The following is a 454,227-nucleotide window of genomic DNA, read 5'->3' as shown; positions in this document are numbered from 1 at the left end:
CCCGGGCGTCGACACCTTCCTGGGGCTGCAGCTCGCCGCGCAGGACGTGGTCAGCGACATCGCTGCCCGAGGCCACTGCCGCACCCTCGGACCGGCCCGCTCGATCCGACAGTGGGTGCGCTGGATGCGCAACGCCCCGATCTGACCCACCGGCACGAGCCACCAGACCGCCCGTCCCACCACCTAGGAGAAAACCCCATGGTCCCCACACTCTTCGGCAGGATCCAGACCCGGTTGTTCCTGCTCGCCGTCGTCGGAGGCATCGTCACCCTGCTGGTCTCGCCGCTGATCGCGATGCCGGGCTCGTCGGCAGTCGCCTACCGGACGACCTTCGTCCTCCTGGGCTCCGTTGCCGTCCTCGGCGTCGGCTGGGAGGTGGTCTACCACCTGCTGATGCAGTGGCGGTGGGAGAAGGACTGGCCGACGCTGTTCGGCCTGGTCACGGTCCTCCCCGAAGCCGCCCTGCTGTGGTGGGCGGTCGGACGCGGACTAGTCCCCGGGATGCCGGGCCCCGTCCCGGTCTCGGCGTTCGCGGTGCACTTCGTCGCGGTGTGGCTCGCCGTGTGGGCCGTGGCGAACGGCCCCATGCGGGTGCCCTTCGTCGCCTGGCGCTTCCGTGGTGGGAGGTTGGTGTGAGCGCCGACCGGGTCGAGCCCCTCTGCTCGACGTCGGCTCCGGCGCCCGGGCTGGTCGCCCGTGAGGGCGACCGGGTGCTGCTGTGGTCCCGCACGACGGCGGAGCGCGACAAGCGGCTCGCCTCCCAGGTCCGCGGGTCGTCACTGGGCGTCTTCTTGCGGGGTGTCGCCGCTGAGGCGCTGGCCGGTCCCGACATGTCCCTGGTGGCGATCGGGATCGAGCCGGACCGGGTCGTGGTGCTGGCCCGTGGTGCCGTCCGCGTCGAGGTCCGAGGTGCCACCGCCGAGACGAGCGACCTCGTCGACGGGTCGTCGTCCCTGACCATCGTCGAGCGGGCCCTCGCGCTGCCACTGCACAGCATCCGTGCCCACCTGGGCGAGCCGCACGACACCGCCGGCGACGGCCCGACCCACCTCGGGTCGGGCGTCGTACCGGCCGCCGGGGTGCTGGTCGGCTGGGCGGTGCGCCCGGAGACCGCACCGCCGGCCCCGGCCCTCCTCCCGGCGGCGTGCGGCTGCGCCCGCGCCGCCGTGCCAGAGCAACAGCCGCCTGTCGCGCCGGAGCCGGCCGTGCTGGTCGACGCGGTGCCCGACGCCGTGGCCTGTGCCTCCGGGCACGTCAACGCCCACGACACGATCTACTGCACGATCTGCGGCATCGGGATGGCCCAGAGCGGGGTCACCTCCGCACGGGTCCCACCCTCGTTCTCGCCAGGCTCCGATGACGGCTCCGACTACGGGGTGCTGGTGGTCGACGACGGGACCGTCCTGTCGGTGCGGGGGCCGGTGGTCTGCGGGTCGGCGCCCGAGACGCAGCCCGACGTGCGCGCCGGCCGGGCCGACGCCGTACGGATCCCCGACACGCAGCCGGTGCACTGCCGGTTCTCCGTGCACGCCGGGCGGGTGCACGTCCACAACGTCGGCGCCGCCGCGCTCGCCATCCGGGCGGGGCAGGACCCGACGTGGCAGAGCCTGCGCGTGGGGCACGAGGTCGCACTCGCGTCGGACAGCGTGCTCGCCCTGGGTGACCGCCAGCTGCGCTACGTCGGGCGCCCCGAGCTCGTGGGGGGAGCATGACGATCGTCTCGGCGGGTGCCTCGACCGCCCCCACCGGATCCGCGCCTGCCGGCTCCGGGCTCGCAGACCCGCGCGGGTTGGCCGGCGAGGCACCGCTCCTCGCCGCGTGGCTCCGCTTCACCGAGGCGACCCGGCAGGGGCGCACCCGTCCCTTCACCATCCCGGGTCACAAGCAGCGCACCCACCTGACCGGGACCCTCGTCGAGGGCGACGTACCGCTCTTCGGAGGTCTGGACACCGTGGGCCTGACCGTGGGACGGCTGGCGCAGGCCGAGCGCCTGGCTGCAGAGCACTGGGGGGCCGACTGGGCGCGGTTCTCCGTCGGTGGCGCGACCCACGGCAACCAGGCCCTGACCCTCGCCCTGGGCCGACCCGGAGACCGGGTGGTGGTCAGTCGGACCCTGCACCGCTCGCTGCTGACCGGCTTGGCGCTGGCGGGGCTGGACCCGGTGTGGGTGCGACCGGGCATCGACCCGGAGTCGGGCCTGCCCACCTGCGTGCCGGTCGACGACGTACGCCGTGCGCTGGCGACCGACCGGGTCTGCGGGGTCTTCCTCACCGAGCCGTCCTACGTCGGCACCTGCGGTCCGGTCCGCGAGTACGCCGAGGTGGCCCACGAGGCGGGCGTCCCCCTGGTGGTCGACGCTGCCTGGGGAGCGCACTTCGGAGCCCACCCGGACCTGCCGCCGTTCCCGCTGCGCGCGGGCGCCGACGCCGTGGTGATCAGTGCCCACAAGTCCCTGCCGGCCATGAACCAGGCGGCCGTGGTGCTCGCCCGGACCACCCGGTCCGGCGGGCTCCTCTCGCCCCAACGCCTGGAGTCGGGTTTCGACGCGACCCACACCACCAGCCCCTCGGGCTCGATCCTGGCGAGCATCGACGCCGCCCGGGCGCTGCTCCAGCGCGACGGCCGGGGGCTCTTCGACCTCCTCCTGCCGGCCGTGCGTCGGGCCCGCACGAGGCTCGCCGCGATCCCCGGGGTGAGGGTGCTCGCGGGGCGACTGCCCGACGGAGCCGTCGTCGACCCGGTCAAGCTCGTCGTGTGCCTGGCCGGCACCGGCGCCAACGGGCTCGACGTCGGTGCCGATCTCGACGCGCTGGGGCTCCCGCTGGAGATGGCCGACCTGGACACCCTGATCCCGATGATCACGATCGCCGACTCGGCGGACGACCTCGATCAGCTGGTGACCGCGCTGGGGGCTTCGATCGAGCGACACCGGGGCGCGCCGCGCGCACCGGTCCCGGCGGCGGCGTGGAGCGTGACCCCGCGCCCGGTACTGAGCCCACGAGAGGCCCACTTCGCCGAGCGGGAGGCGCTGGCACCCGAGCAGGCGGTGGGTCGGACCAGCGCCGAGCTGATCGCGCCCTACCCGCCGGGGGTGCCGGTGCTCGCACCCGGGGAGCAGATCACCGCCGAGGTGATCGCGTCACTGCGGGCGATGCTCGACCACGGAGGCCGGGTGGCCTACGCGGCCGACCCCGCCCTGGCCACCCTGCAGGTCGTCCGTGACGCCACCGAGACGCCGGGGCGGCGACCATCGCGCTCGACCCCGCAGATCGACCAGGGACCCGGTCCCAGCCCGTCCTAGTGGCACGGGGCCGAAGTTCTTGGACGCTTCGCGCACTGATGGCACGCACCTCGCGGCACCGGCGATCCTCGGAAGACGACCAGGTATGCCGTCGGACCGCCGCCACCGCGAAGGCACGCACCCTGAGCACGCCAAGCCATCAAGAACTTCGGACCCGCACCACTAGCCCTTTCCATCCCGTCCCAGCCCGATCCATCACCCATCGAGGAGCCCGTCACCATGCACCAGCCATCCGCACGCATCCGGACCCGATTCCACGAGGTCGCGAGCTCGACGGTCGCTGTCAACTCCGAGGCCTGCTACCGCGCCGGCCAGTTCGACCACGAGTCCTGGCAGGCCGTCGCGGACGCCGGCGTGTGGCGCCTGGCGGTCCCACGCCACTTCGGTGGCGCCGACGGCACCTGGTGGGACTTCGTCGCGGCGTTCGAGGGCATCGCCTCGGGCGGGAGGGACCTGGGCTTCAACCTCTCGATGGTCGCCCAGGCCGGGCTCATCCGCTCGCTGCTCAAGCACGGGAGCGAGACCCAGATCGACCGCTTCCTCCCGCGGCTGATGAGCGGTGCGGTGGGTGCCACCGCCCTGACCGAGACCCGGGGCGGCTCCGACGTCGCGGGGACGACGACGACCGCCCGTCGCGACGGGGACGGCTACGTGCTGAGCGGGACCAAGGACCACATCACCCACGGACCGATCGCCGACATCGCCCTGGTCCTGGGCCGGGTCCCCGAGGTGGGATCGCGCGACATCACGCTCTTCCTGGTCGACACCAGCACGCCCGGGGTGCGCCACGGAGAGGTCGAGGACATGCTGGGCAACCGGACCAGCCCGACCGGTCCGCTGCACCTCGACCACGTGCAGCTCGACCGGCACGGGGTCTTCGCGGGGGTCGGGCGCGGGTTGGAGATCATCTACGACACCATCAGCCTCGACCGGCTGCTGTACGGCGTGGCCGCCGCGGCGTTCCTGGAGCCCGTGCTCGAGGAGTCGATGGACCACGCCGAGCGGCGGACGGCGTTCAAGCAGCCGATCGCCGAGCACCAGTACGTGCAGGGTCGGCTGACCGACATCCGGTTCGGTATCGAGACCACGCGCTGGACGTCGTACGCCGCCCTGGAGGCGGTGCTGGCCCAGCGCCCCGAAGCCTCCATGCTCTGCTCGATCGCGAAGTACCAGGGCTCCGAGCAGCTCGTGGCCGGCACCGAGAACGCGATCCGCCTGCTGGGTCACCTCGGCTACATGACGGGCCCCGCGTCGCGCCGCTTCCTCGACGGGCTCGGCACGATCATCGCCGGTGGCACCTCGGAGATGCAGCGCAAGAACGTCTTCAACCAGATGGTGGCGCTTCGCCGCGCCGGCCAGGCCGCCGGGGAGCGGGCGGCATGACCGCCCCCGTGCGCCAGGCTCCCCCCGTGGCGCGGGCCAGGCCCGTCCCGCCGCTCGCGCGCACGGCCAGCCTGGCCCGGGTCGTCGAGACCGGGCACCTGGCCACCGCGTGGGCCAACGACCTGCCCGTGCTGGCCACGCCGGTGCTGCTGTGGTGGGCCGAGCTGGCCGCGATCGCCGCGATCGCGCCGGACGTGGGGCCCGAGGTCGCACCGGGGTGGATGAGCGTCGGCGCGGCGCACGACGTGCGCCACCTCGCGCCGACGCGCCTGGGCGCGACGGTGCGGGTGAGCGCGACCCTGGTGGAGGTCGAGGGGGCGTCGCTCACCTTCGAGGTCGCCGCCCACGACGGTGACCGACCGGTGCTGTCGGGCACCCACGTCCGCGGGATCGTCGACCGCGAACGCTTCCGCGCCGCCCACGACCTGGTGTGACCGTGAGCAGCCCGCTGGTCCCCGAGGCGACCCTGCTCTGCCTCGCGGTCGCCCTCCTCCTGGCTGGCGCGTCGGTCGGCGCCCGGACCGCATCCGCGCTGCGGATGCCTCAGGTCCTCGGCCAGCTCGTGTCCGGCCTGCTTCTCGGGCCCTCGGTCCTGGGATGGTTCGCACCCGACGCGCAGCACGCACTGTTCCCCCCGGGCGGGACGCTGGCCGAGCTCGCGCACCTGGCGCTCCTGGTCGTGGTCGGGGTCAGCGCCCTCGAGATGTCCCCGGCCATCATCCGGCGCCACGCCGGACGGGTCCTCCTGGTCTGTGCCCCGGCGTTCCTGCTGCCCCTGGCGCTCGGTATCGGGGTCGGACTGTGGGCCGCCCCCTCGCTCGACACCGACACCGAGACCTGGCGGTTCACGCTCGTCATCGGCGTCGTGCTCGCGGTCTCCGCGGTCCCGGTCGCGATCAGGATCCTGTCCGAGCTGGGGGTGGCGCACCAGCTCTGGGCCCAGGTCGCGCTCGCCGCCGCCGTCGCGATGGACCTGGTCGTCTGGCTGCTCTTCAGCGCCGCCGTCGGCTCGACCGGCACGGGCCCCACGGTCGTCTCCCTCGTCCTGGCCGGTGCGAGCCTGGCCGTGACGGCGCTGCTGGTCCTGCGGATCAACCGCCCGGGGCGCTCCGTGCCGCACGCCGAGAGCTGCACCCTGGTCATCGCCGTCCTCTGCGGTGCCGCCACGGCCGGGCTGCTCGGGTTGGACGGGGTGATCGGGGCGTTCCTGGTCGGGGTCTGCGCGGCGGGTGCCGCGAACGGCGACCCGGCCCAGACCCGGGCCCTCGACGAGACCGTCTCGAGGCTGCTGGCCCCGCTGGCGTTCGCGAGCATGGGCCTGACGATCGACCTGGGGGCCCTCTCTCCCGGTCTGGTGCTGGTCACCGTCGCGCTGGTCGGTCTCGCCCTCGTCAGCAAGATCGTCGGGGGCTGGGCCGGTGGCCGCCTGGCGGGCTTCGAGCGCAGGGAGGCGCGGGCCATCGGCACCCTCCTCTCGGCGCGCGGAGCGATGGAGATCATGCTCGCCGACCTCGCTCTGAGAGCGGGGGTCGTCGATGCGGGATGGCACGCCGTCATCATGACGATCGGCATCGCCACCTCCGTGGTGGCCGGACCACTCACCCGCCTCGCCGTCTCCGGCCTCCCGGTGCCCGCCGAGGACGAGCGCGGGCACGACCTCGTGGCCCGGCCCGACCCCGACGGCCCCGGCGAGAGCCTCGACCGCGCAGCCTGACCCCCACCGAGGGCCGGTGCTGGCCGAGCTCGTGGGAGGCGGGCCGGCGACCCGGAGCGCCGCTGATGGCCTGCGGGGTGATGAGGGTGCTGGAGAACTGGTTGGTCGTCGCCGGAACCAGACCCGTAGCCTGACGCCATGATTCTCCGGATGTCGACCCTGTTCGTGCGCACCCTGCGCGACGACCCAGCCGACGCCGAGGTCCCGAGCCACCGCCTCCTGGTCCGCGCCGGTTACATCCGGCGCGCCGCACCCGGCATCTACAGCTGGCTGCCGCTTGGTCTGCGCGTGCTGCGTCGCATCGAGGGGATCATCCGCGAGGAGATGGACGGCATCGGCGCGCAGGAGCTCAGCTTCCCCGCCCTGCTGCCCCGCGCGCCCTACGAGGCGACCGGCCGCTGGACCGAGTACGGCGACGGCATCTTCCGGCTCAAGGACCGCAAGGACGACGACTACCTGCTCGGCCCCACCCACGAGGAGATGTTCACCCTCGTCGTGAAGGACCTCTACTCGTCCTACAAGGACCTGCCCCTGTCGCTCTACCAGGTCCAGAACAAGTACCGCGACGAGGCGCGACCCCGCGCCGGGATCCTGCGCGGGCGCGAGTTCGTCATGAAGGACTCCTACTCCTTCGACGTCGACGACGCCGGTCTCGACGCCAGCTACCAGAAGCACCGCGACGCCTACGTCCGGATCTTCGACCGGCTCGGCTTCGACTACGTGATCGTCAAGGCGACCTCGGGCGCCATGGGCGGCTCGCGCTCCGAGGAGTTCCTGGCCAAGGCCGAGGTCGGCGAGGACACCTACGTCCGCTGCACCGTCTGCGACTACGCCGCCAACGTCGAGGCCGTCGAGGTGCCCACCCCCGCGCCCTCGTCGTACGACGGCGTGCCCGCGGCCCACGCCGAGCAGACCCCCGGCACGCCCACGATCGACTCGCTGGTCGACTTCCTCAACGAGAAGCTCCCGCGCGACGACCGCCCCTGGGCCGCCGGCGACACCCTCAAGAACGTGCTCGTCGTCTTCACGCACCCCGACGGCACCCGCGAGCCCGTCGCCATCGGCCTGCCCGGCGACCGCGAGGTCGACCAGAAGCGCCTCGAGGGCCAGCTCGAGCCCATCACGGTCGAGCCCATGGACGAGGCCGAGCTGCGCAAGCACCCCGCGCTGGTCAAGGGCTACATCGGACCCGGCGTCCTCGGCGAGGACAGCACGTCCGGCATCCGCTACCTCCTCGACCCCCGCGTCGTCGAAGGCACCCGCTGGGTCACCGGTGCCGACGTCGACGGCAGCCACGTCGTCGACCTCGTCGCGGGTCGCGACTTCACCGGTGACGGCACGGTCGAGGCGGCCGACGTCCGCGACGGCGACCCGTGCCCCCGCTGCGCCGAGACCGGTGACGCGGGCGTGCTCGTCAGCGCCCGCGGCATCGAGATGGGCCACATCTTCCAGCTCGGCCGCAAGTACGCCGAGGCCCTCGACCTCAAGGTGCTCGACGAGAACGGCAAGCTCGTCACCGTCACCATGGGCTCCTACGGCGTCGGGGTGACCCGCGCGGTCGCCGCCGTCGCCGAGGGCACCCTCGACGACGCCGGGCTGTGCTGGCCGCGCGAGGTGGCGCCCGCCGACGTCCACCTCGTTGCCGCCGGCAAGGACGACGCGCTGTTCACCGCAGCCGAGGAGATCGCCCGCGAGCTCGACGCCGCCGGGGTCCGGGTCCTCTACGACGACCGGCGCGGCAAGACCAGCCCGGGCGTGAAGTTCAAGGACGCCGAGCTCATCGGCGTCCCGACGATCGTCGTGGTCGGCAAGGGCCTCGTCGACGGTGTGGTCGAGGTCAAGGACCGGCGTACGGGCGAGCGCGAGGACATCGCCGCGGCCTCCGTGGTCGACCACCTGGTGTCCCTCGTCCGCTCCTGAGGGCAGCGGGCTCGGTCATGGCTCGGCACCCGACGATCGACGCGGTGATCTTCGACTGGGGTGGCACCCTGACGAAGTGGCACGACATCGACTTCCACGCCGAGTCGCTGGCCCTGGCCCAGGCCGTCGTCGGCGTCGACCACGACGTCAGCGTGTCGGCCGAGCGGCTGCACCGCGCCGGTGACGTCGTCTGGGGGCGCAGCCGCGACCACCAGCAGAGCTCGACGGTGGCCGACCTCTTCGTCGAGGCCGGCCTCGATCACGACCCGGAGCTGCTGGCCGGCTACTACGCGTTCTGGGAGCCGCACACGCTCACCGACCCCGAGGTCGGGCCGCTGTGGGAGGCCCTGCGCGAGCGCGGGCTGGCGATCGGCGTGCTGTCCAACACGATCTGGCCGCGCACGGTCCACGAGGGCATCTTCGAGCGCGACGGTGTGCGCCACCTGATCGACGGCGACGTCTACTCCAGCGAGATCCCCTGGACCAAGCCGTCCCCGCACGCCTTCCGGGCCGCGATGGACGCCGTCGGCGTCACCGATCCGGCGCGCTGCGTCTACGTCGGCGACCGCCTGTTCGACGACGTCTGGGGTGCCCACCACGCGGGCCTGCGCGCGATCCACGTGCCGCACAGCGCCATCCCGCGCACGCAGGTGGGCCACACCGAGGGGGAGCCCGACGCGGTCATCACGACGCTGCTCGACGTGGTGGGGATCCTCGACGGCTGGGCCTGACGGTCCGGCGTGAGCGTCCGCACCTGCAAGTTCGTGCATCGCACGAACCCGCACGTGGGCGAACATCGTCGTGGCGCCCCGGCCGGGGGATGGTCGAGGGTGTCGTGATCCGGGCCGGTCCCGGGTCGTGGCGCACGAGTGCCCGGACTCGGCCGGGCACCGAGACCTACGGAGGCCCCCATGACTCAGCAGCACCGCTCGTCTCGTTCCCGTCTCGCCCGTCTCGCCCGGCTCCCCGCCCTCGGCGTTGCCGGCCTGGTCGTCGTGGCCGGGGCCCCGGTCGCCTCCGCGGGGGCCGCAGCACCTGCCGGCGGCCTCGCGGGCTCGTCGGTCGAGCAGGAGGTCGAGCAGGAGGTCGAGCAGGAGGTCGAGCAGGAGGTCGAGCAGGAGGTCGAGCAGGAAGCCGCGCCCGTGCCGGTCACGTCGTGACCTGACAGCGTCGTGGCCTGACGGCTCGGGTCGCTCTGCAGGTTTCTGCATTGCAGACTTGTGATGATCTCCGCGCATGTCGCCGGGACTGCCGTCTGTTGCAGACTTCTGCACGAAGGGTGTCCCCCCGGGGTTGACCCGGTCCCTTCGAACTGGCCTCTGTCCCAGGCCACCAGCGGTCCGCGTACTCGTCCCTCCGGGGAGCATCTCGGGAGTTCCCCGGAGGATGAGTTCGCGGACCGCTCAGTTTTTGCCCCACACCCGGCTCTGCGGGCTCAGCGGCCCGGGAAGGTCCGCGGTCGGCCCCCGAGGTCGATCTCGCGCAGGCCCGAGTCGACGACCGCCGCGACCGCCCAGCGCCGGCCGTGGCCGGTCGCGTTGGCGACCAGGAAGCCGTACGTCGCGCCGCACGCCCGCTCGACGGCCAGCCCGGCCGCGGCGATGGTCGTCGGGTCCTCGGATCGGACCTGCGGCAGCTCGTACGACGCCCCCGCCGCGACCGGCTCGCCGCCGGCCTCGCGGACCAGGTCCTCGAGCCGGTCGCGTCGGTCGCGGTGCCCGTCGTAGGACTCGCGCAGGGTGGCGTAGAGCTGCGGGCTCCTGGACTGCGAGGTCTGCGCGCCGAGGTAGCCGACGACGAACAGCGCGGCGTGCTCGCCGGCGAGCGTGGTCTGCAGGGCGTCGAGGTAGGTCACGAGGCGGCTCCCGGCGTCAGCGTGGTCCGCAGCTGGGCGACGGCGGCGGCCATCGAGGCCAGGGTCTGCGCGAGTGCGCCGCTGCCGGCCGAGCCGGCCGCGTCGACCAGGGTGCGCTGCAGGCGACCCTCGCCGCGGTCGACACGGACCAGGGCCTGGTTGGCGGTCTCCCCGGGGCGGGTGGCCGGCCCCGTCGCGGCCGGCAGACCGCCGAGCTCCTCGGCGTGCGCCAGGTGCAGCGACTCGGCGCGACGCAGGGCCGTGGTGAGACCGCGGTGGACGCGGCGCGTGCCCCGGGCGGTGCGGTGGGCCGCGGCGATCGCCGCCAGCACGCTCTCGACCAAGGCGCCGTCGTCGGCACCGTCGTCCGCCCCGGTCGGGGAGGCTGAGCCGTCGGTGGGCGACCCCGCGGCGGCGGTGGTCGGCGTGATCGTCGGGTCGTCCGCGGTGGGGTCGAGGGAGTCGAGCGAGCACCCCGCCGCCCCCAGCGCGACCAGCCCGGCAGAGGCGCCGAGCAGGGCCCGCCGGCTGACGGAGGGGAGGGGAGTCGGCACCGGGCGACGATATCCGGTCCTCCCCGGCTGATGCCCTAAGGTGGGCCAGCACCACCGAGCACGGCACCACCCGCTCCACGACAACTACACAGGAGGGTCCAGATGTCCGCCGTACAGGCAATGACCGGCGCGATCCAGACAGCGCTCACCGACCCCCTGGCCGAGATCGGTCTCGACCTCGAGGCCGTCGAGGTGAGCAGCGCCGGCAAGCGCAGCGTCGTCCGCGTGGCCGTCGACAAGGACGGCGGCGTGACGATGGACGACGTCACCGAGGCCACCCGCCTGGTCGGCGACGTCCTCGACACCGACCTGTCCGCGGCGATGGGTCACCAGGCCTACACCCTCGAGGTGACCTCACGCGGGGTCGACCGGCCGCTCACCCTGGCGCGGCACTGGCGTCGCAACGCCGACCGCCTGGTCAAGGTCACCCTCGACGAGGAGGTCCTCACGGGCCGCATCGGCGACAGCGACGACACCGGCGTCGACCTCGAGGTCGACGGCGAGGTACGTCGGCTCGCCTACGTCGACGTGCGCAAGGCGCTGGTGCAGATCGAGTTCAACCGGAGGCCGGCCGAGGAACCGGTCGCAGACGAGGACGCCGATGACGGCGCCGACGAGGGAGACGACGACTGATGGACATCGACCTGAACATCCTGCGACAGCTGGAGCGCGAGAAGGAGATCAAGTTCGAGGTCCTCGTGCAGGCCATCGAGCAGGCTCTCCTGACGGCCTACCAGAAGTCGCCCGGGGCGATCGAGGACGCGCGCGTCGAGCTCGACCGCAAGTCCGGCCACGTGGTGGTCTACGCCGCCGAGGTCGACGAGGAGGGCACCAAGGTCGGCGAGTTCGACGACACTCCCGCCGGGTTCGGCCGGATCGCCGCGACGACCGCCAAGCAGATCATGATGCAGCGGCTGCGCGACGCCGAGGACGAGATCAAGTTCGGCGAGTTCTCCGGCAAGGAGGGTGACCTGATCTCGGGCATCATCCAGCAGGGCCGCAACCCCGACGACGTGCTCGTCGACCTCGGCAAGGTCGAGGGGCTGCTGCCGGTGAGCGAGCGGGTGCCGGGCGAGTCCTACGCCCACGGCACCCGGATCCGCTGCCTGGTGCTGTCGGTCCGCAAGGGCATGCGCGGCCCGCAGATCACGCTCACCCGGTCGCACCCCAACCTGGTCCGCAAGCTCTTCGCGCTCGAGGTGCCCGAGATCGCCTCGGGCGAGGTCGAGATCGCCGCGATCGCCCGCGAGGCCGGACACCGCACCAAGATCGCCGTCAAGGCCACCGTGCCCGGGGTCAACCCCAAGGGGGCCTGCATCGGCCCGATGGGCCAGCGGGTGCGGGCGGTGATGGCCGCGCTCAACGACGAGAAGATCGACATCGTCGACTGGTCCGAGGACCCGGCGAGGTTCGTGGCGCACGCCCTGTCGCCCTCGCAGGTCAAGAGCGTCGAGGTCGTCGACCTCGACGCCCGCTCGGCCAAGGTCGTCGTGCCGTCCTTCCAGCTGTCGCTCGCGATCGGCAAGGAGGGCCAGAACGCCCGCCTCGCCGCCCGCCTCACCGGCTGGCGCATCGACATCCACGGTGACGAGGACGAGCCTGCGCGTCGATGAGCGGTCCGGCTCCCTACGTCATCGGTGACGGCCCGACCGGGGTGCTGGTCCTCTCGGGGTCCAGCGGCCGGGTCGAGACCGAGCGGTGCGACGTGCTGGCCGGGCTCGGGGGCGTGGTCGCGGCGTCGTACCGCTGGTTCGGCGACGCGGTCGACCTGGTGCCGCTGGAGTCGTTCGACGAGCCGCTGGCGATGCTGCACCAGCGGTGCGAGCGGCTGGTCGTGCTCGGGTCGTCCCGCGGGGCCGAGGCCGCGCTGCTGCTGGCCGCGCGGCACCGCGAGATCGATGTCGTGGTGGGCCTCGCGCCGAGCGACGTCGTGTGGGCGTCGCTGTCGGGCCTGCGTCCGCAGCGGTCCTCGTGGACCTCGGGCGGCGAGCCGCTGCCGTTCGTCCCCTACGACGACCGGTGGGAGCCGCCGCAGCGGCCCGGGCCCCCGGCGTACGTCGGGCACTACGAGCACTGCCTCGAGCGCTACGCCGACCGGGTGCCCGCCGCGAGGATCGCGGTGGAGAGGATCACCGGCGAGGTCCTGCTCGCGGCCGGTGAGGACGACCAGGTGTGGCCGGCCTGCGACTTCGCCGACGCGATCGCCGCCCGGCGCGAGGCCGCCGGGCTCGCGACCACCGTCGTACGACGGCCCGACGCCGGGCACCGCGTCGTGCTCCCGGGCGAGCGCCCGGCGACCGGTGGACAGCCGATGGCCCGCGGCGGCACCGACGAGGCCGACGCCGCGCTCGGCGCGCAGCTGTGGCCGCACCTGCTGCGGGTGCTGGGCGTCAGTCGCCCCACACCCGGGTGACCCGCAGCTCGGGCACGAGGTGGTCGTCGTCGCCTGTCGACCACTCCGGGAAGTCGAACACCGCCAGCATCAGCTGCAGCGGGTACGTCGGGGGACGCGGGCACCGGCGTACCTCGACGTCGTCGACGGTGAAGACCGCCACCTCGGCGTCCCACCGCACGGCGTAGTCGTGCTCCTCGGTGACGTCGACCGCCACCCGGGGGGCGGCGAAGTCCTGGGTGAGCGCGGGGTCGCGGAAGGCCTTGATGCCGACCCCGAGCGCGGCCGACCGGCCCGGGACGACGTCCTTGCCGAACACCTCGAACACGCACAGCTCGCCGCACCGCAGCTGGTCGTCGTCGTCCTCCAGGCCGCTGAGCCACAGCGCGGCCATCGAGCGCGGCGAGAGCCGCATCGACGCCCGGGCGCCGACGGTGCCGCCGCGGGGGAGCCAGCCGTCGAACCGCGGCTGCTCCTCGCGCACCACCTGCCCCTCGCGGAAGCGCTGCTGGCCCCGGGGCGAGCCGACCGGTCCCGACCAGCTGGCGGACTGGATGCCCGACACCCGCAACGGCGGCTCGTGGTCGCCGGGGCACCACGGGGGGTGGTCGACGGGGACGTCGAGGACCAGCGACCCCGACTCGATGCGGTACGACGCCGAGCTGGCCGCACGTGACGACCAGGCCGGCAGGTAGTGGGGGGACCACCGGGTCCCGTCGAGCTGCGGGGAGTCGAACGTCAGCGACGTGGGCACGTCCACATCCTGGCGGTCCGCGCCGACAGGGTCGGCCGGGGGGATCGGCCGGGGGAGTGGCCGAGACGGGGGTCACGGTGCATTCGGTGATGGGCGGGGCGCCCGCTAGACTTCGGTGTGGTGGTTCACCGATCGTCGTCCCCTGCGCCTGCCGGACCTGTCCGCACGTGCATCGGCTGTCGCCGGCGGGCCGCCAAGAGCGAGTTGTTGCGGGTGACCGCCGGCTCGGACGCAGACGGCCGCCCGGCCGTGGTGCCCGATCCGACAGCCACCGCACCCGGTCGGGGAGCACACCTGCACCCCACCACCGAGTGCTACGACCTCGCGGTGCGCCGTAGGGCGTTCGGTCGGGCCTTGCGGGCCGATCCGGGCCTCGGCAACGCGCCGGTGGGCGACTACCTCCAGCAGGACCGCTCGACTCGCACGATCACCGGATGACGACCAGGAACTGGAGCAGTAGCTCATGAGCACTCGATGAGGCCACACCGATGAGCACGGCCCGATGAGTTTGCACCACCACTAGGTCCGATCACCGCTCCCGCGGGTCGGGCCACTAAGGAGAATTGTGGCTAAGACCCGCGTACACGAGCTCGCCAAGGAGTTCGGCGTCGAGAGCAAGTTCGTTCTCGAGAAGTTCAAGGAGATGGGCGAGTTCGTCAAGTCGGCGAGCTCCACCGTCGAGCTCCCTGCGGAGATGCGTTTCCGCAAGGAGGTGGGTGCGTCGCTCCAGGCGGCCGCCCCTGCTGCCCCCGCCGGGGACAAGCCGGCCGCTGCCGCGTCGGCCAAGCCCGGCGCCCGGCCCGGTCCCAGGCCCGGTCCCAAGGCCAAGCCCGCGCCGGAGCCGACCCCGGAGCCCGCCCCGGCCCCGGTCGTCGAGACCGCAGCGCCCGCCGTCGCGGCCGCTGCCCCTGTCGCCGAGCCCGAGGCCCCGGCTGCTCCCGCAGCCACCGCCGACGCCCCGGCCACCCCGGCCGCGCCGTCGGCCACCCCGAAGGCCCCCGGTGCTCCCGCACCGCGCCCCGTGGGTCGCCCCGGTGCACCGCGACCGGGCAACAACCCGTTCTCGTCCAACCAGGGCATGGGACGTCGTCCCGCCGCCCCGAGGCCCGAGCCCACCGTCGAGGACGGCGACGCCCGTCCGCCGCGTCCGCCCGCCGCCCGCGAGGGTGGCGCGACTCCTCGCCCCGGCATGCCGCGCCCCAACCCGGCGATGATGCCCAAGTCCCCGGCCGCCTTCGGCCGCGGACCTGCGGGCCCCGGTGGCCCGGGCCGACCCGGCGGCGCAGGTGGCCCCGGTCGCCCCGGTGGCGCCCCCGGTCGGGGTGCTCCCGGCCGCGGTGCCCCCGGCGCCGGTGCCGGTGCCCCCGGTCGCGCGCCCGGCAGCTTCCCCAGTGGAGGTCGCCCCAACCGACCCGGTCAGCGTGGTCAGACCCAGGGTGCCTTCGGTCGCCCCGGTGGTCCGTCGCGCCGTGGTCGCAAGTCGAAGCGCGCTCGTCGTCAAGAGTTCGAGGCCATGGACGCCCCGACGCTGGGCGGCATGCGGGTCCGCAAGGGCAGCGGCGAGACCATCCGTCTGGCCCGAGGCGCCTCGCTGACCGACTTCGCCGAGAAGGCCGGCATCGACGCCGCCCAGCTGGTGCAGATGCTGTTCCACCTCGGTGAGATGGTCACCGCGACCGAGTCGGTCAACGACGCGACGCTCGAGCTCATCGGTGAGGAGCTCAACTACGTCATCGAGATCATCTCGCCCGAGGACGAGGACCGCGAGCTGCTCGAGTCCTTCGACATCGAGTTCGGCTCCGACGAGGGCGACGAGTCCGACCTGGTCTTCCGACCGCCGGTCGTCACCGTCATGGGTCACGTCGACCACGGAAAGACCAAGCTCCTCGACGCGCTGCGCAACGCCAACGTGGTCGACAAGGAGGCCGGTGGCATCACCCAGCACATCGGTGCCTACCAGGTCGCGACCGAGGTCGACGGCAACGAGCGTCGGATCACCCTGATCGACACCCCCGGTCACGAGGCGTTCACCGCCATGCGTGCTCGTGGTGCCCAGGCGACCGACATCGCGATCCTCGTGGTCGCGGCCGACGACGGCGTCATGCCGCAGACGGTGGAGGCGCTCAACCACGCCCGGGCCGCCGGTGTCCCGATCGTGGTCGCGGTCAACAAGATCGACAAGCCCGACGCCGACCCGACCAAGGTCCGCGGCCAGCTGACCGAGTACGGCCTGGTCCCCGAGGAGTACGGCGGCGACGCGATGTTCGTCGACGTCTCGGCCAAGTCCGAGCTCAACCTCGACAAGCTGCTCGAGGCCGTCGTCCTGACCGCCGACGCCTCGCTCGACCTGCGGGCCAACCCGAGCCAGGACGCCCAGGGCCTGGTCGTCGAGGCCCACCTCGACCGAGGTCGCGGCCCCGTGGCCACGATCCTGGTCCAGCGCGGCACGCTGCGCGTCGGTGACTCGATCGTCGCCGGTGCGGCGTACGGCCGGGTGCGCGCCATGCTCGACGAGCACGGCGACGAGATCACCGAGGCCCTGCCGGCCCGTCCGGCGATGGTCCTCGGCCTCAGTGCGGTGCCCGGTGCGGGTCAGAACTTCCTGGTCGTCGACGACGACCGGATGGCCCGCCAGATCGCCGAGAAGCGCGAGTCCCGTCAGCGTGCGGCCATGCAGGCCAAGCGCAACGTGCGTCGCACGCTCGAGGACTTCATGGCCTCCATGGAGAAGGGCGCGAGCCAGGAGCTCAACCTCATCCTCAAGGGCGACGTGTCCGGCTCGGTCGAGGCCCTCGAGGACGCCCTGTCCCAGATCGACGTCGGCGACGAGGTCAGCATCCGGGTCATCGACCGCGGTGTCGGTGCGATCACCGAGACCAACGTCGACCTGGCGGCCGCCTCCGACGCGATCATCATCGGCTTCAACGTCCGCCCGCAGGGCAAGGCGACCGAGATGGCCGACAAGGAGGGCGTGGAGATCCGTTACTACACGGTCATCTACCAGGCCATCGACGAGATCGAGGCCGCCCTCAAGGGCATGCTCAAGCCCGAGTTCGAGGAGTCGACCCTGGGCCAGGCGGAGATCCGCGCGATCTTCTCCAGCTCCAAGATCGGCAAGATCGCGGGTTGCATGGTCACCAGCGGCACCATCCGCCGCAACGCCAAGGTCCGGATCCTGCGCGACAGCAAGGTGGTGGCCGACAACCTCGACCTCGCCTCGCTCAAGCGCGAGAAGGACGACGCCTCCGAGGTCCGCGAGGGCTTCGAGTGCGGTCTGGTGCTGCGCAACTTCCAGGACATCAAGGAAGGCGATGTCGTGGAGGCGTTCGAGATGCGCGAGATCCCGCGGGCCTAGCCTGAGGGCCAGGCGCCGCCGGACCTGATCGGCCCGGGTGCGGGAGCCCACCACTGCGGTGGTGGCTCCTGGCACCCGGGCCGTTCGCGTCGTACGACACCGGGGGCGGTCAGGGGCGCGGGGTCGACCGGCACGAGTGCGCGGGGTCGACCCGGCACGACACGGGGCGATCAGACGGGGGCGGTCGCCGCGGCGGGTCGTGGCGGTGAGGTGCGGGTCTCCAGGGAGGCGTACGCCGCCACGCCGAGCGCGGTGAGGAGCGCCAGGCACGCGGCGACCACCGGGGCGAGCAGCCCGAAGGAGGCGACCGGCACCGCCACGAGGCTCACCACGGCGATCCGACCGGTGACGGCCGCCGCGCGTCGGCTCGCGCGGGCCACGCCCACGGCCGAGGCCAACGCGCCGACGTCGCCGCCGTTGAGGTCCAGCGCCACGGGACGGGTCGTGGCGGTGCGGGAGATGGTGACGTCGGGGGTGATCGGGTCGGTGCCCGCCGCGGTGACGGACTCGACGACGACGCCGACCGTGCTCGTCGTACGGCTCGCTCCCGGCCCGGCGACCCCGGCGTCCCCGGCGTCCCCGGCGTCACCGCCGTCCCCGTCGAGCCCGAGCCGCTGGGCGAGCTCGCGATCGGCGTCGGGGGAGGCGCTGGCGACCAGGCGCGGGGCGACGCCCAGGGCGCGCAGCCGGGTCAGGTGATCCGCTGCGTCGGGGACCAGCTCGGGCAGCAGCCGCAGCGACCCCAGGGCACGGCCGTCGACCTCGACGCCGACACAGGTGCCCGGCCCCGGGGTGGCGGTGACACCGATCCAGTCGGGCCGGCCGACGCGGACGGGGTGGCGGTCGACCGCGCCCGAGAAGCCCTCCCCGGGCCGCGAGTCGAGGTCGGTCACGGTCCCGCGGGCGGAGAGGCGGCGTACGGCGCGGGCCACCGGGTCGTCGGCGCCGTGAGCCAGGGCGCCGGCGAACCACCGCAGGGTGCGCTCGTCGTCGGGATCGATCGCCTGGACCTCGTCGACCCGCAGCTCGCCCGTCGTCAGCACCCCGTCGCCCGGGAGCAGCAGCAGGTCGAGTGCCGCCACCTGCTCCAGGGCCGTCGCCCCGTCGAAGCGGACGCCGAGCCGCCGGGCCCGGCCCAGGCCGGCGCGCGTCGCCGACGCCGCCGCGAGACCGACGAGGCACGGGGTGGCGACGACCAGCGCGCTGACCAGGGCCGCGACGCCGCGAGCAGGGTCGTCGTCGACGGCAGTCACCACGGCGCCGAGGACCGCCACGAGCACGACAGCCACCGCCGCCACCGCGGGCACGGCCCGGGCGCCGCGCCGGGAGCCGGGCCGAGAGCCGCGCCCGGACAGCAGCACCGCGACCGCCGCGACCCCGATCCCGACCGCGGCGCACCCGGCGACCCACGGTCCGTCGGACCAGGCATCCGGCACAGCGGGCGACAGCAGGACCGCGACGACGACGAGTCCGACCAGGGTGGCGGCCGCGGCCACCGCGCGGGCGCTCACGGCTCTCCCTGGGCGCGGAAGCGCTCGAAGTCGCTCTGGTCACCGGCCTTCCACAGCGGGACGCTCGCCTTGAGCAGGAGCGTGAGCTGGACGACGAACTCGGGGTCGTGGAGGTCGTCGCCGAAGAGCTCGTTGATCCGCTTCCACCGGTAGCGCACGGTCTGGGGGTGGACCCCCAGACGGGCGGCGATGGCGGGGGCGCTGTCGCGGGTCTCGAGCCAGACGAGCAGCGTCTCGGAGAGGATCTCGCGGGAGTTGGGGGTCTCGGCGAGCAGCGGGCGCAGGTGGTCCTGGCAGAGCGCGCGACGCAGCACGGGCTCGGCGTGGAGCCACAGCTGGGTCAGGTGGTCGGCGCACCGCAGCACCGGGTGGCGGGGCAGGACGCCGGACTCGACCAGGTGCAGGGCCCGGGTCACCCACTGGTGGGCGGCGGGTACGTCGGCGGGGTCGATCGCCCAGCTCAGGGCGACCCGCGCGCCGGGTCGGGCCCGCTGCGCTGCGGCCAGGACGTCGTCGGCGGTCGCGGCGTCGGCGACCACCACGGTCGTCCGGGACCCAGGACGCACCAGCGGGGCACCCCCGAGGACCAGGTCACGGTCCTGCCCCCGGGTGTCGACGGCCAGCACCACGACCTCGGTCGGGACGGTCCAGCCGGCCGCCGCGGCCAGCTCCTCCCGGCGGCCGACCGGTTGTCCGCGCAGCAGCCCGGTCAGCAGCCGCTCCCGCGCGAGCTCGACGCTGCGTTCGCGGACCCCCGTGACCGCGCGATGGCCCTCGGTCGTCAGCTGGACCAGGCGCTCGGTCCACGCGAACAGCACGTCACCCAGCTCGCAGACCAGCGTCGGGGGCAGCCGTTCGTCGACGGCGAAGGTGCGCAGCGACTCCCAGATGGTGCGGATCGCGAGGTGGATCGCGGCCTGGATGGCGTCGAGACCACGACCGTCGTTGGCCTCGCCCGCGCCCATCTGCCGGAAGAGCTCGTCGACGCTGCGCGGAGGACCCGAGCCCCCGTCGAGGCCGTCGAGGAACTCGGTGAGGGACCCGGTGATGGCCAGCTCGATCAGCCGACGTCGGCGACCGGCCGCCGGTCCGGCGTAGGCCGGCACCTGGGCCTGGATGCGCGCGCCGCACCGGGCGGCGATGGTCGGGGCGAGGGCGCGGAAGCGACGTACGGGCTCACCGGGGTCGAGGAGCTGGTCGAGCTCGGCGCGCAGGTCGGTCATGGCTCGCGCCATCCGTCGTGCGTGGTCGTCGTCGTTGGCATGCTTCCCCCGAGACATCGGTGTCGTACCTCACATTCTCATCCCGCGGGGGGTATCGGCGAGCGGGGTCGCCCGGGCGTGGCACGAGGCCGGACCCTCGGGAGGGTCCGGCCTCGTCCGCCGGTTCTCGCGGACCCGGTCCGCACGGACCGGCTCTCGCCAGCAGGCGTGGTTCAGCCGAGCCGACCGTTGGAGACGGTCAGGTCGACGGTGTTGCCGGCACCGGGCACGATCAGGTTGAGCAGCCCGGTCGACAGGTTGCAGTTCTGGAACGAGCCGATCGTGTACGTCCCGGCCAGGCGGCCGCCGGAGATGATGTTGAACGTCTGACCGGCGGGGGAGTTGGCCGGGATGACCACGGGCGCCGCCGTACGGCACTGGTTGCCGACGAAGGCCGGGATGCCGCCGATCTTCACGTGGGAGAGCTTGATGAAGTAGGTCGCGGTCGACGTCACGGTCGTCGTCGCGCCGGACCGCACCAGGGCGCCCGTGACCGGGGCCGCCTCGATGAAGTCGACCGTCGCCTGGACCGGGAGGAACCCGGCCAGCTTGAACTCCGCGGTCGACGTCGGCAGCGGGAGGTGGCCGGTGAAGGAGCCGTCGGCGCTCTCGAGCGCGGTCGTCAAGGTCGTGGGTCCGAGGTCGACCACCGACCCGGTCGACTTGATGGTGCTGGTGCCCACGGCGTCGTAGGTGACGTCGAGGGTGGCGGCCTGAGCCGGAGAGGAGCCGATCAGCGTCGAGCCGAGGACGGTGGTGAGGACGGTGGCGAGGGCGGCGGCGGCGCCGGCGCTGCGGCGGAGGGTCAGGTGCATGGGGGTCTCCTGGAAGGGATGGCGGGATCGGGGGTTCGGAGGATCGGGTGGGCGGGGACGGCGCGGGCCGGGATCGCGACAGGACGCGACCCCGGCCCGCCTCGGCTCAGGCTCAGCTGATGCGGATGGCACCACCGGGCGAGGCGATGTTGTAGGTGCCGTTGAAGTCGGCGGGGTCGCCGTTGGCGACCAGGCCGTAGCAGCCCACCACGTTGCTGATCACCAGCGAGCCCACGGCGGTGGGCGGGGTGACCTGCAGCTGCGAGGTGCCCTCCTTGAAGATGCCGTCGACCACGCCGGTCACCTTGAAGCTGCAGGCCGTCGGGTTCCCGGTCTGGGACACGGTGGCCGTGACGCCGCTGATGTTGCCGGCGACGTTGTCGCTGGTGCCGGTCGTGGCGGTGCCGGTCGCGTTGAGCTTCCACGAGCCGCTGCCGGAGACCGTCATCGGCAGACCCAGGGGCCCGATGCAGCCGGACCAGGTGGTCGCGTTGATCGAGGCGATGGCCGCGCCCGAGACACCGGTGCCGGGTGCCAGCGTGCCGGTGGCCGTGGCGCTCGTGCACGACATCGCCACCAGCGGGGTGTTGAAGCTGATGCCTGCCGACGTCGTCGTACCGGTGAAGGCGGGGGTGCCGGTGCTCGAGCCCCCGACCGTCAACGTGTAGGGACCGGCCGCGGTGGCGGGGCCGGCCATGGCCAGGATGGCGGCACTCGCGGCGACCGCGAGGGTGGAGAGGAGGGTGCGCTTCATCGAGGGGCTCCTTCGATCCGAGGACCACAACCGTTGTGGTCGGGAGAGGTCTACGCCCGATGGCGAACGTGACGGCCGTCACGAGCCGGGATTCTGCCGGAACTCGTACGGACATACCGATCCGCTGGTGGGGCGGTCCGCCTCGCGGCGCCGCTGTGGCGTGCCGTCGCGCCCTACGCCATCGCGCCGGCTCGGGGCGTCCCGTCAGCCGATCCGAACCCGATCTCGCACGGACGTACCGTTCCCGGGACCCCGAGCCGCACCGGACGGCTCGACGCTTGACCCGCGTCGTACCTGGGGCGAGGGTGACGGCGTGAGCCCCCCGAAGCGCCGGTGGCGCGCCCTGCTCGCGCTCGCCGCCTCGGCGGTCGCGCTGCCGCTGGTGACTGCGCAGGCAGCGACGCCTCCGCCCTACCCGGGCCTGCCGCCGGGCGAGGGCGCCCAGTGGGGCGGGGTGGCCCAGCGCGGGATCGCCTCCTCGGGTCGGGCCCAGCAGTGGTTCTACGTGCCGGCCAACGTCGCGACGGCCGACGTCGTCGCGAGCGCGATCCCCAACCCGGAGCCGGGGGTCAACTTCCGCATCCTCAACACCAACAATGCGTTCTTCGTCTCCCCGCCCGGATCGAGCCACGACTACGGGGACCTCGCCCCCGTGGTGGTGCGCTCGCTGGCGTTCGGGGCGATCCCGGTCCAGGTGACCGTCCACATCAACCAGCAGCGCAACGCCGACGGCACCCCGGTCCCCATCAAGCTCTCGACGCAGGAGGACCAGCTCAAGACCGTCGAGGGCGAGCAGCAGCCACGCTGGACGCTCTACGACTCCTCGGCCACGGCCAAGCTCGAGCTCCGGCTCTCCGACCTCTCCATCGACGGCCAGCCCGTCCCGCTCGGTCCGGCGTGCCGTCCGGTCCGGGCCTCGGACCTGGTCCTGCGCGGCGAGGGCTACACCAACGTGGCGACGATCGACCGCGCCGCACTGACGTCGACGGTCGCCGGTCTGCAGCGCTACTACGCAGCGGGCGGTGGTGGGCGGCTCACGGGCAACGTCGACATCCCGCCGTTTGCCGGGTGCCGCCACGGGACCGAGGACCTCTCGCCGCTGCTGACCGCGACGATCTCCGGCCCGGACAACCCCCTGGTCTTCCAGCTCTCGGGTCCCCGGTGCGCCGGACGTGAGCCCCTCAAGGGCATCGCCCCCGGCGACGGCGCCAAGCTCTCGGCGTGCGGTTTCACCCAGGAGGATCCCACCTACCAGACGATGGACCTGCTGCGCCTTCCCTCGCGCGACTGAGCGGGTCCGGACGAGCCGCACCGGTACGGACGTACGAGTTCGAGACCTGTCCGCCGTCCTGGTCCGACGTCCTGCTCGCCAGAGCGCATGGTGGGTCCGGCTCGGCTCCGCCGGGTCGAGTGGGAGCTCGGGCCGCACTCGTCGTCGCTTGAAGGGAAATGCCGCAGATGAGTCTGACCGTCCTACCCGGGTCACGAGCACGGGTGCTCGCCGGGCTGCTTGCCGGCGTGCTCGCCGTCGGTGCCGCAGCCGGCCCCGTCCACGCCGAGCCCAGCGGCTTCCCCGTGCCGTCCTCCGGGGCCGGGCGGCTGGTGGCGTGGGGGAGCGACAACACTGCCGTCACCACGGTCCCGTCCACGCTCGCCGGACGTCCGGTCACCGCCGTCGTCGCGGGCTTCGAGCTCACGCTGGCCCTGACCGCCGACGGCAAGGTCACCGGCTGGGGCAGCGAGAGCGCGACCGCAGCCTCCGTGCCGGCCTCGGTCAACGCCAAGCCGGTCAAGCAGGTCGCGGTCGCCGCCAACAACGCCGGAGTCGTGCACACCGACGGCACCGTCGAGCTCTGGGGCAACCCCGCCGTCATTGACGGTCAGCCCGCCGGGCTCACGGACGCCGTCGCCCTGTCGATGGCCACCGCGTCGCAGGCGGTCCTGCGCTCCGACGGGACCGTCGTGGCCTGGGGCCCCGGCGCGGCCGGCTCGGGCGACAACGTCGTACCCCCCGGCCTCACGGGCGTGACCGCACTCAGCTCGGGGTTGAACTTCCACATCGCGCTGCTCCAGGACGGCACCCTCACCGGGTGGGGCCGCAACACCAACGGACAGACCACGGTCCCGGCACCGCCGTCCGGTGAGAAGTTCGTGTCGGTCGCCTCGGGCGGGAGCCACTCCCTGGCCCTGACCGACGCCGGTCACGTGCTGTCCTGGGGGTTCAACTCCGCCGGCCAGACCTCTGTCCCCGCCGAGCTCACCGCTCCCGGCGCCTCCCCGGTCGTCGCGATCGACGCCAACAGCAACAGCTCGATCGCGGCCACTGCCGACGGCCACGTCTACGTGTGGGGGGCCAGCGCCACCAGCGCCGCGCCGCCCGAGGCCCTGTCCGGCCAGCCGGTCGTCCGGGTCGCGCTCGGCAACAACCACGCCGTCGCGCTCGTCACGACCATCCAGGCCGGTGGCGTGCCGACCATCGCGGGGACCCCTCGGGTCGGCAGCACCCTGACGGCCACCGACCCCGAGTTCACCCAGACCCCCGACTCGCTCACCTCCCAGTGGCTGCGCGACGGTACGCCGATCGCCGGCGCCACGGGGCGCTCGCTGACCCTCACCGCAGCCCTGGCCGGTGCCCGGATCAGCTATCGCGTGACCGCGGTCCGCGGCGCCGACCAGGCGGTCGCGACCTCGGCGCGGACCGCACCCGTCACCGGGTCCGAGCTGTCCGTGCGAGGCAGCGTCCGGATCTCGGGCTCGGCCGTCGCGGGAAAGACGCTGCGGGCCACCTCGACGGTCGTCTCCACCCCGGCGGCCGACCGCTACGCCTACCAGTGGCTCGCCAACAGCTCGCCGATCTCGGGCGCCACCGCGACGTCGTACCGCGTGCGGTCGGCCGACCGGGGCAAGCGGATCACCGCCCGGGTGACGGCCGTCAAGGCCGGCTTCCCCTCGCGCTCGGTCAGCTCGCCGGCCACCGCGGCGGTCGTGCTGCCCGCGGCCAAGCTGCGCGTGAGCGCGACCTCCCGGGTCAAGCGGGGCGGCACGCTGAAGGTGAAGGTCGCCGGCCTCAGCGCCGGCGAGACCGTCGTGGTCAAGCTCGGCTCGACCGTCATCGCCCGCGGCCGGGCCAGCTCCAGCGGTGCCTACTCGGTGGCCAAGCGGCTGTCCTCGTCGACCAAGCGGGGGAAGGTGACCGTGCGCGCCACCGGCGTCCAGGCCAACCGGACCGGCACGGTGTCGGTGTCGGTCGTGTAGCCGGGCGAGCTCCCACGGCGAAGGCCCCGTCCGACTCGGACGGGGCCTTTCGTCGTACGGCGGTGCGGGAGCTGGTCGAGGCCGGGTGGTCCAGGCCGGTCAGCGCCAGCCGGGCAGCACGGCTCGCAGCGCGACGATCAGCTCGAGCCGCTGGGACGGGTCGTCGAGCCGGTCGCCGAGCAGCTCGCGAGCGGCGCGCATCCGGCTGTGGGCGGTCTGGGCCGGCACCCCCATCTCGCGGGCGAGCTGGTTGATGGGCAGGCCGCTCTCGAGGGACAGCAGGGTGATCTCGGCCAGGTTGAGACGGCGTACGCCGGAGATCTGCTCGAGCGGCGCCAGGTGCTTGTGCACCAGCAGGTCGGTCAGCAGCCGGTTGCCGCGCACGAGCAGGTCGCCGAGGTGGTCGGTGGCGGGGATGACCCGCCGGGACGGGTCGACGGCGGTGTCGCGCAGCATCACCGCGGCCCGACGCGCCAGCGCCAGGCCACCAGGTGCGTCGAGCAGCGTCGTGGGCGGTCCGACGACGGCCGGCCCGGTCAGGAACGACGCGAGCTCCTCGTGGGTCCAGGTGTCGGGCACCAGGACCTCGTGCCGCGAGCGGTGCCGTAGCACCGCCGGGTCGGACAGCTGGGCGGCGGGGATCGGCTCGCCGAGCGAGACCACGGCGACCAGGCGGCGCTCCTCGCCGGACGCGGAGTCGCCGGCGACGAGGTCGGCGAGCGCGGGCAGCAGCGAGGCCGGACGTGCGCCGAAGAGGACGTCGGCCAGCCAGGCCGACCGCTCCCGGGCGTCCAGGCCGACCAGCCGCGACATCTGCTGGTGCGCGGCCGCGATGTGGTCGAGGAGCCGCTGCACGTAGAGGGCGACCGCCTGCTGCAATCGGATGCGGTCGTGACCCGAGACCTCGGCGAAGGCCCGGGCGACCGCCTGGAGCGAGGCGGCCCGCGCGGCCCGGAACCCGCGTTCGAGGTCGGCGGCGACGGCCCCGGACCGCGCCTGCAGCTCGCCGAACTCCCACGCCCGCGGCGCCATCCGCTCGAAGGCCCGGACGGGATCGCCGTCCTGGTCGAGGAAGGCCTCGATGGCCTCGTCGACCAGGTCGTGCGCGACGTCGCGGTGCGCGCCGACCGAGCCGGTGACGGCCCAGACGATCTGGCTGCGTGCCCGGGTACGGCGCCCGTGTGGCACCAGGGCCAGATGGGTCGGCCGACCGGCGTGGGCCGACGGTCGTAGATGCCGCGACCGGTCGGTCGCGCGCGATGTCGTGAGGCCCTCCGCCTCGCGCACCATCGTCATGGGGGCTCCCTCCCCTCGAGATGCCGGTAGCCCGGCAGGACAGTCGTGGAGGAGGCGACAGCCCCATTCAAGGAGTCCACGAGCACCCGGGCAACAGGGCGGGGCCGGTCGAGGACGGCCGGACCTGAAAGTTGTGATGCGCGTAACAAGAAAGTCGACCAACCCGTCGCGAGGGCTCCGCGCACGTCGGCGGACCTTCCGCCCCGCCTCGTCGGAGACCTAGGTTGCGGACGCGGCGCCGGCTACTCGGAGGAGGCAGCCGGCGCCCACCGGTCCACCGGTGCCACAGCGGCGACCGGACGCGGGACGTGCCTCGGGGCACGGGGGAGAAGGGAGCCTGGCATGGGCGGAACCGTCGAGGTCCACGGTCTGAGCAAGACCTACGGATCGCAGAACATCTGGCACGACGTGACCCTGACGCTGCCTCCAGGCGAGATCACCGCTCTGCTCGGGCCCTCGGGCACGGGCAAGTCGGTGTTCCTCAAGTCGGTGATGGGCCTGGTCCAGCCCGAGCGCGGGTCGATCCTGGTCAACGGCGTCGACATGGTCAGCTCGCGGGAGTCCCAGCGGCTCAAGATGCGCAAGAAGTTCGGGGTCCTGTTCCAGGACGGCGCCCTGTTCGGGTCCATGAACGTCTACGACAACGTCGCCTTCCCGCTGCGCGAGCACACCCGGATGTCGGAGCGCGAGGTCCGCGCGAACGTGCTGGAGAAGCTCGACATGGTCGGTCTGCTCGGCCAGGAGCACAAGGTGCCCGGGGAGATCTCCGGCGGCATGAAGAAGCGCGCCGGCCTGGCCCGGTCGCTGGTCACCGACCCCGAGATCATCCTCATCGACGAGCCCGACTCGGGCCTCGACCCGGTCCGGACCTCCAACCTCGCCCAGCTGCTGATGGAGGTCAACACGGCCACCGACGCCACCATGCTGGTCGTCACCCACAACATCGAGCTCGCGCGCACCCTGCCGGACAACCTCGGCATGCTCTACCGCCGCGAGCTGGTCATGTTCGGACCCCGCGAGGACTTCCTGCTGACCGACCACCCCGTCGTGTCGCAGTTCATGAGCGGCGACCCCGAGGGCCCGATCGGCATGAGCGAGGAGACCGACCACCGCCGCAACGACCCGCTGCCCGAGCTGGACCCGTCCTACCCGCACGGCACCGCGCTCCTCAACCGCCACGCCGGCGCCCGGGCGATCGAGGTCCTGCCCCGCCAGCTGCTGCCGCGCTCGGGGAGCCTGCGCGCCAGCGGTGAGCGGCACCGCGAGAACGTCACCTCGGGCCGGGCCCGCCTCTACGTCGCCGACGACGACGAGAAACCTCAACCGGCCCCTCCCCGCCGTCCGGGCCTGTCCGCCCGGGCCCTGACCCCCACCGGCCGGCTCTTCGCCCTGGGCCTCGACACCGTGCGCATCGTGGCCACCCGCGGCGTACGTCCGCGCGAGACGCTCGAGCAGTTCTGGTTCCTGGCCTCGGTGTCGATCCTGCCGGCGATCCTCATCGCCATCCCCTTCGGCGCGGTCATCGCGCTCCAGCTCGGCACCCTGACCATCCAGATCGGGGCGCAGAGCTTCACCGGCGCCGCGAGCGTCCTGGCCGTGGTCCAGCAGGCCAGCCCGATCGTCACCGCCCTGGTGATCGCCGGCGCCGGTGGCGCTGCGATCTGCGCCGACCTCGGCTCGCGGACCATCCGCGACGAGATCTCCGCGATGACGGTCCTCGGCATCTCGGTGACCCAGCGCCTGGTCGTGCCGCGGGTCGTCGCGGCGGTCGCCGTCGCGATGCTGCTCAACGGCCTGGTCTCGGTGGTCGGGGTGATGGGCGGCTACTTCTTCAACGTCGTCGTGCAGGGCGGCACCCCCGGTGCCTACCTGGCCAGCTTCACCGCCCTCGCGCAGATCCAGGACCTGTTCGTCGGCGAGATCAAGGCCGCGATCTTCGGGTTCATCGCCGGGCTCGTCGCGGCCTACCGCGGTCTGCACCCGGCCCCCGGCCCCAAGGGGGTCGGCGAGGCCGTCAACCAGTCGGTCGTGATCACCTTCCTGCTCCTGTTCGCCGCCAACTTCGTCATCACCACGCTCTACCTCCAGCTCGTCCCCGGCAAGGGAGCCTGACGTGGCCGAGTCCCCCCTGCAGCCCCGACGGTCCTCGCTCGGCGACACCGCCGCCCGGGCAGCACGCGACACCGCCGCCGTCCCGGTCGACACCCTCACCGAGCTCGGCCGCGAGGTGCGGTTCCACACCCGGGCCCTCGGCTGGATCCCGGTCATCCTGGTGCGCTACCCGCGCGAGGTCGTCCGGCTGCTCGCCGAGGTCACCTTCGGGTCCGGTGCGCTCGCGGTCATCGGCGGCACGATCGGCGTGATGGTCGGCATGTCGCTGTTCACCGGCACGGTCGTCGGGATGCAGGGGTACGACGCCCTGGACCAGATCGGCACCGCCACCCTCAACGGCTTCATCTCCGCCTACTTCAACACCCGTGAGATCGCCCCCCTGGTCGCCGCCCTCGCCCTGTCCTCGACGGTCGGCTCGGGGTTCACCGCCCAGCTCGGCGCGATGCGGATCTCCGAGGAGGTCGACGCCCTCGACGTCATGGCCGTGCCGAGCCTGCCCTACCTCGTCTCGACGCGGGTCGCGGCCGGGTTCGTGGCCGTCATCCCGCTCTACGTCGTCGGGCTGTTGACCTCCTACTACGGCTCGCGCCTGGTGACGGTCAGCTTCTACGGGCAGTCGGCCGGCACCTACGACCACTACTTCGAGCTCTTCCTGCCCCCGATCGACATCCTGCTGTCCTTCCTGAAGGTGCTGTTCTTCGCGGTCATGATCATCCTGATCCACTGCTACTACGGCTTCCGGGTCAGCGGTGGCCCGGCCGAGGTCGGGGTCGCCGTGGGGCGGGCCGTACGGCGCAGCATGGTGACGGTCGCCGTGGTCGACCTGCTGCTCTCGCTGGCCCTCTGGGGCTCCACGACGACCGTGCGGATCGCCGGATGACCGCGCGAGGGCGCCTGCTCGACGTGGGCCTCGGCCTGGTCTACCTGACCGTGGCCGGTGCACTCGTGCTGACCTCCGTCCTGGTCTACCTGCAGACCTTCACCGACACCGTCGAGGTCGAGCTGACCACCGGCTCGGTCGGCAACAACCTGCGCCCGGGCACCGACGTCAAGGTGCGCGGCGTCCAGGTCGGCCGGGTCGCCGACATCGAGGTCTCCGACACCGGCGCCGTGCTCACCCTGGCCCTCGACCCCGACCGCACCGGCGCGATCCCGGCCGACGTGAAGGCACGGCTGCTGCCCAAGACCCTGTTCGGCGAGCGGTACGTCGCGCTGCAGGTGCCGGCCGGGACCGACCTCGAGGTGGCCGACCCGATCGCCGACGGCGACCGGATCGGCCAGGACACCTCGCGCGAGGCCGTCGAGCTCGAGCAGGTCTTCGACGAGCTGCTGCCCGTGCTGACCGCCGTGCAGCCGGAGAAGATCTCGGCCACGCTGTCCGAGCTGGTCGCCCTGCTCCGCGGCAACGGCGCCGACCTCGGCGACACGATGGCTGAGTGGACGGCCTACGTCCGCAAGCTCAACCCCGAGATCCCGCAGCTGACCGACGACCTGGGTGCGCTGGGGCGCGTCGCGGGCAACTACAGCGAGGCGCTGCCCGACCTGCTCACGGCTCTCGACGACGTCAGCGTCACCAGCGCGACGCTGGTCGACGAGCGTGCCCAGCTGCAGACCCTGTTCTCCGCCGTCGTGAGCAGCGCCGACACCACCCGCGGTTGGTTGGATGCCAACGAGGACACCATCCGGGTCCTGTCCGCCGAGAGCCGCCGGGCCCTGCGCGCGGTCGAGCCCTATGCCGAGGAGTTCCCCTGCGTGATGGCCTCGGCCCGCAAGTTCGTGCCCGCGATGGACGCGCAGCTCGGCGCCGGCACCGGTCGACCGGGCCTGCGGATCGAGGTCACCGTCGTGCCCGACCCCGGCCCCTACATCGCCGGACGTGACGAGGTGACCTACGCCTCGGGAGCGACAGCGTCCGGGCCCAGCTGTCCCTACGTCCCCTCCGACGCCCGGGCCGTCGACCCGGCGCCGGCACGGCGCGGTGCCGCGCCCGCGGCCCGGTCGTTCCCCCAGGCCACCGGTCTCGGGCCGACCAACAGCCCCGACGAGAACCAGCTCACCGCCGAGCTGTTCGCCGGCAGGCTCGGCGTACGCCCCTCGGGGTTCCCGAGCTGGGGGACCCTCATGCTTGGTCCGCTCGTGCGCGGCACGGAGGTGACGCTGCGATGAGCCGCTCGTCCACGACACCGCCGAGCGTCGTCTCGCTGCTCGTGCGCAGCCTGGTCTTCGTGCTGGTCACGGTGACGGCCACCACGGTGCTCGGCGCGACGATCCGCAACGCCGGCGGCACTGGCTCCGGCGCGACCTACACCGCCGTCTTCACCGACGCCACCAGCCTCAACAAGGGTGACGACGTCCGGATGGCGGGTGTCCGCATCGGCCAGGTCGACAGCATCGAGATCACCGACAAGCGCCTGGCCCGGGTGCGGTTCTCGATCGACGACGAGATCGCGCTGCGCCGCGGTACGACGGCCGCGCTGCGCTTCCGCAATCTCGTCGGCCAGCGCTTCCTCTCGCTCGCCCAGGGCGAGGTCGGGGCCGAGCCGATCGCGAGGGGCACCGTCCTCGGGGTCGATCAGACCGAGCCCGCGCTCGACCTGACCATGCTGTTCAACGGTTTCCAGCCGCTGTTCCAGCTGCTGTCGCCGAAGGACGTCAACGAGCTGAGCTATCAGATCATCCAGGTCTTCCAGGGCGAGGGCAGCACCGTCCAGGACCTGCTGTCCAGCACGGCCAGCCTCACCTCGACCCTCGCCGACAAGGACCAGGTCATCGGCTCGGTGATCGACAACCTCAACGACGTCCTCCAGGTCGTCAACTCCCGCTCGGAGGACCTCGACACCATGATCACCACGTTGCAGGGCCTGGTCACCGGCCTGGCCGAGGACCGCCAGGTCATCGGCCGGTCCTTCGACGGGATGAGCAAGCTGACCCGCAGCGTGGCCGGCCTGCTCGACCAGGGTCGGGCCCCGCTCAAGACCTCCATCACCGAGCTCGGCCGGCTCTCGGGCAACCTCGCAGACGAGGGACCGGTGCTCGGTCGCTTCCTCGAGCGGCTGCCCGACAAGCTCGACGCGATCGGTCGACTGAGCAGCTACGGATCCTGGCTCAACGTCTACCTGTGCCAGGTCGGCGGGGCGATCCCCGACCCCGAGGGCTACCTCGGCGGCGTCGGTGTCGACCTGACGGCCTCCCGGTGCGGCGCATGAAGACCTTCGCCGAGCGCAACCCGATCGTGATCGCGGTCGTCGGCCTGCTCACCCTGGCCCTCGCCCTCACCGCGACCTTCTTCGCCGAGGACCTGCCGGTCATCGGCGGGGGCACGACCTACCGCGCCGTCTTCAAGGAGTCCGGCGGGTTGCGCGAGGGCAACGAGGTCCGCGTCGCCGGCGTCAAGGTCGGCGAGGTCACCGACATCACCCTCGAGGGCCGCACCGTGGTGGTCGCGTTCCGCGTCGGTGACGCCTGGATCGGGGACCGGTCGACGGCCGACATCAAGATCAAGACGATGCTCGGCCAGAAGTTCCTCAGCATCGACCCGCTCGGTGACCACGAGCTCGACCCCGACCGGGCCATCCCGGTCGAGCGCACCACGGAGCCCTTCGACGTCACCGACGCCCTCTCGGGCCTGTCCGACACCATCGGCGAGATCGACACCGACCAGATGGCCCAGAGCTTCGAGGCCCTCTCGACCGCGTTCGCCGACACGCCCGCCGAGGTGCGCGGCACCGTCGAGGGGCTGAGCCGGTTGGCGCGGGTGATCTCCTCGCGAGACGACGAGCTCGACACGCTGCTCGACAACACCGCGCAGGTCAGTGGGCTGCTCGCCGATCGCCGAGACGAGATCGGCAAGCTCATCACCGACGGCAGCAAGCTGCTCGAGGAGCTGGCCGGACGCCGTGAGGCGATCGGCTCGATGCTGCGCGGCACCCGCGACCTGGCCCGCCAGCTCGACGGACTCGTCTCCGACAACGAGGCGACGCTGCGTCCCGCACTCACCGAGCTCGACCGGGTCGCGGGCATCCTCGACCAGCACCAGGACGACCTCGACAAGGCCGCCCGGATGCTCGGTCCCTACTACCGGCTGCTCGCCTCCTCGCTCGGCAACGGCCCCTGGGTCGACACCTACCTGTGTGGCCTGTTCGACGAGAGCGGTGCTCCGGAGCTGGACGCCCAGGCGCCCCGTGACTGCCAGCCGAGAGGGGAGGGGCGATGAGCCGCGGCGAGAAGCGCGAGAAGCGCCGCCAGCCCGACGGGCGCGAGCAAGCCGCGGTCACTGGGGTGTCCGCCCGTCGCCGGGTGGGCCGGGTGCTGCTGCGCCTGGGGATCGTCGCGTGCCTGGTCGCTGCGGGCACCGGCGTCTACCTGGTGCGTCAGCCGTCGTCCGACGCGACGACCGTGGCGGTCTACTTCCGCTCGACCGTGGGCCTCTACCCCGGTTCCGACGTACGGATGCTCGGCGTCCCGGTCGGGGTCGTCACCGCCGTGGAGCCGGAGGGCACCCAGGTCAAGGTCTCCCTGCGGATCGACCCCGAGTTCGCGGCGGCCGCCGACACCGGGGCCGTCATCCTGGCGCCCAGCCTGGTCAGCGACCGGTTCGTCCAGCTCAGTGAACCCTGGGAGTCCGGGCCCCGGCTCGAGTCGGGGGACGAGATCGGCGTCGACAAGACCGCCGTCCCGGTCGAGCTCGACCAGCTCTACGAGAGCCTCGACGACATCGCGGTGGCGCTCGGGCCCGACGGCGCCAACAAGGACGGCGCCCTGTCGGACCTGCTGACCACCGGGGCCGACAACCTCGACGGCGTCGGCGCCGACCTCAACCGGGCCGTGCGGGACTTCTCGAAGATGACCTCCACGCTGTCGGGCAACGACAAGGACCTGTTCGCCACGGTCGACAACCTCAAGCGGTTCAACGACATGCTGGTCGCCAACGACACGCAGGTCGGCGACGTCAACCGTCAGTTCGCCACCGTGGCCGCCTTCCTCGCCGATGACCGCGACGACCTCGCAGCCGCGATGAAGAGCCTGGCCGGCGCGCTCGGCCGGGTCCAGGGCTTCATCCGCGACAACCGCGGTGCACTGCGCAGCAGCGTCAAGAAGCTCACCGGCACCTCACAGGTGCTCGCCCGGCAGCGAGACTCGCTCGACGAGATGCTGCGCACGGCACCGGTCGCCCTGCAGAACTTCCTGCGGGCCTTCGACCGCGGCAACCAGAGGCTGCGAGGCCGGGTGGACCTCAACGAGGTCAGCATCTGGGCCCAGGCCAACGGGACCGCGACCGACCAGGCGGACCCGACTGACCCGACGGACCCGTCTGGCCCGTCGGCGTCGCCGACCTCGGCCGCCTCCGGCGGCGGCAGCTCCGACTCGGCCCCGCCGCTCTTGCTACCCGGGCTGGAGGACACCCCGTGACCCGCCTCAGGACGATCGCCGTCACCGTCACCCTGGCGGTGCTCTGCACCGTGCTCGGTGGGTGCAGCCAGCTCACCGGTGGTGCCTCGGAGCTCCCGCTCCCCGGCGGCGCCGACGTCGGCGACCACCCCTACGAGCTGACGGCCGAGTTCGGCGACGCCCTCGACCTGGTGCCCCGTTCGGCCGTCCAGGTCGACAACGTGCCGGTCGGCGTGGTGACCGAGATCGGCCTCAACGCCGACGGCACCGGGGCGATGGTGACCATGCAGCTCAACGGCGACGTCGTGCTCCCCGTCGGAAGCACCGCGCGGATCCAGCAGACGACGCTGCTGGGGGAGAAGTACGTCGCGATCGTGCGTCCCGAGGGCACCGAGGGCACCGAGGGCACCGAGGGCTCTGGGGGCTCTGGGGGCTCTGGGGGCGCCGCCGGCCTGCTGGGCGACGGTGCGGTGCTGCCGCTGGCCTCGACCTCGCAGGCCGTCGGCGTCGAGCAGGTGCTCGGCGCCCTGTCGCTGCTGCTCAACGGCGGCGGCATCGGGCAGTTCCAGGAGATCTCGCGCGAGCTGCAGAAGGTCGGCGGCGGACGCACCGACGAGATCAGGGCCTTCCTGCGCGAGACCCGGACCTTCGTGGCCAGCCTCGACGACCACAGCGACGACATCGTGCTGGCCCTCGACGGGCTCGACCGGCTCGGCAAGGCCCTGCGGGCTGACCGCGGCAAGATCGTCACCGCGCTCGAGGACGTCGAGCCGGGCCTGGCCGTGCTGGCCGACCAGCGCACCGACCTGGTGCGGATGCTCCGTGCGCTCGACCGGCTCTCGACCGTCACCGTGCGGACCCTCGAGGCCTCGCAGGACGACATCGTCGCCGACCTCGACCTCCTGACGCCGATCCTGCGCGAGCTCGCCGACGCCGGGTCCGACCTGCCGCGCGCCCTCGAGATCCTGCTGACCTACCCGTTCCCCGACTCGGTGCTGCCCGCGGTCCAGGGTGACTACCTCAACGCCTTCATCGCCACGGCCTACCGGACCCCTGGCGGGACCTGGCCCCAGGTGTCGCTGTGGCCGCTCGACGGTGCTGTCGGCACCACGCGCGACGGGCTGCGGCAGATCGGTCCACCACCGCTGATGCTGCCCTCCGACGGTGGCACCACGACGGATCCCGACGGCTCCCCGGGTGGATCGACCGAGCCGCCGGCGACGGTCCCGCCGACGACCGGCCCGACGGCACCGTCGGCGACCCAGTCGCCGACCGACCCGGCGACGACGGCTCCGTCGACGACGGCTCCGTCGACGACCAGTCCGTCGACGACCTCACCGTCGACGACCGCCCCGCCGTCCCAGTCGCCGGCCCCGACCACCCCTGAGCCCACGGCCGCCGGCCGTGCGACGAGGAGACGCTGATGCTCACCCGACGGATCAAGCTCCAGGTGATCGCCTTCGTGGTGATCGCCCTGGCCGGGGTCAGCTTCGTGAGCGCCCGCTACGTCGGTCTGGGGCGCGTCGTCAACGACGACAGCCTGGTCGTGAGCGTCGACCTGCCCGAGACCGGTGGCGTCTTCCCCAATGCCGAGGTGACCTACCGAGGCGTCCCCGTCGGTCGGGTGCAGTCGATCGACCTGACCGGCGACGGCGTACGCGTGCACCTGCGCATCGACGCCGACGCCCCGCGCATCCCGGCCGACGTCGACGCCGTGGTGGCCAACCGCTCGGCCATCGGCGAGCAGTACGTCGACCTGCGGCCGCACACCGACGCCGGACCGTTCCTGGCCGACCACGACGTCGTCGAGGCGGGCGCCGAGGACCTGCCGCCCCAGGTCGACGTGCTGCTCCGCGACTCCCGCGACCTCGTCCGCTCGGTCCCCGAGAAGGACCTGCGGACCGTGGTCGACGAGCTCTACCTCGCCTCGCGCGGCTCCTCCGACGACCTGCGCCGGCTGCTGACGTCCTCGCAGGACCTGATCCGCACGGCCGATCGCAGCTTCCTGGTCACCCAGGGGCTGATCGACAACTCCGAGACCGTCCTGGCCACCCAGGAACGCTCGGCCGGCGACATCGCGGCGTTCAGCTCCGACCTCGCGCTGCTGACCCGCACGCTGCGCGACTCCGACGGCGACCTGCGCGACCTCATCGAGACGGCCCCCGCGGCGGCCCGCGAGATCGAGACGCTCGTCGACAGCGTCGGGCGGCCGCTCGGGGTGTTGATGAGCAACCTGGTCAGCACCGCGCAGGTCTTCGGCACCAACGCCGCCGGGGTCCAGGACGTGCTGGTGACGCTCCCGAAGGTGATGAGCGTCGGCTGGGTGCTCGACGGTCCCCGGGGGATCAAGGTCGGGGCCGTCCCGACCTTCTTCGCCCCGCTGCCCTGCACCCGCGGCTACGACGGGACCGACGTACGACCCGGCAGCGACACCTCGCCGGGTGCACCGCTCAACCAGGACGCCGGGTGCCGGACCGCCGACGACAAGACCAACGTGCGTGGACCCGCAGCCGCGCCCCGCGCAGCCACGCCGGTGACGCCGACCAACGTCACCGTGCCCGACGACCTGGGAGACCTGATGGGTGGAGCCCGATGAGCATCGACGCACGTTCGACCGCCGACGACGAGGTCGAGTCCGATCCGGTCGAGTCCGACACCGAGGCCGACGGCGACACCGAGGCCGACGGCGACCGCGGACCGAGCACCCGGCTGCGCGGGCTGCTGGCCGCGCTCGTGGTGCTGGCCCTGGTGGTCCTGGTCACCGGCCTGCTGGCGTGGTCCCGGGCCGAGCCGGACGCCTCGATCTCCTACGCCGAGGCGCGCGACCGGGTGCTGGTCGAGGCGACCGAGGCGGTCGAGGTGCTCAACACCCTCGACCACGACGACCTCGACGCCGGCCTGGCGCGCTGGGGCGAGGTGTCGGCCGGCACCCTGCACGACCAGCTGACGAGCCTGCGGCCCGAGGACCGCAAGGCCCTCGGGGCGACCGGGTCGGCGAGCACCGCGCAGGTCCTCGACGCCGGGTTGACCGCCCTCGACCTGAGGGCAGGCACCGCGACCGGGATCTTCGTCGTCGAGATCACCGTCCAGGACGGCACCGGACCCGCCGAGCCCAAGCGCAACCGCTACGTCGGCGACCTCGTGCGTGGCGACGACGACCAGTGGCGGTTCACCAGCCTGCTCCCGGTGGAGGTGAACGCAGGATGAGCGGCTCGGTGAGGCAGACCCTGGTCCGACCGGTGGTCCTGCTGGTCGTCGTGGTCTCCGTGCTCCTGCTCGGGGTCGGGGCGTTCGGGTGGTGGCGGGCCCACGACATCGCCTCGCGACCGGGCGCCGACAACAAGGCGCTCTACGACGTGGCGGGCACCAGCGAGGTCGAGGGCGTCGTGAGCACCGGCATCGCCCGGATCCTCACCTACGACTACTCCCGGCCCGATGCCACCCGGGCGGCGGCCGACGAGCTGCTGCGTGGCCAGGCACGCTCCGAGTTCGACGATCTCTACGCCACGCTCGTCGACCTCGCTCCCGACCAGAAGCTCACCATGGACGCGCGCGTCAGTGCGGTCTCGGTGCAGGAGCTCTCCGGCGACTCCGGACGGTTGCTGGTGTTCCTCGACCAGTCGACCCGGCGCGGGACCGACGGCAAGGTCAACGTCGGCGCCGCCCAGGTGGCCGTCGGGGTGAGCCGGGAGGACGGCGCGTGGCGGGTCGTCGACCTCGACATCAAGTGAGGCGCTCGTCGGTCGTGGACCGGCTCGGAGGCTCGGCGGTGGGGGTGGGTGGTCGCGCTGCGGCCGAGCCGGGACAATGGCTCCCATGGCCAGCCCCCGCGTGCGCAAGATCGCCGATCGGATCCAGGTGATCGTCGCCGAGATGCTCGAGCGTCGGATCAAGGACCCCCGACTGGGGTTCATCACCATCACCGACGTGCGCATCACCGGCGACGGCCAGCAGGCCTCGATCTTCTACACCGTGCTCGGTGGCGAGGAGGAGATGGCCGGCACCGCCGCGGCGCTCGAGTCCGCCAAGGGGGTGCTGCGCTCCGAGGTCGCCAAGCAGCTCGGCACCCGGATCGTCCCGACCCTGACGTTCTTCCACGACGCGCTGCCCGACGAGGCGCGCGCGCTCGAGGAGGTCCTGGCCCGGGCCAAGGCCCTCGACGACGCCGTCGCGGCCGCGCGCGGGTCGGCCTACGCCGGCGAGGAGGACCCCTACAAGAAGCCGCGGGAGATCCTCGACGAGGACGCTGGCGACGACGCTGGCGACGACGAGGACGACGAGGACGACGAGCGCGCGGACCGGGACGACCGGGCGTGACCGCACCCGGGCTCGTCGTGGTCGACAAGCCGTCCGGCATCACCTCGCACGACGTCGTGGCCCGCGTGCGGCGCCTCGCCGGGACCCGCAAGGTGGGGCACGCCGGCACCCTCGACCCGATGGCCACCGGGGTGCTGGTGCTCGGGGTCGACCGGGCGACCCGGCTGCTGGGTCACCTGATGCTCACCGAGAAGCAGTACGACGCCACGATCCGGCTCGGGGTGACCACCACGACCGACGACGCCGAGGGCGAGGTCGTGGCGACCGCTGCTGCGGCCGACCTCGAGGCGGTCACCGAGGACCGGGTGCGCGCCGCGCTGACGTCGTACGTCGGGGAGATCGACCAGGTCCCGACCGCGGTGTCGGCGATCAAGGTCGACGGCAAGCGGGCCTACCAGCGTGTGCGCGACGGCGAGGAGGTCGACCTCCCGGCCCGTCGGGTGACCGTCCACGACCTCACGGTGCGTGCGGTGGCCGGCGCCGAGGTGCAGGTCTCCGTGCGCTGCTCCAGCGGCACCTACATCCGGGCCATCGCCCGCGACGTGGGTCGCGACCTGGGGGTGGGCGGTCACCTGACCGCCCTGCGGCGCACGGCCGTCGGTTCCTTCGACCTGGCTGCCGCGCGCACGCTCGACCAGCTCGCCGACGACTTCGTGACGGTGCCGATCGCCGACGCGGCGCGGGCGACCTTCGCCGCGGCCGACCTCGACGACGCCGAGGCGGTCGACGTGAGGGTCGGGCGCCGGCTCGAGCGCCCCCTCGACGGACTGACCGCGGTGTTCGCGCCCGACGGCGCGTTCCTCGCCCTCTACGAGCCGGCCGACGAGGGCTCACGCGCCGTGGCCGTCTTCGTCTGAGGCTCCGTGGAGCCCGCCGGGTCGACATCGGACCCCGGCGCGCCACGACTAGTCTGACCGTCGTGACCATCTGGCGCTCCTTCGCGGAGGTCCCGGCCGACCTGGTCGGCTCCGGGACCGCCGTGACCATCGGCAACTTCGACGGCGTCCACCGCGGGCACCGCGCCGTCGTCGCCCGGGCCCGCGCCCGTGCCGACGAGCTCGGCGTGCCCCTGGTGACGGTGACCTTCGACCCGCACCCGATGGCGGTGCTGCGCCCCGATCACGCGCCCTCGATGCTGACCACGCTCGACGAGCGCGCGACCCTGCTCGCCGACATCGGGGTCGACCACGTCTTCGCCCTGCCCTTCGACGTCGACGTCGCCTCGTGGACCCCGCACGAGTTCGTGCAGAAGGTCCTGGTCGACACGCTGCGCGCCCGGGCCGTCGTCGTCGGCGCCAACTTCCGCTTCGGACACCGGGCCGCCGGCGACGTGGCGTTCCTGGTGGCGGCGGGGGAGTCGGCGGGGTTCACAGCCGAGGGTGTCGCGCTCGACGGCGGGCCGCAGGTGTGGTCGTCGACCTACGTGCGCACCTGCCTCGCCGCCGGTGACGTCGGGGGTGCCGCCGAGGCGCTCGGCCGGCCCTTCGCCGTACGCGGCGAGGTCGTGCGCGGCGACCAGCGCGGTCGCGAGCTCGGCTATCCCACGGCCAACGTGCCGACCGACGGGCTCACCGCCGCCCCCGCCGACGGCGTCTACGCCGGGCGCCTGCGCCGCCTCGACACCGGGGAGAGCTTTCCGGCCGCGATCAGCGTCGGCACCAACCCGACCTTCGACGGCGTGCGCTACCGGCGCATCGAGAGCTACGTCCTGGACCGCACCGACCTCGACCTCTACGGCGTGGAGGTCGAGGTCGCGTTCGTGGAGCGGCTGCGCGGCATGACCGCCTTCGACGGCATCGACCCGCTGCTGGAGCAGATGGCCGACGACGTACGCCGGACGCGTGAGCTCCTCGCCTGAGCGCGGCGACGACCGCGCCGCGGTGGCCGCCGCGGAGGTCTGGTTCCAGCGGCACGGCCTGCCCTACTTCGTCGACGAGACCCGGTCGCTGGTCGCCGACCGGCTGAGCCGCGCGCGCGTGGTCTCGGTGCTCCTGGTCGCCCTGGTCCTCGGCGGCCTCGCCGGCGCGGCGGTCGCCCTCGCGGCGCACGACAGCTCCCTCGGGGCACCCACCGGCGCCAGCGTCGTGCTCGGCGTCCTGGTGCTGTACGGCCTGCGGGCGCTGCAAGCCTCGACGATCGCCGCCTGGGCGCTGCGCCGCGCGTTCGGCAGCCTGGGGCTGCTGCTGCCGCTGGCGACCCGGGCCCTGCCGATGCTGCTGCTGTTCATCACGTTCCTGTTCATCAACACCGAGGTCTGGCAGGTCGCCTCGGCACTGCAGGGTGGCGTGCTGTGGGGAGCCGTGCTGTTCTTCGCGGCGGCCGCGATCGGCTTCCTGGTGCCCCGGCTGGCCGAGGAGCTCGACGCCTTCGACGACCACGTCGAGGCCGACGACGTCCTGCGCGCCACCGCCGACACCTCGCTGGCTGCGCTCGCGCGCGAGGTCGTCGACTCCGACATCGACCTGCCCGAGGAGGCCCAGGTCACCGGGCTGCAGATGGTCAACCTGGTGCTGGTGCTCGTCGTCGCCCAGGCGGTGCAGGTGCTGCTGCTCGCGCTCGCGGTGTTCGTCTTCTTCATCGTCTTCGGTGCCGTCGTGATCGAGGACTCCGTCATCGTCAGCTGGCTCGGCGACAAGCCGCACTACCCGCCGTTCGGGCCCGAGCTGGTCAGCCGCGAGCTGGCCCACGTGGCGGTGTTCCTCGCGGCGTTCTCGGGGCTCTACTTCACGGTGGTGGCGATCACCGACGACCTCTACCGCAAGGAGTTCTTCACCACGGTGATGGACGAGCTCGCCCGTGCCGTGGGCGTCCGGGTGGTCTACCGCGAGCTGCGTCGGCGGACGACCGCGAGCACGGCCACCGACTGACGTCCCGATCGTGATGTGACCCATCGTGCGTCGGTTGTGGGGCCTGCTCGGATCGTGATGTGACCCACCCCGCGTCGGTTCTGGGGCCTGCTCGGATCGTGATGTGACCCACCCCGCGTCGGTTCTGGGGCCACCTCGAATCGTGATGTGACCCACCCCGGGTCACTTCCGTCGCAGGGGGTCCTGGGATCTGACGCACTCCGGGTCACTCTGGTCGTGGGAGGGCCCAGATCCCGGCGCACCCTGGGTCACCTTGGCCGCAGAGGGTCCTGAGAACTGACGCACCCTGGGTCACCCTGGCCGCAGGGGGTCCTGAGAACTGACGCACCCTGGGTCACTCTGGTCGTGGGGAGGGCCCAGGTACCGGCGCACTCCGGACCGCATGGGTGGGACAGAGCGGTCCGGGTCCGCGCAGCCGGGAAGCACGAGACGAGCGCCCCTCGGCAGTCCTGCCGAGGGGCGCTCCGGGACAGCGCGGCAACGAGGGGGGACGGCCGCGGCTGGCCACGCGTGGGGCTACTGCTGGATCACTCCTCGGCGTCGAGGTCCTTCTCGACCAGCGCGGCGATGGCGTCCACGTCGGCCTGGCTGTCGCCGGAGACCTCGACGCTCGCCCCGTTCTCGGCGCCGAGGGTCATGATCAGCAGCGACGAGCCGGCGTCGACGGCCTCCTCGCCCGGCAGGCCGATGAGCACCTCCGAGTCGAGCTCGGCGGCGGCGTCGCTGATGATCGCGGCGGGACGGGCGTGCAGGCCGACGGCTGAGCCGACGACGACGGTCCTGGTGGGCATGGGTGCTCCTCGGGTGCTCGGGTGACGGTGGTGGTGGTGGTGGGTAGGACGGTAGGTCAGACGGCCACGGCGGCGGCGGGGGTCTTCGCGGTGGACTTCAGGGCGATGACCGCGGCCGCGCCGACCACGACGCCGGCGGCGAGCGAGATCAGGAAGCCGAGCACGCCGTCGACGGCGAAGAGCACGAAGATGCCGCCGTGCGGGGCCCGGACGCTGACGTCGAGGGCTTCGGACAGCCCGCCGGTGACGGCGCTGCCGAGCATGATGGCCGGGATGACCCGCAGCGGGTCGGCCGCGGCGAACGGGATCGCTCCCTCGGTGATGAAGGAGGCGCCGAGGAGCCAGCCGGCCTTGCCGTTCTCGCGCTCGGCGGCGTTGAAGAGCTTCGGTCGGACGACGGTGGCCAGGGCCAACGCGATCGGCGGCACCATCCCGGCGAGCATGACGGCCGCCATGATCTTGAGCTGAGGAGCGTCGCTGGCCAGCGAGGCACCGCCCACCCCGGCGGCGGCGAACGAGTAGGCGACCTTGTTGAGGGGACCGCCCATGTCGAAGGCCATCATCAGGCCCAGGACGACGCCGAGTAGGACGGCGTAGCTGCCGCTCATGTCGGTGAGGCCGTCGTTGAGGCGGTCCATCAGCCAACCGATCGGCTTGCCGAAGACGACGATCATCAGCAGGCCGGCGACGATCGAGGTGACCAGCGGGATCACCAGGACCGGCATCAGGCCCCGGGCCCACGAGGGGACCTTGCGCTGGGCCAGCCAGTGAGCGATCACGCCGGCGAGCACGCCACCCACGATTGCGCCCAGGAAGCCGGTGGCGGGCAGGGAGACCGGGTCGGCCGCGCTGCTCTGGACGGCGAAGATGTTGGCCGCCAGCCCGCCGACGATGAAGCCGGGGGCGATGCCGGGCCGGTCGGCGATGGCGTAGGCGATGTAGCCGGCCAGGGCCGGGATGAAGAACATGAACGCGGTCTTGCCGATGATGAAGAACAGCGCGCCCAGGTAGGCCATCAGGCCGGAGTCGAACAGGGCGTGGTCGAGGCCGAGCGCACCAGGGTCGGGCAGGTCGAAGAACGTGTTGTTGACGGCGATGTCGCCGTAGGGGCCGACGATCTCGTAGCCGCCGAGCAGGAAGCCGAGTGCGATCAGCAGACCGCCGGCCGCCACGAAGGGGATCATGTAGGACACGCCGGTCATCAGCACCCGACGGATCCGGCCACCCCACGACTCGGTGCCGGTCGACGCGGCCGCGTCACCGCCGCCGTCGGCGCTGCCCTCGACGCGTGGGGCGTGGGGGTCGTCGGCGCGCTCGAGCGCCTCGGCGATCATCAGGTCGCCCTCGTCGATCGGGCGCTTGACGCTGGAGGAGACCAGCGGCTTGCCGGCGAAGCGGCCACGGTCGCGGACCCCGACGTCGACGGCGAAGATGACCGCGTCGGCCGCGGCGATGACCGCCGGGTCGAGCGGCGTCGCGCCGGCCGAGCCCTGGGTCTCGACGTCGATGGTGACGCCGGCCCGACCGGCGGCGGCCTCGAGGGCCTCGGCGGCCATGTAGGTGTGGGCGATGCCGGTCGGGCACGCGGTCACGGCGACGAGGCGACGCGTGGTCGCGGCGGTCGCGGCGGGTGCCTTGTCGAGCGGGCCTGCGGCAGCCCCCGTGGCCCCAGCGACTCCGGCGGCCCCGGTGGTCGCCGCGGTCGAGGGGGCCGGGTCGACGACGCCGGCGACCAGCGCGACGACCTCCTCGGGCGTGGCGGCGGCGCGCAGGCCGTCGGTGAAGTCCTTCTTGACCAGCGCGCGGGCGAGCTTGGTGAGGATCTGCAGGTGGGCGTTGTCGCCGCCCTCGGGGGCGGTGATCAGGAACGCGAGGTCGGCGGGGCCGTCCTTGGCGCCGAAGTCGACGGGCGGCGCGAGCCGGGCGAAGACCAGCGTCGGGGTGTCGACCCCGGCGGTGCGGCAGTGCGGGATCGCGATGCCGTCCTTGAGCCCGGTGGCCGACTTGGCCTCGCGGGCCAGGGCGTCCTCGACGATGCGGTCGACGTCGGTCGCCCGCCCCGCGGAGGCGACCACGGCGGCCAGCGCCCGGATCACGTCGTGCTTCTCGGTGCCGAGGTCGGCATCGAGACGGACCAGATCCACGGTGATGAGGTCGGTCATCGGTCACTCTCCAGTGGTGAGGGCAGCGCGCGTACGACGACCAGGTCGGGTCGCACCTGCGTGGGTTGCGGGATGGTGGTGCCGGGCAGGCCGGCGGCCGCGCTGCCGTAGGCGACGGCGAGCGCGAGACGGTGGGCGGGGTCCTGCTGGCGCAGGCCCCCGAGGAGGTAGCCGAAGAGGCTGGAGTCGCCGGCACCGACGGTGCTGACGACGTCGGTCGGGGGCGGGATGGCGTGCCAGGCGCCGTCGGCCGTGACCAGCACCGCCCCGTGGCCGCCCAGGGTGGCCAGGACCTCGGTGACACCACGGTCGAGCAGGGTCCGGGCCGCGGCGGCCGCGGCGGCGGGGTCGGCCTCGAGTGCCGCGCCGTCGGCGCCGGTGAACGAGGCCAGCTCCTCGCCGTTGGGCTTCATCAGGTGCGGGGCCGTGTCGGGGCCGAGCCGGTCGACCAGGGAGACCAGCGGCTCGTCGCTGGTGTCGACGGCGATGCGGGTGGTGGTGGTCGTGCGCAGCTCGGCGACGAGGTCGGCGTACCAGCGGGCGGGGGCGCCGGGCGGGAGCGAGCCGGCGAGCACGATCCAGTCGGCCTCGTCGGCCAGCGAGCGCAGGGTCGCGGCGAGCGCGTCGAGGGTGGCCGGGCTCGCGGTGGCGCCGGGGCTGTTGAGCTTGGTGGTGGTGCCGTCGGGCTCGCTGATCGTCAGGTTGACCCGCACCGGCCCGTCGCCCGGTGCGAGGCGGTGGGCGATGCCGGCGGCGGCCAGGTCGGCGACGAACGGGTCGTCGCCGGCGGCGGGCAGCACGGCGGTGGTCGCGACGCCGGCGGACAGGCAGGCGCGGGAGATGTTGACGCCCTTGCCGCCGGCCTGGGAGAACGCCGAGGCGGTGCGGTGCACGCCACCTCTGACCAGCGGACCGGCGAGCGCCACGGTGCGGTCGATGCTGGGGTTAGGGGTGAGGGTGACGATCAGGCCGCGGGCGTCGGGCGGGGGAGTGCTCACGGGAGGACCACCTCGACGCCGGCCTTCTCGATCGCGCGGCGGTCGCCGGGCTCGATGCCGGTGTCGGTCACCAGGCAGTCGACGTCGGCGAGCGCGGCGAAGCTGATGGTCGACTCGCGGCCGACCTTGGAGGAGTCGGCCAGGACGACGACCCGGCGGGCGGACGCGACGATCGCGCGCTTGGTCGCCGCCTCGTCGGCGTCGGGGGTGGACAGCCCGTGGCGCACGGTGAGCGCGTTGGTGCCGACGAAGGCCACGTCGGCGCGCAGCCGGCCGAGGGCCGTCACGGTGTCGGCGCCGACGGCGGCCTGGGTGGCCGCACGGACCCGGCCGGGCAGCAGGTGGAGCTCGACGGCCGGCAGGCCCGCCAGGCGGGCCGCGACCGGCACCGCGTGGGTGAACGTCACGAGCCGGCGGTCGGAGGGGATCGCGGCGGCCAGGCGCGCGGTGGTGCTTCCGGCGTCGAGCACGACGGTGCCACCGTCGCGGGGGAGCAGGGCGACCGCCGCCTTGGCGATGAGGTCCTTCACGTCGGCGTTGGTGCGGTCGCGCTCGCCGAGCCCGGCCTCGATCGGGCCGAGGGCGTCGGCCGGCACCACGCCGCCGTGCACCCGGCGTACGAGCCCCAGGCGCTCGAGCTGGGAGAGGTCGCGGCGCACGGTCTCGGTGGTCACGTCGTACTCGGCGGCCAGGGTCGCGACCGACATCCGGCGTCGCTCGGCGACGAGCCTGGACATGGACTGCTGGCGTTCCTCGGCGTACACGGTGACCTCCTTCACATTCTGTGTATGTGTTGTTTTATGCCCGTATGTGTTGACTGTCAAGGGGTGGGGCCGGGTAACTTGTGATCGTGGTCACCGATTCCCCGTCCTCCGTCCCCGAGCTCCGGGGCACCCCCGTCGTCCCCGGCGTCGCCTACGGCCCCGCCGTCGTCGCCCGCGGGGAGGTGTCGGCCGAGGCGGTCGCCGCCTTCGGCGACGGGGGGTACGCCGACGACGAGGGCGCGCTGGCGGCCTTCGACGCCGCCGCGGCCGAGGTGGCCGACGGCTTCGCCACCAAGGCCGAGAGCGCCACGGGGGCGGCGGCCGAGGTGCTGGGCGCGAGCGCCGGCCTGGCCCGCGACCGCGGCCTGCGCGGTGCCGTGCGCAAGAACCTGCGCGGGGGGAGCCCGCTGCTGGTCGCGGTGCACGACGCGGTCGAGCAGTTCGTCGGCACCTTCACCAAGATGGGCGGGCTGATGGCCGAGCGGGTCACCGACCTGCGCGACATCGAGAAGCGCCTGGTCGCCCGCATCGTGGGCGAGCCCGAGCCGGGGGTGCCGACCCCCTCCGAGCCGTCGGTGCTGGTCGCCGAGGACCTCGCCCCCGCCGATACCGCCGGGCTCGACCCGGCGGTCGTCGTCGCCCTGGTCACCGAGCGCGGCGGCCCGACCAGCCACACCGCGATCATCGCCCGCCAGCTCGGCATCCCCTGCGTGGTCGGCGTGGCCGACCTGCTCGCCGTCGAGGCCGGCACCCTGCTGCTCGTCGACGGCACCACCGGCCTGCTGACCCCCGACCCCGACGCCGACGAGGCGCGGCGGCTGGTCGCCGACGACGCCGAGCGGCGCGCCGCGCTCGAGACGTGGAGCGGCCCCGGCGCCACCGCCGACGGCCTCGCGGTCAAGGTGCTGGCCAACGTCGCCGACGGCGAGTCGGCGCGCAGCGCCGCGACCGCGCCGGTCGAGGGCGTGGGCCTGTTCCGCACCGAGCTGTGCTTCCTCAACCGCTCCGAGGAGCCGAGCGTCGACGAGCAGGCCGCCATCTACACCGAGGTGCTCGCGGCGTTCGGCGACGTCGGCCACGTCGTCGTCCGCACCCTCGACGCAGGCTCCGACAAGCCCGTCGCGTTCGCCACCCTGGCCGGCGAGGAGAACCCGGCGCTCGGCGTACGCGGCCTGCGGCTGTCGTTCGGCAACCCCGGGCTGTTGTCCCGCCAGCTCGACGCGATCGCCGCGGCCGCGCGGGCCACCGGCACCGAGACCTGGGTGATGGCGCCCATGGTCGCGACCGTCGCCGAGGCTGCCGACTTCGCCAGCGCGGTCCGCAGCCGCGGGCTCAAGGCCGGGGTCATGGTCGAGGTGCCGTCGGCGGCGCTGCTGGCCCACCGGATGCTCGAGGTCGTCGACTTCCTGTCCATCGGCACCAACGACCTGACCCAGTACACGATGGCCGCCGACCGGATGGCCACCGACCTGGCCCACCTCACCGACCCGTGGCAGCCCGCCGTGCTGCAGCTGGTGGCGATCACCGCCGAGGCCGGTCGCCAGGCCGGCAAGCCGGTCGGGGTCTGCGGTGAGGCCGCCGCCGATCCGCTGCTGGCGTGCGCCCTGGTCGGGATGGGGGTCACGTCGCTGTCGATGGCCGCGGCCGCCGCGCGCCCCGTCGGCGCCCGGCTCGCCTCGGTCACCCACGACCAGTGCGAGGAGGCCGCCGAGGCGGCTCTGGCCGCCGCCGACCCCGCGGCCGCCCGAGCCGCCGTGCTCGCGCTGCTCTCCTGAGCGGGCGGGGGCTCAGACGCGCAGCCAGGCGAGCACGGCCCGCACCCGGCGGTGGTCGTCGTCCGCGGCGCCGAGGTCGAGCTTGGCGAAGATGCTGTTGATGTGCTTGGCGACGGCCTTGTCGGTGACGACCAGCCGGGCCGCGATGGCGGCGTTGGAGCGGCCCTCGGCCATCAGCCCGAGGACCTCCCGCTCCCGCGGGGTCAGCCGGTCCAGCGGCTCCTCGCGACGCCGCGCCATGATCGTGGCGACCACCTCGGGGTCGAGCACGGTCGCGCCGGCGGCCACCCGGCGTACGCCGTCGACGAACTCGGCGACGTCGGAGACCCGGTCCTTGAGCAGGTAGCCGACCGAGCCCTCCCCGCTGGCCAGGAGCTCGCGGGCGTAGAGGTGCTCGACGTACTGGGAGATGACCATGACCGGGAAGCCCGGCCGCGCCTGGCGCACGGCGATCGCGGCGCGCAGGCCCTCGTCGGTCTGCCCCGGTGGCAGGCGTACGTCGACCACCGCGGCCTGCGCGTCGGGGTCGCGGAGCGCGGCGTCGAGCGACGCGGCGTCGACCGCCGCGTGCAGGATCGTGAACCCGTTGGCCTCGAGGAGCTGGATCATCCCGGCCCGGAGGAGGGCGTGGTCCTCGGCGAGGACAAGTCGCACGGCACCTCCAGGATGACCTCGGTCGGCCCGCCGGTCGGGCTCGACACCGACATCGTGCCGTCGAAGGCGGCCAACCGGCGTCGGACCCCCAGCATGCCGGTCCCGGCGCCCGGATCGGCGCCGCCCACCCCGTCGTCGTGCACCCGGACCCGCACCCGTCCGTCGACGTGGGTCATGGCGATGGTGACCGCGTCGGCGCGGGCGTGCTTGCCGACGTTGGCCAGGCACTCGGCCACGGCGAAGTAGACGGCCGACTCGACCGGCGCCGGCGGGCGGCCGTCGAGGTCGGCGACGACCGTGACGGGCACCGCCATGTCGAGCGCGAGGGCCTGGACCGCCCCGGTGAGGCCGCGGTCGGCCAGCACCGGGGGGTGGATGCCGCGCACGACGGAGCGCAGGTCGCCGATCGCGGCCGAGGTCGTCGTCCGGGCGTCGCCGATCAGGCGCCGTGCGGCGTCGGGGTCCTCGGCGAGCAGCTGCTCGGCCAGCCCCAGGCTCATCGACAGCGCCACCAGCCGCGCCTGCGGGCCGTCGTGCAGGTCGCGCTCGAGGCGGCGCAGCTCGGCAGCGGCACTGTCGACGGCCTCGGCGCGGGTCTCGGTGAGCACCTGCACCCGCTGCTGGAGCCGCTCGGTGCGGCTGGTGGCCAGGAACCACAGGTCGATCTGGCTGCGTGCGCGCATCTTGGGACGCAGCGTCCACCACCACAGCGGCCAGGTCACCAGGGCCAGCAGCTCGAGGACGCAGATCAGCGCGATCACCCAGCCGAACGTGCATGCCCACACCAGCCAGGCCAGGTCGCGCCAGGTCATCGGGTCACGGGCCACGGCGACCAGCGCGTGCCACGGGTGGCTCGGTACCGGGCGGTAGGGGCGCGGCACCTCCAGCCCCAGCACGTCGGTGGCCATCCGCCGGTGGGCGTCCGCGACCACGCGGGTGAGCGGCACCGAGATCGCGAGCAGCAGCCCGCCGACCCAGACGACCATCAGGGCGGCGCCCGTGACCGTGAGGATCGCCAGCACCAGGGCGAGGATCCCGAGCACGAGCTGCGCGGCGGCGTACGCCGTCAGGCGCAGACGGCTCGGTTCGGTCACGTCCCCATCATCGCGGGTCGAGAGACCGTCGGGCAGTGGTGCAGGCACCACCTCGGGAGTGGTGGCCGCGCCCCTGACGGCCGGGTCCGCGGCGGTGACGCTGGGGCCATGTCGAATCCCCTGGTCACCGTCCCTCGCCGCGCCGCCCGCTGGAGCGCCACCCACCCCTGGCGGGCCATCGGCGCCTGGTTCGCCTTCGTGGCGCTGGCCGTCGTGCTCGCCTCCTTCGTGCCGACCGTCGAGGCCGACGACGCCGACTACCGGATCGGCGAGTCCGGTCGGGCCGACGCCCTGGTCGACGCGGCGGGCCTGGACGAGCCCGGGACCGAGTACGTCCTCGTCACGGGGCGGGCATCCGACCCCGGAGCGCTGGACGCGGCGGCGGGCGACGTGGCCCGTGCTCTCGCCGGCGTCGACGGCGTGACGTCCGTCGGCGAGCCGCAGACGAGTCCCGCCGGGTCCGAGGTCCTCGTCCCAGCGCTGCTCGGCGAGGAGGAGGACCTGCCCGACGACCTCGCCGACGACATCGGGGACACCGTGTCTCAGGTGGCCACATCCCATCCCGGCCTGGAGATCCGGGTGTCCGGGGACGCCACGCTCGACGCCGCGATCGACGAGCGTGTCGGCAAGGACCTGCACGCCGCCGAGGGCATCAGCCTCCCCATCACCCTGGTGCTGATGCTCCTGGCGTTCGGGGCGCTCATCGCCGCCGGGCTGCCGGTCCTGCTCGCCGCGACGAGCGTGGCCGCCACGATCGGGGTGCTCGCCCCGCTCTCGCACCTGGTGCACGCGGAGCCGACCGTCACCAGCATGATCGTGCTCATCGGCATGGCGGTCGGCGTCGACTACTCGCTGTTCTACCTCAAGCGGGAGCGCGAGGAACGGCTCGCCGGGCGCTCGACGCTGGACGCCATCGACATCGCCGCCCAGACCTCCGGCCACTCGATCCTGGTGTCCGGCGCGGCCGTCGTGGTGGCGATGTCGGGGCTGTTCCTGATCGGGGACACGACCTTCGACAGCCTGGCCGTCGGCGCGATCGTCGTGGTCGCGGTGGCGGTGCTCGGCTCGATCACCGTGTTGCCGGCCCTCTTGGCCAGGCTGGGCCGTTGGGTCGACCGGCCGCGGGTGCCGCTGCTGTGGCGCGCCAACGCCCGGATCAGCCAGGGCGGGCTGTCGCGCCGCATCCTGCGGCCCGTCGTACGCCGGCCGGTGGCGGCGCTCCTGGCCGCCGGGCTCGTCGTCCTGGCGCTGGCCCTGCCCGCCGTGGGCCTGCGGATCCACTCCGCCAACCTCGACACGATGCCGTCCTCGATCCCCGAGGTGCAGACGATGCGCGACCTCACGGCCGCGTTCCCGGCCGAGGGCACCTCGGCCACCGTGGTGGTCGAGGCCGATCCGGCGCTGGCCGGACGGGTCGCCACCGCGCTGGACGACCTCGCGACCCGCGCGGCGGCGTCCGGACGCTTCGTCGCGACCCGGGAGGCGCCGGTGGTGTCGGCCGACGGCGGCACGACCGTGCTCGACCTCGTGATGCCGTACGACGAGTCCGACGAGCGCGTCGGCGACGCGCTGGAGGCGCTGCGCGACGACCTGGTGCCCCAGGCGCTCGGTGGCCTCGACGCCGAGACGGCCGTCGGCGGCGGTGCGGCCGAGAGCTACGACTTCGACGCCCGGCTGGGCGACCGGCTGCCCCTGGTGATCGGGTTCGTGCTGCTGCTCACCGCGCTGGTGATGCTGGCGACCTTCCGCAGCCTGCTCCTGGCCGTGGTGTCCGTCCTGCTCAACCTGGCCTCGGTGGGCGTGGCCTTCGGCTGCCTGGTCCTGGTCTTCCAGCACGGCGTCGGCGCCGACCTGCTCGGCTTCACCACCCCCGGCTTCGTGATCGACTGGCTCCCGCTGTTCGTGCTGGTCGTGCTCGTCGGGCTCTCGATGGACTACCACGTGTTCGTGCTGAGCCGGGTCCGCGAGCACGTGCGCGCCGGGCTGCCCGCCCGCCTCGCGGTCGAGCGTGGGATCTCCGAGACGGCCGGGGTCGTGACGAGCGCGGCCGCGGTGATGGTCTCGGTCTTCGCGATCTTCGCGACGCTGTCGATGCTCGAGATGAAGATGATGGGCGTGGGCCTGGCCGCCGCGATCCTGCTCGACGCCACCTTGATCCGGTTGGTGATGCTGCCCGCGATCCTGGTGCTGCTGGGCGAGCGCGTGTGGCGTCGTACGCCGACCGCGACGGCCGCAGCGCCGGTCGACGAGACGCCCGACGAGACGGCCGCCCTCAGGCCGGCGACACCGTCACCGGCACTCCGTTGAGGGCGGCGTTGCCGGACACGACGTCGAGCAGGTCGGGGTCGGTGAGGTCGTTGATCGACACCCCGACCACGGTGCTGGCGTGCGCGAGGCGGGTGCCCGGCAGCTGGTGGCCGTAGCCGTGGGGGAGCGAGACGACGCCGCGCATCATGTCGTCCGCCCCGGCCACGGCGACCTCGACCGAGCCGACGCGTGAGGTGACCACGACGGTGCCGCCGTCGGCGATGCCCCGGTCGGCGAGGTCGTCGGGGTGCATGAGCAGCTGGTGGCGGGCCCGGCCCTTGGTGAGCCGGGTCGTGTTGTGCAGCCAGGAGTTGCAGTCGCGCTGGTGGCGGCGGCCGATCAGCACCAGCTCGTCGGCGGCCCGGGGCGTGGCCTCGAGGTCGGCCAGCCAGGCGGTGAGGCGGTCGAGGTCGCCGACGAGCAGGTCGGGCACCAGGTCGATCCGCTGGTCGGGGGTCTGCAGACGGGCGGGCATCGTCGGGCGCAGGGGGCCGAGGTCGACGCCCTCGGGGTGCTCGACGAGGTCGGCCGCCGTGGCCCGGCCGCCGCTGTCGAGGAGCCGCTCGACGAGGTCGGCGGGCTCGGCGGCCAGCTGCCCGGCCGCGTCGTCGGACAGCGGGCTGCCGAGCCGCTCGGCGATCCGGGTCGCCAGCGCCCCGAAGATCTCCCAGTCGTGGCGCTGGTCCTCGTCGCGCGCGAAGACCGCCGGCGTCCAGCGCGCGGTGTTGCGCACCGCGAAGCCGTGGAACACCAGGTCGTACTGGTCGCGCTCGAGCGCACTGGTCGGCGGCAGCACCACGTCGGCGTGCCGCGTCGTCTCGTTGAGGTAGAGGTCGACGGCGGCCATGAAGTCCAGGCCGTCGAGCGCCTCGGCCAGGCCCGGTCCGTCGGGCGTGGACAGCACCGGGTTGCCGGCGACGGTGACCATCGCCCGCACCTGGCCCTCGCCTGGCTCGCGCATCTCCTCGGCCATGACCGAGGACGGCAGCTCCCCGGCGAACTCGGGTACGTCGCGCACCCGGCTGCGCCAGCGGTCGCGGCGACCCGGACCGGCGATGCGCAGCCCGACGGTGTCGACCGCCGGCTCGGTGAACATCGCGCCGCCGGGGGAGTCGAAGTGGCCGGACAGCAGGTTGAGGCAGGCGATCGCCCACTGGCACAGGGTCCCGAAGCCCTGCGTGGACACACCCATCCGGCCGTAGACGACGGCCGGGCCGGCGCCGGCCAGCTCGCGCGCCAGGGACCGGATCGCGCCGGCGTCGACGCCCGAGACCGCGGCCGCGCGCTCGGGGGTGAAGGGCGCGACGAGGTCGGCGAGGTGCTCGAGGCCGTCGACGTACGCCGGGGGGCGGGCCAGGCCCTCGCTGACGAGCACGTGCAGCATCGCCAGCAGCACCGGGGCGTCGGTGCCGGGTCGGACGAAGTGGTGCTCGTCGGCGACCTTGGCCGTCTCGGTACGGCGCGGGTCGAGCACGACCATCCGGCCGCCACGCTCCTTGAGCTCGCGCACCCGCTTCGGGAAGTCGGGGACGGTCATCAACGAGCCGTTGGAGGCCATCGGGTTGGCGCCGACGACGAGGAACAGCCGGGTGCGGTCGAGGTCGGGGATCGCGATCATCAGCTGGTGGCCGTACATCTGCCACGCGACCAGCTGGTGGGGCACCTGGTCGACGGTCGAGGCGCTGAACCGGTGGTGGGTCCGCAGCGCGCGGACGAACCCGGCGCCGTGGGTGCCGAAGCCGAGGGAGTGGGCGTTGGGGTTGCCGAGGTAGACGCCCACGGCGTCGCCGCCGTGCTCGGAGATCGTCGCGGCCAGTCGGTCGGCGACGAGGTCGAGGGCCTCCTCCCAGCCGAGCTCCTCCCAGGTGTCGGCCGCACCGTCGGGCCCGGGCACCCGGCGTACGGGACGGCGCAGCCGGTCGGGATCGGTGTAGACGTCGGCCAACGACACGCCCTTGGGGCAGATGTAGCCGCGGGACAGCGGGTCGTCCGGATTGCCCCGGATGCCGGTGACGGCGCCGTCCTCGAGGGTCAGCTCGAGGCCGCAGATCGCCTCGCACAGGTTGCAGACGCCGAGGCGGGTGCCGGTGAACCCGGCGGGGACGGGTGGCTGGCGCAGGATGCCCATGGAGCCATAGAACCAGTACGGCGTACCGGGACGTCGAGAGAAGTTCTCGGCCCCGAAACTGTCTGTCCCCTTCGTGCGTTTGTAGGGTTGCCACACGACGGGCCGCGCACCAGCGCGCCCGACCCCGATCGAAACGAGGAAGTCGACATGGTCGTCAGCTTGTCCAAGGGTGGAAACGTCTCTCTGACCAAGGAGGCCGGGCCCTCCGGGCTCAACAAGGTGCTGGTGGGTCTCGGCTGGGACGTGCGCACCACCACCGGCACCGACTTCGACCTCGACGCCTCGGCGCTGTCGTGCGGCGCCGACGGCAAGGTCGTCACCGACCAGCACTTCGTCTTCTACAACAACCTCACCTCGCCCGACGGCTTCGTCGTCCACCAGGGCGACAACCGCACCGGTGAGGGCGACGGCGACGACGAGGTCGTCGAGGTCAACCTGGCCGGCATGGGCGCCGACGTCGACAAGGTCGTCTTCGCCGTCTCGATCGACCAGGCCGACGCCCGCGGGCAGAACTTCGGCCAGGTGACCGGCGCGTTCATCCGCGTCGTCAACTCCGACAACGGCACCGAGCTCGCCCGCTACGACCTCTCCGAGGACGCCTCGAGCGAGACCGCCATGGTCTTCGGCGAGCTCTACCGCAACGCCGCGGAGTGGAAGTTCCGCGCCATCGGCCAGGGCTACGCCTCGGGTCTCGCGGGCATCGTGCGCGACTACGGCGTCAACCTCTGACGTACACCGCCACACCTGCCTGAGCCGGCCCCGCACCTCCTGCGGGGCCGGCCCCTCTTCGCTGACTAGAGAGTCATCCCCGTGCTGCTGCTCAAGACGCTTCGCTGGCCGTTCCTGTTCACCGTGATCGGGCTCGCGGTCGCGTTCATCTACGACGGGACCACCGGCCTGGCGGTCACCGCGATCCTCATCGTGCTCGAGGTCTCGCTGTCGTTCGACAACGCGGTCGTCAACGCCAAGGTCCTGAACCGGATGTCGGAGTTCTGGATCAAGATCTTCCTGACGGTCGGCATCGTCATCGCCGTCTTCGGCATGCGGCTGCTGTTCCCGCTGGTGATCGTGTTCGTGACGGCCGACCTGTCGCCCCTCGAGGCCTGGCGGCTCGCCCTGGAGCAGAAGCCCGAGAGCGACCCCACGTCGTACGCGCACATCCTCACCGAGGCGCACCCGCTCATCGCCGCCTTCGGCGGGATGTTCCTGCTGATGATCTTCCTCGACTTCGTGTTCGACGAGGACAAGGAGCACCACTGGCTCGGGCCGATCGAGCGGGCCATGTCGAAGGCCGCGGCCTTCCCGGCCATCTCGTCCCTGGTCGCGCTGGTGTGGCTGTTCACGTTCTCGCGGATCTTCCACGAGGAGGCCCAGGACATCCTGGTCGCCGGCGTCTTCGGCATGATCCTCTACCTCCTGGTCGGTGGCCTCGGCGACTACTTCGACCAGGGCTTCGACGAGGACGACGAGAGCGACGACCCCGTCCCGTCGAGGCGCGACGCGACCGGCGCGGTCGTGGTGGCGACCGGCAAGGCGGCGTTCTCGCTGTTCCTCTACCTCGAGCTGCTCGACGCCAGCTTCAGCTTCGACGGCGTCATCGGCGCCTTCGCCATCACCACCGACCCGATCATCATCGCCCTGGGTCTGGGTGTCGGTGCCTTCTACGTCCGGTCGATCACGATCTACCTGGTCCACGCCGGCACGTTGGCCGAGTACGTCTTCCTCGAGCACGGCGCCCACTGGGCGATCGGCGCGCTGTCGCTGCTGCTGTTCGTCAGCATCGGGCCCGAGATCCCCGAGGTCGTCACCGGCCTCATCGGGGTCGCGTTCATCCTGGCCGCCCTGTGGTCCAGCGTGCGCTACAACAAGGCGCACGCCGACGAGGAGCACGTGGTCCACGCCTAGTCGCTACCGACTCGCATGACCGCCCCGGCCCGTCGTCCTCGCGGACGGCGGGCCGGTGCGGTTCGAGGCCCCCGGCCGCTCGTACGATGAGGACGTGTCGAACCGAACTCCTGCCGCGCAGCAGCGCGAGGCGACCCGGAGTGCGCTCGACCAGCTGATGCTCGACTTCCAGCACCTCGACAGCTCCCAGCGCACCCTGCGCGGGATGGTCGAGAGCTTCCAGGCCTACCTGCCCGACCGGGCGGCCTCCTCCGGGCTCGTGCCCCGCTTCCGCGTCATCGACCGCGAGGCCGAGGAGCTGATCGCCGAGTACCTCCAGGTCCTCGACCAGCACCCGTTCGACGAGGGCCTCGACCAGCGAGCCCTCGGCGCTGCCCACCGGGCGTACGCCGACGTGGGGCCGCGCCTGGCCAAGCACGCCGACGCGATGGACCAGGTCGTGCTCGACTACGACGCCGAGCTCACCCGCATCGGCCAGCAGGTCCAGCGTGGCCGTGAGCTCAAGGAGGAGGCGGCGGCCCAGACCTCCCGCGTCGCGGCCGCGGCGGCCACCCTGCGCGCGAGCGGGCTCGAGGTCCCCGAGCTCAACGACCTCCTGGCCCGCACCCGCGCGGCGGCGCTCGCGGCGAGCGGCTGGCAGCCGGCGACCGGGTTCGCGGCCCTCGAGCAGGCCCGGACCGAGCTCACCGCCCTGGCCCAGGCCGCCGAGACCCTCGCCGAGGACTACCCGCAGCGCGTCGCCAAGGCGCGCACCCGTCGTACGACGCTGCGCACGGCGGCCGAGGCCGTCGAGTCGCGGATCGAGCGGGTCCCCGACGACCTGGCCCACCTGCGCCGCGAGTTCAGCATCGGCAACTGGCGCGACCTGGAGCCGGTCGAGCAGACCGTGCGCGACCAGCTCGCCCTGGCCCGGTCCAAGCTTCACGACTTCGACCGCCTGGTCGAGGCGGGGTCCGACTGGGCCCTGCCCCTGCGCCTGCTCGACGAGGCCCGCGTCGCCCTCGACACCGCCAAGACCCAGGTCGGCGCCCCCGCCGAGCGGCTCACCGCGCTCCGGGAGGTCAAGGCCGACCCCGAGGCACTGATGCGCCAGGTGCGCTTCCGCCTGCGCGACGCGCAGCTCATGGTCACCAACGGCCGCAAGCCCGGCGGCGACGCCGTCGGCCGCGAGCTCGACGGCCTGGCCCGCCGCCTCGACGGCCTGCGCAGCGGCCTGCAGGGTGTCCACCCCGACTACTGGGCGCTCCTGCAGGAGGCCGACCGGATCACCGCGGCGGTCAAGGCGCAGGTCGAGCGGTTCCGCGGGTTGTAGGGCTCACGTCGGTCGTGGTGCGAGGGCCACACGTCGGTCGAGGTGCGAGGCGCGCTAGCGCCGAGCCTCGAGACCCCCGCAGGGTACGCCGGTCTGCAGCGACGTCCTCTCGTACCGGGTCTCGTGGCGTCCGGGTTGGGCGGCGGCGCGCGTAGCAGACCGCGTCTCGGCGTCAAGGACGCCTGCGGCGCCGCTGCGCGGCCGCTTCGCGGTCCTTGACCCCGAGCCTCTCGCGGTCTGCTTCGGCGCGCACCACGGCGAGGCCTCGCTTCGCTCGCTCGCCGTCGCCTGCGCCGCCGCCCGACCCTGGGCTGTGTGGGCGGTTCGTGAGCCACCGTTCTGGAGCTCTGACCGGGTGGGTTCGGTGGCTGGCTCACCGCTGGTCCGGCCGCCTGGTCGGGGCGGTGGCTGAGCCACCGTTGTGGGGCCTTGGACGAGTCGGTCCGGTGGCTGACGCACCGCCGGCCCGGGCGGTGGCTCGACCGGAGCGATTCTCCTGAACCAGGTTCACGGGATCCTCTCCAGTCGCCAGGACCCGGATCACTGTGGTCGTCGGGGTGTCCGCGCTGGACGAGGGCGCGGCGCAGCCCGCCCTTGTCTGCGCCGTCAAGCATTCCGGGAGAGGCTCGCGGTCAAGGATCGCGAAGCGACCGCGAAGCGGCGCCGAAGGCGTCCTTGACGGCGAGACCCGGAATGCTAGGCGCGCGGACACCCCGACCCGGCGAGACCCACGCCGGCGAGAGTCCGCTCCAACGACACCGCGGTCGGGTCGGTTGCCTCGGCGGCGGGGGTCTCGAGGCTCAGGCCTGGCGGCCTTCGCACCTCGACCGACGTGTGGCTGCCGTCGTACGACGAGACCTAGAGCGTCACGCCGTAGTTGCTGATGATGCCCTGCAGGCCGGAGGCGTAGCCCTGGCCGATGGCGCGGAACTTCCACTCGGCGCCGTTGCGGTAGAGCTCGCCGAAGACCATGGCGGTCTCGGTCGAGGCGTCCTCGGAGAGGTCGTAGCGGGCGAGCTCGGAGTCGTTGCTGGTGTCGATGACGCGGATGTAGGCGTTCTTGACCTGGCCGAAGCTCTGGCCGCGCGAGTCGGCGTCGTGGATGGTGACGTTGAAGACGACCTTGTCGGTCTGCGGGGTGAGCTGGGAGAGGTCGACCTCGATGCTCTCGTCGTCGCCGGTGGCCGCGCCGTCGCGGATGTCGCCCTTGTGGCGCACGGTGCCCTCGGGGGAGGTCAGGTTGTTGTAGAAGATGAAGTGCTGGTCGGAGAGCACCTTGTCGCCCTCGCCGCAGACCAGGGCGGTGGCGTCGAGGTCGAAGTCGGCCCCGTCGGTGGTCCGTGCGTCCCACCCGAGACCCACGCGCACCGACTGCAGCGACGGGGCGATCTTGGTGAGGCTGACGTTGCCACCCTTGGACAGCGAGACGGGCATGTTTTCTCCTCTGCGATGGGGACGGCGAGCGAACGCCGTTGTTCGAGCGCAGGCTACTCGCCGGGGGGCAGCCGGTTACCTGCCCGACCTATCCTGTGCGGAATCCTCGGAGGCGACCCCACGCGTCCGAACCTCCGAACCTCACCACGAGAGCGGGCCGACGTTGCGCCAGTTCCACTTCCTCGACGCGGCCGACCGCGCTCAGCTGTTCCACCGTGAGCCGGCCGACCTCTCCCGAGACGGCTCGCTCGAGGTGCTGTCGCACGCCCTGGGCGCGACGCTCTACATCCCGGCCACCCGGGAGTCGCTCGCCGCCGACGTCCTGCGGGTCGCGAGCCAGGGCTCCACCAGCTGCGTGATCTGCCTCGAGGACGCGATCCCCGACAGCGCCGTCGAGTACGCCGTGACCCACGTCGCCGAGGAGCTCGCGCTGCTTCGCGGGCGGGCGGACCTCCCGCTGATCTTCGTGCGTGTCCGCACCCCCGACCAGCCGGGCCGGCTGGCCGGGCTGATGGGCGAGGCCGCCGACGTGATCGACGGGTTCGTGCTGCCGAAGTTCTCGACCGTGCACGGTCCCGAGTTCCTCGACGCGGTCGGTGACTGCGAGAGCAGGGTCGGGCGGCGGCTGATGGTGATGCCGGTGATCGAGACGCCCGAGGTGATGTACCGCGAGACCCGGATCGACGAGCTGCTCGGCCAGCGCGCCCTGCTCGCCAAGTACGCCGACCGGGTGCTGGCCGTGCGCATCGGCGCGACCGACATGGCCTCGGTGTTCGCGCTGCGCCGCCCCCGCGACCTGACGATCTACGACGTCCGCATCATCGCCGGGGCGGTCGCCGACGTCGTCAACGTGCTCGGCCGACCCGGTGGTCACGCGGTGACCGGCCCGGTCTGGGAGTACTTCACCGCACCCGACCGGCTCTTCAAGCCCCAGCTGCGTGAGTCGCCGTTCGTGCGCAGCGACGACCGCGAGCTCCGCGCGCGCCTGCTCGCGCGCGACCTCGACGGCCTGATCCGCGAGGTGCTGCTCGACCGCGCCAACGGCCTGATCGGCAAGACGGTGATCCACCCCAGCCACGTGCCCGTCGTGCACGCCCTGTCGGTCGTCTCCCACGAGGAGTACGACGACGCCCTCGGCGTCTTGTCGGCCAAGGAGGACGGCGGCGGCGTGGCGCGCTCGTCCTACCGCAACAAGATGAACGAGGCCAACCCCCACCACGCCTGGGCCCAGCAGCTGCTCCTGCGCGCCGAGGTGTTCGGCGTGGCGGCCCCCGACGTGACCTACGTCGACCTGCTCGCCGCGGCCACCGCCGACGAGGGGGCCCTGTGAGCGCGACATCCGAGGTCGGGGCCGGCGCCGACCCCCGCACCGTGTGGTCAGGTGACTGGGTCACCGAGCACGCCGGGGTCGAGCTGGTCTCGCGCCCCGACAGCGCGCCGGTCGCCGACCTGGTCGGGCTCGCCGTACGCCGCAACCCGCGTCGTGTCCACCTGGTCGTCAGCACCGTCCTCGCCAAGCACGTGCCCGTCTCGCCCGGCACCGCGCGTCGGCACGGGTCCGACCTCGGGGTGCTCGTCGAGGACGCCCTCGGGGGAGCCCGGGCCGAGCTGGTCCTGGGCTACGCCGAGACCGCCACCGGCCTGGGACACCTGGTCGCCGACCGCCTGGGTGCGACGGCGATCCACTCGACCCGGCGTCCCGGCTGGTCGGCGCTGAGCTTCGAGGAGGAGCACAGCCACGCCACCACCCACCGGCTCCAGCCGCGCGACCCCGCCCTGCTGCGCGGGACCGGCCCCCTCGTGCTCGTCGACGACGAGCTCACCACCGGCCGCACCATCCTCAACACGGTCCGTGAGCTGCACGCGATCTCGCCGCGTCCGGCCTACGTCGTCGCGGCGCTGGTCGACCTGCGCCCCGACGCCGCCCGCGCGCTGGCCCTCGAGGTGGCCGCCGAGCTCGGCACCTCGATCACGTTCGTCGCGCTGCTCCAGGGCGAGGTCCGCACGCTGCGCGAGCCCGACGACGAGGTCCGTGCGGCCGTGGCGGCCGGACCCGTCACGGTGCGCCCGGCCACCGGACGTACCGAGGAGGTCAGGACGTCGTACGCGTGGCCCGAGGGGGTCCCCGACGGCGGTCGGCACGGCCTCGGTCCGGCCGACGCCGACGGGTTCGAGACCGCTGTGGTCGAGCTGGGAGAGGAGCTCGGCCGGCTGGTCGGCGGCTCGGGCGCGGTGCACGTGCTCGGCACCGAGGAGCTGATGTACCTCCCGCACCGCCTCGCCGAGCACCTCGAGGCGACCCGCCCCGCGCTGGCCGTCACCGTCTCGTCGACCACGCGCTCGCCGGTCGTGGTCCGCGACGACCCGGCCTACGCCGTACGGCACGGCATCACCTTCCCCGCGCACGACGGCGCCGCCGACGACCAGCCCCGGTTCGCCTACAACCTCGAGCCCGGGCGCTTCGACGTGATCGTGCTCGTGCTCGACGAGGCGACCCCCGTCGACGGGGCCGTCGAGCTGCGCGCGGCCCTGCGCAGCCTGACCGACCGCGTCGTCGTGGTGCGGGTGGCGCCCTGATGCCGACCCCGCTGCACGGACCCGGCTTCGGGTCCTACCCCGCCGACGACGTCACGTGGCTCCTCAAGGACCTCAGCCACGTCGAGCTGGAGGCTCCGGTCGAGGAGCGCGAGGAGGCGATCCAGGCCGGCCGCGCGCACTACGCCGAGTCGCTCCCGGTCGAGTACCAGCCCAGTGACGACTACTACGCCCTGTTCGACAAGGCGCTGTCCGAGCAGGCCCGCCGGGTCGCGCTGGCGGCCGCGACGCTGGTGCACCTCGTCGTCGACCTGCGCGGGCCCGACGCCGTGCTCGTCTCGCTCGCACGGGCCGGCACCCCGATCGGGATCCTGCTGCGTCGCTACGCGCGCCGACTGGGGCTCGACCTGCCGCACTACACGATGTCGATCGTGCGCGGTCGCGGGCTCGACGAGGTCGCGCTGCGCCACCTCGCCGACCGCCACCGAGCCGAGGACGTCGTCTTCGTCGACGGGTGGACCGGCAAGGGCGCGATCTCGCGCGAGCTGACCGCGGCCTGCGCCGAGATGGAGCAGCGGCTCGGGCTGCGCTTCGACCCGTCGCTGGCCGTGCTGGCCGACCCCGGCTCCAGCACCGAGGTCTACGGCACCCGCGACGACTTCCTGATCCCGTCGGCCTGCCTCAACTCCACCGTCTCGGGCCTCGTCTCGCGCACCGTCCTCAACGACCGGCTGATCGGGCCCGACGACTTCCACGGCGCCAAGTTCTACGCCGAGCTCGCCGCCGCCGACGTCTCGATGACCTACGTCGAGACCGTCGAGTCCCACTTCGGCGCGGTCGCCGACGAGGCGCGCGCCGAGGCCACCCGGCTGCGCGCCGCCGACCGCACCCCGACGTGGTCGGGGTGGGCCGCGGTCGAGGAGGTCAGCGCCGCCTACGAGATCGGCGACGTCAACCTCGTCAAGCCGGGCGTCGGCGAGACGACCCGGGTGCTGCTTCGCCGGGTGCCCTGGCGGGTGCTCGTACGACCCGACCGGCGCCACGAGCTCGGCCACGTCGAGCTGCTCGCCGAGCAGCGCGGCGTCCCGGTCGAGGTCGTCGACGACCTCGCCTACTCCTGCATGGGCCTGATCCACCCGGGGTTCTCCCGGAGCGAAGGATGACCGTCTCGTGATCGCCTCCGACATCGACCGCACCCTGCTGTGGTCCCACAAGCGCGTCGGTGACGTGCCCCCCGACGAGCTCGTCTGCCTTGAGGTCCTCGACGGCCGTGACTGGGCCTACGTGACGGCCCGGGCGTGGGACGCGCTGGCCGTGCTCGACGCCGACGACCTGGTGCTGTGCACCACGCGCACGCCCGCCCAGGTGCTGCGGCTCAAGCTGCCGTCGTACCGGCGGGTGCTGTGCCTCAACGGGGGAGTGCTCCTGGTCGACGGGGTGCCCGACGCCGACCACGCCCGGGCCACCGCCGCCCTGCTCGCCCAGCGCCGGCCGATGAGCGAGTTCGCCGAGCGTGTCGCCCACCTCGTCACCGCGCCCCACGTGCGCGGCCTGCGCGACGCCGACGGCACCTTCGCCTACTTCCTGCTCAACGACGAGCCCGTCGCCGACGGCTGGCTCGCGGAGCTGGAGGAGATCGCGGCGGCCGACGGCTGGCGACTGACCCCCGAGCAGACCAAGGTCTACGCGATGCCCGACACCCTGACCAAGGAGGCCGGGCTGGCGCGGATGGTCGAGCAGGACGACGACGAGCTGCTCGCCGCCGCCGGCGACTCGCGCCTCGACGAGGGCATGCTGCGCCTTGCGCGCCACGCCCTGGTCCCGCGAGGCGCCTACCTGGAGTCCCACGGGTGGGACGGCGCCATCACCTCGGCCACCGGCGTACGCGCCGGTGAGGAGATCGCGCTGTGGCTGGCCGAGCACGCGATGAGTTCGCGGAGGGCGGCAGGTCTCACCTCCTGACGGACGTCGTCGCGACCCGAGGAGACCCCATGAGCGAGACCCGATGAGCACGGTGCTGATGATCGGCACCCGCAAGGGACTGTGGATCGCCACGTCCGACGACGAGCGCCGCGACTGGGAGCTCACCGGGCCCCACCACGACATGGAGGAGGTCTACTCCTGCCTGATCGACCCGCGCGGCAGTCGCGGGCGCGGGGGAGTCCCGCGCCTGTTCGCGGGCGCGTCGTCGCCCTGGATCGGTCCTCGGGTGCGGTGGTCCGACGACCTCGGCGCCACCTGGCAGGAGGGGCCCGACGGCGGCCCGCGCTTCGACGAGGGCACCGGCACCTCGGTCGAGCGTGTCTGGCAGCTCGTCGCCGGCACCGAGGACGGCGTCGTGTGGGCCGGCACCGAGCCGGGAGCCGTCTGGCGCTCGGACGACGACGGGCGCACCTTCGCCCTCGAGCAGGCTCTCTGGGACCACCCCGACCGTGCGGACTGGGGCGCGGGCTACGGAGGTCAGGCCTTCCACACGATCCTCCCGCACCCCACCGACCCCGCGTCGGTGACGGTCGCGATCTCCACCGGCGGCGTCTACCAGACCGCCGACGGCGGCGCCTCGTGGCACGCACGCAACCGGGGCATCCGCGCCGACTTCCTGCCCGAGGGGCAGCAGTACCCCGAGTTCGGGCAGTGCGTGCACAAGGTCGCGCGCCACCCGTCGCGACCCGAGCGCCTGTTCCTGCAGAACCACGGGGGCGTCTACCGCTCCGACGACCACGCCGCCACCTGGGTCCCGATCCACGACGGGCTCCCGGTCGACTTCGGCTTCCCGGTCGTCGTCGACCCCCAGGACCCCGACACCGTCTACGTGTTCCCCAACAGCTCAGGCGACAGCCGCTACCCACCGGGGGGCCGTGCCCGGGTCTGGCGGTCGCGCGACGCCGGGGCCTCGTGGGAGGCGCTCGACAACGGCCTGCCCGACCGCTTCTACGTCGGCGTCATGCGCGATGCGATGGTCAGCGACGACCACGACCCGACCGGGCTCTACGTCGGGGCACGCAACGGCGCGGTGTGGGGCTCGGCCGACGCGGGCGCGAGCTGGCGGCCCCTGGTCGCCAACCTGCCCGACGTGCTGGTGGTGCGCGCGGCGGCGTACTGAGCCGGGGTTTGGGTGCCTGAGCACCGGCGCGTTAGCCTGTGATGTCCGTCCCGTGAGGGACGACGACCCACCCTGACCGCCGTGCAACGGCCGCGGATCCAGAGTGCCCGGGAGAACAGGCCCCGGCGCGCCGCGCAGACAACCCACGAGAAGGAGCCGTATGTCCATCGGGACCGACGCTGCGACCAAGAGCAAGATCATCGCCGAGTACGCCACGACCGAGGGCGACACCGGCTCACCCGAGGTCCAGATCGCGCTGCTCAGCCACCGCATCTCGCACCTCACCGACCACCTCAAGACCCACAAGCACGACCACCACAGCCGTCGTGGTCTGCTGCTGCTCGTCGGCCAGCGCCGCCGGCTGCTCAACTACCTCAAGAAGACCGAGATCGAGCGCTACCGCTCGATCATCGAGCGCCTCGGTCTGCGCCGCTGACCTCGCCGTCGGGATCCACCACCTGGTGGGTCCCGACGTCTGCGTTGCGGGCCTGCGGGCCCGACACAACTGAACACCCACCCACTGGAGCGATCCGCGCCACCGTCCGGCCCGGTCCTCGGTAGTGATCTTCAGGAGCCCGTCACGCACCACGGTGCGGCGGCCCTGCGGATCTCGATCGAAGATCGGCCCACCGCCCGGCTCCCACAGGAGGAGCCCCGGCATGTGCGCGGGAGCCGCGGATCGCACCGCGAACACGAAGGAACACCGTGACAGAACCCGTCATCAGTGCTGTCGAGACCGTTCTCGACAACGGCAAGTTCGGCACCCGCACCGTCAAGTTCGAGACCGGGCTGCTGGCCCGTCAGGCCGCCGGTTCGGTGACCGCCTACCTCGACGACGAGACGATGCTCCTGTCGGCCACCACGGCCGGCAAGCACCCCAAGGACCACTTCGACTTCTTCCCCCTGACGATCGACGTCGAGGAGCGGATGTACGCCGTGGGCCAGATCCCCGGCTCGTTCTTCCGCTCCGAGGGTCGTCCGGGCGAGGACGCCATCCTCACCTGCCGCCTGATCGACCGGCCGCTGCGCCCGACGTTCAAGAAGGGCCTGCGCAACGAGGTCCAGGTCGTCATCACCGTGATGGCGCTCGACCCCGACCAGCCCTACGACGTCCTGGCCATCAACGCCGCGTCGCTCTCGACCCAGCTCTCCGGCCTGCCGTTCTCCGGCCCGGTCGGCGGCGTCCGCGTCGCCCTGATCGAGGGCCAGTGGGTCGCGTTCCCCAGCCACAGCCAGCTCGACAGCGCCGTGTTCGACATGGTCGTCGCCGGTCGGGTCACCGACTCCGGTGACGTCGCGATCATGATGGTCGAGGCCGAGGCGCCCGAGAACACCTACGAGCTCGTCGCCGGTGGCGCCACCGCGCCGTCCGAGGAGATCGTGGCCGGTGGCCTCGACGCCGCCAAGCCCTTCATCAAGCAGCTGTGCGAGGCCCAGGCCGAGCTGGCCAAGCAGGCCGCCAAGCCCGTCCAGGACTTCCCGGTCTTCCTCGACTACGACGACGACGTCTACGCCGCCGTCGAGGCCGCCGCGTCCGCCGGCACCACCGAGGCCCTCGCGACCTTCGGCAAGCAGGAGCGCGACGAGAAGCTCGACGTCGTCAAGGCCTCCGTGCTCGACCAGCTCGGGGCCCAGTTCGAGGGTCGCGAGAAGGAGATCGGCGCCGCGTTCAAGTCGGTCACCAAGTCCCTCATGCGCGAGCGCGTCCTGCGCGACAAGGTCCGCATGGACGGTCGCGGCCTGGCCGACATCCGCGAGCTGCACGCCGAGGTCGGCGTCATCCCGCGCGTGCACGGCTCGGCGCTGTTCGAGCGCGGCGAGACCCAGATCCTGGGTGTCACCACGCTCAACATGCTCAAGCTCGAGCAGCAGCTCGACACGCTGAGCCCCGAGAAGCACCGCCGCTACATGCACAAGTACGTCTTCCCGCCGTTCTCCACCGGCGAGACCGGTCGCGTGGGCTCGCCCAAGCGCCGCGAGGTCGGCCACGGTGCGCTCGCGCGCCGCGCGCTGCTCCCCGTGCTGCCCGACCGCGAGACGTTCCCCTACGCGATCCGCCAGCTCTCCGAGGCCATGGGCTCCAACGGCTCCACCTCGATGGGCTCGGTCTGCGCCTCGACCCTGTCGCTGCTGCAGGCCGGTGTGCCCCTCAAGGCCTCCGTCGCCGGCATCGCGATGGGCCTCATCTCCGGCGAGGTCGACGGCGAGACGCAGTACGTCGCGCTGACCGACATCCTCGGTGCCGAGGACGCGATGGGCGACATGGACTTCAAGGTCGCCGGTACCCGCGAGTTCGTGACCGCGCTGCAGCTCGACACCAAGCTCGACGGCATCCCCGCCGAGGTGCTGGCCGCCGCGCTGACCCAGGCCCGCGACGCGCGCCTGGCGATCCTCGACGTCATGGCCGAGGCCATCGACGCCCCCGAGGAGATGTCGATCCACGCGCCGCGGATCATCACGGTCAAGGTCCCCGTCGACAAGATCGGTGAGGTCATCGGCCCGAAGGGCAAGATCATCAACCAGATCCAGGACGACACGGGCGCGACCCTGTCGATCGAGGACGACGGCACGGTCTACATCGGGGCGACCAGCGGCGCTGCGGCCGAGGCCGCCCGCAACGCGGTCAACGCGATCGCCAACCCGATGATGCCCGAGGTCGGCGAGCGCTACCTCGGCACGATCGTCAAGACGACCAACTTCGGTGCGTTCGTCTCGCTGATGCCCGGCAAGGACGGCCTGCTCCACATCACCAAGCTCCGCAGCCTGGTGGGCGGCAAGCGCGTCGAGAACGTCGACGACGTCGTCGCGGTCGGTCAGAAGATCCAGGTCGAGATCGCCGAGGTCGACGACCGCGGCAAGCTGTCGCTGATCCCCGTCGTCGAGGACGCCGAGGCTCCGGCCGACGCCGAGGTCGACTCCGAGGACTGATCCACCCATGCTGACCCGTCGTACACGTACGACGGGTCAGCGTGTTTTTCGGCCTGTGACAGGCTCGGGAGAGCGATGAGGACCATGCAGAAGACCCCGCAGAAGACCGCGCAGGAGGCCCCCCAGAAGGCCCTGCAGAAGACCGGCACCACCCGCACCCTGTCGACGGTGCGCGACAGCGAGGGAGCGATCACCTCGCGGGTCCGGCGTACCGTCCTGCCCGGAGGGCTGCGGGTGGTCACCGAGCAGATGGCCGGGGCCCGCTCGGCCACGATCGGCGTGTGGGTCGACGTCGGCTCGCGCGACGAGACGACCAAGCTGCACGGCTGCTCCCACTTCCTGGAGCACCTGCTCTTCAAGGGCACCCACGAGCGCTCCGCCCTCGACATCTCGGTGGCCCTCGACGCGGTGGGCGGGGAGTTCAACGCCTTCACCGCCAAGGAGTACACCTGCTTCCACGCGCGCGTGCTCGACGAGGACCTGCCGCTCGCGGTCGACGTGCTGGGCGACATGATCACCAGCTCGCTGCTCAGCCCCGACGACGTCGAGGCCGAGCGCGAGGTGATCCTCGACGAGATCGCGATGCACGACGACGACCCCGACGACGTCGTGCACAACCTCTTCGCCGAGCAGACCTGGGGGCCGACGTCGCCGCTGGGCCGGTCGATCTCCGGCACCGAGGAGTCGATCGCCGGGCTCGACCGCGCGACGATCCAGCGCTTCTACCGCCGCCACTACCGTCCCGAGCACGTCGTGGTGTCGGTGGCCGGCAGCCTCGACCACGCCGCCGTCGTACGCCACGTCAAGCGGTTCTTCGGCCGCCGCGACTGGCTGGCCGGCGAGGCCGAGCCGGTCGGCCCGCGCCGCGGGGCCAAGCGGGTGCGGGTGCACCCCGGCCACGTCGAGACCACCCGGCCCTTCGAGCAGGTCAACGTCGTGCTCGGCATGGAGGCGTTCGGCCGCGACGACGAGCGTCGCTTCGCCCTGGGCGTCCTCAACACCGCGCTCGGCGGCGGCACCTCGTCGCGGCTGTTCCAGGAGATCCGTGAGCGCCGCGGCCTGGCCTACTCCGTGTACTCCTTCACCTCCCACTACGCCGACTCCGGTGTCGTGGGGGTGGCGGTCGGCTGCCTGCCGGCCAAGCTCGACGAGGTGCTGGCCAACGTCCGTCTCGAGCTGTCACGGGTCGCCGCCGACGGCATCACCGAGGACGAGCTGGTCCGCGGCAAGGGCCAGCTGCGTGGCGGGCTGGTCCTCGGGCTCGAGGACTCCGCCTCGCGGATGATCCGGCTCGGCAAGGCCGAGCTGATCCACGACGAGCTGCTCGAGATCGACGAGATCATGGCCCGCATCGACGCGGTCACCCTCGACGAGGTGCGCGAGGTGGCCGCCGAGGTGTTCTCCCGCCGCGAGATCCTCGCGGTCGTCGGGCCCAGCTGATCCTGCGCACCCCGACGGTGGTCGAGTCGTCCTCGGCCCCACCAGGTCCCGACGCGCCGGTTCGACCTGCTCGACCACCGTCGATCACGCGCCGAGCAAGCTCGGTCGCGTGATCGGGTCGCGTGATCAGTTGGGGGCGTGCACGTGCTGGCCGTCGCCGAAGTCGGCGTCCTTGTCGAAGGTCCGCCGCTCCAGGAAGGGGTACGACGACGTGTCGGTCGCCGAGACCAGCTGGGGGACCGCGCCGACGAAAGGCACCGGACCGCCGTGCTCGCCGTACGGGTCGGTCCACCAGCGGGTCGGTCCGCCGTCGTTGGTGACCACCGTCTGGCCGAGGTAGAAGTCGCGCTCGGCGCCGTCGAACGGTGAGCGCGGGTCGCTCGCGGCGAAGGGCTCCTGGCCGGTCAACGGCAGCCAGGGGTCGGCGTCCACGACGCCCCCGTCGGCGGGGTCGGTGAGCCAGGCCGCACCGACGACCGGGGCGGCGGGCAGGCCCGGTGCGTCGTAGTAGCGGGCCGGGTTGCGGACCCCGAACCATGGATCGAAGGCCGCGAGCGTGCGGCCGTCGGCGGCGACGATCCGGTTGGTCGACTCCCAGACCTCGTAGACGCCCCACGGGTCGGTGTGGGCGCCGCCCAGGTCGGGGTCGACGAGGACGTAGTCGTCGATGCACTCCCGATCGGGAATCCGTCGGCGTCCGCCGTCGCCGGCCGGCAGGTTGCTGCCGCTGGTCGGGACCGTGACCGACGCGTCGCAGCTGCGGGTGAACTCGTTGGGGTTGCCGAACCGCGTCATCAGCGACGTGACCAGCCGGGTGCCGTCGTTGCAGGCGGCGGCGTAGACGAGCTCGTGGGCGTTGTTGGCGGTCGCGTCGGCGGAGTGGGAGCCCTGGTGGACCTTCATCAGGAAGTCGCACGTGACCGGGACCCGGTTGCCGTCGGCGTCGGTCGTGTAGACGTAGCCGCGCGGCTCGGCGGCGACGAGCCGGACGTCGTTGCGCACGATCACCTTGTGGCCCACGTTGTCCTCGTGGCGGGTCGCGACGTCGGCGTGCTGGCCGGCGTAGGCCGTGAGCTGCTCGCTGACGTAGCCGAAGGGCAGCCCCGCCCGGTCCGGGAAATCCAGAGAGCGGAACTGGTCGACGACCAGGTCGTAGACGTCGGAGGTGCGCGGGTCGTCGCCGTGCTCGTGGCCGAAGGTGCAGGACTCCCCGGTGGCCGGGTCGGTCACCACCGGCGGGTGCCAGCCGGGGTAGAGCTTGCCGTCCGGGCCGACCACCGCGTAGCTGCGGTGCAGCGCTGCCGAGCAGGTGTCGTAGGCCGACGGTGTCCAGTTGCGGTCGGTGTAGGCGTACGACGTCGCCGGGACCGGCGCGGTCGCCGGACGGCGCAGCGCCACCACGAAGTGACGGTCCGGCCGCCGGGCCGGGGTCCGCGCCGCGGTCCCGACCTTGGCCTGGACGGCGCCCGACGCCGGGACCAGGGCGAGCTGCGCCGAGGTGAGCGTGAACGACACGGTCTGGGTACGCCGGGCCGGCACCGAGTAGGACACGCGGCGCCCCACGACGGTGCCGACGCGCAGCCACCGCTGACCGGTGCAGCGCTGGGCGGCGGAGCAGGAGAGCCGCACCCGCAGGACCCGGTCGGCCGCCACCACCGCATGGGTCGTGGTGACGGCCAGCTGGGGCTGGACCCGGGCGGCGGGGTCGTCGTGGACCCCGTGTCCCTGGTGCGCGCTCGCGGCGGCCGCGGGAGCGGCCGGGGTGGGGGTCCCCGGGGCGCCGAGCGCGCCGAGGACCCCGACGAGTGCCAGGACGGCCGGCGCGATCGCGCGCCTCATCGGACGACGACCAGGGTGACGAGCGACGACCTCGACGGGGCGACGAGGCCGCTGCCGCGGTAGGTGACCCGCAGCCGGTGCGTGCCGGGACGCAGCCGGGGGAGGGTGAACCTGACGACGCCGTCGGAGGCCCAGGCGGTCCGGGCCGGCTGTCGCGCACCGGTCAGCACGAGCGAGCCGGTGGTGGGGACCCCGTCGACGATCCTCACGACCACGACGCCCCGCCGGTCGGCGGAGATGCGCGCGTGCTGCAGGCCGGCGACGACCCGGGACGGCGTCCTCGCGACCACGACCGAGGTGCTCGTCGTGGCGGTGGCGTGGGTGCCGTCTCCGGAGTACGACGCCACGACGGTGGCGCGACCGGGCGTGACCCGGGTCCGGGCGACGCCGAGGGTGGCGCGGCCCTCGACCAGCGGGGCCGTGCCGAGCACGGCGCCCCCGGCGGTGAACATCACCTCACCGTCCGGCGCGGGTCCCTCGCCGGTGACGTCGGCGACGAGCCTCCAGGCGGTGCCGTAGGTCGGGGCGACCGGGGCCACGGCCACGGTGCTGGCGAACCGGTCCACCGTGAGGACGACCGGGGCCGAGGCGGACGAGGCGAGACCGGCCTGCCCGGCATAGCTCGCGACGACGGAGAGCTCGCCGCTCGCGGTCGCGGTGACGTCGCAGGTCGCGGACCCGTCGACGAGCGCGAGGTCGGTGCAGCCGGGGAGCGGGCCGTCGGCGTCGGCGAAGGTGACGGTTCCTCCCGGCACGATCGTCGAGCCCGCCGGCCGGGTGACGTCGGCGGTGAGCGTGGCCGAGTCTCCGGGCAGGAGGGTGTCGTCGTCGGTGCTCAGCGTGGTGCGGGAGAGCAGGTCGCCGTCCAGGGCGACGAGGACCTCTCCGGCCTGGGCCCCGCCGCGGTTGGCGAGGTCGGCGGTCACGGCGAAGTCGTCGGCGTCGTTGCCGTCGACGTCGCCGAGCCCCGCGACCTGGCGGCCGAACCGGTCCCCGGCGGCGATCCCGTCGATGCGGTAGCCGGCCTCGGGGTCGAGGTTCGCCAGCGAGACGGCCGTCGTGCCGGAGCGTCCCCGGACGACGTACGCCGCCCCGGCACCGCTCAGGGTGCCGCCGGTGGTGTCGACCGGGTCGTAGCCGTAGGCGCCGAGCAGCAGGTCGGGCACCTCGTCGCCGTCGACGTCGCCGATGCCGGCGACCGAGTAGCCGGTGGCGTCGGACGCGGCCGCGCCGTCGATCCAGAACCCGCGGGGTCGCACGTCGGCGGGGTCGGTGCAGGTGCCGGTGCCCGGGTCGGAGGTGCAGGTGAAGACCTGGACCGCCGCGGTCGGGTCGGTGTAGACGGTGGCGGGGGAGGCGGCGCCGAGGACGACCGCGGCGCCACCGTTGCGGGGGCCGGTGGTCGCGTTGCCGACGCCGTCGGCACCGATGAGCAGGTCGGCGAGCCCGTCGCCGTCGAGGTCACCGGCGGCGGCCACCGAGATCCCGAGACGGTCGCGCTGCCGCTGCGGCCCGCGCACGCTGAACCCGGCGTCGCCGAGGGCGGCCAGGTCGACCTCGCGCGTGGTGGTGCCGGTACCGCCACCGAAGACGACGTACGCCGCCCCGGTGGCCGCCACTGCCGTGCCCCACGGGGTGGAGGTGTAGGCACCCAGGAGGATGTCGTCGACCCCGTCGCCGTCGACGTCGCCCGCGCGACTGATCGCCCCCAGGCGCTCACCCGTGAGGGCGCCGTCGATCGTGACGAGGACCTGGCCGGCGGCCGGTGCCGTCAGGTCGACGTCGGTGATGTCGTCCTGGCCGGCGACGATCCAGACCCGGCCGTTGTTGTCGCGGCCGCGGGTGTCGGCGACCACGGCGGCGAGGCCGAAGTCGTCGAGCCCGTCGTCGTCGACGTCGCCGACGGGGGCGAAGGAGAAGCTCAGGTTGCCGGCGTCGGCGCCACCGTCGACGACGTACCCGCGGTCGCCGAGGGAGTCGAGGTCGAGACCGTCGAAGTCCTCGGAGCCGAGCACCACGTAGGCCTTCTGCGCCACGTAGTAGCTGATGCCGAGGTCGTCGAAGCCGTCCCCGTTGACGTCTCCCAGGCAGCCGACCGCGAACGCGGTGGTCGCACTGGCGACGGCGGGCCCGTCGATGCGGACCGCGCCGGCGGCCGATGGACTGGACAGCGAGGCGCCGTGGACGTCGTCGGCACCGAGGATCACGTAGGTCGCGCCGACGTTGGTGAGCGGCGCCTTGTCCCAGAACCATGCGCCGACGACGAGGTCGGCACGGTCGTCGCCGTCGACGTCGCAGCGGCCGGTGGCCAGCGCGTTGCCGGTGGCGCTCGAGACGTCCCCCTGCCACCGGAGCAGCTCGGTGGGACCCAGCGCGGCTGCCCGGCCGGCGCCGGGCTCGTCGGCCGAGGCGGCGCTCGCCGAGAGCGTCGTCGCCCCGGCCGTGGCGAGCAGGGGGAGGAGGAGCGCGGACGCCGAGACCGCGGCGCGGCGACGGCCGCGACGGCGGACGGGGCCGTGGTCGCGGCCGGAGGACGAGGTGGGCACGGATGAAGCCTTCCTGAAAATGAGGTAAGGCTTACCTTAGTCATATCGTCGCGTGGCAGGCATCGGTGGGGACGGTCCACGACCGTCCCCCCAGGCGCGAGGGTCAGCGGCGCCCGATGATCCCGACGACCGGCGGCTGCTTGTTGTCGACGACCGAGACCCGGAAGCCGCCCTGCGACAGCGCGGCCGAGGCGCCCTTGACGATCTTGGGCACGTCCTCGGGGATCTTGGTCTCGAAGAACAGGTGGACCGCCCCGCCCGGCACGACCCGCTCGTGGAGCAGGGCGACCTCGTCGGCACACTCGCGCACCCAGAACAGGTTGACGTTGAAGGCGAACACCTTCGTCAGCCGCTTGACCGGGACCCGCAGCGTGGCCAGGTCGATCTGGCGGACCGTGAGGCGGCCGGCCTTGATGGCGTCGGCGTTGCGGCGCTTGGTGCGGTCGACGCCGGACTCGGACCGGTCGATCGCGAACAGCTTGCCGGTCTCGAGGCGGGAGCAGATCAGCTCGGCGGCGGCGCCTGCGCCGCAGCCGATCTCGAGCACGTGGTCAGCGGGCTGGGGGTCCATGAAGTCCACCGCCCATCGGATCCGTGCCGGAATCTGTTGCGCCACCATGCGTCCACCCTGCCAGAACCGAGTCCCGCAATCACTCACCGGCATATAACGTGAGCGCCGTGGCGGACCGGGCAGCGACGACGACGGCGGCAACGGCGGTCGACCAGATCGCGGTCGGGGTGCTGGGAGCCCGGGGCAAGGTCGGCTCCGAGGTGTGCCGTGCGGTCGCCGCGGCCCCCGACCTCCGACTCGTGGCCGAGGTCGACCAGGGCGACGACCCTCGCGTCCTGGTGGAGTCCGGAGCCCAGGTGGTGGTGCACTTCACCCACCCCGACGTCGTGATGGACCACCTCGCGCTGTGCGTCGAGCACGGCATCCACGCCGTGGTCGGCACGACCGGCTTCGACGACTCACGGCTCGAGACCCTGCGCGACCAGCTCGGCGACGCGCCGCGCAGCGGCATCCTGATCGCGCCCAACTTCTCCATCGGCGCCGTGCTCATGATGCGCTTCGCCGCCCTCGCCGCGCCCCACTTCGAGTCGGTCGAGGTCATCGAGCTGCACCACCCCGACAAGGCCGACGCCCCCTCGGGCACCGCACGCCGCACCGCCGAGCTCGTCGCGGCTGCCCGTCGTACGGCGGGGGTCGCGGCGGCGCCCGACGCGACGTCGACGGCGCTCGACGGCGCGCGCGGCGCCGACGTCGACGGCGTCCCCGTCCACTCGGTGCGGGTCCGCGGGCTCGTCGCCCACCAGGAGGTCGTCCTCGGCGGCCCCGGCGAGACCCTCACCATCCGCCACGACTCACTCGACCGGTCGTCGTTCTCTCCCGGCGTGCTGGCCGCCGTGCGCGCGATCGGCGACCACCCGGGGCTGACCGTCGGCCTGGAGCACCTCATCGACCTGGGCTGACCGCGTCGGGCGGCCGTCGAGGTCGCAGGGTTGCAGGTTGCTGCGTTGCACAAACGTGGGGCCGACGCCTGGTCGACCGCGCCGCGGTGTGCGCGACATGGTGTCGGCGACGGCGTCTGCTCCCGGCGTCGCACCTCTCGAGAGGCATCAGCATGCGCACATCCATGGGTCTCGCCGCCGCATCGGTCCTGGTCGTCGGCACGCTCGGCGTCCAGGTCGCACCCGCGACGAGCGCGCCGTCGAGCGGCTCGTCCGCCACCACGACCGCCACGACCGGCGCCACGACCGGCACCACGACCGGCGCCACGACGGCCGCGTCCCTCGACCGTCTCGCCGCGCGGGCGATCGCCGCCCTGGCCGACCACCCGGGCGCGGCCCGCGCCAGCGTCGAGCAGGAGCTCGTCGCCAAGGACGCCTTCACCGACCCCGACGGCACCACCCACGTGCGGATGGACCGGACCTACCGCGGGCTGCCGGTCCTCGGTGGCGACCTCGTCGTCCACCAGGCACCCGACGCCACCCTCGAGGGCGTGACCCAGACGCTGAGGGCGCCCCTGACCCTCTCGGTCGCGCCGGTGCTCGGCGCCTCCTCGGCGCGATCGAAGGCCCTCGCGCCGACCCGCGCCACCCGCGGCATCGACGGCCTCCGCGCGTCCCAGGCCGCTCCGCGCCTCGTCGTGGACGCCCTCGGTACGACGCCCCGCCTCGCCTACGAGGTCAGGACCACCGGTGTCCAGGCCGACGGCACGCCGAGCCGCCTGGCGACGTACGTCGACGCCCGCACCGGCCAGGTCATCCGCCGGGTCGAGGGCATCCACACCGCCGACGGGCAGGGCACCTCGCTCTACAGCGGCACCGTCCCGATCTCGGTCACCCGGAGCGGCAGCACCTTCACGCTCACCGACGCCGCCCACGGCAACGCCAAGACCACCGACGCCCAGAACAAGGAGGACTCGGTCCTCTGCTCGATCCTCGGGGCCGGCTGCGTCAAGGGCGTCGCCTACTCCAGCCCCGACAACAGCTTCGGCAGCGGGACCAACGCCAACCGCGAGTCGGCGGCCGTCGATGCCCACTACGGCGGCGCGGTGACCTTCGACTACTACAAGAACGTCCTGGGCCGCAACGGCATCTTCGGCAACGGCACCGGCGCCCCCAGCCGCGTCCACTACGGCGCCAACTACGTCAACGCGTTCTGGGACGGCACCAAGATGACCTACGGCGATGGTGATGGCACCTCCTTCGGCCCGTTGGTCTCCCTCGACGTCGCCGGCCACGAGATGTCGCACGGCGTCACCGAGAACACCGCCAACCTGACCTACTCCGGTGAGTCCGGCGGCCTCAACGAGGCGACCTCCGACATCTTCGGCACCATGGTCGAGTTCTACGCCGCGAACGCCAACGACCCGGGCGACTACTACATCGGCGAGGAGTTCGACCTCGCCCAGGGCGTCGGCTTCCGCCGGATGGACAACCCGATCTCCGACGGGTCCTCGCCCAACTGCTACAGCGCCGACACCAAGAACCTCGACGTCCACTACTCCTCGGGCGTGGCCAACCACTTCTTCTACCTGCTCGCCGAGGGGTCCGGCGCCAAGACCATCGGCGGCAAGGCCCACAGCTCGACGACCTGCAACGGCTCGACCGTCAGCGGGATCGGCCGCGACGCCGCCCAGCGGATCTGGTTCCGCGCGCTGACGACCTACTTCACCAGCGGGACCACCTACGCCCAGGCCCGCACCGCCACCCTCAGCGCGGCTCGCGACCTCTACGGCACCGGCACCCAGTACGACGCCGTCGCCGCCGCGTGGAGCGCGGTCGCGGTCGGCTGAGGGCACCCCGATCGGAAGGGCCCGTGCCGGACGGAACCGGCACGGGCCCTTTCGCCGTCTCCGACCGGGTCAGACGAGGGCGGTGTGCAGGCGGACCTGCTTGATCGTGCTCGTCCCGCCGCCGTCGACGTCGAGCTCGCGGTGGGCGGAGTCGGCGGCCCAGCCGGCCCCGACGAGGAACGCCCGGCGGACGTCGTCGCCGGCGATGGCCCAGGTGACCGCCCGCGTGAACCGGTCGGCCTCGAGGGTCTCGGCCACGGCCTGCAGCAGCCGGCTGCCGTGGCCCTTGCCCTGCTCGGCACGGATCACCACGAGCTCGGCGAGCTCGCCGTCGGCGACGGGGTCGCAGTCGGGGTCGGTGGCCGGTGTCGTCACGGCGAAGCCCACGACCCGGTTGCGCTCCAGGGCCACGAGCACCCGGTTGCGGGCGTCGGAGGACCGCGCCAGCGACGCGCGCCAGGCCTCGGCGACCGGCGCGGCGTCGTCGGGGACCGATCCGGCCGGCAGCACCCCGGCGTACTGCTCGCTCCAGGCCGCCACCTGCAGGGCGGCGATCGCCTCCGCGTCGTCGGCCCAGGCGATGCGCACCGAGACGTCGGCCGTGGGTCCGTTGCTCATCGCCGAGTCACCATGGCCCGATCATCGCAGCCGCCCATCCACCTCCTAGGTTGGGTGGCATGGAATTCCGCAACCTCGGAGCGAGCGGCCTGCGTGTCTCGGCCGTCTCCTACGGCAACTGGCTCACCCACGGCTCGCAGGTCGAGGAGGACGCCGCGCTCGCGTGCGTGCGCCAGGCCCTCGACGAGGGCATCACGACCTTCGACACCGCCGACGTCTACGCCAACACCGCGGCCGAGACCGTCCTCGGCAAGGCACTGGCCGGCGAGCGCCGGGCGGGGCTCGAGATCTTCACCAAGGTCTACTTCCCGACCGGCCCCGGCGGGCCCAACGACCACGGCCTGTCCCGCAAGCACATCCTGGAGTCGATCGACGGGTCGCTGCAGCGCCTGCAGACCGACTACGTCGACCTCTACCAGGCCCACCGCTACGACCACGAGACCCCGCTCGAGGAGACGATGCTGGCCTTCGCCGACGTCGTACGCGCGGGCAAGGCGCTCTACATCGGCGTCTCGGAGTGGCGGGCCGAGGAGATCCGCGCCGCGGCCGCGCTGGCACGCGAGCTGCACGTGCCGCTGGTCTCCAACCAGCCGCAGTACAACATGCTGTGGCGCGTCATCGAGTCCGAGGTCGTCTCGACCTGCGAGGAGCTCGGACTCGGCCAGATCGTCTGGTCGCCGATCGCCCAGGGCGTGCTCACCGGCAAGTACCTCCCCGGGGCCGAGCTGCCCGCGGGCTCGCGCGCGACCGACGAGAAGGGCGGCGCCGACATGATCAAGCGCTGGCTCGAGGACGACGTCCTCGAGCGCGTCCAGCGCCTGCAGCCCGTCGCTGCCGACGCCGGTCTCTCGATGGCCCAGCTCGCGGTCGCCTGGACCCTGCAGAACCCCAACGTCGCCTCGGCCATCATCGGCGCGTCCCGCCCCGAGCAGGTCACCGACAACGTCAAGGCCGCCGGCGTCACCCTCGACGCCGACGTGCTGTCCGCGATCGACGAGATCGTCGGTGACGTCGCCGAGCGCGACGCCGCCAAGACCCAGTCCCCGCGGCGTACCGAGAGCTTCGGCTGACGCTGACCCGTCGCCCATGGGCGACGGGTCAGCGTGAAAAAGCGATCGACCCGTCGCCCATGGGCGACGGGTCGATCACGTGTCAGCGGTAGTGCTCGGGGAGCGCCTGGCCGATCTTGACCTTGGGCTTGGGCAGGCGCATGAACTTCATCTGCATCGCCCGGGTGACGGCGTAGTAGGTGGTGCCCTTGAGGGGCGCGTCGGGGAAGCGCAGCGCGAGCTGCTTGCGCAGCCGCAGGCGCAGGATGACCAGGTCGACCAGCAGCACCAGGAACAACGGGATCACCAGCGGCGAGTAGATCAGCGCGACGAACATCAGCGGGATGACGACCTCGGCGAAGCCGAAGCGCGCGTCGACGAAGTCGCGGATGAAGCGGCGGACGGGACCCTTGTCGCGGGGGAGCAGGTAGCGCTCGTCGCCGTCCTTCATGCCCTGGCGGATGCGCTGGCTCGACTCGCCGCGCGTGGCCCGGGCCCGGGCGTTCTGCTCCTTGCGGGTGCGGGGGACCCTGGCGCGCTCACGGGCGGCGGCCTCGGCCTCCTTGCGGGTCGGCGTGGGCCGACCCTTGCCGTCGGCCTTGGTGAGGGTGACGGTCGGGGAGGACTCTTCGGACTTCGTACGACGCAGCTTCATGACGCGCTCAGCCTACCGGCTGCCATCGCGGCTGCCCGTCGCCGATCTTGCCGCCGCGGCATAGGGTGCTCGCATGAGCATGATGAAGCGGATGAGCATGATCTTCCGGGCGAAGGCCAACAAGGCGCTCGACCGGGCCGAGGACCCCCGCGAGACGCTCGACTACAGCTACCAGCGTCAGCTCGAGCTGCTCGCCAACGTACGCCGCGGGGTCGCCGACGTGGCGACCAGCCGCAAGCGCGTCGAGCTGCAGGTCACCCAGCTCGAGCAGCAGGCCGCCAAGCTGCAGGGCCAGGCCGAGAAGGCGCTGCAGATGGACCGCGAGGACCTGGCTCGCGAGGCGCTGACCCGCAAGTCCGGGCTCGCCCAGCAGATCAGCGACCTGCAGGCCCAGCACGCCCAGCTGCAGGGCGAGGAGGAGAAGCTCGTCCTGGCCCAGCAGCGGCTGCAGGCCAAGGTCGAGGCCTTCCGCACCCGCAAGGAGACGATCAAGGCGACCTACACCGCCGCCGAGGCCCAGACCCGCATCAACGAGGCCGTGTCCGGCATCGGCGAGGAGATGGGCGACGTCGGCCTGGCCGTCCAGCGCGCCGAGGACAAGACGGCGCAGATGCAGGCCCGCGCCGGCGCCATCGACGAGCTGATCGCCTCCGGCGCCCTCGACGACGTGACCGGCGGCGGCCCGAGCGACGACATCTCTCGCGAGCTGGAGTCGATGAGCCACCAGTCCGACGTCGAGCTCGAGCTGGCCCGGCTCAAGGGTCTCTCGGCCCCGCAGGCCCCCGGTCAGCTCGGTGCCGCCGAGCCCGGCGCGGCCGACCCGCTGGCCAAGCAGACCGAGGGGGAGACCCCCCGATGAGCGACGGCCTGATCGTCCGCATCCTCGGCGAGGGTCAGTACGACGTCGCCGCCACCGCGCTCGACCGGCTCAACGAGCTCGACGCGGCCGTCGAGTCGGCGGTCGCCGCCGGCGACGAGGAGTCGTTCCGCCCGGCCCTGCTCGCCCTGCTCGACGGCGTCCGCACCGTCGGGGTCCCGCACGCGGCCGACGCCCTCGACGAGTCCGACCTGATCCTGCCCCACGGCGAGTCCTCCCTCGACGAGGTCCGCGACCTGCTCGCCGACGACGGGCTGATCCCCGGCTGACGTCGGCCCCGTTTCGGGCCTCCGGGACACTGGGGTCATGGCACGCACACGCTTCGTCGGCGACGCCGGGCTGACCGCCCGGATGACGCTCGTCATGTTCCTGCTCGGTGGGCTGTTCGTCGCGCTCGTCGTGGTGCTGGCCGCCGTGGTCGGCGGCACCATCGGCGTGCTGATCGGCGTGGCCGGCATCGGTGTCGCGGTCTACCAGTGGGCCAAGAGCGACACCCTGGCCATGCGGGCCATGCGCGCGCGTGAGGTGACGCCCCAGGAGGCGCCCGAGCTGCACGGCATGATCGACCGGCTCTGCGCCCTGGCCGACATGCCCAAGCCGCGGGTCGGCATCGCCGACACCAGCGTGCCCAACGCGTTCGCCACCGGCCGCTCGCCCTCACGGTCGGTCGTCTGCGTGACCACCGGGATCCTCCAGCTGCTGACCGCCGAGGAGCTCGAGGGCGTGCTGGCCCACGAGCTCTCCCACGTCGCCCACCGCGACGTGCTGGTGATGACGGTGGCGTCGTCGGCCGGCATCGCGGCCGGCACCCTCACCCAGGGCGCCCAGTACGGCGGCCTCGGCCTCTTCAACAGCGGCCGCCGCGACAACAACGGACCGCCGGTGTGGCTGCTGGTGCTCGTCGTGAGCATGGTCGTCTACGCCGTCAGCTTCGTGCTGCTGCGGCTCCTCTCGCGCTACCGCGAGCTGTCGGCCGACCGGGCCGGCGCCTACCTCACCCTCAAGCCCGCGGCCCTCGGCTCGGCCCTGCAGAAGATCGCCGGCGGGGTCGAGCGGTCGACGTCGCGCGACCTGCGCCAGGTCAGCGCCGGGAGCGCGCTGTGCATCAGCCCGATCAGCCTGAAGGGCCTCGCCTCGACCCACCCGCCGCTGCAGCGGCGACTCGAGCAGCTCGCCACGATCCAGTCCGAGCTCGACCGGCCCCGCTGATGGGCCTCCTCGACTCGATCCTCGGGCGCACCAAGCCCAAGCAGGCCAACCTCGACGCGCTCTTCCAGGTGCCCTCGGCGGCGATCACCCTGCAGGCCGCGCTCGGCCTGGTCCCGACCGGCGACGGATCGGTCTGCTACCGGGCGGCTGCCGGGCCCGCGTTCGCCGACGCCCAGAGCGGTGTCCTGGAGCTGCTCGACGCCGCCACCGACGCGCCGCAGGTCCGGGTCAGCACCGACGGGTTCGGCTTCACCTGGCTCGAGGTCGACCACCCGCCGTACGACCCCCAGGAGGGCGACCTCGGGGGGCTGTGTACCGACCTGCATGCCGTCAACACCACGCTCGAGGGGGCCGGCTTCGGTCCGGCGCTGCTCTGCTCGCTGGTGCCGTTCGCCGACAGCAGCGGGCGCGGCGTCGGTCTGGTCTACCTCTACAAGCAGGGCACGTTCTATCCCTTCGCCCCCGCGGCCGGGGGCGGGCAGCGCCGCGAGGAGCTGCTCGAGATCCAGGTCCGCGACCTGCTGCGCACCGAGCTGCCCGTCGAGGACGACCCGGCTCGCCGGCTGGCGATCTGGGGCGCCCCCGGCCTGACCTGACACCCGAGCCGTCGCCACGGCGTCCGGCAACGCCGGGCGGCATCCGGATGATCGCGCGCACCCGCCGCTCTGGTTACCCTCGTCGCGACATGACCGACACCACGGGCGCGCTGAGGCGCGCGAGCATCGATCAGTACGACGTGCTGGGCCATCCCCCACGACTCGAGCTCACGGCGATCGTCGAGCTCGCCGCGAAGGTCTGCGGGACCCCGATGGCGACCGTCAACCTGATCACCGACACCGAGCAGCACCAGGTGGCGGCCTACGGGTTCGACGCCGGCATCTGCCGGCGCGAGGACTCCATGTGCGCCGCGGTGCTCGGCCAGGACACGCCGCTGGTGGTGCCCGACGCGCGCGAGGACGTCCGCTTCCGCGACAACCCGTTCGTCACCGGGGCCATCGGCAGCGTCCGCTTCTACGCCTCCCACCAGCTGACCAGCCTCGACGGCGTCGTCATCGGCACGCTCTGCGTCTTCGACGACAAGCCCCGCACCCTCGACGCGGAGCAGGTCGAGGCGCTCGGCACCCTGGCCGAGCGGGTCGTCGACGTGCTCGAGCTCTCGCTGCGCAGCCGCCAGCTCGCGCAGTCCAACGAGCGGCTGTCGTCGTTCGCCGGACGGGTCAGCCACGACCTGAAGTCCCCGCTGACGAGCGTGTCGATGTCGCTGGAGATGCTGCGCGAGCGCCTGGCCGACGACGACCAGGCCGACGACGCGGTCTGGCTCCTCGAGCGCGCCATCAACGGGTCGCGGCGGATGGCCTCGCTGATCGACGAGGTGCTGTCCTACGCCAGCCTCGGCGGGGCGATGTCGGCCGAGCCGGTCGACCTCGGCGAGGTGCTCGGCGACGTCCTGAGCGACCTGTCCGGCTCGCTGTCCGGGGTCGAGGTCTCGCGCGGACCGCTGCCGACGGTGGTGGGCGACGCGACCCAGCTGCGCTCGGTGCTGCAGAACCTCCTCGACAACGCCTCGAAGTACCGCCACCCGACGCGCCCGCTGGCCATCGCCGTCTCGGCCGCCCGGGTCGACGACACCCGGGTCGCCGTCTCGGTCGCCGACAACGGCCTGGGCGTCCCCGCCGCCGATCGCGAGCGGGTCTTCGAGCCGCGGGTCCGGCTCAGCGACGACGACCGCGGCTCCGGCATCGGCCTCGACACCGTACGACGCGTGGTGCAGGCCCACGGCGGCTCGATCGCCATCTCCGAGACCCCCGGCGGCGGCGCCACCGTGACCTTCGAGCTGCTGGTCTGACCCACGCAGCACCTCGCGTCAGTCGAGGCAGAGCTCGTTGCCCTCCGGGTCGGCGAGCACGATGAAGCCGTGGCTGAGCGGTGGGTCGGGCTCGAAGCGCGCGAGCCGGGTGGCCCCGGCGGCGACCAGACGCTCGGCCTCGGCCTCGATCGCCGTCATCCGCTCCTCGCCGTGCAGGCCGGGAGCCGCGCGGACGTCGAGGTGGACCCGGTTCTTGGCCGTCTTGGCCTCGGCCACCTGCTGGAAGAACAGTCGTGGACCGGTGCCCTCGGGGTCGTGGCAGGCCGAGCGCGTGTTGCGCTCCTCGAGCGGTACGTCGTACGCGTCGAGCGCTGCGTCCCAGGTCTCGAAGCCCGGCGGGGGCGGGTCGGGGACGTAGCCGAGCGCCTGGCACCAGAAGCGCATCAGCGTGTCGGGGTCGGCGCAGTCGAAGGTCACCTGCAGCTCACGGCTCATGGACCCGACGGTGCCACGCACCGCGGACGATCTGCTTCCGGGTCCGACGGTGCCGCCGGGGGTGGCACGATGAGGCGGTGCCGCACTCCCTCTCCGGTCGCGCCGAGACCGCGATGCAGGCCCGGGTGCTCGCCGAGCTGCGCGACCACGGCCCGCTGTCACGCACCGAGCTCGGGGAGCGGCTCGAGGTGTCGCGGACCACGATCGGCGCCGAGGTGGGCCGGCTGGCCGAGATCGGGCTCGCCCACGAGACCGGGCCCGCCGTCTCGCGCGGCGGACGCCGTTCGACGATGGTCGACCTGGCCGCCGACATCCGGTTCGTCGGGATCGCCATCGGGGCCACCGGCCTCGTGGTGGGGGTCACCGACGGCCGCCTGGCGGTCCTGGCCACCGAGCACGTGCCGGGCGACATCCGCCGTGGGCCCGACGCGGTGCTCGGTGTCGCGCTGGAGGCGGTACGACGGTTGCTGCGCGACCTCGGCGTCGAGCACCCCATGGGGGTGGGAGTCGGCGTCCCCGGCCCGGTCGACTTCGGGCGGGGCGTGCCGGTGGCCCCGCCGCTGATGCCCGGCTGGGACGGCTACCCGGTGCGCGACACGCTCGCGCGCGAGCTCGGCTGCCCGGCGGTGCTCGACAACGACGTCAACGTGATGGCGGTGGGCGAGCGGCACGCCGGAGTGGCCCGTCACGCCCGCGACTTCCTCTTCGTCAAGATCGGGACCGGCATCGGCTGCGGCGTGGTCGTCGACGGCGACCTCTACCGCGGGGTCAACGGCTGCGCCGGGGACATCGGGCACATGCAGGTCCGCGGCGACGGCCGACGCTGCGTCTGCGGCAACCTCGACTGCCTCGAGGCCTACGCCGGGGGAGCGGCCCTGGCCGAGGACGCCACCGCCGCCGCTCTCCGGGGCCGGTCGCCGGTCCTGGCCGAGATGCTCGCCGAGCGCGGCCACCTCACCGCCGAGGACATCGGTACGGCGGTGGCCCGCGGCGACCTGGAGGCCGCCACCCTGCTCCGCGAGAGCGGGCAGCGGGTCGGCCAGGTGGTCGCCGGGCTGGTGTCGTTCTTCAACCCGGGGCTCATCGTCATCGGCGGACGGGTGAGCGGCCTGGGGCACGCCCTGCTCGCCGAGATCCGTGGGACTGCCTACCAACGCTCGCTCCCACTGGCCACCGGCAACCTCCCGATCGTGCTCAGCGAGCTGCCCGAGCGGGGCGGGGTGATCGGGGCCGCCCGCCTGGTCAGCTCGACGGTCTTCGCGGCGGCCTCGACCTGACCCAGAACGCCCTCCCGCTTACGCAAATGAGTTTCGTAAGTTGGTCACCTGGTTGACGTTGTCTAGACCGCCTCCTAGGTTCGGTGTGACGACCATCACCTCGCCGCCCCGGTGCGGCGCATGGGAGGTCCCGGTCGTCTCTCGAGCAGCACCCACCGCAAGGAGCAACTACGTGCAACGACGTCTCTCGGGCGTGCTGGCCGCGGTCGCAGCCAGTTCGGTCACCCTGTCCCTCGCCGCCGTCGGCGGCCTCACCTCTCCCGCGGCCGGTCACCCCGGCCACGACGATCCTCCGGACCCGGTGCCGGACGCCCAGTTCCAGAAGGTCACCCTCAACGACCGTCCCGGCGAGCCGATGGACCTCGCCGTGCTTCCCAACGGCGACGTCCTGCACACGACGCGCGCGGGGGTCATCTGGCACAACGACGCCGAGACCGGGGTCAACTCGATCGCCGCCCGCGTCCCCGTCTACAACCACGACGAGGAGGGCTTGCAGAGCATCGCCCTCGACCCCGGCTTCGACGGCAAGAAGAACTCCTGGGTCTACCTCTACTACTCACCCAAGCTCGACACACCGGCCGACGACCCGACCACCGCCTCGATCAACGAGGGCGACGCGCCGCTCGACGGCACCAAGGCCGACTTCGCGCCGTACAAGGGCGTCATCCGGGTCTCGAAGTTCAAGCTCGTCAACGACAAGGTCAAGCTCAACACCGAACGCCCGGTGATCGACGTGCCCGTCGACCGGGGCATCTGCTGCCACGTCGGCGGCGACATCGTCTTCGACTCCAAGGGCAACCTGATCCTCGCCACCGGCGACGACTCCAACCCCTTCGAGTCCGACGGCTACGTTCCGCTCGACGAGCGCCCCAACCGCAACCCGGCCTTCGACGCCCAGCGCACCGCCGCCAACACCAACGACCTGCGCGGCAAGATCCTGCGGATCAAGCCCGGCAAGCGCGGCGGCTACACCATCCCCGCGGGCAACCTGTTCCGCCCGGGCAAGGCCAAGACGCGCCCCGAGATCTACGCCATGGGGCTGCGCAACCCGTTCCGCATCGAGATCCACCCGCGCACCGACAAGCTGTGGGTGGGCGACTACTCGCCCGACTCCAAGACGCCCGACCCCGCCCGCGGCCCCGACGGCAAGGGCAAGTGGGTGCAGATCGAGAAGCCGGCCAACTTCGGCTGGCCCTACTGCGCCACCGACGAGCTGCCCTACGTCGACTACGACTTCGCCACCAAGACCTCCGGCAAGCCGTTCAACTGCGCCGCGCCGCGCAACACCTCGCCCAACAACACCGGTCTGGTCAAGCTGCCGCCGGTCGAGAAGCCCGAGATCTTCTACGGCTTCGGCGTCTCGCCCGAGTTCCCCGAGCTCGGCACCGGCGGCATCTCGCCGATGGCCGGTCCCGCCTACCAGTACGACGTGCGCAAGACCCGCGGCAAGACGCCGGTCGCCTGGCCCGAGCAGTACGACAACACGCCGCTGCTCTACGAGTGGAGCCGTGACTACATCAAGGGCATCCACCTCGACGGGGGCGAGGTCGCCGCGATCGAGGACGTGATCCCCGGCATCGTCGTGGACAACCCGATGGACATGGAGTTCGGCCCCGACGGCGCCCTCTACGTGCTCGAGTACGGCGACGGCTACTTCGCCGAGAACCCCGACGCCCAGCTCTCGCGCATCGACTTCATCGGCGCCAAGGGCAACCACAGCCCCGAGCCGAAGGTCACCGCCACTCCCTCGGCCGGTCTGGCCCCGCTGAAGGTCAAGTTCTCCAGCGCTGGCACCACCGACGCCGACGGCGACCAGCTCAAGTACGCGTGGGACTTCGACGGCGACGGCCGCGTCGACAGCACTGCCAAGAACCCGTCGCACACCTACCGTGACGAAGGCAGCTACCGCGCGACGCTCACCGTCACCGACGTCGGCGGCAAGCACCGCGGCCGGCACGCATCGGCCGACGTCGACATCGTCGTGGGCAACCAGACGCCGGTCGTCGAGTTCGTGACGCCCACGCCCGACGACACCTTCCAGTTCGGCGACACCGTGTCCTACGAGGTGACGGTCACCGACGACACCGAGGTCGACTGCAGCAAGGTCACCGTGACCTACATCCTGGGTCACGACAGCCACGGCCACCCGCAGAGCACGGCCAACGGCTGCACCGGCACGCTCACCACCACGGTGCCCGGGGGTCACGACCCGGGTCAGGACGACCTGAGCGCGGTCTTCGTCGCCCAGTACGACGACGGCGAGCTCACCGGGAGCGCCGAGGTCAGGCTGGAGCCCACCACCGCGCCCTGACCGCACCACCACACGGTCCCGCGGCCCGTCCCTTCACGGACGGGTCGCGGGATCGTTTGCGTCGCGGGAGCCTTGTGGTCCGCGGGTGGACCCGGCTTGTCGAGATCGGTCGCCAGGTCTCGACGCGCCGGTCGGCCGGGGCCGAGCAAGCTCGGCCCCGGCCGCGGCTTGCTCGATCACCGTCGATCGGCCGGCCCTCGTTCCTCGGGCCGGCGCGATCAGTCCTTGTGCGACTTGCCCGGGAGGTCGAGCATCCGCGTCAGGGCCACCAGCGCGTCGCGCTCGGTCTCGGGGTCGACCTCGATGCGGTTGACGACCGCACCGTCGACCAGCGACTCGAGGGCCCACACGAGGTGGGGGAGGTCGATGCGGTTCATCGTCGAGCAGTAGCAGACGTCCTTGTCGAGGAAGGTGATCTGCTTGTCGGGGTGGGCCTTGGCCAGGCGCTGCACGAGGTTGAGCTCGGTGCCGATGGCCCACGACGACCCGGCGGGCGCCGCCTCGATGGTCTTGATGATGAACTCGGTCGAGCCGACGAGGTCGGCCTTGAGGACGACGTCGTGGCGGCACTCGGGGTGCACCAGGACCTGGACGCCGGGGATGGTGGCGCGCAGCTCGTCGACGACCTCGGGCGTGAACCGGCCGTGGACCGAGCAGTGGCCCTTCCACAGGATCACCTTGGCGGCGCGCAGCTGGTCGGCGGTCAGGCCGCCTCCCGGCAGGTGGGGGTTCCACAGGACGCAGTCGTCGAGCGAGTAGCCCATCTGCAGCACGGCGGTGTTGCGGCCGAGGTGCTGGTCGGGGAAGAAGATGACCTTGGTGTCGGGGCCGTGCTGGGCGAAGGCCCACTCGAGGGCGACCTCGGCGTTGGACGACGTGCACACGACGCCGCCGTTGCGGCCGCAGAACGCCTTGATGTCGGCGCTGGAGTTCATGTAGGTGACGGGGACGACGAGGTCCTGCACGCCCGCCTCGCCCAGGGCCCGCCAGGCCGCCTCGACCTGGGGGAGCCGCGCCATGTCGGCCATCGAGCAGCCGGCGGCCAGGTCGGGCAGGATCACCTGCTGCTCGGGTCCGGTCAGGATGTCGGCCGACTCGGCCATGAAGTGCACGCCGCAGAACACGATGAACTCGGCGTCGGGACGGGCCGCCGCGTCGCGGGCGAGCTTGAAGGAGTCGCCGGTGACGTCGGCGAACTGGATGACCTCGTCGCGCTGGTAGTGGTGCCCGAGCACGAAGACCCGCTCGCCGAGGGCCTGCTTGGCCGCGAGCGCGCGTGCCACCAGCGAGGGGTCGGACGCCGCGGGCAGGTCGCCCGGGCACTCCACGCCGCGCTCGGAGCCACGATCGATGCCGCGGCCGAGGGGGAGGAGCGGGAGGTCGACGGTCGTCATGTCTGGATCCTAGGTCTGCCGGTCGGGGCCCTCGACGTGTGCCAAGGTGGCCGCCATGTCAGGGACGGAGCACGCATCGGCTCAACCACCGGTCGGTCCGGTTCGTTCCCCGTGCGAGACGAGCGTGGCGTGGACCCCGTCGAGCCGCTGAGGAACCCGGTCGCCATCGGCCCGTTCCGGACGTCGGTCGGCCTGGCCGACGTGCACTTCGACGGCCTGCGGCTACGCCTGGTGGTCCTGCGCGGCCTGCGCGACCGGCTCGACCGCTACCGGTCGGTCCTGGTCGCCACGGCCGCCACCGCCGCCGTGGCCTCCTGGTACGCCGCCCCGCCCGCGCGCTGGGTCGTGCTGGGTCTGGCGCTGCTCGCCGCCGTCGTCGGTCTCGCCGCCCCTCGGCGTACCGGGGTCGCGCGGGAGTGGGCCGAGACCGACCTGCACCTGATGGACCCCGTCCACGGCGCCGTCCGGGCCCACCTGGTGCTGCACACCGCGACCGGGGAGCTGAGGCTCTCGGGCTGGTTCTGGCGCCGACGCCAGCTCGACCACCTGCAGCGGGTGCTGGGTCAGGAGCGCTGACCTGGCTCCACGGGCGACGCTGCTGCCCTATCGTGCGACGCCTCAAGTACGCACTCCTCCCGACCCCTGCCGATACCCTCGCGATACCCGTGCCGACCCCAGGGACCCCCCATGCGCCCCCCACCGCTCAGCCGCCTGCTGACCCCCCTGCGCCGCGTCCTGTCCGGCGTCCTGCCCAGCGTTCTGCTCGCCAGCCTGCTCCTGTCGGCCCCCGATGTGCCCCGCCCGGGCGAGGACCGGGGCGTGCTGGAGCCGGTCGCCACGTCGAGCGACTGCCGCGGGGCCCGGTCCTTCGCGGTCGCCGGCTGCGACCCCCTGCAGCGCTCCGGGGCGGTCACGCCGACCACCACACGTGCCGTCGGCGACCGGCCCGACGTCTACGCCCGCGGCTGCATCGCCAAGCCGCCGACGTTCCCCGTCGTCAGCTGCGAGCAGGCCCTGACCCGCGGGCGCCTGCACGTCGCCCTGCTCGGCAACAGCCTCGCGTCGCAGTGGGCCGACGCGATGGCCCAGGTCGGTCGTGACCACGGCTGGCGCGTGACGACCTACCTCGCCTCGTCCTGCCCGCCGACCGACCTCGTGGTCCCGGACTCGACGTTCCCCGAGCCCGGCTCGGCAAAGCGCTGTCACGACTGGGGCCGGGCCGTGCGCGCGCGGATGATCCGCCAGGGCGTCGACGTGGTGGTGGTGTCGGCCTCGTCGGGATCCGCGGTCGACCGGAGCCAGGCCGAGCAGGGCTACCTCGACTACCTGCGGCCGCTGACGACGGCGGGCGTCCTGGTCGAGGTCGTGCGCACCACCCCGCACCCGTCGCTCACCCTCGACAGCGAGCCACCCCGGTGCCTGCGGGCCAACATCGGTCGCTACCTCCGGTGCAGCGACAGCCGCGAGGCCTGGGTCGAGGACGACCCGCTGTACGCCGCGGGCGCCCGGCTGCGTCGCGACCGCGCCGGTCTGATCGACCTGACGGACCGCACGTGCACCGCGACGACCTGCCCCTCGGCGGCCGGTGGCGTGCTGCTCTACCGCGACGGGCTGCACCTCACGCGGACCTACGTCCAGACGCTGCGCCCCTACCTCGACTACCGGCTGACCTCGGCCGTCCGCGCCGACCGCTGACCCACGTCGTCCCCGCGTCGGCCCACGTCGACCCCACGTCGCGCAGCGCTCAGAGCAGCGCGCCGTGGTGCAGGTAGGTCGTCGGCGGACGCAGCCCGCGCAGCGCGAGGTAACCCCGGGTGCGTACGTCGAGGCGGGCGGCCGCGCCGACGGCGACGGCCCAGTCGTTGGCGCCAGTCACGTGCCCGATCGTCTGCTCGGCCGGGCCGTCGGCGATCGCCGACCAGAGCAGCGCCTGCGCCGTACGCCGGTTGCTCGCGGCGAGCAGCACCACGGCACCGGTCGCGCCGAGGTAGGCGTAGCCCGAGCCGGCCGTGGTGTCGCTGACGATCGTGCGGAACAGGCCCTGCAGCATCGGGTGGTCGGGACCGTGCCCGGCGCCGCGGGCGCGACGGTCGAGGGAGTCCATCAGCTCGGTGTCGGCGGGGGTTCCCTCGCGCACCCTCCGACCGGTGTCCGCCGGGATGGCGCGCCGGTCGACGGTGCCCGTGAGGTGCATCTGCGGGTGCATGGTGAAGCCGGCCAGCAGGTAGCGGCGCACCGCCCGGGGGTCGTCGGAGGCGGAGAGCATCCCCTGCAGGCAGCCGCGGCTGTGGGTGAGCGCGGCGTCGAGCACCTGCTTGCCGATGCCGCGGCCCTGGCGCCCGGGCCGCACGGCGTACGTCGCCAGGATCCAGGTGCCCTCGCGCCGGATGCTGGTCGCGAAGCCGACCATGGTCCCGTCGGCGTCGTCGACCGCCCAGCAGCCGCCGGGATCGGTGTCGAGGAAGTGCCGGGTGCGGGCCACCCAGCCGGCGCGGTGCTCGGCGGTGCGCGGCTGGGGGTCGGGCTCGTCGCGCCGGTACACCTGGCGGTCGAGCGCGAGGAAGGCCTCGCCGGAGAGCTGCTCGGCCGCCGCGACGTCCTCGGCGCGCATCGGTCGCACCAGCACCTCGCCCATGCCGCCCACCGTAGGCGCACGAGGTGACCGGCAGGATGGGGGACATGAGGATCCTGGTGGCCCCCGACAAGTTCGCCGGCACCCTCACGGCCGTGGAGGCGGCCGAGGCGATCGCGACCGGGTGGCGCCGTCGGGCGCCCGACGACGAGCTCGACCTGGCGCCGATGGCCGACGGGGGACCGGGCTTCGTCGACGTGCTCCACGCCGCCCTCGGCGGGGAGCTGCACGTGGTGACGGTCGAGGCGGTCAGCGGCGAGCGGGTGCCGGCGACGATCCTGCGGGTCGGCACCACGGCCTACGTCGAGAGTGCGCAGTCCTGTGGCCTGCACCTGCTGGGCGAGGGCGACGCCGAGCGTGCCGCGACCAGCGGCGTCGGCGAGCTGGTGCTCGCGGCGGTCGACGGCGGGGCGGCCAGGGTGGTCGTCGGCCTCGGCGGATCGGGCAGCAACGACGGGGGAGCGGGCCTGCTGGCCGCGCTCGGCGCTACCGCCGACGGCCCCCTCGACGGCGGCCCCGCACACTTCGGCGGGCTCTCCGCGGTCGACCTCGCCCCAGCGCGTGAGCGGCTCGCCGGGGTCGAGCTGGTGATGGCCAGCGACGTCGACATCCCGCTGACGGGGCTGTTCGGCGCCACCAAGACCTTCGGGCCGCAGAAGGGCATCGCCGAGGACCGGATCGCCGAGGTCGACGGCTGGCTGGAGCGTCTCGCCCACGCCACCGACCGGCGTACGGCGCTCGAGAAGGGTGCCGGCGCCGCCGGCGGCCTGGGCTTCGCGCTGCTGTGCCTGGGCGCGCGCCGCGAGCCCGGCATCGAGCTCGTCACGGGCGCGGTCCGCCTGGCCGAACGCGCCCGCGCCGCCGACCTGGTCGTCACCGGTGAGGGCGCCTTCGACTTCTCCAGCCGTTCCGGCAAGGTGCCGTACGGCGTCGCCGAGGTCGCCGCCGAGGCCCTGCGACCGTGCATCGCGCTGGCGGGGCAGGTCCTGGTCGGCTCCCGCGAGATGCGCGCGCTCGGCATCGAGTCGGCCTACTCCCTCGTCGACCTGGTGGGTGAGGAGCGCGCCTTCGCCGACCCTGCCGCCAGCCTCGCCGACCTCGCCACCCGGGTCGCCCGGACCTGGTCGCACCCCTGACCCACGGGCCGGGCCGGCCCTGACGGGAATAGCCGTTGGTGTGACACCATTGAGGTGAGGACAGACCACTACGTCTCGCAAACGGGAGCACACACATGACCGAGCAGCTCGAGACCACAGAGCGTCGCACCGACCAGATCAACCTGAGCCCGGTCGCGGCCGACAAGGTGCAGAGCCTGCTGGCGCAGGAGGGACGCGACGACCTCGCGCTCCGGATCTCCGTGCAGCCGGGCGGCTGCAGCGGCCTGCGCTACCAGCTCTTCTTCGACGAGCGCACCCTCGACGGCGACGTCGTCACCGACTTCGACGGCGTGTCCGTCGTCGTCGACCGGATGAGCGTCCCCTACCTCAACGGTGCCGAGATCGACTTCGTCGACTCCATCGAGAAGCAGGGCTTCACGATCGACAACCCCAACGCCACGGGCTCGTGCGCGTGTGGAGACAGCTTCCACTGAGCGAGCGAGCAGCAGGTCCGCGAGGAACGAGCGGACCTGCGTGGCGAGCGAAGATCGAGCAAGCGACACGACTGAGGAACGAAGTCGTGTGAGCGCGTCGAGATCACCGCAGCGGCAGACCAACGCAACAACCCCGCCGAATCACCGGCGGGGTTGTCGCGTTTTTGTCAGCTCACTCCAGATGGAAGTGCAGGGCTCCCGCGATCCGCACGGCCGCCGCGGAGTAGGTGATCTCGCGCTTGGGCTGCTCGGTCGGCTGCTCGTCGAAGTGGATGCTCGGGGCCGGCCGCGTGGCCAGGCGGGCGGCCTGCTCGAGGCGGGCGCTCGTCGCGCGGCAGTCGGCCTGCATCTCGGACAGGGCGGCCAGGTCGTCGTACGAGGAGGTCATGGGGACGACGCTAGGAGCTACCGAGTGGTACCGGAACGCATACCGATCGGTAGTGTTCCGACACGTGTCTCTCCTCATCGCCGGGTCCATCGCGACCGACCACCTGATGAGCTTCGGCGGCAAGTTCGCCGACTCGCTCGTCGTCGAGCAGCTCGACAAGATCTCGCTGTCGTTCCTCGTCGACGACCTCGAGATCCGGCGCGGGGGCGTGGCGGCCAACATCGGCTTCGGGCTCGGCTGCCTGGGCCTCGACCCGGTCCTGGTCGGATCGGCCGGCGAGGACTTCGCCGACTACCGCTCCTGGCTCACCCGCCACGGCGTCGACTGCACCCACGTGCGCATCTCCGACACCCGTCACACGGCCCGGTTCGTGTGCACCACCGACCCGACCGGCGCCCAGATCGCCTCGTTCTACCCCGGCGCGATGAGTGAGGCCCGGTTGATCGAGCTCGGCCCGATCGTGGCCCGCGTCGGTGTCCCCGACTACGTGCTCATCGGGGCCGACGACCCCGACGGCATGCTGCGGCACACCGAGGAGTGCCGCCAGCGCGGCTACAAGTTCATCGCCGACCCGAGCCAGCAGCTCGCGTTCAGCGACGGTGAACTGATCCGCAAGCTCGTCGACGGCGCGACCATCCTGTTCTCCAACGAGTACGAGTCGCACATGATCGAGCAGAAGACCGGCTGGTCGGCCGAGGAGGTCCTCTCCCGGGTCGGCACCCAGGTCACCACGCTCGGCAAGCACGGCTCGCGGGTGATGCGGGCCGGCCAGGAGTCGATCCTGGTCCCCGCCGCCACCGACGTCACCGCCGTCGAGCCGACGGGCGTCGGCGACGCCTTCCGGGCGGGCTTCCTGGCGGCGCTCGACTGGGGTCTCGACCTCGAGCGCGGCGCCCAGGTCGGCTCGGTGCTCGCGGCCTACGTCGTCGAGACCGTCGGCACCCAGGAGTACACCTTCACGCCGGCCGAGTTCGTGGCTCGCGTCGAGGCGTCGTACGGCGCGGCCGCGGCGGCCGACGTGTCCCAGCACCTTCGCTAGCGGCCTGGGCGCGCCAGCTGCGGGGGTCTCGACCCGCCGGTTCGCGTCCTTCGCAGGCTCGGTCCGCGACGGCTCGCTCGACCACCGTCGACGAGGGCACGTGGTCGCAGGCTCCCACGTCCCTCGTCACACGACACACAGCTCGTTGCCCTCGGGGTCGGCGAGGACGACGTGGTCGAGCCCGCGCGGCCCGAACGCCTCGTGCAGCACCGTCGCGCCGAGCGGCAGCAGCTGCTCGACCTTGGCGCGGATGGCGCCCTCGCGCTCGGCCTGCGCGACGTGCCGCCCGCCGGCGACCTGCAGGTCGAGGTGGAGCCGGTTCTTGGCGGTCTTGGGCTCGGGCACCCTCAGGAACCCGATCGAGGGGCCGACGCCGTCGGGATCACGGATCGAGGCACCGTCGTCCCACTCGTCCTCGGGCACCTCGTGGTCGCGCAGCCACGACTCCCAGGTGTCCCACCCGGTCGGCGGGGGAGCCTCCTCGTAGCCCAGGGCGACCGCCCAGAACGCGGCCTGCGCGCGGGCGTCGGCGCAGTCGAAGGTCATCGTGATCGGCACCATGGCGGGTCCTGGCTCCTCGGCTGGTCGGGGTCAGTGGGTCCGCCGCACCAGGTAGCGCGGCGTCGCGTCGTCGGCGAGGTCCTCGCCGAGGTAGTCGTGCTCCTTCATCCGGCACCACGCGGGGACGTCGTAGCGGGCGGCCACGTCGTCGGCGACGACCGCCAGCAGCCCGCCGACCGGCACCTCGCCCACGCGGTTGGCCAGCTCGATGATGGGCGCGGGGCAGAGCATCGCGCGGCAGTCGAGCTCGAGGTCGACCCGCGACGGCGGACTCACGACCGCAGCCCCGCGACGACCTCGGGCAGCGCCGCGCAGAACGCCTCGACGTCGGCTGCGGTCGTGTCGCGCGTCAGCGAGACCCGCACGTTGCCGTGGGTCAGCGCGCCCATCGCGGCGAGCACTCGGGACGGCTCGAGGGTCGAGGCGGTGCAGGCCGACCCGCTGGCCACCCCGAAGCCGCGGCGATCGAGCTCGGTGACCAGCCGCTCACCGTTGACGTAGAGCACCGAGAACGTGAGCAGGTGGGGGAGCCGGTCGACCGGGTCGCCGACCACGTCGACGTCGTCGAGGGCGCCCACCGCCGCCCGGATCCGGTCGACCAGGGCGTGCTGGCGGGCGTTGACCTCGGCGCGCTCGGCGACCACTGCCTGGAGGGCCGCGGCGGCGGCCAGGGCGGCCGGGACGTTCTCGAACCCGGTGGCGCGGGGGTCGGCGCGGTCGTCGTCGGGGAAGGGGGTGAGCCAGGGCGCGCGGTGGCGCACCAGCAGGACCCCGACGCCCGCCGGCCCACCCCACTTGTGGGCCGAGCCGGCCAGTGCCGCCCAGTGCGGGGGGAGCGGGAGCCGGCCCATCGCGGAGCAGGCGTCGACGAAGACCGCTGCGCCCGCCGGGGGGTCCGGGAGGTGCTGGACGGTCCCCACCTCGTGGTTGGCCGCCTGGACCGCCACCACCCGGGAGCTCTCGGCCTCGGCGTACGGCGGGTGGAGGCTGGTGGTGTCGACCCGGCCGAGCCGGTCGACGGGGAGCGACCGCGTCGGACGACCCGACCACGCGGCGGCGTGCAGCACCGCGGAGTGCTCGACGTCGCTGTGCACGATCGTCGCCGTCGGGTCGGCCCGGAGCAGGCCGAGCAGCCCCCGGTGGACCGCCTCGGTGCCCGACCCCGTGAACGTCACCTCGTCGGCGCGTACGCCGAGCGACTCGGCCACCACGGCCCGGGCGTTGTCGAGCAGCAGTCGCGCGTTGCGGGCCGGGTGGTGCAGCCGGCGCGGGTCGGCGTACCCCACGTCGAGGGCCGCCAGGAGGCTCGCGCGGGCAGCGGGATGGAGCGGCTCGGACGACGCGGCGTCGAGGTAGCGCGACGATTCGACTCCGGACTCGGACACACCACGATCCAACCACCCACCCGGGGGGCCCCGAACGACCTGATCGCGATACTGTGCTCCTGTTCATGACCGCCTGAGAGGAAGTCTCCTTCGTGGGTCTGCAGCTCCCCGAGCGCTCGGCACCGACGCGGCTTCGCCGCATCGGACTGGCCGGCATGCTGGGTCTCATCTTCGTCCTGCTCGCCGGGTGCGGCTCCGACAGCCAGGGCGAGCGCCTCGGCATGCCCAAGCCGATCACCAAGGAGGGTGAGCACACCCTCGACCTGTGGCAGGGCGCGTGGATCGCCGCCCTCGCGACCGGTGTGGTCGTGTGGGGCCTCATCTTCTTCGCCATCTGGAAGTTCCGGCGTCGTCACGACGACGAGGTCCCGGTCCAGACGCGCTACAACCTGCCGCTCGAGATCTTCTACACGATCTTCCCGATCATCATGGTCATCGTCTTCTTCGACCACACGATCTCGACGCAGAACGCGGTCCTCAACGACCCCGACGTCAAGCCGCAGAACACGATCTACGTCGTGGGCCAGCAGTGGCAGTGGACCTTCAACTACCCCGACGAGGTCAAGGACGACTCCGGCAAGCCGGTCAACGTCTACAAGGTCGGCACCAGCAGCGACGTCCCGACGCTGCACCTTCCCGTCGGCGAGACCACGCGCTTCGAGCTGCGCAGCCCCGACGTCATCCACGACTTCGGCGTCCCGGGCTTCCTGATCAAGATGGACGTCATCCCCGGTCAGAAGAACCACTACCAGGTGACGCCCAAGACCACCGGCACCTACACCGGCAAGTGCTACGAGCTCTGCGGGGTCTACCACTCCCGGATGATCTTCGAGGTCAAGGTCGAGTCCCGCGCGGACTACAACGCCTACCTCCAGAGCCTGGTCGATGCCGGTGACACCTCCGACGAACCCATCTGCGGCGGCAAGTTCGCAGAGACCCAGGTCGGTCTCGACGACACCGACTCCGAACAGGGGATCTGCCAGTGACCACGACCGCCGACCCGACCAAGGTCGATGCCCCGGCCCGCAAGCCCCTGGGCCAGGAGCTCGTCCGGATCCTCACCACGACCGATCACAAGCTGATCGGCAAGATGTACCTCGTCACGTCGTTCACGTGGTTCCTGCTCGCCGGCCTGATGGCCCTGGTGATCCGCTCCGAGCTGGCCTTCCCGGGCAGCCAGATCGTCAACGAGGAGCTCTACAACCAGCTCTTCACGATGCACGGCACGATCATGCTGCTGCTCTTCGCGACGCCGCTGTTCTTCGGCTTCGCCAACGTGATCATGCCGATCCAGATCGGCTCGCCCGACGTGGCGTTCCCCCGGCTCAACATGTTCAGCTACTGGCTGTTCCTGTTCGGCGGCCTGATCGCGGCGTCCGGGTTCCTGACCCCGGGCGGTGCGGCCGACTTCGGCTGGTTCGCCTACACCCCGCTGTCCGACGCCATCCGCTCACCGGGTGTCGGCGGTGACCTGTGGATCATGGGTCTGTGGATGGCCGGTCTCGGCACCATCCTCGGTGCGGTCAACTTCATCACCACGATCATCTGCATGCGCGCACCCGGCATGACCATGTTCCGGATGCCGCTGTTCGTCTGGAACACGCTGGTCACCAGCCTGCTCGTGCTCGTCGCGTTCCCGATCCTGGCCGGCGCGCTGCTCTCCCTCGAGGCCGACCGCCAGCTCGGTGCGCACGTCTTCGACACCGCCCACGGCGGAGCGATCCTCTGGCAGCACCTGTTCTGGTTCTTCGGGCACCCCGAGGTCTACATCATCGCCCTGCCGTTCTTCGGCATCATCACCGAGATCCTGCCGGTCTTCAGCCGCAAGCCGATCTTCGGCTACGTCGGCCTGGTCGGCGCCACCCTCGGCATCGCGATCCTGTCGGTCGCCGTGTGGGCCCACCACATGTTCGTCACCGGCGCGGTCAACCTGCCGTTCTTCTCCGGCATGACCTTCCTGATCGCGGTCCCGACAGGAGTGAAGTTCTTCAACTGGATCGGAACGATGTGGGGCGGGTCCATCTCCTTCGACACGCCCATGCTGTGGTCGGTCGGGTTCTTGACGACCTTCCTGTTCGGCGGGCTCACGGGCATCATCCTGGCCAGCCCGCCCCTCGACTTCCACGTCTCCGACTCCTACTTCGTGGTCGCCCACTTCCACTACGTCGTCTTCGGCACCGTCGTGTTCGCGATGTTCGCCGGCTTCTACTTCTGGTGGCCCAAGATGACCGGGCGGATGCTCGACGAGCGGCTCGGCAAGCTCCACTTCTGGCTGCTCTTCGTCGGCTTCCACACCACGTTCCTGGTCCAGCACTGGCTGGGCGTCGAGGGCATGCCGCGCCGCTACGCCGACTACAAGGCCTCCGACGGGTGGGAGACGCTCAACCAGGTCTCGACCATCGGCGCCTTCCTGCTGGGTGCCTCGACGCTGCCGTTCCTCTACAACGTCTACGTGTCCCGCAAGGCCCCCAAGGTCGAGGTCGACGACCCGTGGGGCTGGGGCCGCTCTCTCGAGTGGGCCACCAGCTGCCCGCCGCCGCGACACAACTTCCACTCCATCCCGCGGATCCGCTCGGAGTCGCCGGCCTTCGACCTGCACCACCCCGAGGTCGCGGCCATCGAGCTCGACGACAACGTCTCGGCGCGTGACGGCAAGTTCGCCGACGCGCCCGACATGGAGGGTCGCGACACCCTGCTCAAGGAGCGCCTCGACCAGGACACCGCCCGCGACACCACGCGCGACGACGACGAAGACGGGAACCCCACGCGATGAAGTCCGAGGCTTGGATCTTCGGGATCACGACCGTCTTCGTGGTCCTGGTGACCCCCGCCTACTGGCTGGTCACCGACAGCAGCGACAAGGGCGGTGACTGGACCGGTACCTCCGCGCTGGCCATGACCGGGCTGCTGACGCTCATGGTCACCCTCTACCTCGGCTTCCACGCCAAGAAGATGGACCCGCGTCCCGAGGACCGCCTCGACGGCGAGATCGCCGACGGCGCCGGGGAGCTCGGGTTCTTCCCGCCGTACTCCTGGTGGCCGCTGTGGTGCGGTGCCACCCTCGGCGTGATGGTCTTCGGCGTCGCTGCCGGCGCCTGGTGGCTGTTCATCATCGGCGGCATCCTCGGTGCGGTCGCCCTGGCCGGCCTCGTCTTCGAGTACTACCGAGGCGTCCACGCCCACTGAGGGCTGACGACGCGCGTCGGTCGACCGGCGAATCGGGTCTGTGCCCGACCGGGAGTTACCCTGGGTGCTCAGTCGTCTGATCCCGGGAGCCCCGATGTCGTTTGCCTCTGGTCACCTGCGCCGCCGCCAGGCCGCGGCCGCACTGGCCGTCGTCCTCGGACTGTCGCTGGCGGCGTGCAGCAGCTCCGACGACTCGGACGGCGCCGCCCCGAGTCGCCAGGGTGACGCCACGGGCAGCACCGACGGGGGCGCGACCGGCTCCAGCGTCGCCGAGGGCGACGAACCCGAGCCGACCGGCCCCGCCATCGACGTCAACGTGGCCCAGGGCTCACGCGACGTCCCGGTCTCGACGCTGGTCGAGGTCACCGCCGCGAGCGGCTCGCTGACCTCGGTCGCGGTCACCTCCCCGGCCGGCAAGGTCGCTGGTGCCCTGAGTGACGACGGCCGCTCGTGGACCGCCTCGGAGCGTCTCGAGCCCGACACCAAGTACGTCGTCACGGCCGCCGCCGAGGCCGACGGCGCCTCGTCGAAGGCCCGCACCAGCTTCCGCGCCCAGGCGCTGAGCCTCGACGAGCAGACCTACCCGTCGGTGGCGCCCCTCGACGGCGAGACCGTCGGTGTCGGCATGCCCGTCATCGTCACCTTCGACCTGCCGGTGACCGATCACGCCGAGTTCGAGCGGCACATGAAGGTCACGGCCTCGCCGGCCCAGAAGGGCTCCTGGTACTGGCTCAGCGACACCGAGGCCCACTGGCGCCCCGCGACGTACTGGAAGGCCGGCACCAAGGTCGACGTCGACGTCGACGTCAACGGCGTCGATGCCGGCAACGGCATCTACGGCCAGGAGAACCGCACGGTCAAGTTCGACGTCGGCGCCTCCCACGTCTACAAGGTCGACGCCCAGACCCACCAGATGAAGGTCCTCGAGAACGGCAGGCTGCTGCGCACCCTCCCGATCACCACGGGCAAGGAGGGCTTCACGACCCGCTCGGGCGTCAAGGTCATCGTCGAGAAGTTCGACTCCAAGCGGATGAACTCCGAGACCGTCGGCATCCCCCAGGGCAGCTCGGAGTCCTACGACATCGACAACGTCCAGTGGGCCATGCGACTGACCTACTCCGGCGAGTTCATCCACGCCGCGCCGTGGTCCGTCGGGTCCCAGGGCCACGCCAACGTCTCCCACGGGTGCACGGGCATGAGCACCGCCGACGCCGCCTGGCTCTACGCCATGAGCCGCCGCGGCGACGTCGTCGAATACACCGGCACCGACCGCCCGATGACCTTCGACAACGGCTACGGCGACTGGAACAAGTCCTTCGGCCAGTACCGCAAGGGTTCCGCTCTCTGACCCCCCGCTGACCCGTCGCCCATGGGCGACGGGTCGATGCCAGATCGACGCTGACCCGTCGCCCATGGGCGACGGGTCAGCGCTGCCTGTGGATGACCGGATGCGGGCTTGGTGGATCTGCCTCACCATCGTCCGCATGACGCGACCCCTGACCGGTGACCTGCTCGCCGAGCTGCTGGCGATGCTCCCGGGCGACCGTGCGTTCAGCTCGGCGGAGGCCGACGACCTGTCGGTGTCGTCGGGTCAGCGTCGTCTGCTCGTCGGCAAGGGCCTGCTGCGGCGGCCGCTGCCCGGCGTGCTCCACGTCGCCGCGCTGCCGGACACGCTCGACCTGCGCCTGCAATGCCTGGCCCTGGTCGTGCCCGCCGACTGCGTGGTGACCGACCGGACTGCCGCCTGGGCCTGGGTGGGGGAGCGGGCCTTGGCCCCCGGGGACCACCGTCGTACGCCGCGGGCGTCGGTCTTCGCACCGCCCGGGAGGCGGTTGCGTAACGACCTGACCGACAGCGGCGAGCGCAGGCTGCTCGATCGCGACGTGGTGGACCTCGGTGGGCTGAGGGTCACCAAGCCCCTGCGCACCGCGTGCGACCAGGGACGGCTGCTGACGGCCGACCAGGGCCTGGCCGCGATGGACAGCCTGGCGACGCTGCGCTGCTTCGACGTCCCCGAGCTCGTCGAGGAGCTCGACCGGTTCAAGGGCTACCGAGGGATCGTCCAGGCCCGTCAGTGGGCACCGTGGGTCGATGGGGGCTCGGACTCCCCGTTCGAGTCCATCGCACGCAAGCGCTGGATCGAAGCCGGGCTGCCCCGGCCGCAGTGCCAGGTGCCGGAGGTGGCCCCGGACGGTGGTGAGTACTTCATCGACGTCGGTCTCCCCGGGGAGCTCTTCGGGTGCGAGTACTTCGGCGAGGAGTTCCACGGTGTCGATGACGAGCCCGCTGACGGGGCCCGGCTCGAGTGGCTGCGCACGACGAGGCGGTGGTCGCTCGTCGTGGCGCGCAGGGACAACGTGGTGGGGCCCCGGCAGGACCTCGAGCAGCTGCTCCGACTGGAGTGGCAGCGACACCGCTCGGCACGCCCCGTCACCCCCTGAACGACCGCTGACCCGTCGCCCATGGGCGACGGGTCAGCGTGAGATGCAGATCGACCCGTCGCCCATGGGCGACGGGTCGATCTGGGTGGTGCTGATCTGGTGGTGCGGGGGCGACCTACTGGTCGTCGTGGCCGCGCAGGCTCTCGCCCTCGACGGCGTGGTGGCCGTCGAACTGGTGGCCGTCGGCGGGGCTGCCGTCGTAGGCCGCGGTGAGTGCGTGCTCGTGCTCGGCGTGGTGGTGCGCCGCCTCGATCTCGGCCGCGGTGGGCTTCTGCAGGGTGTCGGCGAACATCAGCGTCGACAGCTTGGCGCGCACGCCGTCGAGCTTGCCGCCCGGGGCGGCGACGCCGTTCTCGTCGACGTGGCCGTCGGCGGTGTAGACGACATCGCGGTCGCGAGCCGTGAGGCGGTAGGCCTCGGTCTCGCTGATCGGCAGGTGACGCTCGCTGTAGCCGCCCTCGGGGGACCGCATGATGATGCCGGTCTCGTAGCCGTGCAGCAGCCGGTCCTGGTCGTGACGCTGGAGCGAGATGCACCAACGACGGGTGACGAAGAAGGCGATGACGGGGCCGAGGAAGACGGCGACACGCATGAAGTAGGTGATCTGGTTGATCGACAGGTGCAGCTTGATCGCGATGATGTCGTTGCCGCCCGCGGCCCAGGCGAGGCCGTAGAAGGTCATCAGCGCGACCATGATCGCGGTGCGCGTCGGAGCGTCGCGCGGGCGCTGCAGCAGGTGGTGCTCGCGCTTGTCGCCGGTGATCCAGGCGTCCACGAACGGCAGCAGGATCAGCACGACCAGCATCAGCGGGGGAACGATGAGGATCGGGATCATCACGTTCCACGAGATGGTGTAGCCGAAGATCACCGACTCCCAGCCGGGGATGATGCGCAGCAGGCCGTCGGGCCAGCCCATGTACCAGTCGGGCTGGGAGCCCGCCGTGACCTTGGTCGGGTCGTAGGGGCCGAACTTCCACACCGGGTTGATCGACAGCAGGCCACCCATGAACGCGGCGACGCCGAAGACGATGAAGAAGAACCCGCCGGCCTTGGCGGCGTAGACCGGGAGCATCGGGAAGCCGACGACGTTCTCCTCGGTACGGCCGGGACCGGGCCACTGGGTGTGCTTGTGGTAGACGAGCAGCAGCATGTGGGCGGCGATCAGGCCGAGCAGGATGCCGGGGATCAGCAGCACGTGGATCGTGTAGAGGCGCGGGATGATCGCCTCGCCGGGGAACTCCCCGCCGAAGAGGAAGAACGACATGTAGGAGCCCACCACGGGGGTGGCCTTCAAGAAGCCGTCGGCGGCTCGGATGCCGGTGCCGGAGAGCAGGTCGTCGGGCAGCGAGTAGCCGGTGAAGCCCTCGAGGGTGCCGAGCAGCAGCAGGATGCAGCCGATCACCCAGTTGAGCTCACGGGGCTTGCGGAAGGCGCCGGTGAACCACACGCGCAGCAGGTGGACCATCATCGAGGCGACGAAGATCATCGCGGCCCAGTGGTGCATCTGGCGCATCAGCAGGCCGCCGCGTACGTCGAACGACAGCTTGAGCGTGGAGGCGTAGGCCTCCGACATCTCGACGCCGCGCAGCGGGTCGTAGGAGCCCTGGTACTCGATCTCGCCCATGCTGGGGACGTACCAGAGGGTGAGGAACACGCCGCTGAGGAGCAGCACGACGAAGCTCCACAGCGCGATCTCGCCGAGCATGAACGACCAGTGGTCGGGGAAGACCTTGCGCAGGTTCTTCTTCATCGCCCCGCCGAGACCGAGACGGTCGTCGGCCCAGGTGGCGACCGCTCCGGCCTTGCCGGGCTTCTTGGCGGTGGCGGCGGTCGTCGTGTTGCTGTCGGCCACCTTGCTGGTGTCGATGCTCATTTCTCACGATCCCAAAAGCTCGGTCCCACGGGTTCTTTGAAGTCGCTCTGGGCGACGAGGTAACCCTCTTCGTCGACCGCGAGGGGCAGCTGGGGCAGCGGCCGCCCGGCCGGACCGAAGATCACCTTCGCCGAGTCGGCCAGGTCGAACGTCGACTGGTGACACGGGCACAGCACGTGGTGCGTGGTGCGTTCGTAGAGCGAGATCGGGCAGCCGACGTGGCTGCAGATCTTGGAGTAGCAAAGCACGCCGTCGATGCCCCAGCCCTCACCCTGTTGGGACTTCACGTCCTCGGGAGCCATCTTGACGACGATCACGGCGGACTTGGCCTTGGCGACCTGCAGGTCGACGCCCTCGAGGTCGAAGATGCCGTCGGGGACCGCGTTGACCAGGTCGCCGATCTGGAGGTCGGAGACCCGGATGGGGGTGCCGACGACGTCGCGCACGACGCGGATCTTGTCGCGGGTGCCCCACAGCGTGTGCTTGAGGCCAGTGCCCTCGGCGGCGCTGGCGACCGAGGACGGCGTGGGGCCGAGGTCGCGCAGCAGGATGACGACGGGCGCGCCGAGCAGGCCCATGGCCAGCAGCATCGAGCGGCGGATCAGCGGCCGCTTCGCCAGGTCGGACTCCTCGAGGCCGGCGTTGAGGGCCGCGACGGTGGCAGCGCGGTCCTCGTCGGAGGAGCGGGCCGGGTGCCGCATCTCGACCATCTCCTGGTCGGCCATGAGCTTGCGGGCCCACTGGATGATGCCGACGCCGATGAGCATCAGCGCCAGGCCCAGGCAGACCCCGAGCATCACGGTGGAGGCGCCGAGCCCGCCGACGGTCTCCCAGTTGTCGCCGATGTCGAAGACGAAGTAGGAGACGACGAACAGGACGGTGAACACCGCCGACAGCGTGAAGAGCGCCGACACCTGGCGCTCGGCCCGCTTGGCGAGGCCCTCGTCGATGTCGGTCGGACGCCACGTGTGGGCCGGCAGGCCCGGGTTGGCGATCGGCTCCTCGGCGACGGCCGGCAGGTGCGCGTCGTGCCCGGTGTCGCCGGCAGGGTGCTTGTCGAGGTCGCTCACGCGCTCGCTCCGCTCTCGTTCGGACCCGCTGCCCCGGGAGGGAGGCGGACCGCGGTCGTGGACGGCTTGCCCTTCGAGGATCGGGTGGTGTGGGCCGCGATCCAGATCGCGAAGCCGACCAGGCCGCCGATGCCGACGAGCCAGGCGAACAGGCCCTCGCTCACCGGGCCGAGGTTGCCGAGGCCGGAACCGCCGTAGCCGGGGGTCTTCTCGGTCTCCTTGAGGTAGGCGATGACGTCGCGCTTGGACTCAGGGGTGAGGTTGCCGTCGGAGAACGACGGCATCTGCTGGGGGCCGGTCAGGAGCGCCTCGTAGATGTAGCGGGAGTCGACGCCGCGCAGCGTCGGGGCGTGGCCGCCGCGGGGCATGGCGCCGCCGGACCCGTCGAAGTTGTGGCAGGCCGTGCAGTTGGTCAGGAAGATCTGGCCGCCGCGGGTGATCGCGGCCTCGCGCTCGGCCTCGGTGAGGTCGTCGGGCAGCGTGTAGGCGGACTTGTCCGGGATCTCCGGGCCGGTGCCGAGGGAGTCGACGAACGCAGCGAGCTGGCGGGTCTCCTCCTCGTCGAAGACCGGGGGCTTGCGGACGGCCTGCTGGCCCGGCTGGACCAGCGGCATCCGGCCGGTGCCGACCTGGAAGTCGACCGAGGCGGCGCCGACGTCGGTCAGCGGCGGGCCGTACTGGCTGCCCGCCCGGACGGTGGGGATGCCCTCGCCGTTGGTGCCGTGGCACGTGGAGCAGCTCACGAGGAAGAGCTGACGGCCCGCCTCGATGTCGTCGCTGGTGGTGCCGGTCTGCTCGGCCTGCGCACCGGGGGAGAACAGGGAGTAGGCGCCGCCGGTGAGCAGCAGCGCGAGGAACAGCACGGCAAGCCCGGCCAGCGGCTTGCGCCGGTGACGGGAGAGCCTGCCGGCGGATCGGGTGAGGAGTCGCACTGTCTTGGTCCCTAGTCGTCTCGTCGTCAAGCGGGTCAGGTCGGTGGTGTCGGGGCTACTTGATCAGGTAGATCGTGGCGAAGAGCCCGATCCAGACCACGTCGACGAAGTGCCAGTAGTAGGACACGACGATCGCGCTGACCGCCTGCTCGTGGGTGAACTTGCGGGCCAGGTAGGTGCGCCCGAGCACGAGCAGGAAGGCGATCAGGCCGCCGGTCACGTGGAGCCCGTGGAAGCCGGTCGTGAGGTAGAACATCGTGCCGTAGGCCGAGTCGGGGATCGTGATGCCCTCGTGGATCAGCTCGGCGTACTCGAGCGCCTGGCCTCCGATGAACACCGCGCCCATCAGGTAGGTGAGGATGAACCACTCGCGCAGGCCCCACTTGCGGATGTCGAGCAGCCCGCCGGAGCGTCCGACCTGGCCGCGCTCGGCGGCGAACACGCCGAGCTGGCAGGTCAGGGAGGACAGCACCAGGATCGTGGTGTTGCCGGCCGCGAACGGGACGTTGAGGGCCTCGGTGTTCTGGCTCCACAGCTCGGGGCTCACCGAGCGGATCGTGAAGTAGGACGCGAACAGCGCCGCGAAGAACATGAGCTCGCTGGACAGCCAGATGATGGTGCCCACGGCGACCATCGACGGGCGGTCGTGGTGCCCGTGAAGCCGGGAGGCTGGGATCGTTGCAGTGGTCGCCACGGGATCATTATGGCGTGGCCGCTGGCCGATGGCACCACACCCCCCGGGCGAGCCCGACCCGTACGCTCACAGGTATGTCCGCCGCTGCTTCCGTAGCCGTCCTGAGCGCCTCCGAGGTGCTCCCGCGACTGACGCCCGGAGCCTTCTTCAGCCAGTGGTCGCCGGCCCCGCTGCCCGTCGTGGTGACGGTGTGGGCGTGCGGTCTCTACCTGCTCGGTGTGGCCCGGCTGCGACGCCGCGGCGACGCGTGGCCGCTGGGCCGGACCGTGGCCTTCGTCGGCGTCGGGATGGGGGCGTTCCTCGTCGCGACGACGTCGGGCCTGGCGGCGTACGACACGACGCTGGTCAGCGTCCACATGGTGCAGCACATGGTGCTCTCGATGGTCGTGCCGCTCTTCTTGGCGCTCGGTGCCCCGGTGACCCTGGCCCTGCGCACGCTGCCGGCCCGACCGCGCCGGTGGCTGCTCACGCTGCTGCACTCGCGGGTCGCCCGGGTGCTGTCGTTCCCTCCGCTGACCTTCGGGCTCTACGTGATCTCGCCGTGGGCGCTCTACTTCTCCGGCTGGTACCGCGCGTCGCTCGAGCACGTGTGGGTGCACGAGGCGATGCACGTGCACCTCGTCGTGGTCGGTGCGCTGTTCTTCTGGCCGCTGATGGGGATCGACCCGGTGCCGGGCCGGGTGTCCTACCCCTTCCGGGTGGCGCTGACGGTCGGCACGCTGCCCTTCCACGCCTTCCTCGGGATCACGATCATGGGGCAGTCCACCCTGCTCGGCGGCGACTGGTACCCCCGCCTCCACGACGGGCCGATGGGCGAGTGGCTGCCCAGTCCCGCCGCCGACCAGAACCTCGCCGGCGGCATCCTGTGGGCCTCGGGCGACCTGATCGGGCTGTCGTTCTTCGTCGTGCTGTTCGTGCAGTGGGTCCGCCAGTCGATGGCCGAGGCCAAGCGGGAGGACCGGCGCCTCGACCTGATCGAGGCGCGCGAGGCGCGTGCCGCTCAGGCGGCCGAGCCCGCGTCGCCCTCCCACGGCTAGCATGAGCGCCGTGACCGACGCCTCGTCCTCCGCCGCCTCCGGGGCCACCGCGCCCCGCCTCAAGGTGCTCGTCTACAGCGACGACTCCTCCGTGCGCCAGCAGGTGATCCTGGCCCTGGGCCGTCGCCCCCACCCCGACCTCCCCGAGGTCGAGTACGTCGAGGTGGCCACGGAGCCGGTCGTGATCCAGAACATGGACGCCGGCCACATCGCCCTGGCGATCCTCGACGGCGAGGCCGCGCCGGCCGGCGGCATGGGCATCGCCAAGCAGCTCAAGGACGAGATCTACCGCTGCCCGCCCCTCCTGGTGCTCACCGGTCGCCCGCAGGACGCGTGGCTGGCCACCTGGTCCCGCGCCGACGCCGCGGTCCCGCACCCGATCGACCCGATCCAGCTGGCCGAGTCGGTCGTGGGGCTGCTGCGCTCGCGCGTGCCCGCGACGTCTTGACCGTGGTCGTGGGTCTCGAGACGCCGGTGGCCAGCTCGTTCCTCGCTCGCCCGGCTCCTCGACCTCCCGGCGTGATCCGCCGCCTCGCAGGCTCGGCGGCGGCGCCGTGACCTGGCCCGCGGTCTTGTCGGCGCTGGTCGCCGGCACCGACCTGTCGGCCGACCAGGCCTCCTGGGCGATGGGCGAGATCCTCGCGGGCGAGGCCACGCCCGCCCAGATCGCCGGCTTCGCCGTCGCGCTGCGCGCCAAGGGCGAGACCGTCGCGGAGGTGACCGGCCTGGCCGACGCGATGTACGCCCGGCGTACGCGCATCACCGTCGAGGGTCGACTGCTCGACGTCGTCGGTACCGGAGCCGACCGCTCCAACTCGGTCAACATCTCGACCATGGCCGCCATCGTCGCCGCGGGCGCGGGGGTCACCGTGGTCAAGCACGGCAACCGGTCGGCCTCGTCCCTGGCCGGCAGCGCCGACGTGCTCGAGGCTCTCGGCATCCGGCTCGACCTGCCGCCCGACCGGGTGGCCGCCGTCGCCGAGGAGGCCGGCATCACGTTCTGCTTCGCGGCCGCCTTCAACCCCGCGATGCGCCATACGGCCGTGCCGCGGCGCGAGCTCGGGATCGGCACGACCTTCAACTTCCTCGGCCCCCTGGCCAACCCCGTGCGCCCCGCGGCCCAGGCCATCGGGTGCGCCGACCCGCGGATGGTGCCGGTGATGGCGGGGGTGTTCGCCGAGCGGGGCTCGGACGCCTGGGTCTTCCGCGGGGACGACGGCCTCGACGAGCTCACCACGACCACGACCTCGACCGTCTACGTCGCCACCGGGGGAGCGGTGACCGGTCCGTTCACGGTCGACCCCACCGCCCTGGGCCTGGCCCCCGCCACGACCGCCGACCTCGTCGGTGGCGACGCCGCCCACAACGCCGACGTCGTACGCCGCCTCCTCGCCGGCGATCCCGGCCCGGTCCGCGACGCCGTCGTCCTCAACGCGGGCGCGGCCCTCGCCGTGCACACCGCCGACGGATCGGCGCTCGACGACGCCCTGGCCGCCGGCATCGTGCGGGCGACCGCCGCCATCGACTCGGGTGCGGCCCACGCCACCCTCGAGCGGTGGGTGGCCGCCGCGGCGTCCTGAGGTCCTGAGGAGCGCCGCCTCAGAGGTCGAGGACGTACTCGCGCCCGTTGGGTCGGAACCCCACGCGGGCGTAGTAGGCGTCGACCATGCCGGGCGGGCTCATCACGTGGCGGAAGCCGAGCGCCGCCAGCACCCCGCTGTGGCGCCATACGAACTCGCCGGGGGTGAAGTCGCGGTAGCGCGGGGTCACGTAGTCGAGCCTGACGCGGGCGACGTCGTGGTCGGCGTCGACGAGCACGACGCCGACGGTCTCGTTGCCGTGCAGCACCACGAAGGCGTGGTCGCGCTCGGCGACCGGGGCCCAGGTCGAGTCCGGCTGGTAGCGCCGGATGTCGTCGCCGTGGACCGCGAGCAGGTGCCGCAGGTAGGCGTCGTCGCGGCCGACCTCGATCACCTCGAAGGCGGTGGCGTCGTGCCGGTCGCGGAGCAGACGCACCAGGAACCACACGTTGATCGCGGCGAGCACGGCGTTCATCCCGACCATCGGCCAGACCTCGAGCAGGGCGTTGAACACCAGCAGGATCAGGCAGCCCACCAGGTTGAGCGCCCGGAAGCGGAGCACCCGCGCCTGCAGCAGGGAGAACACGAGGAGGGCGCTGCCGCCCCAGCCGACGAGATCGAGCCAGGTCATCGCGCGACTGTAACGACAGTCACAGTGTCCGGGTCACCGTGGTCACCAGGCCAGCGGGATCGCAGGTCGAGATCAGTCGAGCCCGAGGGAGAACGCCGACTCCAGGTCGTGGCGGGAGTAGGCCCGGAACGCGATGTGGGTCTCGGTCTCGCGCACGCCCGGGACCTTGTTGACCCGGTCGGCCACCACGGCGGCGACGTCCTCGTGATGGCGGACCCGGACCATCGCGATCAGGTCGATCTGGCCGGTGACGGAGTAGACCTCGGTCACCCCGTCGAGCGCGGCGATGGCCTCGGCGACCTGGGGGATCTGGTCGACCGCGGCCTTGACGAACACGATGGCGGTGATCACGGGGCCCACCCTAGTGGTGCGGGTCCGAGGTTCATGATGGCTTGGCGTGCTCAGGGTGCGTGCCTTCGCGGTGCCGGCGGTCCGACGGCATACCTGGTCGTCTTCGGAGATCGCCGGTGCCGCGAGGTGCGTGGCCTCAGTGCGCGAAGCGGCCAAGAACCTCGGCCCCGTGCCACTAGTGATCGACGAACGCCGCGGGATCGTCGAGCGAGCCGTGGCGGGCGAGCTGACGGCTGGCGCCGGCGACGGGACAGGTCCACTGGCCGTCGATGTCGACCAGGCGTACGCCGGGCGCCTCGAGCCACCGCAGCACCCGCTCGGTCTCCGCGGCCGTGGCGGCCGGCGTCGGGCCGGGGGTGCCGGACGGTGCCGGGACGGTCTCGGCCGTGGTGCGCAGGGCGGCGACGTAGGCGTGGGCGTCGGTGCCCGACGGGATGACGCCGGCCCCCGCGAGCCGGCCGTAGCGCACGACGTGGACGGCCCAGCGGCCGTCGTCCTCACGGCGGACGGCCACGACCTCGGGGCAGTAGGTGAGGGAGGTGAGCCGCTGCGTGCGGGCGGCGGCCCGGACGAACGCGGCCAGCCGGTCACGGTGGACGCCGGCCTCCTCGAACCGCTCGTCGGCCGCCAGCGCGGCCATCCGGGCGTTGACCAGGTCGACGACGTCGTCGGGGCGGCGCAGCAGGGTCTCGCGGAGCTGGCGGACGACGGCGGCGTAGGTGTGCTCGTCGACGCTCCCGTCGCACGGCGACAGGCAGCGGCCCATCTCGGCCAGGACGCAGGCGGTGCGCGACGGGCGCCGGCCGAACCGGTCGGAGCACTGTCGGACCGGGAAGGTGTCGTGGAGCGCGGCCAGGCACTTCTCGGCTGCGGCGCGCGAGGAGAACGGACCGAGGTAGTCGGCCTCGTCGTCGAGCACCTTGGCCACCAGCGACAGCCGCGGCCAGGGCTCGCGGGTCAGCTTGACGAAGGTGGTCTTCTCGGGGAACTTCGAGCGCTTGTTGTAGGTCGGCTTGTGCTGGGCGATCAGACGTAGCTCGCGCACCTCGGCTTCGAGCGGGGTCGCGCACTCGATGGCCGTGACCTGGGCGGCCAGGCGCACCATCTCACCCATCCGCGAGCGCGTCTCGGACGCCGTGAAGTAGGAGCGCACCCGCCGGCTGACGTCACGGGAGGTGCCGACGTAGAGGACGCGGTCGGCGTCGTCGCGGAACAGGTAGACGCCCGGCGCGTGGGGCAGGCCGTCGGCGAGGTGGCGCTTCTTGCGCTGCGCGGCGCTGACCCGCGACGAGAAGGTCTGCAGCTCCTCGAGCGTGGAGACCCCCTGGGCGCCGACCCGCTCCATCAGGCCGTGGAGCACGTCGACGGTCGCCCGGGCGTCGGAGAGCGCCCGGTGGTCGGGGGTCGTGGTGGAGCGGAAGGCGCGGGCCAGGGACGACAGCTTGCAGTTGGGTGCGTCGTCGCGGGTGATCACGCGGCGGGCGAGCACGGCGGTGTCGACGACCTCGAAGGCGGGCCAGGGACGCTCCTGCTGGGCGGCGAAGTGGCGCAGGAAGCCGACGTCGAAGGGAGCGTTGTGGGCCACCAGGACGCAGCCGGCCGCGAACTCGAGGAACGCTGGCAGCACCGACTCGATCGGCGGGGAGTCGGCGACCATGGAGTTGCTGATGCCGGTGAGGACCGCGATGAAGGCCGGGATGTCGGTGCGGGGGTTGACCAGGGTCTGGAACTCCCCGAGGACCTCGCCGCCTCGGACCTTGACCGCACCCACCTCGGTGATCATCGAGCCCGCCTGGGCCGACCCGCCCGTGGTCTCCAGGTCGACCACGCAGAAGGTGATGTCGCTCAGCGGACGGCCCAGCTCGTCGAAGCTGCGCTGCGACTCCCAGCGACTCCCCGGTCGGGCTCGCTCACCGGCGGTGGTGGTCATGGATCGGACCGTAGGCGTGGGCACGGACAGTTCGCGTGCCGACACCCTGTCGGGGGCGAGCTTCGCGAAACTGTCCGTGGTCGGTGCCAGCCTTCGCGACATGACGACACACATCGACTGCGACACCTGCCTGGTCCGCGGTCTCGCCTGTCACGACTGCGTGGTGACGGTCCTGCTCGGTCCGCCGCCCGAGCTCGCCGCGCTGACCATCGACGAGGAGGAGCGCCGTGCCCTCGACGTCCTGGCCGACGGCGGCCTCGTGCCACCGCTGCGCCTGGTGCGCCCGGTGGCCGGCCCCCACACGGAGTCGGCCTGACGACCGGCGTGAGCGGCCGTCGGCACCTGTGACCCACGAGGCTCGTGGGGCTGGTGTGACGCGCCATGCCGACGTTCTCGGGGAAGTTTGCCGGGCGGTTGGCCAGCCCACTACGGTGGTCCCTCAGACGTTCGTGGCCCTGGGTCCAACCGGTCCCACACGGACGTCGCGCTGAGTCCCCCGCCGCGTGCGGTGGGGGAGCCGGGGAACCAACTCTTCTGGGGTGAATCCTCTGCGAGGCGCCGCCGTAGCACCATCGCGGTGGCGAGGAGCAGAGGGAGGGCATGTCGTGCCCGAACCCGTCAGCTCACCTGGTAGGCGTACGACAACGCAAAGGACCCACCGCCGCTGTGATCAGCCCTCGGACGCGCCTCGCCTCCGCCGTGACGGGAGTCGCGCTCGTCGCGAGTCTTGGTCTCGTGTCCAGCTCGCCGGCCCAGGCCGAGCCCGATGTCAAGGACGTCAAGACCCGCGTGGACCGGCTCTACCGCGAGGCCGAGCAGGCTTCCGAGCGCTACAACGCGGTCAAGATCCAGCTCGACGACCTCAAGGCCGACCTCGGCTCGGTCAAGGCCGACGAGAAGCGGGCCGAGACGTCGCTCGACGCGATGCGGCGCGAGGCCCGGCGCTCGGTGCTGCGCCAGTCCGGCGGCGGCGACCTCGGTCTGGTGAGCCAGGTGGCCACCGCCGGTGACGTGGACGGCTTCCTGTCCGACGTCTCGACGCTGTCGACCTACCGCCAGCTCCAGCAGAGCCTGTTCGACGACTACGCCACCGGGCTCCAGGCGCTCTCGCTGCGCCGCGACGCCACCGAGGACCGGATCGCCCAGGTCGCCAAGCTCGAGAAGAAGCTGGCCACCGAGAAGTCCACGGTCGACGACAAGCTCGGCGACGCCAAGGAGCTCCTCGGTGAGCTCCAGGCCGACGAGCGCGCGGCCCTCCAGGCCGCCGAGGCCCGCGAGACCCGGACCCCGCAGCCGCCCGCCGGCACGCAGGACCGCCCCGACACCACCTCGCGCGACACCACCACGCGGACCCCCCCGGACGTCCCGGTCTCGGGTCGCGCCTCCGCCGCGGTCCAGTACGCCCTCGCGCAGGTCGGCGACGCCTACGTCCACGGTGCCGCCGGCCCCGACGCCTTCGACTGCTCGGGGCTCACGATGATGGCCTGGGCCCAGGCCGGCGTGTCGCTCCCGCACTCCTCGAGCGCCCAGTCCGGCACCGGCACCCCCGTCGCCGCCTCCGACCTGCAGCCCGGCGACCTGGTCTTCTACTACAGCCCGATCAGCCACGTCGGCATCTTCATCGGCAACGGCCAGATCGTCGACGCGGCCAACCCCGGCACCGGCGTCCGCATCGCCAGCGTCTTCTCGATGCCGTTCTCCGGCGCCGTCCGGCCCGGCTGACCGGCACCCAGCTGAGCGACGTCCAGCACCCGAGGACCGGCCGACCACGATGGTGGGTGGCCGGTCCTCTGCTGTTGGTGGCCCTGGTCGCCGCGCTCCTCGTCTGGAGGCTGGCGGTCCCCGACGACCAGGACGAGCCGTACGTCGTCCCGCAGCCGAGCGCGAGGCCCGCGGCGATCGATCCCGCGGGTGCGGCGCGGGCCCTGCAACGCCTGGCCACGGCCCTCGGGGCACGGGACCGTGCGGCGGCCACCGCGCTGGCCGCAGCCGACGACACCGCGACCGTCGACCGGCTCGGCGACCTGGCCGACGTGGCCGCGCAGGCCCGGCTGAGCGACGTCGCGCTGCGCTACATCGACGCTGACGGCGGCCCCGCCGCCGACGGCACGTGGGCGGCCGCCGTCGACGTCACCTGGGCCTACGCCGGCTTCGATCCCGAGCCCAGCTCGACCGAGGTGTCGTTCCGGTTCCGGTCGACCGCCGACGGCGTCGTGGTGGCCGGCGTGGGCGGCGGCGACCTGCGCACGCCGGTCTGGATGAGCGGGCCGATGCAGGTCAGCCGGACCGCCGACCTGCTGGTCGTCGCGGCGGACGGCGTCGACCTGGCGACCTACGTCCGCCGGGCCCGGGCGGCCGTCCCGACGGTGTCCAGCGTGGTCCGCACGTGGCGACCGCGTCTGGTCCTCGAGGTGCCGGCCGACGTGGGCGCCCTCGAGGCGGCCCTGGGGGCCGAGGACGGCTACTACGCCCAGATCGCGGCGGTGACGGGGTCCGGCGGCACGATCGAGGAGGGTGCGCCGAGCCACGTGTTCGTCAACCCCGACGTGTTCGACGAGCTGGGGAAGGACGGCCAGGACGTCGTCCTGGCCCACGAGGCGACGCATGTCGCCACGGACGCCCCGCTCAGCAAGGCGCCGACCTGGCTGACCGAGGGGTTCGCCGACTACGTCGCCCTGCGCCGTACGACGCTCCCGCTGACCACGACGGCGGGCCAGGTCGCCCGGCAGGTGCGCGACGACGGCCTGCCGACCGAGCTCCCGACCTCGGCCGAGTTCGACACCGGGGGACCCCACCTGGGCGCGGTCTACGAGGCGTCCTGGCTGGCGTGCGTCGCGCTCGCCGGGCGGCGCGGGCCCGAGGCCCTGCTGAGGCTCTACGAGTCCGTGAGCGACGGGAAGCCGTTCGCGGCCGAGCTGCGTCGTGACTTGGACTGGTCCGAGGCCGACCTGCTCCGCGGGTGGCGTGAGCGGCTGAGGACACTGCCCGGCGCGGCTCCCCAGGGCTGACCCCCGATCGAGTGGTCGGCGTCAGCCGTCGGTGAGGGCGTCGAGGATGTCGCCGCCGAACGCGACCGCGACCAGGACGACGACCGCAGCGATACCGGTCACGAGCAGGCCGTAGTCGACGGCGGAGACACCGCGCTCGTGCCGCACGGCCAGGCGGGCCTGCAGCAGGATGCGTGCGTAGGCGAGCACGGTGGTCTCCTAGGGGTGCGTGGCTCCGGGGCTGCCGGCGGCCACGGGGGTGTGGTGCGAGGTGCCGTGCGAGTGCGGGGCACGACGTCCCCGAGCGCATCCTCGCGGCTGCGCTGCGGGCTGCCATCAGCAGAACGCGTCGACGTCCCTAGTCCTTTGTGACTAGCGGGGCCGGGGCATCACACGGGCCCCGTCGGGCCCACGCAGGGTCACCGCTCGGTGGGCTGGATGCTCGACAGCAGGCCGATGCGCATGGCGGTCACCAGGGCCTGGGCCCGGTTGGCCGCGCCGAGCTTCTGGTAGATGCGGGCGATGTGGGACTTGGCGGTCGACTCGCTGAGGAAGAGCCGCTCGCCGATCGCGCTGGCGCCGAGCCCGTCGGCGAGGAGCAGGAGCACGTCGTGCTCGCGCTCGGTCAGGTTGGTCGACTCGCCCGACGCCCGGCGCATCATCGCGCCCACGAGGCCGGCGCAGACGAACGCACGGGGGGAGACGAAGGCGTGCCGGGCGGCCTTGACGACCTCGGCGGACGGCGCGTCCTTGCCGACGAACCCGGAGGCGCCGGCCTGCATGGCCGCGAAGATCTGGTCGTCGCCCGAGTGCATCGTGAGGACGATCAGGCCCGTCTCGTTGCTCGACTTGCGGATGGTCCGCACGATGTCGAGCCCGGTGCCGTCCTGCAGCTGCAGGTCGGCGATCACGACGTCGGGGGAGAGCGCCTCGTACTGCGCCACGGCCTCGGTGACCGAGCCGGCCGAGCCCACGACGTCCATGTCGTCCTCGAGGTCGATGACCGCGCCCAGGCCGCTGCGGATGAGGTCGTGGTCGTCGACGAGGAGCAGACGGATGGGGTGGTCACTCATGAGACGACTCTTTCAGGCGGGGCCGGCCGGTGGGCCGGGCGGTCGAACGGTGGCGGGTGCGGGTCACCGGGGCATCACGCGAGCCTGACCGTGACCCGGAGCCCGCCCTCGGGGCGGTCGATGATCGCGAGGTCGGCACGCGCGAGCCGCGCGCGCTCGCGCATGATCTTCAACCCGTGGGAGTCGCTGCGCGGAGGCTGCAGGCCCCGGCCGTCGTCGGTGATCGTGATCAGGGCCGAGGGAGCGTGCACCTGGCAGTGCACCTCGACCTTGGTGCACTCGGCGTGCTTGATCGCGTTGTTCATCGCCTCCTGGGTGATCCGGAACAGCTCGGCCTCGACCTCGGGCCGCAGCCGGGTGGAGTGCTCGTCGAGGGTCACCTGGATCGGGATCTGGGAGGACTCGCTGAGGTGGCGGGCGACGGCCCCGATCGCGACCCCGAGGGTGTCGGCCTCGCCGATGCTGGTGCGCAGGGTGAGCACCGACTGGCGGACCTCGGCCACGATGTTGCTGATCCGGTCGCGCAGCAGGACGAGCATCCCGGCCTGCGCCTCGTCGGCCGGCCGGGCGGCGAGGGCGTCGACCAGGTAGCCGAGGGACGCGATGTCCTGGGCCACGCCGTCGTGCATCTCCCGGGCCAGGCGCTTGCGCTCGTCGGCCGAGGCGGAGTCGCGGAAGTCGGCGAAGAGCAGCGCGGTGTCGAGCTGGACCGACTTGGCCTCGAGGAGTCGAGGAAGCCCGAGGATGGTGCGCTCGACCTCGGCGACGTCGAGGCCGGCCGAGGGCGAGAGCCGTCCGGCGACCACCACGGAGGAGCCGAGCGGGAACGCGAAGACGTGCTCGTCGACGATGGGCGCCGACCGGGCCCACGACTCGAGCGCCAGTTGCTCGGCCCGGCCGCGGGTGCCCCGGTCGTCGACGCCGCCGTGGGAGACCAGCGGGACGAGGACCTCCCCGCGCGGCACGTAGATCGCGAGCTCGGTCGTGGGCAGCCGGTCCCCGACCTCGCTGGCCATGGCGCCGGCCAGCGAGGCCACGTCGAGACCGGAGCTGAGGTCGGAGGACAGGTCGACCAGCTGCCGCAGGAGCCGCTGGGCGTCGAGGTAGGGGGCCAGCTCGTCGGTCTGCGACTGGAAGCTGGCGTGCAGGAAGGTGCCGATCATGCCCAGGCCCAAGGCCCCCACGCTCCACGTGAAGAGGGCGAAGCTCTCGTCGGCCGAGAGGTCCTCTCCCAGGACCAGGACGAGACCGACCGCGGTGGCCAGCTCGGCTCCCAGCGCCAGCAGGGCGCCGAGGGCGCCGCGGACGACGGCAGCGACGAACGGCGGCACGGCGAGCGCCAGCAGGACGGCCTCGGTCGACCCGATGGCGGCACCGCACGCCACCCCGGTCAGCACCGCCTCGGCGGTCAGCGCCGCGACGGTGTGGGTCGGCAGCCGCTCGAGGAGGCTGGCGACGACCCAGATGGCGGAGAGCCCGACCAGGGCGACGACCGCCGCGCGGTCGTGCTCGTAGAGGACCGGAGCGCCGATGGCGAGCAGGGCGAACAGCCGGGCGCCGACGGTGATCCGCAGGGCGCGTCGTTCGGTCATCGGGGACGGTCCCGACCGGTCCACACAGGCAGAGCCTCTCGCTCGACCGGCGGCGCGATCACACGCCACACGTCTCCGTTGGTCGCAGCCACCCTAGGGGCCGCGACGCTCCTCCGGCCGGGAATCGCGACGATTCGGGCCGGCAGCAGGCCGGCAGCAGGACGGCAGCGGGACGACAGCGGGACGACAGCGGGACGACGTGGAGGCGGCGGCTCAGAGGTAGAGCGCGGCGATCTCGTCCTTGAGCTCGCGCGTCACCACGTTGCGACGCAGCTTGAGGCTGGGCGTCAGCTGCCCGTCCTCCTCGGTCCAGTCGGTCGCGAGCACCCGGAACTTGCGGATCGCCTCGGCCTTGGAGACCGCGGCGTTGGCGTCGTCGACACCACGCTGGATCTCGGCGAGCAGGTCGGGGTCGTCGACGAGGTCCTCGGCGAGCCCGGCTCCCTTGCGTCCGGTCTTGCCGTGGGCCTCGGCCCACAGCGGGAGTGCCTCGGCGTCGAGGGTGACCAGCGCCGCGATGAAGGGCTGACGGTCGCCGACCACCAGGGCCTGGCTGACCAGCGCGTGCGCGCGCAGCCGGTCCTCGAGGACGGCGGGGGCGACGTTCTTGCCGCCGGCGGTCACCAGGATCTCCTTCTTGCGGCCGGTGATGCGCACGAACCCCTCGTCGTCGACCTCGCCCACGTCGCCGGTGTGGAACCACCCGTCGGGCTCGATCGCCTCGGCCGTGGCCACGGCGTCGTTCCAGTAGCCCGTGAAGACCTGGCCACCGCGGAACAGCAGCTCGCCGTCGTCGGCGACCCGCACCGCCGTCCCGGGGATCGGGCGACCCACGCTGCCCACCCGCTGGGCCTCGGGCAGGTTGACCGTCACCGCGGCCGTGGTCTCGGTGAGCCCGTAGCCCTCCAGGACGATCAGGCCGATGCCGCGGTAGAAGTGCCCGAGGCGCTCGCCGAGCGGGGCGCCGCCCGAGACGGCGTAGGTGCACCGGCCCCCGAGGGCCTCGCGCAGCTTGGCGTAGACCAGGCGGTCGAACGCCGCGTGCCGCAGGCGTACGGCGGGCGACGCGCGGCCCTTGGGGCCGTCGAGGCCACGCGACCACGCGATCGCGGTCTCGGTCGCGCGGTCGAAGATCTTGCCGCGGCCGTCGGCGGTGGCGCGCTGGGAGGCGGTGTTGAACACCTTCTCGAAGACCCGCGGGACGGCCAGCACGAACGTGGGCTGGAACTCCTGCAGGGACGTCACGAGGTTGCGGATGTCGCTGCTGTGGCCCAGTCGCACCCGCGACCGGATCGCCCCGATCTGGATGATCCGCGCGAAGACGTGGGCGAGGGGGAGGAACAGCAGCGTCGAGGGTTGGGCGCCGTCGTCGCCGGGCGTGAAGAGCGCGTCGAGCTCGTGGACGGCAACGCCGATCTCGGTGAGGAAGTTGCCGTGGGTGAGCATGCAGCCCTTGGGGCGTCCGGTCGTGCCGGACGTGTAGATCAGCGTCGCCAGGCTCTCGGGCGTCGCGGCCTCCCGGCGTACGTCGAGGTCGGCGTCGGCGACGTCGGCACCGAGGCGGGTCAGCACGTCGATCGCGCCGTCGCCAGGACCCGCGTCGGGGCCGGCGTCAGGACCGGCGTCGATCGCCCACACGTGACGCAGCGCGTCGAGCCCCGAGCGCACCGAGGCGATCCGCGTCAGGTGGTCGGGCCCCTCGGCGAGGACCGCGACCGCCCCCGAGTCGCGCAGGATCCACTCGACCTGCTCGACCGAGGACGTCTCGTAGATCGGCACGGTGACGGCCCCGGCGAACCAGATCGCGTAGTCGAGCAGCGTCCACTCCCAGCGGGTGGCGCAGATCAGGGCGACCCGGTCGCCGGGTCCGACGCCCGCGGCGAGGAGGCCCTTGGCGGCGGCACGGACCTCGGCCAGGAACCGCGCCGCGGTCACGTCCTGCCAGGCGGTGTCGTCGGTGCCGTCGGTGCTGCCATCGCCCGGGACGCGGGTACGGCGGGCCAGCACGACCGCCTCGGGAGCCTCGGCGGCGTTGCGCACGACGTCGTCGGTGAGGTTGCCGGTGGTGGGTCGGTCGACCGTCAGGGGTGTCGAGTACTCACGCACGTCGCCGATTGTGCACCGTGCCGACCACCGACCGGCGCGCCGGTCGTCGTGGGCGACGCATCCGGTAGCCTCCGACAAGCCCCAGATCCTGCGGCCACCCGCGACGAGAGAGGTCACCCCAGTGCCGGAGCAGACCACCTCGTCGATCGTGGTCGACGCCCCGCCCTCGGCGGTGATGGACGTGATCGCCGACTTCCCCGCCTACCCCACGTGGGCCAAGGGCGTGAAGGTCGCCGACGTGCGCTCGTCGTTCGCCGGTGAGCAGTCCGACCGCGCGCGCGAGGTGTTCTTCACCCTCGACGTGGCGCCGGTCAAGGACGAGTACACCCTCGCCTACGTGTGGGACGGCGACCGCCAGGTCACCTGGACCCTCGTCGAGGGCAAGATGCTCAAGGCGCTCGACGGGGCCTACGTGCTCGACGACCTCGGTGGCGGTCGCACCGAGGTGACCTACCGGCTGGCCCTCGACGTGTCGATCCCGATGATCGGGATGATCAAGCGCAAGGGCGAGAAGATCCTCATCGACACCGCGTTGAAGGGCCTCAAGCAGCGCGTCGAGTCGCTGGGCTGACGCCCGGCTGTCCCAGGTCCAGACGTGCGTATCGTCCTGTTCACCGGCAAGGGTGGCGTCGGCAAGTCCACTGTCGCCGCCGGCACCGCCGCGCTCGCCGCGGCCGCGGGCCGGCGCACCCTGGTGCTGTCGACCGACGCCGCGCACTCGCTGGGCGACGCGTTCGGCGCCGTCGTCGGCCCGGAGCCGACCGAGGTGGCCGACGGGCTGTTCGTGCAGCAGGTCGACGCCCAGCTGCGCTTCGAGCAGTCGTGGGCCGAGGTGCAGGGCTACCTCCTCTCGGTGCTCGACGGCGCCGGGGTCGACCCCGTCGCGGCCGAGGAGCTCACTGTCATCCCCGGTGCCGAGGAGGTCCTCGCGCTCCTGGAGCTGCGGCTGCACGCCCTGCGCGGCGAGTGGGACGTCATCGTCGTCGACTGCGCGCCGACCGCCGAGACCCTGCGCCTGCTCGCGCTGCCCGAGGCCCTCGGCTGGTACATGCAGCGCGTCTTCCCGACCCAGCAGCGCGTGATGAGGGCGCTGCGCCCGGTGCTGTCGCGCGCAGCCGGGGTGCCGATGCCCGGAGGCACCGTGTTCGAAGCCCTCGAGCGCCTGCACGGCGAGCTCGGCGAGGTCCACGCCCTGCTGTCGGGTCCCTCGGCGAGCGTGCGCATCGTGATGACCCCCGAGCAGGTCGTGCTCGCCGAGGCCCGGCGCAGCCACACCAGCCTGTCGCTCTTCGGCTACCGCGTCGACGGCGTCGTCGCCAACCGGATCTTCCCCGCCGACGGGGCCGACGACTGGCGCGCGCGCTGGGTGCTGGCCCAGGACGCCGTGCTCGCCGAGGTCGAGGAGTCCTTCGCCGGGCTGCCGATCTGGCGCTCCGAGTACCGCGCCGTCGAGCCGGTGGGGGTCGCGGCGCTCGCCGAGCTCGCCGCCGACCTCTACGCCGGCACCGACCCGCTCGCCGCGCCCACCGGCGCCGGCCCGTTCCGGGTCTCCCGCACGCCGGGCGAGGGAGCCGTGCTCCACCTGGCGCTGCCCGGCGTACGCCGCGCCGACATCGGGCTGGCCCGTCACCACGACGAGCTGGTCGTCACCGTCGGCTCCTACCGCCGCCTGCTCACCCTGCCCGCGGGCCTGACCCGCCTCGAGGTCGCTGGAGCCCGCGTCGAGGACGGCGAGCTGCGGGTGCGGTTCCGCGAGACCGCGACCGTCGGACAGGAGCGGTGACGTGACCGACCCCCACGAGCCCGATCCTCACGAGGCCGAGTCCCACGAGCCCGACCCCGACCGACCCGAGGTCGGCAGCGTCGGCGAGGAGGCGGCCAAGCTGCTGGGGGCACTGTCCGGCTGGGCCACCGACGCCGGCGACACCGGCAACGCCGGCGAGCCCGGCGCCGGCCTCGGTGCGACCCTCGGCGCGGCCCTGGGCGGGCTGGGCGGCCTGGCCGCCGAGCGGCTCAGCGAGGTCAACGACCACCTCGCCACCGGGGCGGCCGAGTGCACCTACTGCCCCGTCTGCCGCACGGTCCACGCCATCCGCGGGACCAGCCCCGAGGTCAAGGCGCACCTCGCCGGCGCCGCCTCGTCCTTCTTCCAGGCCGTAGCCGCGGCCCTGGCGACCCAGCCCCCACCGGGCACGCGCGGACCGGGCGACAGCACCGGTCTCGAGCGGATCGACCTCGACGGAGACGACGATGAGTGACAGAGGTTCTGTCGGCGGTGCCGACCTGCGTGGCCTGACGTGCGGCATCGACGTCGGCGGCACCAAGATCGCAGGGGCGGTGGTCGACGTCGAGGGCACCGTGGTCGCCGAGCACCGGGTGGTCTCGCCCGCGGCCGACGCCGACGCCGTGGAGGACGCCATCGCCCGGCTCGTGCTCGAGCTGGCCGCCCGGCACGAGCTGACGGCGGTCGGCATCGGGGCCGCCGGCTACGTCGACGCCGGTCGGGCCGTGGTCATGTTCGCCCCCAACATCGCCTGGCGCGACGAGGACCTCCGCCACGAGATCCAGGCCCGCGTGCAGCTCCCGGTCGTCGTGGAGAACGACGCCAACGCCGCGGCGTGGGGCGAGTTCGCCTTCGGGGCGGCCGCCGACGTCGACGACATGCTCATGGTCACCGTCGGCACCGGCGTGGGTGGCGGCATCGTCCACAACGGCTCGCTGTTCCGCGGCGGCTTCGGCGCGGCCGCCGAGATCGGCCACCTGCGGGTCGTGCCGGGCGGGCGGCAGTGCGGGTGCGGCAACCTCGGGTGCCTCGAGCAGTACGCCAGTGGCTCGGCGCTGGTCAAGGAGACCCGCGCCCAGGCCCTGACCCCCGAGGCCGCGGCGCTGCTCGAGCGGGCCGGCGGGGACCCGGCGGCGATCGACGGCCCGATGATCACGGCCGCCGCCGCCGACGGCGACCCGTTCGCGATGGCCCAGGTCGCCGAGCTGGCGCGCTGGCTCGGCGAGGCCATCGCATCCCTGGCCGCGGTCCTCGACCCCGGGTCGGTCGTGATCGGCGGCGGGGTCAGCGAGGCCGGCGACCTGCTCCTCGACCCGGTGCGCGAGGCCTTCCTCGGACAGCTGACCGGCCGCGGCCACCGGCCCGTGCCCGACATCCGCACCGCCTCGCTCGGCAACCGCGCCGGCGTCATCGGTGCCGCCGACCTCGCGCGTCACTGAGCCCGGTCGGTTCCTGACATGGTGCTCTACGTCGGGGTCGACGTCGGCGGGACCAAGGTCCTGGCCGGCGAGGTCACCCGCGCCGGCACCGTGCTGCGCACCGCCCGTCGTACGACGCCCGGGCGCCGGGTCAGCGTCGAGTCGGTCGAGGACGCGCTCACTGCTGCGGTGCTCGACGTCGCCGGCGGGCGCCGCATCGCCGGCGTCGGCCTGGCCGCCGCCGGGTTCGTCGACGCCACCGGTGAGCGGGTCATGTTCGCGCCCCACCTGCCCTGGGTCGGCGACCCGGTCCGCGACCGGCTGAGCCGTCGCTGGGGCGCCCCCGTGGCGCTCGACAACGACGCCAACTGCGCCGCGGTCGCGGAGTCGGCGTACGGCGCTGCGAGGGGCGCTTCCTCGGCCCTGGTCATCACCCTCGGCACCGGCATCGGCGGGGCCTACCTGCTCGGCGGCGAGGTGGTGCGCGGGGCGCAGGGCATGGCGGGGGAGTTCGGCCACATGCGGCTGGTCCCCGACGGTCGGGCCTGCGAGTGCGGGATGACCGGCTGCTGGGAGCAGTACTGCTCCGGCAACGCACTGGTGCGCCTGGCCCGCGCGCGGGTGCTGGTCGAGCCCACGGTGCTGGCCGAGATGTGCGACGGCCGCCCCGACCGGCTCACCGGCCCGATGGTGACCGCCGCCGCCGAGTCCGGTGACCTGGTCGCGCGACAGTCCTTCGCGGCCGTCGGCACCTGGCTCGGCATCGGCCTCGGGGCGCTGACCTCGGCGCTCGACCCCGAGCTCGTGGTGGTCGGCGGCGGCGTCTCCGCGGCCGGCGAGCGCCTGCTCGACCCGGCCCGCACCGCCCTGGAGCGCACCGTGGTGGGCTCGGCCCACCGCACCCCGCCGCGGGTGGTGGCGGCCCGGCTGGGGCCCGAGGCCGGCATCGTCGGCGCCGCGCTGCTCGCGCGCGCGGCCCGCTGGTCGGGATCGGCGCGCGCGGCCATGACCGGGCGCTCCGTCGTACCCGCCCGGGCGGTCGCCGCCGAGCGCGGCGACTACCGGGCCGGCGTCAGAGGACCGCGCCGTCGTCGTCCGGGTCGCGGGGCTCGCGGGTCATTTTGACCACGAGGTAGACGAACCCGCCCACGAACGCCCCGACCAGCGCGTAGGCCAGCAGCTCGGGCACGTCGATGCGCAGGAGCAGGCAGGCCAGCAGGACCACCGGCGACCCGAGCACGCCGGCCCAGGCGGCCTGGCGGTCGAGCGTCGTGCTGGGCAGCGGGGGCGGGGGAGGAGGGACGAACCGGTCGGTGTCCCAGTCGGTGTCGGGCTCGTCCCAGGTGCGGTCGTCCTCGACCTGCGGGTCCACGACGAACTCGGACGAGTCGGTTTCGGGCAGGGCCGCGGCCGGCTCATCGATCTCGGGCCGGTCGCCGTAGTTGTCGACGATCGCCCGCCAGGCGTCGTCGTCCTCCTTGGCCACCTCGCCAGGCTAGTTCACGGCCCGTGGGCCGCGCTCGCGCGGGCCACGGGAGGCCGGGAGATCGAGGAGGGCTCGGCGCAGGCCAGCGCGCAGCGGTGGCCTGCGCGACCCGTCTCGAGATTCAGCGGGTCACACGCGCGACGAAGTCGGCCGTCTGCTCGAAGATCGTGGGCGCGTCGTGGTCGAGCGTGGCGACGTGGAAGCTCTCGTGGAGGGCGACCCGGGTGACGTCGTCCGAGGAGATCCCGCCGAGCAGGATCGGCATCGTGGTGTCGTCGACGACGTGGTCCTCGCTGGAGCGGAAGTAGAGCACCGGGGAGGTCACCCGGGGCAGGTCGGCGATCAGCGTGGGCCAGGCCTGCATGAAGGAGTGGATGGCCTTCAGCGGGGTCCGGGCGTAGCCGCCCTCCTCGACGCCGGGCTTCTTGATGTCGTCGGTGATGCCGGGGAAGGACCCCACCAGGTGCTTGAGCACCGGCAGCAGCTTGACGTCGAGACGCTTGGTGGCCAGCGCGGGGTTGACCAGCACCAGCCCGGCGACGCGGTCGGGGTGGTCCTCGGCCAGCTTGAGTGCCAGGGAGCCGCCCATCGAGAGCCCGCCGACCACGACGGCGTCGTGGTCGAGGCAGAGCTGGTCGAAGGCCCGTGCGACCTCGCCGTACCAGTCCTCGAAGCGGCGGGTGTTGAGGTCCTGCCAGGTGGTGCCGTGGCCGGGCAGGCGGGGTACGGCGACGCCGTAGCCGCGCGCGCCGAGCGCCTCGCCCCACGGGCGGATCGAGACGGGGGAGCCGGTGAAGCCGTGGCTGAGCAGCACCCCGATGCGGCGCCCGCCCGTGAGCTCGGGCCGCGCCGCGACGTACAGGGGGTCGTGGGAGTGCTGGGTCGCCATGGTGCCGATCATGGCGTACGGCGGTCGGGCAGGATGGACGCGTGGCCGAGATGGACGTCGAGCAGCTGCTGACCGCCTCCGACGATCCCGTCCTCCGGCACTTCCTCGACCACCGCCGCGTGCGCCGCGCCTGGACCCGGGGCCGCGCGGTCGTGGTGGAGCAGACGGGTCGCGGTGACGGGGCGCCGGTGGTGGTCGGCCTGGGCCCGCGCGACGACCTGTCCCCGCTCCTCGGGGTGGTGGGCGCGGCGGCGGCGCGGCCCGGACGGGTGATCGTGGACGCGTCGGTCGCCGACGACGTACCCGCGCGGTGGCCGCTGGAGGACCCCCGGGCCTGGCTCTGGATGACGACGACCGCCCTGACGGACCCCGTGCCGACCGGCCGGGTGCGCGAGCTGTCCGACCTCTCCGAGGTCGACGCCCTCCTCGACGACGCGGCCCCCCACTCGCTCACCCGGCCGGCCACCGCCGGGGCGGAGTGCTGGCTCGGGACCCACGACGGGCACCGGCTCGTCTCGGCCGGTGCCCTCACCCGTCGCTCCAGCGGCGCCGGCCACCTCGGCGGCATCGTGACCGCCGGCTCGCACGCCCGCCGCGGACTCGGCACGGCGGTCACCGCTGCCCTCACGGCCCGGGCGCTGGCCCGCGGCCCCGGGCTCGCCACGCTCGGGGTCTACACCGACAACGCCACCGCGATCGGGGTCTACCGCCGGCTGGGCTACCGCGAGGAGCGCACGTTCGTGTCCGGCGCGGTGGCACCGGCGCCCTGAGGTACTACGCTGCGGATGTTCTGTCGGGCGAAGGGGTTGCGTTGTTCTACTGGTTCCTCAAGCTGATCGCGCTCGGTCCGGTGCTCAAGCTCGTCTTCCGCCCCCAGACCGACGGCGTCGACCACGTCCCCGAGGAGGGTCCGGCGATCCTCGCCTGCAACCACCTCTCCTACGCCGACTGGCTGTTCATGCCGTTGACCCTGCCGCGGCGGGTCACCTTCGTGGCCAAGGCCGAGTACTTCACGACCCCGGGCCTCAAGGGCTGGCTGCAGAAGCAGTTCTTCTCCGGCGCCGGCCAGGTGCCCATCGACCGCTCGGGCGCCGACGCGGCCTCCGGCGCGCTGCTGTCGGCCAAGAAGGTCCTCGGCGAGGGCCACCTGTTCGGCATCTACCCCGAGGGCACCCGCTCCCACGACGGCCGTCTCTACCGCGGCAAGACCGGGGTGGCCCGCCTGGCCCTCGAGACCGGCGTACCGGTGGTGCCGTGCGCGGTCATCGGCACCGACGTCGTGGCCCCGCCCGGCAAGACGTTCGGCTCCTTCACCCGTCCGATCGTCCGCTTCGGCAAGCCGCTCGACTTCTCGCGCTACGAGGGGATGGAGAACGACCGCTACATCCTGCGCTCGATCACCGACGAGATCATGTACGAGATCATGCGGCTCTCGGGCCAGGAGTACGTCGACAAGTACGCCTCCCAGGCCAAGAAGGACGACTCCAAGAAGGCCGAGGCTGAGGCCAAGGCGAAGGCCGAGACGGCGAGCGAGCAGAAGAAGGCGTCCTGAGCCGCGACGGTGTGCGCGGGGTCCGCACCGCCGTGGGGATCCGGGCGGCGGTCGCCGTCGAGGACCGGCTGTTCCGGGCCGTCGCGGTGCTGCGGGTCGTCGTGCTGGTCAACGCCGTCGGGCTCGCCCTCTATCGGGGCGTCGACAACTACGACCACCCCACCGCGGGCTACGTGCTGCTCGCGGTCATGGTGGCCTGGACCGCCTTCGCCACCTGGGCCTATGCCGACGCCGCTCGCCGCGGGGTGGCCCTCCTCGGTGCCGACCTCGCCCTGACGCTGACGCTGCTGGCGCTCACGCCCCTGGTCAAGGGACCCTGGTTCAACGCCACCGTCCCCGGGTTCTGGGTGATGGCGGCGCTGTTCGCGTGGGCGATCCGCTTCCGCACCCCGGGCGGGCTCGTGGCCGGGGTGCTCATCGGCGGCGCCGACCTGTTCCTGCGCGACGAGCTGACCCAGACCAACTACAGCAACTTCTTCCTGCTCATGATCGGCGGTCCGATCGTCGGCTTCGCGTGCGGCTCGCTGCAGCAGATGGCCGCCGAGCGCGACGAGGCCCAGCGGGCTGCGTCGACCGCCGCCGAGCGCGTCCGGCTCGCGCGCGTCGTCCACGACGGGGTGCTCCAGGTGCTGGCGCTGGTGCAGCGCCGCGGTGCCGAGCTCGGTGGTGACGGAGCAGAGCTCGGCCGTCTCGCCGGCGAGCAGGAGAAGCGGCTGCGCACCCTCATCCGCACCCAGGACGCCCTGCGCGACGAGGTCGACACCGGCCTGGTCGACCTCGCCGACGCCCTCACCCGGCTGCGCGACCGCCCCGGCGTCGACGTCGCCGTCCCCGGTGGCGTGGTCGACCTCCCGGCCGCCACCGCGCACGAGGTGGTCGCCGTCGTCCGGGCCTGCCTCGACAACGTCGAGCGCCACGTCGGCGAGGGTGCACCGGCGTGGGTGCTGCTCGAGTCGTTCGCCGACCACGTCGAGGTGTCCGTGCGCGACGACGGCCCCGGCATCCCCGAGGGCCGCCTCGCCGAGGCCGCCGCCCAGGGCCGGCTGGGCGTGGCCGAGTCCATCCAGGGCCGCGTCCGCGACCTCGGCGGCACCGCCGTGCTGACCACCGGGTCGTTCGGCACCGAGTGGGAGCTCTCGGTGCCCCGCCGATGACGTGCCGATGATGTGCCGATGACCATCCACTCCGGGCACCCCTTCGCCACCGACGACGACCCCGTACGCCGCCTGCGCGCGCGCCTCGGCGGTGCCGTCACGCTCTGGACCGCGGGGGAGGGCGACAACCCCCAGGACTGGGCGGGTCTCACGGTGTCGTCGGTGCTGCTCGCCCACGGCGAGACGCCTCGGCTCCTGGCCCTGGTCGACCCCGACTCCGACCTCGCCGACGTCGTCGAGCGCACCGGACGCGCGGTCGTCCACCTGCTGTCGTGGCCCCACCGCGACCTGGCCGACGCGTTCGCGGGTGTCGCACCCGCACCGGGAGGACCGTTCCGCCTCGGCGCCTTCGCCGCCACGTCCCACGGTCCGCTGCTCGCCGGCGCGGCGTCGTACGGCCCGGTGGAGGTGGAGTCGACGGTCGAGGTGGGGTGGTCGCTGCTGCTCACCTGCCCGCTCGTCGTCCCGGGGCTCGTGGTGGGTGACGACCACGACGCGCTGCTGCACCGGCGGGGCCGCTACCGGCGGGAGTCGGGTGGGGAGTGAGGACCGCTCGGCGGGACCGTCGGGCCGCCCGCACCCGTCCGGAGCCTCGGTTAGGGTCGGCGCGTGACTGACGAGGCGAGCGACCAGCCGATCCGCGTGATGGTGGTCGACGACCACCCGATGTGGCGCGACGCCGTCGAGCGCGACCTGCAGGCGGCCGGGTTCGACGTGGTGGCGGTGGCCGCCGACGGCCACCAGGCCCTGGCCCGCTTCCCGGCGGCTCGACCCCAGGTCGTCGTGCTCGACCTGCAGATCCCCGGCCCCAACGGCGTCGAGGTCACCGCGTCGGTGCTGCAGACCGACCCCGGCGCGCGGGTGCTGATCCTGTCGGCCTCGGGCGAGCAGGACGACGTCCTCCAGGCGGTCAAGGCCGGCGCGACGGGCTACCTGGTCAAGTCGGCCTCGCAGGCCGAGCTCATCGAGGCCGTACGCCGCGTGGCCCGCGGTGACTCGGTCTTCACCCCTGGCCTGGCGGGGCTGGTGCTCGGCGAGTTCCGGCGCCTCTCGCAGCCGGCCGGTGACCCCTCGATCACCGGCAACCCCGAGCTCACCGACCGCGAGACCGAGATCCTCAAGATGGTCGCCAAGGGGATGTCCTACAAGCAGATCGCCGAGCGCCTGGTGCTCTCACACCGCACCGTGCAGAACCACGTGCAGAACACCCTGCGCAAGCTGCAGATGCACAACCGCGTCGAGCTGACCCGCTACGCCATCGAGCGCGGCCTCGACGAGCCCGACGAGGTCTGAGGTCGCGGCTCCGAGCCCGATCCGCTCAGCCCGACCCGCTCAGCCCGGCCCGCTCCCGACCTGACCGTCGACGTCACCGCGCGCCGGGTGCGGCCGGCCGCCACCGGGGGAGGCGTCGACCAGGTCGTGCTGGACGCCCCAGTCGCGGCGCAGTCGGGCGTCCTGCTGCTCCTGGTAGCGCCGCCCCCGCCGGGCGCGCCAGGGCAGGGTGAAGACAGCCCGGTCGAGCAGGGCGTTGCCGAGACCGAGCGCCGGGCCCAGCCGACGTACGACGGCCACCAGGCGGGTGCGCGGGATGGCCAGCTCGTCGGCGATCTCGTCGCCGAGGAACAGCCGCTCCATCGCCTGCACGACGGTCGGTGCCCACCGGTGCAGGGGCGAGGGGACCAGCTGCTCGATCTCGGGGACGAGGAAGTCGGTGTTGATGCTGGCGACCAGGGCCCGGCAGTAGTCGTCGACGGGCGGGCGCGTGAGCAGGTAGATCGACTCGAGTCGTTCCTGCTCGGCCGCTCCGCGCGGCAGCAGGGCCTCGTCGATGCCGAGGAGATGGCCCAGGTAGCGCCAGCGGGCGTAGGACGCGGCCTCCTCGTGGGGCAGGTACGGCGCGCCGACCTGACGCATCGACCGCACCGGGATCAGCGCGAACTCGACCAGCGTGTAGGCCAGGTAGGCCTGGCAGATCGGCACCCCCCACGCGCTCTCGTCCCAGTCAGGCCGGCGACGCAGGTCGGCGCGCACGAGCGCGTGGATGACGCGGACCCGGACGGTCAGCTCGAAGCCCGGGGAGAAGCGGTCGAGACCGTCGGGCTCGTTGACGGCCTGCAGCCAGGAGGCGACCTCGACGGTGCGGGCGCCGGCGTTCTCGACGTAGCGCCCGGTCATCTCCAGTGGTCGCGAGGCCGCGGAGTTGGCGTAGCCGCTGACCAACGACGCGGCGCCGAGCACGATGCCGGCCTGGCGCGTGTAGCGCGCGACGTAGCGGCTGTCGTGGGTGATCGTCGTCCGGTCGAGCCACGGCGGGTCGGCGTCGAGCTGCGCGAAGAGGGCGCGCAGCGAGTCCGGTGCGTCGGGCACGGCCTCGATCCCCGACTGACAGGCCCGGCGCAGCATCCGCATCCCCCGGCCGTGGCCCAGCGCGGCGAGGTCGGCCACGAACGCGTCGGCGAGGGGGTCGCCCACCCACATCGCGTCGACGTACGACGTCGCGAACCCGCCGAACCGGGCGAGCGCCTCGTCGTGGCGGCGGAGCGTGGTCGGGACCCTGGCGCTGCTCATGCAGCGACCCTAAAGTGAGAAGTCCTCACCTTCTATTCACTTCTGGAGCACGATGGCGCAGCGCGCACGACCCCAGCAGCAGCGCGCCGCGCAGACGAGGCGTGCCCTGCTCGACGCCACCGTCGACCTCCTGGCCCTCCACGGGGTCGAACGGCTGACCACGACCGCGATCGTGCGGCGCGCTCACGTCAGCCCCGGCACGTTCTACCGCTACTTCGTCGACCGGGCCGCGATCCTCGCCGTGCTGCGCGACGAGGCGGTGCGGGCCATCGAGGACGACCTGATGGTCAGCGTCGTCGCCGCGCTCGACATCGACGTCGACGCCGCCATGCGCTCGATCGTCGTCACCCTGGTCGACGCCTTCGAGCGGCACCGCGCGGTGATCCTGGCGATGGTCAGCCAGCTGCCCGCGGGCCACCACGCCAACGTGCTGCCCGAGATCGAGGCCGACCTGCACCAGCTGGCGTCGTTGCTGCCGCGCCGGCACCGGCCCGACCTGCTCCCCGAGCGACTCGAGGCCGTCGTCTTCCTGACCATGGGGGTGCTGGTCTCGACCTGCCTGCGGATCGCCCTGCAGCGCCCGCCCGAGGTCGACCGCGACGAGTTGGTGGACCTCGCGACCGCGATGCTCGTCGCCGGCCTGGGGCCGGGGCGCTAGGGCGTGTCTCTCAATCCTGGGCGGCGCCACACGCCGCCCAGGCCGCACGCTGACGGCACCGCAGCTGCTCGAAATACGACGAGTATGCCGACGCACCTGCGGACACCGTCATCGCACGACCTGGACGACGCTGGCATCCACCCCTGATCGAGAGACACGCCCTAGTGGTGCGGGTCCGACGTTCTTGATGGCTTGGCGTGCTCAGGGTGCGTGCCTTCGCGGTGGCGGCGGTCCGACGGCATACCCGGTTGTCTCCCGAGGATCGCCGCTGCCGCGAGGCGCGTGCCCTCAGTGCGCGAAGCGTCCAAGAACTTCGGCCCCGTTCCACTAGGTTCGGGCGGGTGAGCACGGCGGCCTACCTCGAGCGGCTCGGCCTCGACGCCGCGCCGCCGCCGAGCCTCGCGACGCTGGTCGCGATCCACCGGGCCCACGTGCAGCAGGTGCCCTACACCAACGTCGACATCATGCTCGGCCGCCCGCCCTCGGTCGTGCCGAGGGACTCGCTCGAGCGGGTCGTCGCGCACGGTCGGGCCGGCTACTGCTTCCACCAGAACGGTGCTCTCGAGACCGTCCTCGACGATCTCGGGTTCGCCGTCGAACGCCGCCACGGCCACGTCTGGACCCGTCCGGAGGATCGCGACTCCACCGACCTGACCCACCTCGTGCTGGTGGTCGGCGGACTGCCCACCGACGCCAACCCCGGTGGCCGCTGGTGGGTCGACGCCGGTCTCGGCGAGGGACCGGTCGACCCCGTGCCGCTGGTCGAGGGGGTGGTCGTCGACGGGCCGTTCCGGTTTGCGGTGAGCGACCTCAGCGGTGACGAGGGCGAAGGGGGTGACGGGGTCGACGGCTGGTCGTTCGCCAACGACCCGACGGGAACCTTCACCGGTCTCGAGGTACGCCGGTTGCCGGCGGGTGCGCGCGAGGTCGCGGTCGCCCACGCCGCGCTCTCGACCCCACCCGCAGGCGCCTTCACCCGCGTCCTGGTCGTGCAGCGCCGCGACCCGCTCGGCTCCGACACCGTGCGCGGCTGTGTCGCCACCCGCATCGACGCCGCCGGTGTCCACCGCGACGACCTCACGTCGTACGACGCGTGGCGCGACGCCCTCGACGCGATCGGCCTGGGTCTCGACGACGTCCGCGGCGACGACCTGCGCCACCTCTTCGCGCGCACGCGGGAGTCGCACCGGGCGTGGGACGCGGCGGGCCGGCCGTGAGCGAGGTGCTCGAGATCGCCGACGAGCTCTACGCGCTGCCGCTCGGCGAGTTCACGGCGGCCCGCGACGCGCGGGCCAAGCAGCTCAAGGGGACCGACCTCGCGGCTGCGGTCAAGGCGCTGAGGAAGCCGTCGCTCGCGGCGTGGGTGGTCAACGTGCTCGTGCGCCGCGACCCCGACCAGGTCGAGCAGGTGCTCGCGATGGGGGCCGCGCTCCGCGAGGCCCAAGCCGGGATGTCGGGCGCCGAGCTGCGCGAGCTCACCAAGCAGCGGCGCCAGCTCACCGCCGCCATCACCACGCAGGCCCGCTCGTGGGCGCGCGAGGAGGGGGTCAAGGTCACCGAGGCGGTCGCCGACCAGGTCGAGGCGACGCTCACGGCGGCGATGGTCTCGCCGCGCTGCGGCGAGGCGGTGCGCAGCGGGCTGCTCGTCGCGGCGCTGGCGACGACCGGCCTCGACGACGGCGACGTCGAGGCGGCGGTCGCCGCACCGCAGGCGCTCGGGTTCGCGGCCACCCGGCGCGAGGCCGAGGCCGAGGCGCCGGCCCCGCCCCAGCTGAGCCTGGTGCCCGACCCCGACGCCGACGAGAGGGCTCGCGAGGAGGCGCGCGCCGAGGCGCAGGACCGGCTCGACGACGCCGAGGCCGAGGTCGGCGAAGCCCGTACCGCCCACGACGAGGCCGTCGCCGACGTCGAGGAGCTGCGCGCCCGACAGCTGCAGATCGAGGCCGAGATCGACGAGCTCAAGCGCCGGATCGCCGCGCTCGAGGACACCTACGACGAGGTCGACGACGAGCTCGGTGACGCCGAGGCCGTCCGCGACGAGGCCAAGGGCACCCTCGACGAGCTGACCGCCGAGCGCGACGACGCCGCGAGGGCCCTGGCCGCGCTCGGCTGACCGGCCAGCCCGTCAGCCGGTCAGCCCGTCAGTCGGTCCGGGTGCCGCGCACGATGTCGAGGACCCGCTGGTCGATCCAGGTGAGCGCGTCGTCGACGCGCATCTCGTAGTTCTCGGTGCCGACCCAGGTCGCGAAGTCGGGCTGCCCCTGGGTGCGCGCGAAGTCCTCGAGCTCGGTGCGCAGCGCCTCGTCGACCGCGACCTTCTCGTCGTCGGTCGAGGCGACCAGGTAGAGGTGGTTGAGCTCCAGGAGCCGGGCCAGCTCGCCGACCGGGGCCGGGTGGTCGTCGACGCGCAGGTCGACCTCGACGTCGTCGCCGGCGTCGTACCCCGCCTCGTCACGGACGACGAGGATCGCCGCCGACTGCCGTCCGCGCTTGTCGCCCCCGGCGTCGTCACCGGCGGCCAGCGCGTCGAGCAGCCGCTCTGCGAAGGGCAGGTCGGTGCCGGACGCCCACGCCAGCCGCATGGCCTCGACGACCTCCGGGCCGGCGAGGCAGTTGCCCTGGATCGCGAACCCGTCGCCGGTGACGCCACCCGCCCAGTCGATGCACGCAGCGCCGGTGTGCGAGGCCGCGCCGCCGTCGACGTCGACGAGGCCGACCTGGCGGTGGTCGCGCCCGTCGTCCTCCTCGAGCAGGCGCTGCAGCGCGACCGAGGCGGTGGCGCCCTCGTCGAGGTGCGAGAGCGCGATGCCCTTGTAGGCCACGTTGGCGTGGGCCTGCGTCGCGATCGCGCCGACCTGGGCGACGGCCGCCGGCACCACCGAGCCGACCGCGAGGAACTTCGAGGCCACCGCCACCCCCCACGACTCGCCGTCGTCGGACCGGGCCACGATGGAGAACGTCATGGCGTCGAGGCTATCGGCCGCGCGGTCAGGCTGAGTGCGCCGGCTGCGGTGGCCTCGACGCGCGGTCGCGACCTCGTTCCTCGGTCGCGCGCTTGCTCGACCTGCGCAGGCCCACGGTGCTCGCTCGTCCCTCGCGACCACCTGCCTGCTTGCCCTCAACCCCGGTCGAGGTTGCACGATGGGGGACGTGCTCTCACGTCTCGGGTTCCCTGCGGTCGGTCGGCACCGCGCCTTCGTCTCGGCCCTGGCCATCGACGCCCTGGGCGGCGGCATCTGGATGCCGCTGTCGCTGCTCTACTTCCTGCGCCAGACCGACCTGACGCTCGTCGAGCTCGGCTTGGTGATGACCGTCGCTAACCTGGCGATCACCCCGCTGGTGCCGCTCGTCGGCCGACTCGTCGACCGGCTCGGGCCCAAGAGCGTCATGCAGGTCGGCAACCTGCTGCAGGGCGCGATGTTCGCGCTCTACCCGCTGGTCGGGTCGATGGTCACGGTCGGTCTCGTGGTCGGCCTCTCGACGCTCGGCCGCACGATGTTCTGGGGCTCCAACGGCCCGCTGGTCACCCAGATCGCGCCGCCGGGGGAGCGTGAGGTGTGGTTCGGGTTCGTCCAGGCCCTGCGCAACGCCGGGTACGGCGTCGGTGGCCTGCTCGCCTCGGTCGCGCTCACGGTCGGCACCGGGCCGGCGTACGACGCCGTGGTGCTGGCCAACGCGGCGTCGTACTTCGTGGCGTTCGCGTTGATGACGGGGGTCGAGTCGGGTGGGCGGCCGGAGCGCGCCGAGGTACGGCGGAGCGGGTTCGTGGTCGTCGCCCGCGACCGCGGCTATCGCCTGCTCGTGCTCGTGATCTTCCTCTACGCGCTGACCGAGATGACGCTCAACGTCACCATGCCGGTCTACTTCGCCGACCTGCTCGGGCTGCCCGGCTGGGTGCCCGGGGTCGTGTTCGTGATCAACACGGTGATGATCGGCCTCGGCCAGGGACTCGTCGTGCGGTCGATGACCGGCGCGATCCGGTCTCGCGTGGTGCTGGTGGCGATCTGCTTCACGGCGTCGTCGTTCGTGATGATGCTCGCCGCCGACGCGTTCTCCGTCGCCCTGGCGACCGCGGTCGTGCTGGTCGCGGCGGTCGTCTACACCGTCGGCGAGATGGTCGCCGGGCCGGTGCTCGGCGCGCTGTCGGCGGAGGCCGCACCCGACGAGCACCGTGGCACCTACATGTCGGTCGTGCAGCTCGGCTGGAACCTCTCCAGCGCCGTGGCACCACTCGCCTACGCCAGCCTGCTCGACCTGGGTGCCGTCGCGGCGTGGTCGGGACCGCTGGTGCTCTGCGCCGTGTGGGCGGCGTGCGTGGTCCGGCTGCCGCACGTGCTGCCGCGGGCCTCGACCCGGGTCACGAACGCCGCCGAGGAGCCGAGCCCGGAGTCGACACCCGTCTAGGGCACGGCCAGGACACGGCCTAGGACACGGCCGGGCGGGCATGCTGCCCCCGTGCTCAACGACATCGCCCGGCCCACCCGCCTGATGCTCGCCGGGTTCGGGATCGCCCTCGGGGTGATCGTCAGCGGAACGGTCACCGGCCGCACCGGTGGCGTCGCGCTCGCCCTCCTCCTCGGTGGTCTCGGCCTCGAGGTGCTCGTGCTGCTCGGCCTCCCGGTCGTGCTCGGCCGGGCCGAGCGTCGGTTCCGCGAGCTGGTGGTGGCGGCCAGCGCCGAGATCGCGACGGGGGCGGTCGTCCCGGTGCCGGCCCTGGGCCGCGTCGTACGACGGCGGATCGTGCGGCTGCCCTGGTGGATGCCGGGCCGTGGTGCGGGCGCGGGACCGTCGGTGATGGTGGTGCTGACCGCCGTCGGGGACGGGCCGGCCCGCCGGGTCGCGGCCGTCGTACCGGCCGACCTGGGTCTGCACCTGCGGCACGTGCCGGCGGAGCTGCTGGTGCACCCCCGCCATCGCGACGTGGCGGTGGTCGACGACCGGGTGACGCACGAGCGGCTGGTCGCGATCGACGCCGACCCCCGGTGGGGGACCGAACGGCTGCCGACCGACCGGACCGTGGTCGGCGGATACGTGGCGCTGGTCGCGTCGCTCGTGGTCGGAGCCGCCGTCGGAGCGGGCCTCGGGACGCTCGTGGTGACGCTCGCCACCTGACCCGGCGACGTGGTTAGGTTGGATCGATCCAAGCCAACAACACGAGGAGGGACCCATGCGGGTCGGAGTGCTCACGGGAGGCGGTGACTGTCCCGGCCTCAACGCGGTGATCAGGGCCGTCGTACGCAAGGGGGTCCAGACCCACGGCTTCGAGTTCGTCGGCTACCGCGACGGTTGGAAGGGCCCGCTCGAGGGCCTGACGATGCCGCTGGGCGTCGAGCAGTGCCGCGGCATCCTGCCGCGTGGCGGCACCATCCTGGGGTCCTCGCGCACCAACCCGTTCAAGCTCGACAACGGCGTGGAGCGCATCAAGGACAACCTCGCCGCGGCCGGGGTCGACGCCCTCGTCGCGATCGGTGGCGAGGACACGCTCGGCGTCGCCACGAAGCTGGCCGAGCTCGGGGTGTCGGTCGTCGGCGTGCCGAAGACCATCGACAACGACCTCTCCGGCACCGACTTCACCTTCGGCTTCGACACCGCCGTCAACATCGCGACCGAGGCCATCGACCGGCTGCACACCACCGCCGAGTCCCACCACCGGGTGCTCGTCGTCGAGGTGATGGGCCGTCACGCCGGCTGGATCGCGCTGCACGCCGGCATCGCCGGCGGTGCCAGCGCCGTGCTCATCCCCGAGGCGCCGTTCGACATCGAGAAGGTCTGCGCGCTGGTCGAGGCGAGGTTCGAGTCGACCTACTCGCCGATCATCGTCGTCTCCGAGGGCGCCGTCCCCGTCGACGGCGGCGACATGACCCTGGTGTCGGGGGAGAAGGACGCCTTCGGCCACGTCCGCCTCGGCGGCATCGGCGACCGGCTCGCCTCCGAGATCGAGCACCGCACCGGCAAGGAGGCCCGCGCGGTCGTCCTGGGCCACGTCCAGCGTGGCGGCACCCCCACCGCCTTCGACCGCTGGCTGGCCACCCGGTTCGGTCTTCAGGCCGCCGACGCCGTCGCCGAGGGCGACTTCGGCACGATGATGGCCCTGCGCGGCACCCACATCGAGCGCGTCCCGCTCGCCGAGGGCACGGCTCACCTCAAGCTCGTCAGTGCGGAGGAGTACGCCGAGGCGCAGGTCTTCTTCGGCTGAGGCCGGTGGCAGGAATCCCCGGGTACCCGGGGATTCCTGCTCTCCGGGCCCGTTGCAACGCCCCAGAAGCGGATGGACTGCCCCCGGAGTCGGGGCTCGGTCGGCGACCCGGACGCTCGACCACCATCGAGGAGCGCGAGCAGGCTCGCCCTCCTCAGTGGTGCGCGTCGGCCAGGTCGAGACCGGCGGGGGTGAGCCACCAGACCAGGGCCGAGGCGGCCAGCAGCAGCAGGCCCGCGGCGAGGCCGAAGACCGCGAACGAGTGCTCGAACGACGTCACCGCGGCCCCGCCGACCGGGGTGCCGAGGGCGCCGGCCAGCGACTCGCGGGCGGCGTACCCGGCGTCGGCAGGCAGGCCGTCGCGGTAGATCCAGGCAGCCAGGCTGCCGAGGACGGCGACGCCGAGCACCCCGCCGATCTCGTACGACGACTCCTCGATCGCCGCCGCACTGCCGGACTGGTCGGCGGGGGCCGAGCCCATGATCACGGCCGAGGCGACCGCGAGGGACGCGGTGCCGGCGCCGACGAGGGCGAGGCTCATGGCCACCGAGACGTAGGACAGCGGCTGGGGGAGCACGAAGAGCAGCAGCATCCCGACGCCGGCGACCGCCAGGCCGCCGGCGAGCACGGCGCGCGCGCCGATCCGGGCGGCCAGGCCGGGGGCGAGCGGGGAGCCGATGATGCCGCCGGCCGCCATCGGCAGCAGGGCCGCGCCCGTCTGCAGCGGTGACCAGCCGTGCACGAGCTGCAGCCACTGCGAGCCGAGGAGGAGCAGCGCGACGATCGCGATGCTGGTGGTGAGGGCGGCGAGCACGCCAGCGGTGAAGGCGCGCTGTGCGAACAGCCGCACCTCGAGCATCGGGTCGCGCTGACCCAGGCAGCGGCGTACGAACGCGGTGAGCAGCACCGCGCCAGCCGCGAGCGTGAGGAGCGCGGTGACGGTGGGGCCGTGCTTGCCGAGCTCCTTGACGCCGTAGACGAGCGCGGCCATGCCGCCGAACGACAGCACGACGCCGGCGACGTCGAGCCGGCCCGGGCGGTCCGAGCGGCTCTCGGGCAGCAACAGCCACCCGGCGAGGACCGCCACGACCATGACCGGGACGTTGAACAGGAAGGCGGCGTGCCAGCTGAACGTCTCGAGCAGCGCCCCGCCGACGATCGGGCCGACAGCGCTGCCGACGGCGGCCATCGCGCCCCAGACGCCGAGCGCGGTCGCCCGCTCGCGTGGGTCGGTGAACAGGGTGCGGATCAGCGACAGCGTGGTCGGCATGATCATCGCGCCGCCGACCCCGAGCAGGGCGCGGACGGCGATCACGTCGCCGGGCGAGTCGGCCACGAGCACGAGCATCGAGGCGACCCCGAAGACGGTGAACCCGGCCAGCAGCATCCGCTTGCGCCCCCAGCGGTCACCCAGTGCGGCGATCGGGATCAGCAGGCCGGCCAGGACGAGTGCGTAGGAGTCGACGATCCACAGCTGCGCGACCGACGACGGCCGCAGGTCGGCGGTCAGGTCGGGCAGCGCGACGTTGAGGATCGTCATGTCCATGACGACGACGAGCAGGCTCGCGGCCAGGACCGCCAGACCGGCCCAACGGCGCGGGTCGGCCTGGGCCGGCGTGTGGTCGGTCGGGGACAGCGAGGTCGTCATCGGGACTGTGCTCCGGTCAGGAAGGTGGACAGGACGAGGGTGTCGAGGTCGCGTCGGGCGACGTCGCCGTCGCGCACGGCCTCGCGGGCCGCGACCAGCAGGCCGTAGACGGCGTGGCTCAGCCAGTGCGGGGGTACGTCGTCGCGCAGCACGCCGGTGGCCTGAGCGGCGGCGTACAGCTCGAAGGCCGACGACTGTGACGACGCGAGCAGCACGCCGCCGATGGCGCCGAACGCGGAGCAGAGCGCGAAGGCCGTGACCTTCATGTGCACGACGTCGATGCCGGCGCGTCGGGCCGCCTCGGCGTTGCCGCCGGTGGCGTAGAGGTGGCGACCCCACGTCGTACGGGTCAGGGCGAGCGCGCAGACGATCATCAGCAGCACCGCGATGACGACGGCCCACGGGATGCCCTGGATGACCAGCCGCGAGCGCTCGTTGGGGTTGCGGTTCTGGTTGGCCAGGATCGTGAGGACGACGCCGACGACCGCGATGATGCCGCCGCGCAGGAGCACCAGGCTGATCGCGTCGTGCGTCAGGTGGGCGGCCTTGGCCCGCAGCGCCCCCTGCAGCGTGAAGAGGAGGTAGCCGAACACGATGACCGACGTGAAGATCCAGCCCTGGGTCGGGCTGAGGGTGCCGTAGGTCAGGTCGTGCCAGAAGTCGTAGTTGGACGTGTTGACCGGGCGTCCGTCGAGCGCGAACTGCAGGACGCCCTGCCAGGCCAGGAACAGCGCGAGCGTGACGACGAAGCTGGGGATGCCGATCTTGGCGACCAGGATGCCGTTGGCGACGCCGATGGCGGTGCCGATGCAGACCGCGGCGATGAGCGCCAGCACGAGGTGCTGGGTGAGGTTGGAGACCACCAGGACGAACCCGATGAAGATCACCACCGACGCCGTCCAGGCACGGACCCACAGGGCCAGGCCGATGGCGACGAGCAGCCCGACGACCAGGGCCCAGAACATGAAGCCCGGGAGGCCGTCCTTGAGGTCGCCGTCGAAGACGGCGACCGCTGCGAGCGCGGCGCACATGCCACCGGCGGTGCCGGCCGACAGGTCGATCTCGCCCAGCAGGAGCACGAAGACCAGGCCCATCGCGATCACCGCGATGTAGACGCCCTGGCCGGGGAGGTTGCCGATGTTGTACTTCGTCAGGAACGCGTCGCTGACCTGCATGAAGATGATGCCGAGGACGACCAGGCCGAGCACCGAGGGCAGGGCACCGGGCTCGCCGGTGCGCAGCTTGGTGACCCATCCGGTCAGGGCGCCGCCGATCGAGCGCTCCTCGACGTCGAGGGAGAACTGCCCCGCGGGCTGTTCGCGCTTGTCCAGGCTGGGGGAGGGGGTCTCGGTGCTCATCACATGACCTCGTTGGTGGTGGCCTTGCTCAGACCGAGGTCGCCGGTGCGACCCGAGGTGATGAGCTCGACGATCTGGGTGGTGGTCGTGTCGGCGGTCTTGACCTCCGCGGCGACCCGGCCGAGGAAGAGGGCGGCGACGCGGTCGGCGACCTCCTTGACGTCGTTCATGTTGTGCGAGATCAGCACGACGCCGCGGCCCTGGTCGGCCAGGCGACGCACGAGGTCGAGCACCTGGCGCGTCTGGGCGACGCCGAGGGCGGCGGTGGGCTCGTCGAGGAACACGACCTTGCTGTTCCACAGCACGGCCTTGGCGATCGCGACCGTCTGACGCTGACCGCCGGAGAGGTTGGCGACCTGCTGGCGCACCGAGGACACGGTGCGCACCGAGAGGCTGGCGAGTGTCTCGCGGGCCTGGCGCTCCATCTCGCCGTCGGCGAGGAACATGCCCATCTTGCGGATCTCGCGGCCCAGGAACATGTTCTGGGTGATGTCGAGGTTGTCGGCCAGGGCGAGGTCCTGGTAGACGAACTCGATGCCGAGGGCGCTGGCCGAGCGCGGGTCGGTGATGGTGACCGGCTTGCCCTCGAAGAGGATCTGGCCGGAGTCGACGCTGTTGATGCCGGCGAAGCACTTCACGAGGGTCGACTTGCCGGCCCCGTTGTCGCCGACCAGGGCCGTGACCTCTCCCGGGTAGACGTCGAAGTCGACGTCGTGCAGCACGTGGACGGGCCCGAAGCTCTTGTTGAGCCCCCGGGCCGAGAGGAGCGGTTCGGACACGGTCCCGCCTTTCAGGAGGTGCGGTGCGGTGGTTCAGGTGATGGACGTGGTGTGGCTAGCTGGACGCTAGTGGCATACGACGGTGGCCGGGCCGGTTCGGCCCGGCCACCGCGTCGTGCTGGTGGTGCTGGGTCGTGCTGGGTCGAGCTGGTGCTCAGGTGGTGCGGCCCGGGATCAGGAGATGCCGAGCTTCTTGCAGTCGTCCTCGATGCCCTGGCAGATCTCGTCGGCCTTCAGCGCGCCGGCGTCGATGACGTCGGAGATGTTGGCCTGGGTGATGACCTGGGCGGGGAGCAGCAGCGCCTCGAGCTTGTGCGACGGGGCCTCCGGGTCCTCGAAGGGGGCCAGGGTGAGGCCCGCCTCGGCGGGGTCGGTGCCGGCAGCGAGCGCGATGGCGAGCTGGGCGGCGGCGGTGGCCTCGAGCTTGACGTCCTTGAAGACCGTCATGCTCTGGGTGCCGGTGATGATGTTCTGCAGGCCCTGGACGCCGGCGTCCTGACCGGTCACGACGACCTTGCCGTCGAGCCCGTTGGTCTTGAGCACACCGATGACCGCGTTGGCGATGTCGTCGTTGGCAGCGAGCACGCCGTCGACGTCGCCGCCGTCGGCGGTGAAGGCCTGCTGGAACGTCGGAGCGGCGTTCTCGACCTTCCAGCCCTTGACGGTCGCCTCCTGGGTGATCGTCAGCTTGCCCTCCTTCTGGAGCGGGTCGAGCACCGAGTGGGCGCCCTTGGAGAACAGCACGGCGTTGTTGTCGACGTCGGTGCCGCCGTTCATCATGATGATGTTGGGCTTGTCGGCGCCGCTCTTGTCGAGGCAGTCCACGAGGGTCTGGGCCTGGAGCTTGCCGACGTCCTCGTTGTCGAAGGAGACGTAGTAGGGCGCGGTGCCGCCGAGGTTGACGCGGTCGTAGTCGATGACCGGGACGCCGGCCGCGTCGGCCTGCTTCTCGACACCGGCACCGGAGGCGGCGTCGATGGAGTCGATGATGAGCACCTTGACGCCGGCACCGATCATGTTCTGCGCCAGCGAGGCGAACTTGTTGATGTCACCCTGGGCGTTCTGGATGTCGGGGGTCAGCCCGGCCTCGGAGAGCGCCGACTTGAGCAGCGGGGCGTCGTAGGTCTCGTAGCGGGTCGACGAGGTGGTGTCGGGCAGGATCACGCCGACCTTGCCGCTCGCGGTGCCGGCCTTGCCCTCGGCGGGCTTCTCGGCCGCGCTGACCGGCGGGCTGTCGAGGCTGCAGGCGCCGGTGATGTCGCCGCCGCCCCCGCCACTGCCGCCGTCGCCGGCCTTGTCGTCGTCGTCGGAGCCGCACGCTGCCAACGGGCCGACGCACAGCGTGACCGCGGCGCCGATGAGGGCGGCACGGCGGATGAATGAAGACACGGTTCCTCCTGCAGGATCTCGGCGCGAGCGCGCCAGTGGTACCTCGGAGTGTCATCGGTCACGCCGTAGTCGTCAAGAGGTGAACGCAAAATCACCCGATTGAGTCATGCGGCCGGTTTACCGCACATGTCTTGACGACAAAGTGGTCGTCCAGCACAGTTCACCCCGTGTCCACCTCCGACCCGGCCCCGGGTTCCACCGCGTCGCTGCGCACGGCCAACCAGCGCCGGGTGCTCGACGTGCTGCGGGGCCAGGGCCCGGTGGTGGCGCCGACGGACGGACCCGCCGAGGGTCAGATCACCCAGGCCGAGCTGGCGCGTACGACGGGCCTGGCCCCCGCGACCGTGTCGAGCATCGTGCGTGAGCTGGCCGGCGCCGGGCTGGTCGCGACCGTCAAGGGCAGCGGCCGTCGCGGCACGACCGTGCAGCTCGCGTCGAGCGCCGGCGTCGTCGCGGGCATCGACTTCGGGCACCGCCACGTCTCCGTCGCCGTCGGCGACCTCACCGGCCAGGTGGTCTGCGAGGCGAGCCGTCCGCTCGGGCCGGCGCACCACTACGACGAGGGCCTCGGCCACGCCGCGGAGATGCTCGCCTCGATGCTCACCGACCTGGCGCTCGAGGCCGACGCCGTGCGCACCGTCGGGCTGGGGCTGCCGGCCCCGATCATCGACGACGTCGTGCGGTCCTCGGCGATCCTGCCCGGCTGGGTCGGCGTCAACGCCAAGCGCGTCGCCATGGAGCGTTTCGCCGGACCCGTGCACATCGAGAACGACGCCAACCTGGGTGCTCTCGCCGAGCACCGGCTGGGCAGCGCCCGCGGGCACTCGACGATGATCTACCTCAAGCTGTCGTCGGGCGTCGGCTCCGGCATCGTCATCGACGACCGGCTCTTCCACGGCGCGAGCGGCACCGCCGGCGAGGTCGGTCACCTGACCGTCGACGAGCACGGTCCGGTGTGCCGGTGCGGCAGCCGCGGCTGCCTGGAGACCTACGCCTCCACCGGAAGCGTGCTGGAGCTGATGGCGACCCACATGCCCGACGCGACCCTCGACGACGTCGTCGAGGCTGCACGTGGGGGCAACGTCTCCGCCGTACGCAGCCTCGAGGACGCCGGCCTCCACCTCGGCTGGGGCCTGGGCAGCCTGGTCAACCTCTTCAACCCCTCCCTCATCGTGATCGGCGGCGACCTCGCCCGCGCGGGCGACCTGCTGCTCGACTCGGCCCGTGTGGGCCTGCGGCGGCACGCCCTCGACGCGGTCGCCGCGACCCCGGTGGTGGTCAGCGAGCTCGGCCGGCGGGCCGCCCTGGTGGGCTCGGTCCTCCTCGCTGCCGAGCGCACCGATCTCCTCCCCGAGGCCGCGTCGGGCTAGCAGCGTCCGGTCCCCGTAGACTCGGCTGGTGGAAATCCCCGACCTGGCGGCGCTGCACGCGCTGTCCCCGGCCCAGCAGCCGACCTACCCCGACCGGGCCGCGGTCGACGCGACCGTCGACCGGCTGCGCACGCTGCGCCCGCTGGTCCTGGGCCACGAGTGCGACGACCTGACCGACAAGCTCGCGGCGGTCAGCCGGGGAGAGGCCTTCCTGCTGCAGGGCGGCGACTGCGCCGAGACCTTCGCCGGTGTCACGGCCGACAACACCCGCAACAAGCTGCGCGTGCTCCTGCAGATGGCCGTGGTGCTGACCTACGCCGCCTCGGTCCCGGTCGTCAAGCTCGGTCGCCTCGCCGGCCAGTACGCCAAGCCGCGCTCCTCCGACCTCGAGACCCGGCTCGTCGACGGTGAGAAGGTCACGCTGCCGGCTTACCGCGGCGACGCCGTCAACGGCTTCGACTTCACCCGCGACGCCCGGGTGCCCGACCCCGCGCGGCTGCTCGAGGTCCACCGGACCTCGGCCGCGACGCTCAGCATGATCCGTGCCTTCATCGCCGGCGGGTACGCCGACCTGCGCAAGGTCCACACCTGGAACACCGACTTCGTCTCCGACTCCGTGGCCGGGCAGCGCTACGACGCCCTCGCCTTCGAGATCGACCGGGCCATGGCGTTCATGCAGGCCATCGGCGCCGACCCCGACGAGTTCCACCACGTCGACTTCCACACCAGCCACGAGGCCCTCCTGCTCGAGTACGAGCACGCCATGACGCGCCACGACTCCGGCAGCGGGGCGGCCTACGACCTGTCGGCCCACTTCGTCTGGATCGGCGAGCGCACCCGTCAGCTCGACGGCGCCCACGTCGAGCTGCTCAGCCGCATCCGCAACCCGATCGGCGTCAAGCTCGGCCCGACCACGTCGGCCGACGACGCCATCGCGCTCGCCTCGCGGCTCAACCCCGACAACATCCCCGGGCGGCTGACCTTCATCACCCGCTTCGGTGCCGGCCGGATCCGCGACGGCCTGCCCGAGGTCGTCGAGAAGGTCACCGCCGCCGGCCTGCAGGTCGCCTGGGTCTGCGACCCCATGCACGGCAACACCTTCGAGGCTTCTTCGGGCTACAAGACCCGGCGCTTCGAGGACGTGATCGAGGAGGTCCAGGGCTTCTTCGACGTCCACCACCAGGTCGGTACCTGGCCCGGCGGCGTGCACGTCGAGCTCACCGGCGACGACGTCACCGAGTGCGTCGGCGGCGGTGAGGACCTCCTCGAGGCCGACCTCGGCGACCGCTACGAGTCCGTCTGCGACCCGCGGCTCAACCGCGTGCAGTCCCTCGAGCTGGCCTTCCTCGTCGCGGAGATGTTGAGGGCCCGGTCGGTCTGAGCCTGCGAAGACCGACCTCAGGCCCGAAAGGTTGAGGAGCGTCGGCTGGAGGCCCGAGCTCGCGAGGGCCTGCAGCGACGCGTCTCGAAACCTGGCCGCAGCCACGAACCCGACCCTCGTGAGCGCTGACCCGTCGCCCACGGGCGACGGGTCGATCGTCATCTCACGCTGACCCGTCGCCCATGGGCGACGGGTCAGCGTGGAGGATGGATCGGTGATCGACCTGCGCAGCGACACCGTGACCAGGCCGACCGAGGCGATGCGGGCCGCGATGGCCGCCGCCGAGGTGGGCGACGACGTCTACGGCGAGGACCCGACGGTGCTCGCGCTGCAGGAGCGGGTCGCGGCGATGCTCGGGCACGAGGCGGCGCTGTTCATGCCGACCGGGTCGATGTCCAACGTCCTGGCGGTGCGCTCGCTGGTGCAGCCGGGCCAGGAGGTGCTGTGCGAGAGCGCGGCCCACATCGCCCGCGCCGAGCTCGGCGCCCACGGCGCCTACAGCGGCGTCACGATGCGCACCTGGACCCACCCGCGCGGACACGTCGACCTCGACGCGGTGCAGGCCCTCTACGCCCCCGACCTGGGGCCCTACTTCGTGCGCACGACCGCCGTCTCGGTCGAGAACACCCACAACTTCGCCGGCGGCACCGTGCTGCCGATCGACCAGCTGCGCGACCTGCGCGAGTGGGCGACCGGCGTGGGGGTCGGCATCCACCTCGACGGCGCGCGGCTCTGGAACGCCCACGTCGCCACCGGCACGCCGCTCGCCGAGTACGGCGCCATCGCCGACGTCCTCTCGGTCTGCCTGTCCAAGGGGCTCGGCGCGCCCGTCGGGTCGGTGCTGGTCGGCAGCGCCGACACCGTGGCCGAGGCGCGCGTGTGGCGCAAGCGGATGGGCGGCGGCATGCGCCAGGTCGGCGTGCTCGCCGCGGCCGGGCTGCACGCCCTCGACCACCACGTCGAGCGGCTGGCCGACGACCACGCTCACGCCCGGCTGCTCGCGGACGCGTGCGGCGCCGACCCGGCCTCGGTGGAGACCAACATCGTCGTGGTCGACCGGTCCGACGCGGCGTCGTACGTCGAGCGCGCGGCCGCACAGGGGGTCCGGGTCGCTGCGGTCGGGGCCACCAAGGTCCGGCTCGTCACGCACCTCGGCGTCTCGACCGACGACGCCCGCCGCGCGGCCGAGGTGCTCGCCGCCCTCTGAGGCTGGGCACCGGCCCGTACCGTCTGCAGGATGACCCCCGTGCGTCGATGGTCCGTCGTCGCGGCGGTCGTGCTGGCCGTCGCCGCGGTCCCGGTGGTGCCGCGGCTGCTGCCGGTCGGCGACACCGACGTGTCGGCGGCCACCCTGCTCGACCGGGTCCGCGCCTCGGCCGACGTCGGGCACTCGGGGTACGCCGAGACCGAGGGCACCGTGCAGCTGCCGGTCGGTGACCGGCTAGGCGACGTCGGCGAGCTGCTGGCCGGCACGAGCCGGCTGCGGGTGTGGTGGCAGGACCAGGACGCCTGGCGGGTCGACCGGCTGCTCGCCTCGGGCGAGCGCGACCTCGTCCACGCCGGACCGGTCACCACGTCCTACGACTACGAGGACGCACGGGCGACCACCACCCTCGACCCCGAGATCCGGCTGCCGCGCGCCCCCGACCTGCTGCCGCCGGCCCTGGCACGCACCGCCCTCGAGGACGCCACCGCCGTCGACGTACGCCGCCTCGCGCCGCGGCGGGTCGCCGGGATCGCGGCCTCCGGCCTGCGCTACACCCCGCCCGATCCCGGCTCCGGCTCCGGCCCTCGGACGACGATCGACCGGGTCGACGTGTGGGTCGACCCGGGCTCGGGACTGCCGCTGCGGGTCGAGGTGCGCGCGGCCGGGTCCGACGAGCCCGACGTGGTCTCGGCCTTCGACGAGGTCGAGGTCGAGCGCCCGGCCGACGACCTGGTCGACTTCCGGCCCTCGCCGGCGGTGGAGGTCGAGCAGGCCCGCACCCTCGACATCGCCGACGCGGCCGGCCGCTACGCGCCGTACGTCGTGCCCGAGCGGCTGGCCGGCCTCGACCGGCGGACGGGGCCCGACGCGGCCGCCGGTGTCTACGGCATCGGCGTCACCCGGTTCATCGCGGTGCCGCTGCGCCCTCGTGAGGCCGGTCCGCTGCGCGAGCAGCTGCGCGCCGCGCCCGGCGCGACGCTGGGGGACCGGCGCACGGTCGCGGCCGACGGGGCCCTCACCGTCCTGCTCACCGGCGGCGGGCGCCGCGGCGACCGCACGGCGTGGCTGGTCGCCGGGACCGTCACGCCCCAGGTCCTCCAGGAGGCCGCCGACGAGCTGGTGCGCCTGGACCGGGTCGACCGGGACGGCCCGCGATGACCGCCCCGGGCCTCGCGATCCGGACCGCGGGACTGACCAAGTACTACGGGCGCTTCCTGGCCGTCGACGCCCTCGACCTCGAGGTGCGCGAGGGCGACGTCTACGGCTTCCTGGGTGCCAACGGGTCAGGCAAGACGACGACGGTGCGGATGCTGCTGGGGCTGGTCCTGGCCACGTCGGGCACCGCCGAGGTGCTGGGCCGGGCGATGCCCGGCGGCGCGCCCGACGTGCTGCCCGAGGTGGGCGCCATGATCGAGGCGCCAGCGGCCTACCCCCACCTGTCGGGGCGCGCCAACCTCGCGCTCTTCGACGCGATGGGCCGGGGCTCGCGACGGCGCGGTCGCGCGGGCCGGGTCGACGACGCGCTCGACCGGGTCGGCCTCGGCGGTGTCGACGGCCGACCGGTGCGCGCCTACTCCCTCGGCATGCGGCAGCGCCTCGGCCTGGCCAACGCACTGATCCGCCGGCCCCGCCTGCTGGTGCTCGACGAGCCCACCAACGGCCTGGACCCGCAGGGCATCCGCGACATCCGGGCCCTGCTCCTCGAGCTCAACGCCGCCGGCACGACGGTCTTCGTCTCCAGCCACCTGCTGCTCGAGATCGAGCAGATGTGCACCCGGGTCGGTGTGCTCGACCGCGGACGGCTGGTGCTGCAGGAGCACCTCGACGACCTGCGCGCCCCCACCGGCCGCGTCGTGCTGCGCACCCGCGACGTCGCCGACGCGCGACGGCTGCTGGACCACCGGATCGACGAGGCCCGGGACGACCGGATCGTGGTGCGCGACGCCGATCCGGCCGCGCTGGCCGCCGAGCTCGTGCGCGCGGGCATCGCCGTCGACGAGCTCGTCGCCGAGCGTCGCTCGCTGGAGGACATCGTGCTGGCCGCCACGAGCGCGGGCAGCGACACCTTCGCCCGTGACCGTGACCGTGACCGTGACCGTGACCGTGATCGCGACCGCGACGCCACGGGCGACGCCGCGGGGGTGTCGGCGTGATCGGGGTCGAGCTGCGCAAGCTGCTGCGCAGCCGACGTACGTGGGCGACGATCCTGCTCGTCGACTCGCTGCCCACCCTGGTCGGCGTGCTGCTCGCGGTCACCGACCTCGGCCCGCGGCCCGGGGAGGGGCCGGCGTTCCTGTCGGCCGTCCTCACCGACGGCACCCTGTTCCCCCTTGCTGCGTTGGCGATCGTGCTCCCGTTGTTCCTGCCGATCGCGGTCGCGGTGACCGCCGGCGAGGCCGTGGCGGGGGAGGCCGCGGCGGGCACGCTGCGCTACGTGCTGGTCCGGCCGGTGAGCCGGCTGCGGTTCCTGGTCGCCAAGCTGGTCAGCGTCCTGGTCTTCGTCGTGATCACCGTGCTCGTCGTCGCCGCGACGGCGTACGTCGTGGGGCTGGTGCTGCTCGGCAACGAGTCGGTGACCGCGACGGGCGCGGCCACGAGTGTCTCGGGCTCCTCGCTGTCGACCCCCGAGCTCGTCGGGCGCACGTTCCTGGCGCTGGGCTACGCGATGCTCTGCATGCTCGGCGTCGCCACGATCGCGTTGTTCCTGTCGACCGCGGTGCAGTCGTCGCTCGGTGCCGCGCTGGGCACCATGGCCGTCTTCGTCGGCTCGGCGCTGCTGATGACGCTCGACGCCGCCGACGCCCTCTCCGACTTCCTGCCCACGCGCTACTGGCTGGCGTTCGTCGACCTGTTCCGCGACCCGATCCTGTGGAAGGACGTGCAGGCGGGGGTGCTGCTCCAGGTCGCCTACGTCGCGGTGTTCTTCGCTGCGGCCTGGGCCAACTTCGCGACCAAGGACGTCGCCGACTGACGGTCGATCAACAGGCGAGGGCGAAGCCGTCGGCGTCACCGGCCAGGAACGACTCCACGATGCCGATAGTGCGCGGGTCGCGGACGATCTCGCCGTGCGACAGCGGTCCGGTGCGGCAGGTGTCCTGGAGGTCGATCGACGTCGCGCCCTCGAGCACGGCGGAGTCGGGCGGGACGACGGTCCGGTCGGTCTCGGTCCACAACGACAGCCAGCGCGGACCGGCGGGCGTCTCGTCGCCCTGGTTGAGCCCGCGCAGCAGGTCGCTGTCGGGGTCGAGCTGGCGGCAGGCCTCGGCGCACGCCCCGTCGCCCAGGCTGGTGGCCAGCGCGGCCAGGTCGGTCCCGTGGTGGGGCGAGGCGATCGTCGCGACCCGGCGGGTGACGGCGTCGCCGCCCAGCTCGGCGACGTAGTAGCGCACGACGACACCCCCGGCGGAGTAGCCGACCAGGTCGACGGAGCCGGCCCCGGTCCGGTCGAGCGCCGCGGCGACCCGGTCGGCGAGCCCCTCGGCGGCGGCCCGCAGGTCGCCGGTGCCGTCGCCGGGCGGTACGACGACCTCCGCGTCGGGCAGCGCGGCCGCAAGGTCCTCGAGGGCGGCCGTCGAGCCGCCGTACCCGGGCACGAGCAGGACCGGTCCGCGGCGCGCCTGGTCGACCGGTGCCGGCGCGCCGGCGGCCGGGTCGCCGACCGAGCGGACGACGAGCGTCACGAGCACCGCGGCGAGGAGCCCGGCCACGACGAGGTGGAGACGCCGCCGGGCGGGGGAGAGCCGCCCCAGCCAGCCGGGCCACGTGGTCATCTGGTCAGGCTACGAGCCGAGGCCCAAGCCGGGTCGACGACGTGTCCGCGGGCACTGACCCGAGCGGTCCACGACCCGCGTGGGCACTTACTGACTGTCAGCACTACCACCTGACGGTTGCAGCCGTCAGGTAGTGCATCGGACGGTCAGTAAGTGCCGACGGCCTGGTCCATCCCGGCCGGCTCAGGGCTGGGGTGAGCCGAGGAGCTCGACGGTGCTGATGGCGGTGAAGTTGCGTCCCTTGGGGGCGCGGGCCGGGTCGCTGACCGAGACGAGCCGCATCCGGACGGTCCTGGAGACGACGTCGACCCGCATCTTCTGCACGGCACGGGACTCGCCGAGGGTCTGGGTGACCGTCTCCCCGCCGTCGAAGACCCACTCGACCTCGAGGACCCGGCGGTTGGCGGTGTAGCCGTCGTAGCCGGGGTCGCGCTTGGCGTAGCCGTTGAGCAGCCCGACCGAGGTCAGCCGGGTCGACTTCGCGAGGGTGAAGACGAGGGTCGAACCGGCGGCGCTGCCCGGGGCGCGCCAGGCCGTGTCGGGGCGGTCGTCGAGCATGTTGGCGGCGTCGTAGCGGACCGGGTTGCCGTCGACGTCGACGCCCGGCTTGGCGGTGCTGGGCGCCCGGACCGTGGCGGACCCCGAGACGTCCTTGCTCGGCCCGGTCGTCGTGGAGGTCGTGGGGCTGGTCGGCTCGGACGACGACGGATCGGTGGTCGGCGCGCTGGTGCCGGGTGCGCTGGCGCTCGCGGACCCACCGGGCGCGGGGTCGCCGGCCCGGTCGTCGTCGGTGTCGTTGCCGCGGAGCAGGAACACGCCCATCCCGGCGACCAGCACCAGGGCCGCCGCGACGACCAGCCACGGCAGCGCCGAACGGCGGGCTGCGTGGCTGCGGCGGTCGTCGGTCGGCGCCGCGTGGTCGTCGTAGCCCACGAACGCGACGGGTACCGAGGTGTCGGCCTCCCACACCTCGGGGGAGACCGGCGCCACCGGCGCCACCGGGGGCAGCGGCGTCGCGGGGGTCGCCGGCGGGGGCGGCGGGTCGTCGGCGTACATCGGGTAGCGCGGGCGACCCGGGGTCTCGTAGACCGGGGGCGGTGCCGTCGGACCCGCGCCCGGCGGCCACGGCGACCGGGCCGGGTCCGACGGGGCCGGCGAGTCCTCGACCCGCACCGCCGGGCGCTCGGCGGTGCTGGTGGGGTCGCCGCCGGTCACGTCGCCGGTCACGTCGGGCGGGCCGGCGATGTCGTCACGCGGCTGACCGCAGTTGACGCAGTAGCGACCGACGCCGAGGGCGTGGCCGCAGCGCGCGCACTGGTGCATCGGGTCGCTCCTCCTGCGGTTCTGGCTGTCGTCCTGGCGGTTGTCCTGGCCGGGGTCCGGGCCACCCTAACGAGGTGGGGCTACTCGTGGCCGACCCGCTCGTGCGAGGCCACCCGACCCACGACCGGGGGGAGCCGGCGGCAGGCCTGGGCCAGCTCGCGCAGGTCGTTGCCGAGCAGCGCCTGCGGGCCGTCGCAGAGCGCCGTCTCGGGGTCGGGGTGCACGTCGACGATGATGCCGTCGGCGCCGACTGCGATGGCCGCGCGCGACAGGGGGACGACGAGGTCCTTGCGGCCCGCGGCGTGCGACGGGTCGACGATGACCGGCAGGTGGCTGGTCGCCTGGACGACGGGCACCGCGGAGATGTCGAGCGTGTTGCGGGTCGACGGCTCGAAGGTGCGGATGCCGCGCTCGCAGAGCACGACGTCGAGGTTGCCGCGCTGGGCGATGTACTCCGCCGCCATCAGCCACTCCTCGATGGTCGCGGTCATGCCGCGCTTGAGGAGCACGGGCATGCCGGAGTCGCCGGCGGCCTGGAGCAGCCCGAAGTTGGCCATGTTGCGGGTGCCGATCTGCAGCATGTCGGCGTGCTCGGCGACGACGGGTACGTCGCGGGCGTCGACGACCTCGGTCACCACCGGCATGCCGGTGGCGGCGCCGACGTCGGCCAGGATCTCCAGCCCGCGCACACCGAGGCCCTGGAAGGCGTACGGCGAGGTCCGCGGCTTGTAGGCGCCGCCGCGCAGGATCGTCGCGCCAGCCGACTGCGCCATCCGGGCCGCCTCGAGCGTCTGCTCGGGCGACTCGACGGCGCACGGGCCGGCCATGAAGGTGAACGTGTCGGGCCCGATCGGGACCCGCTTGTTGCCCGCGCCGCCCTTGCCGACCCAGACGGTCGAGCGCTCGGCGTGGTGCTGGCGGCTCACGAGCTTGTAGGGGTCGGAGATGCGGTGCACGTCGGCGACGCCGCGCAGGGTGCGCAGGTTGAGTCCGTGGAACGACTCGAGGTCGCCCACCAGACCGATGATGGTGCGGACGACGCCCTTGCTGACGAAGGCCTCACCGCCGACGGACTCGACCCGCTCGACGACGTGCGCGACGTCCTCGTCGGTGGCGTCCGGTGACATGACGACGACCATGGCTGTACCTCTCGTGTGGGCCTCGGCGTACGGCCCGGGTGGTGGTGGCACGACGAACGCCCCGGGCTTTCGGCCGGGGCGTTGGTGGGTGCGGGCGCGTCTAGGAACGAGCCTGCACGGGAGCTCCCGGCAGGTGTCCAAAGAAATAGGTGCGCGCCACGAGGGGGAGTCTAGGCCGACCCGCGGTGGCGGGGCGGGGCTGTGCCAGTCCGTGGACGGGACCGGGACCGAGGCCGGGGGCGAGGCTGAGGCCGAGGCTGGGATGTTACTGACCGTTCGGACTGCTTCCCTGCGCTTCGACGCGCAGGTCAGAAGTCCGAACGGTCAGTAACAAGCCCGGTGACCCACCCGCCGCGCCGCCCCCGGCTCACACCACCAGGTGCTGGACCTCGCCCGGGTCCGGGCCGGACGGCGTACGGCGGGGGCCGGCCTCGACGAGGACCATCGCGGTCACGACCATGGCGCCGCCCGCGAGGAGTCGCCAGGTCAGCGACTCGCCACCGAGGCCGACGGCGAAGGTCGCGGCGAAGACGGGCTCCATGCTCATCACGATCGCCGCGCGGGTCGGGGCGAGGTGGGCCTGGGCCCAGGTCTGCGCGATCAGCGCGGCGGCCCCGGCCACCACGGCCATGTAGACCACCGACAGCCAGTCGCCGGTGCGCGAGGGGAGGACGACGCCGTCCGGGGCGGTGGCGACCAGGCAGATCACCGCGATCACCAGCAGCTGCAGGATCGACAGCCCCAGCGCGTCCTCGGCCGAGGACCAGGCACCGAGCGCCACGATGTGCAGGGCGTAGAGGACCGCCGCGACCAGCGTGATGGCCTCGCCGTAGCCGACCGCGACGCCGTCGAGCGTGAGCGTGGCCAGGCCGGTCGTCGCGAGCAGCACCGCTCCCCACGTCCACGTGGTCAGCCGGGTGCGCAGCAGCAGCGCCGCGAGCAGGGGCGTGGCGACGACGTACAGCCCGGTCACGAAGCCGGACACGCTCGCCGCGGTGCTCGCCAGCCCGGCGGTCTGCAGGATCTGCGCGACGCCGTAGAGGCCGCCGAGGACCAGACCGCGACGGCGCCCCTGGGCGGACAGCCGCCCGAGCGCGCGCGGCGCGACCACCAGCATGACGGCCCCCGCGACCAGGAACCGGACCGCTAGGAAGTCGAGCGTCGGCACCCGGTCGAGCAGGTCCTTGATGAGGATGAACGTCGAGCCCCACACCATGGTCATGGCCAGCAGGGCGAGCGTGGCGAGGGTCGTGGTCCGTGGCCGGGCGAACCCGGTCACCGGAGGGGCTCGCCGTGCGAGCACGCACCGGGTCCGGACACGGTGGTGAGTCTCCCACCCGCAGACGCACCGCGCGGGACGGCCTGGGCCGAGCGGTCGCGGTCAGACGAGGTGGTCAGACGACGAAGAGGGTGATCGTGCTGCCCCGGCGCGCCTGGCTGCCGAAGCCGGGGTCGGACCGGGTGACGTAGCCCAGGCCGAACCCGCCGGGCGCGTCCTCGACCGTCGTCTCGAACCCGGCCTCCCGCATCGCCTTCTCGGCGTCCTTGACGCCGTAGAGGTAGACGTTGGGGACCTTGACCAGCTCGGGACCGCGCGAGACGACCAGCCGGACGGTCTGGCCCTTGGTCAGGGTGCCGGACGACGGGGACTGCGAGATCACGCGGCCGGCCTCGACGGAGTCGTCGTAGCGCTCCTCGACGACCTCGCCGACCAGGCCCCGCTCCTCGAGGGCCGCCACGGCGTCGTCGCGCGGCTCGCCCTCCCAGTGCCCGACGGGGATGGGTCGCTTGCCCTTGGACACGATCAGGTCGACGGTGGTGCCGGGCTCGACCTCGACGCCGGCCTTGGGGTCGCTGCCCAGCACGGTGCCCGGCGCCGCGGTCTCCGACCAGCGGCCGGTGCTCGTGCCGAACTCGAGCTGCTTGTCGATGAGGGCGTCCTGGGCGGCGTCCTCGTCGAGGCCGCGGACCGTCGGCACGAGGAGCTCGCCGAGCGACAGGGTGAGCGTCACGGTGTCGCCGGGCATCAGCCGCGAGCCGCCTCCCGGGTCGGCCGACACCACGGTGCCGGCGGGCAGGTCGGGGTCGTAGACGGCGTCGGCGTAGGCCACCTCGAGGTCGGCGTCGCCCAGCATCGACTCGGCCTGCGACTGCTCCTGACCCACGACGGTGGGGCTGGTCGTGTAGCGGGCCCAGCCGTACCAGAACGCCCCGCCGCCCAGCCCGAGGGCGAGCAGGAGCGCGACGACCAGGAGCAGGGGGCCACGGCGGCGGCGCCGTCGGACCTGCCGCGGGGGAGCGGGTCGGGTCGGGCGGGCCGACCGCGACGCCGCGGTCTCCGTACGCCGGGGAGGCGCGAGCGGCGGCGGGGGCGGGCCGAGGACCGGCATCATCGTGGTCGGCTCGCGCAGGTCGGGACCCGGCTCCCCGTCGGGCGCGGCGCCGGGCTGCTGGTCCGGGTGGGGCTCCCAGGACGGCTCCCAGCCGGACAGGTCGTCGGTCGTGGTGGATGCGCCCACGGGCCCCGTCGGGGGCAGCAGGTCCTGGGTGAGCTCGGGGTCGTCGTACAGGCGCTCGCCGAGGGCCTGGCTGACCCGGTGGACCTGGCGCAGCAGCACGGTCGCGTCGGCCGGGCGGCGGGTGCGGTCGCGGGTGGTCGCACGGGCGACGAGCGCGTCGACGTAGGGGGGCAGGCCGGGCACCCGCGCCGACGGCGGCGGCACGTCGTGGTGGACGTGCTTGTAGGCGACCGCGATCGGGGTCTCGCCCTCGTGGGGCTTGACGCCGGTCAGCAGCTCGTAGAGGAGCACCCCGACGGCGTAGACGTCGGCGCGCTCGTCGGCGCGGCCGTCGACGACCAGCTCGGGCGCGAGGTAGGACACGGTGCCGATGAGCACGCCCTGGGTGGTGTGCTGGGTCTCGGAGCTGACCGCCTTGGCGAGGCCGAAGTCGGCGACCTTGACCTGGCCGTCGTCGCTGATCAGGACGTTCTCGGGCTTGACGTCGCGGTGGATGAGCCCGGCGCGGTGGGCGGCGGCGAGCGCGGACACGACCGGCTCGATCAACGCCAGCGCCCGGGTCGGCGACATCGGGCTCTCCTTGGCGATGGTGTCGCGCAGCGTGTGTCCGCTGACGAGCTCCATCACCAGGAAGACGGTGCCGTCGTCGTCGCCCTGGTCGTGGACCGCGACGATGTGGGGGTGCGAGAGGCGGGCCGCGGCCCGGGCCTCGCGCACGAATCGCGCGGCGAAGTCGTGGTCGTCGTGGCCGCCGGCGTCGGACAGGCCCGCGTGCATGATCTTGACCGCGACCGTGCGATCGAGGCGGACGTCGAGGGCCTCGTGGACGCTGGCCATCCCGCCGCGCGCGATCCGCGGGCCGATGCGGTAGCGCCCGTCGAGGAGCCGGCCCTGCAGGGGGTCGGTGCCCCGGTCGTGGGCACGACCGGCCGGGCGCGTGTCACCGGCGCCGGGGCGTGTCTGCACGTCGACCCTCCTGCCCGGCGGGGGAAGTCGCCGGAGAACCCCATCGTACGGGGCGCCACGGCCGCCCGGGTGGCTCCGCGGGTCCCGGCGTGGCGTGCAAAACTGACGTCCATGTCCGACGCGTCGCCCAGTGAGGCCACCCCACCCACCCTCGCCGAGGCCGACCTGGCCGCGCTGGTGCCCGACTGGGTCGACTGGGCCGAGGCCGCACGCCGTCTCGAGGTGACGGTCGCCAAGGTCCGCACGATGATCCGCGACCACGAGCTCGCGGCCGCCGTGCCCGCCCCCGGCGCCGGCCAGCAGCTGCCCGCCGACCTGATCCAGGACGGCCTGCCGGTCAAGGGCCTGCCGGGGCTGCTGACCGTGCTGCACGACAACGGCTACGACGACCGCGAGTGCATCGCGTGGCTCTTCCTCGACCAGGACTTCCCCGGGCGCGCCATCGACGCACTGCGCGAGAACCGCGGCACCGAGGTCAAGCGGCGCGCCCAGGCCCTGGCCTTCTGATGGTCGACTAGCCGATGCCCGTCCACCGGGTACCCCCACGCCCGGAGGGCTTCGACCCGCGGCCGACCGGGGCGCTGGCGATGTTCCTCGTGCTCGGCGTCGTCATCGGCATCTGGCTGCTCAACGGTCGCGACCCGGGCACCGGCACCGACCCCGGTCCGGCGTCGACCGCGCAGGCCGGGTCGCTCGACCCCGACAGCGGCCTCCCGTACGTCGAGGTCGACGACCTGCCCGACGAGGCCGTCACGACGATCCGGCTGATCGACGACGGCGGGCCGTTTCGCTACGACCAGGACGGCGCGACGTTCGGCAACGACAAGGGTGTGCTGCCCGACCAGCCGCGCGGCTACTACGCGGAGTACACCGTCGAGACCCCCGGCTCCGACGACCGCGGCGCCCGCCGGATCGTGGCCGGCGACCGGGGCGAGCTCTTCTGGACCGCCGACCAGGACTCGTTCGCGCGCGTGCGCCGGTGACGTCGGAGGTCGGACTGAGGTCGCGGGAGCGCTGAGTTCGGGCGTACCCGTCCGGACTTCGGGGGTGGCTCATCCGCTTCTGGGGTGTTGCAACGGTCCCGGAGTGCAGGAATCCCCGGGTACCCGGGGATCCATGCCACGGGTCACACCGCCCGCTGCGTGACCGTCGCCGCCAACCCCCGCAGCACCTCGGTGGCGTGCGGGTCGAGGCCGGCGTCGTCGAGGGCCGCGACGGCGATGTCGGAGAGCTCGGCGATGAGGGACTCGACCTCGGCGTGGGCACCGCTGGCGTCGATGACGCCGCGCAGCCGCTGCACGTCGTCGACGCCGAGGGCCGTGCCGAGGGAGCGGTCGAGCAGGTCGGCGTCGGCGGGTGGGGCGGACCCGAGGGCGAGGGCGACCAGGACGGTGCGCTTGCCCTCGACCAGGTCGTCACCGGCGGGCTTGCCGGTGGTGGCCGGGTCGCCGTAGACGCCGAGCAGGTCGTCGCGCAGCTGGAACGCCTCGCCCAGGGGGAGCCCGAACCGGGTCAGCGCGGCCAGCTCGTCGGGACCCCCACCAGCCAGTGCGGCACCGACGTGGAGCGGGCGCTCGATGGAGTACTTGGCCGACTTGTAGCGCAGCACCGTCATCGCCGCCTCGACGTCGGCGCGGCCCCGGGCCTGCACCGAGACGTCGAGGAACTGCCCGGCGATCACCTCGGTGCGGCACAGGTCGAAGACCTCCAGGGCCGGACCCACCCGGTCCCAGCCGAAGCCGCTGCGCCGCAGCTGCTCGTCGGCCCAGCCCTGGAGCAGGTCACCGAGCAGGATCGCGCCAGCGGCGCCGTACTGGACGGGGTCGCCGCGCCACCCCGCCGCGCGGTGCTCGGCCTCGAGAGCGCGGTGGGTCGCCGGCCGCCCCCGGCGGGTGTCGGAGGCGTCCATCAGGTCGTCGTGGGCCAGTGCGCTGGCGTGCAGCAGCTCGAGCGACGCGCACGCGCGCAGCAGTCGCTCGTGCTCGGGACCGGACACGACGGGCTGCAGGGCGCGGAACCCCCAGTGGCAGAACGTCGCCCGGAACTTCTTGCCACCGGCCACCGCGGTACGCGCCTCGGCGAGGAGCCGGTCGGCGTCGGGGCCGAGGGGTGTGAGCAGCGTGGCCTGACCGTCGAGGAACCGCGCGAGCGTCGTGTCGAGCGCCTCCCGGAAGGCGTCGCCGTCCCAGGACCCGTCGCCGATGCTCATCGCTCGAGGCTAGGCCCATAAAGTCGGACCCATGGCAACGGGTCGCGGGCGCAGCATCGCCGAGCTCATCGCGAGCGGTGAGCGCTCCATCTCCTTCGAGTTCTTCCCGCCCAAGGACGAGGCCGGCGTCGAGCGGCTGTGGCGTGCGATCACCGCGCTCGAGCCCTACCGGCCGACCTTCGTCTCGGTGACGTACGGCGCCGGCGGCGCCACCCGCGACACGACGGTCGAGATCACCGGCCGGATCGCCCGCGAGACGTCGCTGACGCCCGTCGCCCACCTCACCTGCGTCGGCCACACCCGCGAGGAGCTCGAGAAGATCCTCGACACCTACACCGAGGTCGGCGTCCACCACCTGATGGCGCTGCGCGGCGACCCGCCCGAGGGCCCGCGCGCGGAGTGGACACCCACCGAGGGCGGTCTCGACTACGCCCTCGACCTCGTCGAGCTCGCGGCGTCCCGTGGCGACTTCCGCATCGGCGTCGCCGCCTTCCCCGAGGGCCACCCCAACGCCGAGTCGCGCGACCACGACGCCGACGTGCTGGTCGCCAAGGCCCGCGCCGGGGCTGAGTACGCCGTCACCCAGATGTTCTTCCGCGCCCAGGACTACGTCGACCTCGTCGAGCGGGTGCGGGCGCGCGGCGTCGACATCCCGATCCTCCCGGGCATCATGCCGATCCTCAACCTGCACGCGATCCAGCGGCAGGGCGAGCTCGTCGGGACCTCGGTCCCCGACGAGATCGTGGCCCGCATCTCCGCCCACGACGACCCCGCCGCCATCCGGGCCGAGGGCATCGCGATCGCCGCCGAGCTGTGCGAGGACCTGCTCGCCCTCGGTGCGCCGGGCCTGCACTTCTACACCCTCAACTTCTCCAAGGCCACGCTCGAGATCTTCGAGCGGTTGCAGATCACGGCCTGAGGGGGAGTCGCGGCGGCCAACTCGCGCAATCGAACGAGTTGAGCGGGCCCGGGGTCGGATCGGGTGACCGACTCGTTCGATTGAACGGGTTGGTGGGGCCGGGGACTGAACGGGGTGGGGCGGGCCCGAGACCGGGCCACCGACCCCCACCCGACCCCTCGACTAGCGTCGACGACATGCTCGCCTCCCGCACCGTCACCACCACGGGCTCCGGCGCCGTGTCCGTCCCGCGCGACGCGGCCGTGCTGAGCGTCGCCGCGGTCCACCGTGCGCCGACGCTGTCGGAGGCGCTCGCCGGCGCCGAGTCGGCGCGGGCCGCGCTCGTCGAGGTCGCCCGCGCCCACGTCGAGACTGGGGCGATCGCCACCCGCAGCCTCGACACCTGGCCCCAGCGCGGCGACGACGGACGGCCCGCCGGGTTCGAGGCGCGACACTCGCTGGCGATCCGCTGCTCCGGGCTCGAGGTCGCCGCGGCCCTGCTCCAGGCACTGGCCGACGGGGTCGGCGACCGGCTCTCGGTCGACGGCGTCTCGCTGGCCGCGACCCCGGGCGCCGACCACCTCGCCTCGGCCCGCGAGGCGGCGTACGACGACGCACGCGTCCGCGCCGAGCACCTGGCCCGGCTCGCCGGCTCCGAGCTCGGCTCGGTCGTGTCGGTCGCCGAGGGCTCACCCTCGGGCTCCGGCCCGTCGGCACGGCTGGCGCTCGCCGCCAAGTCCGACGTGCGGTTCGAGGGGGGCACCGAGGACGTGTCGACCTCGGTGACCGTGACCTGGGAGCTCGGCTGACCCGTCAGGCGACCCGTCAGGCCGGACCGACCACGCTCGCGACCAGCGCCGCACCCAGCCCGACGTAGGCGAGGCCCGAGCCGGGGGTGGCGTGCGCGCCGGCGGCGTACACGCCTGCGACCGGGGTGGTGGGGCCGAGGCGGTGGCGCACGGTGCCGCGGCCCTGCCACAGCACGCCGTACGGCGACCCGCCCCACGCCTGCACGGTCTCCAGCGGCGTGCGGTCGACGCGGGTGACCACCTGGTCACGGACGTCGAGACCGGCGCGGGCCAGCACCTTGAGCATGTCCTCGGAGAGCCGTCCGCGGCCGTGGAGGGTGCAGGCGGTGCGGCCGGGCGGAGCGGTGCCGCCGGGGCGCACCACCACCATCGGGTCGCCGTGCACGACGGTCTCGTGGGGCAGGTCGAGCCCGCCCTCGAGGCCGAGGTGGGTGATCGACGGCGGCAGCGACGGCATGGTGCGCTCGACGTGGCGAGCCAGCGCGGGCAGGCGGCGCGGGTCGATCGCGCACACGACCACGTCGGCGCCGACCTCGCCCTGTGCGGTGCGCACGGCCACGACCCGGCCCTCGCGCACCACGAGGTCGAGCACCGGGCTGTCGAGCACGACGCTCACCCCACGGGTCGCCAGCCGGGCGGCCAGCAGGCCGGCGAGCCGGTGCATCCCACCGGCCAGGGTCCAGGCGCCGAAGAGCTGCTCGAGGTGGGTCGCGACCCCCGCCCACGCCGGCACGTTGCGCAGGTCGTGGCCGTCGGCGACGAACGGGTGCCCGGCGACGGTCGCCGGCCGGTCGTCGCGGAAGGCCTTGCGCAGCCGCTTGTGGAGCTGCTCGCGGCCGTCGAGGATCGTCGTCACCTCGCGCGGCAGGTCTCCGGGCGTCCACGGCTCCTCGAAGTAGTGGCGGCGCAGGACATCCCAGACCTCGGCGTACGGCGTCACGTAGGCGTCCCACGCGGCCCCGAGCCCCGCACCGAGCGCGTCGAAGGCGTCGACCTGGGCCCGCCGGCCCGTCGGCAGCCGCAGCACCGAGCGGTCCGCGAACCGGTGCTCGCGCACCACCTCCAGCGGCTGCAGCTCCTCCCCGGTCGCGACCCCGAGCTCGGCCTCGAGGGGGCGCCCGGTCTTGCGGAACAGGTCGCGCACGACGGCCGGCACGTGCAGCATCGTCGGCCCGGCCTCCCAGGCGAAGCCCTCCGACTCGATGGTCGTCAGCGCCCCGCCGAGTCGCGCGGAGGCCTCGATCAGCGTGACGTCGTGGCCGAGCTTGGCCAGCCGCGCCGCCGACGCCAGGCCGCCGTAGCCACCACCGACCACCACCACGCGCGCCATGGGGCGGACCCTACGGTGACGAGACGGCTCGTCGCGACGGGCCTCGACCCGTACGACGCCCGCCTGCCGAACCGCCTGCCGAACCGCCTGCCGAACCGGCCGACGCCCGGCCGACGCCCGGCCCGACGTCCGTCAGCGCAGGTCGGGCGCCGCCCCGAGCGGCCCGAACCCGGAGTCGTACGTCTGGTCGAGGTAGGTCGTCAGGGCGACGTTGAGCGGCGCGAGCCGGTCGCCGGGTGCGAGCAGTGCGCACGGGTCGAGCCGGGCGAAGAACCCGACAGGGGTGTCGGCGGCGACCAGGGTCGTCCCGGTCGCCTCGCCCTCGGGCGCCCGGGCGAGCCTCCCCTCGCGCCGCTCGAGGTCGTAGGAGTGGGTGCCGCCGAGCGAGACGCCCTGCCCGACGGCGGAGGGCCGTCCGGTGCGCCGGGCGTCGAGCAGCGGCACCAGGGACTCGACGTCCTCGACCGTGAGCCCCGGGTCGAGGCCGAGCACGAGGTGGTCCTGGAGCAGGCCGAAGAAGCCCGGGTCGACCTGCGCGAGGGTGCTCACGCCGGCCGACGCGCGGGTGTTGAGCTCGGTCGGGCGGAACCCGTCTCCGGTGAGCACGCCGTCGATCCCGAACGCGCCGCGGTAGCCGTGGGTCGCGGCGAGGTGGTCGCCCACGCGCCGCGCGACCGCACGCATCTCGTCGCGGTCGGCCGCCGGCGGGTCCCACCACGTCGACAGCCCGCCGTAGACGAACGAGCGGGTCTCGAGGTGGCGCAGGATCGCCAGCTCGACCGGCCGGAGCGCGGCGGTGCCGCCCGCGTCCGGCCCGAGCACGATGCCGTGGATGGAGCACGGCACCCCGTCGAGGAACGGCATCACCCGGACCCGGTCGCAGCGCGGGGCGAAGAACGCGTACGCCGCCACGCGGTCCCGCTCGTCGAGGACCCAGCGCACGAAGTTGCCGCCGCCGTTGAGGCCGTCGCGGGCATCGCCGCTCCACACGACGCCCTGGCCGGCGTCGAGCTCGGCGCTGGCGGCGGCCAGGGAGGCACGGTCGACCGGGCAGGCGCGGTGAGGGGCACGGGTCACCCCGGCGGCGTCCCAGACCCCGTCGGCGAGCAGCTTGTCCTCGAGCGCCATCCAGGCCGCCGGTCGGCCGCCGGTGACCACGCGACCCAGGAGGGGCTCGTCGGTCGTGACGAACGGCGTGGTGCGCCACCGCGCGCGGCGCTCGGGGTCGAAGGCGTCGATCGCCGCGACGACGTGCGGCGGCAGGTGACGGGTGGCCCGGTCGAGCAGGCGCACCTCCTCGGTCATCGACGCGGTCGGTGGCAGCGCGACCTCGACGACCGTGCAGTCGCCGGTCTCCGGCACCGGGCCGGCGCCGGTGCCGGTCGACAGCACCAGCACCGGGCAGCCCAGGGTGCGCAGCCGCGCCACCAGGGCGGTGAAGCCGGCCAGGATGCCGGGCCCGAGGATCACCGGACGCCCGGCGTACAGCTCGCCGAGGCGGGCGGTGACGGCACCCCGGGTCGCGTCGTCGCTCAGGTCCACGTCGGTCCGCCGGAGCGCGCGCCCCGACGCTCGCGTCGGGTCCGGAAGCGCCGCCATCCCCGGCGCACGAGCTTGAGCGCGAACCACAGCACCACCAGCCCGACGACCAGGAGCACCGCGGCGATCACCGCGGCCGCGACCGGGTGGGTGATCGCGAAGGCGACCACCCCGAGGACGAGGAGGTCCTCCAGGACGCTGGCGGTGATGTTGGTGACCGGCTCGGGGGAGGAGTTGACGGCCAGGCGCCCGCCGGCCTTGACCAGGTGGGAGGCCAGTGCGGTGGTGCCGCCGACCGAGGCGTTGAGCGCCTGGGTGAGCGAGTCGGCGTCGCCTGAGAGCAGCAGCGCGACGACGGCGCCGGCAGTGGGTCGGATGACCGTCGAGATCGCGTCCCACGTCGAGTCGACGTAGGGGATCTTGTCGGCCACGAACTCGATCGCGTAGAGGAACCCGGCGACCGCGAGGACGTCCCATCGTCCCAGCGCCTGGGGTACGTCGGCCCCGCCGAACCGCTCGCCCAGGCCCAGCACGAGGACCACGAGGTAGGCGTTGACCCCGCTGGCCCAGCCGCTGGAGAACGACAGTGCGAGTGACTCCACGGCGCGCCCTACGCGACGTCGACGACGGTCGCCCCGGTGAGGCGCGCGAGCTCGTCGTACGTCGTGGAGAACACCGCCGCCGGGTGGCCCGCCGCCGCCCACACGACCGGGTGCTGCTCGAGCCACGGGTCGAGGTAGGTCGCCACGGGACGCGGGTGGGCGAGGGGGGAGACGCCGCCGATGACCTGGCCGGTGTGCTCGCGCACGAACTCGGGCGTGGCCCGCGCGAGCCGCTCGACCCCGATGGTCGCGGCGACCTTCGCGGTGTCGACGCGGTGGGCCCCCGAGGTCAGCACCAGGACCGGCGACCCGCCGGCGTCGAAGAGCAGGCTGTTGGCGATCGCGCCGGGCTCGCAGCCCAGGGCCTGGGCGGCGAGCACGGCCGTGTGGACCGAGTCGGGCAGAATGACGATCTCGCCCGTCCCACCGAGTCGGGCGTGCTCGGTCCGGAACCGGGCGATCATCGGGTGCTCACTCGACATGGCCCAGACCCTAGGGCCTGGCGCGGTGCGGCACGATCGAGAGAGGCGGACGCGACGTGACGGAGCCGACGACGCTCACCCGGGCGACGCGTCCGACCCGTCCGGTCGCCCTCACCCGGGTGACCCGCGGGGTCTGGCTGCTGGTGCTGCTCGGGGCCGCCCTCACCGTGCTCGCGGTGCTCCTGGACGACGAGATCATCCGCTCCACGCGCGCGGGCACCGTGTCGGCAGACGACACCCGCGTCCCGCCGTCCTTCACACCGGTCGTGATCGTGCTCGACGTGGTCGTCTCCAGCCTGGTGCTGGTGCTGCTGGCGTTCGTGCGGGGCGCCCACAACTGGGCGCGGCACTGCCTGGCGCTCGCCATGGTCCTGCTCGCCGTGGCCACCGCGGCCGTCCTGCGCACCGCCCCTCCGGTGGCCTTCGTGCCGCCGATCGTGGTCTTCCTGGTGCTGCTCGCCGTGCTGGTCCACCTGCTCTACCGGCCCGCCCTGACGGCGTACGTCACGCCTCGGCTCGAGTAGGGCTCTCCGGTCGGGTCTTCCGGTTGTCGGTGGGGGGAGGTAGCGTTCTCCTTGTTCGAACACGCGTTCGAACTCTCCGGTGGGGTCGACCTCGACCCCCGGCCCCGCCGGATCCCCTCAGCAGGGCCAGGAGGCCGACCATGCGTCACTACGACGATCCCGTGGAGGTCCGGCGCGGCGCGCCGGACGACGAGCGCGGCCCGGAGAGGCTGCCCGGGCCGTCTCCCGAGCAGTTCCTGTGGCGGGGGCGACTGTGGAAGGTGCGGGCCGTGGTGGCCCACTGGGTCGAGACCGGCTCGTGGCGGCAGGGCGACGAGGGTCGCGGTGTGCTCGACGCCGACGGCCCGACGGTCGGCGCCAGGGCCGGCCGCGGCACCGCGGTGGCCGCTGCGCCGGTGGTCGACCTCCTCCCCGAGCGCGAGCTGTGGCGGGTCCAGGCCGGCCGTGGCGGGCTCGAGAGCGACGGCGTCTTCGACCTGTCCTTCGACGGGAGCGACGGCTCGTGGTCGCTCGTGGGCTGTCAGGACTGAGGGCGTGACGATGCTGCTGCTGCCTGCGACCACCCACTCCTACCTCGCCCGGTCGGCCGAGTCCCTGGCCGAGGCGATCTCGGCGACCGAGGTCACGACCCGCTACGCGTGCGCCCACGTCGCAGCCCTGCGGGCTGCCGCCGCGCTGCTCGCCGCCCGGGCCCGACCGGCGCCGGCACGCCGCCGTCCGCAGAAGAACGCCTGGGTCCTGCTGGCCGAGGTCGCGCCCGAGCTGTCCGAGTGGGCCACCTTCTTCGCCGCCGGAGCCGCCAAGCGCGCCGCTGCCGAGGCCGGCTCCACGCGCTCGGTCAGCGAGCGCGAGGCCGACGACCTGGTCCGCGACGCCGACCGGTTCCTCGCCGTCGTCGAGCAGTCGCTCGGCCTGATGCCCCACGAGCCCGTCCGCGAGCACCTCGTCCGCCAGGTGTCCTGAGGCCTCGCCCGTCCTCGGGTCCGATACGAGGGTTTCCTTGGTCGACGGTGGCGGTCGCACCCGCCAGGGTTCAGCCATGACTCTCGGGCTCCGTCGTGGCCATGCGCTGGCCGCCGTCCTCGCTGTCCTCCTCCTCGTCCCGCTGGTCGCGGTCCTGGTGTCCTCGCCGGCCCAGGCCGCGACGGTCTCGGTCGCCTCGGCGCGGGCCACCCAGGACGGCTCGTCGGCCACCGTGCGCGGCTACGTCGTCGGGCAGCCCACCTCCGCCACGACCGTCGTGCGCAGCGGCTACCCCAGCGACTACGCGCTCGCCCTGGCCGACTCCGCCGGCGTCACCGACCCCGCGCAGATGCTCTACGTCCAGGTCCCGTCGGCCTTCCGCTCGGCGTGGGGCCTGAAGACCAATCCCGGCCTGCTCGGCCAGCAGGTCGACGTGACCGGCGCCCTCGCGGCGTACTTCTCCCGTCCGGGCCTGACCGGCGCGACCGCCTTCGCCCGCGCCGGAGCCCCACCGACCACCACGCCCCCCACCACGACCCCGCCGACCACGACGCCGACCACCACGACCCCGCCCGGCGGCACGAGCGGCGGGACGACGCAGTACGACACGACGTACTGGAAGAACGCGATCGGCAAGACCGGACCCGAGCTGGAGTCCTCGCTCCACACCATCATCTCGACCGGCGTCACGCGGGTGTCCTACGACGGTGTCTGGAACGCCCTCAAGGTCACCGACCGTGACCCGGCCGACGCCGACCACGTGATCCTGCTCTACCAGGGCACCTCGGTGCCGGCGTCCGACAACGGCGGGGGTGTCGACCAGTGGAACCGTGAGCACGTCTGGGCCAAGTCCCACGGTGACTTCGGCACCGCCACCGGACCCGGCACCGACCTGCACCACCTGCGCCCGACCGACGTGACGGTCAACTCCGCCCGGGGCAACCTCGACTTCGACAACGGCGGCACCCCCAACGCCGAGGCGCCCGGCAACCGGGCCGACGCCGACTCCTGGGAGCCGCGCGACGCCGACAAGGGCGACGTGGCCCGGATGATCTTCTACATGTCGGTGCGCTACGAGGGGGACGACGGTTTCGCCGACCTCGAGGTCAACGACGCCACCGGCAACGGCACCGCCCCCCACATCGGCAAGCTGTCCGTGCTGCTGCAGTGGAACGCCCAGGACCCGCCCAGCGCCGCCGAGCTGCGCCGCAACGACGTCATCCAGCAGCAGTTCCAGGGCAACCGCAACCCGTTCATCGACCACCCGGAGTGGGCCGACGCCGTGTGGTGAGGACGGCCGGACGACGTCCGAACCCGTCCTCGACGGCGGCCGAGCGTGCGGGGTCGCCGACCGAGGGGCGAGGTCGCGAACCGGCGTCGAGACCCCCCACAGCCGGTCTGCGACCGGCAGCGGCAGGCCGACGGGCGCCCGGCTGGCGCGTCGCGCCGTCGCGACGTAGGCTGCTCGGGATCGAACACACGTTCGATCATGGCGGGTCGAGCCATTGCCGGAGGTGCCGTGCCCGACCCGACCGTCCGCACACCACTAAGGTTTCGAGCATGTCCGCGAGCGAACGTCGAGCCGCCCCCCGGACCGCCGTGGTGTGGGACGTGCTCGACCCGGTCCTCGCCGGCGCGTCGCTCGACGTCGTCGACATCGGCGGCGGCACCGGTGGCTCCGCCGTCCGCATCGCCGGCCTGGGGCACCGCGTCACCGTCGTCGACCCCAGCCCCGACGCCCTCGCGGCCCTGGGCCGCCGCGCGCGCGAGCGCGGCGTCGAGGTGGTCGGCCGCCAGGGCGACCTGTCCGACCTGCCCGCCCTCGTGGGGCCCGACGGCGCCGACGTCGTGCTGTGCCACGGCGTGCTCGAGGTCGTCGACGACGCGGCGGCCGCGCTGGCCTCGATCCGCGAGGTGCTGCGTCCCGGCGGCCACCTCTCCCTGCTCGTCGCCCAGCGCCACGCCGCGGTCGTCGCGCGCGCCATGGCCGGCCACTTCGCCCAGGCCGCCGCACTGCTCGACTCCACCGAGGTCCACGGCCGGACCCGGCGATACACCGCCGCCGAGTCGGCCACGCTGCTCGACAGCGCGGGCTTCCGCGTCGTCGCGACCCACGGCGTGCGCGTGTTCGCCGACCTGGTACCCGGCTCGCTGCTCGACCTCGAGCCCGGCGCGTCCGCCGGCCTCGTCGAGCTCGAGCGCGCCGTCGCCGATCGCCCCGAGTACCTCTCCCTGGCCACCCAGGTGCACCTGCTCGCCACCTGAGCGCCTCCCCGGCGGGGCTCGGGTGACCGCGTGGTGACGGACACCCCGATCCTCCACGTCGACATGGACGCGTTCTACGCCTCGGCCCTGCTCCGCGACCGGCCCGAGCTTCAGGACCGGCCCGTGATGGTCGGTGGCGGCCACCGCGGGGTCGTGCTGGCCGCCAACTACCCGGCCCGTGCGTACGGCGTCCGCTCGGCCATGACCGGCACCCGCGCTCGTCGGCTGTGCCCGCAGGTCGTCGTCCTGCAGCCCGACTACGACCTGTTCACCGCCGTCTCCGCGTCGGTGATGGAGGTGTTCCGCCGGGTCACGCCGCTGGTCGAGGCGGTCTCGCTCGACGAGGCGTTCCTCGACGTCCGCGCGGCCGGGCGCCGCGCCGGCGGACCGGTCGAGCTCGGCGAGTGGATCCGCGCGACCGTCCACGACGAGCAGCGGATCGCCTGCTCGGTGGGGGTCGCCGCCTCGATCTCGGTGGCCAAGCTCGCGAGCCGCCGGGCCAAGCCCGACGGACTGCTCGTCGTACCCCCCGACGAGGTGACCGCCTTCCTCCACCCCCTCGACGTCGGCGAGCTCTACGGCGTGGGGGACAAGACCCGGACCCGGCTCCATCGCCTCGGCCTGGTCACCGTCGGCGACGTCGCCCACACGCCCGTCGCGACATTGCGCCGCGACCTGGGGCACCACCTCGGAGGCCACCTGCACGACCTGGCGTGGGGCGTCGACGTCCGCGAGGTGAGTCCCGGGCGGGCCGGCGTGTTCGGGCACGGTGGTCCACCCGACCGCAGCATGGGCGCGCAGGAGACCTTCGGCCGCGACACCGACGACCGCGAGGTGGTGCTGCGCGAGCTGCTCCGGCTCACCGCCAAGGTCACCGCCCGGTTGCGGTCCGCCGCCGTCGCCGGACGCACGGTCGCCATCACCGTCCGCTTCGCCGACTTCACCACCATCACCCGCAGCCGCACCCTCGGCGAGGCCACCGACGTGACCCAGGAGGTCTACGCTGCCGCGGTCCGCCTCTACGACGCGCAGGGCCTGCAGCGCGCCCGGATCCGCCTCGTCGGGGTCCGCGTCGAGGGCCTGGTGCCGCGCCAGCAGGTCGAGCGGCAGGGCGTCCTCGGCGAGCGCGACCGCGGCTGGGCCGACGCCGACCGGGCCGTCGACCGGGCCGCGCGGCGCTTCGGCTCGGCCGCGGTGCGCCCGGCGTCGCTGCTCGGTCCGGGCGCCGGGAGGTGACCCCGGCGGCGTCGTACGCGGGCCGCGGGTCGACACGCCGTCGCGGACGGTGAAATCTGGGTGTCATCAATTTTCGGTCCCGCCTACCGTCCCGGGGACCGGCTGCCTAGACTTGCCCCACCCCGTGATGTATGGCCAACCTGGAGGATCCGGTGCCACTCTCCGAAGAGGAGCTTCGACTGCTCGATCAGATGGAGCGCGCTCTCGTCGAGGAGGACCCCAAGTTCGCCTCCACGCTCCGCGGCACCGCGATGCGCACGAGCGCCCGCCGCCGCCTCGCCATCGCCGGATTCGGCTTCGCCCTCGGCATCACGCTGCTCTTCGTCGGCGTCCTCACCGAGTGGTACGTCGGCATCGTCGGCTTCGTGCTGATGCTCGGCTCGGCCACGCTCGCGCTCAGCACCATCCGCACGCGCCAGGCCGCTGCGGCCGACCCGCGCGCGGGCTCCGCCCACCCCTCCGGCTTCACCTCCATCGACGGCGGGCGTCGCACCCGCCGGTCCCGCGCCGGTCGCGGTCGCGACCGGGCCCCGTTCCTGGAGCGCATGGACGAGCGCTGGCGCCGTCGCCGGGAGAACGGCGGCTTCTAGAGCCACCCGGTCCCCGGACCTCCCGGCCCGCTGCGGGCATCAGTGCGACCGCGGCTCGAGGCCGACCCGTCGTCGTACGCGAACGACGGGTCACCGTGAATTTCACGCTGACCCGTCGCCCATGGAGGACGGGTCACCCTGAAATTCACGCTGACCCGTCGCCCATGGGCGACGGGTCAGCGTGGTGATGAGGTCAGAGGACCTCGGTGCGGCCGCCGACGAGCTCGGCTGCGGGCTCGCTCTCGCCGGTCCTGCCGTCGGTCTCGGTCTCCGTCTCGGCCGAGCATCGGCGTTGGAGCACCGAGACCGGTAGCCAGCGGGCGCGGCGGCGCAGGCGGGGGGTTGCCCCGGCGACGAGGGCCTCGGCCGTGGTGAGGACGTCGGCGCGCAGCGACCCGGGCGGGACGACGTGGCCGCGCGAGTAGCGCACGCGCTCGAGCCGGTCGACGATGCGCCCGAGGGCCTCGGCGGCCTCGGGGGCGAGGTCGGGCCCGTGGGCGGGACGCTCGTCGGTCCCCTCGGGACGTCCGAACCACCGCACGACCAGGTCGCGGGTCTCGCGCGGGGAGCGACCCTCGGGCCAGGTCAGGCGCAGGTCGACCGCGGTGGCGCGCAGCTCCTCCCAGGCGGCCTCGGCCCCGCCGGCCAGCCGGCGCTCGAACTGGCGGCGCCGCAGGAGGCGGGGGAGGGCCGCGAGCAGTGCGAGGAGCAGGACGACGACGACCACCACGACGACCGGCCACGGGAACGACGAGTCGACGGCCGCGTCCTGGCCGCCGGTCGTCGGGGTCTGCGTGGTCGGCGGCGGCGCGCTGGCCGAGGGCCGCTCGGAGCGGGTGGGCTGGGTCGGCGCGGAGGCGGTCGTCGATTCGGTCGGGGACGCCTCGGTGCCGACGGGTGCCGTGGCGTAGTCGGGCTGGGACGACCCGGTGCGGTCGGCGGGCGTCGGGTCGAACCGCACCCACCCGGCTCCGGGGAAGTAGAGCTCGACCCAGGCGTGCAGGTCGTGCGAGGAGTAGACCCACGTGTCGCTGCCCTGGATCCGGTCGGGCTTGAGGAAGCCGACCGCGACCCTCGCAGGGATGCCGAGGTCACGGGCCATCACGGCCATCGCGGCAGCGAACTGCTCGCAGTAGCCCCGACGCCCCCCGTCGCGCGGGTTCAGGAAGTCGACCAGCTCGCCGGTGCCGATGCCGTCCTCGGGCGAGGAGGGCAGGTCGTAGACGAAGCCGCCGGTCTCACGGAAGAACTTGTTGAGCAGCACCGCCCGTTGGAAGTCGGTGGTCGCGCCGCGGGTCGCCTCGCGGGCGTAGGCGCCGATCGCGGCGGGCAGGTCGTCGGGCAGCTCGGTGAGGTCGTCGGAGACGGCGGCGGTCGAGGTGTTCAGCGCCAGCAGCCGCTCGTCGTCGTACGACGGCGTCGCGGCCGTCATCGAGTAGTCGAGCCCGGCGGTGGTGAGGTCGTCGTCGCTGGACAGGAAGTCGAGCGTCGCGTCGTCGAAGCGCCAGTCGCCGGGGGCGTCGATCGCGCTGATCGGCGCCTGCGTCGGCAGCCACCGCGAGCCGAAGGCATCGTCGACCGAGACGTCGTAGTCGACGTCGTCGTAGCTGACCAGCTCGGGGTCGCCGTCGAGGGGCACCGCCCCCTGCGCGACGTTGGCGCTGGGGACGTCCCGGTCGCCGGCGCTCCACTCGTTGTCGGTGAACCGGTTGAGCACCGAGATCCGCAGGTAGGAGGGGTCGCGGTCGGTGGTGCGGATCGTCACCAGGTCGACGTCCTCGCCGCGCACGAGGTCCTGACGCAGGTCGACCATCGGGTTGGTCACCTCGATGTCGCCGTCGCCGCCCTGCCCCGGGCCGACGTCGAAGACGGAGAAGCTGAAGGTCGGGATGACCACGGGCACCAGGATCGCCGCGGCGGTCGCGACCGCCCCGATCGACAGGGCGCTGGCGCGCACCGAGTCGCTGAGGCGGCGCACGGGCTCGGTGTTGCCGTCGAGCGAGCGTCCCCATCGCGACAGGTGCTCCTCCTCCTGCAGGAAGAGCATGAGCAGGAAGCCCGCGGCACTGGCCGCGAAGACCCACCACGACAGTCCGCGGTCGAGCAGGCTGATCGGCACGCTGTAGACGACGAGCAGCGGCAGGCCCGACAGGGGGACCCGGCGCAGGGTGCCGGCGCAGATGTCGACGAGGAGCATGGCCAGGAAGCCGCCGACGACGAGCAGCGGCTGCACCGAGACCTCGCTGGTCTGGGGCACGGGCGAGGCGTAGGAGTTGGCGGCGTCGAAGGCGCCGGCGAGCATCGACCAGAACCGGCCGCTGGGGTAGAGGCGCGAGGTGACGACCAGGCAGGTGACCGCTCCGCCGACGAGCAGCTGGGCAAGCACCACGACGGCGCCCGGCAACCGGCGCCACCGGGCCAGGGCTCCGGTCAGCGCGATCGCGAGCCCGACGGCGAGCAGGGCGACGAGGTAGCGCGCGGGCATCAGCGTGAAACCGCGCCACGACCACATCGCGGCCCATCCGGTCACCGCGATGGCGGCCGACATCCGCAGCTGGGCACCGAGGGCCGCGCGGTCGCGACGCCGCACGCTGCTCACGACACGACCGCCGAGCCGCGCCCGACGGTGCGGGTGGTGCGGCCGAGGTCCTGCCACACCGTCTCGAGCCGGTCGCGCGGGCCGAGGGGGACCGCCCGCCAGCCGGAACGGGAGAGGAACGGCGCCGCGCTACCGGTGCCGGCGTGCGGACCGGACCAGGCGTCGACGTCGAGCGCGATCGCCAGGGCCGCGGAGGTGTGGTGCACGATGCGGCGCAGTGCCGGTCCGTCGGACTGGTCGAGGGAGCCGAGGACGGCCACCGTCAGCCCGCCCTGCGCCTGCTCGCCCAGCCACGAGGTGTCCAGGCGCCCGCGCCCGTCGAGCTCGAGGACCGCGAGCGCCTCGAGCAGCGGGCGGGTGCTGAGGTCGGCGTCGCGCAGGTGCCACTGTCCGCCGCCAGCGCCCTTCGCGGCGGAGGCGTCCTCGCCAGAGGCCGTCACGAGCCGGACCTGGAAGCCCCGGTGGGACAGGTGGAGGGCGACGGAGGCCGCCGCCGAGACGGCGGCCTCGAGCGAGGAGGCGATGCCCTGACCGCGGTGGCTGAGCAGGCGGTTGTCGAGCAGGATCGTGGCTCGTGACTGCCAGGGCTGCTCCTCGCGGCGCACCATCAGCTCACCGGTGCGTGCCGAGCTGGGCCAGTGCACCCGGCGCAGGTCGTCGCCCTGGCGGTAGTCGCGCACGGTGACGTCCTCGGCGGAGCCCATCGCGAAGGCCCGGGGCCGGTTGTCGCCCGAGCCGGTCGAGCCACCGCCGAGGTTGATCGGGGGCAGGACGACGGTGCGGGGGGTGACGACGAGCGGGACGGTCATCCGGAACGCGCGGCCGAGCTCGACGAGCCCGAACGCGTCACCGACCCGCACCGTCATGGGGCCGATCTCGAAACGGCCGCGTACGTCGGAGCGCACCTGGTAGGTCACCTGACGCCGCCACCCGTTGCCGATCCCGTCGAGCACGAACCGCGGTCGGGTGCCGAGCACGTAGGGGACGTGGTCCTCCAGCAGCAGCACGCCGCTCGGCGTACGGCCCTCGTTGGTCAGCGCGAGGTTGACCCGGGCGGGCTGTCCGGCCACGACGAGCTGCGGGGTCACCGTGCGCACCAGCGCCAGTCGGTAGCGGGACCGGCCGAGCACCAGGGCCGTCGCCAGCGGGAGTGCGACGACGAGCACGCCGACGCGGGTCAGGGCGGGCTGTCCGAGCAGGACCGCGCAGACCACCGCGGTGGTCCCGGCGGCCAGGAAGGCCCGGCCCCGGACGGTCAGGCCGGACAGTGCCTCACGCACGGTGCCGTGACCCGGCGTCGCCGGTGGGCGGGCCGGAGGTCGGGCCCTGGGTGCTCGGCACGGGGACCCCGGCGATGATCGCGTCGAGCACGGACGCCGTCGTCCGACCCGCCATGGACGCCTCGACGCTGGGGAGCAGGCGGTGCGCGAGCACCGACGTGGCGAGCTGCTGGATGTCGTCGGGCAGCACGTAGTCGCGGCCCTGGATCGCCGCGTGGGCCTTGGCGGCGCGCACGAGGTGGAGGGTGGCGCGCGGAGAGGCGCCCAGCACCAGGTCGTCGGTGTGGCGGGTCGCCCCGGTCAGCCCCACGGCGTAGCGCTGGATGGCGGGGGAGACGTAGACCTGCCCGACGATCGCGCACAGCTTGCGGATCTCACCGGCGTCGGTGACGGCCTCGAGGTCGTCGAGCGGGCGTGCGTGCGTGTGGGTGTCGAGCATCGCGATCTCGGCGGCCTCGACCGGGTAGCCGATCGACACCCGGGCCATGAAGCGGTCGCGCTGGGCCTCGGGGAGGGCGTAGGTGCCCTCCATCTCGATGGGGTTCTGCGTCGCGATGACCATGAAGGGCACCTCGAGCTGGTACGTGTGGTTGTCGACGGTGACCTGGCGCTCCTCCATGCACTCCAGGAGCGCCGACTGGGTCTTGGGCGAGGCACGGTTGATCTCGTCGCCGACCACGATGTTGGCGAAGACGCCGCCGGGGCGGAACTCGAACTCGCGCGTGTTCTGATTGAAGATCGACACGCCCGTGACGTCGGAGGGCAGCAGGTCCGGCGTGAACTGGATGCGCCGCACCGAGCAGTCGATGCTGCGGGCCAGCGCCTTGCTCAGCATGGTCTTGCCCACCCCGGGGACGTCCTCGATGAGCAGGTGCCCCTCGGCCAGCAGCACGACCAGGGCCGCGTTGACGACGTCGGGCTTGCCCTCGATGACCCGCTCGACGTTGTGGCGCACGGCGCCCACCACGCGGCCGAGCGTCTCGAGGTCGGCTGGTGCGGCGCTCGTTGTGTCCACGTCTGCGGGGTCCTTCCTGAACCGTCGTCCGAGTGCTCCCACCGTAGGGCGTGCGGGCAACTCGTCGCACCGGACGGGCGGCGCCGAGCGGGTGCCGCGGCACCCCGCCCGCTGGGCGGTGGGGGGCCGATCGGGGAGCGCGGGGGAGGAAACGGGAGCGGATGTGGTTGACGGTGGGGGAAAGTGGCGTACTGTGGAGGAAAGTGGAGCAAGCGAGCAACGTGGTGGTGCGAGATGGCTGAGATGACCAGGACAGGGGGTGCCCGATGCGCTTCATGGGCACGTTCCGTCCCCGTCTCGACGAGAAGGGCCGTCTCTTCCTGCCCGCCAAGTTCCGCGACCGCCTCGCTGAGGGGGTCGTGGTGACCCAGGGCCAGGAGAAGTGCCTGGTCGTCTGGCCGCCCGAGGTCTTCGACGTCGAGGCCGACAAGGCCGCCGAGCGGTCCATGACCGACAAGGCCGCCCGTGGCTACCAGCGGATGTTCTTCTCCGGTGGCGACGAGGTGGTGCCCGACAAGCAGGGCCGCGTCTCGATCCCGCCGGCGCTGCGCGAGTACGCCGGGCTCGAGAAGGACGTGGTCGTCATCGGCGTCCGCAACCGCCTCGAGATCTGGAACCCCACCGCCTGGGACGACTACCAGGCCGCCGAGATCCAGCGGTTCGCCGATCTCGACGAGTCCGACTGACCCACCGCTCGGTCCCATCCCGCCCCACACCGCTCCACCCGCTGTACCCGCAGTACCCGCTGCACCCGCTGTACCCCAACTGAACAACGGATCCGTAGGACGAGGCTCTGCCCGCTCCTGCACGCCGCCGTCTGGGACACCTTCCCCGGCCCCAGAAAGCAGCGCTTCCCCAAGGCCTCCGTCCCCGCGCGGAGGTAGGCGGAGCGGGCGGGACCTGGCCCTACGGATCCACCAGCGCTCCGCCCAGCACGTCTCGCAGCACTCTTCCCAGCACCGCCCACGCACCACCCACACATCTGGGGTCGAACCGATGAGCACCGCACCCGTCACCCGTGAGCAGGTGATCCCCGACCGTCTCGCCGACCGGCGGGTCCGTCACCAGGCCCGCGACGTCGCGGTGCTGATGGCGTTCTCGCTCGCGATGTCACTGCTCTTCGCCGCGGCGTTCCTGCTGCTGGCCGGGCTGGGTCGCTGACGTGACGCGACCGCAGCACGACCCGGTGCTCCTCGACCGGGTCGTGGCCCTCCTGGAGCCCGCCCTCGACCACGAGGGCGCCGTCCTCGTCGACGCCACCCTCGGCCTCGGCGGGCACACCGAGGCCGTGCTGGCCCGATGCTCGCTGGCCCGGGTGGTCGGCATCGACCGCGACCCCCAGGCCCTCGACCTCGCCCGCGCCCGCCTCGCGCCGTACGGCGACCGCTTCACCGCCGTCCACGCGGTCTACGACGAGATCCCCGACGTGCTGCGCGACCTCGGTCTCGCCGCCGTCCAGGGCGTCCTGTTCGACCTCGGCGTGTCCTCGATGCAGCTCGACGTGCCCGAACGCGGGTTCGCCTACGCCGTCGACGCCCCGCTCGACATGCGGATGGACGGCACCACCGGCCCCACCGCCGCCGACGTCCTCAACACCTACAGCGCCGCCGAGCTGACCCGGGTGCTGCGCGACTTCGGCGAGGAGAAGTTCGCCCGCAAGATCGCCGGCGCCGTCGTCCGCCGCCGCGAGACCACGCCGTTCACCACCAGCGCCGCGCTCGTCGAGCTGCTGTACGCCGAGATCCCCGCCCCCGCGCGGCGTACCGGCGGCCACCCGGCGAAACGCACGTTCCAGGCCCTGCGGATGGAGGTCAACGACGAGCTGGCCGTGCTGCGCCGGGCCGTGCCCGCCGCCATCGACGCGATCTCGGTCGGCGGCCGGGTGGTCGTCGAGTCCTACCACTCCCTCGAGGACCGGCTGGTCAAGCAGGCCTTCACCGCGGTCACCCGCAGCGACCTGCCGCCCGACCTGCCGTTCGTGCCCGAGGGCAGCGAGCCGCCCCTGCGCCTGGTCACCCGGGGTGCCGAGAAGGCGAACGCCGCCGAGACCGCCGCCAACCCCCGCGCCGCCTCCGTCCGACTCCGCGCCGTCGAGCGCGTCCACCCCCGCACGTCCCAGGGAGCAGCATGAGCAGCACCGCCCCCCAACGGCGCTCGGACCAGGTCCGGACCCGTACGTCGTCGAGCCCCACCTCGAGTCCGACCTCGAGTCCGGCCGGGCCCGCCCGTGGCCGGGTGCGCCTGGCCGCCGTGCCGCGGCTGCGCAGCCGCGCGCCGCGCGTGCCGTTCGTGGCGCTGGTCAGCCTGCTGCTGCTCGCCGGGGTCGTCGGGCTGCTGCTGTTCAACACCTCCCTGCAGCAGGCGTCGTTCACCGCTCAGCGCCTGCAGGACCAGTCCGACGTGCTCACCGCCCGCGAGCAGGCCCTGAGCACCGAGCTCGACCGGCTGCGCAGCCCCGCCCGGCTCGAGGCCCTGGCCTGCAAGCTCGGCATGGTGATCGGCTCGAGCGCCGGCGTCATCGACGTGCGCACCGGCAAGGTCGTCGGCAAGCCCGTCGCGGCCCCGAAGGACACGACCCCGTGCGCGGACCCCGACCTGACCGGCCAGCCGTGACGCCCCGGACGCCGCCCCCTCGCCCCACCCGCCCCGCTCGTCGGCCGGCCGCCCGTCGTCCGGCCGCCCGTCGTCCGGCCGCCCGTCACCCGGTCGCGCGGCCCGGCGCGATGACCGGGCGCCTGCGCCGCGGCTCGCCCGCCTTTCGCCTGCGGGTCGGGTTCGTCTTCATCCTGATGATCCTGTCGCTGTTCGCCGCCCGCCTGGTGCAGCTGCAGGGCGTCGACCCCGGCCAGTACGCCCAGATGGCCGCGGCCGAGGGCAAGATCAGCGTGGTCCTGCCGGCCGAGCGCGGCGACATCGTCGACCGCAACGGCGAGCCCCTCGCCGACTCCATCGACGGCCTGATGATCGTCGCGGACCCGTCGCTGACCAAGAAGAGGGCGCCGGAGCTCGCGAGCTTCCTGGCGCGCCGGCTCCACCTCGACTACCTCACCGTGCTCGAGCGGCTGCGGGTGCCCGACAGCAAGTTCCAGTACGTCGCCCGCCAGGTGCCGGCCGCCCGCGCCCGCGACGTCGTCGACGCCGCCCGGGCCAAGAAGTTCGTGGGGCTCTACACCCGCGAGGACCCGGTCCGGGTCTATCCCGCCGGTCCGGTCGCGGCCAACGTGGTGGGCTTCCTCGGCGACCCCAAGAAGGACGGGTCGGCGAGCCCGGCGGCGGGCCTGGAGATCGCGTTCAACAAGTTCCTGTCCGGTCACGACGGCGAGGCGCGCTACCAGGTCGGCGCCTCCGGCAGCCAGATCCCGCTCGGCGACAACACCGTCGACCCGGCCCGCAACGGCAAGCGACTCACGCTCACGATCGACCGCGACCTGCAGTGGTACTGCCAGCAGGTGCTCGCCGAGGCGGTGCGCAACGCCAAGGGCGACTCGGGCACCGTCATCGTCGGCGACAGCCGCACGGGCGAGGTCCTGTGCCTGGCCGACTACCCGACGTACGACGCCTCGCGGCCGGACCTGTCCTCGAAGGACCGCTACGGCACCCCGTCGCTGAGCAACCCCTACGAGCCGGGCTCGGTGGAGAAGACCCTGACCATGGCCGCGCTGATCGACGCCGGCAAGGTCACCAGCAGGACCCGCTTCGAGGTGCCCGGCGTGCTGTCCGACCGCCAGGACCGACCGATCCACGACTACTTCGAGCACCCGACGCTCCGGATGACCCTGGCCGGCATCCTGGCCAAGTCGTCCAACATCGGCACCGTGATCGCGGCCGACAAGTTCGACCGCGGCCAGCTGCGCTCCTACCTCACCGACTTCGGCCTGGGCTCCCGCACCGGGGTCGGCCTGGGTGGCGAGACGCCCGGCATCCTGCCCTCCGGGAGTGACTGGACCAGCCAGGCAGGGGACCGCATCGCCTTCGGGCAGTCCTTGTCGGTCAACGCCCTGCAGATGTGGGGCGCGGTCAACACCATCGCCAACGGCGGCGAGCGCATCGACCCCAGCATCGTCAAGGGGGTCGCGTCGCTCGACGACGGCACCAAGGTCGGCACCGGCGTGGCCCAGCGTCGCCGGGTCGTCAGCCAGGACGCCGCCCGGCAGACCTCCGAGATGATGGAGCGCGTCCTGGACCCCAAGGCCGGCGTGGCGCCGCAGGCGGCCGTGCCCGGCTACCGGGTCGCGGGCAAGACCGGCACCGCCCAGCGCGCCGTCGACGGCGTCTACGACGGGTCCCTGTCGGTGTCGTTCGCCGGGTTCGCCCCGGCCGACGACCCGCGCTTCACGGCCTACGTCGTGGTGCACAACCCGCGCAACGGCGGGGGCGGTGGCTCGGTCGGTGGTCCGGCGTTCTCCAAGATCATGGGCTACGCCCTGCGCCGCTACGCCGTCCCGCCCACCAACACGCCACCCTCGCGGCTCCCCACCACGTGGTGATCCGGTGGTGATGGGCCAGGATGGGTCGGCCATGTCGACCCGCCCCCAGCACCCCGCCCCGACCTCCCTGCGCGACCTCGCCGACACCCTCGAGGGTGCCCGCGTCCTCGGTGACGACGTCGCCGTCACCGGCCTGACCCTGTCGTCGCAGCGCGTCGAGCCCGGTGACCTGTACGCCGCCCTGCCCGGCACCCGGGCGCACGGAGCCGACTTCGCCGCGGCGGCGGTGGCCGGCGGCGCGGTCGCCGTCCTGACCGACGAGTCGGGGGCCGAGCGCGGTCTGGCCGCCGGGGTCCCGGTCGTCGTGGTGGCGCAGCCGCGTGCGGTCCTGGGCGGCCTCGCCGCGCACCTGCACGGTGACCCCGCCACATCGATGCGGATGATCGGCGTCACCGGCACCCAGGGCAAGACCACCAGCACCCGCCTGGCCGAGGCCGGGCTCGAGGGGTCCGGCACCCGCGCCGCCGTCGTCGGCACCGTCGGCACCCGCATCGCGGGCACCGACGTCAAGACGTCCTTGACCACCCCCGAGGCGCCCGACCTGCACGCGCTGTTCGCGGTGATGCGCGAGCACGAGGTCGAGGCCTGCGCCATGGAGGTGTCGAGCCACGCACTGGTCATGGGTCGCGTCGACGGCGTCGTCTTCGACGTCGCGGTGTTCCTCAACCTGGGGCGCGACCACCTCGACTTCCACACCGACGTCGAGGACTACTACCGCGCCAAGGCCTCCCTCTTCGCGCCGCAGCGCGCCCGGCTCGCGCTGGTCAACCTCGACGACGAGCACGGCCGCCGTCTCGTCGGCGAGGTCGGCCGGACGTCCGTCCCGGTGCGCACCTTCGCCCTCGACGACCCGGCCGCCGACTGGTGCGCCGTCGACGTCGAGGCCCAGCGGGAGGGGTCCCGCTTCGTCGTGACCGGGCCCGGCGGGCTGCGGTTCGCGGCCGGCGTACCCCTGCCGGGTCGGTTCAACGTCAGCAACACCCTCGCCGCGATCGCGGCCGCCGCCGAGGCCGGGTTCGACCCCGAGGCCGTCGCCGGCGCCATCGCGCGCTCCGGGGGAGTGCCGGGACGGCTCGAGCGCGTCGAGGCCGGTCAGGACTTCCTCGTGGTCGTCGACTACGCCCACAAGCCCGACGCGGTCGAGGCGGCCATCGGCACGCTGCGTCCGCTGGCCGAGGCGGGCGGGGGCCGCGTCGTGGTGGTGATCGGCGCCGGCGGCGACCGCGACCCCGGCAAGCGCCCGATCATGGCGGCCATCGCCGCCGACCTCGCCGACGTCGTCGTGGTCACCGACGACAACCCCCGCACCGAGGACCCCGCCGCGATCCGGGCCGCCATGCTGGCCGGGGTCGACCCCGCCCACCGCGACCGGGTCGTCGAGATCGGCGACCGGCGCGCCGCCCTCGCGCACGCCCTCGGCCTGGCCCGCACGGGCGACGTCGTGCTGATCGCCGGCAAGGGCCACGAGACCGGCCAGGACGTCGCCGGCGTGGTCCACGACTTCGACGACCGCGTCGTCGCGCGCGAGCTGCTGCGCCACGACCACGACCAGGTCCAGGAGGCCACGCGGTGATCGAGATGCGGCTCTCCGAGATCGCCACCCACACCGGCGGCACCCTGCACGGGGACGACGTGCTCGTCACCGGGGCGGCGTACGCCGACACCCGGGCGGCCGAGCCCGGTGGGCTCTACGTCGCGGTCGTGGGCGAGCGCGCCGACGGGCACGTCTACGCCGACGGCGCCCACGCCGTGCTCGGCAGCCGACCGACGAGCGCGCCCACCGTGGTCGTCGACGACGTCACGGTGGCCCTGGGTCGGCTGGCGCGCGCCGTGGTCGACCGGCTGGCCCTGCCCGTGCTCGCGGTGACGGGCTCCCAGGGCAAGACCGGCACCAAGGACTACCTGGCGCACCTCCTGGGCCCGACCGCGGTCGGGACCCGTGGCAACAACAACAACGAGCTGGGCGTCCCACTCACCGTGCTGCGCGCCGACGAGTCCACCACCCACCTCGTGCTCGAGATGGGGGCGCGGGGCGTCGGCCACCTGGCCTACCTCTGCGAGATCGCCCCGCCCACCGTGGCCGCCGTCCTCAACGTGGGCACCGCCCACGTGGGGGAGTTCGGCGGGGTCGAGGCGATCGCGGCCGCCAAGGGCGAGCTGGTCGAGGCGCTCGACGACGACGGCGTCGCCGTGCTCAACGCCGACGACCCCCGGGTGGCGGCGATGGCCGCGCGCACGCGAGGAGGCGTGCTGACCTTCGGAGCCGACGAGACGGGCGGCGCCGGCCGCCCCGACGTGACGTTCCGTGACGTCGAGCTCGACGCCCTGGGCCGTGCCACGTTCGAGCTCGCCGCAGACGGCGCCCGGGCCCGCGTCGCCCTGCGCCAGACCGGCGCCCACCAGGTCCTCAACGCGACCGCCGCCGCCGCGATGGCCCTCGCGGTCGGCGTACCCCTGGAGACCGTGGCCCAGCGGCTCGCCACCGCCGAGGCCGCCTCGCGCTGGCGGATGGAGCTCACCGAGCGCGCCGACGGCCTGCTCGTGCTCGACGACTCCTACAACGCCAACCCCGCCTCGATGCGGGCCGCCCTCGACTCGCTGCGCGCGCTCGGCGGCGAGAGGACCCGCACCGTCGCCGTCCTCGGCGAGATGCGCGAGCTCGGCCCCGAGCACGACGCCGGGCACCGCGAGGTCGGGGAGGCCACCTCCGGGCTCGACGTCGTGGTCGTCGTCGGCGAGGCCGCCCGCGGCATCGCCGAGGCCGCGCGCGATGCCGGCGTCGGTGAGGTGATCGTCACGGCGGGCCGTGACGACGCACTCGCCTGGGTGCGGAAGAATGCGGGCGCCGGGGACGTCGTCCTCGTCAAGGCCTCGCGCGCCGCAGAGCTCGACGTGCTCGCGGCAGCGCTGCTCGACACCCCGACCGGAGGAGAACCCGCATGAGAGCGATCCTCCTCGGCGGCGGCATCGCGCTCCTCGTCTCCCTGCTCGGCACCCGCGTCGCGATCACCCAGTTCACCCGGCTCGGCTACGGCCAGGAGATCCGCGACGACGGCCCCACGAGCCACCACACCAAGCGCGGCACCCCCACCATGGGCGGCGTCGCGATCATCGGGGCCGTGATCGTCGGCTACTTCGCCGCCAAGCTGATCACCCTCAGCGCGCCCTCGGCGTCCGGCCTGCTGCTGCTGTTCCTGCTCGTCGGCTGCGGGCTGGTCGGCTTCCTCGACGACTTCATCAAGATCTACAAGCAGCGCAGCCTGGGGCTGCGCAGCAAGGCCAAGATCGTCGGCCAGACGCTGGTGGCGCTCACCTTCGGCGCCCTCGCGCTCTCGCCGTGGCTCGAGGACGAGAGCGGCCGCACCCCGGCCAGCGAGAAGATCTCGTTCCTGCGCGAGATCGACTGGCTCACCCTGCCGGTGATCGTCGCGGTGCTGCTGATCTGGGTGATCGTCACCGGCACCAGCAACGCGGTCAACCTCGCCGACGGCCTCGACGGCCTGGCCACCGGCGCGTGCGTGATGGTCTTCGGCGCCTACATGCTGGTCAACATCTGGCAGAGCTCGCAGTCGTGCGAGAACAGCCCCGGCCCGCAGTGCTACGACGTGCGCGACCCGCTCGACCTGGCCATCATCGCCGCCGCACTCACCGGTGCCTGCTTCGGCTTCTTGTGGTGGAACGCCTCGCCCGCTGCGATCTTCATGGGCGACACCGGCTCCCTCGGCCTCGGCGGCGCGCTGGCCGGCTTCGCCGTCCTCACCCGCACCGAGCTGCTGCTCCTGCTCCTCGGCGGGCTGTTCGTCATCATCACGCTCTCGGTGATGGTCCAGGTGTCGGTCTTCAAGTTCAGCCGCAAGAGCGGTCTGTTCCGCACCGTCTTCCGGGTCCAGCCCGGCCACCGGGTGTTCCGGATCGCGCCGCTGCACCACCACTTCGAGCAGCTGGGCTGGGAGCAGGTGACCGTCGTGATCCGCTTCTGGATCATCACCGGCCTGTTCGTGGCCACCGGCCTCGGCGTCTTCTACGCCGAGTGGGTCGCCCGCCTGTGAGCCCCGACGACGTCGACGTCCTCCACCGGGAGTCGTCGTGGGCAGGTGTCCGGGCCACCGTGCTCGGCTTCGGGGTGAGCGGGTTCGCCGCCGCCGACAACCTCACCCACGTCGGCGCCGACGTGACCGCGCTCGCCGACCGGGCCACGGCCGCCCAGCTCGAGAAGGCCGAGCTCCTCGAGGTCCTCGGCGCCCGCGTCGACATCCACGAGGGCGCCACCCAGGTGCTGCCCGACGACGTCGACGTGGTCGTCACCTCCCCGGGGTTCCGTCCCGACAGCCCGCTCCTGCAGCAGGCCGCGGCGCGCGGCGTACCCGTGTGGGGCGAGGTCGAGCTGGCCTGGCGGCTGCGCGGGCCCGGCCCGTCCGGCGCCCCGGCACCGTGGCTGTGCGTCACGGGCACCAACGGCAAGACCACGACCACCCAGATGCTCGACGCGATCCTGCGGGCCGCCGGCCTGCGCAGCGTCGCCGTGGGCAACGTCGGGCTGCCCATCGTCGAGGCCGTGATGGACCCCGCGCCCTACGACGTCCTCGCCGTCGAGCTCAGCAGCTTCCAGCTGCACTACACGAGCTCGATGAGCGCCGAGGCCGCCGTCGTGCTCAACCTCGCCGAGGACCACCTCGACTGGTACTCCGGCGACTGGCTCGGCACCGACACCGGCTACCAGCGGTACGCCGCCGACAAGGCTCGCGTCTTCGAGCGGGTCCAGCGGGCGTGCGTCTACAACGTCGCCGACCCGGCGACCGAGGACCTGGTGCGCGACGCCGAGGTCGTCGAGGGTGCGCGCGCCGTGGGGTTCACCCTCGGCATGCCCGGGGTCGGGATGCTCGGCGTCGTCGAGGACCTCCTGGTCGACCGGGCCTTCATCCCCGAGCGGGCCAGCAGTGCCGCCGAGCTCTGCACCCTCGCCGACCTGGCCCCCGACGGCGGCACTCCCGCGCCGCACGTGGTCGCCAACGCCCTCGCCGCCGCCGCGCTCGCCCGTGCCCACGGGGTCAGCCAGGAGGCGGTGCGCGACGGCCTGCGCGGCTTCCGCCTCGACGGCCACCGCATCGCCACGGTCGCCACCGTCGGGGGCGTCCGCTGGGTCGACGACTCCAAGGCCACCAACCCGCACGCCGCCCAGTCGTCGCTGCAGGCCTACGACCCCGTGGTCTGGATCGCCGGAGGGCTTGCCAAGGGCGCGGCCTTCGACGAGCTGGTCCGCTCGGTCGCCTCCCGGCTGCGCGGGGTGGTCCTCCTCGGGCGCGACCGCGCGGTGATCGCCGAGGCGCTTTCGCGACACGCCCCCGATGTGCGGGTGATCCAGATCGACGCGCCCGACACTGGTGATGCTCCAACGATCAACGGCGGACCCGACCTGATGCGACGGGTCGTCGCCGCGGCCGCAGACCTGGCCGTGGCCGGCGACACGGTGCTCCTGGCCCCCGGGTGTGCCTCGCAGGACCAGTTCACCGACTACGGCGCCCGGGGAGACCTGTTCGCCGCAGCCGTACACGGCCTTCCTTCCCCCTAGGCACGTCTAGACGCCGGCACGAGCACGACAGGAGACCCCGGGTGACCACAACGACTCCCGAGCGGTCCCTCCGGCTCCCGCGGGTGGCCGGCCCGCCGCGACCCACCGGCCCCACCGGTCCGGCCGGCCGGGTCCGGGCGGCACAGCGCCCCGCGTCGTGGATCGGGGCGGTGCGCGAGGCCCTCGACCGCCCGCTCACGACCTACTACCTGCTGCTCAGCGCCGCGGGCCTGCTGCTGGTCATCGGGCTGGTGATGGTGCTCAGCTCCTCCAGCGTCTTCTCCTACCGCGCCACCGGCGACTCCTACACGATCGTGCGCCGCCAGCTGGTCTGGGTCGTGGTGGGCCTGCCGTGCGCGTGGATCGCCAGCCGCGTGTCACACCGCTGGATCCGCCGGCTGGCCTACCCGGCGTTCTCGCTGTCCCTGGTGCTGCTGCTGGCCACCGCGTTCCTGGGGGTCGAGCGCAACGGCAACACCAACTGGCTCGCGCTCGGGCCGTTCGTGATCCAGCCCTCCGAGATCGCCAAGCTCTCGCTGGTGATCTGGGCCGCCCACATCTACGCCAACAAGGAGCGCCGGCTGCGCAGCCTGCACCAGATCATGGTGCCCGTGGTCCCCGGCATGCTGCTGGCCACCGGCCTGGTCATCGTCGGCCGCGACCTCGGCACCGCCCTGGTCATGTTCGCGATCCTCATCGGCATGCTCTGGGTCGTCGGTGCGCCGGCGCGGCTGTTCGTGATGTCGAGCATGGCGGTCGCGGTCGCGGCGCTGGCCATGGCGACGACCAGCGCCACCCGCCTGGCGCGCATCACCAACTTCGTCGACCCGTTCCAGGACTTCCACGGCACCGGCTGGCAGCCGGCCCACGGCCTCTACGCGATGTCCTCCGGCGGCATCTTCGGTCAGGGCATCGGTGCGAGCCAGCAGAAGTGGGGCGCGCTGCCCGAGGCCCACACCGACTACATCTTCGCGGTGCTCGGCGAGGAACTCGGCCTGATCGGCACGCTGCTGGTCATCGGGCTCTTCCTCACCATCGCCTTCGCCTCCCTGCGGGTCGCGCGCCATACCGACGACCCGTTCGTGCGCTACGCGACCTTCGGCGTGGTGGTCTGGCTGATCGGCCAGATGATCATCAACGTCGGCATGGTCCTGGCCCTGCTGCCCGTCATCGGCATCCCCCTGCCGCTCGTCTCCTACGGCGGCTCGAGCCTGCTGCCCACGCTGGCCGCACTCGGTCTGCTCGTCGGGTTCGCCCGTCGCGAGCCCGCCGCGGCGCGGGCGCTCGCGCAGCGCGCCAAGGCGCGTCGTCGCCCCAGCGCCCCCCGCCGGTAACGTCGGGTCCCTCATGCGCGTCCTACTCGCCGGCGGCGGTACCGCCGGCCACACCTCGCCCCTGCTCGCCACCGCCGACGCCCTGCGCCGGCTCGACCCCGACGTCGCGATCACCTGCCTCGGCACCGCGCGTGGGCTCGAGACCCGGGTCGTCCCCGAGGCCGGCTACCCCCTCGAGCTGATCGCGCCGGTGCCGCTGCCGCGCAAGCCCAACGCCGACCTCCTCCGGGTGCCCGGCCGGCTGCGCGGTGCGGTCAACGAGACGCTCGCCGTCATCGACCGGACCCGCCCCGACGTGGTGGTCGGCTACGGCGGCTACGTCTCCATGCCGGCGTACGTCGCCGCGCGGCGCCGCAAGGTCCCGATCGTCGTGCACGAGGGCAACGCCATCCCCGGACTGGCCAACAAGGCCGGTGCCCGCGTCGCGGCGCGGGTCGCGGTCAGCTTCCCCGACACCCCGCTCAAGGGCGCCGAGTACGTCGGCCTCCCGATCCGCCGGATGATCGCGCAGCTCGACCGCGCGGCCCTGCGCGAGGAGGCGCGCGCCTTCTTCGGTCTCGACCCCGACCGGCCGACACTCGTGGTCACCGGTGGCTCGCAGGGGGCCCGCCGCATCAACCAGGCGGTCTCGGGCGCGGCCCGTGCCCTGGGCTCCGCGGGCGTGCAGGTGCTCCACGTGGTCGGCCCGAAGGGCGAGGCCACGCCCGAGCCGACCGCGACGCCCTACGTCGTCGTCCACTACGTCGACCGGATGGACTACGCCCTGGCCGCCGCCGACCTGCTGGTCTGCCGCGCGGGCGCCAACAGCGTCGTCGAGGCCGCCGCGAGCGGGGTGCCCGCGATCTTCGTGCCGCTGCCCATCGGCAACGGTGAGCAGCGCCGCAACGCCGCCGCCGTCGTCGAGGCCGGGGGAGCGGTCCTCGTCGACGACGCCGACCTCACCAGCGACTGGGTCGCCGCCCGGGTGCCGGCGCTGGCCAACGACCCCGCCCGGTTGGCGGCGATGAGTGCGGCCGCCACCGGTCTCGTCCCGAGCGACGCCGACGACAGGCTGGCCGCGATCATCGCCGAGGAGGCCACGGTGACCCGACGGTGAGGGTGCCGGTGCCCGCCACGATCCCGCCCCTGACCGACCTCGGGCGGGTCCACCTCGTCGGCATCGGCGGTGCCGGCATCTCCGGCATCGCCCGGGTCATGCTCGCCCGCGGGCTCACCGTCAGCGGCAGCGACGGCGCCGACTCCCCGACGCTGCAGGCGCTGCGCGACCGCGGGGCCACGGTCCACGTCGGCCACGACGCCGCCCACCTCGGCGACCTCGGAGCCGACGACACCCTGGTGGTCTCGACCGCCATCCACGACGACAACCCCGAGTACGCCGAGGCCGTGCGGCGCGGGCTGAGGGTCCTGCCGCGCTCGGCCGCGCTGGCCTCGGTGATGGGTGACCGCCGCGTCGTGGCCGTCGCGGGCACCCACGGCAAGACGACGACCACCTCGCTGCTGACCGTCGCGCTCCAGGCAGCGGGCGCCGGGCCGTCGTACGCCATCGGCGGCGACCTGGCCGCGACCGGCGTCAACGCCGACGTCGGGCCCGGCGAGCTGTTCGTGGCCGAGGCCGACGAGAGCGACGGCGCGTTCCTGGTCTACGACGTGCACGCCGCGATCGTGACCAACGTCGACGCCGACCACCTCGACCAGTGGGGCACCCCCGAGGCCTACGCCGCCGCGTTCGACGAGTTCGCCGACGGCATCGACCCCGACGGCTTCCTGGTCTGCTGCGTCGACGACCCCGGGGCCGCGCGGCTCGCCGAGCGCGCGCGTGCGGCCGGACGCCGCGTCGTGACGGTGTCGGCCGCCGACGACTCCGCGCTCGAGGGCGTGACGCTGTGGGCCCCCGGCGACCACTACCGCGCCGACGCGCTGGCCGCGCTCGCCGCGGGCGAGGAGCTCGGGTTCGCCCGGGCCGACCTGCTGCGCGGCATCGCCTCCTACACCGGCACCCGGCGGCGCATGGAGGCCAAGGGCGAGGCCGGCGGGGTCCGCGTCTACGACAGCTATGCCCACCATCCGACCGAGATCGACGGCGACCTCCAGTCGGCCCGGGTGCTGGCGGGGGAGGGACGTCTCCTGGTCGCCTTCCAGCCCCACCTGGTCTCCCGCACGCGCATCTTCGGTGCTGCCATGGGCGAGGCCCTGGGGGCCGCCGACGAGGTCGTCGTGCTCGACCTCTACCTCGCCCGCGAGGCCGCCGACCCCGCCGTCACCTCCGCGCTCGTCGCCGAGGCCGTCCCCCTCCCGGCGGACCGGGTCGCCCGCGCGAGCCTGGCCACCGCCGCGGCGACCCTGGTCGAGCGGGCCCGCCCCGGCGACCTCGTGCTCACCCTCGGAGCCGGCACGGTGACCCAGGTCGGCCCCGAGGTCCTCTCGCTGCTCGGCGGGCTGCCCGACGGGCCGGCCTCCGGGCTGGCCGATGGCTAGTCGCCGCCCCCGACCCACGCCGGCCGAGCGCAGCCGGCGTCGCTTCGCCCGTCGCCAGTGGGCGCGCCGCTGGCTGACGTTGCGGTACCTCGTGGTCACCGGCCTGCTCCTCGTGCTCGTGGGCGGTGGGCTCTACGCCGTCTACTTCTCCGACGCGCTGTCGGTGCGCGAGGTCGACGTGGTCGGCACCCGCACGATCACCACCGCCGCGGTCGAGAAGGCGGCCGACGTGCCCCGCGGGGGCCCGCTGGCCACCGTCGACCTCGACGCGATCCGCTTCCGGGTCAAGGCGCTCAAGGGCATCCGGAGCGTCGAGGTCTCCCGCAAGTGGCCCGACGGCGTGCTCATCACGGTCCAGGAGCGCGAGGCCGTCGCCGTCGTACGGCTGGGGCCCGACCTGCAGGGCGTCGACGTCGAGGGCGTGCCGTTCCGCGCCTACCGCAAGCCTCCGTCGGGCCTGCCCCGCATCGAGACCTCCGGCGAGGTGTCGGCCACCGACGAGGACGCGCTGCGCGAGGCGGTCACCGTCATCGCCGCGCTCCCGCGCGAGGTCTCGGTGCTCGTCGACCACCTCGACCTCAAAGGCGTGGACGACATCGACCTCGTGCTGCGCGACGGACGGGTCGCCCGGTGGGGGAGTGCCGAGGCCTCGCGCGACAAGGCCACGGTGCTCATCGCGCTGCTGTCCCAGCCCGCCCAGGTCTACGACGTCTCGGTGCCGGGCAAGCCGACCACCCGCGGCACGCCCTCGTCCTCGCCCTCGCCCTCGTCCGGCGGCTGACGCCTGACGACTGACGACTGACGACTGACGACTGGGCCGAGGGGCGCGCGGCGTGTCGACCGCGGATCGGGCGGTCGGTTCCCTACTGTCGTCATCACGGCGAGGTTGACATAACTATAACCCTCAGGTTGAGGGTCACAGTTCAGGGACGCGCCGGCTGTCTTCCCCAACGTTCCGCCCCACCCAAATGATCTTTCTCGAGAGGTGAAGCCGTCGTGGCTGCTGCACAGAACTACCTGGCCATCATCAAGGTCGTGGGCATCGGTGGCGGTGGCGTCAACGCCATCAACCGGATGATCGAGGTCGGCCTCAAGGGCGTCGAGTTCATCGCGATCAACACCGACGCCCAGGCGCTGCTGATGAGCGACGCCGACGTCAAGCTCGACATCGGCCGTGAGCTCACCCGCGGCCTCGGTGCCGGCGCCAACCCCGAGGTCGGGGGTCGCGCCGCCGAGGACCACGCCGACGAGATCGAAGAGGTGATCAAGGGCGCCGACATGGTGTTCGTGACCGCCGGCGAGGGGGGTGGCACCGGAACCGGTGGCGCCCCCGTCGTGGCGCGCATCGCTCGCTCGCTCGGCGCCCTGACCATCGGCGTCGTGACCCGCCCGTTCGCGTTCGAGGGCCGCCGCCGGATGGGTTCGGCCGACGAGGGCATCGCGCAGCTGCGCGAGGAGGTCGACACCCTCATCGTCATCCCCAACGACCGGCTGCTGTCCATCAGCGACCGCAACGTGTCGGTGCTCGACGCCTTCAAGCAGGCCGACCAGGTGCTGCTGCAGGGTGTCTCCGGCATCACCGACCTGATCACCACCCCTGGCCTGATCAACCTCGACTTCGCCGACGTCAAGTCGGTCATGGCCAACGCCGGCTCCGCGTTGATGGGCATCGGCTCGGCTCGCGGCGAGGACCGCGCGGTCGCCGCCGCCGAGATGGCCGTCTCGAGCCCGCTGCTCGAGGCCAGCATCGACGGTGCCCACGGGGTGCTGCTCTCGATCGCCGGCGGCTCCGACCTCGGCCTGTTCGAGATCAACCATGCCGCGGCGCTCGTCGCCGACGCGGTGCACCCCGAGGCCAACATCATCTTCGGCGCCACCATCGACGACGCCCTGGGCGACGAGGTGCGGGTCACCGTCATCGCCGCCGGCTTCGACGGCGGCACCCCCAAGCGCCGTACCGAGGGCACCTCGCTGCGCCAGCCGGTCGCCAAGCCGGTGACGCAGGAGGAGGTCAAGGCGGCCGTCTCCGCGCGGCCCGAGGCCCGTCCCGAGCAGCGCCCCGAGCCGGCCCAGGCCCCGGCGCAGCAGGCCGGCGCGGCCCCCGCGCCCCGGCCGGCGCCGCAGGTCGTCTTCGACGACGACGACCTCGACATCCCCGACTTCCTCAAGTAGGAGCGCAGGTCCCCTGTACCACCACCGCTCCACCCTCGGCCCCGTCGAGCTGGCCTTCACCGACCGGCACGGCGGGGTCAGTGGTGTCCCGTTCGACTCGCTCAACCTGGCCTTCTTCGAGCACGGGGAGCGGGCGGTGCCGCAGCGCAACCTCGAGATCCTGCTCGACGACTTCGCGCCCGGGTGCCCGGTCGTCGACCTCAGCCAGGTCCACGGGCGCCACGTCGCCGTCGCCGCCCCGGGGGAGCCACGTCCCCAGGGCGACGGCCTGGTCACCGACCGGCCCGACGTGGTGCTGCTGGTGCGCGCGGCCGACTGCGTGCCGGTCCTGTTCGCCGACCCGGCCGCGGGGGTGCTCGGCGCGGCCCACGCCGGGCGCGCCGGGGTCGCGGCCGGGGTCGTGCCCGCCACGGTGCAGGCGATGCGCGACCTCGGCGCCGCCGACGTCACCGCCTGGATCGGGCCCCACGTGTGCGGCGCCTGCTACGAGGTGCCCGTCGAGCTGCAGGACGAGGTCGCCGACGCCGTGCCCGCGACCCGGGCGACGACCTCCTGGGGCTCGCCGTCGCTCGACCTCGGTGCCGGGGTGCGGGCCCAGCTCGAGGCCGACGGTGTCCGGGTCCTCGACGTGTCGGCCTGCACCCGCGAGTCACCCGACCTCTACTCCTACCGCCGCGACGGCGCCGGCTCCGGCCGGCTGGCGGGCCTGATCCGACGGGCGGTCGCGTCGTGACCGAGCGCAGCGACGAGCTCGCGACCCGGCTGGCCGCCGTACGCCGCCGGATCGAGGCCGCCTGCACCGCCGCCGACCGCGATCCGGGCGGGGTCACGCTGGTGGCGGTGACCAAGTTCTTCCCGGCCTCCGACGTCCGGGTGCTGGCCGACCTCGGCGTGACCCACGTCGGCGAGAACCGGCACCAGGAGGCGGAGGCCAAGGCCGCCGAGTGCGCCGACCTCGACCTCACCTGGCACTTCATCGGCGGCCTGCAGAGCAACAAGGCGGCTGCCGTGGCGGCCTACGCCGACGTGGTCGAGTCCCTCGACCGGGCCAAGCTCGTCGCCGGGCTGCAGCGCGGCGCCGAGGCCCGTCCCGAGCCCCTCGACGTGCTCCTGCAGGTCAGCCTCGACACAGGGGAGGGTGGGGGGCGCAGCGGTGCCGAGCCCGCCGACCTCGAGCGCCTCGCCGAGGCCGTCGGTACGGCGGACCGGCTGCGGCTGTGCGGGCTGATGGCGGTCGCGCCCCTCGACGAGGACCCCGCGCGGGCCTTCGCCAGGTTGGCCGCGCTGCGCCAGGAGCTCCTCCAGTCCCACCCGGGTGCCGACGTGCTGTCGGCCGGGATGAGCAACGACCTCGAGCAGGCCGTCGCAGTCGGCGCGACACACGTGCGCGTCGGGTCCGCGGTCCTCGGTTCGAGGCCCGGGGTGAAGTAGTGTCCGAGCAGGCTTCCAGCAGCAATTCGAGCGAGATGAGTGGTGTGTCATGAGCGGCGCGATGCGCAGGATCGGTGAATACCTCGGGCTGCTCGAGGACACCGGACGCTACGACGACGAGTACGGCTACGACGACTACGACCGGACCCAGGAGACCGAGCCGGTGCAGGCGGCCCAGCCGACCCGGCCCCAGCGTCGCCCCGAGCAGGCCGAGTCCCGCCCGGCTCCGGTGGCCGACCTGGCCGAACGGCGCCGTACCAGCCCGAGCGTGGTGCCGGCCCCGGCCGCCTCGTCGGTGGCCGAGCTGTCGCGCATCGTGACGCTGCACCCCCGCACCTACAACGAGGCGCGCGTGGTCGGCGAGAACTTCCGCGACGGCACCCCCGTGATCATGAACCTCACCGAGATGGACGACAACGACGCCAAGCGTCTGGTCGACTTCGCGGCCGGGCTGGTCTTCGCCACCCGCGGCACCATCGAGCGCATCACGGCCAAGGTCTTCCTGCTGTCCCCGCCCAACGTCACCGTGGCGGCCGAGGACAAGCAGCGCATCGCCGAGACCGGTGCCTTCTTCAACCAGTCCTAGGCGCCCGGAGACACCCGGACGACCCCCGTCGGCCCGGGCGCACGGGTGGGCCCTGGGGTCGGCCGATAGGCTCGCCGTTCACGACGACCCCGACAGGCAGGACGCCATCCCTTGATCGCCGCACAGATCCTCTACGGCCTGATCTTGGTGTTCATCGGCTGCATGTGGATCCGGTTCATCGTCGACTGGGTCCAGGTCTTCGCCCGCTCCTGGAGCCCTCGCGGGGTGCTCCTGGTCGTGCTCGAGGTCGTCTACTCCCTGACCGACCCGCCGATCAAGGCCCTGCGCCGGGTGATCCCGCCGCTGCGGATCGGCAACTTCGCCCTCGACCTGAGCTTCCTGATCGTGTTCGTCGGCGCCTACATCGCGCTACGGCTGGTCGCGAGCCTGCTGCTCAGCGGCTGATCGGACCGCCGGTTCTCGCCACCTCAGCACACCTGGTCACACCCGCACCATCCAGGCGCTAGGGTTCTCTGGATGCGCCGGGCTTCACCGGTCCGACCGCACCGGTTCACCGTTCAGCACACCGCCAACTTCACCGTCAAGATCTCCGTCAAGTTCTCCGAGAAGAATCGAGCAAGCCATGCCGTTGACGCCTGAGGACGTGAGCAACAAGCGCTTCACGCCCGTCCGGCTCCGTGAGGGCTACGACATGGGCGAGGTCGACCAGTTCCTCGACGAGGTCGAGGCCGAGCTCGCCCGGCTGACCCGCGACAACGACGACCTGCGAGCCAAGCTCGCTGCCGCCCAGTCCGGTGCGCCGCAGTCGGCCCCGGCCCCCGCCCCGGTCGTCTTCGAGAAGGCGCCCGAGCCGCCGGCTCCCGCCCCGGTCGCCGCGCCGGTCGCGCCGCCCGCCCCCGAGCCGGTCGCCCCGCCCGTCGCAGCTCCGGCCGAGGTCCAGACGATCCGGGTCGAGACCGTGCCGCAGGCCTCCAACGCCGCGGCCCGCCTGCTCGAGATCGCGACCCGCAACGCCGACGAGCTCGTCGAAGAGGCCAAGAACGACGCCGACAAGATCATCGGCGAGGCCCGCACCAAGGCCGAGCGGCTCGAGTCCGAGTCCAAGTCCAAGGCCGACCGCCTCGAGTCCGACGCCCGCACCCGCGCGCAGATGCTCGACACCGAGACGTCCGAGCGTCGTACCCAGCTGTTCGGCGACCTCGAGAAGGAGCGCGACAAGCTCAGCGTCGAGGTCGAGAACCTGCGCTCCTTCGAGCGCGAGTACCGCTCGCGCCTCAAGAGCTACTTCAGCCAGCAGCTCGAGGCACTCGCCGGTGGCAGCGAGACCGAGCCGCCCGAGGAGGCCCCGGCGCCCAAGCGGCTCCGCTCCATCCTCGGCGAGGAAGAGGCCTGAGCAACAGCCTCACCCAGCAGCACCGGACGGTCACCCCTCGGGGTGGCCGTTCGTGATTTACCGGTCCCGGCCGGGGAGCCTCGTTGAGACGTCTGTCACCAGCCGCTACCGTTCGTGCCGCCCGTGGCACCCCGCAGTGGCCATGGCAGGAGGAAGGGCTCCGGTCCCATGGTTCGCAGCACCCGCAAGCTCGCCCAGGCCGCCCGCAAGGCGCTGACCCGGACGCCCAAGCCCGCCTCCACCGCTTCGGCCAGTCCGTCCTCGACGACGAAGAAGGCGTCGGCCAAGAAGGCTGCCGCCCCCGCGAAGAAGGCTGCCGCCCCGGCCAAGAAGGCTGCCGCGCCGGCCAAGAAGGCAGCGGCCACGAAGGCCGCGGCTCCGACTAAGAAGGCTGCTGCGCCGGCCAAGAAGGCTCCGGCGAAGAAGGCTGCCGCGCCGGCCGAGAAGGTAGCGGCCAAGAAGGTAGCCGCGCCGGCCAAGAAGGCAGCGGCCAAGAAGGCAGCGGCCACGAAGGCCGCGGCTCCGACTAAGAAGGCTGCCGCGCCGGCCAAGAAGGCAGCGGCCACGAAGGCCGCGGCTCCGACTAAGAAGGCTCCGGCCAAGAAGGCTCCGGCCACGAAGGCCGCGCCCGCGAAGAAGGCGCCGGCCAAGAAGGCCGCCGCGCCCGCGAAGAAGGCCCCGGCCACGAAGGCTGCCGCGCCGGCCATTAGGACCGCCCCCACGCGCAAGGCGGCGCCCGGCTCCCTGGTGGTCCGGGAGGGCGAGTCGGCCTGGACCAAGGCCGAGCTCAAGGAGGTCCTCGACGAGCTGCAGGAGCAGAGCACGCACAGCGCCGAGATCGTGGCGGCGATGGAGGCCGAGGTGGCCGACCTGATGCGCGACTCCGGCGACGGCGCCGGCCAGGACCAGGCCGACGTCGGCGCGTCCAGCTTCGAGCGCGACCACGAGCTCACCGTGCTGAGCAACGAGCGCGACAAGCTGGCCCAGATCGAGCGTGCGCAGGCCCGCATCGACGACGGCACCTACGGCGTGTGCGAGTCGTGCGGCGACCCCATCGGGAAGAATCGGTTGATGGCGTTTCCGCGTGCGACACTGTGCATGACATGCAAGCAGCGCGAGGAACGCCGGTAGGCCCATCAGTCCGGCGCCGCTTGGTCTTCGTCCTCGTGGCCCTTGCGGCCTACGCCGTCGACCAGGTCTCCAAGCTCGTGGCCGTCGACCGGCTCGAGGGGCGGTCCGACGTCCGGGTCGTCGGTGACCTGCTCCAGCTGCACCTGACCTACAACCCCGGTGCCGCGTTCAGCACCGGCACCGGGCTGACCCCGCTGATCACGGTCGTCGCGATCCTGGCGGCCCTCGCCGTCCTCTACTACGCGCGACGCATCGGCAGTGCCACCTGGGCGGTCGCCCTCGGGCTGCTGCTGGCCGGCATCACCGGCAACCTGACCGACCGGTTGCTTCGCGAGCCCGGCCCGATGCGTGGCCACGTCGTCGACTTCCTGCAGCTGCCCCACTGGCCGGTGTTCAACGTCGCCGACATCTGCATCAACGTCGCGGCCGGGCTCATCGTCGTCCAGGCCGTGCGCGGCATCGGGCTCGACGGCACCCGGGCCGACGACCGGACCGAGGACGACCGGACCGAGGACGACCCCACCGAGGACGACCGGGCCGAGACCGAGCCCGACGAGATCAAGGGAGCACCGTGACGTCCGAGCACCGGAGCCTGCCCGTGCCGGAGTCGCTCGCGGGGGAGCGCGTCGACTCCGCGATGGCACAGATGTTCGGCCTGTCCCGCACCCGCTCGGCCGAGCTGATCACCCGGGGGCTCGTGCTCCTCGACGGGGCGTCGGTGAGCAAGAGTGACCGCGTGCTGCCCGGGGTCGACCTCGCCGTCGAGATCCCGGTCGAGGTCGACTTCCTCGAGGTCAAGCCCGAGGTCGTCGAGGGCATCGGGATCATCCACGACGACGACGCGATCGTGGTGATCGACAAGCCCGTCGGGGTCGCCGTCCACCCCTCGCCGGGCTGGTCGGGACCGACCGTCGTCGGTCACCTGGCCGGTGCGGGGTTCCGCATCGCCACCTCCGGCGCGTCCGAGCGGCAGGGCATCGTCCAACGCCTCGACGTGGGCACGTCCGGGGTGATGGTGATCTGCAAGTCCGAGCACGCCTACTCGGTGCTCAAGAACGCCTTCCGTGACCGCACGGTCGACAAGACCTACCACGCGCTCGTGCAGGGTCACCCCGACCCGCACGAGGGCACCATCGACGCGCCCATCGCCCGGCACCCCGGGGCCGACCACCGCTTCGCGGTCCTCGACGGCGGGCGGCCCAGCGTCACCCACTACGAGACCCTCGAGGCCCACCGCTTCGCGAGCCTGCTCGAGGTCCACCTCGAGACCGGCCGCACCCACCAGATCCGGGTGCACATGTCGGCCCTCAAGCACCCCTGCGTCGGTGACCTGACCTACGGCGCCGACCCGACCCTGGCCAAGCGCTTCGGCCTGACCCGGCAGTGGCTCCACGCGGTCAAGCTCGGCTTCGAGCACCCCGAGACCGGCACCTACGTCGAGTACGAGTCGCCCTACCCCGACGACCTCGCGGCCGCCCTCGAGGTCGTGCGTGCGGCTGACTGACGTCCACCTGCGTCGCGGCGACGTCCCCGACGCGGAGGCTGTCACCGCGGTGCACCTGGCCTCGCGACGGGCCGCGCCGATGCCGGCGGGCGTCCACCCCGACGACGAGGTCCGGCGGTGGCTCACGGGGCGTCTGGAGCACGACGAGGTGTGGGTCGCCGAGCTCGACGGCTCGGTGGTCGGCTACGTCCGGCTCACGCCGACCTGGCTCGACGACCTCTACGTGCTGCCGGCACACGCCGGGCAGGGGATCGGCTCGATGCTCCTCGAGCTCGCCCAGGCCCTGCGCCCCGACGGGTTCTCGCTGTGGGTGTTCGAGAGCAACACCCCCGCCCGGGCATTCTACGCACGTCACGGGCTCGTCGAGCGCGAGCACACCGACGGCAGCGACAACGAGGAGAAGGCGCCCGACCTGCGGATGAGCTGGGGCTGAGCTGGGGCTGAGCTGGGCTGGGCGTCGTACGGCGGGGTGTCGACGACCTCGTGGCGTGGCCCGGTCGACGTGTTGCTGCGGTGGTTTCGACGCGCTGTCGCGGGTTCGTTCCTCACCCGCGACGCTTGCTCAACCTGCGCCGGCGACGCCGAGCGCTCGTTCCTCGCGCTCGGCTGCCGGCTTGTCGGTGGTTCGTGCTTCGATCGATCCATCGGCTGCCGTAGGCTGATCACCTTCCCCCGGGATCGTCGATCTTCCCCCGTCGGCCCGTGTCTTCACCGCCCCAGCCGGGCGGGAGCATGCCCGCACGCCCGACCTCGAGGAGCGCCCACCAGATGCCCACCGGCGACCCCTTCGTCCACCTGCACGTCCACACCGAGTACTCCATGCTCGACGGGGCGGCCCGGCTCGGGGCGCTAACCCAACGAGCCGCCGAGCTCGGTCAGCCGGCGGTCGCGATGACCGACCACGGCAACGTGTTCGGCGCCTACGAGTTCTACAAGAAGGCCACGGCGGCCGGGGTCAAGCCGATCATCGGCATCGAGGCCTACATGGCCCCCAACATCAGCCGGTTCGAGCGCAAGCGGGTCAACTTCTACGGCGGCGGGCCCGACGACGTCTCGTCGCGTGGTGCCTACACCCACATGACGCTGCTCTCGGAGTCCACCGAGGGCATGCACAACCTGTTCCGCCTCTCCACGGGTGCCTGGCGCGACGGCTTCTTCCAGCACCCCCGGGCCGACCGCGACCTGCTCAGCAAGCACGGCAAGGGCCTGATCGGGACGACCGGCTGCCCGTCGGGCGAGATCCAGGTCCACCTGCGTCACGGCGCCTACGACGCCGCGCGCCAGACCGCCGCCGACTTCCAGGACATCCTCGGCCGGGACAACTACTTCCTCGAGCTGATGGACCACGGTCTCGACATCGAGCGCCGCGTCCGCGACGGCCTGCTGCGGCTCAGCAAGGACCTGCAGATCCCGCTGCTGGCGACCAACGACTCCCACTACGTCAACAAGGAGGACGCGCCGTCCCAGGAGCACCTGCTGTGCATCAACTCGGGCTCCACGATGGACATCCCGGCCGGTGACGGCCCCGGCCAGCGGTTCGCCTTCTCCGGCGACGGCTACTACCTCAAGACCGCCGAGGAGATGCGCCACCTGTGGCGCGACTATCCCGAGGCCTGCGACAACACCCTGCTCATCGCCGAGCGCTGCGACGTCGCGTTCACCGAGGGCAGCGGCACCTACATGCCCCGCTTCCCCTGCCCTCCGGGGGAGAACGAGGACTCCTGGATGGTCAAGGAGGTCGAGCGCGGGCTGCAGGTGCGCTACAAGGGCGCGATCCCCGACAACGTCCGCAAGCAGGCCGAGTTCGAGATCGACGTCATCACCCGGATGGGGTTCGCCGGCTACTTCCTCGTCGTGGCCGACTTCATCAACTGGGCCAAGAACAACGGCATCCGCGTCGGCCCCGGCCGCGGCTCGGGTGCCGGCTCGATGGTCGCCTACGCGATGCGCATCACCGACCTCGACCCGCTGGTCCACGGCCTGATCTTCGAGCGGTTCCTCAACCCCGACCGCGTCTCGATGCCCGACTTCGACATCGACTTCGACGAGCGCCGGCGCGGCGAGGTGATCCGCTACGTCACCGACAAGTACGGCGACGAGCGGGTCTCGATGATCGTCACCTACGGCACGATCAAGGCCAAGCAGGCCGTCAAGGACTCCTCGCGCATCCTCGGCTACCCGTTCGCCATGGGTGACCGCATCACCAAGGCGATGCCCGCCGCCGTGATGGGCAAGGACGTCCCGCTGCAGGAGATCTTCAACCCCGAGCACAAGCGCTTCGGCGAGGGCGGCGAGTTCCGCCAGCTCTACGACGGCGACCACGACGTCAAGAAGGTCGTCGACACCGCCATGGGCATCGAGGGGCTCAAGCGCCAGTGGGGCGTTCACGCGGCCGGCGTGATCATGTCGAGCGAGCCGCTGCTCGACATCATCCCGATGCTCAAGCGCCCCTCCGACGGCGTGATGATCACGCAGTTCGACTACCCGACCTGCGAGAACCTCGGCCTGATCAAGATGGACTTCCTGGGGCTGCGCAACCTCACGGTCCTCGACGACGCCCTCAAGAACATCCAGGCCAACCGCGGCGAGACCGTCGTCCTGGAGGACCTCGAGCTCACCGACGAGGCGACCTACGCCCTGCTCCAGCGCGGCGACACCCTCGGCGTCTTCCAGCTCGACGGCGGCCCGATGCGAGCGCTGCTCCGCTCGATGCGGCCCGACACCTTTGAGGACATCTCGGCCGTCGGCGCGCTCTACCGACCCGGCCCGATGGGCGCCGACTCCCACAACAAGTACGCCCGTCGCAAGACCGGTCGCGAGCCCGTCGAGGCACTGCACCCCGAGCTCGCCGACGCGCTCCAGGACGTGCTCGGCGAGACCTACGGCCTGATCGTCTACCAGGAGCAGGTCATGGCGATCGCCCAGAAGCTCGCGGGCTACACGCTGGGCCAGGCCGACATCCTGCGCCGCGCCATGGGCAAGAAGAAGAAGGAGGAGCTCGACAAGCAGTTCGCCGGCTTCTCGGCCGGCATGACCGCCAACGGCTTCTCCGCGGCGGCCATCAAGGCGCTGTGGGACACCCTGCTGCCGTTCTCCGACTACGCCTTCAACAAGGCCCACTCCGCGGCCTACGGCCTGGTGTCCTACTGGACCGCCTACCTCAAGGCCAACTACCCGGCCGAATACATGGCGGCGCTCCTCACCTCCACGCGTGACGACAAGGACAAGTCCGCGATCTACCTCAACGAGTGCCGCCGGATGAAGATCCAGGTGCTCCCGCCCGACGTCAACGAGTCCGCCGCCGACTTCACCCCGGTCGGCCGCGACATCCGCTTCGGCCTCACCGCCGTGCGCAACGTCGGCGCCAACGTCGTCGAGGGCATCGTCGCCGGCCGCACCGAGAAGGGCCGCTACGCCGACTTCGACGACTTCATGGCCAAGGTGCCCGCCCTGGTCTGCAACAAGCGGGTGCTCGAGTCACTCATCAAGGCCGGTGCCTTCGACGAGATGAAGCTCAAGCGCCGGGCACTGGTAGCGGTCCACGAGACCGCCGTCGACCAGTACGTCGACATCAAGCGCAACGAGGCCATCGGCCAGGACTCCCTCTTCGCGGGTCTCGACGACGACGATGAGGGCGCCTTCGGCACCTCCATCGCCGTCCCCGACATCGAGGAGTGGGACAAGATGACCTTGCTCGGCCACGAGCGCGACATGCTCGGCCTCTACGTCTCCGACCACCCGCTCCTGGGTCTCGAGCACGTCCTCTCCCAGGGGACCGACTGCTCCATCGGCTCGCTGATGCTCGACGAGGAGCGCAGCGACGGCTCGCCGATCACCATCAGCGGCCTGGTCACCTCGGTGCAGCGCAAGATCACCAAGCGCGGCGACGCCTGGGCGATGATCACCCTGGAGGACCTCGACGGGGCGATCGACGTGCTGCTGTTCCCCAGCTCCTACCAGCTGGCCAGCCCGATGCTGCAGGAGGACGCGATCCTCACCGTCAAGGGCCGGCTGTCCAAGAGCAAGGACCAGCCCGAGATCCACGGGCAGGAGGTCTCCATGCCCGACCTGTCCGAGGGACCCAGCGGGCCGGTCACCATCAGCCTGCCCTCGACGCGCTGCACCGCACCGGTCATCGAGCAGCTCCGCGACGTCCTCGGCACCCACCCCGGCATGACCGAGGTGCGCCTCAAGCTGCTCTCGCGACAGTCGACCAAGGTGATGCGCCTCGACGACCGGCTGCGGGTCACTCCCACGCCGGCGCTCTTCGCCGACTTGAAGCAGCTCCTCGGACCGGGTTGTCTGGCCGGGTGAGCAGCCCCACGCCCGAGCCCGTGCCCATGGGCTCCGCCTCCGACCCGGCCGGTCGGCGTACGCCGGGCCCGCGCGTCGCGTGGCGAGGCCTCCTGCTGGAGAACCTCGCCGTGGTGGTCGTCTTCGCCGTGGTCGGCGCTGCCGCGGGCTGGTGCTGGGAGCGGTGGGTCACGCCCGCGTCGGGCGTCGTCGTCGACGGCACCTGGATGGTCGGCGAGCGGGTCGACGGCAGCATCGATCGTGACTCCCTCATCCGGGTGTTCGGCGTGGTCGGCACCTTCATGCTGGTCACCGCGGTGACCGGCCTCGTGCTCGGCGTGCTCGTCGCTGTGCTCTGTCGGCGCTCGGAGCTGGTGAGCGTGGTGGTCGTCACTGCCTCGAGCGCCCTCGCGGTGTTCCTGTGCTACCGGGTCGGCCTCGCCCTGGGCCCCTCCGACCCGACCGCGGCGGCGGCGAAGGCCGCCAACGGCACCATGCTCGACGGCGACCTGAGCATCGACCAGCTGAGCCCGTTCGTGGTGCTGCCCCTGGCCGCGCTCGTGGGGCTCACGGTGAGCTACCTGTTCAGCAGCGGGGTGTCGGCCGGGGCGGGCGAGGCACGCCGCATCGACCTCGGCCAACCCCCGATCCCGCCGCAGGCGGCCTCGCCCTCCTGACGACGCGGTGACGACGCGGACCGTCGGCCGGGAACCGCAGCGGTCGGGCCTGCGTCGTACCATCCGTCGACCCGTCGACCCGTCGAACCGTTGTGACGCACGAGCGCTGCGACGCCCGCCCAGAGAGGGCCACCGATGTCCAGCAACCTCCCGCCCGCCGGCCCGCCCGCCGGCCCGCCCAGTGGCCCGCCCACCGGCCCACCCAGTGGCCCGCCTAGTGGCCCGCCGCTCGGGGCGCCGTTCGGTACGCCGCCCCCGCCCCCGTTCGGGGCGCCCGAGCTCCTCGACAGCGGCACCGGCGGCGGCCGGATCCCGCCGCCCCCGCCCGCCCAGGGCACCGGCCGCGGTGGCCGACGCAAGGGTCTCGTCGTCGGCGGCAGCCTCGTCGGCCTCGCCGCGGTCGCCGGCGGGGCCTTCGCCGTCTACCAGCTCGGTTTCGCGACCGGACCCCAGCCGGCCGAGGCCCTGCCCGCCTCGACGGTCGCCTACGTCAGCATCGACCTCGACCCGAGCGGCAAGCAGAAGCTCGAGGCCCTCGAGACGCTCAAGAAGTTCCCGGCGTTCGACGACAGCGTCGACATCGACAAGGACGACGACCTGCGTGCCAAGCTCTTCGAGCTGGCCCAGAAGGACGGCCTGTGCCCCGGCGTCGACTTCGGCGACGACATCGAGCCCTGGCTGGGCGACCGCTTCGGCTTCGCCGCGGTCGACGTGGGCGAGGGGCTCGCTCCCGACAGCTCGGGCGTCGCTCCCGTGGGTGTCGTCCAGGTCAAGGACGCAGGCGAGGCCGAGGCCGGCCTGAAGAAGCTGCTGGCGTGCGAGGACTCCGACAGCGCCAACAGCGCCGAGGGCTCCGGCAGTGCCGAGGGTGGTGGCCCCGCCGTCGACGACGCCGTCCCGTCCCCCGAGGACCCCGAGACCGATCCCGACGACGCCGACGGCAGCACCCAGGGCGGCTGGTCGATCCAGGGCGACTGGGTGGTCATCGCCGAGTCGACCGAGATCGCCGAGGCCGTCACCGACGCCGCGCAGGACGACGCGCTCGCCGATGACGACGACTACCAGAAGTGGACCGACGAGGCCGGCGACGCCGGCATCCTCACCGCCTACATCGCCCCCGGGGCGGGGCCGTTCATCGCCGACGCCATCGGCGGACTCGGGCTCGGCGGCGACACCTGCTCCTACCCGACCGAGCTCGACGACTTCGGCGACGACTTCGGCGACGACCTGGGCGACGACCTGGGCGACGACCTCGGGTCCGCGGACTGCGCCCAGGACGGGTCCGGCAGCGACGAGGAGACGCAGGCGATCGAGGACAGCCTCGAGGACTTCGACGGCGCAGCCGTCACCGTGCGGTTCGAGGACGGCGGCCTCGAGGTCGAGTCGGCCTCGAGCGTCGACTTCCTCGGCCTGGACGACCTCTACCGCACCGACGGGGGCGACGACGTCGTCGCCGACCTGCCCGGCGACACCGCGATCGCCTTCGGCATGGGGTTCGAGACGGGCTGGTTCACCACCCTCACCGACTACGTCGAGTCGACCAGCGGCGGCCTGTTCGACATCGAGGACGGCATCAAGGCCATCGAGGAGCAGACCGGTCTCCAGTTGCCCGAGGACGCCGAGACCCTCGCCGGCGAGTCGGCCGCGATCGCCGTCGGCGGCGACGTCGACTTCACCGCCGACAGCCCTGCGGACCAGCCGGTCGGCGTCAAGGTCCAGGGCGACTCCGACGCCGTCACCGGCGTCCTCGACAAGCTGCTCGGCCGCGTCGGCGACGACGACCTCGGCGGCTTCGCCTACCAGGCCGACGGCGACCACGTCGCAGGCAGCTTCTCCGCCGACTGGACCAAGGCGCTGCTCCGGGACGGCGACCTCGGCGACGACGACGACTACCAGGACGTCGTGGCCGAGTCCGGCCGGGCCGCGGCCGTGCTCTTCGTCGACTTCGACGAGGGCGACTGGCTCGATCGGGCGGTGCAGGCCGACGGCGGCGACGAGGACCTGCTCGCCAACCTCGAGCCGCTGAAGGCGGCCGGGATGTCGGTCTGGACCGACGGTGACGTGTCGCACAGCGTCATCAAGGTCACCACCGACTGACGCCCGACCTCCGCCCACCCCCACAGACACGAGACGACGGCCCGCTGCGGTGGCAGCGGGCCGTCGTACGTCGTGGGGAGCAGGGGGTGCAGGGCTCAGGGACGCGCGACCGGGGCGGTCGTCGCGCCGGTGACCGCCACGAGGTCGGCGGGGGAGAGCTCGACGTCGAGGCCGCGGCGCCCGCCGGACACCAGCACCGTCGGGTGCTCGAGGGCCGAGGCGTCCACCACGGTCGGGTGCGGCCGTCGCTGACCCACCGGTGAGATGCCACCCACCACGTAGCCGGTCGCCCGCTCGGCCGCAGCCGGATCGGCCATCTGGGCCCGCCGTCCGCCGACGGCCCGCGCGAGGGCCTTGAGGTCGAGCTGGCCGGTCACGGGCACGACACCGACGACCAGCCGCCCGTCGACGTCGGCCAGCAGCGTCTTGAGGACCCGCTCCGGCTCGACCCCCAGGGCCTCGGCCGCCTCGAGCCCGTACGACGTCACGCGCGGGTCGTGGGTGTACTCGCGGATCGTGAACTCGACCCCGGCGCGGGTCAGCGCGACGGTGGCGGGGGTGCCGCCGGAGGTCTTCTTGGGCACGAGGTGACCTTTCGTACGTGGTCAGGACGAGCTGTCGCTGCGGGGATCTCGACGCGCCCGTTGCGACCTCGTTCCTCGGTCGCAGGGCTTGCTCGATCTTCGCTCACGACGTGCCCCTGCTCGTTCCTCGCAGGGCCACGGTGAGCTCAGTTCGGGCTCCAGCGGGTGCGGGCCACCTCGGTCGCCGGCAGCGAGGCGATCACGTTCATGGCGCGCAGCTCGGAGCGGAGCAGGTCGGTGACCAGCACCAGCCGGGTCTCGGCGTCGTCGGCCTCGAGGAGGGCCTGGCGCTCGGAGAGCGGGAGCGGCGCGCAGGCGGCGAGGGTCCAGGACAGGTAGATCGGGTCGCGGGGGAGCGTCCCCTCGTAGGGGTCGGACCGGATCTCGGACAGGGCCTGCCGGTAGGCGGTGAACGTCGCCCGCGCCCGCTCGAGCACGTCCTCGCCGACGGGGGCACCGGGGTCGCCGAGCTCCTCGACGTGACCCACCGGGAAGACGCCGGTGGTGTCGAGCCGGTCGAGCTGGATCCGGTCGAGGCCGACGGCGACGACGTCGAAGCTGCCGTCGGGGTTGGCCTCGATCTCGGTCAGCAGCGCCTTGCACCCCACCCGGAACAGCGACTGGGCGCCGTGGTCGCCGACCTCGTAGCCCTCCCGGATCCCGACGGAGCCGAAGACCCGCTCGGTCGGGTCCTCGACGCGCAGCAGGTGGTGCACGAGCGCGCGGTAGCGGTCCTCGAACACGTGGAGCGGCACGCTCAGCCCGGGGAACAGCACCGAGTTCAGCGGGAACATCGGCAGCTCGACGGTCACGTCCGACAACCTATACGCGGTCGGGCCGCCGCCCCGACCCCGACGGGTGGCCCCCGGGGTCCCAGCCCGCGTCACCGGCGCGGACGGGTGGTCGCCGCCCTCCTAGACTGGGCGCATGATCCGTCGTATCGACCTGCGTGGGGCCGACCGCTCCACGCTCGACTATCGAGCCGCCGTACCCCGCGCGGACTTCGACGTCGAGGCGGCGGTCCCGGCGGTGCATGAGATCTGCGAGGCGGTGCGCACCCGAGGGCTCGAGGCGATCCTCGACTACGGCCGGCGGTTCGACGGCGTCGACGCCGACGACGTCCGGGTCCCGCGCGCGGCCATCGACCAGGCGCTGGAGCAGCTCGACCCCGACGTCCGCGCCGGTCTCGAGGAGTCGATCGCGCGCCTGCGCGCCGCCAGCGAGCGCGAGCTCGAGCACGACGTGACCACCGACTTCGGGCCGGGCGCGCGCATCGTGCACCGCAAGGTCGCGGTCGGGCGCGTGGGGCTCTACGTCCCCGGCGGCCTCGCGCCGCTGGTCTCCACGGTGCTGATGAACGTCGTCCCGGCGCAGGTCGCCGGCGTCCCCTCCATCGCGCTGTCGTCCTCACCGCAGCAGGAGTTCGGCGGGCTGCCGCACCCGACGATCCTGGCGGCCTGCGCCCTGCTGGGCATCGACGAGGTCTACGCCGTCGGCGGCGCCCAGGCCATCGCGATGTTCGCCTACGGCGTCGGCCCCTGCGCGCGCGTCGACATGGTGACCGGGCCCGGCAACATCTACGTCGTCACGGCCAAGCGGCTGCTCAAGGGCCAGATCGGCATCGACTCCGAGGCCGGCCCGACCGAGGTCGCCATCCTCGCCGACGACAGCGCCGACCCCGACTACGTCGCCGCCGACCTGGTCGCCGAGGCCGAGCACGACCCGCTCGCCGGCGCGGTGCTGATCACCGACTCCGAGCAGCTCGCCCGGCAGGTCGAGGACCGGCTCGAGACCCTGGTCGCCTCCACCAAGCACAGCGAGCGGGTGCACCAGGCGCTGTCGGGCCGGCAGTCCGCCATCGTCCTGGTCGACGACCTCGACCAGGGCATCGCGGTCGCCGACGCCTACGCCGCCGAGCACCTCGAGGTGCAGACCCGCGACGCCGCTGCCGTGGCCGCCCGCATCCGCAACGCGGGCGCGATCTTCGTCGGCGACCACGCGCCCACCGCGCTCGGCGACTACTGCGCCGGCTCCAACCACGTGCTCCCCACGGGTGGCTGCGCCTGCCACAGCAGCGGGCTCTCGGTACGCAACTTCACCAAGTCGATCCACGTCGTCGACTACTCGCGACAAGGTCTGCAGGCCGTCGCCGACCACGTCGTGACGCTGGCCGAGGCCGAGGACCTCCCCGCGCACGGCGAGTCCGTCCGGGTCCGCTTCTCGCGAACCACGCGATGACCTGGCCTCCCCTGCGGGAGGAGCTGCGCGGCATCGAGCCGTACGGCGCCCCCCAGCTCTCGCTCGAGCGCGCCCCCGTGCAGCTCAACGTCAACGAGAACCCCTACGGGCCCTCGTCCGCCGTCGTCGCCGACATCGCGACCGCCGTCGCCCACGCGGCGGTGACGCTCAACCGCTACCCCGACCGCGAGCTCGTCGAGCTGCGGGCCGGGCTCGCGGCGTACCTCTCGGCCGACACGCCCCACGGCGTCGCGCCCGAGCAGGTGTGGGCGGCCAACGGGTCCAACGAGGTCATGCTCCAGCTGCTCCAGGCCTTCGGGGGCCCGGGACGCACCGCGCTGAGCTTCGCCCCGACGTACTCGATGTATCCCGAGTACGCCCGCGACACCAGCACCCGCTGGGTCGCCGGGCGACGCGACGGCGACTTCAGCCTCGACCTCGACGCCGCCCGCGCGCTCGTCGAGGCCGAGCGTCCGTCGGTCGTGCTGCTGCCCTCGCCCAACAACCCCACCGGCACCGCCCTCCCGCAGGCCGCGGTGACGACGTTGTGCGAGGCCGTCGGCGACGACGGGATCGTCGTGGTCGACGAGGCCTACGGCGAGTTCCGCCGTACGGGCGTGCCGTCGGCGCTCGAGCTGCTGCCGGCCCACCGCAACCTGGTGGTGACGCGCACGATGAGCAAGGCCTTCGCCGGGGCGGGCCTGCGGCTGGGCTACCTCGCCGCCGACCCGGCGATCTGCGACGCGATCCGCGTGGTCCGGCTGCCCTACCACCTGTCGGCGGTCACGCAGGCCGTCGCGCTCGCCGCACTGCGGCACGCACCTGAGCTGCTCGGACGCGTCGACGACCTGCGCGCCGAGCGCGACGCGACGGTGACCTGGCTGCGCGAGCAGGGGCACGAGGTGGCCGACTCCGACGCCAACTTCGTGCTGTTCGGCACCTTCGCCGACCGCCACGCGGTGTGGCAGGACCTGCTCGATCAGGGCGTGCTGATCCGCGAGACTGGCCCCGACGGCTGGCTGCGTGTGTCGGTCGGCACGGCCGACGAGATGACGTCGTTCAAGGACGCCCTGACCCGGGCAACGAGGGAGAGCGCATGAGCAGGACCGCACGCATCGAGCGGCAGACCAGCGAGTCGACGGTCGTCGTCGAGCTCGACCTCGACGGCTCGGGTCGCCACGACATCGCGACCGGCGTCGGCTTCTTCGACCACATGCTCACCGCCTTCGCCCGCCACGCGCTGGTCGACCTCACCGTCCAGACCTCGGGCGACGTGCACATCGACGCCCACCACACCGTCGAGGACACCGCCATCGCGCTGGGCCAGGCGATCCGCCAGGCGCTGGGCGACAAGCGCGGCATCCGCCGGTTCGGCGACGCCACCGTGCCCCTCGACGAGGCGCTCGTGCAGGCCGTCGTCGACGTGTCCGGCCGGCCCTACTGCGTGCACACCGGCGAGCCCGACGGGCAGGCCTACGTGCAGCTGGGCGGGTCCGGCGTGTCCTACCTCGGCTCGCTGACCCAGCACGTCTTCGAGTCGATCTCCTTCCACGGCCACCTCGCGCTGCACGTGCGCGTGCTGGCCGGCCGCGAGCCGCACCACATCGTCGAGACGCAGTTCAAGGCGTTCGCGCGGGCGTTCCGCGACGCGGTCGCGCTCGACCCGCGCGAGACGGGCATCCCGTCGACCAAGGGTGCGCTGTGAGGGGCGGGGCGTGAGCGCCCCCTCCGTCGTCGTCCTCGACTACGGCTCGGGCAACCTGCGCTCGGTGGTGCGCGCCGTCGAGCGCGCCGGTGCCGAGGTCACGCTGACCGACGACTTCCAGGCGGGCCTCGACGCCGACGGGCTCGTCGTACCCGGGGTGGGGGCCTACGCCGCCTGCATGGCCGGGCTGCGCGCCATCAAGGGCGACCGCCTCATCGGACGACGCCTGGCCGGCGGCCGACCCGTCCTCGGCATCTGCGTCGGCATGCAGGTGCTGTTCGAGCGGGGCGTCGAGCACGGCGTCGAGACCGACGGCTGCGACGAGTGGCCCGGCGCCGTCGAGCGGCTGCAGGCCGACGTGGTGCCCCACATGGGCTGGAACACCGTCGAGACGCCCCCGGAGACCAGCCTGTTCGCCGGCCTCGAGGACGAGCGGTTCTACTTCGTGCACTCCTACGCCGCCCGCACCTGGGACCTCGTGACGACGGGTCACACCCGCGCGCCGCTGGTCACCTGGGCCGAGCACGGCGGCGACCGGTTCGTCGCCGCGGTCGAGAACGGCCCGCTGTGCGCCACGCAGTTCCACCCCGAGAAGTCCGGCGACGCCGGCGCGGCCCTGCTGCGCAACTGGGTCGAGAGCCTCTAGTCGTGGCCGCGGGAGAACGTGCCCGTCGCCGCCAGGAGCGCGACCGGGCCGTCGCCGAGCAGGCGGCCGCCCGCGAGGCGGCCGCGGCCCGACAGGCCCGCCGCGACGCCCGACGTACGGCGCTGGTCGGGTGGGTCCCCAGGCCCGCGCCCGTCGAGAGCGGCACCCTGGCGGCCAAGCGGCGTCAGCGCACCGGGCTCGTCATCGCGTTCGTGCTCGCCCTCAACGTGCTGGTGTGGCTCGGCACCGGCGAGTGGGCCGCACGCGTCCTCGTCCTGCTGCTGAGCGTGCTCGTGGCGCCCATCGCCCTGTCGATCCTCAACCGGAAGTGACCCCCGTGCCCGACCAGCCCGACCAGCCCTACCTCCAGCTGCTCCCCGCCGTCGACATCACCGAGGGCCGCGCCGTCCAGCTCACCCAGGGGGTCGCCGGCTCCGAGCGGATGTACGGCGACCCGGTCGCCGCCGCGCGCCGCTGGCAGGACGCCGGCGCCGAGTGGCTGCACCTGGTCGACCTCGACGCGGCGTTCGGACGCGGCAGCAACCGCGCACTGCAGGCCGAGATCGTCGGCGCCCTCGACATCGACGTCGAGATGAGCGGCGGTATCCGCGACGACGAGTCCCTCACCTCGGCCCTGGCCACCGGGTGCCGACGGGTCAACATCGGCACCGCTGCGATCGAGAACCCCGAGTGGTGCGCCCGGGTGATCGCCGAGCACGGCGACCGGATCGCCATCGGGCTCGACGTGCGCGGGCGCACGCTGGCCGCCCGCGGCTGGACCCGTGAGGGCGGCGACCTCTACGAGACCCTGGCCCGTCTCGACGCCGAGGGCTGCGCGCGCTACGTGGTCACCGACGTCGACAAGGACGGCATGCTCCAGGGCCCCAACCTGCAGCTGCTGCGCGACGTCTGCGCCGCCACCGACCGCCCGGTCATCGCCTCGGGCGGGGTCACCACGCTCGCCGACGTCGAGGCGCTGATGGGTCTAGTAGGGGACGGTGTCGAGGGGGCCATCGCCGGCACCGCGCTCTACGAGGGCCGCTTCACCCTCGAGGACGCGCTGGCGCTGACACGGGGAGGAGCGTCGTGAGCCTCGCCGTCCGCGTCATCCCGTGCCTCGACGTCGACGCCGGCCGCGTGGTCAAGGGCATCAACTTCGTCGACCTGCGCGACGCCGGCGACCCCGTCGAGCTGGCCCGCACCTACGACGCCGAGGGCGCCGACGAGCTGACGTTCCTCGACATCTCCGCCTCCCACGAGGGTCGCGCGACCACGATGGAGATCGTGTCGCGCTGCGCCGAGGAGGTCTTCATCCCGTTGACCGTCGGGGGAGGCGTGAGCAGCGTCGCCGACGTCGACCGGCTGCTGCGTGCCGGCGCCGACAAGGTCGCGGTCAACACCGCCGCGATCACCCGGCCCGAGCTGGTCGCCGAGATCGCCGACCGCTTCGGCAACCAGGTGCTGGTGCTGTCGGTCGACGCCCGGCGTGCCACCGACACCGACTCCGGCTTCGAGGTCACCACCCACGGCGGCCGCACGTCCGCCGGCCTCGACGCCGTCGCCTGGGCCGCCCGGGCCGCCGAGCTCGGTGCGGGCGAGATCCTGCTCAACGCGATGGACGCCGACGGCACCCAGGACGGCTTCGACCTCGACCTGATCCGGCTCGTGCGGGCCGCGGTGTCGGTCCCGGTCATCGCCTCCGGCGGGGCCGGGCGGCTCGACCACTTCGCCCCGGCGGTCGACGCCGGGGCCGACGCCGTCCTGGCCGCCACGGTGTTCCACTTCGGCACCCTGCGCGTCGGCGAGGTCAAGGGTGCGCTGGCCGGGGCCGGCCACCCCGTGCGCTGAGGCCTGCGGATGACGCCGGCAGCCGATCCGGATCCCGGGCAGGCTCTGCCTCGTCAGTGACGACCGGCGCCACGGGTGTCACCATGGGAGGGAACGCGTGTGTCCCGTCGTCCAGGAGCCGCCATGTCCGCCAGGTCCGCCAGGCAAGCCACCACCGGGCTGCCGCTGCCGACCGAGGTCGACCGACTGGTGCGGGTGCCGTTCGACTTCGAGGACTACCTCGCCCTGCCGGAGTGGCACCGGGCCGAGTACGTCGACGGGATGGCCATCGTGAGCCCGTCACCGGTCGCCGCCCACCAGCGGATCTCGCACCGTGTCGTCGACGTGATCCAGGCCGGCTGCCCAGGTCTGTTCGTGCTTGCAGCGGTCGGTGTCTGGACCGGGGAGCGCCGCTCCCGCATCCCCGACGCCTACGCCACCGAGCGCTCGTTCGAGGGCTCGTGGTCCGACCAGACCCCGGTCCTGGTCGTCGAGATCCTCTCGCCCAGCACCCGCCGCGAGGACACGCTCCGCAAGTCGACGGAGTACGCCGACGCCGGCATCGGCCAGTACTGGATCGTCGACCGCGACCACCGCACGCTCACGGTCCTGGGCAACACCGGCCACGGCTGGGACACCCTGCTCGACCTCGACGACAGCACTCCGCGCGGCTCGGTGGCCGTGGGCGACCACGGGGTCGTCGCCATCGACCTCGCGACGCTGCTCGCGACCTGACGGCCTACATGCCGAGGTCGGCCTCGCGCACCTTCGCGACCAGCTCGTCGCGGCCCTCGAACACGAGGTCGCGCCACTGGTCGCGGCCGAAGAGGAACAGCACCAGCTCGACGACCGGTCCCGACACCACCACCGACGGCTCGCCGCCGCGCAGCGTCGCCGTCTCGTCGGTGTCGCTGCGCCGGATCGACAGCGGTACGCCGGCGGGGCGCGCGAGCCCGCGACCGGCCTGCCTGATCGAGCGCCACACGGCGTCGAGGTCGTCGGGGGCCAGCGCCCGCGGCGTCCAGTCGGGCTGGGCGCGCCGCAGGTCCTCGTGGTGGACGAGGTACTCGAGCGTGTTGGCGAGCACCTCCACCGGCCGCAGCGCGAAGGGCGTCAACCCCGGCTCGCGGACCTTCGCGACCAGCTGCCGGTAGTCGCGGCGCCCCGCGCGGTCCATGGCCCGGTCGGTCAGCCGGGCCAGTGGCGGCACCGCGATGCCGGCCGCCGCGAGGGGCCGGTGCTCACGCACGAACAGGTGGGCCAGGAGCTCGCGAGCGACCCAGTCGCCGGTCAGCGTCGGCGCGTCCGGTCCCAGCTCGAGGGCGAGGTCGCACAGGTCGTGGCGCTCGCGGCGGGCGAGGGTCGGGCTCATGTCGTCAGCCTAGGGAGAGGGGGCACACCCCTGAGGACCTCGCGCCCCCTTGACCTCGAGCGCACCTGAGGTCGTTGACTGGTGGCACCCGGGTGGCCCCACCGAGGCCGTGCGGACGCCGTACGGATGAGCAGGTTGTCGGTGGCCGGGATTAACCTGCCGGAGCCCGGTCGTGAGCACCCGGCCGAGCACCCGAGTCAGGAGAACCGTGAGCGACCCGATCGAGACCACCGCCAGCGAGACCGAGGGCGAGGGTGACCGCGAGACCGCCGTCGGCCAGCTCGGCCGCGGGTCGACGACCGCCGGGTTCGGGGTGCTGCTCGTCGGCATCAAGCGCGAGCCGTGGGTCTTCACGATCGCCACCCTGGGCAGCGTGCTCTTCGGCGCCCTGACGGTCGCCGACGCGTGGGTCCTCGGGTGGTCCACCGACCACGTGATCCTGCCGGCCTACCGTGACGGCGAGATCGGGACCTCGATGCTGTGGGCGGTCGTCGGGTTGTTCGTCGGCGTCGCGATCCTGCGCGCGGTCGGCATCGTCGCGCGCCGCCTGGGCGGCGGCATCATGTACTACCGCCTCCAGGCGCACTACCGCCGCTCGGTGACCCGCCGCTACCTCGCCCTGCCGATGGAGTGGCACCAGCGCCACCCGACCGGTCAGCTGCTCTCCAACGCCAACGCCGACGTCGAGGCCGCGTGGGCGCCGATCATGCCGCTGCCGATGGCTGTCGGCACCGTGGCGATGATGGTGATCGCGGTGGTGCAGATGTTCTTCGCCGACCTGGTGATGGCCGGTGTCGGGCTGCTCATCTTCCCGGCCGTCATCGCCACCAACGTCGTCTACCAGCGCCTCTCGCAGGGCTGGGTCACCCGCGCCCAGCAGCTGCGGGCCGAGGTCAGCGAGATCGCCCACGAGTCCTTCGACGGGGCGATGGTCGTCAAGACGCTCGGTCGCGAGTCCGAGGAGACCGAGCGGTTCGCCCGCAAGGCCCGCGACCTGCGCGACGCCAACATCCGCGTCGGCCGCATCCGCGCGGCGTTCGACCCGACCCTCGCCGCGCTGCCCAGCCTCGGCGTCCTGGTCGTGCTCGCGGTCGGCGTCTCCCGGGTGACCAGCGGGGCGGCCGACCCCGGCGACGTCGTGACCGTCGCCTACCTGCTGACCATCGTCAGCTTCCCGATCCGCTCGATCGGCTGGGTGCTCGGCGAGTTCCCGCGCAGCGTGGTCGGCTACCGCCGCGTCGATGCGGTGCTGCGCACCGAGGGCGGGCTCGACTTCGGGGACCGTTCGCTGTCGGGCGACCCGGCCGACGACCCTGCCGACGCCCCGGCCGCCGCCGGAGCCCGTCTCGAGGTCCACGACCTGGCCTTCTCCTACGAGCCCGGCCGGCGTCTCCTCGAGCACCTCACCTTCAGCGTCGAGCCGGGGCGCACCGTCGCGATCGTGGGGGAGACCGCGTCCGGCAAGAGCACGCTCACCACGCTGCTGACCCGGTTGGTCGACCCCGACGAGGGTGCGGTGCACCTCGACGGCGTCGACCTGCGCGACCTGCGGCACGGCGCGCTGGCCGAGGTCGCGGCCGTCGTCCCCCAGACGGCGTTCCTGTTCGACGACACCGTGCGCGGCAACGTGACCCTGGGTGCCGACGTCTCCGACGAGCAGGTGTGGGCCGCGCTGCGCACCGCGCAGGCCGACGGGTTCGTCGCGGCCCTGCCCGAGGGCCTGTCCACCCGCCTCGGCGAGCGGGGGGCCTCGCTGTCCGGCGGCCAGCGCCAGCGCATCTCCCTGGCCCGGGCCCTGGTCCGCCGTCCGCGCCTGCTCGTCCTCGACGACGCCACCTCCGCGGTCGACCCCGAGGTCGAGGCGCGCATCCTCGCCGCGCTGCGTGACGGTGACCAGGCCGCCGGCAGCACCCTGGTGGTCGTCGCCTACCGCAAGGCGACGATCGGGCTGGCCGACGAGGTGCTCCACCTCGACGGCGGCCGCATCGTCGACCGCGGCACCCACGACGAGCTGCTGGCCCGGTCTCCCGGCTACGCGAGCCTGGTCAACGCCTACGAGCAGGTCGAGGTGGCCCGATGACCGCCGTCGAGCCCGAGCGCCTGGCGTCGCGGTCCGGCACGTCGATGACGACCGGTGACGACCTGGGCGGCCTCGAGACCATCCGCCGGGGCATCCACCACTCACCCGAGCTCATCGAGGGCATCCGCGTCACCGCCCTGCTCGCGGTGGTGGCCTCGGCCGGGCAGGTCGTCGTCCCCGTCGCCGTCCAGCAGACGCTCGACCGCGGGCTGGGCCGCCCCGGCGGCACCGACGTCCCCTTCGTGGTGCTGATGGGGGTGGTCGCCGCGCTGGCGGTCGGTCTGACCGGCCTGGCCAGCTACGGCATGACCAGCCGGCTGTTCCGCAGCGCCGAGCACGGCCTGGCCACGCTGCGCACCAAGGCCTTCCGCCACGTCCACGACCTGCCGCTCCTCACGCAGAACACCGAGCGTCGCGGCTCGCTCGTCTCGCGGGTCACCAGCGACGTCGACCAGGTCAGCCAGTTCCTGGTCTTCGGCGGGCTGCTCTTCGTGGTCAGCATCGGCCAGGTGCTGCTCGCCACGATCGTCATGCTCGTCTACTCCTGGCAGCTGACCGTGGTGGTGTGGGTCTGCTTCGCCCCGCTGTTCCTCTCGCTGCGGTTCTTCCAGCGCAAGCTGTCCGAGGCCTACGGCGTCGTACGCCGCCAGGTCGGCGTGATGCTGTCCGCGATCTCCGAGCCGGTCGTCGGCGCGGCCGTCGTGCGCTCCTACGCCGTCGAGGCCCGCACCCAGGCCCGCATCGACGAGGCGGTCCTCACCCACCAACGCATGTCCACCCGGGCCCAGGGCTTCACCGCCGTCTCCTTCTCGCTCGGCGGCATCTCCGCCGGGCTGGCCAACGCCGGGGTGATCGTGGTCGGCGTCAAGCTCGGGTTCGCCGGCGAGATCAGCGCCGGCGAGGTGCTGGCGTTCGCGTTCCTCGTGACGCTCTTCGTCGGTCCGGTCCAGATGGGCACCCAGATCCTCACCGAGGCCCAGAGCGCGATCGCCGGTTGGCGCCGCGTGATCGGCATCCTCGACACCCCGGCCGACCTGGTCGACCCCGGCCCCGACGGACACCTGCTGCCGCGCGGCCCGATCGACGTCCGCTTCGACCACGTCGACTTCGCCTACCCCGGTGGCCCCCCGGTGCTGCGCGACGTCGACCTCACCATCGAGGCCGGCCGGCGCGTCGCCATCGTCGGCGAGACCGGCTCGGGCAAGTCGACGTTCGCCAAGCTGCTCACCCGGCTGATGGACCCCTCCGCCGGCGCCGTCCTGCTCGACGGGATCGACGTGCGCGACGTCACCCCGGCCGCCCTGCGCTCCAGCGTCGTGCTGGTGCCCCAGGAGGGCTTCCTCTTCGACGACACCATCGCCGCCAACGTCCGCTACGGCCGCCTCGACGCCACCGTCGACGAGATCCGCGCCAGCGCCGCCGAGCTGGGCCTCCACGACTGGCTGGCCGGCCTGCCCGACGAGCTCGACACCCGGGTGGGCCAGCGTGGCGAGTCGCTCTCGGCGGGGGAGCGCCAGCTGGTCGCGCTGCTCCGCGCCCACCTCGCCGACCCCGACCTGCTCGTCCTCGACGAGGCCACCAGCGCGGTCGACCCGCGCCTCGAGATGCGCATCGGCCGCGCCCTGGAGCGGCTGATGTCCGGGCGCACCAGCGTCACCATCGCCCACCGCCTCTCGACGGCCGAGAACGCCGACGAGGTCGTGGTCGTCGACCAGGGCCGGGTCGTCCAGCGCGGTCCCCACGCCGTGCTGCTCACCGACCCCGACGGCGTCTACGTCGGCCTGCACCGCTCCTGGGTGTCGCAACAGGGCTCCTGAACCCCGCCCGTTCGAGAGCGTCATACGGTCTGGCGGCCTCGACGACCACCTCGTATGACGTCCCCGAACCGGCGGACGTCATACGTCCCGGCTGCCCGCACCGCCGCCTCGTATGACGCTCCCGGCACCCACCCCGGTTTACTGGACAGGTGAGCCCGCTGGACCCCGCCATCGCCGACCGCCTCAAGCGCACCCCCGACGCCACCCCCGGCAGCGAGGGACGCGGGCTGGTCGCGGCCATCGCCCAGCAGCACGACACCGGTGAGGTGCTGATGCTCGGCTGGATGGACGACGAGGCACTGCACCGCACGCTCACCACCGGCCGGGCGACCTACTGGTCGCGCTCGCGCGGCGAGTACTGGGTCAAGGGCGACACCTCCGGTCACGCCCAGCGCGTCGTCGAGGTCCGCCTCGACTGCGACGGCGACACCCTCCTGGTCAAGGTCGACCAGACCGGTGCGGCGTGCCACACCGGCGCCCGCACCTGCTTCGACGAGGACCTGCTGGGTGGCTGAGCAACAGCGCCCCGGACGCGGTGGACGCGGGGGACGACGCGGTGGCCGCGGCGGCTTCGGCAGCACCGTGCTCCTCGGCCTCGCCGCCGGCACCGCGGCGGCCGTGGCCGGCAACCAGGCGTGGGTGTCGATCGACGACCGCGGCAGCGGCGACTCCGCCTTCGCCGCCAACCTCGCCGGCGGCGGTGACCTCACCGCCCCGCCGGTGACCGCGACCGCGCTGGTCCTGCTCGCCACCTGGGGGGTCGTCCTGGTCAGCCGGGGCCGCGCACGCCGGGCGGTCGCGGTCCTCGGCCTGGTCGCCGCGCTCGCCGTGCTGGGCCTGGCCGTCGCGGCCTGGGTCACACGCCCGGGCGAGGTGAGCGACGACCTGCGGACCCTCGACCTCGACACCGGTCGCACCCTGTGGGCCCACGTCGGCGTCCTCGCCGGGCTCGCGGCGGTCGCCTCCTCGGTGCTCGCGGTGCTGCGGGTCCCGTCCTGGCCCGAGATGGGCCGCCGGTACGACGCCCCCGCGGCCTCCGCCGACGCGGCGGTCGCGACCGCCGCGGCCGGCGTACCCGCTGAGGAGCAGAGCAGCATCGACCTGTGGAAGGCGCTCGACGAGGGACGCGACCCGACCGCCGAGCCCGCCGACCCGGCCGACTAGGAGCCGACTAGGATCGGCGCTGCACCGCCGCACGACCACCACCCGCACGTGAGCGCAGCCCCGAGGAGCCCGCATGTCTGACAACCACGGCAACACCCCGGCCGCGTGGACGGCGGTGGCGGTGGCTCTGGTCGGCTTCGCCGTCGGGGGCGCGGGCCTGATGCTCGACCCGATCAGCTACCCCGTGTTCTGGGTGGGCGTCGGCCTCAACGTCGTCGCCGGGGTCCTGTTCGTCGTGATGTCCAAGCTCGGCCTGCACGAGTCCGGGCACTGACCGGGCTCCTGATCGACGCCCGGCCGTGACGACGCTCTCCGCGGCCACCTGGGCCGAGCCGGACCGGTCGCGCCCGCGGCGGGTCGCCGGCCCGGCCCTGACCATCGCGGGCCTCGCCGCGGCCACCCTGGCGCTCGCCCTGCGCGACCCGCACCAGCACGGCTCGTGGGGACTGTGCCCGAGCCAGGCGATGGGCTTCGACTGTCCCGGGTGCGGGGGCCTGCGTGCCGTCAACGACCTGACCCACGGCCGCCTCCTGGACGCGGCGTCGAGCAACCTCTACCTCGTGGTCGCGATCCCCGTCGTGGTGCTGCTGCTGGGGCGCTGGGTCGTCGACGCGTGGCGTGGCACCGAGCGACCGGCGTCCCCGCTGACGGTCCCGTTGCTGGTCACGGCCGGGCTGGTGCTGGTCGCGTTCACGGTGCTGCGCAACGTGCCGGCGTGCGGGTGGCTCGCCTCCTGAGGCCGCCCCGCGACGACCACCCGTGAGTCCCGCCACGGGTGGCGGACCCGCGAACCGGGGGGTCATCCGCTCCGTGCCACACTGATGAGGCCCTGTCCGTGCCGCCGAAGAGGAACCTCGAGATGTCCGTGCTCGACGAGATCGTCGCCGGGGCACGCCTCGACCTGGAGCGCCGCGAGGCCGCCACGCCGCTGGCCGACCTGCGGGCCGCCCTGGCCGACGTCGACCCGCCGCGCGACCCGATGCCCCACCTGCGCGGTCCCGGCTCCAGCGTGATCGCCGAGGTCAAGCGACGCAGTCCCAGCAAGGGCCACCTGGCCGACATCCCCGATCCCGCCTCGCTCGCCGTCCAGTACGCCGCCGGGGGAGCCGCCGCGATCAGCGTCCTCACCGAGGAGCGTCGCTTCGGCGGCAGCCTCGCCGACCTGCGCGCCGTCCGCGCCGCGGTCGAGGTGCCCCTGCTGCGCAAGGACTTCATCGTCGAGACCTACCAGCTCGTCGAGGCCCGCGCCGCCGGCGCCGACCTGGCGCTGCTCATCGTGGCCGCGCTCGACGACGACACCCTGCGCCGCCTGCACGACGAGGCCCGTGAGCTCGGGCTCACCGTGCTCGTCGAGGTGCACGACGAGGCCGAGACCGAGCGCGCGGTCGCCCTGGGCGCCGAGCTCGTGGGCGTCAACGCCCGCAACCTCAAGACCCTCGCCGTCGACAACGACACCTTCGGCCGGCTCGCACCGCTGGTCCCCGGTGACCGGGTGCTGGTCGCCGAGTCCGGCATCACCGACGTCTCCGACGTCGCCAGGTTCGTGGGCGAGGGCGCCCGGGCGGTCCTCGTCGGCGAGGCCCTGGTCAAGGACGGCACGCCACGCGACACCGTGGCCCGGATGACAGGAATCTCGTCATGACCACGCTCCACTCGACCTACGACGCCGACGACAAGGGCTGGTTCGGGGGCGCCTCCGGGTTCGGGGGCCGCTTCATGCCCGAGGCCCTCATCGCCGCGCTCGACGAGCTCGACATCGCCTGGCAGAAGGCCCTGGTCGACCCCACCTTCGGGCTCGAGTTCGACGCGCTGCTGCAGAACTACGCCGGCGTCCCGAGCATGCTCTACGAGGCCCACCGGCTCTCCGAGCACGCGGGCGCACGCATCCTGCTCAAGCGCGAGGACCTCAACCACACCGGCGCCCACAAGATCCGCAACGTCCTGGGCCAGGCGCTGCTGACCAAGCGGATGGGCAAGAAGCGGGTCATCGCCGAGACCGGCGCCGGCCAGCACGGGGTCGCCTCGGCGACCGCCGCGGCCTACCTCGGTCTCGACTGCACCGTCTACATGGGCGAGGTCGACACCGAGCGGCAGGCCCTCAACGTCGCGCGCATGCAGCTGCTCGGTGCCGAGGTCGTCCCGGTCACCAGCGGCTCGCGCACCCTCAAGGACGCCATCAACGAGGCGCTGCGCGACTGGGTCTCCAGCGTCGACCACACCGCCTACCTCTTCGGCACCGCCGCGGGACCGCACCCGTTCCCGAGCCTGGTCCTCAGCTTCGTGCGCGGCATCGGCGACGAGGCCCGTCGCCAGTGCCTCGACCTGACCGGCCGGCTGCCCGACGCGGTCGCCGCCTGCGTGGGCGGCGGGTCCAACGCGATCGGCCTGTTCGCGGCGTTCCTCGACGACCCCGAGGTGGCCGTCTACGGCTACGAGCCGGGCGGCGACGGCGTCGAGACCGGTCGTCATGCGGCGACCATCCACGCCGGTGACGTCGGCGTGCTCCACGGCGCCCGCACCTACGTGCTGCAGGACGCCGACGGCCAGACCGTCGAGTCCCACTCGATCTCCGCGGGGCTCGACTACCCCGGCGTGGGCCCCCAGCACGCCCACCTCGCCGCCACCGGGCGCGCGACCTACGTCCCCGTCACGGACACCGCAGCGATGGAGGCCATGGCCCTGCTCGCCCGCACCGAGGGCATCATCCCGGCGATCGAGTCGGCCCACGCCATCGCCGGTGTCGTCGAGCTGGCCCAGGAGCGCCCGGGCCAGACCCTGCTCGTCAACCTCTCGGGCCGCGGCGACAAGGACATGGGCACCGCGCTCGACTACTTCGGTCTCGGCAAGGCGCGTCCGGTCGCCGACCCCCAGGCCGCGACCCCGGAGCAGCAGTGACGACCGCGTCCGCCTTCGCGACCTCGCGCGCCGAGGGCCGCGCGACGCTGGTCGGCTACCTGCCCGCCGGGTTCCCCGACGTCGAGGGCGGCATCGATGCCCTCAAGGTCCTGGTCGACAACGGCTGCGACGTCATCGAGGTGGGGCTGCCCTACAGCGACCCCGTCATGGACGGGCCCACGATCCAGGCCGCCGCGCAGCAGGCTCTCGAGCTCGGCGTACGCACCACCGACGTGCTGCGCACCGTCGAGGCCGTCGCCGCCACCGGCACCCCGACGGTGATCATGACCTACTGGAACCCCGTGGAGCGCTACGGCGTCGAGCGGTTCGCCGCCGACCTCGCCGGCGCCGGGGGAGCGGGGCTGATCACGCCCGACCTGACGCCCGACTTCGCGCCCGAGTGGATCGCCGCAGCCGACGCCCACGGCCTCGACAAGGTCTTCCTGGTCGCTCCCTCCTCGACGCCCGAGCGCATCGAGATGACCACCGCCGCCTGTCGCGGCTTCGTCTACGCCACCGCCGTCATGGGCGTCACCGGGGCCCGCGCCACGACCAGCGACCTCGCCGGCCCGCTCGTGGCCCGCACCCGCGCGGCCACCGACCTGCCCATCGGCGTCGGCATCGGCGTGGCCGACGGCGCCCAGGCCGCCGAGGTGGCGTCGTACGCCGACGGGGTGATCGTCGGCTCCGCGCTGGTCCGCACCCTCCTCGACCACGCCGGCGACCGCACGGCCGGGCTGCGCGCCCTGGCCGCGCTCGCCGCCGACCTCGCGGACGGCGTACGCCGTGGGCGCTAGAGCGAGGCGAAGCGGCTGGCTGGCCGCCCTCGGGCTGGTGGCGACGCTCGCGCTCGGCGGCTGCGGCGACGACGCGAAGCAGCCGTTCTCCGGCCAGGTCCTCGACAACCCCTACAAGGTCCCGGCGACCGAGCTGGTCGACACCGACGGCAAGCCCTTCTCGCTTGCCGACGACACCGACAAGCGCCTGACGCTGGTGTTCTTCGGCTACGTCAACTGCAAGGACATCTGCCCGGCGGTGCTCAGTCACCTCGCCTCGGCGATGACCCGGCTCGACGACGCCGACCGCAAGCAGGTCGACGTCGTGCTCGTCACCAGCGACCCCAACACCGACACCCCCGCGTCGCTGCGCGCCTACCTCGACCGGTTCGACAGCTCGTTCATCGGCCTCGACGCCGACTTCGCCACGATCAAGGCCGTCGGTCTCGACCTGGCCGTCGGCATCGACGAGCGCGACCCGGGTGGCCACACCACCCAGGTCCTGGGGGTCGACAGCGCCAACGAGGCCCCCGTCTACTGGGACGCCGACACCACCCCGGTGCAGTTCGCCAACGACATCCACACCCTCCTCGAGGACTGACGTGACCCTGACGAGCCTGTCGACGCTGACCAGCCTGACGATCCCCAGCCCCTCCCAGGGCGTCTGGCACCTCGGTCCGCTCCCGCTGCGCGGCTACGCGCTGTGCATCATCGCCGGCATCATCGTCGCGATCGTGATCGGTGAGCGCCGCTGGCAGGCCCGCGGCGGACGGCCCGGCGAGGTGCAGGACCTCGCCGTGTGGGCGGTCCCGTTCGGTGTCGTCGGGGCCCGCCTCTACCACGTCGCGACCGACTGGAAGAAGTACTTCGGCGACGGGGGAGACCCCGTCAAGGCCCTCTTCGTCTGGCAGGGCGGGCTCGGCATCTGGGGCGCCGTCGCCCTCGGCTCCCTCGGTGTGTGGCTCTGGGCGCGCCGCAAGGGCATCCGGGTCGCCCCGATGCTCGACGTCCTCGCCCCCGGCGTCATCGTGGCCCAGGCGATCGGCCGGTGGGGCAACTGGTTCAACCAGGAGCTCTACGGCAAGCCCACCGACCTGCCCTGGGGCCTGGAGATCGACACGTCCAAGTGGCAGTGCCTGGTCGACGGTCAGCAGACCGACGGCGCGCTCTGCGGCACGAGCAACGGCGGCCCGTACGCCGACGGCACGGTCTTCCACCCGACCTACCTCTACGAGTTCTTCTGGAACCTCGGCGTCTTCGGGCTGCTGCTGTGGGCCGAGCGGCGCTTCAAGCTCGGCTTCGGTCGGGTGTTCGCCCTCTACGTCATGGGCTACACCCTCGGCCGCGGCTGGATCGAGTACCTCCGCGTCGACAACGTCCAGCTCGAGAACGTGCTCGGACTGCGGTTCAACGTCTGGACCTCGATCGTGCTGTTCGTGGTGGCCTTCGTCTACTTCGTCGTGACCACCCGGCGCCACCTCGGACGCGAGGAGTCGGTCTACCGCGACGGCTTCGGCCCCGCTGCTGACGCGGCCGCCGCCGCCGAGGCCGCCGGGACCGTCACGGACCCCGAGGCGACCGACACCAAGTCCGACGCCGACGCCGACGAGGACGCCACGCGGGCAGCCGGCGACGACGCGGACGACCAGGCCGAGGCGGGTCCCGAGCCCGCGTCCTCCGACCCCTCGCGCTGAGGGGGTGTCCACGGGTGGACGACCCACCCGCCCGGTCCGAAACATCCTGGTAATCTCACGATCTCCGCCGCGTGGGCCGACGTCGTCCCTGCGACTCCACCACGACAGCTGTTTTTGGAGCTGTCCCGCCGACGGGAGAACACCAGTGCCCTACGAGCACGCGTTCCCGCCCGCCCAGGGGCTCTACGACCCCGCCGCCGAGCACGATGCCTGTGGAGTCGCGTTCGTCGCGACCCTCACCGGTGTCGCCAGCCATGACATCGTCCTGAAGGCCCTGACGGCCCTGCGCAACCTCGACCACCGCGGCGCCGCCGGCGCCGAGGTCAACTCCGGCGACGGGGCGGGGATCCTGCTCCAGGTGCCCGACGAGTTCCTGCGCGCCGTGACCGCCGAGGCCGGTTTCGACCTGCCCTCGCCCGCGTCGTACGCCGTGGGCACCGCGTTCCTGCAGGGCGACGCCGACGACGTCGCCCGGTCCCGCGCGCGGATCGAGGAGATCGCCGCCGAGGAGGGCCTCACGGTCCTGGGCTGGCGCGAGGTCCCCACCGACCCCAGCGTGCTGGGCAGCACCGCCCTCGCCGTGATGCCGGTCTTCAGCCAGCTCTTCGTGGCCGCGGCCGGCCAACGGCTGACCGGCATGGCCCTCGAGCGCCGCGCGTTCTGCCTGCGCAAGCGGGCCGAGAGCGAGACCGCGGTCTACTTCCCGTCGCTGTCCTCGCGCACGCTGGCCTACAAGGGCATGCTCACCACCGACCAGCTCGACCAGGTGTTCCCCGACCTGCGCGACGAGCGCGTCGCCTCGGCGCTCGCGGTCGTCCACTCGCGCTTCTCGACCAACACCTTCCCGAGCTGGCCGCTGTCGCACCCGTTCCGGTTCATCGCCCACAACGGCGAGATCAACACCGTGATGGGCAACCGCAACTGGATGCGGGCCCGCGAGGCGCTGCTGGCCTCCGACGTCATCCCGGGCGACCTCGACCGGCTCTTCCCGATCTGCACGCCCGGGGCCTCCGACTCGGCGTCGTTCGACGAGGTGCTCGAGCTGCTCCACATGGGCGGGCGGTCTCTGCCCCACTCGGTGCTGATGATGATCCCCGAGGCGTGGGAGAACCACACCGAGATGGACGCCAAGCGCCGCGACTTCTACTCGTTCCACTCGGCCCTGATGGAGCCGTGGGACGGCCCCGCGTGCGTCGTCTTCACCGACGGCTCGCAGATCGGTGCGGTCCTCGACCGCAACGGCCTGCGCCCCTCGCGCTACTGGGTCACCGACGACGGCCTCGTCGTGCTGGCCTCCGAGGTCGGCGTGCTCGACCTCGACCCCGCCACGATCGTCCGCAAGGGCAGGCTCCAGCCGGGCCGGATGTTCCTGGTCGACACCGACGAGCACCGCATCATCGAGGACGAGGAGGTCAAGGCCGAGCTCGCCGCCGAGCACCCCTACGGCGAGTGGCTGCACGCCGGTCTCATCCACCTCGACGACATCCCCGAGCGCGAGCACATCGTGCACACCCACGCCTCGGTGACCCGGCGCCAGCAGATCTTCGGCTACTCCGAGGAGGAGCTGCGGGTGCTGCTGAGCCCGATGGCGAGCACCGGCGGCGAGGCGCTCGGCTCGATGGGCACCGACACCCCCATCGCGGCGCTCAGCGAGAAGCCCCGGCTGCTGTTCGACTACTTCTCCCAGCTCTTCGCCCAGGTCACCAACCCACCGCTCGACGCGATCCGCGAGGAGCTCGTCACCTCGCTCAACGGCACCATCGGTCCCGAGTCCAACCTGCTCGAGCCGACGCCGGCGTCGTGTCGCCAGGTCGTGCTGCCGTTCCCGGTCATCTCCAACGACGACCTCGCCAAGATCCGTCACATCAACCACGACGGCGACATGCCCGGCTTCATCACCCACGTCGCCCGCGGCCTCTACGAGGTCGCCGGGGGAGGCGAGGCGATGGCCGCGCGGTTGGCCGAGATCTGCGCCGAGGTCAGCGAGGCCATCGCCGGCGGGGCGCGGATCATCGTGCTCTCCGACCGGCACGGCGACGCCGACCTCGCGCCGATCCCGTCGCTGCTGCTCACCGGTGCGGTCCACCACCACCTGGTCCGCGAGAAGTCGCGCACCGAGGTCGGCCTGGTCGTCGAGGCCGGCGACGTCCGCGAGGTCCACCACGTGGCCCTGCTCGTGGGCTACGGCGCGGCCGCGGTCAACCCCTACCTGGCCATGGAGTCGGTCGAGGACCTCGCCCGCGAGGGCTACTACGTCAAGGTCGAGCCCGAGAAGGCCGTCGCCAACCTGATCAAGGCCCTCGGCAAGGGCGTGCTCAAGGTGATGTCCAAGATGGGCGTCTCCACCGTCGCCTCCTACACCGGCGCCCAGATCTTCGAGGCGGTCGGGCTGTCCCACGAGGTCATCGAGCCCTACTTCACCGGGACGACGTCCAAGCTCGGCGGCATCGGTCTCGACACGATCGCCGAGGAGGTCGCTCGGCGTCACGCCACGGCGTACCCCCGCGGCGGCGTGCTGCCCACCCACCGCGAGCTCGAGATCGGCGGCGAGTACCAGTGGCGCCGCGACGGCGAGCCCCACCTGTTCAACCCCGAGACGGTGTTCCGGCTGCAGCACGCGACGCGCAGCCAGCGCTACGACGTCTTCAAGCAGTACACCGCGGCGGTCGACGAGCAGTCGACCCAGCTGATGACGCTGCGCGGGCTGTTCCGCTTCAAGGGCTCCCACGTCACCGGGCGCGACTCGATCCCGATCGAGGACGTCGAGCCGGTCAGCGAGATCGTCAAGCGGTTCGCGACGGGGGCGATGTCCTACGGGTCGATCTCGCAGGAGGCCCACGAGACGCTGGCCATCGCGATGAACCGGCTGGGCGGCAAGTCCAACACCGGTGAGGGCGGCGAGGACGCCGACCGGCTCCACGACCCAGAGCGCCGCAGCGCGATCAAGCAGGTCGCCTCGGGCCGCTTCGGCGTCACCTCCGAGTACCTCACCAACGCCGACGACATCCAGATCAAGATGGCCCAGGGCGCCAAGCCCGGCGAGGGCGGGCAGCTGCCCGGCAACAAGGTCTACCCCTGGGTGGCCAAGACCCGGCACTCCACGCCCGGCGTCGGGCTGATCAGCCCCCCGCCCCACCACGACATCTACTCCATCGAGGACCTCGCCCAGCTGATCCACGACCTCAAGAACGCCAACCCGCAGGCCCGCGTGCACGTCAAGCTGGTCAGCGAGGTGGGCGTCGGCACCGTCGCCACCGGCGTCTCCAAGGCCCACGCCGACGTCGTTCTCGTCTCGGGCCACGACGGCGGCACCGGCGCCTCGCCGCTCACCTCGCTCAAGCACGCGGGCGGACCCTGGGAGCTCGGCCTGGCCGAGACCCAGCAGACGCTGCTTCTCAACGGGCTGCGCGACCGGATCGTGGTGCAGACCGACGGCCAGCTCAAGACCGGCCGCGACGTGGTCATCGCCGCGCTCCTCGGTGCGGAGGAGTACTGCTTCGCCACCGCACCGCTCGTCGTGTCGGGCTGCATCCTGATGCGGGTCTGCCACCTCGACACCTGTCCCGTCGGGGTCGCCACGCAGAACCCCGTGCTGCGCGAGCGCTTCTCGGGCAAGGCCGACTACGTCGTGACCTTCTTCGAGTACGTCGCCCAGGAGGTCCGCGAGCTCCTCGCCGAGCTCGGGTTCCGCAGCCTCGAGGAGGCCGTCGGTCAGGTCTCGGCCCTCGACATGGCCGAGGCGGTCAATCACTGGAAGGCGGCCGGCCTCGACCTGTCGCCGATCCTGCACGAGGTCGACACCAGCCACTTCCCCGACCAGGCCCGGCGTCGTACCAAGACCCAGGACCACGGGCTCGAGAGGTCGCTCGACGTCACGCAGCTGGTCCCGCTCGCTGAGGCGGCCCTCGAGCGCGGCGAGCCGGTGCGGGCCCAGCTCGCGATCCGCAACGTCAACCGCACCGTCGGCACGATCCTCGGCCACGAGGTCACCAAGCGGTACGGCGGGGAGGGACTCCCCGAGGGCACCATCGACCTCACCTTCACCGGGTCGGCGGGCCAGTCGTTCGGGGCGTTCCTGCCCCGGGGCATCACCCTGCGGCTCGAGGGCGACGCCAACGACTACGTCGGCAAGGGGCTGTCGGGCGGGAGGATCGTGCTGCGCCCCGACCGCGCCGCGACCTTCCGCAGCAACGAGCAGATCATCGCCGGCAACACGATCGCCTACGGCGCGACGTCGGGGCGGATCTTCCTGCGCGGCGGGGTGGGCGAACGTTTCGCGGTCCGCAACTCCGGCGCGCGGCTGGTCACCGAGGGCGTGGGCGACCACGGCTGCGAGTACATGACCGGCGGCCGGGTCGCCGTGCTCGGCAAGACCGGCCGCAACTTCGCCGCCGGCATGTCCGGAGGCGTGGCCTGGGTGCTCGACCTCAAGCCCTTCCGGGTCAACACCGAGCTCGTCGAGCTCGGTCCCGTCTCGGGCGAGGCGGCCCACGAGCTCGAGGCACTGGTCCGCGAGCACCACGAGGAGACCGGGTCGAGCGTGGCTGAGGAGCTGCTCGCCGACTGGGACACCGCCCTGACCCGCTTCACCGAGGTGATGCCCCGCGACTACCGCATCGTGCTCGAGGCCAAGGCGAAGGCCGAGGCGGACGGGCTCGACGAGTCCGAGGTCGCCCACAAGATGATGGAGGCCCTCCATGGCTGATCCGAGAGGTTTTCTGAAGGACGGCCGCCAGGTCGCCGAGCGTCGCCCGGTCGAGGAGCGCGTCCAGGACTGGAACGAGGTCTACCCCGGCTCGGCCGGTCGGGCCCTGCTGCCGATCATCACCGAGCAGGCCGGACGCTGCATGGACTGCGGCATCCCGTTCTGCCACTCGGGCTGCCCGCTCGGCAACATCATCCCCGAGTGGAACGACCTGGTCTGGCGCGACGACTGGGAGGGGGCGATCGAGCGGCTCCACGCCACCAACAACTTCCCGGAGTTCACCGGGCGGCTGTGCCCGGCGCCGTGCGAGACGGCCTGCGTGCTCGGGATCAACCAGGACCCCGTGACCATCAAGAACGTCGAGGTCTCGATCATCGACAAGGCCTGGGACTCCGGACTGGTCCGGCCGCAGGCACCCGAGTGGCTCTCGGGCCGCACGGTCGCGGTGATCGGCTCCGGCCCGGCCGGCCTGGCCGCCGCCCAGCAGCTCACCCGCGCCGGCCACACGGTCGCCGTCTACGAGCGCGCCGACAAGATCGGCGGCCTGCTGCGCTACGGGATCCCCGAGTTCAAGATGGAGAAGCAGCACCTCGACCGGCGCCTGGCGCAGATGAAGCGCGAGGGCACCGTCTTCCGGGCCGGCGTCGAGGTGGGCTCCGAGGAGTCCGGGCTGACCGGTGAGCAGCTGCGCGAGCGCTACGACGCCGTCGTGCTCGCGATGGGCGCGACCCAGGCCCGCGACCTGCCGGTGCCCGGGCGCGAGCTCGGCGGGATCCACCAGGCCATGGAGTTCCTGCCCCAGGCCAACCGCGCGGCCGTGGGCGACGCCCCGACCCTCGACGGGTCCGAGCAGATCCTGGCCACCGGCAAGAACGTCGTCATCATCGGCGGCGGTGACACCGGGGCCGACTGCCTGGGCACCTCCACGCGCCACGGTGCCGCGTCGATCACGCAGCTCGAGATCATGCCCGAGCCCCCGACGTCGCGCCCGGCCGGACAGCCGTGGCCGACGTACCCGATGACGTTCAAGGTCTCCTCGGCCCACGAGGAGGCCGGCGAGCGGGTCTACGCCGTGTCCACCAAGGAGTTCCGCGGCGACGACGAGGGCAACGTGCGTGCGCTGCTCATCGTCGACGTGGTCTTCGAGGGCGGCAGGCTGACCGAGATCGAGGGGACCGAGCGCGAGATCCCTGCCGAGCTCGTGCTCTTCGCCATGGGCTTCGTCGGCCCCGAGAAGGCTGGCCTGGTCGAGCAGCTCGGCGTCGACCTCGACGAGCGCGGCAACGTCGCGCGCGACCGCTCCTACCAGACGTCGGTGCCGGGCGTGTTCTCGGCGGGCGACGTCGGCCGGGGGCAGTCGCTCATCGTCTGGGCCATCGCCGAGGGTCGCGCCGCGGCCGCGGCCGTCGACGTCTTCCTCACCGGCTCGACGACCCTGCCCTCGCCGATCCTCCCCACGGCCCGCCCCCTGGTCGTCTGACCGCTGACCCGTCGCCCATGGGCGACGGGTCAGCGCAGAAGTGAGGTCGACCCGTCGCCCATGGGCGACGGGTCGGTCGCGGGATGGGACGTTTTAACGATCCAAAAGCGCTAGGGTGGTCCGGTGCGAAGAGCAAAGATCGTGTGCACCCTGGGTCCGGCCACCAGCTCCGAGAGGCGGATCCGTGAACTCGTCTACGCCGGGATGGACGTCGCCCGGCTCAACATGAGTCACGGGTCCCACGAGGTGCACGCCGAGACCTACCGGCTGGTGCGCGAGGCCGCTGACGCCTCGGGCCACGGCGTCGGCATCTTCGCCGACCTGCAGGGACCCAAGATCCGGTTGGCGACGTTCGCCGAGGGTCACGCGATCCTCCACCGCGGACAGCGTTGGACCATCACCACGCGCGAGGTGCCCGGCGACGGGCTCGTCGCCGGGACGACGTACGCCGGGCTGCCCGGCGACGTCAACCCGGGCGACCCGATCCTCATCGACGACGGCAAGATCCGGCTGCGGGTCGTCGGCGTCGAGGGCACCGAGGTCGAGACCGAGGTGCTGGTGGGCGGACCGGTGAGCAACCACAAGGGCATCAACCTGCCCGGGGTCGCCGTCTCCGTGCCGGCCATGTCCGAGAAGGACATCGCCGACCTGCGCTTCGCCCTGGCGCTCGGCGTCGACTTCATCGCGCTGAGCTTCGTGCGCGACGCCAAGGACGCCGAGGACGTGCGCGCGATCATGCGCGAGGAGGGCAACATGCTCCCCGTCATCGCCAAGATCGAGAAGCCCCAGGCCATCGACAACCTCGACGAGGTCATCGAGGCCTTCGACGGCTTCATGGTCGCCCGCGGCGACCTGGCCGTGGAGTGCCCGCTCGAGGACGTGCCGTTCCTGCAGAAGAAGATCGTCCACAAGGCGCGGCTCAACGCCAAGCCGGTCATCGTGGCGACGCAGATGCTCGAGTCGATGATCACCAGCGCGGCCCCGACCCGCGCCGAGGCCAGCGACGTCGCCAACGCGGTGCTCGACGGTGCCGACGCGGTGATGCTCTCGGGCGAGACCAGCGTGGGCGACCACCCGATCCACACGGTCGAGACGATGGCGCGCATCATCTCCTCGACCGAGGACCACGCGCTCGAGGCCGTCGAGTCGGGACGCTTCACCGCGATCGAGTGGGACCCCCACACCGGTGGCGGCGTGATCGCCAAGGCGGCCGAGGAGGTCGCCGCCCGCGTGGGCGCCAAGTACGTCGTCGCCTTCACCCAGAGCGGCGACTCGGCCCGCCGGCTGGCGCGCATCCGCAGCGCCATCCCGGTCCTGGCCTTCACCCCCGAGAACCGGGTGCGCTCCCAGCTGGCCCTCACCTGGGGTGTCGAGACGTTCCGCACCCAGAGCGTCGACCACACCGACGAGATGGTGCGTCAGGTCGACGAGCAGCTGCTGGCCATCGGCCGTGTCCAGGAGGGCGACCTCGTGGTCATCGTCGCCGGCAGCCCGCCGGGCATCCCCGGTTCGACCAACGCGCTGCGCATCCACCGGATGGGCGACGCCATCAACGAGGTCGCCCCGGCCTACCGCCGCCAGTCCTGACCGATCCCCGTCAGGGCACCCAGTCGAGGGTGCTGTCGTACTCCGCCACGGTGCACAGCGCGCCGTGCGGCTCGATCAGCACGGGCTGCGCGTACGACGTCGACCCGCCGTCGGCTCGCAGGCTCACCCCGACGAGGTGGCCGGGCCGCGTGGGGTCGGCCAGGCGTACGGCGACCAGCACCGCCTGCTGCCCGTCGTCGGGTCCCAGGACCAGGCCCGGCAGGTCTCGTCGGCTGTCCCAGTCGGCCAGCGAGTCGGCCAGTCCCGCCGTCTTCAGCGGCGGGTAGTCCTGCACGATGCCCTGCACCGTCGCGCGGCCGGTGAACCGGACGACGGCCCGCTCGACGACCTCGAGGTTGTCGGCACCCTCGAGCGCTGCGTCCCGGAGCACCAGGCGCTGGTCGGGCACGAACGACCCGGGGTGCAGGATCACCTCGCCCTCGGGGTCCGAGACGATGCACTGGGCCCGGTGCCGACCGGGGGAGTCGCCGGTCGAGGGGGTGGGCGTGGAGCCCGCCTCGTCGTCGGACCCGCACCCGGCGAGCAGGGAGCCGGTCACGAGGACGGCGACCGACGTCGCCACGAGGGTGGATCGCACCCCGCAGACGCTAGCGCTCCGCTCCGGCGGACGCACTGGTCGACGCATCGATCGACGCGTCCGGTGCCGATGGCCGCAGCGACCACCGACACCCGTGCGCCGTGAGTGCCCCGAGTGGGATTCGAACCCACACTGAATGGTGTTTGAGACCATCGCCTCTGCCGTTGGGCTATCGGGGCGGGCGGAGCGAAACCCTAGCCGATGCCCGGCCGGTCGGCGTGTCCCGGTGACCCGGTGACGATGCCCACCGCGCGGGGGCTGTGCCGCGAGCACCGGCGGTGGGGCGCGGCCCGAGGTACTAGATTGCCCGGGTGACCGACGCCCCGACCACCTCCAGCTCGACCCGCACGGTCGTGATCGCCGAGGACGAGACCCTCATCCGGATGGACCTCGCCGAGATGCTCACCGAGGAGGGCTACGACGTCGTCGGCCAGGCCGGTGACGGCGCCCGGGCGATCGAGCTGGCGACCGAGCTGCGGCCCGACCTGGTGATCCTCGACGTCAAGATGCCGGTGCTCGACGGGATCGCGGCCGCGGAGGCGATCGCGGCCAAGCGGATCGCACCGGTCGTCATCCTCACCGCGTTCAGCCAGCGCGACCTCGTCGAGCGCGCGCGCGACGCCGGCGCCATGGCCTACCTGGTCAAGCCGTTCACCCAGTCCGACCTGGTGCCCGCGATCGAGATGGCCCTCTCGCGGTTCGCCGAGCTGTCCCAGCTCGAGACCGAGGTCTCCGACCTGCAGGACCGGCTGGAGACCCGCAAGTCGGTCGACCGGGCCAAGGGGATCCTGCAGCAGCAGCTCCAGCTCTCCGAGCCCGACGCGTTCCGCTGGATCCAGAAGACCGCGATGGACCTGCGGCTCTCGATGCGCGAGGTCGCCGAGGGCGTCGTCACCCACGGCGTCCCCGGCCGCTCGACCCCCTGACCGCGCGTCTCCGGGCCGTGGGTCGGCGCTCCGGCGACGGAAAGATCACGAATTGGCAACAGGGGCGGACTCCCGCCCCCAGGGGGCCCGCACGCACTAGGTTGTGCGTGGTCGTCGGCACGGACTGACGATCCCAGATGAAGCGGAGGACCCCCATGAAGCCCCTCAGTAAGACAGCGCGACTCGGGATCGTCGCGGTGGCGAGCACCCTGGTGTTCGCGGCCTGCGGCAGCGAGAGCGACGACGACAACAACGACGCGGACCCGTCGGCGGCCCCGAGCAGCAGCTCGTCCGAGTCGACGTCGGCGGCCCCCGAGGACACCGGTCGACAGATCTACTTCGTCGACGGCAACACGGCCAACTACACCGACGACTTCGACCCCGGCACCCTCGAGGGTGTCAAGGCGACCTACCCCGGTGCCGAGCTCGGTGACGACTTCAAGGAGCGCCTGCTGGGCGTCAACAAGAAACTCAAGGACTTCACCTACGGCCCCGAGTCCTACGACGCCACCGTCGTCGCGGCGCTCGCGGCCATCGCGGCCGACAACGACTCGGGCACCGCGATCGGCGCCAAGATGCAGGAGGTGACCGCCGGCGGTGAGAAGTGCACCGATTTCAAGACGTGCGCCGGCCTGCTCGCCGACGGCACCGACATCGACTACGACGGTGTCTCCGGCCCGATCGACCTCAACTCGACCGGCAGCCCGTCCGCGGCCACGATCGGCATCTTCCAGTACGGCGCCGACAACAACTACAAGCCGCTCGACTACATCACCGGTCAGATCCCCGACTCGACCGACGTCAAGCCCGACCAGAAGATCTCGGGCAGCCCCAAGCCCGGCGACGGTGTCCTGACCGTCGGCACGCTGCTGCCCTCGAGCGGTGACCTCGCCTTCCTCGGGCCCCCGGAGTTCGCGGGTGTCGACCTGGCCGTCAAGGAGATCAACGCCGCTGGTGGCGTCCTGGGCAAGGACGTCGAGCAGTCCAAGGCCGACTCCGGCGACGGAACCCCCAACATCGCCCCCGGCGAGGTCGACAAGCTGCTCGCCGACAACTCCGACGTCATCGTCGGTGCGGCGTCCTCCTCGGTGTCGCTCTCGGTGATCGACAAGATCACCCAGGCCGGCGTCGTGCAGATCTCGCCCGCCAACACCTCGACGGCGTTCGACACCTACGCCGACAGCGGTCTCTACTTCCGCACCGCTCCGTCCGACGTCCTCCAGGGCCAGGTCATGGCCTCCACGGTCATCGGTGACGGCAAGCAGAACGTCGCGATCCTGGCCCGCCAGGACTCCTACGGCGAGGCGCTGGCCGAGAACGTGAAGAAGTTCTACGAGGAGGCCGGTGGCACCGTGGTGTCCTACCAGCTCTACTCGCCCGAGGCGGCCAACTACAACGCCGAGGTCCAGGCCATCGCGGCCGAGGACCCCGACGCGATCGTCCTCATCGCGTTCGACGAGACCAAGAAGATCATCCCGGCGTTCATCCAGGCCGGTATCGGCCAGGGTTCCTGACCGTCTCCTGATCGTCTGACGCTCCACTCCACAGGGCCCCGGGTGCACCAGCACCCGGGGCCCTGTTGCGCGTCCGGCCCCGGCTGAGCCGAGACATCACCGGTCGGCGTGACCGGCGGTGCATCCACCACCGAACAGGCTCGCCCGGACCGTCGTCACGGTGGTTGAGTCACCGCCGTGGCCGTCGGCGTGACTGGCGGTGCGTCAGCCACCGAACCCGCCACCGCCGGGCACCAGAACGGTGGCTCACCCACCGCCACAGGGCCCGGCGGTCCTGCTCGGCGAAGAGAAAGCGCCCCGCCCCCGCTCAAGTGCGGGGACGGGGCGCTTCGTCGTACGACGAGGGTGGGCTCAGCTCTTGGCGAGGGTGCCGAGGTAGAGCTCGATGACCTTCGGGTCGGTCGCGAGCTCGCGACCGGTCGCGGTGTAGGCGTTGCGGCCCTGGTCGAGCACGTAGCCGCGGTCGCAGATCTGCAGGCAGCGGGCGGCGTTCTGCTCGACCATGACGACGCTGACGCCGGCCCGGTTGATCTCGCGGGTCTGGACGAACACCTCGTCCTGCAGCGCGGGGGACAGCCCGGCGGACGGCTCGTCGAGGAGCAGCACCGAAGGCTCCATCATCAGCGCTCGGCCCATGGCGACCATCTGTCGCTCGCCACCGGAGAGCGAGCCGGCGCGCTGGCCGCGCCGGGTCCCGAGGGCGGGGAAGATGGAGGTGACGAACTCGAACCGGGAGGAGAACTTCGAGGGGGCCTGGTAGCAGCCCATCTGGAGGTTCTCGGCGATGGTGAGGCTGGGGAACACGTTGTTGGACTGCGGCACGAAGCCGATGCCCTTGGTCACCAGCACGTCGGCGCGGGCGTTGGTGATGTCGTCGCCACGCAGGACCACCGACCCCGTGTGCACCTTGACCAGGCCGAACAGCGCCTTGAGCAGGGTGGACTTGCCGGCGCCGTTGGGACCGATGATGCCGACGAGCTCGCCGGGCTGGCAGTAGAGGTCGGCGCCGTTGAGGATGTTGACCCCGGGCACGTAGCCGGCGATCAGGTTGTCGGCGCGCAGGACCGCGCCGTCGGCGGCGGCCAGGTGCTTCTCGCGCGCCTGGGCGGCGCGCGCCTCGGCCGCGCTGTCGACGGGGACGACGGCGTCGGCCTCGAGGTCGTCGAGCTCGGTGCTCGGACGCTTGGACAGGTCGCTCACGCGGAGTCTCCTCGCTCGGAAAGAATCTCGGCCTCGGCCTCGGCGGCAACCGCCTCGAGGTCGAGCTCGGTGATGTCGGTGTCGTGGTGGGCGCCGAGGTAGGCGTCGATCACGCGCTGGTCGGTCATGACGGAGTCGGGGGGACCCTCGGCGATCACCTGGCCCTGGGCCATCACGATGACCCAGTCGGAGATGTCGCGCACCATGTCCATGTCGTGCTCGACGAAGAGCACGGACATGCCCTCCTCGCGCAGCGACTTCACGTGGCCCAGCAGCGACTGCTTGAGCGCGGGGTTGACCCCGGCCATCGGCTCGTCGAGCATCACCAGCTCGGGGTTGACCATGAGGGAGCGGGCCATCTCGAGCAGCTTGCGCTGCCCGCCCGACAGGGAGCCGGCGAAGTCGTCGGCCTTGGCGTCGAGCTTGAAGCGCTGCAGCAGCTCGGTCGCCCGCGCGGTCACGTTGCTCTCCTGGTCGGCCCACAGGAAGCGGAACGGGGCAGCCCAGAAGCGCTCGCCGAGCTGGCCGGTGGCGCCCAGGCGCATGTTCTCCATGACCGTGAGCTTCGAGAGCACCTTGGTCAGCTGGAAGGTGCGCACCATCCCGAGCCGGGCGACCCGGCTGGCCGAGGACCGCTTCAGCGACTTGCCGTTGAAGGACCGGTCGCCGGCGTCGGGGGTGTCGAACCCGGTGAGCAGGTTGAAGAACGTCGTCTTGCCGGCGCCGTTGGGGCCGATCAGCGCGGTGATCACCCCGCGCTGGACCTCGACGTGGGCCACGTCGACGGCCTTGAGGCCACCGAACTGCCGGGTGATGCCGTGCGCGACCAGGATCGGGTCGGGCTTGGCGACCCCCGGCTCGGCGGCCAGGCCGACGAGCCCGGCCTTGCCGGTGACGGGGCCGCCGGCGGCGGGCTCGGCGGGTACGGCGGCCGGCTCCGTCCCGGGCTTGCTGAGGTTGATGCTGTCGTCAGCGGGCATCGATCGCGATCTCCTTCTTGTCCCCGAAGAGTCCCTGCGGGCGGTAGATCATCAGCAGCATGAGGGCCAGGCCCACGGCTGCGAACCGCAGGTTCCCGATCCGGGTGTTGTCGAGCAGGCTGTCGGGCATCCACGAGAGGTCGGCGAGCGAGCTGAGCACGACCGCGAGCAGCGAGAGCAGCGCCCAGAAGAGCACGGCACCGACCACGGGCGACAGGACCCGCGCCGCGCCGCCGAGGATCAGCATCGTGAAGGCGATGAAGGTGAAGTCGGTGGTGAACGTGTCGGGCTGCACCGAGGCCAGGCCCAGCGCGCCGACGAAGCCGCCGACGGCACCGATCACGCCGCCGAGGATGAGCGCCTGGAGCTTGTAGGAGTAGACGTTCTTGCCGAGCGAGCGGACGGCGTCCTCGTCCTCGCGGATCGACTTCAGCACGCGACCCCACGGGCTGCGCATCAGCAGGAAGACGAGCACGCAGATCAGGGCGACCAGGATCCAGCCCACGGTCATCACCCACAGGTCTCCGGCGCTGAAGGTCAAGAAGTTGCCGTCCATGCCCTTGTAGGGGCTCCAGGACCGGAAGGTCGAGGTGAACCCGCTGACCCCGTCGCGGGCGTGGAAGTAGTCCTTGTAGGACGTCGTCACGACGAGTCTGAGGATCTCGGCCACCGCGATGGTGACGATGGCCAGATAGTCGGCGCGTAGTCGCAGGGTCGGGATGCCCATGATCAGGGACAGCACGACGGCGGCCAGGATCCCGAGGAGGATCGCCGGGATGAAGGGCACGTCGAAGGAGACGATGGTGACCGCCATGGCGTAGCCGCCGGCCGCCGCGAACGCGGCCTGGCCGAAGTTGAGCAGGCCGGTGTAGCCGAAGTGGATGTTGAGACCCATCGCGGCGAGCACGTAGGAGATGGCGATCGGTGACAGCCCGTCGTGGAACGGGACGGAGATGAAGTCAGGCATGAGCGGTCCTTTCGCCTCAGCCGATCCGTTCCCGGCGGCCCAGGAGGCCTTGGGGGCGGACGAGAAGGATCACGATGAGCAGGAGCAGGGCGCCGGCGTTCTTGAGGTCGGCGTTGATGAACAGCGTGGACAGGTCGATGAGCACGCCGATCAGGAGGGCACCGACGACGGCACCCCAGATCGAGCCCAGCCCGCCGACGCAGATCGCGGCGAACAGCAGCAGCAGGACCAGCTGGCCGATCTGGTAGGTCACGCCCAGCTGGAAGCCGAGGAAGACGCCGGCCAGGGCGGCCAGGCCGGTGCCGACGATCCACACCATGGAGATGACGCGGTCGACGTTGATGCCGGTCGAGGCGGCCAGGGCGGGGTTGTCGGCGACGGCGCGCGTCGCGCGGCCCAGGCGGGTGTAGGAGAGCGCGAGGATGACGGCCAGGAGCACCACGATGCAGGTGCCGGCCACGAACAGGTCACGCGAGGTGTAGGTGAACAGCCCGTGGAAGTCCTTGCCGTCCGGCGTGTAGTACTCGTCGTAGGTCTGGAACCGCGAGCCGGTCACGTAGGCGTAGATGTTGCGCAGGAAGAACTGCAGCCCGATGGTCACGATCATCGCCGCGATCAGGCCGACGTCGCGGTTGCGCAGCGGCCTCCAGAGCCAGGTGTCCTGCAGCCAGCCGAAGCCCATCGCCAGCAGCACCGCCAACGGGGCGGCGACCAGGAACGGCAGGTTGAGCTCGGAGTCGGTGAACGGCAGGTCGACGCCGGTGCTGATGTAGAAGGTGACGATCGCCCCGAAGCTGATCAGCTCACCGTGGGCGAAGTTCGTCAGCCCGGTCGTCCCGAAGATCATGTTGAGGCCCAGGGCCGCCAGCGCCAGGATCAGCCCGAACAGCAGACCGCTGTAGATCAGGTCGGGGACCCGGTCCCACTTGGTCTCGGTGTCGCGGTCGTCGGGGCCGATCGGGAACGCGGTGTTGATGGTCGACAGCGACCCCGTGATCACGTTGGTGGTCTTGTCGGTGCGCAGCTCGACGCCGTCGGGCAGGGTCTCGGGGTCGATGGTCACCGAGACGGGACCCAGACCGCTGGTGAAGGCGATCTCGAAGTTGCCGGCCTCGTCGGTCGCGCCCTCGAACTCCTCGCCGTCGCAGTTGGTGACGGTGATCTTGACGTCGGCCACGGGGGTGTCGTCGGCGGCGGAGTTCTTCAGGGTGCCCCGGACCGTCTTGTCGATCGGGGTGCCCTGGCAGCCGGCGGCGGTGGCCTGGGCGGGCGGCGAGGCGGCTTCGGCGGAGGAGACGCCTCCGACCAGCAGCAGGGCGAGCAGCGACAGCGCGGCGATCGCCCCGACCCGGGCGAGGCCGAGTCGCCGGGGTCGCCCTGGGAACGAGGAAGAGCGGGTGTGCATGGAACTCCTGTCACCGGTGCAGTGGTCTCGGGCGAGGTCCGGGGCCACAGATCGCGGCAGCATATCCGGGTCGAACAGTCGTCGCGGGGGTTCCCGCGGACATCGGCCGTGCGCAGGCTATGCCCTGGCGGGCGTCCGTGCGGCGCCTACGGGTAACGACGTGGGCACATTCCTGTCTCGGGCCCTGTCTCGTCCCGGTTGCGGCCGCCTCAGCGTACGGCGGCGACGAGCGTGACGAGCGCGGGAGCGACCAGCAGGGCCGGCAGCAGGTCGGCGACCGGGATCTCCCGGATCCGGAGCAGGCGCATCGCCACCCCGACGAGCAGCAGGCCGCCGGTGGCGGTGATCGCCGCCAGGTGGGCGGCGGGCAGCACGTCGCCGACGGCCACGCCCAGCACGGTCAGCGATCCCTGCACGACCACGACGGTCACGGCGCTCGCCGCGACGCCCCACCCGAAGGACGCCGCGAACGCGATGGCGGCGAAGCCGTCGAGGGTCGCCTTGAGGTAGAGCTGGTCGGCGCCGTTGCCCAGGCCGTCGTTGAGCGCTCCCAGGATCGTCAGCGGGCCGGTGCAGAAGATCAGGGACGACACCACGAAGCCCTCGATGAACCGCTGGCGCTCCGCGGATCCCTGCTCGCCGGCCAGTCGACGCTGCAGCCACCCACCGAGCGCCTCCACCCGGCTCTCGAGGCGGCACAGCGAGCCCGCGACCCCGCCGAGGAGCACGGCGCCCAGCACGATCAGCATCGGCGCGCTGTCGCCGACCTCGCTGGCCAGGGCCGGGTCGAGCACCGCGACGGCCGAGGTGGCCGCGATCAGCAGGGTGACCAGGCCCAGGCCGTCGGTCACCAGGTCGCGGGTCCGCTGGGGCAGTCGGTCGCCGAGGAGCCGACCGAGCACCGCTCCGGCGAGCACGGTCGCCACGTTGACGGCGGTGCCGATGCCGGGGAACACGAAACTCAGGCCTCCTCTGTCACGCCGAGCGCCCTGAGCGTAGTGTTCGTCGGCGAGCCAGGGCCCTGGGGGGCCGCAGCCCCTCGGGCACGAGCAGGAGGTCGTCGGTGTCACGGTCGCTCGTCATGCTGCGCGCCGCCGAGGTTCACGATGCGCCGTTCCTGGTCGAGCTGTGGTCCGGCGCGATGCGCCGGGCCGAGCAGCCCGACCTGGTCGCCGACCTCGAGCACATCATCAAGACGGCGGGCTCCACACCAGAGCAGCGCCTGGTCGTCGCCGAGTACGACGGGCAGCGGGCCGGGGCGGTGCTGCTCAAGGCGACGACCGTGAGCTCGCTCAACCTCGACCACGCCGTCCAGGTGCTCTCACCCTGCGTCGCCCCCGACTTCCGGCGCCACGGCATCGGCCGGATGCTGATGGAGTGCTCGGTGTCGTTCGCCGAGGAGATCGGCGTGACCCAGGTCTGCACCGCCGTGACCGCCGGCTCGCGCGACGGCAACCGCTTCATGGCCCGCCTCGCACTCGGGCCGCTGGCGACCTACCGGTCGGCGCCGGTGGCAGCCGTCCGGGCCCGGCTGAGCGCCCAGCGGCCGGCGCTGCAGGCGTCGGCGGCCGACGGGCGCCAGCTCACCCGCGTGCTGGCCGCACGTCGCTCGATGCGGCGCGCCCGCCCGCCCCTCACGCCCAACTCCTGACCGCCCTGCTGATCGCTGGGGTCGGCGCTCACATCCCGAGGCTGGCCTTGGGGACCAGGGCACAGGTGATCCGCGACGTGCACACGCGCTTGCCGCGCTCGTCGGTGATCACCACCTCCCAGCACGCGCTCGACCGGCCGCGGTGCACCGGCGTCGCGACCCCGGTGACCAGACCGCTGGTCGCCGAGCGGTGGTGGGTGGCGTTGATGTCGACGCCGACGGCGACCTTGTCCATCGGGTGGGCGTGGATCGCCGAGCCCATCGAGCCGAGGGTCTCGGCCAGGACGACCGAGGCACCCCCGTGGAGCAGGCCGTAGGGCTGCTGGTTGCCCTCGACCGGCATGGTCGCGACGATCCGGTCGGCGGTCATCTCGACCAGCACGACCCCCATCTTGTCGTTGAGCGCACCCATCGGCATCGTGGACATGGCCTCGATGACGGCCTGGCTCTCGTCGTCCGGCGTGGAGTTCATGCCGCCATCCTGCCGTGCGCCGGGGTGTCGGCGGTGACGGCTAGGGTCGGGCGCGTGACCGAGGCACCCGTTGATCCGTCCACCCCTCCGCGGCTGCTCCTGCTCGACGGCCACTCCCTGGCCTACCGGGCGTTCTTCGCGCTGCCGGTCGAGAACTTCTCCACCACCACCGGGCAGCACACCAACGCGGTCTTCGGGTTCACCTCGATGCTGATCAATATGCTCCGCGACGAGCAGCCGACCCACATCGCGGTCGCCTTCGACGTCTCGCGCCAGACCTTCCGCATGGAGGAGTACTCCGAATACAAGGCCAAGCGCAACAAGAGCCCCGACGAGTTCGGTGGCCAGCTGGCGCTCATCGAGGAGGTCCTCGACGCGCTGCGCATCCCCTACCTGAAGAAGCCCGGCTTCGAGGCCGACGACATCATCGCGACCCTCACGACGCAGGCGCTGGCCGAGGGCATGGAGGTCCTCATCCTCTCCGGCGACCGCGACGCGTTCCAGCTGGTCACCGAGGCCAGCACCCTGCTCTACCCGATGCGCGGCGTGTCCGAGATGGCGCGGCACACCCCGGCGACCGTCGAGGCCAAGTACGGCGTGGTGCCCGACCGCTACCCCGAGCTCGCCGCGCTGGTGGGTGAGGACTCCGACAACCTCCCCGGCATCCCCGGCGTCGGCCCCAAGACCGCGGCCAAGTGGCTGGCCACCTACGACGGCCTCGACAACCTCATCACCCACGCCGACGAGATCAAGGGCAAGGCCGGCGACAGCCTGCGGGCCCACCTCGGCGACGTCATCCGCAACCGCCGGCTCAACGCCCTGATCCGCGACCTCGACCTCGACCTGCACCCGCGTGACATGGCCCGCCAGGCCTGGGACCGCCAGGAGGTGCACACGCTGTTCGACGGTCTCGAGTTCCGGGTGCTGCGCAACCGCCTGTTCGAGGAGGTCGGCTCGGTCGAGATCCTCGAGGAGGGCGGCTTCGAGCTGTCCGGCGCGGCGCTCGAGCCGGGCACCGTGGGGGACTGGCTGGCCGAGCTCGGCGAGGAGCGCACCGGTCTGCACGTCCGCGGCACCTGGGGCAGCGGCACCGGCCAGGTCGAGGGCCTGGGCCTGGCGACCGCGACGGGCCGCTCGGCCTACGTCGACGCCACGACCCTGACCCCCGACGACGACGCCGCGCTGGCCGCGTGGCTGGCCGCCCCCGACCGGCCCAAGGTCTTCCACGACGCCAAGGGCCCCGAGCTGGCGCTGGCGGCCCACGGGTGGACCCTGGCCGGCGTCGTGAGCGACACCGCGCTGGCCGCCTACCTCGTGCGCCCCGACCAGCGGTCCTACGACCTGGCCGACCTGACCGTGCGCTACCTCAAGCGCGAGCTCAAGCAGGAGCAGGGCGAGGACGACCAGGGGCTGCTCTTCGACGCCAGCACCGACGTCGCCGGTCCCGCGATGCTCCACGCCCGCGCGGTCCTCGACCTCGCCGAGGCGCTCGACGCCGAGCTCGACGAGCGCGGCGCCGCACCGCTGCTCGCGGGGGTCGAGCTGCCCCTGGTGCACCTGCTGGCCCGCATGGAGCAGACCGGCATCGCCGTCGACGTCGACTACCTCGAGTCCCTGCAGAGCGAGTTCGACACCGAGGTGCGCCGAGCCGCCGAGTCGGCCTACGACACGATCGGGCGCGAGATCAACCTGGGCTCGCCCAAGCAGCTGCAGGCGGTGCTGTTCGACGAGCTCGAGATGCCCAAGACCAAGAAGACCAAGACGGGCTACACGACCGACGCCGACGCGCTGCAGGCCCTCTACGTCAAGACCGAGCACCCGTTCCTGGCCCACCTGCTGCGGCACCGAGACGTGATCCGGCTGCGGCAGACCATCGACGGCCTGCTCAAGACGGTGGCGCCCGACGGCCGCATCCACACCACGTTCAACCAGACCATCGCCGCCACCGGTCGGTTGTCCAGCACCGAGCCCAACCTGCAGAACATCCCGATCCGCACCGAGGAGGGCCGTCGCATCCGCGAGGGCTTCGTCGTGGGCGAGGGACAGGAGTCGCTGCTGACCGCCGACTACAGCCAGATCGAGATGCGGATCATGGCCCACCTGTCCGACGACGCCCTGCTCATCGAGGCGTTCCGGTCCGGCAGCGACTTCCACTCGATCACCGCGGCGCGGGTCTTCGACACCCCGGCCGACCAGGTGACCGTCGAGCAGCGCGCCAAGATCAAGGCGATGAACTACGGCCTGGCCTACGGGCTGTCCGCCTTCGGCCTGGGTCAGCAGCTCGGCATCGAGCCCGGTGAGGCGCGCGGGCTGATGGACGAGTACTTCGAGACCTTCGGCGGCATCCGCGACTACCTGCAGAGCGTGGTCGTCCAGGCCCGCAAGGACGACTACACCGAGACCATCATGGGCCGGCGGCGCTACCTGCCCGACCTCAACAGCGACAACCGCCAGCGGCGCGAGATGGCGGAGCGGATGGCCCTCAACGCCCCCATCCAGGGCTCGGCCGCCGACCTGATCAAGGTGGCCATGCTGCGCACCCAGGAGGCGCTCGACGCGAGCTCGCTGCGCTCTCGGATGCTGCTCCAGGTCCACGACGAGCTCGTCTTCGAGGTCGCGCCGGGTGAGGCCGAGGCCCTCGAGCGGGTGGTGCGCGAGCAGATGGCCGGCGCCGCCGACCTCACCGTGCCGCTCGACGTCTCCGTCGGCACCGGTCGCTCCTGGCACGACGCGGCGCATTGACGCCAGGCGGTGGTCGAGTCCCGTAGACCGGTTGCGGGGGTCTCGACGCCGGTTCGCGCCCGAGCAAGCTCGGTCGGCGACCCGGACGCTCGACCACCATCGACGACTGCACGCAGTCGCTGCGCTCCTGCGTCAGTCGTCAGACGTCAGCGACCAACGGGGCGACCTCGGTGCCGAGCAGCTCGATGCCGCGCAGCAGGTCGGCGTGGGCCAGGCGCGGGTTGGTCATCTGCAGCGACAGCCGGTCGACCCCGCCGAGCTGGTCGGAGACCCGGCGGATCTTGTCGGCGACGGTCTGCGGGTCGCCCAGGAAGAACGCGCCGTCGGGGCCCGCGGTGGCGTCGAACTGGCGCCGGTTGGGTCGGGCGAAGCCGCGCTCGCGAGCGACCTTGACGAACATCTCCTCCCACCCGGGATAGATGGTGTCGGCCGCGGACTCCACGGTCTCGCCGACGAACCCGAACACGTGGAGCCCCACCTGGAGCTTCTCTGGCGGGTGGCCGGCCTGGGCGCCGGCGCGCCGGTAGAGCTCGACGTGGGGTGCGAACTGCCGCGGCTCGCCACCGATGATCGCGATCATCAGGGGCAGGCCGAGCAGCCCGGCGCGGGCGAACGACTCCGGGGTGCCTCCGACGCCGACCCAGATGGGCAGCGGGTCCTGGAACGGACGCGGGAACACGCTCTGGCGCACCAGCGGCGGCCGGTGCCGGCCCGACCAGGTGATCTCGCCGCCGTCGCGGATCTGCAGCAACAGCTCGAGCTTCTCGCTGAACAGCGTGTCGTAGTCGGAGAGGTCGAGCCCGAACAGCGGGAAGGCCTCGGTGAAGGAGCCGCGGCCCACCACCAGGTCGATGCGGCCCTTGGCGATCAGGTCGAGGGTCGCGAACTGCTGGAACACCCGCACCGGGTCGTCGGCGCTGAGGACCTTGACGGCGCTGCCGAGCCGGATGCGCTCGGTCAGCGCTGCGGCGGCCGCGAGGATGATCTGCGGCGCCGAGTCGTAGTAGTCGCTGCGGTGGTGCTCGCCGATGCCGAACGAGTAGAGCCCGACCCGGTCGGCGAGCGTGATCTCCTCGAGGAGGTGCTCCATGCGCTCGGCCGCGCCGATCACGCGGCCGTCGGTCGGGTCGGTCACGGTGGAGACGAAGCTGTCGACGCCGAGGTGCATCAGGGTCCTCCTGGGTGTGGGACCTCTGATTCAACCGTGGTGCGGGTGAGGGAGACTGCCCGGGTGTCCGATCGTCTCGCGAGCCTCACCAGCGACCTGCTCGCCGGTGACCTGCCCCAGCTGTCGCCCCGCGACGCCCGGGCCGTCGGCGAGGCCACCGCGCGACACCTCGCGTCGCTGCCCGACGGCACCCGGCTCGGGGTCGGGGCGGCACAGGCGGTCGTCACGGTGGCGGCCAGCGTGCTCGGGCGGCGTCCCTACTCGCGCCTGGCCCCCGACGACCGGGCCCGCGTCGTACGCCGCCTGGCCGGCAGTCGCCTGCCCCTGGTCTCCGAGTACTTCCGGCTGGTGCGCGGGGTCGCGCTGGTCGTCTACTACGAGGACGAGCGATGACCTACGACGTCGTGATCGTGGGCTCGGGCCCGGGCGGGGCCGTCACCGCCCGCGAGTGCGCCCGGCGCGGGCTCCGCGTCGTCGTCCTCGAGGAGGGTGACCACGTCGAGCCCGGAGAGGTGCCGCCGTACTCCCTGGAGCAGATGCGCCGCCAGTACCGCCACGGCGGTCTGACCGTCGCGCTCGGCCGGCCGCCGGTGGCCTACACCGAGGCCGCCTGCGTCGGAGGTGGCAGCGAGGTCAACTCCGGGCTCTACCACCGCCCGGACCCGACGGTGCTCGACGCGTGGAGCCGGGAGCTCGACATCGAGGGCCTCGGCGCCGACGACCTCGCGCCGTGGTCCGACGCGGTCGAGGAGCGGCTGTCCGTCACCACGCCGAGCGGCCCGCTGAGCCCGGCCTCCGACGTGCTTCGTCGGGGCGCCGACGCGCTCGGCTGGAACGGCTTCGACGTGCCGCGGTGGGTCCGCCCCAGCGAGACCGGCCCCGGCCTGGTCAAGCAGACCATGCTCCGCACCTACCTCGCCGACGCCGTCGCAGCCGGCGCCGAGATACGCCCCGGCGTACGCGCGCAGCGGCTGCGCATCGAGCGCGGCCGGGTCACCGGCGTCGTCACCGACCGCGGGGTCGTCACCGGCGACCACGTCGTCGTGTGCGGGGGAGCGATCCAGACCCCGGCGCTGCTGCTGCGCAGCGGCGTACGCCGCAACGTCGGTCGGGGGCTGTCGATGCACCCCACCGTCAAGGTCCTGGCCCAGCTCGACCACGAGATCAACGACCCGGCCGACCTCGCGGCCTACCAGGTCAAGGAGTTCGCGCCCGACCTGACCTTCGGCGGGTCGGCGGGGCGCCCCGGGATGATCGCGCTCGGCCTGTCGGGCACCTGGGACCGCGACCGCGACCTCGAGCCGGCCTGGCGGCGGCAGTCGGTCTACTACGCCTCCATCCGCAGCCAGGGCACGGGCCGGGTGCGCGTGGTCCCCGGCGTGCGGGACCCGGTGGTCACCTACGCGCTCACCGGTCGCGACCTGGCGTCCCTGCGCGCCGGGCTCGGCCGCCTGATGCTCCTGCTCGACGCCGCGGGTGCCGAGCTGCAGGTGCCGTCGTACGTCGGCGCGCCCCGGATCACCGGTCCCGGGCAGATCCCCGCCGCCGTCGCGGGGATGAGCCGGGCGAGCTCCTCGGTGATGACCGTGCACCTGTGCGGCACCATGGCCATGGGGGAGAACCGCCGGCGCACGGCCACCGACTCCTTCGGCCGGGTCCACGACGTCGCCAACCTCCGGGTCAACGACGCGTCCCTGCTGCCCGACGCCCCGGGCATCAACCCCCAGGGCACCCTCATGGCGGTCGCGCACCGCAACGTCGAGCAGCTGCTGGGAGGCCGAGGATGACGGTGACGGTGCTGACCGGAGGCGGGGGCTGGTTCGGCCGCGCCTTCCTCGACGCGATCGCCCGGCCGCGCCCCGAGCACGGTCCCGTCGCCCGCGACGGCGAGGTGCGCGTGCTCGCCGCGGTCCCCGCCGAGGTGACCGACATCCTCGAGGTGCTGCCGCGTGCCGTCGTGCACGTGGGCGACGTCGCCGACCCCGCCGTGGTCGCCCGGCTGCTCGACGGCGCCGCCGGGGCGTCGGTGGTCCACGCCGCGGGCGTCATCCACCCCGAGCGGGTCAGCGACTTCGAGCGGGTCAACGTGGGCGGCACCCGCGCCCTGCTCGCCGCGGCCGCCGAGGCCGGCGTGCGCCGGCTGGTGCACCTGTCGTCCAACTCGGCCTTCGGGGTCAACCCCACCCCGACCGACCGCTTCCGCCAGCACGAGCCCTACCGGCCCTACCTCGGCTACGGCGCCTCGAAGATGCGGGCCGAGCAGCTCGTCCTCGAGGCGTCCACCGCCGGACGGGTCGAGACCGTGGCGGTTCGCCCGCCGTGGTTCTACGGCCCGTTCCAACCCGCTCGGCAGAGCACCTTCTTCGCGATGGTCGCCGCCGGCCGGTTCCCCGTCCTCGGTGATGGACGACAGGCCCGCTCCATGGTCCACGTCGACAACCTGGTCCAGGGCGTCGCGCTCGCCGAGCAGCACCCGGACGCCGCGGGCCGGGCCTTCTGGGTCGCCGACCGCGAGCCCTACACGATGGCCGACATCGTGGCGACCGTCGAGCGCGTCCTCGACGAGGAGGGCTACCGCACCAGCGGACGGCGGCTGCGGGCCCCCGCCCTCGTCGGCCGGGTCGCGGAGCGGGCCGACCGCGTGCTCCAGGCCCGCGGCATCTACCACCAGCAGATCCACGTGCTGGGCGAGATGGACAAGACCATCGCCTGCGACGTCTCGGCGACGGTCGACCAGCTCGGCTACGCGCCGCAGGTCGACCTGGCCGAGGGCATGCGCCGCTCGGTGCGGTGGTGCGCGGCCCAGGGCGTCCCGATCGCGCCCCGGAAGGCACACTGATGACCGACGTCGCGCTGGTGACCGGTGGCAGCGGCTACTTCGGCTCGATCCTGGTCGAGCAGCTGCTGCGCTCCGGCCTCGAGGTCCGGGTGCTCGACGTCGTCGACGCCACCGACCGCCCCTCCGACGTCCGGCTGTTCCGCGCCGACGTACGCGACCAGGACCAGGTCCGCCGGGCGATGGCCGGGGTCGACCTGGTCTTCCACAACGTGGCCCAGGTGCCGCTCGCCCGCGACCGCGACCTGTTCGAGTCGGTCAACGTGCACGGCACCGCTGTGGTGCTCGAGGAGAGCGAGCGGGCCGGGGTGACCAAGGTGGTGCACACCTCGTCCAGCGCCGTGTTCGGCGTGCCCGAGTCCAACCCGGTCACCCGGGCCACGGTGCCCCGCCCGGTGGAGGCCTACGGGCAGGCCAAGCTCGACGCCGAGCTGCTCTGTCGCGCCGCGACGACGCGGGGCCTCGACGTCTCGGTGGTCCGGCCCCGCACGATCCTGGGACACGGACGGCTCGGCATCTTCGGCATACTCTTCGACTGGATCGCCGACGGCCGCGGGGTGCCCGTGCTGGGCGACGGCAGCAACGTCTACCAGTTCGTCCACGCCGAGGACCTCGCCAGCGCCTGCCTGCTGGCCGCGCGCCGGCCGGGCCCGGCGGTCTACAACATCGGCGCCGAGGAGTTCGGCACCATGGCCGAGGCCGTCGGCCACCTGTGCGACCACGCCGGCACCGGGGCCCGGGTCCGGCCGCTGCCGGTCGCGGCCACCTCGAAGGCCATGGAGCTGTCGTCCCGGCTCGGCCTCACGCCGTTCGCGCCCTACCACTGGATCATGTACAGCAAGTCGATGTGGTTCGACGTGACCCCGGCGATCGACGAGCTGGGCTGGCACGCCCGGTGGTCCACCGACGCGATGTTCCAGAGCTCCTACGAGTGGTTCCTCGAGCACCGTGGCACCGAGCAGGCCAGCGGATCGGCCCACCGTCGCTCGGCCAAGCAAGGACTGCTGAGGCTCGCCAAGCGCGTCCTCTGAGGCTCCGTGCCGTCCAGGTAGCCCTCCAGGTGGACCTACAGGTAGACCGCGCCGGCCACCAGGACCAGCCACACGAGGGCGAGCACCTGCAGCACCCGGTCGCGCAGCGCGATCTCCTCGGGCTCGCCGGCCACGCCCGCGTCGATCGAGACGGCGTAGCGCATGACGGCCAGCACGAAGGGCGCCATGGAGGCCACGAAGAGCGGGGACCCGTCGGCGTCGTCGGCCAGCTCGAAGGCCCACAGGCCGTAGGTCATGATCAGCAGCCCGGCCGACATCGTCCACACGAAGCGCAAGTAGGTCGGGGTGTACCTCGTCAGCGACCTGCGCACCAGGCCCGGGTCGTCGAGGGCCGCCTCGGCGTACCGCTTGCCGGCGGCCATGAACAGCGAGCCGAACGAGGCGCTCAGCAGGAACCACTGCGACAGCTCGATGCCCGAGGCCACGCCCCCGGCGATCGCGCGGAGCAGGAAGCCCGAGGCGATGATCGCGATGTCGAGGACGGGCTCGTGCTTGAGCCACCGCGAGTAGACCGCGGACATGACCAGGTAGGTCGTCACGACGACGGCCAGCTCCCATCCGGCCAGCAGTGCCAGGGCGACCGCGACGAGGTTGAGGACGACGCCCACGACGTACGCCGTCCGCTGCGGCACGATGCCCGCCGCGATCGGCCGGTTGCGCTTGGTCGGGTGGGCCCGGTCGGCCTCGATGTCGCCGGCGTCGTTGATCAGGTAGACCCCCGAGGCGGCGCAGCAGAACGCGACGAACGCGATCGACGTCTGCCGGACCACGTCGCCCTCGGCGAGCTCGCCCGAGAGCACGGGGGCGGCGAGGACGAGGAGGTTCTTGCTCCACTGACGGGGCCGGATCGCGCGCAGCAGGCCACGCGTCGTCGAACCCGGTCGGGTGGCGGCGGCTGTCATGTGGTCCGTGGGTCCTCGGTTCGCGATAGGTTGAAGGGTCCTGTCAGCCGCAACTATGCCTGAGGTGCTCGTGGTGCGTCCGACCCCGCGCGGAGGTCGTGCACGGCTGGACCCCTCGGTCCGCGAAGCACGTGAGGTCGTCGGGATGTACGGCGACCCGGCCACCACCTGGGGCATCTGCGTCGAGCTCACGCTGAGCGCGTCCGCTGATGCCGAGACGCTGCGGGAGCGGGCCGCCGCCCTGTGCGCCGGCCACCCCCACCTCGGTGCCGCCCCGGCGGTGACCCGGCCCGCCGACTCCCAGTGGACCGGCGTCCGCGCCGACGTGGCCGCGGCGCCGTACGGCCCGACCTCGGCGCTGCTGCGGCTGGCGCTGAGCAGCGACGGCACCAGGCTCCTGGTCGGCGCCCACCACGGGGTCGTCGACGGTCTCGGCCTGCTCGCCGTCGCGGGGTCGGTCGCGGGGCGTGAGCTGCGCACCAGGGCCCGCGGCATCGGGGACCGGAGGTCGCCGCACGGGTTCCTGGCCTCGAGCGTGCGCCGCCTGGGGGAGGCCGTGGTCTCGCCGCCGGCCCGGTTCGAGGGGGCCGGCGAGCGTGACTCGGCGCTCGAGGACCTCACCGCCGTCACGCGTCCCCGGGTCGACCGGGGCACGGTCGACCTCGCCCGCGCCGTGCTCGCCCTCCACCACGACGCCTTCTCCGGCTCGCGGCGACGGCCGGTGCTCGTGATCGGCGCCTCCCGGCGTACCAGCGACCTCCCGGTGCCCGATCGTCAGACGGCCTACCTGCGACTGCGGGCCCGCCCCGGCGGCGCCGGCCGTACGCCGCTGGGCCCGGCCATCGCGGGCCTGCGGCCCGAGCCCGACTTCCCCGAGACCTCCGCCAGGGGGGCCGCGCCGCTGGTCGTCAGGCTGCTGCGCAACCGGCTCGGGTCCACCGCGATGCTGAGCAACCTCGGTCTGGTCCAGGGCGACGGGGTGGAGTCCGTGGCGATGTACCCGGCCAGCAGCGGCCCGCGGTCGGTCGCCGTGGGTCTGGCGTCCACCGCGACCACCACCACGGTGTCGCTGCGCACGCGCCGCCACGAGTTCGACGCCGACGAGCACGCCAGGCTCCTGGCCGGGGTGGCCGACCGGTTCTTCGGCTGAGCCGTCCGGCGCGACAGCAGGGGATCAGCAGGGATCAGTACGGGTCGTAGGGCGAGTCGTGCCCGACGAGGCGCGCGATCGGTCGCAGCCGGAAGCGCAGCAGGAGCTTGATGCCGACGTTGCGCAGCCACCACGGCACCTCGCGCACGATGCGCCACCGGTCGGCCAGGCGCGGGCGCGTGGTGCGGAACAGCGCCATCGAGCCCTCGCGGCTGACGTAGGTCAGGTCGGAGGCGAACAGGACGCGGGCCAGGATGCCGAGGGTCACGCCGATCGACGAGTAGGCGTCGTGCACCAGGATCGTCGCGCCCGGCGGGAGGAACGAGCGCCAGCGCAGGTCGTCGCTGAGGGTCCAGAAGTCGTGCTTGCCGTCGATGTAGAGGAAGTCGAGGTCCTCGGTCCAGCCCGGTCGTGCCTGGGTGGAGTAGTCCTCGACGTGTCGGACGACCTCGGTCACGCCGGCCTGCTCGAGGTGGGCGAGGAACTTGTCCTTGGTGGGCGTGCCGCCGAAGAGTCGCCCGTCGACGAAGGGGTCCATGGCGATCACGGTGGCGTCGAGCGTGCGGGCGACGCCGCCGAGGACCACCGTGGAGCGGCCCTGGTGGCTGCCGATCTCGAGCATCGTGGCCCCGACGGGGAGTCGACGGGACTCGTCGTAGAGGAGTCGGCCCTGTGCGCGGGTGAGCCAGCCGGGGATCTGGTCGGCCACCTCCCACAGGCGCTCGAACCGCTCGTCGTCCGCCGCCGTCACCGGACGTCCGCCGCAGCGGTCGCGGTGCTGGTGCACGGCTCGGGTCGAGGTGCGGGTCCGTCGTGGAGACGACGCCTTAGGATCACAGCGGGCAGGTTACCTGGCGGTTACTTCGAACCGACAGCACGAGGGGAGTCCACGATCAAGATCGCGCGTCCAGGACGCCTGGAGCTGGGTGGGCTACGCGATCGCGGGCTCGCGTGGTGGGCCGTGCCGCTGACCTGGTTCTGGTTCCTGGCGATGTCGTTCCTGCAGCGCCTGGGCACGACGACGTTCGACACCAAGTTCGACCTCACGGCCGACCCTGGCCGTTTCCTGGAGCGCAGCCTGTCTCTGTGGAACCAGAACTCCTCGTTCGGCGAGCTGCAGAACCAGGCCTACGGCTACCTGTTCCCGCAGGGCGGCTTCTTCCTCCTGGGCGAGGTCGTCGGTCTGCCCGACTGGGTCGTCCAGCGGCTGTGGAGCGGGCTGCTGCTCGTCGTGGCGTTCGAGGGGTGCCGTCGTCTCTACCGGGCGATGAGCCCCGAGGCCTCGCCCTGGGCCGCCTGGTTCGGCGGGCTCGCGTTCGCGGTCGCGCCCCGGCTCCTCGGGCTCGCCGGGGTGCTCAGCGCGGAGGTGCTGCCCACCGCGGTGCTGCCGTGGGTGGTGCTCCCGATCGTGCTCGCCCAGCAGGGCCGGATCGGCCCGCGCGCCGGCGCCCTGTGGTCCGGTGTCGCCGTCCTCTGCCTGGGCGGCGTCAACGCCGTCGAGAACCTCGCCGCGCTGCCGCTCCCGCTGTTCGTCGTCCTGTCCACCGTACGCCGGCCGGGCGGCGCCCGACTGGCCCGCTGGTGGGCCGGTGCGACCGCCGTCGCGTGCGCCTGGTGGATGCTGCCGCTGCTGGTGCTCGGCCGGTTCAGCCCGCCGTTCCTCGACTACATCGAGACCTCGACCGCCGTCGTCCAACCGCTCGGCTGGACCAACGTGACGCGCGGCGCCGACCACTGGCTCTCGTTCGTCTACGTCGGCGGGCAGCCGTGGTGGCCCGGGGCCTACACGCTCGCGACCGCGCCCCTGCTCATTATCGTGACCGCGGTGGTCGCGGCCCTGGGGTTCTACGGCCTCACCCGGCGCGACCTGCCGCTGCGCGCCCCGCTGATCTCGAGCCTGCTGGTCGGTGCGGTGTGCCTGACCGTCTCGCGCGGGGGAGTCCTGGCCTCCCCGCTGCACGATCAGTTCCAGTTCCTGCTCGACGGCCCGTTCTCGATGCTGCGCAACGTCCACAAGGTCGACCCGTTGCTGCGCCTGCCCCTGGCGCTCGGCCTCGCCCACGCGGCCACCCGGCTGTTCCCCAAGGTCGCAGCCGGGGTCAGCCGCTCCGGCCTGCGGACCCTGGCGGCCTCGGGCGTCGTCGTGCTGCTGCTGGTGGCGGCCCAGCCACTGTGGAGCAGCGACCTGCGCAAGCCCGGATGGACCGAGGTCCCCGACGCCTGGCAGGAGGCCACCGACTACCTCGCCGACGTCGACGGCACCGGGTCCGCCCTGGTCCTGCCGGGGTCCGGGTTCGGTCAGCAGTGGTGGGGCTGGACGATCGACGAGCCCATGCAGGGGCTCGCGACGACCCCGTGGGCCACGCGCAGCCAGGTCCCGCTCACCCCCGGGAGCACGATCCGGTTCCTCGACGCGATCCAGGAACGGATCTCCGACGGGCAGGGCTCACCGGTCCTGGCCGACGTGCTCGCCCGGGCCGGCGTCGAGTACGTCGTGGTCCGCCGCGACCTCGACCTCTACGCCAGCGGCGCCCCCGACCCGGCCCGCGTCGACCTCGCGCTCCAGCGCAGCCCCGGCCTGAGCGAGGTCGCGTCCTTCGGCCGATCGGGCTTCGGTCAGCAGGCGATGATCACGATCCTGAAGGTCGATCGTGACGTGCCGCAGGTCGAGGCGGTCGCGATGTCCGACGTCGAGACCCTGGCCGGTGGGCCGGAGGACGTGATCACCGCGATGGAGGCGGGGGCGCTGGGCCCCGACACCCCGGTCGTGATGGAGGGCGAGAAGAACTGGAAGCCCACGGTGCCCGACGTCGTGGGCGACGGCTACCGCAAGCGCGAGCGGGCCTTCGGCCGGCTCGAGGACGCCGTCGGCCAGGTCATGACGAAGGGCGAGAGCTTCCGGTCGGCGCGCAGCGCCAACGACTACCCGGGGCCCGAGGCCAGCCAGCGGGTCGTGGCGAGCTATCGGGGCATCGCCTCCGTGGTCGCCTCGTCCTCGGGGGGCTACTTCGACACCTTCGGCCCGGTGCGGCCCGAGCTCGGCCCGTACGCCGCGATCGACGGTCTCGACTCGACCTACTGGCAGTCCTCGCCGCTGACCGATCCCGTCGGGCAGTGGGTGGAGGTCCGCTTCGGCAAGCAGGTGTCCTACCCGAGCGTCACGCTCACCCTCGGCGTCGACGGCGTCACCGGGGTGCCCGTGCGCGAGGTCAAGGTGACCGCGGGCGACGAGGTGGTCACCCGCGCCGTCGATCCCGACGTGGGCACCGTGCAGATCCCGCTGACCGGCGCCTACGACTCGGTCCGGGTCGAGGTGACCAGGACCGCCGGCGCCGAGGGGGTCGTCGCCGTACGCGACATCTCCTTCCCCGGGCTCGAGGTCGAGCGCCGGCTGGTCGTCCCCGACGTCGGCGCCGGCGCCGGCACCACCTTCGTGCTGCGCGCGCGACCCCACCGGCGCGGCTGCGTCGACAGCGGGCTCGGCACCAGCTGCGGCCTGCTGGCCAACGCTCGGCCCTCCGAGGAGGAGTCCGGGATGGTGCGGGAGGTCACCGTGCACCAGGCCGGGTCGTGGGACTTCGAGGGCACGGTCGTGGCACGGGCGACGGCCGCCGGACAGCGGCTGATGGAGCCGCTGCGTGACCGGACCCGGGTGCGGGCCTCGACCACCTACCTCAGCGAGCCGGGCGTCGGCCCGCAGATGGCCTACGACGACGACCCGGCCACGTTCTGGGCTGCTGCGGCCGGCGATCCGGAGCCGACGCTGTCCCTGCGCTGGGGGTCGCGCCGCACGATCGACGCGCTGAGCGTGACCGCGCCGCGGGGCACCGCGGTCGCCCCGACCGGCGCCTGGATCTCGTCGGGGTCGACCCGACGCCGGGTCGACTTCGACGTCACCGGCCGCGCCGAGTTCGACCCGATCAGGACCCGCCAGCTCCGCATCCAGTTCGACCCGCCGCCTGCGGGCACCGATGCCCCCATCGGGGTCGCCGAGCTCGGGGTCGACGGTCTCGACGACCTGCGCTACCGGCTCGATCGCGACCTGCCCACCGGGGCGATCTGCGGCCTGGGACCCGAGCTCGAGATCGACGGGCGGACGTATCCCACGGCGGTGACCGGCACGCTCGGGCAGGTGATCGACGGGACCCCCATGCCGTTGAAGTCCTGCGACGGGCCGATCCGGATCGGCGCCGGCACCCACGAGGTCAAGATCAGCTCCACCGACCAGTTCGCCCCCAGCGAGCTCACCCTGCGCCCGGACGGCGCCGCTGCAGCCGACAGGACCGATGCGGCACCGACCCGGCGTACGGTCGAGGTCGAGAGCTGGACCTCCAACGCGCGCAGCGTCGACGTCGGTCCGGGGGAGAGGTCGCTCCTGCTGGTGCCCGAGAACGTCAACGACGGGTGGGTCGCCGAGCTCGACGGCAAGCGGCTCGAGGCCATCCGGGTCGACGGGTGGAAGCAGGGCTACGTGCTGCCCGAGGGCGCCGGGGGCCGGGTCACCCTGACCTACGGCCCCAACCGCTGGTACCAGCTGGCGCTCGCCCTCGGCGGGGTGCTCGCCCTCCTGCTGCTGGCCGGCGCGATCGTGGCCACGCGCCGCGAACGCACCCGGGTCGTGTCGTGGCCCGACCCCGCACGCGTCGTCCCCCGGTGGCGACCCCGCTGGAGCGCGGTGGCCGTGGTGGTCGCCCTGGCCGTCGGTGGGCCCGCCCTCGCCGTCGGCTTCCTGGCCGGGGTCCTCGGGTCGCGCCGCCTGGTCGACCCGCCCGCGCTCGGTGCGGTCCTGATCGCCGCGGCGGGGGTCGCCGCGGGCCTGGTGGCGTTCGGCACCGACGGGCTTCCCCCCGTGGCGTGCGACGCCCTGGCCGGGGTGGGCATGGGCCTGTTCGCCACCGCACTGACCATCGGTGGCGGCTCCCGCGCCACCGCAGCCGAGCAGGAGCCGATCGATGCCTGAGTCACCGTCGACGTGGAAGACCCTCGCCGGGCCGTGGCGGTCCTGGGCCGGCCTGGTCGCCGTCGTGCTCATCGTCGTCCAGGGCGCCTGGCGCGGCATCCTGCTCGATCGCGGCTTCTTCACCCAGGACGACTTCCTGATGCTGCGCCGCGGTGCCGAGCCGCTGAGCGTGTCGATGCTGACCCAGGACTACTCGGGGCACTTCTTCCCCGGTGGCTTCCTGTTCGCCTGGGCCCACGCCCACTACGCACCGCTCGACTGGGGCGTCGTGGTGGTCGAGGTCCTGGTCATGCAGGCCGTGGCGGCCGTGCTCCTGTGGCTCGTGCTCAGCCGGATGCTGCCCGGCTCGTGGGCGCGCGTGCCCCTCCTCGCCGCGGGTCTCACCTGCCCCCTGGCCCTGTGGCCGACCCAGTGGTGGGCCGTCGCGATCCAGTTCCTGCCGATCAGCATCTGCCTGCTGGTCGCCGTCTGGGCGCTCCTCGTGCACCTGCAGGAGGCTCGTCGGTGGGCACTGCCCGTGGTGCTCGCCGCGACCGTGGTGGGGCTGCTCTTCCAGGAGCGGGCGGCGATGTTCCCGATCGTGCTGGGACTCATCGCCTGCGCGTGGTCACCGGTGCGCGGGCCCCGGGCGATCCTCGACGCCCTGCGGTCGCGGCTCCTGCCGCTGTGGGCGCCGATGGCGGTGCTGCTCGTGGGCTACGTCCTGCTGCACCGGTCCCTCGCCCCGATCCAGGCCACGTCGGCGGGCTCCACCGGAGGCGCCGCCGAGCTGGTCGGCAACTTCGTGGGCCGCAACGCCGTGCCAGGCTTCGTGGGCGGACCCTGGGACCCCGCCGTGCTGGGCGACTCCCTGCTGGTGCCGCCGGGCTACGCCGTGGTCGTCGCCTGGCTGGTCGTCGTCGCGGCGGTGCTCTGGTCGCTGCGTCTGGCGCCGGCGGCCGCGTGGGGCTGGCTCCTGCTGCTCGGCTACTCCCTGGTCGACGTCGCCGTGCTGTTCGCCGGCCGTACGTCGATGGGCTCGGTCTTCGGCCTGATCCCGCGCTACGCCGCCGACATCGTCCCCGTCCTGCCGCTCGCCCTGGCCCTGGTCGTCCGCGCGGTGCTCGCGGCGCCACGACCCGAGACCGTCCCCGGCCGGCGCCGCTGGTCGAGGCGGGTCCCGGCCGCGGTCGTCGCGTGCGGGGTCGCGGCCGTCTACCTCACCTCCGCGGCCGTCACGACGGCCTCGGTCGCGTCGTACTCCTACAACGGGGCCGACCGGCGCTACGTCGAGACCCTGCGGGCGGGTCTGCGGGCCCAGCCCGACGTGGTCGTCTACGACGGTCCGACTCCCGACGACGTCATGATCGGCTGGTTCGGCGACGACGCGCGTGTGTCGACGATGGTCGGCATCGCGCCCGAGAGCCCGGTCTTCGACCTGCCGAGCTACGCCATGCGGATGGTCGACGCCCAGGGCGACCTGCGCCCCATCGACCTGCTGGCGCCGGTCGCCGACGAGCCCTCCGACGACAAGGAGTGCGTGCACCCGGTCACCCGGAGCGGGGCCACCGTCGACCTGGACCAGCCGATCACCGGCGACCGGATGGTCGCCCGCATCGGCTACTACACCGCCGCCGAGGGCACGATGACGGTCGCCGCCGGTGGCGTCGAGCAGATGGTGCCGCTGCGCAAGGACCTCAACGTCGTCGACATGGTGGTCGGCGGGACCCTCGACTCGCTGCGGATGACTCTCAACCAGGACGACGACGAGGAGGCCGCCGGCACCGTCTGCGTGGTCTCGGTCCAGGTCGGCTTCCCGGTGCCGCGGGGCTGAGTCCGAGTCCGAGCCCGAGGCTGGGCCTCAGACCGCGGCCTCGGCGCGGTTGACGTCGCGCAGCGCCAGCACCGTCAGCACGACGACCAGGACGACGTCGACCCCGGCGACCGCCAGGGCGAGACCGGTGAGGCTCCCGGCGAGCAGGCCGGCCCCGACGATCGCCACGACGCCCACCCAGATCAGGTACGTCGAGCGGTGGCTCTGGCGTCCCAGCGCCGAGTAGACCAGCAGCTGGAGGGTCGCCAGCAGGATGCCGACGAGCGCGAAGAGCCACAGCCGGTCCTCGACCTCGGCGTACTCCTCGCCGCCGACGAACACCAGGGCGATCGGGCTCAGCAGGTAGGCGCCCAGGGTGCACGCCACGCCGGTGCCGGCCAGCACGAGCAGCCCGCGCACGAGGGCGGAGCGGCGTGAGGCGTGGTCGGACATCGAGGGGAACAGCACGATCACCACGAACTGAGGCAGGAAGAGCACCGCCTTGGCGACGATGAGGCCGCCGGCGTACAGGCCCGCCGTGTGCTCGTCGAGGGTGCGTCGGGCGAGGAGGATGTCGAGGTTGGACAGCACGAAGAACGCCAGCAGCACCACCGAGCTGGTGCCGATCTCGGCGAGGATCGGACGGGTCGGGACCTCGATGCCGTCGTCGACCGGGGCGCGGGGGCGGCGCAGGGCGAGCCACCCGACGGCGACCGGGGCGAGGAGACCGAGGAAGACCCCGACCATGGCACCGGTCTCGGTGGGGCTGACCACGATGCACAGGCAGCCGACGACCAGCCGCGCGACGCCCATCGCGAGGTAGACCAGGCCCAGTGCGCGCCAGCGTCGCTCGCCCTGCAGCACCCCGGCCTGCCCGCCCATGATGGTGAGGGGAGCAACCGACAGGGCGACCAGGATCGCCGGCCAGGGGCTGTCGAGCCGCAGCAGGTGGACCACCGCCGGGCTCGCGGCGAGCACGACGAGGGTCAGCGCGGCACCGACCAGGTACGACAACCGCAGGACGGAGCGCTCGACGACGGCGACGTGACCGGCGTCCGCAGCGATCCGCCGGGCCGCGGTCGCCTGGGTGCCCAGCTGCAGCACCGACAGGACGAGCAGGAAGGCCATCAGGCCGGCCACCGCGCCGTACTCGACGGGGCCGAGCAGCCGCGCCGAGACGACCTGGAATCCGTAGGTGGCGACGTTGGTGACCAGCATCGCGATCGCCAGGCCACCGCTGCCGCGCAGCCCGGTGCTGCTCGCGTCCTGCGCCGTCGTTGCCACGGACGGACCTTAGCCATGTCGCACCAGCCCGGGCTGGCAACCCGTGGTTGGATCGCGCTCGTGGTCAGACACCTGCGGGAGAGCGCCCGGGTCGACGGGTGGGTGATCCTCTGGTCGGTCGTCCTCGCGGTGCTGATGCTCGGGCCGGCGCTGGCCCGAGGGTTCGTGCTCACCTACGACATGGTGTGGGTGCCCGACCTGGCCTTGCGCGCCGACTTCCTGGGGGTCGGCAGCAGCCTGCCGCGCGCGGTCCCCAGCGACGCCGTGGTGGCGCTGCTCGACGAGGTGGTGCCGGGCGAGCTGCTGCAGAAGCTGGTGCTCCTCGGCGCCCTGGTCGGTGCCGGCACGGGAGCCGCGCGCCTGCTCCGTGACCTGCCGCTGTCGGGACGGCTGCTGGCCGTCACGGTCTTCCAGTGGAACCCGCTGGTGCTCGAGCGGCTGCACATCGGGCACTGGCCCGTGCTGATCGGGTACGCCGCCCTGCCTTGGATCATCGTGTCCGCACGCACCTGGGTGCGCAGCGGCCGGGCCCCGCTGGCCCTGTGCCTGCTGCTGCCGCTGGCCTCGCTGAGCGCCAGCGCCGGGGTGGCGGCCGGGCTGGCGCTGGTGCTGGCCGGGGTGACCCGACGACCGGCGCAGGCGCTGGCGGTGGTGGCCCTGGCCGTGGCGGCCAACGCCCCCTGGTTCGTGGCCGGACTGCTGCACGCCGGCAACGCGACGACGGCCGGGGCCGGGGCGCAGGCCTTCGCCCTGTCCGGGGAGGGCAGCATCCCGGCCCCGGTGGCGGCGCTGACCCTGGGCGGGATCTGGAACTCCGAGGTGGTGCCCGACTCCCGGGCGGGGCTGCTGGGCTGGATCGCCACCGTGGTGCTCCTCGCCCTGGCGGCCGCCGGGGCACGGCGCTGGTGGCAGCGCACCGAGCGGCGCGAGGCGGTCGCGCTGCTGGCGCTGTGGGGGACCGGCTACCTGCTGGCGGTCGCGACCTGGCTCGCCCCGGATGCCGCCGGGTGGCTGTTCAGCACGGTCCCGGGCGCCGGGCTGTTCCGCGACGGCGCGCGGAGCCTGGTGCTCTGCGGCCCCCTGCTCGTGTCGCTCGTGGCCCACGGCCTGGAGCCGGGGGTCCGGCTGATCGCCCCGGACCCCGGCTCGCGCCGGGTCTTCACCCCGGTCCTGGTCGTGCTGCCGGCGGTCCTGCTCCCCGGTGCCCTGCTGGGGGCGGGCGGCAGCATCGGCGCCGTCGACTACCCCGACTCCTACGTCGCGGCACGCACCACCCTGGCGCGGGAGGCGACCGCGGGCGGTGACCTGGTGAGCCTGCCCCTGTCGAGCTACCGCCGACCGTCCTGGAACGCGGACCGCAAGGTGCTCGACCCGGTCTGGCGCTACCTGCCGCGCGACTACGTCGCCAGCGACGAGCTCGTCGTCGCCGGCGTGACGCTGCCGGGGGAGGACCCGCGCGTGACGCAGGTGCGCGCCGCCCTCGACCGGGCGACTCCGAAGGCTCGCGCGGCGGCGCTCGCCGCGCTCGGGGTGGGCGTCGTGGTGACCGACACGACCGCAGCCGGCCCCGCGCCCGAGGTGGCCGGTCGACGGCTCCTCGACGGCGACCTGGTCGTGGTCGAGCTGGCCGACCCGGCCCCGGTCGACCGACGCACCGGGTGGTACGTCGCGATGGGCGCCGCGTGGGCGGCGTACGTCGGGTGCCTGGTCGTCGGCGGCTGGCTCGCGGTCGTCCGCCGGACACGGGCGAGGTGAAACGGCCGAAAGGGTGGCGCCGACGGATCTCGCTGATACGGTCTGCTGAGACAAGGGAGGCAGTCCGTGGGTATCAGCAGCATTGCAACACTGATCGCAACGATCGTCGTGGGTGGCGCCGTCGGTGCTGCCGGCATCGTCGGTCTCGTCAGCAGCCAGACCGGTGCACCGGACAAGTCCCCGGTGAGCGTGGCCAACCCCGTCGTCCAGTACGGCGAGTAGCAGCCACCACCGGCCAGTCGGCCCCGACCACTCAGGACCCCTCGTCGGGGTCCTGAGTGTCGATGCGGCGTCCCTCCATCGCGGCGAGGAGCACCACGCCGAACGACTCCTGGGCGTGCTCCCACGTGTAGGAGTGGCTCATCGCGAGGGCTGCGGCCCCCAGCCGTGACCGCAGCGCGTCGTCGCCGAGCAGCTCGTCGATCGCGGCGGTGAACCCGGCCTGGTCCTCGACCAGGATCCCGGTCACCCCGGTGCGCACCGACTCGCGCGTGCCGCCGGCCGACGAGTAGGCCACCGTCGGCGTCGCGTGCATGGCCGCCTCGCCGATCACCAGGCCCCAGCCCTCCTTGATCGAGGGCAGTGCGAGCACCCACGCCCGGGCGTAGATCTCGTGCTTGCGCTGCTCGTCGACGTGACCCAGGAACGAGACGAGGTCCTCGGCGCCGGCCTCGACGGCGTACTGTTTCAGGTTGGCCTCCCACCAGCCGTCGCCCACGACCTGCAGGCAGATCCCGGGGTGCCGGTCGCGCAGGGCGACCACGGCGTCGATGGCGTGCTCGACCTGCTTGTGGGGGACCAGTCGACCGACCACGGCGACCGTGGGCCGCTCGGCCTTGCTCTCGTCGACCCGGATCACGCGGTCCGAGCCGTTGTGGACGATCGCGATCCGGGCCCGGTCGACCCCGAGCTCCTGCAGCTCGGCCCGGGTCGCCCGCGACACCGCGACGTACTGGCAGCGGCGGTAGAGCCACGGGGCGAAGCGGCGCTCGATCCACCAGCCGACCCGGGCCATCACCGGCCCGAACAGCACGCCCCACTGCTCGCGGTGCACGTGGTGCACGAGGACCACGACCGGGGCCCGGGTGACCAGGCGGGAGAAGAACGGCAGCCCGTTCTGGACGTCGACCACGACGTCGACGTGGCCGAACCGGTGCCGCAGCAGGGCCGCCATGCCCCGTAGGTAGACCGTGATCTTGGACCCGCGACGCACGTAGCGCACGCCGTCGACGACCTCGTCGGGCGGAGCGGCGGCGTGGGCGGCGCACAGGATGGTGACGCGGCAGCCCGCCGCGGCCAGGCCGGTGGCGACCCGCTCGAGGTAGAGCTCGGCGCCGCCGCCCTCGGGGTTGCGGGTGTCGCGCCAGCTGAGGAACACCACGTGCTTGCCGCTCAGGCCGTCTAGCTGGTGCTGCACCTGCGACACCGTAGGGCACCTGACTAGGCTGCCGGCGTGAATCCTCCCGGGCGTGGCGCGTCGGCGGCCAGGAAGCGGGCGACGCTGCGGCGCTCGGTCGCCCTGCTGCGGGCGTTCCGCTACGAGCAGCCCGACCCGCCGCGCTTCTACACCGCGCTGGCCCGCGACTCGGTCGAGCAGCTCAGCACGTACGTCGACCTCACCGGATCCCTGCTGCTCGACGTGGGCGGGGGCCCGGGCTACTTCCGCGACGCCTTCACCGCGGCCGGCGCGCGTTACGTCGCGCTCGACGCCGACGTGGGGGAGCTGTCCGGGCTCGGGGAGATGCCGCCCGGCACCGTGCTCGGCAGCGGCATGGCGCTGCCGTTCCGCGACGGGAGCCTCGACGTCTGCTACTCCTCCAACGTGCTCGAGCACGTGTCCGACCCCTGGCTGATGGCCCAGGAGATGCTCCGGGTGACGCGCCCGGGCGGCACCGTCTTCCTCAGCTACACCGTCTGGTTCGGACCGTGGGGTGGCCACGAGACCGCGCCGTGGCACTTCCTGGGCGGTCGGCGCGCCCGCGCCCGCTACCGGCGTACCCACGGCCGGGAGCCGAAGAACCGGTTCGGCGAGTCGCTGTTCAAGGTCACGGTGGCCCAGGCGCTGCGCTGGGCGGGCGAGCAGCAGGACGCCGAGGTCGTGGCGATCGTGCCGCGCTACAACCCGGCGTGGTCGTGGTGGTTGCTGCGGGTGCCCCTGGTGCGCGAGGTCGTCACCTGGAACCTCGCGATCGTTCTGCGCCGGCACTAGCAGACCCGGCCGGTGTGGTCGAGATCACCGACGAAGGGTGGAGTGCCCGAAAAAGGTTGGGCGTCCATGCGTTACGGTTCGGCGTCGTCCGGAGGGGACGCGGGAGGAGACACAAGGTGCGCACCATTGTTGGGCGATTGCTGATCGCGCTCGGAGGATTCCTGCTCGTGGCGGGCCTGGTCGCCGCCATCTGGGCCCCCGGGGTCGTCAAGAAGACACCGGTCGACGTCGACTCGGTCACCCACCTGTCGGGCCAGGGCGGCAAGGTCGACGCCAGCACCGGCGAGATCACGGTCGGCCCCGTCGTCGCCTCGAGCATCACCAAGGTCGACACCGAGGCCTCCGACGACGACGTGGCGGTGTTCGTCAGTACCTCGTGCCTGATGAAGGACGAGGGCGACGTCCCCGACTGCGTCGACGCCGACGACCCGCGCCTGCTCAACGCGAGCACCGATCTCTTCGCCACCGACCGCACCACGGCGCTGACCGTCCCCAACGGCCGCTACGTGCCCGCGGGCACCGAGCAGGCCACGGGCCTGCAGAACAAGTGGCCCTTCGACGCCAAGAAGAAGACCTACCCCTACTGGGACGGCACGGCCGGCAAGGCCTACGACGCGGTCTTCCAGCGCGAGGAGGACGTCCAGGGCATGAAGACCTACGTCTACAAGGTCGTCATCGAGAACGCGCCGATCGAGGTCGCCGAGGGGGTGCCGGGCACCTACAACAGCTCCAAGGAGCTCTACATCGACCCGATCACCGGCGCGATCATCAACCAGACCGACGTCCAGACGCGCTTCCTCGACTCCGGGACGCAGGCCCTCGACCTCAAGCTGGAGTTCACCGAGCAGCAGCAGCGCACCAACGTCGACGACGCCAAGGACAACCAGCGCTCGCTGAAGCTGGTCACCACGTGGATCCCGATCGTCGGGATCGCCGGCGGTCTGCTGGCCATCGTCGGGGGCATCCTGCTCGTCCTGCGCGAGGGACGACGACGCCCCGACGACACCACGACCGACGACGTCTTCGCCGACGGCACCGAGAGCCCGCGGCACTGACGGGTCTGGGGTGACGACGGTGACGCTCAGCTCCGACCGCGCCGCGCAGTTCGAGCGCGTCTTCACCGACGTCGTCGATACCATGGGGCGCGCGCTCCTCGGCAAGGACCGGGTCGTCCGCCTGGCCGTCACCTGCCTGCTCGCCGAGGGCCACCTCCTGCTTGAGGACCTCCCCGGGACCGGCAAGACCATGCTGGCGCGGGCGTTGGCCAACTCCGTCGAGGGCACGCACGCGCGGATCCAGTTCACCCCGGACCTGCTGCCCACCGACGTCACCGGTGTCACCGTCTACGACCAGCAGCGGGGGACCTTCGAGTTCCACCAGGGCCCGATCTTCCACGACATCGTGCTGGCCGACGAGATCAACCGGGCCTCGCCCAAGACGCAGTCGGCGCTGCTCGAGGTCATGGAGGAGGGGCACGTCACCGTCGACGGGACCACCCACGACGTGCCGCTGCCGTTCATGGTCATCGCGACCCAGAACCCCATCGAGCAGGCCGGTACCTACCAGCTGCCGGAGGCCCAGCTCGACCGGTTCCTGATGAAGACCTCCGTGGGGCACCCCAACGCCGAGGCGACCGAGCAGCTCCTGATGGACGCCGGGGTCCGCGACCGCGCCGCCCTGGTCACCCCCGTGCTGACCGGCCGGGACGTCACGACGATGGCGGCGCAGGCCGCCGAGGTCCACGTCGACCGGTCGATCGTGCGTTACGTCCGGGAGCTGGCCGAGCAGTCGCGGGAGGCCGAGCACGTCAAGCTCGGGCTCTCGGCCCGTGGCTGCCTGGCCCTGGTCCGGGTCGCCAAGGTGTGGGCCGCCGCCGCCGGCCGGACCGCCGTCGTGCCGCAGGACGTCCACGACCTGGCCCACCCGGTGCTCTGCCACCGGCTGCTCCTCGACTCCCGCGCCCACTACGGCGGCGTCCGGGTCGACGACGTCATCGACCGACTCCTGCGCGACGTCCCACCGCCTCGCGACCGTGCGTGAGCGACTCGGCTCCCTGCGCTCGACGCTGAGCGCGACGGTGGGTGCTGCCGTGACGACCACCGGGTGGACCGTCATCGGCCTGGGCGTGGTGTCGGGGGTGGCCGGGGTCGGGGGTGGCTACGTCGAGCTGCGCCTGGTCGCGGTGCTCTGCGCGCTCGTCCTGCTGTCCGGGGCGGTGCTGCTGCTCGACCGGGCCCGCGTCGAGACCCGACTGGAGCTCCGGCCCCCGTCGACGGTCGCCGGGCGCCCCGGACGCGCGGTCCTGCGCGTGACCAGCCGGGGCCGCCGGCCCCTGCGGCACCGGGTGGTCAGCGTCCCGGTACGCCGCGCCGACCGGGAGGACCGCACCCTGGTCCGCCTGCCGGTGCTGCGCAGTGGGCAGACGCACGAGCAGCAGATCGTCCTGCCCGCCACCGAGCGCGGGATCGTGGAGGTCGGGCCGGTGGGCTCGCGGCGCACCGACCCGCTCGGACTGTTCGTGCGCCACACCCGGTGGTCGGGCGTCGCCGACCTCGCGGTGCGCCCGCGCACGATCGAGATCGAGTCGATCGCCCCCGGCCACGTGCCCGACCACGACGGCAGCCCCAGCGAGCGGGTGTCGATGAGCGACCTGGCCTTCCACGCCCTGCGCGAGTACGTCCCCGGTGACGACCTGAGGCACGTGCACTGGCGCTCCTCGGCCCGCGCCGGCGTGCTCCACGTCCGCCAGTACCACGACACCCGACGCAGCAGCGTGGTCGTCGTCGTCGACCGCCACCAGGCCGCCTACCCCCGCGCCCAGGACTTCGAGCTGGCCCTGTCGATCGCGGCGTCGGTCGTCGTGCGCCTCGACGAGGAGGGGTACGCCGTCACCTTCTCGTGCGGGCCCGACCTCGCCGCGGAGTCCGTGGACGCGGTGCTCGACGTCAGCTGCCGCGCCGTGCTCGGGCCCGACGACCTGCAGGAGAGCACGGTGGCCGCCCACCGGTCGGCCCCGCAGTCGAGCCAGCTCGTGCTGGTGTCCGGCGTGCACGCCGACCCCGCGCGGCTCGGTGCCTGCCGCTCGGTCTTCGCCGACGACGTCCGGTTCCTCGGCCTGACGACCGGGCGGCTGCCCGGTGAGGCCCTCGACGAGCCGCCCGGCGAGGTCGGCCAGGGGACCCTGCGGATGGCGCGGGTACGCCGGCTGGTGGAGCTGCCCGGTGTCCTGGCGGACGGCGCGTTCGCGGACGCACCGTGAGCGCCAGGTGAGCGCCAGGTGAGCGCCCGGTGAGCGCCCGGTGAGCGTCCCGTGAGCGCCCAGGGAGAGCGGACCCGAGCCGGCGTCGGGGTCGGGGTCGGGGTCGACGTGGTCATGGCCCTGCTCACCAGCGGCGTCGTGCTGCTCGGCTGGCGGTCGACGTACGCCGGGTCCGGGTGGTGGGTCGCCGGCCTGGTCGCCGTGGTCCTGGCGGTGTCGGTGGCCGTGATCGTCCGTGACCTCGGTGGCGGCGGTGAGCTCGTCGGGCTGGCGCTGGTGGTCGGCTACGTCGTCGTCGCCGGACCGTTGTCGCGCGGCACCCTCGCCCTCGAGGGCTGGGACACCTTCACCGACGGGCTCGTCGGGACCGGCGAGATCTGGCAGCTGCTGCTCACCACGCACCCGCCGGTCGACGCCACCGGCCCGGCCCTGCTGCCCCCCATCATCACGGCGCTGGTCGGTGCCGGCTTCTCCACCTCGCTCGCGCTCGGCTCGCGCCGCCCGGTGGCCCCGCTGCTCCCGTTCGCCGCGGCCCTGGCCGTCGTCCTCCTCGTCGGTCAGCGCGAGACCGCGTCGCTGCTCGGGCTCGGGGCCGGGACCGGTGTGCTGTCCCTGGTCTGGGTCCGGGTCCGCGCGCTGCGGCTCGAGGACGAGCGGCTGGGACCCGACCCGGGCCGGTGGCGTCGCTCGGTCGTCGGCGCACTGGTCGTGGCCGTCTGCGCCGGGGTCGCGTTCCGTGTGGTCGGTGACGGCGTCGGGAGCGGTGGCGCCGACCCGGACCGGTTCACGCTGCGCGAGCAGGCCCGGCCCTATGCCGTCTCGGCGCTGCGCACGCCGTTGACCGACTTCCGCGAGCTGGTCCGCAGCAACCGGCGGCTGCTGGTCGTCGACGGTGCGCCGGCCGGGACCCGGCTCCGGTTCGCCGCGCTCGACCGCTACGACGGCCGGACCTGGTCGGCCGACAACGACACCGACCCGGCCCGCACCGACGACCGGTTCCTGCACGTGTCGTCGACGACCGACAACCCGGCCCGCGGCCCCGAGCGGACGGTCACCGTCCAGGTGACCAAGGACTGGGACCGGGCCTGGGTGCCGACCGTCGGCGCCGTCGACTCCTTCACCGTCGAGGAACCCGATCCCGGCCTGCGTGACGACCTGCGCTACGACCCGGCCACCCAGACGGCGCTATTGCCCGACGGCCTGGGGCGCGACGTGCGCTACTCCTTCACCACCCACGACACCGAGCTGAGCGCGACGCCCCGGATGACCGAGTCGCCGCTCCTCGACGACGACCTCTACCGCGCCGGCGCCCGCGTCGACAAGGTCATCACCTACTGGAAGCGGGAGAAGACGGCCCTGACGCCGATGGACGCCGTGTTCAAGGTGGCGGCCGGCATCCGCTCGGTGGGGCGCTACAGCCACGGCGCCGAGCCGTGGGAGCGGAGGTACCGCGCCGGTCACGACATGAACCGGCTGGCCGAGGGCTTCCTGCTCGACTCGCCGCCGGTGGGCGACGAGGAGCAGTACGCCGCGGCGATGGCGGTCCTGGCCAACCGGATGCGGGTGCCCGCCCGCGTCGTGGTCGGGGCGGTCCTGCCCGAGAGCGGCGTGGTGCGCGGCTCCGACGTGACCGCGTGGGTGGAGCTGCGGGCCGACGACGGCACCTGGCGCACGCTCGACACCGACGTGTTCATGTCGCGACGTCCACCCGACCGGATCGGGTCGGGCGTCGCGCCCGACCCGACGTACGACCCGCTGTCGGAGCAGCCGAAGCCGCCGCCCCGGACCGACCCGAAGGACGCCGACGACCAGGCGAGCGACTCCGGGTCCACGCAGCGCAGCCGCCCCTGGTGGCTCCTCGCAGTCCCGCTCGTGCTCGTGCTGGCGGGGGGCGTCCCCGGCGCCAAGTGGCTGCGCCGCCGCCGACGCCGGCGCGCGGCGGGGGTGAGCGCGCGGTACGCCGGCGCCTGGGACGAGCTCGTCGACCACGCCCGCGACCTCGGGTTCGACGTCCCGGCCGCGGCCCGCCCGACCCAGGCCGCGGCGCTCGACGGGACGGTGGCCCTGGCGCTCGAGGCCGATCGGCGGATCTACTCCGCCGACGAGCTGGACCCGCACGCGGCGGACGCCTACTGGAGCCTGGTCGAGACCGAGGTCCGCCGCCTCGACGCGCAGACGTCGCGTTCACGCCGGGTACGGGCCCTGTTCAGCGCACGTTCGCTCCGCTCCTGAGCGACCCCCCGGAGATGCGCGCGCCTTATCACGGGGCCTGCGTGGCCGGCACACCCCCGACACGCCATTGCGTCAAAGTGTGACAAAAGACACCATTCACGTAGAACGCGTTCTACTGTGACCTCGACCACCCCGAAGGGGGGTCTGTCCTTGGGAGGGGAAGCTCGTGCGCAAAGCTCTTGGATTCGTGTTGTTCGGATTGGGTGCAGCACTGCTCGCCATCGGTCTCGTCGCCGCCATCTGGGCCCCCGGTCGGGTCAAGCAGACGCCGGTGGACGTCGACACCACGACCCGTCTCGAGGGGACGGCCGCCAAGCTCGACGCCGCGACCGGCGAGCTCAGCGCGCCACGACCGATCAAGATCTACAGCCTGACCCAGACCGACAGCAAGGTCTCCGACGACAAGGTGGTGGCCTTCGTCAACACCCAGTGCGTGGTCTTCTCCGACCAGGGGGACATCCCCGACTGCGGACCCCCGACCGAGCAGGGCGCCGACACCGACCCCCGGGTGGTCGACATCGGGATCGACCGGTTCACCACCGACCGGGTGACCGCCGAGGGCGTCCCCAGCAAGGGCTACATCGACGGCGCGGTCGACCACGTGGGCTTGGTCAACAAGTTCCCGTTCGACAGCAAGAAGCGCGACTACCCCTACTGGGACGGGGCGACCGGGAAGGCGTGGCCCGCGAAGTTCGTCGAGGCCGTCGACCTCAAGGGACTGCCCACCTACCACTACCAGGTGGTCATCAAGGACCAGCCGGCCGAGGTGACCGAGGGCACCGAGGGCACCTACAGCCAGACGGTCGACATCTACGTCGAGCCCAAGACCGGGGCGGTGGTGCAGCAGATCCAGGACCAGCAGCGCTACCTCGCCGACGGCACCCAGGTCCTCGACCTCAAGGCCCAGTTCACCGACAAGCAGGTCCAGACCAGCGTGGACGACGCCGACGACAACATCGCCAGCCTCACCCTGATCACCCGGACGATCCCGCTGATCGGCATCATCGCCGGTCTCCTCCTCATCCTGGCCGGCGCGGTGCTGGCGGTCCTGGCCCGCCGTCGCGAGGAGGTCGACGTGCCCGGCGCCCGGCGCCGCGAGCCCGTCCCTGCCTGACCTGTCCCACCCGGTGGGCTGAGCTGGGGGGTCAGCCCCGGTCTGCGGCGAGGACGGCCGTGCCCGGCAGGTACTTGCCGCGCACGGCCGACCAGCCGCCCCAGACCCGGTCGTGACCCTCGGGCCACTCGGGCTCCAGCAGCGTGTGGAGCCGGAACCCCGCACCCGCCAGCAGCGCCACCCAGTCGCCGAGCGTGCGGTGGTGCTCGACGTAGGACACCCGGCCGGTGTCGGAGTCGAACTCGACGTACGGCGTGCGGTCCCAGTAGGACTGGCTCGCGACCAGGCCGGCCTCGGAGGGGTCGTCGGCGAACGCCCAGCGCGTGGGGTGGGTGATGGAGAACGCGAAGCGACCGCCCGGGCGCAGCACGCGGGCGGCCTCGGCCACCGCGAGCTCGATGTCGCTGACGAACTGCAGCGCCCCGAAGCTGCAGAAGACGACGTCGTACGTCGCGTCGGCGAAGGGCAGGTCGGTGGCGGTGCCCTGGACCGAGGGGACCACCACCCCGGTGTCGTCGTCGATGCGGCGGGAGTGCTGCAGCTGACGCCACGACAGGTCCAGCCCCACGGCGCGACCGCCCCGGGTCCGGACCCAGCGCGAGCACTGCCCGGCACCCGAGCCGACCTCGAGCACGTCCTTGCCGGCGACGTCGCCCAGCACGCGTGCCTCGGCCTCGGTCAGCCCCTCGGGACCCCAGACGAACCCGGCGTCGCCGAGGAACGCGCCGTGGGTCGCCTGGTACTCGTCGGCGTAGGCGTCCCAGTCGGGGCCGTTGGCGCGCCGGGACTCCTCCTCGTCGACCTCGCGACGCTGCGACCGGGTCGAGTCCGGGAGCGGGGCGTGATGTCGCGAGTCGGGCGCCAGCGGGTCGGGAACGCTCACGACGCGGTCACGAGCCCGAGCTCGGCGGTGCTGCGGGGGGCCATGGCAGCACCGTATCCAGGGCTGCCGTGTCCAGGGCTAGCATCGCGGGATGCGAGTCGCCGGTCTCCTCGTCCTTGCCCGCGGGTCCGCACGGTGACCGACTTCGCGTCGCTGGAGCCGCTCGAGGGCGGCTGGTCGGGCGAGACCTTCGTGGCCCGGGTGGGGGAGGGGAGCGCGGCCGAGCGCCAGGTCGTGCGCATCCACGTCCGCGACCCCGACCGCGCCGCGGTCGACGCGGCGCTCCTGCGCCTGGTGCGGGGGCTGGTGCCGGTGGCCGAGGTGCTCGAGGTGCGCCCCGCCGTGGGCGGGATGCCGGCGCTGCTGGTGACGTCGTTCCTGCCCGGCGTGCGCGGCGACCTGCTGCTTCCCGATCTCGACGACGCGGGGCTGGTCGCGGTCGGCCGGCAGGTCGGCGACCTGGTCGCCACCCTGGGCGGGATGCCGCTCGTGCGTCCCGGAAGGTTCGTCGGGCCCGACCTGGCGATCGAGCCGTGGGACCTCCCCGACGGCCTGCCGGGGTGGGTGGAGACGCACCTCCCGGCCCTCGCGCACTGGTCCTACGACGAGAAGGCGGCGCTGGGGGACCTGGCCGCCGACGCCCAGGAGCTGCTCGACACCGTCGCGCGCACCTGCCTGGTGCACAGCGACCTCAACCCCAAGAACCTGCTGCTGGACCCCACGACCCTCGAGGTCACCGCGCTGCTCGACTGGGAGTTCGCCCACGCCGGCCACCCCTTCACCGACCTGGGCAACGTGCTCCGCTTCGAGGGCGACGGGCCCTGGCAGCCCTACGCGGACGCCGTCCTGGCGGCCTACCACGAGCGCCGCGGTACGCCGCCGGGCGAGGCCCGCGCCCTGGCCCGGGCCGCCGACCTGTGGGCGCTGGTCGACCTCGCGGCCCGGCGCGGGGCCAACCCGGTCGCCGAGCGGGCCGACGACCTGCTGCGCGCCATGGTGCGAAGTTTCGACACCGTCGTACCCGGCGCGTAGAGTCACACACTGCGCCAGAGGTCTGCCGTCGTCCCGTACGGAGTGGCCCTCGGCTCGCTATCGCCCTCGCTGGTCACCGACCGGCTCGTCTCGGTAGTGGAACCGGATCTCCGGCGTGCCCACACGACTTCTGTCCACCCCCGAGGAAACCCATCCCCTTGACTACCTTTGCTTCTCTCCACGACTACGACGCGCCCCAGGTCGCGATCAACGACATCGGCTCCGAGGCCGACTTCCTGGCGGCCATCGACCTGACGATCAAGTACTTCAACGATGGCGACATCGTCGAGGGCACCATCGTCAAGGTCGACCGCGACGAGGTCCTGCTCGACATCGGCTACAAGACCGAGGGTGTCATCCCCTCGCGCGAGCTCTCGATCAAGCACGACGTCGACCCCTCCGAGGTCGTCTCCGTCGGCGACCTGGTCGAGGCCCTGGTCCTCCAGAAGGAGGACAAGGAAGGCCGCCTGATCCTGTCCAAGAAGCGCGCCCAGTACGAGCGCGCCTGGGGCACCATCGAGCAGGTCAAGGAAGAGGACGGCGTCGTCGAGGGCACCGTCATCGAGGTCGTCAAGGGCGGCCTCATCATCGACATCGGCCTGCGCGGCTTCCTGCCCGCCTCGCTGGTCGAGATGCGCCGCGTGCGCGACCTGCAGCCCTACGTGGGCCAGGTCCTCGAGGCCAAGATCATCGAGCTCGACAAGAACCGCAACAACGTGGTCCTGTCGCGCCGTGCCTGGCTCGAGCAGACCCAGTCCGAGGTCCGCCACGGCTTCCTCACCCAGCTCCAGAAGGGCCAGATCCGCAAGGGTGTCGTGTCCTCGATCGTCAACTTCGGTGCGTTCGTCGACCTCGGCGGCGTCGACGGTCTGGTCCACGTCTCCGAGCTGTCCTGGAAGCACATCGACCACCCGTCCGAGGTCGTCACGGTCGGCGACGAGGTCACCGTCGAGGTGCTCGACGTCGACATGGACCGCGAGCGCGTCTCGCTGTCGCTGAAGGCGACCCAGGAGGACCCCTGGCAGCACTTCGCCCGCACCCACCAGATCGGTCAGATCGTGCCGGGCAAGGTCACCAAGCTGGTGCCCTTCGGCTCGTTCGTCCGCGTCGAGGAGGGCATCGAGGGCCTGGTGCACATCTCCGAGCTGGCCGAGCGCCACGTGGAGATCCCCGAGCAGGTCGTCCAGGTCAACGACGACGTCATGGTCAAGATCATCGACATCGACCTCGAGCGTCGCCGGATCTCGCTGTCGCTCAAGCAGGCCAACGAGACCGCGACCGCCTCCGACGTCGAGGAGTTCGACCCCACGCTCTACGGCATGGCGGCGACCTACGACGACCAGGGCAACTACGTCTACCCCGACGGCTTCGACTCCGAGACCGGCGAGTGGCTCGAGGGCTTCGACGACCAGCGCGCGGTGTGGGAGGAGCAGTACGCCAAGGCGCACGCTCGCTGGGAGGCCCACGTCAAGCAGCAGGCCGACGCCAAGACCGCCGACGCCGAGGCCAGCGAGGCCACGTCGTACTCCTCCGTCGGCGAGGTCGAGGAGGGCGAGGGCGACGGCGGTTCGCTCGCCTCCGACGAGGCCCTGCAGGCGCTGCGCGAGAAGCTCACCGGCGGCCAGGCCTGATCGCCTGCCCCACCTGAGCAGCACCTGATCGACGTACGACGACGAAGGCCCGGTCCCCGTGAGGGGGCCGGGCCTTCGTCGTGCGACGAGCGCGAGGGATCAGGCGGCACGGTCGAACGACCCGTACGTCGCCCGTGCGGCGGGGGCCACGAAGTCGGGGTCGATCCGGTGGGAGCGGGGCGGGCGAGCGGGCCCGTCGTAGAAGAGGCAGCGCAGGCTGCCGACGATGCCGGCGACGGCCAGGACGGCGAGGACGAGGAGGAAGGTCATGTCCCTCACTATCCGCTTGGTCAGAACCGTCGACCAGTGGCAGTAATGACGGGGTTAGTCGATTTTCTGCCATCGATCCCGTAGGGTCACGGCATGCACAAGGTCGCCGTCGTGGTCCAGGACGGGGCCGAGCCGTTCGGGCTCGGCTCGCTCGTCGAGGTGTGGGGCGAGCCCTACCACCCCGAGGACGACAACCCGGTCTTCGACTTCCAGGTCTGCACGCCTACCCCCGGCCGGGTGCGCGGGCGCTCCGACTACGACCTGTTCGTCGAGCGGGGGCTCGACACGGCCGACGATGCCGACCTGGTCTGCTTCGCGCCGCGCTACGACTTCCTCGACTTCGACCCCCGGGTGCTCGACGTGGCCCGGGCCGCCTACGAGCGGGGCGCCGTGGTCTACGCCCACTGCAGCGCCGCGTTCCTGCTCGGCGAGGCCGGACTCCTCGACGGGCGCGAGTGCACCACCCACTGGCGCTACACCGACCGGATGGCCGCGCGCTACCCGAAGGCGGTGGTGCGTCCCGACGTCCTCTACTGCCACGACGACAACGTGCTGACCGGGGCCGGGTCGGCCGCCGGCATCGACGCCTCGCTCCACCTGCTGCGCCAGACCTTCGGCGCCCGGGTGGCCGCGACCACCGCGCGCCGCATCGTGGTCCCGCCCCACCGTGACGGCGGCCAGGCCCAGTTCATCGCCCGCCAGGTCGTCGACTACCAGGCCGAGACCCTCGGCGCCGTCCTCACCTGGGCCGCCGAGCACCTCGCCGACAACCTCGACGTCGAGAGCCTGGCCCGCAAGGCCCACATGTCGCCGCGCACCTTCGCGCGCCGCTTCCGCGACGAGACCGGCACCACCCCGCACTCGTGGGTGACGGCCCAGCGGCTCCAGCTGGCCGAGGAGATGCTCGAGCGCACCGACAACTCGGTCGACCAGATCGCGGCCGAGGTCGGGTTCGGCAACGCCGCCACCCTGCGCCACCACTTCACCCGGGTGCGCGGGGTCAGCCCCCAGGTCTACCGCCGCCAGTTCGCCTGCTGAGCTCCCGGCCCCACGTCGGTCGAGGTGCGAGGAGCCCCGGCGACGAGCCTCGAGACCACCGCAGGATGACGACTACGGCAGCCGGTCGCGCAACACTTTCCCAGTCAGCGTCCGGGGCAGCTCGTCGAGGAACACCCAGGTCTTGGGCCGCTTGGGCGGGGCCAGCCGCTCCCGCGCGTACGCCGTCAGGTCGGCCGTGGTGGCCGAGCCGACCACCGCGGCGCACACCCGCTGGCCCCAGTCGGGGTCCTCGACGCCGTAGACCGCGACGTCGGTGACCCCGGGGTGCTCGGCGAGCACCAGCTCGACCTCCAGGGGATAGACGTTGACGCCCCCGCTGATCACGAGGTCCTCGCGCCGCCCGTCCAGGTAGAGGTAGCCGTCGCCGTCGAGGCGGCCCAGGTCGCCCACCGTGAACGCGCGGTCCTCGCCCGTGCCGCGCCAGGCGTCGGCGGTCAGCCCCGGCTCTCGGAAGTAGGTGAACCGTGCGTGGGGCGGCACCACGCACCAGATCGTGCCGTCGGCGTCCGTCGACAGGGTGCGCCCCGGGCGGGCGCGGCCCACGGTGCCGGGCCGCTCCAGCCACTCCTCACTGCGGCAGGCCGTGAACTGGCCCTCGGTCGAGCCGTAGAACTCCCACGTCGAGCCGGCGGGGAACTCGGCGAGGAGTCGCCGCTTGACGTCGACGGGACACGGCGCGCCGGCGTGCGCCACCAGCCGGAAGCACGACAGGTCCGGCACTCCGACCTCGTCCCAGTGGGCGAAGAGCCGCTGCAGGTGGGTCGGCACGCAGAACATGGTGGTCGGCCGCTCGCGGCCGATGGCCTCGGTGACCCGGGCCGGGTCGAAGGTGCCGGGGAGCACGACGCGGCCACCGGCGAGCACCGTTCCCATCGCGAACCGCAGCGGCGCCGAGTGGTAGAGCGGACTCAGCACGAGGTTGACGTCGTCGGCGCGAAAGCCCCACAGGTCGCGCTCCTCGGCCACCAGTGCCTCGGCCTGCGCGGGTGGGAGCAGCCCGCTCCACACGCCCTTCGGCGTGCCCGTGGTGCCGCTCGTGCAGTGCATCGGTCGGGCGCGCGGGACGCCCCGGTCGGGCGTGGTGACGGCGGCCAGACCGGCGGCGTCGGTGACCACGACCGTCGGGTCGAGCGGGGTGAGGATGCGATCGCGCTCGGGCCCGGTGAGTCTCGGGTCGAGCGGGATGGGCACGATCCCGCGCGCGAGCAACGACAGCACCGCGTCGAGGTAGGCCGTGGTCGGCGGCACCAGGAGCGCCACCCGGTCGCCCTCGCGCAGGGGCAAGGGCCTCACGTGAGGCCGAGATCGGCCGCCAGCTGGTCGACCACGGTGGCGTAGTGGACGTCGTAGTCGAGGACGCCGCGGTACATGTGACCGAAGAGCTCGAGCGAGATGTGGCCGAACAACGTCGACCAGGCCATCAGGCCGCGCACGCCGTACGCCGGGCTCAGCGGCGGGTCGACGAAGGCCAGCACCGGCGCCAGGGCGGCCTTCTCGGCGGCCGAGACGCGCTCGGGGCCGCGGGGACGGCGTCCGGCCTGCTGGGCGTCGCGGACCAGCTCGAGCAGGGCGACGGACACCCGGGTCGCGGGGACGACGGTGTCGTCGGGGGCGGCGTACCCGGGAACGGGGGAGCCGTAGGTGAGCGCGTACTGGTGCGGGTGCTCGACGGCCCACGTGCGCAGGGCCTGGGCCATCGCGCGGAACCGACCACGCAGGTCTCCCCGACGCACCGAGGCGCCGGCCTCCTCGACCGTGGCGCCGAGGTCGTCGTAGGCCTGGACGATCAGGGCCGTGAGCAGCGCGTCGCGGCTGGGGAAGTAGCGGTAGACGGCCGACGACGCCATGCCCAGGTCGCGCGCGACGGCCCGCACGGACAGGGCGGCCGGGCCGATCTCGGCCAGCTGGCTCGCTGCGTTGTCGAGGATGGCCTGGGTCAGCTCGGCCCGGGCGGCGGCCCGGGCGGTGCGGGGTGCGGTGGGCATGGGGTGATCCTGCCTCGGGCGGAGAGCGGTGGCAACAAAAGAGAGCACTGCTCTTGTATCTTTCGTCTCACGATGGCATGCTCGTCAAAACGAGAGCGGTGCTCTCCCAATGACCTGAAGGAGAAGATCATGAGCAAGCACGTGGTGGTGGGAGCTGGTCCGGTGGGCATGGCGACGGCGCGGGAGCTGGTCGACCAGGGGCACGAGGTGGTCCTGGTCAGTCGGTCGGGGAGCGGCCAGGGCGTCGAGGGCGTCCGCCGGGTGGCGCTCGACGTCTCCGACGCCGCCGCGCTCACTGCGCTCACCGACGGGGCGGCCGCGATCTACAACTGCGTCAACCCGCCGTCGTACGACGTGTGGTCGACCTGGTGGCCGCCGATCGCCCAGGCGCTGCTCGCTGCCGCCGAGCGGACCGGGGCGGTGCTCGTCACGGCGTCCTGCCTCTACGGCTACGGTCCGACCCGGGCCCCGATGGTCGAGGGACAGCCCGATCTCGCCACCGGTACCAAGGGCCGCCTGCGCGCGACGATGTGGGCCGAGGCGCGCGAGGCCCACGAGGCCGGACGCCTGCGTGCTGTCGAGGTGCGGGGCTCGGACTTCATGGGGCCCGGCGTCACGATGTCCCACGTGGCCGTGGTCGCCCCCGCGGCGCTGGCCGGCAAGGCGGTGCGGGTCTTCGGAGCGGCCGACCTGCCGCACTCCTACACCGACGTGCGTGACATGGCCCGCACGATGGTCGCCGTCGCCGGCCGGCCCGAGACCCACGGCCGGGTCTGGCACGCGCCCACCAACCCCGCGGTCTCCCAGGCCCAGGCGGTCTCGGACGTCTGCCGGGCCGCCGGACGCGAGCCCGTCGCGGTGCGGGTCTGGCCCCGCGGCATCCTGGCGGTGGGGGGTCTCTTCGTGGGGTTCTTCCGCGAGATGCGTGAGACCGTCTACCAGTTCCAGCGCCCCTACGTGCTCGACTCGAGCCTCTCCGAGCGCGAGCTCGGGCTGGCCCCCACCCCGTGGGACGAGATGTGCCGGGCCACGGCCGAGGCCGCCCTCGGCGCCCCGGTGTCGGACCCGAGGGTCGGCGTCAGCCTCGGCGGCTGAACCAGGCATGACCCGGCCCCGGACGGGCAGGAGGCACGCATGATGCCGATCCTGCTCACCGTCCTCGCGCTGGTCGTCGTCGTGCTGGCGTTCGGCGCCTGGCGTGGTGCCCGTACGGCCGCGCCGCGCGCCCGGCGCGCGTCGTCGGACAGCGGCTACGTCGATGCCGGCGGGGCGGCGTACACCGGGGCCGACGACGGCCCGCGCCACCACGGCGGAGGCGACGACGGAGGTGGCTGGCTCGACGGCGGGGGCGGCGACAGCGGAGGCGGGGGCGGCGACAGCGGTGGCGGCGGGGGAGACGGCGGCGGGGGCGGGGGCGGCGACTAGGCTCGCTGCGTGCGCGTGGGACTGACCGGAGGCGTCGCCTCGGGCAAGAGCTCGGTGGCCGACATCCTGCGTGAGCTGGGGGCCACGATCATCGACGGTGACGTGCTCGCCCGCGAGGTGGTCGAGAAGGGCACGCCCGGCTTGGAGCGGGTGGTGGCGGCCTTCGGTGCCGAGATCCTGACTCCCGACGGCGACCTCGACCGGCCGCGGCTCGGTCAGCTGGTGTTCAACGATCCCGAGCAGCGCCGGCGTCTCGAGGCGATCGTGCACCCCCTCGTCTTCGAGCGGTACGCCGAGCTCGAGAGCGCCACCGGGCCCGACGACCTGGTGGTCCACGACATCCCCCTGCTGGCCGAGTCCGGTCGGGCCGACGGCTTCGACGCCGTGATCGTGGTCGACGGGCCCGACGACCTGCGGATCGAGCGGATGCTCCGGGACCGCGGCTGGACCCGCGAGGACGCCGAGTCGCGGATCGCCTCGCAGGCGACGCGTGAGCAGCGCCTGGCCATCGCGACCCACGTCATCGACAACGCCGGCTCCCGTGAGCAGCTGCGCGAGCGGGTCGAGCAGGTCTTCGCCGAGCTCACCTCCGACCGCGGGTGAGGCGGCAGGGTCGGGGGAACGTCAGAGCGTCCTGGTCATGAACCGGCTCGACGGGTCGGGCCGGTAGCCCGCGAAGGGCTCGCACGCGACGAAGTCGTGCCGGGCGTAGAGCCGATGGGCCGGGGCGAAGAAGTCCTGGCTGCCGGTCTCGAGGCTGACCCGGGTGAACCCCGCGTCGCGCGCCTGCTCGAGGGCGAAGGTCAGCAGCCGCGCCCCGATGCCCTGCCCGAGCCGGTCGGGCGCCGTGCGCATCGACTTCAGCTCGGCATGGCCGTCGGGCGGACCCGTGAGGCGCTTGAGCGCGACGCACCCCACCAGGTCGCCACCGTCGTACGCCGACCAGAACGACACGTCGCGGGCCCGGAGCCCGGCGAGGTCGAGCGCGTGGCTGGAGCCGGGCGGCGAGGTCGCCCGCAGCTGGGCGACATGCGCCTCGAGGAACGCCACGACGGCGGCGCTGGTCAGGTCGTCGGGCTCGATCCGCACGGTCTGAGCCTAGGGAGACCGGCCCCAGGACGCACGAGAGCCCCACCGCGACTGCGGTGGGGCTCTCGTCGTACGGGGGTCGGGTCAGGCCGCCAGGTCGGGGTCGCCGAGGCGACGCAGCTTCTGCAGCGCCTCGCGCTCGAGCTGGCGCACCCGCTCGGCGGAGATGCCGTGCTTGGCACCGATGTCGGCGAGCTTGTGCTGGCGCCCGTCGACCAGGCCGTAGCGCGAGCGGATGATGTCGGCGGCGCGCTCGTCGAGCGAGCCGACCAGTGCGTTGAGCCGGTCGCGGGACTCGGTGTCGAGGACCGTCAGGTCGGGCGAGGGAGCGGTCTCCTGGGCCATCAGGTCGCCCAGCGAGGTGTCACCGTCCTCGTCGACGGGGGTGTCGAGGCTGACGTGCTCGCGACCCCAGGCCATCAGGTCGAGCACCCGCTCGACCTCCATGCCGAGCTCGGCAGCGATCTCGGTCGGGTCGGGGTCGCGCCCGAGCTGACGCTCGAGGGTGCGGCGGGCGCCGCCGACCTGGTTGAGCTCCTCGACCACGTGCACGGGCAGTCGCACCACGCGGGCCTGCTGGGCGATGCCGCGGGTGATCGCCTGGCGCACCCACCACGTCGCGTAGGTCGAGAACTTGTAGCCCTTGGTGTAGTCGAACTTCTCGACCGCGCGGATCAGGCCGGTGTTGCCCTCCTGGATGAGGTCGAGCATCGGCATCTGCGCCCGGCCGTACTTGCGGGCGATCGAGACGACGAGCCGCAGGTTGGCGGTGATGAAGGTGTCGACGGCCTTGCGGCCCTCCTCGGCGAGCCACTCGAGCTCCTCCTGGGTGGCGCGCATCGGCGCGCCGCCCTTCTTGCGTCCCACACGACCCTCGGCGAGGAGGGCCTCGGCCATCAGGCCGGCCTCGATCGTCCGGGAGAGCTCGACCTCCATGGCAGCGTCGAGCAGGGGGTTGCGGGCGATCTCGTCGAGGTAGAGTCCGACGCTGTCGCGCCCCTCGATCTCGCGGGTGACCCGTGTTGCGGTCCTGGTTGCCATGGGGGACCCTCCTTCAGTCTCGTGGCCGACCTTGCGTCCACGTCTGGTTCAACAGTCGTCCGGGAAGGTGGATTCCCACATCACCCGGAAGGCTTCACGCTGCGCATCTTCACGCTGCGTATGAGGCCTTCGAAAGCAACGACGCTTCGGATGGCTCGAGAGTTGCCGGACGGGCCAGATCTCAGGCACTTCTCAATATCCGCACCGATTTCCGCACCGAGGTGCGCCTGAGGAGCGCGGGTGGCTCTCAGGTGGGGGACACCTCGGCCAGGCCCAGCACGTCGAGGATCCACGCCAGGGTGAAGGCCCGGTCCTTCCAGGCCTGGTAGCGACCGGACACACCACCGTGCCCGGCGGACATCTCGATCTTGAGCAGGACGTCGGCGTCGACGCCGACGGCGCGCAGCCGGGCGACCCACTTGGCGGGCTCGACGTAGAGAACCCGGGTGTCGTGCAGCGACGTCTCGGCGAGGATCCGCGGGTAGGGGTGGGCGCCGACGTTGTCGTAGGGCGAGTAGGCCGCGATCGCGTCGTAGGCGTCGGCGTCGGCCTCGGGGTTGCCCCACTCGTCGTACTCGGTGACCGTCAGGGGCAGGGTCGCGTCGAGCATCGAGGTGAGCGGGTCGACGAACGGCACCTGCGCCACGAGGCCGGCGAACGCCTCGGGAGCCTGGTTGGCGACGGCGCCGATGAGCAGGCCGCCGGCGCTGCCGCCCTCGCCGACCAGCCGGTCGGCGGTGGTCCACCCGGACTCGACCAGGTGTCGTGCGCAGGCGACGAAGTCGTCGAACGTGTGCTGCTTGTGGGCCAGCTTGCCGTCGTCGTACCAGCGGCGGCCGAGCTCGCCGCCCCCGCGCACGTGGGCGATCGCGAACGCCGCTCCCCGGTCGAGGAGCGAGAGCCGGGCGATCGAGAACGACGGGTCCGTCGACAGCTCGTAGGCGCCGTAGGCGTAGAGGTGCAGCGGCACGGGCTGCCCGCCGGCCCGCGCGTCACGGCGTACGACGAGCGAGATCGGGACCTGCTCGCCGTCGGCCGAGGTGGCCCAGAGCCGGTGCTCCTCGTAGTCCTCGCGGTCGTAGCCGCCGAGGACCGGCGCCTGCTTGAGCAGGGTCAGCTCGCGGGTGCGGACGTCGTAGTCGTAGACCGAGGACGGCACGGCCATCGTGACGTAGCCCAGGCGCACGGTGGGCTGGTCGAAGCGCGGGTTCGCCCCCGAGCCGACGGTGTAGACCTCCTCGTCGAACTCGACGAGGTAGTCGCCGACCCCGGTGGGGGACTCGGGGTCGAGCTCGAGGATGCGCAGCTGGGTGAGCCCGTTGCTGCGCTGGTGGACCACGAGGTGCCCGGCGAACGCGTCGACGTCCTCGAGGCGGATGGCGGGGTCGTGGGGCAGGAGGGCGACCCACTGCGCCCGGGGGGTCGGCTCGGCCGGCGTCACGGCCAGCTCGAAGTCGGGTCCGGTGGCGTTGTGCAGGACCAGGAAGCGGTCCTCGCCGGCCAGGACGGCGTGCTCGACGGAGTACTCCACGCCCTCCTCGCGGGGGGCGAAGACGCGCAGGCCGAGCTCGGGGGCGTCGGCGTCGAGCACGTGGTACTCACTGGTCGTCTTGGAGCCGGAGGCGACCACGAGGAACCGGTCGCTGCGGGTGCGCCCGCAGCCGACCCAGAAGCGGCCGTCGGTCTCGTGGAAGACCAGCTCGTCGTCGGCCTGGGTCGTGCCGAGGCGGTGCCGCCAGACCTTGTCGGCGCGCCAGGACTCGTCGACGGTCGTGTAGTAGAGGTGCTCGCCGGACCGGTCCCAGGTGCCGCCGCCGAGGGTGCCCTCGATGACGTCGTCGAGCAGGTCGCCCGACGCCAGGTCCTTGAACCGGATCGTGTAGCGCTCGTCGCCGACGACGTCGACCGCGTAGGCCAGCAGGGTGCCGTCGGGGGTGATCGTCGAGCCGCCGAGCGAGAAGAAGTCGTGGCCCCGGGCGAGCACGTCGAGGTCGAGCAGCACCTCCTCGCCGGGCAGGGCGGGCTGGTCGGGCGTCGCGTCCTCGGCCGGGCGCGGGGGCGTCCAGTCGTCGGGGCCGCGCACGGGGACGCGGCAGCTGGCGCCGTACTCGCGGCCCTCGAAGGACCGGCCGTAGTACCAGTGCTCGCGCACGCGCGTCGGCACCGACAGGTCGGTCTCGCGGGTGCGGGCCTTGATCTCGCCGAAGACCGCGTCGCGCAGCGCGGCGAGGTGGGCGGTGCGCTGCTCGGTCCAGGCGTTCTCGGCCTCGAGGTGCGCCAGGACCTCGGGCGACTCCTTGTCGCGCAGCCAGTCGAAGTCGTCGGTACGGGTGCGGCCGTGGTGCTCGGTGGTGACGGGGCGGCGGGCTGCGACCGGGGGGCCGGCGGGAGTCTCGGCCGTGGTGCTGGAGGCGGGATCGGTCATGTCGTGACCGTATCCACCGGCCTGGGTCGTCCCGGTCGGCGGCCGGGGCCGACCGGGGGACGCCCCGGAGACGGGTCGGGTGTGCTCGGCGGACCCGCCGCCTCGCGGCGGGGGCGGTCTGCCCTGGAGCCGAGGTCACGAGCCGGACGCGGGAAGCGACGGTTCACCGGCCGGCACCCTCTCGGGCCGTCGGGGCTGAGACGTCACTGCCGAGACGGGCCGAGCCGTCAGCCGTGTGAGCTCACGGCTTGTCCACAGCGCCGCGAAAGGGACTTGATTCGAACATGTGTTCTAGTAGACTGGGTGCATGCCCGCCGCCCTCGCCGACACCGCCGTGACCCCGGCGTTGCTGCTCGACGAGGTCCGCCGTGCCCGCGCTGCGGCCGAGGCCGCCGAAGCCCGGATCATGGAGCTGGCCGTGGAGTGGGCCCACGCCCACCCGGTCCTCGAGGGTGGTGAGGGGTGGCAGATCACGTCGGCTACCGGGGTGCCCTACAGCGAGGTCGATGGGATCGCCCTGGCCCTGGACCCCACCGACCCGGCTGCTGAGGAGCTGGTCGAGTGGTGCGGGATCCCGCCGGTGGCCTGGGATGCCCCGGCTGCGTTCGCTGCGGCCAACAAGATGTCCACCGCCGCCGGCAAACGCCTGATCCGTGACGCGTTGATCCTGCACCACCGCCTGCCCCGGACCTGGGTGCGTGTGACCTGCGGTGAGGTCCCGGCCTGGCGGGCACGTCGGGTCGCTGAGGCTGTGCTGGCCGCCCCGGCTGACGTGGTGGCCTACGTCGATGACCAGGTCGCCCCGGTCGTGGGGACCATCGGCACCGTCACCCTGGACCAGGTCGTGGACCGGGCGATGATGCTGCTGCACGCCGAGGCCCGTGAGGCCGACCAGGCCTGCGCCACCGAGTCCCACGAGGTCCGCTTCCACGGTGACGCTCAGCCCGACGGGACCGCAGAGCTCTACGCCCGCGGGGACTGGAAGGACCTCCACGACCTCCACCAAGCCGTCACCCACGTCGCTGCCGCACTCAAGGCCGCTGGCGACGAGGACGACCTCGACGTACGCCGCGCCCGCGCACTCGGGGTCCTCGCCGACCCCGCCCAGGCGTTGGCGCTGCTCGCCGGTACCGACGCGCCTGCGCCCGCCAAGCAGGCCGTGCTCTACCTGCACCTGACCGACCTGGGACTGCTCGGCCTGGACCCCGTCGCCCTCAACGACACCACCCGCCACGCGATGCTCACCACCCAGGTCCAGCAGTGGCTGGCCCGCACCGACACCCACGTCGTGGTGAAGCCGGTCATCGACCTGGCTGAGGACCTGTACACCGAGTCCTACGCCATCCCCGACCGGCTGCGTGAGCAGACCCAGCTCCTGCATCCCACCTGCGTGTTCCCCTTCTGCACCCGCCCCTCGCGACGCTGCGACTGCGACCACATCGACGCCTGGTCGACCGAACCCGGCCAAGGCGGGGCGACCTGCACCCACAACCTCGCCCCTCTCTGCCGACATCACCACCGCCTCAAGACCCACACCGGGTGGACCTACCGACGCCTCGACACCCGACTCTTCCTGTGGACCGACCCCCACGGCAACCACTACCTGCGCGACCGAGGTGGGACGTCGGTCGTCAGCCAGACCTCGAGGACGGCCACCGACCCTGCGGGAGGATAGGACGCATGACGACACGGACCTTGGCAGAGATCGAAGCTGTGGTGCGCTCGTCCTGGGGGCCTGACACCTCCTTCGCCACTGCCGACTACATGGCTCGCGGTGATGGTCGGCCGTCACGAGGTCAGTGCGCAACGACCGCACTGCTGGTCCAAAGCCTGCTCGGTGGCGACCTGATGGTGGCCGACGTCGAGTTCGAGGGTCGGATCGAGGGCGTCCACTACTGGAACGTGATCTCCGGTGAGGTCGAGATCGACCTGACGCGCGACCAGTTCGGTCCTGGTGAGTCACTGGTCAACCAGCGCCGCGTGACGACGCCTCGTAGCCCCTCCTCGGCAGGCGAGCAGCCGTTCCAGCTGCTCCGAGATCGAGTCGTCGCCGCGCTGGGCTCCTGAGCGTCGTCACGTCGTGCAGCTCACCACCGAGCTCACCGCCCAGCTCCCGACGTGTCATCGGTGGTCACGTCGTCGAGCACCGGGACGGTCTGCGTCTGGCCCTCCTCGGTGACGGTGAGCTCGATGGGTGCCTCGGTCAGTCCGCTGATGATGAGGGACGCCTGCTCGGGGATGGCCCCGCAGCCGGCCTTCGGTCTCTCGATGGAGAGACTGACCGACGATCCGTCACGGGTGGCGGTGCCGACGGGTGGACACCGGTCCGGCGTGCGCGGTCGGAACGTGACGGTCTCAGCAACTGCATCCCAGGACGCCACTCCGGTCGGGAGTCCCTGGTTGTTGTATCCCAGGGTGTGCACGACCACGGTGAGGTCGTGCGGCTCGGGGTCTCGCGACACGGGGGAGAGGGTGATGGTCCCGCCGTCACGGACCGGGCTGCCGGACTCGGGCTCGGAGCTGACGGGTTGGTCGGGGGTGTCGAGAACCCGCGAGTCGTCGACCTCGAACCCCGCCTGACCCAGCACGGCCCGGCGCTTGGTCAGGCGGTACTCACCACCGAACGGGACCGTGGTCCAGTCATCGGGTAGCGCCATGGCGGAGGCTCGGATACGCGCGATCTCGTCTGCGGCGTCGACCCCCGCGATACGGAAGCGGATCGTCACGTGCTGGTCCGGGAACGGGGCGCTGGCGTAACAGACCGACGGGATCGAGTCCTTGCACAGCAGTGAGTCGTCCCGGTTGCGGTCGGCCTCGTCGTAGGGGGCGAAGGTGACCACGGCCTCCGCCTCGATGCGGTCCTCGCAACGATCGTTCGGGTCGGTCTGGTGCGGGTTGGTCCTGATGCTGACGACGTTCGTCAGGAGCGTGCTGATGCGGCAGGCGGACTCGACGACGAACCAGTCATGGGGGACGGCCACGACCACCCCGCTGGCGCCTACCCACTTGGTTCCGCCGGGCGGGTCGGGGAACGGCTCGAGGTCCGGTGCGTCGGGCTGGTCGGCCGTATCGATCCTGTGGTCCGGGCTCGGGGTGCCGGCAGTCGCGACAGAGACGCCAGCGACGACGACCGCGGCGACAGCCACGCTGGCGAGAACGGCTCGGCGGCGACGCTTGATGTGGTGCCCGGCCGCGAGCAGGTCTCGGACCGGTGCGGGGCCCAGGCGCAGGGCGTCGAGCTCTTCCAGCGTGGACGGTCGCTCGTCGGTCATGTCGGGGGTCCTTCGATGAGGTGGCTGCTGGTCGCGAGCTGCGCGACGGCTCGCGACAGGCGGCTCTTGACGGTGCCGGGGGCGATGCCGAGGGTGTGGGCGATCTGGGCCTCGGTGAGGTTCGCGTAGTAGCGCAGGACGACGGCCTCCCGGTTGGGCGGGCTCAGGTCGGCGAGGGCACGTCGTACCGAGTCGGTGACGTCCACCTCGACGGTGGCGTCGGGGACCGGCTGATCGGGGAGGAACTCGGTGGGTCGTTCGCCCCACCACCTGCGCCGCCGGCTGTCGCGGTGACAGTTGAGGAGGATGCGGTAGACGTAGGCGTCGCGGTCCTCGACGCGTTGCACCCTGCGCCACGCGGTGTAGCACCGCAGCAGTGTCGTCTGGGCCAGGTCGTGGGCTTCGTCGACGGTGCAGCCCAGGACGACACCGGACCGCACGAGCGCACCCCAGCGAGCGGTTGCGTAGGCGGAGAAGTCTCCGTCGGTGTCCACTGACTCTCCTGGCTGTAGGTCCCTCTACCCAGTCAACGAGATGCTGATGACCTCAGGTTCCACGGCACGCGACGCGCGACGACGGGTCGGGTCCTCCAGATGGAAGGATCAGGCTCGTGGACCTCGTGCTGACCCCCGTGACCGATCCGTCGTACGACGACCTCGTCGAGCACCTCGTCGCCCGCCGCTTCCTGGGCGAGCAGGCCGACGAGGGGCGGGCCCGGGAGGCGGCGCAGGCGATGGCCGCTCGGGTCCGCGAGCGCGCCGAGGTCCTCGACGCGCGCGACGCCGACGCCGACGCCGACGCGACCGTGGGTCGGGTGTGGCTGGTCGAGCAGGGCGACGACCGCGCGGTCCTGCACCTGCGGCTGACCGACCCCGCCCACGCGGTCGGCGTGCGCGAGGCGGTCGAGGCCAGGGCCGCGGCGGCCGGCGCCGCCCGGCTCACCGTCGGCGTCTTCCCCGGGGACCCCACGACCGAGGCGTTCGTCGCGGGTGGGGGCTACGAGACCGCGGCGGTCCAGATGCGCCTCGACCTGGCGCGCGACCTGCCGGCCGAGGAGGTCGTGGCGCTCGTGCCGATGGACCAGGCGGCGTACGACGTGTGGGAGGCCGACGAGGTCGAGGCCTACGCCGAGGCCCGGGCCAAGTCGGGGGAGTCGCCCGAGCGGGCCCTGGAGATCTCGAGGCAGCAGCACGCCGAGCTCCTCCCCGACGGCCTGGACACCGAGCACCACCAGTTCTTCGTCGGCCGCGTCGCCGGTGAGCAGGTCGGCACGCTGTGGATCGGGACCGAGCGGCCGATGGCGTTCGTCTACGACGTGCACGTCGACGAGGGGCACCGCCGTCGGGGCTACGGCGCGGGACTGATGCGGGCCGGGGCGCTGTGGGCCCGTCGGCACGGGTCGCACGCGCTGGGCCTCAACGTGTTCGGCTACAACCACGGCGCCCGGGCGCTCTACGAGGGCCTGGGCTACGACACCGTCGAGGTGTTCCAGGGCAAGGGGCTGTGACCGGTCGGTCGATCGACCTCAACGCCGACCTCGGCGAGGAGGTCACCGACGACGACGCGCTGCTCGACGTCGTCACCAGCGCCAACGTCGCGTGCGGCTACCACGCGGGGTCGCCGGCGATCATGCGCGCGGTGTGCGACGGCGCGGTCGGGCGCGGGGTGACGGTCGGCGCCCAGGTGTCCTACGCCGACCGCCCGAACTTCGGTCGGGTCGCCGTCGACGTGGCCTACGAGATCCTGCGCGAGCAGGTCGCCCACCAGGTCGGCGTCCTCGACGAGATCGCGCGCGCCGCCGGCACCTCGGTGCGCTACCTCAAGCCCCACGGGGCGCTCTACCACCGCGTGCTCGACGACGAGGAGCAGGCGGCTGCGGTGCTCGCCGGCTCCGGCGGCCTGCCCGTGCTCGGGATGCCGGGCGAGCTGCTCGACCAGGCCGCCGGTGCCGGGCGGACGGTGTTCCTGGAGGGCTTCCCCGATCGCGCGTACGCCGCCGACGGCCGCCTGGTCCCGCGGGGCCGGCCGGGGGCGGTCCTCGACGACAGTGCCGCGATCGCCGCGCACGCGGTCGGGCTCGCGCCGAGCGTGCACTCCGTCTGCGTGCACGGCGACACCCCGGGCGCGGTCGCGCACGCCCGCGCCGTCCGCACCGCCCTCGAGACCGCCGGGTGGCGGCTCGAGGGGCTGGGAGGCCCGGGGTCGTGAAGCCCGGGGTCGCGAGGTCCGGGCCCGTCCGACTCGTCCCGGTCGGCCCGTCGGCGTTCCTGGCCGAGGTCGCCGACGCGCGGGCCGCGCTCGCGTTGGCGTCGTGGGCCCGATCGGTCGGGGTGCGGGCGGTCGAGGTGGTGCCGGCGGCGCGGACGGTGCTGTTCGACGGGGTGGCCGACCGGGACGCGCTGGAGCGGACGCTCGCCGCCTGGGTGCCCGGCTCGGGCGTCGAGGACGGCCCGTTGGTCGAGGTGCCCACGACGTACGACGGACCCGACCTCGACGACGTCGCCGCGCGGTGGGGGACCGACCGGGCCGGGGTGGTCGAGCAGCACGCGGCGCTGACGTTCGTGTCGGCGTTCTGCGGGTTCGCTCCCGGGTTCGCCTACCTGGCCGGCCTGCCCGACGCGCTCGCCGTCCCGCGCCTGGACACCCCGCGCTCGCGGGTGCCGGCCGGGTCGGTCGGGCTGGCCGGCGCGTGGTGCGGGGTCTACCCGACCGCCTCGCCAGGTGGGTGGCGGCTGCTCGGCCGTGCCGACGTGAGGCTGTGGGACCCCGAGCGCGCCCGGCCGGCGCTGCTCGCACCCGGTACCCGGGTCAGGTTCGTGCCGCGATGACGTCGACGACCACGACGGACTGGGAGGTGCTCGACGCGCCGGGGTTGGTGACCGTTCAGGACGACGGTCGTCTCGGCCTCGCCCACCTCGGGGTGCCCCGGGCCGGCCCGCTCGATCCTCCGGCCGCCGCGCTCGCGGGTCGGCTGGTCGGCGACGCAGCCGGTACGGCGGTCCTCGAGGTCACGCTCGGTGGGGTCACCCTGCGTGCCGGCGCAGCCCGCTGGGTCGCCGTCACCGGCGCCCGGTGCGCCGTGACGGTCGGCGGCTCGGCACGCGGCCACGGCCGGGCGGAGTGGGTCCCCGCGGGGGCGGAGCTGCGACTGGGCCCGGCGACCTCCGGCGTGCGGTCCTACCTCGCGGTCGGCGGGGGCTGGGCGCCCGACCCCGTGCTCGGGTCCCGCTCGACCGACACGTTGGCGTGGGTCGGACCGCCCCGGGTCGTCGCCGGTCTGCACCTGCCGGTGGGTGCGGTCGCGGGGCCGCCCGCAGCGGTCGACGTACCGGGGCGGGAGCGGAGCGGACCGCTGCGCGTCGACCCCGGCCCACGGCTCGACCGGTTCGCGGCCGGCACCCTGGAGCGGCTGTGCGCCACGGCGTACGTCGTCGGTGCGGCCTCGGACCGGGTCGGGCTGCGGCTCGAGGGGGAGCCGCTGGTGCGGGTCGACGAGCGCGAGCTGGCCAGCGAGGGCATGGTGCTCGGCGCGGTGCAGGTGCCGCCCGACGGTCGTCCCGTGGTGCTGCTCGCCGACCACCCGGTCACCGGCGGCTACCCGATGGTGGCGGTGGTGCGGCACGACGACCTGGCGCTGGTCGCGCAGCTCAGGCCGGGGGAGCCGGTCTCCTTCAGACCCGCCTGACCATCTCGACGGAGGCCTCCACGGCCTCGAACCCCATCTCCTCGTTGATCGCGACCATCCAGTCGTTGGTCTCGGCGTTCTGGGTGACCACCCGTCGGATCTCGGGGTGGGCCTCCTGCACCGCGCGCAGGTTGGCGGCCTTGACCGCCATCCCGAGCCGCCGGCCGCGGTGCTCGCGGCCCACGAAGGTGCCCCACTGCGAGGCGTCGGTGCGACCACCGGCGGGCGGCACCGCGATCGTGGAGTAGGCCGCGACGGTGCCGTCGGGGGCGAGGGCCACCGCGCACCACATCCGGCGCCCGCCGTCGAGGAGCATCTGCTCGTTGTCGCGGAACCGCTCGGGCGTCATCACCTCCTCCTCCCAGTCGGTCTCGCCGGTCGGGGCGTCGACCGCGAGCAGGCCGAAGATCGCCACGAACGACTCGAGCAGCTCATCGGGGATCCGGTCGCGGTAGGTCTCGATGCGGAAGCCCTCGTGCTTGACCGCCGCCTGCGCCGACCAGCGCTCCAGGTCGGTCACCGGCACCGGCAGCGCGAGGTGACGCACGACCTCGACGTTGGAGAAGGAGTAGTCGGCCGCCTCGGCGAAGCGACGGTTGCGGTGCGTGGACACCTGGTCGAAGGGCAGCTTGGTCTCGGCGAGCAGGACGGTGCGCCCGTCGGCGAGGGCCAGGTGCTCCACGGCCTCGAGCAGCTGCCGCCCCAGACCGCGGCCCTGGGCGTCGGGGTCGACGCACACGCCCACCCAGGCCTTCTCGAGGTTGTCGAGCAGGGGAGCGAAGTAGACGGCCCCGCCGACCATCCGGCCGTCCTCCCACCCCCCGAGCAGCACCTTCTTCTCGCCCACGTCGTCGTGGCGCCACATCGACGCCATCTCGGGCCACGACCAGTGCGGTGCGTCCTCGCGCCCCACGAGCATCGCGCGGCGCTCGACGTCGTAGGAGGCACGCAGGGCGAGGTCGCTGGTCGGGTCGACGGGCTTGATGTCCACGACGTACGACGCTACGCGGGTGGGTCGGCCGCCGGCATGTCGTTTTCGGTGGGCTCGGCCGGCCGCCACGGGCGCAGGGCGGGCTCGTCGAGCGCGTAGGACCGGACCGGGCCCGGCGGCGTGCCGGCGGTCTCGAAGCGCACCGTCACCACCCCGCGCCCCGAGCCCCACACCCAGCCGCGACCCATCTCGTCGTGCTCGACGTCCTGGCCGGGGGCGTAGACCGAGCGTCGCGCCTTGACACCTGCCTCGACGGCGTCGACGCCGAGGACCTCGTCCTCCTCCGGCGCGCCGTCGGCGCCGTCGGTGTCCGAGGACTCGCCGAACAGGTCGTCCTGGATCCAGTCGGCCAGCCCGGACACCCCGACCCCGAGGAGCCGGACGCCGCCGGAGGTGTCGAGGTCGGTCAGCAGCGCGCGGGCCAGCCGGGCGACCGTCGCGGTGCTGTCGGTGGGCTCGGGCAGCGTCGTGGAGCGGTTGAGGGTCGTGAAGTCGTGCAGGCGCACCTTGATCGTCACCGTGCGTCCCGACAGGCCGTGCTTGCGCAGGCGGGCCGCGACCTCGCCGGCCTGGCGTGTCAGCAGGCCCTCCATCAGCCGGCGGTCGGTCAGGTCGGTCTCGTAGGTGCCCTCGCTGCTCACCGACTTGGCCTCCCGCTCGGCGACGACGGGCCGGTCGTCGTGGGCCCGGGCCAGCGCGTGCAGGCCGGTGCCCTGGGCCTGGCCCACCAGGCGCAGCAGCTCAGCGAGGTCGACGGCCTCGAGGTCGGCGACCGTCTGGATGCCGGCGCGGCGCAGCCGCTCGGCGGTGACCGGACCCACGCCGGGGATGACCGACACGCTCATCGGCCGGAGCAGGTCGCGCTCGGTGCCCGGCGGCACCACGACCAGGGCGTCGGGCTTCTCCAGGTCGCTGGCGACCTTGGCGATGAACTTCGAGGTGCCCAGGCCGATCGACGCGGTCAGCCCCCCGGTCGCCACGGCCACCCGCTCGCGCAGGTCGGCGGCGTACGCCGTCACGGTGGCGACCTCGAGGTCGGGCAGCCCGGCGCGCTCGAGGTCGACGAAGGCCTCGTCGAGCGAGAGCGGCTCGACCAGCGGCGAGACCTCGCGCAGCAGGCGCATCACGACGTCGCTGGCCTCGCGGTAGGCGTGGAAGCGGCCGGTCAGGAAGGCGGCGTGCGGGCACCGCGACCGGGCCTCGCGGGTGGACATGGCCGACCGGACGCCGTACCGGCGGGCCTCGTAGGACGCCGTGGCCACGACCCCACGCCCGCCGACCCCGCCGACGACGACGGGCTTGCCGCGCAGCGAGGGCTTGTCGCGCTGCTCGACCGAGGCGAAGAAGGCATCGAGGTCGAGGTGGAGCACCGACGCCTGCTTCCGCACCTGGTGAAACTACCTGCTTCCGGCCTGTGGAATTGACCGGGAGTCGACCACAACCGCCGGGTCCACGACCGATGTCCACAGCCCCGGCCGGTCACCGCGTCGGGTGTCCGTGCCGCCGGGAACGGTCGTCCCATGACGAACTCGACGAACCCGCCCACGCCGCCCACCCGCCTGACCGCCCGGTCGCCCGAGGACCTGCTGGCCGCCGCCGCGGTCGTGCTCGGGTTCTGGCCGACCGAGTCGGTCGTGATGCTCACCTTCGACGCCGCGCACCCGTTCCACGCGCGCGTCGACCTGCCCGTCGACCCCGATGCGATGCCCGAGCTGGCCGCGACCCTGGCCGCGCCGGCGGTCCACCACCGCGTGGGCCGGGTGGTCCTGCTCCTCTACTCCGCGGACGCCGACCGCGTGCAGGCGGCCTGGCGTGCCCTGCGAGCCGCGTTGCGACGCCATCGCATCACGGTGGTCGAGGCACTGGCGGTCGGCGACGACCGGTGGCGGTCGCTTCTCGCCACGTCCGACCGGGCCGGCGAGGACGAGCCCGAGGCGGTCCCGTTCGACCCGGTGCGGCTGGCTGCCCACCCGTTCCTGGCCCAGGCCGTCCTCGACGGCCGGGTCCTGCACCGCTCCCGGGACGACCTGGCCACCTCCCTGGAGCCGGACGCCGCGGCCGTCGCGCGCGTCGAGCGGGCGGTGGCGGGGCTCGCGACCCGGCCGGGTGCGCTCGATGCGCCCTCGGCCCAGCTCGCCGAGGGCACCTGGGCGCAGGCGCTCGTCGCGCGCCACCTCGCTGCGACCTCGCCCGCCCCGGCCGCGGCGCCGAGCGACGCCGACGTCGCCCGGCTGCTGTGCTCGATGCAGGTGCTGCGCGTCCGCGACGCCGCCTGGTCGGCGATCACCCGGGCTCGGGCGCGCCCGGCGGTCGCCTTCTTCGCCGACGTGCTGCGCCGCTCGCCGCGCGAGCTCCGCCCGGCCGCCGCGGCCCTCCTGGCCTGGGCGGCCTGGCAGTCCGGTGACGGGGCGCTGGCGTGGTGCGCGCTCGACCGCTGCGACGACGTCGACCCCGCCTACGGGCTGTCCGCGCTGATCGCCGAGGCGCTCGAGCGCGCCGTCCCGCCGTCGGTGATGGTCGACGGGTTCGACTGGAGGGAGGGGCTCGAGGGCCTCGAGACCGGTTGAGTCCACCCGCGAGTGCGACTCGCCGAGGGCCGCGGGGCAGTAGGTTCGCGTCATGGGCGAAGAGGTCGACCTCCAGGAGTTCACTCCCGCCGACCGCACCCGGCACCGCGAGAAGGTACGCCGCTGCCTCGACGTGTTCGCCCGGATGCTGCGCGAGGCGGCGTTCGACACCGACGACCCGATGACCGGGCTCGAGGTCGAGCTCAACCTGGTCGACGAGGTCGGCGACCCGGCGCTGAAGAACGCCGAGGCGCTCGAGGCGATCGCCGATCCCGACTTCCAGACCGAGCTGGGCCAGTTCAACATCGAGATCAACGTGCCCCCGGCCAAGCTGCGCGAGCGCGGCCTGGAGCGGTTCGAGGCCGACCTGCGCCGCAGTCTCAACGATGCCGAGACCAAGTCCGCCGAGGTCGGCGCGCACCTGGTGATGATCGGCATCCTGCCGACGCTCGCCGAGGGGCACATGGGGCTGCACTCCATCAGCGCCAACCCGCGCTACAAGCTGCTGAGCGAGCAGATCCTCGACGCCCGGGGCGAGGACCTCGCCATCACGATCAGCGGCGCCGACCGGCTCGACACCACGTCGGACTCGATCCTGCCCGAGGCGGCCTGCACGAGCACCCAGCTCCACGTGCAGACGGCGCCCGACCACTTCGCGTCGTACTGGAACGCCTCCCAGGCGATCTCGGCGATCCAGCTCGCCGTCGGGGCCAACTCGCCCTACCTGCTGGGCCGCCAGCTCTGGCGCGAGACCAGGATCCCCCTGTTCGAGCAGGCCACCGACACCCGCAGCGAGGAGCTCAAGGCCCAGGGCGTGCGGCCGCGCGTCTGGTTCGGCGAGCGCTGGATCACCTCGGTCTTCGACCTGTTCGAGGAGAACGTCCGCTACTTCTCGGCGCTGCTGCCGATCACCGACGACGAGGACCCGTTGGCCGTGCTCGAGGCCGGCGGCACGCCCGAGCTGCCCGAGCTGCGCCTGCACAACGGCACGATCTACCGGTGGAACCGGCCGGTCTACGACGTCACCGGTCCGCCGGACGCGCGGGTCCCGCACCTCCGCGTCGAGAACCGGGTCCTGGCCGCCGGCCCGACGGTCGCCGACACGATGGCCAACGCGGCGTTCTACTTCGGGCTCGTGCGCGCGCTCGCCGAGAGCGAGCGCCCGCTCTGGTCGCAGATGTCGTTCAGCGCCGCCGAGGAGAACTTCCACGTCGCGGCCCAGCACGGCATCGACGCCCAGGTCTACTGGCCGGGGGTCGGCCAGGCCCGCGCCACCGAGCTGGTGCTGCGCCGCCTGCTGCCGATGGCCCACGAGGGCCTGGCCGCCTGGGGCGTCGAGACCGCCACCCGCGACCGGCTCCTCGGCATCATCGAGCAGCGCTGCCTGCTCGGCACCAACGGAGCCGAGTGGTTCGCGCGCGAGATGGACCAGCGCCGCGGCCAGGACCGGTTCGACGCGCTGCGCACCACGCTGCTCGACTACCGCGAGCGCATGCACACCAACGAGCCCGTGCACACCTGGTCCTGACCGACCCCCCACCCCCCGGCACCCGCGCAGCGGGCGTCACGCGCGCAGTCGCAGCCAGTCCCGGTAGACCCCGGTCGACGGGTCGAGCCAGCTGCGTCGCGTGACCACGACCATCGGCAGCGCCCGGCCGAGCTCGGCCGCGGCGGCGCGGGCCGCGGTCAGCCAGGCGAGGTCGACGTCACGGGTCTCGCGCGCACCGCTGCGGCTCAGCCAGACGAGGGTGGGCGACCCCGCGACCTGCGTCTGCCGCACCATCGCCTCGAGCACGTCGGTGCGCAACGCGTGGTCGAGCCCCTGGTCGCCCAGGGTCAGCGCCGCGGTCACGCCCCCGGGCACCCCGACGTGCACCACCGGCGGGTGGACGCGGCGCCGCTCCTGGCCCACGTGCTCGAGCACGGCGCGCCGCAGCAGCGCGAGCAGCCGCCGGTCGACGGGCTCGGTGATGGCGCTGCGTGGCGACGCGGGGCCCGGGTGGGGCCGCTGCGCTGCCTGCGTGGGCGGGTCCATGCCGACCACTCTGCCCGAGCCCGCCGGACAGTCCCGGCGGTTCTCCACAGGTCACCGGCGCCCGGTCACGGTAACCTGCGACACATGTCGACCGTGGTTGTGGGATACGTGCCGAAGCCCGAGGGAGATGCCGCCCTCGACAAGGCCATCGAGGAGGCACGCCTGCGTGGCTCCGAGCTCGTCGTCGTGCACTCCCACCGCGCCCGCGGGGACGAGCCCGAGCCCGACCTGGCGGCGGTCCGCGCCAAGCTCGACGCGTCCGGCGTGACCTACGAGGTGCGCCAGCTCGTGCGTGGCTTCGAGGCCGCCGAGGACCTGGTCAGCGTCGCCGAGGCCCAGGACGCCGAGCTCATCGTGATCGGGCTGCGGCGCCGTACCCCCGTCGGCAAGCTGATCCTCGGCTCCAACGCCCAGCGCGTGCTGCTCGACGCCCACTGCCCGGTGCTGGCCGTCAAGGCCTGATCGTCAGATCGTCAGGGCCTGATCGTCGCCGCGAGGTCGGCGATCATCTGCTCGAGGTGACCGAGCGAGATCGACAGGTGACCCTCGTCCGGCAGCAGGTGACTGCTGGCGTGGGTCAGGCGGGCAGCCAGCCACCGGCCGTGGCTCGGCGGCACCATGAGGTCGACCTCGCCCTGCCAGACGAACGTCGGCACCTTTCGCGAGACGAGGCCGTCGAGGTCGAACCCCCACGGTCGTGTGAAGGCGAGGTCGTCGTCGAGCCACCCGTCGACGCCCGGGCGCAGCGCCTCGGCGAACGAGGCCACGAGGTCCTCGCCCAGCTGGACGCCCCGGGCGCCCAGCACGGCTGCCCGGTCGACCTCGGGAAGGATCGAGGCCATCGACTCCACGAGCTGCGCGGGCGTCGTCCCCCGCATGGCTGCGGCCTGCTCCTCGAGCCACGGCCGGACGTCGTCCTCGCCGGCCAACGCGAGGCCGAACTCCTCGACGTTGTCCTCGCCCATCCCGGTCATGAAGTCGAGGTCGGGCTCGCCCCACGGACCGACGCCGGCGATGCAGAGGACCCCGGTCACGCGATCGGGCAGCAGGGCCGCCGTGGCCAGCGCGTGCGGCCCCCCGCCGGAGGCACCCATCGTCGCGCACGTCGCGACTCCCAGGTGGTCGAGCAGCGCCTCCACGTCGGCGGCCACGTCGGCCACGGTGCGTCCGCGGTGACGGGTGGAGCCGCCGTAGCCGGCCCGCGAGAACGTCACGACCCGCACCCCGGCGGCGGCCGCCACCGCGTCGAGGTGCCGGTCCCGGGTGCCCGCCCCGGGGGTGCCGTGGTGGGCCACCACGGTCGGTAGGGCCGGGTCGCCGGGGCCCGGGTCGAGGTCGAGCAGCCGGCCGTCGGGCAGCGAGATCGTCTCCATCACCTCAGCCTAGGCACGCCGGGGGCGCGCCGGATCGTGCGGCAGGATGAGGTCATGAGCGCGCACCCCGTCCGCATCACCGGCGACGAGACGGCCGACCAGATCCTCACCGACAACAGCTTCGCGCTGCTGATCGGCATGATGCTCGACCAGCAGTACCCCATGGAGCACGCCTTCCGCGGCCCGGCCAAGGTCGCCGAGCGCCTGGGCTCCTTCGACCCGCACCGGATCGCGGCCGCGGACCCCGACGAGTTCGCCGCGCTCTGCTCGACCACGCCGGCCATCCACCGCTTCCCGGGCTCGATGGCCGCGCGGCTGCAGGAGCTGGCCCGCATCGTCGTCGAGCAGTACGACGGCCACGCCGAGCGCATCTGGACCGAGGCCGCCGACGGCAAGGACCTCGGCAAGCGGCTCCAGGCGCTGCCCGGGTTCGGGGTCCAGAAGGCCAAGATCTTCGTGGCCCTGCTGGCCAAGCAGCTCGACGTGCGCCTCGAGGGCTGGGAGAAGGTGGCCGGTGACTACAGCCTCGAGGGCTACCGGTCGGTCGCCGACGTCGTCGATCCGGCCAGCCTGCAGAAGGTGCGCGACTTCAAGAAGGAGAAGAAGGCCGCCGCCAAGGCAGCCACCGCCTAGCCTGTCGGTCCGACCCGTCGGTGGGCGGGAGCCGACCTGTGGTCGGAGCATCACCAGGCTCGTGGCAGGATGAGCACAGCGGCTCTTGACGACAGCGGTCTTTGTCGCGCCCCGAACCATGACGCAGCACAACATGCCCGTGCCACAACCTGCCTGACGAGAGGTGTTCGTGTCCTCGAACGCACGCAAGATCCCCACCGAGGTGCTCGCGCACCCCGCCGTCGTCCAGCTCATCGAGCAGGCCGCGCCGACCGGGGCGTTCAGCCCCGACCAGGTACGCCGCGCCAGCGATGAGGCCGGCGTCGAGCCTCGGCACCTCAAGTCGCTGCTCGCGCACCTCAGCGGGCTCGGCCTGAGCGTCGAGCTGCCCGCCGACGCCCGGGCCGCCGCCGCCACGACCGGCACCCGCAAGACCGCCACGGCCGCCGCCAAGAAGGCCACGCCGGCCAAGAAGGCGGCCGCGACGACCGCGCCTGCCGAGCCGGCCGAGCCTGCGACCGCACCGGCCAAGAAGGCCGCGCCCGCCAAGAAGGCCGCGCCGGCCAAGAAGGCCGCGGCGAAGAAGGCCGCAGCCCCGGCCACGGCCGAGGCCATCGGGCCCGACGGCAAGAAGGTGCTGCCCGACCTGCCCGACGACCAGTTCGAGAAGGACGTCGTCGCCGACCCCTCCATCAAGGAGGCGGAGGAGGAGGCCACCGCGACCTCCAGCTTCGTCGTCTCGTCCGCCGACGAGACCGACGAGCCGGCCCAGCAGGTCATGGTCGCCGGCGCCACCGCCGACCCGGTCAAGGACTACCTCAAGCAGATCGGCAAGGTGCCGCTCCTCAACGCCGAGATGGAGGTCGAGCTCGCCAAGCGCATCGAGGCCGGGCTGTTCTCCGAGGAGAAGCTCGCCAAGGGCGGCAAGCTGTCGGCCAAGGTCCACGAGGAGCTCGAGTGGATCTCCGAGGACGGTCGACGCGCCAAGAACCACCTGCTCGAGGCCAACCTGCGGCTCGTGGTGTCGCTGGCCAAGCGCTACACCGGCCGCGGCATGCTGTTCCTCGACCTCATCCAGGAGGGCAACCTCGGTCTCATCCGTGCGGTCGAGAAGTTCGACTACACCAAGGGCTACAAGTTCTCGACCTACGCGACCTGGTGGATCCGTCAGGCCATCACCCGCGCCATGGCCGACCAGGCCCGCACCATCCGCATCCCGGTGCACATGGTCGAGGTCATCAACAAGCTCGCCCGGGTCCAGCGCCAGATGCTCCAGGACCTCGGCCGCGAGCCCACGCCCGAAGAGCTCGCCAAGGAGCTCGACATGACCCCCGAGAAGGTCATCGAGGTCCAGAAGTACGGCCGCGAGCCCATCTCGCTGCACACGCCCCTCGGCGAGGACGGCGACTCCGAGTTCGGTGACCTCATCGAGGACTCCGAGGCGATCGTCCCGGCCGACGCCGTGTCGTTCACGCTCCTGCAGGAGCAGCTGCACGCGGTCCTCGACACCCTGTCCGAGCGCGAGGCCGGCGTGGTCTCCATGCGCTTCGGCCTCACCGACGGCCAGCCCAAGACCCTCGACGAGATCGGCAAGGTCTACGGCGTGACCCGCGAGCGGATCCGCCAGATCGAGTCCAAGACGATGTCGAAGCTGCGCCACCCGAGCCGCTCGCAGGTGCTGCGCGACTACCTCGACTGACACACGTCCTCACCCCCTGGTGCCCCAGGTCTCGTCGTACGACGAGGGACTGTGGGCAGGGGCGGGTCGCGTGGTCGGGTCAGGCCTCGACCGGGGCGTAGGGGATCGCATCGCGGCGGGCCCAGTCGGCGCTGACCTTGGATGCGGTGGCGAGCAGTTTGGGCAGATGCTCTCCGAGCAGGACGTCGGTGGAGGTCTCGGCGGCGTGCACGGTCACGTTGAGAGCCGCGCGGACGGCGCCGGAGCCGTCGCGCAGTGGGGCGGCGATCGAGCGGATGCCGGGAGCGAGATGCTCGTCGGTCAGGGACCAGCCTTGGGCCCGTACCTCGCCCAGCACCTCGAGCAGCTCCGGTAGGTCCGGCTTCCACCGAGGGTCGATCCCGGATCGTGACGGCTCGCTCAACGCCGCGGCGACCTGGTCATCGGTCAGGCCGGCGAGCAGCACCTTGCCCATGGACGTCGGTGCTGCCGGGAACTTGGTGCCGATGCGGACGACCAGCGCGATGAGCTTGGGGACCGCGACGCGGGCGACATAGACGATGTCGGAGCCGTCGAGCTCCGCGATCGAGCTCGACTCGCCGGTGCGGGCAACGAGCTCCTGGAGCCTGGGTCGGGCGACGTCCCACATGTCGACCTGCTGGACGTAGGTCATTCCGAGCTCGAGAACCCGCGGCGTCAGGGTGTAGCCGGCGCTGGAGGAGCGGACGTAGCCGAGTGCCTCCAGCGTGTAGAGGATGCGTGACGCGGTCGGGCGGGGTAGGCCGGCACTGGTGGCCAGCTCGGCAAGGGTCATCCCGGAGCGGCCGGGCTCGAAGGCCGTGATGAGGTCGAGGCCACGGGCGACCGCCTCGACGAAGTTTGGGTTGCTGTCGCGGCGCGGCATGGGGGCTCCTCGGTCGACGTAGCGGTCTAGCCAGTCTGTCCGCTCTGCGGACGAATGTCCAGATTGTTGGTTCGGTCACTCGCGGGACCTTGACCACGTGTCGGTGGTCACAGAGTGTGGGGTTGTCACCAAGAACCGCCGCTCTGCGGACGGTTGTCCGAAACGAAGGAGTCCTCGGATGGACCAGTACGACGTCGTGGTCATCGGCTACGGGCCCTGCGGGCAGATGGCCAGCCTGCAGCTGGGTCAAGCCGGGCACAGCGTGATCGCGCTCGAGCGTCACCCGCAGCTCTACGGCCTGTCTCGTGCCGGCCACATCGACGACGAGATCATGCGCACCCTCGACCGTGTCGGCGCCGGCGAGGAGTTCCGCGAGGACGCCGTCGCGTGGGAGCTGTACGACATGCGGAACAAGGCGTTCGGTGGCGAGCTGCTGATGAGCCTGGACTGGTCCACCATCGGTCCCCACGGTCACCGCGGCCACTGGATCTTCTACCAGAACAACCTCGAGATGGCCCTGAACCACCGGGCCACCTCCCTGGACAACGTCGAGGTCCACATGAACCACGAGGTCGTCGAGATCGACCAGGACGCCGACGGCGTCGTGGTCACGTACCGCGATCGCAAGACCGACGAAGAGCGCACCGTGCGCGCGGCCTACGCGATCGCCGCCGACGGCGACAACTCCTTCGTCCGCAGCCAGCTCGGCATCACCACCACCCCCGGCAACGTCGGCCCGCTGCAGCTGGTCATCGACACCGTCCAGAAGCACGAGCTGGATTTCGCGTTCGACAACGGTCAGTTCGCCGACCCCGAGCGCCCTGGATGCCTGTTCCAGCTCGGCAAGACCCACCGCCGCTGGGAGTTCACCCTGCTGCCCGGGGAGAAGGCCGAGGACTTCACCCTCGACCGGGTCTGGGAGCTCCTCGAGCCCTGGGTCACGCCGGAGGACGTCGAGGTCCTGCGCCACCCCGTCTACCAGTTCCGCGAGTCCATGACCGACGAGTGGAGCCGCGGCCGCATCTTCCTCGTCGGCGACGCCGCTCACATCCTGTGGCCCTTCGCCGGCGAGGGCATGTGCAACGGCCTGCGCGACGCCTCGGCCCTGACCTGGCGCCTCGACCTAGTCCTGCGCGGCCTGGCCGAGCCGACCGTCCTGGACTCCTACGAGGGCGACCGCAAGCCCAACATGCAGGGCTGGACTGACTTCTCCCGCGAGATCGGACTGCCGTGCATCATCACCGATCCGGCCGCCGCCGACGAGCGCGACGGGTTCCTCAAGGCCGTCCAGCAGGACCCGAGCCTCATGCCACCTCCGACCATCCCGGGGGGCTACACGGCATTCGCCCGTGAAGCCGACCCGCTGGCCGGCGCGCCCGCGGTCCAGGGGCAGGTCAGGGTCGACGGACGTACCGGCCTCTTCGACGACGTCGTCGGTCGAGGCTTCCAGCTCATCGTCACCGACCCCGCGGTCCTCTCTGGGCTCACCGACGACAACCGGGCCTACCTCGAGACCCTCGGCGCGATCGTCACCGCCGTCGTCTCCAGCAGCACCGACGACGCCGGCGCGGTCGTCGATGCTGAGGGCACCTACGCCGGTTGGTTCGGCGAGCACGGCCGTGCCGCGGTCCTGGCCCGCCCGGACTTCTGGTTGTACGGGTCCGCCGCGGACGCCGTGGACGTCAACGCGCTCGTCTCCGACCTGCGTGCGGCACTCGCCGGTAGCGGCAGCACCGGAGCCGGCGCAAACGGGACCGTGGTGTCTGGTGCCGGGGAGCCGACTGCGGCGCACTGACCCGGACCGCACCACGGACCGATGCGGCCCAAGGCGCCCGCAGGGCACCGCACGACGGGCGCGGCGCACGAGCGCAATGCCAGGACACCCGAGGAGTGACCACAGGTGAGTGACACCCAGGACAACCCCGAGCCGCCGTGGAAGGCGGCCGCAGAGGCCCACAAGCGCGCCATGCCGCTTCAACGCCTCACCGGCAACGGCATGGACTACGCCGACGTCGTCGCGCTCTACGCCGCGGTCGACGACGGGGTCGAGTGGCAGGACGCCGCCGAACGGCTCGGGAGGGTGAACCTCGACCGAGCCAACGAGGCCGCCGCGGCCGGGCACGACATCACCGCCCGGTCGTGGTGGTTGGCCGCCTCGGCCTGCTTCCGCGTCGCTCAAGTGGTGCTAGAGGATGGTGACCGCAAGCGCGACCTGTTCACCGACATGATGAACGCCTACGGCGCCGCCGGCGCCTTGAACGAGCCACCCGTCGAGCACTGGCACATCGCCCACCACGACGACCGACAGGACGGCCAGCTCGGCGGCTGGCTGACCCTGCCCGCGAGCGGAACAGTGGCGCGCACAGTCCCGGTGGTGGTGATCTTTGGCGGCTTCGACGGCTGGCGTGAGGAGTACCACGTCGGCGCCACCTACCTCCACCAACGGGGGGTCGCCACGCTCCTGCTCGACGGTCCCGGACAGGGTGAGTCCCGGCTGTTCGGCGGCCTGGTCCTTACCCCAGACTTCACCAGCGCCTTCGCTGCCGTGCTCGACCGGCTCCAGTCAGACCCGCGCCTCACCGGGCCCATCGGTATCTGGGGCAACTCCATGGGCGGTTTCCTCGCCGCCGCCGTCGCTGCGGCCGACCCACGGATCGCCGCGTGCTGCGTCAACGGCGGAACCGTCCGGCCCGCCGAGATTCTCCAGCGATACCCCCGGTTTACCGCCAAGGTCCGACCCCTGCTCGGCATCGACGAGGACGCCGCGGCCGTCAGCGCCATGGAGACCTACACACTCGGCGCCGACACTCTCAACGACCTCCGATGCCCCCTGTTAGTCCTGCATGGCACCCCGGACCAGGTGTTCCTCGTCGCCAACGCCCGAGCCTTGTACGACCAGGCCGCCAGCACCGACAAGACCTGGCGCGAGTGGCCCGACGGCGACCACTGCATCTACAACCACTCCCACGAGAAGCACACCCTGGTCGCGGACTGGTTTGCCGACCGCCTCCACACCACCAGCCATGCACCCACTGCCGAGGGCCACGCCGACGACCTCGCCGGCCAGCCGAACCCCGACCACTCGACCGACGAGCACGCTCCCGCAGGAGGAACCCGATGACGACGCAGCAGAGCGCCAGCACCAATGACACGGCCCCGACAGGCGACATCCTCATCAGGGGTGCCCACCTGCTGACCCAAGACCCTGAGTTCGGCGAGCTCGTCGGCGACGTCTTGATCCGCAACGGCAAGATCGCCGCCATCGGCCCCGATCTCGGCAGCGCGGACACCGGCGGCGTCACCGTGATCGACGGCACCGACCGCGCGGTCCTGCCCGGGTTCGTCGACACCCACCGCCACACATGGCAGGGTGCGGTCCGTCAGACCGGCATTGGCTGGGACTTCGGCGCCTACCGCCAGCACATCCAGCTCACGTGGGGCCCCGAGTACACACCCGACGATGTCTACGTCGGCAACATCATCGGCGCCCTCGGCGCACTCGACGCGGGGATCACCACGCTGCGCGACGAGTCCCACATCCAGAACAGCCCCGATCATTCCGACCAGGCCGTCGCCGCACTCCAGGACTCCGGCATTCGCGGGGTGTTCGCCTATGGCTGGCCCTCGATCGACTCCAACAAGTGGATGCTGCGCGGCGAGGCCACCCACCCCAACGACATCCGCCGCGTCCGCCAGCAACTGCTGCCCGACGACACCGCCCGGGTCACCTTGCAGGCAATGCTTCGTGGGCCCGAGCTCTCCACGACCGAAGTGACCGCCCAGGACCTCGCACTCGCCCGTGAGCTGGGCGTTCGGTCGAGCATGCACGTCGGCAACGGACCCTGGGGCCCTGAGTTCCGGGGTATCGGCTCCCTGGGCGAAGCCGGCCTGCTCGGGGAGGACCTGCTGTTCATCCACTGCTGCACCTCTGACGACGAGGAACTCAGGATGCTCGCCGACAGCGGGGCGCACGCCTCGGTCTCCGCCGCCATCGAGGCCGTCCTGCCGGGCCTGGGCGCACCCGCGACCGGACGCCTTCTCGCGCACGGCATCCGCCCCAGCCTGTCCATCGACACCGAGGCCACCGTGGCCGGCGACATGTTCAACGTCATGCGCTCCGCCCTCACCGCCCACGGCCTGGGCATCACCATGCAGCCCGAGGCATACGCCGACCTCCCCGCCTTCACTCCCCGCGACCTCCTCGAGTTCGCCACCATCGCCGGCGCCAAGGCCTCTGGCCTCGCTGACCGCACCGGCAGCCTCACCGTCGGCAAGGACGCCGACCTGATCGTGTTCCGCCTGGACCAGTTCACCACCGTCCCCAGCAGCGACATCGCCGCCTCCATCGTCGGCGCCGGGCACCCCGGCAACGTCGAGACCGTCCTGGTCGCCGGCAAGGCCGCGAAGTGGAACGGCCACCTCACCCATCCCGACCTCGCCGACCTCCGCACCCGTGGCGAGGCCTCACGCGACCGCCTGCTCGCCACCCCGCTCGTCGAAGGCTGAACAGACCCGCCAGCAGGCCGACCGACCTGCCGTCCGCCGTGCCCCCCATGGCGCCCGCAAGGAGAACCAGATGACCGACACCCGATACGCCGAGCTCACCGAGGAAGCAACCCGCCGCTGGGCCACCGCCCACACGCCACGGATGGCCGAGCTGATGACCAGTCTCGTCAAGCACGCCCACGACTTCGCCCGCGAGGTCAACCTCACCGAGGCCGAGTGGATGGCCGCGGTGCAGTGGCTCACCAAGACCGGTCAGATCAGCAACACCAAGCGCGAGGAGTTCATCCTTGCCTCCGACGTCATCGGCCTCAGCATGCTGGTGGTCCAGATCAACCACGACTTCTCGCCGGTCGCCACCCCGGCCACCGTGCTTGGCCCGTTCCACATCGACGGCTCCCCGCCCGCCCCCTATGGCCACGACATGTCCGACGGGCTGGCCGGAACACCCCTGTTCGTCACCGGAACCGTCACCGACACCACCGGCGCGATCATCCCTGACGCGATCCTCGACGTGTGGCAGGCCGACGCCGACGGCATGTACGAAGCCCAGATCAGCGAAGCCGCTGAAGCCCGCCTCCGAGCGAAGTACCAGGCCCGCGAGGACGGAACCTACTGCGTCCGCTCGATCGTCCCCCTCGGCTACTCCATCCCCATGGACGGCCCGGTCGGAGCCCTCATCAGCCAGACCGAGATCAGCCACTACCGGCCGGCGCACATCCACTTCCTCCTCGAGGAACCCGGCTACCAGCGGCTCATCACGCACATCTTCGAGAAGGACACCAGGTTCCTCGACAGCGACGTCGTGTTCGGCACTAAGCCCCAGCTCGTCACCCCGTTCGTGACCCACGACAGCGGCACCGCACCCGACGGCACTGTGTTCACCACCCCGTTCGTCACCGCCGAGTTCAACTTCGTCCTTGAGCCCGCCGAGGCCGGCGCCTGAGGCAAGCGTCCGGGACCACCGCCATCGCTACCAAAGCTCCCCCGGAAGGACTCATGTCCGACACCACGAACTCCCACGATCACCAGCCTGACCAGCAGCGTGATCAGCACGCGAACGGACCGCGAGGGCCCCTCGACGGTCTGGTCGTCGCCGACTTCTCCCGCGTCCTCGCCGGCCCCTACGCCACCATGCTGCTGGCCGACATGGGCGCCACCGTCATCAAGGTCGAGGGCCCCGGCGGCGACGACACCCGCCACTGGATGCCGCCCACCCGTGACGAGGTGTCGACCTACTACCTGAGCATCAACCGCAACAAGCGGTCCATCACCCTGGACCTCAAGGACCCCGACGATGCCGCCGTGGCCCGACGCCTCGCCGACCGAGCCGACGTCGTGATCGAGAACTTCAAGCCTGGCGGGCTGGACAAGTACCAGCTGGACTACGACAGCGTCGCGGCAAGCAACCCAAAGGTCATCTACACCTCCATCAGCGGCTTCGGGACCGGCGGCGGCGCGCACCTGCCCGGCTACGACCTCATGGTCCAGGCCATGTCGGGGCTGATGAGCCTCACCGGGTCGCCTGACGGCCCCCCGTACCGCGCAGGCATCTCGGTCTTCGACGTGATGACGGGCATGCACGCGCTCATCGGCACCCTGGCCGCCCTCAACGAGCGCCACCAGTCCGGCCGCGGGCAGCACATCGAGGTCAACCTGCTCTCCTCCGCGCTGTCGGGGCTCGTCAACCACACCGGCGCCTATGCCGCAGCCGGAGCCGTCCCGCACCGCATGGGCAACGCCCACCCATCCCTGTTCCCCTACGAGCCGCTCGAGACCGCCGACGGCGAGATGGTCATCATCGCCGGCAACGACCGACAGTTCGCCGCCCTGGCCAAGGTCCTCGGTCGGCCCGAGCTCGCCGACGACCCCCGGTACGCGACGGTCGCCGACCGCACCGAGAACCGCGACGCCCTCAAGCCCGTGCTCGAGGCGCTGCTCAAGGAGCACACCCGCGCCGAGTGGTTCGACCTCCTCACCGGTGCCGGGCTGCCCGCCGGGCCCATCAACACCGTGCAGGAAGGCGTCGAGTTCGCCGCCAGTCTCGGCCTGGAGCCGGTCGTAGAGGTTGGCACCGGCACCACCGCCGTACCCCTCGTGCGCAACCCGATCGGGTTCTCCCGCTCGTCGCTGCGCTACGACCTACCGCCCCCCACGCTCGGCGCCGACAGCGACCACGTCCGCTCCTGGATCAACGACAACACCGGAGAGTTCGCATGAGCAGCAACCACGAGGGATACCCGACATCGCTCGGTGTCTCCACCGTCGACACCATCTCCCTGATGGGCCGGGACCTGTCCGCAGACCTCATCGGCAAGGTCGACTTCGGCGACCTCGCCTACCAGCTCATCACCCTCCGCGAGCCGACCGCGGGACAAGCAGCCATGTTCAACGCCGTCCTCGTCGCGCTCGCCGACCACGGGTTCACCCCCACTGCGATCGCGGCCCGTCTGACGTGGCTCAGCGCACCGGACGCCATCCAGGGCGCCCTCGCCGCCGGGCTGCTCGGCGGGGGGTCGCGGTTCCTCGGCGTCAGCGAGGACACCGGCACGTTCCTCGCCGATGCCCTCGCCGTCGTCGACGGTCAGGTCCCCACCGACGACATCGGGTGGGACGCCCTTGCCACCAGTGCCATCCAGCAGCGCCGCAAGGCTGGCGGCTTCGTCCCCGGCCTCGGACATCACCTGCACAAGAACGGCGACCCACGCGTCGCCAGGCTCCTCGCCCTTGCCCAGGAGCACGGCACCTACGGTCCCCACCTGGCGCTGTTCGCCGCGATGGGCCGCGTCGCCCCCGACGTGCTCGGCAAGCGCCTACCCCTTAACGGCGCTGGCGCCTGCGGAGCCGTGCTCGCCGACCTCGACGTCCCACTGCCCATGCTCCGCGGGGTCGTCCTGCTAGCCCGCTGCGCAGGCCTCCTCGGTCAGCTTGCCGAGGAGATGCGCACCCCGATCGCGTCCCGCATCTTCACCCAGGTCGAGGCCGCCGCCGAGTACCTGCCGATCGACCATGATGGGCCCACCCAGGCCTAGGGTCCTCCCGGACCGCCGTCAACGCCCGGAGCTGGGCGGCTGACGGTGCGCCTCGTGCCACCGCGTGGCCTCTCCTGCGAACGCGCGCAGGTGGGGCCACACCTGCCACGTCTGGTCCTGGTCCCGGTCCGCGATGACGTGCTGGGCGCGTGACCACGCCCGGGCGATCACGTGGCCCCACTCCTCGAGGGCGACGTCGCGGTCGACGTACCCCTTCTCGACGTAGAGCGAGAAGACGTCGAACATCGCCAGGGCGCGGTTGACCAGCTGGTAGTCGTCCGGGTGGTCCTCACGTAGGCGACCGGCGTCGGCCTGGTTGTGGACCCGCTGGTAGAGCAGTCGGCGGCCGTTCTGCAGGTCCGGGTCGATGAGGCGCTCGTGCAGCTTGAGGAACAGGTCGCGCCGGTCCTGACGGCGGCGGTCGATGAGGTTGATCAGGTTGATGGCGAACGCGGCGACCGAGATGACGATCGCGGCCATCGTGAGGACGTCTCGTGTGGTCACGCGCCGAGGCTAGGGCCAAGGGTAGGTCCGCGTCCTGCTGTCGCGACGACACCGGTAGATCTCAGGCGGCGGCGATCAGCCCGACCGCGACGGCGCACAGCGCGAGGCCGACGGCCTGGTCTCGGTGGATCCGCTCGCGCAGCAGCAGCGCGGCGAGCAGCACCGTGAACGCCGGGTAGAGCGAGGTGATGACGGCAGCCACGGTGAGGTAGCCGGTCTGGGTGGCGACCAGGAACAGCCCGGTCGCGGCCGAGCCGAGTGCGCCGCTGACGAGCCCGACGTACGCCGTCGGCTGCCGCGGCACCCAGGGCTGCGCGAGCACGGTGGCCACGAGGGCGACGACCCCGGCGCCCACGACGCTGTTGAGGGCCAGCGGCAGGAAGCCGGAGTCCTCCGGGATCTGCCCGAGGGCCGCGAACAGCACGCCGAAGCCGAGGCCGGCCAGGACGCCGTCGACCAGGCCGGCCGCGCTGACCGCGGGCTGGTCGTCGGGGGCCGGCTCGCGGGCGACCAGCCAGATCGCCGGCAGGGCCGCGAGGATCCCCAGCCAGGCCAGGAGCCCGGGGCGCTCGCCGGTGGTCAGCCCCACCACCAGGGGGACCAGGGCGGCGCCCACCCCGGAGACCGGTGCGACCACGCCCATCCGGCCGGCGGCCAGGCCGCGGTAGAGGAACGCCGTCCCGACGCCGTTGCCGACCCCGGCGAGGACGGCCCACCCCACGTCGACCGGGCGGGGGTCACCACCGACGACCACGCCGAGGACGAGGGCCACCAGCCCGCCGCCGACCTGGGAGGTGAAGGCGATCGTCCACGGGCTGACCCGGCGCGAGACGACGCCGCCGACGAAGTCGGACAGGCCGTAGGCGATCGCCGCGCACAGCGAGAGCAGGACGGCCACGGGGGAGAGGCTGGCACATCGCGGCCACCGGGTCCGCCGGTGCCCCCGGTGCTGTCGTGGTCGAGACGCACGACGGCCCCGGACCGAGGTCCGGGGCCGTCATCGTCCTGGCTCAGTCGCGAGCCAGCTGTTCGTCAGTCGTCAGTCGTCCGCGGGCTTGCTGGGCGTCGCGCCGAGCTTGTGGGTCTCGTCGACCACGCTGGCTGCGATCTGCTTGAGCTTGTCTCCGTGCTCGCGGGCGTGGTGAGCGCAGAAGAGCAGCTCGCCACCGCTCTGGAGCTCCACCCGGAGGTAGGCCTGGGCGCCGCAGCGGTCGCAGCGGTCCTCAGCAGTCATCGTGGTGCTGGGGGCGGTTGCAGTCGTCACTTGGTGGCCTCTTCTCATCTCGTCGGTGCTGTGTCCAACGTAGCCAGCGGAACCAAGATTCCCACTTCGACGTGGTGCACACCACTCGATCCCGTCGTGCAGGGTATGCCCCGTCCGGCTGGTTCCATGCCGTGGACGCCGTCGTCGTTGGCTGCCGGGGGGATCTGTCGGTGTCGAGCGGTGGAGCGTGGGTCCATCGTGTCGCGACCGGGCGGGGCGTGCCTGCACCGGCGTACGGCGTGTCGCTAGTAGATTCCTGGGTGCCGCGGCGACCGTCGCGGCGCACCACCCCGGGAGCACACGATCGCCGACAACACCTACAACGCCGCCCACCTGCTCGTGCTGGAGGGCCTCGAAGCCGTCCGCAAGCGACCGGGCATGTACATCGGCTCGACCGACACGCGCGGGCTGATGCACTGCCTGTGGGAGATCATCGACAACGGTGTGGACGAGGCGCTGGCCGGCGCCGCCCACCGCGTCGAGGTGACGCTGCACCGCGACGGGTCGGCCGAGGTCCACGACGACGGCCGTGGCATCCCGATCGACAAGGAGCCCAAGACCGGGCTCCCCGGCGTCGAGGTCGTCGCGACCAAGCTCCACGCCGGCGGCAAGTTCGGCGGCGGGTCCTACGTCGCCACCGGTGGCCTGCACGGCGTCGGGCTCTCGGTGGTCAACGCGCTGTCCGCGCGGATGGACATCGACGTCGACCGCGCGCCGGCGAGCCAGGGCATCAGCTTCCGACACGGCGCGGCCGGCGTCTTCGACGGCGAGGGCCCCACGGCCGGGTTCGTCGAGCAGAGCGGGATGACCCGCAAGGGCAAGCGGGTCGCCAAGAACGCCTCCGGCACCCGGATCCGGTTCTGGCCCGACCGCCGGATCTTCACCAAGGACGCGGTCTTCGAGCTCGACGGGCTGGTCGGACGGGCCCGGCAGACGTCCTTCATCGTGCCCGGCCTCGAGCTGGTGATCCGCGACCTGCGTGGCGAGACCCCGACCGAGGAGAAGTTCCGCCACGACGGCGGCATCGCCGAGTTCACCGACTACCTCGCCAAGGACGAGCCGGTCACCGAGGTGCTCCGCATCCAGGGCTCGGGATCGTTCACCGAGACGGTGCCGATGCTCGACGCCCAGGGCCACATGACCCCCCAGGACGTCGACCGCGACCTCGGCGTCGACATCGCGGTGCGCTGGGGGACCGGCTACGACACCGAGCTCCGCTCGTTCGTCAACGTGATCGCCACCCCCAAGGGCGGCACCCACGTCGCGGGGTTCGAGGCGGCGCTCGTCAAGCCGTTCAACGAGGCGATGCGGGCCGCCAAGGTGCTCAAGGTCAACGACCCCGACATCGAGAAGTCCGACATCCTCGAGGGGATGACCGCGGTGGTCACGGTGCGCCAGGCCGAGCCGCAGTTCGAGGGCCAGACCAAGGAGATCCTCGGCACCCCCGCCGTACGCTCCGAGGTGCGCAAGATCGTGGCCGCGCACTTCACCGAGTTCCTGTCCTCGACCAAGGCCGCCGACAAGCGCCAGTCCCGGCCGCTGATGGACAAGGTCTACGGCGCCGCACGCACCCGCATCACCGCGCGTCAGCACAAGGAGACCCAGCGTCGCAAGAACGCCCTGGAGTCCTCGTCGCTGCCGTCCAAGCTGGCCGACTGCCGTGCCGCCGACAACGACCGCACCGAGCTGTTCATCGTCGAGGGCGACTCGGCGCTCGGCACCGCCAAGCTCGCCCGCAACTCCGAGTTCCAGGCGCTGCTGCCCATCCGCGGCAAGATCCTCAACGTCCAGAAGGCCTCGGTCGGCGACATGCTCAAGAACGCCGAGTGCGCCTCGATCATCCAGGTCGTCGGGGCCGGCTCGGGACGCACCTTCGACCTCGACTCCGCGCGTTACGGCCGGATCATCTTCATGGCTGACGCCGACTCCGACGGTGCCCACATCCGCTGCCTGCTGGCCACGCTGTTCTTCAAGTACATGCCCGACCTGATCTCGTCGGGTCGCGTCTTCACCGCGGTGCCGCCGCTGCACCGCATCGAGATCGCCAACCCCCGCAAGGGCCAGGACAAGTACGTCTACACCTACTCCGACGACGAGCTGCAGCGAAAGCTGGCCGAGCTGAAGAAGAAGAACACCCGCTGGAAGGACCCCGTGCAGCGCTACAAGGGTCTCGGCGAGATGGACGCCGACCAGCTGGCCGAGACCACGATGGATCCCCGTCGTCGTACGCTGCGCAAGCTCACCGTCGACGACGCCGACCTCGCCGCGTCGGTCTTCGAGCTGCTGATGGGCTCCGAGGTCGCGCCGCGCAAGGAGTTCATCGTGGGCGCGGGCGGCCAGCTCACCGAGGCCGACCTCGACTTCTAGGAGTCCTGCCCCGGCGCGGGCGGGGCCCTGACATTTGTCACCCCGAGACCGTGACGCGCGACCGAGGCGGCGGGGTGGCGTGGCGGCCACGCTGGAGGCATGAAGACCACCAGCACCCTCGCCGCCGGCCGGTGGCCCACCGCCACCGGGCCCGGGGCGCCCGCTCTGCTCCTGTCCGGCATCACCCGCAGCTTCGGCGCCGTCCAGGCCGTGCGCGGCATCGACCTGCGCATCGAGCCCGGCGAGGTCGTGGCGTTCCTCGGGCCCAACGGGGCCGGGAAGACCACGACCCTCGACCTGGTCCTGGGCCTGGGCCGCCCCACCAGCGGCACGGTCGAGGTCCTGGGCCTGCCCCCGCGTGACGCGGTGGCCCGAGGGCTCGTGTCCGCGGTGATGCAGTCCGGCGGCCTGCTCACCGACCTGACGGTGCGCGAGACCGTCCAGTACGTCGCGAGCCTCTTCCCGCACGCGCGGCCGGTCGAGGAGGTCATGGCGGACGCCGGCATCACCCCCCTCGCCGACCGGGTCGTCGGCAAGTGCTCCGGGGGCGAGCAGCAGCGCCTGCGCGTGGCGCTGGCCCTGCTGCCCGACCCGGCGCTGCTGCTGCTCGACGAGCCGACGACCGGGATGGACGTCGAGGCCCGGCGGTCGTTCTGGTCCACCGTGCGCCGTGACGCCGAGCGCGGTCGGACCGTGGTCTTCGCGACGCACTACCTCGAGGAGGCCGACCAGTACGCCGATCGGATCGTGCTCGTGAGCGGGGGGCTCATCGTCGCCGACGGCACCAGCGCCGAGGTCCGGGCCCTGGCCTCGGGGCGCGTCGTCCGCGCCACCCTGCCGAGCCCGTCGGCCGCCGTCCTCGCGGCGTTGCGGGACCTGCCCGGCGTCGAGTCGGTCGAGGTCCGCGGCGAGCACGTCCTGGTCCGCGCCGCCGACAGCGACGCCGTCGCCCGTCACCTCTACACCCACACCACCGCCCACGACCTCGAGATCACCGCGCGTGGCCTCGAGGACGCCTTCCTCGACCTCACCACGGAGCGTGCCCGATGACGACCACGACCACCACGACGACCAGCACGACGACCACCGCCCTGACCGACCGCACCGTCCCGCCGCTGGGCGGGTTCAGTCCGACCGTCCTGCGCCTGGAGCTGCGACGCATGCTGCGCAACAAGCGCACCCTGTTCTTCAGCCTGGTCTTCCCCGCGGCGCTGTTCCTGTCCTTCGGCAGCCAGTCCGACTGGAACGACACGGTGGGCGACGGGCACGGCCACGGCAACGTCGCCGCCTACGTCATGGTCTCCATGGCCCTGTACGGCGCCGCGCTGATCGCCGCGTCCGGCGGCGCCTCGGTCGCCACCGAGCGGGCGCTGGGCTGGTCGCGGCAGCTGCGGTTGACGCCCCTGCACCCGGCGGCCTACGTCGTGACGAAGGCGCTGGTCGCCCTGGCCCTGGGCAGCGTCGCCATCGCCGCGGTCAACCTCGTCGGCGTGGTGCAGGGCAAGCCCTCGATGGCGGTCGGCACGTGGCTGGCGTGCGCGGCACTCACCGTGGTGTGCGTGCTGGTGTTCGCAGCGCTCGGGGTGTTCGTGGGCTACCTGGTGCCCGGTGAGAACGCCATGCAGGTGCTGGGGCCCGGGCTGGCCATCCTGGCCTTCCTCGGCAACGTGTTCATCCCGATGGACGAGGGCTCGGTGGTCTACCGGATCGCGGAGTGGACGCCGATGTTCGGGGTGGCCGAGATCAGCCGGGCCCCGTTGACGGGCGACCTGGCCTGGGGTGCCGTGCCCAACGCGGTGGCGTGGCTGGTGGTCTTCGTGGCCGGCGCCGCGTGGAGCATGAGCCGCGACACCTCGCGGGTCTGAGCGCCACTACGGTGACGTGGGTGACCAGCGGGCCGAGCACGACCGAGACGGAGGCCCCCGGCGTCCCGGTGTCCCGGGCCGCCCCGTTCCTGGCCGGCATCTGGCTGTTCTTCCTGCTGGAGCCGCTCGCCGAGGCCTGGGACGACCGCGACGAGCCGCGGGGGCTGCTCGGCATCGTCACCACCCTGCTGTTCGCCTGCGTCTACCTGTCGCTGTGGCTCGGTGCCCGCGGCGGCCGCGAGATGCGCGGTCGTCCCGAGCTCTCCCGTGCGCTCGCCCACCTCGTGGTGCAGACGGCACTCGGGGTGACCATGGTCGTCCTCATCGGTCCCTCCGGGGCCGCCTGCTCGCCCTACATCGCCGTCGGCGCGATCATGGTGCTGCCGGTGCGCCAGGCCGGGGTCGTGGTGGCCCTGCTCGTGATGGCCGACGTGGTGCTGTTCCGGCTCGCCGACGCCGGCAGCCCCACCGGCCTGCTGTTCGGCGTGCTCGCCGCGTCGGTCGCCGTGCTCGGCGTGCGCACCGTGGTCTCGCGCAACCACCAGCTGCTGGCGGCCCAGGAGGAGAACGCCGGCCTCGCGGTCGACAACGAGCGCAGCAGGTTCGCCCGCGACCTCCACGACATCCTGGGGCACTCCCTGACCGTGATCACCGTCAAGGCCGAGCTCGCCGGCCGGCTGCTCGACGCCGGGTCGCCCGAGGCCGCCGAGCGCGCCCGGGCGGAGGTCGCCGACCTCGAGCGGCTCAGTCGCGACGCGCTGGCCGACGTACGCCGCGCGGTGACCGGCTACCGCACCGTCACCCTGCCCGAGGAGCTGATCCGCGCCCGGATGGTCCTCGAGGCCGCGGGCATCACCGCCGTGCTGCCCGGCTCGGTCGACGACGTGCCCACGCAGGCACGCGAGCTCTTCGCCTGGACGGTGCGCGAGGGCGTCACCAACGTGGTGCGCCACTCCCGTGCCCACACCTGCGAGGTGCGGCTCTCGGAGACGGGGGCGGAGGTCCGCGACGACGGCGTCGGAGTCGGGTCCGCGTCCGCGTCCGCGTCCGACGGTCCCGGGTCCGGGCTGCTGGGCCTGCGGGAGCGCGCCGCCGCGGCCGGGGCGACGGTCGTGACCGAGCGGCTCTCGCCGGGCTTCGCGCTGCGGGTGGTGCTCGGGTGAGCGCCGGCCCGATCCGGCTGCTGCTCGCCGACGACCAGGCGCTCGTGCGCGGTGCCCTGTCGGCCCTGCTCGGCCTCGAGCCCGACCTGGAGGTGGTCGCCGAGGTCGGCACGGGTGACGAGGTGGTCCCCGCCGCCCTCCGGCACCGGCCCGACGTGGCCGTGCTCGACGTGGAGATGCCCGGCATCGACGGCATCACCGCTGCGGCCGCCCTGCGGGTCGCCCTGCCGGCGACGCGGGTGCTCGTCGTGACCACGTTCGGGCGACCGGGCTACCTGCGGCGCGCGCTGCAGGCCGGCGCCTCGGGGTTCGTCGTCAAGGACACCCCCGCGGCGCAGCTGGCCGACGCCGTACGCCGGGTGCACGCCGGGCTGCGCGTGGTCGACCCCGCGCTCGCGGCCGACAGCCTGGCTGCGGGGGAGTCACCCCTGAGCCCCCGCGAGACCGAGGTGCTGCGCGCGGCCCGCGCCGGTGCGCCGGTGGCGGCGCTGGCGCGCCAGCTGAGCCTGTCGGAGGGGACGGTGCGCAACCACCTGTCCGCGGCCATCGGCAAGACCCTCGCCGCCAATCGGACCGAGGCCGTCCGCATCGCCGAGGACCACGGCTGGCTCTGAGCGGCGGGAACGTGCGGGCGTCTAGAACTTGCGGTCGAGCAGCCCGGTGTCGACGTCGTAGATGAACCCGCCGACGGTGACCGCCTCGGACACCAGGGGGTGCGTGCGGACCTTCTGCACGTCGTCGGCCAGCGAGTCGAGCTGGTCGCGCACGACGTGGATGCTCTGCCAGCTGGCGTCCATGCCGGCCGACTCCTCGATGCGGGCCCGCAGCTCGGCCTCGGTCGCCGAGGCCACCGCGCAGCGCGTGTGCGGGGCGATGACCACGCGGTTGACGCCGAGCAGGTGCACAGCGAGCACCAGCGCCTCGAGGGTGAGGTGGTCGACCCGGCCGCCCGGGTTGCGCAGGATCTTGGCGTCTCCGGGGACGAGCCCGAGCATGCCCAGCGGGTCGATGCGCGAGTCCATGCAGGTGACGACGGCGACGCCGCGGCGGGCCACCCCGTCGAGGCCGCTCTGGGTGAAGCCGGCGGCGTACTGACGGTTGGCCACGAGCAGCTCGTCGAAGTCCGGCACAGGAGAAATCTAGCGCCCTACCCCACGCCGCGGAGCACCTGTCCGGTCGTGACGCCCCGGGTGGGCGCCCCCCGCAGGAGCACCAGCGCCAGGACCGCCGCGACGAGCGCGACCACCGCGGCACCCTCGAAGACCGACTGCTCCTGCAGCAGGCCCAGGGCCCGCACCTTGAGGGAGGGGTCGTCGCGCCGGGCGGCGTAGAGCTGCGCCAGGCCGTAGGTCGTGAGCACCGAGATGCCGATCAGCATCCCGACCATCCGCGCCACGACCACCAGGGCGCTCGCGAGGCCGTGGGCGTCGTCGCGGGTCGAGGCGAGCATGGCGGCGTTGACCGGGGCGAGGGCCAGGCCGAAGCCGAGCCCGCCGAGCACGAGGGGCCAGCTGCTGGAGGCCCAGGAGTCGAGCGAGGACTGGTCCCAGTGCGACATCGCCCAGAACGACGCCGACACCGCGGTCATCCCGACCGCGGTGATGGCGCCCGCGGGCAGGCGGCGCACCAGGAGACCTCCGACGACGGCGCCGACGGGCAGGGCGACCAGGAAGCGCAGCAGCACCAGGGCGGCGTCGAGCTGGCCGTAGCCCTTCTCTGCCGTGCGGGCGAAGAGCGGGACGTCGACCAGCGCCGCGATCAGCGCCCACCCGACGAGCAGGCTGACGACCAGCGAGCCCCAGGCCGGCCGGGACGACAGCGTTCCGCGGGGCACGATCGGGTCGGGGGTACGGCGCAGGTGGAGCACCAGGGCGACCAGCGCGAGACCGGAGCCGACCAGGAAGTAGGGGCCCTGGGCCGAGAACACCGACACCTCGGGGTCGGCGGTGGCGAAGGCCAGCACGATCCCCCCGAGCACGGCAGCCAGGTAGGCCGCGCCGGCCAGGTCGGCCTCGGCGAGGCTGCGCCCCCACGAGCGGACGTCGAGCAGCGGGCGCCGGGCCAGCAGGCACCGGGCGCACAGGACGACGAACGCCCCGACCGCCACCAGGCCCATCGGCTCCCACCACCGGCCACCGCCCGAGATCACGGGGACGAAGAGCTCGCCGTAGGTCAGGTCGGTGTAGAGGGCCTGGGGCGGGCTGATCGTGAGCAGCGCCGCGGCGACCGCCACCACGAGCGCGAGCGCGCCGAGCAGGTCGGGTCGGCCGGCCGGGCCGGCCGGCACGGCGACCCGCTGCTCGTCGGTGTCAGCCCCGTCGCGGCGGCGCAGCACCCGCACGAGGGCCCACAGCGCCACGCCCGCGGCGGCGTTGATGGCGAAGATGCCGCGCCAGGTGGTGAACGACAGCACGGCGGCCCCGAACAGCGGGCCCAGCACGGCGCCGAGCTCCTGGACGGCCGAGACCAGTCCGAGCGGCAGGCCGCGGCGTTCGATCGGATAGGTGGCGGCGACCAGCGCCATGGTGGCCGGCACCAGCCCGCCGCCGCCCACGCCCTGCAGGAAGCGGCCGAGCACCATGCTCGGCAGGTCGTAGGAGATCGCGGTGACGACGGAGCCGGTGGCGAAGGCCAGCAGGGAGGCCGCCAGCACGGGCACCGGGCCGCGCAGGTCGGCGATCCGGCCGATCAGCGGCAGCATCGCGACGTAGCCGAGCAGGAAGCCCGAGATGATCGGCGCGGCGCGCTGCAGCTCGTCGACCGCGATGTCGACCGAGGCCATCATGTCGGGCAGGGCGAGGACCACGACGTAGGTGTCGATGGCCGCGAACATGACGGCACCGGCCGAGAAGAGCAGCAGGGCGCGAGAGCGCCGGTCGAGGCCGGTGGACCCCGGGTCGGCCCCCGTGGTGGTCACGGCTTCGTGATCGCCTTGTCGACGTCGTAGTCGGCGATCGCGATCGTGTAGGTCAGGTCGCCGCCACCCTCGAAGAACTGGCCCTTGATCTCGGCGGTGCGCAGCAGGCCCTCGTCGTCGACGGTGAACGTCGCGACGAACTCGTCACCGGGGGCGCAGGGCAGGAGGTTCTGCACGGCAGCGCCGGGGACCACGGCGGTGTAAGGGGTGAGGATCTCGTCGTTGTCGGCACCGCCGCGCTCGGCCTTGCCGGCCTGGACCTCCTCGGCGTCGGTCAGCACGGTCGCGAAGCCGGTGTCGGGATCGAGCAGCCCGGCGGGGTCGGGCACGCACTTCGGGAGCTTGAAGTCCTGGAAGGCGCCGAAGAGCTTGGCGTAGACCTTGCCGTCGACCGAGACGATCTCGACGTCGCTGGCGGGCAGTCCCTCGAAGGTGCCCGAGGCCTTGCCCTGGAACGCCGGCGGGTCGGCGGTGATGACGCCGGAGGCCTTCGAGAGGTAGGCCTCGGAGTCGGGGGCGTCGTCGGTCGAGAGCGTCAGCTCGACGCCGGAGGTCTCGTCGAGCTTGCCCTTGGCGAAGGCCAGGACCTCCTCGGGCGTGACCTTGTCGTCACCGTCGGCGTCGGCGGCCGAGTTGGTGGGCGTCGTCTCGTCGCCGCTGCACCCGGTGAAGCCGAGGGTCGAGGTCAGGACGAGGACCGCCAGTGCGGCGGTACGACGCAAGCTCATGCGATCAGCCTGTCACATCGGCAGGGTCGACCGCGCCGGCCGGCGCGGCCGACGCGGATGACAGCCGCCGGGCCAGCGGCCCGGCGACGGCGGCCACCGGCTGGCTGGCCGGGACCCCCGAGCCGTCCCGTCGACCGTCGGCCGCCGGCAGCGCGACGGGGGCGCCGCTGGCGGCTGCGGCGCGGGCGGGGGCGGTGCCGGCCCAGGCGACCACCAGGGTGTCCTCGCCCTTGAGGAAGCGGTGGCAGCGGACCCCGCCGGTGGCCCGGCCCTTGGTGGGGTACTCGGAGAACGGGGTCACCTTCAGCGAGCCGGGCTCGGTGCCGGGCAGGGCTGTCGAGGCGCCCGAGGCCGTCACGACCACGGAGCCCTCGGGAGCGGCGGGGTCGATCGCCCCGAACCACACCACCCGCTCGGGCCCGGCCAGCTTGATGCCGGCGATGCCGCCGCCGGAGCGGCCCTGGGGGCGCACCAGCGCCGCGGGGAAGTGCAGGAGCTGGGCGACGTCACTGATGAAGCACAGCGTCTCCTCGCCGGTGACGAGTTCGACGGCGCCGACGACCACGTCGTCGTCCTTGAGGCTGATCACCTCCCACTCGTCGCGGCCGAGGACCTCGGGGTTGACCCGCTTGACCACGCCGTCGCGGGTGCCGAGGGCGAGCCCGGGCCCGTCGGTCGTCAGGGTGCACAGCGCCAGGGCGCGTTCGCCGGCGGCCAGCGAGAGCATCTCGGTGATCGGCAGCCCGCCCTGCAGGTGGGGGTCGTTGGCGCTGGGCGGGATCGTCGGCAGGTCGAGGACACCGAGACGCACCAGCCGCCCGGCCGAGGTGAGCACCCCGATCTCGCCGCGGGCCGTGGTCGCGACGGCCGAGACGACGACGTCGTGGTTGGCCCGGTCGTCGCCGGAGCCGAACGGCTCGGCACTGCTGGTGCGCGCCAGCAGCCCGGTGGAGCTCATCAGCGCGAAGCACGGGTCGTCGGGGACCTCGAGCGCGACGGCGGAGGCGGTCACGGCGGTGCCGGCCGACTCGAGCAGGATCGTGCGGCGGGGGGTGCCGTAGGTCTTGGCGACCTCGCTCAGCTCGTCGCCGACCACCCGGCGTAGCAGTGCCTCGTCGCCGAGGATGGCGTCGAGCGCCGCGATCTCGGCGGCCAGCTCGCTCTGCTCCTTCTCGAGCTCGATCCGGGAGAACTTCGTCAGCCGGCGCAGCGCCATGTCGAGGATGTAGTCGGCCTGCAGCTCGGACAGGTCGAACACCCCCATCAGTCGCTCGCGCGCCTCGGCGGCGTTGTCGGAGGTCCGGATCAGCTGGATGACCTCGTCGATGTCGAGGATCGCGATCAGCAGGCCCTCGACGAGGTGGAGGCGCGCGGCGGCCTTGGCCCGCCGGAACGCCGTACGGCGGCGCACGACCTCGTAGCGGTGGCGCAGGAAGACCTCGAGCAGCTCCTTGAGGCCGAGGGTGCGAGGCTGCCCGTCGACCAGGGCGACGGCGTTGATGCCGAAGGAGTCCTCGAGCGGGGTCATCCGGTAGAGCTGCTCGAGCAGGGCCTCGGGGACGAAGCCGTTCTTGACCTCGATCACCAGGTGGGTGGGCTTCTCCATGTCGGAGAGGTCCTTGACGTCGGAGATGCCCTGGAGCTTCTTGCCCTGCACGAGCACCTTGATCCGCTCGACGACCTTCTCGATGCCGACGCCGTAGGGCAGCTCGGTCACCACGAGGGCCTTGCGCCGCCCGATCGTCTCGACCCGGACCGTGGCCCGCATCCGGAACGATCCCCGGCCCGTCTCGTAGGCGTCGCGGATGCCGTCGAGGCCCACGATCTTGCCGCCGGTGGGCAGGTCGGGGCCGGGCACGAACCGCATCAGGTCGTCGAGGGTCGCCTTCGGGTGCGTGATCAGGTGGCGCAGCGCCTGGACGATCTCGACGAGGTTGTGCGGCGCGCAGTTGGTGGCCATGCCGACGGCGATGCCGGTGGTGCCGTTGACGAGCAGGTTGGGGATGGCGGCCGGCAGCACCGACGGCTCGGTCTCGCGGCCGTCGTAGTTGGCCTTGAAGTCGACGGTGTCCTCGTCGATGCCGGCGGTCATCGCCGCCGCGGGGGGCGCCATCCGGCACTCGGTGTAGCGCATCGCCGCCGGACCGGCGTCCGGCGAGCCGAAGTTGCCGTGGCCGTCGACCAGCGTCAGCCGCATCGACCAGTGCTGGGCGGTGCGGACCAGGGCGTCGTAGATGGCGCTGTCGCCGTGGGGGTGCAGGCGGCCCATGACCTCGCCGACCACCCGGGCGCTCTTGACGTGCCCGCGGTCGGGACGCAGGCCCATCTCGTTCATCGTGTAGAGGATGCGGCGCTGGACGGGCTTGAGGCCGTCCCGGGCGTCGGGCAGCGCGCGGGAGTAGATGACGGAGTAGGCGTACTCGAGGAAGGAGTTGCGCATCTCCTCCCCGACGTCGATGTCGAGGATGTGCTCCTCGAAGTCGTCGGGGAGGTCCTGCTTCGTGGTACGCCGCGCCATGCGGCCCATTCTCGTGGCTGCCACCCCCGGTTCGTACGGGGGCTCGCCGGGCGCGGCGGTGCCAGCGTCCCCGGTAGCCTGTCGTCGTGACCGCCGACCCCCACTCGCCCGCGGCCGCGCCGCCCCGGCACTGGGAGGCCGACGTCCTGCTGCGCGACGGTCGGACGGCCCACATCCGGCCGATCCGGCCCGACGACGCCGAGCTGCTGGTCACCTTCTACGCCCGGGTCAGCGACCGATCGAAGTACTACCGGTTCTTCTCGCCGATGCCGACCCTCTCCGACCGCGACGTACGCCGCTTCACCCAGGTCGACCACGACAAGCGGGTCGCCCTGGTGCTGCTGCTCCAGGGCCAGATGATCGCCGTGGGCCGCTACGACGTCGTCGGCGACGCCGAGGCCGAGGTCGCGTTCCTCGTCGAGGACCAGCACCACGGCCGCGGGATCGCCCAGCTGCTGCTCGAGCACCTCGCCCAGGCCGCCCGCGAGCGGGGCATCGAGCGGTTCACCGCCGAGGTGCTGCCCGACAACGCCCGGATGATCCACACCTTCCGCGACGCGGGCTACCGCGTCGTCAGCGGCTACGAGGACGGCGTCCTGAGCCTGGAGTTCCCGATCGAGGCGACCGACACGTCCATCGGCGTGATGCGCGGGCGCGAGCACCGGGCCGAGGCGGCCTCCATCGAGCGCTTCTTCAACCCCCGCTCGATCGCGATCATCGGCGCCAGCCGGCGCCAGGACACCATCGGCCAGGCGCTGGTGCGCAACCTGGTGACCGGCGACTTCACCGGCCGCGTCTACGCCGTCAACCCCAGCGCCGCGGCCGTCTCGGGACTCCCAGCGTTCAAGTCCGTCGGCGACATCCCCGACGACGTCGACGTCGCGATCGTCGCGGTGCCGGCCGAGTCGGTGACCGACGTGGTGCTCGACTGCGCCGCCAAGGGCGTGCACGGGATGATCGTGATCTCCAGCGGCTTCGCCGAGACCGGCGAGGAGGGTCGCCAGCGCCAGCGCCACCTCGTCGGGCTGTCCCGTTCCTACGGGCTGCGCCTGATCGGGCCCAACTGCCTGGGTGTCATCAACACCGACCCGGCCGTCTCGGTCAACGCCAGCCTCTCGCCGGTGATGCCGCCGCGCGGTCGCGCCGCGTTCTTCTGCCAGTCCGGGGCGCTCGGCTCGGCCATCCTCGAGAAGGTCCGCAACCGCGGGCTCGGCCTGACGACGTTCGTGTCGGCCGGCAACCGTGCCGACGTCTCCGGCAACGACCTCCTGCAGTACTGGGAGGAGGACGACGCCACCGAGGTCGTGCTCCTCTACCTCGAGTCGATCGGCAACCCCCGCAAGTTCTCCCGCATCGCCCGCCGGGTCTCGCTGCGTAAGCCGATCATCGCCGTCCGCTCCGGCCGCACCACCCAGGGCGTGCCGATGGGCCACGCCGTACGCCGGATCGCCGCCCCGCCCGAGGCGCTCGACGCCATGTTCAAGCAGGCCGGGATCATCCAGGTCGACACGCTCGAGGAGATGTTCGACGTCGCCCAGCTGCTGGCCCACCAGCCGCTCCCGCGGGGGCGCCGCGTGGCCGTCGTCGGCAACTCCGACGCACTCGGGCTGCTGGCCGCCGATGCGGCCGCCGCCGTCGGGCTGATGGTGACCCGGTCGGTCACGCTGAGCGCGGAGCCGTCGGCCGAGGACTTCGAGGACGCGCTCGACGACGTCATCGACGACCCCGAGGTCGACTCCGTCATCGCCGTCTACATCCCCCCGCTCAACGTCTCCGGCGAGGACGTCGCCAACGTGCTGGCCGCGGTGGGGGAGCAGTCCGACAAGCCGCTGGTCTCCTCCTTCCTCGGCGCCGAGGGCGTGCCCGAGCTGCTCCGGGTCCCCGACGTCGCCGGCGCCTCGGCCGGACGCGGGTCGGTGCCGTCGTACCCCGCGGTCGAGGCGGCCGTGCGCGCCCTGGCCAGCGTCGTCGACTACGCCGTGTGGCTGCGCACCCCCGACGGCGCCCCGCCCGACCCGGCCGAGGTCGACACCCCCACGGCCGAGCGGGTCGTCACCCGGGCCCTGGCCAACCACCCCGACGGCGCCGACCTGACCCGTGCGGAGGTCGGCGAGCTGCTCGGCGCCTACGGCGTCTCGGTGTGGGAGTCCATCCCGGTCGCGACCCTGCGGGAGGCGCAGTCGGCCGGGCGCAAGCTCGGCTGGGACGTCGTCCTCAAGGCCACGGCCGAGGGACTGCGCGAGCGACCCGACCTGGCACACGTGTGGCGCAACATCGACTCGATCGCCGAGATGCGCAACGCCTGGGAGTCGCTGAGCACCCTGGTGCGCGACCCCGGTGGGGCCGACTTCGTGGTGCAGAAGAACTCCGCGCCCGGCGTGCCGGTCGCGATCCGCAGCATGGAGGACCCGCTGTTCGGACCCGTCGTCTCGTTCGGCATCTCGGGGCCGATCATCGACCTGCTGGCCGACCGCTCCTACCGGATCCCACCACTGGGGGCCCGCGACGTCGCGACCATGGTGCGCGAGGTCAAGAGCTCCCCGATCCTCTTCGGCTACCGCGGGGCCGAGCCCGTCGACATCGAGGCGGTCGAGCGGCTCATCAGCCGGGTCGCGCAGATGCAGGACGACCTGCCCCAGCTCAGTGCCCTCGAGCTGTCGCTCGTGCTCGCCGGGGCCGACGGCGCGACGGTGCTCACCGCCTCGGGCCGGGTCGCGCCGGTGGCCGAGCCCCGCTCCGACCTGTTCGTGCGCCGGATGACCGACCACCCGGGCGGCGACACCATCCCCGAGTAGCCGTCGCGTCCGCGCGCTGGCGAAACGGGTCGTGGGACGGGCCCGCCGCCTGCCAGACTCGGCCCATGCCGAGCACCAGCCAGTGGGTCACGTTCCTCGCTGCGTCGATCCTGTTCATCCAGGTGCCCGGCCCCAGCCTGCTCTTCACGCTGGGCCGGGCCCTCACCGTCAGCCTGCGCGCCGCCCTGACCTCCGTCGTCGGCAACGCGCTGGGAGTGCTCACCCAGGTGGTCGCCGTCGCGGTCGGCCTCGGCGCGGTGGTCGCCGCGAGCAGCACGGCCTACACCGTCGTCAAGCTCGTCGGGGCGGCGTACGTCGTGTGGCTCGGCGTCCAGGCGATCCGGCACCGCACCGACGCCCGCGCCGCGATGGCGGCCGGGCTGGCGCGGCCCTCGCGCGAGGGGGCCCGTCGCGCGCTGGCCACCGGGTTCACGGTCGGGCTGTCCAACCCCAAGACCCTGGTGTTCTTCCTGGCGTTCCTGCCGCAGTTCACCGACCCCGGGGCGGCCGCCGCGCCGCAGCTGGTGCTCCTCGGCCTCGCCTTCGCCGTGCTCGCCGCGGCCTCCGACAGCCTGTGGGCGACCGCGGCCGGACGGGCCCGCACGTGGTTCGCACGCAAGCCGCAGCGCCTCGACTCGATGGGCGCCGTGGGTGGCGTGATGATGATCGGCCTGGGCACGGGCATGGTGCTGTCCGACTGATCCGGCCGACCCGTCCGCCGGCCCATCGGTCGACAGGTCCGGTCTGCCCGGCACCGAGTCGCGCGTGACACACTGACCGGCGTGCCACGCCTGCCCCGCCCGCTCGACGACCTCGACCGCTCGCGCGACCTGCGCACGACCATCGAACGCACCGGCTACTACCCGGAGGTCGTCACCGACGCCGTCGAGGGTGCCGTCGCCGGCGAGCAGGTCGTGTCCTACTACGTGCACCACGAGCCGACCTTCGAGAACGACGAGGTACGCCGCCACCAGAGCGTCGTGGTGCTCACCCCGTCGCGCCTGATCCTGGCCCACACCGACGAGCACGCCGGCGACGACCTGCTGCCCGAGCCCTACACGTCGACCTCGACCGAGGCCGTCAGCCTGACCGCGGTCAAGTCGGTCGTGGTCACCCGGATGACCGCCAACCCCACCAAGGGCCCGACGCCGCCGGCCGAGGCCGTGATGACCATCGGGTGGGGCGGTGTCGCCCGGCTCGACCTCGAGCCCGCCGGGTGCAGCGACCCCGAGTGCGACGCCGACCACGGCTACACCGGGGTGCTCGCCTCCGACGACTTCTCGCTGCGGGTGTCCGCGGCCGCCGACGGTGGCGACGCCGTCGCGGGGCTGCTGTCGTTCGCCGCGTCGCTCTCGGCACGCACCCAGCACTGACGGCGCGTCGGTGACCGATCCCTTCGTCGAGCCGGCCTACGGCCGTCGCTCGCTGGCCGACGTCGTCCCCGCGGTCGCCCGCGCCCTCGGGGTGCGGGTCGGCGTCGCCCCGACCTCGCTGGAGCTGCCCGACGCCTCGTCGTACGTCGTCTTCCTCATCGACGGTCTCGGGGCGCGCCTGCTCGAGCGCTACGCCCACGCGGCGCCCTACCTCTCGACGCTGCTGGACTCCTCCGGTGGGCCGGGCACCGCCGGGGTGCCGTCGACCACCGCCACGAGCCTGACCTCGCTCGGCACCGGCCTGACCCCGGGCGCCCACGGGCTCATCGGCTTCACCGCGCGCATCCCCGGCACCGACCAGCTGCTCAACCACCTCTTCTGGGACGCCGACGTCGACCCGCTCGAGTGGCAGCCCCACCCCACGGCGTTCTCCACCCTGGCCGCGGCGGGCGTCTCGGTGACGGTGGTCAACAAGCGTGAGTTCCGCGGGTCGGGGCTGACGGTCGCGTCGAGCCGCGGTGGCGAGTTCGTCGGCGCCGACAAGGTGGGGGAGCGGATCGCCGCCGCCGTGGCCGCGTCGGTCGCGCGCCCGTCGCTCACCTACCTCTACGACAGCGACCTCGACTGGACCGGGCACCGCTGGGGCGTGGCCTCCAGCCAGTGGCTGCAGCAGCTCGCCATGGTCGACGCCGAGGCCGAGCAGCTGCGCGAGACCCTGCCCGGCGACACCCGCCTCGTCGTGGTCGCCGACCACGGCATGATCGACTCGCCCGACGAGAGCCGCGTCGATGTCGACGACCACGCCGAGCTGCTCGACGGGGTGGCGCTGATCGGCGGCGAGGCCCGCTTCCGTCACCTCTACTGCCGCAGCGGCGCCGTCGACGACGTCCTGGCCACCTGGTCGGGGTTCCTCGGCGAGCGGGCCACCGTGCTGTCGCGCACCGACGCCATCGGGCGGGGCTGGTTCGGGCCGGTCGACGCCCGGGTGCTGCCCCGGATGGGCGATGTCGTCGTCGCCTGCGACGGCGACCTGGGGGTCTTCTCGACCGAGCGGTTCGCCTACGAGAAGACCCTGATCGGGCTGCACGGCTCGCTCACGCCCGACGAGATGCTGATCCCGGTGCTGGTCGACTGAACCACCCGACCGGCCACCCGACGGGCTAGCCGAACGGCAGGGGGTCGGGGGCCAGGCTGACGGCGTGGGCCCGGGCCGCCGTGAGCCGGCGGCGGTGGTGCTGGCGGCACAGGACCTCGTAGGCGACCTCGCCCGGTGGGCCGTCGGGGCCCTCCTCGACGTCGCCCACGACGATCACCTCGCCCTCGACGACCATGACGCCGTCCTCGGTGCGGGCGTTGTGGGTGGCGCGCTTGCCGCACCAGCACAGCGCCTCGACCTGCAGCACGTGCATCCGGTCGGCCAGCTCGACCAGGCGTCGGCTGCCGGCGAAGAGCACCGTGCGGAAGTCGGTGAGGATCCCGAAGGCGAACACGTCGATCTGCAGCTCGTCGACGACCTTGGCCAGCTGCTCGATCTGCAGGGCGGTGTAGAACTGGGCCTCGTCGCACACCAGGTAGTCGATCCGGGCACCACGGGTCAGCGAGTCGACCACGTAGCGCCAGAAGTCGAACGCGGGCGGCACCTCGATCGCCTCGTGGGTCAACCCGAGGCGGCTGGACAGGATCGCCTCGCCCGCGCGGTCGTGCGCGGTGAAGATCCGGCCCAGCCGCCCGCGGGCCGCGTGGTTGTGGTTGGTCTGCAGGGCCAGCGTGCTCTTGCCCGAGTCCATGGTGCCGGTGAAGAAGTGCAGCTCAGCCACGGGGAGTCATCTCAGTCCTCGGGGTCGTCGAGCCGGGCCAGCCAGGTCGCGAAGCGCTCGACGGGGGTCTCGAACTCGGGGTGCGCGTCGACGAAGCCCTGCAGCTGCTCGGCCACCCACGCCAGGGTGACCTCCTCGTCGCCCCGGCGCTTCTCGAGCTCCTCGATCCCGCGGTCGGTGAAGTACATCGTGTGGTTCTCCGACGTCCTGGCCGACCTAGGCGAACGCCCGCTCGACGAGGTCCTTCTGCTCCGCGGCGTGCCGCTTGACCGTGCCGACCGACGGCGAGGAGGACTGCTCGCGCGTGATGCCCTCGACCGTCGCGTCGACCTCGCCCCACACGTTCATGGCGTAGTGGGACCAGGGACCCATGTTGGCGGGCTCGTCCTGGACCCAGCGGACCGCCTTGAGGTGGGGGTAGCGGGCGATCTCGGCCTTGATCTCGTCGACCGGGCGCGGGTAGAGCTGCTCGACGCGGGCGATCGCGAACCGGCCGCTGTCCTCCCGCTTGGCCCGCTCGACCATGAGGTCCCAGGTGATCCGGCCCGAGCAGAGCAGCAGGGTGTCGACCTGCTCCTGGTCGGCCGTCTCGTCGGCGATGAACGGACGGAAGGTGCCGGAGGTGAAGTCGGCCGGCTGCGAGGCCGCCTCCTTGCGCTTGAGCATCGACTTGGGCGTGAAGACGATGAGCGGGCGGTGGGCCTCGCCGAGCGACTGACGACGCAGCAGGTGGAAGTACGACGCCGGGGTCGACGGCTGGGCGACGACGAACGCCTCGTCGGCGGCCATCTGCAGGAACCGCTCGATGCGCGCCGAGGAGTGGTCGGGACCCTGGCCCTCGTAGCCGTGGGGGAGCAGCAGCACGACGCCGGACTGCTGGCGCCACTTGGTCTCACCGGAGGAGATGAACTCGTCGATGACGGTCTGGGCGCCGTTGACGAAGTCGCCGAACTGGGCCTCCCACAGCGTCAGCGCCTCGGGCCGGGCCACGGAGTAGCCGTACTCGAAGCCGAGCGCGGCGTACTCGGACAGCAGCGAGTCGTAGACGTAGAAGCGGCCCTGGTCCTCGGTGAGCGAGGAGAGCGGGGTCCACTCGTCGGCGTTCTTGCGGTCGATGATCGTGGCGAACCGCGACACGAAGGTGCCCCGGCGCGAGTCCTGGCCGGCCAGCCGCACGGGCCGTCCGTCCATGAGCAGCGAGCCGAGCGCGAGGATCTCGCCGGTGCCCCAGTCGATCGGGCCCTCGGTGATCGCGGTGGCGCGCCGCTGCAGCTGGGGCATCACCTTGGGGTGGACGGTGAAGCCGTCGGGCGGGGTGACGTAGGCGTCGGAGATGCGCTTGAGGACCTCGAGCGGGATCGCCGTCGTGGTCTCGATGGCCGGCTTGTCGGGGTAGTCGGGGACGGTCGTCCACTCCTTGGGGGCCGACGTCGCCTCCTTGACCTCGGTGAAGACCCGCTCGAGCTGCTGCTGGTAGTCGGCCAGCACCTGCTCGGCCTCCTCGATCGTGATGTCGCCGCGACCGATGAGCGACTCGGTGTAGAGCTTGCGCACCGAGCGCTTCTGCTCGATCAGGTCGTACATCAGGGGCTGGGTGTAGGACGGGTCATCGCCCTCGTTGTGACCTCGGCGGCGGTAGCAGACCAGGTCGATGACGACGTCCTTCTTGAACGCCTGGCGGTACTCGAAGGCCAGCCGCGCCACGCGGGTGCAGGCCTCGGGGTCGTCGCCGTTGACGTGGAAGATCGGCGCCTGGACCATCCGCGCCACGTCGGTGCAGTAGAGCGAGGAGCGCGAGGAGCCGGGGGAGGTGGTGAACCCGACCTGGTTGTTGACCACGACGTGGATGGTGCCGCCGGTGCGGTAGCCGCGCAGCTGGCTGAGGTTGAGCGTCTCGGCGACGACACCCTGACCCGCGAACGCCGCGTCGCCGTGGACGAGCAGCGGGAGCACCGGGAACTCGGCACCCTGGTCGAGGACGTCCTGCTTGGCCCGGGCGATGCCCTCGAGCACCGGATCGACCGCCTCGAGGTGCGAGGGGTTGGCGGCCACGGAGACCTTGATGGTGTCGCCGGAGCCGGCGACGAACTCGCCCTCGGCGCCGAGGTGGTACTTGACGTCGCCGGAGCCCTGCACGGTGCGGGGGTCGATGTTGCCCTCGAACTCGCGGAAGATCTGGGAGTACTTCTTGCCGACGATGTTGGCCAGCACGTTGAGGCGCCCGCGGTGGGCCATGCCCATCACGACCTCGTCGAGGCCGGCCTGGGCCGCGGCCTCGCAGATCTCGTCGAGCACGGGGACCGTGGTCTCGCCGCCCTCGAGGCTGAACCGCTTCTGTCCGACGAACTTGGTCTGCAGGAAGGTCTCGAACGCCTCGGCCTGGTTGAGCTTGAGCAGGATGCGCAGCTGCTCCTCGCGCGGGGGCTTGGTGTGCGGCTGCTCGACCCGCTCCTGGATCCACCGGCGCTGCTCGGGATCCATGATGTGCATGTACTCGATGCCGGTGGTGCGGCAGTAGGAGTCGCGCAGGATGCCGAGGATGTTGCGCAGCTTCATGAACGGGCGGCCCTTGCCGCCGAACGAGCCGGTGGCGAACTCGCGGTCGAGGTCCCACAGCGTCAGGCCGTGCGACTCGACCTGCAGGTCGGGGTGCGTGCGCTGGCGGTACTCGAGCGGGTCGGTGTCGGCCATCATGTGGCCGCGCACGCGATAGGCGTGGATCAGCTCGAGGATCCGGGCCTGCTTGCTGATCTCGTCGTCGTGGGACGTCGCGATGTCGTGGCCCCAACGGATCGGCTCGTAGGGGATGCGCAGCGAGCGGAAGATCTCGTCGTAGAAGCCCTCCTCGCCGAGCAGCAGCTGGTGCACGCGCTTGAGGAACTCGCCGGACTGCGCACCCTGGATGACGCGGTGGTCGTAGGTCGAGGTCAGCACCATGGTCTTGCTGATCGCGTTGCGCGCCAGCGCGACCTCCGAGGCGCCCTGCCACTCGGCGGGGTACTCCATGGCACCGACGCCGATGATCGCGCCCTGGCCGGCCATCAGGCGCGGCACCGAGTGGACGGTGCCGATGCCACCGGGGTTGGTCAGGCTGATCGAGGTGCCCTGGAAGTCGGCGACCGTGAGCTTGTTGTCGCGCGCCTTGCGCACGACCTCCTCGTAGGCGGTCCAGAAGGCGGCGAAGTCCATCTTCTCGGCGGCCTTGATCGAGGGCACCAGCAGCTGCCGACTGCCGTCGGGCTTGGGGACGTCGATGGCGAGGCCGAGGTTGACGTGGGCCGGCGTGATCAGGTTGGGCTTGCCGTCGCGGGTCTCGAAGCCGTTGTTCATCTCGGGCATCGACTTCACGGCCTTGACCAGCGCATAGCCGATCAGGTGGGTGAAGGAGACCTTGCCGCCACGGGCGCGGGCGAGGTGGCTGTTGATGACGATGCGGTTGTCCCAGAGCAGCTTGACCGGCACCGAGCGCACCGACGTCGCGGTCGGGACGGCCAGCGAGGCGTCCATGTTGGCGGCGGTCCGGGCCGGGGCCCCGCGCAGCACCGTGTAGGTCGGCTCGTCCTTGGCCGCCGCAGGCTCCGACGGCGGCGCCTCCTTGGGCGTGGGGTTGCCGGTCTTGGCCGGCTCCGCGGCCTTGGCGACCTCGCGCGGCTCGCTCTTCGCGGCGGGCCGGCTCTCGGGCTTGGACTCGGTCTTGGGCGCGGACTTGGGCGCGGTCTTGGCCTCGGTCTCGGGTGCGGGCTTGGGTGCGGCCTTCGGCGCCGGCTCGGGCTGGGCCTTCACGGGGGCCGCGGCGTGCGAGCCGTTGCTGCCGTTGCTCGCGGTGCCGTTGCCGGCGTGCTGGGGGGTGCTGCTGTCACCGGACGTGAAGTAGGCGACCCAGGTCTCGTCGACGCTCGAGGGGTCGGCGTCGTACGCCTCTCGCATCTCCTCCACGAGCCAGTCGTTGGGACCGAAGTCCGACGCCGACGGTTCGGTGGAGCTGGAGGGGTGGCCTGACGACTGCGGCACGGCTGGGTTCGCCTCTTCCGGGTGATGGCTGACGGGGTCTACGCGTTGTCAAGGCTAGACCCACGTCCTACCAAATGCTCGGGTGTGGGGGGCATGGCGTGCGGCTGTTGCCGACAGCACACCGCGCGACCCTCCGGACCGGCCGCTGCGGGCTCCGCGGGCCGTCCCGGGCAAGCGCATCTCGGCCTTTCGCGGCACGACCGCGCGGGTGAGGCCGCTCTCGGGGAGGGGCTGGTCTGATGCACGGATGACACTCGGATTCATGCGCACCAAGAACGTCGAGACGGTCCTGCACCAGGGCGACAGCGACGCCGACCACGCGCACCTGCAGAAGCGGCTCAAGGCCCGCGACCTGATGGGCTTCGGCATCGGGATCGTCATCGGCACCGGCATCTTCACCCTGACCGGGGTGCAGGCCAAGCTCAACGCCGGGCCCGCCGTGGTGATCTCGTTCGCCATCGCCGGGGTCGTGAGCATGCTCGCCGCGCTCTGCTACGCCGAGCTGGCCGCGGCGGTCCCCACGGCCGGCAGCGCCTACACCTACGCCTACACGACGATCGGCGAGCTCGCGGCCTGGATCATCGCCTGGGACCTGCTGCTCGAGTTCATGCTCGGTGCGGCCACCGTGAGCCGAGGCTGGTCGGGCTACCTGCAGGACTCGCTGGGGCTGCCCACCTCGCTGTTCGGGGAGGACGCGCCGGTCAACGTCGGGGCCATCCTGGTCGTGGCGGTGCTGGGCTGCGTCGCCGCCGTGGGCATCCGTGAGGCCAAGTGGGTCACCAACGTCCTGGTGCTGGTCAAGGTCGCCGTGTGCATCTTCGTCATCGCCGTCGGCATCTTCTTCGTCAAGGCCTCCAACCTGACGCCGTTCATCCCGCCGTCCAGGCCGAGCGAGGAGAGCAGCGCCGGCCTCAAGCAGCCCCTGTGGCAGTTCGTCTCCGGGGCCGAGCCCACGGCGTACGGCCTGTCCGGGGTGATCGTGGCCGCCGCGGTCGTGTTCTTCGCCTACACCGGCTTCGAGGCGGTCGCCAACCTGGGGGAGGAGACCGAGAACCCCGGGCGCGACATGCCGCGCGGCCTGATCGGCTCGCTGGCCGTGTGCACGCTGCTCTACCTCGGCGTGTGCCTCGTGCTGACCGGGATGGTCAACTACACCGATCTGTCCGAGGGCGCGCCGATCTCCGACGCGTTCGGTCAGGTGGGCCTGGACTGGGCCAAGGTGCTGGTCGGCATCGCCGCCGTCGCCGGGCTCACGTCGGTGATCCTGGTCGAGCTGGTGGCGGTGCCCCGCATCATGTTCGCCCTGAGCCGTGACGGACTCCTCCCGGCCGCGGTGGGCCGGATCAGTCCCAAGACCAGCACGCCCTTCGCCGCCACCGTCGGGGTGACCATCGTGATCGCCCTGATCTCGGCGTTCGTGCCGATCGACGTCCTGGCCGAGATGGTCAGCATCGGCACCCTGTTCGCCTTCACCGTGGTCGCCATCGCGGTCGCGGTGCTGCGTCGCACCAAGCCCAGGATGGAGCGCCCGTTCCGCACGCCGGCGGTGCCGCTGGTCCCGATCCTGTCGGCCGTGTCGTGCGTCGGGCTGATGTCGGCCCTGGCCGTCGAGACCTGGCTGCGGTTCCTGGTCTGGCTGGCGGTCGGCCTGGCCATCTACTTCGGCTACGGTCGCCGCCACTCGCTGCTCGACCAGGCCGAGGAGGCCGCCGCGGCCCGACAGGCCAAGGTCGCCGGCGAAGCCTGAAAAGAATCGTGCGCCTCCGGCAGGATTCGAACCTGCGGCACCTGGTACCGGAAACCAGTGCTCTATCCCCTGAGCTACGGAGGCCTGCGCGCAGCGGACACTACCCGCCGCAACTGATGAGAGGGAAACCGGTGGCCGCCGATAGCCTGGCCGGGTGAATCCCGCTCAGCTCTCGACCACCATCGTCGACGCCCTGGCGTCGCTCGTCGAGCAGGGCGACCTCGTCCTGGCCGACGGTGTCCCGGCCGAGGTGACGGTGGAGCGACCGCGCGACAAGAGCCACGGCGACTACGCCACCAACGTGGCGCTCAAGCTGGCCAAGCAGGCCGGCACCAACCCGCGGGCCCTCGCCGACCAGCTGGCCGCGCGGCTGCGCGCGGCCGACGGCATCGCCGCGGTCGACGTGGCCGGACCGGGCTTCATCAACGTCACCGTCGCCGCCGGGGCCCAGGGCCGGGTCGCCGCCGACGTCGTCGCCGCGGGGTCGGCGTACGGCGCCTCGGACCTGTTCGCCGGCGAGAAGGTCAACCTCGAGTTCGTCTCGGCCAACCCGACCGGGCCGCTGCACATCGGCGGGGTCCGCTGGGCCGCGGTCGGTGACGCCCTGGGGCGCATCCTCACCATGACCGGCGCCGAGGTCACCCGCGAGTACTACTTCAACGACCACGGCGCGCAGATCGACCGGTTCAGCCGGTCGCTGCTCGCCCGCGCCCTGGGCGAGCCCGCCCCCGAGGACGGCTACGGCGGCGACTACATCGGCGAGATAGCCGCGGCGGTCGTGGCCCAGCGGCCCGAGGCGCTCACCCTGCCCCGCGAGGAGGCCAACGAGGTCTTCCGCGCGGTCGGCGTCGAGATGATGTTCGCCGAGATCAAGAAGTCCCTGCACGACTTCGGGGTCGACTTCGACGTCTACTTCCACGAGGACGAGCTGCACAAGAGCGGGGCGGTCGACAAGGCCGTGCAGCGCCTGACCGAGCTCGGCAACACCTACGAGAAGGACGGCGCCCTGTGGCTGGCGACCGAGCGCTTCGGTGACGACAAGGACCGGGTGATCATCAAGTCCGACGGGCAGGGTGCCTACCTGTCGGGCGACCTGGCCTACTACCTCGACAAGCGCAGCCGGGGCTTCGACCGCTGCTTCATCATGCTCGGCGCCGACCATCACGGCTACGTCACCCGGTTGATGGCGATGTGCGAGGCGTTCGGCGACGAGCCCCACGTCAACCTCGAGGTGCTCATCGGCCAGATGGTCAACCTGCTGCGCGACGGCGAGCCGCTGCGGATGTCCAAGCGCGCCGGCACCGTGATCACCATCGACGACCTCGTCGAGGCGATCGGGGTCGACGCCGCCCGCTACGCGCTCGCGCGCTACTCCTCCGACTCGGCCATCGACCTCGACCTCGAGCTGTGGGCGCGCCGGTCCAACGACAACCCGGTCTTCACCGTCCAGTACGCCCACGCCCGGGTGTCGAGCCTGCTGCGCAACGCCGCCGACCTCGGTGTGGTCGCGCAGTCGCACCCCGAGCTGCTGACGCACGAGAAGGAGGGCGTGCTGCTCCGCTCGCTGGCCGACTTCCCCCGGGTGGTGGCCAGCGCCGCCGACCTGCGGGCACCGCACCGGGTCGCGCGCTACCTCGAGGAGCTCGCCGGCACCTATCACCGCTTCTACGACAGCTGTCGGGTGCTGCCGATGGGCGACGAGGAGACCGGCGACCTGCACCGCGCGCGGCTGCTGCTCGTCGACGCCACCCGGGTCGTGCTGGCCAACGGGCTCGGGCTCCTCGGCGTCTCCGCCCCCGAGCGGATGTGAGGGCGTCCCGATGAGCACCACTCACGAAGCCGGCTGGGCCCACGCGCCCGGTGCCCTGCGCGGACCCGCCTGGCTGAGCCCGCCCGCGGACCCCAACGCCCTGGTGCCGCTGCTGTGGAGCGCCACCGCCCACAAGCGCGACGGCGATCTCGTGGTCGGCGGGGTCGCGGTGGCCGACCTGGTCGCCGAGCACAACACGCCGGCCTACGTGCTCGACGAGGACGACTTCCGGGCCAGGGCCCGGGCGTTCCGCGACGGGTTCGCCGACTACGACGTCTACTACGCCGGCAAGGCGTTCCTCTGCACGGCCGTCGCCGCGTGGGTCGCCGAGGAGGGCCTCCACCTCGACGTGTGCAGCGACGGCGAGCTCACCGTGGCGTTGCGGGCCGGGGTCGAGCCGGCCCGGATCGGCTACCACGGCAACAACAAGACCTATCCCGAGCTGCGTCGCGCGGTCGTGGCCGGCGTGGGACGCATCGTCGTCGACTCCTTCGCCGAGGTCGAGCGGCTGGCCCAGATCGCGGCCGAGCTGGGGGCAGCCCAGGGCGTGATGATCCGCGTGACCGCCGGGGTCGAGGCCCACACCCACGAATACATCGCCACCGCCCACGAGGACCAGAAGTTCGGGTTCTCGATCACCAGCGGCGACGCCTTCGAGGCCGTACGCCGGGTGCACGACGCCCCCGGACTCGAGCTGCGCGGCCTGCACTCCCACATCGGCAGCCAGATCTTCGACTCCTCGGGGTTCGAGATCGCGGCCAAGCGGGTGCTGCGGCTGCACGCCCGCGTCGGTGCCGAGCTCGGGGTCGTCATGCCCGAGATGGACCTCGGCGGCGGCTTCGGGATCGCCTACACGACCCAGGACGACCCGACCGACCCCGCCCGGCTGGCCCGGGAGATGACCGAGATCGTCCGCCAGGAGTGCCGCGGGCTCGGCATCGAGGCGCCGCGGCTGTCGATCGAGCCGGGCCGGGCCATCGTCGGTCCGTCGATGTGCACCGTCTACACCGTGGGCACCGTCAAGCCGGTGACCCTCGACGGTGGCGCCGTGCGCACCTACGTCAGCGTCGACGGCGGCATGAGCGACAACATCCGCACCGCGCTCTACGACGCCGACTACTCCTGCACGCTGGCCGGTCGTGCCTCCACGGCGCCGCCGGTCCTGGCCCGGGTCGTCGGCAAGCACTGCGAGGCCGGCGACATCGTCGTGCGCGACGAGTTCCTGCCCGGCGACGTCGTGCCCGGCGACCTGCTCGCGGTGCCCGGCACCGGGGCCTACTGCCGCTCGATGGCGTCCAACTACAACCACGCCCTGCGGCTCCCGGTGATCGCGGTTCGGGACGGGGCCGCGAGGATCCTGCTCCGACGAGAGACTGTGGACGACTTGCTGGCGACGGACGTGGGTGCGTGATGGGTGTCTCGACAGGTTCGACCACCGTGCTGAAGGTGGCGGTCCTCGGGTGTGGGGTGGTCGGCTCGCAGGTGGTGCGGCTGCTCGACGAGCAGGCCGGCGACCTCGCGGCCCGGGTCGGTCGCCGGGTCGAGCTGGCAGGGGTCGCCGTACGCCGGATCGACGCGGCGCGCGACGTGGACCTGCCCGACGGCCTGCTGACGACCGACGCTGCGGCCCTGGTCGCCCGCGACGACGTCGACCTGGTGGTCGAGGTCATCGGCGGCATCGAGCCGGCACGCACCCTCATCCTGTCGGCCCTCGAGCACGGCAAGAGCGTCGTGACGGCCAACAAGGCGCTGCTCGCCGAGGACGGCCCGACGCTGTTCGAGGCGGCCGAGAAGTCGGGTCGCGACCTCTACTACGAGGCCTCCGTCGCCGGGGCCATCCCGATCCTGCGGCCGCTGCGCGAGTCGCTGGCCGGTGACCGGGTCACCCGCGTGCTCGGCATCGTCAACGGCACCACCAACTTCATCCTCGACAAGATGGACACCCAGGGCAGCGGGTTCACCGAGGCGCTCGAGGAGGCCCAGGACCTGGGATACGCCGAGGCCGACCCCACCGCCGACGTCGAGGGCTTCGACGCCGCGGCCAAGGCCGCGATCCTGGCCTCCCTCGCCTTCCACACCCGGGTCACCGCCGCCGACGTGCACCGCGAGGGCATCAGCGAGGTCAGCGCCGCCGACATCGCCTCGGCCCGCGAGATGGGCTGCGTGGTCAAGCTGCTCGCCATCTGCGAGCTGCGCACCGACGAGACGGGCGAGGAGGCGGTCGCCGTACGCGTCCACCCCGCCATGATCCCGCGCACCCACCCGCTGGCCAGCGTGCGCGAGGCCTACAACGCGGTCTTCGTGGAGTCCGACGCCGCAGGCCAGCTGATGTTCTACGGTCCGGGCGCGGGTGGGGCGCCGACCGCCAGCGCCGTGATGGGTGACCTGGTCACCGTCGCCCGCAACCACGTCTCGGGCACCCGCGGGGTCGGTGAGTCGGCCTACACCGATCGGGCGGTGCTGCCGATGGGCGAGACCCGCACCCGCTACCACGTCGCCATCGACGTCGACGACCGCGCCGGCGTGCTCGCCACGGTCGCGTTCGCGTTCGCCGAGCACGGCGTCTCTATCCAGACCGTGCGCCAGGAGGGCCGCGACGACGACGCCCAGCTCGTCGTGGTCTCCCACACGGCCACCGACGCGCAGCTCGCCGCGACCGTCGAGCACCTGCGCGGCATGGACATCGTCCGCGACGTCACCTCGGTGATGCGCGTCGAAGGAGTCGACGAATGAGCACACCCGCCGTGAGCGCGACGCGCACCCACCTCCACCAGTGGCGGGGCGTCATCGACGAGTACCGCGAGCTCCTCGACATCCCCGAGGGCACCCCGGCGGTGACGCTGCGCGAGGGCGGCACGGGCCTGGTCCACTCCGAGTGGCTCTCGGGGCACACCGGAGCCCAGGTGCACCTCAAGGTGGAGGGCGACAACCCGACCGGCTCGTTCAAGGACCGGGGCATGACCGCGGCCATCTCGGTGGCCAAGGCCGCGGGGGCCGAGGCCGTGGTCTGCGCCTCGACCGGCAACACCTCGGCCTCGATGGCGGCCTACGCCGCCAAGGCCGGGCTCAAGCCGCTCGTCCTGGTGCCCGAGGGCAAGATCGCCGCAGGCAAGATGGCGCAGGCCATCGTGCACGGGGCCCAGGTCATCATGGTCCGTGGCAACTTCGACGACTGCCTCTCCATGGCCCGCGGCCTGGCTGCCGACTACCCCGTGGCGCTGGTCAACAGCGTCAACCCGGTGCGGCTCGAGGGCCAGAAGACCGCCGCCTTCGAGATCGTCGACGCGCTCGGCGACGCTCCCGACTACCACCTGCTGCCCGTCGGCAACGCCGGCAACATCTCGGCCTACTGGCTCGGCTACACCCAGTACCTCGACCTCGGGCTGGCCACCAGGCGCCCGGTGATGCGCGGCTTCCAGGCCGCGGGTGCGGCTCCGCTGGTCACCGGCGAGCCCTTCCCCGACCCCGAGACCAAGGCGACGGCCATCCGGATCGGCAACCCCGCGTCCTGGCACCTCGCCGAGCAGGCGGCCAAGGAGTCCGAGGGGCGGTTCGCCTCGGTCACCGACGAGCAGATCCTCGCCGCCCAGCACGCCCTGGCCTCCCACGACGGGGTGTTCGTCGAGCCCGCCTCGGCCGCCGGCATCGCCGGTCTCCTCCAGGAGCTCGCCCAGGGTGAGACCTACGTCGGCCGCACGGTGGTCGTCACGGTCACCGGGCACGGCCTGAAGGACACCGCGACCGCCCTCGAGGGCGTCGGCGCCCTCGTCGACACCGTCGTCGACGCCGACGTCACCGCGGCCGCCGCGGCCGCCGGCCTGACCTGATGGCGTCGTACGTCCGTGGGCCGGCCCGGGTGAGCGTCCCGGCGACGTCGGCCAACCTCGGTCCCGGGTTCGACACCCTCGGCATCGCGCTCGACCTGCGCGACGAGCTCGAGGGCGAGGTCCTCGACCACGGCGGGCTCGAGGTCCGGGTCGAGGGGGAGGGGAGCGGCGAGGTCGCGCTCGACGAGACCCACCTCGTCGTGCGTGCCATGCACGCCGCGTTCGACGCCACCGGCGGGCGGCCGCCGGGACTCCGTCTCACCTGCCGCAACGTGATCCCGCACGCCCGGGGGCTGGGGTCGTCGTCCGCGGCGATCGTCGGCGGCATCGTGCTCGCCCGCGAGCTCGTCGAGGGAGGTCGCACGCTGCTCCCCGACGACGCCGCGTTCGAGCTCGCCGCCCGCCTCGAGGGCCATCCCGACAACGTGGCGCCCGCCCTCTACGGCGGCTTCACCATCGCCGGCCACACGACCGACGCGTTCTGGGCCACCGCCTCCCCGGTCGCCCCCGAGATCGGCGCGGTCGTGTTCGTCCCGCCCGACGGGGTGTCGACCGTGGCGGCGCGCGGCCTGCTGCCCGAGACGGTCCCGCACGCCGACGCTGCGGCCAACGCCGCCAACGCGGCCCTGCTCGTCGCCGCCCTCGCCGGGCAGTGGCAGCGGCTGGCCCAGGCGACCGGCGACCTGCTCCACCAGGACTACCGCGAGCCGGCGATGCCGCAGTCGCTCGGCCTGGTCCGTGCGCTGCGTGCCGACGACTACGCCGCAGTCGTGTCGGGGGCCGGACCGACGGTCCTGGTCCTCACCACGCCGGACGTCGACGTCGAGACGTTGGGGGCCCGGTGCCCAGCGCACTGGACCACCCGCGTGCTCCGGCTCGGAGTCGTCGGCGCGAGCGTCGTCGGGTGATAACCTCGGCGCGCCGGGGTTTCCCGGAGCTGCGCCTGCCGTTCGGGCGGCGCGCCTCTTTCTTGCCACACGGACCACTGGTGCCGTGCGATGACACGACGCGACAGTCGTAAGGACCACACGTGACGGAGACGACCGACGCCACCGAGAAGGCGCCCAAGAAGCGCACCGGTGGCCTCAACGCCATGCTGCTCGCCGACCTCAAGGCGATGGCCGCGAGCATGGGCATCCCGGGTGCCGGGGCGATGAAGAAGGCCCAGCTCGTCGAGGCGATCAAGGCGGCCCAGGCCGCCAGCGGGGCAGCACCGGCGTCGCGCCCCGAGCCGGCGTCCCCCGCTCCGAGGGACCACGCCGAGACCACAGCCAAGGCAGCCGAGCCCGCCGAACCTGCCGAACCTGTCCGCGAGACCGTGCGTGCGCGCCGGCAACGCGAGGCCGCGGCCAAGGCCGCGCAGGCGGCCGAGCCGGCGCCGGCGCAGCAGCCGGCCGACGAGCCGCCCGCCGCGCCCGTCGAGCAGGCGGCCCGCCGTACGACGGAGCGCACGGCTGAGCAGAAGCCCGAGCAGAAGCCGAGGCAGGACGACCGTCCCGAGCAGAAGCCCGAGCAGAAGCCCGAGCAGAAGCCGAGGCAGGACGACCGTCCCGAGCAGAAGCCCGAGCAGAAGCCCGAGCAGAAGCCGAAGCAGCGGGACGAGCGCCCCGAGCAGAAGCCCGACCGGGGTGACCAGGGCAACCGCAACGACCAGGACGCCGACGAGGCCGACGGCGAGGGCCGCACCGGCCGCAACCGTCGACGCCGCGGTCGTGACCGCAACCGCGCGGGCCAGCCCGACGGCCAGCCGGGCCAGTCCGGCGGGCCCCAGGGCAACCAGCCGAGCGGCTCCCAGGGCAACCAGGGCTCCCAGGGCGGCCACCAGGGCGGCCAGGGCTCGGGCCACCAGCAGGGCGGCGGTCAGGGGTCCTCGCGCCAGGGCAACCGGCACGAGCCCGACACCACCATCCTCGAGGACGACATCGTCGTCCCGGCCGCCGGCATCCTCGACGTGCTCGACAACTACGCCTTCGTGCGCACCAGCGGCTACCTCGCCGGCTCCGACGACGTCTACCTGTCGCTGTCGATGGTCCGCAAGTTCGGTCTGCGTCGCGGCGACGCCATCGCGGGGCAGGTGCGTCACCCGCGCGAGGGCGAGCGTCGCGAGAAGTTCAACCCGATGGTGCGCATCGACAGCGTCAACGGCCAGGACCCCGAGACCGCCAAGACGCGTGCCGACTTCGCCAACCTGACCCCGCTGTCCCCGACGGAGCGGCTGCGTCTCGAGACCGGGGCGCACGACCTGGCGGGCCGTCTGGTCGACGTCGTCGCCCCGCTCGGCAAGGGCCAGCGCGGCCTCGTCGTGGCTCCGGCGAAGGCCGGCCGGACGACGCTCCTGCAGTCGGTGGCGGCCTCGATCTCGGCCAACAACCCCGAGTGCCACCTGATGGTGGTGCTGATCGACGAGCGCCCCGAGGAGGTCACCGACTTCGAGCGCTCCATCAAGGGCGAGGTCATCGCCTCGACCTTCGACCGCGCCCCCGTCGACCACACCACGGTCGCCGAGCTGGCCGTCGAGCGCGCCAAGCGGCTCGTCGAGCTGGGCCACGACGTCGTGATCCTGTTCGACGGCCTGACCCGTCTCGGCCGGGCCTACAACCTCGCGCTGCCGCCGTCGGGTCGCACGCTGTCCGGGGTGGTCGACGCCGCGGCGCTGCACCCGACCAAGCGGTTCTTCGGGGCGGCGCGCAACGTCGAGAACGGCGGCTCGCTGACCATCCTGGCCACGATCCTGGCCGACACCGGCTCCACGACCGACCAGGTGCTGTTCGAGGAGCTGCGCGACACCGCCACCATGGAGATCCGGCTGAGTGGCGAGCTCGCCGAGCGACGGGTCTTCCCGGCGGTCGACGTCATCGCCTCCGGCACCCGGCGCGACGAGCTGTTCCTCGGTGAGCAGGAGGCCGCGATCGTTCGCCGCCTGCGCCGGGCGCTCTCGGCCCTCGAGGTCAGGCCGGCCCTCGAGCAGCTGCTCGAGCGGCTGAGCACGTCGCACAGCAACATCGAGCTCCTCACGCAGGTGCAGAGGACGACCCCCGCCGGGGCCGCCGGACAGGAGATCTGAGATGGCACGGATCGTGGTCGCCGACGACGACGTCGACATCCGGGAGCTGGTCGAGTTCAAGCTCTCGACGATGGGCCACGACATCGTGGCCGTCGGCGACGGGGCGGCGGCGATCGAGGCCTGCCGGGCCCAGCTGCCCGACCTGTGCGTGCTCGACGTGATGATGCCGGGGGTGTCGGGGCTCGACGCGATCCGGATCATCCGGTCCGATCCCGACCTCCTCGAGCTGCCGGTGATCCTGCTCACCGCCCGCGCCCAGGAGTCCGACGTCAACATGGGCTTCGACTCCGGCGCCGACGACTACATCACCAAGCCCTTCAGCCCGCGCGAGCTCGCCGCCCGCGTCGAGACGCTGCTGGCGCGCGGCTCGGGCTCCTCGACGACCTGACCGGGCGGGTCCGTCCGATCCGCTCCGTGACCGGCTCGTCGGCACTAGGATCCCCGAGGGAGGCCCGGGGGGCCACCTGAGTCAGTGGAGGGGTCTGTCCGTGGTCGGTAGCGTCCAGCGAGCCGAACCCGGGCGACCCGTCGCCCGGCTCGTCTCGCCCGTCATCTGGCGGATGGCCGTCCTCGTCGTCCTCGCGGTGCTGGTCTGCGTGACCGGCGTCCTGCTGAGCGGCTCGGCGGTCCGTCGCATCTCGGGCGACGTCACGCCGGTCTCGGCCGCCCACGACCGCTACACCGACGCCGTCAGCGAGCTCGGGTCGGCAGCCGCGGCGTGGAAGCTGACCGGTCGGTCCGCCGAGCGCGTGCGCTACGCCGAGGCCCGACGTGAGCTGTCCGAGCAGGCGACCGACCTCAGCGACCTGGTCTCCGGCACCCCCCTCGACGCTCCGGTCCGCGCCGAGATCAGGACGGTCGACACCTGGGTGCGCGGCTACGGCGACACGGTGATCGAGGAGAAGGCCGGGCTCGTCAGCCCCGCCCGCTACGCCGCCGGCCGGCAGCTCCTGACCCAGTACCGCTCGGCCCGCGACGACACCAGGGACGCGCTGAACGCCCAGCTCGACCGGGCCGAGAGCACCGCGACCCTGCGACTTCGACTGACCATCATCGCTGCCGCCCTGGTGCTCGTCGGGTCCGCGATCCTCATCGGGCGTTCCCGCGCCCGGCTGCTGGCCGAGCTGTCGGAGCCGTTGCTCGCCCTCGAGCGCGTCGTGCAGCGGATGCTCAGGAACGACCCGGAGGGGCGGGCCGTGGCGCATCGCGGACCCAAGGAGGTCCGCTCGATCGCCCGAGCCCTCAACGACTTCGCCGACGCCGGGTCCCGGGCCCGCGCCGTCGAGGGCCGCATCCAGGACGAGCTCCACGTCCTCGACAGCGCCAAGGACGACTTCGTCTCCAACGTGTCCCACGAGCTGCGCACCCCCCTGACGACGATCAGCGGCTACCTCGAGATGGTGGCCGAGGAGTTCGAGGGCGAGCTCGATCCGCGCCACGAGCGGATGCTCGACGCGACGCGGCGCAACGTCACCCGCCTGCGGGCGCTCATCGACGACCTGCTCGCGCTCTCGAAGGCCGAGAGCCGTCCGACCGAGCTCGAGCCGTCCGACGTCACCGAGATGGTGTCCGACGCCGTCACCGACGTCCGGATGACCGCGGCCCGGCGCGGGATCACCCTCGAGGTGACCGCCACGGGGGAGCCGATGCTGGTGGTGTGCGACCGCGCGATGCTCTACCGCGCGTTCCTCAACGTGCTGGGCAACGCGGTCAAGTTCAGCCACGACGGGGGCACCGTCGAGGTCTCGGTCACGCGGGTGTCCCACCGCGTCGAGATCGCGGTGCGCGACCACGGCATCGGCATCCCGCGCGACGAGCTCGACCGGCTCGGCACCCGGTTCTTCCGGGCGTCCAACGCGATGGACAACGAGATCGCCGGCACCGGACTGGGGCTGCGCATCGTGCAGACGATCATCGACAAGCACGCCGGCGACGTGGTCATCGAGTCGGCCGAGGGCGAGGGCACCACCGTCTTCGTGCGGTTGCGGCTGCACGGCGAGCGGGTACGACGACCACTCGTCGCCGAGTCGGCGTGAGCCTGAGGTGAGCCTGGCGTGAGTCCAGGCGGCAGCGGCGGAATTATCGCCGGGCCGTCCAGGTTCACTACGATGTCAGCCGGTCCCGGTTCACGTCGCACGCCGTGCGCCGACCCGGGACACATCGAGAGGACATCATGAAGACCGATACCCACCCCGACTACGTCGTCACCGAGGTCTCCTGCACCTGCGGCGCGACCTTCACCACGCACAGCACCGTCGCGTCCGGCACCATCAAGTCCGACGTGTGCTCGCAGTGCCACCCGTTCTACACGGGCAAGCAGAAGATCCTCGACACCGGCGGCCGCGTGGCCCGCTTCGAGGCCCGCTACAAGAAGAAGGCCCCGGCCCAGGCCGACGCCGACAAGTAGCCGTCTCGTCCCGACGCCGATCCCCGCATCCCGGGGGTCGGCGTCGGACCTGTTTTCCGGCACCGCGCTCCGCGGGGCCGCCCCGTCTTCTGAGGAGCACCCATGTTCGAGGCCGTCGAGGGCCTGCTCTCCGAGCACCAGGACATCGAGGCGCGCCTCGGCGAGCCCGAGACGCACGCCGACGCCCGCCTGGCCAAGCGGCTCAACCGGCGCTACGCCGAGCTGAGCGCGATCATCGGCGCCTGGCGCGACTGGACCGGTCTGGGCGACGACCTCGAGGCCGCCCGGGAGCTCGCCGCGGAGGACCCGTCGTTCGCCGAGGAGGCCGCCGCCATCGAGGCGCGCCTGCCGGTGGCCGAGGAGCGGCTGCGCAGGCTGCTGGTGCCCCGCGACCCGGCCGACGCCAACGACACGCTGCTGGAGATCAAGTCCGGTGAGGGCGGTGAGGAGTCGGCGCTGTTCGCCGCCGACCTGCTCCGCATGTACACCCGGTACGCCGAGCGCGCCGGCTGGTCGGTCGAGGTCCTCGACGCCACCGAGTCCGACCTGGGCGGCTACAAGTCGGTGACCGTCGCGGTCAAGGCCAAGGGCACCCCGGAGCCGGGCGGGGCGCCGTTCGGCATGCTCAAGTTCGAGGGCGGGGTCCACCGCGTGCAGCGGGTCCCGGTGACCGAGTCGCAGGGTCGGGTGCACACCAGCGCGGCCGGGGTGCTGGTGCTCCCCGAGGCCGAGACGGTCGACGTCGAGATCCACGACAGCGACCTGCGCATCGACGTCTACCGCAGCAGCGGACCCGGCGGCCAGAGCGTCAACACGACCGACTCGGCCGTGCGCATCACCCACGTGCCGACCGGCATCGTCGCCAGCTGCCAGAACGAGAAGAGCCAGCTGCAGAACAAGGAGTCCGCGATGCGCATCCTGCGGGCCCGGTTGCTCGCCGCGGCGCAGGAGGCCGCCGACGCCGAGGCCAGCGACGCTCGCCGCAGCCAGGTCCGCACCGTCGACCGGTCCGAGCGCATCCGCACCTACAACTACCCGGAGAACCGCATCTCCGACCACCGCACCGGCTACAAGTCCTACAACCTCGACCAGGTGCTCGACGGCGACCTCGGCCCGGTGCTCGACTCCTGCGTCGAGGCCGACCTGGCCAGCCGGCTCGAGGCGCTCGAGCAGTGAGGCCGCGCCAGCTCCTCGGGGCCGCGGCCGCGCGCCTGGCGGCCGCGGGGGTGGCGAGTCCTGACCACGACGCCGCGGTCCTGCTCGCCCACGTCCTCGACGTCCCGCGCGGTCGGCTCGCCATGGTCCGTGAGGTGGGCGAGCCCGAGATCGCGGCGTACGACGCCCTGCTCACCCACCGCGTGGCGCGGGTCCCGCTCCAGCACCTCACGGGGGTGACCGGGTTCCGCTACGTCGAGCTCGAGGTCGGGCCGGGGGTCTTCGTGCCGCGGCCCGAGACCGAGCTGCTGGCCGGCTGGGCGGTCGAGCGGGCGCAGGCCCTCGAGGCGCCGGTCGTCGTCGACCTGTGCACCGGCTCGGGGGCGATCGCGCGGGCCGTCGCCGACGAGGTGCCGCACGCGCGGGTGCACGCCGTCGAGCTCGACGAGGGGGCGCTGGTGTGGGCCGAGCGCAACCTGGCCGGCACGGGGGTCGACCTGCGTGCCGGGTCGATGGACGACGCGTTCGACGACCTGGTGGGCGAGGTCGACGTGGTGGTCTGCAACCCGCCCTACATCCCCCTGGAGGCGTGGGAGTCGGTGGCGCCGGAGGCGCGCGACCACGACCCGCACCTGGCGCTGTTCTCCGGTGACGACGGCCTCGACGCGATGCGGGTCCTCGAGCGTCGGGCCCGCCTGCTGCTGCGGCGCGGGGGAGCGGTCGGTGCCGAGCACGCCGACGCGCAGGGCGAGTCGGCCCCCGGCGTGTTCGTCGCGGCCGGCGGCTGGAGCGACGTGCGCGACCACCGCGACCTGGCGGGCCGTCCCCGCTACCTGACGGCGACCCTGGCAGGATGACCCGGTGACCTCCGAGCGCTTCTCGTCGACCACCCCGGAGGAGCGCGAGGCCGCGATCGAGTCGGCCTCGATGGCCATCCAGCGCGGTGGCCTCGTGGTCCTTCCCACCGACACCGTCTACGGCCTGGCCGCCGACGCGTTCGACCCCGACGCCGTGGCCGGACTGCTCGCGGCCAAGGGGCGCGGTCGCGAGATGCCGCCACCGGTGCTCATCAGCAACGCCAGCACCCTCGACGCCCTCGCGCGCGACGTACCCGCCTTCGCGCGGGCCCTGGTCGATGCGTTCTGGCCGGGTCCGCTGACGCTGGTGTGCCGGCAGCAGACGTCGTTGATGTGGGACCTCGGCGACACCCGCGGCACGGTCGCCGTCCGGATGCCCGACCACGCGCTGGCCCTCGAGATCCTCGAGCGCACCGGCCCGCTGGCGGTCAGCTCGGCCAACACGACCGGCCTGCCCGCCGCCACCGACGCCGACCGGGCCGAGGAGATGCTGGGCGACCGGGTCGACGTCATCGTCGACGGTGGCGAGTCACCGGTGGGGGAGGCCTCCACGATCGTCGACTGCACCGGCCCCCAGGGTCGGGTGCTGCGCGTGGGGGCACTGAGCCTCGAGCAGCTCAACGAGGTCCTCGAGCCGCTGGGGGCGACCCTGGTCGAGGGCGGGGCCGATGCGTGAATACCTGGTCGTCTTCCTGGTGGCCGGGACGGTCACCTTCCTGCTGACCGTGGTGGCGCGCGAGATCGCGCTGCGCACCGGGGCCGTGTCGGCGGTCCGCGACCGCGACGTGCACGCGGAGCCGATCCCCTACCTCGGCGGCCTGGCCATGCTCGGCGGGCTCGTGGCGGCCTACCTCGTGGCCCGTGAGCTGCCCTTCCTGTCCAGCCCCAACGGCGGGTCGTTCACCTTCCCCGACGCTCGCGCGGTGGTGGTGGCCGGGGCGCTGATCTGCGGGGTCGGGGTGCTCGACGACATCTTCGACCTCGACGCGCTGACCAAGTTCGGCGGTCAGGTCCTGGCCGTCGGGCTGCTCGTCTACTCCGGCGTGCAGTTCCGGTTCTTCTTCACCCCCGGCGACCAGCAGTTCGCCCTCGACTCGAGCCAGGGCGCCATCCTGACGGCCGTGATCGTCATCGCGACGGTCAACGCCGTCAACTTCGTCGACGGGCTCGACGGGCTCGCGGCGGGCGTCGTCGGCATCGCCGCCCTGGCCTTCTTCCTCTACTGCTACCAGCTCAGCGCCGCCAACGGCGTCACCCGGGCCACCACCGGGGCCCTGCTCTCGGCGGCCCTGGCCGGGGTGTGCGCGGGCTTCCTGGTCCACAACTTCCACCCGGCCCGGCTCTTCATGGGCGACAGCGGCTCGATGCTGATCGGGCTGGTCCTGTCGGCCACCGCCATCACGGTGACCACCCAGTTCAGCGCCGAGGACATCGCGGTCGGCCAGGACGGCGCCCGGGCCAGCTTCCTGCCGATGCTGCTGCCCGTGGCGCTGCCGATCCTGATCCTCATCGTGCCGTTCGCCGACCTCGTGCTGGCCGTCGTACGCCGCACCAGGGCCGGGCGCTCGCCGTTCGCCGCCGACAAGCAGCACCTGCACCACCGGCTCCTCGAGATCGGTCACTCCCACCGTCGCGCGGTGATGATCATGTGGGCCTGGGCCGGGCTGATCGCGTTCTCGACGGTGTTCGCGAGCCTGCGCACGGGCCCGGTGGTGTGGGGCGTGATCGGTGCCGGGTTCACCGTCACCGTGCTGCTCACCTTCGTGCTCCCGATCCTCCACCGACCCCGGATCCTGACCGACGAGACTTTGTGATAGCATTCACAAGCACCTGAAAGACACCTGAAGAACCGTCTGACCGCCCCAGTCCCACGAGGACGACGACGACAGAAACGGCCGCCGACGATGACGACCGAGACCCGCAGCAGCTCCCGCCGGGAGGCGCGCCCCTACGGCGTCGCCGCCCTCGGCGTGGCCGTGCTCGCCGGATCGGTGTCCGGTGCGGTCGTCTCCCTGCTCGCGGTCCTGCTCGACGGATCCCCGGGGCTGCTCGGTGCCCTCGCGGGTGCGGGGGTCACGCTCCTGGTGCTGGCCACCGGGTTCGCGACCGTCGACCTGGTCGCCGGCCTGCTGCCGGGTGCCTCGCTCGTGGTCGCGATGCTCACCTACACCCTCCAGGTGGTGCTGCTCGCGGCGCTCCTGGCCGTCCTGCGCGGGGCCGACGACATCGAGCAGACGCTCACCCCCGGCTGGTTCGCCGCCGGGGTCATCACCGTCGCGCTCGCCTGGACCGTCTGCCTGGTGTGGCACGCCCTGCACGCCCGGATCCCGCTCTACGACCTGCCCGCGCAGGCGTCGACCGGGGCGAGCGTCACGGCGTCGGAGGGGAGTGAACGATGACCCTCCGCGACTGCTATTGTCCGGCACGCGATGAGCAAGCCCGACGACGAGCTGACGCAGGACTCGCCGCGTGGCGACCCGTGGCTCGCGTTCGGCTACCTCGTGGCCGGCGTGCTGCTCTACGGTGGCGTCGGATGGCTGCTCGACCGATGGTGGGGCACCAGCTTCATGATCGTGATCGGCATCCTGCTCGGCGTCGCCCTGGCGCTCTACCAGACCTTTGCCCGCTTCCGGGCACCCACCGAATCCCGCTAGTCGAGAAAGAGGAGTGCCCGAGATGAGCCTCGTCACCGGCCTCGTACAGGCAGAGTTCGAGCCCCCGAGCCCGGCCGACTTCGACCTTCCCGCCGTCTTCGGCAGCGGGACCTTCGACTTCCTGGGCCAGGCCCAGGTCGCGGGCGTCACCAAGCCGATGATCCAGATCGTCCTCGCGGCGGTCTTCGTCTTCGCCCTGTTCTACCTCGCCTCGCGCAAGCGGGCGATGGTCCCCGGCAAGCTGCAGTTCGCCGGCGAGGAGGCCTACGGCTTCGTCCGCAACTCGCTGGGCCGCGACATCATCGGCAGCCACGACTTCCAGCGCTTCGTGCCCTACCTGTTCGCGCTGTTCTTCTTCGTGCTGATCAACAACCTGATGGCCACGATCCCGGTCATCCAGTTCCCGACGTTCTCGCGCTCGGGGATGGTCTACTCGCTGGCCCTGATGAGCTGGGTCATCTACAACGCCGTCGGCATCCAGAAGCACGGCTTCCTCGGCTACCTCAAGCTCCAGTCCGTGCCGGCCGGCGTCGGCGGCGTGATCCTCCTGCTGCTGGTTCCGCTGGAGTTCATGTCCAACATCATCGTGCGGCCGGTCACGCTGGCCCTGCGACTGTTCGCCAACATGTTCGCCGGCCACCTGCTGCTGATCCTGTTCGCCCTCGGTGGCGAGTACCTCGTCAAGGAGATGGGTGGCGCCTACATCGGTGTCGGCGTCCTGGCCTGGGTCCTCTTCATCCTGGTGGCGATGCTCGAGATCCTGATCCAGTTCCTGCAGGCCTACGTCTTCGTCCTCCTCAACGCCATGTACATCCAGGGCGCGCTGGCCGACGAGCACTGATCCACGTCTGACCCACCGCTCCACCAGACCTGAACCACCCAAGCTCCACCACCGCAGTACAACCGAAAGGGAAACCTGATGTTCGTCCCCATGGCAATCGAAGGCTCGCTCGGCGACCTGGGCAACCTCAACATGATCGGCTACGGCCTGGCCGCCATCGGCCCGGGTATCGGCATCGGTCTGATCTTCGCCGCCTACATCAGCGGTGTCGCTCGTCAGCCGGAGGCCCAGAGCCGCCTGCAGTCGATCGCCATCCTCGGCTTCGCGCTCGCAGAGGCGCTGGCGATCATCGGCATCGCCCTCGCCTTCGTCCTCTAACCAGCCCGACGATTCGTCGTAGGACCCGGAAGGACCTGCTATGCAGTCACTGATGACGCCCCTGGTGGTGATGGCCGCCGAGGGGGAGGAGCACGAGCTCAACCCGCTCCTGCCGCACCCGATCGAGCTGATCCTGTCCCTCGTCGTCTTCGCGATCCTCTTCTTCGCCGTGAAGAAGTTCGTCGTGCCCAACTTCGAGGCGACGTACACCGATCGCACCAAGGCGATCGAGGGCGGTCTGGCCGCGGCCGAGACCAAGCAGGCCGAGGCCGACGCCAAGCTCGCCGAGCTCGAGAAGCAGCTCGCCGACGCCCGGCACGAGGCCGCCCGCATCCGCGAGGAGGCTCGTGAGCAGGGTGCCGTGATCGTGGCGGAGATGCGCGAGCAGGCGCAGTCCGAGGCCTCGCGCATCGTCGAGCACGGCAAGACGCAGATCGAGGCCGAGCGTCAGCAGGCGGTCACCTCGCTGCGGGCCGAGGTCGGCTCGCTGGCCACCACCCTGGCCGGACGTATCGTCGGGGAGAGCCTCGACGACGAAGCCCGCCAGAGCCGCGTCGTCGACCGCTTCCTGGCCGACCTCGAGGCCGGCACGCCGGCCCAGAACTGACCCGTGACCCCTGTCGTGAACGAGAAGAGGACTGACTGATGGACCTGCGCGGAGCCTCTGCCGAGGCACTCGCCGCCGTGACGGACGAGCTCGACTCGCACGTCGGGTCCGGCGACCAGGCCGCACGCCTGGCCGACGACCTGTTCTCCTTGGCCACGACGCTGCGTTCCGAGGGCGCGCTGCGGCGGTTCGCCACCGACGGCTCGATCCCGGCCGAGGCCAAGCAGGGCCTGGTCACCGAGGTCTTCGGTGGCAAGGTCGCCGACGGCGCGCTGGCGGTGCTCACCACGGCCGTGGGGCACCGGTGGACCGCCACCCGCGACCTGGCCGACACCCTGGAGCACCTGAGCGTCGTCACCCTGGTCAAGGCGGCCGGGCACGACTCGGGCCGGCTGGCCGACGAGCTGTTCACCTGGGCGCAGGCGGTCAAGAACAACCCGGAGCTGCGCGACGCGCTGAGCGACCCGGCCCGCAGTGTCCAGGACAAGGCCGCGCTGATCGACGGGCTCCTGACGGGCAAGACCCTGCCGTCGACGCGGACGCTGGCCACCCAGGCGTTGGCGGGCAGCTACCGCACGGTCTCCTCGGCCCTGGCCTCCTACCAGAAGACGGTGGCCGAGGTGCACGGCGAGGGCGTCGCCACCGTGCGGGTCGCCCGCGAGCTGACCGAGGCCGAGACCAGCCGTCTGGCCGAGGCCCTCACCACCCAGTACGGCCGCCCGGTCCACCTCAACACCGTCGTCGACCCGACCGTCCTCGGCGGCCTGCGGGTCGAGATCGGCAACGACGTCATCGACGGCACCGTGCTGAGCAGGCTCGACGACGCCCGCCGTCGTCTCGCCGGCTGACGCATCCCCCGGCCGCACCGGCCACCTGATCGGCCATCCCAGCCTCACCCACGACGTACGAACCAAGAGAGAAGGAAACGATGACGGAGCTCTCCATCCGTCCGGACGACATCCGGGACGCGCTGCAGAAGTACGTCGCCGACTACAAGCCCGACGCGGCGTCGAAGGAAGAGGTAGGCACGGTCGCGCAGACCGCCGACGGGATCGCCCGCGTCAGCGGACTGCCCTCCTGCATGGCCAACGAGCTCCTCGAGTTCGAGGACGGCACCCTGGGCCTGGCGCTCAACCTCGACACCCGCGAGATCGGTGTCGTCGTCCTCGGTGACTTCGACAAGATCGAGGAGGGCCAGACGGTCCGCCGCACCGGCGAGATCCTCTCGGTCCCGGTGGGTGACAACTTCCTCGGCCGCGTGGTCGACCCCCTCGGCACCCCGATCGACGGCCTCGGCGACATCGAGTCCTCCGAGCGTCGCGCCCTGGAGCTCCAGGCGCCGTCGGTGATGCACCGCAAGTCCGTGCACGAGCCGCTCGCGACCGGCATCAAGGCCATCGACTCGATGACCCCGATCGGCCGCGGCCAGCGCCAGCTCATCATCGGCGACCGCGCCACGGGCAAGTCGACGATCGCGATCGACACGATCATCAACCAGAAGAAGAACTGGGAGTCGGGCGACCCCGACAAGCAGGTCCGCTGCATCTACGTCGCCATCGGCCAGAAGGGCTCGACGATCGCTGCTGTCCGCGGCGCCCTCGAGGAGGCCGGTGCTCTCGAGTACACGACCATCGTGGCCTCGCCGGCGTCCGACAGCGCCGGGTTCAAGTACCTCGCCCCCTACACCGGCTCGGCCATCGGCCAGCACTGGATGTACGACGGCAAGCACGTCCTCATCGTGTTCGACGACCTGACCAAGCAGGCCGAGGCCTACCGCGCCGTGTCGCTGCTGCTGCGCCGTCCGCCGGGCCGCGAGGCCTACCCGGGTGACGTCTTCTACCTGCACAGCCGCCTGCTCGAGCGCTGCGCGAAGCTGTCCGATGAGCTCGGCCACGGCTCGATGACCGGTCTGCCGATCATCGAGACCAAGGCCAACGACGTCTCGGCGTTCATCCCGACCAACGTCATCTCGATCACCGACGGCCAGATCTTCCTGCAGTCCGACCTGTTCGCGGCCAACCAGCGCCCGGCCATCGACGTCGGCGTCTCGGTGTCGCGCGTGGGCGGTGCGGCGATGACCAAGGCGATGAAGGCCGTGACCGGCTCGCTCAAGGTCGACCTCGCGCAGTTCCGCGCCATGGAGGCCTTCGCGATGTTCGCCTCCGACCTCGACGCGGCCTCGCGCCAGCAGCTCGACCGTGGTCAGCGCCTGATGGCCCTGCTCAAGCAGCCGGCCTACTCGCCGTACCCGCTCGAGGAGATGACGGTCTCGCTGTGGATCGGCACGACCGGTCGCCTCGACAAGGTGCCGGTCGGCGACGTCCTGCGCTTCGAGCAGGAGTTCCTCGACTACCTGCGTCGCTCCCACGACGGCCTGCTCGCGGCCATCCGCGAGACCAACAAGTTCGAGGACGAGGCCGGTCTGTCCGACGCCTACGAGTCGTTCCTCGACCAGTTCGAGACCTCCGACGGCGGCTCGATCAAGGTCGGCAAGGAGTCCTCCGAGGAGGCCCTCGGCGACGACGAGGTCGAGCAGGAGACCATCGTCAAGCAGAAGCGGGGCTGAGGCGTCCATGGCCCTCTCGCTGCGTGAGTACCGCGCCCGGATCAAGTCGGTCGAGTCGACCAAGAAGATCACCCGCGCCATGGAGCTCATCGCTGCGTCCCGGATCATCAAGGCGCAGCAGCGGGCCCAGGCCGCGGCTCCCTACGCCCGCGAGCTGACGCGCGCGGTGTCGGCGGTGGCGACGTTCTCCAACGTCGACCACCCGCTGACCACCGAGCAGGACGACCCCAAGCGGGCCGCTGTGCTGATCATCACCAGCGACCGCGGCCTGGCCGGTGCCTACTCCTCGAGCGTGCTCAAGGAGGCCGAGCGCCTCGCCGAGCGGCTGCGCGGCGAGGGCAAGGAGATCGACTGGTACGTCGCCGGCCGCAAGGGCGAGGCCTACTTCCGGTTCCGCCGGCGCGACATCGTGCGGTCCTGGACCGGCTTCTCCGACCAGCCGTCCTACGACATCGCGGCCGAGGTCGGCGAGGCGCTGATCTCGGCGTTCCTGGCCGACCAGGACGACGCCGACGGCGACCGCAGCGTCGCCGAGGTCGACGAGGTCCACGTCGTCTACACCCGGTTCCGCTCGATGCTGACCCAGGAGCCGACCGCGATCCGGCTGCTGCCGCTCGAGGTCGTCGAGGGCACCACGGCTCCCGAGTCGGGCGACGTGCTGCCGCTCTACGAGTTCGAGCCGTCGCCGGAGGCGGTGCTCGACGGGCTGCTCCCGCAGTACGTCCAGAGCCGCATCTTCTTCGCGATGCTGCAGGCCTCGGCGTCCGAGCTGGCCGCCCGCCAGCGCGCGATGAAGTCGGCGACCGACAACGCCACCGAGCTGATCAAGAAGTACACCCGTATCGCCAACCAGGCCCGCCAGGCCGGTATCACCCAGGAAATCAGCGAGATCGTCGGTGGCGTCAACGCCCTCGCCGATGCGAACGCAGGGAGTGAGTAGACCATGACCGCAACCATCGAAGAGTCCCACGAGACGGGCGCCGCAGGCGTCGGTCGGATCGCACGCGTCATCGGCCCGGTGGTGGACGTCGAGTTCCCCGTCGACGCGATGCCCGAGATCTACAACAAGCTGCTCGTCGACGTGACGCTCAGCGGCGAGACGACCACGCTGCCGCTCGAGGTCGCCCAGCACATCGGTGACGGCATGGTCCGCGCGATCTCGCTCAAGCCGACCGACGGCCTGGTCCGCGGCGGCCTGGTCACCGACACCGGCAAGCCGATCATGGTGCCGGTGGGCGACGCCACCCTCGGCAAGGTCTTCAACGCCACCGGCGACGTCCTCAACCTGGAGGAGGGCCAGAGCTTCGAGCCCGCCGACTACTGGGGCATCCACCGCAAGGCCCCGGCGTTCGACCAGCTGGAGTCCAAGACCCAGATGTTCGAGACCGGCATCAAGGTCATCGACCTGCTGACGCCCTACGTCCAGGGCGGCAAGATCGGCCTGTTCGGTGGCGCCGGCGTCGGCAAGACGGTGCTCATCCAGGAGATGATCGCCCGGGTCGCCAAGGACCACGGTGGCGTGTCGGTGTTCGCCGGGGTCGGTGAGCGCACCCGCGAGGGCAACGACCTCATCGTCGAGATGGAGGAGGCCGAGGTCCTCGGACAGACGGCCCTCGTCTTCGGCCAGATGGACGAGCCGCCGGGCACCCGCCTGCGGGTCGCGCTGTCCGCGCTCACGATGGCGGAGTACTTCCGCGACGTGCAGGGCCAGGACGTGCTGCTCTTCATCGACAACATCTTCCGGTTCACCCAGGCCGGGTCCGAGGTCTCGACCCTGCTCGGCCGGATGCCGTCCGCCGTGGGCTACCAGCCCAACCTCGCCGACGAGATGGGCACGCTCCAGGAGCGGATCACCTCGACGCGTGGTCACTCGATCACCTCGCTGCAGGCGATCTACGTGCCGGCCGACGACTACACCGACCCGGCTCCGGCGACCACGTTCGCCCACCTCGACGCCACCACCGAGCTGTCGCGCGAGATCGCGTCGCTCGGCATCTACCCGGCCGTCGACCCGCTGACCTCCACGTCGCGGATCCTGTCGGCCGAGTACATCGGCCAGGACCACTACGACTGCGCGATCCGCATCAAGCAGATCCTGCAGCGCAACAAGGAGCTGCAGGACATCATCGCGATCCTCGGCGTCGACGAGCTGTCCGAGGAGGACAAGGTCATCGTCAGCCGGGCGCGCCGCATCCAGCGCTTCTTGTCGCAGAACACCTACGTGGCCAAGCAGTTCACCGGCATCGAGGGCTCCACCGTGCCCGTGGCCGACACCATCGTGGCGTTCAACAAGATCGCCGACGGCGAGTACGACCACGTGGCCGAGCAGGCGTTCTTCATGTGCGGCGGTCTCGACGACGTCGAGGCCAAGTGGGCCGAGATCCAGAAGAACCTCTGACATGGCCGGGTCTTCGGAGGCGCTGCAGGTCGAGCTGGTCGCGGCCGACCGGACCGTGTGGTCCGGTCGCGCCACGATGGTGATCGCCCGCACGGTCGAGGGTGACGTCGGCGTCCTGCGCGGTCACGCGCCGCTGCTGTCGCTGCTCACCGACGCGGTCGTCGAGATCACCGGCGAGGAGGGCGAGGTCGTCATCGCCGCCGTCGACGGGGGCTTCCTGTCCGTCGCGGCGGACCGGGTGTCGATCCTCTCCGAGCGGGCCGTGCTGGCCGAGGAGATCGACGTCGACGCCGCGCGGGCCGAGCTCGAGCAGGAGCCCGACGGCAGCCTCGCCGACGACGACGCCGAGCGTCGGATCCGGCGTGCCGAGGCTCGCATCCGCGCGGCCGAGAAGGTGCGCTGACCCCAGGTCCGGCGCTGGCGCTCTCCCGCTAGGGTGAGCGCTCCCCGAGCAAGGAGCGAGCGGACGAGATGGCGTGGTGGGAGTGGACGCTCGACGCTGCCGGCGCGATCCTCATCCTGGCTCTGCTCTACGGCCTCGCCCTCGTCGTACGACGTCGTCTGATCACCCGCCACGGCGGCACGTTCGAGCTCAGCCACCGCGTCCGCACCTCTGGTGACGGGCGCGGTTGGGTGCTCGGGATCGGACGTTACTCAGGTGAGCGGCTCGAGTGGTTCCGGCTGTTCTCGCTCGCCCCGCGGCCCAAGCGGGTCTGGGCTCGCGACTCGCTCAGCTACGACGGGCGCCGCGAGGCGTTCGGGACCGAGCGGCTCTCGCTCTATCCCGACCACGTGGTGATCGTGTGCCTCTCGGCCTCCGGTGACGTCGAGCTCGCGCTGAGCGCCGGCTCCCTCACCGGCTTCCAGTCGTGGCTCGAGGCACGTCCACCCGGGACCGACTGGAGTCGCTGATGGTCCACGGAAGCGTCAGCAGCGCCCAGACGACCGCGATCACGACGATCTCGACGACGACGTAACCGGGCCAGGGGCCCAGCAGGTCGAGTGGTGAGCTGACGGCGGGCTTGCGGTTGAGGTAGCCGTAGTTGGTGTCGAGCGCGGCGTTGAACGTCATCATCGCGGCGACCCACACCAACGTCGCCGCGACGGCCACCCGGTAGCCGCGCCAGGTCGGGCGCTCGCCGAGCGAGACGAGCAGGACCATGGCCCAGACGCTGGCCAGGTGCATGCCCCAGAACATCCACCACCGCGGGTCGGGGAAGGCCTGCTGGAGCGACGGGGTCACGATCGCCTGGGTGACCAGGGTGGAGGCCCAGAAGTAGAGGAGCGCGCAGGCGCCGCGGTGGCGGGTCCACAGGGCGAAGGCCGCCAGCATCCAGCTCAGGTCGCACACCTGCATGGGCAGCGAGGTGCCGAGGTCGAAGTCGCCCGGCAGCAGCTGGAGCACCTGCAACGGCACGGTGTAGGCGAGCAGCACGAGGGCGAACCCGCGGCGCACTCGCTGCTCGGTGCCTCCCTCGCCCCGGGCCAGCCGACGTCCGAGGAGGGCTGCGACCACGCACCCGAGCAGGGCGAGCGCCATCAGGGCCTGGTGCTCGGGACTGAAGGCCTGGAACCGGTCGGCGGCGAGCGGCACGGTCATGGTCGTGGTCGTGGTCATCGGCATGGCCCTACCCTGACCCGGCCGGACGGCCACCGCGTGAGTATCCGGGCCCGGAGGCCACCGCTGTCGGGGCGCATCAGTCGAACAGGGCCCGGATGTCGTCGGCGGTGATCGACTGCGAGGTGGCGCCGTCGCCGTCGATGACCCGGGCGAAGAGGGCGGCCTTGCGTGCCTTGAGCTCCATGACCTTGTCCTCGATGGTGTCGGTCGAGACGAGCCGGTAGACCATCACGGTCCGGGTCTGGCCGATGCGGTGGGCGCGGTCGACGGCCTGGGCCTCGGCGGCGGGGTTCCACCAGGGGTCGAGCACGAACACGTAGTCGGCCTCGGTGAGGGTGAGCCCCACGCCGCCGGCCTTGAGGCTGATCAGGAAGACCGGTGCCGCGCCGTCTCGCCAGGACTGGATGAGAGCACCACGACCCGTGGTCGAGCCGTCGAGGTAGACGCTCTCGAGGCCGGCGGCGTCGAGTCGGTCGCGCACTCGGCGCAGGAAGCCGGTGAAGGTGCTGAAGACCAGGGCCCGGTGGCCCTCGGCGGCGAGCTCGGTGAGGTGCTCGACCAGGACGTCGAGCTTGGCCGAGCCGATCGACTCGTGAGCGGGGTCGACCAGGGCGGGGTCGAGCGCGAGCTGTCGCAGCCTGGTGAGTGCGGCCAGGATCGCGACCCGGTTGGAGTCGAAGTCCTCGACCAGCCCGAGGATGCGCTGACGCTCCTTGGCCAGGTGGGTGTCGTAGAGCTTGCGGTGGCGGGGGTGCAGGTCGACCGCCAGGGTCTGCTCCTGCTTGGGGGGCAGGTCGGCGGCGACGAGCTCCTTGGTGCGGCGCAGCACGAACGGCTTGATCCGCTGGGTGAACCGGTGCAGCGCCTTGTCGTCGCCCTCCTTCTCGACCGGGCGCACGACGTGGTCGAGGAACGTGGACGGCTGGGGGTAGATGCCGGGGGTGACGATGGACAGCAGCGACCACAGCTCGAGCAGGCGGTTCTCGAAGGGCGTGCCGGTCACGGCCAGGCGGAACGGGGCCTCGACCTTGCGGACCGAGGAGTAGGCCAGGCTGCGGTGGTTCTTGACCTGGTGGGCCTCGTCGAGGACCAGGCCCGCCCAGGAGACCTCGGTGTAGGCCTCGGTCTCGAGGCGCTGGAGGGTGTAGCTGGTGACCACGACGTCGGCGTCGCCGGCGATCTGGGCGATCGTCTCGCCGCGACGCTTGGCGGAGGCGGTGATGGTGCGCACGCGCAGGCCGGGGGTGTGCCGCTCGGCCTCGGTCACCCACGCCGACACGACACTGGTCGGGGCCACGACCAGGAACGGGCGGTCGTCGCTGGCCCGGGTGTGGGCCACCAGCGCCAGGACCTGCAGTGTCTTGCCGAGCCCCATGTCGTCGGCGAGGATGCCGCCGAGGCCGTGCTGCCACAGGAACGCCAGCCAGTGGAAGCCGTCGAGCTGGTAGGAGCGCAGGGTCGAGACCACCCCGGTCGGCTCGGGGCGCGGGAGGTCGGTCAGGTCGCGCAGGGCCTGGGCACGACGCACCCACTCGGACGCCTGGGCGTCGACGATGCCGAGCTCGGCCAGCTGGGCCCACAGCCCGAGGTCGTGGTGGCCCACGCCGATCCGGTCGCCGTCGGGCTCGCGGAGCTCGCCGGCCGCCTGCACCAAGGACTGCAGCTGGGCGAACTCCGGGCGGTCGGTGCGGAAGAAGAGTCCGCTGGGCAGCACGACGTGCTCGTCGCCGAGGGTGATCGCGGCCAGCACGTCGGCCAGCGGGACCGCCTCGCCGTCGACGGTGATGGTGACCCAGAGGTCGAGCCAGTCGGTGACTGCCTCCTGCTCCTGGGGCGCGCGGGCCTCGAACCCGATGACCGGGGTCGCCTCGGTCTCACGGAACTCGGGTGCGTCGAGCTCGACCACCTCGACGTCGTCGCACGCGCGCCAGGCCGGCAGCTCGAGCAGTGCGAGGTGGAGGACGTCGACCCCGGAGACCTCACGCGGGGTGGGGGAGGGCTGCTCGGGGAGGCGCTGGAGCAGGGCGCGCTCGAGGCTGCGCTGTCGCACGGGGTGGCTGGCCTCCCAAGGGAGCACGCGGTCGCCGTAGACCCACTCCCAGACCAGGGAGGCGGCATCGGCGCCCGTCCACCGGACGGTCAGCCGCAGCCGCGGCGTGGCCGGCTCGGGCACCTCGACGGTGCCGTCACGTGACCCGAGGGGCAGCAGCCGGCGCAGCCGGGTGAGCTCGTCGGGGAGCCGGTCGGTGGCCTCGGGCGGGAGCGTGAGCGGCGGGGCGGCCAGGACCCGGGCCGGGCCCCGCGAGAGCCGGCGGGCCAGCCGCACCAGGGTCAGCTCGCCGTCGCCGTGGTCGAGGAGTGCTGTGTGGGCCGGGTCGCCCCACAGGCCGACCTCGTCGCCGTGCCACAGCCGGCCGCCGTGGTCGAGGCCGACCGCGACCTCGGACCCGTCGCCGGTCGCCCGGACGTCGGCGGAGAGCTCGACTGGCTTCTCCTCGAGGTGGAGCGCGGTGAGCTGCTGGAGCAGGAGGGGGAGCCCGGCCCCCCGGGCCTCGAGGAGCAGGGGGACGGCATCGGGACCGAAGTCGCCCACCGTCGGCTCGCGGCCGGCGTACCAGTAGCCGCCGTGACGCTCGAGCGCCGCGTGCAGGGCCTTGAGGACCTCGACCTGCGCCGGCTCGTAGCGCTGGCTCTGCACCGCACCCGGCACGTTGGTCCAGGAGATGCCGCTCTTGATCCACCCCTGCTTCTTGCCCGGGCGCATCGGGCGCAGCCGCAGCAGGGGGCCGGACTGGTAGAAGACGCGGTGCCCCTTGCCCTCGTCCCAGCTCAGCTGCAGCGCGAGGGGCGCGGGCTCGACGTCCGGCGGCGCGAGGTCGGCCAGGTCGCCGACCAGCTCGGCCAGCCGCTGCTCCCAGGTCAGCTCGGTGGGGGTGGAGAACATCTCGCCGAGCGCCAGGGCCAGGGCCGCGCCGTGCTTGCACTGGAAGTGGACCGGGCAGGTGCAGGTGGTCGCCAGCGACAGCGCGCCGGCCGGGGCGGACGCGCGCAGCTGGACGACGTAGGGGTGGTAGTCGGTGCCGCGCACCTCGGCCGAGGCCGACACGGTGGTGGCGCTCAGGTCGCCGATCTGGGGGGACTCGACCAGGCCGTCGGTGTAGCCACGGGCACGCACGAGCGTGTCGTGGGAGAAGTGCCGAGCGACCTCGGCAGCGGTGAGACGGCGCAGGATGTTCATGACGCAGCCATCGTGGCACGGGCCACCGACGGCCCCGCCGGTTCTCCACAGCCCCCGGTGCGAGAGCCGGCGCGCGGGGGCCTACCGCTCGCCGCCGGGCACCCAGAGCACGTCGCCGCGCTCCCGGTTGGCGTGCCGGGCGAGGATGAAGACGAGGTCGGAGAGCCGGTTGAGGTAGGTGATGGCCAGCACGTTCATCGAGTCGGCGTGCTGCTCGTGGGCCGCCCAGGCCGACCGCTCGGCCCGGCGTACGACGGTGCGGCACACGTGCAGGTGGGCCGCCCCGACGGTGCCGCCGTTGAGGATGAAGGACCGCAGCGCCTCCAGCGGCTCGTTGTAGTGGTCGCACCAGGCCTCGAGGCGGTCGACGTAGTCCTGCGTGATGCGCAGCGGCGGGTACTCGGGGTCGGCGACCACGGGGGTGCAGAAGTCGGCGCCCACGTCGAAGAGGTCGTTCTGCACGTGGGTGAGGACGGCGACGACGTCGTCGTCGAGCTCGCCCGCGACGACGGCCAGCCCGAGCTGGGCGTTGGCCTCGTCGACGTCGGCGTAGGCGTGCAGCCTCGGATCGTTCTTGGTGGTCAGGCTCATGTCGCCGAGACGGGTCTCGCCGCCGTCGCCGGTGCGGGTGTAGATCCGGGTGAGGTTGACCATGCGGGCACAGTAGCGAGGTGACCTCCTCCCGCTCGCTGCCGGTCGTGCTCGCCCTGCCCGCCCTGGCGCTGGCGGTGGCGGGGCTGTTCCACCCGCACACGCTCGTGCCGGCCACCGCCGACCGGTGGTACGTCGTCCACGTGGCCGGGCTGCTCGCGTTCCCGCTCGTCGGGCTCGCGCTGGCCTGGCTGGTCCGGGGACGCCGGGACCCGGTGGCGTGGGCGGTGCGCCTGACGGCGTACGGCTTCGCGGTGCTCTACACCGCGCTCGACGTGATCTACGGCGTCGCGGCCGGCGACGTCACGCGCGACATGGCCGAGGGCTACCGGCGCAGCGCCGACTTCAGCGCGATGCTGCGCACGGCCGTCGACCTCGGCGAGGTCGGGTCGTGGTCGTTGCTCTGCTGCGCCGCGGTCCTGGTGGTCGACCAGCTGGGCCGGCACGGCGTGGCCGGTCTGCCTGCCCTTGCGCTGCTTCCGGGTGCGTGGCTGGTGCACCGCGACCACATCTTCAGCCCCGGCGGCGTGGTCGGGATGGTGCTCCTCGGGCTGGCGACCGGGCTGCTGGCGCGCAACCTCGCGCAGACTCGCGGACCATCGGACGCAACCAACCGGCCGCTCGGCGCGTCATAGTGGGTGTGAGGGCAGCAGGCCCTGGCGCCACCGCGAGGAGGACGACATGGACATCGTCATCGAGGGACCCTGCCTGAGGCTCGCCGGCGACTTCGACGTCCGCAGCACCCGTGAGGTGCGGGTGGCGGTCTACGAGGCACTCGCCGCCCACGACGACGTGGTCGTCGACCTGACCCACGTCGGCTCGGTCGACCTCACCGCGCTCCGGGTCCTGGCGGCCGCCTCGCGCGGGGCGGCGCGCGCCGGGCAGCGGCTGACGCTGCGCGGGTGCAACGGCGCCGTACGCCGGCTGCTGCACATCACCCACCTGATCCGCGTCGTCGAGGTCGAGCGCGACGCGGTCAGCGCCTGACGCCCCTGTTGGGTTTCCCACTCCGCGAGTGGTTACCAACGCGTAACCGCCGTCCTAGGCTGCGGCCATGAGCCCCGCCAGCAAGGACAAGCCCTGGGTGATGCGGACCTACGCCGGTCACTCGACCGCAGAGGCCTCCAACGCGCTCTACCGCGGCAACCTGGCCAAGGGCCAGACCGGGCTCTCGGTGGCCTTCGACCTGCCGACGCAGACCGGCTACGACCCCGACTCGGTGATGTCGCGCGGCGAGGTCGGCAAGGTGGGCGTGCCGGTGCCGCACCTGGGCGAGATGCGCAAGCTGTTCGACCAGATCCCGCTCACCGAGATGAACACCTCGATGACGATCAACGCGGTGGCCATGTGGATGCTCGCGATGTACCAGGTCGCGGCGGAGGAGCAGAACCCCGACCTGGACCCCGACGAGGTGGCCCAGCAGCTGGCCGGCACGACCCAGAACGACATCATCAAGGAGTACCTCTCGCGAGGGACCTACGTGTTCCCGCCGGAGCACTCGCTGCGGTTGATCGGCGACATGATCGCCTACACGGTCCACCAGATCCCGAAGTGGAACCCCATCAACATCTGCAGCTACCACCTGCAGGAGGCCGGCGCCACGCCGACGCAGGAGCTGGCCTACGCGCTGTGCACCGCGATCGCCGTGCTCGACCAGGTCAAGGCGTCCGGCCAGGTCGACGAGGCCGACTTCGAGAAGGTCGTCGGCCGGATCTCGTTCTTCGTCAACGCCGGCGTCCGCTTCATCGAGGAGACCTGCAAGATGCGGGCCTTCAACCAGCTCTGGGACGAGATCACCCGCGAGCGCTACGGCGTGCAGGACCCCAAGATGCGGCGCTTCCGCTACGGCGTCCAGGTCAACTCGCTCGGCCTGACCGAGGCCCAGCCCGAGAACAACGTGCAGCGCATCGTGCTCGAGATGCTCGGCGTCACCCTCAGCAAGAACGCCCGGGCCCGTGCGCTGCAGCTGCCGGCCTGGAACGAGGCGCTCGGGCTGCCGCGGCCGTGGGACCAGCAGTGGTCGCTGCGCCTGCAGCAGGTGCTGGCCTTCGAGTCCGACCTGCTCGAGTACGACGACATCTTCGACGGCAGCCACGTGATCGAGGCCAAGGTGGCCGAGCTCGTCGCGAGCGCCCGGGCCGAGGTCGACCGGGTGCAGGCGATGGGTGGGGCGATCGCGGCCGTCGAGTCGGGCTACATGAAGCAGGAGCTGGTCTCGGCCCACGCCGCGCGGCGCGGGCGGATCGAGAGCGGCGAGGAGGTCATCGTCGGCGTCAACCGCTTCGAGACCACCGAGCCCTCGCCGCTGACCGCCAACCTCGACGACGCGATCATGTCGGCCGACCCGCAGGCCGAGGCCTCCGCCCTGGCCTCGATGAGGGCCTGGAAGGAGCAGCGCGACGACGCCGCCGTCACCGCGGCGCTCGCCGCGCTGGCCGCCGCGGCCAAGACCGACGAGAACCTGATGGCCGCGACCCTGGTCGCCGCCCGCGCCGGTGCGACCACGGGGGAGTGGGCCGGCACCCTGCGCGAGGTCTTCGGCGAGTTCCGTGCGCCCACGGGGGTCGGCGGCGCGGTCGGTGTGACCGCATCGGTCGGCGAGGCCGGGGCGGAGCTGACCGAGGTGCGCGAGCGGGTCAGGGCCACGGGCGAGGAGCTCGGCGGACGGCTTCGCCTGCTGGTCGGCAAGCCCGGTCTCGACGGCCACAGCAACGGTGCCGAGCAGGTCGCCGTACGCGCCCGCGACGCCGGCTTCGAGGTGATCTACCAGGGCATCCGGCTGACTCCGGCGCAGATCGTCTCGGCGGCGGTCGCCGAGGACGTGCACTGCGTCGGGCTGTCGATCCTGTCGGGCAGCCACATGGAGCTCGTGCCGGCCGTGCTCGACGGGCTGCGCGAGGCCGGGCTCGACGACGTTCCCGTCATCGTCGGCGGGATCATCCCCGACTCCGACGGCCGGCGCCTGATCGAGGCCGGCGTGGCCGCGGTTTACACGCCCAAGGACTTCGGCCTCACCGCGATCATGGCCGGCATCGTCGAGGTCATCCGTCGCGCCCAGGGCCTCGACGAGGGGTGACCCGTCCGACCCCCGAGGAGTAGGTGAGGCTGCCCTCACTGCTGTTAGCCTGTCCTCATGGGCAAGGGGAAGGGCGGCAAGGTCGCCAAGCTGCCGAAGACGAAGTGCTGCGAGTCGCGCAAGAAGTGCGGCCGCTGCCCGTTGCGCATGCTGAAGGAAGGCACGCTCCCGGCGGGGTATACCGTCAAGCGCCGCCAGCTCGTCCGCCTCGACGGCACCAAGGTCACCAAGAAGAAGCTGGTCAAGGCTGCCTGACCGGTCGCCACCACCTGATCGAGCAGGAGTACGACAGTGCCCGGAACCCGCTTCGTGGAGCAGCTCAACGCCCAGATCGGCAACGAGCTCGCCGCCCACAACCAGTACGTCGCCATCGCGGTCCACTACGACGCGCTCACGATGCCGCAGATGGCCGCGCTCTTCTACGCGCAGGCGCTCGAGGAGCGCGACCACGCGATGATGATGGTCCAGTACCTCCTCGACACCGACGTCGACGTCGTCATCCCCGGTGTCGACGCCCCGGTGCCGGCCTTCGAGGGCGTCGTCGCCCCCGTCGAGCTCGCGCTCGAGCAGGAGAAGCGGGTCACCGAGCAGATCAACGGGCTGCTGCGCACCGCCCGCGACGAGTACGACTTCGCCTCCGAGCAGTTCATGCAGTGGTTCATCAAGGAGCAGGTCGAGGAGGTCGCCACGATGAGCGACCTGCTCGCCGTCGTACGCCGCAACGCCGACGACATCGACGACATCGAGGACTACGTCGCGCGCGAGCAGGGTGGCGAGGGCGCCGACGCGACGGCACCCCGGATCGCCGGCGGCGCCTGACCGGTCCTGCGAGAGTGGGCCGATGCGAGTCGTCGTCGTCGGTGCCGGAGTGGTCGGTCTCAGCTGTGCGGTCCGGCTGCTCGAGGACAGCCACCGCGTCGACGTCGTCGCGCGCGACCTGCCGCTGGAGACGACCTCGGTCGTCGCTGCCGCGCTCGTGCGCCCCTACCGCGTCGGGCCCCCCGAGCTGGTGGCCCGCTGGACCGCCACGTCCTCGGAGGTCTTCACTGACCTGGCCGCCAGCGGTGAGGATCACGGCGTCCGGGTCCTGCCCGGCACCGACGTGGGGCGCGGCGACGTGGTCGCGCCGGTCGTCGACATGCCGTGCTACCTGCGCTGGCTCGCGGGCCGCGTCGAGCGGCTCGGGGGCACCCTGACCCGCCTCAACCTGGCGGCGCTCCCCGACCACGGCGACGCGGTCGTCAACTGCTCCGGCCTGGGGGCACGGCTCCTCGGTGCCGATCACACGGTCGTCCCGGTGGCGGGCCAGGTCGTCGTGGTCGAGCAGATCGGGCTGGAGCGGTTCTGGCTCGACGACCGAGCGGGGCGACCGGTGACCTACGTCGTCCCGCGCGCGCGGGAGATCGTGCTCGGCGGCACCGCCGACGAGCTCGAGTGGAGCCGTACGCCGTCACCTCGGGTCGCGGCGGACATCGTGCAGCGAGCAGCGGAGCTCGTGCCGGGGCTGGCCCACGCGCGGGTGCTGCGGCACAAGGTCGGGCTGCGGCCCTGGCGGCCCGACGTACGGCTGGAGCGCGTCGGGCGGGTGGTCCACTGCTACGGGCACGGCGGCGCCGGCGTCACGCTGTCGTGGGGCTGTGCGCAGGACGTCGCGCAGCAGGTCCAGGAGCTCTAGGAAGGCGGGGTGGACGACGGGGCCTGGGACGGGCTGCCCGTCGGGTCGTCCGTGGGGCTGGGTGCCTCGGCGAGGCAGGTGGTGCCGACGTAGTCGGTGAACGCCTCGGCGACGTCGCGGTCGCCCTGGGGCACCTCCACCCGGTCGATCTGGGTGTTGGGGGTGTCGCCCTCGTTGTCGAGGCCCTCCACCCACAGCTCGAAGCCTCGCCGCTGGTCGGCGCTCACGCCGTCGGGCGTGCCGATCTCGGCCAGCTTGGTCGCCACCTTCTCGGCGGTGAGGTCGCGGTCGTAGAAGGCGTCGCAGAACGCCTGGGTGTCGGCGTCACGCGGAGCGTCGTCGGCCATGCCGCCGCACGCCGTCAGTCCGACGGAGAGGAGCGCGGCAAGGCCGACGACGATGGTGCGGGTGCGAGAGGTCGCGGTCACGCGACCACGTTAACGGCCGGGCGGGAGAGCCGCCCGGCCGCTGCGGTCAGTCCTTGTAGAGGGGGGTGTCCTTGAGCTTGGTGTCGTCGTCCTTGTTGTCGCAGATGCTGGTCTTGATGGTGTCGGCGAACGTCTTCTTGGCGGTCTCGTCGTCGCCGATCGAGTCGATGGCCTTGATGGCGTCCTTGGCGTCGTCGCTGCCGTCGTCGTCGGCAGCCTTCTTGATGAAGTCGAGCGTCTCGTCGGCCGACATGCCCTTGAGCTCACCACAGGTGGTGTTCTCGGCCTCGGAGCCGCCACAGGCGGTCAGGGTGCCACCGAGGACGACGGAGGCGAGGATCAGGCCGAAGGTGGTCCGACGGGCGCGGGTGGGACGGAGCGTGTTGGTGAGGTTCACGGCAGGGACCTTATCCTGAGCATTGACTGAGAAACCTCTCCGGGGCGACGAACTCTCAGCGACCGGGTCGCCGCCGGGTCCGGCGTACGACGACGACCCCGACGAGCAGGCCCAGCAGGGAGCCGGTGATCGGCCCCCAGCGCTCGTCGATCGCCGCCCCGGCCAGGGCACCGGCCACGGCGGCCACCAGCACGGCGCACACGACGAGCACGTTGCGGAACATCTCCTCGAGGAAGAGCCGGCTGAACGACACCGAGGGCGCGCGCGGCATGTCCTCGACGGTGTCCCCGATGACGTCCGGGGTGTGCGTCTCGAGCGGGATCGTCTGGACCACCGCGTCTGCGTCGATCGGGCCGTAGACGTGGGGGAAGGTCTCCTCGGAGTCGGGGACGTGCTCGTCGACGACCGGCGAGGACAGGCGTGTGGTGTCGACGACGAGCAGGACGAGGGGCTCGGTCACGTCGGCGTACCAGCGTCGGCGCACCGCTTGCCACTGGTCGCCCCGGCTGGCGTGGATGAAGCCCTCCTCGGCCAGGGTGCGACCGCGCGTGGAGGTCGTGTAGCGGCCCGAGGCCCGAGCCGCCTCCCAGTCGGCGACGGTCGCGATGTGGAAGATGCGCATGGACCCGGTCAGAACAGCCGGTGCTCGGAGTCGTCGATACCGCGCAGGGCGTCGTAGTCGACGACGGCGCAGGCGATGCCGCGGTCGGTGGCCAGCACCCGTGCCTGCGGCTTGATCTCCTGGGCGGCGAAGATGCCGCGCACCGCCCCGTTGCCGGTCAGCAGCGGGTCGCGGTTGAGCAGCTCGAGGTAGCGGGTCAGCTGCTCGACGCCGTCGATGTCGCCGCGCCGCTTGATCTCGACCGCGACGCTGGCGCCCGCGGCGTCGCGGCACATCAGGTCGACCGGACCGATCGCGGTCGGGAACTCGCGCCGCACGAGGGTCAGGCCGTCCGCGAGGGTGGCCGGGTGCTCGGCGAGGAGCTCCTGCAGGTGCTTCTCCACCCCGTCCTTCTGCAGCCCGGGGTCGATGCCGAGGTCGTGGGAGGTGTCGCTGAGGACCTCCTCGATCAGGATGCGCAGCGTGTCGGACGGGCCCTTCGCGGTGCTCCGGCTCGTGACGGTCCACTCGACGGCGCCGTCGTCGGTGGTGCCCTCGCGCAACGTGCACGGCGGGCTCATCCAGTTCAGCGGCTTGTAGGAGCCACCATCGGAGTGCACGAGCACCGATCCGTCGGCCTTGATCATCAGCACCCGGGTGGCCATCGGCAGGTGGGCGGTCAGCCGGCCGGCGTAGTCGATCTGACAGCGGGCCACGACGAGTCTCACGGCGCTGAACCTACGCGGTCGACGCCCGGGTGGTCGCGGCACCTCACGACCGAGCCCCGTACGCCGTACGCCGTACCCGGGGCGGGCGTCGTAGGCGCCCGGACCGATCGGACCGATCGGACCGCGATCGGACCGGCCGAGCCCGCGGCCGGCCGGGCAACTAGGTTGGAGCCATGTGGCCCGGCCGTCCTGTCCGTCTCGACGGCACCCGGTGAGCGTCTCCGTCCGGGCGGCCCGGCCCTCCGACCTGCGTCGTGTCGCTCCCGTCGAGGACGCCGGCGCCGCGATGTACGCCGAGCACTTCGGCGATCGGACGGTCCCGGCCCTCGTCGCCCCCGGCCCCAGCGGCGCGGAGCGCGACGGCGTCGGGTTCCTGCTCGTGGCGGTCGACGACCGCCGCGTCGTGGGCTTCGCCCACGTCGTGCCCCACGACCTGCACGCCCACCTCGACCAGCTGTCGGTGCTGCCGTCGTACCAGCGCCAGGGGATCGGTACGACGCTGGTGCGTGCCGCCATGGAGGAGGCGCGGTGGGCCGGCTACGACCGGATGTCGCTGACGACCTACCGCGACGTGCCGTGGAACGGCCCCTTCTACGCGGGCCTGGGCTTCGTGGAGGTGGAGCCGAGCCGGCTGGAGCGCTTCCAACGCGACCTGCGCGACCACGAGCGGTCGCTGGGCCTCGACGAGCCCGGGCCACGGATCGTCATGCAGCGACGTCTGGAGCGCTGACCGGGACCCTGACCGGGACGCCGACCGGAGCGCTGGTCGCAGCATCAAGTTACCGGTGAGTGAACATGTCTCGGACCCGCCGGATCCGCGTGCAAGGATGCCCGCCATGACGAGCACCGCGCCCGAGTCGACCGCGTCCGCTGCCCGCACCTTCACCACGATCGGGGTCGTCGGCCTCGGCACCATGGGTGCCGGCATCGCCGAGGTCTTCGCCCGTCACGGCTACGCCGTGGTCGGTGTCGAGATCAACGACGAGGGAGTCGAGCGTGGCCGTCAGCACCTCGGCCACTCGACCGGGCGCGCGGTCCAGCGCGAGAAGATGACCGAGGCCGAGCAGGCCGAGCTGCTCGGTCGCATCACGTTCTCGACCGAGCTGACCGACCTCGCCGCCGCCGACCTCGTCGTCGAGGCGGTCGTCGAGTCGATGGCCACCAAGAAGGCGATCTTCCAGCGGCTCGACGGCATCGTCGGCCCGCAGACGGTGCTGGCCACCAACACCTCCTCGCTCTCGGTGACCGAGCTGTCCTCGGCGACGTCGGCCCCCGGCCGCGTCATCGGGGTGCACTTCTTCAACCCCGCCCCCGTGCAGGACCTCGTCGAGGTCGTCCAGACCGTGGTGACCGAGCCGTCGGTGCTCGACGACGTCCAGGCCCTGCTCGCCACGCTGGGCAAGAGCCCGGTCGTCTGTGGCGACAAGGCCGGCTTCATCGCCAACACGCTGCTGTTCGGCTACCTCAACCACGCCGCCTCCATGTACGAGGGTCGCTACGCGACCCGCGAGGACATCGACGCGGGCATGCGCTTCGGCTGCGGCTACCCGATGGGCCCGTTGGCCCTGCTCGACCTGATCGGCCTCGACACGGCCTACGAGATCCTCGAGACGATGTACCGCCAGGGTCGCGACCGGCTCCACGCGCCGACGCCGATCCTCAAGCAGATGGTCACCGCCGGTCTGCTCGGTCGCAAGACCGGCCGCGGCTTCTACACCTACGAGGGTCCCGACAGCCCGGTCGTCGTGCCCGACGACAAGACCCCGTCGGCCGACGAGGCGCCCCAGCTCAAGCACGACATCCAGCAGGTCGGGGTGGTCGGCACCGGCACGATGGCCTCCGGCATCGTCGAGGTCTTCGCCAAGGCCGGCTTCGAGGTCGTCGTCGTCGGCCGCAGCCAGGACAAGGCCGCCGGCGTGGTCGCGGCGATCACCAAGAGCTTCGACAAGCAGATCCAACGCGGCAGGAGCACCGAGGAGAAGAAGGCCGAGGTGCTCGGCCGGGTCACCGGCACGACCTCGCTCGACGACCTCGCGGACGTCGACATCGTGGTCGAGGCGATCGCCGAGGACCTCGCGATCAAGACCACGCTGTTCGAGAACCTCGACGAGATCTGCAAGCCCGGCGCGATCCTCGCGACCACGACGTCGTCGCTGCCGATCATCGCGATGGCCAAGGTGACCAACCGCCCGCAGGACGTCATCGGCATGCACTTCTTCAACCCGGCCACGATCATGAAGCTCGTCGAGGTCGTGTCGACCGTCGCCACCGACGACGACGTCACCGAGACCACCCGAGCGCTGTGCGGCAAGGTCGGCAAGGTCGGCGTCTCGTGCGGTGACCGCGCCGGCTTCATCGTCAACGCGCTGCTGTTCCCCTACCTCAACGACGCGGTCAAGATGCTCGAGGCGCACTACGCGACGGCCGACGACATCGACCTGGCCATGAAGCAGGGCTGCGCGCTCCCGATGGGACCGTTCGAGCTGCTCGACGTCGTCGGCAACGACGTGTCGCTGGCGATCCAGAAGGAGCTCTACCAGGAGTTCCGCGAGCCCGGCTTCGCCCCGGCGCCGCTGCTCGAGCACCTGGTCACCGCGGGCTACCTGGGTCGCAAGACCAAGCGCGGCTTCCGCGACTACTCCCGCCGCTGAGTCACCGCCGGCCCGGTCGCCGCGCGCGGCGCCGGCTCAGCGCGTGACCGAGGCCCTGACCACGAACTTCTGTCCGTCGTCGAACGGCCGGCCCGCGCAGGCCAGGGTCGTGCCCTCGTCGCACCGGTAGCGGGTCGAGGCGTTGACGAGCACGACGGTCACCGAGGTGGTGGCCGCGTCGAAGCTCACGTCGATGCGCCCCGACCCGGTGCTGCTGAGCGGGATGGAACGCTGCCGCACCGTGCCGTCGACCAGCCGGGCCACGAGGCGTGCGGCCGGGGCGCGGACCCGGTCGGGGGCGTCGACCACGACGGTGACCCGCGATCCCCGCGCCAGCGAGGCGTCGGGCCGTAGCCGCAGCGCCCGCGAGGTCAGGTGGTCGAGGCGGGTCGCCAGCTGGGTGCTGCGCCGCGCGCTCGTGAGCCGGCGCTCGGTCGCGGGTGCGACCGGGTAGGCGCGTCCCTCCGCATAGGTTCGGCTCGGCACCGTGTTGCCGGCCGCGAAGGAGGCGTAGACGTTCGGCAGGCCTCCGCGCGACGCCAGCACCTTGACGAGCGCCTGGGTGCTGTAGTCGTCGGGCAGGCTGCCGCCCGTGCCGGCCCGGTTCCAGACGGACCGCACGATGCTGGTGCCGTAGCGACGGGAGAGGAACTCCCAGAACGCCCAGTTGCCGTAGTGGGCGAAGCCGTCGGTCTCGAAGAGGTCGAGCGGCACCCGCGGGCGACCGAGCTGGCCGGCGGGGAGGTAGCTGCGGTTGTCGTCGACCTGGTCGGCGAACCTCTCCTCGACCCAGGTCGCCGTGGACTCGTAGAGCCAGCCGTCCTCGGTCACGTCGTAGGCGAACTGGAGGGCGTGGAGGAACTCGTGGGCGGCGGTCACCTGGAGCGAGTCGCCCGGCTTGCGACCGAACTGACCGCGCGCGAAGTCGTCGTCGAGCACGCAGAACCCCCCGGCCCTCTTGGGCTGGCCGGGCACGGTGCCCTCGGGCGCGCAGTAGCCGTAGAGCCCGCGGCTGCCGACGTCCTTGAGGTAGACGTCGAACTTGGCGTTGCCGCCGCGCGCGCCGTCGGGCACGGGTGCGCGGTAGCCCAGCTTGTCGACGTGGTGGCGCCAGACCCGCTCGAGGACGGCCAGGGTCGTGGCGGGCCAGGCGTCGGTGGCGGGGGCGTCGGCGCCGCGGCGTACCCAGTGCAGGCAGAAGTGGGCGCTGCACCGGGTGAAGGAGGGGGACGAGAAGCCGTCGCCGTAGGGGTCGGCGCCGCCGTCGGTGGGCCGGGCCAGGATCCGGGCGGCCAGCCGAGCGTCGTCCGCACCGAGGCGGCCACGCGCGGCGAAGAGGTCGCGCAGCGCCAGGGTCGCCTCCGGGGGTGCGCTCGCCGTGGCGCCGCCGCTGCGGTCGTACGTCGTCGGCGTGCCCGCCAGCGCGGCGCGGGCGGCCACCACGACCGGGTCGGGGCCGGGCGCCACGTCGGCGCCTGCAGGGGCGGTGGCGGCGGGGTCGGCCTGTGCCGGCGGCAGCGGCCCGCCGGCGAGGGTGGCCGTCAGCAGGATCGCCAGCAGGCCCGGGACCAGGACGGTCGGGAGCAGGCGCAGGGTGGGGCGGGAGCTGGCGATGACGGACTCCGGTCGGGGTCAGGGGGTGGCGGAGATCTTCTCGATGAGGGCGGTGGTCGAGATCGCGGGCGTGCGCGGGAGGTAGACGACCTCGCAGATGTCGCCGAGCTCGTCGAAGCGACCGGCCCAGTCGTCGCCCATGACGAGGACGTCGGCGGCGTAGCGGGTGATGTAGTCGCGCTTGAGCTCGAGGCTCTCCTCGACGAACACCTCGTCCACCGACCGGAGGGCGGCGAGGATCTCGAGCCGCTCGTGCTGGCTGAAGACCGGCTCGCGGCCCTTCTTGCGCACGTTGAGGTCGTCGCCCGAGACCCCCACGACGAGACGGTCGCCGAGGGCCGCGGCCCGCTCGATCACCCGGAGGTGGCCGACGTGGAAGACGTCGAAGGTGCCGAAGGTGATCACGGTACGGCGCGCCCGGGCGGGCTCGAGGGGCTGGTCGGGCATGGGCAGGAGTGTCCCACGCGAGCCGGGTGGTGGCCGACGCGCTGCCGTGAGGGCACGGTGGGGGAGATCGTGGGGGAGATCGTGGGGGAGACTGCACCCGTGCCGACACCGCCGCTCCGGGTACCCCGGCCCACGGGCCCCCCAGCGTCATGCCGCGACGTGTGGGGTCATCGATGAGCGCGACGACCGGCCCGCAGGTCGACACCGACAGCGCCGCCGACCGGGAGCGCCGGCGCGCGCTGCGCCGGATGCGGACCGTCGCGGTGTCGCTGCTGGCCCTGGCCGCGGTCGTCTACGTCGCCACGCTCGGCCACGACGGGGTGCTCGGCTTCGTCAACGCGGGCGCCGAGGCGTCGATGGTCGGTGCGATCGCCGACTGGTTCGCCGTGACGGCCCTCTTCCGGCATCCGCTCGGGCTGCCGATCCCGCACACGGCCCTGATCCCGCGCCGCAAGGACGACCTCGGGCGCGGGCTGCAGGACTTCGTGGGCGAGAACTTCCTGCAGGAGCAGATCATCCGCGAGCGGCTGGGCGCCGCCGGCGTCTCGGCCCGCCTCGGCACCTGGCTGGCCGAGGAGTCCAATGCCCGGCGCGTCGTCGACGAGATCGCCGTGGTCGCCCGTATCGCTCTCGGCAAGGTCCGCGACGAGCACGTGGAGGCGCTGGTCACCGACGCCCTGGTGCCCCGCTTCCGTGAGGAGCCGATCGCCCCGCTGCTCGGCGGGCTGCTGTCCGAGGCGGTGCGCGACGACGTGCACCACGGGCTGGTCGACCTCGCGCTCGAGGAGCTGCAGGGGTGGCTGGAGGCCAACCCGCGCACGGTCCAGGACGTCCTGGGGGAGCGGGCGCCGTGGTGGGCGCCCGACAGCCTCAACGAGCGGGTCACCGCCCGGGCCCACGTCGAGATCGTGAAGTGGGTGGGCGACATCCGCAGCGACCCCGAGCACCGGGCTCGGATCGCGCTCGACTCCCTCCTCGAGCGGTTGGCCGGCGACCTGCTCACCGATCCCGCCACGCAGGACCGGGCCGAGCGGCTCAAGGACCGCCTGCTCGACCACCCCGCGGTGGTCACCACCGGCATCTCGCTGTGGCAGGCGCTCCAGCGCGCGCTTTCCACGTCCCTCGCCGACCCCGAGGGCGCCGTACGCCGACGCCTGCTGGCCGAGGTCACCGCCTTCTCCGCTCGCCTGGCCGCCGACGCCGACCTGCGCGCGCGACTCGACCGGCGCGCCGCCGACGCCGCGGTGTTCGTCGTCGAGCGCTACGGCAGCGACCTCACGGCGGTCATCACGCACACCATCGAGCGCTGGGACGGCAAGGAGGCCGCCGACCGCATCGAGCTCCACGTCGGACGCGACCTGCAGTTCATCCGGATCAACGGCACCATCGTCGGCGGACTCGTGGGGGTGTTGATCCACACGGTCTCGGTAGTGATTCACTAACCCTCATGGCAGAACCCCTGAACGTCCCGATCGAGGACTCGTCGATCAAGCTCGGCCAGTTCCTCAAGCTCGCCAACCTCGTCGAGTCGGGCTCCGCGGCCAAGGACCTGCTCGCGGCCGGGGTCGTCAAGGTCAACGGCGTCTCCGAGACCCGGCGCGGTCGCCAGCTCGTCAACGGCGACCTGGTCCAGCTCGCCGCGCAGTCCGCGCGGGTGAGCGACGGCAGCACGCCCGACGACTTTCCCTGGTGACCGCGTGGGAAAATCTCCGCTGAGGCGGTGAATCTCCCACCTCCTCGACGAAGTTTCGTCGTACCGGCAGGAGATTCACCACTGCAGCGGTGAATCTCCCGCCGGGTCGATCAGCGAACTTCGAGCAGGTCCACCACGAAGATCAGGGTCTCGCCGGGCTTGATGACCCCGCCCGCGCCGCGGTCGCCGTAGCCGAGGTGGGGCGGGATGACGAGCTGGCGGCGGCCGCCGACCTTCATGCCCTGCACGCCCTGGTCCCAGCCGGCGATGACCTGGCCGATGCCCAGGCGGAACTGCAGCGCGTCGCCACGGTTGTAGGAGGCGTCGAACTCCTCGCCGGTCGAGTGGGCGACGCCGACGTAGTGGACCTTCACGGTCTGGCCGGCAGCGGCCTCGGGGCCGTCGCCCACGGTGAGGTCGGTGACCTGGAGGTCGGTGGGCGGGTCGAAGTCAGGGAAGTCGATCTCGGGCTTGTCCATGCCGCCAGCCTAGGAGAGCAGCCCGGCGGGTGACCGACCACCCCGCGGTGCGGACGGCGCGGCGCCGGGGCCGGGCGGTCGCGCTCAGGTGGGCCCGGTGCGGCCCTGCTCGTCGCAGGTCGTGGCGAGCGGGGGAGCGCCGACCCCGCAGTGGCGCAGGTGGTGGTCGGTGGCGGTCGCGGGGGCGTCGAGCACGTCGTTGCGCACGGTCAGCGCGGCCGCGACGGCGCTCACGAGCAGGATCCCGGCCGAGATCCACAGGGCGTGCTCGAAGCCGTCGGCGGCGCCGGAGCCGACCCCGGCGAGCACGGGTACGGCGGCCACCGCCAGCAGACCACCGGTGCGGGCGACCGCGTTGTTGGCGCCGGAGGCCATCCCCGCGTGCTCGCTCGGCGCCGCACCCAGGGCCGCCGCGGTGAGCGGGGCGACCATCAGGGCCAGCCCGGCCCCGAACACCAGGACGCCGGGCAGGACGTCGGCCAGGTAGCTGTCTCCCTCGCCGACGCGCGAGAGCAGCAGCAGGCCGCCGGCGCACACCAGCGGGCCGAGCGACATCTGCAGCCGCGGGCCGATCCGCCCGGCGAGCGCGCCCGACCGCGCGGAGAGCAGCAGCATCAGGGCGGTGACCGGGAGCAGTGCCGAGCCCGCCGCGACCGGGCCGAAGCCGGCGGCCTCCTGCAGCTGGACGACCAGCAGGAAGAACACCACGCCGATCCCGGCGTACACCAGGAACGTGACGCCGTTGACCGCGCTGAACTGCGCGGAGCGGAAGGCGGTGAGTGGCAGCACGGGGTAGGACGCGCTGCGCTCCCGGGCGACGAAGGCCACGGCTGCGCCCACCGCGACGGCCACGGCGCCCCCCACGACACCCGCCCCGCGGGAGGACTCGATGAGGGCGAAGGTCAGGCCGGCGAGCGCCACTGCTCCCAGGAGCCCGCCGGCCCAGTCGACCGCGGTGCCCTCGGCGTCGTCGTCCCGTGTCTCCGGCACGTGGCGCGCGGCGAGCGCGACCACGATCGCGGCCAGCGGCAGGTTGATGAGGAACACCCACCTCCACGAGGCCACCTCGACCAGCCAGCCGCCGAGCAGCGGCCCGACCGCTGTCGCGACCCCGCCGAGTCCCGACCACGCGCCGATCGCGCGGGCGCGGTCCTCGGCGCGGAACGTGACCTGCAGCAGGGCCAGGCTCCCCGGCGTCAGCAGCGCCGCCCCGACCCCCTGCACGGCGCGGGCGGTGACCAGGGTGGGGACGTCCTGCGCCAGCCCGCAGGCCAGCGACGCGACCGCGAACCAGACGACCCCGACCACGAACACCCGGCGCCGTCCGAACCGGTCGCCCAGGGTGCCGCCGAGCAGGATGAAGGACGCCAGGGTCAGGGCGTAGGCGGAGACCGTCCACTGCAGCGAGGAGAACTCCGCGTCGAGCGACTCACCGATCGCCGGGAGCGCGACGTTGACCACGGTCGCGTCGATGCCGGCGAGGGCCGAGCCCAGGATGGTCGCCAGGAGCACCCACCGGCCGGCAGCGGACGAGAGGGTGAGAGCGGGCTCGGTCACCCCTGGTGCACGTAGGAGTCGAGCTGGTCGCGCTCGAACTGCAGTTGGCCGATCTTGTGCTTGACCACGTCGCCGATCGACACGATGCCGACCAGCGTGCCGTCGGAGACGACCGGGACGTGCCGGAAGCGCCGCGAGGTCATGGTGGTCATGACGTCGTCGAGGTCGTCGTCAGGGCCACAGGTCTCGACGACCGAGGTCATGATCGCGGCGACGGTGTTGTGGATGACGGTGCCGTCGCTGTGCAGGTGACGTACGACGTCGCGCTCGCTGACGATGCCGTCGAGGCTCGTGCCGTCGGCGCTGACGACGAGGGCGCCGATGTTGTGCTCGGCGAGCAGGGCGATCAGGTCGCGCACCCCGGCGTCGGGGGTGATGGTGACGACGTCGCTGGTCGACTTGGCCTCGAGGATCTCACCGATGCGCATGGGGCGGACGCTACTGGCCGGGCGTCGCGGTGACCAGGGCCACCGATCAGGCGTCGGGGACGTCGCGCGGTCGACGCGAGCGCAGGTCGCTGACCGTGCCGGGGCCTGAGGTGGGCCAGTCGGCGTCGCCCTCGTGGTCGTCGGACAGGCCGCCGAGGAACGACAGGGCGGCCTCGTGCAGGTGGCCGTTGGTCGCCAGGGCGTTGCCGCCCCAGGGGCCGTCGCTGCCGTCGAGGGAGGTGAAGCGGCCCCCGGCCTCGCGCACGATGATGTCGAGGGCGGCCATGTCGTAGACCTCGAGCTCGGGCTCGGCGGCGATGTCGACAGCACCCTCGGCGAGCAGCATGTAGGACCAGAAGTCGCCGAAGCCCCGTGTGCGCCAGCACCGCCGCATCAGCGAGAGGAAGTCGTCGAGCCGGCCGCGCTCCTCCCATCCGCTCAGCGAGGAGTAGGCCAGGTGGGCGTCGTCGAGGCGGCGTACGTCGGAGACCTGCATGCGGGTGGCCTTGAGCAGGGACCGACCGGTCCAGGCGCCGTTGCCGCGCGAGGCCCACCAGCGGCGCTGCAGCAGCGGGGCCGAGACCACGCCGAGGACGACCTCGTCGTCGACGACCAGCGAGATCAGGGTGGCCCACACCGGGACGCCGCGCACGAAGTTCTTGGTGCCGTCGATGGGGTCGACGATCCAGCGGCGCTGCGAGTGGCCCGTGGAGCCCTGCTCCTCGCCGGTGATCGCGTCGCGACTGCGCACGCGCGACAGGGTGCGCCTGATGCCGTCCTCGACCTGCTGGTCGGCGTCGGTGACCGGGGTCAGGTCGGGCTTGCTCATCACGTGCAGGTCGAGGGCCTTGAACCGTGCGGTCGTCAGGGCGTCGGCGTCGTCGGCGAGGACGTGCGCGAGCCGGAGGTCGTCGGTGAAGTCGGTGCGAGCTGCGGCCACGTCTCTCACCCTATTCTCATCGAAGTGCTTCAATCTTCACCTATGTCCCTGCCGCCGCTGTTGCTCAAGATCAACGACCTTCCCGCGCACCCGCTGCTGGTCCACCTGACGGTGGTGCTGGTGCCCCTCGTCGCTCTCGGAGCGATCGCCTACCTCGTGCCGTCGTGGCGCGACTGGCTGCGCTGGCCGCTCCTGGTCGGTGCCGCGATCGCGTTCCTGTCGATCTGGGCGTCCTACCTCAGTGGCGACAACTTCAAGGAGAGCGTCTCCTACTTCCAGCAGAACCCGCAGATCGAGAAGCACGAGGAGTACGCCGACGTCTTCCGCATCGTCGGCTCGGTCTTCACCCTGGCGCTCATCGGCGTCACCGGGTGGCTGCACCGCCGTACCGGCACGCTGCGGCTCGCGGCCGGTGGCGTGGTGGCCCTGCTGGCGGTCGTGACCCTCGTCTACACGTTCCTGACCGGCGAGGCCGGGGCCAAGGCGGTCTACCCGCCCGACTCGTTCCAGGACGCGGCCGTCGTCGTCACCACTCGCTGACGCTGCGGGCGGCCAGCAGTCGCCGGAACGACGACACCCGGTCGGGGTCGGCCTTCCCGGCGGCCACGGCCTCGTCGAGCCCGCACTCCGGCTCGTCGTCGCCGTGCGTGCACCCGCGCGGGCAGTCCTCGGTCATCTCGTCGAGGTCGGGGAACGCCCCGATGAGGTCCTCGGGCCGCACGTGCGCCAGGCCGAAGGACCGGATGCCGGGGGTGTCGATGATCCACCCGCCCGTGACGCCGTCGTGGTCGGGGAGCGGCAGCAGGTAGGCGGACGTCGAGGTGTGCCGCCCGCGGCCGGTCACCGCGTTGACCACCCCGACCTCACGGAACGCGTCGGGCACCAGGGCGTTGACCAGCGTCGACTTGCCCACGCCGCTGGACCCCACGAGCACGCTGGTGCGGCCCGAGAGCCGCTCGCGCACCTCGGTGAGGTCGCCGCCGCGCTCGGTGACCACCCACGGCACCCCCAGCGACCGGTAGGTCAGCAGCAGCTCGTCGGGCGACCTCAGGTCGGCCTTGGTCAGGCACAGCAGCGGGGTCATGCCCGCGTCGTACGCCGCCACGAGGGCGCGGTCCATCATCCGCGGCTGGGGCTCGGGGTCGGCCAGGGCGGTGACGATGACGAGCTGCTCGGCGTTGGAGACGATGACCCGCTCGACGGCGTCGTCGTCGTCGGCCGTGCGGCGCAGCGTGGTGCTGCGCTCGTTGACCTCCACGATGCGGGCCAGCACGCCGTCGTCGCCGGAGGTGTCGCCGACCACGCGCACCCGGTCGCCCACGACGACGCCCTTGCGGCCCAGCGGTCGCGCCTTGACGGCCAGCACGACCCGGCCGTCGACCAGCACGGTGAGCCGGCCGCGGTCGACGGTCACCACGACGCCCTCGACGGCGTCGTCGTAGGTCGGGCGGTCCTTGGTGCGGGGCCGGGTGCGTCGACGGGGTCGGTCGTAGTGCTCGATGTCCTGGTCGGAGTAGCGCCTCCCGCTCACGGCACCCTCACGGGAGCAGTGCCGACCAGAAGTCGGCGAAGTCGGGGAACGTCTTGCTCGTCGTGGCGACGTCCTCGACCAGGACCCCGTCGACGGCGGCACCGATGATCACGCCCGCGTGGGCCATCCGGTGGTCGGCGTAGGTGTGCCAGACCCCGCCGCGCAGCGGGGCCGGGATGATCGAGAGGCCGTCGGGGTGCTCGACGACGCCGGCCCCCAGAGCGCTGATCTCGGTGGCGAGCGCGGTGATCCGATCGGTCTCGTGACCACGGATGTGGGCGATGCCGCGCAGGTGCGAGGGCCCCTCGGCGAGCGTGCACAGCGCGGCCACCGCAGGCGTCAGCTCGCCGACGTCGTGCAGGTCGAGGTCGACACCCTGGAGCCTCGTGGGGCCGGTGACCTGCAGCCCGACGTCGGTGCGCTCGACGGTGCAGCCCATCAGGGACAGGATCGAGCGCAGCTCGTCGCCCGGCTGCGTGGTGTGCTCCGGCCAGTCCCGCACCGTCACCGTGCCGCCGCTGACGGCGGCCAGGGCCAGGAACGGGGCGGCGTTGGACAGGTCGGGCTCGATCACGTGGTCGACCGCCTTGACCGCCCCGGGCGCGACCGACCAGCGGTTGGCCTCGGAGTCGTCGACGTCGACCCCGTGCTCGCGCAGGATCGCGACCGTCATGTCGATGTGGGGGAGCGAGGGCACGGGCTTGCCGTCGTGGCGCACGTCGACGCCGTGCTCGAAGCGGGCCCCGGCCAGCAGCAGGGCCGACACGAACTGCGAGGACGCCGAGGCGTCGATGACGACCGTGCCGCCGGGCACGCTGCCCGTGCCGCGGATGGAGAACGGCAGCGCACCGCGCCCCTCGTCGCGCACGTCGACCCCGAGGGCGAGCAGCGCGGTGAGCACCTCGCCGATCGGACGCTGGCGCATGTGCGGGTCGCCGTCGAAGGACACCGTGCCGGTCGACAGCCCGGCGATCGGCGGGACGAACCGCATCACCGTGCCGGCGAGGCCGCAGTCGACGTCGGTGTCGCCGGTGAACGGCGCGGGCGTGACCCGCCAGTCGGCACCGCTGGTGTCGACGTCGGAGCCCAGCGAGGTCAGCCCACGCGCCATCAGGAGCGTGTCGCGCGACCGCAGCGCCCGGCGTACGACGGAGGGCCCGTCGGCGATCGCGGCCAGCACGAGCGCCCGGTTGGCCAACGACTTGCTCCCAGGGAGCGTGACGACGACGTCGACGGGCTCGTGCACCCGGGGTGCGGGCCAGGGATCGAGGGGGTCGCTCACCCGCGACAGCCTATCGAGCCGAGGTCAGCTGACCTTGGCCTTGGCCAGCTTGGCCTCGCGGCGGGTGCTGGCGGCGAGGTGCTTGGCCTCGCGGCGGGCGGTCTTGACGCCGCGGCGGGCCCGCCAGGCGAGCCCGGGCTTGCCGTCGGTGTCGCCGGCGACGATCAGGAGGGCGCCGGTCAGGGCGAGGTTCTTGGCGAACTGCATCGTCTGGGCCTTCTTGGCGACCGGGTCGGTCTCGGCCCAGAACGCGTGCCCCGCGATCGTGGTCGGCACGAGGGAGCCGACGAGGGCGGCGGCGCCCAGCCGGGGCGCCCGGCCGGTCGCCAGGGCCAGCGAGCCCGCCACCTGCACGCCGGCGTTGAGCCGGACGAGCTGCTGGGCGTCGCTCGGCAGCGGGATACCCGCCTTCTTCGCCAGCGGGACCAGCTTGTCGGCGACGGGGGCGGCCTTGGGGGCGGCCTTCGAGGGGTCCCGGAGGTTGCCTTGGGCCAGGTAGATGATCCCGGCGGCGATCAGGGGACGGGCGACAAGTCGGCTGAGGCTCATGACGACAACCTAGGCGATCGCCCGACGCCGGTTCCCACCCCTACTGTTGAACCCATGTGCGGCAGGTACGCGTCGAGCCGACGCCCCGACGACCTCGTGGACGAGTTCGACGTCGCCGAGTCGCGGGTCGAGGAGGCTCTCGAGCCCGACTACAACGTGGCGCCCACCAAGGACGTCTACGCCGTCCTCGAGCGGCCGCCGTCGGCCCGCGACGAGAGCGCGGCGGAGCGCGGACCCGACGCCGAGCCGCACCGCCAGCTGCGGGTCCTGCGGTGGGGGCTGGTCCCGTCGTGGGCCAAGGACCCCTCGATCGGCAGCCGGATGATCAACGCCCGGATGGAGACGGTGGCCGCCAAGCCGGCGTTCCGCCGGGCGTTCGCCAAGCGGCGGTGCCTGTTGCCCGCCGACGGCTACTTCGAGTGGTACGAGACCGAGGCGGTCACGGCCAGGGGCAAGCCCGTCAAGCAGCCCTACTTCATCCGTCCCCGAGACGGCGGCACCCTGGCCATGGCCGGGCTCTACGAGATCTGGCGCGACCCCACGCGTGACGAGGACGACCCCGACCGGTTCCGCTGGACCTGCACGGTCATCACGACCGACGCGGCCGACGACCTCGGCCGCATCCACGACCGGATGCCCCTGATGGTCGAGCCCGACCGGTGGGGCTCCTGGCTCGACCCCCGCACGGACCACGACGACCTGCTCGACCTGCTGGTCCCGGCGTCGCCGGGGCGGTTGGAGGCCTACCCGGTCTCGACGGCCGTCGGCAACGTGCGCAACAACGGTCCGCAGCTGCTCGACCCGCTGCCCCTCGACAACGACGACGCCAACGACGACGCCGACGACCAGGAGACCCTGCTGTGAGCGTGCGCCACGAGCTCCTCGTCGACACGCCCCACGGTGAGGGTCGCCTGGTCACCGACCGCAGCCGCAAGCCGATCGCGACCCTGCTGCTCGGCCACGGCGCCGGCGCCGGCATCGACACCCACGACCTCGAGGCGCTGGCCGAGGCCCTGCCTCGCAACGACGTCACGGTCGTGCGCTTCGAGCAGCCGTGGAGGCGCGCGGGCCGCAAGGTCGCCACGGCGCCCCCGACCCTCGACGAGGCGTTCGTCGCGGGAGCCGACCGGCTGCGCACCCGCTCGCCGCTGGTCGTCGGGGGGCGCTCCGCCGGTGCCCGGTCGGCCGCCCGGACCGCCAAGCGGCTCGGCGCCGTCGGCTGCCTGGCCCTGGCCTTCCCGCTGCACCCGCCGGGCCGGCCCGAGAAGTCGCGGCTGGCCGAGCTGCGGGGTGCGCGCGTCCCGACCCTGGTCGTGCAGGGCGAGCGCGACGCGATGGGGCGCCCGGAGGCCTTCCCGGCCGACCTCGACCTGGTCGTGGTCCCCGGCGCCGACCACTCCTTCCGGGTGCCCCGACGCGGCGACGTCTCGCAGGAGGAGGCGCTCGAGATCCTGGTGCAGTCGACGCTGGAGTGGATCGTGCGCGAGGTCGTCGGGAATGCCGCCCGGCCCTGACCGGTTCCACCTCATGTGATGGCCGTGATGGAACGTCCCGCCAGCGACGTACGCTGGGACCTGATGACTGAGTCAATGCAGATCTCCGAGGCCGAGCCCGAGGTCGCCGACCTGGCGACCGAGACCGAGGCCGAGCGCTCGCTGCGCTTCGAGCGCGATGCCCTCCCGTTCCTCGACCAGCTCTACTCGGCCGCGATGCGGATGACCCGCAACCCCGCCGACGCCGAGGACCTGGTGCAGGAGACGTTCGCCAAGGCCTACTCGGCCTTCCACCAGTTCAAGCCGGGCACCAACCTCAAGGCCTGGCTCTACCGCATCCTCACCAACACCTTCATCAACAACTACCGCAAGAAGCAGCGTCAGCCGCAGCAGTCGATGTCCGAGGACGTCGAGGACTGGCAGCTCGCGCGGGCCGAGTCCCACAGCTCCTCGGGGCTGAAGTCGGCCGAGATGGAGGCGCTGGAGCACCTGCCCGACTCGCAGGTCAAGGACGCGCTGCAGCGCCTGCCCGAGGAGTTCCGGCTCGCGGTCTACCTCGCCGACGTCGAGGGCTTCGCCTACAAGGAGATCGCCGAGATCATGGAGACGCCGATCGGCACCGTGATGTCCCGCCTGCACCGCGGACGACGCCAGCTGCGCGACATGCTGTCCGACTACGTGCGCAGCAACGACCTGCTGTCGGCCGCGACCGTGGAGGCGAAGTCCTGATGGCCGGCGACCACGCCCACGACCACGGCGCCGGCCCGGCGGCCGACGCCGAGTGCGCCGACTTCCTCGAGCGCATCGTCTACTTCCTCGACAACGAGCTCGACGACGCCGACTGCGCCGACGTACGGGTCCACCTCGACTCCTGCAACCCCTGCCTGGTCAAGTACGACCTGCAGCGCACGGTGAAGTCCGTCGTAGCGCGCTCGTGCAGCGAGGTGGCTCCCGCCGACCTGCGTGAGCGGGTCCGGATCCGGATCCGCGAGGTCCAGGTGCAGATCCAGGTCTCGCCCGAGGGCTGACCCCCCCGGCGCCGAGCCGGACCGACGTACGACAACAGAACCCCCGGCCGATGGCCGGGGGTTCGTCGTGTCAGCCGTGATCAGCTGTTGGGGCGCTTGCCGTGGTTGGCGGCCTTCTTGCGTCGCGCGCGACGCTTGCGTCCGGTCTTGCCCATGGTGTCCTCCTACGATCGAATCGAGCAAGTCTCTCAGGTCGGGGTGTGGTCGGTGAAATCGGCCGTCACCCGCCGGTCACAGACGGCTCAGGAAGCGCTCGGCGTCGACGACCACCCGCGTCACCTCACCGCTGCCGACGACCTTGGCCGGCGCCCCGCGGTCGACGTGCCGGGCGGCCACGGCGAAGCGGTGCAGCCGCCCGTCGACGTACGACGAGGACGCGCTGACCTCCACCTCCTGACCCACGGCCGAGGCGCCCAGGTGCTCGACCACGACGCGGGTGCCGACGCTGGTCGACCCGGCCGGCAGGGTCGGCTCGAGCGCGGCGCAGGTCGCGGCCTCGAGCCAGGCCAGCAGGCGCGGGGTGGCGAGCACGGGCAGCGAGCCCGAGCCGAGCGCGACCGCGGTGTCGTCGTCGGTCACGGTGAAGCGGAGGGTGGACTCCATCAGAGCTCCAGGGAGTAGGCGATCAGGTCGACCCCGGGGTGGGGCGACCAGTCGCGGTCGGGGACCCGGACGAAGCCGAGTCGTTCGTAGAGCCGGTGGGCGCCGGTCATCTGGTCGAGCGAGGACAGGACCACGGCCCGGGCCCCGTCGCTGCGGAACCGGTCGACGACGAGCTCGGTCAGCGCCCGGCCCACGCCGCGGCCCTGGGCCGCGGGGGAGACCGCGAGCATCCGGAACTCGCCCTCGCCGTCGCCCGCGATCTCGCGCCAGCGCGACCCGGGCGGGCAGACGGTGACGTTGCCGAGCACCTCGGCACCGACCTCCGCACCCACCCCGTCATTCACGTCGTCACGGTCCACGGCGACCCACACCTCGGCCTCGCGGTCGCGTCGGGCGACGTCGGCGAGCCGGAGCCGGTAGTCGTCGTCGGGCCCGAGCAGGAACGGCTCGTAGGCCGCGACGGTGAGCCGGCCGACCGCCTCGTGCTCGCCCGGGGCGACGCGTCGCAGGAGCACGCTCAGATGCCGAAGGTCGCGCGCGGGTAGGCGGCCTCGACGTCGGTGATGACGTTGACCAGGTAGGGCACCCCGGAGGCGAACGCCCGGTCGAGGGCCGCACCGATCTGCCGGGGGTCGGTGACGGTCTCGCCCGCGCCACCGAGGGCCCGCACGACGCCGTCGTAGGCCGTGCGCGGGGCGAGGTCGGCGGCGACGTCGTAGCCGTAGAGCATCTGCATCGGGCCCTTCTCCAGGCCCCACGCCGAGTTGTTGCCCATCACCATCACGACCGGGAGGTCGTGGCGCACCAGGGTGTCGACGTCCATCAGCGAGAAGCCGGCCGCGCCGTCGCCCAGGAGCAGCACCACCTGCGCCGACGGGCGGGCGATCCGGGCGGCGATGGCCGCGCCGAGGCCGGCGCCGAGGCAGCCGTAGGGGCCGGGGTCGAGCCAGCCGCCGGGCCGCTGCGGCTCGACGTACTTGCCGGCGAAGCTGACGAAGTCACCGCCGTCGCCGATCACGACGGCGTCGTCGGCCAGCCGCGGGACGAGCTCGCCGTAGATGCGGGCCGGGTGGATCGGATCGGCCTCGGCGGTCAGGAGGGCCCGGTCGCGCTCGACGCCGGCAGCGACGCCGTCCTGCAGCGACGTCACCCACGGTCCCCAGGCTGGCTTCGGTCCGCGCTCGAGGGCGGCCAGCAGGCCGTCGAAGAAGGTCGTCAGGTCGCCATGGGCCGAGGCGGCGAGGGTCGCGTGCTGCGAGACCTGGGCGGCGGAGTCGGCCACGTGCACGACCCGGGCGTCACCGAAGACGCCGTAGCCCAGCCGGAAGTCGAGCGGGGTGCCGACCACCACGACCAGGTCGGGCTCCTTGAGGGCCTGCCCGCGTGCCTTGGTGACCAGCAGCGGGTGTCCGCCGGGGACGATGCCGCGGCCCATCCCGTTGGTGATCGTCGGCAGCCCGGCGGTCTCGACCAGGCGAAGGGCGGCGACCTCGGCGCCGTCGGCCCACACATCGGTTCCGAGGATCAACGTCGGACGGGACGCCCCGGCCAGCAGCCGCGCGATGGTGGCGATCGCGTCGGGGTCGGGCTCGGCGCCGCGGTCCCGCTCGCCGCTGGGCGCAGGGCCGGAGGAGGAGGCGAAGAACTCGTCCATCGGCACGTCGACGAACACCGGTCCACGGTGCGACGACCCGGCCAGCCGGAAGGCGTGGTCCATCCCGTCGAGCACGTCGCCGGCGGTCGGCAGGGTCGCGGCGTGCTTGGAGACCGAGGCCACGATGGGCGGCTGGTCGAGCTCCTGGAGGCTGCCGGTGCCCCAGCGGCTCTGCGGGGCACGCCCGCCGACGACGACCATCGGGGACCCCGCGAACTGGGCCTGGGCGATCGCGCTGACGCCGTTGGTCACTCCGGGACCGGCCGTCAGCACCGCCAGTCCGGGCACCCGGGTCAGCTTGCCGGTCGCCTCCGCGGCGAAGGCGGCGGTCTGCTCGTGGCGCACGTCGAGGAGCCGCACGGGCGGGCCCTGGCCCTCCTGCTGCGTCCGCACGGCCCCGTCGTACATGGGGAAGACGTGGGCGCCGGACAGCGTGAACATCGTCTGCACCCCGTGGGCTCGCGCCACGGCGACGGCCAGCTCGCCCGAGTGGCCGGCCACCTCACCGGCCGGGCCGCCGGCCGGGTCGTCGGCTGCGGGGGCGTCTGTGAGCTCGGTCATGCTCGCAGGCTACCGATGCCCGGTGGGCTCACATCTTCTGGAAGGACGGGTTCGTCTCGCGGAGCAGGCCGACGAGCACCAGCATCAGGTCGGCGCGGACCGTGGGCGGGCGGCTGCCGATGGCCAGCTGCAGGTAGAGCGAGCGCAGGAACGCCTGGGCGTTGCCGGTGGGCAGGAACGGGTCGGAGTCGCCGGAGTGGGCGAACGGCGAGGCCCCGGCGGAGATCCGGTTGAGCCAGGGCTCGAGCACGGTCATCGGGACCGAGCCACGGCGCAGCACCGCCATGGTGGTGCCGACGAGGCGGTCGTGCTCGCCGTGCGTGAACGGGCGCTCGACGGGCAGCAGCAGCCGGTCGGCGACGACGTCGAGCACGACGGTCAGCTCGGCGTGCCCCAGGTGCGGCGAGGCGGCCAGCGCCCCGAGGGCGTCGGCACCGTGGGCCACGGCGTGCGCCCAGCCCTTGCCGTCGACGAAGCCGCGCAGGTCCTGCTCGCGCAGGACCCAGGTCGCGATCGCGTCGCCCCACTGCAGGACCTTGCCGCCGAGCACCAGCGGGCGGCTGTTGTCGCGGCGGATGCACTCGGCCAGGACCAGCACCGAGAAGGTGCGCCGGAAGACGCTGTCGGTGTCGCGCTCGCCGAGCCCGGCGGTGAGGCCCGCGACCATGCCGTCACCCAGGCCGGGGAGCAGGTCGTCGTAGACGCCGCGGGAGATCCAGGTCGCGAGCGTGGGGTACGCCGTCTTGTCGCGGAGCTCGGGATCGACCTCGCCGAGCATGAGCGTGAGCTCCTCGGTCAGGTCGGCCAGGGAGCGTCCCTCGGGCACCCTGAAGTCGTCGTCGTGCACCTGCTTCCAGTTCACCCGAGACACGGGGGGAATCCTCGCAGAACCAGGGCCTCCTGACCCATCCGGGGGACGGGCCTATCCTCGCGACGTGCTGTCCTTCACCGAGATCGTCCGCACGCGCACCGACCTCGGCCGTGACGACGTGGCGTGGCTGCAGCTCCTCCAGGCCGACTGGCAGATCATCGCCGACCTGTCGTTCGCCGACCTGGTGCTCTGGCTGCCCGACCGCGCCGGCACCGGGTTCTGGGCCGTGGCCCAGATGCGGCCCACGACCGGGCCCACGGCGTACGTCGACGACGTGGTCGGCACGTTCGTCGAGCGGGGCAGGCGTCCGCTCCTCGACGCCGCGCTCGAGCAGGGCCGCACGGCCCGCGAGGGCGACCCGGAGTGGCGTGACGAGGTGCCGGTGCGGATGGAGTCGATCCCCGTCGTACGTGCGGGCACCGTCATCGGCGTGATCGGACGGCACACCAACCTGCTCGGGGTGCGCACCCCGAGCCGTCTGGAGCTGTCCTACCTGCAGACCGCCACCGACCTGACCCAGATGATCGCCACGGGGCACTTCCCGGCCACCGGCCAGCGCAGCGACCACGCCGACTCACCTCGCGTCGGTGACGGCTTCCTGCGCGTCGACGAGCTGGGGCACGTGGTCTACGCGAGTCCCAACGCGCAGTCCGTCTACCGCCGGCTCGGGCTGTCCGGCGACCTGGCCGGGCTGCTGCTGGCCGACCTGGTGCGCGAGCTGGTGCCCCCGCGACGTCGACCCGACGAGGAGACCCTGAGCGCCGTCCTCGGCGGCCGGGCGCACCGCGACGTCGAGATCGGGACCGACGGCAACGACGGGGTGTCGCTGATCGTCCGCTCGATCCCGCTGCGCCCCGCCGGCGTCCACATCGGCGGGCTGATCCTGGTGCGTGACGTGACCGACCTGCGTCGCCGCGATCGCGAGCTGGTCACCAAGGACGCGACGATCCGCGAGATCCACCACCGGGTCAAGAACAACCTGCAGACCGTGGCGGCCCTGCTCCGGCTCCAGGCGCGTCGCATCGACAACGAGACCGCCAAGCTGGCCCTCGAGGAGGCCGTACGCCGGGTCGGCTCGATCGCGATCGTCCACGAGACGCTGAGCCAGGCCGTCGAGGAGACCGTCGCCTTCGACGAGATCGCCGACCGTCTGGGCGCCATGGTCACCGACGTGAGCGCCTTCACCGGGCGGGTCCGGGTCCACCGTGACGGCACGTTCGGGGTGCTGCCCTCGCAGGCGGCCAACGCCCTGGCGATGGTGCTGACCGAGCTGCTGCAGAACGCCGTCGAGCACGGCTACGACGACGCCGACCAGGCGGCGACCGGCGTCATCGAGGTCAGCGTGCGCCACGACGCCGGCCGGATGCACGTCACCATCGACGACGACGGGCGTGGCCTGCCCGCGGGGTTCAGCCTCGAGGGCTCGACCAACCTGGGCCTGTCCATCGTGCGCACGCTCGTGGAGTCCGAGCTCGATGGCCAGCTGACGATGAGCACCCGCCTCGAGGGCGGGACCCGTGTCGAGGTCGACGTACCGGAGGTCTAGGTGCCGGAGGTCTGGGTGCCCGTGCTCGTCGGGTCAGTGCGGAAGCCGCTCGGTCAAGCGGTCCGGACGCGGGCCCGGGCGTTGCGGCGCTTGAGCGCGCGACGCTCGTCCTCGCTGAGTCCGCCCCAGACACCGTGGTCCTGGCCGGCCTCGAGGGCCCAGGCGAGACACTGCTCGCGCACGTCGCAGCGTCGGCACACCTGCTTGGCCTCCTCGATCTGGAGGATGGCCGGTCCGGTGTTGCCGATGGGGAAGAACAGTTCCGGGTCCTCGTCGAGGCACGCAGAACGGTGACGCCAATCCATGGCAGGGGGTCCTTCGAAGTAGATATGTGCAGGCAGGGATGCTCAGGCCTGCGGGCGCGCGACTAGTCCTGTGTGTGAAGGATTTCACGAACGCCCGCCCACTGTGGCAACTATCGGTGCTCGGATCAAGTGTTTGCGCTGGTCGGTTGGGTCACAGGACCTCGCGGGCGGCGTCGTAGGCTCGCCGCGTGAGCGATCCGACCCCGCCCCGCGCGCCGACCCCACTGCTCCTCGCCGCCCTCCTCGTGGCGCTTCAGGGAGCCGGACTGGTGGCGCTCGCGGTCGTCGGACTGGCCGACCTGGTGTCCTCGCGGATCGAGGTCGGCGTGTCGGTGTCGGTCTTCTTCGCCCTGTACGGCGTGGCGCTGGCCGCGTGCGCGTGGGCGCTCACCCGGCGCCGCGGCTGGGCGCGTGGTCCGGTCATGCTGACCCAGCTCATCCAGCTCGGGATCGCCTGGAACGCCCGCGAGCACGCGCTGCTCGCCGTACCCCTGGCCGTGACGGCGCTGGTCGCACTCGTGGCGATGGTGCAGCCGGCCAGCATCGAGGCGCTGCTCGGCGTGCCCGACGAGGAGTCGGCCTGAGCAGGCCCGGACAGGCCCGGACCGGCCCGACCGGGGCTCAGTCGGCGTCGGGCGCCTCGAGTGAGGTCCGCAGCTGGTCGAGGGTGCGGGTCAGCAACCGCGACACGTGCATCTGCGAGACGCCGATCTCCTCGGCGATCTGCGACTGCGTCATGTTCTTGAAGAACCGCAGCAGCAGGATCTTCTTCTCCCGCGGGGCCAGCTGCTCGAGCAGCGGCTTGAGCGACTCGCGGATCTCGACGTGCTCGAGCCCCTCGTCCTCGATGCCGATGGCGTCGAGCATGCTCGAGCCGCCCTCGTCGGAGTCGTCGGTGGCGTCGAGCGACAGCGTGGAGTAGGCGTTGCTCGACTCGATGCCCTCGACGATGTCCTCGACCGAGCAGCCGATCGACTCGGCGAGCTCACGCGGGGTCGGGGACCGGCCCAGGCTCTGGGTGAGCTCGGCGGTGGCTGCGCCGATCTGCATCCGCAGCTCCTGGAGCCGACGGGGCACCCGGATCGCCCAGCCCTTGTCGCGGAAGTAGCGCTTGATCTCGCCGATGATCGTGGGCGTGGCGTAGGTCGAGAACTCGACGCCCCGCTCGGTGTCGAAGCGGTCGATGGACTTGATCAGCCCGATGGTGCCGACCTGCACGAGGTCCTCGTAGGGCTCGCCGCGGTTGCGGAAGCGTCGGGCGCAGTGCTCGACCAGCGGCAGGTGCAGGTGGACGAGGAGGTCGCGGGCGTGCGACCTGCTCGCCTCGGACCCGAGGTCGTCGCGGAGCTCCTCGAACAGCTCGGCGCTGCGCCGTCGGGTCCTGGCGACACGGTTCTGACGGTCCTGCTGCTCCGGCGTGAGCACGGGCGGGTCCGGCTGGTCCGGCTGGTCCGGTGTCGCGTCCTGCGACCGGCCCCGAGTCTGGTCGACGTCCATGGTCAGCCGCCGACACCGGCGGCGGACGACGTCATGGTCAGCACGACGGCGTAGCGCCCGCGGGAGGACTCGATGTCGGCCGAGGAGGCCAACGTGGTGAGCACCTGCCAGGCGAAGCTGTCGAGGTCGGGCACCGGGTTGGTGGCGGCCTCGACGGTGATGGCGACGACCATCGAGCCGGGGGACAGGCGGAAGGTCGCGACCAGGTCGCTGCCCTCGTCGGCGTGCTCGAGCACCATGGCGTTGGCCTCGCCGACCGCGATCCGCAGGTCCTCGATGTCGTCCATGGTGAAGTCGAGGCGGGCGGCCAGGCCCGCGGTGGTCGTGCGCAGCACCGAGGCGTAGGCACTGTCGGCGGGAAGTCGCAGCTCGACGTCGGCGCGACCCCCGGGTGTGACGGGCTGGTCGGCGGGGTGGGACGGCACAGACATGGGGCATGGTCCTTCGCTCACGTGGCTCGGCTCCGCGACCCTACTGCGCTCCGGCGCCGGGCGGGCCTGGGACGTCCCCGGACGACGACCGCCCCCGTCCCGCAGAGCGCGGGTCGGGGGCGGGTACGTCGTGCGGGGGAGCCGATCAGGCCTTCTTGGTCTCCCAGAAGATCTCGGCGATCTCGTCGATCTTGGCGAGCAGCTGGTCGGCCACGTCGGCGTCGAGGGTGCCCTTGGCGCCGCCGGCGCCGGCGAGCTTGGTGGCCTCGTTGACCAGGGTGTGCAGCTGCGGGTACTTCTCGAAGTGCGGGGGCTTGAAGTAGTCGGTCCACAGCACCCACAGGTGGTGCTTGACCAGCTCGGCGCGCTGCTCCTTGATCAGGATCGCGCGGACGCGGAAGTCGGGGTCGTCGTTGTCGGCGACCTTGGCGATGATGGCCTTGATCGACTCGGCCTCGATGCGGGCCTGGGCGGGGTCGTAGACGCCGCACGGCAGGTCGCAGTGGGCCTGGACCTCGAGGGTGGGGGCGAAGAAGCGGGAGAGCATGTGGTTCCTCTCGTACGAAAGATGAGTCGGCCCTTGCGACACTACTCCGCATGAGCCGCCGCGGACCCAGACCCCTCGGGGTGGCCGTGGTGCGTGGGCGGTCGATGCTGCCGGGCCTGCGCGACGGCGACCGCCTCCTCGTGGCGTACGCCGCGCAGCCGCGGGTCGGCGACGTGGTCGTCGCCCGCTTCGCCGACGGCACCGTCGCGGTCAAGCGGGCGACCGGGCGGCGTACGACGCGCACCGGCGGGGCCGGTTGGTGGCTGCTCAGCGACAACGCGGAGGAGGGGCTGGGGGACTCGCGGGCCCGCGGCGTCGTCCCCGCCGAGGCCGTGCTGGGCGTGGTCCGGTGGCGCCTGTGGCCCCGCCCCACACGGGTCCGCGGCGTGTGAGCCGCGTCTCCCGAGATAGCCGGACCGCCCGGGCGGCGTTGTGGAAGTATCGCCGATCGTGGCTGACACCGAAGGACACCCGCACGCCGGGGACCCCGTCTTCGACCTGCACGTCGGCGGCAAGATGCAGATCGCCTCGACGGTCTCCCTGGCCGGCAAGGACGACCTCTCCCTCGCCTACACCCCCGGCGTCGCGCTCGTGTGCGAGGCCATCGCGGCCGACCCGTCGCTGAGCCGGCACTACACCTGGGTGCCCAACGTGGTCGCCGTGATCACCGACGGCACCGCCGTGCTCGGCCTCGGCGACATCGGCCCGGCCGCCGCGATGCCCGTGATGGAGGGCAAGGCCGTGCTCTTCAAGCAGTTCGGCGGCGTCGACAGCGTCCCGATCTGCCTCGACACCACCGACACCGAGGAGATCATCGAGACCGTCGTGCGGCTGGCGCCGAGCTTCGGTGGCATCAACCTCGAGGACATCTCCGCGCCGCGCTGCTTCGAGATCGAGGACCGGCTCAAGGAGCGCCTCGACATCCCCGTCTTCCACGACGACCAGCACGGCACCGCCGTCGTCGCCCTCGCCGCGCTCGAGAACGCGCTCAAGCTGACCGGTCGGGAGCCGGGCACGACGCGCGTGGTGATCTCCGGTGCCGGCGCCGCCGGTGTCGCGATCGCCAAGATCCTCATCGAGGCCGGCATCACCGACATCGCCGTCACCGACCGCAAGGGCGTCGTCCACTCCAGCCGCAGCGACCTCACCCCGGTCAAGAGGGCCCTGGCCGAGATCACCGCCGACACCACGGGGCGCTCGGGCTCGCTGGCCGACGTCCTCGACGGCGCCGACGTCTACCTCGGCGTCTCCGGCGGCACGATCCCCGAGGAGGACGTCGCCCGGATGGCGCCGGAGGCCATCATCTTCGCGATGGCCAACCCGACTCCCGAGGTCCACCCCGACGTCGCCCACAAGTACGCCCGGGTCGTCGCGACCGGCCGCTCCGACTTCCCCAACCAGATCAACAACGTCCTCGCCTTCCCCGGTATCTTCCGCGGCGCCTTCGACGCCCACGCGACCGCCATCACCGAGGGCATGAAGCTGGCGGCCGCCAACGCGCTGGCCGCGCTGGTCGGCGACGACCTCGCCGAGGACTACGTCATCCCCTCGCCGTTCGACCCGCGGGTCGCACCCGCGGTGGCGACTGCCGTCGCGGCCGCGGCGCGCGCCGACGGTGTCGCCCGCGCCTGACGGCGTACGTGGCAGGGTGACGCCCATGCTGCGTCTCGGTGCCGTCGTCGTACCCGCCCTGCTGATCGGTCTCGCCGGGTGCGGTGGTGACGACGGCGACTCGGGCTCGGGCTCCGGCTCGGACGGGGGCGGCGAGGCGGCCGTCGCCCACCCGTGTGACGTGCTCACCCCCGACGAGGTGGCCGCGCTCCTCGGTCAGCAGGCGGAGCAGACCCGCCTCGAGCCCACCGGTGAGTCGACCGGCAGCTGCCTCTACCAGGTCGGCGACGGTGACGTCGGCATCGGTCTGTTCGGGCAGGCCGGCGCGAGCTTCGCCGAGGTGCTCGACGCCCGGCGTGACGAGGGCTACGAGGTGTCGGAGTACGACGCCGACGGGTTCGACGAGTCCTTCCGCGTCGTCGACTCCGACTTCCCCGACAAGATCGACCTCTACCTCGCGACCCAGGACAGCAGCTTCGTGCTCACCGTGCAGAACGGCGAGGAGGCCGCGTCGCTCGACCTTGCCGAGCAGCTGCTCCCGCAGCTGAGGTAGGCGCGCCAGCGGAACCCGCGCCCGGGTCGCCCACGGGTCGCTAGCGGTTGGTGCGGTCGCGCCAGACCCGCTCGAACGGCAGCCGCCAGGCGTGCGGCGCGATGAGCTGGTGGATCGCGTTGGGCCCCCACGAGCCGGGAGCGTAGCCGCGCACCGGGGGCGGGTTGTCGAGGAGCGGCTGCGACTTCTCCCAGAGCGTCTCGATGCCGGCGGCCGAGGTGAACAGGGTGTGGTCGCCGCGCATGGCGTCGTGGATCAGGCGCTCGTAGGCCTCGAGCACCAGGCCGGTGCTGGTGGTGTCGACGGTGGCGAACTGCATCGAGAGCTTCTCGAGCTTCATGCCCGGTCCGGGGCGCTTGCCGTAGAACGACAGCGACATCCGCGACTGGTCGGCCAGGTCGAAGGTGAGGTGGTCGGGCCCCTGGGTGCCGGCGTTGGAGCCGGCCGGGAACATCGACAGCGGGGGCTCCTTGAACGCGATCGAGATGATCCGCGCCCCCTCGGCCAGCTTCTTGCCGGTGCGCAGGTAGAACGGGACCCCGGCCCACCGCCAGTTGTCGATCTCGACCTTGAGGGCCACGAAGGTCTCGGTGTCGGAGTCGTCGGCGACGACCTCCTTGCCGCGGTAGCCGCCGTACTGGCCGCGCACCACGTCATGGGGGTCGATGGGGCGCATCGAGCGGAAGACCTTGAGCTTCTCCTCGCCGATCGGACCCGGGGCCAGCGTCGTGGGCGGCTCCATGGCCATGAAGGCCAGCACCTGCATCAGGTGGGTGACGACCATGTCGCGGTAGGCGCCGGTGGACTCGTAGAACTTCGTGCGGCCCTCGAGCCCGAGCGTCTCGGGTACGTCGATCTGCACGTGGTCGATGAAGTTGCGGTTCCAGATCGGCTCGAACAGGCCGTTGGCGAAGCGGAAGGCCAGGATGTTCTGGGCCGCCTCCTTGCCGAGGAAGTGGTCGATGCGGAAGACCTGGTCCTCGTCGAAGACCTGGTGGACCTCGTCGTTGAGCCGCTTGGCGCTCTCGAGGTCGACGCCGAAGGGCTTCTCCATGATGATCTTGGCGCGGTCGACGAGGTCGGCCTCGTGCAGCTCGTGGATCACGTCGAGCGCAGCCTTCGGCGGCACGCTGAGGTAGTGCAGCCGGCCCACCTCGCCGGTGCCCGCACCGGCGAGCTCGGACTCGCACTCCTTGACCAGGGTCGCCAGGGCGTGGGGGCCGGCCGTGGTCGGCACGTAGCGCAGTCGCTTGGAGAAGTGGCGCCACCGCTCGTCGGTGATGTCGCCCTTGCCGAACTCCTCGCAGGCGGCGCGGGCCAGGGCGTCGAAGGCCTCGCCGTCGAGCTCCTCGAGCGAGGTGCCGATGACCCGGCAGTCGGGCAGCAGACGGGCTTCGAACAGGCGCAGCAGACCGGGCAGCAGCTTGCGTCGGGCCAGGTCGCCGGTCGCACCGAAGAGGACGACGACGTAGGGCTGATCCATGTCTTCCACGGTAGTCCTCGCAGGTTGCTGGGAGATGACGCAGATACTCTCGCACCATGTTCGCCGTCTACGCAGAGTCCTTCTCCTCCGAGTCGCCCCTCGACGGTCTGGTGCTGGGCGAGCGACCCGACCCGGTCGCCCCCGACGGCTGGACCACCGTCACCGTCAAGGCCGCCTCGCTCAACCACCACGACGTGTGGTCGCTGCGCGGCGTCGGCCTGAAGGAGGAGGCCCTGCCCATGATCCTGGGCTGCGACGCCGCCGGGCTCGACGAGGACGGCAACGAGGTCGTCGTGCACGCCGTGATCAGCGACCCGTCCTGGCGCGGCGACGAGACCTTCGACCCCCAGCGCTCGCTGCTCTCCGAGCGACACCAGGGCACCCTGGCCGACAAGGTGATCGTGCCCCGCCGCAACGTCGTGCCCAAGCCGGCCTCGCTGTCGTTCGCCGAGGCGGCGTGCCTGCCGACCGCGTGGCTGACGGCCTACCGGATGCTCTTCACCCGCGGCGGCCTCACGGCCGGTGACACCGTCCTGGTGCAGGGCGCCGGCGGGGGAGTCGCGACGGCCTGCATCATCCTGGCCCGGGCGGCCGGCCTCCGGGTGCTGGCGACCTCGCGCGACGAGGCCAAGCGGACCCGCGCCCTCGAGATCGGTGCGCACGACGTCTTCGAGTCCGGCGCCCGGCTGCCGGTCAAGGTCGACGCGGTGATGGAGACCGTCGGGCGCGCCACCTGGTCACACTCGATCCGGGCGCTGCGTCCCGGCGGCACGATCGTGGTCAGCGGCACGACGTCCGGCCCGAAGCTCGACGACGCCGAGCTGACCCGCATCTTCTTCCTGCAGCTCTCGGTCGTCGGCTCCACGATGGGCACCCGCGACGAGCTGGCCAAGCTGGTCGCGATGCTCGACGCCACCGGCACCAAGCCGCTGATCGACCGCGAGGTCGCCCTCACCGACGCCCGCGAGGGCTTCGCCGCGATGGCCGGCGGCGACGTGTTCGGCAAGATCGTCTTCACGCGCTGAGGTGGCCACCCACCTGATCACCGGGGCTGGCTCCGGCATCGGCGCGGCCCTGGCCGAGCGCCTCCACGACCGCGGCGACGACCTCGTGCTCCTCGCGCGCTCCGAGGAGCGCGCCGCCGACCTCCGGGCCCTCCACCCCGGGGCCACGACCGTGGTCTGCGACCTCGCGTCGCCCGACCTCGTCGCGCAGGATGTGCGTCGGGCGGGTCCGCTGCCCGACCGGCTCCACTCGGTCATCCACTCCGCCGGCGTGGTCGACCTGGCGCCGGTGGCCGAGCTCGACCCTGCCCTCCTGCGCGCCCAGCTCGACGTCAACCTCGTCTCGCCGATGCTGCTGACCCGCCTGCTGCTCCCGGCCGTACGCCGGGCCCGGGGGCTGGTCGTGCTGGTCAACTCCTCCGCCGGGCTGTCCGCCAGTGCCGACTGGTCGGCGTACGCCGCCTCGAAGTTCGGCCTGCGCGCCTTCGCCGACTCACTGCGCGCCGAGGAGGTCGACCACGGGGTGCGGGTGACCACGATCTTCCCGAGCCGCACGGCCACGCCGATGCAGGAGAAGGTCCACGAGCAGGAGGGGCGCACCTACGACCCGGCGCGCTGGATCAGCCCTGCCACGGTCGCCGACACGATCCTGCACGTCCTCGACCTGCCCGACGACGCCACGATCCCCGAGGTGACGGTGCGACCGGTCGTGCCGCGCGCGACCTGACCCGCCGTCGGCCTCCTACAGCGACGGGCGCCGGTCCGCCCAGGGAGCGGCCTGCTCGAGCTGGGCGGCCAGGCGCAGCAGCAGGCCGTCGGAGCCGAGGCGGCCCACGAGCTGGCTGCCGATGGGCAGACCGGCGGCGGTCCAGTGCAGCGGGACGGTGATGGCCGGGCGACCGGTGAGGTTGGCGAGCTGGGTGTAGGGCACCCAGCCGAGGTTCTGGCTGATCATCTGGTCGACGATCGGCGTCAGCCGCAGCAGGCTCGCGGCACGCGCGGTCAGCAGCGCGCGCTGCGCGAGCCGGACCGGCCGCGGCGCGTCGAAGGCGCCGACGCGCGGCGGAGGGGTCGCGGTCGTCGGGGTCAGCAGCAGGTCGAAGCGCTCGTGGAACTCCGCGAGGCGGCGTACGTGGGTGTGACGGTTCTCGACCGCGCGCACGAAGTCGATCGGGCCGGTCGCGCGCCCCAGCGCCGCCATCGTGAGGGTGTCGTCCTCGAAGCCGCTGTCGCCGCTGCCGGAGGCGCGCTTGGCCTCGTCGACGGAGTAGGCGCAGTAGACGAACCAGCTGGTGAGGAAGTCCTTGGCCAGGGCCGCGTCGTCGAACGGTGCGGTGTCGAGGTGCTCGACGTGGTGGCCGAGGCTCTCGAGAAGCGCGCCGGTCGCCACGGCGGCGGCCACCGCCTCGGGGTCCGGGTCGGGGTTGATCGAGCTCGCGGTGCACAGGCCGATGCGCAGGACGCCCGGGTCCCGACCCACCTCGTCGGCGTACGACGTCGCCGGCATCGCCGGCAGGTACGGGGAGTACGACGCCGCGCCGACGAGCACGTCGAGCATGGCCGCGCTGTCGCGGACCGAGCGGGAGATCACGCCGTCGGTGGCGGTCCCGCCGAGCGGCTCGCCGTGGGCGGGACCTGAGGGCACCAGGCCGCGGGTCGCCTTGAGCCCGAAGAGCCCGCAGGCCGAGGCGGGGATCCGGATCGAGCCGCCCCCGTCGCTGGCCCCGGCGGCCGGCACGATGCCCGCGGCGACCGCCGCGGCGGCACCGCCCGAGGAGCCGCCGGGCGTGTGGTCGGTGTTCCAGGGGTTGCGGGCGGGGCCGAAGAGCTCCGACTCGGTGATGCCCTTGGCGCCGAACTCGGGGGTGTTGGTCTTGCCGAGCACCACCAGGCCGGCGTCGAGCCAGCGCTGGACGACGTCGGCGTGCTCGGCGGCCACGGTCGTGGCCAGCGAGCGCGAACCGCCGCTGGTCGGGTAGCCGGCGACGTCCTGGTGCAGGTCCTTGACCAGGAACGGCACCCCGGCGAACGGGCCGTCGTCGCGGCCGGTCGCCGACGACGTGGCCGGCGGGTCCACATCGACGACGACGGCGTTGACCCGGTCGTTGACCTGCGCGATGCGGGCCCGGGCGGCGGTGAGCAGCTCGTCGGAGGTGACCGTGCCGGTCCGGACCAGCTCGGCCAGGCCGAGGGCGTCGTGGGCGGCGTACTCGTCGTGATCCATGCCCGGACCCTACTGAGCCGGCCCCGTCAGGAGATCCGGAGTCCGTCGACGCCGACGGCGTCGATGAGCGGGAGACCACCTCGCCGTGCTCGGACAGGACGGTCCGTCAGGGGATCGTGATCACGGACGTGACGCTGTCGCGCGCGCTCAGCCGCGCGAGGTCCAGCCGAGCGCGCCGATGATCACCATCCGCAGCTGGGTGCGCGCGCGCTCGCCGACGGCCTTCTCGGCGTCGGGACGACCACCGGCCACCAGGATGTCCTCGGCCGTGGCGACCATCGCGGTCACGATGAGGTTGGAGAGGACCTGCAGGTCCTCGGGGCTCCAGCTCTCGGTGCCGGGGAGCCTCGCGAGGTCGGTGGCGAGCTCGCGCTCGCACAGCTCGATCTGGTGGCGGATCGCCGCCCGGACCGACAGCGGGCCGGCCGCGCGCTCGCGCACGATGAAGTTGAAGTGCTGCCGCTCCTTCTGCACGTGGCTGACCAGGGTGTCGACGGACTGGTCGACGATGTCGCGATAGGTCGGGTCGTGGCGACGTACGTCGCGCAGCATGGCGCGCAGGGACACGAAGGACTCGTCGACCAGGGCCAGGCCGAGCGACTCGATGGAGTCGAAGTGGCGGTAGAACGCGGTCGGGACGATGCCCACCTGCTTGGCCACCTGGCGCAGCGACAGGGCGACGAGGCTGCTCTCCTCGCAGAGCACCAGCGTGGCGTCGAGGATGGCGCGGCGGGTGCGCTCCTTGCGCGCGACACGCGTCTCGTGGTCGGGGCTCTCGGTCACCCGCTGGAGTCTAGGTCGTACCGACGGGTAGGTCCCGGTGCACGTGTGTCCACGCTCACGGGAGTCGATGGTTGACCGTCATCCGGGGGGCGCGGCATGCTTTGGGTGTACACACGTACACTCACAGGAGGCGACATGAGCACCACCGCCCCACCCTCAGCCCCACCCTCGGTCCCACCCTCAGCCCCCGCGCCCGTCGCGTCCCTGGGACGGCGCATCCTGCGCTCGCGGGTGCTGGCCGCCCTGGCCTCGCCCCACGGCGTCGACCGCTACCTCGAGCTGGTCAACCCGATGTGGGCGGCTCAGGAGGTCCGGGCGCGCGTCGTCTCGGTCGAGCGCGAGAACCCCGACTGCGACCCCGAGCGGTCGGCTGCAGTCGCGACCATCACCCTGCAGCCGACGGCGACCTGGCGCGGTCACCGCGCCGGCCAGTACGTCCAGGTCGGCCTCGACCTGCCCGGCTCGGCGCGGCGGATGACCCGCTGCTTCACCATCGCCTCGGCGGCATCGGTGCCGGGGGAGCGGATCGAGCTCACCGTCCGCGCCCACGCCGACGGCCAGGTGTCCCGGCACCTCGTCACGGCCGAGCCCGGCCAGATCGTCCACCTCAGCCAGGCCCAGGGCGAGTTCACGCTCGCCGAGAGCCCGGCGACGCCGACCAACAACCACCTGCTCTTCATCACCGGCGGCTCCGGCATCACCCCGGCGATGTCGATCGTGCGCACCCTGCTCCGCGACGGGTACGACGGCCGGGCGGGTCGCCGCGTCACCTTCCTGCACTACGCCCGCTCGCCCGAGGACCAGATCTTCGCCGACGAGCTCGCGAGCATCGCCGCCGCCGACAACGACGTCACGGTCCACCTGCGCCACGGCGACCACGTGTTCTCCGAGTTCGAGCTGCGCCGGCTCGTGCCGCGCTACCGCGACACCGACACGTGGGCCTGTGGCCCGGCCGGTCTCATGGAGCTCGTCGGGGCGGCGTACGCCGGGGGCGCGGAGCGTCGGCTGCGCACCGAGCTGTTCAAGGCGCCGAGGCCGACGGCCGGCTCCGCGGAGGGCGACGTCGCGTTCACCCGGTCCGGCACCGTGCTCGCCGAGGCCGCCAACTCCGGCGCCACCCTCCTCGAGCAGGCCGAGGCGCTGGGGCTCACGCCCGAGTTCGGCTGCCGGATGGGCATCTGCTTCTCCTGCACGACCCGCAAGACCGAGGGCACCGTCCGCAACGTGCTGACCGGCGCCACCTCGTCGCTCCCCGACGAGGACATCCAGATCTGCGTGAGCGCCCCCGAGGGCGACTGCGCCGTCGAGCTGTAACGAGCTTCAAGGAGACCACGACATGTCCGCAGCACACATCGAAGACATCCTCGAGTCCATCGACCTCGAGCAGGCCAAGGCCGAGACCGCGAAGCTCACCGCCGAGCAGCTCGACGCGTTCGGCGCCGAGATGGACGCCATCCGGCAGCGGATCCTCGACGACCTCGGCGAGGAGGACGCGGCCTACATCCGCAAGGTCGTCAAGCTCCAGCGCGGGTTCGAGATCGCCGGGCGGGCGTTGTTCTACCTGCCGCCGGCCTGGCCGCTCGCGGTCGCGTCGCTGTCGGTCTCCAAGATCCTCGAGAACATGGAGATCGGCCACAACGTGATGCACGGCCAGTACGACTGGATGGGCGACCCGGGCCTCAACTCCCGGATGTACGACTGGGACAACGTCTGTCCCGGTGAGCAGTGGAAGTACAGCCACAACTACATCCACCACACGTTCACCAACATCCTCGGCAAGGACCGCGACATCGGCTACGGCATCCTGCGCATGGACGAGGACCAGAAGTGGCACCCCTACTACCTCGGCAACCCGCTCTACGCGTTCCTGCTGATGGTGTTCTTCGAGTGGGGCGTCGCGATGCACGACCTCGAGGTCGAGAACCTCGTCAAGGGCACCCGCAAGCTGGAGGACAACAAGGCCCTGCACGCCGGCATCATGCGCAAGGTCAAGCGCCAGGCGATCAAGGACTACCTGCTGTTCCCGGCCCTGACCGGCCCGCTCTTCCCGCTGACCTTCGCCGGCAACGCGACCGCCAACCTGATCCGCAACGTCTGGGCCTTCAACATCATCTTCTGCGGGCACTTCCCGGCCGGCGTCGCAACGTTCACCGAGCAGGAGTGCGAGGACGAGTCGCGCGGTCATTGGTACTACCGCCAGCTCCTCGGCTCGGCCAACATCACCGGCGGCAGGCTGTTCCACCTGATGACCGGCAACCTCAGCTTCCAGGTCGAGCACCACCTCTTCCCCGACCTGCCGGCGCGGCGCTACCCGCAGGTGGCCGAGGAGGTCCGGGAGATCTGCCAGCGCTACGGCCTGCAGTACAACACCGGCCCGCTCGGCAAGCAGCTCCTCAGCGTCGCGAAGAAGATCTGCGCGATGGCCCTGCCGCCCGCCAAGGCGTGATCACCGTCCGCGCGGCACACTGGGTGCCATGCCCGATCCCGAGAGCGGTCCCGTGAGCCCCGACAAGCTGTCGAGGGCCGAGATCGGCAAGGACTCCCTCCAGTCCGCCGCCGAGGCGGCGGCCACCACCGTGGGCGAGGTCGCCACGATCATCACCGCCGCGGTCAAGGACATCGCCACCGTGGTCGGCGGGTTCGCCACCGAGGTCTTCGAGATCCGCGAGTCGGCCCGCAAGGCGGCCGAGGAGCACCAGGACGACTGACAGGTGGGCCGGCGGTGTCCGGAAGTGTCCGTCGCCGTCTGGTCTAGCGGCTGCCGTAGGCCCGCATGAAGGCGTGGACGCCGTCGACCATGATCTGACGGACGCGGTCGGCGTCGATCGCGCCGGGCTGGTGGTGGCCGAAGGCCAGCAAGGTGGTCAGGCCGTTGAAGTGGTCGGCCGCGAGCCGGGGGTCCTCGGCGTCGAGCAGGCCCGTCGAGGCGAAGTGGGCCAGTCGCTCGGCCACCGCCTCCTCGGGCGCGACGTTGAGCGGGTGGCTGGCCAGCTCGGGCAGCAGTGCGCCGTTCTCGGTGATGAGCCGGACGGTCGCGGTGTAGTCGGACGAGCCCAGCATCGACACCCCGACGGACACCGCGAAGTCGGTGAGGGCGCGCTCGAGGTCGGCCGTGGTGCGGATGTCCGCCGCGTCGGAGAGATGCTCGTCGAGGGCCTGCTGGAGCGTGGCGATCAGGGACTCCCCGGCGGCCACGACCACGGCGAGGAGCAGGCCGTGCTTGTCGCCGTAGTAGTCGTAGACGGTCCGCTTCGACACCGCGGCCTCGGCCGCGACGGCGTCCATGCTCGTGCGCTCGACGCCCTGGCGCACGAACAGCTCGCGCGCCGCGGACAGGATCGCCGCGCGCTTGTGGGCGAGGCCCTCGCGCACCGGCCTGGTCGACGTCGCGGTGCTCTGGTCGCTCTCCACGAGGCGATCCTACACTCGTCGGTGTACCTGCTACACGACACGGTGTAGTGTCGCTGGCGTGACCATCGAAGCCTCCCTGCCCCAGCCGGTCGTCTCCGACCGCCGCCTCACCCTGATCAGCCTGGTGCTGGTCCTGGGCGCCCTGACCACGCTGCTCGACACGACGATCGTCAACATCGCCCTCGACCACCTGCGCTCCACCTTCGACGTCGCCGTGGCGGACGCCCAGTGGATCTCGACCGGCTACCTGCTCGCCTTCGTCGCCGTCATCCCGGTCTCGGGATGGGTGTCGGAGCGCCTGGGGGACCGCACGACCTGGATGCTCGCCGTGGCCACGTTCATGGCCGGCTCGCTCCTGTGCGGCCTGGCCTGGTCGCTGCCCTCGCTCGTCGGGTTCCGCGTGCTCCAGGGTCTCGGCGGCGGGATGGTGCTGCCGGTGACGATCACGATCCTGACCCGGGCCGCCGGCAGGGACCGGATCGGGCGGGCCATCGCGACGATCGGCCTGATCGGTCAGCTGGCGCCGATCCTGGGGCCGGTCATCGGTGGCTCGATCGTGCACTCGATCAGCTGGCACTGGCTGTTCCTGGTCAACGTCCCGCTCTGCCTGGTCGCCCTGGCCCTGGGGCCGGCACTGCTGCCCTCCCACGCCGGCCGTGAGGGCCACCGTCTCGACACGGTCGGGTTGCTGCTGCTCACCCCGGGTGTGGCGCTGGTCGCCTTCGGGCTCAGTCGCGTCGGCGGCGACGACGGCTTCGCCGCGACGAGCGCCTGGCTGCCGCTGCTGGCCGGCGTCGTGCTCCTGGGCACGTTCACCGCAGGCGCCCTGCGCACCGGACCGGGCGCCCTCATCGACGTGCGCGTCTTCGCCCGGCGCAGCTTCGGCCTGTCCAGCGTCATCACCTTCGCCGCCGGCTTCTCGATGTACGCCCTGATGTTCCTGATGCCGATCTTCTACCAGCAGGCGCGCGGCGAGTCCGTGCTCCACACCGGCCTGCTGCTGATCCCCCAGGGCCTCGGCACCATGCTTTACATCCTCCTCGGCGGCCGGCTGGCGGCGCGGCTCGACCTGCGCCTCGTCGTCGCCGGCGGGGTCCTGCTCACGATGCTCGGCATCGTCCCGTTCGCCCTGGCCGATCCGGCGGGCGGCACGCCCCTGCTGCTGGCCGCCCAGCTGGTGCAGGGGTTCGGCATGGGGGCCGCCTCGCTCCCGGTGATGACGATGGCGTTCGCCAGCCTCGGTCCGGAGGAGACGCCGCGGGGGAGTGCCGCCTTCAGCATCGTGCAGCGGGTCGGGGCGCCGTTCGGGGTCACCGTCATCGCGGTCGTCCTGCAGAGCAACCTCGCGGGCGCCGCCACCCCGGCCGCGGTGCTCGGCGCGTTCCACACCACGTTCTGGTGGATCCTCGCGCTCAGCGCCGTCCCGCTCCTCCTGGCCGGCTTCGTCCCGGCCGGCCGGCGGTCGCCGGACCGGGACGACGCACTCTTCCCGTCGCGACCGCGGCCGCCGCTGCGGTGACCCCGGCGGCCAGGGCGAAGGCGAACGGCAGGCCGCGGGCGTCGCCGATCGCGCCGCCGGCCGCGGAGCCTGCTGCCTGACCCAGGGTGAGCATGACGAAGAGCATCGACGTGCCCGGCGCGGCTCGGTCCGGCACTCGCGAGCCGGCCCACGCGATGAGCGCGGTGGTGGCGGCGACGAACGACCAGCCGAAGGCGGCACACGCGACCAGCGCGAGTGCCGGGTACGACGCCCCGGCGGCGAGCACGGCGATCGAGACGCCGACGGCGCCGCAGCTGAGCAGCCACGCGCGCGGTGGTGGCAGCCGAGCCAGCCGCCCGGCCGTCACGACCGTCGCGGACCCGCCGACGCCGACCGCCATCCAGGCGACCACCGAGGCGTCGGCGCCCGCGCCCTGCGCGACGAGCAGACTGCGTCCGTAGGTCCAGACCGACGCGGAACCCGCGCCGAGCAGCAGCGCCGCGGCCGCCGGCCGCCGTAGGTCCCACATCCAGGCGTGGCCCTCGTCGTCCTGGTCGACCCGGTCGTCCTGGTCGGTCGGCTGGTCCTCGCCGTCCGTGCGGGCGGGTCCGTCGTACGCCGGTCGGGGTCGGTCGAGGGCGAGCACCGCGATGCCGGCGGCCGCGGTGACGATCGCGGCGACCGCGAACCCCAGCTGCCACCGGGGGAGCAGGACCAGCGCCAGTGCGCCGGCCGCCACGAGACCGGGTCCGGTGCCGGCGTTGACCACGGCCTGGGCCCGGTCGCGCTCCGCGCGCCGCACGTTGCGCTCGATGACGGCCACCATCCCCGGGGACGCGAGTCCCGCGCCCACCGAGCTGAGCACGGCCAGCGGCACGAACATCGCCACGTCCGTCGACAGCGCCATCCCCGCTGCGCCGCAGGAGGCGGTCGCCAGCGCGCCCACCACCAGCGCCCGGGCCCGGCCGCCGACGCCGAGGCCGAGCAGGGCGCCCAGGCAGTAGGCCACCGAGGACCCGGCTGCGACGTAGCCGGCCGCCGCCGACCCCAGTCCGATCGACGCCCGGATGTCGGGCAGGAACAGGCCGTAGCCCAGCCGGACCAAGCCGTAGGTGCCGGCGATCAGGCAGGTGCCGGCCACGACGAGGGCGGTGTCTGGTCGTCCACCAAACGATAACGATCGTTTCACTTCGCCGACTCTAGACTGGTCCGATGGCGACGAGAGCACGGACCGAGGTCCGCCTGCTCGACGCCGCCGAGGAGCTGCTCTTCACCGACGGCGTCGTGGCCACCTCGGTCGACGCGATCCTGGAGCGCGCGGGTGTGTCGCCGGCGACGCTCTACCGCGCCTACGGCAGCAAGGAGGGGCTGGTGGCGGCCGCCCTCGAGCGCCGCCACGGCGAGTGGCTCGCGGTCTGGGACGCCGAGCTGCAGCGCTCAGAGGACGACCGGGCGCGCCTGCTCTCGGTGTTCGTCGCGCTCGAGCGGTTCCGCAGCCGGCCCGACGGGGCACGCTGGTGCGCGTTCCTGGGCACGGCCGCCGAGTGCGCCAGACCGTCGCCCGTGCTCGCCGCGACGCTCGCCACCGAGACCGGCACCCTGCGCACCCGGTTGCGCGACCTGGCCGTCCCCCTCGTGGGGCCGGGCTCGTCCGAGCTGGCCGAGAGCCTGCTGCTCGTGGTCTCCGGCGAGCTGGCGATGCGGTTGCGCGACGGCGTGAGCCCGGGCGGCGTGGGCGGTGGTGTCGCCCGCGCCGTGGCCGAGACCCTCGTCGACCACGCGATCACCGGTCCTGCAGGAGCCGCACGAGCCGCTGCGGCGCCAGCAGCCGATAGCTCTCGGTGACCAGCTCACCGACCTCGTCCCAGTCGGTGTCCTCGCCCAGCAGCAGCCCGACGACGGTCGGCGACCACCGCGGCTTGACGTACGGCGGCCCCGACAGGCTCAGCGCCAGCAGCTCCTCGCCGCTGGCGCGGAAGGTCAGCAGCGGTGCGGGTGCGGCGAGGTCGACGCCGTACTCGGTCGCACGGTCGGGCGTGGTCATCAGCACGTGCGCCACGGTCCGCTGACGGATCCGCCAGCGCACGCCGGTCCACGCGTCCTCCTCGTGCACCTCGGGCAGGGCCAGCGCGTACGTCGCCACCCGGGCGACGTACGCCGGGTCGGGCTCGGGCCGGCCCCTCACCATCGCTGCGCCACGCCCGCGCGGCTCAGCCGAAGGACATCCGGAACGCGGCCTGGCGGAACGACGCCAGCTGACGGGCCCCGCGCATGAAGCCGAGCGGGCCTTCGGGGGCGAAGTCCCAGCGGGCGCGCGCGACGAACGCCTTCGAGGAGCCCTGCAGGACCGCGCCCTTCTCACCGCCGCCCTCGGGCAGCTCGGGCTGCCAGGTCGTGCCCTTGAACGGCAGCCGCGGGGCGGCGCGCGAGACGTCGGTGAAGGTGGCGCTCGCGATCGGGCTCCGCCCGAACGACGCGGACCAGTCCGTCGTGGTCAGCGGGCCACGGTGGCTGGTCTCGAGCTCGAAGTCGCACAGGCCCTTCGGGATCGCCCACAGCTCGCGGCCGCCGGCGACGGAGGCGGGGGAGTCGACCCAGATGTCGGTGATGGACACCTTGCGACCCTTGCCGGCGCTCTTGGGCAGTGCCCGCGCGACGAGCAGCTCCGAGTAGGTCAGCGGGCTGCCCTCCTCGTAGGAGACGAAAGCAGCGCCGTAGACACCCCGGGGTCGCAGCGCGTCGACGTCGTGGTTCAGCCGGAACACCGTCAGCCACAGCGAGCCGACCATCTGCCACGGCGCGTCGGGGTAGGCGACCTTCTCGTACGGGAGCTCGGCGGGGGTGGTCATGGGGTGACCCTAGGGTGGCGGGGTGATCGTCGTGAACCGTTTCCGCGTCCCGGAAGTCGAGGGCGAGGGCTTCCGCGCCGACCTGCACCGCGCCCACGAGGCGCTGGCGGCCCGGCCGGGCTACCTGGCGGGCACGACGGGCCGCAACGTCGACGACCCCGAGCTGTGGGTGCTCACGACGACGTGGGAGCACGTCGGCGCCTACCGCCGCGCGCTGTCGTCGTACGACGTCAAGCTCCACGCCGTGCCGACGCTCAGCCGTGCGCTCGACGAGCCGAGCGCCTACGAGATCGCCGACAACGGCACCGACCTCAATATCCGCGCGACGCGCTCGTTAGGCTGAGATCTTCCCGATCGGCAGCCAGCCGACCGAGCCGAGCACAGGAGCAAGCCCCGTGGCCAAGCCGCCCCCGACCGCCGTCGACAACGTCGTCTCCCTCGCCAAGCGCCGGGGGTTCGTCTTCCCCTGCGGCGAGATCTACGGCGGCACCAAGTCGGCGTGGGACTACGGCCCGCTCGGCGTCGAGCTCAAGGACAACATCAAGCGCCAGTGGTGGAAGTCCATGGTGCAGATGCGCGACGACGTCGTCGGCCTCGACTCCTCGATCATCCTGCCGCGCCAGACGTGGGAGGCCAGCGGCCACGTCGCGACCTTCAGCGACCCGCTGACCGAGTGCCAGTCGTGCCACAAGCGCTTCCGCGCCGACCACCTCCAGGAGGCTGCCGCCGAGAAGAAGGGCGGCGACACCGACCCCGACTCGATCGACCTCGCCACGCTCGCCTGTCCCAACTGCGGCACCCGCGGCGCGTGGACCGAGCCGCGCCAGTTCTCCGGCCTCCTCAAGACCTACCTCGGCGTCATCGAGAACGAGGAGGGCCTGCACTACCTGCGTCCCGAGACCGCGCAGGGCATCTTCCTCAACTTCGCCAACGTGGTGACCAGCAGCCGCAGCAAGCCGCCGTTCGGCATCGCCCAGATCGGCAAGTCGTTCCGCAACGAGATCACTCCCGGCAACTTCATCTTCCGCACCCGCGAGTTCGAGCAGATGGAGATGGAGTTCTTCGTCAAGCCCGGCGACGACGAGGACTGGCACCAGTACTGGATCGACGAGCGCACCCGCTGGTACGTCGACCTCGGCATCGACAAGGACAACCTCCGCCACTACGAGCACGCCACGGAGAAGCTCAGCCACTACTCCAAGCGCACCGTCGACATCGAGTACCGCTTCCGGTTCGCCGGCTCGGAGTGGGGCGAGCTCGAGGGCATCGCCAACCGCACCGACTTCGACCTCAAGACCCACGGCGAGGCCTCCGGCAAGGACCTCAGCTACTTCGACCAGGCCAACAACGAGCGCTACGTCCCCTACGTCATCGAGCCGGCCGCCGGGCTCTCGCGCAGCCTGATGACCTTCCTGGTCGACGCGTACGCCGAGGACGAGGCCCCCAACACCAAGGGCGGCGTCGACAAGCGCACCGTGCTGCGCCTCGACCCGCGCCTGGCCCCGTTCAAGGCCGCCGTGCTGCCGCTGAGCCGCAATGCCGACCTGTCGCCGAAGGCACGTGACCTCGCCGCCGAGCTGCGCCGCGGGTGGAACGTCGACTTCGACGACGCCGGCGCGATCGGCAAGCGCTACCGCCGCCAGGACGAGGTCGGCACCCCGTTCTGCATCACCGTCGACTTCGAGACCCTCGAGGACGACGCCGTGACGATCCGCGAGCGCGACACCATGGCGCAGTCGCGCATCCCGCTCGCGGGGGTCACCGCCTACCTGGCCGAGCGACTCGTCGGCTGCTGATGTCCCGCCGTCCGCTCGCCTCCGCGCTCGCCGGCACGCTGGCCGCCGGACTGCTGGGCGGGCTGGCCGGGTGCGGGGGAGGAGACGACTCCTCGCAGGGGCGGACGCCGACCCCGAGCCCCACGTCGACCTCGGCGGGCGCGGACGCCGGCGGCACCACGGGTGCGAGCGCGAGTGCGACTACGTCGGCCGACCCCACGGCGTACCTGCCGGTCCCGCAGGGGGTGCGGCTCACGGCCGCCGGCAGCGCGCTGACGTTCGGCCGGACCGCGGTGGCGGCCTGGCAGCCGCGCCAGGGTCGGGTCGGGGTCGTCGGCGTCCGGGTGGACCGGGTCCAGCAGACGACGGTCACGCGCTCGCTCGCCGGGTTCCGGCTCGACGCGACCGCCCGGGCCTCGACGCCCTACTTCGTCTCGATGCTGGTCACCAACCGCGGCGCGACCGACCTCGGCGGGGGCCAGCCGCCGATCTACGTCGTCGACACCTCCGGCCGGTTGGTCCCGCCGACCGGCGTCGCCCAGGACTTCGAGGCCTGCGCGGGCTCGCTGCTGCCCGCCGGGTTCGCCCCCGGTGAGCGGACCCGCTCGTGCCTGATCTTCCTGGTGCCCTCGGGGGCCCGGCTCGCCTCGGTGTCGTTCCGCCCGCCCGAGGGCGTCGCTCCGATCACCTGGACCGGCAAGGTCACCAGGCTGCGCCGCTCCGCCTCGGGATAGCCCGATCGGGCCATGTCGGCGGGGTCGATCCGGTGCGAGCGTCGGGCATCAGTCCCCGGCCGAAGGAACCCGATGCGCACACCCACCAAGCCCCTGACCGTCGCGACCATCGCCCTCCTGGTGGGAGGCGTCGTGGGTGCCGCCACCTCTGGCGCGGCTCCGGCAGCGGCCTGGATCGGCGACACGGTCCAGGCGAGAGCGGCTGCGGTCGCCAACTCGGACCGCGTCGACGGGTTCCACGCCGTCAAGGCGAGCGCCACGCCCGCCCAGCGCAAGAACAAGCTCGTCGCCACCAACAGCGCGGGACGGCTGCCCGACGACATCATCAAGAAGGCGCCCGACGCCGACCGCCTCGACGGCGTGGACGGCGCGGCGTACCGGTTCATCCCGCTCGACCTCGGCGCCGGGCTGCCGATCGGCGACACCACGAGCTACTACCGGACCGGCGCGTTCGGCGGCGGAGGCATCAACGTCCCGGACACCGTCGGCAATCGGATCGGCTGGGGACTGGTGCTGCCTCCGAGCTTCCAGACCGGTGCCACCCTGAAGATCCGGATGCAGTGGCACATCGACCAGACCGGCTGCACGGTCTCGCTGCTGCCCAACTCCGCGACCCACGAGCGGGTGGGCCTGGTCGTGGACAACGGCATCGCTGTCGCCGGCCTGGGGGGCGGCGGGACCGTGAGCGTGCCGGCCGTGGCCGAGACGACCACGGAGTCCGTGTTCACCGCCGAGCCGACGCGCAGCGGAACGAAGTTCCAGAAGCGGGACAACTACTCGTTCTCCGTCTACCGGGCGACGTCCGACACCTGCACCGGCCCCGTGGTGATCACGGGGGTCGCGGTCACGTACTGATTCCACGAGCGGCGGGTCGCCGGGCCAGAATGGTCCGGTGACCGCCCCGCTCCGCCTCGGCTCCCTGACGGTCGACACCCCCGTGGTGCTCGCCCCGATGGCCGGCATCACCAACGCCGCCTACCGCCGGCTGTGTGCCGAGCAGGGCGCTGGCCTCTACGTCTGCGAGATGATCACCAGCCGCGGACTGGTCGAGGGTGACGCGCACACGATGGACATGCTGGTCTTCGACGAGCTCGAGACCGTCCGGTCCGTGCAGCTCTACGGCACCGACCCCGTCTACGTCGCCAAGGCGGCCGAGATCCTCTGCGGCGACTTCGGCGTCGCCCACATCGACCTCAACTTCGGGTGCCCGGTCCCCAAGGTGACCCGCAAGGGCGGCGGCGGCGCGCTCCCCTGGAAGCGCACCCTGCTCGGCCAGATCCTCGAGCAGGCGGTGGCCGCGGCCGCGCCGTACGACGTCCCGGTGACGATCAAGACCCGCAAGGGTCTCGACGACGACCACCTCACCTACCTCGACGCCGGCCGCATCGCCCAGGAGTCCGGCTGCGCGGCGATCGCGCTGCACGGTCGCACGGTTGCCCAGGCCTACAGCGGCCAGGCCGACTGGGAGGCGATCGCGAGGCTGGTCGACCACGTGGACATCCCGGTCCTCGGCAACGGCGACATCTGGGAGGCGCGCGACGCGCTGCGGATGGTCGAGCAGACCGGTGCCGCCGGCGTCGTCGTGGGCCGCGGCTGCCTGGGCCGGCCGTGGCTGTTCCGCGACCTGGCCGCGGCGTTCGCCGGTGAGGAGGTGTCGACGCTGCCCGTCCTGGGTGAGGTCGTCACGATGATGCGCCGCCACGCCGAGCTGCTCTGCCAGCACATGGGGGAGGAGCGTGGCTGCAAGGAGTTCCGCAAGCACGTCAGCTGGTACCTCAAGGGGTTCGCGGCCGGGGGCACGATGCGTCGCTCGCTGGGACTCGTCTCGACGCTCGCCGACCTCGACGTCCTGCTCGCCGACCTCGATCCCGACGAGCCCTTCCCGGTCGCCGAGCTGGGCACGCCCCGAGGCCGCCAGGGCAGCCCGCGCGAGCGGGTCGTGCTGCCCGAGGGCTGGCTCGACGACACCGACGGCACCGCGTGCGTGCTGCGCGAGGACTCCGGCGAGACCTCCGGGGGCTAGGGCACGCCCTGGGAGCGGCCCGGCGGGGTGTCGGCGGCGTGTCGGCGGCCGGGGTGATCGAGAGCACCCTTCCGAGGCGGTGACCGATTCCCCGGGCCCCCGCGTCCTGTGCTTCACTCGTCGCTCGCTCGCCGTCAACCCGGCGCACGTGTTCCTGACCTCTACTGCAAAGGATCAGCGCTGTGGCACACCATCGCCACAAGCGGGAGACCAATGCCCGCACGCTCCTCGGCTCGCTGCCGCGGCTGCGTCCCGCCCGCCCCTACGTCCTCGCCGCGCCGTTGGCCATCGCCGCGACCCTGGGTGCGGTCTCGATCGGTGTCCTCGGTGCCGATGCCACCACCGCCGAGATCGCCGTCCCGGCCCGCCCCGACGCGGTCGTCGTCGGCGACGCGTCCGGCGCCGTACCCCGTGGCTCGACCCTCTCGCGTGGCTCCGTCGACCGGCTCGAGAGCGGACGGCCCAGCGCTCCGCCCGCCGCGGGCAAGAAGAAGTCCTCCCCGGATGCCCCCGAGACGGCGCTGGAGCGTCTGCTCGCGCCCGAGGCCGTGGCCGAGGCCATCGCCGGGGCCGACACGAAGCGCTTCACCACCGAGGCGCTCAACCTGTGGACCGGTCCGTCCGAGTCCTCGACCAAGACGGGCGTCATCGACGCCGGCGAGCCGGTGCTCCTCACCGGGCGCGAGCGGGACGGCCGGGTCGAGATCGTCTGGGCCAAGACCCAGACCCGCTGGGTCACCGACGACTACCTCACCGACGAGAAGCCGCCCGCGATCGGCGCGATCGGCGCCGACTGCACCAACGGCACCTCGGTGCCCGACGGCGTCAGCGCCAACGTCAAGAAGGTCCACGCCGCGGTGTGCGCCGCGTTCCCCGACGTCACCACCTACGGCACGTTCCGCAACGACGGCGAGCACTCGCAGGGCCTCGCGGTCGACATCATGGTGAGCGGTGCCGAAGGCACGCAGATCGCCGAGTTCGTGCGCGCCCACAGTGCCGACCTCGGCGTCAACTACGTGATCTACCAGCAGCAGATCTGGTCGGTCGAGCGCGGCGGCGAGGGCTGGCGCGGCATGGACGACCGTGGCTCGGTCACGGCCAACCACTTCGACCACGTGCACGTCACCGTCTTCTGAGTCCTTCTGAGTCCCGTCCCGATCCCCTCGGGCGCCTTCCCTAGGCTGACCCCGATGCCTGCCGACGACGCGTTCGACCGCTACGACGACACCGCCGCGGAGCGGCTCGTCGTCGAGCCGCCCAAGCGGGTCGACGCCCCGGTACGGACCCCCTACGAGCGCGATCGCGCGCGCGTCGTGCACGCCGCGTCGTCGCGTCGCCTGGCGGCCAAGACCCAGGTGGTCGGCCCGCAGTCCGACGACTTCGTGCGCAACCGGTTGACCCACTCCCTCGAGGTGGCCCAGGTCGCCCGCGACCTGTCCCGGGCCCTCGGCAGCCAGCCCGACGTGGCGGAGACCGCGGCGCTGGCCCACGACCTGGGGCACCCGCCGTTCGGTCACAACGGGGAGCGCGCCCTGGCCGACGTGAGTCACGCCTGCGGCGGCTTCGAGGGCAACGCCCAGACGCTGCGGCTGCTCACCCGGCTCGAGGCCAAGACCTTCACCGAGGGGCCCGACGGCCGCTCCGTCGGGCTCAACCTCACCCGCGCGACCCTCGACGCCTGCACCAAGTACCCCTGGGAGCGCGCCTCCGAGGGTCCCGACGCGCTGAAGTTCGGGGTCTACGCCGACGACCGGCCGGTCTTCGACTGGATGCGTGTCGACGCCCCGGCGCGTCGACAGTGCCTCGAGGCCCAGGTCATGGACCTCGCCGACGACGTCGCCTACTCCGTCCACGACGTCGAGGACGGCATCGTCGCCGGCCGCCTCGACCTCACCGCGCTGGACCGCCCGGCCGTCTGGGACACCCTGCGGGCCTGGTACCTCCCCGGTGCCCGCGACGCCGACCTCGACCTCGTGCTGGACGGCCTGTGCGCGGTCGGCAGCTGGCCCACCGCGTCGTACGACGGCAGTCGGCGACACCTCGCCGCGCTCAAGAACCTCACCAGCGACCTGATCGGGCGGTTCTGCGGCGACGTGCAGCAGGCGACGTTCGCCGCCGGCGACGGGCCGTTCGTCCGCTACCGCGCGAGCCTGGTGCTGCCGGAGCGGACGCTGCTCGAGATCGCGGTCCTCAAGGGCATCGCGGCCCACTACGTCATGCAGGCCGTCGATCGCGTCGCGGCGCTCGAGCACCAGCGCGAGCTGCTCACCGAGCTCGTCGCCGTGCTCTGCGACCGCGGGCCCGACGCCCTCGACCGGCCCTACGCCGACGACTGGCGCGCCGCGGCCGACGACGCCGCCCGCCTGCGGGTGGTCGTCGACCAGGTCGCCTCGCTCACCGACGCCTCCGCGGTGGCCCGCCACGACCGCCTCACCGCCACCTGACCGTCTCGACCACACCTCCACCCCACGTCGGTCGAGGTGCGAGGAGCCCCAGCGACGAGCCCCGAGACCCCCGCAGCCGACATACCCCGCCGACCCACCCTCGTAGGCTCGTCGCGTGTCCGAACCCCTCGTCTGGCTGCCCTTCGACCCCGCCGACCTCGGCGACCCGCCGACCGGCCTGCGCTACGAGGTCGTCGACCCCGTCGACGGCGACGTGCCCGACAGCATCGGCGACGTGCGGTTCTACGTGCCGCCCTACCGCCTGGGTCCCGAGGTGGCCGGCGTGATCTCGTCGATGCCTCGCCTCGAGGTCGTCCAGACCCTGACCGCCGGTGTCGACAACGTCCGCGGCGCGATCCCCGATGGCGTGACGCTGTGCAGCGGGCGCGGCATCCACGACGCCTCGACCGCCGAGCTCGCCGTGACCCTGGCCCTCGCCTCGCTGCGCGGCGTGCCCGACTTCGTGCGCGCCCAGCAGCGCCACGCCTGGGCCGGCGGGTGGCGGTCGTCGCTGGCCGACTCCCGCGTCCTGGTCGTCGGGTACGGCGCCATCGGCCGCGCCATCGAGGCGCGGCTGGCGCCGTTCGAGGTCGAGGTCGTCCGCGTCGCCCGGACCGCCCGCCCGGCGAGCCCGGACGGGGACGGCCCGGTGCACGGGTTCACCGACCTGCCTGAGCTCGTTCCCGACGCGGACGTGATCGTGCTCGTCGTACCCCTGACCGACGAGACGCGCGGGCTGGTCGACCGCGACTTCCTGGCGCGCATGAAGCAGGGCGCCCTGCTGGTCAACGTCGCCCGCGGTCCGGTCGTCGTGACCGACGACCTCCTCGCCGCGCTCTCGTCCCGGCGGATCACCGCGGCGATCGACGTCGCCGACCCGGAGCCCCTGCCCGGCGACCACCCTCTGTGGGACGCCCCCGGTCTGCTCGTCAGCCCGCACGTCGGCGGCATGACCAGTGCGATGTGGCCGCGGGCCCACCGCCTGGTCCGCGACCAGCTGCACCGCTGGGCTGCCGGAGAGGTTCTCCACAACCGGATGACAGGCGCCTACTGAGGCCGCGACCCCGCCCGTAGGATCGTCGACGTGGCTGGCCGGTTCCGAGACGAGGACATCGCAGCAGTCCGCGACAAGATCCGCATCGACGAGGTCATCGGCGACTACGTCACGCTGCGTAACGCCGGCAGCGGCTCGATGAAGGGCCTGTGCCCCTTCCACGACGAGAAGACACCGTCCTTCAACGTCAGTCCCTCGCGGGGCAGCTACCACTGCTTCGGCTGCCAGAAGGGCGGCGACGCGATCGCCTTCCTGCAGGAGATCGACGGGCTGACCTTCGTCGAGGCGCTCGAGCGGCTGGCCGACAAGGCCGGCGTCCAGCTGCGCCGCGAGGACGGCGACGGCCGTGACGACCGGCCCAAGGGCCCGCCCCGCCAGCGCCTGGTCGAGGTCAACCGCGCGGCCCAGGAGTACTACGCCGAGCAGCTCGTCGGTCCGGCCGCCGTCGAGGGCCGACGCTTCCTGCAGGAGCGCGGCTTCGACCAGGCCACCGCCGAGCACTTCGGCATGGGCTTCGCGCCGCGCGACGGCGAGGCTCTCCTCAAGCACCTGCGCGGGCGCGGGTTCAGCCAGGACGAGGCTGTCGGCGCCGGCGTCGTCGCGGTGGGCCGCTCGGCCTACGACCGGTTCCGCGGACGGCTGCTGTGGCCCATCCGGGACCCGGGCGGTGCGACGATCGGCTTCGGGGCGCGCCGCATCTTCGACGACGACAAGATCGAGGCCAAGTACCTCAACACCCCCGAGACCACGCTCTACAAGAAGAGCCAGGTCCTCTACGGCATCGACCTGGCCCGCACCTCCATCGGCAAGACCTCGCAGGCCGTCGTGGTCGAGGGCTACACCGACGTGATGGCCTGTCACCTCGCCGGTGTGACCACCGCCGTCGCCTCGTGCGGCACCGCCTTCGGCGACGACCACACCCGCGTGCTGCGCCGCTTCCTCGACGACCACGACCAGTTCCGCGGCGAGGTGATCTTCACCTTCGACGGCGACGCCGCCGGCCAGAAGGCCGCGCTCAAGGCCTTCGAGGGCGACCAGAAGTTCGTCTCCCAGACCTACGTCGCGGTCCAGCCCGAGGGGCTCGACCCGTGCGAGCTGCGCATCCGCGACGGCGACGCCGCCGTGCGCGACCTGATCGCCCGGCGCCAGCCCCTCTACCGCTTCGTCCTCGGCAACATCATCGGCAAGTACGACCTCGACCGCGCCGACGGTCGCGTCGACGCCATGCGCGAGTGCGCCCGCCTCGTGGCCTCGGTGCGCGACCAGTCCAAGGTGACGGCGTTCGCCCAGGAGATCAGCCGGATGATCGGCGCCGAGATCGACACCAACGTCGTCCTGGGGGAGGTACGCCGGGCCGCCAAGCGCTCGCCGGGCGCCGAGGCCCCCGCGCCCGAGGTCGCCCGGCCGGCCCGCACCGCCCTGCCCGACCTGCGCGACCCCCGCTTCTCGATCGAGCGCGAGACCCTCAAGCTCGTCCTGCAGCACCCGATGGCGATCGGCCGCACGACCGCCGACATCGGCGCCAACGACTTCACCCACCCGACCTACCGCGGCGTGTGGGACCTCGTCGCCGCCGCCGGTGGCACCGTCGCCGGCTCCGACGACCCCGGCTGGGTCGCCCGACTGCGCGACGCCGCCACCGAGCCCGAGGTCGCCTCGGCGATCAGCGCGCTGGCGGTCGAGCCGCTGATGAAGGCACCCGACGCGACCTACGTGTCGCGCTACGTCTTCAAGCTGCTCGAGCTCACCACCCTGCGCCGCATCAACGAGGTCAAGGCCCGTCTCCAGCGCACCAACCCCGAGACCCAGACAGCCGACTACAACAAGATGTTCGGAGAGCTCGCCGCGCTCGAGCAGCACCGGCGCACCCTCCGCGACCGGATGGCGGACGAGCAGTGAGCGACCAGTGAGCGAGCAATGAGGGGCGTCCACCGCCGGCCCGACCTCGAGGTCGGCCCGGGGGAGCGGGTCCTCGCCTGGGCCGAGACCGACGACGGCCGCGTCATCGGCGGCACCCGCGACGCCTTCTACGCCCCCGAGCGGGTGCCGTGGGAGCAGGTCGAGGCCGCCGACTGGGACCGCGACACCGCCGTGCTGCGACTCAGCGAGGTCGGTGCCTGGGGCGCGGAGCGTCCCGAGCACCTCTACGACGTCGCCGAGCCGGGGCGGCTGGTGCAGCTCATCCGCGAGCGCGTGACCGCCTCGGTCGTCTACCAGCGGCACGTGCCGCTCGACGGTCGGCGGGGCCTGCGGGTCATCGCCCGCCGGGCGCCGGGCGTGGCCGGGTCCCTGACCTGGATCTACGAGTACGACGAGGGCGTCGATCCCGACGACCCGGTCGTCCGCCTGGCCGCTGCCCGGGCCCTGACCGCGGCCCGCGACGAGGTCGGTCTCGACTGATTCCCGGGCCGTCCGGCCTGGGGACTATCCCGATTCCGTCGGGGCGCCGAGGCTTGCTAACGTATGGCCCGCACGATCCCCTGTAGCTCAGTTGGCAGAGCGCTTGACTGTTAATCAGGATGTCGTTGGTTCGAGTCCAACCGGGGGAGCAACGCGAAGGTCCGGACGCTGAGGCGTCCGGACCTTGCTGCGTCCGGGGTCCGGCTCGCACGGTGCCGCGGCCCGCTCAGCGCGGCGGTGGCTGGGTCCGCGCGAAGAACGTCAGCAGGTTGCCGTCGAGGTCGAGCGCCGCGACCTCCCGGGTGCCCCAGTCGGTGTCCACCGGCGCCCCGCCGTCGGTCGGGTGCAGCATCCCGGCGGCGGCGAGCTCGGCGTGCAGCGCGTCGACCTCGGCCGGGTCACCGCACGAGACCCGACAGCTGGCCGTCCCGGCGAGGAAGTCCTCGGCCCCGGTGCGCACGGGGCGGTCGACGAGGTCCGCCGGGGGCCGGACCCGCCACCCGGTGTCGGACGCCTCCCAGAGGTGGATCTCGGCGGCGTCGCGCCGCACCACGGCGAACCCTGCGGGGTCGAGGTGGACGACCTCGAAGCCCAACCGCTCGGCGTACGACGAGGCCGCGGCGACGACCGATCCGACGGGCAGGGCGGGGATGGTGCGGTCCATCGGCATGGTGTCTCCCGGGCGGTGGTCGGGGTCGTCGACGGGGCTCCGTCGGCCGGGTGCGGGCAGCACCCGGGCCTCCACTATGGCGCGGCGCTGGATGCCAGCGTCAGGTGAACACTGGTCGCCCGCGCGGCGATGACCGGGCCGGTTCAGGCACCCGGTGTTATTTTGGGCCGCCGGGCTGTCCCGGCGTGATCACCCACCGACGACAGGGACGACCCAGCGCATGACCGACGAGGTTCCCGAGACCCCGCCCGAGCACCGGTCCCGGGATCGCCGTGCCGGTCGGTCCTCCCGATTCCTCCTGCGTCGTCCGCGTGGCTACGCCCGGGGCGGTGCCCGCGCCCGTCGTCACCGGCGCCGCGCCCAGGGGCTGGGCAGCACGCTCGGCCTGACCGCCCTCGGCGCCATCGTCCCCGGGTCGGGCTACCTGGTCGCCGGTCGTCGCTGGCTCGGCGGCGCCGTCCTGCTCGGCTGGCTCGGCACCATCGCCGCCCTGGTCTGGTACTTCAGCCGCGGCACCGATGCCGCGCTCGACTTCGTGTTCAACCCCACCGCGGTCCGGGTGGCGGCCCTCGGTCTCGGCGTCGCCCTGCTCGTGTGGGCCTTCGTGGTCGTGACGTCCCACCGGCTGCTGCGTCCCCGCGACCGGCCGCGCTCCCACACCATCATCGGCAACCTGATGGTGGTGGTGCTGCTGGTGGCCGGGGCCGCCCCGATCGCTCGCGCGGCGCAGTACGCCATGGCCACCGCCGACGGCGTCGACACGGTCTTCCAGGACGACGTCGAGAGCGCCACCGCCCCCCAGGACGTCACCGAGGAGGACCCCTGGGCCGGCCGTGCCCGCGTCAACGTGCTGCTCCTCGGCGGCGACGCGGGCGAGGACCGGGTCGGTGTGCGCACCGACAGCGTCATCCTGGCCAGCATCGACACCAAGACCGGCCGGACCACGCTCTTCAGCCTGCCGCGCAACATGATGTACGCGCAGTTCCCGAAGGACTCGCCGCTGCACGACATCTATCCCAACGGCTACCAGACCAACCAGGGCGACCCCGGGTTCGACATGCTCAACGCGATCTACGGCCAGGTGCCGCTGCTGCACCCGGGCGTGCTCGGCAAGAGCGACAACGAGGGGGCCGACGCCATCAAGCAGGCGGTCTCGGGCAGCCTCGGCGTCCCGGTCGACTACTACCTGCTGGTCAACCTCAAGGGCTTCGAGACCGTCGTCGACGCGCTCGGCGGCATCACCGTCAACATCAACCAGCCCGTCGCGATCGGTGGCAACTCCAGCGCCGGCATCCCGCCCAACCGCTACCTGCAGCCCGGTCCCGACCAGAAGCTGAGCGGCTACAACGCCCTGTGGTTCGCCCGCGGCCGCTACGGCTCCGACGACTACCAGCGCATGGACCGCCAGCGCTGCGCCATCAACGCGATGGTCGAGGCCGCGGACCCGGCGACCCTGCTGACCCGCTACCTCGGCATCGTCAAGGCCGGCAAGGAGATCGTCTACACCGACATCCCGCGCTCGATCGCCCCCGACTTCGTCTCGCTGCTGCTCCGCGTCAAGAAGGGCAAGCTGCGCTCGGTCGTCTTCAAGTCCTCGGACAAGTTCGACTCCGGCAACCCCGACTACGACTACGTCCGCAAGACCGTCGACCGGGCGCTCAACCCGCCCCCGCGCAAGCCCGGGTCCAACGGCGCGCCCCGCCCCGACAAGACCAGCGAGGACCCCGTCGACGTGTGCGCCTACCACCCCGACGGCGGTACGGGCACCACCGATGGCGGCGACGACGGCACCGGGACGACCGGGGACACCGGCGACGTCGCCGCGCTGGAGCCCTGAGCCTGGGTCGAACCGGTCAGCCGGTCCGGGGGCGCGACGGCGTACCGGGTCGGGTGAGCCCGAGGCGCTCCTGGAGCGCCATCGCGTCCCAGGGCGCGTGACCCCGCGCGTCGTTGTCGAAGTAGACGTAGACGTCGGCCCCCTCGGCCCAGCCGCGACACTTCTCCGCCCACCGGTCGAGCGCCTGCGGTGAGTACCCGCTGGCGTACAGCTCCTGGTCGCCGTGCAGCCGCACGTAGACCACGCCACTGGTGACCGCCTCCGTCCGGGGCCAGCGCCCGGCGCTGTCGGCGACCACGCACCCGATGTCGTGGCGCAGGAGGAGGTCGAGGGCCTCCGGCTCGGCGTATCTGCGGTGCCGGAACTCCAGGACGTGCTGGACCGGCCGGTCGGGGGAGGACGTCGGCACGAGCAGGCTGCGGTCCTCCTTCAGCTTGTCGTCGTGCCGCTCGGCCAGGGCGACGAGCTCGCCGACGGTGCGGGGGAGCAGGTCGAAGAAGGCCGTCAGTCGCTCCGCGTCGAAGTGGAGGCGCTCGGGCAGCTGCCACAGCACCGGACCGAGCTGGTCGCCGAGCGCCAGCGGCCCGGAGCCGAAGAAGTTGGCCAATGGGGCCTCGACGTCGCGCAGCTTCTTCAGGTGGGTGACGAACCGCGCGCCCTTGATCGCGAGGACGACGTCCTCGGGCACCGCCGCGCGCCAGGCGGCGTACGACGACGGCCGCTGCAACGAGTAGAACGAGCCGTTGACCTCGATCGTGCCGAGCCGAGCGGCCGCGTAGGCCAGCTCGTCGCGCTGGCGCAGCCCCCGGGGATAGAAGTCGCCGCGCCAGCGGGGGTACCGCCACCCCGAGATGCCGATCCGGATGTCACCCACCACCCCACGCTAGGAACCGTGGTCGCCGTACCGCCGCACCCCCACGGGCGATCGGCGTCGACGGCGTGGGGTCAGCCGGAGTCAGTTCGGGGGCGACGCCGCGAGCGAGCGCAGGCGGATGCCGACCGCGGCGGTCACCAGGAGCAGGCCGGTCGCGAACCCGAGCAGGGCGCTCGGGAGCGACACGCTCGTCGTGGCGACACCGATGCCCACGACGGGCAGCACCAGCCCGATGAAGGCGACCAGCAGCAGGCCGGCGATCGCCTCGCTGCGCGACTCCGGCAGGGCGAGCCCGGCCGCGGTCGAGAGCGCGCCCTTGAACGACAGGCCGGCGCCCGCACCGGCGAGCACCCCACCGACCACGAAGAGCGCCAGGGAGGAGCCCCAGACCCCGCCGGTGAGGATCAGCACCCCCGCCGCCACCAGTGCGAGCCCGACCCGCAGCTGCCGGTCGGCCGGCACCCCGGCCGCCGCGATCTGCGCCGTCGCGGCCGCACCGAAGACCACGAAGGTGATGCTCCCGGAGAGCAGGGGGGAGGTGTGGTGCAAGGTGCCGGAGACGAACCCGGACGAGACCGAGGTGAACAGGCCGAGGATGGAGAACGCGGCGAACGCCGCCACCGCCACCGCGTAGTACTGCGGCCGGCCCACGGCGGGGATGCTGACCCGCTGCGGCCGGTACCGGGGGCGCGGGGAGCCCAGGTCGACGGTCTCGGGCACCGTCCACACCAGTCCCGCCGCGACGACGAAGACCACCAGGAACACCAGGTAGGGCACGGTCAGCGGGTGCGCGACGTACTGCGCCAGGAGGCCCGCGACGAGCGGGCCCAGCGCCAGCCCGCCCAGGTTGGCCAGCACCGCCATCCGGTCGGCGCGGGCCGGGCCCTGTCCGGGCCTGCTCACCGCGTGCAGCTCGCCCATGTGCGCGGTGGCCGTGGCGGTGACCAGGCCGACCCCGACCCCGGTCGCCACCCGGGCGACGAGCAGTCCGGGCAGCGCCGGCCAGACCAGGAAGATCACGGCGGCGGTCGTCTCGGCGGCGAGCGCCGCCCAGATCAGACGACGCCGGCCGAACCAGTCCGACGTGTGCCCGGCCAGGAACAGGCTGGCGATCACACCGACGCCGTACGCCGCGAAGATGACGGTGATCATGAACGTCGAGAACCCGTCCCGCTCCCGGTAGTAGCCGTAGAGGGGGGCCGGGATCGTCGAGAACGCCATGGCCGCGGCGAAGACACCGCCGACGAGCCAGAACCCGATGTCGTGCCGGGGTGCCGGTGCCGGTGCCGGTGTCGGTGAGGGGGTCGGGGACGTGTCGTGGCGGCTGGGGTTCGCGAAGAGGGGCACGAGACGAGTCTGGGCGCTCGGGGTCATCACGTCCAACGATCATTCTTGCTTTGCCTCATCACGATCGGTGATGATGTCGGGGTGGAGCTGAGACAGCTGGAGTGCTTCGTCGCGGTGGCCGAGGTCAGCAGCTTCACCGAGGCCGCCCGCCGTCTGCACACCGTGCAGTCCGGCGTCTCGGCCTCGATCAAGAACCTCGAACGCGACGTGGGGGCGCGGCTGTTCGAGCGCGGCGCGGGTGGCGTTCGCCTGTCCGTGGCCGGTGACGCCCTGCTGCCGGCGGCGCGCGCCACCCTCGCCGCGGCCCGGGCGGCCCGCGAGGCGGTCGACCGGGTCACCACCGGTGTCTCCGGGGTCGTCAGCCTGGGGACGCTGCCGTCCCTCGACGTCGTCGACCTGCCGGCGCTGCTGGCCCGGCTGCGGACCGAGCACCCCGGCATCCGGGTGCGGCTCAAGGGGTCGAGCAGCGGCTCCAGCGGGCTCGCGCAGGAGCTGGCCCGAGGGGACCTCGACGCCGCGCTCATCGCCAACGACGGTGCCGGGATCCCCGGGGTGCGGCTGACCTGGCTGCTGACCGCACCGGTCGTCGCGCTGCTCCCCGAGGACCATCGCCTGGCCGGCCGGGCCGGCGTCCGCCTCGCCGAGCTGGCCGACGAGCAGTTCATCGACTTCCCGGCCGGGTTCGGCAACCGCCGGATCGTCGACGAGGCCTACGCCAGGCTGGGACTCGAGCGCACCGTGACCGTGGAGGTCACCACGGTGCCCGACGCGGGTGCCTACGTGCGGCTCGGGCTGGGGGTCAGCCTGGTGCCGTTCATCTCCGAGCCGCCGGCCGGACTGTGCGCGGTGCCGATCCACCGTCCCGCGCTGCCGTGGGTGCTCTCGCTCGGCACCCCGGCCACCGGGACGCTGAGCGCGCCCGCCCAGGCCCTGATCGACCTGGTCCCGGCGTATCGGGGCGACCTGCCCCCACTGCCCGTGGGAGCGCCGGACCGGCAGGACTGACGCGGACGCGCGGACCCTCCGGCGCCCGCCCCTGCCCGTGGGTCGCGGACTGCGACCACCTGAGCGACCGCCGCCTACCGCCCGGACCGGGCCGTGGGGTGCCGTCGGCGCGAGGAGCGCTCGTCGCGACGGTCGTCGCGCAGCCGGCGTAGTCGGCGCACCAGCAGCGGGTCGGCCGTGAGCGCCTCCGGGCGGTCGATCAGGGTGCTGACCTGTCGGTAGTAGTGCCCCGAGCTCCAGCCGAACCGGTCGCGTACGGCGGTCTCCTTGGCGTCGGTGAGCTTCCACCACGAACGCTCGAGCTCGAGGATGGCCTGCTCGGTGTCGGTGAGGCGGTCGCGCTTGCGGAGGTCGACAGGCATGGCAGGGACGCTAGGGGCAGCCACCCCCGGGACGTGGTTCGCTCCCCGGCCCGCAGCTCCCTGGGCCCCACAGGTCCGGTCGGTCCTCCCGGTCGACACGGACCGTTGGCAAGTACGCTCAGCCCCGGCGACGACTCCGACCGCCGCTGCTCGACGTACTTTCGTGGCCCTCGAAAGCCCCACGTCAGCATCGACACGGCCGGAGTTCCGCTCAGGGGCGGTAGCTCAGTCGGTTAGAGCAGAGGACTCATAAGGCCAAATTTGCCGTTCTAGAAAACTGCTGGAGGTCGACGGTCATTGCCGAAAACCCCCTCTGACCTGGACGAACGTCTCGGAGTGACGATGCGACGGTGATGACCATTTGTGGTCTCAATCGGTCGGTCGTGGCTCTGATGCGGACTATTTGCGGACTGCTGGCCCTCGGGCAACCTGGACCGGCTTCGTCATCGCGTGGATTTCGCTCGAGGCCGTCGACGAGCAGTTTTTGCGGACAGGTTTGCGGACTGATTGCGGACCAAGTGCAGCCTAGGCCAATACGCAACTTCAACTCCTTTGCTCGTCAGATTCTCGGAGTCGACTTGCCAAGTTTGCAGCAGGCTCCTGGTCCTGAGGGGAATGGTCACGACGTCGCGTTGCGCCCCTACGGCGGCATGATCGGGCGTTTGGCGTTCTGACGAGCCGAGCGGACAGTCGTGGCGTGGTTCTACAACCTGGCGTCCTGCTCACGGACCTATCGCCGTGAGTGCTCGGCGTCAGACCGTCGAGCACTCACGGCCAACTAGATCTCAGTCGAGCAGTGTCTTCATGGTCTCGATCTCTGCGCTCTGCGACTCGATGATGTTCCTGGCGAGGTCGATAGCGGGCTTGTACTGACCACCTTCTGTCTCAGTGTTCGCCATCTGCACGGCTCCGGTGTGATGCTCGATCATCATGGTGAGCCACATGTCCTGGAACTCGGAGTCGGGGGCGGATTCCAGGGCGGTCATCTCGTTGGCGCTCATCATGCCGGGCATGTCGGTGTCCATGCCTTCCATCGAGTCACCCATGTCGCCGGAGTCGTCTATGTCGTGGTCGGCGTTGGCGTGGTCGCGCATGGTGGCGGGGACTTCTTCGTCCCAGTCGGTGAGCCAGCTGCTGAAGCTCTCGATCTCGGGTGCCTGAGCCTCACGGATCTCATCGGCGATGGCTTGGACTTCGGGGTCGAGGGTGCGGCCCTGGGTCAGGTCGACCATTGACAGTGCCTGGGCGTGGTGCTGGAGCATGTCGGAGGCGAAGGTGACGTCGGCGTCGTTGTGCTCGGTTGCGGACGGCTCGGTGCTCGCCGAGTTCGGGTCGCCGGTGTCGTCGCCGCAGGCAGCGACGGTGAAGGCGAGGGTGAGGCCGAGGGCGGTTGCGCCAAGGGCGCGAGACGTACGGACGGTGCGGTTGGTGCGCATGATGGGTTCTCCTGTTGGGTGCTGACGGGTGGGGTCGCGTGCCGCGCCTCGGCGTTGTCGCGGGAAGGCGGCTGGCTACCTGTCAGCACCTGATGACGGAGAACTCCCATGTCGGTGGTGGTCCGGTCGCGAGGCGGGCTGTCGTTCGTGTGATGACGGCGCAAAAAGCGGGAAGGCTGGTGCGCCAGGTTGCACTGGTACGGCCAAGCGCAAGAAGGAGGAGAGTTGCTCCGGCTGCGGCGGCGAGCATGACGGCGCAGAGCATGATCATGGAACCCGTCTGACCGCCGTGACCGTCGCCCGTGGCGGCGACTGCGGGCGCATCGACAGCAGGGGTAAGGGCGGTGTGGGAGGCGGAGGACGAGGCCCCGTAGCGGTGGCTCATGCCGCTCATGCCGCTCATGCCGCTCATGCCGTTTGTGGCGGCCGTCGGGACTGACGAGTTGGTGCTGGGCATCGCGCTCATGCGGGTCATGCCCGGACCGTGATGGGTCCCGTGAGCCGTGAGGACATGCATCGCGAGGATCCCGAGAACGATGGCGGCGACAGCGACGACGAGTCCGAGGCGCGCGCGTTCGCGGTCCTGTTCAGCATCAGGCCGGTTTGCCGCGGCGGTGGTCATGGTGTCACCTCCTGCGGCCATGTTATCGAGGACTGTTCACCCACCGGAATATACCCCCCCTGGGTACCCGTTAGGCCCGACATCTGACCGATGCCACGAACGGAGCGACGAGCGATGAGCGACACGCCTCACCAGACCCACATCAGCCACCACACCGACCACCACACCGAACACGAGGCGCACGGCGGGCACGGCGGGCACCATGACAATGGGTCGATGGCTAACCGCGCAATGGCCGTCAGCGCCACGCTGCACTGCCTCACCGGCTGCGCGATCGGTGAGATCGCCGGGCTCATGATCGGCACCGCCGCCGGGCTGAGCAACGGGTGGACCATCGTGTTGTCGATCGCCTTGGCGTTCGTGTTCGGCTACACCCTGTCCACGCTGCCGCTGCTCAAGGCCGGACTCGGTGTCGCTACCGCGCTCAGCGTCGTCCTTGCCGCCGACACCGTCTCGATCGCGACCATGGAGGTCGCCGACAACGTGGTCATGGCCCTTATCCCAGGCGCGATGGACGCGGGGCTCGTGAACGTCACCTTCTGGGTCGGCATGGCGATTGCGCTGACCGTGGCCGGGTTCGCGGCCTACCCGGTCAACAAGTACCTGCTTGCCCACGGCAAGGGCCACGCCCTGACCCACGAGTACCACGGTGCGAGCGGCCCGACCGAGGGGTTCCGGGCACACACTCCGTCCCTTGCCACCAGCACGCTTGTCGCAGCCATTACTGCGTTCATGCTCGGCGGGCTGGTCGTCTCCGTGGCTGATTTCATGGGTTCAGACCAGGACTCGGCGCATAACCCAACCTCCAGCAGCACCCACTAGGGACCGCCGTCATGCTCCTCACCCTCACCTGTCACAGCTGCGACCACGCGGTGTCGGCCGACGACCTGGAGCACCTCGTAGCGCAGACCACGCCATGGCCACGGACACACTTCAACGCCACTTCGCGAGCACGTCATCGTTAAGATTCGTCGGGAGAACCCTGAAGTACCCGCAGGCGACTGATGTCGAGCCCGACTTTCGGCAGTGTCGGGCGCTTGTGCCAGGTCCTCGGTTCACCGATGGCCGTGGCCGGGACGGTGTGCAGTCCGCAGGGAGTCCGCAGAACAACCGCAACAGGCGCTAGAGGACACCGAACGTCCATGACTTCAGTGCAGGTCAGCGCATAAGCCCGCAATCCCCGTCACCGACCGTTCCGTCGTGGTCAGTTTTGGATCAACGACCCAACGGTGGTTCATTAGAGATCGCTGAGCTTGGGTCCGCGACACAAAAGGACGCCGCCTCAACGCGCCGCTCATAACCCAGAGGTCGCAGGTTCAAATCCTGCCCCCGCTACAAAGTGAAACAGCAGGTCAGAGGCGGGTTCGGAGGGATCTGACGCCGGCCAGTGCTCCGGTGACGGCCCGTGGTGATCATGCGCGAAAGCTGGCACGGTGCTGGCGAGGGTTGTGGCGCTCATCGAGGCTTCGGGTAGGCGGTCAGGCCTCTTACTGATTCTGCCTTCCCCGTCCGGCTGAAGTGCGGTGCCCCTTGGGTTGCCTCACTCCAATTGCGAGGCATGCGCCTTGGGGTGCAGCGGTGCCCGTCGGCGGTAGGTGGATTCAGATTCGCCTCAGGGCGCGCCGTTGATGCGGAAGTCGACTGTCTCGACCTTGGAGGCGACGCCGATGGCTTCGAGGTCGCGGCGGTCGATGCGGCCGTCGGCGTTCTGGTCGGTGACGACGGCGGGTGCGTCGTTGTAGATGCCGTCGTGGTTCAGGTCGTCGATGACGGCGACGGTCAGCGTGGTGGTGACGTCCTTGCCGGCGATCGGGGCGCCGACGATCCAGGTGTCCCTGAGCTCGACGTCGTTCTTGGAACGGTCGGTGACGCCGGTGAGGTTGAACAGGTTGGCCAGGTTGGTTCCCGGGCCGGAGAAGCCGGGCAGGGTGTTGTTGGTGGTGCTGGTGAGCACGACCAGGCCGGGCATCCGGTCGTCGGTTCCGGTGGAGAAGGTGCCGGGGAACGGAGCGGTGTTGTTGTGCGCGAGCGGACCGGTCAGCTGGTTGGCGGTGAATCCGGTGCCAGCGAGCGAGGTGTCGTCGAATTCGATGTCGAGGTCGACGAACCACCCGGCTCCGCCGATGCCGGCGTTGTCGCCGCGTCCGGGGGCGAGGATCTCGACGTCCACGGTCTTGGCCGCTTGCTGGCGGTCGCGGTGGCCCGGTCCAGGGGTGGCGGAGGCGCCGCCGGCGGTGGCGGCGTAGGTGCCGGCGAGCGCTGCGGTCACGGTGAGAGCGGTCAGGGCGGTGGCGGTCTTCTTCATGGTGGGTCCCTTTCGTCGGATGTCAGGCAGGAGTACGCCGTCTCCCGCGGATCGGTTCACCTGGTTGCGGTGGAGAGCACTAAATCGCCGTCGGAGTCGGTGACGCGCACCTGGGCCACGTCTTGGGGGGCGAGTGCGGCGGCCCCGGTCACCTGCGCCTCGCCGTTGTCGGTCGATCCCCAGGTGGCGACCTGCTGGCGCTCCCCTTCGGGCGAGACGAGCCAGGCGACGAACTGCTCGCCTTGTGGGAGCCCCCGCAGGTCGAGGTCGACCGACGTGCCCCACGGCTTGGCCCTCAATGAGGTTGCTCCGGTGGCGCTCACGCCCGCCGGGGCGCTCAGGGCGAGGGTCGTGGAGACCGGTTCATCGGGTCCGAGGACCACCGCCGTGCCGGCACCCGCTCCCGCGACCAGCACGACCGCGGCGGCAGCGGTGAGGAGCAGCCGGCGTCGACGACGGGTCCGCAGGGCTTCGATCGCGTCCCCCAGGCCGGCGTCGGGAGTCACGCGGAGCGCGGATGCGGGCGCCCCGGCCCGCAGCAGCGCCGGCAGCCCGGCGTACGTCGCGAGCTCGTCGCGACACGGCGCGCAGGTCGGCAGGTGGGACTCGAGCTGGGCCCGGTCGTCGGCGTCGAGACCGCCCAGGACGTAGGGACCCAGCAGCTCGCGCAGCCGGGTGTGGGCCCGGTCCTCCTCGTGCTTGTTCATCGCTCGACTCCCATCTCCTCGAATGCGGTCCGCAGGATGCGGATCGCGTAGTACGAGCGTGACTTCACGGTGCCCGGGCGCAGTCCGAGGGTGGTCGCGGCCTCGGTGACCGTGGCACCGCGGTAGTAGAGCTCGTCGACCACGGCCCGGTGCTCGGGTGAGAGCCGGTCCAGCGCCTGCACGACGACGTAGGCGTCGACGAGCGCGTCCGCACGGTCACCGACCGCCTGCGCCGCGACGGTGTCGTCGTCGCCGACGAGTCGTGGGCGGCGCTCGTCGGCGCGCCACAGATCGATCACCAGGTTGCGGGCCACCGCGAACAGGTAGGCCCGCGGGTCGCCGCGGGTCGGATCAATTCGGTCGAGATTGCGCCAGCCGCGCAGCATCGTCTCCTGCACGACGTCCTCGGCCCGGCCCCGGTCATCGACCAGGCGCAGCACGAAGGTCATCAGGGCCGTCCCGTGCCGTAGGTAGAGCTCGGTCAGCACCCGCTCGTCGGCCTCGGCCGTCGTCCTTCCGGGTGCCCGAGAGCCAGGGCGCAGCGATCTCACGATCCTGGGTACGACTCGCGCTCCGGATCGGTTCACCGTGTCGCGCCACGCACGTCTGCTCCGCGCGGTCTCATGGGGCAGCGAAGCGCTTGAGGCGTTGGAGCATCGCCTCGAGGACCGGACCGGCCTGGTCTGTGGCGAAGATGTTCTGCGCGTGGGCCGAGCCCGGCAGGATCGTCACCTCGTTCTCCTCACCGGGGGAGGAGGCGGCCAGCTCCGTCGAGACGTTGGCCACGGGCTCGTCCTCGCTGGCCACGAAGAGCTTCGGCTCCTCCCCGAGACCGTCGACCGTTGCGTTCGGCGACAGCAAGATCAGCTGATCGGCCAGACCTGGGTCCTGGCTCGCGAGATCGAGGATGGCATCGGCCCCAGCGCTGGCCCCGACGAGCGCAACGTCAGCGACTCCCTGATCCTGCAGCAGTTCTACCGCGGCGCGAATCGCATCGGAGTCGATGTCCTCGACCGCGACCACGGTGGCTCCCTGGTCGGCGATCGCGACGGCTTGCTCCTCCCAGCTGGCAGCGTCGAAGGCGGCGCCGTGCGCGAGGACGACCCCGTAGTCGCCCTCGCCCCATCTCAGCGCTGGGGAGCCGGCCACGGAGATCGTCTGTCCCGAGGAGTCGCCAGCCGGGCTGCTGGTCGTCTCGGGTGCCCCTCCGCAGCTGGCGAGGGCCAGCACGACGAGAGTTGTCATTGCGGTTCGCCTCAGAGTCCCGAGCATGTCCGCCACAGTAGGTCGCCTGGTGGCCGACGTGCGCCTACGAGGGGTCGGCGGCAATTGGCTTCGCACCAGGGAGTGGGCCGCTCACCGGCAGAGATCTGCGGCTCGTTCCAGTGCGGCGGTGGTCCGCTGGAGAGCCTCCTGGCGCCGGTGTCCGTTGACGGGTGAGGGATGGGGAACGGCCAGGGTGGGGACGACGACCGGATGCTCGGCGAGCGTGAGGTACCTCATCCAGCCCTCGAGCGCCGCGCTGCCGAGGGGCACGACCACCCGGAGGTCGACCAGCTCGGCGAGCAGCGCGCTCAAGGCGGGCCGGGCGTCTTCCAGGTCATCGACCCGGGGGCTGCGGCGCCGACCATCAGGTCCGGTCAACGCCCAGGGGACGACGTTCCACCGCAGGCACTGCGCCGGGTCGAGCCTGGAGGGGGTCAGCGCCCGACGGACCTGACGGGTGGTGGGATCGTCGTTGTCGAGCGAACTGAAGCCGAGGTCGCCCGCGGCGACCGTCCTGGGCCCCGGCGCCTCCATCAGCAGCAGGACCTGGGCGCGGGTGCCCGCGCCGTCGGGGTCGAACCAGGGCACGAACCTGGAACTGCTCGGGCCTGCTAACCGCCACCGTTCGGCCAGCTCGTTCAAGCGGCCAACCGGGTCGTCGTGGACGCGCGCTCGTTTGCTGGCGGGGTCAGCCAGCACGGTGTCCGCTCCAGCCCACGGGCGCAACACCGACAGCCAGGCAGATGCCCGCGAATCCGGCGGCCAGCGGGAGCGGGAACGCCTGCTCATCCCGTACATGCGGCGGCGACGTCACAAAGGAAACCCTATGCCGAACCAGCGGCGAGCCATGTGCCCGCACCCGGCTCCACTTCGTGGGCCACCAGTTCATTGTGTAGGCGCTCTGGTGGTCAGCGCTCAGCCGCACGCGCGATCGCGACGAGGTCACGCACTACCCCGGCCGGCGGGTTCTTGGTTCCGACCCAGACGGCGCGGAAGTACCGTCGCAGATCGAGGTCCAGTACGGCCACGACGCTCAGGCTCCCGGAATCCACGTCGCGCGCGACGACGCGACGGCTGAGGAACGCCGGCGCGCTGCCGGCAAGGACTGCTTCGCGGACGGCGGTCGCGGTGGTGAGCTCCACCTCCGGGTCGCCCACCGCCAAGCCATGTTTGGCCAAGGCGATCTCAAGAACCTCGCGGGTTCCCGAGCCCTGCTCACGACTGGTCAGCGCAAGTTCTGCCACCTCCTCGGGCAACAGCGGGGTGCGTCGTCGACTCAGCGGTGTGCCGGCCGCCGCGACCAGAACGAGCTCGTCCTGGGCGACGGTCACCGACCGCACCGCCGCCGGCGCCTCGACTCCCTCGACGAAGCCCACGTGGGCTGTTCCTGCGCGAACCGCTTCGACCACGTCTCGGCTGTTGGAGGCATTGAGACTCACAGCCGTCGCCCGGTAGCCCTCGCCAAGCTGTCGTTGGCGCAACTGCACCAGCCAGCGGGGGATGAGACTCTCCGCGATCGTCATGCTGGCCCACACCACGAGCTCGCGACTGCGGTCGCCGCGCAACCCCTCGATCGCGGTGTCTACCTCGTCGGCTAGATCGAGCAGCCGCGCCGCCCACTCGGCTACGACCACGCCGGCCTCGGTGAGCTGTGATCCACGTGCGCCGCGTCGCACGAGCGTCAGCCCTGTCTGGGCCTCCATTCCCCGCACACGTTCGGACGCGGCCTGCTGGCTCATGCCGTTGGCGCGTGCCGTGCCACCGATGCTGCCATGGCGGGCGATGCCTACGAGCAGCCGCAGTCCATCGAGATCGGGAAGATGGGAAGACACAGGGCAAACTTACCGGTAGTCACAAGCCTTGGTTGTGGATGCACAGCTGGGCGGGGACTACTGAGCGACTGTGCGCGCTCGCAGACTGAAGTCATGAGCATTCTCGAATCCCGCACCAGCTCCAGCGTGCGCCCCGCGGATCGTCGTACCTTCCTGAGCGCTCTCGAGGGACGGCCCGCGTTCGGATTTATCGGTCCGAACTGGTTCGCCTCGGTGATGGGCACCGGCATCGTCGCGAACGCCGCCGCGACCTTGCCCGTCGAGGTCCCCGGTCTGCTGCTCTTCGCACGGGCCGTGTGGGTGCTCGACGTGATCCTGCTCGCTGTCATCAGTATGGCCACGCTCATCCACTGGACGCAGCACCCCCGCACCGCGCGGGGACACCTCGACGACCCGGCGATGTCGCACTTCTACGGCGCCCCGGCCATGGCGCTGATGACCGTCGGGGCAGGCGCCCTGCTGGTCGGTCAGCCGCTAGTCGGCCAGGGCACAGCCGTGGGCATGGACTTCGTGCTCTGGACTGCCGGCACCCTGCTCGGTCTCTGGACCGCGGTGGCGGTGCCCTACAAGGCCTTCACCACCCACGAGGTGAAGCAGGACGCGGCCTTCGGGGGCTGGCTGATGCCCGTCGTGCCGCCCATGGTCAGCGCGGCCACCGGTCCGCTGCTGCTGCCCCACCTGCCCGCCGGTCAGTGGCAGCTCAGCATGCAGCTGGCCTGCACGATGATGTTCGGCCTGACCATCGTGGCCAGCCTGGTCGTGATCACGATGATCTGGAGCCGGTTGGTGCACCACAAGGTCGGGGCCGCCGCCGCGGTGCCCACGCTGTGGATCGTGCTCGGCCCGCTCGGCCAGTCGATCACCGCCGCGCACACCCTCGGCGCGACAGCTGTCGACGTCTACCCCGCACCGTATGGGCGCGCCTTCGAGGCCGTGGGGCTCGTCTATGGCGCACCCATGTGGGGGTTCGCCATGTTGTGGCTGGCGCTCGCGATCGCCATCACGATCCGCACCGTGCGAGCAGGCATGCCCTTCTCGCTGACCTGGTGGTCCTTCACCTTCCCGGTCGGCACGGTCGTCACCGGGACGTCAGGACTGGCAGCCATTACGGGTGCGCACTTTCTGGTGTTCGCCGCAGTGGTCTTCTACACCGGTCTCCTGGTCGCTTGGGGCACGGTGGCGGTTCGTACCGGGCGGGGTGTGTTCTCCGGCCACCTCCTGCGCGCCCCGGCCTGAGCCTGCGGCGATGTCGCCAGCGTTCTCAGACGCTGCGTGGGGGCGGTGACGTGTCCGGGCGGTCGGGTCGCCCGCGTGGCCCGGAGTTGGTTAGCATGGGCGCACACGATGGCGGTGGGGCTCGCCGACAACCGTGGCGCCGGGCCACCAACAGTCCCTACCTGAGACAGGTAGGAGTTCGTGTGCCCGAAAGCAATGACCCCATGGCGGTCGATCGCCTGGTCAACCTCCCCATGGATCCCGACACGGCGACGGACACCGTCGCGAACGGGCCGCACCGTTGGCTCTCCTTTCTGAGGTCGCGGTGGGACGTGCTGCTGGCCATCAGTGCCGGCGGAGCCCTGGGGAGCCTGGCCCGGTGGGGTGTCGGGGCACTCGTCCCGTGGACGGGCTCGACCTTTCCGTGGGCGACGTTCATCGAGAACATCTCCGGGGGCTTCGCCCTCGGCGCGCTGATGGTGTTCGTACTCGACGTGTGGCCACCACGTCGCTACCTGCGCCCCTTCCTCGGCGTCGGCGTCCTGGGCGGCTACACGACGTTCTCGGCCTACATGCTGGAGACCCGGCACTTGCTCGCCGAGGGCCAGCTGGTCACCGCCTTCACCTATCTGGGCGGGTCGCTGCTGGTCGGGCTGTGCGCGGTGTGGCTCGGCATCGCTTCCGCACGCATGGTGGCGTTCGGATGGCCGCGCCGACGACGGCGTCGGCACCCCGAGCAGTCCACCATCGAGCCCACCGATTACCAAGTGAGGAATTCATGACGCTAGAAGGGCCTGCGACCAGGCTGACCATCATGGTGGGGGAGTCCGACCAGACCCACCACCACCCGGTCTACACCGAGATCGTGCACCGGGCACACCGGGCTGGACTCGCCGGCGCCAGCGTCCTGCGCGGCATCGAGGGGTTCGGCAAGTCCAACTACATCCCCACCACCCGGCTGTTGTCGCTGAGCGAGGACCTCCCCGTCGCAATATGCATCGTCGACGCCGAGGAACGGATCCGGGCCTTCCTCCCCGAGCTGGAGGACTTGAGATCGAGGGGCTGGTGATCCTGGACCCGGTCGAGGTCGTCCGGTACGCCGGCCGCCGCCCGTCCGGACGAGCAGAGGACCACCGGTGACGGTCGCGATGGTGCTGCTCGGCGGCGCGATCGGCGCGCCCCTGCGCTACCTCACCGACCTGTTCGTGCAGTCCCGACACGACAGCGTCTTCCCCTGGGGCACCTTCACCGTCAACGTCCTCGGCTCCCTGATCTTGGGCGTCACCGCAGCCGCGGTCATCGACCTCGGGGCGCCGGGGTGGGTGCTGACGTTGGTCGGCACCGGGTTCTGCGGAGCGCTCACGACCTTCTCTACCTTCGGGTTCGAGACCATCCGGCTGCTCGAGCAAGGGTCGGTCCTGACCGCCGCAGCCAACAGTGTCGCAAGCCTGGCCCTCGGACTGGGCGCCTGCGCGGGTGGCTTCGCGGTCGCCGCCGCGATGTTGTGAGACCGCCTTGGGACCCGCGACCGAACCTCATGCGCGAGCCGCCCAGGATCACGCAGCTCTACACCACCACCGGGGACTTGACCTCGCCGTCTCGGCGTGTTCCAGAGCCCGACTCACCGCGACGGCCGACCCGTCTGGTCAGGCGCTGGCTCGATGGGCATACCCCGACTGGCCGGTGACGGGGGACTCCTGCGTTGGCGTAGCAGCTTTGGTACGGCAGGAGCGCACACCGTCAATGGACCTGCCGTCGGTGTCTGCCGGTGCGATGCTCAGGCGAGTCCGAGTTGCGACATGATGCCGGCTTCGTCAGTGTCGCCCCAGCGCTCGACGAGCGTGGCGTTCTCGTCGAATTTGCTGATCTGCACCCCGCGGACCGCGAACGGCTTGCCAGTCGTGCCGTGGCCTTGGACGGGCCCGTCGTGAGTGCCGGTCAGCGTGTAGGCGAAGGCGACGTTGTCGTCGTCGGCCACAAGGTGCTCGACCTCGACCTCGACATGGAGGTCGGGGAAGGCAGCACGCATCTCGTTGAAGAAGGCCACGAAGCCAGCCGCTCCGTCCACCTGGCCCGGGGTGGGGTCGTGATCGACCTTGCCGTCGGCGACCAAGTCATGCAGAGCCGTGAGGGTCACCAGTGTTGACAGCCTCGCCAAAGGCTTGTTGTGCTGTGATGTTCGTGTCCTTGCTCATTGTTGACTCCTTGGTCGAGACGCGTTCTCGTCGTGAGACTGGTGCTGAGCCGCGGCACGACTGAACTGCCTCGCGTGGGTGGGGCGGATGCTGGGGTGTGGCCCGGGTGGTCGCGTCCCGTCGATGATCGGACTCGACTATCGTTGTCTTGCATTGTCGTCACGCATCCAGGAGATCTGTGTCCACGCTCCCGCTCGCCTGGTTGTTGTTGATCTTCGTCGGAGCTGCGGGTGCCATCTGGGTCGCTGGTGTGCAGTTGTCGAGGCAGACCGACGTGTTGGCCACCCGGCTCGGCTTGGGCTCCGCGCTCGGAGGCCTGGTCTTGCTCGCGGTTGCGACCAACCTGCCGGAGATTGCCATCGTGGTCAGCGCGTCGTTGGCCGGGAACGTCGGGGTCGCGGTCGGCAACATCTTGGGCGGGATCGCCATACAGACCGTCGTCTTGGTCCTCCTCGACGCCTTCGGCGTCAGGGGAGCCCGACCCCTCACCTACCGGGCAGCATCGCTCGTCCTGGTCCTGGAGGCCGTGCTGGTGGTCGCGATCCTTGCCGTGGTCGTGGCCGGCAGCCAGTTGCCGGCGGACCTGATCGTGTTTCGGCTCGAGCCCGGCGCGGTGCTGATCGCGGGGCTGTGGGTGGTCGGTCTGCTGCTGCTGCGCCGGGCCAGCCAGTCTCTGCCCTGGCACGAGGCCGGCGAGGCCCCTGACAACCAGGACCCCCCGCGTGGCCACTCCCGAGCACAGACAGAGCAGAAGGCCACCGAGAAGGGCGTGGCGACCTCGCGTGCCGCGATCGTGTTCGGGGTCGCGGCCTTGGTCACCCTCGTCGCCGGCGTGGTCCTGGAGCGCAGTGGAGACGCCATCGCCGGTGACATCGGTTTGTCTGGTGTGCTCTTTGGCGCCACCGTCCTGGCGGCGGCGACCTCTCTGCCCGAGCTGTCGACCGGTCTGACGTCGGTGCGCCAGGGTGACTACCAGCTGGCGATGAGTGACATCTTCGGTGGCAACGCGTTCCTGCCCGTCCTGTTCCTGCTCGCGGGTCTGATCTCGGGGCAATCAGTCCTGCCACAGGCCCAGGACACTGACATCTATCTCACCGCCCTTGCCATGCTGCTGACCCTGGTCTACGCCGCGGGCCTGGTCTTCCGGCCCGAGCGGCGCACGGCTCGGATGGGGCTGGACTCCTGGGTGGTCCTGGCGCTGTACGCACTCGGCGTCGCCGGCCTGTTCTCGATCGCCGCTGTCGGATAGTTCTGCTGAGCACGTGGCCCGGTAGAGATCATGGTCTGCCCGGGTCCGCGGGTCCGTCGTGGGAACCTCGGGTGCGCACTGGATGAGGAACTCGCCGAAGGAACGCAGGGCAAGATCGGCACCCGAGACGCTGCCGGGTCGCAGCAAGCACCCGATCTGCTCCAGGTAGCGCTGCATGACGTGCACAAGTTCGGGGCGCACTGAGAGTTCCTCCCAGGTCGCCAGCGGCTCGGGCGCAATCATCGCGCACCTGCCGGGCGTGCGGCGTAGACCTAGGCATCGATGACCTCGGCAGCCTTGCGGTACTGCGAGGTCAACCAGTCATCGGCCAGATGGAGGTAGATCCGGGTCGTTTCGATCGAGGCGTGCCCGGCTTGGGACTGAACGGCCTCGAGCGGCATCCCTGCTTCACGCAGCCGGGTCAGGCAGGTGTGGCGCAGTGCGTGGCAGGTCGCGTGGCCGATGCCGGCGCGGGTGCGTGCGGTGAGAAGGATTTGGTCGAGCCCTGCTGCGGTCAAAGGTCGGCCGCGACCGCCTTGCTTCAAGACCACGAACAGCTGATCGGTGGTGGCATCGGGTGGTCGTTCGGCGTCGAGGTAAGCCGCGACGTGGTCGAAGAACCGCGAGGAGGTCGGAACCAGTCGCTGGTGACCGCCCTTGCCGTCGGCGATGAAGACCCGCCGCTCGGCCACCCGTAGATCCTCCACCCGTAGCCCGACGACCTCGCAACGCCGCAGCCCACCGAGCTACATCGCAGCCAGCATCGCGCGGTCGCGGTGGGTCCGCAGCGCGGCGGTGAGCTGGTCGACCTCGTCGGGGGCCAGGATCCGTGGCACCGTCCGCGACGAGCGAACCAGCGGCACGCCCTGGTTCGGGCGGTTGCGTTCGCGTCGGGTCGGCAGACCGCGCGGGACCGGGTTCTTCGCCACGTCGCCGCGCGCGACAAGGTAGGCGTAGCCCGGACACCACCGAGAGCCGGCGCCGCAGGGTCCGGTTCGAGACCCCCGACTCATCACCGGCCACCGAGACAAGCGGGCCGCCGGTGCCGCTGATTGAAGACTTCCCGGCGCGCTGAGCAGTCATGAACGCCATAACCTCACGCGGCGTCACCTCCTGCGGCGCCACACCCACCACCGAGAAGAACACCCGCAAGTCATAGGCGGGACTGCTGCACGAATGGGTGACAGGTTCGGTTAGGCCGCTTGGGTCGCGGTTGGATTCATGATCAGTTCGAATTCGACTGGGGTCAATCTTCCGAGGGCGGCTTGTCGACGGCGTCGGTGGTAGGTCTTCTCGATCCAGGTCACGATGGCGATCCGCAGCTCCTGACGTGTGGCCCACGCGCGTTGGTTGAGGACGTTCTTCTGCAAGAGCGCGAAGAACGACTCCATGGCTGCGTTGTCGCCTGCGGCTCCGACTCGGCCCATGGAGCCGACCATCGAGTGGCGGTTGATGGCGTGGACGAACTTCCTGCTCCGAAATTGCGACCCGCGGTCGGTGTGGATCACACAGCCGGCCACATCAACACCCTCGATGCGGCGGCGAGCAGCAGCGTTGTTCAGCGCCGTGACCGCCAGGGACGACTGCATGCGTGAGTCGATGGAGTAGCCGACGATCCGGTTGGAGTAGGCGTCCTTGATGGCGCAGAGGTAGAGCTTGCCTTCGCCGGTCCAGTGTTCGGTGATGTCGCTGAGCCACAGCTCGTTCAGGCTGGTGGCCTTGAACTCGTGGCGAGTCACTCCGTGCTTGTCGGTGATCGCGCACAGGTCGTCGTGGACCGGTGGTCCTGGCTTCTTGGCGTTGCTGCCGCGCTTTTTGCCGTGCGAGGACCACCAACCCAGCTGCGAGCAGTACTTCCAGGCCGTCCGCTCGGCCATCGACTCGCCGACCTCTTCGGCCTCGTCGAGCAGGAACCGGTAGCCGAACTCAGGGTCCTCACGATGCGCGTCGAACAGGGCGTTGGCGCGGTAGGCCGCGGCCAGCTCGGCGCCGGTGACCGGGCTACGAAGCCAGCGGTAGTAGGGCTGGCGGGCGATCTTGAGGACCCGGCACGTCACCGCAACGGGGATCCCGTCGGCGGCCAGCTCGCGGACGAGCGGGTACATCATTTTCCCGGCAGGTTCGCCTGGGACAGGTAGGCGGCTGCGCGGCGTAGGACCTCGTTCTCCTGCTCGAGCAGCTTGATCCGCTTGTTGGCCTCGCGTAGCGCCTCGGACTCGCTGCCGGGCCTCAGTGAGCCCGACGAGCGGGTCGAGGTCTTCTCATCGACGGCGAGCCACCGCTTGAGGCAAGACGGCGAGATGCCGAAGTCCTTCGCGACTTGGGCCATCGAGGCATCAGAGTCGCGGTAGACCCGGATCACGTCCTCGCGAAACTCCTTGGGGAATGCCTTCGGCATGGTGCACATCCTTCCAGCGCCGACACACATCGACGCAGATCAGGTGTCACCTATCCGTGCAGCAGTCCCGGCCGTCGCAAGCACCGTGTTCGGCCGGCAACGACTCGCCACAAAGTCCAGGTAGTCATCAAGAAGCTTCACCCGAACCGCATGACCGGCTCACCCGAAGACCCCCTGGACCTGATCAGACACACATCAACGAACGACATTCCGGGCGCCTCCTGCCGGCACAGAACACCCGGCGGATCCGGGCACTCAGTCCTACGAGGGATACCCGCATATCAAGCATGTGAGGGCGTATAGGACTCGGCGCCTGCCGTTCGAACCCCACCGGTTCGCCGACACGCCGACGTTAGTAGTCCCCATGCCGCCTATGTCCTGCTCGCCGAGCTGGACCCGTGACGCGACGTTCCTCCACCCAGCATCTGAGATATCGACGGTTGTTCATGTACCCGATCAAAGTTCCATAATCGCGCCTAGGAACGCTAGAAGAATAGGCGGCACGTATGCTACGAATGTCCGTAGTCGGGTCGCCTTCGGGTGGCCCGTATTCGCATTTCTAGGATAATTGACGGAAATCGATTGTGGCTGATTGTTGGTGAATTGACGTGCATGGCGGGATGAAGGTCTACCGCGGCTCAGCTACTGCTGCGCGGACCTATGTCGAGGCTGATCGGTCGCGGGTCGATGACTACTACCTGGCCGAGGGCACGGGTCTGGCCGAGCGCCACGTCGCGGTCAGCGCCGCTGGTGAGGCAGCAGGTCGCGGCGCTCCGGGTGTCCGCGCCGGCCGCGCCATGGACGGCGACGCCTACGAGGCGTGGGTCGCAGGCCGCGACGCGGCCACGGGCCGCGGCAAGGGCCGGGTCCGGACTGATGACCAGGCGGTGCGGTTCGTGGAGGTTGTGGTCAACGGGCCCAAGACGTGGTCGCTGGCCGCGACGGTGCATCCGGAGGTCTCAGCTGCTTACGACGCGGCGCAAGACCGGGCTGCGGGTGAGGTGGTTGGGTGGCTGGTCGAGCACGCGACCACGCGGGTGGGGCCGCGGGGGCGGCAGGTCCAGGTGCCGGTGGAGGAGATCGAGGCCGCGGTCGTGCGGCATCACACTTCGCGTGCTGGTGATCCGCACCGCCACTTGCACTTGCAGGTCAACGCCCGGGTCTGGGCCCAGGGGGCGTGGCGGGGGATCCACACGGTCGGGGTCCGCGACTGCCTGGACGCGATCAACGGCATCGGACACGCAGCCATCGCCTGTGACCCGCAGTTCCGCGCAGTGCTGAGCAAGCACGGGTACACGCTGGATGCTGAGTCCGGGGAGATCGAGCAGCTGTCACCGTTCGCGGGTGCGTTCAGTGCCCGGGCGGCGCAGATCGGCCGCAACGTCGACACCTACGAGGCTCAGTGGCGCACCGCGCATCCCGGTCAGGAACCCGGCCCCAGACTGCGACGCACGTGGGATGCCCGGGCCTGGGCTGATGCGCGTCCGGACAAGGTCGTGCCGAAGGACGGGGCCGAGTTGCGGGCACGGTGGCTCGAGGAGCTCGCCGACCTCGGCTTCCACGCACCCACCGCGCCGGCTAAGTCGGCTGAGCCAATGGCGCCGAGGATCGGGCAGCTGAACCGTGACGTGTGCGTCGAGGTCGTGCTGTGCCGCCTCGGTGCACGCCGGTCGGGGTGGAACGCAGCCGATGTGCGCGGTGAGGTCGAACGGCTCGTGGCCTCGGTCGGGCTGGTCGCCGAGGCGCCGGCGCGGGTCGAGCTCACCGAGGACCTCACTGCCCGGACCCTGGCCCAGTGCGTACCGCTACTTGACCGGACTGATGTGCCCGAGCACATTCGGTCGTTGACCTCGTCGAAGGTGTTGTCGGTCGAGAACGAACTGACGGCCCACCTGACCAACCGCTCACCCATCACCGACACCAAGTCCGGCGCCGGGCCGGCGGAAGTCATCGCAGCCAACCGCGGGCTTGATGTCGCTCAGCAGAACGTCGCTGCGCACCTTGCCGGCGGGGCGCGGCTACTGCTGGTCGAAGGCGCTGCAGGTGCTGGGAAGACCTCGACCCTGGCCGCTGCCAACCAGGCCATGACGCAGGCCGGGCGGGGCCGGATGGTCGTGGTGACGCCGACCTTGAAGGCCGCCTCGGTCGCCGCCGAGGAACTGGGGACCGAAGCGTTCTCGGCGGCGTGGCTGGTCCACCAGCATGGGTTCCGGTGGGATCAGGACGGCCGTTGGTCGCGGGTTCTGGCTACGCCTGAGGATCGGGCGCGGTTGTTGCCGGGGGATCTGTTGCTTGTCGATGAGGCCGGGATGCTCGACCAGGACACTGCGTTGGCGTTGATGAAGATCGCCGACCAGTCAGGCGCACGCCTCGCGCTGGTCGGCGACCGGCACCAGCTGCCAGCGGTCGGACGTGGGGGAGTCCTGGACCTGGCCGCCGACGCAGCCCCCGACACGGCATGTCTGACTCTGGAGACGGTCCACCGGTTCGCCGATCCCAACTACGCGCACCTCACACTCGAGATGCGGACCGGGCAGAACGCCGCCGAGGTCTTCGAAGCTCTCCTGGCTCGAGGTGACATCCAGATCCATCCCAGCGACATCGAACGAGTTCAGGCCCTGACCAACTTCGCCGACGTCACCGGTATTAGCCACGACGGCGCGGAACATCAACGGACGCTGGTGGTGGCTGACACCCGCGAGCAGGTCGCCGCGCTCAACGCCGCGATCCGCGACCGTCGCCAGACCGACCAGAGGCACGACGACGGGCAGGCGCTCACGACCGCCGCGGGGGAGCGCATCGGTGTCGGCGACACCATCACCACGCGCCGCAACGACCGCTCTCTGGGGGTGGCGAACCGGCAGACCTGGACCATTACCGCGGTCGCCGACGACGGCGCCCTGACCATCGCCGGCGAACCCCTCGCGGTCGGCCCCAGCAGGCCAGGAACGCAGGGGGGAACGCAACCAGCAGCAGGACACCGAACAGGGACAAAGCCCCAGGTCAGCAGGGGGGAACGCACCCTTCCGGCGGCCTACGTCCAGCAGCACGTCGAGCTGGCCTACGCCCAAACCGTCTACGGCGCGCAGGGCGAGACCGTGGACCGTGCCCACTTCGTCCTGGGGGAGCAGACCGGTGCCGCGTCGGCGTACGTGGCGATGACCCGGGGCCGGGAGGCCAATACCGCGCACCTGGTCGCTGAGAGCGTCGATGAGGCCCGCGAGCAGTGGGTCGCTGTGTTCAGCCGCGACCGCGCCGACCTCGGACCAGCACGCGCAGCGACCAGAGCTGCAGAGGATCTCGACCGCTACGGCAGCCTCGACTGGGAGACCGCCGAAGCCATCCAAGTCACCGAGTCTGCGGCCGCAACACGCCTGCGACCGGACCGCGGCAGCCCAGCCGAGCTCCGCCCTGAACCGGCTCGTCCTGGCCGTTCGCGGTGACCCACCGCGGGTAGTCGACGAAAGTTTTTGGTCCGCAGTGATCGCCAGGGACCCCATCTTCGCCTTGGTCCTTAGTGAGAGAGCAAATTCCAGGCGCCGGGCTCGGCCGGTACGCGACGACGACGCCTCCAATCACGAGAGGACCCACCATGACCAACCTCGACAGCTCGTCCACCCCTGCGGCACAGGCCGGCATGTCCACGATCGGCTCCATGACCATCGGCTCGCTCGACGATCGACCCGACGCCGACTTCCTGACCCTGCCCGAGGTCGCCGATGTACTGCGGGTGCCGGTCAACACCTTGCGGTGGTGGCGCCAGCAGGGCACCGGGCCGCGCTTCTTCAAGATCGGGCGACGTCTGGTCACCACGGTCGGCGACCTGACCAGCTGGGTGGAGACGCAGAAGACCGGCACAGGCCCCGACGCGGCTTAAGACGCTCGGCGCGTCTGTGGGTTGTCCACAGGCGCGCCGAGTGCGCCGTTGTCCACAGCCACGTCCGGACCGCCAGCGCGGACCCGCCATTCGGACGTCGAATGCTGGGAAGCGGCACCGCCGCTCCTTCGTCGACCCCTCGAGATCAGGAGAATGCGCATGGCCAGCTACAGCGTGGCCAAGAGGCCCAACGGTCAGTGGAGAGCCCGCTACCGGGGCCCCGACCACAAGGAACGATCCCGGCACTTTGATCGCAAGGTCGACGCCGAGCGATGGGCGCGCACCGAGGTCGCCCGCCTCGACCGCGGCGAGTGGACCAGCCCCGAGCTCGGACGCCTCACCGTCGGCGAGTACTCCCAGGAGTGGCTGCGCAGCAAGGTCCGCATCCGCCCATCCACCCGACTGATGTACGACGTCGTCCTGCGCAACCAGGTGCTGCCCACCTGGGAGAGCGTCCGGCTCGACGCCGTACGCCACGAGGACGTCGGAGCCTGGATCGCCAAACTCCACGGCAACGGGCTCTCGGCCGCACGCACCCGGCACGCCTGGGTCGTCCTGTCCCAGATCCTCGAGCTCGCGGTCCGCTCGCACCGGATCCCGAACAACCAGGCCAAGGGAGTCGAGCTACCCGCCCTGCCCAGCAAGAGCGAGCGGGACAAGACCCGGTTCCTCGACGAGCGAGAGGTGTGGGCACTGGCCGAAGCCGCCGGCGACTTCTCGCTCTCCGTGCTCGTCCTGGCCTGGTGCGGGCTGCGGTTCGGCGAGCTCGCCGCCCTTCGCTGCAGCAGCCTCAACGTCACGAACCGCGAGCTACGCGTCTCGGCCACGCTCTCGGAGAGCAACGGCAAGCTCGTCGAAGGCCCACCCAAGACCGAGACCAGCAACCGCACCGTCCCGGTGCCGGCCTGGCTGTGCGACGAGCTCGCCGCACGGACCGAGGGCCGCGAGCCCACCGACCACCTGCTGACCTCACCCAACGGCGGGCCACTGCGCAGCGGCAACTGGCGCTACCGCGTCTTCGACCCGGCCGTGAAGAAGACCGGCCTGGCCTCCCAGCAGCGCGGCGACATGCTCCGCCCGCACGACCTACGACACACCTGCGCATCGCTCCACATCAAGCACGGAACGCCACCCAAGGTGCTCTCCACGATGCTCGGACACGCCTCCGTCGCGATCACCCTCGACCGCTATGGTCACCTCTACCCGGGCGAGGTGCACATGTTCGTCGACCGGCTCGGAGAGGTCGCTCTGGCCGCACGTGCGGACTATTTGCGGACAGCAGGCCGATCCGAGGCTCCGGACGGAGCGCCAGATCAGCCCTAGCAAGCCGCTGACCTGGGACAATGGAAAATGCGGGGCGGTAGCTCAGTCGGTTAGAGCAGAGGACTCATAATCCTTGGGTCGTGGGTTCGAGTCCCACCCGCCCTACCAGCCTGGCCTGCGGCGCAGCGCTCCGAGCACCACCGCCCTGTGCGGCGGCCGGAAGTGCGGCGCCTGCGGGCGATGACGACCTACGACGCCACCGTGGACGATCTCCCGGGCTGGCCCGCGGCTTGCGGATGCCACAACGCCTCTCGCCGGCACGGACCTCTCAACTCGACGACGCACTTACGGACCACACGCGACGTCGAACGCCTACGCTCTGCGGCTATGAGCAGCGCTGCAGCCAGAGTCATCGACCGGCTGGCCCCCCGACTAGGCACCGCCATCCGCGCACGCCGTCTGACGGAGGTGCGCAACGTCGTCAACTTCATGCCGCGAGGCGACATGACGGCGGTCGACGCTGGCGCGAACGTGGGGCTCTACAGCTACTGGATGGCGAAGCGGGCATCCGTCGTGCACGCCTTCGAGCCACAGCCGTCGGTCTTCGACCGCCTCCGCGCGGGCAGTGGCCCGAAGGTGCGCACCTACAACAACGCGCTCTCCGACGTCGCAGGCACGGCAACCCTCCAGGTGCCCACCCAGAGCCACGGCATGGCCAGCCTGCGTCAGATCGACGACATGCCCACCACGCAGATCGACGTGCCCCTGGTGGTCCTGGACGACCTCGGCCTGGACGGGGTCGGCTTCGTCAAGATCGACGTCGAGGGCCACGAGGAGCAACTTCTCCGCGGAGCGGCGAAGACCCTTCGGGCCGGGTTGCCGGTGATCTACATCGAGGTCGAGGAGCGACACAACCCCGGTGGCCTCGACCGGATCACTCAGTTCCTCGGCGACCTGGGCTACGACCAGCACTTCTGGGACCAGACCGGTGACCTACGTCCGATGGACACCTGGGATCCGGCTCGCTACCAGGACCCGGCGTCGCTCGAGAGCGGCGATCCTTACGCCTGCAACTTCCTGTTCCAGAGCTCGGCCGGTCCACGAGCCGGGGTGTGACACCGTCGTCACGGCTCGCACCACGAGGGTATGAACTCGCCGGCGGCGGATACTGGGCCGCGTGACCGACTCCGTACGACGTCTGGACGCCACCTCCCTCGAGTCGGCTCACCGCGACGTCACCGTCCCCGGCTACGACCGGGCCGCCACGACCACCGGCATCGTCCACCTCGGCGTGGGCGGCTTCCACCGCGCGCACCAGGCGGTCTACCTCGACGAGCTGATGGCGCTGGGACGAGCCAGCGACTGGGCGATCTGCGGCGTGGGGGTGCTGCCAGCCGACGCGCACATGCGCGACGTCCTGCGCGAGCAGGACCACCTCTACACCGTCGCGGTCCGTCACCCCGACGGGTCGCTGACGACCCGCGTCGTGGGGGCGATGACCGACTACCTGTTCGCGCCCGACGACCCCGCGGCCGTCGTACGACGCATGGCCGACCCCGCCACCCGGATCGTGTCGCTGACCATCACCGAGGGCGGCTACGCGCTCGACCAGGTGACGGCGCGCGCGGACACCGATCCGCCTACCGCGTTCAGCCTCCTCGCCGACGCGCTCGCCCTGCGGCGCGAGGCGGGGGAGACGCCGTTCACCGTGATGTCGTGCGACAACGTCGAGGACAACGGACTCATCGCGAAGGCCGCCCTGACGGCATACGCGCAGACCGTCGATCCCGACCTGGCCGACTGGATCGGCGAGCACGTCCGCTTCCCGGGCTCCATGGTCGACCGGATCACCCCGGCGACCACCGACGCCGACCGTGACGAGGTCGCCGAGCAGACCGGCCTGCACGACGAGTGGCCGGTGGTGTGCGAGCCGTTCCGCCAGTGGGTGCTCGAGGACCACGACGGCGACCACGGCAGCGACCACCGGCCGCCGTGGGAGGAGGTCGGGGTGCAGGTGGTGCCCGACGTGCGTCCCTTCGAGCGGATGAAGCTGCGCCTGCTCAACGGAGGGCACCAGGTCCTCGGCCACCTCGGCTACCTCGCCGGTCACCGCTGGGTCCACGAGGCAGCCCAGGACCCGGCCGTCGGTGCGCTGCTCGGTGCCTACCTCGAGCGCGAGGCCGTGCCCTCCTTCGAGCCGCCGGAGGGCACCGACCTGTCCGACTACGCCCGGACCGTCCGCGAGCGCTTCGCCAGCCCGGCCATCCGCGACAGCCTGGAGCGGATCTGCGCCCAGACCTCCGACCGGCTGCCGAAGTTCGTGCTCCCGGTCGTGCGCGACCAGCTGGCCGCCGGTGGCGACGTGCGCCTCGGTGCGCTCGTGGTCGCCGGCTGGGCCCGGTACGCCGAGGGCACCGACGAGCAGGGCGACGCGATCGACGTCGTCGACCCGAGGCGCGACGAGCTGATGGCCGCCGCCGCCGCGCAGCACGACGACCCGACGGCGTTCCTGCGGGTGACCGACGTGTTCGGTGACCTCGCCGAGCACGACCGGTTCGTCACCGCCTACGTCGCGGCGCTCGAGGGCCTGCACACCGACGGCGTACGCCGCACGGTCGAGCGGGTGCTCGCCGAGACCTGACGGGCCCGGCGGCCACCACGTCTCAGGCCGCGCGGGCGAAGTCCTTCGGCGTGAACTCCTCGTCCTGCAGGTGCTGCTCGATGTCCTCCAGGCTGTGACCGGTCAGCTCGGGCATGAACCTCAGCACGAAGACGAAGGCGATCACGTTGAAGCCGGCGTAGATCCAGAACGTCTGCCCGACACCGAACGTCTCGATCATCGTGAGCAGCGTCAGCGTGATGAGCAGGTTCGTGCTCCACAGGGCGGCCGACTGGACACTGGTGCCGGCGCTGCGCACGGCCAGCGGATAGATCTCCGACCCGGTCAGCCAGCCCATCAGCTGCAGCCCGCCGGCGTTGAACGCCATGAAGACCATCAGCGTGGCGATGATGAACGGCACCTGGGCCTTGCCGGCGTTGTCGGTCACGAAGAACGCGCCGAGCACCACGAGGCTGGCCGCCGCGCCCGGCACCATGACGAGCGTGAGCCGGCGACGCCCCACTCGGTCGACGATCGAGAGCCCGATGATCTGCATGACCAGGTACGTCACGCCCAGGCCGATGCTGACGCGCAGGGCGGTCGAGGTGGAGAACCCGTTGTCGGTCAGGATCGTGGGGGAGTAGTAGATGATCATCTCGATCCCGCTGAGCTGGGTGAAGATCGCGACGCCGCACCCGACGAGCAGGGCCGGGCGGACCCAGGACTGTCGCAGACCGGACCACCCCCGCTCGTGGGCTGCCGTGCTCCTCTTGCGCTTCTCCAGCTCCTCGATCTCGTCGAGCTCCGGGCTCACGTCGTACCCGTCGGGCCGGACCCGCTCCAGCACCCCGCGTGCGTCGTCCTCGCGGCCGCGCTTGACCAGCCACCGCGGACTCTCGGGGAGCCGCAGCATGAGCAGTCCGACGACGACCGGCGGCACGGCGGCGGCCGCGATGGAGATCCGCCACGACACCGACTCGGTCGCACCCACGATGGTGGCGATCACGATGCCCACGCCGATGGCCAGCTGGAAGGCCAGCACGAGCCGTCCGCGCAGCTGCGCCGGCGCGAGCTCGGCGACGTACATCGGGACGGTCTGCGTGGCGCCGCCGACCGCGAAGCCCAGGATGATCCGGCCGGCCACCAGCAACCATGGGTTCGGTGCGGCGCTGCAGGCCAGCGAGCCGACCACGAACACCGCGCAGACCACGAGGATCGTGCCGCGACGACCCAGCCGCTCGGACAGGAAGCTGCACGACAGGGCGCCGATGACGGCCCCGAGGAGGATCGCGGCCGCGATGGCCTGCTCCATGCCGCTGCCGATCTCGAACTCGTCGCTGATCTGCAGCAGCGCGCCGGAGATGATGCCGGTGTCGTAGCCGTAGAGCAGGCCTGCCACCGCCGACACCAGCGCCGCTGCGAGCATCGGTCCGGTCACACCGGCCTGCTCCTCGGTCGCCTTCTCGTCGGTCCTGACGTCGTCGTCCTGGATGCCGTCCATCGTCCGTCTTCCTCCTGGTCGTGTGTCTGCCTCGTGGCCCTGAGCGGCGAGACGACGGCACCCGATACCCACATCTGTGACTCTCACCACCCCGGCGGGCAAAATTTCGTGCTGGGCGCGGTCGCTGGCGCGGCGGTGCGTCACCCAGTGGTCAGGTCCCGCGGCGCCGGCCCGCCTAGGCTCGTCGCCATGGACACCTCGGGGGCCTTCGACGTGGTCGGGCTCGATGCCCGGGCCGAGGCGGTCTACCGACTCGTGCTCACCGAGGGCACCGTCACCCCTGACGACGTCGCCGCCGCGCTCCCCGTCGCGGCCGACGAGGCGGCCACCCGGCTCGAGCGGCTCCGGGCGGCCGGACTGATCAACCGCGTCTCGGGGCACGGGCACTTCACCGCCGTCGACCCGCGCGTGGCCCTGCGGGCACTGACCGAGCGGACGGCCGACCGGCTCGACCGGGTGCGCGCCGACATCCCGACCATGGCCGCGCTCTTCGAGAGCATGGGAGCCACCGCGGGCACCGACCCGGAGGTGCGGGTCGTCGACGAGCCCGGCCTGATCGGCATGTGGTACGTCCGGCTCGAGCACGAGGTGACCGAGGAGTTCCTCACCTTCGACCGACCGCCCTACGTCCTGGCCGCGGACAACCCGGTCGAGCCGCTCGTGCTGGCTCGCGGCGTCGACTGGCGGGTCGTGTACGCCGCCGAGGGGCTCGAGCGGCCCGGGGCGTGGGACGAGCTGCGGCACGCGGTCTCCGCGGGCGAGAGGGCCCGGGTGGCCCCGGAGCTGCCGACCAAGATCGCGATCGCAGACCGACGCATCGCCATCGTGTCGACGTCGCTCGACCTGGACCGCCCGGTCGCGCTGGTGACCGAGGCGCCTCCGCTCGTCGACCTGCTGGTGGCCCACTTCGAGGCGACGTGGGAGCGCTCGGTCGAGGTGCCGGCGCTCGACGACCTCAGCACGGCGGCCCCGCCCGGCAGCCCCAGCCGCGAGGACCTCGCCCTGCTCGCGATGCTCGGCGTGGGCGCCAAGGACGAGGTGATCGCCCGCGAGCTCGGCATGTCGCCGCGGACGCTGCGCCGTCGCAGCGCCGAACTCTTCGATCGCCTCGGGGCCGCCAACCGCTTTCAGGCCGGGGCCCAGGCCGTCCGACGCGGCTGGATCTGAGGCCGACCGGCGGCGCCGACCGGCTGCTCCTGCCGGCGTCGTCCGCCGACGCCGCGGACCCGTCGTGTTACGCGCACGTCAACTCTCACGGCCAGTTCCGGCCAGTGGCCGCGCGCGGCCACCGCAGCGGTTGTGCCGCGTCGAGAGCGCCGGATACAAGGAGGGATCCCTTGTCCTGAAAGGCTCTCGATGTCGCCCCTCCACCCCCGTCGCTCGGCTGTCGCGGCCGTGCTCGCCCTCGCGGTCGGCACGCTCGTCGTACCCGACCCGGCGGTCGCCCTGCCCGCCGTGCCCTCCGTGTCCTCAGCGCCCGCGGCATCGTCGACCCCCGTCCGCGTGATCATCGAGGTCGACGGCCCGACCGCGCCCGGCGTGGTCGGGGTGGCCACGGTCGCCCGCGCTCAGCAACGCGGCGCCGGCGTGTCCTTCCGCCGTCAGTACGCCGCCGCGGTGACCCGCGTCGAGCGCCAGCAGGACGCCGTCCTCGACCGGGCACGCTCGGCCGGCGTCCGGGTGACCGACTCCGCCCCGGTGACCGGGGTGCTCAACGCGGTCGTCGCGACCGTCGACCCCACCGACCTCGCCACCCTGCGCCGTACGACGGGGGTCGCGCGGGTGACCGAGGCGACCGAGGCCGTGGCGCTCGACGTCGACAGCGTCCCGTCGACGGGCGCTCCGCAGGTCTGGGAGCAGACCACCCCGTCCGGCACGCACCTCGAGGGCGACGGCGTCACCGTCGCGGTCGTCGACACCGGCATCGACTACTCGCTCGAGGACCTCGGCGGCGGCTTCGGCGAGGAGTTCCGCGTCGTAGGCGGCTACGACTTCGTCAACGACGACGCCGACCCGACCGACGACAACGGCCACGGCACCCACGTCGCCGGCATCGTCGGCGGCGCCGGGACCCGCAACGTCGAGGGCATGGCGCCCGACGTGAGCCTGACCGCCTGGAAGGTCCTCGGCGAGAACGGCAGCGGCGACACCGCCGGGGTCCTGCTCGGCCTGGAGGCGGCGGTCGACCCGGCCGGCGCCCACCCGGCCGACGTCGTCAACCTGAGCCTCGGCGCGCCCGGTGACGGCACCGACCCGATCGGCCGCGCGGCCACGGCCGCGGTCCGCCAGGGCGTCGTGGTCGTCGCCGCGGCCGGCAACGCCGGCCCCGCCGAGCAGACCATCGGCTCCCCGGCGTCGGCGCCCGGCGTGCTCGCCGTCGGGGCCGGCGTCACCGGCGTCGACCTGCCGACGATGACGCTCACGACCCCGGAGGGCTCCCGGCCGCTGACGGTCGCGCGCTTCCCGCTCTCGGCCAACCCGCCGGCCGCGGGCCTCACCGCCGACCTGGTCGAGGTCGGCGACGGCTTCGAGCAGGCCTACGAGGACGCCGGCGACGTGACCGGCAAGATCGTCGTGATCCAGAGCCTGGTGGTCGGCAGCCTCGAGCAGGTGCAGGGCGGACACCTCCTCCAGGCCCAGCTGGCCGAGGAGCACGGTGCCGCCGGCGTGCTGCTCTACGCGCCGTCGCCGACCGACCCCGCTGATGACGGCGGGTCCGACACCCCGGTCCGCACCACGGCCGACGACGGCACCGCGCCGTTCTCCACCGAGGCGACCCCGGCCGACGTGCACGTGCTCGACGACGGGGGCTTCGACCTGCGCCGCGAGAGCCTCGTGATGCTGTCGACGACCTCCGCGCTCTACCAGACCTTCCGCCAGCAGGTCCGCGACGGCACGGCCCGCGCCACCATCGGCTCGGTCGACGCGACCGACCGGCTCGCCGACTTCAGCTCCCGCGGCCCCAGCGACGGCATGACGCTCAAGCCCGAGATCGTCGCGCCCGGCTTCGAGATCCTGTCCACCCTGCCGTCGGTCTTCGGCGTCGAGGGCGACCGCTACCGGATGTCCGGGACGTCGATGGCCTCGCCCCACGTCGCCGGCGCGGCCGCGCTCCTCGTGCAGGCCCGCCCCGACCTCACCGCCGCCCGGCTCCGGGCCACGCTCATCGGCAGCGCCCGCGAGCTCGACTCCGTCGACGCCGACGCGTCCCCGTCCGGCCAGGGGGCCGGCACCCTCGACGTCGCCGCCGCCGTCGACCAGCACGTCACCGCCGCGCCCGACGCCGTGTCGCTCGGCCTGGTCGACATGGCAGGCACGGGTGCGCGCAGCGAGCCGGTGGTCCTGACCAACGACGGCCCGGCGGCGGTCACCGTGGCCCTGACCGTGCACCCGTCCGGCGTCAGCACCGGCACCGCCACGCTCAGCACCCGACGCGTCACGGTGCCCGCCGGCGGCGAGGCGACCGTCTCGCTCTCGGTCCGCCCGCGCCTGGGACACGTCGACACCGAGACCTCCGGCGTCCTGGTCGGGGCCGTGTCCGACGGCTCCACCCTCCGCGTCCCGTACGCCGCCTACGTGCGCACCCTGGCCGTGCAGGCCACCCCCGACCCGGCCCGTGGCAGCTCGCAGGTCTTCGTGCACAGCGGCTCCGGGCTGCTTCCCGAGACCGGCGTGACCGTGACCGCGACGGCGCCCTCGGGGCGTCGTACGACCGTGGGGGTGAGCGAGGACGCTCGCAACGACGGCTGGTACCGCGGCCGGGTGCCTCTCACCGAGACCGGTAGCTACACGATCCGCGCCCGGGCGGTCGTCGCCGGTCGCACCATCACCGGTATCTCGACGATCCGGTCCGTCAGTGCCGACCAGCCGGGCCGGTGGGAGCAGGTCGGGCTCACCGGCGAGGCCGCCCGGTTGGCCGTCTCGCCCGGCGCCACCGGCACCGCCCTGGGCGTGACCACCGACAGCGCCTACCCCATGGTCACCACCGACCGTGGTGCCACCTGGACGCGCGTGCGGAGCATGCCGGTCGCCGGTGGCTGGGGCCTCCCGGCAGCCGACCCGCGAGCCGCAGGAGCGTTCTACCTCGGCCTCAACGGCCGGTTCGGCGCCGGCGTCCTCGACGCGAGCTACGAGGGCCGCGTCCTGCACACGCCGGACGCGGGACGCACCTGGACGGTACTGCCGTTCCGCGACACCGCCGTCCTCGCCCTGCTGGCGAGCGGCTCGAGCCTGGTGGCCGTGGTGGCCGACGGCGCCGAGATCAGCGCCGACGGCGGCCGCACCTGGCGGCACGTCCAGCACGTCTGGCAGAGCGAGGTCGTCGACGCCGAGCTCGCGGGTGACGACCTCGTCGTCAGCGACCTGTTCTCGGTCTCGCGCCTCGCCGACGTCACCGGCACGGGCGAGGCGATCGAGCAGACCTACGTCCCTGACGGCGGCCTGGTCTACAACCTCGGCGCCGACGGCGAGGCGGCGGTCGCCGTGCTGTCGGACACCTCGATGGTGCGCTCGACCGACGGCGGTACGACGTGGGCCCCGATCGGCGAGAGCGGCCAGTCCTACGTGACCGACGTCCAGGTCGTCGACGGCACGCTCTACCTGTCCGGCCTGTCGTCGTACACGACGAGCGAGGACTACGGCACGACCCTCGTCGAGCACGACTTCCCGGCCGACGGCCCGCTCGTCACCGACGTCGACCGCTGGCCGGGTAGCGGACCCGAGACGGCGCTGCTCTCCATGGAGAACGCCGGTCTGTACGAGACCGAGGGCGACGGCTGGGACAAGATCGGTCTCAGCGCCACCACGGTGAGCTCGGTGGACGTCGGCACCGACACCGGCGGATCCCCGGTCCTCCGGGTGACCGACCAGGAGGGCCTGCACGAGCGGGCGCTCGCGGACCTCGACGCCGACGAGCAGGACTGGGGCTCCACGGGCCACGAGGGCTACATCGGCGTCGAGCTCTCCGACGTCGTCCAGTCGCCCCGGGGCGCCCGGTCGGTCTGGAGCATCGGCCGCACCGCCACGGGCCAGGGCAAGATCATGGTCGGGGCGCCGGGGGAGGAGCAGCAGCGGGTCGGCCCGCGCGGCTCCTACGGCGCGACCGCCCTGGCGGTCTCCCCGCTCGACGAGGACACCGTCGCGGTCGGCTACAGCTCGCTGATCGGCACCGGCTGGATGGTCTCGACCGACGGGTTCGAGACCTGGACGTCCTACGACACCGGGCAGCACGTGAACCAGCTCCGCTTCGACCCCGTCCGGCCCGGCCGGCTCTGGCTGGCCACCGAGGACGGTGTGCTGCGCTCCGACGACCTCGGCGCCACGACGACGCGGGTCACGACCACCCCGGCGCTCTCGGTCCACCTCGAGCGGGCCACCCGCGACCGCGTGGTCGTCGGCGAGCGTGGGGCGATCCGCTGGTCGACCGACGCCGGCCGAACCGTCCACCGGGCTGTCCTCGCCGACACCTCCGCGGCCATCGGGTCGTTCACCCGCGTCGTGGTCCCGGCGGGCCGGTTCAAGGGCGTCGAGCTGCTCGTCGCGGGAGCCGAGCAGTGGCACCCCCACGGCCTGACGGTCAACGGCGGCGGCGCGCTCGTGTCGACCGACGGCGGTCGCTCGTGGGTGGCGGCCAGCGCGGGGCTCACGGCGCTGTCGGTCCGCTCGCTCGACGTCAGCCCCGACGGGGCCTGGGTCTACGCCGGCACCGACGACGGCGGCGTCCACCGCACGGCCTCGTCCTCGCTGGTGCCGCGCTCCGCCGTACGTCGTACGACGGCCAAGGTCTCCGCGCCCTCGACGGCCAGGCTCGGGACGCGTCCGCTCGTCTCGATCAGCGTCAGGTCCGGGTCGGTCCCCGCGACCGGGACCGTGCTGGTGTCGGTGCAGCGCGCCGGGGGAGCCGTGGTGCTGCGCACCCGCCTCACCCTGCGTGCAGGCCGCGCGTCGTTCCGCCCACCCGCGCTGCGCAAGGCCGGGCAGTACGTCGTCCGGGTGGCCTACGAGCCCACCGGGCTGTTCGCGGCGTCGCGCGGCAACGACACGGTCCGGGTGCGGTGACGGACCCGGCGGCCTGCGCGGGCCTCAGCCCGCGTAGGTCGCCTGGTAGGCGAGCAGGAGCTCGCGACCCTCGGCCATCGACTCCCGGAGCTCCTCCAGCAGCGGTACGACGGGCGCGAGCGACCCCGAGTCGGCGGCGACCTCGACGCGACGGGCGGCCTCCCCGGCCCGGGTCGCACCGAGGTTAAGGGCGCTGCCGGCGATCTTGTGGGAGCGCGCCTTGACCGTCGCGATGTCCCCGGCCCCGACGGCGGCCGCGATCACCGTGACGGCCTCGTCGGAGTTGACCTGGAAGTTGCCGATGGCCCGGTCGAGGTAGCTGGTGTCACCCGGGTCGAGCTCGCGCAGCATGTCGAGACGCTCGACGTCGAGGCCCGTGGGTGGCGGCGCAGCCGGCCCCACGCCGTCCTTCGTCGTCGATCGGTCCCCGGTCACGGGCAAAACCTACTGTGACCGGGGCGTCCGCACTGCCACGATCGGGAGTGCGGCAGGCTGGGCCTGCTCCCACCCACCGACCCGGGAAGGTCCCACGTGCCTGTCGACCCCGATCTCCTCGCCGACCTGCAGTGGCGCGGACTCGTCGCCCACTCCACCGATCCCGATGCCCTGCGCGAGGCTCTGGACGGACGCAGCATCCGGTTCTACGTGGGGTTCGACCCGACCGCGCCGAGCCTGCACATGGGCAATCTCGTGCAGATCACGACCGCGCGGCGCCTGCAGGACGCCGGCCACACGCCCTACCTCCTCGTCGGCGGGGCGACCGGCATGATCGGCGACCCGCGCGACTCGGGCGAGCGGACCCTCAACTCGGCCGAGACCGTGCAGGAGTGGGTGGGGCGGATCCGTCGGCAGATCGAGCCGTTCCTGTCGTTCGAGGGTGACAACGCAGCGACCATGGTCAACAACCTCGACTGGACCGACGGCCTGTCGGTCATCGACTTCCTGCGCGACGTCGGCAAGCACTTCCCGATCAACCGAATGCTGGCCCGCGACACCGTCAAGCGCCGTCTCGAGTCGGGCATCAGCTTCACCGAGTTCAGCTACGTCCTGCTGCAGTCGATGGACTTCCTCGAGCTGCACCGTCGTCACGGCGTCGACCTCCAGTTCGGCGGGTCCGACCAGTGGGGCAACATCACCGGCGGTGCCGAGCTGATCCGCCGCGCGACCGGCGACCAGGTGCACGCCTTCGCGACGCCGTTGGTCACCAAGGCCGACGGCACCAAGTACGGCAAGACCGAGGGCGGCGCCCTCTGGCTCGACCCCTCGATGCTCTCGCCCTACGCCTTCCACCAGTTCTGGCTCAACGTCGAGGACGAGAAGGTCGACGAGCTGCTCCGCATCTTCACCTTCCTGCCGCGTGCCGAGCTCGAGGAGCTCGCTGCCCGACACGCCGAGAAGCCGTTTCTGCGCGAGGCCCAGAAGGTGCTGGCCGACGAGGTGACGACCTTCGTCCACGGTGCCGCTGAGACCGAGGAGGCGAAGGTCGCGGCCGTCGCCCTGTTCGGGAGTGGAGACCTGCATGCGTTGTCCGCGCGCACGCTGAAGGACATCGGCGACGGTCTGAACCTGCGCGAGGTGGAGCTCGACGGCGCCGCGACGACGGTGGGTGAGCTGTTCGCGAGGTCGTTCGACTCATCGTTGAGCGATGCGCTCCGCACCATCAACGACGGGGGCGCGTACCTCAACAACGTGCGCATCGACGACGCTCGTCGAGTGGTCACTGCCGAGGATCGTCTTCACGATCGATGGGTCGTGCTGCGGCGCGGGAAGAAGCGCTACGCAGTGGTCGACCTCAGGCTATGACGCCCGACCGCAGGCTGGCCGGCCTCGAGGACCGGGCGCGGCTCCGGCTGCCTGCCCCGGTGTTCGAGTACGTCGCCCAGGGCGCCCGTGACGGCCACACGACGGCCGCCGCGCCCGGGTCCTGGCGCCAGTGGCCCCTCCACCCGCACGTGCTGCGTGACGTGACGCGGGTCGACCCGGGCACCGTGGTGCTCGGACGCACCACGGCCGTCCCGTTCGGGGTCGCCCCCACCACGCTCCAGCGAGCGATCCACCCCGACGGCGAGCTGGCCATAGCCCGCGCCGTCGCCGCCGCCGACGGCCTGATGGTCGTCTCCAGCAACGCCGGTACGACGTTCGCCGACCTCGCGACCACCGGCGTGCGCTGGTGGGTCCAGTGCTACCTACCCGCCGACCGGACCCTCGCCCTGCCGCTCCTGCGGCGCGCCGTCGAAGCAGGTGCCGACGCCGTCGTCCTGACCGTCGACACCCCCGTGGTCGGCACCAAGTACTCCACCGACCCGCAGGGCACCGTCATCTGGGACGTCGTTGATCCCTCGATGCTGCGCGTCAACTTCGACCCGGGCTACGACGACGCACCCGGGAGCGAGAAGGCCCTCGACCTGGGGCCGCACGACATCGACTGGCTCCGGAGCACCACCGGCCTGCCCGTCGTGGTCAAGGGCGTGCTGCGTGGCGACGACGCCGTACGGGCCGTCGACGCCGGTGCCTCGGCCGTATGGGTCTCCAACCACGGGGGAAGGCAGCTCGACGGGGCCGTGAGCACCGCCTCGGCCCTCCCCGGGGTCGTCGCGGCCGTGCACGGTCGCGCCCAGGTGTACGTCGACGGGGGGATTCGCACCGGAATCGACGTCGTCACCGCGCTGGCGCTCGGCGCGGACCACGTGTTCCTGGGACGGCTCCCGCTCTGGGCGCTCGTCGACGGGGAGCACGGGGTGCGCGAGACGCTGTCCGAGCTGCGCGACCAGACCCTCGAGACACTGCGTCTGACTGGGGCGGCGACCGTGCCCGACACCCGGGGTCTCGTGGTCGTCGAGGGCGCAAAGGGCCTCTGACCTGCGCAAACGTCGCTATGGGGCGCGTGTGGCCCGGGTCACGTCAGTCCGATTTGGCGTTCTCCAGGATCTCCCCTAATGTTCTCTTTGTCGCCAGGGAGCGGCGGGGAGCAAGGCCGGTCGGCCGGGCTCCCGGCCCCGAGGTAGACCACGTGCAGGTTCTGCCGGACTCCGGTTGGCTCGCTTTGCGAGAAAGCCAAAGTTCGGGCAAGATCTGCGCCGCAGCACCACATCAGTCTTCGGACCAGACCCCTCACCGGGCGAGGCCGAAGTGCGCATGATGTTTGAGAACTCAACAGTGTGTCATAGTCGACGAATTAGTTTGTTGCTCGTCAATTGATTTTGATGGGTTAGTTTTTTTCGGCAATGATTCTGGCGATAGCTAGTAATCGTTTATTGTCGGGA

At 72.4% G+C, this 454,227-nt stretch carries 429 protein-coding genes, 4 tRNA genes, 1 pseudogene and 1 riboswitch (1 of these 435 only partly in view); of the genes and pseudogenes, 284 read left to right on the top strand and 150 right to left on the bottom strand.

Features of this window, described 5'->3' with window-relative positions:
- The 10 genes from FJQ56_RS14140 to FJQ56_RS14095 form a co-directional block, all read left to right on the top strand.
- On the top strand, window positions 1–145 hold the 3' end of the coding sequence (locus FJQ56_RS14140; RefSeq protein WP_211351037.1) for a hypothetical protein. 1,295 nt of this gene lie to the left of the window's left edge; only the last 145 of its 1,440 coding nucleotides appear in the window; its start codon lies beyond the left edge, outside the window; its stop codon occupies window positions 143–145.
- Between the two features lie 53 nt (window positions 146–198).
- Window positions 199–636 carry a hypothetical protein gene (locus FJQ56_RS14135; protein WP_140010193.1) on the top strand — a complete coding sequence of 146 codons (438 nt, stop codon included), beginning with the start codon at window positions 199–201 and terminating at the stop codon, window positions 634–636.
- On the top strand, window positions 633–1,712 hold the full coding sequence (locus tag FJQ56_RS14130; RefSeq protein ID WP_140010192.1) for an FHA domain-containing protein: 1,080 nt from the start codon (window positions 633–635) through the stop codon (window positions 1,710–1,712). Before FJQ56_RS14135 ends, FJQ56_RS14130 begins: the two co-directional genes overlap by 4 nt.
- Window positions 1,709–3,301 (top strand): aminotransferase class I/II-fold pyridoxal phosphate-dependent enzyme, encoded by a 1,593-nt coding sequence (locus FJQ56_RS22935; RefSeq protein WP_140010191.1) that lies wholly within the window; start codon window positions 1,709–1,711, stop codon window positions 3,299–3,301. Before FJQ56_RS14130 ends, FJQ56_RS22935 begins: the two co-directional genes overlap by 4 nt.
- 219 nt (window positions 3,302–3,520) lie before the next feature.
- Window positions 3,521–4,684: an acyl-CoA dehydrogenase family protein gene (locus FJQ56_RS14120; RefSeq protein WP_140010190.1), complete on the top strand. Its 1,164-nt coding sequence runs from the start codon at window positions 3,521–3,523 to the stop codon at window positions 4,682–4,684.
- On the top strand, window positions 4,681–5,118 hold the full coding sequence (locus FJQ56_RS14115) for a thioesterase family protein (RefSeq protein ID WP_140010189.1): 438 nt from the start codon (window positions 4,681–4,683) through the stop codon (window positions 5,116–5,118). The genes FJQ56_RS14120 and FJQ56_RS14115 overlap by 4 nt, the downstream gene beginning before the upstream one ends.
- A 2-nt stretch (window positions 5,119–5,120) precedes the next feature.
- Entirely contained in the window at window positions 5,121–6,398 is a 1,278-nt protein-coding gene (locus FJQ56_RS14110) for a cation:proton antiporter (RefSeq protein WP_170215410.1), read from the top strand.
- Window positions 6,399–6,536: 138 nt separating this feature from the next.
- Window positions 6,537–8,318 carry a proline--tRNA ligase gene (locus FJQ56_RS14105; protein WP_140010187.1) on the top strand — a complete coding sequence of 594 codons (1,782 nt, stop codon included), beginning with the start codon at window positions 6,537–6,539 and terminating at the stop codon, window positions 8,316–8,318.
- Window positions 8,319–8,335: 17 nt separating this feature from the next.
- Window positions 8,336–9,049, top strand: a complete 714-nt coding sequence (locus tag FJQ56_RS14100; RefSeq protein ID WP_140010186.1) for an HAD family hydrolase — start codon at window positions 8,336–8,338, stop codon at window positions 9,047–9,049.
- A gap of 180 nt (window positions 9,050–9,229) precedes the next feature.
- Window positions 9,230–9,478 (top strand): hypothetical protein, encoded by a 249-nt coding sequence (locus FJQ56_RS14095; RefSeq protein WP_170215409.1) that lies wholly within the window; start codon window positions 9,230–9,232, stop codon window positions 9,476–9,478.
- Between the two features lie 275 nt (window positions 9,479–9,753).
- On the opposite strand, the gene FJQ56_RS14090 is transcribed toward FJQ56_RS14095, so the two are convergent.
- Together FJQ56_RS14090 and FJQ56_RS14085 are read right to left on the bottom strand one after the other, a co-directional pair.
- Window positions 9,754–10,173, bottom strand: coding sequence for a ferritin-like domain-containing protein (locus tag FJQ56_RS14090; RefSeq protein ID WP_140010184.1), 420 nt, complete (start codon window positions 10,171–10,173; stop codon window positions 9,754–9,756).
- Window positions 10,170–10,727 (bottom strand): hypothetical protein, encoded by a 558-nt coding sequence (locus FJQ56_RS14085; RefSeq protein WP_140010183.1) that lies wholly within the window; start codon window positions 10,725–10,727, stop codon window positions 10,170–10,172. The genes FJQ56_RS14090 and FJQ56_RS14085 overlap by 4 nt, the downstream gene beginning before the upstream one ends.
- A gap of 102 nt (window positions 10,728–10,829) precedes the next feature.
- Here FJQ56_RS14085 and rimP point away from each other — a divergent pair, with 102 nt between their 5' ends.
- Genes rimP through FJQ56_RS14070 form a run of 3 tightly spaced genes read left to right on the top strand, consistent with a single transcriptional unit; the run spans window position 10,830 to window position 13,140 of the window.
- Complete coding sequence (gene rimP, locus FJQ56_RS14080) at window positions 10,830–11,360, top strand: ribosome maturation factor RimP (RefSeq protein ID WP_140010182.1); 531 nt, start codon at window positions 10,830–10,832, stop codon at window positions 11,358–11,360.
- Window positions 11,360–12,340 (top strand): transcription termination factor NusA, encoded by a 981-nt coding sequence (gene nusA, locus FJQ56_RS14075; RefSeq protein ID WP_140010181.1) that lies wholly within the window; start codon window positions 11,360–11,362, stop codon window positions 12,338–12,340. Before rimP ends, nusA begins: the two co-directional genes overlap by 1 nt.
- The gene (locus FJQ56_RS14070) at window positions 12,337–13,140 is read left to right on the top strand and encodes an acyl-CoA thioester hydrolase/BAAT C-terminal domain-containing protein (RefSeq protein ID WP_211351035.1); all 804 of its coding nucleotides are present in this window, start codon (window positions 12,337–12,339) and stop codon (window positions 13,138–13,140) included. The genes nusA and FJQ56_RS14070 overlap by 4 nt, the downstream gene beginning before the upstream one ends.
- On the opposite strand, the gene FJQ56_RS14065 is transcribed toward FJQ56_RS14070, so the two are convergent.
- Window positions 13,118–13,873: a glycoside hydrolase family 16 protein gene (locus FJQ56_RS14065; protein ID WP_140010180.1), complete on the bottom strand. Its 756-nt coding sequence runs from the start codon at window positions 13,871–13,873 to the stop codon at window positions 13,118–13,120. The genes FJQ56_RS14070 and FJQ56_RS14065 overlap by 23 nt on opposite strands.
- 117 nt (window positions 13,874–13,990) lie before the next feature.
- Between FJQ56_RS14065 and FJQ56_RS14060 the strand changes: the two genes are divergently transcribed.
- Window positions 13,991–14,311 (top strand): YlxR family protein, encoded by a 321-nt coding sequence (locus FJQ56_RS14060; RefSeq protein ID WP_342776460.1) that lies wholly within the window; start codon window positions 13,991–13,993, stop codon window positions 14,309–14,311.
- A 127-nt stretch (window positions 14,312–14,438) separates the two neighbouring features.
- Window positions 14,439–17,228 carry a translation initiation factor IF-2 gene (gene infB, locus FJQ56_RS14055; RefSeq protein WP_140010178.1) on the top strand — a complete coding sequence of 930 codons (2,790 nt, stop codon included), beginning with the start codon at window positions 14,439–14,441 and terminating at the stop codon, window positions 17,226–17,228.
- A 170-nt stretch (window positions 17,229–17,398) separates the two neighbouring features.
- Here the strand turns inward: infB and FJQ56_RS14050 are convergent, their stop codons facing one another.
- From FJQ56_RS14050 to FJQ56_RS14035, 4 genes are all read right to left on the bottom strand, one after another.
- The gene (locus FJQ56_RS14050; RefSeq protein ID WP_140010177.1) at window positions 17,399–18,739 is read right to left on the bottom strand and encodes a cation-translocating P-type ATPase; all 1,341 of its coding nucleotides are present in this window, start codon (window positions 18,737–18,739) and stop codon (window positions 17,399–17,401) included.
- Window positions 18,736–19,962 carry an RsbRD N-terminal domain-containing protein gene (locus tag FJQ56_RS14045; RefSeq protein WP_140010176.1) on the bottom strand — a complete coding sequence of 409 codons (1,227 nt, stop codon included), beginning with the start codon at window positions 19,960–19,962 and terminating at the stop codon, window positions 18,736–18,738. Before FJQ56_RS14045 ends, FJQ56_RS14050 begins: the two co-directional genes overlap by 4 nt.
- Window positions 19,963–20,174: 212 nt before the next feature.
- A complete protein-coding gene (locus tag FJQ56_RS14040) occupies window positions 20,175–20,816 on the bottom strand; it encodes a hypothetical protein (RefSeq protein ID WP_140010175.1) in 642 nt (213 codons plus the stop codon).
- A 112-nt stretch (window positions 20,817–20,928) separates the two neighbouring features.
- A complete protein-coding gene (locus FJQ56_RS14035; RefSeq protein WP_140010174.1) occupies window positions 20,929–21,570 on the bottom strand; it encodes a hypothetical protein in 642 nt (213 codons plus the stop codon).
- Window positions 21,571–21,883: 313 nt separating this feature from the next.
- On the opposite strand from FJQ56_RS14035, the gene FJQ56_RS14030 reads away from it, so the two are divergent.
- Entirely contained in the window at window positions 21,884–22,861 is a 978-nt protein-coding gene (locus tag FJQ56_RS14030) for a hypothetical protein (protein ID WP_140010173.1), read from the top strand.
- A 167-nt stretch (window positions 22,862–23,028) separates the two neighbouring features.
- On the top strand, window positions 23,029–24,825 hold the full coding sequence (locus tag FJQ56_RS14025) for a hypothetical protein (RefSeq protein WP_170215408.1): 1,797 nt from the start codon (window positions 23,029–23,031) through the stop codon (window positions 24,823–24,825).
- A 99-nt stretch (window positions 24,826–24,924) separates the two neighbouring features.
- Here the strand turns inward: FJQ56_RS14025 and FJQ56_RS14020 are convergent, their stop codons facing one another.
- Entirely contained in the window at window positions 24,925–26,121 is a 1,197-nt protein-coding gene (locus FJQ56_RS14020; RefSeq protein ID WP_140010171.1) for a helix-turn-helix domain-containing protein, read from the bottom strand.
- Between the two features lie 342 nt (window positions 26,122–26,463).
- On the opposite strand from FJQ56_RS14020, the gene FJQ56_RS23085 reads away from it, so the two are divergent.
- The 14 genes from FJQ56_RS23085 to FJQ56_RS13950 all read left to right on the top strand — a co-directional run bounded on the left by FJQ56_RS23085 (window position 26,464) and on the right by FJQ56_RS13950 (window position 40,805).
- Complete coding sequence (locus tag FJQ56_RS23085) at window positions 26,464–28,233, top strand: ABC transporter permease (protein ID WP_425464898.1); 1,770 nt, start codon at window positions 26,464–26,466, stop codon at window positions 28,231–28,233.
- 1 nt (window position 28,234) lies between these two features.
- Window positions 28,235–29,113: an MlaE family ABC transporter permease gene (locus tag FJQ56_RS14010; protein WP_246084160.1), complete on the top strand. Its 879-nt coding sequence runs from the start codon at window positions 28,235–28,237 to the stop codon at window positions 29,111–29,113.
- Window positions 29,110–30,399 (top strand): MCE family protein, encoded by a 1,290-nt coding sequence (locus FJQ56_RS14005; protein WP_140010170.1) that lies wholly within the window; start codon window positions 29,110–29,112, stop codon window positions 30,397–30,399. Before FJQ56_RS14010 ends, FJQ56_RS14005 begins: the two co-directional genes overlap by 4 nt.
- Window positions 30,396–31,439 carry an MCE family protein gene (locus tag FJQ56_RS14000; protein ID WP_140010169.1) on the top strand — a complete coding sequence of 348 codons (1,044 nt, stop codon included), beginning with the start codon at window positions 30,396–30,398 and terminating at the stop codon, window positions 31,437–31,439. Before FJQ56_RS14005 ends, FJQ56_RS14000 begins: the two co-directional genes overlap by 4 nt.
- Window positions 31,436–32,446, top strand: a complete 1,011-nt coding sequence (locus FJQ56_RS13995) for an MCE family protein (protein WP_140010168.1) — start codon at window positions 31,436–31,438, stop codon at window positions 32,444–32,446. The genes FJQ56_RS14000 and FJQ56_RS13995 overlap by 4 nt, the downstream gene beginning before the upstream one ends.
- Entirely contained in the window at window positions 32,443–33,642 is a 1,200-nt protein-coding gene (locus tag FJQ56_RS13990) for an MCE family protein (RefSeq protein WP_140010167.1), read from the top strand. The genes FJQ56_RS13995 and FJQ56_RS13990 overlap by 4 nt, the downstream gene beginning before the upstream one ends.
- Window positions 33,639–35,045, top strand: a complete 1,407-nt coding sequence (locus tag FJQ56_RS13985) for an MlaD family protein (RefSeq protein ID WP_211351033.1) — start codon at window positions 33,639–33,641, stop codon at window positions 35,043–35,045. Before FJQ56_RS13990 ends, FJQ56_RS13985 begins: the two co-directional genes overlap by 4 nt.
- Entirely contained in the window at window positions 35,045–36,217 is a 1,173-nt protein-coding gene (locus tag FJQ56_RS13980) for an MCE family protein (RefSeq protein ID WP_140010166.1), read from the top strand. The genes FJQ56_RS13985 and FJQ56_RS13980 overlap by 1 nt, the downstream gene beginning before the upstream one ends.
- Window positions 36,214–36,828 carry a hypothetical protein gene (locus tag FJQ56_RS13975; RefSeq protein ID WP_140010165.1) on the top strand — a complete coding sequence of 205 codons (615 nt, stop codon included), beginning with the start codon at window positions 36,214–36,216 and terminating at the stop codon, window positions 36,826–36,828. The genes FJQ56_RS13980 and FJQ56_RS13975 overlap by 4 nt, the downstream gene beginning before the upstream one ends.
- Before the next feature lie 8 nt (window positions 36,829–36,836).
- Window positions 36,837–37,352: a hypothetical protein gene (locus tag FJQ56_RS13970; RefSeq protein ID WP_140010164.1), complete on the top strand. Its 516-nt coding sequence runs from the start codon at window positions 36,837–36,839 to the stop codon at window positions 37,350–37,352.
- 85 nt (window positions 37,353–37,437) lie between these two features.
- Window positions 37,438–37,938, top strand: a complete 501-nt coding sequence (gene rbfA, locus FJQ56_RS13965) for a 30S ribosome-binding factor RbfA (protein ID WP_140010163.1) — start codon at window positions 37,438–37,440, stop codon at window positions 37,936–37,938.
- Window positions 37,935–38,795, top strand: a complete 861-nt coding sequence (gene truB, locus FJQ56_RS13960; RefSeq protein ID WP_140010162.1) for a tRNA pseudouridine(55) synthase TruB — start codon at window positions 37,935–37,937, stop codon at window positions 38,793–38,795. The genes rbfA and truB overlap by 4 nt, the downstream gene beginning before the upstream one ends.
- Window positions 38,796–38,857: 62 nt before the next feature.
- Window positions 38,858–39,796 (top strand): bifunctional riboflavin kinase/FAD synthetase, encoded by a 939-nt coding sequence (locus tag FJQ56_RS13955; RefSeq protein ID WP_140010161.1) that lies wholly within the window; start codon window positions 38,858–38,860, stop codon window positions 39,794–39,796.
- The gene (locus FJQ56_RS13950; protein ID WP_140010160.1) at window positions 39,780–40,805 is read left to right on the top strand and encodes a hypothetical protein; all 1,026 of its coding nucleotides are present in this window, start codon (window positions 39,780–39,782) and stop codon (window positions 40,803–40,805) included. Before FJQ56_RS13955 ends, FJQ56_RS13950 begins: the two co-directional genes overlap by 17 nt.
- A gap of 527 nt (window positions 40,806–41,332) precedes the next feature.
- On the opposite strand, the gene FJQ56_RS13945 is transcribed toward FJQ56_RS13950, so the two are convergent.
- Genes FJQ56_RS13945 through FJQ56_RS13930 form a run of 4 tightly spaced genes read right to left on the bottom strand, consistent with a single transcriptional unit; the run spans window position 41,333 to window position 45,520 of the window.
- Entirely contained in the window at window positions 41,333–41,596 is a 264-nt protein-coding gene (locus FJQ56_RS13945; protein WP_140010159.1) for an HPr family phosphocarrier protein, read from the bottom strand.
- A gap of 56 nt (window positions 41,597–41,652) precedes the next feature.
- Window positions 41,653–43,758, bottom strand: coding sequence for a PTS fructose transporter subunit IIABC (locus FJQ56_RS13940; protein WP_140010158.1), 2,106 nt, complete (start codon window positions 43,756–43,758; stop codon window positions 41,653–41,655).
- Entirely contained in the window at window positions 43,755–44,726 is a 972-nt protein-coding gene (locus FJQ56_RS13935; RefSeq protein ID WP_140010457.1) for a 1-phosphofructokinase family hexose kinase, read from the bottom strand. The genes FJQ56_RS13940 and FJQ56_RS13935 overlap by 4 nt, the downstream gene beginning before the upstream one ends.
- A 26-nt stretch (window positions 44,727–44,752) precedes the next feature.
- Window positions 44,753–45,520, bottom strand: a complete 768-nt coding sequence (locus tag FJQ56_RS13930; RefSeq protein ID WP_140010456.1) for a DeoR/GlpR family DNA-binding transcription regulator — start codon at window positions 45,518–45,520, stop codon at window positions 44,753–44,755.
- 86 nt (window positions 45,521–45,606) lie between these two features.
- Between FJQ56_RS13930 and ptsP the strand changes: the two genes are divergently transcribed.
- Entirely contained in the window at window positions 45,607–47,295 is a 1,689-nt protein-coding gene (ptsP, locus tag FJQ56_RS13925) for a phosphoenolpyruvate--protein phosphotransferase (RefSeq protein ID WP_211351019.1), read from the top strand.
- 12 nt (window positions 47,296–47,307) lie between these two features.
- On the opposite strand, the gene FJQ56_RS22480 is transcribed toward ptsP, so the two are convergent.
- Window positions 47,308–47,949 carry a LuxR C-terminal-related transcriptional regulator gene (locus FJQ56_RS22480; RefSeq protein ID WP_211351017.1) on the bottom strand — a complete coding sequence of 214 codons (642 nt, stop codon included), beginning with the start codon at window positions 47,947–47,949 and terminating at the stop codon, window positions 47,308–47,310.
- Window positions 47,901–49,043: a sensor histidine kinase gene (locus FJQ56_RS22475; RefSeq protein ID WP_211351015.1), complete on the bottom strand. Its 1,143-nt coding sequence runs from the start codon at window positions 49,041–49,043 to the stop codon at window positions 47,901–47,903. Before FJQ56_RS22475 ends, FJQ56_RS22480 begins: the two co-directional genes overlap by 49 nt.
- Before the next feature lie 108 nt (window positions 49,044–49,151).
- Between FJQ56_RS22475 and FJQ56_RS13910 the strand changes: the two genes are divergently transcribed.
- Window positions 49,152–51,350 carry an MMPL family transporter gene (locus FJQ56_RS13910; protein ID WP_140010155.1) on the top strand — a complete coding sequence of 733 codons (2,199 nt, stop codon included), beginning with the start codon at window positions 49,152–49,154 and terminating at the stop codon, window positions 51,348–51,350.
- Here FJQ56_RS13910 and FJQ56_RS13905 read toward each other — a convergent pair.
- Window positions 51,316–53,478 carry a molybdopterin-dependent oxidoreductase gene (locus FJQ56_RS13905; protein WP_140010154.1) on the bottom strand — a complete coding sequence of 721 codons (2,163 nt, stop codon included), beginning with the start codon at window positions 53,476–53,478 and terminating at the stop codon, window positions 51,316–51,318. The genes FJQ56_RS13910 and FJQ56_RS13905 overlap by 35 nt on opposite strands.
- A 147-nt stretch (window positions 53,479–53,625) precedes the next feature.
- Here FJQ56_RS13905 and FJQ56_RS13900 point away from each other — a divergent pair, with 147 nt between their 5' ends.
- The 3 genes from FJQ56_RS13900 (at window position 53,626) to FJQ56_RS13890 (ending at window position 56,695) form a co-directional block, all read left to right on the top strand.
- Window positions 53,626–54,207 (top strand): TerD family protein, encoded by a 582-nt coding sequence (locus tag FJQ56_RS13900; RefSeq protein ID WP_140010153.1) that lies wholly within the window; start codon window positions 53,626–53,628, stop codon window positions 54,205–54,207.
- An 81-nt stretch (window positions 54,208–54,288) separates the two neighbouring features.
- Complete coding sequence (locus tag FJQ56_RS13895; RefSeq protein WP_246084158.1) at window positions 54,289–55,383, top strand: DUF475 domain-containing protein; 1,095 nt, start codon at window positions 54,289–54,291, stop codon at window positions 55,381–55,383.
- 94 nt (window positions 55,384–55,477) lie between these two features.
- Window positions 55,478–56,695: a hypothetical protein gene (locus FJQ56_RS13890; protein ID WP_140010152.1), complete on the top strand. Its 1,218-nt coding sequence runs from the start codon at window positions 55,478–55,480 to the stop codon at window positions 56,693–56,695.
- Between the two features lie 858 nt (window positions 56,696–57,553).
- Here the strand turns inward: FJQ56_RS13890 and FJQ56_RS13885 are convergent.
- Window positions 57,554–58,129, bottom strand: a complete 576-nt coding sequence (locus FJQ56_RS13885) for a TerD family protein (RefSeq protein ID WP_140010151.1) — start codon at window positions 58,127–58,129, stop codon at window positions 57,554–57,556.
- Between the two features lie 163 nt (window positions 58,130–58,292).
- On the opposite strand from FJQ56_RS13885, the gene FJQ56_RS13880 reads away from it, so the two are divergent.
- The 8 genes from FJQ56_RS13880 (at window position 58,293) to FJQ56_RS13850 (ending at window position 68,135) form a co-directional block, all read left to right on the top strand.
- The gene (locus tag FJQ56_RS13880) at window positions 58,293–59,459 is read left to right on the top strand and encodes an HpcH/HpaI aldolase/citrate lyase family protein (RefSeq protein WP_211351013.1); all 1,167 of its coding nucleotides are present in this window, start codon (window positions 58,293–58,295) and stop codon (window positions 59,457–59,459) included.
- The gene (locus FJQ56_RS22470; RefSeq protein WP_211351011.1) at window positions 59,456–60,706 is read left to right on the top strand and encodes a phosphoribosyltransferase family protein; all 1,251 of its coding nucleotides are present in this window, start codon (window positions 59,456–59,458) and stop codon (window positions 60,704–60,706) included. The genes FJQ56_RS13880 and FJQ56_RS22470 overlap by 4 nt, the downstream gene beginning before the upstream one ends.
- Window positions 60,706–61,827 carry a cysteine protease StiP family protein gene (locus tag FJQ56_RS22465; protein ID WP_211351010.1) on the top strand — a complete coding sequence of 374 codons (1,122 nt, stop codon included), beginning with the start codon at window positions 60,706–60,708 and terminating at the stop codon, window positions 61,825–61,827. The genes FJQ56_RS22470 and FJQ56_RS22465 overlap by 1 nt, the downstream gene beginning before the upstream one ends.
- A 7-nt stretch (window positions 61,828–61,834) precedes the next feature.
- On the top strand, window positions 61,835–62,626 hold the full coding sequence (locus FJQ56_RS13870; RefSeq protein ID WP_140010149.1) for a Cof-type HAD-IIB family hydrolase: 792 nt from the start codon (window positions 61,835–61,837) through the stop codon (window positions 62,624–62,626).
- Window positions 62,627–62,669: 43 nt separating this feature from the next.
- Window positions 62,670–63,767: a WD40/YVTN/BNR-like repeat-containing protein gene (locus tag FJQ56_RS13865; protein ID WP_140010148.1), complete on the top strand. Its 1,098-nt coding sequence runs from the start codon at window positions 62,670–62,672 to the stop codon at window positions 63,765–63,767.
- Window positions 63,768–63,927: 160 nt separating this feature from the next.
- Complete coding sequence (gene rpsO, locus FJQ56_RS13860; protein ID WP_140010147.1) at window positions 63,928–64,203, top strand: 30S ribosomal protein S15; 276 nt, start codon at window positions 63,928–63,930, stop codon at window positions 64,201–64,203.
- Window positions 64,204–64,472: 269 nt separating this feature from the next.
- The gene (locus tag FJQ56_RS13855) at window positions 64,473–66,695 is read left to right on the top strand and encodes a polyribonucleotide nucleotidyltransferase (protein WP_140010146.1); all 2,223 of its coding nucleotides are present in this window, start codon (window positions 64,473–64,475) and stop codon (window positions 66,693–66,695) included.
- Between the two features lie 75 nt (window positions 66,696–66,770).
- A complete protein-coding gene (locus tag FJQ56_RS13850; protein WP_342776459.1) occupies window positions 66,771–68,135 on the top strand; it encodes a M16 family metallopeptidase in 1,365 nt (454 codons plus the stop codon).
- Between the two features lie 126 nt (window positions 68,136–68,261).
- Here the strand turns inward: FJQ56_RS13850 and FJQ56_RS13845 are convergent, their stop codons facing one another.
- The 3 genes from FJQ56_RS13845 to FJQ56_RS13835 all read right to left on the bottom strand — a co-directional run bounded on the left by FJQ56_RS13845 (window position 68,262) and on the right by FJQ56_RS13835 (window position 73,139).
- On the bottom strand, window positions 68,262–69,974 hold the full coding sequence (locus tag FJQ56_RS13845; protein ID WP_140010145.1) for a hypothetical protein: 1,713 nt from the start codon (window positions 69,972–69,974) through the stop codon (window positions 68,262–68,264).
- On the bottom strand, window positions 69,971–72,520 hold the full coding sequence (locus tag FJQ56_RS13840; protein ID WP_140010144.1) for an Ig-like domain repeat protein: 2,550 nt from the start codon (window positions 72,518–72,520) through the stop codon (window positions 69,971–69,973). The genes FJQ56_RS13845 and FJQ56_RS13840 overlap by 4 nt, the downstream gene beginning before the upstream one ends.
- 103 nt (window positions 72,521–72,623) lie before the next feature.
- Window positions 72,624–73,139: a class I SAM-dependent methyltransferase gene (locus FJQ56_RS13835; RefSeq protein ID WP_140010143.1), complete on the bottom strand. Its 516-nt coding sequence runs from the start codon at window positions 73,137–73,139 to the stop codon at window positions 72,624–72,626.
- A 107-nt stretch (window positions 73,140–73,246) separates the two neighbouring features.
- On the opposite strand from FJQ56_RS13835, the gene dapB reads away from it, so the two are divergent.
- Together dapB and FJQ56_RS13825 are read left to right on the top strand one after the other, a co-directional pair.
- Window positions 73,247–73,990, top strand: coding sequence for a 4-hydroxy-tetrahydrodipicolinate reductase (gene dapB / locus FJQ56_RS13830; protein ID WP_140010452.1), 744 nt, complete (start codon window positions 73,247–73,249; stop codon window positions 73,988–73,990).
- Window positions 73,991–74,142: 152 nt separating this feature from the next.
- Entirely contained in the window at window positions 74,143–75,819 is a 1,677-nt protein-coding gene (locus FJQ56_RS13825; protein WP_140010142.1) for a M4 family metallopeptidase, read from the top strand.
- A 69-nt stretch (window positions 75,820–75,888) separates the two neighbouring features.
- On the opposite strand, the gene FJQ56_RS13820 is transcribed toward FJQ56_RS13825, so the two are convergent.
- Entirely contained in the window at window positions 75,889–76,437 is a 549-nt protein-coding gene (locus FJQ56_RS13820; protein WP_140010141.1) for a GNAT family N-acetyltransferase, read from the bottom strand.
- Window positions 76,438–76,496: 59 nt separating this feature from the next.
- On the opposite strand from FJQ56_RS13820, the gene FJQ56_RS13815 reads away from it, so the two are divergent.
- Window positions 76,497–77,507: an aldo/keto reductase family protein gene (locus FJQ56_RS13815; protein ID WP_140010140.1), complete on the top strand. Its 1,011-nt coding sequence runs from the start codon at window positions 76,497–76,499 to the stop codon at window positions 77,505–77,507.
- A gap of 82 nt (window positions 77,508–77,589) precedes the next feature.
- On the opposite strand, the gene FJQ56_RS13810 is transcribed toward FJQ56_RS13815, so the two are convergent.
- Window positions 77,590–78,141: a DUF3043 domain-containing protein gene (locus tag FJQ56_RS13810; protein ID WP_140010139.1), complete on the bottom strand. Its 552-nt coding sequence runs from the start codon at window positions 78,139–78,141 to the stop codon at window positions 77,590–77,592.
- Window positions 78,142–78,214: 73 nt separating this feature from the next.
- On the opposite strand from FJQ56_RS13810, the gene FJQ56_RS13805 reads away from it, so the two are divergent.
- The 5 genes from FJQ56_RS13805 to FJQ56_RS13785 all read left to right on the top strand — a co-directional run bounded on the left by FJQ56_RS13805 (window position 78,215) and on the right by FJQ56_RS13785 (window position 82,073).
- A complete protein-coding gene (locus FJQ56_RS13805) occupies window positions 78,215–79,000 on the top strand; it encodes a PspA/IM30 family protein (protein ID WP_140010138.1) in 786 nt (261 codons plus the stop codon).
- Window positions 78,997–79,287 (top strand): PspA-associated protein PspAA, encoded by a 291-nt coding sequence (pspAA, locus tag FJQ56_RS13800; RefSeq protein ID WP_246084157.1) that lies wholly within the window; start codon window positions 78,997–78,999, stop codon window positions 79,285–79,287. Before FJQ56_RS13805 ends, pspAA begins: the two co-directional genes overlap by 4 nt.
- 37 nt (window positions 79,288–79,324) lie before the next feature.
- Window positions 79,325–80,227: a zinc metalloprotease HtpX gene (htpX, locus tag FJQ56_RS13795; RefSeq protein WP_140010137.1), complete on the top strand. Its 903-nt coding sequence runs from the start codon at window positions 79,325–79,327 to the stop codon at window positions 80,225–80,227.
- The gene (pspAB, locus tag FJQ56_RS13790; protein WP_140010136.1) at window positions 80,227–80,823 is read left to right on the top strand and encodes a PspA-associated protein PspAB; all 597 of its coding nucleotides are present in this window, start codon (window positions 80,227–80,229) and stop codon (window positions 80,821–80,823) included. Before htpX ends, pspAB begins: the two co-directional genes overlap by 1 nt.
- A gap of 89 nt (window positions 80,824–80,912) precedes the next feature.
- The gene (locus FJQ56_RS13785) at window positions 80,913–82,073 is read left to right on the top strand and encodes a sensor histidine kinase (RefSeq protein WP_170215407.1); all 1,161 of its coding nucleotides are present in this window, start codon (window positions 80,913–80,915) and stop codon (window positions 82,071–82,073) included.
- Window positions 82,074–82,091: 18 nt separating this feature from the next.
- Here FJQ56_RS13785 and FJQ56_RS13780 read toward each other — a convergent pair whose 3' ends face one another.
- Window positions 82,092–82,529: a VOC family protein gene (locus FJQ56_RS13780; protein WP_140010134.1), complete on the bottom strand. Its 438-nt coding sequence runs from the start codon at window positions 82,527–82,529 to the stop codon at window positions 82,092–82,094.
- Between the two features lie 77 nt (window positions 82,530–82,606).
- Between FJQ56_RS13780 and FJQ56_RS13775 the strand changes: the two genes are divergently transcribed.
- The gene (locus FJQ56_RS13775; RefSeq protein ID WP_246084156.1) at window positions 82,607–83,806 is read left to right on the top strand and encodes an ROK family transcriptional regulator; all 1,200 of its coding nucleotides are present in this window, start codon (window positions 82,607–82,609) and stop codon (window positions 83,804–83,806) included.
- Between the two features lie 172 nt (window positions 83,807–83,978).
- Window positions 83,979–86,117: a PQQ-dependent sugar dehydrogenase gene (locus FJQ56_RS13770; RefSeq protein ID WP_246084155.1), complete on the top strand. Its 2,139-nt coding sequence runs from the start codon at window positions 83,979–83,981 to the stop codon at window positions 86,115–86,117.
- A 218-nt stretch (window positions 86,118–86,335) separates the two neighbouring features.
- Here FJQ56_RS13770 and nadA read toward each other — a convergent pair whose 3' ends face one another.
- On the bottom strand, window positions 86,336–87,511 hold the full coding sequence (gene nadA / locus FJQ56_RS13765) for a quinolinate synthase NadA (RefSeq protein ID WP_140010133.1): 1,176 nt from the start codon (window positions 87,509–87,511) through the stop codon (window positions 86,336–86,338).
- 129 nt (window positions 87,512–87,640) lie between these two features.
- Here nadA and FJQ56_RS13760 point away from each other — a divergent pair, with 129 nt between their 5' ends.
- Together FJQ56_RS13760 and FJQ56_RS13755 are read left to right on the top strand one after the other, a co-directional pair.
- Window positions 87,641–88,087, top strand: a complete 447-nt coding sequence (locus FJQ56_RS13760) for a hypothetical protein (RefSeq protein WP_140010132.1) — start codon at window positions 87,641–87,643, stop codon at window positions 88,085–88,087.
- 111 nt (window positions 88,088–88,198) lie between these two features.
- Entirely contained in the window at window positions 88,199–89,206 is a 1,008-nt protein-coding gene (locus FJQ56_RS13755; protein WP_140010131.1) for an SGNH hydrolase domain-containing protein, read from the top strand.
- A gap of 49 nt (window positions 89,207–89,255) precedes the next feature.
- On the opposite strand, the gene FJQ56_RS13750 is transcribed toward FJQ56_RS13755, so the two are convergent.
- Window positions 89,256–90,146, bottom strand: a complete 891-nt coding sequence (locus FJQ56_RS13750; protein WP_140010130.1) for a GNAT family N-acetyltransferase — start codon at window positions 90,144–90,146, stop codon at window positions 89,256–89,258.
- Window positions 90,147–90,190: 44 nt separating this feature from the next.
- On the opposite strand from FJQ56_RS13750, the gene FJQ56_RS13745 reads away from it, so the two are divergent.
- Both FJQ56_RS13745 and erpA read left to right on the top strand, forming a co-directional pair.
- Window positions 90,191–91,279 (top strand): glycerate kinase family protein, encoded by a 1,089-nt coding sequence (locus tag FJQ56_RS13745; RefSeq protein WP_140010129.1) that lies wholly within the window; start codon window positions 90,191–90,193, stop codon window positions 91,277–91,279.
- A 95-nt stretch (window positions 91,280–91,374) separates the two neighbouring features.
- Window positions 91,375–91,734, top strand: a complete 360-nt coding sequence (erpA, locus tag FJQ56_RS13740) for an iron-sulfur cluster insertion protein ErpA (protein ID WP_140010128.1) — start codon at window positions 91,375–91,377, stop codon at window positions 91,732–91,734.
- Window positions 91,735–91,906: 172 nt separating this feature from the next.
- Here erpA and FJQ56_RS13735 read toward each other — a convergent pair whose 3' ends face one another.
- Window positions 91,907–92,122, bottom strand: coding sequence for a hypothetical protein (locus FJQ56_RS13735; RefSeq protein ID WP_140010127.1), 216 nt, complete (start codon window positions 92,120–92,122; stop codon window positions 91,907–91,909).
- A gap of 64 nt (window positions 92,123–92,186) precedes the next feature.
- Between FJQ56_RS13735 and FJQ56_RS13730 the strand changes: the two genes are divergently transcribed.
- The gene (locus FJQ56_RS13730; protein WP_140010126.1) at window positions 92,187–93,161 is read left to right on the top strand and encodes a carbohydrate kinase family protein; all 975 of its coding nucleotides are present in this window, start codon (window positions 92,187–92,189) and stop codon (window positions 93,159–93,161) included.
- Between the two features lie 126 nt (window positions 93,162–93,287).
- Here FJQ56_RS13730 and FJQ56_RS13725 read toward each other — a convergent pair whose 3' ends face one another.
- Genes FJQ56_RS13725 through FJQ56_RS13715 form a run of 3 tightly spaced genes read right to left on the bottom strand, consistent with a single transcriptional unit; the run spans window position 93,288 to window position 95,107 of the window.
- Window positions 93,288–93,722: a VOC family protein gene (locus FJQ56_RS13725; protein WP_211351007.1), complete on the bottom strand. Its 435-nt coding sequence runs from the start codon at window positions 93,720–93,722 to the stop codon at window positions 93,288–93,290.
- A gap of 30 nt (window positions 93,723–93,752) precedes the next feature.
- Window positions 93,753–93,998 (bottom strand): sulfurtransferase TusA family protein, encoded by a 246-nt coding sequence (locus FJQ56_RS22460; RefSeq protein WP_140010125.1) that lies wholly within the window; start codon window positions 93,996–93,998, stop codon window positions 93,753–93,755.
- On the bottom strand, window positions 93,995–95,107 hold the full coding sequence (locus tag FJQ56_RS13715; RefSeq protein ID WP_140010124.1) for a cysteine desulfurase family protein: 1,113 nt from the start codon (window positions 95,105–95,107) through the stop codon (window positions 93,995–93,997). Before FJQ56_RS13715 ends, FJQ56_RS22460 begins: the two co-directional genes overlap by 4 nt.
- A gap of 92 nt (window positions 95,108–95,199) precedes the next feature.
- On the opposite strand from FJQ56_RS13715, the gene ctaC reads away from it, so the two are divergent.
- The 5 genes from ctaC to FJQ56_RS13690 all read left to right on the top strand — a co-directional run bounded on the left by ctaC (window position 95,200) and on the right by FJQ56_RS13690 (window position 100,734).
- A complete protein-coding gene (gene ctaC, locus FJQ56_RS13710) occupies window positions 95,200–96,093 on the top strand; it encodes an aa3-type cytochrome oxidase subunit II (RefSeq protein WP_246084154.1) in 894 nt (297 codons plus the stop codon).
- On the top strand, window positions 96,090–97,880 hold the full coding sequence (ctaD, locus tag FJQ56_RS13705) for an aa3-type cytochrome oxidase subunit I (RefSeq protein ID WP_140010123.1): 1,791 nt from the start codon (window positions 96,090–96,092) through the stop codon (window positions 97,878–97,880). The genes ctaC and ctaD overlap by 4 nt, the downstream gene beginning before the upstream one ends.
- Window positions 97,877–98,293: a cytochrome c oxidase subunit 4 gene (locus FJQ56_RS13700; RefSeq protein ID WP_140010122.1), complete on the top strand. Its 417-nt coding sequence runs from the start codon at window positions 97,877–97,879 to the stop codon at window positions 98,291–98,293. The genes ctaD and FJQ56_RS13700 overlap by 4 nt, the downstream gene beginning before the upstream one ends.
- Before the next feature lie 94 nt (window positions 98,294–98,387).
- Window positions 98,388–99,641 carry a L,D-transpeptidase gene (locus FJQ56_RS13695; protein WP_140010121.1) on the top strand — a complete coding sequence of 418 codons (1,254 nt, stop codon included), beginning with the start codon at window positions 98,388–98,390 and terminating at the stop codon, window positions 99,639–99,641.
- Window positions 99,642–99,777: 136 nt separating this feature from the next.
- The gene (locus tag FJQ56_RS13690; protein ID WP_140010120.1) at window positions 99,778–100,734 is read left to right on the top strand and encodes a hypothetical protein; all 957 of its coding nucleotides are present in this window, start codon (window positions 99,778–99,780) and stop codon (window positions 100,732–100,734) included.
- A 115-nt stretch (window positions 100,735–100,849) separates the two neighbouring features.
- Here the strand turns inward: FJQ56_RS13690 and qcrB are convergent, their stop codons facing one another.
- The 4 genes from qcrB to ctaE are packed head-to-tail and all read right to left on the bottom strand — an operon-like array spanning window position 100,850 to window position 105,303.
- A complete protein-coding gene (gene qcrB / locus FJQ56_RS13685; protein ID WP_140010119.1) occupies window positions 100,850–102,607 on the bottom strand; it encodes a cytochrome bc1 complex cytochrome b subunit in 1,758 nt (585 codons plus the stop codon).
- Window positions 102,604–103,677, bottom strand: a complete 1,074-nt coding sequence (gene qcrA / locus FJQ56_RS13680; RefSeq protein WP_140010118.1) for a cytochrome bc1 complex Rieske iron-sulfur subunit — start codon at window positions 103,675–103,677, stop codon at window positions 102,604–102,606. The genes qcrB and qcrA overlap by 4 nt, the downstream gene beginning before the upstream one ends.
- Window positions 103,674–104,609 carry a cytochrome bc1 complex diheme cytochrome c subunit gene (gene qcrC / locus FJQ56_RS13675; protein ID WP_140010117.1) on the bottom strand — a complete coding sequence of 312 codons (936 nt, stop codon included), beginning with the start codon at window positions 104,607–104,609 and terminating at the stop codon, window positions 103,674–103,676. Before qcrC ends, qcrA begins: the two co-directional genes overlap by 4 nt.
- A gap of 55 nt (window positions 104,610–104,664) precedes the next feature.
- Window positions 104,665–105,303 (bottom strand): aa3-type cytochrome oxidase subunit III, encoded by a 639-nt coding sequence (ctaE, locus tag FJQ56_RS13670; RefSeq protein ID WP_140010116.1) that lies wholly within the window; start codon window positions 105,301–105,303, stop codon window positions 104,665–104,667.
- Window positions 105,304–105,377: 74 nt separating this feature from the next.
- On the opposite strand from ctaE, the gene FJQ56_RS13665 reads away from it, so the two are divergent.
- From FJQ56_RS13665 to trpD, 3 genes are all read left to right on the top strand, one after another.
- Window positions 105,378–106,340 (top strand): cytochrome c oxidase assembly protein, encoded by a 963-nt coding sequence (locus tag FJQ56_RS13665; RefSeq protein ID WP_140010115.1) that lies wholly within the window; start codon window positions 105,378–105,380, stop codon window positions 106,338–106,340.
- A 1-nt stretch (window position 106,341) separates the two neighbouring features.
- The gene (locus tag FJQ56_RS13660) at window positions 106,342–106,788 is read left to right on the top strand and encodes an Rv3143 family two-component system response regulator (RefSeq protein WP_140010114.1); all 447 of its coding nucleotides are present in this window, start codon (window positions 106,342–106,344) and stop codon (window positions 106,786–106,788) included.
- 106 nt (window positions 106,789–106,894) lie between these two features.
- The gene (gene trpD / locus FJQ56_RS13655; protein WP_140010113.1) at window positions 106,895–107,920 is read left to right on the top strand and encodes an anthranilate phosphoribosyltransferase; all 1,026 of its coding nucleotides are present in this window, start codon (window positions 106,895–106,897) and stop codon (window positions 107,918–107,920) included.
- A 19-nt stretch (window positions 107,921–107,939) separates the two neighbouring features.
- On the opposite strand, the gene FJQ56_RS13650 is transcribed toward trpD, so the two are convergent.
- The 3 genes from FJQ56_RS13650 to FJQ56_RS13640 all read right to left on the bottom strand — a co-directional run bounded on the left by FJQ56_RS13650 (window position 107,940) and on the right by FJQ56_RS13640 (window position 110,832).
- Window positions 107,940–108,551, bottom strand: coding sequence for a YgjV family protein (locus FJQ56_RS13650; protein WP_140010112.1), 612 nt, complete (start codon window positions 108,549–108,551; stop codon window positions 107,940–107,942).
- Window positions 108,552–108,623: 72 nt separating this feature from the next.
- A complete protein-coding gene (locus FJQ56_RS13645; protein ID WP_140010111.1) occupies window positions 108,624–108,902 on the bottom strand; it encodes an Lrp/AsnC family transcriptional regulator in 279 nt (92 codons plus the stop codon).
- A gap of 175 nt (window positions 108,903–109,077) precedes the next feature.
- Window positions 109,078–110,832, bottom strand: a complete 1,755-nt coding sequence (locus FJQ56_RS13640) for a DEDD exonuclease domain-containing protein (RefSeq protein ID WP_140010110.1) — start codon at window positions 110,830–110,832, stop codon at window positions 109,078–109,080.
- Between the two features lie 100 nt (window positions 110,833–110,932).
- Between FJQ56_RS13640 and FJQ56_RS13635 the strand changes: the two genes are divergently transcribed.
- From FJQ56_RS13635 to FJQ56_RS13625, 3 genes are all read left to right on the top strand, one after another.
- Complete coding sequence (locus FJQ56_RS13635; protein ID WP_140010109.1) at window positions 110,933–111,148, top strand: hypothetical protein; 216 nt, start codon at window positions 110,933–110,935, stop codon at window positions 111,146–111,148.
- Between the two features lie 171 nt (window positions 111,149–111,319).
- A riboswitch (cyclic di-AMP (ydaO/yuaA leader) is annotated at window positions 111,320–111,484 on the top strand.
- 83 nt (window positions 111,485–111,567) lie between these two features.
- Window positions 111,568–112,554: a C40 family peptidase gene (locus FJQ56_RS13630; RefSeq protein ID WP_246084153.1), complete on the top strand. Its 987-nt coding sequence runs from the start codon at window positions 111,568–111,570 to the stop codon at window positions 112,552–112,554.
- Between the two features lie 56 nt (window positions 112,555–112,610).
- Window positions 112,611–113,840, top strand: a complete 1,230-nt coding sequence (locus FJQ56_RS13625; RefSeq protein ID WP_140010107.1) for a hypothetical protein — start codon at window positions 112,611–112,613, stop codon at window positions 113,838–113,840.
- A gap of 21 nt (window positions 113,841–113,861) precedes the next feature.
- Here FJQ56_RS13625 and FJQ56_RS13620 read toward each other — a convergent pair whose 3' ends face one another.
- The 4 genes from FJQ56_RS13620 to FJQ56_RS13605 all read right to left on the bottom strand — a co-directional run bounded on the left by FJQ56_RS13620 (window position 113,862) and on the right by FJQ56_RS13605 (window position 118,590).
- Window positions 113,862–114,029: a Flp family type IVb pilin gene (locus tag FJQ56_RS13620; RefSeq protein ID WP_140010106.1), complete on the bottom strand. Its 168-nt coding sequence runs from the start codon at window positions 114,027–114,029 to the stop codon at window positions 113,862–113,864.
- A gap of 209 nt (window positions 114,030–114,238) precedes the next feature.
- A complete protein-coding gene (locus FJQ56_RS13615; RefSeq protein WP_140010105.1) occupies window positions 114,239–114,892 on the bottom strand; it encodes a response regulator transcription factor in 654 nt (217 codons plus the stop codon).
- A gap of 74 nt (window positions 114,893–114,966) precedes the next feature.
- Window positions 114,967–116,484, bottom strand: a complete 1,518-nt coding sequence (locus FJQ56_RS13610) for a sensor histidine kinase (protein ID WP_140010104.1) — start codon at window positions 116,482–116,484, stop codon at window positions 114,967–114,969.
- 213 nt (window positions 116,485–116,697) lie between these two features.
- On the bottom strand, window positions 116,698–118,590 hold the full coding sequence (locus tag FJQ56_RS13605) for an AMP-dependent synthetase/ligase (protein ID WP_140010103.1): 1,893 nt from the start codon (window positions 118,588–118,590) through the stop codon (window positions 116,698–116,700).
- A 121-nt stretch (window positions 118,591–118,711) separates the two neighbouring features.
- Here FJQ56_RS13605 and FJQ56_RS13600 point away from each other — a divergent pair, with 121 nt between their 5' ends.
- Genes FJQ56_RS13600 through FJQ56_RS13580 form a run of 5 tightly spaced genes read left to right on the top strand, consistent with a single transcriptional unit; the run spans window position 118,712 to window position 122,916 of the window.
- Window positions 118,712–119,161 (top strand): SRPBCC family protein, encoded by a 450-nt coding sequence (locus FJQ56_RS13600; RefSeq protein ID WP_140010102.1) that lies wholly within the window; start codon window positions 118,712–118,714, stop codon window positions 119,159–119,161.
- Window positions 119,162–119,185: 24 nt separating this feature from the next.
- Window positions 119,186–120,373, top strand: a complete 1,188-nt coding sequence (locus FJQ56_RS13595; protein WP_140010101.1) for an ArsA family ATPase — start codon at window positions 119,186–119,188, stop codon at window positions 120,371–120,373.
- A 1-nt stretch (window position 120,374) separates the two neighbouring features.
- Entirely contained in the window at window positions 120,375–120,848 is a 474-nt protein-coding gene (locus FJQ56_RS13590) for a hypothetical protein (RefSeq protein ID WP_140010100.1), read from the top strand.
- Complete coding sequence (locus FJQ56_RS13585) at window positions 120,841–121,812, top strand: ROK family glucokinase (protein ID WP_140010099.1); 972 nt, start codon at window positions 120,841–120,843, stop codon at window positions 121,810–121,812. Before FJQ56_RS13590 ends, FJQ56_RS13585 begins: the two co-directional genes overlap by 8 nt.
- 18 nt (window positions 121,813–121,830) lie before the next feature.
- Complete coding sequence (locus FJQ56_RS13580) at window positions 121,831–122,916, top strand: ROK family protein (RefSeq protein WP_140010098.1); 1,086 nt, start codon at window positions 121,831–121,833, stop codon at window positions 122,914–122,916.
- Here the strand turns inward: FJQ56_RS13580 and FJQ56_RS13575 are convergent.
- Window positions 122,864–123,277, bottom strand: coding sequence for a hypothetical protein (locus FJQ56_RS13575; protein ID WP_140010097.1), 414 nt, complete (start codon window positions 123,275–123,277; stop codon window positions 122,864–122,866). The two genes, FJQ56_RS13580 and FJQ56_RS13575, sit on opposite strands and share 53 nt — an antisense overlap.
- Before the next feature lie 121 nt (window positions 123,278–123,398).
- Entirely contained in the window at window positions 123,399–124,166 is a 768-nt protein-coding gene (locus FJQ56_RS13570; protein WP_140010096.1) for an alpha/beta hydrolase, read from the bottom strand.
- Window positions 124,167–124,216: 50 nt separating this feature from the next.
- Between FJQ56_RS13570 and FJQ56_RS13565 the strand changes: the two genes are divergently transcribed.
- The 5 genes from FJQ56_RS13565 (at window position 124,217) to FJQ56_RS13545 (ending at window position 128,165) form a co-directional block, all read left to right on the top strand.
- Window positions 124,217–124,936: a GNAT family N-acetyltransferase gene (locus FJQ56_RS13565; protein ID WP_246084184.1), complete on the top strand. Its 720-nt coding sequence runs from the start codon at window positions 124,217–124,219 to the stop codon at window positions 124,934–124,936.
- Between the two features lie 41 nt (window positions 124,937–124,977).
- Window positions 124,978–125,718: a lysophospholipid acyltransferase family protein gene (locus FJQ56_RS13560; protein WP_140010094.1), complete on the top strand. Its 741-nt coding sequence runs from the start codon at window positions 124,978–124,980 to the stop codon at window positions 125,716–125,718.
- 11 nt (window positions 125,719–125,729) lie between these two features.
- Entirely contained in the window at window positions 125,730–126,872 is a 1,143-nt protein-coding gene (gene macS, locus FJQ56_RS13555) for a MacS family sensor histidine kinase (RefSeq protein ID WP_246084152.1), read from the top strand.
- Window positions 126,873–126,890: 18 nt separating this feature from the next.
- Entirely contained in the window at window positions 126,891–127,418 is a 528-nt protein-coding gene (locus tag FJQ56_RS13550; protein WP_140010093.1) for a flavin reductase family protein, read from the top strand.
- Between the two features lie 99 nt (window positions 127,419–127,517).
- Window positions 127,518–128,165 carry a response regulator gene (locus FJQ56_RS13545; protein WP_140010445.1) on the top strand — a complete coding sequence of 216 codons (648 nt, stop codon included), beginning with the start codon at window positions 127,518–127,520 and terminating at the stop codon, window positions 128,163–128,165.
- Window positions 128,166–128,204: 39 nt separating this feature from the next.
- Here the strand turns inward: FJQ56_RS13545 and FJQ56_RS13540 are convergent, their stop codons facing one another.
- Window positions 128,205–129,440, bottom strand: a complete 1,236-nt coding sequence (locus tag FJQ56_RS13540) for an oxygenase MpaB family protein (RefSeq protein ID WP_140010092.1) — start codon at window positions 129,438–129,440, stop codon at window positions 128,205–128,207.
- Between the two features lie 52 nt (window positions 129,441–129,492).
- Here FJQ56_RS13540 and FJQ56_RS13535 point away from each other — a divergent pair, with 52 nt between their 5' ends.
- The 3 genes from FJQ56_RS13535 (at window position 129,493) to FJQ56_RS13525 (ending at window position 132,211) form a co-directional block, all read left to right on the top strand.
- Window positions 129,493–130,098, top strand: a complete 606-nt coding sequence (locus FJQ56_RS13535; RefSeq protein ID WP_140010091.1) for a TetR/AcrR family transcriptional regulator — start codon at window positions 129,493–129,495, stop codon at window positions 130,096–130,098.
- 341 nt (window positions 130,099–130,439) lie between these two features.
- Window positions 130,440–131,315 (top strand): arylamine N-acetyltransferase family protein, encoded by an 876-nt coding sequence (locus FJQ56_RS13530; protein WP_170215406.1) that lies wholly within the window; start codon window positions 130,440–130,442, stop codon window positions 131,313–131,315.
- Complete coding sequence (locus FJQ56_RS13525; RefSeq protein WP_140010089.1) at window positions 131,312–132,211, top strand: hypothetical protein; 900 nt, start codon at window positions 131,312–131,314, stop codon at window positions 132,209–132,211. Before FJQ56_RS13530 ends, FJQ56_RS13525 begins: the two co-directional genes overlap by 4 nt.
- 28 nt (window positions 132,212–132,239) lie before the next feature.
- On the opposite strand, the gene FJQ56_RS13520 is transcribed toward FJQ56_RS13525, so the two are convergent.
- Window positions 132,240–133,061 carry a DUF1028 domain-containing protein gene (locus FJQ56_RS13520; RefSeq protein ID WP_140010088.1) on the bottom strand — a complete coding sequence of 274 codons (822 nt, stop codon included), beginning with the start codon at window positions 133,059–133,061 and terminating at the stop codon, window positions 132,240–132,242.
- Between the two features lie 187 nt (window positions 133,062–133,248).
- On the opposite strand from FJQ56_RS13520, the gene FJQ56_RS13515 reads away from it, so the two are divergent.
- From FJQ56_RS13515 to FJQ56_RS13505, 3 genes are read left to right on the top strand one after another with little or no spacing between them, the layout of a single operon-like run.
- Window positions 133,249–134,502 carry an MFS transporter gene (locus FJQ56_RS13515; protein ID WP_170215405.1) on the top strand — a complete coding sequence of 418 codons (1,254 nt, stop codon included), beginning with the start codon at window positions 133,249–133,251 and terminating at the stop codon, window positions 134,500–134,502.
- A gap of 51 nt (window positions 134,503–134,553) precedes the next feature.
- Window positions 134,554–135,210, top strand: a complete 657-nt coding sequence (locus FJQ56_RS13510; protein ID WP_140010086.1) for a hypothetical protein — start codon at window positions 134,554–134,556, stop codon at window positions 135,208–135,210.
- A gap of 55 nt (window positions 135,211–135,265) precedes the next feature.
- Window positions 135,266–136,294, top strand: coding sequence for a 6-phosphofructokinase (locus tag FJQ56_RS13505; protein ID WP_140010085.1), 1,029 nt, complete (start codon window positions 135,266–135,268; stop codon window positions 136,292–136,294).
- Window positions 136,295–136,448: 154 nt separating this feature from the next.
- Here FJQ56_RS13505 and FJQ56_RS13500 read toward each other — a convergent pair whose 3' ends face one another.
- From FJQ56_RS13500 to FJQ56_RS13485, 4 genes are all read right to left on the bottom strand, one after another.
- Window positions 136,449–137,942, bottom strand: a complete 1,494-nt coding sequence (locus FJQ56_RS13500; RefSeq protein ID WP_140010084.1) for an MFS transporter — start codon at window positions 137,940–137,942, stop codon at window positions 136,449–136,451.
- A complete protein-coding gene (locus tag FJQ56_RS13495) occupies window positions 137,939–139,300 on the bottom strand; it encodes an ABC transporter permease subunit (protein ID WP_140010083.1) in 1,362 nt (453 codons plus the stop codon). The genes FJQ56_RS13500 and FJQ56_RS13495 overlap by 4 nt, the downstream gene beginning before the upstream one ends.
- On the bottom strand, window positions 139,300–140,079 hold the full coding sequence (locus FJQ56_RS13490) for an ATP-binding cassette domain-containing protein (protein WP_140010082.1): 780 nt from the start codon (window positions 140,077–140,079) through the stop codon (window positions 139,300–139,302). Before FJQ56_RS13490 ends, FJQ56_RS13495 begins: the two co-directional genes overlap by 1 nt.
- 174 nt (window positions 140,080–140,253) lie before the next feature.
- Complete coding sequence (locus FJQ56_RS13485) at window positions 140,254–141,468, bottom strand: sugar ABC transporter substrate-binding protein (RefSeq protein ID WP_246084151.1); 1,215 nt, start codon at window positions 141,466–141,468, stop codon at window positions 140,254–140,256.
- 167 nt (window positions 141,469–141,635) lie between these two features.
- Between FJQ56_RS13485 and FJQ56_RS13480 the strand changes: the two genes are divergently transcribed.
- From FJQ56_RS13480 to FJQ56_RS13455, 6 genes are all read left to right on the top strand, one after another.
- The gene (locus FJQ56_RS13480) at window positions 141,636–142,838 is read left to right on the top strand and encodes an ROK family transcriptional regulator (RefSeq protein WP_140010081.1); all 1,203 of its coding nucleotides are present in this window, start codon (window positions 141,636–141,638) and stop codon (window positions 142,836–142,838) included.
- A gap of 28 nt (window positions 142,839–142,866) precedes the next feature.
- Entirely contained in the window at window positions 142,867–144,219 is a 1,353-nt protein-coding gene (locus tag FJQ56_RS13475; protein WP_379142326.1) for a class II 3-deoxy-7-phosphoheptulonate synthase, read from the top strand.
- Window positions 144,220–144,433: 214 nt separating this feature from the next.
- Window positions 144,434–145,426, top strand: coding sequence for a threonine aldolase family protein (locus tag FJQ56_RS13470; protein WP_140010079.1), 993 nt, complete (start codon window positions 144,434–144,436; stop codon window positions 145,424–145,426).
- A gap of 39 nt (window positions 145,427–145,465) precedes the next feature.
- A complete protein-coding gene (locus FJQ56_RS13465; protein ID WP_140010078.1) occupies window positions 145,466–146,584 on the top strand; it encodes a transcriptional regulator in 1,119 nt (372 codons plus the stop codon).
- Complete coding sequence (locus FJQ56_RS13460; protein ID WP_140010077.1) at window positions 146,581–147,579, top strand: ABC transporter ATP-binding protein; 999 nt, start codon at window positions 146,581–146,583, stop codon at window positions 147,577–147,579. Before FJQ56_RS13465 ends, FJQ56_RS13460 begins: the two co-directional genes overlap by 4 nt.
- Window positions 147,576–148,397: an ABC transporter permease gene (locus tag FJQ56_RS13455; protein ID WP_140010076.1), complete on the top strand. Its 822-nt coding sequence runs from the start codon at window positions 147,576–147,578 to the stop codon at window positions 148,395–148,397. Before FJQ56_RS13460 ends, FJQ56_RS13455 begins: the two co-directional genes overlap by 4 nt.
- A 7-nt stretch (window positions 148,398–148,404) precedes the next feature.
- Here FJQ56_RS13455 and FJQ56_RS13450 read toward each other — a convergent pair whose 3' ends face one another.
- The 5 genes from FJQ56_RS13450 to pknB all read right to left on the bottom strand — a co-directional run bounded on the left by FJQ56_RS13450 (window position 148,405) and on the right by pknB (window position 155,143).
- On the bottom strand, window positions 148,405–149,196 hold the full coding sequence (locus FJQ56_RS13450; RefSeq protein WP_140010075.1) for a lipase family alpha/beta hydrolase: 792 nt from the start codon (window positions 149,194–149,196) through the stop codon (window positions 148,405–148,407).
- A gap of 183 nt (window positions 149,197–149,379) precedes the next feature.
- Window positions 149,380–150,519 (bottom strand): NADase-type glycan-binding domain-containing protein, encoded by a 1,140-nt coding sequence (locus tag FJQ56_RS13445; RefSeq protein WP_140010074.1) that lies wholly within the window; start codon window positions 150,517–150,519, stop codon window positions 149,380–149,382.
- An 80-nt stretch (window positions 150,520–150,599) separates the two neighbouring features.
- On the bottom strand, window positions 150,600–151,646 hold the full coding sequence (aroF, locus tag FJQ56_RS13440; protein ID WP_246084150.1) for a 3-deoxy-7-phosphoheptulonate synthase: 1,047 nt from the start codon (window positions 151,644–151,646) through the stop codon (window positions 150,600–150,602).
- Between the two features lie 379 nt (window positions 151,647–152,025).
- Window positions 152,026–152,937 (bottom strand): DMT family transporter, encoded by a 912-nt coding sequence (locus FJQ56_RS13435; RefSeq protein WP_140010072.1) that lies wholly within the window; start codon window positions 152,935–152,937, stop codon window positions 152,026–152,028.
- A gap of 115 nt (window positions 152,938–153,052) precedes the next feature.
- Window positions 153,053–155,143, bottom strand: coding sequence for a Stk1 family PASTA domain-containing Ser/Thr kinase (pknB, locus tag FJQ56_RS13430; protein WP_246084149.1), 2,091 nt, complete (start codon window positions 155,141–155,143; stop codon window positions 153,053–153,055).
- A 111-nt stretch (window positions 155,144–155,254) separates the two neighbouring features.
- On the opposite strand from pknB, the gene FJQ56_RS13425 reads away from it, so the two are divergent.
- Together FJQ56_RS13425 and FJQ56_RS13420 are read left to right on the top strand one after the other, a co-directional pair.
- Window positions 155,255–155,650, top strand: a complete 396-nt coding sequence (locus tag FJQ56_RS13425) for an Rv2175c family DNA-binding protein (protein WP_140010071.1) — start codon at window positions 155,255–155,257, stop codon at window positions 155,648–155,650.
- 14 nt (window positions 155,651–155,664) lie between these two features.
- Entirely contained in the window at window positions 155,665–156,126 is a 462-nt protein-coding gene (locus FJQ56_RS13420) for a guanyl-specific ribonuclease (RefSeq protein WP_211351005.1), read from the top strand.
- A gap of 143 nt (window positions 156,127–156,269) precedes the next feature.
- Here FJQ56_RS13420 and FJQ56_RS13415 read toward each other — a convergent pair whose 3' ends face one another.
- The gene (locus FJQ56_RS13415) at window positions 156,270–157,352 is read right to left on the bottom strand and encodes a polyprenyl synthetase family protein (protein ID WP_140010070.1); all 1,083 of its coding nucleotides are present in this window, start codon (window positions 157,350–157,352) and stop codon (window positions 156,270–156,272) included.
- Window positions 157,353–157,383: 31 nt separating this feature from the next.
- On the opposite strand from FJQ56_RS13415, the gene metF reads away from it, so the two are divergent.
- A complete protein-coding gene (gene metF, locus FJQ56_RS13410) occupies window positions 157,384–158,271 on the top strand; it encodes a methylenetetrahydrofolate reductase [NAD(P)H] (protein ID WP_140010069.1) in 888 nt (295 codons plus the stop codon).
- Window positions 158,272–158,447: 176 nt separating this feature from the next.
- A complete protein-coding gene (locus tag FJQ56_RS13405) occupies window positions 158,448–159,059 on the top strand; it encodes an SIMPL domain-containing protein (protein ID WP_140010068.1) in 612 nt (203 codons plus the stop codon).
- 16 nt (window positions 159,060–159,075) lie between these two features.
- Here the strand turns inward: FJQ56_RS13405 and FJQ56_RS13400 are convergent, their stop codons facing one another.
- The 4 genes from FJQ56_RS13400 to FJQ56_RS13385 form a co-directional block, all read right to left on the bottom strand.
- Complete coding sequence (locus tag FJQ56_RS13400; RefSeq protein WP_140010067.1) at window positions 159,076–160,389, bottom strand: phytoene desaturase family protein; 1,314 nt, start codon at window positions 160,387–160,389, stop codon at window positions 159,076–159,078.
- Between the two features lie 132 nt (window positions 160,390–160,521).
- Window positions 160,522–161,931 carry a hypothetical protein gene (locus tag FJQ56_RS13395; RefSeq protein WP_140010066.1) on the bottom strand — a complete coding sequence of 470 codons (1,410 nt, stop codon included), beginning with the start codon at window positions 161,929–161,931 and terminating at the stop codon, window positions 160,522–160,524.
- Entirely contained in the window at window positions 161,922–162,530 is a 609-nt protein-coding gene (locus FJQ56_RS13390; protein ID WP_140010065.1) for a DUF4126 domain-containing protein, read from the bottom strand. Before FJQ56_RS13390 ends, FJQ56_RS13395 begins: the two co-directional genes overlap by 10 nt.
- Before the next feature lie 8 nt (window positions 162,531–162,538).
- A complete protein-coding gene (locus FJQ56_RS13385; RefSeq protein ID WP_140010064.1) occupies window positions 162,539–163,012 on the bottom strand; it encodes a YbaK/EbsC family protein in 474 nt (157 codons plus the stop codon).
- A gap of 56 nt (window positions 163,013–163,068) precedes the next feature.
- Between FJQ56_RS13385 and FJQ56_RS13380 the strand changes: the two genes are divergently transcribed.
- The 7 genes from FJQ56_RS13380 (at window position 163,069) to FJQ56_RS13350 (ending at window position 168,590) form a co-directional block, all read left to right on the top strand.
- Window positions 163,069–163,536 carry a hypothetical protein gene (locus FJQ56_RS13380; RefSeq protein WP_140010063.1) on the top strand — a complete coding sequence of 156 codons (468 nt, stop codon included), beginning with the start codon at window positions 163,069–163,071 and terminating at the stop codon, window positions 163,534–163,536.
- 140 nt (window positions 163,537–163,676) lie between these two features.
- Window positions 163,677–164,066, top strand: coding sequence for a DUF6504 family protein (locus tag FJQ56_RS13375; RefSeq protein WP_211351003.1), 390 nt, complete (start codon window positions 163,677–163,679; stop codon window positions 164,064–164,066).
- A 10-nt stretch (window positions 164,067–164,076) separates the two neighbouring features.
- Window positions 164,077–164,499 carry an SAV_6107 family HEPN domain-containing protein gene (locus FJQ56_RS13370; RefSeq protein ID WP_140010441.1) on the top strand — a complete coding sequence of 141 codons (423 nt, stop codon included), beginning with the start codon at window positions 164,077–164,079 and terminating at the stop codon, window positions 164,497–164,499.
- A gap of 76 nt (window positions 164,500–164,575) precedes the next feature.
- The gene (locus FJQ56_RS13365; RefSeq protein ID WP_140010062.1) at window positions 164,576–165,790 is read left to right on the top strand and encodes an endonuclease; all 1,215 of its coding nucleotides are present in this window, start codon (window positions 164,576–164,578) and stop codon (window positions 165,788–165,790) included.
- A 269-nt stretch (window positions 165,791–166,059) separates the two neighbouring features.
- Complete coding sequence (locus tag FJQ56_RS13360; RefSeq protein WP_140010061.1) at window positions 166,060–166,764, top strand: class I SAM-dependent methyltransferase; 705 nt, start codon at window positions 166,060–166,062, stop codon at window positions 166,762–166,764.
- A gap of 30 nt (window positions 166,765–166,794) precedes the next feature.
- Window positions 166,795–168,000: a DNA polymerase IV gene (dinB, locus tag FJQ56_RS13355; RefSeq protein ID WP_246084148.1), complete on the top strand. Its 1,206-nt coding sequence runs from the start codon at window positions 166,795–166,797 to the stop codon at window positions 167,998–168,000.
- A 152-nt stretch (window positions 168,001–168,152) separates the two neighbouring features.
- Complete coding sequence (locus FJQ56_RS13350) at window positions 168,153–168,590, top strand: DUF3040 domain-containing protein (protein ID WP_140010060.1); 438 nt, start codon at window positions 168,153–168,155, stop codon at window positions 168,588–168,590.
- 193 nt (window positions 168,591–168,783) lie between these two features.
- Here the strand turns inward: FJQ56_RS13350 and FJQ56_RS13345 are convergent, their stop codons facing one another.
- From FJQ56_RS13345 to FJQ56_RS13335, 3 genes are read right to left on the bottom strand one after another with little or no spacing between them, the layout of a single operon-like run.
- Window positions 168,784–171,189, bottom strand: coding sequence for a transglutaminase TgpA family protein (locus FJQ56_RS13345; protein WP_140010059.1), 2,406 nt, complete (start codon window positions 171,187–171,189; stop codon window positions 168,784–168,786).
- On the bottom strand, window positions 171,186–172,469 hold the full coding sequence (locus tag FJQ56_RS13340) for a DUF58 domain-containing protein (RefSeq protein ID WP_140010058.1): 1,284 nt from the start codon (window positions 172,467–172,469) through the stop codon (window positions 171,186–171,188). Before FJQ56_RS13340 ends, FJQ56_RS13345 begins: the two co-directional genes overlap by 4 nt.
- A complete protein-coding gene (locus tag FJQ56_RS13335; protein WP_140010057.1) occupies window positions 172,462–173,484 on the bottom strand; it encodes an AAA family ATPase in 1,023 nt (340 codons plus the stop codon). Before FJQ56_RS13335 ends, FJQ56_RS13340 begins: the two co-directional genes overlap by 8 nt.
- A 266-nt stretch (window positions 173,485–173,750) precedes the next feature.
- Here FJQ56_RS13335 and mraZ point away from each other — a divergent pair, with 266 nt between their 5' ends.
- The 26 genes from mraZ to FJQ56_RS13210 all read left to right on the top strand — a co-directional run bounded on the left by mraZ (window position 173,751) and on the right by FJQ56_RS13210 (window position 202,594).
- Window positions 173,751–174,170 (top strand): division/cell wall cluster transcriptional repressor MraZ, encoded by a 420-nt coding sequence (gene mraZ, locus FJQ56_RS13330; RefSeq protein WP_140010056.1) that lies wholly within the window; start codon window positions 173,751–173,753, stop codon window positions 174,168–174,170.
- A gap of 310 nt (window positions 174,171–174,480) precedes the next feature.
- Window positions 174,481–174,645 carry a hypothetical protein gene (locus FJQ56_RS22190; protein ID WP_170215404.1) on the top strand — a complete coding sequence of 55 codons (165 nt, stop codon included), beginning with the start codon at window positions 174,481–174,483 and terminating at the stop codon, window positions 174,643–174,645.
- A 1-nt stretch (window position 174,646) separates the two neighbouring features.
- Window positions 174,647–175,615 (top strand): 16S rRNA (cytosine(1402)-N(4))-methyltransferase RsmH, encoded by a 969-nt coding sequence (rsmH, locus tag FJQ56_RS13325; RefSeq protein WP_140010055.1) that lies wholly within the window; start codon window positions 174,647–174,649, stop codon window positions 175,613–175,615.
- Window positions 175,612–176,097 carry a cell division protein FtsL gene (gene ftsL, locus FJQ56_RS13320; RefSeq protein ID WP_140010054.1) on the top strand — a complete coding sequence of 162 codons (486 nt, stop codon included), beginning with the start codon at window positions 175,612–175,614 and terminating at the stop codon, window positions 176,095–176,097. The genes rsmH and ftsL overlap by 4 nt, the downstream gene beginning before the upstream one ends.
- 110 nt (window positions 176,098–176,207) lie before the next feature.
- Entirely contained in the window at window positions 176,208–177,971 is a 1,764-nt protein-coding gene (locus FJQ56_RS13315) for a peptidoglycan D,D-transpeptidase FtsI family protein (RefSeq protein ID WP_140010439.1), read from the top strand.
- A gap of 31 nt (window positions 177,972–178,002) precedes the next feature.
- Complete coding sequence (locus FJQ56_RS13310; RefSeq protein WP_140010053.1) at window positions 178,003–179,544, top strand: UDP-N-acetylmuramoyl-L-alanyl-D-glutamate--2,6-diaminopimelate ligase; 1,542 nt, start codon at window positions 178,003–178,005, stop codon at window positions 179,542–179,544.
- Window positions 179,545–179,549: 5 nt separating this feature from the next.
- Complete coding sequence (locus FJQ56_RS13305; protein WP_246084183.1) at window positions 179,550–180,914, top strand: UDP-N-acetylmuramoyl-tripeptide--D-alanyl-D-alanine ligase; 1,365 nt, start codon at window positions 179,550–179,552, stop codon at window positions 180,912–180,914.
- The gene (gene mraY, locus FJQ56_RS13300; RefSeq protein ID WP_140010051.1) at window positions 180,911–182,020 is read left to right on the top strand and encodes a phospho-N-acetylmuramoyl-pentapeptide-transferase; all 1,110 of its coding nucleotides are present in this window, start codon (window positions 180,911–180,913) and stop codon (window positions 182,018–182,020) included. The genes FJQ56_RS13305 and mraY overlap by 4 nt, the downstream gene beginning before the upstream one ends.
- Window positions 182,017–183,540, top strand: coding sequence for a UDP-N-acetylmuramoyl-L-alanine--D-glutamate ligase (murD, locus tag FJQ56_RS13295; protein ID WP_140010050.1), 1,524 nt, complete (start codon window positions 182,017–182,019; stop codon window positions 183,538–183,540). The genes mraY and murD overlap by 4 nt, the downstream gene beginning before the upstream one ends.
- Window positions 183,541–183,581: 41 nt before the next feature.
- The gene (gene ftsW, locus FJQ56_RS13290) at window positions 183,582–184,874 is read left to right on the top strand and encodes a putative lipid II flippase FtsW (protein WP_246084147.1); all 1,293 of its coding nucleotides are present in this window, start codon (window positions 183,582–183,584) and stop codon (window positions 184,872–184,874) included.
- A 13-nt stretch (window positions 184,875–184,887) separates the two neighbouring features.
- A complete protein-coding gene (murG, locus tag FJQ56_RS13285; RefSeq protein WP_140010049.1) occupies window positions 184,888–185,970 on the top strand; it encodes an undecaprenyldiphospho-muramoylpentapeptide beta-N-acetylglucosaminyltransferase in 1,083 nt (360 codons plus the stop codon).
- On the top strand, window positions 185,967–187,349 hold the full coding sequence (gene murC / locus FJQ56_RS13280; RefSeq protein ID WP_140010048.1) for a UDP-N-acetylmuramate--L-alanine ligase: 1,383 nt from the start codon (window positions 185,967–185,969) through the stop codon (window positions 187,347–187,349). The genes murG and murC overlap by 4 nt, the downstream gene beginning before the upstream one ends.
- The gene (locus FJQ56_RS13275; RefSeq protein ID WP_140010047.1) at window positions 187,342–188,130 is read left to right on the top strand and encodes a cell division protein FtsQ/DivIB; all 789 of its coding nucleotides are present in this window, start codon (window positions 187,342–187,344) and stop codon (window positions 188,128–188,130) included. The genes murC and FJQ56_RS13275 overlap by 8 nt, the downstream gene beginning before the upstream one ends.
- Before the next feature lie 215 nt (window positions 188,131–188,345).
- Window positions 188,346–189,521: a cell division protein FtsZ gene (gene ftsZ / locus FJQ56_RS13270; protein WP_140010046.1), complete on the top strand. Its 1,176-nt coding sequence runs from the start codon at window positions 188,346–188,348 to the stop codon at window positions 189,519–189,521.
- A gap of 13 nt (window positions 189,522–189,534) precedes the next feature.
- Complete coding sequence (locus FJQ56_RS13265; protein ID WP_140010045.1) at window positions 189,535–190,254, top strand: purine nucleoside phosphorylase YfiH/LACC1 family protein; 720 nt, start codon at window positions 189,535–189,537, stop codon at window positions 190,252–190,254.
- Entirely contained in the window at window positions 190,251–190,952 is a 702-nt protein-coding gene (locus FJQ56_RS13260; RefSeq protein ID WP_140010044.1) for a YggS family pyridoxal phosphate-dependent enzyme, read from the top strand. The genes FJQ56_RS13265 and FJQ56_RS13260 overlap by 4 nt, the downstream gene beginning before the upstream one ends.
- A gap of 49 nt (window positions 190,953–191,001) precedes the next feature.
- Window positions 191,002–191,538, top strand: a complete 537-nt coding sequence (locus FJQ56_RS13255; RefSeq protein WP_140010043.1) for a cell division protein SepF — start codon at window positions 191,002–191,004, stop codon at window positions 191,536–191,538.
- Window positions 191,539–191,649: 111 nt separating this feature from the next.
- On the top strand, window positions 191,650–191,943 hold the full coding sequence (locus FJQ56_RS13250) for a YggT family protein (RefSeq protein WP_246084146.1): 294 nt from the start codon (window positions 191,650–191,652) through the stop codon (window positions 191,941–191,943).
- A 178-nt stretch (window positions 191,944–192,121) separates the two neighbouring features.
- A complete protein-coding gene (locus tag FJQ56_RS13245; protein WP_140010042.1) occupies window positions 192,122–192,892 on the top strand; it encodes a DivIVA domain-containing protein in 771 nt (256 codons plus the stop codon).
- 168 nt (window positions 192,893–193,060) lie between these two features.
- The gene (locus FJQ56_RS13240) at window positions 193,061–194,023 is read left to right on the top strand and encodes a TraR/DksA family transcriptional regulator (protein ID WP_140010041.1); all 963 of its coding nucleotides are present in this window, start codon (window positions 193,061–193,063) and stop codon (window positions 194,021–194,023) included.
- Between the two features lie 20 nt (window positions 194,024–194,043).
- Window positions 194,044–194,598 (top strand): signal peptidase II, encoded by a 555-nt coding sequence (gene lspA, locus FJQ56_RS13235; RefSeq protein ID WP_246084145.1) that lies wholly within the window; start codon window positions 194,044–194,046, stop codon window positions 194,596–194,598.
- Window positions 194,595–195,527: an RluA family pseudouridine synthase gene (locus tag FJQ56_RS13230; RefSeq protein ID WP_140010039.1), complete on the top strand. Its 933-nt coding sequence runs from the start codon at window positions 194,595–194,597 to the stop codon at window positions 195,525–195,527. Before lspA ends, FJQ56_RS13230 begins: the two co-directional genes overlap by 4 nt.
- Window positions 195,514–195,960, top strand: a complete 447-nt coding sequence (locus tag FJQ56_RS13225) for a GNAT family N-acetyltransferase (protein ID WP_211351001.1) — start codon at window positions 195,514–195,516, stop codon at window positions 195,958–195,960. The genes FJQ56_RS13230 and FJQ56_RS13225 overlap by 14 nt, the downstream gene beginning before the upstream one ends.
- Window positions 195,961–196,295: 335 nt before the next feature.
- The gene (gene dnaE, locus FJQ56_RS13220; protein ID WP_140010038.1) at window positions 196,296–199,841 is read left to right on the top strand and encodes a DNA polymerase III subunit alpha; all 3,546 of its coding nucleotides are present in this window, start codon (window positions 196,296–196,298) and stop codon (window positions 199,839–199,841) included.
- The gene (locus FJQ56_RS13215) at window positions 199,838–200,497 is read left to right on the top strand and encodes a hypothetical protein (RefSeq protein ID WP_140010037.1); all 660 of its coding nucleotides are present in this window, start codon (window positions 199,838–199,840) and stop codon (window positions 200,495–200,497) included. The genes dnaE and FJQ56_RS13215 overlap by 4 nt, the downstream gene beginning before the upstream one ends.
- 135 nt (window positions 200,498–200,632) lie before the next feature.
- Complete coding sequence (locus tag FJQ56_RS13210; RefSeq protein WP_140010036.1) at window positions 200,633–202,594, top strand: DUF3352 domain-containing protein; 1,962 nt, start codon at window positions 200,633–200,635, stop codon at window positions 202,592–202,594.
- A 95-nt stretch (window positions 202,595–202,689) separates the two neighbouring features.
- Here FJQ56_RS13210 and ybaK read toward each other — a convergent pair whose 3' ends face one another.
- Both ybaK and FJQ56_RS13200 read right to left on the bottom strand, forming a co-directional pair.
- Window positions 202,690–203,178, bottom strand: a complete 489-nt coding sequence (gene ybaK, locus FJQ56_RS13205) for a Cys-tRNA(Pro) deacylase (protein WP_140010035.1) — start codon at window positions 203,176–203,178, stop codon at window positions 202,690–202,692.
- 146 nt (window positions 203,179–203,324) lie between these two features.
- Entirely contained in the window at window positions 203,325–203,990 is a 666-nt protein-coding gene (locus FJQ56_RS13200) for an LON peptidase substrate-binding domain-containing protein (RefSeq protein ID WP_140010034.1), read from the bottom strand.
- 115 nt (window positions 203,991–204,105) lie between these two features.
- On the opposite strand from FJQ56_RS13200, the gene hisD reads away from it, so the two are divergent.
- From hisD to FJQ56_RS13160, 8 genes are all read left to right on the top strand, one after another.
- Window positions 204,106–205,416: a histidinol dehydrogenase gene (gene hisD, locus FJQ56_RS13195; protein ID WP_140010033.1), complete on the top strand. Its 1,311-nt coding sequence runs from the start codon at window positions 204,106–204,108 to the stop codon at window positions 205,414–205,416.
- Window positions 205,413–206,516, top strand: a complete 1,104-nt coding sequence (locus tag FJQ56_RS13190) for a histidinol-phosphate transaminase (protein WP_140010032.1) — start codon at window positions 205,413–205,415, stop codon at window positions 206,514–206,516. Before hisD ends, FJQ56_RS13190 begins: the two co-directional genes overlap by 4 nt.
- On the top strand, window positions 206,513–207,121 hold the full coding sequence (gene hisB, locus FJQ56_RS13185; RefSeq protein WP_140010031.1) for an imidazoleglycerol-phosphate dehydratase HisB: 609 nt from the start codon (window positions 206,513–206,515) through the stop codon (window positions 207,119–207,121). The genes FJQ56_RS13190 and hisB overlap by 4 nt, the downstream gene beginning before the upstream one ends.
- Before the next feature lie 10 nt (window positions 207,122–207,131).
- The gene (gene hisH, locus FJQ56_RS13180) at window positions 207,132–207,767 is read left to right on the top strand and encodes an imidazole glycerol phosphate synthase subunit HisH (RefSeq protein WP_140010030.1); all 636 of its coding nucleotides are present in this window, start codon (window positions 207,132–207,134) and stop codon (window positions 207,765–207,767) included.
- Between the two features lie 2 nt (window positions 207,768–207,769).
- On the top strand, window positions 207,770–208,099 hold the full coding sequence (locus FJQ56_RS13175; protein ID WP_140010029.1) for a hypothetical protein: 330 nt from the start codon (window positions 207,770–207,772) through the stop codon (window positions 208,097–208,099).
- A 5-nt stretch (window positions 208,100–208,104) separates the two neighbouring features.
- Window positions 208,105–208,857, top strand: a complete 753-nt coding sequence (gene priA / locus FJQ56_RS13170; protein ID WP_140010028.1) for a bifunctional 1-(5-phosphoribosyl)-5-((5-phosphoribosylamino)methylideneamino)imidazole-4-carboxamide isomerase/phosphoribosylanthranilate isomerase PriA — start codon at window positions 208,105–208,107, stop codon at window positions 208,855–208,857.
- Complete coding sequence (hisF, locus tag FJQ56_RS13165) at window positions 208,854–209,615, top strand: imidazole glycerol phosphate synthase subunit HisF (protein WP_140010027.1); 762 nt, start codon at window positions 208,854–208,856, stop codon at window positions 209,613–209,615. The genes priA and hisF overlap by 4 nt, the downstream gene beginning before the upstream one ends.
- A gap of 123 nt (window positions 209,616–209,738) precedes the next feature.
- Window positions 209,739–210,329, top strand: coding sequence for a Uma2 family endonuclease (locus tag FJQ56_RS13160; RefSeq protein ID WP_140010026.1), 591 nt, complete (start codon window positions 209,739–209,741; stop codon window positions 210,327–210,329).
- Between the two features lie 4 nt (window positions 210,330–210,333).
- Here FJQ56_RS13160 and FJQ56_RS13155 read toward each other — a convergent pair whose 3' ends face one another.
- Window positions 210,334–210,966, bottom strand: coding sequence for a TIGR03085 family metal-binding protein (locus tag FJQ56_RS13155; protein ID WP_140010025.1), 633 nt, complete (start codon window positions 210,964–210,966; stop codon window positions 210,334–210,336).
- Between the two features lie 313 nt (window positions 210,967–211,279).
- Here FJQ56_RS13155 and FJQ56_RS13150 point away from each other — a divergent pair, with 313 nt between their 5' ends.
- From FJQ56_RS13150 to pyk, 14 genes are all read left to right on the top strand, one after another.
- A complete protein-coding gene (locus FJQ56_RS13150) occupies window positions 211,280–213,046 on the top strand; it encodes an ABC transporter ATP-binding protein (protein ID WP_246084181.1) in 1,767 nt (588 codons plus the stop codon).
- A complete protein-coding gene (locus FJQ56_RS13145; protein ID WP_140010024.1) occupies window positions 213,043–214,863 on the top strand; it encodes an ABC transporter ATP-binding protein in 1,821 nt (606 codons plus the stop codon). The genes FJQ56_RS13150 and FJQ56_RS13145 overlap by 4 nt, the downstream gene beginning before the upstream one ends.
- Before the next feature lie 149 nt (window positions 214,864–215,012).
- Window positions 215,013–215,378: a phosphoribosyl-AMP cyclohydrolase gene (gene hisI, locus FJQ56_RS13140; RefSeq protein ID WP_140010023.1), complete on the top strand. Its 366-nt coding sequence runs from the start codon at window positions 215,013–215,015 to the stop codon at window positions 215,376–215,378.
- On the top strand, window positions 215,371–216,027 hold the full coding sequence (locus FJQ56_RS13135; RefSeq protein ID WP_170215403.1) for a Trp biosynthesis-associated membrane protein: 657 nt from the start codon (window positions 215,371–215,373) through the stop codon (window positions 216,025–216,027). Before hisI ends, FJQ56_RS13135 begins: the two co-directional genes overlap by 8 nt.
- Before the next feature lie 73 nt (window positions 216,028–216,100).
- Complete coding sequence (locus FJQ56_RS13130) at window positions 216,101–216,301, top strand: HGxxPAAW family protein (protein WP_140010021.1); 201 nt, start codon at window positions 216,101–216,103, stop codon at window positions 216,299–216,301.
- Between the two features lie 25 nt (window positions 216,302–216,326).
- The gene (locus tag FJQ56_RS13125) at window positions 216,327–216,764 is read left to right on the top strand and encodes a DUF2752 domain-containing protein (RefSeq protein WP_140010020.1); all 438 of its coding nucleotides are present in this window, start codon (window positions 216,327–216,329) and stop codon (window positions 216,762–216,764) included.
- 122 nt (window positions 216,765–216,886) lie between these two features.
- Window positions 216,887–217,669 (top strand): indole-3-glycerol phosphate synthase TrpC, encoded by a 783-nt coding sequence (gene trpC, locus FJQ56_RS13120; protein ID WP_140010434.1) that lies wholly within the window; start codon window positions 216,887–216,889, stop codon window positions 217,667–217,669.
- Window positions 217,666–218,922 (top strand): tryptophan synthase subunit beta, encoded by a 1,257-nt coding sequence (gene trpB / locus FJQ56_RS13115; protein ID WP_140010019.1) that lies wholly within the window; start codon window positions 217,666–217,668, stop codon window positions 218,920–218,922. Before trpC ends, trpB begins: the two co-directional genes overlap by 4 nt.
- Window positions 218,919–219,719: a tryptophan synthase subunit alpha gene (trpA, locus tag FJQ56_RS13110; protein WP_140010018.1), complete on the top strand. Its 801-nt coding sequence runs from the start codon at window positions 218,919–218,921 to the stop codon at window positions 219,717–219,719. The genes trpB and trpA overlap by 4 nt, the downstream gene beginning before the upstream one ends.
- A 37-nt stretch (window positions 219,720–219,756) precedes the next feature.
- On the top strand, window positions 219,757–220,299 hold the full coding sequence (locus FJQ56_RS13105; protein WP_246084144.1) for an SCO family protein: 543 nt from the start codon (window positions 219,757–219,759) through the stop codon (window positions 220,297–220,299).
- Between the two features lies 1 nt (window position 220,300).
- Window positions 220,301–221,392, top strand: coding sequence for a prolipoprotein diacylglyceryl transferase (gene lgt, locus FJQ56_RS13100; RefSeq protein WP_246084143.1), 1,092 nt, complete (start codon window positions 220,301–220,303; stop codon window positions 221,390–221,392).
- Between the two features lie 145 nt (window positions 221,393–221,537).
- Entirely contained in the window at window positions 221,538–226,097 is a 4,560-nt protein-coding gene (gltB, locus tag FJQ56_RS13095; RefSeq protein ID WP_140010016.1) for a glutamate synthase large subunit, read from the top strand.
- Window positions 226,090–227,577 (top strand): glutamate synthase subunit beta, encoded by a 1,488-nt coding sequence (locus FJQ56_RS13090; protein ID WP_140010015.1) that lies wholly within the window; start codon window positions 226,090–226,092, stop codon window positions 227,575–227,577. Before gltB ends, FJQ56_RS13090 begins: the two co-directional genes overlap by 8 nt.
- A gap of 123 nt (window positions 227,578–227,700) precedes the next feature.
- Window positions 227,701–229,164: a pyruvate kinase gene (gene pyk, locus FJQ56_RS13085; RefSeq protein WP_140010014.1), complete on the top strand. Its 1,464-nt coding sequence runs from the start codon at window positions 227,701–227,703 to the stop codon at window positions 229,162–229,164.
- 10 nt (window positions 229,165–229,174) lie between these two features.
- Here pyk and FJQ56_RS13080 read toward each other — a convergent pair whose 3' ends face one another.
- Complete coding sequence (locus tag FJQ56_RS13080) at window positions 229,175–229,762, bottom strand: hypothetical protein (protein WP_140010013.1); 588 nt, start codon at window positions 229,760–229,762, stop codon at window positions 229,175–229,177.
- A gap of 106 nt (window positions 229,763–229,868) precedes the next feature.
- A tRNA-Leu gene (locus FJQ56_RS13075) sits at window positions 229,869–229,941 on the bottom strand.
- Between the two features lie 132 nt (window positions 229,942–230,073).
- On the opposite strand from FJQ56_RS13075, the gene FJQ56_RS13070 reads away from it, so the two are divergent.
- Window positions 230,074–230,688: an ANTAR domain-containing response regulator gene (locus FJQ56_RS13070; RefSeq protein WP_140010012.1), complete on the top strand. Its 615-nt coding sequence runs from the start codon at window positions 230,074–230,076 to the stop codon at window positions 230,686–230,688.
- A 155-nt stretch (window positions 230,689–230,843) separates the two neighbouring features.
- The gene (locus tag FJQ56_RS13065; RefSeq protein WP_246084142.1) at window positions 230,844–232,202 is read left to right on the top strand and encodes an ABC transporter substrate-binding protein; all 1,359 of its coding nucleotides are present in this window, start codon (window positions 230,844–230,846) and stop codon (window positions 232,200–232,202) included.
- A gap of 351 nt (window positions 232,203–232,553) precedes the next feature.
- Here FJQ56_RS13065 and FJQ56_RS13060 read toward each other — a convergent pair whose 3' ends face one another.
- From FJQ56_RS13060 to FJQ56_RS13040, 5 genes are all read right to left on the bottom strand, one after another.
- Window positions 232,554–233,402, bottom strand: coding sequence for an ABC transporter ATP-binding protein (locus tag FJQ56_RS13060; protein WP_170215402.1), 849 nt, complete (start codon window positions 233,400–233,402; stop codon window positions 232,554–232,556).
- Complete coding sequence (locus FJQ56_RS13055) at window positions 233,399–234,382, bottom strand: ABC transporter ATP-binding protein (RefSeq protein WP_140010011.1); 984 nt, start codon at window positions 234,380–234,382, stop codon at window positions 233,399–233,401. The genes FJQ56_RS13060 and FJQ56_RS13055 overlap by 4 nt, the downstream gene beginning before the upstream one ends.
- Window positions 234,372–235,349 carry a branched-chain amino acid ABC transporter permease gene (locus FJQ56_RS13050; protein WP_140010010.1) on the bottom strand — a complete coding sequence of 326 codons (978 nt, stop codon included), beginning with the start codon at window positions 235,347–235,349 and terminating at the stop codon, window positions 234,372–234,374. Before FJQ56_RS13050 ends, FJQ56_RS13055 begins: the two co-directional genes overlap by 11 nt.
- 16 nt (window positions 235,350–235,365) lie before the next feature.
- Entirely contained in the window at window positions 235,366–236,754 is a 1,389-nt protein-coding gene (locus FJQ56_RS13045) for an ABC transporter permease subunit (RefSeq protein WP_170215401.1), read from the bottom strand.
- A 209-nt stretch (window positions 236,755–236,963) separates the two neighbouring features.
- On the bottom strand, window positions 236,964–237,710 hold the full coding sequence (locus FJQ56_RS13040; RefSeq protein ID WP_140010008.1) for a DUF554 domain-containing protein: 747 nt from the start codon (window positions 237,708–237,710) through the stop codon (window positions 236,964–236,966).
- A 107-nt stretch (window positions 237,711–237,817) separates the two neighbouring features.
- Between FJQ56_RS13040 and FJQ56_RS13035 the strand changes: the two genes are divergently transcribed.
- Window positions 237,818–238,405, top strand: coding sequence for a GNAT family N-acetyltransferase (locus FJQ56_RS13035; protein ID WP_246084141.1), 588 nt, complete (start codon window positions 237,818–237,820; stop codon window positions 238,403–238,405).
- A gap of 28 nt (window positions 238,406–238,433) precedes the next feature.
- On the opposite strand, the gene FJQ56_RS13030 is transcribed toward FJQ56_RS13035, so the two are convergent.
- The gene (locus FJQ56_RS13030) at window positions 238,434–238,877 is read right to left on the bottom strand and encodes a hotdog fold thioesterase (RefSeq protein WP_140010007.1); all 444 of its coding nucleotides are present in this window, start codon (window positions 238,875–238,877) and stop codon (window positions 238,434–238,436) included.
- A 54-nt stretch (window positions 238,878–238,931) separates the two neighbouring features.
- On the opposite strand from FJQ56_RS13030, the gene polA reads away from it, so the two are divergent.
- Window positions 238,932–241,619, top strand: coding sequence for a DNA polymerase I (gene polA, locus FJQ56_RS13025; protein ID WP_140010006.1), 2,688 nt, complete (start codon window positions 238,932–238,934; stop codon window positions 241,617–241,619).
- A 139-nt stretch (window positions 241,620–241,758) separates the two neighbouring features.
- Here polA and FJQ56_RS13020 read toward each other — a convergent pair whose 3' ends face one another.
- Window positions 241,759–242,787: an Atu2307/SP_0267 family LLM class monooxygenase gene (locus FJQ56_RS13020; RefSeq protein WP_140010005.1), complete on the bottom strand. Its 1,029-nt coding sequence runs from the start codon at window positions 242,785–242,787 to the stop codon at window positions 241,759–241,761.
- A 63-nt stretch (window positions 242,788–242,850) separates the two neighbouring features.
- Here FJQ56_RS13020 and FJQ56_RS13015 point away from each other — a divergent pair, with 63 nt between their 5' ends.
- Genes FJQ56_RS13015 through FJQ56_RS13000 form a run of 4 tightly spaced genes read left to right on the top strand, consistent with a single transcriptional unit; the run spans window position 242,851 to window position 246,654 of the window.
- A complete protein-coding gene (locus FJQ56_RS13015; RefSeq protein WP_140010004.1) occupies window positions 242,851–243,180 on the top strand; it encodes a hypothetical protein in 330 nt (109 codons plus the stop codon).
- Window positions 243,177–244,574, top strand: a complete 1,398-nt coding sequence (locus tag FJQ56_RS13010) for a GMC family oxidoreductase N-terminal domain-containing protein (protein WP_140010003.1) — start codon at window positions 243,177–243,179, stop codon at window positions 244,572–244,574. Before FJQ56_RS13015 ends, FJQ56_RS13010 begins: the two co-directional genes overlap by 4 nt.
- A 2-nt stretch (window positions 244,575–244,576) precedes the next feature.
- On the top strand, window positions 244,577–245,626 hold the full coding sequence (locus tag FJQ56_RS13005; RefSeq protein ID WP_170215400.1) for an NAD-dependent epimerase/dehydratase family protein: 1,050 nt from the start codon (window positions 244,577–244,579) through the stop codon (window positions 245,624–245,626).
- Window positions 245,626–246,654 (top strand): NAD-dependent epimerase/dehydratase family protein, encoded by a 1,029-nt coding sequence (locus FJQ56_RS13000; protein ID WP_140010001.1) that lies wholly within the window; start codon window positions 245,626–245,628, stop codon window positions 246,652–246,654. Before FJQ56_RS13005 ends, FJQ56_RS13000 begins: the two co-directional genes overlap by 1 nt.
- Before the next feature lie 35 nt (window positions 246,655–246,689).
- Here the strand turns inward: FJQ56_RS13000 and FJQ56_RS12995 are convergent, their stop codons facing one another.
- Window positions 246,690–247,577: a decaprenyl-phosphate phosphoribosyltransferase gene (locus FJQ56_RS12995; protein ID WP_140010000.1), complete on the bottom strand. Its 888-nt coding sequence runs from the start codon at window positions 247,575–247,577 to the stop codon at window positions 246,690–246,692.
- A gap of 145 nt (window positions 247,578–247,722) precedes the next feature.
- Between FJQ56_RS12995 and FJQ56_RS12990 the strand changes: the two genes are divergently transcribed.
- Window positions 247,723–248,727, top strand: a complete 1,005-nt coding sequence (locus tag FJQ56_RS12990) for a hypothetical protein (RefSeq protein WP_140009999.1) — start codon at window positions 247,723–247,725, stop codon at window positions 248,725–248,727.
- 34 nt (window positions 248,728–248,761) lie between these two features.
- On the opposite strand, the gene FJQ56_RS12985 is transcribed toward FJQ56_RS12990, so the two are convergent.
- The gene (locus tag FJQ56_RS12985) at window positions 248,762–249,514 is read right to left on the bottom strand and encodes a class I SAM-dependent methyltransferase (protein WP_211350999.1); all 753 of its coding nucleotides are present in this window, start codon (window positions 249,512–249,514) and stop codon (window positions 248,762–248,764) included.
- A 174-nt stretch (window positions 249,515–249,688) separates the two neighbouring features.
- On the opposite strand from FJQ56_RS12985, the gene FJQ56_RS12980 reads away from it, so the two are divergent.
- Window positions 249,689–253,687, top strand: coding sequence for an alpha-(1->3)-arabinofuranosyltransferase domain-containing protein (locus FJQ56_RS12980; RefSeq protein WP_140009998.1), 3,999 nt, complete (start codon window positions 249,689–249,691; stop codon window positions 253,685–253,687).
- A complete protein-coding gene (locus FJQ56_RS12975; protein WP_140009997.1) occupies window positions 253,680–255,500 on the top strand; it encodes a hypothetical protein in 1,821 nt (606 codons plus the stop codon). The genes FJQ56_RS12980 and FJQ56_RS12975 overlap by 8 nt, the downstream gene beginning before the upstream one ends.
- 27 nt (window positions 255,501–255,527) lie before the next feature.
- On the opposite strand, the gene FJQ56_RS12970 is transcribed toward FJQ56_RS12975, so the two are convergent.
- Window positions 255,528–256,763 carry a lipopolysaccharide biosynthesis protein gene (locus tag FJQ56_RS12970; protein ID WP_246084140.1) on the bottom strand — a complete coding sequence of 412 codons (1,236 nt, stop codon included), beginning with the start codon at window positions 256,761–256,763 and terminating at the stop codon, window positions 255,528–255,530.
- Window positions 256,764–256,823: 60 nt separating this feature from the next.
- Between FJQ56_RS12970 and FJQ56_RS12965 the strand changes: the two genes are divergently transcribed.
- Together FJQ56_RS12965 and FJQ56_RS22185 are read left to right on the top strand one after the other, a co-directional pair.
- Entirely contained in the window at window positions 256,824–258,518 is a 1,695-nt protein-coding gene (locus tag FJQ56_RS12965; protein ID WP_140009996.1) for an MmpA family trehalose lipid delivery protein, read from the top strand.
- A 66-nt stretch (window positions 258,519–258,584) separates the two neighbouring features.
- Complete coding sequence (locus FJQ56_RS22185) at window positions 258,585–258,740, top strand: hypothetical protein (RefSeq protein WP_170215399.1); 156 nt, start codon at window positions 258,585–258,587, stop codon at window positions 258,738–258,740.
- 31 nt (window positions 258,741–258,771) lie between these two features.
- Here the strand turns inward: FJQ56_RS22185 and FJQ56_RS12960 are convergent, their stop codons facing one another.
- Window positions 258,772–259,935 carry a glycosyltransferase family 4 protein gene (locus tag FJQ56_RS12960; protein WP_140009995.1) on the bottom strand — a complete coding sequence of 388 codons (1,164 nt, stop codon included), beginning with the start codon at window positions 259,933–259,935 and terminating at the stop codon, window positions 258,772–258,774.
- 36 nt (window positions 259,936–259,971) lie between these two features.
- Here FJQ56_RS12960 and FJQ56_RS12955 point away from each other — a divergent pair, with 36 nt between their 5' ends.
- The 6 genes from FJQ56_RS12955 (at window position 259,972) to pgfA (FJQ56_RS12930) (ending at window position 267,332) form a co-directional block, all read left to right on the top strand.
- Window positions 259,972–260,727 (top strand): class I SAM-dependent methyltransferase, encoded by a 756-nt coding sequence (locus FJQ56_RS12955; protein ID WP_140009994.1) that lies wholly within the window; start codon window positions 259,972–259,974, stop codon window positions 260,725–260,727.
- A 116-nt stretch (window positions 260,728–260,843) separates the two neighbouring features.
- Window positions 260,844–261,782 (top strand): cell envelope lipid trafficking protein PgfA, encoded by a 939-nt coding sequence (gene pgfA, locus FJQ56_RS12950; RefSeq protein ID WP_170215398.1) that lies wholly within the window; start codon window positions 260,844–260,846, stop codon window positions 261,780–261,782.
- Window positions 261,783–261,801: 19 nt separating this feature from the next.
- Window positions 261,802–262,767 carry an AAA family ATPase gene (locus FJQ56_RS12945; protein ID WP_140009992.1) on the top strand — a complete coding sequence of 322 codons (966 nt, stop codon included), beginning with the start codon at window positions 261,802–261,804 and terminating at the stop codon, window positions 262,765–262,767.
- On the top strand, window positions 262,760–263,986 hold the full coding sequence (locus tag FJQ56_RS12940) for a DUF58 domain-containing protein (RefSeq protein WP_140009991.1): 1,227 nt from the start codon (window positions 262,760–262,762) through the stop codon (window positions 263,984–263,986). Before FJQ56_RS12945 ends, FJQ56_RS12940 begins: the two co-directional genes overlap by 8 nt.
- Window positions 263,987–264,037: 51 nt before the next feature.
- Window positions 264,038–266,218: a transglutaminase TgpA family protein gene (locus FJQ56_RS12935; protein WP_140009990.1), complete on the top strand. Its 2,181-nt coding sequence runs from the start codon at window positions 264,038–264,040 to the stop codon at window positions 266,216–266,218.
- A 166-nt stretch (window positions 266,219–266,384) separates the two neighbouring features.
- Complete coding sequence (gene pgfA / locus FJQ56_RS12930) at window positions 266,385–267,332, top strand: cell envelope lipid trafficking protein PgfA (protein ID WP_140009989.1); 948 nt, start codon at window positions 266,385–266,387, stop codon at window positions 267,330–267,332.
- Between the two features lie 31 nt (window positions 267,333–267,363).
- On the opposite strand, the gene FJQ56_RS12925 is transcribed toward pgfA (FJQ56_RS12930), so the two are convergent.
- On the bottom strand, window positions 267,364–268,215 hold the full coding sequence (locus tag FJQ56_RS12925) for a class I SAM-dependent methyltransferase (RefSeq protein WP_342776455.1): 852 nt from the start codon (window positions 268,213–268,215) through the stop codon (window positions 267,364–267,366).
- Window positions 268,216–268,350: 135 nt separating this feature from the next.
- Between FJQ56_RS12925 and FJQ56_RS12920 the strand changes: the two genes are divergently transcribed.
- Together FJQ56_RS12920 and rpsA are read left to right on the top strand one after the other, a co-directional pair.
- On the top strand, window positions 268,351–269,247 hold the full coding sequence (locus tag FJQ56_RS12920) for a phosphotransferase family protein (protein WP_246084139.1): 897 nt from the start codon (window positions 268,351–268,353) through the stop codon (window positions 269,245–269,247).
- A gap of 158 nt (window positions 269,248–269,405) precedes the next feature.
- Window positions 269,406–270,878, top strand: a complete 1,473-nt coding sequence (rpsA, locus tag FJQ56_RS12915) for a 30S ribosomal protein S1 (RefSeq protein WP_211350997.1) — start codon at window positions 269,406–269,408, stop codon at window positions 270,876–270,878.
- Between the two features lie 99 nt (window positions 270,879–270,977).
- Here the strand turns inward: rpsA and FJQ56_RS22180 are convergent, their stop codons facing one another.
- Window positions 270,978–271,148, bottom strand: coding sequence for a hypothetical protein (locus FJQ56_RS22180; RefSeq protein ID WP_170215397.1), 171 nt, complete (start codon window positions 271,146–271,148; stop codon window positions 270,978–270,980).
- A gap of 93 nt (window positions 271,149–271,241) precedes the next feature.
- Between FJQ56_RS22180 and FJQ56_RS12910 the strand changes: the two genes are divergently transcribed.
- Window positions 271,242–272,186, top strand: coding sequence for a GlxA family transcriptional regulator (locus tag FJQ56_RS12910; RefSeq protein ID WP_140009987.1), 945 nt, complete (start codon window positions 271,242–271,244; stop codon window positions 272,184–272,186).
- Between the two features lie 72 nt (window positions 272,187–272,258).
- Here the strand turns inward: FJQ56_RS12910 and FJQ56_RS12905 are convergent, their stop codons facing one another.
- Together FJQ56_RS12905 and FJQ56_RS12900 are read right to left on the bottom strand one after the other, a co-directional pair.
- Complete coding sequence (locus FJQ56_RS12905) at window positions 272,259–273,500, bottom strand: class I adenylate-forming enzyme family protein (protein WP_140009986.1); 1,242 nt, start codon at window positions 273,498–273,500, stop codon at window positions 272,259–272,261.
- Entirely contained in the window at window positions 273,497–274,192 is a 696-nt protein-coding gene (locus FJQ56_RS12900) for a TetR/AcrR family transcriptional regulator (protein ID WP_140009985.1), read from the bottom strand. The genes FJQ56_RS12905 and FJQ56_RS12900 overlap by 4 nt, the downstream gene beginning before the upstream one ends.
- 129 nt (window positions 274,193–274,321) lie before the next feature.
- Between FJQ56_RS12900 and FJQ56_RS12895 the strand changes: the two genes are divergently transcribed.
- From FJQ56_RS12895 to coaE, 3 genes are read left to right on the top strand one after another with little or no spacing between them, the layout of a single operon-like run.
- Window positions 274,322–275,287, top strand: coding sequence for an NAD-dependent epimerase/dehydratase family protein (locus tag FJQ56_RS12895; RefSeq protein WP_140009984.1), 966 nt, complete (start codon window positions 274,322–274,324; stop codon window positions 275,285–275,287).
- A gap of 39 nt (window positions 275,288–275,326) precedes the next feature.
- Entirely contained in the window at window positions 275,327–275,617 is a 291-nt protein-coding gene (locus FJQ56_RS22455; RefSeq protein ID WP_211350995.1) for a hypothetical protein, read from the top strand.
- A gap of 9 nt (window positions 275,618–275,626) precedes the next feature.
- Window positions 275,627–276,220, top strand: a complete 594-nt coding sequence (coaE, locus tag FJQ56_RS12885) for a dephospho-CoA kinase (protein ID WP_140009983.1) — start codon at window positions 275,627–275,629, stop codon at window positions 276,218–276,220.
- A 21-nt stretch (window positions 276,221–276,241) separates the two neighbouring features.
- Here coaE and FJQ56_RS12880 read toward each other — a convergent pair whose 3' ends face one another.
- From FJQ56_RS12880 to FJQ56_RS12870, 3 genes are all read right to left on the bottom strand, one after another.
- Entirely contained in the window at window positions 276,242–276,706 is a 465-nt protein-coding gene (locus FJQ56_RS12880; protein ID WP_140009982.1) for a GNAT family N-acetyltransferase, read from the bottom strand.
- A gap of 84 nt (window positions 276,707–276,790) precedes the next feature.
- Window positions 276,791–277,747, bottom strand: coding sequence for a sigma-70 family RNA polymerase sigma factor (locus FJQ56_RS12875; protein ID WP_140009981.1), 957 nt, complete (start codon window positions 277,745–277,747; stop codon window positions 276,791–276,793).
- Window positions 277,748–277,994: 247 nt separating this feature from the next.
- Window positions 277,995–280,172, bottom strand: coding sequence for a S9 family peptidase (locus FJQ56_RS12870; RefSeq protein ID WP_140009980.1), 2,178 nt, complete (start codon window positions 280,170–280,172; stop codon window positions 277,995–277,997).
- Window positions 280,173–280,479: 307 nt separating this feature from the next.
- Between FJQ56_RS12870 and FJQ56_RS12865 the strand changes: the two genes are divergently transcribed.
- A complete protein-coding gene (locus FJQ56_RS12865; protein ID WP_140009979.1) occupies window positions 280,480–281,847 on the top strand; it encodes an HNH endonuclease signature motif containing protein in 1,368 nt (455 codons plus the stop codon).
- 5 nt (window positions 281,848–281,852) lie between these two features.
- The gene (locus FJQ56_RS12860; RefSeq protein WP_140009978.1) at window positions 281,853–282,239 is read left to right on the top strand and encodes a YunG family protein; all 387 of its coding nucleotides are present in this window, start codon (window positions 281,853–281,855) and stop codon (window positions 282,237–282,239) included.
- Window positions 282,240–282,271: 32 nt separating this feature from the next.
- On the opposite strand, the gene FJQ56_RS12855 is transcribed toward FJQ56_RS12860, so the two are convergent.
- Both FJQ56_RS12855 and FJQ56_RS12850 read right to left on the bottom strand, forming a co-directional pair.
- Entirely contained in the window at window positions 282,272–283,444 is a 1,173-nt protein-coding gene (locus tag FJQ56_RS12855; protein WP_140009977.1) for a hypothetical protein, read from the bottom strand.
- A complete protein-coding gene (locus FJQ56_RS12850) occupies window positions 283,441–283,938 on the bottom strand; it encodes a SigE family RNA polymerase sigma factor (RefSeq protein WP_140009976.1) in 498 nt (165 codons plus the stop codon). The genes FJQ56_RS12855 and FJQ56_RS12850 overlap by 4 nt, the downstream gene beginning before the upstream one ends.
- Before the next feature lie 116 nt (window positions 283,939–284,054).
- Here FJQ56_RS12850 and FJQ56_RS12845 point away from each other — a divergent pair, with 116 nt between their 5' ends.
- From FJQ56_RS12845 to FJQ56_RS12830, 4 genes are read left to right on the top strand one after another with little or no spacing between them, the layout of a single operon-like run.
- Window positions 284,055–284,951 (top strand): GNAT family N-acetyltransferase, encoded by an 897-nt coding sequence (locus tag FJQ56_RS12845; protein ID WP_140009975.1) that lies wholly within the window; start codon window positions 284,055–284,057, stop codon window positions 284,949–284,951.
- Window positions 284,948–285,652 carry a 5-oxoprolinase subunit PxpA gene (locus FJQ56_RS12840; protein WP_140009974.1) on the top strand — a complete coding sequence of 235 codons (705 nt, stop codon included), beginning with the start codon at window positions 284,948–284,950 and terminating at the stop codon, window positions 285,650–285,652. The genes FJQ56_RS12845 and FJQ56_RS12840 overlap by 4 nt, the downstream gene beginning before the upstream one ends.
- Window positions 285,649–286,272, top strand: a complete 624-nt coding sequence (locus FJQ56_RS12835) for a 5-oxoprolinase subunit B family protein (RefSeq protein WP_140009973.1) — start codon at window positions 285,649–285,651, stop codon at window positions 286,270–286,272. Before FJQ56_RS12840 ends, FJQ56_RS12835 begins: the two co-directional genes overlap by 4 nt.
- Window positions 286,269–287,129: a 5-oxoprolinase subunit C family protein gene (locus FJQ56_RS12830; RefSeq protein WP_140009972.1), complete on the top strand. Its 861-nt coding sequence runs from the start codon at window positions 286,269–286,271 to the stop codon at window positions 287,127–287,129. Before FJQ56_RS12835 ends, FJQ56_RS12830 begins: the two co-directional genes overlap by 4 nt.
- Here the strand turns inward: FJQ56_RS12830 and FJQ56_RS12825 are convergent.
- Together FJQ56_RS12825 and FJQ56_RS12820 are read right to left on the bottom strand one after the other, a co-directional pair.
- Window positions 287,116–288,120, bottom strand: a complete 1,005-nt coding sequence (locus FJQ56_RS12825) for a GNAT family N-acetyltransferase (protein WP_140009971.1) — start codon at window positions 288,118–288,120, stop codon at window positions 287,116–287,118. The genes FJQ56_RS12830 and FJQ56_RS12825 overlap by 14 nt on opposite strands.
- An 11-nt stretch (window positions 288,121–288,131) precedes the next feature.
- On the bottom strand, window positions 288,132–289,508 hold the full coding sequence (locus FJQ56_RS12820) for a DNA polymerase IV (RefSeq protein WP_140009970.1): 1,377 nt from the start codon (window positions 289,506–289,508) through the stop codon (window positions 288,132–288,134).
- Between the two features lie 132 nt (window positions 289,509–289,640).
- Here FJQ56_RS12820 and FJQ56_RS12815 point away from each other — a divergent pair, with 132 nt between their 5' ends.
- Window positions 289,641–290,687 carry a DUF4192 domain-containing protein gene (locus FJQ56_RS12815; protein ID WP_140009969.1) on the top strand — a complete coding sequence of 349 codons (1,047 nt, stop codon included), beginning with the start codon at window positions 289,641–289,643 and terminating at the stop codon, window positions 290,685–290,687.
- Window positions 290,688–290,739: 52 nt separating this feature from the next.
- Window positions 290,740–292,215: a glutamate-cysteine ligase family protein gene (locus FJQ56_RS12810; protein ID WP_140009968.1), complete on the top strand. Its 1,476-nt coding sequence runs from the start codon at window positions 290,740–290,742 to the stop codon at window positions 292,213–292,215.
- 36 nt (window positions 292,216–292,251) lie between these two features.
- On the opposite strand, the gene FJQ56_RS12805 is transcribed toward FJQ56_RS12810, so the two are convergent.
- On the bottom strand, window positions 292,252–292,722 hold the full coding sequence (locus FJQ56_RS12805; RefSeq protein ID WP_246084137.1) for a hypothetical protein: 471 nt from the start codon (window positions 292,720–292,722) through the stop codon (window positions 292,252–292,254).
- A gap of 84 nt (window positions 292,723–292,806) precedes the next feature.
- Here FJQ56_RS12805 and FJQ56_RS12800 point away from each other — a divergent pair, with 84 nt between their 5' ends.
- Complete coding sequence (locus FJQ56_RS12800; protein WP_140009967.1) at window positions 292,807–293,184, top strand: universal stress protein; 378 nt, start codon at window positions 292,807–292,809, stop codon at window positions 293,182–293,184.
- 11 nt (window positions 293,185–293,195) lie between these two features.
- Here the strand turns inward: FJQ56_RS12800 and FJQ56_RS12795 are convergent, their stop codons facing one another.
- Entirely contained in the window at window positions 293,196–294,095 is a 900-nt protein-coding gene (locus FJQ56_RS12795; RefSeq protein WP_140009966.1) for an alpha/beta fold hydrolase, read from the bottom strand.
- Between the two features lie 54 nt (window positions 294,096–294,149).
- On the opposite strand from FJQ56_RS12795, the gene FJQ56_RS12790 reads away from it, so the two are divergent.
- The gene (locus FJQ56_RS12790) at window positions 294,150–294,728 is read left to right on the top strand and encodes an HhH-GPD-type base excision DNA repair protein (RefSeq protein ID WP_140009965.1); all 579 of its coding nucleotides are present in this window, start codon (window positions 294,150–294,152) and stop codon (window positions 294,726–294,728) included.
- 163 nt (window positions 294,729–294,891) lie between these two features.
- A complete protein-coding gene (locus FJQ56_RS12785; RefSeq protein WP_140009964.1) occupies window positions 294,892–296,406 on the top strand; it encodes an RNA polymerase sigma factor in 1,515 nt (504 codons plus the stop codon).
- A gap of 79 nt (window positions 296,407–296,485) precedes the next feature.
- On the opposite strand, the gene FJQ56_RS12780 is transcribed toward FJQ56_RS12785, so the two are convergent.
- Window positions 296,486–297,289: an IclR family transcriptional regulator domain-containing protein gene (locus FJQ56_RS12780; protein ID WP_140009963.1), complete on the bottom strand. Its 804-nt coding sequence runs from the start codon at window positions 297,287–297,289 to the stop codon at window positions 296,486–296,488.
- A gap of 178 nt (window positions 297,290–297,467) precedes the next feature.
- Here FJQ56_RS12780 and FJQ56_RS12775 point away from each other — a divergent pair, with 178 nt between their 5' ends.
- The 6 genes from FJQ56_RS12775 (at window position 297,468) to FJQ56_RS12750 (ending at window position 304,824) form a co-directional block, all read left to right on the top strand.
- Window positions 297,468–299,084: a bifunctional 3-(3-hydroxy-phenyl)propionate/3-hydroxycinnamic acid hydroxylase gene (locus tag FJQ56_RS12775; RefSeq protein WP_140009962.1), complete on the top strand. Its 1,617-nt coding sequence runs from the start codon at window positions 297,468–297,470 to the stop codon at window positions 299,082–299,084.
- Between the two features lie 105 nt (window positions 299,085–299,189).
- Window positions 299,190–300,410, top strand: a complete 1,221-nt coding sequence (locus FJQ56_RS12770) for an alpha/beta hydrolase family protein (RefSeq protein ID WP_140009961.1) — start codon at window positions 299,190–299,192, stop codon at window positions 300,408–300,410.
- Window positions 300,407–301,795 (top strand): amidohydrolase family protein, encoded by a 1,389-nt coding sequence (locus tag FJQ56_RS12765; RefSeq protein WP_140009960.1) that lies wholly within the window; start codon window positions 300,407–300,409, stop codon window positions 301,793–301,795. Before FJQ56_RS12770 ends, FJQ56_RS12765 begins: the two co-directional genes overlap by 4 nt.
- A 70-nt stretch (window positions 301,796–301,865) precedes the next feature.
- Window positions 301,866–302,738: a dioxygenase family protein gene (locus FJQ56_RS12760; protein ID WP_140009959.1), complete on the top strand. Its 873-nt coding sequence runs from the start codon at window positions 301,866–301,868 to the stop codon at window positions 302,736–302,738.
- A 53-nt stretch (window positions 302,739–302,791) separates the two neighbouring features.
- Entirely contained in the window at window positions 302,792–304,012 is a 1,221-nt protein-coding gene (locus tag FJQ56_RS12755) for a CaiB/BaiF CoA transferase family protein (RefSeq protein ID WP_140009958.1), read from the top strand.
- Complete coding sequence (locus tag FJQ56_RS12750; RefSeq protein WP_140009957.1) at window positions 304,009–304,824, top strand: citryl-CoA lyase; 816 nt, start codon at window positions 304,009–304,011, stop codon at window positions 304,822–304,824. Before FJQ56_RS12755 ends, FJQ56_RS12750 begins: the two co-directional genes overlap by 4 nt.
- Before the next feature lie 18 nt (window positions 304,825–304,842).
- Here the strand turns inward: FJQ56_RS12750 and FJQ56_RS12745 are convergent, their stop codons facing one another.
- The 3 genes from FJQ56_RS12745 to FJQ56_RS12735 form a co-directional block, all read right to left on the bottom strand.
- Complete coding sequence (locus tag FJQ56_RS12745) at window positions 304,843–305,328, bottom strand: DUF4760 domain-containing protein (RefSeq protein WP_140009956.1); 486 nt, start codon at window positions 305,326–305,328, stop codon at window positions 304,843–304,845.
- A gap of 61 nt (window positions 305,329–305,389) precedes the next feature.
- Entirely contained in the window at window positions 305,390–306,226 is an 837-nt protein-coding gene (locus FJQ56_RS12740; protein ID WP_140009955.1) for a DMT family transporter, read from the bottom strand.
- Between the two features lie 141 nt (window positions 306,227–306,367).
- Window positions 306,368–306,592 carry a DUF7455 domain-containing protein gene (locus tag FJQ56_RS12735; RefSeq protein WP_140009954.1) on the bottom strand — a complete coding sequence of 75 codons (225 nt, stop codon included), beginning with the start codon at window positions 306,590–306,592 and terminating at the stop codon, window positions 306,368–306,370.
- A 378-nt stretch (window positions 306,593–306,970) separates the two neighbouring features.
- Between FJQ56_RS12735 and FJQ56_RS12730 the strand changes: the two genes are divergently transcribed.
- The 5 genes from FJQ56_RS12730 (at window position 306,971) to FJQ56_RS12710 (ending at window position 312,601) form a co-directional block, all read left to right on the top strand.
- Window positions 306,971–308,959 carry a DNA gyrase/topoisomerase IV subunit B gene (locus tag FJQ56_RS12730; RefSeq protein WP_140009953.1) on the top strand — a complete coding sequence of 663 codons (1,989 nt, stop codon included), beginning with the start codon at window positions 306,971–306,973 and terminating at the stop codon, window positions 308,957–308,959.
- A gap of 99 nt (window positions 308,960–309,058) precedes the next feature.
- A complete protein-coding gene (locus tag FJQ56_RS12725; RefSeq protein WP_140009952.1) occupies window positions 309,059–310,009 on the top strand; it encodes an ABC transporter ATP-binding protein in 951 nt (316 codons plus the stop codon).
- Window positions 310,006–310,824: an ABC transporter permease gene (locus tag FJQ56_RS12720; RefSeq protein ID WP_140009951.1), complete on the top strand. Its 819-nt coding sequence runs from the start codon at window positions 310,006–310,008 to the stop codon at window positions 310,822–310,824. Before FJQ56_RS12725 ends, FJQ56_RS12720 begins: the two co-directional genes overlap by 4 nt.
- Window positions 310,825–310,844: 20 nt before the next feature.
- Window positions 310,845–311,987, top strand: a complete 1,143-nt coding sequence (locus tag FJQ56_RS12715) for a sensor histidine kinase (protein ID WP_211350992.1) — start codon at window positions 310,845–310,847, stop codon at window positions 311,985–311,987.
- The gene (locus tag FJQ56_RS12710) at window positions 311,984–312,601 is read left to right on the top strand and encodes a response regulator transcription factor (RefSeq protein ID WP_211350990.1); all 618 of its coding nucleotides are present in this window, start codon (window positions 311,984–311,986) and stop codon (window positions 312,599–312,601) included. The genes FJQ56_RS12715 and FJQ56_RS12710 overlap by 4 nt, the downstream gene beginning before the upstream one ends.
- Window positions 312,602–312,622: 21 nt before the next feature.
- On the opposite strand, the gene FJQ56_RS12705 is transcribed toward FJQ56_RS12710, so the two are convergent.
- Genes FJQ56_RS12705 through FJQ56_RS12690 form a run of 4 tightly spaced genes read right to left on the bottom strand, consistent with a single transcriptional unit; the run spans window position 312,623 to window position 318,150 of the window.
- The gene (locus FJQ56_RS12705) at window positions 312,623–313,117 is read right to left on the bottom strand and encodes a beta-class carbonic anhydrase (RefSeq protein WP_140009950.1); all 495 of its coding nucleotides are present in this window, start codon (window positions 313,115–313,117) and stop codon (window positions 312,623–312,625) included.
- Between the two features lie 17 nt (window positions 313,118–313,134).
- On the bottom strand, window positions 313,135–314,904 hold the full coding sequence (locus FJQ56_RS12700) for an MFS transporter (protein WP_342776453.1): 1,770 nt from the start codon (window positions 314,902–314,904) through the stop codon (window positions 313,135–313,137).
- A complete protein-coding gene (locus FJQ56_RS12695; protein ID WP_140009949.1) occupies window positions 314,901–315,632 on the bottom strand; it encodes an LppX_LprAFG lipoprotein in 732 nt (243 codons plus the stop codon). The genes FJQ56_RS12700 and FJQ56_RS12695 overlap by 4 nt, the downstream gene beginning before the upstream one ends.
- Before the next feature lie 4 nt (window positions 315,633–315,636).
- Window positions 315,637–318,150 (bottom strand): DNA gyrase/topoisomerase IV subunit A, encoded by a 2,514-nt coding sequence (locus FJQ56_RS12690; RefSeq protein WP_140009948.1) that lies wholly within the window; start codon window positions 318,148–318,150, stop codon window positions 315,637–315,639.
- Between the two features lie 86 nt (window positions 318,151–318,236).
- On the opposite strand from FJQ56_RS12690, the gene FJQ56_RS12685 reads away from it, so the two are divergent.
- The 4 genes from FJQ56_RS12685 (at window position 318,237) to FJQ56_RS12670 (ending at window position 323,453) form a co-directional block, all read left to right on the top strand.
- Window positions 318,237–320,945 (top strand): bifunctional acetate--CoA ligase family protein/GNAT family N-acetyltransferase, encoded by a 2,709-nt coding sequence (locus FJQ56_RS12685; protein WP_140009947.1) that lies wholly within the window; start codon window positions 318,237–318,239, stop codon window positions 320,943–320,945.
- 65 nt (window positions 320,946–321,010) lie between these two features.
- The gene (locus tag FJQ56_RS12680) at window positions 321,011–321,646 is read left to right on the top strand and encodes a LysE family translocator (protein WP_140009946.1); all 636 of its coding nucleotides are present in this window, start codon (window positions 321,011–321,013) and stop codon (window positions 321,644–321,646) included.
- An 81-nt stretch (window positions 321,647–321,727) separates the two neighbouring features.
- Window positions 321,728–322,318: a DUF5998 family protein gene (locus FJQ56_RS12675; protein ID WP_246084136.1), complete on the top strand. Its 591-nt coding sequence runs from the start codon at window positions 321,728–321,730 to the stop codon at window positions 322,316–322,318.
- Between the two features lie 10 nt (window positions 322,319–322,328).
- Window positions 322,329–323,453 (top strand): alkaline phosphatase family protein, encoded by a 1,125-nt coding sequence (locus FJQ56_RS12670; RefSeq protein ID WP_140009945.1) that lies wholly within the window; start codon window positions 322,329–322,331, stop codon window positions 323,451–323,453.
- Between the two features lie 25 nt (window positions 323,454–323,478).
- Here the strand turns inward: FJQ56_RS12670 and FJQ56_RS12665 are convergent, their stop codons facing one another.
- From FJQ56_RS12665 to FJQ56_RS12660, 3 genes are read right to left on the bottom strand one after another with little or no spacing between them, the layout of a single operon-like run.
- Complete coding sequence (locus tag FJQ56_RS12665) at window positions 323,479–324,135, bottom strand: thymidine kinase (RefSeq protein ID WP_140009944.1); 657 nt, start codon at window positions 324,133–324,135, stop codon at window positions 323,479–323,481.
- Window positions 324,136–324,146: 11 nt separating this feature from the next.
- Window positions 324,147–324,323: a DUF6104 family protein gene (locus tag FJQ56_RS22175; protein WP_170215395.1), complete on the bottom strand. Its 177-nt coding sequence runs from the start codon at window positions 324,321–324,323 to the stop codon at window positions 324,147–324,149.
- A 28-nt stretch (window positions 324,324–324,351) separates the two neighbouring features.
- Entirely contained in the window at window positions 324,352–328,146 is a 3,795-nt protein-coding gene (locus tag FJQ56_RS12660) for a multifunctional oxoglutarate decarboxylase/oxoglutarate dehydrogenase thiamine pyrophosphate-binding subunit/dihydrolipoyllysine-residue succinyltransferase subunit (protein ID WP_140009943.1), read from the bottom strand.
- 262 nt (window positions 328,147–328,408) lie between these two features.
- On the opposite strand from FJQ56_RS12660, the gene FJQ56_RS12655 reads away from it, so the two are divergent.
- A complete protein-coding gene (locus tag FJQ56_RS12655) occupies window positions 328,409–329,893 on the top strand; it encodes an amino acid permease (protein ID WP_246084135.1) in 1,485 nt (494 codons plus the stop codon).
- 11 nt (window positions 329,894–329,904) lie between these two features.
- On the opposite strand, the gene FJQ56_RS12650 is transcribed toward FJQ56_RS12655, so the two are convergent.
- Window positions 329,905–329,977: transfer RNA gene (locus tag FJQ56_RS12650), tRNA-Arg, on the bottom strand.
- A gap of 70 nt (window positions 329,978–330,047) precedes the next feature.
- Here FJQ56_RS12650 and argS point away from each other — a divergent pair.
- From argS to FJQ56_RS12530, 24 genes are all read left to right on the top strand, one after another.
- Entirely contained in the window at window positions 330,048–331,703 is a 1,656-nt protein-coding gene (gene argS, locus FJQ56_RS12645; protein ID WP_140009941.1) for an arginine--tRNA ligase, read from the top strand.
- Window positions 331,704–331,713: 10 nt separating this feature from the next.
- Entirely contained in the window at window positions 331,714–333,114 is a 1,401-nt protein-coding gene (gene lysA, locus FJQ56_RS12640) for a diaminopimelate decarboxylase (protein WP_140009940.1), read from the top strand.
- Window positions 333,114–334,436, top strand: coding sequence for a homoserine dehydrogenase (locus FJQ56_RS12635; RefSeq protein WP_140009939.1), 1,323 nt, complete (start codon window positions 333,114–333,116; stop codon window positions 334,434–334,436). The genes lysA and FJQ56_RS12635 overlap by 1 nt, the downstream gene beginning before the upstream one ends.
- On the top strand, window positions 334,433–335,530 hold the full coding sequence (gene thrC, locus FJQ56_RS12630) for a threonine synthase (RefSeq protein ID WP_140009938.1): 1,098 nt from the start codon (window positions 334,433–334,435) through the stop codon (window positions 335,528–335,530). The genes FJQ56_RS12635 and thrC overlap by 4 nt, the downstream gene beginning before the upstream one ends.
- Complete coding sequence (gene thrB / locus FJQ56_RS12625) at window positions 335,530–336,438, top strand: homoserine kinase (RefSeq protein WP_140009937.1); 909 nt, start codon at window positions 335,530–335,532, stop codon at window positions 336,436–336,438. Before thrC ends, thrB begins: the two co-directional genes overlap by 1 nt.
- Before the next feature lie 122 nt (window positions 336,439–336,560).
- Window positions 336,561–338,594, top strand: a complete 2,034-nt coding sequence (gene rho, locus FJQ56_RS12620; RefSeq protein WP_140009936.1) for a transcription termination factor Rho — start codon at window positions 336,561–336,563, stop codon at window positions 338,592–338,594.
- A 1-nt stretch (window position 338,595) separates the two neighbouring features.
- Complete coding sequence (locus tag FJQ56_RS12615) at window positions 338,596–338,982, top strand: response regulator transcription factor (protein WP_140009935.1); 387 nt, start codon at window positions 338,596–338,598, stop codon at window positions 338,980–338,982.
- A 100-nt stretch (window positions 338,983–339,082) separates the two neighbouring features.
- Entirely contained in the window at window positions 339,083–340,630 is a 1,548-nt protein-coding gene (locus FJQ56_RS12610; protein ID WP_140009934.1) for a sensor histidine kinase, read from the top strand.
- A gap of 137 nt (window positions 340,631–340,767) precedes the next feature.
- Window positions 340,768–341,001: a 50S ribosomal protein L31 gene (gene rpmE, locus FJQ56_RS12605; RefSeq protein ID WP_140009933.1), complete on the top strand. Its 234-nt coding sequence runs from the start codon at window positions 340,768–340,770 to the stop codon at window positions 340,999–341,001.
- 102 nt (window positions 341,002–341,103) lie between these two features.
- Window positions 341,104–342,177 carry a peptide chain release factor 1 gene (gene prfA, locus FJQ56_RS12600; RefSeq protein WP_140009932.1) on the top strand — a complete coding sequence of 358 codons (1,074 nt, stop codon included), beginning with the start codon at window positions 341,104–341,106 and terminating at the stop codon, window positions 342,175–342,177.
- Window positions 342,174–343,013: a peptide chain release factor N(5)-glutamine methyltransferase gene (gene prmC, locus FJQ56_RS12595; RefSeq protein ID WP_140009931.1), complete on the top strand. Its 840-nt coding sequence runs from the start codon at window positions 342,174–342,176 to the stop codon at window positions 343,011–343,013. The genes prfA and prmC overlap by 4 nt, the downstream gene beginning before the upstream one ends.
- A gap of 4 nt (window positions 343,014–343,017) precedes the next feature.
- The gene (locus FJQ56_RS12590) at window positions 343,018–343,689 is read left to right on the top strand and encodes an L-threonylcarbamoyladenylate synthase (protein WP_281284679.1); all 672 of its coding nucleotides are present in this window, start codon (window positions 343,018–343,020) and stop codon (window positions 343,687–343,689) included.
- Window positions 343,682–344,827 (top strand): glycosyltransferase family 4 protein, encoded by a 1,146-nt coding sequence (locus FJQ56_RS12585; protein ID WP_140009930.1) that lies wholly within the window; start codon window positions 343,682–343,684, stop codon window positions 344,825–344,827. Before FJQ56_RS12590 ends, FJQ56_RS12585 begins: the two co-directional genes overlap by 8 nt.
- A gap of 90 nt (window positions 344,828–344,917) precedes the next feature.
- Window positions 344,918–345,412: a hypothetical protein gene (locus tag FJQ56_RS12580; protein WP_140009929.1), complete on the top strand. Its 495-nt coding sequence runs from the start codon at window positions 344,918–344,920 to the stop codon at window positions 345,410–345,412.
- A 30-nt stretch (window positions 345,413–345,442) separates the two neighbouring features.
- A complete protein-coding gene (locus tag FJQ56_RS12575) occupies window positions 345,443–345,667 on the top strand; it encodes an AtpZ/AtpI family protein (RefSeq protein WP_140009928.1) in 225 nt (74 codons plus the stop codon).
- Window positions 345,668–345,689: 22 nt separating this feature from the next.
- On the top strand, window positions 345,690–346,508 hold the full coding sequence (gene atpB, locus FJQ56_RS12570; RefSeq protein ID WP_140009927.1) for a F0F1 ATP synthase subunit A: 819 nt from the start codon (window positions 345,690–345,692) through the stop codon (window positions 346,506–346,508).
- Window positions 346,509–346,598: 90 nt separating this feature from the next.
- Window positions 346,599–346,826 carry an ATP synthase F0 subunit C gene (atpE, locus tag FJQ56_RS12565; RefSeq protein WP_140009926.1) on the top strand — a complete coding sequence of 76 codons (228 nt, stop codon included), beginning with the start codon at window positions 346,599–346,601 and terminating at the stop codon, window positions 346,824–346,826.
- A 52-nt stretch (window positions 346,827–346,878) separates the two neighbouring features.
- The gene (locus tag FJQ56_RS12560; protein ID WP_140009925.1) at window positions 346,879–347,433 is read left to right on the top strand and encodes a F0F1 ATP synthase subunit B; all 555 of its coding nucleotides are present in this window, start codon (window positions 346,879–346,881) and stop codon (window positions 347,431–347,433) included.
- Between the two features lie 38 nt (window positions 347,434–347,471).
- A complete protein-coding gene (locus tag FJQ56_RS12555) occupies window positions 347,472–348,281 on the top strand; it encodes a F0F1 ATP synthase subunit delta (RefSeq protein WP_140009924.1) in 810 nt (269 codons plus the stop codon).
- An 80-nt stretch (window positions 348,282–348,361) separates the two neighbouring features.
- Window positions 348,362–349,999, top strand: a complete 1,638-nt coding sequence (gene atpA, locus FJQ56_RS12550; protein WP_140009923.1) for a F0F1 ATP synthase subunit alpha — start codon at window positions 348,362–348,364, stop codon at window positions 349,997–349,999.
- Between the two features lie 7 nt (window positions 350,000–350,006).
- Complete coding sequence (locus FJQ56_RS12545) at window positions 350,007–350,939, top strand: F0F1 ATP synthase subunit gamma (protein WP_140009922.1); 933 nt, start codon at window positions 350,007–350,009, stop codon at window positions 350,937–350,939.
- 3 nt (window positions 350,940–350,942) lie between these two features.
- Window positions 350,943–352,397, top strand: a complete 1,455-nt coding sequence (gene atpD, locus FJQ56_RS12540) for a F0F1 ATP synthase subunit beta (RefSeq protein WP_140009921.1) — start codon at window positions 350,943–350,945, stop codon at window positions 352,395–352,397.
- 1 nt (window position 352,398) lies between these two features.
- A complete protein-coding gene (locus FJQ56_RS12535; protein WP_140009920.1) occupies window positions 352,399–352,800 on the top strand; it encodes a F0F1 ATP synthase subunit epsilon in 402 nt (133 codons plus the stop codon).
- A 68-nt stretch (window positions 352,801–352,868) separates the two neighbouring features.
- Entirely contained in the window at window positions 352,869–353,309 is a 441-nt protein-coding gene (locus tag FJQ56_RS12530; RefSeq protein ID WP_140009919.1) for a DUF2550 domain-containing protein, read from the top strand.
- Here FJQ56_RS12530 and FJQ56_RS12525 read toward each other — a convergent pair.
- The 3 genes from FJQ56_RS12525 to FJQ56_RS12515 form a co-directional block, all read right to left on the bottom strand.
- Window positions 353,251–354,021 (bottom strand): YwaF family protein, encoded by a 771-nt coding sequence (locus tag FJQ56_RS12525; RefSeq protein WP_140009918.1) that lies wholly within the window; start codon window positions 354,019–354,021, stop codon window positions 353,251–353,253. The two genes, FJQ56_RS12530 and FJQ56_RS12525, sit on opposite strands and share 59 nt — an antisense overlap.
- Before the next feature lie 73 nt (window positions 354,022–354,094).
- Window positions 354,095–357,256 (bottom strand): DEAD/DEAH box helicase, encoded by a 3,162-nt coding sequence (locus tag FJQ56_RS12520; protein WP_140009917.1) that lies wholly within the window; start codon window positions 357,254–357,256, stop codon window positions 354,095–354,097.
- Window positions 357,257–357,337: 81 nt separating this feature from the next.
- Window positions 357,338–357,910 carry a cob(I)yrinic acid a,c-diamide adenosyltransferase gene (locus FJQ56_RS12515; protein WP_140009916.1) on the bottom strand — a complete coding sequence of 191 codons (573 nt, stop codon included), beginning with the start codon at window positions 357,908–357,910 and terminating at the stop codon, window positions 357,338–357,340.
- A gap of 17 nt (window positions 357,911–357,927) precedes the next feature.
- Between FJQ56_RS12515 and FJQ56_RS12510 the strand changes: the two genes are divergently transcribed.
- The 6 genes from FJQ56_RS12510 (at window position 357,928) to FJQ56_RS12485 (ending at window position 362,658) form a co-directional block, all read left to right on the top strand.
- Window positions 357,928–358,542 (top strand): hypothetical protein, encoded by a 615-nt coding sequence (locus FJQ56_RS12510; protein WP_140009915.1) that lies wholly within the window; start codon window positions 357,928–357,930, stop codon window positions 358,540–358,542.
- Between the two features lie 46 nt (window positions 358,543–358,588).
- On the top strand, window positions 358,589–358,894 hold the full coding sequence (locus tag FJQ56_RS12505; protein ID WP_140009914.1) for an STAS domain-containing protein: 306 nt from the start codon (window positions 358,589–358,591) through the stop codon (window positions 358,892–358,894).
- A gap of 67 nt (window positions 358,895–358,961) precedes the next feature.
- Window positions 358,962–360,983: a protein meaA gene (locus FJQ56_RS12500; protein WP_140009913.1), complete on the top strand. Its 2,022-nt coding sequence runs from the start codon at window positions 358,962–358,964 to the stop codon at window positions 360,981–360,983.
- A 57-nt stretch (window positions 360,984–361,040) separates the two neighbouring features.
- Window positions 361,041–361,238, top strand: a complete 198-nt coding sequence (locus tag FJQ56_RS12495; RefSeq protein ID WP_140009912.1) for a hypothetical protein — start codon at window positions 361,041–361,043, stop codon at window positions 361,236–361,238.
- A gap of 36 nt (window positions 361,239–361,274) precedes the next feature.
- Window positions 361,275–361,802 (top strand): ferritin, encoded by a 528-nt coding sequence (locus tag FJQ56_RS12490; RefSeq protein ID WP_140009911.1) that lies wholly within the window; start codon window positions 361,275–361,277, stop codon window positions 361,800–361,802.
- 22 nt (window positions 361,803–361,824) lie between these two features.
- Window positions 361,825–362,658, top strand: coding sequence for an FAD-dependent oxidoreductase (locus FJQ56_RS12485; RefSeq protein WP_140009910.1), 834 nt, complete (start codon window positions 361,825–361,827; stop codon window positions 362,656–362,658).
- On the opposite strand, the gene FJQ56_RS12480 is transcribed toward FJQ56_RS12485, so the two are convergent.
- The 4 genes from FJQ56_RS12480 to nucS are packed head-to-tail and all read right to left on the bottom strand — an operon-like array spanning window position 362,655 to window position 364,812.
- Window positions 362,655–363,086: a hypothetical protein gene (locus FJQ56_RS12480; protein ID WP_140009909.1), complete on the bottom strand. Its 432-nt coding sequence runs from the start codon at window positions 363,084–363,086 to the stop codon at window positions 362,655–362,657. The genes FJQ56_RS12485 and FJQ56_RS12480 overlap by 4 nt on opposite strands.
- A gap of 46 nt (window positions 363,087–363,132) precedes the next feature.
- Window positions 363,133–363,483 (bottom strand): hypothetical protein, encoded by a 351-nt coding sequence (locus FJQ56_RS12475; protein WP_140009908.1) that lies wholly within the window; start codon window positions 363,481–363,483, stop codon window positions 363,133–363,135.
- 55 nt (window positions 363,484–363,538) lie between these two features.
- Window positions 363,539–364,105, bottom strand: a complete 567-nt coding sequence (locus FJQ56_RS12470; RefSeq protein WP_140009907.1) for a DUF952 domain-containing protein — start codon at window positions 364,103–364,105, stop codon at window positions 363,539–363,541.
- Window positions 364,106–364,113: 8 nt separating this feature from the next.
- Window positions 364,114–364,812 carry an endonuclease NucS gene (nucS, locus tag FJQ56_RS12465; protein ID WP_140009906.1) on the bottom strand — a complete coding sequence of 233 codons (699 nt, stop codon included), beginning with the start codon at window positions 364,810–364,812 and terminating at the stop codon, window positions 364,114–364,116.
- Between the two features lie 211 nt (window positions 364,813–365,023).
- Here nucS and FJQ56_RS12460 point away from each other — a divergent pair, with 211 nt between their 5' ends.
- Window positions 365,024–365,542, top strand: coding sequence for a GNAT family N-acetyltransferase (locus FJQ56_RS12460; protein ID WP_211350988.1), 519 nt, complete (start codon window positions 365,024–365,026; stop codon window positions 365,540–365,542).
- Between the two features lie 106 nt (window positions 365,543–365,648).
- Entirely contained in the window at window positions 365,649–367,463 is a 1,815-nt protein-coding gene (locus FJQ56_RS12455; RefSeq protein WP_246084134.1) for a 3-hydroxyacyl-CoA dehydrogenase family protein, read from the top strand.
- Window positions 367,464–367,499: 36 nt separating this feature from the next.
- Here FJQ56_RS12455 and FJQ56_RS12450 read toward each other — a convergent pair whose 3' ends face one another.
- Both FJQ56_RS12450 and FJQ56_RS12445 read right to left on the bottom strand, forming a co-directional pair.
- On the bottom strand, window positions 367,500–368,930 hold the full coding sequence (locus FJQ56_RS12450) for an MXAN_6640 family putative metalloprotease (protein WP_140009904.1): 1,431 nt from the start codon (window positions 368,928–368,930) through the stop codon (window positions 367,500–367,502).
- A 165-nt stretch (window positions 368,931–369,095) separates the two neighbouring features.
- Entirely contained in the window at window positions 369,096–369,524 is a 429-nt protein-coding gene (locus FJQ56_RS12445) for an FAD synthase family protein (RefSeq protein ID WP_140009903.1), read from the bottom strand.
- A gap of 173 nt (window positions 369,525–369,697) precedes the next feature.
- On the opposite strand from FJQ56_RS12445, the gene FJQ56_RS12440 reads away from it, so the two are divergent.
- Both FJQ56_RS12440 and FJQ56_RS12435 read left to right on the top strand, forming a co-directional pair.
- The gene (locus FJQ56_RS12440; RefSeq protein ID WP_140009902.1) at window positions 369,698–370,966 is read left to right on the top strand and encodes a DUF445 domain-containing protein; all 1,269 of its coding nucleotides are present in this window, start codon (window positions 369,698–369,700) and stop codon (window positions 370,964–370,966) included.
- 5 nt (window positions 370,967–370,971) lie between these two features.
- Entirely contained in the window at window positions 370,972–371,217 is a 246-nt protein-coding gene (locus FJQ56_RS12435) for an RNA-binding S4 domain-containing protein (protein ID WP_140009901.1), read from the top strand.
- A gap of 110 nt (window positions 371,218–371,327) precedes the next feature.
- Here the strand turns inward: FJQ56_RS12435 and FJQ56_RS12430 are convergent, their stop codons facing one another.
- The 4 genes from FJQ56_RS12430 to FJQ56_RS12415 all read right to left on the bottom strand — a co-directional run bounded on the left by FJQ56_RS12430 (window position 371,328) and on the right by FJQ56_RS12415 (window position 374,621).
- A complete protein-coding gene (locus tag FJQ56_RS12430) occupies window positions 371,328–371,696 on the bottom strand; it encodes an FKBP-type peptidyl-prolyl cis-trans isomerase (protein ID WP_140009900.1) in 369 nt (122 codons plus the stop codon).
- A gap of 84 nt (window positions 371,697–371,780) precedes the next feature.
- Window positions 371,781–373,253, bottom strand: coding sequence for an MFS transporter (locus FJQ56_RS12425; protein ID WP_140009899.1), 1,473 nt, complete (start codon window positions 373,251–373,253; stop codon window positions 371,781–371,783).
- Window positions 373,250–373,681: a CBS domain-containing protein gene (locus FJQ56_RS12420; RefSeq protein WP_140009898.1), complete on the bottom strand. Its 432-nt coding sequence runs from the start codon at window positions 373,679–373,681 to the stop codon at window positions 373,250–373,252. The genes FJQ56_RS12425 and FJQ56_RS12420 overlap by 4 nt, the downstream gene beginning before the upstream one ends.
- 46 nt (window positions 373,682–373,727) lie before the next feature.
- On the bottom strand, window positions 373,728–374,621 hold the full coding sequence (locus tag FJQ56_RS12415; RefSeq protein ID WP_140009897.1) for an inositol monophosphatase family protein: 894 nt from the start codon (window positions 374,619–374,621) through the stop codon (window positions 373,728–373,730).
- Between the two features lie 42 nt (window positions 374,622–374,663).
- Between FJQ56_RS12415 and FJQ56_RS12410 the strand changes: the two genes are divergently transcribed.
- Window positions 374,664–375,161: a DUF2231 domain-containing protein gene (locus FJQ56_RS12410; protein ID WP_140009896.1), complete on the top strand. Its 498-nt coding sequence runs from the start codon at window positions 374,664–374,666 to the stop codon at window positions 375,159–375,161.
- Here FJQ56_RS12410 and rsgA read toward each other — a convergent pair.
- The 3 genes from rsgA to FJQ56_RS12395 are packed head-to-tail and all read right to left on the bottom strand — an operon-like array spanning window position 375,148 to window position 377,983.
- Window positions 375,148–376,152: a ribosome small subunit-dependent GTPase A gene (rsgA, locus tag FJQ56_RS12405; RefSeq protein ID WP_140009895.1), complete on the bottom strand. Its 1,005-nt coding sequence runs from the start codon at window positions 376,150–376,152 to the stop codon at window positions 375,148–375,150. The two genes, FJQ56_RS12410 and rsgA, sit on opposite strands and share 14 nt — an antisense overlap.
- Before the next feature lie 7 nt (window positions 376,153–376,159).
- Entirely contained in the window at window positions 376,160–377,434 is a 1,275-nt protein-coding gene (gene aroA, locus FJQ56_RS12400; protein WP_246084133.1) for a 3-phosphoshikimate 1-carboxyvinyltransferase, read from the bottom strand.
- A 24-nt stretch (window positions 377,435–377,458) separates the two neighbouring features.
- The gene (locus FJQ56_RS12395; protein ID WP_140009893.1) at window positions 377,459–377,983 is read right to left on the bottom strand and encodes a DoxX family membrane protein; all 525 of its coding nucleotides are present in this window, start codon (window positions 377,981–377,983) and stop codon (window positions 377,459–377,461) included.
- A gap of 54 nt (window positions 377,984–378,037) precedes the next feature.
- Here FJQ56_RS12395 and FJQ56_RS12390 point away from each other — a divergent pair, with 54 nt between their 5' ends.
- The 4 genes from FJQ56_RS12390 to rsrA all read left to right on the top strand — a co-directional run bounded on the left by FJQ56_RS12390 (window position 378,038) and on the right by rsrA (window position 380,504).
- Window positions 378,038–378,847: an SOS response-associated peptidase gene (locus FJQ56_RS12390; protein WP_140009892.1), complete on the top strand. Its 810-nt coding sequence runs from the start codon at window positions 378,038–378,040 to the stop codon at window positions 378,845–378,847.
- Complete coding sequence (locus tag FJQ56_RS12385; RefSeq protein ID WP_170215393.1) at window positions 378,844–379,497, top strand: alpha/beta family hydrolase; 654 nt, start codon at window positions 378,844–378,846, stop codon at window positions 379,495–379,497. The genes FJQ56_RS12390 and FJQ56_RS12385 overlap by 4 nt, the downstream gene beginning before the upstream one ends.
- 63 nt (window positions 379,498–379,560) lie before the next feature.
- Window positions 379,561–380,205, top strand: coding sequence for a sigma-70 family RNA polymerase sigma factor (locus FJQ56_RS12380; protein ID WP_140009891.1), 645 nt, complete (start codon window positions 379,561–379,563; stop codon window positions 380,203–380,205).
- The gene (gene rsrA / locus FJQ56_RS12375) at window positions 380,205–380,504 is read left to right on the top strand and encodes a mycothiol system anti-sigma-R factor (RefSeq protein WP_140009890.1); all 300 of its coding nucleotides are present in this window, start codon (window positions 380,205–380,207) and stop codon (window positions 380,502–380,504) included. Before FJQ56_RS12380 ends, rsrA begins: the two co-directional genes overlap by 1 nt.
- Before the next feature lie 80 nt (window positions 380,505–380,584).
- Here rsrA and FJQ56_RS23080 read toward each other — a convergent pair whose 3' ends face one another.
- The 5 genes from FJQ56_RS23080 to FJQ56_RS12355 all read right to left on the bottom strand — a co-directional run bounded on the left by FJQ56_RS23080 (window position 380,585) and on the right by FJQ56_RS12355 (window position 384,193).
- The gene (locus FJQ56_RS23080; RefSeq protein WP_370692322.1) at window positions 380,585–380,659 is read right to left on the bottom strand and encodes a 50S ribosomal protein bL37; all 75 of its coding nucleotides are present in this window, start codon (window positions 380,657–380,659) and stop codon (window positions 380,585–380,587) included.
- Window positions 380,660–380,735: 76 nt separating this feature from the next.
- Window positions 380,736–381,107 carry a thioesterase family protein gene (locus FJQ56_RS12370; protein ID WP_140009889.1) on the bottom strand — a complete coding sequence of 124 codons (372 nt, stop codon included), beginning with the start codon at window positions 381,105–381,107 and terminating at the stop codon, window positions 380,736–380,738.
- Window positions 381,107–381,622 carry a GNAT family N-acetyltransferase gene (locus tag FJQ56_RS12365; protein ID WP_246084132.1) on the bottom strand — a complete coding sequence of 172 codons (516 nt, stop codon included), beginning with the start codon at window positions 381,620–381,622 and terminating at the stop codon, window positions 381,107–381,109. Before FJQ56_RS12365 ends, FJQ56_RS12370 begins: the two co-directional genes overlap by 1 nt.
- Before the next feature lie 2 nt (window positions 381,623–381,624).
- Window positions 381,625–383,322 (bottom strand): acetolactate synthase, encoded by a 1,698-nt coding sequence (locus FJQ56_RS12360; RefSeq protein WP_140009888.1) that lies wholly within the window; start codon window positions 383,320–383,322, stop codon window positions 381,625–381,627.
- Window positions 383,323–383,350: 28 nt separating this feature from the next.
- Window positions 383,351–384,193, bottom strand: a complete 843-nt coding sequence (locus FJQ56_RS12355) for a DUF2785 domain-containing protein (protein WP_140009887.1) — start codon at window positions 384,191–384,193, stop codon at window positions 383,351–383,353.
- 64 nt (window positions 384,194–384,257) lie between these two features.
- Between FJQ56_RS12355 and FJQ56_RS12350 the strand changes: the two genes are divergently transcribed.
- Window positions 384,258–385,739 carry a sensor histidine kinase gene (locus tag FJQ56_RS12350; protein WP_211350986.1) on the top strand — a complete coding sequence of 494 codons (1,482 nt, stop codon included), beginning with the start codon at window positions 384,258–384,260 and terminating at the stop codon, window positions 385,737–385,739.
- 53 nt (window positions 385,740–385,792) lie between these two features.
- On the opposite strand, the gene FJQ56_RS12345 is transcribed toward FJQ56_RS12350, so the two are convergent.
- Entirely contained in the window at window positions 385,793–386,044 is a 252-nt protein-coding gene (locus FJQ56_RS12345; RefSeq protein WP_027863177.1) for a WhiB family transcriptional regulator, read from the bottom strand.
- 188 nt (window positions 386,045–386,232) lie between these two features.
- On the opposite strand from FJQ56_RS12345, the gene FJQ56_RS12340 reads away from it, so the two are divergent.
- The gene (locus tag FJQ56_RS12340; RefSeq protein ID WP_140009885.1) at window positions 386,233–386,628 is read left to right on the top strand and encodes a hypothetical protein; all 396 of its coding nucleotides are present in this window, start codon (window positions 386,233–386,235) and stop codon (window positions 386,626–386,628) included.
- 37 nt (window positions 386,629–386,665) lie between these two features.
- Here the strand turns inward: FJQ56_RS12340 and FJQ56_RS12335 are convergent, their stop codons facing one another.
- The 3 genes from FJQ56_RS12335 to sodN form a co-directional block, all read right to left on the bottom strand.
- Window positions 386,666–387,541, bottom strand: a complete 876-nt coding sequence (locus FJQ56_RS12335; protein ID WP_140009884.1) for an RNA polymerase sigma factor SigF — start codon at window positions 387,539–387,541, stop codon at window positions 386,666–386,668.
- A 2-nt stretch (window positions 387,542–387,543) separates the two neighbouring features.
- Window positions 387,544–387,972 (bottom strand): ATP-binding protein, encoded by a 429-nt coding sequence (locus FJQ56_RS12330; protein WP_140009883.1) that lies wholly within the window; start codon window positions 387,970–387,972, stop codon window positions 387,544–387,546.
- Between the two features lie 145 nt (window positions 387,973–388,117).
- Window positions 388,118–388,519 carry a superoxide dismutase, Ni gene (gene sodN / locus FJQ56_RS12325; RefSeq protein WP_140009882.1) on the bottom strand — a complete coding sequence of 134 codons (402 nt, stop codon included), beginning with the start codon at window positions 388,517–388,519 and terminating at the stop codon, window positions 388,118–388,120.
- Between the two features lie 50 nt (window positions 388,520–388,569).
- Between sodN and FJQ56_RS12320 the strand changes: the two genes are divergently transcribed.
- From FJQ56_RS12320 to FJQ56_RS22450, 3 genes are all read left to right on the top strand, one after another.
- On the top strand, window positions 388,570–388,911 hold the full coding sequence (locus tag FJQ56_RS12320) for a S24/S26 family peptidase (protein ID WP_140009881.1): 342 nt from the start codon (window positions 388,570–388,572) through the stop codon (window positions 388,909–388,911).
- Window positions 388,912–389,035: 124 nt separating this feature from the next.
- A complete protein-coding gene (locus FJQ56_RS12315; RefSeq protein WP_140010416.1) occupies window positions 389,036–390,151 on the top strand; it encodes an NAD(P)-dependent malic enzyme in 1,116 nt (371 codons plus the stop codon).
- A gap of 25 nt (window positions 390,152–390,176) precedes the next feature.
- Window positions 390,177–390,683 carry a hypothetical protein gene (locus FJQ56_RS22450; RefSeq protein WP_211350984.1) on the top strand — a complete coding sequence of 169 codons (507 nt, stop codon included), beginning with the start codon at window positions 390,177–390,179 and terminating at the stop codon, window positions 390,681–390,683.
- Between the two features lie 40 nt (window positions 390,684–390,723).
- Here FJQ56_RS22450 and zwf read toward each other — a convergent pair whose 3' ends face one another.
- Window positions 390,724–392,166, bottom strand: a complete 1,443-nt coding sequence (zwf, locus tag FJQ56_RS12305) for a glucose-6-phosphate dehydrogenase (protein WP_140009880.1) — start codon at window positions 392,164–392,166, stop codon at window positions 390,724–390,726.
- A 56-nt stretch (window positions 392,167–392,222) separates the two neighbouring features.
- Here zwf and FJQ56_RS12300 point away from each other — a divergent pair, with 56 nt between their 5' ends.
- Both FJQ56_RS12300 and FJQ56_RS12295 read left to right on the top strand, forming a co-directional pair.
- Window positions 392,223–393,191: a zinc-binding dehydrogenase gene (locus FJQ56_RS12300; protein ID WP_140009879.1), complete on the top strand. Its 969-nt coding sequence runs from the start codon at window positions 392,223–392,225 to the stop codon at window positions 393,189–393,191.
- 1 nt (window position 393,192) lies between these two features.
- Entirely contained in the window at window positions 393,193–393,897 is a 705-nt protein-coding gene (locus FJQ56_RS12295) for an SDR family oxidoreductase (protein WP_140009878.1), read from the top strand.
- Between the two features lie 15 nt (window positions 393,898–393,912).
- Here FJQ56_RS12295 and FJQ56_RS12290 read toward each other — a convergent pair whose 3' ends face one another.
- Together FJQ56_RS12290 and FJQ56_RS12285 are read right to left on the bottom strand one after the other, a co-directional pair.
- The gene (locus FJQ56_RS12290; protein WP_140009877.1) at window positions 393,913–395,394 is read right to left on the bottom strand and encodes an amidase; all 1,482 of its coding nucleotides are present in this window, start codon (window positions 395,392–395,394) and stop codon (window positions 393,913–393,915) included.
- A gap of 147 nt (window positions 395,395–395,541) precedes the next feature.
- Window positions 395,542–396,177, bottom strand: a complete 636-nt coding sequence (locus FJQ56_RS12285; RefSeq protein ID WP_140009876.1) for a TetR family transcriptional regulator — start codon at window positions 396,175–396,177, stop codon at window positions 395,542–395,544.
- A 135-nt stretch (window positions 396,178–396,312) separates the two neighbouring features.
- Here FJQ56_RS12285 and FJQ56_RS12280 point away from each other — a divergent pair, with 135 nt between their 5' ends.
- From FJQ56_RS12280 to FJQ56_RS12270, 3 genes are read left to right on the top strand one after another with little or no spacing between them, the layout of a single operon-like run.
- Window positions 396,313–397,491 carry a ferredoxin reductase gene (locus FJQ56_RS12280; RefSeq protein ID WP_140009875.1) on the top strand — a complete coding sequence of 393 codons (1,179 nt, stop codon included), beginning with the start codon at window positions 396,313–396,315 and terminating at the stop codon, window positions 397,489–397,491.
- Window positions 397,492–397,513: 22 nt separating this feature from the next.
- Complete coding sequence (locus tag FJQ56_RS12275) at window positions 397,514–398,623, top strand: fatty acid desaturase family protein (RefSeq protein WP_140009874.1); 1,110 nt, start codon at window positions 397,514–397,516, stop codon at window positions 398,621–398,623.
- Window positions 398,624–398,651: 28 nt separating this feature from the next.
- Window positions 398,652–398,885 (top strand): hypothetical protein, encoded by a 234-nt coding sequence (locus FJQ56_RS12270; RefSeq protein WP_140009873.1) that lies wholly within the window; start codon window positions 398,652–398,654, stop codon window positions 398,883–398,885.
- 43 nt (window positions 398,886–398,928) lie between these two features.
- Here FJQ56_RS12270 and FJQ56_RS12265 read toward each other — a convergent pair whose 3' ends face one another.
- Window positions 398,929–399,588 carry a TetR/AcrR family transcriptional regulator gene (locus tag FJQ56_RS12265; RefSeq protein WP_140009872.1) on the bottom strand — a complete coding sequence of 220 codons (660 nt, stop codon included), beginning with the start codon at window positions 399,586–399,588 and terminating at the stop codon, window positions 398,929–398,931.
- Between the two features lie 58 nt (window positions 399,589–399,646).
- Between FJQ56_RS12265 and FJQ56_RS12260 the strand changes: the two genes are divergently transcribed.
- Window positions 399,647–401,107 carry an MDR family MFS transporter gene (locus FJQ56_RS12260; RefSeq protein WP_170215392.1) on the top strand — a complete coding sequence of 487 codons (1,461 nt, stop codon included), beginning with the start codon at window positions 399,647–399,649 and terminating at the stop codon, window positions 401,105–401,107.
- Here the strand turns inward: FJQ56_RS12260 and FJQ56_RS12255 are convergent.
- Window positions 401,001–402,209 carry an MFS transporter gene (locus tag FJQ56_RS12255; RefSeq protein WP_170215391.1) on the bottom strand — a complete coding sequence of 403 codons (1,209 nt, stop codon included), beginning with the start codon at window positions 402,207–402,209 and terminating at the stop codon, window positions 401,001–401,003. The two genes, FJQ56_RS12260 and FJQ56_RS12255, sit on opposite strands and share 107 nt — an antisense overlap.
- A 71-nt stretch (window positions 402,210–402,280) precedes the next feature.
- Between FJQ56_RS12255 and FJQ56_RS12250 the strand changes: the two genes are divergently transcribed.
- Complete coding sequence (locus FJQ56_RS12250; RefSeq protein WP_140009869.1) at window positions 402,281–402,913, top strand: TetR/AcrR family transcriptional regulator; 633 nt, start codon at window positions 402,281–402,283, stop codon at window positions 402,911–402,913.
- Here FJQ56_RS12250 and FJQ56_RS12245 read toward each other — a convergent pair.
- Together FJQ56_RS12245 and FJQ56_RS12240 are read right to left on the bottom strand one after the other, a co-directional pair.
- On the bottom strand, window positions 402,852–403,256 hold the full coding sequence (locus FJQ56_RS12245; RefSeq protein WP_140009868.1) for an MmcQ/YjbR family DNA-binding protein: 405 nt from the start codon (window positions 403,254–403,256) through the stop codon (window positions 402,852–402,854). The two genes, FJQ56_RS12250 and FJQ56_RS12245, sit on opposite strands and share 62 nt — an antisense overlap.
- 22 nt (window positions 403,257–403,278) lie before the next feature.
- On the bottom strand, window positions 403,279–403,917 hold the full coding sequence (locus tag FJQ56_RS12240; protein ID WP_140009867.1) for an acetoacetate decarboxylase family protein: 639 nt from the start codon (window positions 403,915–403,917) through the stop codon (window positions 403,279–403,281).
- Window positions 403,918–403,939: 22 nt separating this feature from the next.
- Between FJQ56_RS12240 and FJQ56_RS12235 the strand changes: the two genes are divergently transcribed.
- From FJQ56_RS12235 to FJQ56_RS12185, 11 genes are all read left to right on the top strand, one after another.
- Window positions 403,940–404,260: an antibiotic biosynthesis monooxygenase family protein gene (locus FJQ56_RS12235; protein ID WP_140009866.1), complete on the top strand. Its 321-nt coding sequence runs from the start codon at window positions 403,940–403,942 to the stop codon at window positions 404,258–404,260.
- A 52-nt stretch (window positions 404,261–404,312) separates the two neighbouring features.
- Window positions 404,313–405,713 (top strand): glycine--tRNA ligase, encoded by a 1,401-nt coding sequence (locus tag FJQ56_RS12230; protein ID WP_140009865.1) that lies wholly within the window; start codon window positions 404,313–404,315, stop codon window positions 405,711–405,713.
- A complete protein-coding gene (locus FJQ56_RS12225; protein WP_140009864.1) occupies window positions 405,713–406,426 on the top strand; it encodes a hypothetical protein in 714 nt (237 codons plus the stop codon). Before FJQ56_RS12230 ends, FJQ56_RS12225 begins: the two co-directional genes overlap by 1 nt.
- A gap of 72 nt (window positions 406,427–406,498) precedes the next feature.
- On the top strand, window positions 406,499–407,281 hold the full coding sequence (locus tag FJQ56_RS12220; protein WP_140009863.1) for a hypothetical protein: 783 nt from the start codon (window positions 406,499–406,501) through the stop codon (window positions 407,279–407,281).
- 37 nt (window positions 407,282–407,318) lie between these two features.
- Complete coding sequence (gene dusB / locus FJQ56_RS12215; protein ID WP_170215390.1) at window positions 407,319–408,449, top strand: tRNA dihydrouridine synthase DusB; 1,131 nt, start codon at window positions 407,319–407,321, stop codon at window positions 408,447–408,449.
- 182 nt (window positions 408,450–408,631) lie between these two features.
- The gene (locus FJQ56_RS12210) at window positions 408,632–409,585 is read left to right on the top strand and encodes a VldE C-terminal domain-containing protein (RefSeq protein ID WP_140009862.1); all 954 of its coding nucleotides are present in this window, start codon (window positions 408,632–408,634) and stop codon (window positions 409,583–409,585) included.
- A 54-nt stretch (window positions 409,586–409,639) separates the two neighbouring features.
- Window positions 409,640–410,893: a deoxyguanosinetriphosphate triphosphohydrolase gene (locus FJQ56_RS12205; protein ID WP_140009861.1), complete on the top strand. Its 1,254-nt coding sequence runs from the start codon at window positions 409,640–409,642 to the stop codon at window positions 410,891–410,893.
- 115 nt (window positions 410,894–411,008) lie between these two features.
- Window positions 411,009–411,947, top strand: a complete 939-nt coding sequence (locus tag FJQ56_RS12200) for a 2-hydroxyacid dehydrogenase (RefSeq protein WP_140009860.1) — start codon at window positions 411,009–411,011, stop codon at window positions 411,945–411,947.
- A gap of 30 nt (window positions 411,948–411,977) precedes the next feature.
- On the top strand, window positions 411,978–413,846 hold the full coding sequence (dnaG, locus tag FJQ56_RS12195; protein ID WP_140009859.1) for a DNA primase: 1,869 nt from the start codon (window positions 411,978–411,980) through the stop codon (window positions 413,844–413,846).
- Between the two features lie 18 nt (window positions 413,847–413,864).
- A complete protein-coding gene (locus FJQ56_RS12190) occupies window positions 413,865–414,347 on the top strand; it encodes a hypothetical protein (protein ID WP_140009858.1) in 483 nt (160 codons plus the stop codon).
- Window positions 414,348–414,423: 76 nt separating this feature from the next.
- Window positions 414,424–414,496 (top strand) — tRNA-Asn (locus FJQ56_RS12185).
- Between the two features lie 77 nt (window positions 414,497–414,573).
- On the opposite strand, the gene FJQ56_RS12180 is transcribed toward FJQ56_RS12185, so the two are convergent.
- On the bottom strand, window positions 414,574–415,011 hold the full coding sequence (locus FJQ56_RS12180) for a VOC family protein (protein ID WP_246084131.1): 438 nt from the start codon (window positions 415,009–415,011) through the stop codon (window positions 414,574–414,576).
- A 226-nt stretch (window positions 415,012–415,237) separates the two neighbouring features.
- On the opposite strand from FJQ56_RS12180, the gene FJQ56_RS12175 reads away from it, so the two are divergent.
- On the top strand, window positions 415,238–416,854 hold the full coding sequence (locus FJQ56_RS12175) for an LCP family protein (RefSeq protein ID WP_140009857.1): 1,617 nt from the start codon (window positions 415,238–415,240) through the stop codon (window positions 416,852–416,854).
- Window positions 416,855–416,870: 16 nt separating this feature from the next.
- On the opposite strand, the gene FJQ56_RS12170 is transcribed toward FJQ56_RS12175, so the two are convergent.
- On the bottom strand, window positions 416,871–417,728 hold the full coding sequence (locus FJQ56_RS12170; protein ID WP_140009856.1) for a DUF72 domain-containing protein: 858 nt from the start codon (window positions 417,726–417,728) through the stop codon (window positions 416,871–416,873).
- Window positions 417,729–417,809: 81 nt separating this feature from the next.
- Entirely contained in the window at window positions 417,810–419,075 is a 1,266-nt protein-coding gene (locus FJQ56_RS12165) for an MFS transporter (protein ID WP_211350982.1), read from the bottom strand.
- 81 nt (window positions 419,076–419,156) lie between these two features.
- Between FJQ56_RS12165 and FJQ56_RS12160 the strand changes: the two genes are divergently transcribed.
- Window positions 419,157–420,080, top strand: a complete 924-nt coding sequence (locus FJQ56_RS12160) for a LysR family transcriptional regulator (RefSeq protein WP_140009855.1) — start codon at window positions 419,157–419,159, stop codon at window positions 420,078–420,080.
- 74 nt (window positions 420,081–420,154) lie between these two features.
- Here the strand turns inward: FJQ56_RS12160 and FJQ56_RS12155 are convergent, their stop codons facing one another.
- The 3 genes from FJQ56_RS12155 to FJQ56_RS12145 form a co-directional block, all read right to left on the bottom strand.
- A complete protein-coding gene (locus FJQ56_RS12155; protein WP_140009854.1) occupies window positions 420,155–420,442 on the bottom strand; it encodes a DUF3263 domain-containing protein in 288 nt (95 codons plus the stop codon).
- A 785-nt stretch (window positions 420,443–421,227) separates the two neighbouring features.
- Window positions 421,228–421,878, bottom strand: a complete 651-nt coding sequence (locus FJQ56_RS12150) for a DUF305 domain-containing protein (protein ID WP_139980693.1) — start codon at window positions 421,876–421,878, stop codon at window positions 421,228–421,230.
- 82 nt (window positions 421,879–421,960) lie between these two features.
- Complete coding sequence (locus FJQ56_RS12145; RefSeq protein ID WP_140009853.1) at window positions 421,961–422,500, bottom strand: hypothetical protein; 540 nt, start codon at window positions 422,498–422,500, stop codon at window positions 421,961–421,963.
- Window positions 422,501–422,614: 114 nt separating this feature from the next.
- Between FJQ56_RS12145 and FJQ56_RS12140 the strand changes: the two genes are divergently transcribed.
- Window positions 422,615–423,322, top strand: coding sequence for a DUF4396 domain-containing protein (locus tag FJQ56_RS12140; protein WP_246084130.1), 708 nt, complete (start codon window positions 422,615–422,617; stop codon window positions 423,320–423,322).
- 790 nt (window positions 423,323–424,112) lie between these two features.
- Here the strand turns inward: FJQ56_RS12140 and FJQ56_RS12135 are convergent.
- The 6 genes from FJQ56_RS12135 to FJQ56_RS12110 all read right to left on the bottom strand — a co-directional run bounded on the left by FJQ56_RS12135 (window position 424,113) and on the right by FJQ56_RS12110 (window position 428,610).
- Window positions 424,113–424,805: a hypothetical protein gene (locus tag FJQ56_RS12135; RefSeq protein WP_139980689.1), complete on the bottom strand. Its 693-nt coding sequence runs from the start codon at window positions 424,803–424,805 to the stop codon at window positions 424,113–424,115.
- Between the two features lie 56 nt (window positions 424,806–424,861).
- Complete coding sequence (locus tag FJQ56_RS12130; protein WP_140009852.1) at window positions 424,862–425,512, bottom strand: anti-sigma factor family protein; 651 nt, start codon at window positions 425,510–425,512, stop codon at window positions 424,862–424,864.
- Window positions 425,509–426,000: a sigma-70 family RNA polymerase sigma factor gene (locus FJQ56_RS12125; protein WP_246084129.1), complete on the bottom strand. Its 492-nt coding sequence runs from the start codon at window positions 425,998–426,000 to the stop codon at window positions 425,509–425,511. Before FJQ56_RS12125 ends, FJQ56_RS12130 begins: the two co-directional genes overlap by 4 nt.
- Before the next feature lie 133 nt (window positions 426,001–426,133).
- The gene (locus FJQ56_RS22445) at window positions 426,134–426,757 is read right to left on the bottom strand and encodes an alpha/beta hydrolase (RefSeq protein ID WP_211350980.1); all 624 of its coding nucleotides are present in this window, start codon (window positions 426,755–426,757) and stop codon (window positions 426,134–426,136) included.
- 111 nt (window positions 426,758–426,868) lie between these two features.
- Window positions 426,869–427,420 carry a uracil-DNA glycosylase gene (locus FJQ56_RS12115; RefSeq protein WP_170215389.1) on the bottom strand — a complete coding sequence of 184 codons (552 nt, stop codon included), beginning with the start codon at window positions 427,418–427,420 and terminating at the stop codon, window positions 426,869–426,871.
- Between the two features lie 266 nt (window positions 427,421–427,686).
- Window positions 427,687–428,610 carry a LysR family transcriptional regulator gene (locus FJQ56_RS12110; RefSeq protein ID WP_139980683.1) on the bottom strand — a complete coding sequence of 308 codons (924 nt, stop codon included), beginning with the start codon at window positions 428,608–428,610 and terminating at the stop codon, window positions 427,687–427,689.
- Between the two features lie 93 nt (window positions 428,611–428,703).
- Here FJQ56_RS12110 and FJQ56_RS12105 point away from each other — a divergent pair, with 93 nt between their 5' ends.
- The 4 genes from FJQ56_RS12105 (at window position 428,704) to crcB (ending at window position 431,333) form a co-directional block, all read left to right on the top strand.
- The gene (locus tag FJQ56_RS12105; RefSeq protein WP_139980681.1) at window positions 428,704–429,846 is read left to right on the top strand and encodes a TDT family transporter; all 1,143 of its coding nucleotides are present in this window, start codon (window positions 428,704–428,706) and stop codon (window positions 429,844–429,846) included.
- A 203-nt stretch (window positions 429,847–430,049) separates the two neighbouring features.
- Complete coding sequence (locus FJQ56_RS12100; protein ID WP_211350978.1) at window positions 430,050–430,607, top strand: fluoride efflux transporter FluC; 558 nt, start codon at window positions 430,050–430,052, stop codon at window positions 430,605–430,607.
- A gap of 32 nt (window positions 430,608–430,639) precedes the next feature.
- Complete coding sequence (locus FJQ56_RS12095) at window positions 430,640–430,894, top strand: DUF190 domain-containing protein (protein WP_246081779.1); 255 nt, start codon at window positions 430,640–430,642, stop codon at window positions 430,892–430,894.
- A gap of 67 nt (window positions 430,895–430,961) precedes the next feature.
- The gene (crcB, locus tag FJQ56_RS12090) at window positions 430,962–431,333 is read left to right on the top strand and encodes a fluoride efflux transporter CrcB (protein WP_140009851.1); all 372 of its coding nucleotides are present in this window, start codon (window positions 430,962–430,964) and stop codon (window positions 431,331–431,333) included.
- A gap of 269 nt (window positions 431,334–431,602) precedes the next feature.
- Here the strand turns inward: crcB and FJQ56_RS12085 are convergent, their stop codons facing one another.
- On the bottom strand, window positions 431,603–431,962 hold the full coding sequence (locus FJQ56_RS12085; protein WP_211348904.1) for an ester cyclase: 360 nt from the start codon (window positions 431,960–431,962) through the stop codon (window positions 431,603–431,605).
- Between the two features lie 236 nt (window positions 431,963–432,198).
- Here FJQ56_RS12085 and FJQ56_RS12080 point away from each other — a divergent pair, with 236 nt between their 5' ends.
- On the top strand, window positions 432,199–433,269 hold the full coding sequence (locus tag FJQ56_RS12080; protein ID WP_139980677.1) for a sodium:calcium antiporter: 1,071 nt from the start codon (window positions 432,199–432,201) through the stop codon (window positions 433,267–433,269).
- 272 nt (window positions 433,270–433,541) lie between these two features.
- Here the strand turns inward: FJQ56_RS12080 and FJQ56_RS22440 are convergent, their stop codons facing one another.
- Together FJQ56_RS22440 and FJQ56_RS12070 are read right to left on the bottom strand one after the other, a co-directional pair.
- Window positions 433,542–434,006 carry a tyrosine-type recombinase/integrase gene (locus FJQ56_RS22440; RefSeq protein WP_281284272.1) on the bottom strand — a complete coding sequence of 155 codons (465 nt, stop codon included), beginning with the start codon at window positions 434,004–434,006 and terminating at the stop codon, window positions 433,542–433,544.
- 456 nt (window positions 434,007–434,462) lie between these two features.
- A protein-coding gene (locus FJQ56_RS12070; RefSeq protein WP_140009850.1) for an IS3 family transposase occupies window positions 434,463–435,667 on the bottom strand; the annotation gives its coding sequence in 2 pieces (ribosomal slippage) (window positions 434,463–435,380 and window positions 435,383–435,667; 1,203 coding nt in all).
- A 620-nt stretch (window positions 435,668–436,287) separates the two neighbouring features.
- On the opposite strand from FJQ56_RS12070, the pseudogene mobF reads away from it, so the two are divergent.
- The 7 genes and pseudogenes from mobF to FJQ56_RS12040 all read left to right on the top strand — a co-directional run.
- Window positions 436,288–437,211 (top strand): annotated as a pseudogene (gene mobF / locus FJQ56_RS23075) (MobF family relaxase); the annotation flags it as partial.
- 51 nt (window positions 437,212–437,262) lie between these two features.
- The gene (locus FJQ56_RS12065) at window positions 437,263–439,110 is read left to right on the top strand and encodes an ATP-dependent DNA helicase (protein WP_379142380.1); all 1,848 of its coding nucleotides are present in this window, start codon (window positions 437,263–437,265) and stop codon (window positions 439,108–439,110) included.
- Between the two features lie 149 nt (window positions 439,111–439,259).
- On the top strand, window positions 439,260–439,544 hold the full coding sequence (locus FJQ56_RS12060) for a helix-turn-helix transcriptional regulator (protein ID WP_246081777.1): 285 nt from the start codon (window positions 439,260–439,262) through the stop codon (window positions 439,542–439,544).
- A 159-nt stretch (window positions 439,545–439,703) separates the two neighbouring features.
- Complete coding sequence (locus FJQ56_RS12055) at window positions 439,704–440,867, top strand: tyrosine-type recombinase/integrase (protein WP_170215388.1); 1,164 nt, start codon at window positions 439,704–439,706, stop codon at window positions 440,865–440,867.
- A 31-nt stretch (window positions 440,868–440,898) separates the two neighbouring features.
- Window positions 440,899–440,975, top strand: a tRNA-Ile gene (locus FJQ56_RS12050).
- A gap of 219 nt (window positions 440,976–441,194) precedes the next feature.
- Window positions 441,195–441,923, top strand: a complete 729-nt coding sequence (locus FJQ56_RS12045) for an FkbM family methyltransferase (protein WP_170215387.1) — start codon at window positions 441,195–441,197, stop codon at window positions 441,921–441,923.
- 61 nt (window positions 441,924–441,984) lie between these two features.
- Window positions 441,985–443,448, top strand: coding sequence for a mannitol dehydrogenase family protein (locus FJQ56_RS12040; RefSeq protein WP_211350961.1), 1,464 nt, complete (start codon window positions 441,985–441,987; stop codon window positions 443,446–443,448).
- A 22-nt stretch (window positions 443,449–443,470) separates the two neighbouring features.
- Here FJQ56_RS12040 and FJQ56_RS12035 read toward each other — a convergent pair whose 3' ends face one another.
- A complete protein-coding gene (locus FJQ56_RS12035; RefSeq protein WP_140009847.1) occupies window positions 443,471–444,907 on the bottom strand; it encodes a sugar porter family MFS transporter in 1,437 nt (478 codons plus the stop codon).
- Between the two features lie 189 nt (window positions 444,908–445,096).
- Between FJQ56_RS12035 and FJQ56_RS12030 the strand changes: the two genes are divergently transcribed.
- Both FJQ56_RS12030 and FJQ56_RS22930 read left to right on the top strand, forming a co-directional pair.
- Window positions 445,097–446,074 (top strand): hypothetical protein, encoded by a 978-nt coding sequence (locus FJQ56_RS12030; RefSeq protein WP_140009846.1) that lies wholly within the window; start codon window positions 445,097–445,099, stop codon window positions 446,072–446,074.
- Between the two features lie 189 nt (window positions 446,075–446,263).
- Complete coding sequence (locus tag FJQ56_RS22930; protein WP_140009845.1) at window positions 446,264–450,964, top strand: S8 family serine peptidase; 4,701 nt, start codon at window positions 446,264–446,266, stop codon at window positions 450,962–450,964.
- A gap of 24 nt (window positions 450,965–450,988) precedes the next feature.
- On the opposite strand, the gene FJQ56_RS12020 is transcribed toward FJQ56_RS22930, so the two are convergent.
- Window positions 450,989–451,399, bottom strand: coding sequence for an Hpt domain-containing protein (locus tag FJQ56_RS12020; protein WP_140009844.1), 411 nt, complete (start codon window positions 451,397–451,399; stop codon window positions 450,989–450,991).
- A 96-nt stretch (window positions 451,400–451,495) separates the two neighbouring features.
- Between FJQ56_RS12020 and tyrS the strand changes: the two genes are divergently transcribed.
- A complete protein-coding gene (gene tyrS, locus FJQ56_RS12015) occupies window positions 451,496–452,767 on the top strand; it encodes a tyrosine--tRNA ligase (RefSeq protein ID WP_140009843.1) in 1,272 nt (423 codons plus the stop codon).
- A complete protein-coding gene (locus FJQ56_RS12010) occupies window positions 452,764–453,822 on the top strand; it encodes an alpha-hydroxy acid oxidase (protein ID WP_140009842.1) in 1,059 nt (352 codons plus the stop codon). Before tyrS ends, FJQ56_RS12010 begins: the two co-directional genes overlap by 4 nt.
- The last annotated feature ends 405 nt before the right edge of the window (window positions 453,823–454,227 follow it).

The sequence above is a fragment of the Nocardioides plantarum genome (genome assembly GCF_006346395.1).
Taxonomy (GTDB): Bacteria; Actinomycetota; Actinomycetes; order Propionibacteriales; family Nocardioidaceae; genus Nocardioides; species Nocardioides plantarum.
This window is presented reverse-complemented; position numbering and strand designations above follow the sequence as displayed.

Bases quoted from the DNA above. Each gene is read 5' to 3' on its own strand.
- dnaE (WP_140010038.1), top strand. From the start codon at position 196,296: ATGCCCACCGGCGACCCCTTCGTCCACCTGCACGTCCACACCGAGTAC.
- FJQ56_RS12205 (WP_140009861.1), top strand. From the start codon at position 409,640: ATGCCTGCCGACGACGCGTTCGACCGCTACGACGACACCGCCGCGGAG.
- FJQ56_RS13310 (WP_140010053.1), top strand. From the start codon at position 178,003: ATGTCGACCCGCCCCCAGCACCCCGCCCCGACCTCCCTGCGCGACCTC.
- FJQ56_RS13750 (WP_140010130.1), bottom strand. From the start codon at position 90,146: ATGGGCGAGGTGCTGGTGCGACCGATGCGCGCCGAGGACGTCGCGGCG.
- FJQ56_RS12910 (WP_140009987.1), top strand. From the start codon at position 271,242: ATGCACAAGGTCGCCGTCGTGGTCCAGGACGGGGCCGAGCCGTTCGGG.
- FJQ56_RS13535 (WP_140010091.1), top strand. From the start codon at position 129,493: ATGGCGCAGCGCGCACGACCCCAGCAGCAGCGCGCCGCGCAGACGAGG.
- FJQ56_RS12500 (WP_140009913.1), top strand. From the start codon at position 358,962: ATGAGCCCCGCCAGCAAGGACAAGCCCTGGGTGATGCGGACCTACGCC.
- FJQ56_RS13090 (WP_140010015.1), top strand. From the start codon at position 226,090: ATGGCTGATCCGAGAGGTTTTCTGAAGGACGGCCGCCAGGTCGCCGAG.
- FJQ56_RS13155 (WP_140010025.1), bottom strand. From the start codon at position 210,966: ATGAGCCCGACCCTCGCCCGCCGCGAGCGCCACGACCTGTGCGACCTC.
- FJQ56_RS13635 (WP_140010109.1), top strand. From the start codon at position 110,933: ATGACGACACACATCGACTGCGACACCTGCCTGGTCCGCGGTCTCGCC.
- FJQ56_RS13245 (WP_140010042.1), top strand. From the start codon at position 192,122: ATGCCGTTGACGCCTGAGGACGTGAGCAACAAGCGCTTCACGCCCGTC.
- FJQ56_RS12280 (WP_140009875.1), top strand. From the start codon at position 396,313: ATGAGCACCACCGCCCCACCCTCAGCCCCACCCTCGGTCCCACCCTCA.
- FJQ56_RS14105 (WP_140010187.1), top strand. From the start codon at position 6,537: ATGATTCTCCGGATGTCGACCCTGTTCGTGCGCACCCTGCGCGACGAC.
- FJQ56_RS13360 (WP_140010061.1), top strand. From the start codon at position 166,060: ATGTCCGCGAGCGAACGTCGAGCCGCCCCCCGGACCGCCGTGGTGTGG.
- rpmE (WP_140009933.1), top strand. From the start codon at position 340,768: ATGAAGACCGATACCCACCCCGACTACGTCGTCACCGAGGTCTCCTGC.
- FJQ56_RS12320 (WP_140009881.1), top strand. From the start codon at position 388,570: ATGAGCCGCCGCGGACCCAGACCCCTCGGGGTGGCCGTGGTGCGTGGG.
- FJQ56_RS12140 (WP_246084130.1), top strand. From the start codon at position 422,615: ATGAGCGACACGCCTCACCAGACCCACATCAGCCACCACACCGACCAC.
- metF (WP_140010069.1), top strand. From the start codon at position 157,384: ATGGCAACGGGTCGCGGGCGCAGCATCGCCGAGCTCATCGCGAGCGGT.
- FJQ56_RS12065 (WP_379142380.1), top strand. From the start codon at position 437,263: ATGGCGCCGAGGATCGGGCAGCTGAACCGTGACGTGTGCGTCGAGGTC.
- mraZ (WP_140010056.1), top strand. From the start codon at position 173,751: ATGCGCTTCATGGGCACGTTCCGTCCCCGTCTCGACGAGAAGGGCCGT.
- FJQ56_RS12655 (WP_246084135.1), top strand. From the start codon at position 328,409: ATGCGCACCAAGAACGTCGAGACGGTCCTGCACCAGGGCGACAGCGAC.
- FJQ56_RS13580 (WP_140010098.1), top strand. From the start codon at position 121,831: ATGGTGCTCTACGTCGGGGTCGACGTCGGCGGGACCAAGGTCCTGGCC.
- FJQ56_RS13045 (WP_170215401.1), bottom strand. From the start codon at position 236,754: ATGCACACCCGCTCTTCCTCGTTCCCAGGGCGACCCCGGCGACTCGGC.
- FJQ56_RS14045 (WP_140010176.1), bottom strand. From the start codon at position 19,962: ATGACCGACCTGCGCGCCGAGCTCGACCAGCTCCTCGACCCCGGTGAG.
- FJQ56_RS13975 (WP_140010165.1), top strand. From the start codon at position 36,214: ATGAGCATCGACGCACGTTCGACCGCCGACGACGAGGTCGAGTCCGAT.
- zwf (WP_140009880.1), bottom strand. From the start codon at position 392,166: ATGGATCAGCCCTACGTCGTCGTCCTCTTCGGTGCGACCGGCGACCTG.
- FJQ56_RS12575 (WP_140009928.1), top strand. From the start codon at position 345,443: ATGAGCAAGCCCGACGACGAGCTGACGCAGGACTCGCCGCGTGGCGAC.
- FJQ56_RS12130 (WP_140009852.1), bottom strand. From the start codon at position 425,512: ATGAACAAGCACGAGGAGGACCGGGCCCACACCCGGCTGCGCGAGCTG.
- FJQ56_RS13990 (WP_140010167.1), top strand. From the start codon at position 32,443: ATGAGCCGCGGCGAGAAGCGCGAGAAGCGCCGCCAGCCCGACGGGCGC.
- murG (WP_140010049.1), top strand. From the start codon at position 184,888: ATGCGCGTCCTACTCGCCGGCGGCGGTACCGCCGGCCACACCTCGCCC.
- FJQ56_RS13660 (WP_140010114.1), top strand. From the start codon at position 106,342: ATGAGCGCCGTGACCGACGCCTCGTCCTCCGCCGCCTCCGGGGCCACC.
- FJQ56_RS13420 (WP_211351005.1), top strand. From the start codon at position 155,665: ATGCCCGTCCACCGGGTACCCCCACGCCCGGAGGGCTTCGACCCGCGG.
- FJQ56_RS13755 (WP_140010131.1), top strand. From the start codon at position 88,199: ATGCGCCCCCCACCGCTCAGCCGCCTGCTGACCCCCCTGCGCCGCGTC.
- ftsL (WP_140010054.1), top strand. From the start codon at position 175,612: ATGAGCAGCACCGCCCCCCAACGGCGCTCGGACCAGGTCCGGACCCGT.
- FJQ56_RS12245 (WP_140009868.1), bottom strand. From the start codon at position 403,256: ATGGTGAGGGGCCGGCCCGAGCCCGACCCGGCGTACGTCGCCCGGGTG.
- atpE (WP_140009926.1), top strand. From the start codon at position 346,599: ATGGCAATCGAAGGCTCGCTCGGCGACCTGGGCAACCTCAACATGATC.
- FJQ56_RS13745 (WP_140010129.1), top strand. From the start codon at position 90,191: ATGAGGATCCTGGTGGCCCCCGACAAGTTCGCCGGCACCCTCACGGCC.
- FJQ56_RS13130 (WP_140010021.1), top strand. From the start codon at position 216,101: ATGTCTGACAACCACGGCAACACCCCGGCCGCGTGGACGGCGGTGGCG.
- FJQ56_RS13780 (WP_140010134.1), bottom strand. From the start codon at position 82,529: ATGAGCCGTGAGCTGCAGGTGACCTTCGACTGCGCCGACCCCGACACG.
- FJQ56_RS13615 (WP_140010105.1), bottom strand. From the start codon at position 114,892: ATGAGTGACCACCCCATCCGTCTGCTCCTCGTCGACGACCACGACCTC.
- FJQ56_RS12515 (WP_140009916.1), bottom strand. From the start codon at position 357,910: ATGGTCAACCTCACCCGGATCTACACCCGCACCGGCGACGGCGGCGAG.
- FJQ56_RS12795 (WP_140009966.1), bottom strand. From the start codon at position 294,095: ATGGAGACGATCTCGCTGCCCGACGGCCGGCTGCTCGACCTCGACCCG.
- FJQ56_RS13400 (WP_140010067.1), bottom strand. From the start codon at position 160,389: ATGGCGCGCGTGGTGGTGGTCGGTGGTGGCTACGGCGGCCTGGCGTCG.
- FJQ56_RS13370 (WP_140010441.1), top strand. From the start codon at position 164,077: ATGCTGCTGCTGCCTGCGACCACCCACTCCTACCTCGCCCGGTCGGCC.
- FJQ56_RS12035 (WP_140009847.1), bottom strand. From the start codon at position 444,907: ATGGACGGCATCCAGGACGACGACGTCAGGACCGACGAGAAGGCGACC.
- FJQ56_RS13565 (WP_246084184.1), top strand. From the start codon at position 124,217: ATGGACGTCGAGCAGCTGCTGACCGCCTCCGACGATCCCGTCCTCCGG.
- FJQ56_RS13240 (WP_140010041.1), top strand. From the start codon at position 193,061: ATGGTTCGCAGCACCCGCAAGCTCGCCCAGGCCGCCCGCAAGGCGCTG.
- rpsO (WP_140010147.1), top strand. From the start codon at position 63,928: ATGTCCATCGGGACCGACGCTGCGACCAAGAGCAAGATCATCGCCGAG.
- FJQ56_RS13450 (WP_140010075.1), bottom strand. From the start codon at position 149,196: ATGACCACGTGGCCCGGCTGGCTGGGGCGGCTCTCCCCCGCCCGGCGG.
- FJQ56_RS12390 (WP_140009892.1), top strand. From the start codon at position 378,038: ATGTGCGGCAGGTACGCGTCGAGCCGACGCCCCGACGACCTCGTGGAC.
- FJQ56_RS13885 (WP_140010151.1), bottom strand. From the start codon at position 58,129: ATGCCCGTCTCGCTGTCCAAGGGTGGCAACGTCAGCCTCACCAAGATC.
- aroF (WP_246084150.1), bottom strand. From the start codon at position 151,646: ATGTCACCGGACGCCACCGACGAGGACGTCGCGCACGTCGTCGAGCGG.
- FJQ56_RS13255 (WP_140010043.1), top strand. From the start codon at position 191,002: ATGAGCGGCGCGATGCGCAGGATCGGTGAATACCTCGGGCTGCTCGAG.
- FJQ56_RS13900 (WP_140010153.1), top strand. From the start codon at position 53,626: ATGGTCGTCAGCTTGTCCAAGGGTGGAAACGTCTCTCTGACCAAGGAG.
- FJQ56_RS12695 (WP_140009949.1), bottom strand. From the start codon at position 315,632: ATGAGCTTGCGTCGTACCGCCGCACTGGCGGTCCTCGTCCTGACCTCG.
- FJQ56_RS12755 (WP_140009958.1), top strand. From the start codon at position 302,792: ATGTCCGACACCACGAACTCCCACGATCACCAGCCTGACCAGCAGCGT.
- FJQ56_RS12030 (WP_140009846.1), top strand. From the start codon at position 445,097: ATGGACACCTCGGGGGCCTTCGACGTGGTCGGGCTCGATGCCCGGGCC.
- FJQ56_RS22465 (WP_211351010.1), top strand. From the start codon at position 60,706: ATGCCGACCCCGCTGCACGGACCCGGCTTCGGGTCCTACCCCGCCGAC.
- FJQ56_RS22445 (WP_211350980.1), bottom strand. From the start codon at position 426,757: ATGACAACTCTCGTCGTGCTGGCCCTCGCCAGCTGCGGAGGGGCACCC.
- hisD (WP_140010033.1), top strand. From the start codon at position 204,106: ATGATCCGTCGTATCGACCTGCGTGGGGCCGACCGCTCCACGCTCGAC.
- FJQ56_RS13365 (WP_140010062.1), top strand. From the start codon at position 164,576: ATGACTCTCGGGCTCCGTCGTGGCCATGCGCTGGCCGCCGTCCTCGCT.
- atpD (WP_140009921.1), top strand. From the start codon at position 350,943: ATGACCGCAACCATCGAAGAGTCCCACGAGACGGGCGCCGCAGGCGTC.
- FJQ56_RS12525 (WP_140009918.1), bottom strand. From the start codon at position 354,021: ATGCCGATGACCACGACCACGACCATGACCGTGCCGCTCGCCGCCGAC.
- FJQ56_RS13520 (WP_140010088.1), bottom strand. From the start codon at position 133,061: ATGACGTTCTCCATCGTGGCCCGGTCCGACGACGGCGAGTCGTGGGGG.
- FJQ56_RS13010 (WP_140010003.1), top strand. From the start codon at position 243,177: ATGACCTACGACGTCGTGATCGTGGGCTCGGGCCCGGGCGGGGCCGTC.
- FJQ56_RS12045 (WP_170215387.1), top strand. From the start codon at position 441,195: ATGAGCAGCGCTGCAGCCAGAGTCATCGACCGGCTGGCCCCCCGACTA.
- FJQ56_RS12810 (WP_140009968.1), top strand. From the start codon at position 290,740: ATGGGCGAAGAGGTCGACCTCCAGGAGTTCACTCCCGCCGACCGCACC.
- FJQ56_RS13160 (WP_140010026.1), top strand. From the start codon at position 209,739: ATGTCCGCCAGGTCCGCCAGGCAAGCCACCACCGGGCTGCCGCTGCCG.
- FJQ56_RS13585 (WP_140010099.1), top strand. From the start codon at position 120,841: ATGAGTGACAGAGGTTCTGTCGGCGGTGCCGACCTGCGTGGCCTGACG.
- FJQ56_RS13695 (WP_140010121.1), top strand. From the start codon at position 98,388: ATGTCGTTTGCCTCTGGTCACCTGCGCCGCCGCCAGGCCGCGGCCGCA.
- FJQ56_RS12975 (WP_140009997.1), top strand. From the start codon at position 253,680: ATGCCTGAGTCACCGTCGACGTGGAAGACCCTCGCCGGGCCGTGGCGG.
- FJQ56_RS22180 (WP_170215397.1), bottom strand. From the start codon at position 271,148: ATGACCTTCCTCCTCGTCCTCGCCGTCCTGGCCGTCGCCGGCATCGTC.
- FJQ56_RS13865 (WP_140010148.1), top strand. From the start codon at position 62,670: ATGAGCACGGTGCTGATGATCGGCACCCGCAAGGGACTGTGGATCGCC.
- atpB (WP_140009927.1), top strand. From the start codon at position 345,690: ATGAGCCTCGTCACCGGCCTCGTACAGGCAGAGTTCGAGCCCCCGAGC.
- FJQ56_RS14035 (WP_140010174.1), bottom strand. From the start codon at position 21,570: ATGAAGCGCACCCTCCTCTCCACCCTCGCGGTCGCCGCGAGTGCCGCC.
- FJQ56_RS13210 (WP_140010036.1), top strand. From the start codon at position 200,633: ATGTCCAGCAACCTCCCGCCCGCCGGCCCGCCCGCCGGCCCGCCCAGT.
- FJQ56_RS22935 (WP_140010191.1), top strand. From the start codon at position 1,709: ATGACGATCGTCTCGGCGGGTGCCTCGACCGCCCCCACCGGATCCGCG.
- FJQ56_RS13545 (WP_140010445.1), top strand. From the start codon at position 127,518: ATGGTGGTCGACGACCACCCGATGTGGCGCGACGCCGTCGAGCGCGAC.
- FJQ56_RS13540 (WP_140010092.1), bottom strand. From the start codon at position 129,440: ATGAGCAGCGCCAGGGTCCCGACCACGCTCCGCCGCCACGACGAGGCG.
- FJQ56_RS12410 (WP_140009896.1), top strand. From the start codon at position 374,664: ATGTCCCTGCCGCCGCTGTTGCTCAAGATCAACGACCTTCCCGCGCAC.
- FJQ56_RS13305 (WP_246084183.1), top strand. From the start codon at position 179,550: ATGCGGCTCTCCGAGATCGCCACCCACACCGGCGGCACCCTGCACGGG.
- FJQ56_RS12345 (WP_027863177.1), bottom strand. From the start codon at position 386,044: ATGGATTGGCGTCACCGTTCTGCGTGCCTCGACGAGGACCCGGAACTG.
- FJQ56_RS12730 (WP_140009953.1), top strand. From the start codon at position 306,971: ATGTACATCGGCTCGACCGACACGCGCGGGCTGATGCACTGCCTGTGG.
- FJQ56_RS12535 (WP_140009920.1), top strand. From the start codon at position 352,399: ATGGCCGGGTCTTCGGAGGCGCTGCAGGTCGAGCTGGTCGCGGCCGAC.
- FJQ56_RS12780 (WP_140009963.1), bottom strand. From the start codon at position 297,289: ATGCCGCGCCGCGACAGCAACCCAAACTTCGTCGAGGCGGTCGCCCGT.
- FJQ56_RS14020 (WP_140010171.1), bottom strand. From the start codon at position 26,121: ATGACGATGGTGCGCGAGGCGGAGGGCCTCACGACATCGCGCGCGACC.
- FJQ56_RS13500 (WP_140010084.1), bottom strand. From the start codon at position 137,942: ATGACGACCTCGCTGTCCCCGACCGACCACACGCCGGCCCAGGCCGAC.
- lysA (WP_140009940.1), top strand. From the start codon at position 331,714: ATGAGCACCACTCACGAAGCCGGCTGGGCCCACGCGCCCGGTGCCCTG.
- FJQ56_RS12485 (WP_140009910.1), top strand. From the start codon at position 361,825: ATGCGAGTCGTCGTCGTCGGTGCCGGAGTGGTCGGTCTCAGCTGTGCG.
- FJQ56_RS12335 (WP_140009884.1), bottom strand. From the start codon at position 387,541: ATGGACGTCGACCAGACTCGGGGCCGGTCGCAGGACGCGACACCGGAC.
- FJQ56_RS13810 (WP_140010139.1), bottom strand. From the start codon at position 78,141: ATGAAGCTGCGTCGTACGAAGTCCGAAGAGTCCTCCCCGACCGTCACC.
- FJQ56_RS12370 (WP_140009889.1), bottom strand. From the start codon at position 381,107: ATGGAGTCCACCCTCCGCTTCACCGTGACCGACGACGACACCGCGGTC.
- FJQ56_RS12830 (WP_140009972.1), top strand. From the start codon at position 286,269: ATGACGTCGACGACCACGACGGACTGGGAGGTGCTCGACGCGCCGGGG.
- FJQ56_RS12155 (WP_140009854.1), bottom strand. From the start codon at position 420,442: ATGCCTGTCGACCTCCGCAAGCGCGACCGCCTCACCGACACCGAGCAG.
- FJQ56_RS12435 (WP_140009901.1), top strand. From the start codon at position 370,972: ATGGCAGAACCCCTGAACGTCCCGATCGAGGACTCGTCGATCAAGCTC.
- FJQ56_RS22450 (WP_211350984.1), top strand. From the start codon at position 390,177: ATGCTGCGTCTCGGTGCCGTCGTCGTACCCGCCCTGCTGATCGGTCTC.
- FJQ56_RS13315 (WP_140010439.1), top strand. From the start codon at position 176,208: ATGACCGGGCGCCTGCGCCGCGGCTCGCCCGCCTTTCGCCTGCGGGTC.
- FJQ56_RS12720 (WP_140009951.1), top strand. From the start codon at position 310,006: ATGACGACCACGACCACCACGACGACCAGCACGACGACCACCGCCCTG.
- FJQ56_RS12760 (WP_140009959.1), top strand. From the start codon at position 301,866: ATGACCGACACCCGATACGCCGAGCTCACCGAGGAAGCAACCCGCCGC.
- FJQ56_RS12190 (WP_140009858.1), top strand. From the start codon at position 413,865: ATGAGGGGCGTCCACCGCCGGCCCGACCTCGAGGTCGGCCCGGGGGAG.
- pspAB (WP_140010136.1), top strand. From the start codon at position 80,227: ATGGGCCTCCTCGACTCGATCCTCGGGCGCACCAAGCCCAAGCAGGCC.
- pspAA (WP_246084157.1), top strand. From the start codon at position 78,997: ATGAGCGACGGCCTGATCGTCCGCATCCTCGGCGAGGGTCAGTACGAC.
- FJQ56_RS12095 (WP_246081779.1), top strand. From the start codon at position 430,640: ATGGTGGGGGAGTCCGACCAGACCCACCACCACCCGGTCTACACCGAG.
- FJQ56_RS12505 (WP_140009914.1), top strand. From the start codon at position 358,589: ATGGACATCGTCATCGAGGGACCCTGCCTGAGGCTCGCCGGCGACTTC.
- FJQ56_RS12495 (WP_140009912.1), top strand. From the start codon at position 361,041: ATGGGCAAGGGGAAGGGCGGCAAGGTCGCCAAGCTGCCGAAGACGAAG.
- nusA (WP_140010181.1), top strand. From the start codon at position 11,360: ATGGACATCGACCTGAACATCCTGCGACAGCTGGAGCGCGAGAAGGAG.
- FJQ56_RS12180 (WP_246084131.1), bottom strand. From the start codon at position 415,011: ATGGACCGCACCATCCCCGCCCTGCCCGTCGGATCGGTCGTCGCCGCG.
- FJQ56_RS13815 (WP_140010140.1), top strand. From the start codon at position 76,497: ATGGAATTCCGCAACCTCGGAGCGAGCGGCCTGCGTGTCTCGGCCGTC.
- FJQ56_RS12445 (WP_140009903.1), bottom strand. From the start codon at position 369,524: ATGCCCGACCAGCCCCTCGAGCCCGCCCGGGCGCGCCGTACCGTGATC.
- FJQ56_RS12250 (WP_140009869.1), top strand. From the start codon at position 402,281: ATGGCGACGAGAGCACGGACCGAGGTCCGCCTGCTCGACGCCGCCGAG.
- FJQ56_RS12855 (WP_140009977.1), bottom strand. From the start codon at position 283,444: ATGACCGACGAGCGACCGTCCACGCTGGAAGAGCTCGACGCCCTGCGC.
- FJQ56_RS13850 (WP_342776459.1), top strand. From the start codon at position 66,771: ATGAGGACCATGCAGAAGACCCCGCAGAAGACCGCGCAGGAGGCCCCC.
- FJQ56_RS14025 (WP_170215408.1), top strand. From the start codon at position 23,029: ATGAGTCTGACCGTCCTACCCGGGTCACGAGCACGGGTGCTCGCCGGG.
- rimP (WP_140010182.1), top strand. From the start codon at position 10,830: ATGTCCGCCGTACAGGCAATGACCGGCGCGATCCAGACAGCGCTCACC.
- FJQ56_RS12360 (WP_140009888.1), bottom strand. From the start codon at position 383,322: ATGACCGAGCTCACAGACGCCCCCGCAGCCGACGACCCGGCCGGCGGC.
- FJQ56_RS13910 (WP_140010155.1), top strand. From the start codon at position 49,152: ATGTCGAATCCCCTGGTCACCGTCCCTCGCCGCGCCGCCCGCTGGAGC.
- FJQ56_RS12300 (WP_140009879.1), top strand. From the start codon at position 392,223: ATGTTCGCCGTCTACGCAGAGTCCTTCTCCTCCGAGTCGCCCCTCGAC.
- FJQ56_RS13690 (WP_140010120.1), top strand. From the start codon at position 99,778: ATGACGCGACCCCTGACCGGTGACCTGCTCGCCGAGCTGCTGGCGATG.
- FJQ56_RS13980 (WP_140010166.1), top strand. From the start codon at position 35,045: ATGCTCACCCGACGGATCAAGCTCCAGGTGATCGCCTTCGTGGTGATC.
- FJQ56_RS22455 (WP_211350995.1), top strand. From the start codon at position 275,327: ATGATGCCGATCCTGCTCACCGTCCTCGCGCTGGTCGTCGTCGTGCTG.
- FJQ56_RS12330 (WP_140009883.1), bottom strand. From the start codon at position 387,972: ATGTCTGTGCCGTCCCACCCCGCCGACCAGCCCGTCACACCCGGGGGT.
- FJQ56_RS13505 (WP_140010085.1), top strand. From the start codon at position 135,266: ATGCGGGTCGGAGTGCTCACGGGAGGCGGTGACTGTCCCGGCCTCAAC.
- FJQ56_RS13190 (WP_140010032.1), top strand. From the start codon at position 205,413: ATGACCTGGCCTCCCCTGCGGGAGGAGCTGCGCGGCATCGAGCCGTAC.
- rbfA (WP_140010163.1), top strand. From the start codon at position 37,438: ATGGCCAGCCCCCGCGTGCGCAAGATCGCCGATCGGATCCAGGTGATC.
- FJQ56_RS12635 (WP_140009939.1), top strand. From the start codon at position 333,114: ATGGGTGTCTCGACAGGTTCGACCACCGTGCTGAAGGTGGCGGTCCTC.
- FJQ56_RS12680 (WP_140009946.1), top strand. From the start codon at position 321,011: ATGCCGAGCACCAGCCAGTGGGTCACGTTCCTCGCTGCGTCGATCCTG.
- FJQ56_RS12765 (WP_140009960.1), top strand. From the start codon at position 300,407: ATGACGACGCAGCAGAGCGCCAGCACCAATGACACGGCCCCGACAGGC.
- FJQ56_RS13445 (WP_140010074.1), bottom strand. From the start codon at position 150,519: ATGCACCAGTGCGCGCGCTGCGGCCACGCCCTCGGCGTCGGTCGCTAC.
- FJQ56_RS12395 (WP_140009893.1), bottom strand. From the start codon at position 377,983: ATGAGCCTCAGCCGACTTGTCGCCCGTCCCCTGATCGCCGCCGGGATC.
- FJQ56_RS13825 (WP_140010142.1), top strand. From the start codon at position 74,143: ATGCGCACATCCATGGGTCTCGCCGCCGCATCGGTCCTGGTCGTCGGC.
- FJQ56_RS12135 (WP_139980689.1), bottom strand. From the start codon at position 424,805: ATGAAGAAGACCGCCACCGCCCTGACCGCTCTCACCGTGACCGCAGCG.
- FJQ56_RS12225 (WP_140009864.1), top strand. From the start codon at position 405,713: ATGTCCCGCCGTCCGCTCGCCTCCGCGCTCGCCGGCACGCTGGCCGCC.
- FJQ56_RS13640 (WP_140010110.1), bottom strand. From the start codon at position 110,832: ATGACCACCACCGCCGGTGAGCGAGCCCGACCGGGGAGTCGCTGGGAG.
- FJQ56_RS13495 (WP_140010083.1), bottom strand. From the start codon at position 139,300: ATGAGCACCGAGACCCCCTCCCCCAGCCTGGACAAGCGCGAACAGCCC.
- FJQ56_RS13030 (WP_140010007.1), bottom strand. From the start codon at position 238,877: ATGAACTCCACGCCGGACGACGAGAGCCAGGCCGTCATCGAGGCCATG.
- htpX (WP_140010137.1), top strand. From the start codon at position 79,325: ATGGCACGCACACGCTTCGTCGGCGACGCCGGGCTGACCGCCCGGATG.
- FJQ56_RS13385 (WP_140010064.1), bottom strand. From the start codon at position 163,012: ATGTCGAGTGAGCACCCGATGATCGCCCGGTTCCGGACCGAGCACGCC.
- FJQ56_RS14120 (WP_140010190.1), top strand. From the start codon at position 3,521: ATGCACCAGCCATCCGCACGCATCCGGACCCGATTCCACGAGGTCGCG.
- FJQ56_RS13570 (WP_140010096.1), bottom strand. From the start codon at position 124,166: ATGGCGACCCAGCACTCCCACGACCCCCTGTACGTCGCGGCGCGGCCC.
- FJQ56_RS12220 (WP_140009863.1), top strand. From the start codon at position 406,499: ATGCGCACACCCACCAAGCCCCTGACCGTCGCGACCATCGCCCTCCTG.
- FJQ56_RS12900 (WP_140009985.1), bottom strand. From the start codon at position 274,192: ATGCCCACCGCACCCCGCACCGCCCGGGCCGCCGCCCGGGCCGAGCTG.
- FJQ56_RS13725 (WP_211351007.1), bottom strand. From the start codon at position 93,722: ATGGTGCCGATCACGATGACCTTCGACTGCGCCGACGCCCGCGCGCAG.
- FJQ56_RS12800 (WP_140009967.1), top strand. From the start codon at position 292,807: ATGTCGACCGTGGTTGTGGGATACGTGCCGAAGCCCGAGGGAGATGCC.
- FJQ56_RS13785 (WP_170215407.1), top strand. From the start codon at position 80,913: ATGACCGACACCACGGGCGCGCTGAGGCGCGCGAGCATCGATCAGTAC.
- FJQ56_RS12560 (WP_140009925.1), top strand. From the start codon at position 346,879: ATGACGCCCCTGGTGGTGATGGCCGCCGAGGGGGAGGAGCACGAGCTC.
- FJQ56_RS13275 (WP_140010047.1), top strand. From the start codon at position 187,342: ATGGCTAGTCGCCGCCCCCGACCCACGCCGGCCGAGCGCAGCCGGCGT.
- FJQ56_RS12545 (WP_140009922.1), top strand. From the start codon at position 350,007: ATGGCCCTCTCGCTGCGTGAGTACCGCGCCCGGATCAAGTCGGTCGAG.
- FJQ56_RS13020 (WP_140010005.1), bottom strand. From the start codon at position 242,787: ATGCACCTCGGCGTCGACAGCTTCGTCTCCACCGTGACCGACCCGACC.
- FJQ56_RS12150 (WP_139980693.1), bottom strand. From the start codon at position 421,878: ATGCGCACCAACCGCACCGTCCGTACGTCTCGCGCCCTTGGCGCAACC.
- FJQ56_RS12270 (WP_140009873.1), top strand. From the start codon at position 398,652: ATGCCCGATCCCGAGAGCGGTCCCGTGAGCCCCGACAAGCTGTCGAGG.
- atpA (WP_140009923.1), top strand. From the start codon at position 348,362: ATGACGGAGCTCTCCATCCGTCCGGACGACATCCGGGACGCGCTGCAG.
- FJQ56_RS13665 (WP_140010115.1), top strand. From the start codon at position 105,378: ATGTCCGCCGCTGCTTCCGTAGCCGTCCTGAGCGCCTCCGAGGTGCTC.
- FJQ56_RS14115 (WP_140010189.1), top strand. From the start codon at position 4,681: ATGACCGCCCCCGTGCGCCAGGCTCCCCCCGTGGCGCGGGCCAGGCCC.
- FJQ56_RS12470 (WP_140009907.1), bottom strand. From the start codon at position 364,105: ATGCGCATCTTCCACATCGCGACCGTCGCCGACTGGGAGGCGGCTCGG.
- FJQ56_RS12895 (WP_140009984.1), top strand. From the start codon at position 274,322: ATGAGCAAGCACGTGGTGGTGGGAGCTGGTCCGGTGGGCATGGCGACG.
- trpC (WP_140010434.1), top strand. From the start codon at position 216,887: ATGTCCGTGCTCGACGAGATCGTCGCCGGGGCACGCCTCGACCTGGAG.
- FJQ56_RS12010 (WP_140009842.1), top strand. From the start codon at position 452,764: ATGACGCCCGACCGCAGGCTGGCCGGCCTCGAGGACCGGGCGCGGCTC.
- FJQ56_RS13805 (WP_140010138.1), top strand. From the start codon at position 78,215: ATGAGCATGATGAAGCGGATGAGCATGATCTTCCGGGCGAAGGCCAAC.
- FJQ56_RS12585 (WP_140009930.1), top strand. From the start codon at position 343,682: ATGCGTGAATACCTGGTCGTCTTCCTGGTGGCCGGGACGGTCACCTTC.
- FJQ56_RS13835 (WP_140010143.1), bottom strand. From the start codon at position 73,139: ATGGTGGCGCAACAGATTCCGGCACGGATCCGATGGGCGGTGGACTTC.
- FJQ56_RS12805 (WP_246084137.1), bottom strand. From the start codon at position 292,722: ATGGACCCGCCCACGCAGGCAGCGCAGCGGCCCCACCCGGGCCCCGCG.
- FJQ56_RS13735 (WP_140010127.1), bottom strand. From the start codon at position 92,122: ATGACCTCCTCGTACGACGACCTGGCCGCCCTGTCCGAGATGCAGGCC.
- FJQ56_RS12875 (WP_140009981.1), bottom strand. From the start codon at position 277,747: ATGGCAACCAGGACCGCAACACGGGTCACCCGCGAGATCGAGGGGCGC.
- FJQ56_RS12555 (WP_140009924.1), top strand. From the start codon at position 347,472: ATGGACCTGCGCGGAGCCTCTGCCGAGGCACTCGCCGCCGTGACGGAC.
- FJQ56_RS13050 (WP_140010010.1), bottom strand. From the start codon at position 235,349: ATGCCTGACTTCATCTCCGTCCCGTTCCACGACGGGCTGTCACCGATC.
- FJQ56_RS12430 (WP_140009900.1), bottom strand. From the start codon at position 371,696: ATGGACAAGCCCGAGATCGACTTCCCTGACTTCGACCCGCCCACCGAC.
- FJQ56_RS12275 (WP_140009874.1), top strand. From the start codon at position 397,514: ATGTCCGCAGCACACATCGAAGACATCCTCGAGTCCATCGACCTCGAG.
- FJQ56_RS14135 (WP_140010193.1), top strand. From the start codon at position 199: ATGGTCCCCACACTCTTCGGCAGGATCCAGACCCGGTTGTTCCTGCTC.
- FJQ56_RS12750 (WP_140009957.1), top strand. From the start codon at position 304,009: ATGAGCAGCAACCACGAGGGATACCCGACATCGCTCGGTGTCTCCACC.
- FJQ56_RS23085 (WP_425464898.1), top strand. From the start codon at position 26,464: ATGGGCGGAACCGTCGAGGTCCACGGTCTGAGCAAGACCTACGGATCG.
- erpA (WP_140010128.1), top strand. From the start codon at position 91,375: ATGACCGAGCAGCTCGAGACCACAGAGCGTCGCACCGACCAGATCAAC.
- nadA (WP_140010133.1), bottom strand. From the start codon at position 87,511: ATGACGACCGTCGACCTCCCGCTCCTCCCCCTCGGCCGCGGCATCGAT.
- FJQ56_RS13065 (WP_246084142.1), top strand. From the start codon at position 230,844: ATGAAGCCCCTCAGTAAGACAGCGCGACTCGGGATCGTCGCGGTGGCG.
- FJQ56_RS22930 (WP_140009845.1), top strand. From the start codon at position 446,264: ATGTCGCCCCTCCACCCCCGTCGCTCGGCTGTCGCGGCCGTGCTCGCC.
- FJQ56_RS12100 (WP_211350978.1), top strand. From the start codon at position 430,050: ATGGCGGTCGATCGCCTGGTCAACCTCCCCATGGATCCCGACACGGCG.
- FJQ56_RS12315 (WP_140010416.1), top strand. From the start codon at position 389,036: ATGCAGATCGCCTCGACGGTCTCCCTGGCCGGCAAGGACGACCTCTCC.
- hisB (WP_140010031.1), top strand. From the start codon at position 206,513: ATGAGCAGGACCGCACGCATCGAGCGGCAGACCAGCGAGTCGACGGTC.
- FJQ56_RS22190 (WP_170215404.1), top strand. From the start codon at position 174,481: ATGAGCACCGCACCCGTCACCCGTGAGCAGGTGATCCCCGACCGTCTC.
- FJQ56_RS12420 (WP_140009898.1), bottom strand. From the start codon at position 373,681: ATGCGCATCGGTGAGATCCTCGAGGCCAAGTCGACCAGCGACGTCGTC.
- FJQ56_RS12175 (WP_140009857.1), top strand. From the start codon at position 415,238: ATGACCGACGAGGTTCCCGAGACCCCGCCCGAGCACCGGTCCCGGGAT.
- FJQ56_RS14095 (WP_170215409.1), top strand. From the start codon at position 9,230: ATGACTCAGCAGCACCGCTCGTCTCGTTCCCGTCTCGCCCGTCTCGCC.
- FJQ56_RS13845 (WP_140010145.1), bottom strand. From the start codon at position 69,974: ATGAGGCGCGCGATCGCGCCGGCCGTCCTGGCACTCGTCGGGGTCCTC.
- FJQ56_RS12060 (WP_246081777.1), top strand. From the start codon at position 439,260: ATGACCAACCTCGACAGCTCGTCCACCCCTGCGGCACAGGCCGGCATG.
- FJQ56_RS12580 (WP_140009929.1), top strand. From the start codon at position 344,918: ATGACGACCGAGACCCGCAGCAGCTCCCGCCGGGAGGCGCGCCCCTAC.
- FJQ56_RS12725 (WP_140009952.1), top strand. From the start codon at position 309,059: ATGAAGACCACCAGCACCCTCGCCGCCGGCCGGTGGCCCACCGCCACC.
- FJQ56_RS12455 (WP_246084134.1), top strand. From the start codon at position 365,649: ATGACGAGCACCGCGCCCGAGTCGACCGCGTCCGCTGCCCGCACCTTC.
- FJQ56_RS13940 (WP_140010158.1), bottom strand. From the start codon at position 43,758: ATGACCGACCTCATCACCGTGGATCTGGTCCGTCTCGATGCCGACCTC.
- FJQ56_RS13405 (WP_140010068.1), top strand. From the start codon at position 158,448: ATGCTCGCCTCCCGCACCGTCACCACCACGGGCTCCGGCGCCGTGTCC.
- FJQ56_RS13550 (WP_140010093.1), top strand. From the start codon at position 126,891: ATGACCATCCACTCCGGGCACCCCTTCGCCACCGACGACGACCCCGTA.
- FJQ56_RS12870 (WP_140009980.1), bottom strand. From the start codon at position 280,172: ATGACCGATCCCGCCTCCAGCACCACGGCCGAGACTCCCGCCGGCCCC.
- FJQ56_RS13460 (WP_140010077.1), top strand. From the start codon at position 146,581: ATGACCGCCCCGGGCCTCGCGATCCGGACCGCGGGACTGACCAAGTAC.
- FJQ56_RS12790 (WP_140009965.1), top strand. From the start codon at position 294,150: ATGAGCGCGCACCCCGTCCGCATCACCGGCGACGAGACGGCCGACCAG.
- FJQ56_RS12055 (WP_170215388.1), top strand. From the start codon at position 439,704: ATGGCCAGCTACAGCGTGGCCAAGAGGCCCAACGGTCAGTGGAGAGCC.
- FJQ56_RS13145 (WP_140010024.1), top strand. From the start codon at position 213,043: ATGACCGCCGTCGAGCCCGAGCGCCTGGCGTCGCGGTCCGGCACGTCG.
- FJQ56_RS13945 (WP_140010159.1), bottom strand. From the start codon at position 41,596: ATGCCCACCAGGACCGTCGTCGTCGGCTCAGCCGTCGGCCTGCACGCC.
- FJQ56_RS12240 (WP_140009867.1), bottom strand. From the start codon at position 403,917: ATGACCACCCCCGCCGAGCTCCCGTACGAGAAGGTCGCCTACCCCGAC.
- FJQ56_RS13610 (WP_140010104.1), bottom strand. From the start codon at position 116,484: ATGACCGAACGACGCGCCCTGCGGATCACCGTCGGCGCCCGGCTGTTC.
- FJQ56_RS14040 (WP_140010175.1), bottom strand. From the start codon at position 20,816: ATGCACCTGACCCTCCGCCGCAGCGCCGGCGCCGCCGCCGCCCTCGCC.
- FJQ56_RS13375 (WP_211351003.1), top strand. From the start codon at position 163,677: ATGCGTCACTACGACGATCCCGTGGAGGTCCGGCGCGGCGCGCCGGAC.
- qcrB (WP_140010119.1), bottom strand. From the start codon at position 102,607: ATGAGCATCGACACCAGCAAGGTGGCCGACAGCAACACGACGACCGCC.
- FJQ56_RS12995 (WP_140010000.1), bottom strand. From the start codon at position 247,577: ATGACAGCCGCCGCCACCCGACCGGGTTCGACGACGCGTGGCCTGCTG.
- rsrA (WP_140009890.1), top strand. From the start codon at position 380,205: ATGGCCGGCGACCACGCCCACGACCACGGCGCCGGCCCGGCGGCCGAC.
- FJQ56_RS13905 (WP_140010154.1), bottom strand. From the start codon at position 53,478: ATGGGCATCCTGCGCCAGCCACCCGTCCCCGCCGGGTTCACCGGCACC.
- FJQ56_RS12290 (WP_140009877.1), bottom strand. From the start codon at position 395,394: ATGGATCACGACGAGTACGCCGCCCACGACGCCCTCGGCCTGGCCGAG.
- FJQ56_RS12380 (WP_140009891.1), top strand. From the start codon at position 379,561: ATGACTGAGTCAATGCAGATCTCCGAGGCCGAGCCCGAGGTCGCCGAC.
- mraY (WP_140010051.1), top strand. From the start codon at position 180,911: ATGAGAGCGATCCTCCTCGGCGGCGGCATCGCGCTCCTCGTCTCCCTG.
- FJQ56_RS14100 (WP_140010186.1), top strand. From the start codon at position 8,336: ATGGCTCGGCACCCGACGATCGACGCGGTGATCTTCGACTGGGGTGGC.
- FJQ56_RS13995 (WP_140010168.1), top strand. From the start codon at position 31,436: ATGAAGACCTTCGCCGAGCGCAACCCGATCGTGATCGCGGTCGTCGGC.
- FJQ56_RS12615 (WP_140009935.1), top strand. From the start codon at position 338,596: ATGGCACGGATCGTGGTCGCCGACGACGACGTCGACATCCGGGAGCTG.
- FJQ56_RS13650 (WP_140010112.1), bottom strand. From the start codon at position 108,551: ATGACCTGGCTCGATCTCGTCGGCTGGGGCGGCAGCGCCCTCCTCGTG.
- FJQ56_RS12990 (WP_140009999.1), top strand. From the start codon at position 247,723: ATGTACGGCGACCCGGCCACCACCTGGGGCATCTGCGTCGAGCTCACG.
- thrB (WP_140009937.1), top strand. From the start codon at position 335,530: ATGGCGTCGTACGTCCGTGGGCCGGCCCGGGTGAGCGTCCCGGCGACG.
- FJQ56_RS12815 (WP_140009969.1), top strand. From the start codon at position 289,641: ATGACGAACTCGACGAACCCGCCCACGCCGCCCACCCGCCTGACCGCC.
- FJQ56_RS13425 (WP_140010071.1), top strand. From the start codon at position 155,255: ATGTCCGACGCGTCGCCCAGTGAGGCCACCCCACCCACCCTCGCCGAG.
- thrC (WP_140009938.1), top strand. From the start codon at position 334,433: ATGAGCACACCCGCCGTGAGCGCGACGCGCACCCACCTCCACCAGTGG.
- FJQ56_RS14070 (WP_211351035.1), top strand. From the start codon at position 12,337: ATGAGCGGTCCGGCTCCCTACGTCATCGGTGACGGCCCGACCGGGGTG.
- FJQ56_RS14000 (WP_140010169.1), top strand. From the start codon at position 30,396: ATGAGCCGCTCGTCCACGACACCGCCGAGCGTCGTCTCGCTGCTCGTG.
- sodN (WP_140009882.1), bottom strand. From the start codon at position 388,519: ATGCTCTCCCGCTTCTTCGCCCCCACCCTCGAGGTCCAGGCCCACTGC.
- FJQ56_RS12105 (WP_139980681.1), top strand. From the start codon at position 428,704: ATGAGCATTCTCGAATCCCGCACCAGCTCCAGCGTGCGCCCCGCGGAT.
- FJQ56_RS12690 (WP_140009948.1), bottom strand. From the start codon at position 318,150: ATGGCGCGGCGTACCACGAAGCAGGACCTCCCCGACGACTTCGAGGAG.
- FJQ56_RS12145 (WP_140009853.1), bottom strand. From the start codon at position 422,500: ATGACCACCGCCGCGGCAAACCGGCCTGATGCTGAACAGGACCGCGAA.
- FJQ56_RS22175 (WP_170215395.1), bottom strand. From the start codon at position 324,323: ATGTACTTCACCGACCGCGGGATCGAGGAGCTCGAGAAGCGCCGGGGC.
- FJQ56_RS13415 (WP_140010070.1), bottom strand. From the start codon at position 157,352: ATGAGCATCGGCGACGGGTCCTGGGACGGCGACGCCTTCCGGGAGGCG.
- FJQ56_RS14005 (WP_140010170.1), top strand. From the start codon at position 29,110: ATGACCGCGCGAGGGCGCCTGCTCGACGTGGGCCTCGGCCTGGTCTAC.
- FJQ56_RS12530 (WP_140009919.1), top strand. From the start codon at position 352,869: ATGGCGTGGTGGGAGTGGACGCTCGACGCTGCCGGCGCGATCCTCATC.
- FJQ56_RS12865 (WP_140009979.1), top strand. From the start codon at position 280,480: ATGCCCGCCGCCCTCGCCGACACCGCCGTGACCCCGGCGTTGCTGCTC.
- FJQ56_RS12860 (WP_140009978.1), top strand. From the start codon at position 281,853: ATGACGACACGGACCTTGGCAGAGATCGAAGCTGTGGTGCGCTCGTCC.
- prfA (WP_140009932.1), top strand. From the start codon at position 341,104: ATGTTCGAGGCCGTCGAGGGCCTGCTCTCCGAGCACCAGGACATCGAG.
- FJQ56_RS12440 (WP_140009902.1), top strand. From the start codon at position 369,698: ATGAGCGCGACGACCGGCCCGCAGGTCGACACCGACAGCGCCGCCGAC.
- FJQ56_RS13820 (WP_140010141.1), bottom strand. From the start codon at position 76,437: ATGAGCAACGGACCCACGGCCGACGTCTCGGTGCGCATCGCCTGGGCC.
- trpB (WP_140010019.1), top strand. From the start codon at position 217,666: ATGACCACGCTCCACTCGACCTACGACGCCGACGACAAGGGCTGGTTC.
- FJQ56_RS13700 (WP_140010122.1), top strand. From the start codon at position 97,877: ATGAAGTCCGAGGCTTGGATCTTCGGGATCACGACCGTCTTCGTGGTC.
- FJQ56_RS13000 (WP_140010001.1), top strand. From the start codon at position 245,626: ATGACCGACGTCGCGCTGGTGACCGGTGGCAGCGGCTACTTCGGCTCG.
- FJQ56_RS12520 (WP_140009917.1), bottom strand. From the start codon at position 357,256: ATGAACATCCTGCGCCGTCTCACCGCTGCCGAGGTCGCTCGGCACTTC.
- FJQ56_RS12775 (WP_140009962.1), top strand. From the start codon at position 297,468: ATGGACCAGTACGACGTCGTGGTCATCGGCTACGGGCCCTGCGGGCAG.
- FJQ56_RS13055 (WP_140010011.1), bottom strand. From the start codon at position 234,382: ATGCCCGCTGACGACAGCATCAACCTCAGCAAGCCCGGGACGGAGCCG.